The 461,373-nt window shown below is 63.9% G+C and carries 371 protein-coding genes, 1 tRNA gene, 1 pseudogene and 3 riboswitches (2 of these 376 running past the window's edge); of the genes and pseudogenes, 177 read left to right on the forward strand and 196 right to left on the reverse strand.

What is annotated here, in order from left to right; all coding sequences use genetic code 11:
- Window positions 1–849, reverse strand: the 5' portion of a protein-coding gene (locus tag MF4836_RS01190) for a GGDEF domain-containing protein (protein WP_078468718.1). 66 nt of this gene lie to the left of the window's left edge; the window shows 849 of its 915 coding nt (coding positions 1–849); its start codon is at window positions 847–849; its stop codon lies beyond the left edge, outside the window.
- Window positions 850–1,218: 369 nt separating this feature from the next.
- On the opposite strand from MF4836_RS01190, the gene MF4836_RS01195 reads away from it, so the two are divergent.
- From MF4836_RS01195 to MF4836_RS01220, 6 genes are all read left to right on the forward strand, one after another.
- Window positions 1,219–3,762, forward strand: coding sequence for a TonB-dependent receptor (locus MF4836_RS01195; RefSeq protein WP_078468719.1), 2,544 nt, complete (start codon window positions 1,219–1,221; stop codon window positions 3,760–3,762).
- Between the two features lie 60 nt (window positions 3,763–3,822).
- Window positions 3,823–5,748 carry a phytase gene (locus MF4836_RS01200; protein WP_078468720.1) on the forward strand — a complete coding sequence of 642 codons (1,926 nt, stop codon included), beginning with the start codon at window positions 3,823–3,825 and terminating at the stop codon, window positions 5,746–5,748.
- A 96-nt stretch (window positions 5,749–5,844) separates the two neighbouring features.
- Entirely contained in the window at window positions 5,845–6,555 is a 711-nt protein-coding gene (gene tolQ / locus MF4836_RS01205) for a protein TolQ (RefSeq protein ID WP_078468721.1), read from the forward strand.
- Between the two features lie 13 nt (window positions 6,556–6,568).
- Complete coding sequence (gene tolR, locus MF4836_RS01210) at window positions 6,569–7,015, forward strand: protein TolR (protein ID WP_078468722.1); 447 nt, start codon at window positions 6,569–6,571, stop codon at window positions 7,013–7,015.
- The gene (locus tag MF4836_RS01215; RefSeq protein WP_078468723.1) at window positions 7,012–7,827 is read left to right on the forward strand and encodes an energy transducer TonB; all 816 of its coding nucleotides are present in this window, start codon (window positions 7,012–7,014) and stop codon (window positions 7,825–7,827) included. Before tolR ends, MF4836_RS01215 begins: the two co-directional genes overlap by 4 nt.
- 115 nt (window positions 7,828–7,942) lie before the next feature.
- Window positions 7,943–8,830 (forward strand): Dyp-type peroxidase, encoded by an 888-nt coding sequence (locus MF4836_RS01220; protein ID WP_078468724.1) that lies wholly within the window; start codon window positions 7,943–7,945, stop codon window positions 8,828–8,830.
- A gap of 110 nt (window positions 8,831–8,940) precedes the next feature.
- Here the strand turns inward: MF4836_RS01220 and MF4836_RS01225 are convergent, their stop codons facing one another.
- On the reverse strand, window positions 8,941–9,714 hold the full coding sequence (locus MF4836_RS01225; RefSeq protein ID WP_078468725.1) for a hypothetical protein: 774 nt from the start codon (window positions 9,712–9,714) through the stop codon (window positions 8,941–8,943).
- Window positions 9,715–9,865: 151 nt separating this feature from the next.
- Between MF4836_RS01225 and lexA the strand changes: the two genes are divergently transcribed.
- The 8 genes from lexA to MF4836_RS01265 all read left to right on the forward strand — a co-directional run bounded on the left by lexA (window position 9,866) and on the right by MF4836_RS01265 (window position 21,609).
- Window positions 9,866–10,483, forward strand: coding sequence for a transcriptional repressor LexA (lexA, locus tag MF4836_RS01230; RefSeq protein ID WP_078468726.1), 618 nt, complete (start codon window positions 9,866–9,868; stop codon window positions 10,481–10,483).
- A complete protein-coding gene (imuA, locus tag MF4836_RS01235; protein WP_078468727.1) occupies window positions 10,483–11,100 on the forward strand; it encodes a translesion DNA synthesis-associated protein ImuA in 618 nt (205 codons plus the stop codon). The genes lexA and imuA overlap by 1 nt, the downstream gene beginning before the upstream one ends.
- A gap of 7 nt (window positions 11,101–11,107) precedes the next feature.
- Entirely contained in the window at window positions 11,108–12,523 is a 1,416-nt protein-coding gene (locus MF4836_RS01240) for a Y-family DNA polymerase (protein ID WP_078468728.1), read from the forward strand.
- Window positions 12,520–15,594 carry an error-prone DNA polymerase gene (locus tag MF4836_RS01245; RefSeq protein ID WP_078468729.1) on the forward strand — a complete coding sequence of 1,025 codons (3,075 nt, stop codon included), beginning with the start codon at window positions 12,520–12,522 and terminating at the stop codon, window positions 15,592–15,594. The genes MF4836_RS01240 and MF4836_RS01245 overlap by 4 nt, the downstream gene beginning before the upstream one ends.
- A gap of 218 nt (window positions 15,595–15,812) precedes the next feature.
- On the forward strand, window positions 15,813–17,924 hold the full coding sequence (locus MF4836_RS01250; RefSeq protein WP_078468730.1) for a hybrid sensor histidine kinase/response regulator: 2,112 nt from the start codon (window positions 15,813–15,815) through the stop codon (window positions 17,922–17,924).
- 192 nt (window positions 17,925–18,116) lie between these two features.
- Entirely contained in the window at window positions 18,117–18,380 is a 264-nt protein-coding gene (locus MF4836_RS01255) for a DUF1652 domain-containing protein (protein WP_020296920.1), read from the forward strand.
- Between the two features lie 193 nt (window positions 18,381–18,573).
- A complete protein-coding gene (locus MF4836_RS01260; protein ID WP_078468731.1) occupies window positions 18,574–21,240 on the forward strand; it encodes an excinuclease ABC subunit UvrA in 2,667 nt (888 codons plus the stop codon).
- A 135-nt stretch (window positions 21,241–21,375) separates the two neighbouring features.
- Entirely contained in the window at window positions 21,376–21,609 is a 234-nt protein-coding gene (locus MF4836_RS01265) for a DUF465 domain-containing protein (RefSeq protein ID WP_078468732.1), read from the forward strand.
- A 159-nt stretch (window positions 21,610–21,768) separates the two neighbouring features.
- On the opposite strand, the gene MF4836_RS01270 is transcribed toward MF4836_RS01265, so the two are convergent.
- Window positions 21,769–22,878: an SMP-30/gluconolactonase/LRE family protein gene (locus MF4836_RS01270; RefSeq protein WP_078468733.1), complete on the reverse strand. Its 1,110-nt coding sequence runs from the start codon at window positions 22,876–22,878 to the stop codon at window positions 21,769–21,771.
- Between the two features lie 28 nt (window positions 22,879–22,906).
- Window positions 22,907–24,067, reverse strand: coding sequence for an SRPBCC family protein (locus tag MF4836_RS01275; RefSeq protein WP_078468734.1), 1,161 nt, complete (start codon window positions 24,065–24,067; stop codon window positions 22,907–22,909).
- A 189-nt stretch (window positions 24,068–24,256) separates the two neighbouring features.
- Between MF4836_RS01275 and MF4836_RS01280 the strand changes: the two genes are divergently transcribed.
- Entirely contained in the window at window positions 24,257–24,628 is a 372-nt protein-coding gene (locus MF4836_RS01280) for a DUF3969 family protein (RefSeq protein WP_078468735.1), read from the forward strand.
- Window positions 24,629–24,647: 19 nt separating this feature from the next.
- Window positions 24,648–25,136, forward strand: a complete 489-nt coding sequence (locus MF4836_RS01285) for a hypothetical protein (RefSeq protein WP_078468736.1) — start codon at window positions 24,648–24,650, stop codon at window positions 25,134–25,136.
- A 26-nt stretch (window positions 25,137–25,162) separates the two neighbouring features.
- Here the strand turns inward: MF4836_RS01285 and MF4836_RS01290 are convergent, their stop codons facing one another.
- The 3 genes from MF4836_RS01290 to MF4836_RS01300 all read right to left on the reverse strand — a co-directional run bounded on the left by MF4836_RS01290 (window position 25,163) and on the right by MF4836_RS01300 (window position 27,618).
- Window positions 25,163–26,557 carry an amidase gene (locus tag MF4836_RS01290; protein WP_078468737.1) on the reverse strand — a complete coding sequence of 465 codons (1,395 nt, stop codon included), beginning with the start codon at window positions 26,555–26,557 and terminating at the stop codon, window positions 25,163–25,165.
- Window positions 26,558–26,706: 149 nt separating this feature from the next.
- On the reverse strand, window positions 26,707–26,982 hold the full coding sequence (locus tag MF4836_RS01295; RefSeq protein WP_078468738.1) for a hypothetical protein: 276 nt from the start codon (window positions 26,980–26,982) through the stop codon (window positions 26,707–26,709).
- A 348-nt stretch (window positions 26,983–27,330) separates the two neighbouring features.
- Window positions 27,331–27,618, reverse strand: a complete 288-nt coding sequence (locus MF4836_RS01300) for a hypothetical protein (RefSeq protein ID WP_238596109.1) — start codon at window positions 27,616–27,618, stop codon at window positions 27,331–27,333.
- A 188-nt stretch (window positions 27,619–27,806) separates the two neighbouring features.
- Between MF4836_RS01300 and MF4836_RS01305 the strand changes: the two genes are divergently transcribed.
- Window positions 27,807–30,452, forward strand: a complete 2,646-nt coding sequence (locus tag MF4836_RS01305) for an MGH1-like glycoside hydrolase domain-containing protein (protein WP_078468739.1) — start codon at window positions 27,807–27,809, stop codon at window positions 30,450–30,452.
- Between the two features lie 13 nt (window positions 30,453–30,465).
- On the opposite strand, the gene MF4836_RS35935 is transcribed toward MF4836_RS01305, so the two are convergent.
- The 6 genes from MF4836_RS35935 to MF4836_RS01330 all read right to left on the reverse strand — a co-directional run bounded on the left by MF4836_RS35935 (window position 30,466) and on the right by MF4836_RS01330 (window position 35,533).
- A complete protein-coding gene (locus MF4836_RS35935; RefSeq protein ID WP_274522621.1) occupies window positions 30,466–30,591 on the reverse strand; it encodes a hypothetical protein in 126 nt (41 codons plus the stop codon).
- Between the two features lie 6 nt (window positions 30,592–30,597).
- Complete coding sequence (locus tag MF4836_RS01310) at window positions 30,598–31,224, reverse strand: hypothetical protein (protein WP_078468740.1); 627 nt, start codon at window positions 31,222–31,224, stop codon at window positions 30,598–30,600.
- Window positions 31,225–31,359: 135 nt separating this feature from the next.
- Window positions 31,360–32,253 carry an aminoglycoside phosphotransferase family protein gene (locus MF4836_RS01315; protein ID WP_161955723.1) on the reverse strand — a complete coding sequence of 298 codons (894 nt, stop codon included), beginning with the start codon at window positions 32,251–32,253 and terminating at the stop codon, window positions 31,360–31,362.
- A gap of 101 nt (window positions 32,254–32,354) precedes the next feature.
- Window positions 32,355–34,073 (reverse strand): hydrogenase maturation protein, encoded by a 1,719-nt coding sequence (locus MF4836_RS01320; protein WP_078468742.1) that lies wholly within the window; start codon window positions 34,071–34,073, stop codon window positions 32,355–32,357.
- Between the two features lie 382 nt (window positions 34,074–34,455).
- On the reverse strand, window positions 34,456–34,770 hold the full coding sequence (locus MF4836_RS01325; RefSeq protein ID WP_020296906.1) for an SCP2 sterol-binding domain-containing protein: 315 nt from the start codon (window positions 34,768–34,770) through the stop codon (window positions 34,456–34,458).
- 52 nt (window positions 34,771–34,822) lie between these two features.
- The gene (locus MF4836_RS01330; RefSeq protein WP_078468743.1) at window positions 34,823–35,533 is read right to left on the reverse strand and encodes a histidine phosphatase family protein; all 711 of its coding nucleotides are present in this window, start codon (window positions 35,531–35,533) and stop codon (window positions 34,823–34,825) included.
- A 205-nt stretch (window positions 35,534–35,738) separates the two neighbouring features.
- Between MF4836_RS01330 and sohB the strand changes: the two genes are divergently transcribed.
- The gene (gene sohB / locus MF4836_RS01335) at window positions 35,739–36,770 is read left to right on the forward strand and encodes a protease SohB (RefSeq protein WP_078468744.1); all 1,032 of its coding nucleotides are present in this window, start codon (window positions 35,739–35,741) and stop codon (window positions 36,768–36,770) included.
- 102 nt (window positions 36,771–36,872) lie between these two features.
- Here sohB and MF4836_RS01340 read toward each other — a convergent pair whose 3' ends face one another.
- A complete protein-coding gene (locus MF4836_RS01340; protein WP_020296903.1) occupies window positions 36,873–37,367 on the reverse strand; it encodes a DUF934 domain-containing protein in 495 nt (164 codons plus the stop codon).
- Window positions 37,351–39,009, reverse strand: coding sequence for a nitrite/sulfite reductase (locus MF4836_RS01345; protein ID WP_078468745.1), 1,659 nt, complete (start codon window positions 39,007–39,009; stop codon window positions 37,351–37,353). The genes MF4836_RS01340 and MF4836_RS01345 overlap by 17 nt, the downstream gene beginning before the upstream one ends.
- 483 nt (window positions 39,010–39,492) lie before the next feature.
- Between MF4836_RS01345 and MF4836_RS01350 the strand changes: the two genes are divergently transcribed.
- A complete protein-coding gene (locus MF4836_RS01350) occupies window positions 39,493–40,578 on the forward strand; it encodes an ABC transporter substrate-binding protein (protein ID WP_078469132.1) in 1,086 nt (361 codons plus the stop codon).
- A 7-nt stretch (window positions 40,579–40,585) separates the two neighbouring features.
- On the opposite strand, the gene MF4836_RS01355 is transcribed toward MF4836_RS01350, so the two are convergent.
- Both MF4836_RS01355 and metH read right to left on the reverse strand, forming a co-directional pair.
- Window positions 40,586–40,804, reverse strand: coding sequence for a DUF2970 domain-containing protein (locus tag MF4836_RS01355; protein ID WP_078468746.1), 219 nt, complete (start codon window positions 40,802–40,804; stop codon window positions 40,586–40,588).
- Window positions 40,805–40,932: 128 nt separating this feature from the next.
- Window positions 40,933–44,643, reverse strand: coding sequence for a methionine synthase (gene metH, locus MF4836_RS01360; protein WP_078468747.1), 3,711 nt, complete (start codon window positions 44,641–44,643; stop codon window positions 40,933–40,935).
- Window positions 44,644–44,797: 154 nt separating this feature from the next.
- On the opposite strand from metH, the gene MF4836_RS01365 reads away from it, so the two are divergent.
- The 3 genes from MF4836_RS01365 to nfuA all read left to right on the forward strand — a co-directional run bounded on the left by MF4836_RS01365 (window position 44,798) and on the right by nfuA (window position 48,856).
- Window positions 44,798–47,092: a fatty acid cis/trans isomerase gene (locus tag MF4836_RS01365; RefSeq protein ID WP_078468748.1), complete on the forward strand. Its 2,295-nt coding sequence runs from the start codon at window positions 44,798–44,800 to the stop codon at window positions 47,090–47,092.
- Window positions 47,093–47,179: 87 nt separating this feature from the next.
- Entirely contained in the window at window positions 47,180–48,214 is a 1,035-nt protein-coding gene (locus MF4836_RS01370) for an acyltransferase family protein (RefSeq protein ID WP_078468749.1), read from the forward strand.
- A gap of 57 nt (window positions 48,215–48,271) precedes the next feature.
- Complete coding sequence (nfuA, locus tag MF4836_RS01375) at window positions 48,272–48,856, forward strand: Fe-S biogenesis protein NfuA (RefSeq protein ID WP_078468750.1); 585 nt, start codon at window positions 48,272–48,274, stop codon at window positions 48,854–48,856.
- A 185-nt stretch (window positions 48,857–49,041) separates the two neighbouring features.
- On the opposite strand, the gene cobM is transcribed toward nfuA, so the two are convergent.
- The 4 genes from cobM to MF4836_RS01395 form a co-directional block, all read right to left on the reverse strand.
- Complete coding sequence (gene cobM / locus MF4836_RS01380; RefSeq protein WP_078468751.1) at window positions 49,042–49,788, reverse strand: precorrin-4 C(11)-methyltransferase; 747 nt, start codon at window positions 49,786–49,788, stop codon at window positions 49,042–49,044.
- Window positions 49,789–49,869: 81 nt separating this feature from the next.
- Window positions 49,870–50,283, reverse strand: coding sequence for a cobalamin biosynthesis protein (locus MF4836_RS01385; RefSeq protein ID WP_078468752.1), 414 nt, complete (start codon window positions 50,281–50,283; stop codon window positions 49,870–49,872).
- The gene (locus MF4836_RS01390) at window positions 50,280–50,981 is read right to left on the reverse strand and encodes a CbtA family protein (protein ID WP_078468753.1); all 702 of its coding nucleotides are present in this window, start codon (window positions 50,979–50,981) and stop codon (window positions 50,280–50,282) included. Before MF4836_RS01390 ends, MF4836_RS01385 begins: the two co-directional genes overlap by 4 nt.
- A gap of 11 nt (window positions 50,982–50,992) precedes the next feature.
- Window positions 50,993–51,181: a CbtB domain-containing protein gene (locus tag MF4836_RS01395; protein WP_020296891.1), complete on the reverse strand. Its 189-nt coding sequence runs from the start codon at window positions 51,179–51,181 to the stop codon at window positions 50,993–50,995.
- A 97-nt stretch (window positions 51,182–51,278) separates the two neighbouring features.
- Window positions 51,279–51,505, reverse strand: a riboswitch (cobalamin riboswitch).
- Window positions 51,506–51,634: 129 nt separating this feature from the next.
- Window positions 51,635–51,846: riboswitch (cobalamin riboswitch) on the forward strand.
- Between the two features lie 96 nt (window positions 51,847–51,942).
- On the opposite strand from MF4836_RS01395, the gene cobW reads away from it, so the two are divergent.
- The 5 genes from cobW to MF4836_RS01420 all read left to right on the forward strand — a co-directional run bounded on the left by cobW (window position 51,943) and on the right by MF4836_RS01420 (window position 60,360).
- Entirely contained in the window at window positions 51,943–53,016 is a 1,074-nt protein-coding gene (gene cobW / locus MF4836_RS01400) for a cobalamin biosynthesis protein CobW (RefSeq protein WP_020296890.1), read from the forward strand.
- 3 nt (window positions 53,017–53,019) lie between these two features.
- Window positions 53,020–56,790 carry a cobaltochelatase subunit CobN gene (gene cobN / locus MF4836_RS01405; protein WP_078468754.1) on the forward strand — a complete coding sequence of 1,257 codons (3,771 nt, stop codon included), beginning with the start codon at window positions 53,020–53,022 and terminating at the stop codon, window positions 56,788–56,790.
- A gap of 105 nt (window positions 56,791–56,895) precedes the next feature.
- Entirely contained in the window at window positions 56,896–57,903 is a 1,008-nt protein-coding gene (locus MF4836_RS01410) for an ATP-binding protein (RefSeq protein ID WP_078468755.1), read from the forward strand.
- Window positions 57,885–58,571: a vWA domain-containing protein gene (locus MF4836_RS01415; protein WP_238596118.1), complete on the forward strand. Its 687-nt coding sequence runs from the start codon at window positions 57,885–57,887 to the stop codon at window positions 58,569–58,571. Before MF4836_RS01410 ends, MF4836_RS01415 begins: the two co-directional genes overlap by 19 nt.
- A gap of 142 nt (window positions 58,572–58,713) precedes the next feature.
- Entirely contained in the window at window positions 58,714–60,360 is a 1,647-nt protein-coding gene (locus MF4836_RS01420) for a phospholipase D-like domain-containing protein (RefSeq protein ID WP_078468757.1), read from the forward strand.
- Between the two features lie 33 nt (window positions 60,361–60,393).
- On the opposite strand, the gene MF4836_RS01425 is transcribed toward MF4836_RS01420, so the two are convergent.
- On the reverse strand, window positions 60,394–60,966 hold the full coding sequence (locus MF4836_RS01425) for a LuxR C-terminal-related transcriptional regulator (protein WP_078468758.1): 573 nt from the start codon (window positions 60,964–60,966) through the stop codon (window positions 60,394–60,396).
- 149 nt (window positions 60,967–61,115) lie between these two features.
- Between MF4836_RS01425 and MF4836_RS01430 the strand changes: the two genes are divergently transcribed.
- From MF4836_RS01430 to MF4836_RS01455, 6 genes are all read left to right on the forward strand, one after another.
- Window positions 61,116–62,294, forward strand: a complete 1,179-nt coding sequence (locus tag MF4836_RS01430) for an acetyl-CoA acetyltransferase (protein ID WP_078468759.1) — start codon at window positions 61,116–61,118, stop codon at window positions 62,292–62,294.
- Window positions 62,295–62,296: 2 nt separating this feature from the next.
- Window positions 62,297–63,826, forward strand: a complete 1,530-nt coding sequence (locus MF4836_RS01435) for a class I adenylate-forming enzyme family protein (RefSeq protein WP_078468760.1) — start codon at window positions 62,297–62,299, stop codon at window positions 63,824–63,826.
- 42 nt (window positions 63,827–63,868) lie between these two features.
- Window positions 63,869–65,209 (forward strand): MFS transporter, encoded by a 1,341-nt coding sequence (locus tag MF4836_RS01440; protein WP_078468761.1) that lies wholly within the window; start codon window positions 63,869–63,871, stop codon window positions 65,207–65,209.
- Window positions 65,210–65,398: 189 nt separating this feature from the next.
- Window positions 65,399–67,468 (forward strand): type VI secretion system Vgr family protein, encoded by a 2,070-nt coding sequence (gene tssI, locus MF4836_RS01445; RefSeq protein WP_078468762.1) that lies wholly within the window; start codon window positions 65,399–65,401, stop codon window positions 67,466–67,468.
- A gap of 48 nt (window positions 67,469–67,516) precedes the next feature.
- Window positions 67,517–71,464, forward strand: a complete 3,948-nt coding sequence (locus MF4836_RS01450) for an RHS repeat-associated core domain-containing protein (RefSeq protein WP_078468763.1) — start codon at window positions 67,517–67,519, stop codon at window positions 71,462–71,464.
- Window positions 71,461–71,649 (forward strand): hypothetical protein, encoded by a 189-nt coding sequence (locus MF4836_RS01455; RefSeq protein ID WP_020297025.1) that lies wholly within the window; start codon window positions 71,461–71,463, stop codon window positions 71,647–71,649. Before MF4836_RS01450 ends, MF4836_RS01455 begins: the two co-directional genes overlap by 4 nt.
- Before the next feature lie 26 nt (window positions 71,650–71,675).
- Here MF4836_RS01455 and MF4836_RS01460 read toward each other — a convergent pair whose 3' ends face one another.
- Genes MF4836_RS01460 through MF4836_RS01475 form a run of 4 tightly spaced genes read right to left on the reverse strand, consistent with a single transcriptional unit; the run spans window position 71,676 to window position 79,558 of the window.
- Window positions 71,676–72,329, reverse strand: coding sequence for a response regulator transcription factor (locus tag MF4836_RS01460; RefSeq protein WP_078468764.1), 654 nt, complete (start codon window positions 72,327–72,329; stop codon window positions 71,676–71,678).
- A gap of 55 nt (window positions 72,330–72,384) precedes the next feature.
- Window positions 72,385–75,504 (reverse strand): hybrid sensor histidine kinase/response regulator, encoded by a 3,120-nt coding sequence (locus MF4836_RS01465; RefSeq protein WP_238596110.1) that lies wholly within the window; start codon window positions 75,502–75,504, stop codon window positions 72,385–72,387.
- Window positions 75,505–75,509: 5 nt separating this feature from the next.
- Window positions 75,510–76,784 carry an EAL domain-containing response regulator gene (locus MF4836_RS01470; protein ID WP_078468765.1) on the reverse strand — a complete coding sequence of 425 codons (1,275 nt, stop codon included), beginning with the start codon at window positions 76,782–76,784 and terminating at the stop codon, window positions 75,510–75,512.
- Between the two features lie 2 nt (window positions 76,785–76,786).
- The gene (locus MF4836_RS01475) at window positions 76,787–79,558 is read right to left on the reverse strand and encodes an ATP-binding protein (RefSeq protein WP_238596111.1); all 2,772 of its coding nucleotides are present in this window, start codon (window positions 79,556–79,558) and stop codon (window positions 76,787–76,789) included.
- Between the two features lie 201 nt (window positions 79,559–79,759).
- On the opposite strand from MF4836_RS01475, the gene MF4836_RS01480 reads away from it, so the two are divergent.
- The 3 genes from MF4836_RS01480 to MF4836_RS01490 all read left to right on the forward strand — a co-directional run bounded on the left by MF4836_RS01480 (window position 79,760) and on the right by MF4836_RS01490 (window position 84,131).
- On the forward strand, window positions 79,760–82,882 hold the full coding sequence (locus tag MF4836_RS01480; RefSeq protein ID WP_238596112.1) for an autotransporter outer membrane beta-barrel domain-containing protein: 3,123 nt from the start codon (window positions 79,760–79,762) through the stop codon (window positions 82,880–82,882).
- A gap of 165 nt (window positions 82,883–83,047) precedes the next feature.
- Window positions 83,048–83,596, forward strand: a complete 549-nt coding sequence (locus MF4836_RS01485; protein ID WP_078469135.1) for a dihydrofolate reductase family protein — start codon at window positions 83,048–83,050, stop codon at window positions 83,594–83,596.
- Window positions 83,589–84,131 carry a TetR/AcrR family transcriptional regulator gene (locus tag MF4836_RS01490; protein ID WP_078468767.1) on the forward strand — a complete coding sequence of 181 codons (543 nt, stop codon included), beginning with the start codon at window positions 83,589–83,591 and terminating at the stop codon, window positions 84,129–84,131. The genes MF4836_RS01485 and MF4836_RS01490 overlap by 8 nt, the downstream gene beginning before the upstream one ends.
- 114 nt (window positions 84,132–84,245) lie before the next feature.
- On the opposite strand, the gene MF4836_RS01495 is transcribed toward MF4836_RS01490, so the two are convergent.
- The gene (locus tag MF4836_RS01495) at window positions 84,246–85,787 is read right to left on the reverse strand and encodes an FAD-dependent oxidoreductase (protein ID WP_078468768.1); all 1,542 of its coding nucleotides are present in this window, start codon (window positions 85,785–85,787) and stop codon (window positions 84,246–84,248) included.
- Window positions 85,788–85,803: 16 nt separating this feature from the next.
- Window positions 85,804–86,163: a hypothetical protein gene (locus MF4836_RS01500; protein WP_078468769.1), complete on the reverse strand. Its 360-nt coding sequence runs from the start codon at window positions 86,161–86,163 to the stop codon at window positions 85,804–85,806.
- A gap of 355 nt (window positions 86,164–86,518) precedes the next feature.
- Here MF4836_RS01500 and MF4836_RS01505 point away from each other — a divergent pair, with 355 nt between their 5' ends.
- The 4 genes from MF4836_RS01505 (at window position 86,519) to MF4836_RS01520 (ending at window position 91,866) form a co-directional block, all read left to right on the forward strand.
- Window positions 86,519–88,459: a hybrid sensor histidine kinase/response regulator gene (locus MF4836_RS01505; protein ID WP_078468770.1), complete on the forward strand. Its 1,941-nt coding sequence runs from the start codon at window positions 86,519–86,521 to the stop codon at window positions 88,457–88,459.
- Window positions 88,456–89,250, forward strand: coding sequence for an exodeoxyribonuclease III (gene xth / locus MF4836_RS01510; RefSeq protein ID WP_078468771.1), 795 nt, complete (start codon window positions 88,456–88,458; stop codon window positions 89,248–89,250). Before MF4836_RS01505 ends, xth begins: the two co-directional genes overlap by 4 nt.
- A gap of 241 nt (window positions 89,251–89,491) precedes the next feature.
- Window positions 89,492–90,865, forward strand: coding sequence for an iron-containing redox enzyme family protein (locus tag MF4836_RS01515; RefSeq protein WP_078468772.1), 1,374 nt, complete (start codon window positions 89,492–89,494; stop codon window positions 90,863–90,865).
- Between the two features lie 20 nt (window positions 90,866–90,885).
- Window positions 90,886–91,866 carry a methyltransferase gene (locus tag MF4836_RS01520; protein ID WP_078468773.1) on the forward strand — a complete coding sequence of 327 codons (981 nt, stop codon included), beginning with the start codon at window positions 90,886–90,888 and terminating at the stop codon, window positions 91,864–91,866.
- On the opposite strand, the gene MF4836_RS01525 is transcribed toward MF4836_RS01520, so the two are convergent.
- From MF4836_RS01525 to MF4836_RS01570, 10 genes are all read right to left on the reverse strand, one after another.
- On the reverse strand, window positions 91,861–93,810 hold the full coding sequence (locus tag MF4836_RS01525) for a response regulator (RefSeq protein WP_078468774.1): 1,950 nt from the start codon (window positions 93,808–93,810) through the stop codon (window positions 91,861–91,863). The two genes, MF4836_RS01520 and MF4836_RS01525, sit on opposite strands and share 6 nt — an antisense overlap.
- A complete protein-coding gene (locus MF4836_RS01530) occupies window positions 93,800–94,675 on the reverse strand; it encodes a sensor histidine kinase (RefSeq protein WP_078468775.1) in 876 nt (291 codons plus the stop codon). Before MF4836_RS01530 ends, MF4836_RS01525 begins: the two co-directional genes overlap by 11 nt.
- Window positions 94,668–95,684 carry an ATP-binding protein gene (locus tag MF4836_RS01535; protein ID WP_178102899.1) on the reverse strand — a complete coding sequence of 339 codons (1,017 nt, stop codon included), beginning with the start codon at window positions 95,682–95,684 and terminating at the stop codon, window positions 94,668–94,670. The genes MF4836_RS01530 and MF4836_RS01535 overlap by 8 nt, the downstream gene beginning before the upstream one ends.
- Window positions 95,675–96,079: an anti-sigma regulatory factor gene (locus tag MF4836_RS01540; RefSeq protein ID WP_078468776.1), complete on the reverse strand. Its 405-nt coding sequence runs from the start codon at window positions 96,077–96,079 to the stop codon at window positions 95,675–95,677. The genes MF4836_RS01535 and MF4836_RS01540 overlap by 10 nt, the downstream gene beginning before the upstream one ends.
- Entirely contained in the window at window positions 96,076–96,438 is a 363-nt protein-coding gene (locus MF4836_RS01545; RefSeq protein WP_078468777.1) for an STAS domain-containing protein, read from the reverse strand. Before MF4836_RS01545 ends, MF4836_RS01540 begins: the two co-directional genes overlap by 4 nt.
- A gap of 2 nt (window positions 96,439–96,440) precedes the next feature.
- Window positions 96,441–97,292, reverse strand: a complete 852-nt coding sequence (locus MF4836_RS01550) for an STAS domain-containing protein (RefSeq protein ID WP_078468778.1) — start codon at window positions 97,290–97,292, stop codon at window positions 96,441–96,443.
- A gap of 374 nt (window positions 97,293–97,666) precedes the next feature.
- A complete protein-coding gene (gene poxB / locus MF4836_RS01555) occupies window positions 97,667–99,415 on the reverse strand; it encodes a ubiquinone-dependent pyruvate dehydrogenase (protein WP_078468779.1) in 1,749 nt (582 codons plus the stop codon).
- Window positions 99,416–99,533: 118 nt separating this feature from the next.
- Window positions 99,534–100,601: an NAD(P)/FAD-dependent oxidoreductase gene (locus MF4836_RS01560; RefSeq protein WP_078468780.1), complete on the reverse strand. Its 1,068-nt coding sequence runs from the start codon at window positions 100,599–100,601 to the stop codon at window positions 99,534–99,536.
- 139 nt (window positions 100,602–100,740) lie between these two features.
- Window positions 100,741–102,279 carry an MFS transporter gene (locus tag MF4836_RS01565; protein WP_078468781.1) on the reverse strand — a complete coding sequence of 513 codons (1,539 nt, stop codon included), beginning with the start codon at window positions 102,277–102,279 and terminating at the stop codon, window positions 100,741–100,743.
- Window positions 102,276–102,773, reverse strand: a complete 498-nt coding sequence (locus MF4836_RS01570; RefSeq protein ID WP_078468782.1) for a GlcG/HbpS family heme-binding protein — start codon at window positions 102,771–102,773, stop codon at window positions 102,276–102,278. Before MF4836_RS01570 ends, MF4836_RS01565 begins: the two co-directional genes overlap by 4 nt.
- Window positions 102,774–102,876: 103 nt before the next feature.
- Between MF4836_RS01570 and MF4836_RS01575 the strand changes: the two genes are divergently transcribed.
- Entirely contained in the window at window positions 102,877–103,758 is an 882-nt protein-coding gene (locus MF4836_RS01575) for a LysR family transcriptional regulator (RefSeq protein WP_020295208.1), read from the forward strand.
- 173 nt (window positions 103,759–103,931) lie between these two features.
- Here MF4836_RS01575 and dhaL read toward each other — a convergent pair whose 3' ends face one another.
- The 7 genes from dhaL to MF4836_RS01610 all read right to left on the reverse strand — a co-directional run bounded on the left by dhaL (window position 103,932) and on the right by MF4836_RS01610 (window position 111,311).
- On the reverse strand, window positions 103,932–104,576 hold the full coding sequence (gene dhaL, locus MF4836_RS01580; protein WP_078468783.1) for a dihydroxyacetone kinase subunit DhaL: 645 nt from the start codon (window positions 104,574–104,576) through the stop codon (window positions 103,932–103,934).
- Between the two features lie 3 nt (window positions 104,577–104,579).
- On the reverse strand, window positions 104,580–105,581 hold the full coding sequence (locus MF4836_RS01585; RefSeq protein ID WP_078468784.1) for a dihydroxyacetone kinase subunit DhaK: 1,002 nt from the start codon (window positions 105,579–105,581) through the stop codon (window positions 104,580–104,582).
- 83 nt (window positions 105,582–105,664) lie between these two features.
- On the reverse strand, window positions 105,665–106,783 hold the full coding sequence (locus tag MF4836_RS01590; protein ID WP_078468785.1) for an MDR/zinc-dependent alcohol dehydrogenase-like family protein: 1,119 nt from the start codon (window positions 106,781–106,783) through the stop codon (window positions 105,665–105,667).
- Window positions 106,784–106,822: 39 nt separating this feature from the next.
- A complete protein-coding gene (locus MF4836_RS01595; RefSeq protein WP_078468786.1) occupies window positions 106,823–107,581 on the reverse strand; it encodes an SDR family oxidoreductase in 759 nt (252 codons plus the stop codon).
- 186 nt (window positions 107,582–107,767) lie between these two features.
- Window positions 107,768–108,790 carry a substrate-binding domain-containing protein gene (locus MF4836_RS01600; RefSeq protein ID WP_078468787.1) on the reverse strand — a complete coding sequence of 341 codons (1,023 nt, stop codon included), beginning with the start codon at window positions 108,788–108,790 and terminating at the stop codon, window positions 107,768–107,770.
- A gap of 44 nt (window positions 108,791–108,834) precedes the next feature.
- On the reverse strand, window positions 108,835–109,827 hold the full coding sequence (locus tag MF4836_RS01605; RefSeq protein WP_078468788.1) for an ABC transporter permease: 993 nt from the start codon (window positions 109,825–109,827) through the stop codon (window positions 108,835–108,837).
- On the reverse strand, window positions 109,824–111,311 hold the full coding sequence (locus MF4836_RS01610) for a sugar ABC transporter ATP-binding protein (RefSeq protein WP_078468789.1): 1,488 nt from the start codon (window positions 111,309–111,311) through the stop codon (window positions 109,824–109,826). Before MF4836_RS01610 ends, MF4836_RS01605 begins: the two co-directional genes overlap by 4 nt.
- A gap of 283 nt (window positions 111,312–111,594) precedes the next feature.
- Here MF4836_RS01610 and rpiB point away from each other — a divergent pair, with 283 nt between their 5' ends.
- The 3 genes from rpiB (at window position 111,595) to MF4836_RS01625 (ending at window position 115,143) form a co-directional block, all read left to right on the forward strand.
- Window positions 111,595–112,056 (forward strand): ribose 5-phosphate isomerase B, encoded by a 462-nt coding sequence (gene rpiB / locus MF4836_RS01615; RefSeq protein ID WP_078468790.1) that lies wholly within the window; start codon window positions 111,595–111,597, stop codon window positions 112,054–112,056.
- Between the two features lie 92 nt (window positions 112,057–112,148).
- Entirely contained in the window at window positions 112,149–113,129 is a 981-nt protein-coding gene (locus MF4836_RS01620; protein WP_078468791.1) for a sugar-binding transcriptional regulator, read from the forward strand.
- Between the two features lie 457 nt (window positions 113,130–113,586).
- Complete coding sequence (locus MF4836_RS01625) at window positions 113,587–115,143, forward strand: TerC family protein (RefSeq protein ID WP_078468792.1); 1,557 nt, start codon at window positions 113,587–113,589, stop codon at window positions 115,141–115,143.
- A gap of 45 nt (window positions 115,144–115,188) precedes the next feature.
- Here the strand turns inward: MF4836_RS01625 and lepB are convergent, their stop codons facing one another.
- Window positions 115,189–115,983, reverse strand: a complete 795-nt coding sequence (lepB, locus tag MF4836_RS01630; RefSeq protein WP_078468793.1) for a signal peptidase I — start codon at window positions 115,981–115,983, stop codon at window positions 115,189–115,191.
- A gap of 91 nt (window positions 115,984–116,074) precedes the next feature.
- Window positions 116,075–116,992 carry a LysR substrate-binding domain-containing protein gene (locus MF4836_RS01635; RefSeq protein ID WP_078468794.1) on the reverse strand — a complete coding sequence of 306 codons (918 nt, stop codon included), beginning with the start codon at window positions 116,990–116,992 and terminating at the stop codon, window positions 116,075–116,077.
- A gap of 149 nt (window positions 116,993–117,141) precedes the next feature.
- Here MF4836_RS01635 and MF4836_RS01640 point away from each other — a divergent pair, with 149 nt between their 5' ends.
- The 3 genes from MF4836_RS01640 (at window position 117,142) to MF4836_RS01650 (ending at window position 120,557) form a co-directional block, all read left to right on the forward strand.
- Complete coding sequence (locus MF4836_RS01640; RefSeq protein WP_078468795.1) at window positions 117,142–118,443, forward strand: NAD(P)/FAD-dependent oxidoreductase; 1,302 nt, start codon at window positions 117,142–117,144, stop codon at window positions 118,441–118,443.
- Between the two features lie 47 nt (window positions 118,444–118,490).
- Complete coding sequence (locus MF4836_RS01645) at window positions 118,491–119,591, forward strand: polyamine ABC transporter substrate-binding protein (protein ID WP_078468796.1); 1,101 nt, start codon at window positions 118,491–118,493, stop codon at window positions 119,589–119,591.
- A gap of 177 nt (window positions 119,592–119,768) precedes the next feature.
- Window positions 119,769–120,557 (forward strand): hypothetical protein, encoded by a 789-nt coding sequence (locus MF4836_RS01650; protein ID WP_078468797.1) that lies wholly within the window; start codon window positions 119,769–119,771, stop codon window positions 120,555–120,557.
- 71 nt (window positions 120,558–120,628) lie between these two features.
- On the opposite strand, the gene MF4836_RS01655 is transcribed toward MF4836_RS01650, so the two are convergent.
- Window positions 120,629–121,627, reverse strand: coding sequence for a bile acid:sodium symporter family protein (locus MF4836_RS01655; RefSeq protein WP_078468798.1), 999 nt, complete (start codon window positions 121,625–121,627; stop codon window positions 120,629–120,631).
- An 85-nt stretch (window positions 121,628–121,712) separates the two neighbouring features.
- Here MF4836_RS01655 and MF4836_RS01660 point away from each other — a divergent pair, with 85 nt between their 5' ends.
- Window positions 121,713–122,501: an AraC family transcriptional regulator gene (locus MF4836_RS01660; protein ID WP_078468799.1), complete on the forward strand. Its 789-nt coding sequence runs from the start codon at window positions 121,713–121,715 to the stop codon at window positions 122,499–122,501.
- A gap of 94 nt (window positions 122,502–122,595) precedes the next feature.
- Window positions 122,596–122,946, forward strand: a complete 351-nt coding sequence (locus MF4836_RS01665) for a hypothetical protein (protein ID WP_078468800.1) — start codon at window positions 122,596–122,598, stop codon at window positions 122,944–122,946.
- Window positions 122,947–123,090: 144 nt separating this feature from the next.
- Here the strand turns inward: MF4836_RS01665 and MF4836_RS01670 are convergent, their stop codons facing one another.
- Both MF4836_RS01670 and MF4836_RS01675 read right to left on the reverse strand, forming a co-directional pair.
- Window positions 123,091–123,900, reverse strand: a complete 810-nt coding sequence (locus MF4836_RS01670; RefSeq protein WP_078468801.1) for a hypothetical protein — start codon at window positions 123,898–123,900, stop codon at window positions 123,091–123,093.
- A 113-nt stretch (window positions 123,901–124,013) separates the two neighbouring features.
- Entirely contained in the window at window positions 124,014–124,493 is a 480-nt protein-coding gene (locus MF4836_RS01675) for an Lrp/AsnC family transcriptional regulator (protein ID WP_078468802.1), read from the reverse strand.
- Window positions 124,494–124,627: 134 nt separating this feature from the next.
- Here MF4836_RS01675 and MF4836_RS01680 point away from each other — a divergent pair, with 134 nt between their 5' ends.
- The 5 genes from MF4836_RS01680 to MF4836_RS01700 all read left to right on the forward strand — a co-directional run bounded on the left by MF4836_RS01680 (window position 124,628) and on the right by MF4836_RS01700 (window position 128,272).
- Entirely contained in the window at window positions 124,628–125,668 is a 1,041-nt protein-coding gene (locus MF4836_RS01680; RefSeq protein ID WP_078468803.1) for a zinc-dependent alcohol dehydrogenase family protein, read from the forward strand.
- A gap of 125 nt (window positions 125,669–125,793) precedes the next feature.
- Window positions 125,794–126,054, forward strand: coding sequence for a hypothetical protein (locus tag MF4836_RS01685; RefSeq protein WP_078468804.1), 261 nt, complete (start codon window positions 125,794–125,796; stop codon window positions 126,052–126,054).
- Window positions 126,054–126,287, forward strand: coding sequence for a hypothetical protein (locus tag MF4836_RS01690; RefSeq protein WP_078468805.1), 234 nt, complete (start codon window positions 126,054–126,056; stop codon window positions 126,285–126,287). Before MF4836_RS01685 ends, MF4836_RS01690 begins: the two co-directional genes overlap by 1 nt.
- Before the next feature lie 166 nt (window positions 126,288–126,453).
- On the forward strand, window positions 126,454–127,887 hold the full coding sequence (locus MF4836_RS01695) for an RtcB family protein (protein WP_078469137.1): 1,434 nt from the start codon (window positions 126,454–126,456) through the stop codon (window positions 127,885–127,887).
- A 205-nt stretch (window positions 127,888–128,092) separates the two neighbouring features.
- Complete coding sequence (locus tag MF4836_RS01700; protein ID WP_078468806.1) at window positions 128,093–128,272, forward strand: hypothetical protein; 180 nt, start codon at window positions 128,093–128,095, stop codon at window positions 128,270–128,272.
- Window positions 128,273–128,685: 413 nt separating this feature from the next.
- Here MF4836_RS01700 and MF4836_RS01705 read toward each other — a convergent pair whose 3' ends face one another.
- Complete coding sequence (locus tag MF4836_RS01705) at window positions 128,686–128,958, reverse strand: hypothetical protein (protein ID WP_078468807.1); 273 nt, start codon at window positions 128,956–128,958, stop codon at window positions 128,686–128,688.
- Between the two features lie 771 nt (window positions 128,959–129,729).
- On the opposite strand from MF4836_RS01705, the gene MF4836_RS01710 reads away from it, so the two are divergent.
- The 8 genes from MF4836_RS01710 to MF4836_RS01745 all read left to right on the forward strand — a co-directional run bounded on the left by MF4836_RS01710 (window position 129,730) and on the right by MF4836_RS01745 (window position 136,376).
- Entirely contained in the window at window positions 129,730–130,578 is an 849-nt protein-coding gene (locus MF4836_RS01710) for a transporter substrate-binding domain-containing protein (protein WP_078468808.1), read from the forward strand.
- A 177-nt stretch (window positions 130,579–130,755) separates the two neighbouring features.
- On the forward strand, window positions 130,756–131,418 hold the full coding sequence (locus MF4836_RS01715; RefSeq protein WP_078468809.1) for an amino acid ABC transporter permease: 663 nt from the start codon (window positions 130,756–130,758) through the stop codon (window positions 131,416–131,418).
- Between the two features lie 9 nt (window positions 131,419–131,427).
- Entirely contained in the window at window positions 131,428–132,090 is a 663-nt protein-coding gene (locus MF4836_RS01720) for an amino acid ABC transporter permease (protein WP_078468810.1), read from the forward strand.
- The gene (locus tag MF4836_RS01725) at window positions 132,087–132,884 is read left to right on the forward strand and encodes an amino acid ABC transporter ATP-binding protein (protein ID WP_078468811.1); all 798 of its coding nucleotides are present in this window, start codon (window positions 132,087–132,089) and stop codon (window positions 132,882–132,884) included. Before MF4836_RS01720 ends, MF4836_RS01725 begins: the two co-directional genes overlap by 4 nt.
- Before the next feature lie 33 nt (window positions 132,885–132,917).
- Window positions 132,918–133,304, forward strand: coding sequence for a RidA family protein (locus MF4836_RS01730; protein ID WP_020295176.1), 387 nt, complete (start codon window positions 132,918–132,920; stop codon window positions 133,302–133,304).
- A gap of 66 nt (window positions 133,305–133,370) precedes the next feature.
- On the forward strand, window positions 133,371–134,135 hold the full coding sequence (locus MF4836_RS01735; RefSeq protein ID WP_078468812.1) for an IclR family transcriptional regulator: 765 nt from the start codon (window positions 133,371–133,373) through the stop codon (window positions 134,133–134,135).
- A 47-nt stretch (window positions 134,136–134,182) separates the two neighbouring features.
- The gene (locus tag MF4836_RS01740) at window positions 134,183–135,400 is read left to right on the forward strand and encodes an amino acid deaminase (RefSeq protein ID WP_078468813.1); all 1,218 of its coding nucleotides are present in this window, start codon (window positions 134,183–134,185) and stop codon (window positions 135,398–135,400) included.
- Window positions 135,401–135,467: 67 nt separating this feature from the next.
- The gene (locus tag MF4836_RS01745) at window positions 135,468–136,376 is read left to right on the forward strand and encodes a sugar kinase (RefSeq protein WP_078468814.1); all 909 of its coding nucleotides are present in this window, start codon (window positions 135,468–135,470) and stop codon (window positions 136,374–136,376) included.
- Window positions 136,377–136,429: 53 nt separating this feature from the next.
- Here the strand turns inward: MF4836_RS01745 and MF4836_RS01750 are convergent, their stop codons facing one another.
- The 12 genes from MF4836_RS01750 to MF4836_RS01805 form a co-directional block, all read right to left on the reverse strand.
- Entirely contained in the window at window positions 136,430–136,705 is a 276-nt protein-coding gene (locus MF4836_RS01750) for a peptidylprolyl isomerase (RefSeq protein ID WP_008369722.1), read from the reverse strand.
- Window positions 136,706–136,757: 52 nt separating this feature from the next.
- Entirely contained in the window at window positions 136,758–139,295 is a 2,538-nt protein-coding gene (locus MF4836_RS01755) for a PAS domain-containing hybrid sensor histidine kinase/response regulator (protein WP_078468815.1), read from the reverse strand.
- Window positions 139,296–139,585: 290 nt separating this feature from the next.
- Window positions 139,586–141,541, reverse strand: coding sequence for an acetoacetate--CoA ligase (locus tag MF4836_RS01760; RefSeq protein ID WP_078468816.1), 1,956 nt, complete (start codon window positions 141,539–141,541; stop codon window positions 139,586–139,588).
- Window positions 141,542–141,742: 201 nt separating this feature from the next.
- Window positions 141,743–142,516 (reverse strand): 3-hydroxybutyrate dehydrogenase, encoded by a 774-nt coding sequence (gene hbdH / locus MF4836_RS01765; RefSeq protein ID WP_078468817.1) that lies wholly within the window; start codon window positions 142,514–142,516, stop codon window positions 141,743–141,745.
- 7 nt (window positions 142,517–142,523) lie between these two features.
- Window positions 142,524–143,915 carry a GntP family permease gene (locus MF4836_RS01770; RefSeq protein ID WP_078468818.1) on the reverse strand — a complete coding sequence of 464 codons (1,392 nt, stop codon included), beginning with the start codon at window positions 143,913–143,915 and terminating at the stop codon, window positions 142,524–142,526.
- A 330-nt stretch (window positions 143,916–144,245) separates the two neighbouring features.
- Window positions 144,246–145,664, reverse strand: a complete 1,419-nt coding sequence (locus MF4836_RS01775; RefSeq protein WP_078468819.1) for a sigma-54 interaction domain-containing protein — start codon at window positions 145,662–145,664, stop codon at window positions 144,246–144,248.
- A gap of 112 nt (window positions 145,665–145,776) precedes the next feature.
- Window positions 145,777–147,351, reverse strand: coding sequence for an ABC transporter ATP-binding protein (locus MF4836_RS01780; protein ID WP_078468820.1), 1,575 nt, complete (start codon window positions 147,349–147,351; stop codon window positions 145,777–145,779).
- A 53-nt stretch (window positions 147,352–147,404) separates the two neighbouring features.
- A complete protein-coding gene (locus MF4836_RS01785) occupies window positions 147,405–148,427 on the reverse strand; it encodes an ABC transporter permease (protein WP_078468821.1) in 1,023 nt (340 codons plus the stop codon).
- The gene (locus tag MF4836_RS01790; protein WP_078468822.1) at window positions 148,427–149,488 is read right to left on the reverse strand and encodes a microcin C ABC transporter permease YejB; all 1,062 of its coding nucleotides are present in this window, start codon (window positions 149,486–149,488) and stop codon (window positions 148,427–148,429) included. The genes MF4836_RS01785 and MF4836_RS01790 overlap by 1 nt, the downstream gene beginning before the upstream one ends.
- Window positions 149,488–151,356, reverse strand: a complete 1,869-nt coding sequence (locus MF4836_RS01795; RefSeq protein WP_078468823.1) for an extracellular solute-binding protein — start codon at window positions 151,354–151,356, stop codon at window positions 149,488–149,490. The genes MF4836_RS01790 and MF4836_RS01795 overlap by 1 nt, the downstream gene beginning before the upstream one ends.
- A gap of 136 nt (window positions 151,357–151,492) precedes the next feature.
- Window positions 151,493–151,774, reverse strand: a complete 282-nt coding sequence (locus MF4836_RS01800; RefSeq protein WP_020295163.1) for a peptidylprolyl isomerase — start codon at window positions 151,772–151,774, stop codon at window positions 151,493–151,495.
- 282 nt (window positions 151,775–152,056) lie between these two features.
- On the reverse strand, window positions 152,057–153,136 hold the full coding sequence (locus MF4836_RS01805) for a 3-deoxy-7-phosphoheptulonate synthase (RefSeq protein ID WP_078468824.1): 1,080 nt from the start codon (window positions 153,134–153,136) through the stop codon (window positions 152,057–152,059).
- Window positions 153,137–153,761: 625 nt separating this feature from the next.
- Between MF4836_RS01805 and MF4836_RS01810 the strand changes: the two are divergent.
- Both MF4836_RS01810 and MF4836_RS01815 read left to right on the forward strand, forming a co-directional pair.
- A pseudogene (locus MF4836_RS01810) lies at window positions 153,762–153,944 on the forward strand (nitrilase-related carbon-nitrogen hydrolase); the annotation flags it as partial.
- Window positions 153,945–154,024: 80 nt separating this feature from the next.
- Window positions 154,025–154,468 carry a GNAT family N-acetyltransferase gene (locus MF4836_RS01815; protein WP_078468826.1) on the forward strand — a complete coding sequence of 148 codons (444 nt, stop codon included), beginning with the start codon at window positions 154,025–154,027 and terminating at the stop codon, window positions 154,466–154,468.
- 23 nt (window positions 154,469–154,491) lie between these two features.
- On the opposite strand, the gene MF4836_RS01820 is transcribed toward MF4836_RS01815, so the two are convergent.
- A complete protein-coding gene (locus MF4836_RS01820; RefSeq protein ID WP_078468827.1) occupies window positions 154,492–154,728 on the reverse strand; it encodes a DNA-binding protein in 237 nt (78 codons plus the stop codon).
- An 81-nt stretch (window positions 154,729–154,809) separates the two neighbouring features.
- Here MF4836_RS01820 and MF4836_RS01825 point away from each other — a divergent pair, with 81 nt between their 5' ends.
- From MF4836_RS01825 to MF4836_RS01845, 5 genes are all read left to right on the forward strand, one after another.
- Window positions 154,810–155,175 (forward strand): helix-turn-helix domain-containing protein, encoded by a 366-nt coding sequence (locus tag MF4836_RS01825; RefSeq protein ID WP_078469138.1) that lies wholly within the window; start codon window positions 154,810–154,812, stop codon window positions 155,173–155,175.
- A 145-nt stretch (window positions 155,176–155,320) separates the two neighbouring features.
- Entirely contained in the window at window positions 155,321–155,962 is a 642-nt protein-coding gene (gene gacA, locus MF4836_RS01830) for a response regulator transcription factor GacA (RefSeq protein WP_020295157.1), read from the forward strand.
- Window positions 155,963–155,964: 2 nt separating this feature from the next.
- On the forward strand, window positions 155,965–157,788 hold the full coding sequence (gene uvrC, locus MF4836_RS01835) for an excinuclease ABC subunit UvrC (RefSeq protein ID WP_078468828.1): 1,824 nt from the start codon (window positions 155,965–155,967) through the stop codon (window positions 157,786–157,788).
- Window positions 157,789–157,820: 32 nt separating this feature from the next.
- The gene (pgsA, locus tag MF4836_RS01840; RefSeq protein ID WP_020295155.1) at window positions 157,821–158,381 is read left to right on the forward strand and encodes a CDP-diacylglycerol--glycerol-3-phosphate 3-phosphatidyltransferase; all 561 of its coding nucleotides are present in this window, start codon (window positions 157,821–157,823) and stop codon (window positions 158,379–158,381) included.
- A gap of 63 nt (window positions 158,382–158,444) precedes the next feature.
- A tRNA-Gly gene (locus tag MF4836_RS01845) sits at window positions 158,445–158,520 on the forward strand.
- A gap of 143 nt (window positions 158,521–158,663) precedes the next feature.
- Here the strand turns inward: MF4836_RS01845 and MF4836_RS01850 are convergent.
- Window positions 158,664–159,860: an MFS transporter gene (locus tag MF4836_RS01850; protein ID WP_078468829.1), complete on the reverse strand. Its 1,197-nt coding sequence runs from the start codon at window positions 159,858–159,860 to the stop codon at window positions 158,664–158,666.
- Window positions 159,860–160,900 (reverse strand): MDR family NADP-dependent oxidoreductase, encoded by a 1,041-nt coding sequence (locus MF4836_RS01855; protein WP_078468830.1) that lies wholly within the window; start codon window positions 160,898–160,900, stop codon window positions 159,860–159,862. Before MF4836_RS01855 ends, MF4836_RS01850 begins: the two co-directional genes overlap by 1 nt.
- Window positions 160,901–161,333: 433 nt before the next feature.
- On the opposite strand from MF4836_RS01855, the gene MF4836_RS01860 reads away from it, so the two are divergent.
- A complete protein-coding gene (locus MF4836_RS01860; protein WP_161955724.1) occupies window positions 161,334–162,269 on the forward strand; it encodes a helix-turn-helix transcriptional regulator in 936 nt (311 codons plus the stop codon).
- A gap of 98 nt (window positions 162,270–162,367) precedes the next feature.
- Here MF4836_RS01860 and MF4836_RS01865 read toward each other — a convergent pair whose 3' ends face one another.
- The 7 genes from MF4836_RS01865 to MF4836_RS01895 all read right to left on the reverse strand — a co-directional run bounded on the left by MF4836_RS01865 (window position 162,368) and on the right by MF4836_RS01895 (window position 171,051).
- A complete protein-coding gene (locus tag MF4836_RS01865) occupies window positions 162,368–165,271 on the reverse strand; it encodes a DUF4132 domain-containing protein (protein WP_078468832.1) in 2,904 nt (967 codons plus the stop codon).
- Window positions 165,272–165,301: 30 nt separating this feature from the next.
- A complete protein-coding gene (locus MF4836_RS01870) occupies window positions 165,302–165,742 on the reverse strand; it encodes a hypothetical protein (RefSeq protein WP_078468833.1) in 441 nt (146 codons plus the stop codon).
- A 151-nt stretch (window positions 165,743–165,893) separates the two neighbouring features.
- On the reverse strand, window positions 165,894–166,286 hold the full coding sequence (locus MF4836_RS01875) for a hypothetical protein (RefSeq protein WP_078468834.1): 393 nt from the start codon (window positions 166,284–166,286) through the stop codon (window positions 165,894–165,896).
- Window positions 166,287–166,333: 47 nt separating this feature from the next.
- Complete coding sequence (locus MF4836_RS01880; protein WP_078468835.1) at window positions 166,334–168,064, reverse strand: FAD-dependent oxidoreductase; 1,731 nt, start codon at window positions 168,062–168,064, stop codon at window positions 166,334–166,336.
- A gap of 70 nt (window positions 168,065–168,134) precedes the next feature.
- Entirely contained in the window at window positions 168,135–168,455 is a 321-nt protein-coding gene (locus MF4836_RS01885; protein WP_078468836.1) for an NIPSNAP family protein, read from the reverse strand.
- The gene (locus MF4836_RS01890; protein ID WP_078468837.1) at window positions 168,424–170,199 is read right to left on the reverse strand and encodes an FAD-dependent oxidoreductase; all 1,776 of its coding nucleotides are present in this window, start codon (window positions 170,197–170,199) and stop codon (window positions 168,424–168,426) included. Before MF4836_RS01890 ends, MF4836_RS01885 begins: the two co-directional genes overlap by 32 nt.
- 33 nt (window positions 170,200–170,232) lie before the next feature.
- The gene (locus tag MF4836_RS01895) at window positions 170,233–171,051 is read right to left on the reverse strand and encodes a shikimate dehydrogenase family protein (RefSeq protein ID WP_102047873.1); all 819 of its coding nucleotides are present in this window, start codon (window positions 171,049–171,051) and stop codon (window positions 170,233–170,235) included.
- A gap of 146 nt (window positions 171,052–171,197) precedes the next feature.
- Here MF4836_RS01895 and MF4836_RS01900 point away from each other — a divergent pair, with 146 nt between their 5' ends.
- From MF4836_RS01900 to MF4836_RS01930, 7 genes are all read left to right on the forward strand, one after another.
- On the forward strand, window positions 171,198–171,971 hold the full coding sequence (locus MF4836_RS01900; protein WP_078468838.1) for an IclR family transcriptional regulator domain-containing protein: 774 nt from the start codon (window positions 171,198–171,200) through the stop codon (window positions 171,969–171,971).
- Window positions 171,972–172,301: 330 nt separating this feature from the next.
- Window positions 172,302–173,504 carry a pyridoxal phosphate-dependent aminotransferase gene (locus tag MF4836_RS01905; protein ID WP_078468839.1) on the forward strand — a complete coding sequence of 401 codons (1,203 nt, stop codon included), beginning with the start codon at window positions 172,302–172,304 and terminating at the stop codon, window positions 173,502–173,504.
- Window positions 173,505–173,558: 54 nt separating this feature from the next.
- Window positions 173,559–174,458, forward strand: a complete 900-nt coding sequence (locus MF4836_RS01910; RefSeq protein WP_020295059.1) for a transporter substrate-binding domain-containing protein — start codon at window positions 173,559–173,561, stop codon at window positions 174,456–174,458.
- A 211-nt stretch (window positions 174,459–174,669) separates the two neighbouring features.
- Window positions 174,670–175,398, forward strand: a complete 729-nt coding sequence (locus MF4836_RS01915) for an amino acid ABC transporter permease (protein WP_078468840.1) — start codon at window positions 174,670–174,672, stop codon at window positions 175,396–175,398.
- Between the two features lie 2 nt (window positions 175,399–175,400).
- Window positions 175,401–176,087 (forward strand): amino acid ABC transporter permease, encoded by a 687-nt coding sequence (locus tag MF4836_RS01920; RefSeq protein ID WP_078468841.1) that lies wholly within the window; start codon window positions 175,401–175,403, stop codon window positions 176,085–176,087.
- Entirely contained in the window at window positions 176,084–176,812 is a 729-nt protein-coding gene (locus MF4836_RS01925; protein ID WP_078468842.1) for an amino acid ABC transporter ATP-binding protein, read from the forward strand. The genes MF4836_RS01920 and MF4836_RS01925 overlap by 4 nt, the downstream gene beginning before the upstream one ends.
- 193 nt (window positions 176,813–177,005) lie before the next feature.
- Window positions 177,006–177,464 carry an Lrp/AsnC family transcriptional regulator gene (locus tag MF4836_RS01930; protein ID WP_078468843.1) on the forward strand — a complete coding sequence of 153 codons (459 nt, stop codon included), beginning with the start codon at window positions 177,006–177,008 and terminating at the stop codon, window positions 177,462–177,464.
- A gap of 51 nt (window positions 177,465–177,515) precedes the next feature.
- Here the strand turns inward: MF4836_RS01930 and MF4836_RS01935 are convergent, their stop codons facing one another.
- The 8 genes from MF4836_RS01935 to MF4836_RS01970 all read right to left on the reverse strand — a co-directional run bounded on the left by MF4836_RS01935 (window position 177,516) and on the right by MF4836_RS01970 (window position 185,184).
- Window positions 177,516–178,742: an aminotransferase class V-fold PLP-dependent enzyme gene (locus tag MF4836_RS01935; RefSeq protein WP_078468844.1), complete on the reverse strand. Its 1,227-nt coding sequence runs from the start codon at window positions 178,740–178,742 to the stop codon at window positions 177,516–177,518.
- 206 nt (window positions 178,743–178,948) lie between these two features.
- Entirely contained in the window at window positions 178,949–179,620 is a 672-nt protein-coding gene (gene kynB / locus MF4836_RS01940) for an arylformamidase (protein WP_078468845.1), read from the reverse strand.
- Between the two features lie 19 nt (window positions 179,621–179,639).
- Complete coding sequence (locus MF4836_RS01945; protein WP_078468846.1) at window positions 179,640–181,040, reverse strand: FAD-dependent oxidoreductase; 1,401 nt, start codon at window positions 181,038–181,040, stop codon at window positions 179,640–179,642.
- Between the two features lie 60 nt (window positions 181,041–181,100).
- Complete coding sequence (gene kynA, locus MF4836_RS01950) at window positions 181,101–181,955, reverse strand: tryptophan 2,3-dioxygenase (RefSeq protein WP_078468847.1); 855 nt, start codon at window positions 181,953–181,955, stop codon at window positions 181,101–181,103.
- A gap of 23 nt (window positions 181,956–181,978) precedes the next feature.
- Window positions 181,979–182,251, reverse strand: a complete 273-nt coding sequence (locus MF4836_RS01955; RefSeq protein ID WP_078468848.1) for a MoaD/ThiS family protein — start codon at window positions 182,249–182,251, stop codon at window positions 181,979–181,981.
- A 21-nt stretch (window positions 182,252–182,272) separates the two neighbouring features.
- Window positions 182,273–182,707: a Mov34/MPN/PAD-1 family protein gene (locus MF4836_RS01960; protein ID WP_078468849.1), complete on the reverse strand. Its 435-nt coding sequence runs from the start codon at window positions 182,705–182,707 to the stop codon at window positions 182,273–182,275.
- Between the two features lie 34 nt (window positions 182,708–182,741).
- Window positions 182,742–183,905 carry a molybdopterin-synthase adenylyltransferase MoeB gene (gene moeB, locus MF4836_RS01965; RefSeq protein ID WP_078468850.1) on the reverse strand — a complete coding sequence of 388 codons (1,164 nt, stop codon included), beginning with the start codon at window positions 183,903–183,905 and terminating at the stop codon, window positions 182,742–182,744.
- A gap of 169 nt (window positions 183,906–184,074) precedes the next feature.
- Window positions 184,075–185,184 (reverse strand): aminotransferase class I/II-fold pyridoxal phosphate-dependent enzyme, encoded by a 1,110-nt coding sequence (locus tag MF4836_RS01970; protein ID WP_078468851.1) that lies wholly within the window; start codon window positions 185,182–185,184, stop codon window positions 184,075–184,077.
- 451 nt (window positions 185,185–185,635) lie between these two features.
- On the opposite strand from MF4836_RS01970, the gene MF4836_RS01975 reads away from it, so the two are divergent.
- The 6 genes from MF4836_RS01975 to MF4836_RS02000 all read left to right on the forward strand — a co-directional run bounded on the left by MF4836_RS01975 (window position 185,636) and on the right by MF4836_RS02000 (window position 196,039).
- Complete coding sequence (locus tag MF4836_RS01975; RefSeq protein ID WP_078468852.1) at window positions 185,636–187,645, forward strand: TonB-dependent receptor; 2,010 nt, start codon at window positions 185,636–185,638, stop codon at window positions 187,643–187,645.
- A 17-nt stretch (window positions 187,646–187,662) separates the two neighbouring features.
- Window positions 187,663–188,700: a methyltransferase gene (locus MF4836_RS01980; RefSeq protein WP_078468853.1), complete on the forward strand. Its 1,038-nt coding sequence runs from the start codon at window positions 187,663–187,665 to the stop codon at window positions 188,698–188,700.
- 44 nt (window positions 188,701–188,744) lie between these two features.
- A complete protein-coding gene (locus MF4836_RS01985) occupies window positions 188,745–190,649 on the forward strand; it encodes a CoA transferase (RefSeq protein ID WP_078468854.1) in 1,905 nt (634 codons plus the stop codon).
- Window positions 190,646–193,369, forward strand: a complete 2,724-nt coding sequence (locus MF4836_RS01990) for an AMP-binding protein (RefSeq protein ID WP_078468855.1) — start codon at window positions 190,646–190,648, stop codon at window positions 193,367–193,369. The genes MF4836_RS01985 and MF4836_RS01990 overlap by 4 nt, the downstream gene beginning before the upstream one ends.
- Before the next feature lie 71 nt (window positions 193,370–193,440).
- Window positions 193,441–194,655: an MFS transporter gene (locus MF4836_RS01995; protein WP_078468856.1), complete on the forward strand. Its 1,215-nt coding sequence runs from the start codon at window positions 193,441–193,443 to the stop codon at window positions 194,653–194,655.
- Window positions 194,656–194,671: 16 nt separating this feature from the next.
- Entirely contained in the window at window positions 194,672–196,039 is a 1,368-nt protein-coding gene (locus tag MF4836_RS02000) for an MFS transporter (RefSeq protein WP_078468857.1), read from the forward strand.
- 19 nt (window positions 196,040–196,058) lie between these two features.
- Here the strand turns inward: MF4836_RS02000 and MF4836_RS02005 are convergent, their stop codons facing one another.
- Window positions 196,059–197,339, reverse strand: a complete 1,281-nt coding sequence (locus MF4836_RS02005) for an MFS transporter (protein ID WP_078468858.1) — start codon at window positions 197,337–197,339, stop codon at window positions 196,059–196,061.
- A gap of 335 nt (window positions 197,340–197,674) precedes the next feature.
- On the opposite strand from MF4836_RS02005, the gene MF4836_RS02015 reads away from it, so the two are divergent.
- Window positions 197,675–198,622: an AraC family transcriptional regulator gene (locus tag MF4836_RS02015; protein ID WP_043228957.1), complete on the forward strand. Its 948-nt coding sequence runs from the start codon at window positions 197,675–197,677 to the stop codon at window positions 198,620–198,622.
- A gap of 169 nt (window positions 198,623–198,791) precedes the next feature.
- Window positions 198,792–199,469, forward strand: coding sequence for a type 1 glutamine amidotransferase domain-containing protein (locus tag MF4836_RS02020; RefSeq protein WP_078468860.1), 678 nt, complete (start codon window positions 198,792–198,794; stop codon window positions 199,467–199,469).
- A 157-nt stretch (window positions 199,470–199,626) separates the two neighbouring features.
- Here the strand turns inward: MF4836_RS02020 and MF4836_RS02025 are convergent, their stop codons facing one another.
- Together MF4836_RS02025 and MF4836_RS02030 are read right to left on the reverse strand one after the other, a co-directional pair.
- Window positions 199,627–200,193 carry a histidine phosphatase family protein gene (locus tag MF4836_RS02025; RefSeq protein WP_078468861.1) on the reverse strand — a complete coding sequence of 189 codons (567 nt, stop codon included), beginning with the start codon at window positions 200,191–200,193 and terminating at the stop codon, window positions 199,627–199,629.
- Between the two features lie 86 nt (window positions 200,194–200,279).
- Window positions 200,280–201,296 (reverse strand): SDR family oxidoreductase, encoded by a 1,017-nt coding sequence (locus tag MF4836_RS02030; protein ID WP_078469140.1) that lies wholly within the window; start codon window positions 201,294–201,296, stop codon window positions 200,280–200,282.
- A 188-nt stretch (window positions 201,297–201,484) separates the two neighbouring features.
- Between MF4836_RS02030 and MF4836_RS02035 the strand changes: the two genes are divergently transcribed.
- From MF4836_RS02035 to MF4836_RS35940, 9 genes are all read left to right on the forward strand, one after another.
- A complete protein-coding gene (locus MF4836_RS02035; protein ID WP_078468862.1) occupies window positions 201,485–202,378 on the forward strand; it encodes a LysR family transcriptional regulator in 894 nt (297 codons plus the stop codon).
- A 421-nt stretch (window positions 202,379–202,799) separates the two neighbouring features.
- The gene (gene kdpF, locus MF4836_RS02040; RefSeq protein WP_020296215.1) at window positions 202,800–202,898 is read left to right on the forward strand and encodes a K(+)-transporting ATPase subunit F; all 99 of its coding nucleotides are present in this window, start codon (window positions 202,800–202,802) and stop codon (window positions 202,896–202,898) included.
- A 158-nt stretch (window positions 202,899–203,056) separates the two neighbouring features.
- Window positions 203,057–204,763 (forward strand): potassium-transporting ATPase subunit KdpA, encoded by a 1,707-nt coding sequence (gene kdpA, locus MF4836_RS02045; protein ID WP_078468863.1) that lies wholly within the window; start codon window positions 203,057–203,059, stop codon window positions 204,761–204,763.
- Between the two features lie 11 nt (window positions 204,764–204,774).
- The gene (gene kdpC / locus MF4836_RS02050; protein ID WP_078468864.1) at window positions 204,775–205,410 is read left to right on the forward strand and encodes a potassium-transporting ATPase subunit KdpC; all 636 of its coding nucleotides are present in this window, start codon (window positions 204,775–204,777) and stop codon (window positions 205,408–205,410) included.
- Between the two features lie 11 nt (window positions 205,411–205,421).
- Window positions 205,422–207,488 (forward strand): potassium-transporting ATPase subunit KdpB, encoded by a 2,067-nt coding sequence (gene kdpB / locus MF4836_RS02055; RefSeq protein ID WP_078468865.1) that lies wholly within the window; start codon window positions 205,422–205,424, stop codon window positions 207,486–207,488.
- Between the two features lie 54 nt (window positions 207,489–207,542).
- On the forward strand, window positions 207,543–210,236 hold the full coding sequence (locus MF4836_RS02060) for a sensor histidine kinase (RefSeq protein ID WP_078468866.1): 2,694 nt from the start codon (window positions 207,543–207,545) through the stop codon (window positions 210,234–210,236).
- Window positions 210,233–210,925, forward strand: a complete 693-nt coding sequence (locus MF4836_RS02065) for a response regulator (protein WP_020296250.1) — start codon at window positions 210,233–210,235, stop codon at window positions 210,923–210,925. Before MF4836_RS02060 ends, MF4836_RS02065 begins: the two co-directional genes overlap by 4 nt.
- A 357-nt stretch (window positions 210,926–211,282) precedes the next feature.
- Window positions 211,283–212,533: an EAL domain-containing protein gene (locus tag MF4836_RS02070; RefSeq protein WP_078468867.1), complete on the forward strand. Its 1,251-nt coding sequence runs from the start codon at window positions 211,283–211,285 to the stop codon at window positions 212,531–212,533.
- Between the two features lie 100 nt (window positions 212,534–212,633).
- Window positions 212,634–215,447, forward strand: a complete 2,814-nt coding sequence (locus MF4836_RS35940) for an autotransporter outer membrane beta-barrel domain-containing protein (RefSeq protein WP_274522622.1) — start codon at window positions 212,634–212,636, stop codon at window positions 215,445–215,447.
- Window positions 215,448–215,610: 163 nt separating this feature from the next.
- Here MF4836_RS35940 and MF4836_RS02080 read toward each other — a convergent pair whose 3' ends face one another.
- Window positions 215,611–216,552, reverse strand: a complete 942-nt coding sequence (locus MF4836_RS02080) for a GGDEF domain-containing protein (protein WP_078468869.1) — start codon at window positions 216,550–216,552, stop codon at window positions 215,611–215,613.
- Between the two features lie 105 nt (window positions 216,553–216,657).
- Window positions 216,658–218,016 (reverse strand): chromate efflux transporter, encoded by a 1,359-nt coding sequence (gene chrA, locus MF4836_RS02085; RefSeq protein WP_078468870.1) that lies wholly within the window; start codon window positions 218,014–218,016, stop codon window positions 216,658–216,660.
- Window positions 218,017–218,489: 473 nt separating this feature from the next.
- On the opposite strand from chrA, the gene MF4836_RS34850 reads away from it, so the two are divergent.
- The 5 genes from MF4836_RS34850 (at window position 218,490) to MF4836_RS02105 (ending at window position 222,866) form a co-directional block, all read left to right on the forward strand.
- A complete protein-coding gene (locus MF4836_RS34850; RefSeq protein WP_153050177.1) occupies window positions 218,490–219,029 on the forward strand; it encodes a hypothetical protein in 540 nt (179 codons plus the stop codon).
- Window positions 219,001–219,264 carry a PAAR domain-containing protein gene (locus MF4836_RS36045; RefSeq protein ID WP_078468871.1) on the forward strand — a complete coding sequence of 88 codons (264 nt, stop codon included), beginning with the start codon at window positions 219,001–219,003 and terminating at the stop codon, window positions 219,262–219,264. The genes MF4836_RS34850 and MF4836_RS36045 overlap by 29 nt, the downstream gene beginning before the upstream one ends.
- Before the next feature lie 210 nt (window positions 219,265–219,474).
- A complete protein-coding gene (gene rbsK / locus MF4836_RS02095; protein ID WP_078468872.1) occupies window positions 219,475–220,395 on the forward strand; it encodes a ribokinase in 921 nt (306 codons plus the stop codon).
- 69 nt (window positions 220,396–220,464) lie between these two features.
- Complete coding sequence (fucP, locus tag MF4836_RS02100; RefSeq protein WP_078468873.1) at window positions 220,465–221,796, forward strand: L-fucose:H+ symporter permease; 1,332 nt, start codon at window positions 220,465–220,467, stop codon at window positions 221,794–221,796.
- The gene (locus MF4836_RS02105; protein ID WP_078468874.1) at window positions 221,793–222,866 is read left to right on the forward strand and encodes an aldose 1-epimerase family protein; all 1,074 of its coding nucleotides are present in this window, start codon (window positions 221,793–221,795) and stop codon (window positions 222,864–222,866) included. The genes fucP and MF4836_RS02105 overlap by 4 nt, the downstream gene beginning before the upstream one ends.
- A gap of 20 nt (window positions 222,867–222,886) precedes the next feature.
- Here MF4836_RS02105 and deoR read toward each other — a convergent pair whose 3' ends face one another.
- A complete protein-coding gene (gene deoR, locus MF4836_RS02110) occupies window positions 222,887–223,657 on the reverse strand; it encodes a DNA-binding transcriptional repressor DeoR (RefSeq protein WP_078468875.1) in 771 nt (256 codons plus the stop codon).
- A 115-nt stretch (window positions 223,658–223,772) separates the two neighbouring features.
- Between deoR and deoC the strand changes: the two genes are divergently transcribed.
- Window positions 223,773–224,456, forward strand: coding sequence for a deoxyribose-phosphate aldolase (gene deoC / locus MF4836_RS02115; protein WP_078468876.1), 684 nt, complete (start codon window positions 223,773–223,775; stop codon window positions 224,454–224,456).
- 128 nt (window positions 224,457–224,584) lie between these two features.
- Window positions 224,585–224,938, forward strand: coding sequence for a hypothetical protein (locus MF4836_RS02120; protein WP_238596113.1), 354 nt, complete (start codon window positions 224,585–224,587; stop codon window positions 224,936–224,938).
- Between the two features lie 122 nt (window positions 224,939–225,060).
- On the opposite strand, the gene MF4836_RS02125 is transcribed toward MF4836_RS02120, so the two are convergent.
- Window positions 225,061–227,874, reverse strand: a complete 2,814-nt coding sequence (locus MF4836_RS02125; RefSeq protein ID WP_078468878.1) for an autotransporter domain-containing protein — start codon at window positions 227,872–227,874, stop codon at window positions 225,061–225,063.
- A gap of 244 nt (window positions 227,875–228,118) precedes the next feature.
- Window positions 228,119–228,802: a response regulator transcription factor gene (locus MF4836_RS02130; protein WP_078468879.1), complete on the reverse strand. Its 684-nt coding sequence runs from the start codon at window positions 228,800–228,802 to the stop codon at window positions 228,119–228,121.
- Between the two features lie 94 nt (window positions 228,803–228,896).
- Here MF4836_RS02130 and MF4836_RS02135 point away from each other — a divergent pair, with 94 nt between their 5' ends.
- Window positions 228,897–230,963 (forward strand): sensor histidine kinase, encoded by a 2,067-nt coding sequence (locus MF4836_RS02135; protein ID WP_161955725.1) that lies wholly within the window; start codon window positions 228,897–228,899, stop codon window positions 230,961–230,963.
- Window positions 230,964–231,069: 106 nt separating this feature from the next.
- On the opposite strand, the gene MF4836_RS02140 is transcribed toward MF4836_RS02135, so the two are convergent.
- Window positions 231,070–231,705 (reverse strand): LysE family translocator, encoded by a 636-nt coding sequence (locus MF4836_RS02140; protein ID WP_078468881.1) that lies wholly within the window; start codon window positions 231,703–231,705, stop codon window positions 231,070–231,072.
- A 318-nt stretch (window positions 231,706–232,023) separates the two neighbouring features.
- Here MF4836_RS02140 and MF4836_RS02145 point away from each other — a divergent pair, with 318 nt between their 5' ends.
- Together MF4836_RS02145 and MF4836_RS02150 are read left to right on the forward strand one after the other, a co-directional pair.
- Window positions 232,024–233,619 (forward strand): hypothetical protein, encoded by a 1,596-nt coding sequence (locus MF4836_RS02145; protein WP_078468882.1) that lies wholly within the window; start codon window positions 232,024–232,026, stop codon window positions 233,617–233,619.
- 81 nt (window positions 233,620–233,700) lie between these two features.
- A complete protein-coding gene (locus MF4836_RS02150) occupies window positions 233,701–234,423 on the forward strand; it encodes a transporter substrate-binding domain-containing protein (RefSeq protein ID WP_078468883.1) in 723 nt (240 codons plus the stop codon).
- Between the two features lie 66 nt (window positions 234,424–234,489).
- Here the strand turns inward: MF4836_RS02150 and MF4836_RS02155 are convergent, their stop codons facing one another.
- The 3 genes from MF4836_RS02155 to MF4836_RS02165 form a co-directional block, all read right to left on the reverse strand.
- Window positions 234,490–234,834 (reverse strand): hypothetical protein, encoded by a 345-nt coding sequence (locus tag MF4836_RS02155; protein WP_078468884.1) that lies wholly within the window; start codon window positions 234,832–234,834, stop codon window positions 234,490–234,492.
- Window positions 234,835–235,026: 192 nt separating this feature from the next.
- Entirely contained in the window at window positions 235,027–235,161 is a 135-nt protein-coding gene (locus tag MF4836_RS02160) for a DUF2256 domain-containing protein (protein WP_078468885.1), read from the reverse strand.
- Complete coding sequence (locus tag MF4836_RS02165; protein ID WP_078468886.1) at window positions 235,158–236,696, reverse strand: cryptochrome/photolyase family protein; 1,539 nt, start codon at window positions 236,694–236,696, stop codon at window positions 235,158–235,160. Before MF4836_RS02165 ends, MF4836_RS02160 begins: the two co-directional genes overlap by 4 nt.
- Window positions 236,697–237,104: 408 nt before the next feature.
- Between MF4836_RS02165 and MF4836_RS02170 the strand changes: the two genes are divergently transcribed.
- Window positions 237,105–237,407, forward strand: coding sequence for a hypothetical protein (locus tag MF4836_RS02170; protein WP_153050178.1), 303 nt, complete (start codon window positions 237,105–237,107; stop codon window positions 237,405–237,407).
- Complete coding sequence (locus MF4836_RS02175) at window positions 237,373–238,467, forward strand: hypothetical protein (protein ID WP_153050179.1); 1,095 nt, start codon at window positions 237,373–237,375, stop codon at window positions 238,465–238,467. Before MF4836_RS02170 ends, MF4836_RS02175 begins: the two co-directional genes overlap by 35 nt.
- Window positions 238,468–238,560: 93 nt before the next feature.
- Here MF4836_RS02175 and MF4836_RS02180 read toward each other — a convergent pair whose 3' ends face one another.
- The 3 genes from MF4836_RS02180 to MF4836_RS02190 all read right to left on the reverse strand — a co-directional run bounded on the left by MF4836_RS02180 (window position 238,561) and on the right by MF4836_RS02190 (window position 242,834).
- Window positions 238,561–239,280 carry a hypothetical protein gene (locus tag MF4836_RS02180; RefSeq protein ID WP_153050180.1) on the reverse strand — a complete coding sequence of 240 codons (720 nt, stop codon included), beginning with the start codon at window positions 239,278–239,280 and terminating at the stop codon, window positions 238,561–238,563.
- A 78-nt stretch (window positions 239,281–239,358) separates the two neighbouring features.
- On the reverse strand, window positions 239,359–241,098 hold the full coding sequence (locus MF4836_RS02185; RefSeq protein WP_078468890.1) for an ABC transporter ATP-binding protein: 1,740 nt from the start codon (window positions 241,096–241,098) through the stop codon (window positions 239,359–239,361).
- A complete protein-coding gene (locus MF4836_RS02190) occupies window positions 241,095–242,834 on the reverse strand; it encodes an ABC transporter ATP-binding protein (protein WP_078468891.1) in 1,740 nt (579 codons plus the stop codon). The genes MF4836_RS02185 and MF4836_RS02190 overlap by 4 nt, the downstream gene beginning before the upstream one ends.
- A gap of 380 nt (window positions 242,835–243,214) precedes the next feature.
- Here MF4836_RS02190 and MF4836_RS02195 point away from each other — a divergent pair, with 380 nt between their 5' ends.
- From MF4836_RS02195 to MF4836_RS02205, 3 genes are read left to right on the forward strand one after another with little or no spacing between them, the layout of a single operon-like run.
- Window positions 243,215–244,099 carry an ABC transporter ATP-binding protein gene (locus MF4836_RS02195; protein WP_078468892.1) on the forward strand — a complete coding sequence of 295 codons (885 nt, stop codon included), beginning with the start codon at window positions 243,215–243,217 and terminating at the stop codon, window positions 244,097–244,099.
- Window positions 244,096–247,200, forward strand: coding sequence for a hypothetical protein (locus tag MF4836_RS02200; RefSeq protein WP_078468893.1), 3,105 nt, complete (start codon window positions 244,096–244,098; stop codon window positions 247,198–247,200). The genes MF4836_RS02195 and MF4836_RS02200 overlap by 4 nt, the downstream gene beginning before the upstream one ends.
- 36 nt (window positions 247,201–247,236) lie before the next feature.
- Window positions 247,237–249,378 (forward strand): TonB-dependent receptor, encoded by a 2,142-nt coding sequence (locus MF4836_RS02205; RefSeq protein WP_078468894.1) that lies wholly within the window; start codon window positions 247,237–247,239, stop codon window positions 249,376–249,378.
- Between the two features lie 42 nt (window positions 249,379–249,420).
- Here the strand turns inward: MF4836_RS02205 and MF4836_RS02210 are convergent, their stop codons facing one another.
- The gene (locus tag MF4836_RS02210) at window positions 249,421–251,463 is read right to left on the reverse strand and encodes a TonB-dependent receptor (RefSeq protein WP_238596114.1); all 2,043 of its coding nucleotides are present in this window, start codon (window positions 251,461–251,463) and stop codon (window positions 249,421–249,423) included.
- 242 nt (window positions 251,464–251,705) lie between these two features.
- Here MF4836_RS02210 and MF4836_RS02215 point away from each other — a divergent pair, with 242 nt between their 5' ends.
- The gene (locus MF4836_RS02215; protein WP_078468895.1) at window positions 251,706–252,743 is read left to right on the forward strand and encodes a helix-turn-helix transcriptional regulator; all 1,038 of its coding nucleotides are present in this window, start codon (window positions 251,706–251,708) and stop codon (window positions 252,741–252,743) included.
- Between the two features lie 42 nt (window positions 252,744–252,785).
- On the opposite strand, the gene MF4836_RS02220 is transcribed toward MF4836_RS02215, so the two are convergent.
- From MF4836_RS02220 to MF4836_RS02230, 4 genes are all read right to left on the reverse strand, one after another.
- Window positions 252,786–255,143, reverse strand: coding sequence for a PIG-L family deacetylase (locus MF4836_RS02220; protein ID WP_078468896.1), 2,358 nt, complete (start codon window positions 255,141–255,143; stop codon window positions 252,786–252,788).
- Window positions 255,143–257,533 (reverse strand): TonB-dependent receptor plug domain-containing protein, encoded by a 2,391-nt coding sequence (locus tag MF4836_RS02225; RefSeq protein WP_078468897.1) that lies wholly within the window; start codon window positions 257,531–257,533, stop codon window positions 255,143–255,145. The genes MF4836_RS02220 and MF4836_RS02225 overlap by 1 nt, the downstream gene beginning before the upstream one ends.
- A 206-nt stretch (window positions 257,534–257,739) precedes the next feature.
- Window positions 257,740–257,916, reverse strand: a complete 177-nt coding sequence (locus MF4836_RS35330; protein ID WP_161955726.1) for a hypothetical protein — start codon at window positions 257,914–257,916, stop codon at window positions 257,740–257,742.
- Between the two features lie 168 nt (window positions 257,917–258,084).
- Entirely contained in the window at window positions 258,085–258,642 is a 558-nt protein-coding gene (locus MF4836_RS02230) for a hypothetical protein (RefSeq protein WP_078468898.1), read from the reverse strand.
- A gap of 320 nt (window positions 258,643–258,962) precedes the next feature.
- Between MF4836_RS02230 and MF4836_RS02235 the strand changes: the two genes are divergently transcribed.
- A complete protein-coding gene (locus tag MF4836_RS02235) occupies window positions 258,963–261,140 on the forward strand; it encodes a PQQ-dependent dehydrogenase, methanol/ethanol family (protein ID WP_078468899.1) in 2,178 nt (725 codons plus the stop codon).
- Between the two features lie 69 nt (window positions 261,141–261,209).
- Window positions 261,210–262,646 (forward strand): aldehyde dehydrogenase, encoded by a 1,437-nt coding sequence (gene aldA / locus MF4836_RS02240; protein ID WP_078468900.1) that lies wholly within the window; start codon window positions 261,210–261,212, stop codon window positions 262,644–262,646.
- Window positions 262,647–262,717: 71 nt separating this feature from the next.
- Here the strand turns inward: aldA and MF4836_RS02245 are convergent, their stop codons facing one another.
- From MF4836_RS02245 to MF4836_RS02265, 5 genes are all read right to left on the reverse strand, one after another.
- Window positions 262,718–264,661 carry a sigma-54-dependent Fis family transcriptional regulator gene (locus MF4836_RS02245; protein WP_078468901.1) on the reverse strand — a complete coding sequence of 648 codons (1,944 nt, stop codon included), beginning with the start codon at window positions 264,659–264,661 and terminating at the stop codon, window positions 262,718–262,720.
- A gap of 157 nt (window positions 264,662–264,818) precedes the next feature.
- Window positions 264,819–266,099, reverse strand: coding sequence for a TRAP transporter large permease (locus MF4836_RS02250; protein WP_078468902.1), 1,281 nt, complete (start codon window positions 266,097–266,099; stop codon window positions 264,819–264,821).
- Window positions 266,100–266,705: a TRAP transporter small permease subunit gene (locus tag MF4836_RS02255; protein ID WP_078468903.1), complete on the reverse strand. Its 606-nt coding sequence runs from the start codon at window positions 266,703–266,705 to the stop codon at window positions 266,100–266,102.
- Window positions 266,706–266,758: 53 nt separating this feature from the next.
- Window positions 266,759–267,799, reverse strand: a complete 1,041-nt coding sequence (locus tag MF4836_RS02260) for a TRAP transporter substrate-binding protein (protein ID WP_078468904.1) — start codon at window positions 267,797–267,799, stop codon at window positions 266,759–266,761.
- 82 nt (window positions 267,800–267,881) lie between these two features.
- A complete protein-coding gene (locus tag MF4836_RS02265) occupies window positions 267,882–268,553 on the reverse strand; it encodes an RraA family protein (RefSeq protein WP_078469142.1) in 672 nt (223 codons plus the stop codon).
- A gap of 113 nt (window positions 268,554–268,666) precedes the next feature.
- Between MF4836_RS02265 and MF4836_RS02270 the strand changes: the two genes are divergently transcribed.
- Window positions 268,667–269,566 carry a LysR family transcriptional regulator gene (locus MF4836_RS02270; RefSeq protein WP_078468905.1) on the forward strand — a complete coding sequence of 300 codons (900 nt, stop codon included), beginning with the start codon at window positions 268,667–268,669 and terminating at the stop codon, window positions 269,564–269,566.
- Between the two features lie 114 nt (window positions 269,567–269,680).
- Here the strand turns inward: MF4836_RS02270 and MF4836_RS02275 are convergent, their stop codons facing one another.
- From MF4836_RS02275 to MF4836_RS02295, 5 genes are all read right to left on the reverse strand, one after another.
- Window positions 269,681–270,484 (reverse strand): HpcH/HpaI aldolase family protein, encoded by an 804-nt coding sequence (locus MF4836_RS02275; RefSeq protein WP_078468906.1) that lies wholly within the window; start codon window positions 270,482–270,484, stop codon window positions 269,681–269,683.
- A gap of 91 nt (window positions 270,485–270,575) precedes the next feature.
- Entirely contained in the window at window positions 270,576–271,379 is an 804-nt protein-coding gene (locus MF4836_RS02280) for a carbon-nitrogen hydrolase family protein (protein ID WP_078468907.1), read from the reverse strand.
- Between the two features lie 114 nt (window positions 271,380–271,493).
- Window positions 271,494–272,492 (reverse strand): TRAP transporter substrate-binding protein, encoded by a 999-nt coding sequence (locus tag MF4836_RS02285; RefSeq protein WP_078468908.1) that lies wholly within the window; start codon window positions 272,490–272,492, stop codon window positions 271,494–271,496.
- A 27-nt stretch (window positions 272,493–272,519) separates the two neighbouring features.
- The gene (locus MF4836_RS02290; RefSeq protein ID WP_020296292.1) at window positions 272,520–273,803 is read right to left on the reverse strand and encodes a TRAP transporter large permease subunit; all 1,284 of its coding nucleotides are present in this window, start codon (window positions 273,801–273,803) and stop codon (window positions 272,520–272,522) included.
- Window positions 273,803–274,312, reverse strand: coding sequence for a TRAP transporter small permease (locus MF4836_RS02295; protein WP_078468909.1), 510 nt, complete (start codon window positions 274,310–274,312; stop codon window positions 273,803–273,805). The genes MF4836_RS02290 and MF4836_RS02295 overlap by 1 nt, the downstream gene beginning before the upstream one ends.
- Before the next feature lie 472 nt (window positions 274,313–274,784).
- Here MF4836_RS02295 and MF4836_RS02300 point away from each other — a divergent pair, with 472 nt between their 5' ends.
- Window positions 274,785–275,768: a GlxA family transcriptional regulator gene (locus MF4836_RS02300; RefSeq protein ID WP_078468910.1), complete on the forward strand. Its 984-nt coding sequence runs from the start codon at window positions 274,785–274,787 to the stop codon at window positions 275,766–275,768.
- A 121-nt stretch (window positions 275,769–275,889) separates the two neighbouring features.
- On the opposite strand, the gene MF4836_RS02305 is transcribed toward MF4836_RS02300, so the two are convergent.
- The 7 genes from MF4836_RS02305 to MF4836_RS02335 all read right to left on the reverse strand — a co-directional run bounded on the left by MF4836_RS02305 (window position 275,890) and on the right by MF4836_RS02335 (window position 286,675).
- Window positions 275,890–276,237 (reverse strand): hypothetical protein, encoded by a 348-nt coding sequence (locus tag MF4836_RS02305; RefSeq protein ID WP_078468911.1) that lies wholly within the window; start codon window positions 276,235–276,237, stop codon window positions 275,890–275,892.
- A 170-nt stretch (window positions 276,238–276,407) separates the two neighbouring features.
- On the reverse strand, window positions 276,408–278,156 hold the full coding sequence (locus MF4836_RS02310) for a dipeptidase (RefSeq protein ID WP_078468912.1): 1,749 nt from the start codon (window positions 278,154–278,156) through the stop codon (window positions 276,408–276,410).
- Window positions 278,157–278,357: 201 nt separating this feature from the next.
- Window positions 278,358–279,764, reverse strand: coding sequence for an ATP-binding protein (locus MF4836_RS02315; protein ID WP_078468913.1), 1,407 nt, complete (start codon window positions 279,762–279,764; stop codon window positions 278,358–278,360).
- A complete protein-coding gene (locus MF4836_RS02320; RefSeq protein WP_078468914.1) occupies window positions 279,761–281,572 on the reverse strand; it encodes a DAHL domain-containing protein in 1,812 nt (603 codons plus the stop codon). The genes MF4836_RS02315 and MF4836_RS02320 overlap by 4 nt, the downstream gene beginning before the upstream one ends.
- Window positions 281,569–282,522, reverse strand: coding sequence for a cytochrome-c peroxidase (locus MF4836_RS02325; RefSeq protein WP_078468915.1), 954 nt, complete (start codon window positions 282,520–282,522; stop codon window positions 281,569–281,571). The genes MF4836_RS02320 and MF4836_RS02325 overlap by 4 nt, the downstream gene beginning before the upstream one ends.
- A 26-nt stretch (window positions 282,523–282,548) precedes the next feature.
- Window positions 282,549–284,417: a GGDEF and EAL domain-containing protein gene (locus MF4836_RS02330; protein WP_078468916.1), complete on the reverse strand. Its 1,869-nt coding sequence runs from the start codon at window positions 284,415–284,417 to the stop codon at window positions 282,549–282,551.
- Window positions 284,414–286,675, reverse strand: a complete 2,262-nt coding sequence (locus tag MF4836_RS02335) for a GGDEF/EAL domain-containing response regulator (RefSeq protein WP_078468917.1) — start codon at window positions 286,673–286,675, stop codon at window positions 284,414–284,416. Before MF4836_RS02335 ends, MF4836_RS02330 begins: the two co-directional genes overlap by 4 nt.
- A gap of 211 nt (window positions 286,676–286,886) precedes the next feature.
- On the opposite strand from MF4836_RS02335, the gene MF4836_RS02340 reads away from it, so the two are divergent.
- Window positions 286,887–288,245, forward strand: a complete 1,359-nt coding sequence (locus MF4836_RS02340) for an HD domain-containing phosphohydrolase (protein ID WP_078468918.1) — start codon at window positions 286,887–286,889, stop codon at window positions 288,243–288,245.
- A 37-nt stretch (window positions 288,246–288,282) separates the two neighbouring features.
- On the opposite strand, the gene MF4836_RS02345 is transcribed toward MF4836_RS02340, so the two are convergent.
- Window positions 288,283–289,653, reverse strand: coding sequence for an aminotransferase-like domain-containing protein (locus tag MF4836_RS02345; RefSeq protein ID WP_078468919.1), 1,371 nt, complete (start codon window positions 289,651–289,653; stop codon window positions 288,283–288,285).
- 132 nt (window positions 289,654–289,785) lie between these two features.
- Here MF4836_RS02345 and MF4836_RS02350 point away from each other — a divergent pair, with 132 nt between their 5' ends.
- The 5 genes from MF4836_RS02350 to MF4836_RS02370 are packed head-to-tail and all read left to right on the forward strand — an operon-like array spanning window position 289,786 to window position 294,966.
- Window positions 289,786–291,075, forward strand: a complete 1,290-nt coding sequence (locus tag MF4836_RS02350; protein WP_078468920.1) for a hydroxymethylglutaryl-CoA reductase, degradative — start codon at window positions 289,786–289,788, stop codon at window positions 291,073–291,075.
- Entirely contained in the window at window positions 291,072–291,998 is a 927-nt protein-coding gene (locus tag MF4836_RS02355; RefSeq protein ID WP_078468921.1) for a hydroxymethylglutaryl-CoA lyase, read from the forward strand. Before MF4836_RS02350 ends, MF4836_RS02355 begins: the two co-directional genes overlap by 4 nt.
- Before the next feature lie 58 nt (window positions 291,999–292,056).
- Window positions 292,057–292,521, forward strand: a complete 465-nt coding sequence (locus MF4836_RS02360; RefSeq protein ID WP_078468922.1) for a hypothetical protein — start codon at window positions 292,057–292,059, stop codon at window positions 292,519–292,521.
- On the forward strand, window positions 292,518–293,906 hold the full coding sequence (locus tag MF4836_RS02365; RefSeq protein ID WP_078468923.1) for a tripartite tricarboxylate transporter permease: 1,389 nt from the start codon (window positions 292,518–292,520) through the stop codon (window positions 293,904–293,906). Before MF4836_RS02360 ends, MF4836_RS02365 begins: the two co-directional genes overlap by 4 nt.
- A gap of 37 nt (window positions 293,907–293,943) precedes the next feature.
- A complete protein-coding gene (locus MF4836_RS02370; RefSeq protein ID WP_078468924.1) occupies window positions 293,944–294,966 on the forward strand; it encodes an SMP-30/gluconolactonase/LRE family protein in 1,023 nt (340 codons plus the stop codon).
- Window positions 294,967–294,979: 13 nt separating this feature from the next.
- Here MF4836_RS02370 and MF4836_RS02375 read toward each other — a convergent pair whose 3' ends face one another.
- From MF4836_RS02375 to MF4836_RS02405, 7 genes are all read right to left on the reverse strand, one after another.
- Complete coding sequence (locus tag MF4836_RS02375) at window positions 294,980–295,747, reverse strand: ABC transporter ATP-binding protein (RefSeq protein ID WP_078468925.1); 768 nt, start codon at window positions 295,745–295,747, stop codon at window positions 294,980–294,982.
- Entirely contained in the window at window positions 295,744–296,751 is a 1,008-nt protein-coding gene (locus MF4836_RS02380; RefSeq protein WP_078468926.1) for a FecCD family ABC transporter permease, read from the reverse strand. The genes MF4836_RS02375 and MF4836_RS02380 overlap by 4 nt, the downstream gene beginning before the upstream one ends.
- Window positions 296,748–297,608 carry an ABC transporter substrate-binding protein gene (locus MF4836_RS02385; protein ID WP_078468927.1) on the reverse strand — a complete coding sequence of 287 codons (861 nt, stop codon included), beginning with the start codon at window positions 297,606–297,608 and terminating at the stop codon, window positions 296,748–296,750. The genes MF4836_RS02380 and MF4836_RS02385 overlap by 4 nt, the downstream gene beginning before the upstream one ends.
- Before the next feature lie 47 nt (window positions 297,609–297,655).
- Complete coding sequence (locus tag MF4836_RS02390) at window positions 297,656–299,776, reverse strand: TonB-dependent receptor (protein ID WP_078468928.1); 2,121 nt, start codon at window positions 299,774–299,776, stop codon at window positions 297,656–297,658.
- A gap of 35 nt (window positions 299,777–299,811) precedes the next feature.
- Complete coding sequence (locus MF4836_RS02395) at window positions 299,812–300,585, reverse strand: class I SAM-dependent methyltransferase (protein ID WP_078468929.1); 774 nt, start codon at window positions 300,583–300,585, stop codon at window positions 299,812–299,814.
- 109 nt (window positions 300,586–300,694) lie between these two features.
- A riboswitch (cobalamin riboswitch) is annotated at window positions 300,695–300,896 on the reverse strand.
- A gap of 57 nt (window positions 300,897–300,953) precedes the next feature.
- Window positions 300,954–301,949, reverse strand: a complete 996-nt coding sequence (locus MF4836_RS02400) for an NADP-dependent oxidoreductase (RefSeq protein WP_078468930.1) — start codon at window positions 301,947–301,949, stop codon at window positions 300,954–300,956.
- Window positions 301,950–302,035: 86 nt separating this feature from the next.
- Window positions 302,036–302,824 carry an SDR family NAD(P)-dependent oxidoreductase gene (locus tag MF4836_RS02405; RefSeq protein WP_078468931.1) on the reverse strand — a complete coding sequence of 263 codons (789 nt, stop codon included), beginning with the start codon at window positions 302,822–302,824 and terminating at the stop codon, window positions 302,036–302,038.
- 157 nt (window positions 302,825–302,981) lie between these two features.
- Between MF4836_RS02405 and MF4836_RS02410 the strand changes: the two genes are divergently transcribed.
- Window positions 302,982–303,560, forward strand: coding sequence for a TetR/AcrR family transcriptional regulator (locus MF4836_RS02410; protein WP_078468932.1), 579 nt, complete (start codon window positions 302,982–302,984; stop codon window positions 303,558–303,560).
- Between the two features lie 54 nt (window positions 303,561–303,614).
- Here the strand turns inward: MF4836_RS02410 and MF4836_RS02415 are convergent, their stop codons facing one another.
- The 6 genes from MF4836_RS02415 to MF4836_RS02440 all read right to left on the reverse strand — a co-directional run bounded on the left by MF4836_RS02415 (window position 303,615) and on the right by MF4836_RS02440 (window position 311,495).
- Window positions 303,615–304,451 carry an ABC transporter ATP-binding protein gene (locus MF4836_RS02415; RefSeq protein WP_020298635.1) on the reverse strand — a complete coding sequence of 279 codons (837 nt, stop codon included), beginning with the start codon at window positions 304,449–304,451 and terminating at the stop codon, window positions 303,615–303,617.
- Complete coding sequence (locus MF4836_RS02420; RefSeq protein ID WP_078468933.1) at window positions 304,439–305,242, reverse strand: ABC transporter permease; 804 nt, start codon at window positions 305,240–305,242, stop codon at window positions 304,439–304,441. Before MF4836_RS02420 ends, MF4836_RS02415 begins: the two co-directional genes overlap by 13 nt.
- A gap of 9 nt (window positions 305,243–305,251) precedes the next feature.
- Complete coding sequence (locus tag MF4836_RS02425) at window positions 305,252–306,238, reverse strand: ABC transporter substrate-binding protein (protein ID WP_078468934.1); 987 nt, start codon at window positions 306,236–306,238, stop codon at window positions 305,252–305,254.
- A gap of 576 nt (window positions 306,239–306,814) precedes the next feature.
- Entirely contained in the window at window positions 306,815–308,449 is a 1,635-nt protein-coding gene (locus MF4836_RS02430) for a GMC family oxidoreductase (RefSeq protein ID WP_078468935.1), read from the reverse strand.
- The gene (locus MF4836_RS02435; RefSeq protein ID WP_020298639.1) at window positions 308,446–309,846 is read right to left on the reverse strand and encodes a purine-cytosine permease family protein; all 1,401 of its coding nucleotides are present in this window, start codon (window positions 309,844–309,846) and stop codon (window positions 308,446–308,448) included. Before MF4836_RS02435 ends, MF4836_RS02430 begins: the two co-directional genes overlap by 4 nt.
- Window positions 309,847–310,004: 158 nt before the next feature.
- Window positions 310,005–311,495 carry an aldehyde dehydrogenase gene (locus MF4836_RS02440; RefSeq protein ID WP_078468936.1) on the reverse strand — a complete coding sequence of 497 codons (1,491 nt, stop codon included), beginning with the start codon at window positions 311,493–311,495 and terminating at the stop codon, window positions 310,005–310,007.
- A gap of 486 nt (window positions 311,496–311,981) precedes the next feature.
- Between MF4836_RS02440 and MF4836_RS02445 the strand changes: the two genes are divergently transcribed.
- Window positions 311,982–312,896, forward strand: a complete 915-nt coding sequence (locus MF4836_RS02445) for a LysR family transcriptional regulator (RefSeq protein WP_078468937.1) — start codon at window positions 311,982–311,984, stop codon at window positions 312,894–312,896.
- Between the two features lie 2 nt (window positions 312,897–312,898).
- Here MF4836_RS02445 and argE read toward each other — a convergent pair whose 3' ends face one another.
- The 3 genes from argE to MF4836_RS02460 form a co-directional block, all read right to left on the reverse strand.
- A complete protein-coding gene (gene argE / locus MF4836_RS02450; RefSeq protein WP_078468938.1) occupies window positions 312,899–314,047 on the reverse strand; it encodes an acetylornithine deacetylase in 1,149 nt (382 codons plus the stop codon).
- Window positions 314,048–314,722, reverse strand: a complete 675-nt coding sequence (locus tag MF4836_RS02455; RefSeq protein ID WP_078468939.1) for a DUF1028 domain-containing protein — start codon at window positions 314,720–314,722, stop codon at window positions 314,048–314,050.
- 160 nt (window positions 314,723–314,882) lie between these two features.
- Window positions 314,883–316,265 carry an aspartate aminotransferase family protein gene (locus MF4836_RS02460; RefSeq protein ID WP_078468940.1) on the reverse strand — a complete coding sequence of 461 codons (1,383 nt, stop codon included), beginning with the start codon at window positions 316,263–316,265 and terminating at the stop codon, window positions 314,883–314,885.
- Between the two features lie 172 nt (window positions 316,266–316,437).
- Here MF4836_RS02460 and MF4836_RS02465 point away from each other — a divergent pair, with 172 nt between their 5' ends.
- From MF4836_RS02465 to MF4836_RS02475, 3 genes are all read left to right on the forward strand, one after another.
- Window positions 316,438–317,055, forward strand: coding sequence for a TetR/AcrR family transcriptional regulator (locus MF4836_RS02465; protein ID WP_078468941.1), 618 nt, complete (start codon window positions 316,438–316,440; stop codon window positions 317,053–317,055).
- 135 nt (window positions 317,056–317,190) lie between these two features.
- Complete coding sequence (locus MF4836_RS02470; protein WP_078468942.1) at window positions 317,191–318,513, forward strand: flavin-containing monooxygenase; 1,323 nt, start codon at window positions 317,191–317,193, stop codon at window positions 318,511–318,513.
- A 68-nt stretch (window positions 318,514–318,581) separates the two neighbouring features.
- Window positions 318,582–319,025, forward strand: coding sequence for a RidA family protein (locus tag MF4836_RS02475; protein ID WP_078468943.1), 444 nt, complete (start codon window positions 318,582–318,584; stop codon window positions 319,023–319,025).
- A gap of 81 nt (window positions 319,026–319,106) precedes the next feature.
- Here the strand turns inward: MF4836_RS02475 and MF4836_RS02480 are convergent, their stop codons facing one another.
- The 5 genes from MF4836_RS02480 to MF4836_RS02500 all read right to left on the reverse strand — a co-directional run bounded on the left by MF4836_RS02480 (window position 319,107) and on the right by MF4836_RS02500 (window position 326,429).
- A complete protein-coding gene (locus tag MF4836_RS02480) occupies window positions 319,107–321,515 on the reverse strand; it encodes a TonB-dependent siderophore receptor (protein WP_078468944.1) in 2,409 nt (802 codons plus the stop codon).
- Between the two features lie 74 nt (window positions 321,516–321,589).
- On the reverse strand, window positions 321,590–322,540 hold the full coding sequence (locus MF4836_RS02485; RefSeq protein WP_078468945.1) for a FecR family protein: 951 nt from the start codon (window positions 322,538–322,540) through the stop codon (window positions 321,590–321,592).
- Window positions 322,537–323,052, reverse strand: coding sequence for a sigma-70 family RNA polymerase sigma factor (locus MF4836_RS02490; protein WP_078468946.1), 516 nt, complete (start codon window positions 323,050–323,052; stop codon window positions 322,537–322,539). The genes MF4836_RS02485 and MF4836_RS02490 overlap by 4 nt, the downstream gene beginning before the upstream one ends.
- Before the next feature lie 116 nt (window positions 323,053–323,168).
- The gene (locus MF4836_RS02495) at window positions 323,169–325,295 is read right to left on the reverse strand and encodes a TonB-dependent receptor family protein (RefSeq protein ID WP_078468947.1); all 2,127 of its coding nucleotides are present in this window, start codon (window positions 325,293–325,295) and stop codon (window positions 323,169–323,171) included.
- Between the two features lie 183 nt (window positions 325,296–325,478).
- Window positions 325,479–326,429 carry a LysR family transcriptional regulator gene (locus MF4836_RS02500; protein WP_078468948.1) on the reverse strand — a complete coding sequence of 317 codons (951 nt, stop codon included), beginning with the start codon at window positions 326,427–326,429 and terminating at the stop codon, window positions 325,479–325,481.
- 137 nt (window positions 326,430–326,566) lie between these two features.
- Between MF4836_RS02500 and MF4836_RS02505 the strand changes: the two genes are divergently transcribed.
- On the forward strand, window positions 326,567–327,625 hold the full coding sequence (locus tag MF4836_RS02505; protein WP_078468949.1) for an SDR family oxidoreductase: 1,059 nt from the start codon (window positions 326,567–326,569) through the stop codon (window positions 327,623–327,625).
- Window positions 327,626–327,682: 57 nt separating this feature from the next.
- On the opposite strand, the gene MF4836_RS02510 is transcribed toward MF4836_RS02505, so the two are convergent.
- Window positions 327,683–328,234: a hypothetical protein gene (locus MF4836_RS02510; protein ID WP_238596115.1), complete on the reverse strand. Its 552-nt coding sequence runs from the start codon at window positions 328,232–328,234 to the stop codon at window positions 327,683–327,685.
- Between the two features lie 141 nt (window positions 328,235–328,375).
- On the opposite strand from MF4836_RS02510, the gene MF4836_RS02515 reads away from it, so the two are divergent.
- Window positions 328,376–328,876 (forward strand): GNAT family N-acetyltransferase, encoded by a 501-nt coding sequence (locus MF4836_RS02515; protein ID WP_078468951.1) that lies wholly within the window; start codon window positions 328,376–328,378, stop codon window positions 328,874–328,876.
- Between the two features lie 34 nt (window positions 328,877–328,910).
- Here MF4836_RS02515 and MF4836_RS02520 read toward each other — a convergent pair whose 3' ends face one another.
- The 8 genes from MF4836_RS02520 to MF4836_RS02555 form a co-directional block, all read right to left on the reverse strand.
- Complete coding sequence (locus MF4836_RS02520; protein WP_178102900.1) at window positions 328,911–329,837, reverse strand: alpha/beta fold hydrolase; 927 nt, start codon at window positions 329,835–329,837, stop codon at window positions 328,911–328,913.
- A 62-nt stretch (window positions 329,838–329,899) separates the two neighbouring features.
- A complete protein-coding gene (gene tspO / locus MF4836_RS02525) occupies window positions 329,900–330,340 on the reverse strand; it encodes a tryptophan-rich sensory protein TspO (protein ID WP_078468953.1) in 441 nt (146 codons plus the stop codon).
- Between the two features lie 483 nt (window positions 330,341–330,823).
- A complete protein-coding gene (locus tag MF4836_RS02530; protein ID WP_161955729.1) occupies window positions 330,824–332,557 on the reverse strand; it encodes an amidase in 1,734 nt (577 codons plus the stop codon).
- A gap of 419 nt (window positions 332,558–332,976) precedes the next feature.
- Window positions 332,977–334,302, reverse strand: coding sequence for an amidohydrolase (locus tag MF4836_RS02535; RefSeq protein ID WP_078468955.1), 1,326 nt, complete (start codon window positions 334,300–334,302; stop codon window positions 332,977–332,979).
- Between the two features lie 9 nt (window positions 334,303–334,311).
- Window positions 334,312–335,496, reverse strand: coding sequence for an acyl-CoA dehydrogenase family protein (locus tag MF4836_RS02540; RefSeq protein WP_020298668.1), 1,185 nt, complete (start codon window positions 335,494–335,496; stop codon window positions 334,312–334,314).
- Window positions 335,497–335,517: 21 nt separating this feature from the next.
- Window positions 335,518–336,864, reverse strand: a complete 1,347-nt coding sequence (locus MF4836_RS02545) for an MFS transporter (protein ID WP_078468956.1) — start codon at window positions 336,862–336,864, stop codon at window positions 335,518–335,520.
- Window positions 336,865–339,390, reverse strand: coding sequence for a TonB-dependent receptor plug domain-containing protein (locus tag MF4836_RS02550; protein WP_078468957.1), 2,526 nt, complete (start codon window positions 339,388–339,390; stop codon window positions 336,865–336,867).
- 130 nt (window positions 339,391–339,520) lie between these two features.
- On the reverse strand, window positions 339,521–340,222 hold the full coding sequence (locus tag MF4836_RS02555; RefSeq protein ID WP_078468958.1) for an enoyl-CoA hydratase/isomerase family protein: 702 nt from the start codon (window positions 340,220–340,222) through the stop codon (window positions 339,521–339,523).
- Between the two features lie 147 nt (window positions 340,223–340,369).
- On the opposite strand from MF4836_RS02555, the gene MF4836_RS02560 reads away from it, so the two are divergent.
- Window positions 340,370–341,392 (forward strand): alcohol dehydrogenase catalytic domain-containing protein, encoded by a 1,023-nt coding sequence (locus tag MF4836_RS02560; protein ID WP_078468959.1) that lies wholly within the window; start codon window positions 340,370–340,372, stop codon window positions 341,390–341,392.
- Window positions 341,393–341,394: 2 nt separating this feature from the next.
- On the forward strand, window positions 341,395–342,888 hold the full coding sequence (locus MF4836_RS02565; RefSeq protein WP_078468960.1) for a class I adenylate-forming enzyme family protein: 1,494 nt from the start codon (window positions 341,395–341,397) through the stop codon (window positions 342,886–342,888).
- A 9-nt stretch (window positions 342,889–342,897) separates the two neighbouring features.
- Here MF4836_RS02565 and MF4836_RS02570 read toward each other — a convergent pair whose 3' ends face one another.
- The 16 genes from MF4836_RS02570 to tssB all read right to left on the reverse strand — a co-directional run bounded on the left by MF4836_RS02570 (window position 342,898) and on the right by tssB (window position 361,749).
- Entirely contained in the window at window positions 342,898–343,680 is a 783-nt protein-coding gene (locus MF4836_RS02570) for an IclR family transcriptional regulator (RefSeq protein WP_043230036.1), read from the reverse strand.
- Window positions 343,681–343,879: 199 nt separating this feature from the next.
- Window positions 343,880–344,254, reverse strand: a complete 375-nt coding sequence (locus tag MF4836_RS02575) for a hypothetical protein (RefSeq protein ID WP_078468961.1) — start codon at window positions 344,252–344,254, stop codon at window positions 343,880–343,882.
- 296 nt (window positions 344,255–344,550) lie between these two features.
- On the reverse strand, window positions 344,551–344,808 hold the full coding sequence (locus tag MF4836_RS02580) for a PAAR domain-containing protein (RefSeq protein WP_078468962.1): 258 nt from the start codon (window positions 344,806–344,808) through the stop codon (window positions 344,551–344,553).
- Window positions 344,809–345,010: 202 nt separating this feature from the next.
- Window positions 345,011–345,988 carry a hypothetical protein gene (locus tag MF4836_RS02585; RefSeq protein WP_153050181.1) on the reverse strand — a complete coding sequence of 326 codons (978 nt, stop codon included), beginning with the start codon at window positions 345,986–345,988 and terminating at the stop codon, window positions 345,011–345,013.
- A 10-nt stretch (window positions 345,989–345,998) separates the two neighbouring features.
- Window positions 345,999–348,863 carry a toxin VasX gene (locus MF4836_RS02590; protein WP_078468964.1) on the reverse strand — a complete coding sequence of 955 codons (2,865 nt, stop codon included), beginning with the start codon at window positions 348,861–348,863 and terminating at the stop codon, window positions 345,999–346,001.
- A 2-nt stretch (window positions 348,864–348,865) separates the two neighbouring features.
- Window positions 348,866–349,753 (reverse strand): DUF4123 domain-containing protein, encoded by an 888-nt coding sequence (locus tag MF4836_RS02595; RefSeq protein ID WP_078468965.1) that lies wholly within the window; start codon window positions 349,751–349,753, stop codon window positions 348,866–348,868.
- Between the two features lie 2 nt (window positions 349,754–349,755).
- Window positions 349,756–351,882, reverse strand: coding sequence for a type VI secretion system Vgr family protein (locus MF4836_RS02600; RefSeq protein ID WP_078468966.1), 2,127 nt, complete (start codon window positions 351,880–351,882; stop codon window positions 349,756–349,758).
- Between the two features lie 40 nt (window positions 351,883–351,922).
- Window positions 351,923–352,798 (reverse strand): type IVB secretion system protein IcmH/DotU, encoded by an 876-nt coding sequence (icmH, locus tag MF4836_RS02605; RefSeq protein ID WP_078468967.1) that lies wholly within the window; start codon window positions 352,796–352,798, stop codon window positions 351,923–351,925.
- 1 nt (window position 352,799) lies between these two features.
- Window positions 352,800–354,137 (reverse strand): type VI secretion system baseplate subunit TssK, encoded by a 1,338-nt coding sequence (gene tssK, locus MF4836_RS02610; RefSeq protein ID WP_078468968.1) that lies wholly within the window; start codon window positions 354,135–354,137, stop codon window positions 352,800–352,802.
- The gene (gene tssJ / locus MF4836_RS02615; RefSeq protein ID WP_078468969.1) at window positions 354,134–355,129 is read right to left on the reverse strand and encodes a type VI secretion system lipoprotein TssJ; all 996 of its coding nucleotides are present in this window, start codon (window positions 355,127–355,129) and stop codon (window positions 354,134–354,136) included. The genes tssK and tssJ overlap by 4 nt, the downstream gene beginning before the upstream one ends.
- Window positions 355,126–356,490 (reverse strand): type VI secretion system-associated FHA domain protein TagH, encoded by a 1,365-nt coding sequence (gene tagH, locus MF4836_RS02620; protein WP_078468970.1) that lies wholly within the window; start codon window positions 356,488–356,490, stop codon window positions 355,126–355,128. The genes tssJ and tagH overlap by 4 nt, the downstream gene beginning before the upstream one ends.
- A complete protein-coding gene (gene tssG, locus MF4836_RS02625) occupies window positions 356,487–357,506 on the reverse strand; it encodes a type VI secretion system baseplate subunit TssG (RefSeq protein WP_078468971.1) in 1,020 nt (339 codons plus the stop codon). Before tssG ends, tagH begins: the two co-directional genes overlap by 4 nt.
- Window positions 357,470–359,236: a type VI secretion system baseplate subunit TssF gene (tssF, locus tag MF4836_RS02630; RefSeq protein ID WP_078468972.1), complete on the reverse strand. Its 1,767-nt coding sequence runs from the start codon at window positions 359,234–359,236 to the stop codon at window positions 357,470–357,472. The genes tssG and tssF overlap by 37 nt, the downstream gene beginning before the upstream one ends.
- 24 nt (window positions 359,237–359,260) lie before the next feature.
- Window positions 359,261–359,689, reverse strand: coding sequence for a type VI secretion system baseplate subunit TssE (gene tssE / locus MF4836_RS02635; protein WP_078468973.1), 429 nt, complete (start codon window positions 359,687–359,689; stop codon window positions 359,261–359,263).
- A gap of 15 nt (window positions 359,690–359,704) precedes the next feature.
- Window positions 359,705–361,189 carry a type VI secretion system contractile sheath large subunit gene (tssC, locus tag MF4836_RS02640; protein WP_078468974.1) on the reverse strand — a complete coding sequence of 495 codons (1,485 nt, stop codon included), beginning with the start codon at window positions 361,187–361,189 and terminating at the stop codon, window positions 359,705–359,707.
- A 53-nt stretch (window positions 361,190–361,242) separates the two neighbouring features.
- Complete coding sequence (tssB, locus tag MF4836_RS02645) at window positions 361,243–361,749, reverse strand: type VI secretion system contractile sheath small subunit (protein ID WP_078468975.1); 507 nt, start codon at window positions 361,747–361,749, stop codon at window positions 361,243–361,245.
- A gap of 508 nt (window positions 361,750–362,257) precedes the next feature.
- Between tssB and tssH the strand changes: the two genes are divergently transcribed.
- The 5 genes from tssH to tssM all read left to right on the forward strand — a co-directional run bounded on the left by tssH (window position 362,258) and on the right by tssM (window position 372,260).
- On the forward strand, window positions 362,258–364,828 hold the full coding sequence (tssH, locus tag MF4836_RS02650) for a type VI secretion system ATPase TssH (RefSeq protein WP_078468976.1): 2,571 nt from the start codon (window positions 362,258–362,260) through the stop codon (window positions 364,826–364,828).
- 5 nt (window positions 364,829–364,833) lie between these two features.
- Window positions 364,834–366,396 (forward strand): sigma 54-interacting transcriptional regulator, encoded by a 1,563-nt coding sequence (locus MF4836_RS02655; RefSeq protein ID WP_078468977.1) that lies wholly within the window; start codon window positions 364,834–364,836, stop codon window positions 366,394–366,396.
- Between the two features lie 65 nt (window positions 366,397–366,461).
- On the forward strand, window positions 366,462–367,079 hold the full coding sequence (gene vasI, locus MF4836_RS02660) for a type VI secretion system-associated protein VasI (protein ID WP_078469143.1): 618 nt from the start codon (window positions 366,462–366,464) through the stop codon (window positions 367,077–367,079).
- Window positions 367,076–368,506 (forward strand): type VI secretion system protein TssA, encoded by a 1,431-nt coding sequence (tssA, locus tag MF4836_RS02665; protein WP_078469144.1) that lies wholly within the window; start codon window positions 367,076–367,078, stop codon window positions 368,504–368,506. Before vasI ends, tssA begins: the two co-directional genes overlap by 4 nt.
- 10 nt (window positions 368,507–368,516) lie before the next feature.
- Window positions 368,517–372,260 carry a type VI secretion system membrane subunit TssM gene (gene tssM / locus MF4836_RS02670; protein WP_078468978.1) on the forward strand — a complete coding sequence of 1,248 codons (3,744 nt, stop codon included), beginning with the start codon at window positions 368,517–368,519 and terminating at the stop codon, window positions 372,258–372,260.
- A gap of 1,052 nt (window positions 372,261–373,312) precedes the next feature.
- Here the strand turns inward: tssM and MF4836_RS34855 are convergent.
- The 6 genes from MF4836_RS34855 to MF4836_RS02685 all read right to left on the reverse strand — a co-directional run bounded on the left by MF4836_RS34855 (window position 373,313) and on the right by MF4836_RS02685 (window position 381,337).
- On the reverse strand, window positions 373,313–374,206 hold the full coding sequence (locus MF4836_RS34855) for a lysozyme inhibitor LprI family protein (RefSeq protein WP_153050182.1): 894 nt from the start codon (window positions 374,204–374,206) through the stop codon (window positions 373,313–373,315).
- A 169-nt stretch (window positions 374,207–374,375) separates the two neighbouring features.
- Window positions 374,376–375,245 (reverse strand): lysozyme inhibitor LprI family protein, encoded by an 870-nt coding sequence (locus MF4836_RS34860; protein WP_153050183.1) that lies wholly within the window; start codon window positions 375,243–375,245, stop codon window positions 374,376–374,378.
- 237 nt (window positions 375,246–375,482) lie between these two features.
- On the reverse strand, window positions 375,483–375,971 hold the full coding sequence (locus MF4836_RS34865) for a hypothetical protein (RefSeq protein ID WP_153050184.1): 489 nt from the start codon (window positions 375,969–375,971) through the stop codon (window positions 375,483–375,485).
- A complete protein-coding gene (locus MF4836_RS02675) occupies window positions 375,950–378,616 on the reverse strand; it encodes a lytic transglycosylase domain-containing protein (protein ID WP_078468980.1) in 2,667 nt (888 codons plus the stop codon). Before MF4836_RS02675 ends, MF4836_RS34865 begins: the two co-directional genes overlap by 22 nt.
- 15 nt (window positions 378,617–378,631) lie before the next feature.
- Complete coding sequence (locus tag MF4836_RS02680; protein WP_078468982.1) at window positions 378,632–380,719, reverse strand: type VI secretion system Vgr family protein; 2,088 nt, start codon at window positions 380,717–380,719, stop codon at window positions 378,632–378,634.
- Window positions 380,720–380,818: 99 nt separating this feature from the next.
- Window positions 380,819–381,337 (reverse strand): Hcp family type VI secretion system effector, encoded by a 519-nt coding sequence (locus MF4836_RS02685; RefSeq protein ID WP_078468984.1) that lies wholly within the window; start codon window positions 381,335–381,337, stop codon window positions 380,819–380,821.
- Window positions 381,338–381,869: 532 nt separating this feature from the next.
- On the opposite strand from MF4836_RS02685, the gene MF4836_RS02690 reads away from it, so the two are divergent.
- Together MF4836_RS02690 and MF4836_RS02695 are read left to right on the forward strand one after the other, a co-directional pair.
- Window positions 381,870–382,373, forward strand: coding sequence for a GNAT family N-acetyltransferase (locus MF4836_RS02690; RefSeq protein ID WP_102047875.1), 504 nt, complete (start codon window positions 381,870–381,872; stop codon window positions 382,371–382,373).
- 35 nt (window positions 382,374–382,408) lie between these two features.
- On the forward strand, window positions 382,409–383,029 hold the full coding sequence (locus MF4836_RS02695; RefSeq protein WP_078468987.1) for a hypothetical protein: 621 nt from the start codon (window positions 382,409–382,411) through the stop codon (window positions 383,027–383,029).
- A 23-nt stretch (window positions 383,030–383,052) separates the two neighbouring features.
- On the opposite strand, the gene MF4836_RS02700 is transcribed toward MF4836_RS02695, so the two are convergent.
- Window positions 383,053–384,051 (reverse strand): NAD(P)H-quinone oxidoreductase, encoded by a 999-nt coding sequence (locus MF4836_RS02700; protein WP_078469145.1) that lies wholly within the window; start codon window positions 384,049–384,051, stop codon window positions 383,053–383,055.
- A 56-nt stretch (window positions 384,052–384,107) separates the two neighbouring features.
- Window positions 384,108–385,328 (reverse strand): YbfB/YjiJ family MFS transporter, encoded by a 1,221-nt coding sequence (locus tag MF4836_RS02705; protein WP_078468988.1) that lies wholly within the window; start codon window positions 385,326–385,328, stop codon window positions 384,108–384,110.
- A 126-nt stretch (window positions 385,329–385,454) separates the two neighbouring features.
- Here MF4836_RS02705 and MF4836_RS02710 point away from each other — a divergent pair, with 126 nt between their 5' ends.
- The 6 genes from MF4836_RS02710 to MF4836_RS02735 all read left to right on the forward strand — a co-directional run bounded on the left by MF4836_RS02710 (window position 385,455) and on the right by MF4836_RS02735 (window position 392,178).
- Window positions 385,455–386,330: a LysR family transcriptional regulator gene (locus MF4836_RS02710; RefSeq protein ID WP_078468990.1), complete on the forward strand. Its 876-nt coding sequence runs from the start codon at window positions 385,455–385,457 to the stop codon at window positions 386,328–386,330.
- A gap of 115 nt (window positions 386,331–386,445) precedes the next feature.
- Complete coding sequence (locus tag MF4836_RS02715; RefSeq protein ID WP_078468991.1) at window positions 386,446–387,429, forward strand: MBL fold metallo-hydrolase; 984 nt, start codon at window positions 386,446–386,448, stop codon at window positions 387,427–387,429.
- Between the two features lie 232 nt (window positions 387,430–387,661).
- Entirely contained in the window at window positions 387,662–388,666 is a 1,005-nt protein-coding gene (locus MF4836_RS02720) for a sugar ABC transporter substrate-binding protein (protein ID WP_078468992.1), read from the forward strand.
- On the forward strand, window positions 388,663–390,216 hold the full coding sequence (locus MF4836_RS02725; RefSeq protein WP_078468994.1) for a sugar ABC transporter ATP-binding protein: 1,554 nt from the start codon (window positions 388,663–388,665) through the stop codon (window positions 390,214–390,216). Before MF4836_RS02720 ends, MF4836_RS02725 begins: the two co-directional genes overlap by 4 nt.
- Window positions 390,203–391,207, forward strand: a complete 1,005-nt coding sequence (locus tag MF4836_RS02730) for an ABC transporter permease (protein WP_078468995.1) — start codon at window positions 390,203–390,205, stop codon at window positions 391,205–391,207. Before MF4836_RS02725 ends, MF4836_RS02730 begins: the two co-directional genes overlap by 14 nt.
- A complete protein-coding gene (locus tag MF4836_RS02735; RefSeq protein ID WP_078468996.1) occupies window positions 391,204–392,178 on the forward strand; it encodes an ABC transporter permease in 975 nt (324 codons plus the stop codon). Before MF4836_RS02730 ends, MF4836_RS02735 begins: the two co-directional genes overlap by 4 nt.
- Window positions 392,179–392,280: 102 nt before the next feature.
- Here MF4836_RS02735 and yghX read toward each other — a convergent pair whose 3' ends face one another.
- The 5 genes from yghX to MF4836_RS02760 form a co-directional block, all read right to left on the reverse strand.
- Window positions 392,281–393,168, reverse strand: a complete 888-nt coding sequence (yghX, locus tag MF4836_RS02740; protein ID WP_078468997.1) for a YghX family hydrolase — start codon at window positions 393,166–393,168, stop codon at window positions 392,281–392,283.
- A gap of 312 nt (window positions 393,169–393,480) precedes the next feature.
- The gene (locus MF4836_RS02745) at window positions 393,481–393,927 is read right to left on the reverse strand and encodes a response regulator (protein WP_020298949.1); all 447 of its coding nucleotides are present in this window, start codon (window positions 393,925–393,927) and stop codon (window positions 393,481–393,483) included.
- The gene (locus MF4836_RS02750) at window positions 393,924–396,242 is read right to left on the reverse strand and encodes an ATP-binding protein (RefSeq protein WP_078468998.1); all 2,319 of its coding nucleotides are present in this window, start codon (window positions 396,240–396,242) and stop codon (window positions 393,924–393,926) included. The genes MF4836_RS02745 and MF4836_RS02750 overlap by 4 nt, the downstream gene beginning before the upstream one ends.
- Entirely contained in the window at window positions 396,239–396,901 is a 663-nt protein-coding gene (locus tag MF4836_RS02755; RefSeq protein WP_078468999.1) for a response regulator, read from the reverse strand. Before MF4836_RS02755 ends, MF4836_RS02750 begins: the two co-directional genes overlap by 4 nt.
- Window positions 396,898–398,082, reverse strand: coding sequence for a sensor histidine kinase (locus tag MF4836_RS02760; RefSeq protein ID WP_078469000.1), 1,185 nt, complete (start codon window positions 398,080–398,082; stop codon window positions 396,898–396,900). The genes MF4836_RS02755 and MF4836_RS02760 overlap by 4 nt, the downstream gene beginning before the upstream one ends.
- 172 nt (window positions 398,083–398,254) lie before the next feature.
- Between MF4836_RS02760 and MF4836_RS02765 the strand changes: the two genes are divergently transcribed.
- Window positions 398,255–398,773 carry an SgcJ/EcaC family oxidoreductase gene (locus MF4836_RS02765; protein WP_078469001.1) on the forward strand — a complete coding sequence of 173 codons (519 nt, stop codon included), beginning with the start codon at window positions 398,255–398,257 and terminating at the stop codon, window positions 398,771–398,773.
- A 74-nt stretch (window positions 398,774–398,847) separates the two neighbouring features.
- On the opposite strand, the gene MF4836_RS02770 is transcribed toward MF4836_RS02765, so the two are convergent.
- From MF4836_RS02770 to MF4836_RS02805, 8 genes are all read right to left on the reverse strand, one after another.
- Window positions 398,848–403,509, reverse strand: coding sequence for a putative Ig domain-containing protein (locus MF4836_RS02770; protein WP_274522623.1), 4,662 nt, complete (start codon window positions 403,507–403,509; stop codon window positions 398,848–398,850).
- Window positions 403,510–403,646: 137 nt separating this feature from the next.
- Window positions 403,647–404,228 carry a GNAT family N-acetyltransferase gene (locus MF4836_RS02775; protein WP_078469003.1) on the reverse strand — a complete coding sequence of 194 codons (582 nt, stop codon included), beginning with the start codon at window positions 404,226–404,228 and terminating at the stop codon, window positions 403,647–403,649.
- The gene (locus MF4836_RS02780; RefSeq protein ID WP_078469004.1) at window positions 404,228–404,779 is read right to left on the reverse strand and encodes a phage tail protein; all 552 of its coding nucleotides are present in this window, start codon (window positions 404,777–404,779) and stop codon (window positions 404,228–404,230) included. The genes MF4836_RS02775 and MF4836_RS02780 overlap by 1 nt, the downstream gene beginning before the upstream one ends.
- 35 nt (window positions 404,780–404,814) lie before the next feature.
- Window positions 404,815–405,381: a phage tail protein gene (locus MF4836_RS02785; RefSeq protein WP_078469005.1), complete on the reverse strand. Its 567-nt coding sequence runs from the start codon at window positions 405,379–405,381 to the stop codon at window positions 404,815–404,817.
- A 35-nt stretch (window positions 405,382–405,416) separates the two neighbouring features.
- Window positions 405,417–405,977: a phage tail protein gene (locus MF4836_RS02790; RefSeq protein ID WP_078469147.1), complete on the reverse strand. Its 561-nt coding sequence runs from the start codon at window positions 405,975–405,977 to the stop codon at window positions 405,417–405,419.
- Between the two features lie 774 nt (window positions 405,978–406,751).
- Window positions 406,752–407,885 carry a branched-chain amino acid ABC transporter substrate-binding protein gene (locus tag MF4836_RS02795; protein WP_078469007.1) on the reverse strand — a complete coding sequence of 378 codons (1,134 nt, stop codon included), beginning with the start codon at window positions 407,883–407,885 and terminating at the stop codon, window positions 406,752–406,754.
- A gap of 50 nt (window positions 407,886–407,935) precedes the next feature.
- Window positions 407,936–410,623 (reverse strand): alpha-ketoglutarate dehydrogenase, encoded by a 2,688-nt coding sequence (gene mdeB / locus MF4836_RS02800; RefSeq protein ID WP_078469008.1) that lies wholly within the window; start codon window positions 410,621–410,623, stop codon window positions 407,936–407,938.
- A gap of 11 nt (window positions 410,624–410,634) precedes the next feature.
- Window positions 410,635–411,834: a methionine gamma-lyase gene (locus MF4836_RS02805; RefSeq protein WP_078469009.1), complete on the reverse strand. Its 1,200-nt coding sequence runs from the start codon at window positions 411,832–411,834 to the stop codon at window positions 410,635–410,637.
- A gap of 124 nt (window positions 411,835–411,958) precedes the next feature.
- On the opposite strand from MF4836_RS02805, the gene MF4836_RS02810 reads away from it, so the two are divergent.
- From MF4836_RS02810 to MF4836_RS02845, 8 genes are all read left to right on the forward strand, one after another.
- Window positions 411,959–412,429, forward strand: coding sequence for an Lrp/AsnC family transcriptional regulator (locus tag MF4836_RS02810; protein WP_078469011.1), 471 nt, complete (start codon window positions 411,959–411,961; stop codon window positions 412,427–412,429).
- 93 nt (window positions 412,430–412,522) lie between these two features.
- Complete coding sequence (locus tag MF4836_RS02815; RefSeq protein ID WP_178102901.1) at window positions 412,523–413,299, forward strand: hypothetical protein; 777 nt, start codon at window positions 412,523–412,525, stop codon at window positions 413,297–413,299.
- 335 nt (window positions 413,300–413,634) lie between these two features.
- Window positions 413,635–415,197, forward strand: a complete 1,563-nt coding sequence (locus MF4836_RS02820) for a sugar ABC transporter ATP-binding protein (protein WP_078469014.1) — start codon at window positions 413,635–413,637, stop codon at window positions 415,195–415,197.
- Window positions 415,190–416,215, forward strand: coding sequence for an ABC transporter permease (locus tag MF4836_RS02825; protein WP_078469015.1), 1,026 nt, complete (start codon window positions 415,190–415,192; stop codon window positions 416,213–416,215). Before MF4836_RS02820 ends, MF4836_RS02825 begins: the two co-directional genes overlap by 8 nt.
- A 30-nt stretch (window positions 416,216–416,245) precedes the next feature.
- Window positions 416,246–417,301: a substrate-binding domain-containing protein gene (locus MF4836_RS02830; protein ID WP_078469017.1), complete on the forward strand. Its 1,056-nt coding sequence runs from the start codon at window positions 416,246–416,248 to the stop codon at window positions 417,299–417,301.
- Between the two features lie 9 nt (window positions 417,302–417,310).
- Complete coding sequence (locus MF4836_RS02835) at window positions 417,311–417,976, forward strand: sulfite oxidase-like oxidoreductase (protein WP_078469018.1); 666 nt, start codon at window positions 417,311–417,313, stop codon at window positions 417,974–417,976.
- 411 nt (window positions 417,977–418,387) lie between these two features.
- On the forward strand, window positions 418,388–420,772 hold the full coding sequence (locus MF4836_RS02840) for a TonB-dependent receptor plug domain-containing protein (protein ID WP_078469020.1): 2,385 nt from the start codon (window positions 418,388–418,390) through the stop codon (window positions 420,770–420,772).
- A 47-nt stretch (window positions 420,773–420,819) separates the two neighbouring features.
- Window positions 420,820–422,199 carry an APC family permease gene (locus MF4836_RS02845; protein WP_078469148.1) on the forward strand — a complete coding sequence of 460 codons (1,380 nt, stop codon included), beginning with the start codon at window positions 420,820–420,822 and terminating at the stop codon, window positions 422,197–422,199.
- Between the two features lie 6 nt (window positions 422,200–422,205).
- On the opposite strand, the gene MF4836_RS02850 is transcribed toward MF4836_RS02845, so the two are convergent.
- Window positions 422,206–422,667, reverse strand: coding sequence for a DUF3574 domain-containing protein (locus MF4836_RS02850; RefSeq protein ID WP_078469021.1), 462 nt, complete (start codon window positions 422,665–422,667; stop codon window positions 422,206–422,208).
- 403 nt (window positions 422,668–423,070) lie between these two features.
- Between MF4836_RS02850 and MF4836_RS02855 the strand changes: the two genes are divergently transcribed.
- On the forward strand, window positions 423,071–423,580 hold the full coding sequence (locus MF4836_RS02855) for a hypothetical protein (protein ID WP_078469023.1): 510 nt from the start codon (window positions 423,071–423,073) through the stop codon (window positions 423,578–423,580).
- Window positions 423,581–423,655: 75 nt separating this feature from the next.
- On the opposite strand, the gene MF4836_RS02860 is transcribed toward MF4836_RS02855, so the two are convergent.
- Complete coding sequence (locus tag MF4836_RS02860) at window positions 423,656–424,303, reverse strand: helix-turn-helix domain-containing protein (protein ID WP_078469024.1); 648 nt, start codon at window positions 424,301–424,303, stop codon at window positions 423,656–423,658.
- Window positions 424,300–424,461 (reverse strand): hypothetical protein, encoded by a 162-nt coding sequence (locus tag MF4836_RS35465; protein WP_178102902.1) that lies wholly within the window; start codon window positions 424,459–424,461, stop codon window positions 424,300–424,302. Before MF4836_RS35465 ends, MF4836_RS02860 begins: the two co-directional genes overlap by 4 nt.
- Window positions 424,462–424,753: 292 nt before the next feature.
- Between MF4836_RS35465 and MF4836_RS02865 the strand changes: the two genes are divergently transcribed.
- The 6 genes from MF4836_RS02865 to MF4836_RS02890 are packed head-to-tail and all read left to right on the forward strand — an operon-like array spanning window position 424,754 to window position 430,785.
- Window positions 424,754–425,845, forward strand: coding sequence for an AMP-binding protein (locus MF4836_RS02865; protein WP_078469025.1), 1,092 nt, complete (start codon window positions 424,754–424,756; stop codon window positions 425,843–425,845).
- A 9-nt stretch (window positions 425,846–425,854) separates the two neighbouring features.
- Window positions 425,855–426,655 carry an ABC transporter ATP-binding protein gene (locus MF4836_RS02870; protein WP_078469026.1) on the forward strand — a complete coding sequence of 267 codons (801 nt, stop codon included), beginning with the start codon at window positions 425,855–425,857 and terminating at the stop codon, window positions 426,653–426,655.
- A gap of 2 nt (window positions 426,656–426,657) precedes the next feature.
- Entirely contained in the window at window positions 426,658–427,539 is an 882-nt protein-coding gene (locus MF4836_RS02875; RefSeq protein ID WP_078469027.1) for a branched-chain amino acid ABC transporter permease, read from the forward strand.
- A 21-nt stretch (window positions 427,540–427,560) separates the two neighbouring features.
- Window positions 427,561–428,628: a branched-chain amino acid ABC transporter permease gene (locus tag MF4836_RS02880; RefSeq protein ID WP_078469028.1), complete on the forward strand. Its 1,068-nt coding sequence runs from the start codon at window positions 427,561–427,563 to the stop codon at window positions 428,626–428,628.
- A 54-nt stretch (window positions 428,629–428,682) separates the two neighbouring features.
- Window positions 428,683–430,014, forward strand: a complete 1,332-nt coding sequence (locus MF4836_RS02885; protein ID WP_078469029.1) for an ABC transporter substrate-binding protein — start codon at window positions 428,683–428,685, stop codon at window positions 430,012–430,014.
- A 6-nt stretch (window positions 430,015–430,020) separates the two neighbouring features.
- Window positions 430,021–430,785, forward strand: a complete 765-nt coding sequence (locus tag MF4836_RS02890; protein ID WP_078469030.1) for an ABC transporter ATP-binding protein — start codon at window positions 430,021–430,023, stop codon at window positions 430,783–430,785.
- 16 nt (window positions 430,786–430,801) lie between these two features.
- Here the strand turns inward: MF4836_RS02890 and MF4836_RS02895 are convergent, their stop codons facing one another.
- Complete coding sequence (locus tag MF4836_RS02895) at window positions 430,802–431,452, reverse strand: aspartate/glutamate racemase family protein (protein ID WP_078469031.1); 651 nt, start codon at window positions 431,450–431,452, stop codon at window positions 430,802–430,804.
- The gene (locus tag MF4836_RS02900; protein WP_078469032.1) at window positions 431,449–432,357 is read right to left on the reverse strand and encodes a LysR family transcriptional regulator; all 909 of its coding nucleotides are present in this window, start codon (window positions 432,355–432,357) and stop codon (window positions 431,449–431,451) included. The genes MF4836_RS02895 and MF4836_RS02900 overlap by 4 nt, the downstream gene beginning before the upstream one ends.
- 137 nt (window positions 432,358–432,494) lie before the next feature.
- On the opposite strand from MF4836_RS02900, the gene MF4836_RS02905 reads away from it, so the two are divergent.
- The 4 genes from MF4836_RS02905 to MF4836_RS02920 all read left to right on the forward strand — a co-directional run bounded on the left by MF4836_RS02905 (window position 432,495) and on the right by MF4836_RS02920 (window position 439,054).
- Window positions 432,495–434,144 (forward strand): GMC family oxidoreductase, encoded by a 1,650-nt coding sequence (locus tag MF4836_RS02905; protein ID WP_078469033.1) that lies wholly within the window; start codon window positions 432,495–432,497, stop codon window positions 434,142–434,144.
- 37 nt (window positions 434,145–434,181) lie between these two features.
- Window positions 434,182–435,642 (forward strand): CoA-acylating methylmalonate-semialdehyde dehydrogenase, encoded by a 1,461-nt coding sequence (locus MF4836_RS02910; RefSeq protein WP_078469034.1) that lies wholly within the window; start codon window positions 434,182–434,184, stop codon window positions 435,640–435,642.
- 181 nt (window positions 435,643–435,823) lie between these two features.
- Window positions 435,824–437,305 carry a purine-cytosine permease family protein gene (locus MF4836_RS02915; RefSeq protein WP_078469035.1) on the forward strand — a complete coding sequence of 494 codons (1,482 nt, stop codon included), beginning with the start codon at window positions 435,824–435,826 and terminating at the stop codon, window positions 437,303–437,305.
- A gap of 18 nt (window positions 437,306–437,323) precedes the next feature.
- Window positions 437,324–439,054, forward strand: a complete 1,731-nt coding sequence (locus MF4836_RS02920) for a nitrilase-related carbon-nitrogen hydrolase (protein WP_078469036.1) — start codon at window positions 437,324–437,326, stop codon at window positions 439,052–439,054.
- Between the two features lie 132 nt (window positions 439,055–439,186).
- Here the strand turns inward: MF4836_RS02920 and MF4836_RS02925 are convergent, their stop codons facing one another.
- The 3 genes from MF4836_RS02925 to MF4836_RS02935 all read right to left on the reverse strand — a co-directional run bounded on the left by MF4836_RS02925 (window position 439,187) and on the right by MF4836_RS02935 (window position 443,227).
- Window positions 439,187–440,611: a gamma-aminobutyraldehyde dehydrogenase gene (locus MF4836_RS02925; protein WP_078469037.1), complete on the reverse strand. Its 1,425-nt coding sequence runs from the start codon at window positions 440,609–440,611 to the stop codon at window positions 439,187–439,189.
- Between the two features lie 116 nt (window positions 440,612–440,727).
- Window positions 440,728–442,059, reverse strand: coding sequence for an APC family permease (locus MF4836_RS02930; RefSeq protein ID WP_078469038.1), 1,332 nt, complete (start codon window positions 442,057–442,059; stop codon window positions 440,728–440,730).
- A 10-nt stretch (window positions 442,060–442,069) separates the two neighbouring features.
- Window positions 442,070–443,227, reverse strand: a complete 1,158-nt coding sequence (locus tag MF4836_RS02935) for an iron-containing alcohol dehydrogenase (protein ID WP_078469039.1) — start codon at window positions 443,225–443,227, stop codon at window positions 442,070–442,072.
- 371 nt (window positions 443,228–443,598) lie between these two features.
- Between MF4836_RS02935 and MF4836_RS02940 the strand changes: the two genes are divergently transcribed.
- The 4 genes from MF4836_RS02940 (at window position 443,599) to MF4836_RS02955 (ending at window position 447,343) form a co-directional block, all read left to right on the forward strand.
- Complete coding sequence (locus MF4836_RS02940; RefSeq protein ID WP_078469149.1) at window positions 443,599–443,865, forward strand: ParD-like family protein; 267 nt, start codon at window positions 443,599–443,601, stop codon at window positions 443,863–443,865.
- The gene (gene map, locus MF4836_RS02945) at window positions 443,862–444,653 is read left to right on the forward strand and encodes a type I methionyl aminopeptidase (protein WP_078469040.1); all 792 of its coding nucleotides are present in this window, start codon (window positions 443,862–443,864) and stop codon (window positions 444,651–444,653) included. The genes MF4836_RS02940 and map overlap by 4 nt, the downstream gene beginning before the upstream one ends.
- Before the next feature lie 184 nt (window positions 444,654–444,837).
- Window positions 444,838–445,218: a RidA family protein gene (locus tag MF4836_RS02950; RefSeq protein ID WP_078469041.1), complete on the forward strand. Its 381-nt coding sequence runs from the start codon at window positions 444,838–444,840 to the stop codon at window positions 445,216–445,218.
- A gap of 124 nt (window positions 445,219–445,342) precedes the next feature.
- Window positions 445,343–447,343 carry a peptidase U32 family protein gene (locus MF4836_RS02955; RefSeq protein WP_078469150.1) on the forward strand — a complete coding sequence of 667 codons (2,001 nt, stop codon included), beginning with the start codon at window positions 445,343–445,345 and terminating at the stop codon, window positions 447,341–447,343.
- A gap of 102 nt (window positions 447,344–447,445) precedes the next feature.
- Here MF4836_RS02955 and MF4836_RS02960 read toward each other — a convergent pair whose 3' ends face one another.
- Together MF4836_RS02960 and MF4836_RS02965 are read right to left on the reverse strand one after the other, a co-directional pair.
- Window positions 447,446–448,477, reverse strand: coding sequence for a zinc-dependent alcohol dehydrogenase (locus tag MF4836_RS02960; protein ID WP_078469042.1), 1,032 nt, complete (start codon window positions 448,475–448,477; stop codon window positions 447,446–447,448).
- Window positions 448,478–448,544: 67 nt separating this feature from the next.
- The gene (locus MF4836_RS02965; protein ID WP_078469043.1) at window positions 448,545–449,576 is read right to left on the reverse strand and encodes an ABC transporter substrate-binding protein; all 1,032 of its coding nucleotides are present in this window, start codon (window positions 449,574–449,576) and stop codon (window positions 448,545–448,547) included.
- 323 nt (window positions 449,577–449,899) lie between these two features.
- Between MF4836_RS02965 and MF4836_RS02970 the strand changes: the two genes are divergently transcribed.
- The 11 genes from MF4836_RS02970 to MF4836_RS03020 form a co-directional block, all read left to right on the forward strand.
- The gene (locus tag MF4836_RS02970; RefSeq protein WP_078469044.1) at window positions 449,900–451,237 is read left to right on the forward strand and encodes an NAD(P)/FAD-dependent oxidoreductase; all 1,338 of its coding nucleotides are present in this window, start codon (window positions 449,900–449,902) and stop codon (window positions 451,235–451,237) included.
- A gap of 29 nt (window positions 451,238–451,266) precedes the next feature.
- Complete coding sequence (locus MF4836_RS02975; RefSeq protein ID WP_201132206.1) at window positions 451,267–452,697, forward strand: gamma-aminobutyraldehyde dehydrogenase; 1,431 nt, start codon at window positions 451,267–451,269, stop codon at window positions 452,695–452,697.
- Window positions 452,698–452,815: 118 nt separating this feature from the next.
- Window positions 452,816–453,847: an ABC transporter substrate-binding protein gene (locus MF4836_RS02980; protein WP_078469046.1), complete on the forward strand. Its 1,032-nt coding sequence runs from the start codon at window positions 452,816–452,818 to the stop codon at window positions 453,845–453,847.
- A 99-nt stretch (window positions 453,848–453,946) separates the two neighbouring features.
- Complete coding sequence (locus MF4836_RS02985) at window positions 453,947–455,029, forward strand: ABC transporter ATP-binding protein (RefSeq protein ID WP_078469047.1); 1,083 nt, start codon at window positions 453,947–453,949, stop codon at window positions 455,027–455,029.
- Window positions 455,026–455,913, forward strand: coding sequence for an ABC transporter permease (locus MF4836_RS02990; RefSeq protein ID WP_078469048.1), 888 nt, complete (start codon window positions 455,026–455,028; stop codon window positions 455,911–455,913). Before MF4836_RS02985 ends, MF4836_RS02990 begins: the two co-directional genes overlap by 4 nt.
- Before the next feature lie 4 nt (window positions 455,914–455,917).
- Window positions 455,918–456,736 (forward strand): ABC transporter permease, encoded by an 819-nt coding sequence (locus MF4836_RS02995; protein WP_020299019.1) that lies wholly within the window; start codon window positions 455,918–455,920, stop codon window positions 456,734–456,736.
- Window positions 456,733–458,211: a 2Fe-2S iron-sulfur cluster-binding protein gene (locus MF4836_RS03000; protein ID WP_078469049.1), complete on the forward strand. Its 1,479-nt coding sequence runs from the start codon at window positions 456,733–456,735 to the stop codon at window positions 458,209–458,211. Before MF4836_RS02995 ends, MF4836_RS03000 begins: the two co-directional genes overlap by 4 nt.
- Entirely contained in the window at window positions 458,208–459,377 is a 1,170-nt protein-coding gene (locus MF4836_RS03005) for an NAD(P)/FAD-dependent oxidoreductase (RefSeq protein ID WP_078469050.1), read from the forward strand. Before MF4836_RS03000 ends, MF4836_RS03005 begins: the two co-directional genes overlap by 4 nt.
- 88 nt (window positions 459,378–459,465) lie before the next feature.
- Window positions 459,466–460,260 (forward strand): IclR family transcriptional regulator, encoded by a 795-nt coding sequence (locus MF4836_RS03010; protein ID WP_078469051.1) that lies wholly within the window; start codon window positions 459,466–459,468, stop codon window positions 460,258–460,260.
- Window positions 460,261–460,411: 151 nt separating this feature from the next.
- Entirely contained in the window at window positions 460,412–460,771 is a 360-nt protein-coding gene (locus tag MF4836_RS03015) for a RidA family protein (RefSeq protein WP_078469052.1), read from the forward strand.
- Between the two features lie 45 nt (window positions 460,772–460,816).
- Window positions 460,817–461,373: the 5' end (the start) of a CoA-acylating methylmalonate-semialdehyde dehydrogenase gene (locus MF4836_RS03020; RefSeq protein ID WP_078469053.1), read on the forward strand. 934 nt of this gene lie beyond the right edge of the window; 557 of the gene's 1,491 nt are visible here — the first part of the coding sequence; the start codon lies at window positions 460,817–460,819; its stop codon lies beyond the right edge, outside the window.

A 461,373-nucleotide genomic window follows, 5' to 3' on the forward strand; every position in this document is an offset into this window, starting at 1 on the left:
CTCCGGGGCTTCGCTCAGGGCCATCACCACCGCCGTGCTGGCCGAGAGTTGCAGGCGTTCGCCGTGCTGCCGGGTCTTGTGGGCCAGGCCTTGCACCGCCTGCTCCAGCTCCAGGGCCAGCAGCCGCGCCTGGCTTTCGCCGGTGTTGGGCAGCAGCACCACAAAGCGGTCGCCGGCCAGGCGACACAGCAGGTCCTGGCGCCGCAGGTTGAGCAGCAGCAGATGGCTGATGGCCTGCAACACCGCATCGCCCTCGGCATGCCCGTAGTCATGGTTGATGGCGGCAAAGCGGTCCAGGTCCAGGGCCAGCAGTGACAAGGGTTGCTGGCATCGCGCGCTATCTTCCAGGGTGCTGGCCAACTGGCGCTTGAAGTAGTCGGCGCCACCCAGCGGCGTGAGTTTGTCGAACAGCCGATGCTCGCGGAACAACCGTTCGCGTTTCTCCATCTGCGCGCTGATGGCCAGCTGTTCGCGGTGCCAGTGATAGATGCCGATGGTCAGCAGGATCATGCCCACCGGCATCGGCCCGGACTCCAGCCAGTGGTCCCAGGTGATGCTGTCGGGCAGGCGGATAAACTCATCCAGGCTGTCGATCCACCAGGAGAAAAAGATGCAGCTCAACCCCAGCGCCAGGTAGTTGGTGACGCGCCCGGCCGGCCGGCTTTTCAGCACCAGCCCCAGCCACACCAGGGCCAGCAGTGCCGAGCCGCCTTCGCCGACGATGTCCAGCCACTCCCATTCGCTGACCGCCTTGAGATCGCCGCAGGCCAGGTGCAACAGCAAGCCGGCATTGGCCGCGAGCAACAGTAGGGTGAGTTTCAAGCGATGGGGTTTGAGCACTGAGAACATGGCCGGCGACCTGGGTTGAAGGCGGAATGGGCGTCAGCTCAGCAGATGGATGTGACAGTCCGGTGACGGCGTGCACTACACCCGGGGAGGTCGAATCAGCTCACCGCGGCTGGGCATTTTTTTCGCTGCTGGCCGCCAACCAGCCGATTTCCCGGCGCCGCCAGGCCGTATCCGCTATCCGCTCGGGCGCTGCCGACGGGCCCGAGAGGTCATATCAGCTCACTTTGCCCACCGGCCCCCTGGCAAAGCGCCTGTTTCGTGGGTCAGCGCCGACCCCTGTCACAGAACCGTCATTCGCCGACCCTAGCGTGCCCTCCCAGTTGCCGGGCCGATTGCCTGGCGTTAACGGACTCTTTGGGGGAGGACAGGATGGACACGCGCAGCAATCATCAGCGCAACGGCGCGCTCGGGCTGGTCGGCTTCACACTCACCGCGCTGGCCCTGGCCGTGGCCAGCGAGCGCCTGAGCGCGGCGCAAATGGACGCCGGCACCGAGCACGTCGAAGTGGTCGGCCAGGCCGCCAGCATTGACCAGGCGCTCAAGGAGCAGCGCAGTTCCGACAGCATCAAAAGCGTGGTGCACGCCGATGGCGTGGCCCAGTTGCCGGATGAAAACGTCGCCGAGGCGGTACAGCGCCTGCCGGGGATCAGCGTCGAGCGCGATCAGGGCGAAGGCCGGTTTGTCAGCGTGCGCGGGCTGGGGCCGGACCTCAACAGTGTGACCATCAACGGCACCCTGGTGCCTTCGCCGGAGAGCGCGCGCCGCGCCGTGGCCCTGGATGTGCTGCCCTCCGAGCTGGTGCAGTCGCTGTCGGTGATCAAGACCCTGACCCCGGACATGGACGCCAACTCCCTGGGCGGCACTGTCGATGTGCAGAGCCTGTCGGCGTTCGACCACAAGGGCCTGTTCTACACCGGCAGCAGCGAAGCCAGCTACGACCAGAACAGCCACCAGACCAGCCCCAAATTCTCCGGCGCCGCCAGCAACCGCTTCAGCCTCGGCGACGGCATCGACAACTTCGGCGTGGCCGCGGCCCTGAGCTGGCAGAAGCGCGATTTCGGCTCGGACAACGTCGAGACCGGCGGCGCCTGGGACTTCCAGCAAGGCGCGCGACTGCAAGAGTTTGAACAACGGGACTACGACATCAGCCGCGAGCGTGCCGGTGGCGGCCTGAACTTCGACTACAAGCCCGACGACGACTCCCGCTATTACCTGCGTACCCTCTACAGCCGCTACAAGGACAGCGAGACGCGCAACTCCACCAGCATCGAATTCGCCGACCCCCAGGCCTCCGGTCAACTGGGCGACGCCGAGGGCAAGCGCAAGCTCAAACAACGTGAAGAGACCCAGGAAATCCAGTCCTACGTATTCGGCGGCGAGCGGATGGTCGGGCTCTGGACCCTCAGCGGCCAGGCCGGCTACAGCCGGTCCAGCGAAGACAGCCCGGGGCATATCGCCGGTGCCACCTTCGAAGGCAACAGCGACTTTGCCGACAGCGGTTTCTACGACACGCAAAAGCCGCGGCCGATCATCGGCGCGGGCTTCTATGACCCGGCCAACTTCACCCTGGACAAGGTCGACTGGGAACAACAGAAAACCACCGACACCGAGAAGAACCTGCGCCTGGACCTGGCCCGTGACTACGACTTCAGCGGCTACGCGTCCCAGGTCAAGTTCGGCGGCAAGGTCAGCCGGCGCAACAAGGACAACGACCTGGATGCCTGGGTCTACAAGGACTTCGACACCCTGGGCTTCAGCGACCAGCAGCTCAACCTCACGCAGTTCCAGAAGGGCAGCGTCGATTACCGCCTCGGCCGGTTCGGCCCGGGGATCAGCGGCTCGGCGATCAAGGACCTGATCGGCAGCCTCGATCGCGCCGACTTTTATGACGAGCAGGAATCCCGGGTCAACGACTTCACCATTCGCGAAGACATCAACGCCGGCTACCTGATGAACACCCTCGACATCGACGACTGGCGCTTTATCGCCGGCCTGCGCTACGAAGGCACCGAGTTCGAAGCCAAGGGCACCGGGGTCACCGACGGCGCCTACACCGCCACCGAGACCCAGCGCCGTTATCACCACTGGCTGCCGGGCCTGCATGCGCGCTACCAGCTGGATAAAAACACCCAGGTGCGCGCGGCCTGGACCAAGTCCGTGGTGCGCCCGACCTTTGGCCAACTGGCCCCGGGGTTTGTCATCGACGGCGACGAAGCCACCTTCGGCAATCCCGACCTCAAGCCGCTGGAGTCGAGCAACCTCGACCTGGGCATCGAGCACTACATGGGGCGCGCCGGCACCGTCTCGGCCTTTGTGTTCTACAAAGACATCAAGAACTTCGTCTACAACACCGACCTCGCCGGCACGGGCGCCTGGGCCGGTTTCTCCGAAGCCCACAGTTTCGACAACGGCGACAGCGCCAAGCTGTATGGCCTGGAGCTGGCCTACTCGCAGAAGTTCGACTGGCTGCCCGCGCCCTGGAACGGCCTGCTGATCGGCGCCAACAGTACCTTCAGCCGCTCCAGCGCCAGCATCGAGGGCTTCGACCAGGCCAGTGGCCGCAATCGCAAGCGTGATATCGCGCTGCCCAACCAGTCGGACGCCGTGGGCAACCTGATGCTCGGCTGGGAAGACGACACCGTCAGCCTGCGCCTGTCGGCCAACTACAAATCCGACTACCTCTACGAGCTGGCGTCGATCAACGACAAGGCCCACGACCTGCACGTCGATGCCCAGACGTTCGTCGACTTCAGCGCGCGCTACTCGCTGAGCAAGAACCTGCAACTGAGCTTCGAGGCGCAGAACCTCACCGATGAGTCGTACTTCGTCTACACCGGCCATCGCGCCTACAACGGCCAGTACGAAGAGTACGGCCCGACCTACAAGCTCGGCCTGACCTTTACCCACTTCTGAACCCCGGCGGCGCTGCTGGCCGGCGCCGCCCCGGATGAACCACAAGGATTTCTACCGTTGATGAAGATTCAGCCGTTCTCCAAGCCAACCCTGCTGGCCACACTGCTGGCCCTGGCCTCGACCGCGGTCTTGGCCGCGCCTGCGGTGCCCAGGCTGCAACTGCAACCCTGGGCCGCGACCCAGCACCTTGAACTGAGCGCCCTGAGCTTTCTGCCGGCGCAACTGGGGCCTGAGCGCCTGGCCGCCAGCGAGCGCGACGGCTTGCTATTGCTCGATGCCCAGGGTGCGGAGCTGGCACGTTTGCCGGGGTCGTTCAGTGCCCTGGACAGCCGCGCCGCCGGCCAGCAAGTGCTGGTGGCCAGCCTCGACAACCAGCGCCAGCAAGCGCTGCTGGTGAGCCTCGACCCACGCACCCGCAGTTGGGGGCAGCCGGTGTATCTGCCGGCCCGCGACTACCCGGTAAACGGCCTGTGCCTGTACCGCGACGAGGCCAGCAACCTGTTCCTGTTCCTGGTGGGCGAGGAGGGCAAGGGTGAACAATGGCTGGTGGGCAATGGCGCGCAACTGAACCCCCAACCCCAGCGCGTGCGCGGTTTGCCGCTGCCACCGGCGGCGCAGTTCTGCCAGGTCGACGATGGCGCCAACCAACTGCTGGTCAATGAGCAACACGTGGGCTGGTGGGCCTATCCGGCGCACCCGGAAGCCGATGTCGAGCGCCTGCCGGTGGCCTTGCGCGCACCCTTCGGCGACCTCAAAAAAGCCGCCGGGGCCATGGCGCTTATGCCGGGCGGGGTGCTCGGCCTCGACCCCAAGGCTGCACAACTGCACCTCTACCAGCAGCAGGGCGAGCTTTGGCAAGCCGTGGCCGCGCTGCCGTTGCCGGGCCTGGTGGAACCGGAAAACCTGGCCCTGCAAGCCACCGCCACAGGCGTTCAAGTGCTGCTGCGCGATGACGAGGACGGGCGCCTCTATCAGGGCGAGTTGAACTGGCAGGCGAGCCCGGTGCCGCTGTCACCGCCACTGCCCAACGTGGCGGCGGCCAGCCAGAGCGACCCGGTGGGGCGCCAGGGCGATGCGGCGGACGATCCGGCGATCTGGATTCACCCCCAGCAACCGGCCTTGAGCCGGGTCCTGGGCACCAATAAAAAACAGGGCCTGCTGGCCTATGACCTGCAAGGCAAGCTGCTGCAAGAGCTGCCGGTGGGGCGCCTGAACAACGTCGACGTGCGGCCCAACTTCGCGCTGGGCGAACTCAAGGTCGACCTGGCGGTGGCCAGTAATCGCGATCACAACAGCCTCAGCCTGTTCGCCATCGACCGCAGCAGCGGCGAGTTGCGTGAAGCGGGGGAGATCCCTACGCCGCTCAAGGAAATCTACGGCATGTGCCTGTTCCAGCCGGCCAGCGGCGAGTTGTACGCCATCGCCAACGGCAAGGACGGGACCTTTGTCCAGTACCGCCTGAGTGCACCCAACGGCGTGGTGCAGGGCGAGCTGGTGCGCCAGTTCAAAGTCGCCAGCCAACCTGAAGGCTGCGTGGCCGACGACCAGCGCCAGCGGCTGTTTATCGGCGAGGAGGATGTTGGGGTGTGGGCGGTGGACGCCCGTCCCGAGCAGCCGGCAACCCTGAGCACTGTGATCAAGGTCGGCCCGCAACTGCATGCCGATGTCGAGGGCCTGGCCCTGTACCAAAGCAATGCGCGGGACTACCTGGTGATTTCCAGCCAGGGCAACGACAGCTACCTGGTGCTCGACGCCGAGCCGCCCTTTGCTTCCCACGGTGCGTTCCGGGTCGGGATCAACGCCGCCGCCGGTATCGACGGAGCCTCGGAAACCGACGGCATCGAAGTCACCTCAGTCAACCTGGGCGGGCCCTGGAGCCAGGGCATGCTGGTGGTGCAGGACGGGCGCAAGCGCATGCCCGAGCAGACCCAGAACTTCAAGTTCGTGCCCTGGGCCGAGGTCACCCGGGCGCTGAAACTGCCCTGAGGCGGGCTGTCATCAATCGGTCATCAAACTTTCATCCAATAGCCCGCGGGCAGTCGCGCATCGACTGTTCCCGGGCTGGCACACAGGAGCGACACCATGCAAGCGACACTGGAACACATGACGATCTGGGGGCTGATCAGCGATGCCAGCCTGTTGGTCAAGGCAGTGATGCTGACCTTGCTGCTGGCCTCGTTGCTCAGCTGGTACCTGATCATTCAACGCAGCGCGGTCTTGAGCCGTTGCGAGCGGCAGATGAACGACTTTATCCAGCGCTTTCGCAGCGCCCCGGAGCTGCCGTCGCTGTACCGCGAGAGCCAGCACAGCGGTGATCGCGAGGGCGGGGTGGAGCCGATCTTCCTCGCCGGCTTCCAGGCATACAGCCAGCTTGGACAGCAACCCGGCAACCCGGCCGACGTGGTGCTCGAAGGGGTCGAGCGCTCGTTGTCCGTGGCCATCAGCGAACAGGAAGTGCAGTTGGAAAAAGGCCTGCAGTTCCTCGCCACCGTGGGTTCGGTCAGCCCCTACATCGGCCTGTTTGGCACCGTGTGGGGGATCATGAATTCCTTCCTCGGTCTGTCCCAGGTGCAGCAGGCGACCTTGTCGACGGTAGCGCCGGGGATCGCCGAAGCCTTGATCGCCACGGCCATCGGCCTGTTTGCGGCGATTCCGGCGGTGATTGCCTACAACCGTTTTTCGGCCCGGGGCCAGACCTTGCTCACCCGCTATTACGCCTTCGGCAACGAGCTTCAGGCGCGCCTGCACCGCAAGCTGCATGGCGCCCCGTTGAACCTGGCCGTGGCCGCCTGAAAGGAGAATGCACATGTTAGTCAGGCCGCAACGCAAGCACGGGCCCAAGGCGGAGATGAACGTGGTGCCTTACATCGACGTGATGCTGGTGCTGCTGGTGATCTTTATGGTCACCGCGCCGATGCTGACCCAGGGCGTGAAGATCGAGCTACCCAAGGTCGCCAGTGAGGCCCTGGCCAACGATACCCGGCAGCAGATCCTCACGCTGTCGGTCAAGGCCGAGGGCGGTTACTACTGGAACCTGGGCGGCGAACTGGACACCAGCAGTCAGACCGACAGCGCCGTGGACCTGGATGAAATGCGCGCCAAGGTGGCGCAGATCGTGGCCCGGCGTAGCGACACCCAGGTGTATATCCGCGCTGACAAGGACGCTGGCTACGGCAGTGTGGTCGCGGCCATGGCCGCCCTGCAGCAGGGTGGGGTGAGCAACCTCGGGCTGGTGACCGAGGCCCCGCAATGAACGCGATGATCATGCCCGGCCCCACTTTGCACCTGTCGCCGCTGGCCCCTGGCAAACGCCTGCCCAACGTGCTGGCGGCGGCCTTGGCCCTGGCGTTGCACGCCGGGGTCCTGGCCTTGCTGGTGGCCGGCTGGTCGGTGGACAAGCCGCCAGTCGAGCCGCCCAGGGTGCTCAAGACTCAATTGGTGATGTTGCCGCCGGCCCCTGTACCCCAGGCTCCCGAGCCACTGCCGGCCGAGGTCGCACCGAGCCCGCCGCCGGCCGCATTGCGCGAGCCGGTGTCGGAGCCGCCCAAGGTTGTGCCCGAGCCGCAGGTGCAGGCGCAAAAGCTGGAACAGGCGGCCCTGGCCCGCAAGCGGGTCGAGGATAAAAAACGCGAACAGCAGGTCGAGCAACAGCGCCAGCAGCGCGAACGCCTGGAAGCCGAGCAGCAGCATCAGCGCGAAGCCCAACAGCAACAGGTCGCCCAGGCGCAGCGTGAGGCCCAGGCGCGCCAGGCCGCCGAGCGCGCCCGCCAGCAAGCCGCCCAGGCCGCTGCCGACAGTCGCCAATATTTACCCCTGAGCAAGGAGGCTCCGGACTATCCCCAGCGCGCCCTGGATAAAAACCTCGAAGGCGACTGCACCGTGGAGTACACCGTCACCCCCCAGGGCAAGATCGATAACCCCAAGGTCCTGGAGGGCTGCCATCCGCTGTTTATGCGACCTTCACTGGCGGCGGCGCAGACCTTTCGCTACCAGCCGCGAATCATCGATGGCCAGGCCGTGGCTGTGCCGGCGGTGCGTAATACGTTTCATTATCGAATCAAGTGACAGGGAAGGGCGGGGAGCGGCTGCCGAAGCTTGAGCAAAGTCTGTTTTTACCGGTCGCAGTCCCCACAAACCCGGGGCCTGCGGGTAAACTCCGCGCTTTCTTCAAGGAGTCGCTATGAGTTACTACCAGCCGGGCATTCTTGCTGCCCCCGTTCCGTCCCAGGCGCGTCATTTGTTTTTCACCCTCGACGCCATCGACGCGCTGCCGGCGGCCCTCGATCAGTTGCTGACATTGGTCGACGGGCAGACGGCGGTAGTGGGTTTTGGTGCTTCGCTGGTCAAGGCCCTGGGCGGGCGTGTACAGGGGCTCAAGGCGTTCCCGGCACTGAGCGGTGTCGGCGTGGATAACCCCTCGACCCAGCACGCGTTGTGGGTCTGGCTGCATGGCGATGAGCGTGGCGAACTGCTGCACCGCAGCCGCGCCCTGGAGGCCGCCCTGGCCCCGGCCCTGCGCCTGGTGCAGATGAACGAAGCCTTCCGCCACAAGACCGGGCATGACCTGACCGGTTATGAAGACGGCACCGAAAACCCCCACGACGAGGCCGCCGTCGCTGCCGCCCTGGCCCCTGGCGCCGATGGCTTGCGCGGTGGCAGTTTTGCCGCGATCCAGCAGTGGCAGCACGACCTCAGCGGGTTTGCCGCGATGACCGGTGAACAGCGCGACAACATCATGGGCCGCCGCCTGAGCGACAACGAAGAACTGGACGACGCGCCGATCTCGGCCCACGTCAAACGCACCGCCCAGGAAAGCTTCACCCCGGAAGCCTTTATGGTACGTCGCTCGATGCCCTGGATCGAAGGTGACCGCGCTGGCCTGATGTTTCTCGCCTTCGGCCACACCCTGAACGCCTTCGAAGTCCAGCTACGGCGCATGAGCGGCCTGGAAGACGGCATCACCGACGGCCTGTACCGCATGAGCCGCCCGATCACCGGCGGTTACTACTGGTGTCCGCCACTGCTCGACGGCCGCCTCGACCTGCGCGCCCTGGCTGCCATAGCCTAACGCCTTGACACCCTACGGCGCCCTCAAGGGCCAGCGCGGCCTCGCGCTGCTCGGCAGCGGCTACAAGCTGCTGCCGCAGGCCGGGAGCGGGGTCGATTCTCGATGGACTGCTAAAACCGGATTGCAGCCGGTGCGTCGAGTGTCGTGGAGGCTTGTTTCAAATAGGCTTTGGCCTGGTGCTTATATGCAAAATTTTTCAGCTCGAACTCTGGCGGGCTGTTGATTAAAGAGACTGCGCGGGTGGGGATTTTCATGCGTCCGTCACAGGCCCGATTCATGACCACGTATTCACCGCTTTCGCCGGCTGACGATGAGCCAGGAGCGTGTTGAAAGATATCCCCGACCCAGACGATATCGTCTACATCGATTTCCATCTTCACTACCACGCTGTTGTTGGGGTAAGACCCCGTCCCCCATGATGTCAACCCATCGACCGGAAACCAGAAATGACTCAGCTCCAGTTGAGTTGCCGCTAGATGAGCGTTGTACAGCAGGGCTGCGTAATCTCCCGATATCGAACGACTGAGTAAAATGGTCCTCTGAGGCCTCAGGTACCACCATGTGTGGAGTTTGATCGTGAGGATCTCCTGGCAGATGCGGTCCAATTTCGCTGGGTCGGCCATTAACGTTTTCAAAAAACCATTGAGTACAGCAGCTTGTGGGACATCGGGCTTTTTCGCCGCGCGCGAATCCGGGTGCCATGGAAAGCGCTCAACCTTCAAGGCCCTCATTACCAGCCAAGTCATCAACCCATAGGTCAGATGGTTATTGTCGCCGGAGGGCCAGTGGCTGAAGCCGCGATTGTTGCCCTTGTCCCATGTCAACAATTCAAGCAGGTCGGGGTCCAGGATTTGATACAGCGCAGGCGTGGAGGGGGCGGTCATGCGAGGTCTCTTTTCATTGTTCATCCATGAAGGCGCAGGCTCTTGTGCGCCTTGGCGCAGCCGATGCCGAGGGCGGGCCTAGTATGCCAGGGGACTCGCCTTTCTCAGACCGATCACCGGCTCTTGTCAGAAAAATCCGAGAGGAGTACAAATGTACTCCATGACGACTCTCAGCCCCCGCCGCAGTGCCATCCTGACTTTTATCCGCGAGCGAATCGCCGGTCAGGGCCAACCCCCCAGCCTTGCTGAAATCGCCGAGGCCTTTGGTTTTGCCTCGCGCAGCGTGGCGCGCAAGCATGTGCTGGCGTTGACCGAGGCCGGGTTTATCGAGGTCAACCCCCATCAGGCGCGGGGCATCCGCCTGCTCGATCAGCCCGCCCGCGCCGAGTTGCTGGACATCCCGGTCCTGGGCCGGGTCGCCGCCGGGCGGCCGATGGGTGCCGATGCCGAGGTCCACAGTCGCCTGTGGCTCGACCCCGGGATGTTCTCCCGCACTCCGGACTACCTGTTGCGGGTGCAGGGCGATTCGATGATCGAGGACGGCATTCTCGACGGCGACCTGGTGGCCGTGCACCGCGAGGCCGAGGCGCGTAACGGGCAGATCGTGGTCGCGCGGCTGGACGGCGAAGTCACCATCAAGCGTTTCCAGCGCACGGCCGAGGGCGTGCGCCTGCTGCCACGCAACCCGGCCTATGAGCCGATTCTGGTGCGCGACGATCAGGACCTGGCCATCGAAGGCGTGTTCTGTGGCCTGGTGAGGCAAGGCTGATGGGCGCCGTGGTTGCACTCGACACCCTGTTCAATGCCGGCCGGGTGTGGAAGGGCCGGCCCAGTGCGCCTGCCATCAGCCCCCAGCCCACCGGGCACGCGGCGCTGGATGCGGCCTTGCCCAGTGGTGGCTGGCCGGAAGCGGCGCTGACGGAAATCCTGGTTGCGGCCCAGGGCGTGGGCGAGTTGCAGCTGGTGTGGCCGACCCTGGCGCGCCTGAGTGCGGCGGGGGAGCGCATCGTGCTGGTGGCGCCGCCTCATGTGCCTTACCCCCAGGCCTGGCAGAACGCCGGTGTCGATGTGCGCCAGCTGTCGGTGATCCAGGCCGGCGAGCGCGATGCCTTGTGGGCGGCCGAGCAGTGCCTGCGTTCCGGCAGTTGCGGCGCGGTGTTGTGCTGGCCGCAGCAGGCCGATGACCGGGCCTTGCGTCGGTTGCAGGTGGCGGCCGAAACCGGGCAGACCCTGGCCTTTGCCTATCGCTCGTTGCAGGAGGCGATCAACCCGTCGCCGGCCTCCCTGCGCATCGCCGTGGATGCACGGCCGGCACAGCTGCGGGTGCTCAAGTGCCGGGGCGGACTGGCCCAGGCCGCGCCCATCGCCTTTACGGCCGGGCACTGAGGTTGGCATGCGCTGGGTGTGCATTGTGTTCCCGCAATTGGCGTTGGATGCCGCGCTGCGCCAGCGCCCCGAACCCCAGGAGCCGCTGGCGCTGCTGAGCGGCACCGCGCAGCGCCGGGTGATCCAGGCGGTGAATGGCGCGGCCCGCGAACTGGGCCTGTACCCGGGGCAATCGCTGACCGCTGCCCACGCCATGACCAAAGCCTTTGCCAGTGCCGAATACGACGTCGATGAGATCGAGCATTGGCAACAGTTCCTGGCGGCCTGGGCCTACCGTTTCAGTTCCCAGGTCAGCGTGCGTTATCCACGCACGCTGCTGTTCGAGATTGTATCGAGCCTGGGCCTGTTCGGGCCCTGGCCGGCGTTCGAGGCGCGGCTGCGTGCGGAATTGGCGGCCCTGGGCTTTCGCCACCGGATTGTCGCCGCGCCCAACCCGGCGGCGGCCCGGGTCTTGGCCAATGCCTACGATGGCCTGGCGGTGGCCGATGACGGGGCCTTGCGCCAGGCCCTGGGCCCGATGCCCCTGGACCGCCTGGGCCTGGAACCCCAGGCCGCCACGGCGCTGTCGCGCATGGGCCTGCGCAGTTTCGAGCAAGTGCGGGCGCTGCCCCGGGCCACCCTGGCCCGACGTTTCGAGGCCGGCCTGCTCAAGCAGCTCGATGCCCTGCTCGGCGAGCGGCCCCTGGCCCTGGCGTTCTATCAGCCGCCCGATCGCTTCGACCTGCGCATCGAGCTTAATTTCGATGTGCAATCGCACCAGGCGCTGCTGTTTCCCCTGCGCCGGCTGACCGGCGACCTGGCGGCGTTTCTCTGTGGCCGCGACAGCGGGGTGCAGCGCTTCGACCTGCACCTGGAGCACGGGGAGCTGGCCGACACCCTGGTCAAGGTCGGGCTGCTCAGCGCCGAGCGCGACCCGGCGATGCTGTTCGAACTGGCTCGCGGGCGCCTGGAACAGATCCAGGTGCCCGCGCCGGTGCGCAGCCTGCGCCTGGTGGCCGAAGACCTGCCGAGCTTTGTGCCCGAGCGCCGCGAACTGTTCGATGAGCGCCCCCAGCAGTCCCTGCCCTGGGAACAACTGCGTGAACGCCTGCGCGCGCGCCTGGGGGATGAGGCGGTGGTCAGCCTGGGGTTTCAGGCCGACCACCGCCCCGAATGCAGCTGGCAACTGGGCGCCGCGCATCAGCCCTGCGTGGCCATCCCCGGCCTGTTGCGCCCGGGCTGGTTGTTGCAGGAGGCGCTGCCGGTGGCGGAAGGTTCGGCGCGGATCCTCATGGGCCCTGAACGCATCGAGTCCGGCTGGTGGGACGGCGCCGATGTGCGCCGCGATTACTACCTGATCGAAACCCGCAGCGGCCAGCAGGGCTGGGCTTATCGTGCGGTCGGCGCGGGCGGGCCGTTGCTGTTGCAAGGCTGGTTCGCATGAGGGGGTATGCCGAGCTGCACTGCTTGTCGAACTTCAGTTTCCAGCGCGGTGCCTCCAGCGCCCGCGAGCTGTTCGAACGGGCCCGGGACCAGGGTTATCAGGCCCTGGCGATCACCGATGAATGCACCCTGTCCGGGATCGTGCGCGCCTGGCAAGCCTCCCGGGACAGCGGAGTGGCGCTGATTGTCGGCAGCGAACTGCGCATCGAGAACGGCCCGAAACTGCTGCTGTTGGTGGAGAACCTGGAGGGTTACCAGAGCCTGTGCCGGCTGATCACCCGTGCCCGGCGCCGGGCGGAAAAGGGCCAGTACCGGGTGCTGCGTGAGGATTTCAGCGAACCCTGGCCTGGCCTGTTGGCGCTGTGGCTGCCGGATGCACTCGATGCACCGGCCGACGGCCATTGGCTCAAGGGGCTGTTTGGCGAGCGGTTGTGGCTGGCGGTGGAGTTGCACTGCGGCCAGGACGATGCCCGGCGCCTGGCCGGGTTGCTGGCGCTGGCGGCGCAGTTGCAGATCAGGCCCCTGGCCACGGGCGACGTGCACATGCATGTGCGCGGACGCCGGGCGCTGCAAGACACCATGACCGCGATCCGTCATCACCTGCCGGTGGCCGAAGCCGGGCAGCGCCTGCACCCCAATGGCGAGCGCCATCTGCGCAGCCTCGAAGCCTTGCGCAGCCTGTACCCGGCGGCGCTGCTCGAGGAGTCGCTGCACATCGCCCGGCGTTGCACGTTCGACCTGGGCCAGTTGCAGTACCAGTACCCCCGGGAGCTGGTGCCCCAGGGGCATACCTCGGCCAGTTGGTTGCGGCAGCTGACCACCCAGGGCTGCGCCTGGCGCTGGCCACGCGGTGCACGGCCCGAGGTGCTGGCACAGATCGAGAACGAGCTGGAGCTGATCATCGAGCTCAGGTACGAGAGCTATTTCCTCACGGTGCACGACATCGTCACCTTCGCCCGCAAGCAGCACATCCTGTGTCAGGGCCGTGGCTCGGCGGCCAACTCGGTGGTGTGTTTCGCCCTGGGCATTACCGAGATCGATCCCGATCGCTCGACCATGTTGTTCGAGCGCTTTTTATCCCGCGAGCGCAACGAGCCGCCCGACATCGACGTCGACTTTGAACACGAGCGCCGCGAAGAAGTGCTGCAGTACGTGTTCCGCCGTTATGGTCGCCATCGCGCGGCGCTGACCGCGGTGGTCAGCACCTACCACGGCGCCGGCGCGGTGCGCGATGTGGCCAAGGCCCTGGGCCTGCCGCCGGACCAGGTCAATGCCCTGGCCGACTGCTGCGGCCACTGGAGCGACACCCCGCCCAGCACTGAGCGCCTGCAGGAAGCCGGCTTCGACCCCGACAGCCAGGTCTTGCGCCGGGTGCTGAGCCTGACCGGGCAGTTGATCGGTTTTCCCCGGCACCTGTCCCAGCACCCGGGGGGCTTCGTGATTTCCGAGCAGCCCCTGGACACCCTGGTGCCGGTGGAAAACGCCGCCATGGCCGAGCGCACCATCATCCAGTGGGACAAGGACGACCTGGACATGGTCGGCCTGCTCAAGGTAGATATCCTGGCCCTGGGCATGCTCAGCGCGATCCGCCGCTGCTTCGACCTGATCCACGCCTATCGCGGCCAGCGCTGGAGCCTGGCGTCGATCCCTGCCGAGGACGCGGCGACCTACGAGATGATCAGCCGCGCCGACACCATCGGCGTGTTCCAGATCGAGTCCCGGGCGCAGATGTCGATGCTGCCCCGGCTCAAGCCCAAGACCTATTACGACCTGGTGATCGAGGTGGCCATCGTGCGCCCGGGGCCGATCCAGGGCGGCATGGTTCACCCTTATCTGCGGCGGCGCAATAAACAGGAAGCGGAAACCTACCCGTCAGCCGAGCTTGAGGCCGTGCTCAAGCGCACCCTGGGGGTGCCGCTTTTTCAGGAGCAGGTGATGCAGATCGCCATGGTCGCCGCCCAATACACCCCCGGCGAGGCCGACCAGTTGCGCCGCTCCATGGCCGCCTGGAAACGCCACGGTGGCCTGGAGCCGCACCGCGAGCGCCTGCGCGGGCGCATGGTCGACCGAGGCTACAGCGAAGCATTTGCCGCGCAGATCTTCGAGCAGATCAAGGGCTTCGGCAATTACGGCTTCCCCGAATCCCACGCCGCCAGTTTTGCCTTGCTGACCTACGCCAGTTGCTGGCTCAAGTGCCATGAGCCGGCGGCCTTTGCCTGTGCCCTGATCAACAGCTGGCCCATGGGTTTCTACAGTCCGGACCAGATCCTCCAGGATGCCCGCCGCCATCAATTGCAGATTCGTCCGGTGGACGTATGCGCCAGCGCCTGGGATTGCAGCCTGGAACCGCTGCCCGGTGCGCAGCCGGCGCTGCGCATGGGGTTGCGCATGATCAAGGGCTTTCGCGAGGAGGATGGGCGACGCATCGAGGCGGCGCGCCAGCAGCGAGGGTTTGTCGATATCGCCGACCTGGGCCTGCGGGCCGAGCTCGACACGCGCGCCCAGGAACTGCTGGCCGATGCCGGGGCCCTGCGCGGCCTGGCCGGCAACCGCCATCGGGCGCGCTGGGAGGTGGCGGGGGTGCAACAGCAACTGGGCCTGTTCGCCGGCCTGCCGAGCCAGGAGGAAGCGCCGGTGGCCTTGCCGGACCCCAGCGTGGCGCAAGACCTGCAAGCCGACTACCTGAGCCTGGGCACCACCCTCGGCCCGCACCCCCTGGCCTTGCTGCGCGACGAACTCAAGGCCCGGCGTTGCCGCAGCTCGCGGGAACTGCTGGCGCTGGAACACGGGCGGCCGGTCAGCGTGGCCGGGTTGGTCACCGGGCGCCAGCGTCCGGGCACGGCCAGTGGCGTGACCTTCGTCACCCTGGAAGACGAGTTCGGCAACGTCAATGTGGTGGTCTGGCGTGACCTGGCCGAGCGTCAGCGCCGGGTGCTGGTGGGGGCGCAACTGCTCAAGGTCGACGGCACCCTGGAGACCGAAGGCGAGGTCCGGCACCTGATCGCCGGCCGCCTGACCGACCTCAGCCCGCTGCTCGATGGCATCAGCGTGCACAGTCGCGATTTTCGCTGAAGCCGCCCCAGGCCCGACAGGCGGCCGGTTGTGCCTGGTAAAACCCATGGCGAAGGGTGAAGCAGGGCCGGTTTTTTGGGTAATTCGAGCTTCTGTGAGCGCGCCTTGAAACCATCTGCAACGCCTATGCTCAAAGCCTGTGGGGTGGGTTATCTTGTGCCCCGCCGGGCGCCATGCCCGCGCTTCTTTTTCTGACCACGATCTAACCGGGTTCGTCGATGCCGTTCTTATCTGATCACCATGGGTGCCAAGGCTGGCAAGGCGAGATGGCAGGCCGCATTCGCGCCTTTGACTGGGCCGTCACCGACCTGGGCGCGCTCGAGCATTGGACGCCCAGCCTGCGCAGCACGGTGCAGTTCATGCTCGCCTCGCCGGTGCCGCTGGTGATGCTCTGGGGGCCGGTGGGCTACATGATCTACAACGACGCCTATGCCCAATTCGCAGGCGGGCGCCACCCGTACCTGCTGGGCTGCCCGGTGGAGCTGGGTTGGCCGGAAGTCGCCGATTTCAACCGTGAAATCATGCGCACCTGCCTCGGCGGCGGGACCTTGTCGTTTCGCAACAAAGAACTTGAATTGCTGCGCAACGGCGTGCCGGAACCGGTCTGGCTCGACCTCTATTACAGCCCGGTGGCGGGGGATAATCAGGCCCCGGCCGGGGTCATGGCGATCGTGGTGGAGACCACCGCCCACGTTATTTCCGAGCAGCGCCGGCAGGCCGCCGAGCAAGCGTATCGGGCCGAGAACGAGCGGGTGCAACTGGCCTTGAACGCCGGGGCGTTGCTGGGTTCGTTTGTGTGGGACATCAAGGCCGATCGCCTCTCGGGCGATGAGCGTTTTGCCCGGACCTTCTGTTATCCGCTGCATCAGCCCCTGGACAATCTGCCCAGCGAAATCGCCGAACGCCAGATGCACCCCGATGATCTGCCACGGGTCCGCGAACTGGTCGATTACAGCGTGGCCAAGGGTGGTCCCTACAACGCCGAGTACCGTGTGCGTTGCGCCGATGGCAGCTACCGCTGGCTGCTGGCGTGCGGCCGTTGCGAGTTCGACAGCGCGGGCGAGCCCTTGCGTTTTCCCGGGGTGCTGATCGATATCCACGAGCGCAAGATCGCCGAAGAAGCCTTGCGCCAGCTCAGCCGCAACCTCGAACAGCGGGTGGCCGACGAAGTCCAGGCGCGCCTGGCGGCCGAAGAACAACTGCGCCAGGCGCAGAAACTGGAAGCCATCGGCGGCCTCACCGGCGGCGTGGCCCACGACTTCAACAACCTGCTGCAAGTCATCTCCGGCAACCTGCACTTGCTGGCCCGGCACGAGCCGGACAACGCCAATGTGCAGCGGCGGGTGCGCACCGCGATTGCCGCGGTAGAGCGTGGGGCCAAACTGTCGACCCAACTGCTTGCCTTTTCCCGGCGCCAGCCCTTGTCGCCGGCGGTGTACAGCCTGGACAGCCTGTACGAGGGGATGGAAGAGTTGCTGCAACGGGCCCTGGGCGAAACCATCCGCATCCAGGTGCAATTGCCCGAAGCGCCGTGGTGCATCCGGGTGGACCGCAACCAGCTGGAAAACGCCGTGCTCAACCTGGCGATCAACGCCCGCGACGCCATGCGCGGTGAGGGCACTATCCTGATCCGTGGTGAAAACATCAGCCTGGATCGTGAGTTCTGCGCCGACAGGGGCATCGCCGCCGGTGACTACGTGCGCCTGTCGGTGGCCGACACCGGCGGCGGCATGGCGCCAGAGGTGCTAAAGCAGGCGTTCGAGCCGTTTTTCACCACCAAGACCGAGGGCCAGGGCACCGGGCTGGGGTTGAGCATGGTGTTCGGTTTCGTCAAGCAGAGCGGTGGCCATATCGACATGCTCAGCGTTCCGGGGGAGGGCACCCAGGTGCAGCTGTACTTCGCCCGCAGCCTGGAGCCGGAGGCGAGTGATCCGGTACTTCCCGTGCCCCGCAGCGGCGGCGGCCAGGAGCGGATCCTGGTGGTGGAAGACAACGAGGATGTGCGTAACGCCGCGGTCGAGCTGCTGGAAAGCGCGGGTTACCAGGTGCTGACCGCGATCAACGGCGATGCCGCGATGCAGTGCCTGATGGACGGGCTGGAAGTGGACCTGATCTTCACCGACGTGGTGATGCCGGGCCTGATCAAAAGCTCCGACCTGGCGCTGTGGGCCAAGTCCCGCACCCCGCCGGTCGCGGTGCTGTTCACCTCCGGGCATACCCGCGACATCATCTCGCGCAATCACCAGCTCAGCCCCGACACCCACTTGCTGAGCAAGCCCTACGGACCCCAGGCACTGACGAGCATGGTCAGGTCGGTGCTGGGTAGCTGAACCCCGCGGCCTAACTGTGAAGCAGTGCATAAAACCGACAAACATCGGCGACAAGCCCTGGGGCAGGCTATAGGCTGCAAAGTTGTACTAACTTGAACTGAAACGACACCGAAAAAAGTGTCGACAGGGCCTCATGACAACAGACTTCGTCTTGCGCGGGTTGAACTAGACAATTGATTGGGACGTACCACTGTGATCTCCAACCTTGAACTGCGCAAAATCGTCGAATCAAGTTTTCTGCCCCTGTACTGCCAATGCACCATCGGTCACGACGGGGTGATGACCGTGCGCATCAGCGACCCAGACAGTGGCCGGGTCGACCTGCTGGTGACCGGCATCGCCACCGCGGCCTTGACCAGCTCCCGGGCAATTGCCGAACTGATTGCCGAGCTGCGCTACGACCTCAATCACACCGGCCTGAGCGATAACCTGGGGGGCCGCCAGTTTCGCGCCTGAGCCTCGCGGCGCTGCCACCGCCGGGCCACCGCAAGAGAGCCGGGCGAGCACTGGCATTGAACATTCAGCGCCTGTCGTTGCCCCAATAGCTGGGCGGCCTGCCTGCGTCGGCGATGCATCGCGCCGGGCAACTGTGTGATGATCCGCGGTCTGGTCGCTCTTCACTTCCTGGCACCCGACACAAGGCTGGCTCATGACTTCGCAGCGCACACCGTCCCCTGATTCCACAGCGTCCTCCCTGCCTTTGAACAGCTCGGGTTTCGTCCGGGTGCGTGGCGCCCGCGAACACAACCTGCAGAACGTCGACGTCGATATCCCCCGCGATGCCCTGGTGGTGTTCACCGGCGTCTCGGGCTCGGGCAAGTCGTCCCTGGCGTTTTCCACCCTGTACGCCGAAGCCCAGCGTCGCTATTTCGAATCGGTGGCGCCCTATGCCCGGCGCCTGATCGATCAGGTCGGAGTGCCGGATGTCGACTCCATCGAAGGCCTGCCGCCGGCCGTGGCCCTGCAACAGCAGCGCGGCACACCCAGCACCCGCTCTTCGGTGGGCAGCGTAACCACCTTGTCCAGTTTGATCCGCATGCTGTATTCCCGCGCCGGCAGCTACCCGCCGGGGCAGCCGATGCTGTATGCCGAAGACTTCTCGCCCAATACCCCCCAAGGCGCCTGCAGCCAATGCCATGGCCTGGGCCGGGTGTATGAGGTGACCGAGGCGTCGATGGTGCCCGACCCCTCGCTGAGCATCCGTCAGCGGGCCGTGGCTTCCTGGCCCCTGGCGTGGCAGGGGCAGAACCAGCGGGACATTCTGGTGACCCTGGGCTATGACGTGGACATTCCCTGGAGCCAGCTGCCGAAAAAACAGCGCGACTGGATTCTCTTCACCGAAGAAACCCCCACGGTGCCGGTCTACGCCGGGCTGACCCCGGCCCAGACCCGCGAAGCCCTCAAGCGCAAGCAGGAGCCCAGTTACATGGGCACCTTCAGCGGCGCCCGGCGCTACGTGCTGCACACCTTCAGCCATAGCCAGAGCGCGCTGATGAAAAAGCGCGTATCGCAGTTCATGCTCGGCAGCCCGTGCCCGCTGTGCGACGGCAAGCGCCTCAAGCGCGAGGCGCTGTCGGTGACCTTTGCCGGGCTGGATATCGGCGAGTTGTCGCAGATGCCCCTGCTGCAACTGGCCGAGGTGCTGCGCCCGGTGGCAACGCAAGGCTACCTGGCCGAGGCCGAGGAGGGCGGCGCGGTGCTCAGCCACCAGCAGACAGCGGCGGCGCGCCAGCAGCGGGTCGCCCAGGGTGCGCCGGGGCATGCCGGGGCGCCGGATGTGCGGCATACGCCGAACCTGTCCCTGGAAAAACGCCTGGCCGCCCAGCGCATCGCCCAGGACTTGCTGGAGCGGGTCAGCACTTTGACCGACCTGGGCCTGGGCTACCTGGCCCTGGAGCGCAGCACGCCGACCCTGTCCTCCGGCGAGCTGCAACGCCTGCGCCTGGCGACGCAATTGGGCTCGCAACTGTTCGGCGTGATCTACGTGCTCGACGAGCCTTCTGCCGGCCTGCACCCGGCGGATGCCGAAGCCTTGTTCGAGGCGCTGCAACGGCTCAAGGCCTCGGGCAATTCGCTGTTTGTGGTGGAACATGACCTGCAGACCATGCGCCGCGCCGACTGGTTGATCGATGTCGGCCCGGCAGCCGGCGAGCAGGGCGGGCAGGTGCTGTACAGCGGTCCGCCGGCCGGCCTGGCCGAGGTCGCCGCGTCCCAGACCCGGGCCTATCTGTTCGGCGAACAGGCCCCGGTGCCGCGCACGCTGCGCAAGGCCGAGGGCTGGCTGCGCCTGGAGGGCATCACCCGCAATAACCTGTGCGACCTCAGCGTCGAATTCCCCCTGGGCTGCTTTACCGCGGTGACCGGGGTGTCGGGTTCGGGCAAGTCGAGCCTGGTCAGCCATGCCTTGCTGGAACTGGTGGGCGCGCACCTGGGCAAGGCGTCGAGCAACGAGGAGCCGGAAGAACTCAACCTCGAGGACGATGCGCCGCAAACCAGCGGCGGCCAGGTCAGCGCGGGGCTGGAGCAGATCAAGCGCCTGGTGCAGGTCGACCAGAAACCCATCGGCCGCACCCCGCGCTCGAACCTGGCGACCTACACCGGGCTCTTCGACCAGGTGCGCAAACTGTTTGCCGCCACCCCCGAAGCCCGAGAGCAGGGCTACGACGCCGGGCAGTTTTCCTTCAACGTCGCCAAGGGCCGCTGCCCGGCGTGCGAGGGTGAGGGTTTTGTCAGCGTCGAACTGCTGTTTATGCCCAGCGTTTATGCGCCGTGCCCGACCTGTCACGGGGCCCGCTACCACCGGCAGACCCTGGCCATCGAGTGGCAGGGCTTGAACATCGCCCAGGTGCTGCAACTGACGGTGCTCGAAGCGCTGGCAGTGTTCGCCGAGCAGCCGGGCATTCGCCGCGCGTTGCAGGTGCTGCACGATATCGGCCTGGGCTACTTGCGACTGGGGCAGCCGGCCACCGAGTTGTCCGGGGGCGAGGCGCAGCGCATCAAGCTGGCCACCGAGCTGCAACGCAACCCGCGCGGCGCCACCCTCTACGTACTCGATGAGCCCACCACCGGCCTGCACCCGCGGGACGTCGACCGGCTGCTGGAGCAGTTGGACAACCTGGTGCAGGCCGGCCACAGCGTGGTGGTGGTCGAGCACGAAATGCGCGTGGTGGCCCAGGCCGACTGGGTGATCGACATGGGCCCGGGAGCGGGCGACCAGGGTGGCCGGGTGGTGGTCAGCGGCACACCGCAGCAGGTGGCGAAAAACCGCAAGAGCCGCACCGCGCCATTTCTGGCCCAGGCCCTGGGGCAGGCATGATCTGGCGCAAGGATGGACGACGAACGGTTACCGCTGGTCCGATTGGCGGTCGACAGACCCCGGGGGGCGAGGCCATTCTGGTAGGCGACACGCGCGGTAACGTGCTTGTTTCCGATCAATAAACGGAGGTGTTCCATGCCGGTGATTCACGACATTTATCAAGACCTGAGCCGCAGCAAAGAAGACATTCAACAGTGCCGGGCCAACGACCCCCACTTGAATGCGCTGTTCGACAAATACTCCACGATCGATGCTCAGGTCGTTCAAGCGGAGGCCGCTGCCGCCGCCGATGATGAAGTGAGGAAACTCAAGGAAAAACGCCTGCTGATCAAGGACGAAATTTCCCAGAAACTCACCGCCCGCTCCTGACACCATCCCCACCCTCAACCCGCGGCTACACCCGTAGCCGCTGCCGCAGGCTCGGGCCGCGTTCGGACGCTGGCCCTGACCAACGCCGAAGATATGCCTGACAAACCTCCGGCGCTTTCCAGGGCCAGCGCAGTCTTGTGCCTCGGCAGCGGCTACGGGCTACGGGTGTTTTTGCAGCGCCAGGTTCAGGGGCAGGCGCGCCATGTGGCGGGCAGTGAGTGAGCCGAAATACAGGTGGTCGCCGTACTCGCGCACCGTGGTGATCGGCGAATAATTGCCGCTGCTGGCGTCCTGCAGGTTGGCAATCACCCGGCCCTGGGTATCGAGGCCCAGGACAAAGGCGCGTTTCTCCACCGGTTTGGGCAGCACCGTCAGCGCCCGCACCACCATCTTGCGGACCAACGGGTAACCGGCCGTGGCGTCGAGCAACGGATTGCGCGGGGCATACAGCGCCACCCAGAACCGGTCACGGCCATTGAAACTCAGGTTGTCCGGCAGCCCCGGCAGGTTGTCGATAAACAGATCATGGCTCCCGGCGCGCTCGCCCTTGAGCCAATAGCGGCTGATGCGATAGGCGCCGGTCTCGTTGACCAGCACATAGGCTTCGTCCGGCCCCAGGGCGATGCCGTTGGCGAACTCCAGGCGGTCCAGCAGCACCTCGGTCTTGCCGTTCTGGAAGTCATAGCGCAACAAACGCCCGTCGCCGCCGTGCTCGATCACCGCTTCGCCATCCTGGCCGTAACCCCAGCGGCTGCTGGCGTCGCTGAAATAGGCGTAGCGCCCGGCGGCGTCCACCGCCACATCGTCGGGGAAGCCGAATTTCAAGCCATTGGCCTCGGTGCTCAAGACACTCAACTGGCCTTGGGTATCCAGCGCTAGCAGGCCCTTGATCCCGTCGGCAATGATCAGCCGCCCATCGGGGTGGCGCGCCAGGCCCAGGGGCCGGCCGCCGGTATTGACCAGGACCTTCAGCAGCTTGCCATCGAGGCTGGTCTGGATCACTCGACCATCGTGCAGGCCGCTGAGCAATTGGCCGTCTTCCAGCAGCAGGGCTTCGGGGCCGTCGATATCCCGGGCACCCACCCCTTCAAGCCCCTTGAGGCGCTGGTTGTCGGCATAGGGGCCGTTGCTCAGGGACGGCGCCGGCGAAGGGCTCCAGGCCACGGGCTGGACCCGGGTCGGGAGCAGCAGCAAAAACGCGGCAAGGGCGACAATCAGCAGCAACAGCAGACGACCCGTTTTGAATCGGCGGGGGGCGATCGGGTTCATGGCACGGTGACTCCTGTCCGGGGCAATGTCAGTCGGCGGTGTACGCGGCGGCGGGATTCGGGGGAATGGCCTGTTGCGCCATTTCGCACAATGCCAGCAACGAGTCCGAAGATTCGCGCTCGATCCGTCGCTTGAATAACAGCTGATTGCCCAGGCGCATCAGCCACCCGCTGAAACCATACTCCAGGGTCCGCACAAACCGCGTGTGGCCGGTGTCCAGCGCCTGACATTCGTAGGTCACCTGCAACTCCAGGCCATGGTCGCCACGGGCCCGGGCGCTCCAGCGCTGGCCCGGCAGGTATTCGCCGACCTGCCAGCTCAGGTGTCCGCTGCGCCCGCCGGCATGAATCTCCTCCTCGAACCGTGCTCCGGCGTACAGCGGGCCGCTCGGGCCTTCGACCGTGAGCGACGACGGATGCCACTCCGGCCAGCGGCTCGCGCTGCTGGCGTAGGCCAGGGTCGGGACGGCGCTGCGGGGGATGTCGATCTGATGCTGCATGCGGGTCATGGGCAGGCTCCGGGGCTCGGCGGTAATGGGTTCGGGCTCCCAGTACAGGGTGCCGAACAGGTAATCCATCAACGGCAGGACAATGTTGAAATTACGCCGCTGCATCAGCTCGCGGCGATGGTGCAGCTCGTGCAGGCGGCGCATCTGGCGAATCCACGGCAGGCGCGCCAGCGGGTGCTCGGCGGGCAAGTGCTCGCAAGCGTGAAACCACTCATAGGCCAGGTAGCCGATCAGCATCGCACCGGCAAACAGTGCCGCGACATTGGCGTTGAACGGGCGCATCAGCCACCACAGGGGCAGGGCGAACAGCAGGCTGTGGAACACGATCAGCCAGGCCGGAAACAGGATCACCCGCCAGTCGCGCGCGCCGTCGTAGGTCATCTGCCCCGGGACAAAAAAGCTGTGATGGTCGCCGGTATGCCGCTTATAGAACAGCCGGGCAAAGGCCTGTTTGTGATGCCCCAGCCAGCGGTGCACGACGTAGATGCACAGGTTGAAAAACACCAGTCCCAGGGGCAGCGTCAGCCATTCCAGAGGCTGCACCTGCTCCAGCGTGCCGGCCAGCAGGGCGATGCACAGCACGCCGTAGCCCAACACAAAACCGCCGTGCAGCCACGGGTTGTAACGCGGGCTGACGGTCGCTCGGTACTGTTGGCGAAAATGTTCGGTGGTGTCTCGCATGGCCCTGTTCCCGTTGTTGTTTTTATCGGCAGCAGCGTAGCCGCCGGCTGGCTATCCAGCCAATGGGCAGGGCCAAGGCCCGAGGGCTACCAGGGTCTCAAGCCCGCCCCAGAGGGTTTGGCGCAGTTGAACCGGGGTGGCGACCTCGGGGACAATCCACGGCTTTGAGCGCACTGCAGGGAGCAACCGATGGAAAAGACTGTGGCATTGGCGATTGAGGCCCTGGAGCCGGAGGAGGCCACCCGGCTGGTGTGTGCCCTGGCATTGGGTTTGTTGCGCGCGGTGCAGGATGAAGCCATTGACCTGGAGGAGGCCGAGCGCCTGCTGTTTTCTCCACGCACCGCTCATACCTTGCAGCACAAGGGCCTGGGGCCCGAGCTGCCGCAGCTGATTCTCGAGTGCTGCGAACTGGAAGATGTGCTGAGCCTGATACCCGAGCGCTTCGCACACAACGTGGAGGCCATGGCCGAGCGCTTTTCCAGCCTGCTCAAGGGCGATGCCGGCTACGAAGAACGGACCAGAAAGAAGGCTGGACGGGTTGATCTGTATGTCATTCGCTGATGACACGCCGAGGTGCTCCATGACGCAAGCGAGCTACACGCGGGGCAAGGTGTTCATGGCCTTCCTGCTGTGCCCGCTGATACCGGGTTTTATCGCCGGCCTGGTCAATAGCGGGCTGCTGGTGGCCCACCTGGCGACTCATCCACGGCTGATCGGCGAGGTCAGGGGCGGTGAAATCCTGCTGATGCCGCTGCTGACACCACTGGTGGCGTTTCTGGTGTTTCTCCTGCCGATGTTTGCCCTGGCCCTGGGGGTGGTCCTGCTGAAGGTCAGGCGTTCAGCCTTCAGTTGCAACGCCTTGGCGTTGATCGGCAGCGTGACGGTGACAGGTTGGGTCCTGCTGTTTATCCGGGCCGTGGTCAATGGCATCGAGCGCGCACGCTACGTGGACTACCTGCCGGGCGTGCTCCTGCTCTGGCTGGCCGCTGCCGTCACCTGCTGGCTGACCGCCCGTTGCTTCCTGCCTTCACCGGATAGCCCGCCCGTGTGCCGAGCCTCGCCGGACTGATCCCCCGGAGCGCGACGCGGGTCGTGTCAGCGAGACGGCGGGTTGGGCCAGCTCTGGATCGCGCCGCGCCAACCTTCATAGGTCTTGGCCACTTGCAGCAGCCATTGATCGGCAAAGCGCGGCGCGATCATCTGCAGGCCGATGGGCAAGCCCTCGGCGCTGAAGCCGCAGTTGATCGACAGCGCCGGTTGTTCGCCCATGTTCCAGGGCAGGGTGAAGACGATGTGCTCGAACGGCTGTTGCGGATTGTTGGTGGGAGATGGCCACTCGGCGGGAAAGCTGTTGACCTGGTTGGTCGGCGACAGCACCAGGTCGAATTCGCTGAACACCTGGGCGGCGCGGCGGCGCATCTCGAAGGTCTGGTTAAAGCCCCGGACCGCCTCAACCCCTGAAAGATCGGCCCCCGCTGCCGCCCAGTCGCGAATGTAGGGCAGCACCCTGGCCAACTGCTCGGCGCCCAGGGCCGACAGTTCCGCCCATTGCCGGGCCCGCCAGAAGCGATCGAGGCCATCCAGTTGGGCGCGGTCCATGATCGGCGCCAGGGTCCGCACCTGGGCCCCGTGGCGTTCGAACAACCGCGCGGCGCCCTGCACCGCCTCGCAGACAAAGCCTTCCGGTTGCAGCCCGGCGCCAGGTTCCAGCATCAGGCCGATCTTCAGGCCATGGACCGACAGTGGCTGGTCGCTCCAGTCGCTGGCCAACGGCGGCAGGCTGGTGGCGTCGCGGGCATCGGGCTTGGCCAGGTAGCGCATCATCAGCACCGCGTCATCCACGCTGCGGGTCATGGGCCCGGCACAGCGCCCGGTGTAATAAGGGTCTATGGGAATCCGCCCCAGGGTCGGCTTGAACCCCACCAGGCCGCACCAGGCGGCGGGCAGGCGCACCGAACCGCCGATATCGGTGCCGATATGCAGCGGCCCGTAACCGGCTGCGGCCGCGGCGCCCGCCCCGGAACTGGAGCCGCCGGGGTTGCAGGCACGGTTCCAGGGGTTGCGGGTGATGCCATGGAAACTCGACAACCCGGAAGACAACATGCCGAAATCCGGCACCGTGGTCTTGGCCAGGATGATCGCCCCGGCTTCGCGCATTCGCGCGGCTGGCGGCGCATCCTGCACGGCAGGCTTGAGCAGGGTGGCGGCGCTGCCCAGGGGAATCGGCGTGCCCCGGGTGGCAATCAGCTCCTTGATCGTGACCGGCACCCCGTCCAGCGGACCCTGGGGCGAACCCTTGTGCCAGCGCTCGGTGGAGGCCCGGGCCTGCTGGAGCACCTGCTGCGGATCGAAGGCGTAGAGCGCGCGGATATGCGGCTCCCAGCGCTCGATATGGGCCAGCAGATGCTCGTAATAGTCCAGGGGAGACAGGGTGCGGCCGGCGAACCGGGCCAGCAGTTGGGAGGCTTGGAGCTCGTGCAGATCAGTCATCGAACGCATCCTTGGGCCGGGCGTCAGTCGGGTTGCCGATGATTTGACTGTAGCGTCTACATCCGGGCCCAACCATTATCCGTGGCGCTGCCCTGATGACCTTGTTCAGCCGTAGGAGCCGGCAAGCCGGCTCCTACGGGGGGCATGTGTCAGGGTTGAAGAGGTTGTGCCCGCAGCTGGCGCCCCAATACATCCAGCACATCACAGCCATCGCGCAACGGAATGGCGCAGACCAGCGCCAGCTCCTGCAACACCAGGGCATCGCCGGGGATATCGGGCCGCGCGGCGAAGTTTTCCAGCAGTTGAGTGACGGCGCGGATGCGATAGGCGGCCGCTTCGTACAGCACATCGGCGGGGGCCTGGGTATCGATCAGCAGGGAAGGGATGGTGCAGTCGTGGCCGGTGATCGGCATGTATCTGTTCATAAGTAACGCCTCGGTCGGTTAGGAGCGCCACTCGATCGTCGCCAAACGAAGGGTGGCAGCTGTACGCAGGTTGGCGAACCGGGACCGCGGAGCCGGCAGACCCGAAGGTCTCCCGCGTACAGCCGCCATAAGGCAGCGTTACAGATGCGAAAAGCCCTGCAAACAAGCGCAGGGCTCTCGCACACGGTCATAGGGTCGCCAAACCCGATCGTCATCAGGACGACGCAGGACTATAGGCACGCCCCCAGGAACGGGACAAGGCACTGGCACGACAGGAATTTCTGAGATTGCTGTAGGACTCAGGAGCGCGAGTGTGAATCAACCACGCCGGAGGTTCAACGCCCGGCCTCAGTCGAAGCCGATGCGCGAGGTCTGGCGGGTTTCGCGGTCATGCAGCTGATTGATATCGGTCTCGTAACTGCATTGCCCGCTGCAACGGTGTTCGACACTGATCGGGGCCTTGAACTGCAACTTCAGTGTCGGCGCAGTGGGTTCGGGCGCTGGCGCCGCGGTCGTGGCCTCTGCCAGCGGCGGCTGCGGGTAGCTCAGGTCCAGCCTGGCGGCCTGGGCCGAGCAGGCCAGCAGGCTGAGTAGGACACCGGTAAAAAACGCTTTGCAACTGCACATCATCAACATCGCACTGTCATAAAAGGGTTGCCGATTATAACGAACCAGGGTCGGTAAATTTAATAAAAAGGCTCTGCAATGGGGTTCTTCAGTCGTTTTGAGCGTGACGGATGCTCGCACCATGAAACATTTGTCATGCCCCAGGCCCCCAGGCAGCTCCTACACTGCAGCTCATTCCCATGGCCACGGACACCCCCATGACGGCAAAACCAGCAGCGAGCATTCTCGACACGGTTGAAGGCCAGCGCCTGCAAGGCGCCGAGGCCGGCCACTGGCGCGAATGGGGGCCTTACTTGAGTGAGCGGCAGTGGGGCACGGTGCGCGAGGACTACAGCGCCGATGGCGACGCCTGGCGCTACCTGCCCCATGACCACGCGCGCAGTCGGGCCTATCGCTGGGGCGAGGACGGCCTCGCCGGGTTCTCCGACAAGGCCCAGCACTGGTGCCTGGGGCTGGCGCTGTGGAATGAGCACGACAGCATTCTCAAGGAGCGGCTGTTCGGCCTGAACAACGCCGAAGGCAATCACGGCGAGGACGTCAAGGAGCTGTATTTCTACCTCGACGGCGTGCCCAGCCATGCCTATATGCGCATGCTCTACAAGTACCCCCAGGCGGCCTTCCCCTATGACGACCTGGTGCGCGAAAACGCCCGGCGCGGCCTGGGCGATGCCGAGTACGAGATCCTGGATACCGGCGTCTTTGAAGACCAGCGCTACTTCGACGTGACGGTGGAATACGCCAAGCACCAGGCCGACGACCTGTTTATGCGGGTCACGGTGCACAACCGTGCCGATCAGCCCGCGCGGCTGCACGTGCTGCCCCAAGTGTGGGCGCGCAATAGCTGGAGTTGGGGCGACGATCCGCGCCGGCCGAGCCTGATACTGGAGGGCGAGCGCGTGCTGGCGCGCCACCCGCAATTACCCGAACGCCAAGTCACTGCCTGGGGCCCCGAGCCCTGCCAGTGGCTGTTCTGCAACAACGACAGCAACTTCCCCAGGCTCGACGGGCTGGCTGCGCCGGGGCCGTTCAAGGATGGCTTCAACGATTACCTGGTGGGCGGCGTGGCCAACGCCATCGCCCGGGACGCGGGCACCCGGGTCGCCGCGCATTTCAGCCTGGCCCTGGGTGCCGGCGAGAGCAAAAGTGTCTACCTGCGCTTTGCCCCGGCAGGCGCCGAGCCGGTCAGTGCCCGCCAGGTGTTCGAGCGTTGTCGGGCCGAGGCCGATGATTTCTACGCGGCCCTGCAAGCCGGCCTCGACCAAGATGCGCGCAACGTGCAACGCCAGGCCCTGGCCGGCTTGCTGTGGTCCAAGCAGTTGTATTACTTCGACGTCAAGCAATGGCTCGACGGCGATCCCGGCCAGCCGCCACCGCCGCCCGAGCGCGAGCATCTGCGCAACAGCCACTGGCGGCACCTGGCCAACTTCGACATCGTGTCGATGCCCGACACCTGGGAATATCCCTGGTACGCCTCCTGGGACCTGGGGTTCCAGGCGGTGGCCTTTGCCCTGATCGACCCCGGGTTTGCCAAGCACCAGTTGCTGCTATTGGTCAAAGACCGTTTTATGCACCCCAATGGCCAGTTGCCGGCCTATGAATGGCGCTTTGACGATGCCAACCCGCCGGTGCATGCCTGGGCCAGCTGGCGCGTGTACCAGCAGGACAAGGCGCTGACCGGCGAAGGTGACCTGGATTTTCTCGAGCGCATCTTCCACAAGCTGCTGCTTAATTTCTCGTGGTGGGTCAACCGCAAGGACGCCGAAGGCCGCAACCTGTTCCAGGGGGGCTTCCTCGGCCTGGACAATATCGGCCTGTTCGACCGCTCGGCGGCGTTGCCGCCGGGCTACACCCTGGATCAGGCCGATGGCACGGCCTGGGTCGCGGCCTACGCCCTGGACCTGATGCGCATTGCCCTAGAACTGGCCAAGCGCAACCCGGTGTACGTCGATATCGCGGTGAAGTTCTTTGAACACTTCCTGTATATCGCCGGTGCCATCAACCGCGTCGATGACGCCGCCGAAGGCCTGTGGGACGAACAGGACCAGTTTTTCTACGATGTGTTGCAGCACCCGGACGGGCTCAGCGAACCTCTGCGCCTGCGCTCCATCGTCGGCCTGATGCCGCTGTTCGCGGTGCAGGTGCTGGAGCAGCACGAACACGAAGGGCTGCCGGGGCTGCGTGAGCGCTTGCTGGGCTTTATGCGCCATCGGCCGGACCTCGCCAGCCTGGTATCGCGCTGGACCGAGCCGGGGGAGGGCAACCGCATGCTCCTGGCGCTGCTGCGTGGGGAGCGGACCAAGGATTTGCTCAAGCGCATGCTGGATGAGGCGGAATTTCTCAGCGAGTTTGGTGTTCGCTCGCTGTCCAAGGCCTTTGCCGAGCAGCCGTTTGAGTTGCAGGTCAATGGCAACCCGTTAAACGCTCGCTATGTGCCGGCCGAGTCCGACTCGCGGCTGTACGGCGGTAACTCCAACTGGCGCGGGCCGCTGTGGATGCCGATCAACTACATGTTGATCGAAGCCTTGCGCGAGTTTCACCGCTACTACGACCAGAACTTTTCTGTGGAGTACCCCAGCGGTTCAGGCTACCTGGCGTCGCTCAAAGAGGTCGCGGACGGCCTGAGCCAGCGCCTGACCCGTTTGTTCCTGCGTGATGAGGACGGGCTGCGGCCCTCCATGTGCGGCTATCCGCAATTGCAGGCTGACCCGATCGATCGTGACCTGGTGCTGTTCCATGAATACTTCCATGGCGAAACCGGACGCGGCCTGGGGGCGTCCCACCAGACGGGGTGGACGGCGTTGGTGGCGCTGTTGCTGCAACCTGAGTGGCAGCAACGGCGGTGATGGAGGCGCGACGTTATTTTTCTTGTGCCTGCTTCAGTTTTTCCGAGACATCCGACACCACCCAATTCAGGGTCGCGACCGGAACCGTGATCGCCTTGCCATCGGCATACAGCGCGCAGAACGAGGTCGAGCACTGCATGACCCGCTAAGTGCCTTTGTGCCCATCGGGGTCATTGACGGTCACCAGTGGCGAGTTCTTGAAGCCGTCTTTCAGATCGTCGGCGGCTGAATCCTTACCGATCAATGAAAAAGGGGTGATGGTGATCATCAGGATGAACGAGATAAAAAACATCGCGACAAACAGGCCGTAGCTCGGGATGAAAATATACAGCGCGCATTTCCCCATCTCTTTCAATAAGGACGGCGCGGGGGTGGTGGCCTGCTGCTTGCTCGACTGCTTTTTATCATTGAGCGTTTTGGTGAGCTTGGCGATCAGGTAGTTGAAGCCACCGAACACCACGATGGTCAGCACGCAGACCAGGGTTGCCCATAGCCAGTGCTGCCCGATGAATTCAAAACTCCCTTTCAAGCCATTGGTCATGGCGTGATACCAGGCCAGCACCGCGGTGACGAAGGTGCTGGAGGTGTCCATGGGAAACATCGAGGTTTCCAGCTGGAAGTAGCCCAGGTATCCGTCGTGGTAAGCCTTGCCGTTCAAGTAGAAGAACGGGGTGGTGATGGCCAGGATCACCGAGCCGATCATGCCCCAGGCGATCGGGCTCTTACCGGTGGTTTCCTGGGCTTTTTCTGTTTCTTTAAGCTTGGCGTTCACTCTCATTCCTTAAGATTTTCCAATGGCGTCTTTCGTGCTCAAAGCCCTGCGCCGGGCAAAACCATAGCAGCTGTTTTCTTCTCTGCGATCAAAAAAACGGGTGCGACCGGGTCATGGCCGCAGCGGATGTGGCGCTTATTGGCCGTACCAGCGAGGCACAACACTGGAAAAACCGGCGAAGTCCTCCCAGACCTTTTGCGTGCGTTGCAGGCTGGCGTGGATTTGCTCTTCGCCGAAGGCCATGGCCCAGATCACGCTGAAGAAGGTATCGAACGCGACGTAGAACGCCATGCGGGTGAAGAACCCAGGGTCGGCGTTGCCCGCGCAGTAGCCGTCGATCTGGCCGCGGGCGAAGTCGCTGCTGAGGTTGCAGGAAAACAGCGCCAGCCTGTTGAAGTCTCGCGCCGGATCGCCAAGACGACAGCGGTTGAAATCGATGATCGACAATTGGTCATCGGCGCCCACGATCATGTTGTTCAGGTGATAGTCGCCGTGCAGAAACACCCGCGGCGCGTCTGCCAGCAGATGAAAGTGCTGCTCGATAAATGGCAGGAAGTCTTGCTCATGGGCCACTTGATAGCCGCAGCTCCGGTACTGTTCGAGCTTTTTAAGGTAGAGGGCACGCATCTGCTGTTCGGCGTTCTCGGTGCCTGGAGGCACAGCAACGCTGTGTATCTGCTGGAGTATCCGACCGGCTTGCAGGCCCAGTTCATGACAGGCAGCGGCCGGACGCTCGGCAACCCAGTGCGCGCCATCCTGGCCTTCGATCCATGACAACAGCGAGTAGACCTGGCGCCCTGAATCAAACAGGCCAAAGGCCAATGGCTGGGACATGGCGATGCCCTGTGCCGCCAGGTGTTGGGTCCACTGGAACTCGTGGTGCTTGCTGGTGTGCTGGGCGGCGTCGCTGGTGCGCAAGAGCAGGTGCTGGCCCTGTGCATCGACGATGTGAAAGATCCGATCGCTGGACCAGCCCAGGGTCTGTTCTTCGATGCTGCGCCACGTGGAATGGCCGGGAATGTCGTGCATATCGCCTCCTGGCAAACAGCTGCCGCCCCAGTGGGGCGGCAACAAAAAGGCGGCGATATTACGTGGCCTGGCGCTGCATTGAAAGCCGCCGGTCAGGCGGCTCAGCCCACCAATGCCACCTCCCGGGGTTGCGCCCAGTCTTCGATCAAGCGCTGCGGCGTGCAGCAGGTTTTGCGCTTGTAGACGAATGCCGCGCATTTTTCGGCGAAGCCTTTGCGGTTGTGCACCATGTCCTGGTGCATTTCCTCCAACTCGGTATTGCGGCAGTGCTGCATCAGTTGCGGGTCGGCCTGGGCCTTGCGCTCGCGGATGGCCTGGTAGCCGCTATCGCTCAGGGCGCTGTTGGCTCGTTGCAGCAGCCACAGGGCGAACTCGTCCGGGCAGCGCGGGCCGATCTCCTGCACCATGCCCATCTCCAGGGCCTGGAGGGTGCTGATGGGCAGGCATTCCTCGGTGAGCCGCTGGGCCATGGCCTGGCCCACGGTGCGGGGCAGGCTGTAGGTCCAGTATTCGGAGCCGAACAGGCCCATGGTCTTGTAATGCGGGTTGAGCACCACGTCAGACCGAGCCAGGACGATGTCCGCCGCCAGCCCCAGCATCAGGCCGCCGGCACCGGCGCTGCCGGTCAGGCCGCAGACCACCAGTTGCCGGGCGCTGAGCAGCTCCTGGCAGACGTCGTCGATCGCCTGGATGTTGGCCCAGGCTTCGAGGCCCGGTACGGGGGCGGCCTGGATCACGTTCAGGTGCACGCCGTTGCAAAAGGCGCCACGTCCGCCCTTGATCAGCAGCACCTGGGTGTTCTGTGCCTTGGCCCAGCGCAGAGCGCGGGTCAGGCGCTGGCATTGTTCGGTGCTCATGGCGCCGTTGTAGAAGTCGAAGGTCAGCTCGCCGACATTGCCTGACTCGCGGTAGCGAATCGGCTGATAGGCCTCATTGCACAAAGGCGAGTTTTCGATTGACCAGTCCAGGTGCGGCAGGCCCTCCAGATGCTGCGCCAGTACATGCCGCGCCGGGCGCTTGAAGGTCTCGGCACCGGGTGCTGCCTTGGGTTTGAGGGCGCCGATCCACAGGCTGTGGTCGCCGGCGGCCACCAGCACGGCGTCATCGTGCACGGCGAGCAGTTCCCCGGGTGTACCGCTGCGTGCATCCAGGTGGGCGTCATACAGGTAGTACTGGCCGCCGGCCAGGCTCGCCAGCACCCCTGGCTGGCCGTCGGCGGCATCGATGGAGCGCTTGATGAAGCGCGCGCAGTCGTGCCAGCTGAAGGTACGGTCGCTCTGCTTCATGTTGGGCTGCAAGCGGCCACGGACGTTGGGGTCCAGGTAGTTCAGGGGGATCGGGGTGAAGCCGCTGGTGAATTTTTTCACCACGTCCTCGATGCACTGCAACGCGGCGTCGCTGATCAGGCCGTTGTACAGCTCGGATTTACGCAGGTTGGCCGGCAGGGTGAATTCGTGGGTCGACCAGATCGGCCCGGCATCCATTTCTTCCACGGCTTGCAGGGCCGTGACGCCCCAGCGGCTGACCTCATTGGTAATCGCCCAGTCCAGGGCGCTGGCGCCACGGTCGCCAACGATCCCCGGGTGGATGATCACCAGCGGCCGTTGGGTATTGGCCCACAGTCGCTGCGGCACCCGGTCCTTGAGAAAGGGACAGATCACCAGGTCGGCGTTGGCGTCTTCGATCTGTTGGCAGACCGACTCTTCGTCGGTGAACAGCACCACGCTGGGGCGGTGCCCGGCCTGGCGCAGGCTCAGCCAGGCTCGTTGGGTCAGGCCGTTGAAGGCGCTGGACAGCAGAATGATCTTCAGTGATCCCATGGGGTGACTCTTCCTTGAGTGATAGGCACGACCGGTCGCTCCGATCAGCCGTCCCTGGCCTGTGATGGAGACGCCAGAGTAGAGACCTGCGCAAAACCGAAACTGACTGAGATCAATCAAGCGTGCCGCCAGCCAAACAAGGTGCCCGACGGTCATCCCGCAAACCCCGTAGCCGCTGCAGCCGCTGCCGAGGCACGAGGCTGCGCTGGCCCGTTTGGGCACCGTGACCTATCAGGCGCATTCGCGGCGTCGCGCAGGCCAGCGTCCGAACGCGGCCCGAGCCTGCGGCAGTGGCTACGGTCATTGCATTAATCGGTAGGGGCCAGAAACGACGAATCCCGCCACAGGGGCGGGATTCGGGTACAACCGGACCGCGAGGGTCTTAGGCTGGGAACAGCTCGCTCAGTTTCATGGCCAGCATCATGTCGCCTTCAGCGCGCAGTTTGCCGCCCATGAAGGCCTGCATGCCGTCGGTTTCGCCGCTGACGATGCCGTCCAGGGTTTCGCCGTCCATCACCAGGGTGACCTGGGCGTCAGGGTTTTCGCCTTCTTGCAGCTCGCAGGTGCTGTCTTTGACGATCAGCGAGAAGTTCTTGGTGTCATCGATACGGAAACCGAAAACCAGGTCCAGGCCGGCGGCGGCAGCTGGGTTGAACTTGGCTTTCATGGCTTGTACGGCGTCAGCTACGGAGGTCATGGTTCGATCCTTTTCTTGGGGTGATTACAGCAAGGGTCACAGTGAGCCGGGCTCATCGGAAAGTGATGAGTTCCGGGGCCTTCAACAGTTGCAGATGGGCATGACCGTTGAAGGAAGCCAGGGCCACCTCGCGCCCGCGGAACTTCAGCTGGTTGAGCGAGGTGTTGACGATTTGCCAATTCAGTTCGAAAGCCTGCCGGGCAGGCATCCGGGTAATCAGGTGGAGCAGGGCGGTAATGGTGCCGCCGGAGGTGAACACGGCGATCTTGTCACGGTTGTCGGCCTGTTCGAGGATGCGTTGCAGGCCGCCCTGGACCCGCTCGACAAACCCCAGCCAGCTTTCCAGCCCGGGTGGGTCATAGGTGCCGGCCAGCCAGCGCTCGATGATCAGGGCGAAGATGCGCTGGAACTCGGCGCGGTTCTGCGCGGCGTTGCGCAGGGTTTCCAGGGCGTTCGGCTCCTGGCTCAGCAGGTCGGGCAGCAGGGCGCGAATAATGGCGTCGGCGTCGAACTCGTTGAAGGCCGAGTCGATCTCCAGGGCCGGTGTCGGCAGGTCGGCGGCGAGCATTTGCTCGCGGGCTTCGTTGGCAGTGTGTTGCTGGCGGCGCAGATCACCCGATAGGCAGCGGTCGAAGCTCAGGCCCATTTGCGCCAGGTGTTGGCCGAGCACTTGCGCCTGGCGCACACCGTTGGGCGACAGAACGTCATAGTCGTCTGCACCAAAGGAGGCCTGGCCATGTCGAATCAAATAGATGCTGCCCACGTCCGCGTCATCCCGGCACGTTGAAAGTTTTGCGAGGTTATGAGGATGCCGTTGAGCTGTCAATGAAAAAACATACGCTTGTTTGAAATGATTGTTGGAGCTTGGTTACACAAGGTTTCGCGGCTGGTGGTGGACCGGCCGCGTCGGTATGCTGGCGTCCATTACGCCGCTCGTTGGCAGCGGCATAGGTGTTTAAGGAGTCGCTGTGGATTTTATTGCGGAGTACGCAAGTTTTCTGGCTAAAACCGTCACCCTGGTGGTGGCGATCCTGGTGGTGCTGATCACCGCGGCAGCCCTGCGCAGCAAAGGGCGGCGCAAGTCGGCCGGCCAGTTGCAGGTCAGCAAGCTCAATGACTTTTACAAGGGCCTGCGCGAGCGCCTGGAGCAGAGCCTGCTCGACAAGGACCAACTCAAGGCCTTGCGCAAGTCCCAGGGCAAGATCGAAAAAAGCCAGAAAAAACTGAAGAAGCAGCCCGAGGCCAAGTCCCGGGTATTCGTGCTGGACTTCAATGGCGACATCAAGGCCTCGGCCACTGAAAGCCTGCGCCACGAAATCACCGCCTTGCTCAGCCTGGCCACGCCCAAGGATGAAGTGGTGCTGCGCCTGGAAAGCGGCGGCGGCATGGTTCACAGCTACGGCCTGGCGTCCTCGCAACTGGCGCGTATCCGCCAGGCGGGCGTGCCCTTGACCGTGTGCATCGACAAGGTCGCGGCCAGCGGCGGCTACATGATGGCGTGCATCGGCGAGAAGATTATCAGCGCGCCGTTCGCCATCCTCGGCTCGATTGGCGTGGTGGCGCAGTTGCCCAACGTCAACCGCCTGTTGAAGAAGCACGACATCGACTTTGAAGTGCTGACCGCCGGCGAATACAAGCGCACCCTGACCGTGTTTGGCGAAAACACCGAGAAGGGCCGGGAGAAGTTCCAGGAAGACCTGGACATCACCCACCAGCTGTTCAAGAACTTCGTGTCCCGCTACCGCCCGCAACTGGCCATCGATGAAGTGGCCACCGGCGAAGTCTGGCTGGGCGTGGCGGCGCAAGAGAAGTTGCTGGTGGACGAGTTGCAGACCAGCGACGAATACCTGGCCGACAAGGCCAAGAGCGCCGAGGTGTTCCACCTGCACTATGCCGAGCGCAAGAGCCTGCAGGAGCGGGTGGGGCTGGCGGCCAGCGGTTCCATTGACCGCGTGCTGCTGACCTGGTGGAGCCGCCTGACCCAGCAACGCTTCTGGTAAACCGCGGAGGGCGGTGCAACAGCCACCGCCATTTCCTGCAGCGCCGGATACAAAAAAGCCCTGAGCCGGTTTCCCGGTCCAGGGCTTTTTTATGCGCCAGGTTTAGCGGCGACGGAACAGCGGCAGCGGTTCGTCGGTGGCGGCCTGGTAGGTCACCGAGAAGTCCTTGAGGCTTTCCAGGGCTTCGTACGGGTCTTTGTCAGCGCGCAGGGCGTAGGCATCGAAACCGCAACGGTGCAGGTAGAACAGCTGATCGCGCAGCACGTCGCCGATGGCCCGCAGCTCGCCCTTGTAACCGTAGCGGTCACGCAGCAGGCGGGCGTTGGAGTAGTTGCGTCCGTCGGTGAAGGCCGGGAAGTTCAGGGCGATGACCTGGAACTGGTCGACGTCATCACCGATTTCCTCGGCTTCTTCTTCAGCGTCCAGCCACACGCCCAGACCGCCATCGCGGGCCTTGAGGGCGTGAGCGTGCTCGCGCCACAGTGCCAGCGGCACGATCAAGTCGTCGCAGTTGGAGATGCCATCGAGGGTCGCGTCCTTGGGCAGCAAGTGCCAGGTTTCGTCGACGACCTCGTTGTTCTTAATGATTCGCTGCATAGACACGCTCCTTGAAGAGGTCGATACCGATACGTTGGTAGGTGTCGATAAAGCGCTCGTCTTCGTTACGTTGTTCCACGTAGACGTCGATCAGCTTGGAGATCACATCCGGCATGGCGTCCTGGGCGAAGGACGGGCCGAGGATCTTGCCCAGGCTGGCATCGCGGCTGGCGCTGCCACCCAGGGACACTTGATAGAACTCTTCGCCTTTCTTGTCGACACCAAGGATGCCGATGTGGCCCACGTGGTGGTGACCACAGGCGTTCATGCACCCGGAGATGTTCAGGTCCAGTTCGCCGATGTCGAACAGGTAGTCCAGGTCGTCGAAGCGACGCTGGATGGATTCGGCGATCGGGATCGACTTGGCGTTGGCCAGGGAGCAGAAGTCGCCGCCCGGGCAGCAGATGATGTCGGTCAGCAGGCCGATGTTCGGCGTGGCGAAACCGCGTTCACGCAATTCGCCCCACATGGCGAACAACTGGCTCTGTTCAACGTCGGCCAGGATGATGTTCTGCTCGTGGGAGGTACGCAGTTGACCGAAGCTGTAGCGGTCGGCCAGGTCGGCCACGGCGTCCAGCTGTTTGTCGGTGAGGTCACCCGGGGCCACGCCGGTCGGTTTCAGCGACAGGGTCACCGCCACATAGCCCGGCTTCTTGTGGGCCAGGGTGTTGCGCGTGCGCCAGCGGGCGAAGCCTGGGTGCTGCTGGTCGAGTGCTGCCAGCTCGGCGGTTTGGTCTTCCAGGGCCTTGTAGTCCGGGTCGACGAAGTGTTTGGCCACGCGATGCACTTCGGCATCGGTCAGGGTGGTCTGGCCACCGCGCAGGTGCTCCATCTCTGCGTCGACTTTTTGCGCAAAGACTTCAGGAGTCAGGGCCTTGACCAGGATCTTGATCCGCGCCTTGTACTTGTTGTCACGACGGCCATAGCGGTTGTAGACCCGCAGGATCGCGTCGAGGTAGCTCAACAGGTCCTGCCACGGCAGGAACTCGTTGATAAAGGCGCCGACCACCGGGGTACGGCCCAGGCCGCCACCCACTAGTACGCGGAAGCCCAGCTCGCCAGCGGCGTTGTACACCGGCTCCAGGCCGATGTCGTGGACTTCGATGGCCGCGCGGTCCGAGGTCGAGCCGTTGATGGCGATCTTGAACTTGCGCGGCAGGTAGGCGAATTCCGGGTGGAAAGTGGTCCACTGGCGGACGATTTCGCACCAGGGGCGCGGGTCGATTACTTCGTCGGCAGCGACGCCGGCGAACTGGTCGGTGGTGACGTTGCGCAGGCAGTTGCCGCTGGTCTGGATCGCGTGCATCTGCACGGTGGCCAGCTCAGCCAGGATGTCCGGGATGTCTTCCAGGGCCGGCCAGTTGAACTGCACGTTCTGCCGGGTACTGATGTGGGCGTAGCCCTTGTCGTAGTCGCGAGCGATCTTGGCCATCATTCGCGTCTGGCGCGAAGTCAGCTGGCCATAAGGCACGGCGACCCGCAGCATCGGGGCAAAACGTTGGATATAGAGGCCATTCTGCAAGCGCAGAGGGCGGAATTCTTCTTCGCTCAGCTCGCCTGCCAGATAGCGTCGGGTCTGATCACGGAACTGCTTGACGCGGTCCTCGATGATTCGCTGATCGTACTCGTCGTATACGTACATATAGGTCCTGTTCTCAGGCTTATCAGGTAACCGGAGAGGCTGCGGTCACCTCAGCAATTCTGCGCGCACGGCCGCGCACTCCCAACGGAGCCGGCGCACGATACCAGTTTGCAGTTATGCGCAAAAGTGATGTTTGAGTATATGCAAAGAACTAAAACGACTAACGGTACAAGACCACATTTGTGGTAAGGGCAAAGCTGGTCTTAACTCTGCGGGAGTCTTCGAGCAGTCACCGATAAAACCGACAAGAGGCGATGCTATGAGCAATCCGACCAAGGCAAGGAAAACCGACAGCAGTGTCGATGCTTGGGCCATTCTGTTCCTGATCATTCTGGTGGTGGGAACGGCGGTGTTCTGGGTCAGTCATCAGTAGGTAACGGGCAGAAATAACCCGGATTGTCCGACAAAATCGACGATGTCACTGACAGTTGCCAGTATTTTGCCCGCTATAATGCGCGGCATTATCTTGGGGTTCGCGTGACGATGTTGAAGGTTTTGTGCAAGGGCTTGCTGCTGCTGAGTCTGCCGTTCTGGGCAGTGGCTCACGCCACTTCAGTGCTTTTTCTCAATCCGGGCACTTCCACGGAAACGTTCTGGGTCAATTATTCGCAATTCATGCAGGCCGCGGCCAAGGACCTCGGCCTGGATTTGCGTGTGCGTTATTCCGAGCGCAACCCCGGCAACACCCTCAGCCAAGCCCGTGAGGCGCTGCAGGGCGACCAACGGCCGGACTACCTGATCCTGGTCAACGAGCAATATGTCGCGCCGGAGATCCTGCGCCTGTCCCAGGGCAGCGGGGTCAAGCTGTTTATCGTCAACAGCGTGCTCACCCCCGACCAGTTGCGTTTGCTCAACGAGCGCAATGACCAGCGCTCGGAGTGGATCGGCAGCCTGGTGGCCGACGATGAAAAGGCCGGCTATCAGACGCTCAAGGAACTGATCCGCCAGCATGGCCCGGTTGCGCCGGGGCAAACCGTTGATCTGCTGGCGTTCTCCGGGATGAAAATCACCCCGGCCTCGCAATTGCGCGAGCAGGGCCTGCATCGGGCGCTGGCTGAACACCCCGAGGTGCGCCTGCGCCAACTGGTGTACGGCGAATGGACCCGGCAGCGGGCCTATGAGCAGGCCCAGCAGTTGCTCAAGCGCTACCCGCACACAGCGTTGATCTGGTCGGCAAACGATGAGATGGCGCTGGGTGCCATGGCCGCCGCGCAAGAACTCAAGCACCAGCCGGGCAAGGATGTGTTGTTCAGTGCGGTCAACAGTTCGCCCCAGGCCTTGCAGGCGCTATTGGACGGACGCTTGAGCGCCTTGAGTGCCGGGCATTTCACCCTGGGAGGCTGGGCCCTGGTGTTGCTGCACGATTATGAGCAGGGAGTGGACATGACCCGGCACGGCGGCCCGTTCTGGCAGGTGGGGTTGTTTCAACTGATCGACAAGCCCCTGGCCAGGCGCCTGCTGGCCGTGCAGGCGACCCAGGACTACGGCATCAACTTCCGGGCGCTTTCGGCCAAGGGCAAACCGGACAGTTATCGCTACCCGTTTGACCTGCAAATGCTGATGCGCTGACGCGCGTTCAGATCCCCGCCAGGTGCAGCACCAGCTTGACGATGCCGAACAGGGTCAAGGCAAATACCGCAGTGAACAGGATGCCCATCGCCACGAAGTGGCTGGGCTTGCCGTGGGTGAAATCCCGGGCGCGGTTTTTGCCGCTCTGCACGCCGAACGCCGCCGCTACCACGCTGTGCAGCATCTGCCAGAAGGTCGGCGGCTTGTCATTGATTGGGTCGTCCATAAATCCCTCGACACAGGTGTGTGTGCAAAGAGCATAGACAATCTGGCCAAGGGCGAGCCGGCTATCCCCGGGCCAATCTCGCCCGGTGATAGCCGGCGCTCACCCCATGAGCGGCCGGAGGGCGGGTATCAGTTGTCGTAACCCAGGTTGGGTGCCAGCCAGCGCTCGGTCACGGCCAGGTCCTGGCCTTTGCGCGCGGTGTAGCTCTGCACCTGGTCCTTGTCGACCTTGCCCACGGCGAAGTACTGCGCCTGCGGGTGGGCGAAGTACCAGCCGCTGACCGCCGCGGCCGGGAACATGGCGTAGTGCTCGGTGAGGAACACGCCGCTGCGGCCGGCATGCATTTCGTGGGCCTCTGGGTCGAGCAGCTGGAACAACTGGGCTTTTTCGGTGTGATCCGGGCACGCCGGGTAACCCGGGGCAGGGCGGATGCCGATGTACTGTTCCTTGATCAGCGCCTCGTTATCCAGTTGTTCGTCCTTGGCGTAGCCCCAGTGTTCTTTACGCACCTGCTGGTGCAGCCACTCGGCGCAGGCTTCGGCCAGGCGGTCGGCCAGGGCCTTGACCATGATCGAGTTGTAGTCGTCGCCGGCATCCTGGTAAGCCTTGGCCACTTCTTCGGCGCCGATACCGGCGGTGGTGATGAAACCCCCGATGTAGTCGGTCACGCCGCTGTCCTTGGGCGCCACGAAGTCGGCCAGGGAGAAGTTCGGCTTGCCGTCGGTCTTGATGATCTGCTGGCGCAGGTGATGCAGGCGCGCCAGGGGCTGGCCGTCATCGCCGTAGACTTCCAGGTCATCGTCCTGCACCTGGTTGGTCGGCCAGAAGCCGAACACCGCACGGGCGCTGATGAGTTTTTCGTCGATCAGCTTCTTGAGCATTTCCTGGGCGTCGGCGTACAGCGCGGTGGCTGCCTCACCAACCACTTCATCGGTCAGGATGCGCGGGAACTTGCCGGCCAGGTCCCAGGAGATAAAGAACGGGGTCCAGTCGATGTACTCGGCCAGTACCTTGAGGTCGATGTTGTCCAGTACCTTGGCGCCGGTGAACGTCGGTTTGACCGGCTGGTAGCTGCTCCAGTCGAACTGCGGCTTCTTGGCGATGGCCGCCGGGTAGCTCAGGCGTTCGGTGCGGGCGCTGCGGTTGGCGGTGCGCTCGCGCACTTCCACGTATTCTTCCCGGGTCTTCTGCACGAAGCCGGCCTTGAGCTCTTTGGACAGCAGCTGAGTGGCCACGCCCACCGCGCGCGAGGCGTCGGTCACGTAGACCACTGCGTCGTTGCTGTACTTGGGTTCGATCTTCACCGCGGTGTGGGCCCTGGAGGTGGTGGCGCCACCGATCATCAGCGGCAGGTGGAAGTCCTGGCGCTGCATTTCACGGGCGACGTGTACCATTTCGTCCAGGGACGGGGTGATCAGGCCGGAGAGGCCGATGATGTCGCACTTCTGCTCCTTGGCCACCTGCAGGATCTTCTCCGCCGGCACCATCACCCCCAGGTCGACGATGTCATAGCCGTTGCAACCCAGGACCACGCCGACGATGTTCTTGCCGATGTCGTGCACGTCGCCCTTGACCGTGGCCATGAGGATCTTGCCCTTGGCTTCCGGCTTGTCGCCTTTTTCCAGCTCGATGAAGGGAATCAGGTGGGCCACCGCCTGTTTCATCACCCGCGCCGATTTCACCACCTGGGGCAGGAACATTTTGCCGGCGCCGAACAGGTCGCCGACGATGTTCATGCCGGACATCAGCGGGCCTTCGATCACTTCGATCGGGCGGCTGAAGGACAGGCGCGACTCTTCGGTGTCTTCGACGATGTGGGTGGTGATGCCCTTGACCAGGGCGTGCTCGAGGCGCTTGTTGACCTCCCAGCCGCGCCATTCCTCGGTCTCGGCTTCCTTGACGCTGCCGTCGCCCTTGTACTTGTCGGCGATCGCCAGCAGGGCGTCGGTGCCGTTAGGCGTGCGGTTGAGCACCACGTCTTCCACGGCGTCGCGCAGCTCGGCCGGGATCTGGTCGTAGATCTCCAGCTGGCCGGCGTTGACGATACCCATGGTCAGGCCGTTGCGGATCGCATACAGCAGGAACACCGAGTGAATTGCCTCGCGCACCGGGTTGTTGCCGCGGAACGAGAACGACACGTTGGACACGCCACCCGAGGTCAGCGCATACGGCAGCTCGTCGCGGATATAGGCGCAGGCGTTGATGAAGTCCACGGCGTAGTTGTTGTGTTCTTCGATGCCGGTGGCCACGGCGAAGATGTTCGGGTCGAAGATGATGTCTTCCGGGGGGAAGCCCACGTCATTGACCAGGATGTCGTAGGAGCGCTTGCAGATTTCCTTCTTGCGCGCCTCGGTGTCGGCCTGGCCGGCTTCGTCGAAGGCCATCACCACCACGGCGGCGCCGTAGCGTTTGCACAGCTTGGCGTGGTGAATGAACTGCTCGACGCCTTCTTTCATGCTGATGGAGTTGACGATGCCCTTGCCCTGGATGCACTTCAGGCCGGCCTCGATCACTTCCCACTTCGAGGAGTCGATCATGATCGGCACCCGCGAGATGTCCGGTTCGCCGGCAATCAGGTTGAGGAAGGTGACCATCGCCTTCTTCGAGTCCAGCATCCCTTCGTCCATGTTGATGTCGATCACCTGGGCGCCGGCTTCGACCTGTTGCAGGGCGACTTCCAGGGCTTCGGTGTAGTTGTCTTCACGGATCAGGCGGGCGAATTTGGCGGAGCCGGTGATGTTGGTGCGCTCGCCGACGTTGACGAACAACGAGCTGCGATCGATGGTGAACGGCTCCAGGCCCGACAGGCGGCAGGCTTTGGGAATGTCCGGGATCGCCCGCGGCGCGTAGCCGGCCACGGCCTTGGCGATGGCTTCGATGTGGCCCGGGGTGGTGCCGCAGCAGCCGCCGACGATGTTGAGGAAGCCGCTTTGGGCGAATTCCTCGATGACCTTGGCGGTTTCTTCCGGCAGTTCGTCGTATTCGCCGAATTCGTTGGGCAGGCCGGCGTTGGGGTGCGCCGAAACATGGGTGTTGGCCTTGTTCGACAGCTCTTCCAGGTACGGGCGCAGTTCGCTGGCACCGAGGGCGCAGTTGAGGCCGACCGAGATCGGCTTGGCGTGGGCCACGGAGTTCCAGAAGGCTTCGGTGGTCTGGCCGGACAGCGTGCGGCCGGAGGCGTCGGTGATGGTGCCGGAGATCATGATCGGCAACTCGAAGCCCAACTCGTCGAACACCCCTTGCACGGCGAAGATCGCCGCCTTGGCGTTGAGGGTGTCGAAGATGGTTTCGATCAGGATCAGGTCGGCGCCGCCTTCGATCAAGCCCCGGGTGGCTTCGGTGTAGTTTTCCACCAGCTCATCGAAGGTCACGTTGCGGTAGCCGGGGTTGTTGACGTCCGGCGACAGCGAGCAAGTGCGGCTGGTCGGCCCGATCACGCCGGCGACGAAACGCGGCTTGTCCGGGGTTTCCAGGGTCTTGGCGTCGGCCACCTTGCGTGCCAGGCGTGCACCTTCGACGTTCAGCTCGTAGGCCAGGCCCTGCATGCCGTAATCGGCCAGGGACACCTGGGTGGCGTTGAAGGTGTTGGTTTCCAGGATGTCGGCGCCGGCGTCGAGGTAGGCCTTCTCGATGGAGCCGATCACGTCCGGGCGCGTCAGCACCAGCAGGTCGTTGTTGCCCTTGACGTCGCTTGGCCAGTCGGCGAAGCGCTTGCCACGGTAGTCCTGCTCCTCGAGCTTGTAGCTCTGGATCATGGTGCCCATGCCGCCATCGAGAATCAGGATGCGCTCTTTGAGAGCTTGCTGGAGGGCTTGAAGGCGAGCACTGCGATCGGACATGGGGACTACCTGGTAAGGCCATTGCGAAGGGCGGCGATCATAGCAAACCTGTGCGCTATTGGAGCATGTGCTGCTTTTGCATGAATATCGCTCATGTTGATATCAGCCTGACCTCGGTAGAATTGCGCGGTTTTCTACGCCCAGGACCAGAGACATGCCGTATCGCGTCAGTATCAGCGCGTTTTTATTACTGCTGATAAGCAGCACCACGCAGGCAGAGACTCCGGTTCCCGCGCTCTCTTACACCCGCGACATCCAGCCGATTTTCACCGAGAAGTGCGTGGCCTGCCATGCCTGCTATGACTCCGCCTGTCAGCTCAACCTGGGCAGTGCCGAGGGCGCAGCCCGGGGCGCGTCGAAAGTCCCGGTCTACGACGGTGAGCGGCGCCAGGCCCAGGCGCCGACCCGGCTGTTCTACGACGCGTTCGGCAAGGCCGCCTGGCAGCGCAAGGACTTTTATTCGGTGCTCGACGCCCAGGGCAGCCAGGCGGCGCTGATGGCGCGCATGCTGGAGCTGGGGCACAACACCCCATTGCAACCCAATGCCAAGCTGCCGGAGGACATCGTCCTGGGCCTGAACCGGGAAAACATGTGCCCGCAGCCCGGCGAATTCGACGCCTATGCCGGTGCCCATCCCAAAGAAGGCATGCCGCTGGCGGTGACCGGCCTTACCGATCAGCAGTACCAGACCCTGCAGCGCTGGTTGGCGTCCGGAGCGCCGATCGACCAGCAGGGCCTGGCCCCCAGCGCCCGCGAAGCGATGCAGGTGCTGCAATGGGAAGGCTTGTTAAACGCCCCCGGCGCCCGGGAAAGCCTGGTGGCACGCTGGTTGTTCGAGCACTTGTTCCTGGCCCATATCTACTTCGAGGACGGTGAGCCGGGGCATTTCTTCCAGTGGGTGCGTTCGCGCACGCCCAGCGGCCAGCCCATCGACCTGATCAACACTCGGCGCCCCAACGATGACCCGGGGACCCAGGTCTATTACCGCCTGTGGCCGGTGCAGGGGGTGATCGTGCACAAGACCCACATTACCTACCCGCTGAGCGCGGCGAAGATGGCCCGGGTCAAGAGTCTGTTCTACAGCGGGGACTGGCAGGTCACGGCCTTGCCCGGTTACGGACCGACGCGCCGGGCCAACCCGTTCGAGACCTTCGAGGCGATCCCGGCCAAGGCCCGCTATCAGTTCATGCTGGATAACGCTGAGTACTTCGTACGCACCTTTATCCGCGGCCCGGTGTGCCGGGGACAGATCGCCACCGATGTGATCCGCGACAATTTCTGGGCGTTGTTCCAGGCGCCGGAACATGACCTGTACATCACCGATCCGGCGTACCGGGGCCAGGCCACGCCGCTGCTGGCGATGCCCGGGCAGAACGACGATGTCGGCAGTGTGCTGAGCCTGTGGCTGGCTTACCGCGACAAGCGCAATGACTACGAGGCCCTGCGCCGCGACTCCTATGCCGATTCGCCAGCGCCGAGCTGGTCGAGCCTGTGGGCCGGCAACGACAACGCCTTGCTGAGTATTTTCCGCCACTTCGACAGCGCCTCGGTGACCAAGGGCCTGATCGGCGAGGTGCCGCAGACGATGTGGCTGTTCGACTACCCGTTGCTGGAGCGTACGTACTACCAGTTGGCGGTGAATTTCCACGTGTTCGGCAACGTCTCGCACCAGGCCCAGACCCGGCTGTACTTCGATTTGATCCGCAACGGCGCGGAGCAGAACTTCCTGCGCCTGATGCCTGCCGGCACCCGCGAGGATTTCCTCGATGACTGGTACCAGAGCAGCGGCAAATTCAAGATGTGGCTGGATTACGAGTCCATCGACGACGACAAGCGCAGCGCCTTGAAGCTCGACGAAAAAGACCCGAAACGCGATTTTGCCAAGCAATTGCTGGCGCGTTATGGCGACCTCAATGCTCGGCCGGACCCGATCAACCGCTGTGATAGCGCCTATTGTTCCCGGCCCGGCATCGACCCGCAGCTGCAGGATGCCGAACAGGCCCTGAGCCGCCTGACCTCGCGTCCGGCCGCCGGGCTCAAGGTCATCGATCAGTTGCCCGAGGCCAGCCTGCTGCGCATCCAGACCCGCAGCGGGCAGCGGGTGTTCTACAGCCTGTTGCGCAACCGGGCCCACAGTAATGTGGCGTTCATGCTGGGTGAGCAGCTGCGTTATCAGCCGGGGCTGGACACCTTGACCCTCTATCCGGGCGTGCTCAGCAGCTACCCGAACTTCATCTTCAATATCCCCGCCGATCAGGTGCCGGAGTTCGTCACCGCGATGGAGAACGCCAAGGACGCCCATCGCTTCGAGAAGATTGTCGAGCGCTGGGGAATCCGCCGCAGCCATCCGCAGTTCTGGCAGTATTTCCATGACCAGACCCGCTTTCTTGAAGAAACCGACCCGGTGGAAGCGGGTGTGCTGGACATGAATCGCTACGAGAATCTTTGATCGACCTTTGCCCGCTGCCTGCGGTCCCAAGCTTTAGGCGCCTGAGTGGTTCAGGCGCTGTCGGGGCTGGCTGGGGAGGGCACGAGGATGTTGATTTCGGTACAGGCGCTGCGGGCGCTGGCCGCCTGGACGGTGGTCTGCCACCACTTCATGCAGATTTTTTTCGACTTCCACGCCAGCAGCGCCCTGGGTCAATTGTTTATCGACAAGGGCGCGGTGGGGGTCGATATCTTCTTTGTCATCAGCGGGCTGGTGATCTTCCTGTCGACTGAAAACAAGGACTTGCCCCCCGGGCGTTTCCTGATGTACCGGCTGTTTCGGATTGTCCCGGCCTATTGGCTGTACACGCTGCTGATGGGGCTGCTGGTGGTGTTTGCGCGGCCGGCGTTCGCCGATCAGAGCGTCGACTGGTGGCACTTGCTGCTGTCGCTGCTGTTTATCCCGACCCAGAACCCGGGTGGGTATGGCATCTACCCGACCCTGAACGTGGGCTGGACCCTGAACTACGAAATGCTGTTTTACCTGCTGTTCGCCTGGACGTTGCTGTTCCGCCTGCACCTGCGGTTGCTGATCGTCGCGGCGCTGCTGTTTGCCGTGAGCCAGGCCTGGACCGGGTTTGGCTGGGTCAGCGATTTTTATCGCTCGGACATCGTCTATGAGTTTTTGCTGGGGATCGGCCTGGGCATGCTCTATCGCCGAGGCTGGATCAAGCCCGGGCTGTGGCTGCCGCTGCTGCTGATCGGCGGCGCGCTGCTGGCGATCTACCAACTGCCACCGCAGCCGCGGGTGCTGGCCTGGGGCTTGCCGAGTGCCCTGATCGTGGCGTCGAGCATGGCGCTGGAGCGTTATTTCCAGCACAACCGCCTGCTCAAGGTGCTGGGAGACAGCTCGTACTCGGTGTACCTGATGCACGTGCTGGTGCTGTCCCTGGGGGGCTATGTGGCACAACGCTATGGCCTGAACCCCTACGCGGTATTTGCCGGGTGCGTGCTGATCATCGGCCTGGCCGCCTGGGGCAGCTACGAATGGGTGGAGAAGCGCAGCTATCAGTGGCTCAAACGCTGGGCCGACGCCCCGGCCGCTGCCCGCCCGGCCTTGGCGTTAACCCGACAAAAACCCTAGGACTTTGTACGGCGCGCCGATTGGCGTAAACTCCGCCCACGCCTGCGAGGAATTTCCATGACCGCTATTACCATTACCGACGCCGCCCACGATTACCTGGCTGATCTGCTCTCCAAGCAGAACACCCCGGGTATCGGGATCCGCGTCTTTATCACCCAGCCAGGAACTCAGTACGCCGAGACCTGCATCGCCTATTGCAAGCCGGGCGAAGAAAAACCCGAAGACAAGGCCATTGGCCTGAAGAGCTTCACCGCTTATATCGATTCGTTCAGCGAAGCCTTTCTCGATGATGCGGTGGTCGACTACGCCACCGACCGCATGGGCGGCCAGCTGACCATCAAGGCGCCCAATGCCAAGGTGCCAATGGTCAATGCCGATAGCCCGGTCAACGAGCGCATCAACTACTACCTGCAAACCGAGATCAACCCGGGGTTGGCCAGCCACGGCGGCCAGGTCAGCCTGATCGACGTGGTTGAAGACGGCATCGCCGTGCTGCAATTCGGCGGCGGCTGCCAGGGCTGCGGCCAGGCCGACGTGACCCTGAGGGAAGGCATCGAGCGCACGTTGCTCGAGCGTATCCCTGAGCTCAAGGGGGTCCGCGACGTGACCGACCACACGCAGAAAGAAAACGCCTACTACTAAGTAAGGCGTTCACTGCACCCAAAAAAAACGGCGCCCCGTGAGCGCCGTTTTTTTATGGGCCAGAAAAGGCGCCGTCAACCCCGGGCAAATGACTGTGCCGTGGGGGCGGGGAGCAGGTTTGTGGCGAGGGAGCTTGCTCCCGCTCGGCCGCAAAGCGGCTGCCCCCTCCCGTATCCCCGCGCGCCCTACGGGCGATACAAATGCGCATGCCCCGCGCGATACAGCGACGACTCACTGAAATGATCCGTCGCCAGCACCCGGCCTACCAGAATCAACGCCGTGCGGCGAAAACCCTTGGCTGTCACTTTCTGCTCGATGTCGTTCAGGGTGCCCAGCACCCAGTCCTGATCCGGCCAGGTGGCGCGATGGACCACGGCAATCGGGCAATCGGCGCCGTAGTGGGGCAGCAGTTCGGCGACGATTTTCTGCAGGTGGTTGACCCCCAGGTGAATCGCCATGGTCGCGCCATGCTGGGCCAGGCTGGAGAACTCCTCGCCAGGGGGCATCGCGGTCTTGTCGGCGTAGCGGGTCAGGATCACGCTTTGCGACACGTCCGGCAGGGTCAGCTCCGCTCCGAGCAACGCGGCGCAGGCGGCGGTGGCGGTGACCCCGGGGACGATTTCAAAGGGGATCTGCAATTGGCGCAGGTGGCGGATCTGCTCGCCGATGGCGCCATACAGGCTGGGGTCGCCGGAATGCACCCGGGCCACGTCCTGGCCCTTGGCGTGGGCGTTCTTGATCAGTTCGATGATCTGTTCCAGGTGCAACTCGGCGCTGTTGACCAGCAGTTCGGCGCTATGCCCCGCCAGCACCGCCTCGGGCACCAGGGAGCCGGCGTAGATAATCACCGGGCAGCGATGGATCAGCCGCTGGCCCTTGACGGTGATCAGCTCCGGGTCGCCGGGGCCGGCGCCGATAAAAAAGACGGTCATGGCTGTTTCCTGTGAAAAAAGGGTCAAGGCAAGCCTGTAGATGAAGATTGCTCATGATCAACGCGGGGGATTATCGGGGTTTTAGCCGCAGCAGGCCATGGCCAGGGTCGCCTGGGCGTACTTTTGGCGGCGGATCAGCAGTTTCGCCGGGCTCTGCGCCAGGCGTTCGGCCAGGGCCAGGGCGGCGCTTTCGGCCACGCCATAGCAGCCGGTGCGTTCGTAGGCGATTTCCGAGCGGTGGCTCAGTTGCAGCGCATAGGGCGTGAGCTGCGAGCTGCTGAAACAGGTCAGGGGCAGGGCTAACTGCTCGGCCAGTTGCAGCAGGCCGGGCTCTTCGCGTTTCAGGTCGATACTGGCCAGGCCCCGGACTTGATCCAGCCCGAAGCCATGGGCTTCCAGGACCTGGTCGAGCAATGCGCGCAGCGTGTCCACCGGGCAGCCGCGCTGGCAACCCAGGCCGACCACCAGGGCCGGCGCTGCGTGCCGTTCACTCATGCCGCGTAGTGACCCGCGCTTTTACGCCGGAACAACCAGGCGCTGATCAGGCCCAGGGCCAGCCAGAACGCGGCATTGGTCAGTTGCGAGGCGATTTTGAACTGCGCTTCCAGGGCCTCCGGAGCCAGCATCGAATGCACTTCCGGCTGTGGCGCGCCAATGATGTGCGGCACGGCAATGATGGCGACACCCAGCACTTTCAGCAGCCAGTGCTGGGCAAACACGATCAGCGCGATACCGACGGCGGTCGAGGCCGCGGTGCCGACCCACCAGATCTGCCGTTGCGCCAGGTCCGCAGCGGCGGTGCCCGGCAGCTCGGGCGGCAGGCCCATGGTTGGCGCCAGGCAGAAGGTGGCGTAACCGGCCAGGCCCCACAGCAGCCCCTGGGACGTGCGATTCGGCGCGCGCAGGGTGTACAGGCCGGCGAGCATCAGGGCGAAGCCGACGGCCACCACCAGGTTACCGCCAGTGGTCGACAGCACGCGCTGCCAGCCATCTTCCGGCTCCCAGGCTTCGGCATCGTGGGTGTGGCCGGCCATGGCGCCTTCGGCGTGTTCATGGACTTCAGTGGCCGGGGCCTTTTCGTAGGTTTCGGCCTGCAAAATCAGCGGGGCGACCCAGAAGCTTTGCAGCAGGGTCAGCAACAGGGCGGCCAGCAGCCCGGTGAAACCTGCGGTTTGCGCAATACGCTTGATCATGTCAGCAGGTCTCAATGGCACGGGAAGGCGGAGCTGTGACGGGTATCGTGGGCAGCGTTGTGCACTGCTTCGATATGGGAGAACCCGGCGAAATACACCAGGCACGCGCCGAGGATCGAGGCACCGATGGCGGCGACCAGGCGTTGGCTCAGGGTGGAGGTGCTGCTGGCGGATTGACTGGTGCTGCTGATGATCGACATGGCGCATCCCTCTGGTTATCAGCGGGTGGATCGAACGCAGCAAAACCCCGCGCGACGGGCGCACAGGGAATTAACAGCGCCCGCCCACCGCGGGTTTGTTATGTGTCTATTGCGGGCCGGTCTCCGGGCTCGCGAGGGGCGGGGCTTGCGCCTGGCCTGCAAGAATCGCCTTCCCATGCCGGATGACCGGCGCAGTGGATCTGATTCTTCGCTCGCTTACCGTTGCGGGGGCAGCACCGGACTGGTCAAGGCCTTGAGTAAGGCACGTGACGCACCGGTTTCCCGTTTCACCCTGTGAAGGGCACCCGTAACAAGGTGTGTAGGAGAGCATGGGCGGGGGAGGGCCGTCAATTGCCACTCTTTCGCAATGGCGCCGGGACCGGGCAATGAATTTTCCCCGCGCCGGCACCGAGGCTGGCCGACAATGCGCATTGACCGGCCCCTGCGCTCTGCGTAGCCTTGCGCACTCGAGGTTCTTCGGCGCAGTCGGCCGAAGCTAAGAAGGGAACGCGGTCCAAGCCGCGGCTGCCCCCGCAACTGTAAAGGGTCATGGTTGATGCACAGCCACTGCACGCGCTTCAAGGCGTTGGCGGGAAGGCGCGTCAATCGTCGGTTAGCACCGGCACACCCTCAGCCAGGAGACCTGCCTCGTGACGAATTCTCACTACAACCGGGCGGGGTGATCCGGTGGCGAACTCTTCCGCGCAGCCATTGCCGCGGTTTTCGTCCCGTATGCCCGCCACCTTGCCAAAGGGCATCCGATGAAAACACTGGCCAAACTTCCCGTCACCATCGTCACCGGCTTCCTTGGCTCGGGCAAAACCACCTTGCTGCGGCACATGCTCGACAACGCCCAGGGTCGCCGGATCGCGGTGATCGTCAACGAATTTGGCGAACTGGGCATCGACGGTGAAATCCTCAAGCAATGCTCCATCGGCTGCACTGAAGAAGAGGCCAGCGGCCGGGTCTACGAGCTGGCCAACGGCTGCCTGTGCTGCACCGTGCAGGAAGAATTCTTCCCGGTGATGCGCGAATTGGTAGCCCGGCGCGGCGACCTTGACCACATCCTGATCGAAACCTCGGGCCTGGCTCTGCCAAAACCCCTGGTCCAGGCCTTCCAATGGCCGGAAATCCGCAGCGCCTGCACCGTCGACGCGGTGATCACCGTGGTCGACAGCCCGGCCGTGGCCGCCGGCACCTTCGCCGCCTTCCCGGACCAGGTCGATGCCCAGCGCAAGCTCGACCCCAACCTGGACCACGAATCGCCGCTGCACGAGCTGTTCGCCGACCAACTGGCCAGCGCCGACCTGGTGATTCTCAACAAGGCTGACCTGATCAGCGCCGAAGACCTGGCAAAAGTACGCCTGGAAGTGGCTGAAGAACTGCCGCCAGCGGTCAAGGTCATCGAAGCCAGCAGCGGTCGCCTGCCGCTGGACGTGTTGCTGGGCCTGGGTGCCGGCTCCGAAGAACACATCGACAGCCGTCACAGCCACCACGACCATCACCATGACGGCGACGATGCCGATCATGACGACCACGATCACGACGCTTTCGATTCGATCTCCATCGAACTGCCGCAAGCCGAGGAAAGCCTGCTGCTCGATGCCCTGACCCAACTGGTGGTCAAGCACGGGATCCTGCGGGTCAAGGGGTTTGCCGCCATTCCCAACAAGCCGATGCGCTTGCTGATCCAGGGCGTGGGCACCCGTTTCGACAAGCACTTCGACCGCCAGTGGGGCGCCGACGAGGCCCGGACCACGCGCCTGGTGCTGATCGGCCAGGAGCTGGACGCCGAGCAACTCGAAGCGCAACTGCGCGCCGCCCTCAGCGTTTAACCCATGCACCTGCTCAGGACCCAGCCCGGCGGTTTCGTGTCGGATGACAACATTGCCGACCTTGGACAAACCCCCGCCGAGCTGGTGATCCTGTGCAGCGGCGACTCCAGCCTGGCGCTGCTGGCGGAAGCGGCCCAGCAGTTGCCGGACGACTTCCCGAGCTTTCGCCTGGCCAACCCGATGCAGGTGCAGAACCACGCCTCGGTCGACCTGTATGTCGACCAGGTGCTGCGTCATGCCAAGGTGATCCTGATTTCCCTGCACGGCGGCATCGGCTACTGGCGCTACGGCGTCGAACGCCTGGTGCAACTGGCCGAGCGCGGGGTGCAGCTGATTCTGGTGCCGGGGGATGACCGCCCGGATCCGGAGCTCAGCGACCTGAGCACGGTGCCGGGCGCCGCGCGCGATCGGCTGTGGCACTTCTTGCGCCAGGGTGGGCGCGACAACGCCCTGAATCTGTACCGTTGCCTGGCCGCCAGCCTGCTGGGCCGCGACTATGCCTGGGCCGAGCCGCAGACCTTGCCGCGCACGGCGATTTACCACCCCCATAAAAGTGCCGCGACCCTGGGCGATTGGCAGGCCGACTGGCACGCCGGACAGCCGGTGGCGGCGGTGCTGTTTTACCGCTCCCATCTGCAGGCGGCCAATACCGGGTTTATTGATGTGTTTTGCCAGCGTTTGCAGGCGGCCGGGCTCAACCCGTTGCCGATTGCCCTGGCCAGTCTCAAGGAGCCCGGCTGCCTGACGATGGTCGAAGACTTGCTGGATGAAGTCGAGGCCGGGGTGATTCTGAACACCACCGGCTTTGCCCAGTCAAGCCCCGAGGCCCCGCATCTGCGGCCATTTCGGCGCAATATCCCGGTGATCCAGGCCATCTGCGCCCAGGACAACGAACCCGGCTGGCGCGCCAGCGAACAAGGCCTGGGCCCGCGCGACCTGGCGATGCACATCGCTTTGCCCGAGCTGGACGGGCGCATCATCAGCCGGCCCATCAGCTTCAAGGACCTGGCCTGGCGCAGCGAGCGCAGCCAGTCGGACGTGGTCTGCTACCGGGCCCAGCCCGAGCGCATGGATTTCGTCGCCGAGCTGGCGCGGCGCTGGATCGAATTGGCCCGGGTGCCCAACGGGCAAAAGCGCATCGCGCTGATCCTGGCCAACTACCCGACCCGGGACGGGCGCATCGGCAATGGTGTCGGCCTGGATACCCCGGCGGCGGCGCTGAATATCCTGCGCGCCTTGCAGGCCGAGGGCTACCCGCTGAGCACCGAACTGCCGGCCAGCGGCACGGCGTTGATCCAGCAATTGCTCGGTGGCGTCAGCAATGACCTCGACAGCATCGACCTGCGGCCCTGCGCGCAAAGCCTGGCGCTGGACGACTACCGGCTGATGTTCAACGCCTTGCCCGAAGCCAATCGACAGGCGGTGCAAGCGCGTTGGGGCAGCCCGGAACAGGACCCGATGTTTCGCGGCGGACGGATGATGGTCGCCGGCCTGCGTTTTGGCCTGACCTTTGTCGGTATCCAGCCGGCCCGGGGCTATCAGGTCGATCCCAGTGCGGTCTACCACGACCCGGACCTGGTGCCGCCCCACGGTTACCTGGCGTTCTATTTCTGGCTGCGCCAGGCCTATGGCGCCCACGGACTGATTCACGTCGGTAAGCACGGCAACCTGGAGTGGCTGCCGGGCAAGGGTGTCGGGCTGTCCGAGAGCTGCTGGCCGGATGCATTGCTGGGGCCGCTGCCCAATATCTACCCGTTTATCGTCAATGACCCGGGGGAGGGCGCCCAGGCCAAGCGCCGGACCCAGGCGGTGATCATCGACCACCTGATGCCGCCCCTGACCCGCGCCGAAACCTATGGTCCGCTGCGCGACCTGGAGCTGTTGGCCGACGAGTATTACGAAGCCCAACTGCTGGACCCGCGGCGTGCCCGCGAGTTGCAGCGCGACATTCTCAAGCTGGTGCGGGAAACCCGCATCGACCGCGAATTGCAGCTCGACGAAAAACTCGACAGCGACGCCGATGCGGCGATCTGGCTGCCACGCCTGGACACCTACCTGTGCGACCTCAAGGAATCGCAGATCCGCGACGGCCTGCACGTGTTCGGCGAATCGCCCACCGGGCGCCTGCGCCTCGACACCCTGCTGGCCCTGCTGCGCATCCCCCGCGGCGATGGCCGGGGCGCGCAGTCGAGCCTGCTGCGGGCCCTGGCCAAGGCTTTCGAGCTGGGGTTCGATCCGCTGGATTGCGCCCTGGCCGAACCCTGGAGCGAACGCCGTCCGCCGCTGTTGCAGCAGGTCAGCACTGAGCTGTGGCGCACCGCCGGGGATACCCGCGAGCGCCTCGAACTGTTTGCCGGACAGTTGATCGAAAGTGCCCTGCAAGGGCCGCTGGAGCAACTCGAGGAGCCGGGTTGGGCAGAGGTGAAGGTGATTATCGACGGCCTGCGCGACGTGGTCGCACCGCGCCTGGATGCCTGCGGCCCGGCAGAAATGCGCGGCCTGCTGGATGCCCTGGGCGGGCGCTTCGTGCCGGCCGGGCCCAGTGGTGCGCCGAGTCGCGGACGCCTGGACGTGCTGCCCACCGGACGCAATTTTTTCTCGGTGGACGTGCGCAACCTGCCGACCACCACCGCCTGGCGCATCGGCTTTCAGTCAGCCCATCTGATTCTTGAGCGACACCTGCAGGATCACGGCGACCACCTGCGCCAGCTCGGGCTCTCGGTGTGGGGCACGGCGACCATGCGCACCGGCGGTGATGATATCGCCCAGGCCATGGCCCTGATGGGCGTGCGCCCGGTGTGGGCCACCGGCAGCCAGCGGGTCGATGACTTCGAGATCCTGCCCCTGAGCCTGCTGGACCGGCCTCGGGTCGACGTGACCCTGCGGGTCTCGGGGTTCTTCCGCGACGCCTTCGCCAACCTGATCCGGCTGTTCGATGCGGCGGTGCAGGCAGTGGCGGCGCTGGATGAGCCCGATGACCTCAACCCGCTGGCGGCCAAGGTCCGCGCCGAGCGCCAGAGCCTGCTGGAGGCAGGGCTGGATGCCGACGCGGCGGCGCGCCAGGCCGGCTGGCGGATTTTCGGGGCCAAGCCCGGTGCCTATGGGGCCGGGGTCCAGGGCGCCATCGATGGGCGCCTGTGGCAAAGCCGCGAAGACCTGGCCGAGGTCTACCTCAATTGGGGCGGTTATGCCTACGGCGGCAGTGATGAGGGCACGGCGGCTCGGGAGCAGTTCGCCCAGCGCCTGAGCCAGGTGCAGGCGGTGCTGCAAAACCAGGACAATCGCGAGCACGACCTGCTCGACTCCAACGACTACTACCAGTTCCAGGGCGGCATGCTGGCGGCGGTGGAAAGCCTCAGCGGGGCCAAGGCCGCCAGTTACCATGGCGACCACAGCCAGCCGGACCTGCCGAAAATCCGCAGCCTCAAGGAAGAGTTGAACCGGGTGATCCGTTCCCGGGCGGCCAATCCGAAGTGGATCGAGGGGGTCAAGCGCCATGGCTATAAAGGCGCTTTTGAAATGGCCGCGACCGTGGATAATCTGTTTGCCTTCGACGCCACCACCGAACTGATCGATGACCATCAATACGCCTTGCTGGCTGACGCCTATGTGCTTGACCCGTCGACCCGCGAGTTTATCCGGCAGCACAACCCCCATGCCCTGCGCGACATGACCGAACGCCTGCTCGAAGCCCAGCAGCGTGGCCTGTGGCAAGAGCCTGGCGAGTACCGCGAGGCCCTGGAAAACCTGCTGCTGGACATCGAAGAGAGCTAGCTACACCTGTAGCCGCTGCCGCAGGCTGCGCTGTCCGGCACAAGCCACACACAACCAGCGCTCACCCCAATCTTTACGCACCCAGGCCCTGACCGAGACCCCGACATGAGCGATACCCCACATTTTCCGCTGTCCGCCGTGGTTGGCGCCGATGACCTGAAACTGGCGCTGTGCCTGACTGCCATCGATCCGAAAATCGGTGGGGTGCTGATCGAAGGGCCACGGGGCATGGCCAAGTCGACTCTGGCCCGGGGGCTGGCGGATCTATTGGCCAGCGGGCAATTTGTCACCTTGCCCCTGGGCGCGACCGAAGAGCGGCTGGTGGGCACCCTGGATCTGGATGCCGCGCTGGGCGAGGGCCGGGCGCAGTTTTCCCCCGGGGTACTGGCCAAGGCCGATGGCGGCGTGCTGTACGTCGATGAGGTCAACCTGCTGCCCGATCATCTGGTGGACCTGTTGCTGGACGTCGCCGCCAGCGGCACCAACCTCATTGAGCGTGACGGCATTTCCCATCGGCATTCGGCGAAGTTCGTGCTGATTGGCACCATGAACCCGGAGGAGGGCGAGCTGCGCCCGCAACTGCTCGACCGCTTCGGTCTGAATGTGGCGCTGGGTGGGCAGACGCCGCCGAGCGAGCGCGGGCAGATCATTCGTCGGCGCCTGGATTTCGACAGTGATCCCCAGGGTTTCTGCGAGCAGTGGGCGCCGCAGCAAGTGGCGCTGCGTGAGCGCTGCCAGGGCGCACGGGAGTTGCTGGGGCAGATCGCCCTGGACGATGGGGCTCTGGCGCAGATCACCGAGCGCTGTTTCGCCGCTGGGGTCGACGGCCTGCGCGCCGACCTGGTGTGGTTGCGCGCGGCACGGGCCCATGCCGCCTGGCGCGGGGCAACGGCGATCACTGGGCAGGATATCGACGCCGTGGCCGAGTTTGCGTTGCGCCATCGCCGTCGCGACACCCCGCCGGCGGCGGCAGACCAGCCCCAATCTTCCCAGGCGCCGTCCGCGACGCAGCAGCAAGCCGCCACGGGCCAGGGCCAATGGGGCGAAATGCCGGCCCAGGCCCAAGCCACCGGCGTGCGCCGTGAAGTGCCGAGCTGGCCAAAAAAGCCCTAGGCATCCGCCCTCGCTCTGCCGCGGGGGCGGATGCCAGGCCCCGGGCAGGGAGGTTGGACCAGGGACGGCAGGGGCGGGGCCGGGCGGCGACTGAGGGCACGATCAACTGGCCCGGGACCTTGCTCACTGGTCGGCCACAGGTGCGCGAGGATCTGCTGTATCGCCTGCGCAGTCGCACGGCCCATGAGCTGTGGCTGGTGATTGTCGACGCCTCGGCCTCGACCCGCCGGCATTCGGCGCTGAGCGATGCCAAGGGGCTGCTGGCGCAACTGTTCGACGATGCCTACCGCCAGCGCGCCCGGCTGGCGCTGCTGACCGCCAGTGGCCGCACACCGAGCTGGCAGGTCCAGGGTTTGAAGGCTTCGGCGGATTTGCGCCAGTGGCTGGACGGGCTTGGCGCGGGTGGCGGAACGCCCTTGCTGCAGGCGCTGGAAGAAGCCGCGCAGTGGCTGGCCCGGCGCCAACGGCGTTTTCCGGCAGAGCAGCAGCGGGTCTTGCTTATCACCGACGGCCGGCTGAAAAGCCTGCCGCCGCAGCCCCCCCTCAACTGCCCGGCATTGCTGATCGATATCGAGCGCGGCCCCATCCGCCTCGCCCGCGCCCAGCAACTGGCCACTGCCCTGGGCGCCGAATACCGTCATATCGACCTGCTGCCCCCAACCGCCTGACACAACTCCTGTAGCCGCTGCCGATAGGCTGCGCTGTCCCTCACGACCGCCGTAATTCACCTGAGACGCCACGGCGTCGGTGCTGGCCAGCGCAGCCTGCTGGCTGCGGCTACGCTTGATCCACCGTCACAGGAGTGAATGTATGCGGGTACTGGTGAGTACCGACAAGGATGATTTTCGGGTCAAGGCTTATGCCGGGACTAATGGGGTATTGCTGGCCATGGACCTGGACCCCGCGCGGCGCAAGGGGTTGCTGGGGTTTGCCATTGAAAAGCGCAGCGCCACCAAGCCCTGGCTGTTTCTGTTCAACAGCCTGACTTTCCCCGGCAAGGCCCACAGTTTCCCTCAGTACAACGCCACGCCGAGCGATCAGGCGCCGTTGCAAAAATTTCGCTGGGCCGATTACGCAGTCAACCCCGGGGCGACCATGGATTACCGGGTGCACCTGGCCTATGGCAGCCCGGATGCGCCGCAACTGGGGGAGTCGCTGCAGGTCACGATCACGGCCGATAACGGCCTGCCGCCGGGGCAGCGGGTGATCTTCAATCGAGCGGTGGCCGCCAGCCAGGCGTTTTCGCGCAAGTTTCCCGAGCTGGATGCGCTGATCAGCGCCAACAAGCACCTGCCCATCGAAGCCTGGCCCGAGGCGCCCCGGCAATGGCTGGAAAACGGCCTGCTCGGCGAGCTGCTGGGGTTTATCGAACGTGCGGTGGATGCGCACTGGGCGCTGGACATCGCGATCTACGAATACCAGCTGCAGTCGATCATCGACGCGGTCAATGCCGCCTTCGACCGTGGCGCCAGGGTGCGGGTGCTGTACCACGCCCAGCCCGGGGATGCGGACACGGCGCTGAATCAGGCCAATCTGCAGCACCTGCCGCCGGCCAATGCACGCGGGCGGGTGACCCACAGCATTTTCCATGACAAGTTCATCGTCCTCAGCCAGCTCGACGCCAACGGCACGGCGCAGCCGGCCGCCGTGCTCTGCGGCAGCACCAACTTCACCGCCAACGGGGTCTACCGCCAGGCCAACGTGGTGCACGTGCTGGACAACCCCAGCCTGGCCGCGAGCTACCTGGAGGTATTCGAGCACATCTGGGCCGCCCCGGCAGACGTCGGCGCGACGCGCAAATGGCTGACCCAGCACAACCCGGTGCGGCTGGACACGCCGCTGTTTGCCGGGTTTTCCCCGCGCTCGGGGCAGGGCGACCTGCAAGCCTTTGTCGAGATCATCAACGCCTCGAAAAAGGACCTGCTGTTCGTCACCGCATTCACCCTGCCGGACATGATCCTCAACGCCTTGCTCGGCCAGCCCCACGACGACGTGCTGCGTTACGGCCTGCAAAACACCGCCAGCCGCATCACCGGTTTCCATGCCGACCGCAGCGCCGAGTTCGCCGCCACCGCATTGCTCAACGACGGCCTGGAAGGCTGGCTGAAGGAAGGACTGAAGGGCCAGAAGGGCAATTTGCTGGTGCACACCAAGGCCATCGTCAGCGACTTCACCAGCGACGCGCCGGTGATCATCAGCGGCAGCCACAACCTCAGCGCCGCCGCGAGCAATGGCAATGACGAGAACTTTCTGATCATCCGTGGCGACACCGACCTGGCGGACCGTTACGGCCTGGAGTTGCTGCGTTTTTACGAGCATTACCGCTTTCGCTATTACGCGAAGAAGCTGGCGCTCAAGCAGGTCCAGCCATTGGCGGTGGATGATGCCTGGAGTGACGATTACTACCGCGAGGGCGACTTGCGCCAGTTGTCGCGGCTGCGCTTTGCCGGGCGCTGAGGCCGCCCGGGGCCTGGCTTGGGCCGGGCCCGCTCAATTGACGAAAATGATCTTCGAGACCAGTTCCGCACTGTTTTTGGCTTGCAGCTTTTTCATCAGCCGCGCGCGGTGGACTTCCACCGTGCGGTGGGAGATCGCCAGTTTCTTCGCCACTTCCTTGCAGGTCAGGCCGTTGACGATATGCATCGACACTTCGCGTTCGCGGGGTGTGAGGTTGACCGTGGCGTGGTGCGGGCGGTCCATGCGCTCGAAGTGCCAGATCATCAGCTTGAACGGGTCGTCCAGGGTCAGGGTGTAGCCATGGGCCTTGGCCCAGAACACTTCGCCACTCTTGTGCTGCATGAAGCGTTCGTCGGAATAGGCGCAGCTGTTGCTGTTGAGCAACCAGTTGCGGCTGCGGTTGCCGATGGTGGTGTAGTCCGCCTGAGAGGGGTAGATCAGCAGGGTCAGGTGGCCCACGAGTTCTTCATGGGAGTAGCCGAACAGCTGCAGGAAGGCCTCATTGCAGTCGAGCATCACCCGGTGGCCGGTGATCAGCTGCGGGGCGGGAGACATTTGGAACGCCAGGCGCTCAAGGTCATTTTTCTGTTGGGCGAAAGCGTTCATTGGGCATCCTGCCTCGATGTGAATTCGCAGTCGGGGTGCTGCTCCCCGGCGCGGCTACTTATCCATGTACGTAGTTGCACGAACTAGCGAGGGGTTCGTGCTGGAGGCATTGTAAGGAATGCCTGTGACAAGCAAAGAAGAAAATCGCCATGACCCATGATTCCGTATCCATCGTCGCCGCCGGACACACCCCCTTTGGCCGGCTGGACGGTCGCACCCTGGAAGACCTGATCGTTCAGGTCAGCCGCGAGGCCCTGGCGGACGCCGCCATCGATGCATCGGAGATCGATGCGCTGTTCCTCGGGCACTTCAACGCCGGGATGGTGCCCGATGCGTTCCCCGCGTCCTTGCTGATGCAGGCCGACCCGGGCCTGCGCTTCAAGCCGGCCACCCGCTGCGAGAACGCCTGCGCCTCGGGCTCGGCGGCGATCCAGGCGGGGATCAACGCCATCCTTTCCGGCGCTGCCGAGCTGGTGCTGGTGGTGGGGGCCGAGAAGATGACCCACAACTCCACGGCCGAGGTCACCCAGGCCCTGGCGGGCGCCGGCTACCAGAACGACGTCGAAGAGGCGGGGCTGAGTTTCCCCCAGTTGTTCGGCCTGGCCGCCGAGCAGTACCGCGATCGCTATCAGTGCCCGATGGCCTCGATGGCCGCCATCGCCACCAAAAACCACTCCAACGCCATGGCCAACCCTTTGGCGCAGATGCACCGGGTCATGGATTTCGAGCATTGCAACAACGTGTCCAAGAGCAACCCCTATGTAGCGCCATCGCTGCGCCTGACCGATTGCTCGCTGATCAGCGACGGCGCGGCGGCCATTGTGCTGGCCTCGTCCAAGCGCGCCCGGCTGTTTCGGCGTGATGTGCTGATTCGCGCCGCGACCCAGGTCAATGACTTCCTGCCGATCGCCCAGCGCGACCTGCTGGCCTTCGAGGGCCCGCAGCGGGCGATTCACTCGGCGCTGCGCGGGGCCAGCCTGACCTTGACCGACCTGAGCTTTGCCGAGGTCCACGACTGCTTCACCATCGCCGAACTGCTGATTTATGAAGCCATGGGCCTGGCGCCCAAGGGCGAGGGGCATCGGGCCCTGGACGACGGCATCGTCCGCGCCGGTGGCCGCCTGCCGGTAAACCTGTCCGGCGGGCTCAAGGCCAAGGGGCATCCGGTGGGCGCGACCGGGGTGTCAATGCACGCCCTGGCGTTCCGCCAACTGACCGGCGAGCCAATCGGGATCGCCGTGCCGGGCCCGGAGTTCGGGCTGGTGTTCAACATGGGCGGCATGGCGGTGGCCAACTATGCCTCGGTGCTTCAGGCACTCAGGGCCTGAGCATGAATATCGCCAACTGGTTACTGGATGCCGGTCGTCGCTGGCCCGAGCGCCCGGCGTTGTTCAGCGGCGCGCGGGCAGTGGCCGACTATCGCACCTTTGCTGCGCACGCCGCGCAGCGTGCGGCCGAGCTGGTGCAGCAGCACGGTATTGCGCCGGGCGAGCGTGTCGCGTTGTTCATGAAAAACAGCTGCCACTACCTGGAGTTGCTGTATGCCATCTGGTGGGCGGGCGCCGTGGCGGTGCCGATCAACAGCCGGCTGCACCCGGCCGAAGCCGCGTGGATCGCCGACAACGCCCAGGCGCGGCTGATCTTCACCGATGACGGTCAGGTGTTCGAGCCCCAGGCGCTGACGCCGCCGTGCCGGGAGCTGGCCCTGAGCGCCTGCGGGCCGCTGGCCGAGCCCCTTAACAGCCCATGCGCGCGCCAGTCCGAGGACCTGGCGTGGCTGTTCTACACCTCCGGCACCACCGGGCGCTCCAAGGGGGTGATGCTGTCCCACGGCAACCTCAGCGCCATGTCCCTGTGCTACCCGATCGATGTCGACCCGGTAGCCGCCGGGGATGCGGTGGTCTATGCCGCGCCGATGTCCCACGGCGCCGGGCTGTACAACTTTATTCATGTGCGCTGCGGTGCGCGGCATGTGGTGCCCGAGTCCCGCGGGTTCAAGGCCGAGGAGCTGTTCGCCCTGGCCAGTGAGCTGGGGCAGGTCAGCCTGTTTGCCGCGCCGACCATGGTCAAACGCATGGTCGAGCAGGCGCGGGCCCAAGGTTATTCCGGGGCGGGGATCAAGACCATCGTCTACGGCGGAGCCCCGATGTACCTCGCGGACTTGCGCGAAGCCCTTGCCACCTTTGGCCCGCGACTGGTGCAGATCTACGGCCAGGGCGAAAGCCCGATGACCATCAGCGCCTTGCCCCGCGAACTGATCGCCGACTGCGACCGCGCCGACTGGGCGGCCCTGGCGTCGTCGGTGGGGCGTGCCCACTCGTGCGTCGAAATCAGCATTCGCGACCCTCAGGGCGCGCCGCTGCCCGCTGGCCAACCCGGTGAAATCGCCGTGCGCGGCGCCACGGTGATGCTCGGTTACTGGCGCAATGCGCGGGCCACCCGCGAGGCCCTGGTGCAGGGCTGGTTGTTGACCGGGGACATCGGCTACCTCGACTGCGCGGGTTACCTGACCCTGACCGATCGCTCCAAGGATGTGATCATTTCCGGTGGCAGCAACATCTACCCGCGCGAGGTGGAGGAGGTGCTGGCCCAGCACCCGGCGGTGTTTGAAGTCTGCGTGGTGGGTGAGCCGCACCCGCAATGGGGCGAGTCGGTGGTAGCCTTCGTCGTTGCGCGCGACGGCGCGGTGCTTGATCAACAGCAACTCAACGCCTGGTTTGTGCAGCGCATGGCCTCGTTCAAGAAGCCGACGAAGTACGTGTTTCGCAAAGAATTACCCCGCAACAGTTACGGCAAGATCCTCAAGACCGAACTGCGTCTGTCGTTGATGGAGGCGGTGAGCGTTTCAGTGACGCCTTGAGGCGTGTTTTTCATGGATAGCGACAAGACAGGAGTCCACACAATGGATCTGCAACAGAAAAACCCGGCCCGGCAACGGCGCCGGGCGTTTATCGGTGCCACGTCGGGGCACCTTATCGAGTGGTACGACTACGGCGTCTACGGCTTTCTCGCGGTGTACATCGGCAAGGCATTTTTTGTCTCCGACGACCCGACCACCAGCCTGCTGGCGAGCTTCGCCGCCTTTGCCCTGAGCTTTTTCATCCGGCCCCTGGGTGGTCTGTTTTTCGGTCCGCTGGCGGACAAGATCGGCCGGCGCAAGACCCTGATCACGGTACTGGTGATGATGGCCGGCTCCACCTGCCTGCTGGGGCTGTTGCCGACCTATGCCTCGATCGGGATCGCCGCGCCGATCATGCTGGTGTTGATTCGCTGCGTGCAGGGCTTCTCGGCCGGTGGCGAGATCGGCACCATCACCAGCTTTATTTCCGAGTACGCCGGGCCCGGGCGCCGTGGGTTTGCCACCTGCTGGCTGATGGTCACCGCGGTGCTCGGGCTGTTGCTGGGCGGGGCGGTGGCCAATGGCATGACCTGGGCCCTGGGCGCGGACCTGATGCAGGCCTGGGGCTGGCGCATTCCGTTTCTGATTGCCGCGCCCCTGGGCCTGGTCTCGATGTACATCCGCCTGCGGCTCGAGGACAGCCCCGAGTTCCTGGCCCTGCAACGCGCCGGACAAACGTCCAGGGCGCCGCTGCGTGAGGTTTGGCAATGGAAGCGGGCGATTGCCCTGGTGTTCTTCATCATCACCTTGCACAGCTCGATCTTTTACCTGGTGCTGACCTTCGCCTCGACCTACATGTCGAGCATCCTCAAGTTCGACAGTGGCACCACCTTGTTGTACGTGTTCGTCGCCAGCTTCTCGGCGGCGTTCGTCATGCCGTTCGGCGGGGCCTTTACCGACCGCTACGGACGCAAGCCGTTTTTGCTGGTGGTCGGGACCCTGGCCACGCTGGCGATGTTCTGGTTCTTCAAGTCGGCCCCGACCGCGACGCCCACCTCGTTTTTCTTCCCGCTGATGGCGGTGGCGATTCTGTTCGGGCTTTACGCTTCCTCGACCTACGCCCTGATGAGCGAACTGTTGCCGACGCGGATCCGCTCCACGGGCATCGCGGTGGCCTACAACATCCCGGTGGCAGTGTTTGGCGGCAGCGCGCCGCTGATTTCCACCTGGCTGATCAAGCTCACCGGTGACATCACGTCGCCCTGGTACTTCTACATCGGCACCGGCGTGGTGTCGCTGATTGCCTTGGTGGTACTGCGCCAGGACGACTTTGTGGCCCGCGCGGCCAGCGCCGAACCGCCTTTCGCCCCGGCCCCCGGTGCGTTGCTGACCCCGGTGCGCTGAAGACCTGCCGGACTCGGGCCGCGCCTGCGGCCTGAGTCACAAATCCTTGATTGTCTTCAGATTCTTCCTGGTCGATGTGGTTATAAATCTGGCGCTGGGTCCGTGCATTCTGAATAATGCGGGTTTGGGTGCACCCTGGGTCCCGCGGACCGACAGGGTACCGTCCCTCATCGTCAGGCAAGGATCGCAATGAATCTCACTCAGCAGGCCCGAGTGGTCAAGCTCATCAGCCCGTTGGGCGCCGATGTCCTGCAACTCGACCGAATGGATGGCAATGAAGCCCTGGGCCGTCCCTTCGAATACGAGCTGGCGCTGGTTTCCAAACACCATTCGTTGCCGCTGAACGCCTTGCTCGGCCAGCCGGTGAGCCTGTCCATCGAGCAATACGACGGCTCCCTGCGCTACTTCCACGGCATTGTCAGCCGCTGCGGGCAGACTGCCGGCAGTGGGCAGTTTGCCGGTTATCGGCTGTCGGTCCGACCCTGGCTGTGGCTGCTGAGCCGCACCTCCGATTGCCGGATCTTCCAGAACCGCACGGTGCCGGACATCGTCATGCAGGTGTTTCGCGACCTGGGCTTCACCGACTTCGAAGACGCCCTGACCCGCACCTACCGCGAGTGGGAATACTGCGTGCAGTACCGCGAGACCGCCTTCGATTTCGTCAGCCGCCTGCTGGAGCAGGAGGGCATCTACTATTTCTTCCGCCATGAGGCGGGGCGCCATGTGCTGGTGCTGGCCGACGACTACGGCGCCCACAGCACGGCGCCCGGTTACGCCAGCGTGCCGTACTACCCGCTCAAGGACCGGATCCGCGAGCGCGACCATATCTTCGACTGGCACCTGGACCATGAGGTGCAGCCCGGCTCCCTGGAACTCAGCGATTACGATTTCCAGCGCCCCAGCACCCGGTTGGAAGTGCGCTCCACGGTGCCGCGCCCCCACAGCAACGGCGACTACCCGCTGTACGACTACCCCGGCGAATACGTGCAGGCCGAGGATGGCGAGCAGTACGCGCGCAACCGCATCGAAGCGATCCAGACCCAGTACGAGCGCATTGTCATGCACGGCAACGCCCGGGGCATTGGCAGCGGGCATCTGTTCAGCCTGACCGGCTACCCCCGGCTCGACCAGAACCGCGAGTACCTGGTGGCCACCGCCCGTTACCGGATCAGCCAGGAGGCCTACGAATCGGGCGCCGCCGATGGCGATTTTCAGTTTGAAAGCACCCTGGATTGCATCGACGCCACCCAGGTCTTCCGTCCGCTGCCGCTGACCCCGCAACCCCTGGTGCGCGGCCCGCAGACGGCGATGGTGGTGGGCCCCGCCGGCGAGGAAATCTGGACCGATAAATTCGGCCGGGTGAAGGTGCATTTCTACTGGGATCGCCACGATCGCTCGGATGAAAACAGCTCGTGCTGGATCCGCGTCTCGCAAAGCTGGGCCGGCAAGAACTGGGGCGCGATGCACATTCCGCGCATCGGCCAGGAAGTGATCGTCAGCTTCCTCGAAGGCGACCCCGACCGCCCGATCATCACCGGCCGGGTGTACAACGCTGAGCAGACGGTGCCCTACGACCTGCCGGCCAACGCCACCCAGAGCGGGATCAAGAGCCGTTCAAGCAAGGGCGGCACGCCGGCCAACTTCAATGAAATCCGCATGGAGGACAAGAAGGGCGAGGAGCAGCTGTTTATCCATGCCGAGAAGAACCAGGACATCGAGGTCGAGAACGACGAAACCCACTGGGTGGGCCGCGACCGTGCGAAAACCATCGACCGCGACGAGACCGTGCACGTCCACCGGGACCGCACCGAAACCGTGGACAACAACGAGACCATCACGGTCCACGCCAACCGCAAGAAGACCGTGGACCTGAACGAGACGGTGCTGATCGGCATGAACAAGTCCGAGACCATTCTCATGGCCTCGCTGCAGAACGTCGGCATGGGCCGCATGGAAAACGTCGGGCTCGGCTACAGCCTCAACGTCGGCATGATGATGAACACCTTTGTCGGCCTGAACCAGACCACCCAGATCGGCAAGAAAAACGTGATCTCGGCCGGTGAAAGCTATCACCTGGCGGTGGGCGGCAGCGACGATGGCTCGACCATCACCCTGGACGGCAAGAGCCTCAAGCTCGGCAGCCAGACCATCGAGCTCACGGCCGACAAGGAGATCCGCCTGACCTGCGGCCAGAGCACGATCCGCATCACGCCCTCGGAGATCGAGATTCTCTCGCCGAATGTCGATATCAACTGCTAGCACACCCTCAGGTAAACGGTCCCACAGACCTCAAGGATGGACAGATAGATGAGCGGTCTTCCCGTTTCCCACGTTGGCGAAAAGGTTTCCGGCGGTGTGATCGCCACCGGCTCGCCAACGGTGCATGTCGGCGCGTCCGGGGTCGGCATCGCCGACCGGGTGTCGGCCTGCGTGCCCAATGTCGGCCAGCCGGTGAACCCGATGCTGGGCTGCAAGCTGCTGCCCGAGGAAGTCGACTTCGCCCTCGCCGCGCCGGACACCTTCACCTTCGGTCGCGGCTACCTGTCGAGCAACCCGCGCATCAGCCGGCTCGGCCAGGGCTGGTGGCTGCCGGGGGAGAGCATGCACCTGGAGCTGAGCCCGACCGCCTGTGTGCTGATTGACGCCCAGGGCCGGCGCATCAGCTTTCCGGCCCTGGCGCCGGGGGCGGTGTTCTACTCCGGTACCGAGCGCCTGTGGCTGCGTCGGGGCGGCGCCCCGCAGGAAGGAACCGCCGTTCAGCCGTGGAAGGGGCGCTGGGCCGCGGTGCCGGAGGCGCTGGCCGCCGACGAGGGTGCCGTGCTGCTGTTGATCGACACCAGCTACCTGCATTTCCAGCGCCAGGCCGACGGTGTCTGGCGCCTGCACGCCACATTCGGCCGCAGTGGCTACCGCACCGAGTTCGGCTGGAGCCAGAACGGCCTGCTGACCAGCATCCGCGACAGTGCCGGACGCAGTTACGCCCTGGTCTACCAGGGCTGTTGCGAACCGTCGCCGGGGGAGGACGGGGTGCGTCTGCTGGGGGTGATCCTGGCCAATGTCGACGGCCCGGTGCCGGCCGACCTGGACCTGCAAAGCCGCCGCCTGGACTGGCTGGTGCGCTACCAGTTCAACGACAGCGGCGACCTGGTGGCGGTGCGCAACCGCCTCGGCGAAGTGGTCCGGGTGTTTGCCTGGCACAACCACATCCTGGTGGCCCACGGTGAGCCGGGCGGCCTGGAAGTGCGCTACACCTGGGACCTGCACCAGCCCCACGGCCGGGTGCTCAAGCAAAGTGAAACCGACGGCCTGACCCGCGAGTTCCGTTACCAGCGCGAGGCCACCGAGGTGGTCGACAGCCTGGGCCGCATCGAGCGTTACGAGTTCAGCGGCAGCGGCGGCGAGCAGCGCTGGACCGCCCTGGTGCGTGCCGATGGCAGCCGTACCGAGTTTGAGTACGACATGTTCGGGCGCCTGGTGCTGATCCGCGATCCACTGGGCCGCGAGTTCCGCCGTCGACTCGATGGCCAGGGCCGGGTGCTGGAAGAACAGACCCCGGGCAAGACCCGATTCCGCAAAAGCATCGACGACGAAACCGGGCTGCTCAAGGAACTGATCGACAGCATGGGTCGCCAGTGGCTGCTCAAGCATGACGCCAGTGCCCGGTTGCTCAGCGTCCAGGGGCCGGCAGGCATCACCCGCTATGCCTACGACGACCCGGCGCTGCCGGACCGGCCCACCCAGGTGGTGGATGCCAGGGGCGGCATCAAGCGCCTGACCTGGAACCGTCTCGGCCTGCTGGCCAGTGTCACCGACTGCTCGGGCCAGACCCGGACCTGCGAATACGATGGCGAAGGCCAGTTGCTGGCCGAAACCGATGCCCTGGGCCAGGTCACCCGTCGTGGCTACGATCACCTGGGCCAGGTCACGGGCCTGTCCATGGCCGACGGCACCCAGCTCAAGTACCGCTACGATGCCCAGGGGCGCCAGACCCATATGGCCGATGGCGATGGGCACTTCACCCAGTTCTTCTGGGACCGCGCCGAACGCCTGACCTGCGTCACCGATGCTGCCGGGCATGAGCAGCATTACCGCTACGACGAAGCCGGGCGCCTGGTCATGCTGACCAATGAAAATGGCGCCCAGGCGCATTTTGCCTATGACCTGCTGGACCGTCTGGTGCAGGAAACCGGCTTCGACGGGCGCTGCCAGCGCTACCGCTACAACGCCGCCGATGAATTGGTGGCGCGGGTCGATGCTGACGAGCGCGAGACCACCTACGCCTACAACCTCGACGGGCGTCTGCTGAGCTGTCACCTGCCGGCCACCGCCAGCGCGCCGGCGAGCAGCCAGCATTACCGCTGGCTGGCCGACGGGCGCCTGGCCGGGGTCAAGGGCGCGGATTGCGAGCTGCGCTTTGCCTATGACGAGGCGGGAAATCTGTGCCTGGAAAACCAGATCCACGCCGACGGCTGGGTCTACAGCGTCGCGCACCGCCATGACGAACTGGGCGCGCGCCAGAGCAGCCGTTTTGGCGATGCCCCCGAGGTCAACTGGTTGACCTACGGCCCCGGCCATGTGCACGGGGTGCTGGTGGCCCAGGCCGAGCTGGCGTTCGAGCGCGACGCCCTGCACCGTGAAACCCGCCGCGACGGCCGGCTCAAGGGCCAGCCCGAGGCGTTGTTCAACCTCGAGCGCCGCTACGACCGCCTGGGACGCCTGACCCACAGCCAATTGACCCTGGCGGCGGGCGATGACTGGCGGCGCAGCTATCAATACGACGCCCTGGGGCAACTGACCGGCATCGATGAAAACCTGCGCCCGAACCGGCGTTATGACTACGACCGCAGCGGCCGCCTGGTGGCCAGCCAGCGCAGCGACGGGACGCCCCAGCGCTACGCTTTCGACCCGGCGGGCAACCGTTTCGACAGCGAGGCCCCGACCCCGGCGGCGCAACACAGCAGCACCAGCCTGCACAACGAGTTGTACCGCTCGGGTTATGTGCACACCGACAGTGCGTCCCAGGCCGGGCCGCAGTCCGCGGTCGGCAGCCTGGGCAATCGGGTCGAAGCGTTCGGCGGCAGCCGCTACCGCTACGACGGCGCCGGCAATCTGCTGGAGCGCATCGACGCCGATGGCAACCGCCTGCAACTGGCCTACGACGGTGCTCATCGCCTGGTCCACCTGGTGCGCTGGCGCGCCGATGGGGTTCGGGTCGAGGCGCGCTATCGCTATGACGGCCTGTCGCGGCGCATTGCCAAGACCGTGCGCGAAGGTGAGCAGGAATACACCGTGCGCTTCGGCTGGGACGGCGATCGCCAGTGCGCCGAAGCCTTTGGCCAACGCCTGCGCACCACGGTCTACGAGCCCGGGGCCAGTGTGCCGTGGCTGCGCCTGGAGCAGGACTGCGAGCCCGACAGCCCGGAACTGTTGCAGGTGCGCCAAGCCATGGCGGCCGAAGACCAACCGCTGCCGGCGCAGTGCTTCCCGGCGTTGGGCGCACCGCGTATCGGTTTCTTTCACACCGACCATATCGGCACCCCGCTGCGCCTGAGTGACGAGCAGGGCCGTACCCTGTGGCAGGCCGAGGCCGACGACTGGCGCGCGATAACCGGGCAAAGCGGTTCCACCGACCAGCCGCTGCGTTTCCAGGGCCAGTATCACGACCTGGAAAGCGACCTCTACTACAACCGCTATCGCTACTACCTGCCGGAACTGGGGCGCTATGCGACCCAGGACCCGATCGGCCTGCGGGGCGGGCCTAACCTGTATGTCTATGCGTTGAACGTGCCCTCGGTGGCCTACGACCCGACGGGTCTGTTCGTGCCCTTGCTGGTGATCGGCGCCTTCGCCCTGCGCGGGGTGATCGGTGCCGGCATCGAGCTGGGGGTGCAGGCGGGCAAGCAGGTGCTGGGGCAGGTCAAGGACAACTGGGACAACGACCGCGAACTCACTGATATCAAGTGGAAGTGCATCGACATCAACTGGAAGCATGTGGCGGTATCGGGGGCCGTGAGCACCGTGGCCCCGGGTATGCTCACTACCGGCAAGAACGTGCTGACCTCGGCCAAGGCCCTCAAGACCCTGAATGGCCAGGCCGCCAATACCGCGAACCGCGCCGCCAAACTGGCTGCGCGCAAAGCGGCCCATTCCTCGAAAATCAAAAGTGCCGTCGGCACCCAGATTGCCTGGCAAGGCGCAAAACAAGTGGTCAAGTGTCCGTTGAAAGACGAAGAAGAGGAGTGCCAGGAACAATGAAACGCATGCTGTTGATGACGGCGATCTTCATCCCGCTGGCTCTTTTGTACAACGTACTGACCCAGTATTTCGGCGAGACCTGGCTGGTGGTCGGGGCCTTCTGTCTGCTGCTGGTGGCGCTGCGGGTCGGGTTGTACCTGTACCGCCGGTCCAGGGGTATCAAGGACAACTACCTGGATGAATGAGCACGGCCCGGGCCCGGGCCGCACGTTCACTGGAACGCGCCGGACTCCAGGCAGAACGCGACCAGGGCCTGGTCGCTGTCCAGGTTCAGCTTGCGGATCGCCGAGATCTTCTGCGCGCTGACGGTCTTGATGCTGCGCTTGAGGTTGGCGGCGATCTGCATCATCGATTCGCCACGCACGAAGTGGCGCAGCACCTCGTATTCCTTGGGCGTGAGGCTGCTCAGGCCCTCGGCCATCGAACGCACCGGGCCGTTGTGCTGCTCGTTGTACTCAAGGTCGGGCGGGTAGTGCACGCGCCCGCGCCGGACGTTGTCCAGGGCGCTGAGCAGCTCGCTCATGTCGTGGCGTTTGAGCAGCACCGAGCGCACGCCGATGTCGTACAGGGTGGCGACGATCATCGGGTTCGACATCATGGTCAGGACCAGCACCTGGACCCGCGGGAAGTGACGGATGAGGTAGGTCACCAGGCGAATCCCGTCGCCGAATTTTTCATCGCCCTCCATGAAATAGTCGGTGATCACCACATCGATGCTCGGGTCGTCCGCCAACTGTTGGATCAGGGCGCTGGGGGTAGTGACTGCCGCCACCACCTCGTAGTGGGCGGTGCTGTTCAGCAGGCTGCTGACGGCAGCCAGTACCAGTGGATGATCGTCGGCCAGTGCAACGCGGATTTTTTTCATGTGGACACGATCCATTTTCAGAAGAAATGCACGGTAGAGGATAAGTGGCAGAGTTTCAGTCGGGCAGGCTGATCCGCTCCAGGGCGTGCAGCAGAGTCAGGCTATGCGCGTGGGTGGAGGGCGTCAAACCGGCCTCCCGCAGGTCATTCCCGAAACGCTCGAGCTGCTCGATCAGCGCCTCGTAGCCGGCTACCGCGAGGGAGCCGCGAACCCGGTGCAGCAGCTCGAAGATGCGGTCGTAATCCTGTTCGTCGAGTGCCTGGCGCAAGGTCTGGATATCCACGGTCATGGTGCTGATGAATATCTGCCGCAGGTCGCTGGGCAGGCCGGGCGGTTCCTCGAACAACGGGATGCACTGCTCGGTGTCGAGGCCGCTGAGTTGGGACAGGCTGGCCCACAGCGTCTGCAATTGCACCGGCTTGACCAGCCAGGCGTCCATGCCGCAGGCCCGGCAGCGTGCTTCCTCCTCGCACATGGCGTTGGCGGTGACGCCGATTACCGGTCGGTCATCGCCGCCCGCGCGAATGCGGGTGGTGAGCTCATAGCCGCTCATGCGCGGCATGTTGACGTCGGTCAGCAGCAGGTCGTAGTCGCCGATCCGCCACAGGTCGAGGGCCTCGGCGCCGTCGGCGGCCAGGGTGCTGTGGCAGCCCAATTGCTTGAGCTGGTGGCTGAGGGTCGCCTGGTTGATCGGGTTGTCTTCGGCGACCAGCACGTTCAGGCGAAGCGGCGGCAGGCTGTTCAGCGGTTGCAGGCCCGCTGCCCGGCCGGTCGGCCCGGGCTCGGGTTCACCACGCAGCTTGCGCTCCAGCAGAAAGCCGATGGCGCTGAAATCACAGGCATCGGCCAGGCTGGCCCCGGGGCCGGCCCGTTGCCCGTCGAGGACAATTTCAGTCAGGCCGGCGAGGGCCTCGGCGCGGCCGCCGGGGGCGTCGAACATGCGCAGCAGAATGCCCGGCCCGACCCCGTCGAGCGCCGCGCCTTCCAGGGACGTGGCCTCGGCGCCCCAGCGATTGAGCCATTGGCAGAGGTTGCCGGTCAGTTCGTGATGGGGGCTGTGCACGTAGATTCGTGCACCGGCCAGGTCCGGCTGGCGCGGCGCGGTGCTGGTGCCGGCCAGCGGCAGCTCGAGGCTCATGGAGAAACTGCTGCCCAGCCCCAGCGCGCTGGTCAGGCGGATTTCACTGCCCATCATCGCCGCCAGTTTGGCGCAGATCGACAGGCCCAGCCCGGCACCATGCACGGTGTGGGAGTGGGCGTCGATCTGATAGAAGGGGGTGAACAGCTGTTGCTGCTCTTCCTGGCCGATGCCGATGCCGGTGTCCACTACTTGCAGGGTCATCAGCACCTGGCCATCGCTCCCGGGTTCGGCACGGGCGCGGACGATGACGTGCCCGGAGAGGGTGAACTTGATGGCGTTGCTGATCAGGTTGGTGAGGATCTGGCGGATCCGCACCGGATCCCCCAGCAGCGCCTGGGGCAGTTGCGGATCGACGCAGGAAAACAGCAGCAGGTCCTTGTTCCGGGCACTGTCGATAAAGGCCCCGGTACAGCCCTGGACCAGCTCCCGGGGGTCGAACGACTGCCCGCCCAGGGCCAGTTGGCCGGACTCGATCCGGGTGATGTCGAGAATGTCGCTGATGATCTGCAACAGCAGCCCGGAGGACACCTGGATGCGTTCGAGCAACTGGCGCTGTTCGGGGTCGAGGTCGGTCAGCCCCATCAGTTCCAGCGAGCCGAGGACCCCATAGAGCGGGGTGCGGATTTCGTGGCTCATGGTTGCCAGGAACACTGACTTGGCGCCGTTGGCCCGGTCGGCGGCGTGCTTGGCCTGGGTCAGCTCCTGTTCCATCTGCGCCCTTGCACTGAGGTCGGCGAAGGCACAGACCACCACATCCTGGTCGTGGTAGCGGGTCGGGGCAAAGGCGATGTAGAACGAGCGGCCATCGTGGGCGCGGTGGTTTTCGATGGTGCCCGGTTGCGTGGCGCGGCTGAGCCGCTCCAGCAGCGGTTGCTCCAGTCCGCTGTCGTGCAGGCTCTGGCCGACCTGGGTGTCGAACCACTTGAAGGCCAGGGTGTTGGCGAAGACGATCCGGCGTTCGTCGCGGCTGAACACGCAGAGCGCCACTGGGGTGGTTTCCAGCAGGGTACGACTGAACTGGTCGCTTTCCATCAGTTGCCGGTGGGCCTGTTGCGCCGGTGCGATCACCCGTCGGTTGTAGCGGCGCACATAGGCCCAGCCGGCCAGCGGGCTGAGTGACAGCAGGGCGATGATGCTTGCCAGCAGCCAATAGTGGCCGAAGAACAGGCTGGGGTAGGACAGGATGTAGTAACCGGTCCAGGCCCCGTTGGTGGCGTCGACCCGGAACACCAGCCCGTCAGCCCGATAATTGACCCCGGGGCCGACCCCGCTCGGGTACGGCGCCGGACCCAGCAGCAGGCCATCCTCCCGGCCGACCAGCCAATGGGCGTCGTAGACGCCACGTTGCAGCACCCGGGAAAAAATATTGATTCGCTCGCGGCTGATCAGGGTCGCGGCATAGGTGCCGGGGCTGCCGCTCGCGGCGTGACGCAAGGGCAGGTAGGCGATCACATGGTCGGGGTAGCCCTGCAGGCCGATCCAGCGGATGCGGTCGGCGCTCGCGGCATCGGCGCGGATCGCGGCCATCGCCGCCTGGGTCAGGGGCGCCGACAGGTTGGGGCGGCGGTTGCCGACCGTGGGCACGGTGTAGCTGGTGCCCGGTTCGGCATCCACCACCAGCAGGCCCGAGGCGGGAAAGCTCGAACGCACCCAGAAACTGGAATAGAGGTCGGCCAGGTAGCGCCCGAACCCTGCGGCCCGGCTGCTTTGCAGAGGGCAGGACTTGAGATCCTGGCAGATCAGGGTGAACGGCGTATCGACCGGCGAAGGCGTGCCCTGGTACAGGGTCGCGCCGGGTATCTGCTGGTCGTCCATGGCGTGGAAGATCCACGGCGAATTCTGCTGCGGGTCGCTGTAGTCGAGGATGTGCGCCTGCTGCAGGCGGGTGAGCAGCGCCTGCTGCTCGTCCATGTAGCGGCTCTGCAGGGTGAAGTCGATGCTGATGCGCTCCTGCTCCTGGCTGATGATCCGCTGGAAACCCCAGAGCAGGGCACCGGACATGATCAGCAGCAGTGGCAGGACGCCGAACAGCACCAGGTTCAGTCGTCGAGAGTTTCGCGCGATGCGTCGTAGCGGGAGGTTTGGCATGGAGTAGGAAAAGCGGCCCGGGTGGGTGGAGAAAAAGGTGGCGGTACACTGCATCCCAGCAACTGCGAGAAAGCGTCCAGCTCCAATGCCGCGGAAATAAGATAACCCTGGGCGCTGTCACAGCCAATAAGCCGCAGAAACTCCAGGTCACGTCCTGACTCCACGCCTTCGGCAATCACTTCCAGGCCCAATTGCCGACCCAGTTGCACCGCTGCCACCAGGGCCGCGGCCCGGGCTTCGTCGGCGGCTGCGCCGTTGACGAAGTGGCGGTCGATTTTCATCTCGGTAAAAGGCGTCGAAATCAGGCTGTACATCGAACTGTAGCCCATGCCGAAGTCGTCCTGAGCCAGGCCGAAACCCTTCAGCCGCAGGCGACTGGCGCCCATGTGGTATTGCCCGGGCGATAGTGGGCGTTCGGTTTCCAGCAATTCGAAGCAGATGTCGCGGGTGGCCAGGCCGGCGCGGGCGGTCATCTGTTGCAGGTGGTCCGGCAGGTCGGGATCATCCAGCAGCCCGGTGGGCAGGTTCACCGATACCGTGATGCGGTGGCCCAGGGCGTGCCAGTGCTTCTGCGCTTCGATCGCGTCGTCGAGCATCAGGAACAGCAGCGCGCGATCCAGTCGGTGCCGGGTGATGGACGCCAGGAACGAATCCGGCATCAACAAACCGAAGGACGGGTTGTTCCAGCGCACCAGGGCTTCGGCACCGATGATCTTGCCGCTGGCCAGCGAGCGGCGTGGCTGGAACCGCGCCTGCAGTTCGCGGCGGGCGATGGCCCGCTCCAGCACCTGGCGTTCGAACACCGGCTCGTGCTCGGGCTTGAGCCGCGTGCCGGCGCGCTGGCCGGTGCTGATGATGGTGCAGATTTGCTGCACGTGGCCGGCGTCCAGCGGCTTGGGGAAAGTGCCCAGTACCGCCAGGCCTTTCTCCTTGGCCATCAGGCCGACGCTGTTCATCAGGCGCCTTGAGCAGGACGAGACGATAGCCAGGATCGGTGCCCGCGGCATACCGCTCAGGGCGTCGATGAATTGCACGCCGTCCATCTCCGGCATGTGCAGGTCCACCAGCACCAGGTCGTATTCCTGCTGGTGCAACAGGGCCAGGGCCTGGCGGGCGTCGAGGGTCGTGTGCACGGTGCCAAAGCCTGCCTCTTCCAGCAAGCGCTTGACCCGCAGGCACTGGATCGGGTGGTCGTCCAGTACCAGAACACGGATTGTCTTGGGCATGCTCACATCACCTTCCTCTTTACTGATTGAAGTACCTCGCAAAGCGTATCCAGAGGTACCGGCTTGATAAGCAGATGACGAATCCCCGCTGATTCGCAGCGGCTGCGCAGTACCGGCGACAGCTCACCGGTGATGCCGATGATCGGCCCGTCGAAGCCGCGCTCACGCAGGGTGCGGGCGAATGCCAGGCCGTCCATGTGCTGCATCTGCAAGTCGGTCAGCACCGCATCGAACGCCAGCAGGTCGTCGCGTTTCAGGGCGTCGACGGCGCTGGCGACCGCCACCACCCGGTTCCCCAGGTACAGGCCTTGTTGCAGGATCACCTGCAAGGCCAGGGGGCTGTCGTCCACCGCCAGCAGCCTGAGGTCCATCTGCGGTGCCAGGTTGTCCGGCGGCGAAAAGCGCATTTCGCTGACAATCCCGGCCTGTGCCTGGGCCACGGCGTCGCGCAGGCTGTCGAGGCTGTACATCCGCGCGACCCAGGCCGGGTTCGCCTGGCGTAGCGCGGGGGCCATCCCGGGGGCATGCATGATCACCCGCGGACCGCTCCAGGGGCCGAGCTTGAATGGGTCGAGAAACGCCTCCACCAACACCGAGCGCAGGGGCGGGGCCTCTTTGTCCGGGGTGTAGGGCAAGGCCAGTGCGCCCCAGTGGCGCAGCCAGTGGCAGAGGTTCTGCACCACTTCCAGCACGTCGCCCCGGACATACACCGGGGTCACGCCCAGGCGCGGCATTTCAGGTTCGGGGCGGTCGGTAACGGCTTCCAGGGCCAGGCTCAGGCCGAAGCTCGAACCCAGCCCGGGCTCACTGATGGCCGAGAGCTGGCCGTGCATCATGTCCGCCAGGCGCGCGCAGATCGCCAGGCCCAGGCCGGTGCCGCAGGCTTCCTGGCTCAACCAGCTGGGTACCCGGTAGTAAGGTTCGAACAACCTGGCCTGGAATTCGCCAGCAATGCCGGGGCCGGTGTCGACCACCTGGAAACGCAAGCGGGCCAGGTGGCCGCTGGTTGGCGTGCAATGCAGGCGCAGGATCACATGGCCCGACTCGGTGAACTTGATCGCGTTGCTCACCAGGTTGTTGAGGATCTGCCGGATCCGTCCGCCATCGCCGAGCACCTGTTCGGGGGTGTCCGGGTCCAGGGTCACGTACAGCCGCAGGCCCTTGCCACGGGCCCGGGCCGAGTAGCTGAAGGCCACTTCTTCCACCAGTTGCACCGGGGAGAACGGGGCGAGGTTCAGGCTCAGCCGGCCGGACTCGATCAGCGACAGGTCGAGGGTGTCGTTGATGGTGCGCATCAGCGCCGAGGAGGCTTGTTGCGAGGCTTGCAGGTAGTCCTGCTGCTGGGCATTGAGGGGCGTGGTGTCGAGCATTTCCAGGGAACCGAGAATGCCGTACATCGGGGTGCGGATCTCGTGGCTGAGGGTGCTCAGGAACAGGGTTTTTTCACGGTTGGCCTGGTCCGACAGGCTCTTGGCCTGGAGCAGCGATTGCTCGGCCAGCTTGAAGTCGGTGACATCGTTCATGCAGCACAGCACCGCGGCCACGCCGTTGTAGCCGGTGGGGGCGCAGGTCAGCTGGAGAAAGGTGCCGTCCGCCAACTGGTGCTCGATGGCGTGGACCCGGCCGTGGGCGGTGGCCAGGATCTGCGCCTGCAGTTCCGGGACTGCGGCCAGCCAGCGCCGGCCCGACTCGTTGGACAGGATCAGCGAGCCCTCGTCGCGGCGAATCAGGCACAGGCCCACCGGGGCCATTTCGATAAACCGGTGGTTGAGCGAGACGCTGTCCGCCAGCGCGCTGTAATGGCGAACCGCAGGCTCCACCAGGCGCAGGCGGATAAAGCGTGCCCCGAGGAAAATTCCGGCAAACAGCAGCAGGGTCATCAGGGCTGTGGTGTACAGAGGGCCTGCGGTGTCCTGCAGCAATTGGCTGACCGGGGCGTAGTACACCAGGCGCCATCCGGCGTTGCCCACCGACTTGTTGAGCACGACGTAGTCGGGCAGGCCGCGCAGGCGGTGCAGGCCGAAGGAGTCTTCCTCGGCCTTGAACCGCGACAGCGCCTCGGGCACCGCCCAGGCGGCACTGTGCAGCACCACCGCGCCGTTGGCGTCATAGAGCACGTATTTGCCCTGGTGCAATTGCAAGGGGTCGAGCGCCAGGTCGGTCTCTTTGAGTTGCAGCCCGAGCCAGCCCTCGGCAGCGTTGTGCTCGTCGATAGGGCGCAGCAGGTACACCTGTTTCGAGCGGCCGTTGGGCACCCAGGACCACAGGGTGCGCGCCCCCGGGTGCTGGTTCAACAAGGCTTGCGCCGCGCTCTGGTCGAGGCTTTGCAGCCACTGGGCGCTGGCATCGAGGTTCGTGCCGCTGCCGCCCCCGGGCTCATACACAGTGCGGATCAGGCCCTGGTCCGGGGCCAGGTAAATCAGTTCGCTGTGGGTGCTGGCGATCTCGACCAGGTCGCGGGCGGTGAGGATCAGCGCCCAGGAATAGTTCGCGGCGTTATTCCCCAGGGGTAACAGGCGTAGTTGATTATTAGTTGCAAGGAAGTTGGCAGTTTTGGAACTTAGGCTGCCGTCGATATTGCGCACGGCGGAAGAAGAAATAGCCTTCAGCAGACTTTCCCGTTGACTGAAGAACTGTTGCGCATTGAAGGCCGCGGCATTCATCTGACGCCGATAGCTGGAAAGGGTTTCCGTCAATGAACCCTGAATCAAAAAACCCGCAATGATCAGGATGCAAGACAGCAAACTGAGCATGAACAGACGCAGCAGAGCCACCGGAATATGGGGTCCGGAAAAGTGCCTGAGGGGCTGCGGGGAAGGGCCGTGTTTAGTCATCCGCCCATGTTAGGGATATCGCTCAATAGTCCCTTTAAGAAAATTCTTAATACCCTTCATTTAGGATAATTCTCATAGGTTAGTTGCGTGAAAGATTCGACCATCCAGGCCTCTCTTGCTCTATGCAAAGGTGTGGAAGTTATGTTTCTGGTTAAAAGGGCGCTCACGGTATTTTCCGTGTTGCCGCTGCTGACACTTTCCGCCCAGTCTGCTCAGGCGACTGATTATGAAAAAATCGACCTCAGTTCCGCGCAAGGCGAATCTCGGGTGCTCGATGACGTGCGCGTCGACTTCACCGGCAGCGGCCCGGGGATTCGTGTCAGCGGCGCGCAAAACCAGTTGCAGGGCGACGGTTACCAGGTGCAGGTCACGGCGGCCAGCGCGAACAGCGCGGTGGTCGGGGTGCAGGTGGAGGCCGGAGGCCAGGCCACGTTGAATGACGTCAGCATCACCACCGGCGGCTCCGACCGGGCCGACGGCGCGCTGGTGACGGGGACCGGCAGCCGCCTGACGTTGAACGATGTGCAGATCACCACCGGTGGCTCCGGCAGTCGCGGGGGGGTGGCGACCGACGGCGGCCAGGCGGTGTTGTCCGGTGGCTCGATCAGCACCTCGGGCAATCAGGCCGAGGCCCTGTCCGCCAGTGGCAGCGGCTCCAGCATCCAGGCCTCGAACATGGATCTTTCCAGCACGGCGACCTGGAGCGGCACCCTGGTGCGGGCCGCGAGCGGTGCCTCCATCAGCCTGGACAACGTGACGCTCAACACCCTGGGCAGCATGGGCGCGATGTCCGCTGAAGGGGTTGGTTCGTCCATCAGCGCCAATGGCGTCAACCTGACAGCGACTGACGGGCAGGGTGTGCGTGTCACCAGCGCGGCGTTGACCTTCCGCAACGGCAGCATCAACGCCAAGGGCGACGGCATTCTGCTGAGTCAGCTGTACCAGATACCGGGCGGCGTGGCCCAGGTCAGCAACAGCGACATCGTTTCGCAGAACGGCTACGGCATCAACATCAACGCTGACAGCGCCGCCGCCGACCTGGATAACGTGCGCATCACCACCCAGGGCAATTACGGTTCGGGGCTGTGGATGCCCGGGAGCAACAGCCGCGCCGACCTCAAGTGCAGCACCATCGAAACCTTCGGCAACCAGGCGACGGGCATCGACAACCGCGCTGGCAAGGCGACCATCACCGGGGGCAGTATCGTCACCCACGGCACCAGCTCTCACGCACTGTATGCATCGGCCGATACCATCAACAGCCCGGGCGCCGAGTTCGACGTCAAAGGGGCGTGGATCGAAACCTTCGGCCGTGGTTCGGTGGGCGCCCTGGCGCGAATGTCCGGGGCCAAAGTCAGCGTCAGTAACAGCCGCATCCTGACCCACGGTGACTCCGCCTACGGCCTGTTCGCCTCCGGGCGTGGAGCCAGCGTGGCACTTGTCGACTCCGACCTGTTGACTGAGGGCGAGTCAGCCTATGGCCTGTCCATCAGCAACAATTCCACGGCCAGGTTTCAGGGATCGGCCGTGCAAACGGTGGGTACCTCCGCCCACGGCATTGTCAGTTACGCCACCGGGGCCGGGGTGGTGAATGACATCGAGGTCAACGCCAGCCAGATCGTCACCCAGGATGGTGTGGGCATCCTGGTCAATGGCGGCGGCCTCGACATCCGCCTCACCGACAGCCGCCTGCTGGCCCGCAGCGCCGGCCAGCCGGGCACCGCGCTATGGATTACCGACCGTGCCGGCGGGGTGTTGGCGGGGGATGTGCAACTGGATGCCGTGAGGTCGCAGATCAGCGGCGACATCGTGGTCGACGCCGGCACCCTGCAACTGAACCTGGGCGATCACTCGACCTTGCACGGGGCCATTCAGGACAACCGGCAAAGCGCCCGGCTGGACATCGACGACAGCAGCTTCTGGACGCTCACGGGCGACTCCACACTCAATCAGTTGACGAATGCCGGGGTGGTGGAGTTCGCCGATCCGGGCCTGGGCGGCGCCTTCAAGCAACTCAAGGTGAGCGGTGACCTGAGCGGCGACGGGCTGTACATCATGAACACCGACCTGGGCCAGCAGGCGGGCGATCGGCTGCTGGTCGGTGGCCAGGTCACCGGGCAGAACCAGATCCTGGTCCGCAACTCCGGCGCCGAACCCGGTGCCGACGGGCAACGCCTGACCCTGGTGGAGAGTGCCGGGGGACCGGGCTCGTTCAGCCTGGCCAACGCCGGAAAGGTGGTCGATGCCGGGACCTATCGCTATGAGCTGCAAGGCGATGCCCAGTCCGGCGAGTGGAACCTGGTCAACGTCGGACGCAACCAGCCGCTGACTCCAGGGCCGGACAACCTGTCCACCGGCGCCAGTGCTGCCATCAACAGCAGCGCCATCGCCACCTTGCGCGGCACCTGGGACGCCGAGCGCGCGACCCTGGTACAGCGGGTCGGCGAACTGCGTGCCGGTACGGGCGGCCAGGGCCTGTGGGTCCGTGGCTTCGGGCAGCAGCAATCCCTGGACAACGGCGTGGGCCGGGACTTTTCGCAACGGGTGCAGGGCAGCCAACTGGGGATCGACACCCGCATCGCCACTGCCCAGGGGGCGCTGGTGGTGGGTGGCCTGGCGGGGTACAGCCAGACCGACCGCGATTTCAAGGGCGAGGGCAGCGGCAAGCTCGACAGTTACCACGCGGGGGCCTACGCCACCTACCTGGATGACTCGGGCTGGTACACCGACACCTTGCTCACCCTCAACCGCTGGTCCACCCGGCTGGATGTGCACGGCACCGATGGCGCCAAGGTCTCCGGGCATTCACGCAGCCACGGGGCCGGGGTTTCGGTGGAAGCCGGCAAGAAAATCAACCTCGATGACGGCTGGTTTGTCGAACCCCAGGTGCAAGTCTCGATGCTCTACGTGGCCGCGGACAGCTACCGCCTGGACAACGGCCTGCAAGTCGATGCCGGTAACGGCCTGTCGACCCAGATGCGCGCCGGCGCCCGCACCGGACGCGCATTGCCACTGGACAACGGCGTGCGCCTGCAACCCTACCTCAAGGCCGGTTGGGTCGAAGACTTCTCGGCCCGCAATACGGTCAAGACCAACGGCATCAGCAGCCGCCCCGATGGCAGTGGCGGCGGCTGGTATGCCGGGGCCGGGGTCACTGCGCAGGTGAGTCCCAAGCACCAACTGTATGCCGATCTGGAGACCAGCGAGGGTTCCAGCATCGACCGTCCCTGGGCGGCCAATATCGGCTACCGCTACAGCTTCTGACGCTGGGCGGCGTTTGTGGCCGGTGCTGCGAGCAGACGCAGCGCCGGCTTTTCACGAATGGGCGCGCCTTTGGCCTGGCCGTGAATGAATGAGCAAATGGCCGCCCGAGCCGCCCGCAAAATGATTTATCATACGCCGTATGTTTATTTGCGCGAGGTAGCGGCTATGGCGTTCGGCAAGGTTTTTATCGCCACATCGGTGGATGGATTTATCGCCCGCAGCGATGGCGGCATCGACTGGCTGCCCGCTGGGGAGTCCGGCGAGGACTATGGCTACGGGGCGTTCATGGCCTCGGTGGATGGCATTGTCATGGGCCGTGGCACCTATGAAAGCGTCCTGGGCTTCGAGCCCTGGCCGTTCGAAAAACCGGTGGTGGTGCTCAGCCGTACCTTGAGTGAGCAGGATGTGCCGCACCCCCTGCGGCACCGGCTGCGGATCAGCGCCGCCGAGCCCCTGGCACTGGTGGCGCAACTGCGGGCCCAGGGCTGGGAACATGCCTATATCGATGGCGGGGCGGTGATTCGAAGCTTTTTGCACGCCGGGTTGATCGACGAATTGACCCTGACCCGGGTGCCGGTGCTGATCGGCAGCGGGCGGCCCCTGTTCGGCGAACTTGAGGGGGATGTGCGCTTGAGCGTGGTCGCTTCGACGCTGTATGCCGATGGCCTGGTCAGTACCCGCTATCGCGTCGAGACGGGGCCCGCCCATGACTGAGAAAACCAGGCGCAGCGGTCGTCCCGCAGCCGGCAGTTCTCTCAACCTCGATCAGGTCCTGGACGCCGGCCTGAGCCTGCTGGAAGCAGTGGGGCCCCAGGCTTTTGGTGGCAGGGCCCTGGCGCGACAACTGGGGATCACGCCGATGTCGGTGGCCTATCACGTGGGCGATCAGCACAACCTGATGCGCCTGCTGGTGGAGCGGGTGCACGCCGAACCGCTGCCCGAACCGGCACCGGACCTGCCGCCCCGGCAACGGCTCCAGGCCCTGTTGGGTGGTTATATGGCGCGGGTTCGCCGGCACCCGGCTTTGACCTTGTGCGTCCTCAGTGACCCGCAGTTGTTCCATGGCTCGCTGGCGGACCTCAGCGCGCGCCTGCGGCAGGCCGTGGGCCAGTTCGACGATGACCCGGTGCTGTTCGACCTGCTGCTCGACTACACCCACGGCCATGCCCTGGCGCTGGCCTTGGCCGGTGAGGCTGGGCACGCACTGGAAGGGGCGTATGAAGCCGGGCTGCGGCGTTTGTTGCGCTGAATTCCGGCAGTGGCGGGGACCAGCATGGCCGCGACCATTGCCCGAGATCGAACCCTGCGACGCTGGGTTCGAACACCTGGAACAGCCCTGAGTCGACTGGCGCCGCATTCAGCGTCAGGCGCCATCACCCTCGATCGCCTCGATCAAGGCCAGGGCCTCGCTGCGTGACAGCGGGCGCTGCATGCGTTGCGCGAGCACGGCCATGGTGCGCTGGTGCTCGCAGGCCACCACCGACTCGACCTGTTCATCGACGCACAGCAGCGCGATAAAGCACTGGCGCTCCGGTTCTCCCAGGTACTCAATGTGCGTCCAGTCCCGGGCGTGGCCCAGGACTTCGAAGGTCTTGCCGTAGTGGTAAGTCCAGAAAAACGGCACATCGGCAAACTCCCGGTGCCCACCCAGCATATTGCCGGCGGCGAGAAAGGCCTGCTGCTGCGCCAGGCGCCAATGTTCGAGGCGCAGCGGGCGACCGGCGAGGGGGAAAGTCAGCATGTCGCCGGCCGCCCACAGGCCCTCGGCCACGCGCATCTGGCCATCGGCCTGGAGTGACTGGTCGTCGGCCAGGGGCAGGCCACGGGTCAGGCCGGTCGCCGGTTTGATGCCGGTGCCGAACAGCACCAGATCAGTGTCGAGCCGGGTGCCGTCCCGCAGCATTACCGCTTCGACCCGGCTCGTGCCCTCAAGCCTCACGGCCTCGGTGTCGGGGTGGAAAAGCACGCCGTTGCGCTGGTGCAGGTCGCGCAAGGAGCGGCCGATGCGCTGCCCCAACTGCTTGGCCAGGGGCACGGCGTGGCGCGCCACCACCTGCACCTGCAACCCGGCCTTGATCATGGCCGAGGCCGCTTCCAGGCCGATAAAACCGTCGCCGATAATCACCACTCGGCTGCCCGGCGCGCAGGCATCGAGCAACTGTTCGGCATCGGCCAGGGAACGCAGGACAAAGGTCCCGGGTAGTTGGGCGCCGGCAATCGCCGGTCGCTGGGCAATGCCGCCGGTGGCCAGCAGCGCCGCGTCGTAGGTCAGGCTCTGGCCGTCGGCCAGGGTCAGGGTGCGCGCGTCGGCATCCACCGCGCGCACTTTGCCGCGCAGGCGCTGGATATCGGCGCTGCGATAAAAATGCGGGTCGAGCAGGGAGGGGATTTCTTCGATCGCCATGTCGCCGGCGATCACGAATTTGCTCAAGGCGGTACGGTCGTAGGACGTGGGGTGTTCCGGGTCGATCCACACCAGTCGCCCGGCATAGCCCTTGGACCGCAGGGCGAAGATGGCCGCGCTGCCGGCCGCCCCGGCGCCCACCACCACAAAACAGCGATTGTCGCGTCGGGAGGAGGGGGGCGTCGCCGGCATGGGCTGGTCATCGACCCACACGGTCTGTTCCTCGACCCGCACTCCGTAGCGCTTGAGGTGTGCCAGGGCCGGCGGCTCACAGACCTCGCCGTTTTCCAGGGCAAACGCCGCCTTGTGCCAGGGGCAGATCAGCCGGCCTGCACAGACCGCCCCGTCTTCCAGCGGTGCGCCGGCATGCGGGCATTGGGCCTGGAAAGCGCGGACGGCCTGGCCATGGCGCAGCAGCACGACTTCCTCGGCCCCGGCCTGGAGCCGTATGCCGCGGTCGTCACGCAACTCATCCAGGCGGGCCACGGCATGAAAGGTCATGGGCCGTATCCTTCAATCAGTCGCCGGCGCCCCCCGCCCCCGAACCTGCGCCGACCGCGCCGCCGGAGCCCGCCTTGCCGGTGCCCATCGGGCCTTTCTGGGTCTGTTCCGATTTATTGTTCTGCAACTGGTCGTTGGAGTACGGGCCGGGTTGGGTATTGGTGGTGTTGTTCTTGGGTTTGGCGCCCGAACCGGTGCCGCCGCTGGGCGGGCTGGGGTTGGTGCCCGGTGGCATTGCCGAGCCGCCGTTGTCGTTGCTGTTCATGCCCGACGCGTTTGGCGCCTGGTGGGTATCGGCGGTTGCCGCCTGCACCGGGCCTGCCAGCACGCAGGCCAGGCCAGCCAGGGCCAATGTGGTACGCAAAGAATTTTTCATGGGAGAACCTCTTGCTGGGACCAGGTGCAATGCACGACCCAAGGGCATCTGCCACGGGCGGTCAGGGTGCAGTCCTCATCCGGTGAGCGATTTCAAACCTCGCCAGATTGGGAAAGCGCAGGAGCCCGGAAAGTTTAAAAAATTTGCCGATCAACGATGAATGGAAGCGCGCTGGGACTTGTCCGATGAACATTGCAGCCCGCGTGGCGGCGCTTCCCGTGGGGGCAGGCTGCTGCAGGGCGGCACGAATGGCATGTTGTATTTTCAAGGGGAGGGTGCAGACTGATTCGGCGCCCCGTTCGGGGCAGGAACCCCCCTTTGTTCAGGCACACAATAATAAACCGCGGAGACCGCCATGTCTGACCAGCCCGAGCTGCCACCCCGCGTCGATGATGATCGCTTTCGGCTGTTGGTCGATGCCGTGATCGATTACGCGATCTACATGATCGACGCCCAGGGGTTTGTCGTCAGTTGGAACACCGGGGCCAGGCGCTTCAAGGGCTATCAGGAAGCGGAAATCCTCGGCGCGCATTTCTCCTGTTTCTATACCCCCGAGGACCGTCAGGCCGGGCTACCCCAGCGCACCCTGGATACTGCCCTGCACGAGGGTCGGTTCGAGGGCGAGGGCTGGCGGGTGCGCAAGGATGGCACGCACTTCTGGTGCCATGTGGTGGTCGACCCGATCCGCGACCCCCAGGGCCAGTTGCTGGGGTTTGCGAAAATCACCCGCGACCTGACCGAGCACAAACTCGCCGAGCAGACCCTGAAGCAGAGCGAGCAGCAATTTCGCCTGCTGGTGCAGAGCGTCACCGATTACGCCATCTACATACTCGATGCCCAGGGCCGGGTCAGCAGCTGGAACCTGGGGGCGCAACGGATCAAGGGCTATGCCGCCCAGGAGATCATCGGCAAGCATTTCTCGCTGTTTTATAGCGAGCAGGACCGCGCCGCCGGGGAGCCGGCGCGGACCCTGGAGATTGCCCGGCAGGACGGGCGCTTCGAAAAGCAGGGCTGGCGGGTGCGCAAGGACGGCACGCAGTTTCTGGCCCATGTGGTGGTCGACCCGATCCGCGCCGACACCGGGGAAATCATCGGCTTCGCCAAAATCACCCGGGACATCAGCGAAGCCTTCGAAGCCCAGAAAAAACTCGAACTGGCGCGGGAGGCGCTGTTCCAGTCGCAGAAACTCCAGGCCATCGGCCAGCTCAGCGGTGGCATCGCCCATGACTTCAACAACCTGCTGACGGTGATTCTGGGCAACCTGGAACTGCTGCAAAAGCGCCTGGGGGATGACCCGAAGCTGACGCGTCTGGCGACCAATGCCGTGCTGGGCGCCCAGCGTGGGGTGTCGCTGACCCAGCGCATGCTGGCCTTTGCCCGGCGCCAGGAACTCAAGACCGAATCGGTGCAACTGAGCCAGCTGCTGGCCAGCCTCAATGACCTGCTGTGCAGTTCCGTGGGGCCCCAGGTGATCGTCACCGCCGAACTGCCGCCCGAGCTGCCGGCGGTGCAGGCCGATATCAACCAGTTGGAACTGGCCCTGCTCAACCTGGCGAGCAACGCCCGGGATGCCATGCCCGGCGGCGGCAATATCCATATCAGTGCCCAGGTGCGCGGCGCCCTCGGCACCCTGGGTGAAACACACTACGTGTGCCTGTCGGTGATGGACTCCGGCGAAGGCATGGATGAACAGACCCTGGCCTGCGCCGCCGAGCCTTTCTTCACCACCAAGGGCCTGGGCAAGGGCACCGGGCTCGGTTTGTCCATGGTGCATGGCCTGGCCGAACAGCTGGGCGGGCGACTGGTGCTCAAGAGCAGCAAGGGCCAGGGCACCACCGCGGAGCTGTGGCTGCCCCTGGCCACCGAAGCGGCCCGTCAGTTGCCGCTGAAACAGGATCCAGGCCTGAAACCGACGTTCAAACCGTTGTCGGTGCTGGTGGTCGACGATGACAGCCTGGTGCTCAACAGCACCACGCTGCTGCTCGAAGACCTGGGCCACCGGGTGATCTGCGCAGACTCCGGGGCCCAGGCCCTGCATTGCATCGAGCACGAGCCGGACATCGACCTGATGATCACCGACGTCGCCATGCCGCAAATGGATGGTGCGCAACTGGCCGAGGCCATGCGCCAATTGCGTCCGGAGTTGCCGGTCATCCTGGCCACCGGCTATGCCCAGGACCTCGCCGGCCTGGCCAGCACCCTGCCACGGCTGTTCAAGCCCTACACCCAGTTGCAGTTGCTCGAAGCCGTGACCCAGGCGCTGGAAAAGCCCCCGGCACAGGGGCGCCTGGGATGAAAGCGCTGAAGATCGCCACCTTCAATATCAATGGTATCCGCGCGCGATTGCCCAACCTGCTGGACTGGCTCGAACGCGAGCGCCCCGACATTGCCTGCCTGCAGGAGCTGAAGGCTGTGGATCGGGATTTCCCCGCCAGCCAGCTGGAAGCGGCCGGTTACGGCAGCCTGTATCGGGGCCAGGCCTCGTGGAACGGGGTGGCGATCCTGGCCCGGGATTCGCAGCCGCTGGAGATCCGCCGGTCCTTGCCCGGCACCGAGGACGACCCCCAGAGCCGCTACCTGGAAGCGGCGGTCCACGGCATCGTGGTGGGCTGCCTGTACCTGCCCAACGGCAACCCGCAACCGGGGTCCAGGTTCGACTACAAACTGGCCTGGTTCGAACGCCTGATCGCGCACGCGGCGCAGCTGCAAAGCAGCGAGCATCCGGTGCTGCTGGCCGGCGATTACAACGTGGTGCCCACCGATTTCGATATCTACAACACCCGCTCCTGGCTCAAGGACGCCTTGCTCCAACCGCAAAGCCGCGCCTGCTACCAGCGTCTGCTGGACCAGGGCTGGACCGATGCCTTGCGCCACCTGTACCCCGAGGAACGGGTCTACACCTTCTGGGATTACTTTCGCCAGCACTGGCAGAGCAACTCCGGGCTGCGCATCGACCACCTGCTGCTCAACCCGGCCCTGGCGCCTTACCTGAAAAACGCCGGGGTCGACGCCTGGGTGCGCAACGAGCCCCATGCCAGCGACCACGCGCCGACCTGGATCGAACTGGGCACGCGCAAACGCCGCTGACCCGCCTCGCCGCCGTCCATTCCCGCAGTGCTCAACAGCCGCCTGCACCGGTGGTCGCGGGCGGCTGCACGCCGATGGAATTTTTTTCGAGGCGCAGCGCTCTTCCTTCTAGAGGCGTGCAACAACGCCCGGCGTCCGGCCGTGATGGCCGTCGACGCGTCGACCCTTTACTGGTGCTGGAGCCTGCCATGCCTGATTTAGCCGCTGTACGCTATTCGTCTCGCACCCCGGGGAGCCGCTCATGAGCCTGCTCGAAGCACTGCGCGGTACTCCCGGCGAGTTGTACCAGGGTGAGCCCCTGCATAGCCTTTACCAGCGCTTGTTGGCCGATGCCGACCCGCAGTCACGGACCCTGGCTGACGACTTTCTGCGCCAGCAACTGCAACAGGCCGAGGCCGGCGATGACCCGCTGCCCGAGCATCCCGAGCAGTTGCTGGCCTGGATCGAGGGCAATTGTGCCGATGTGGCCCAGGACTACGCCGCGTATTTAACGGCGCGGCAGCAGGGCGCCCCCCGGCGCTACTTTCAGAACAAGGCCCATGCGCTGTATTTCCTGCAAGGTGTGGCGCCCACCAAACTGGTGGATGGGGCCTGGCTCTACGGCGCCCTGGGCCACTGGCAGGACTACCGTTACGACGGCCTGTTGACCACCTACCTCGAAGAGTTGGGCGACGGCGAGCCGGCGCAGAACCATGTGGCGATCTATCGTCGCCTGCTCGCCGAACAGGGCTGCGACGCTGACCTGCCGCTGGATGACGAACTGTATCGCCAGGGCGCCATTCAGCTGGCACTCGGCTGTTGCGCCGAGGCCTATATGCCCGAGGTGCTGGGCTACAACCTGGGCTACGAGCAGCTGCCCCTGCACCTGCTGATCAGTGCCTATGAACTCAGTGAACTGGGCATCGACCCGTACTACTTCACCCTGCATGTCACCATCGACAACGCCAGCACCGGCCATGCCCGGCGCGCGGTGCAGTCGGTGCTGGAACTCAGGCCTATGGGCATGGACGCCGACGAGTACTGGCGTCGGGTGCGGCGTGGTTATCGCCTCAACGACCTGGGCCTGGGATCGAGCGCGGTGATCCGGGGTTTCGACCTGGAGCGTGAGGTGGTGGCCATGCTCGAACGCAAGCGGCGCTTTGGCCAGCACATGCATTCCGACTACTGCCGCTTCGAAGGCAAGAGCGTCAACCAATGGCTGGCCGAGCCGGGGCAGATCCCGGCATTCCTCCAGGCGTTGCAGGCCAGAGGCTGGATCAAGCGCCATCAGGACCCGGCCGACAGCCGCTTCTGGCAATTGATCGAGGGCGCGGGCGCGGCGATGTTCGGGGTGTTCAGCGGTTTTGAGAAACAACTGCTGCAGGACTGGATCGCCGGCGACTGGGACGCCCGCCCGCGCATCACCCCGGCGCGCCTCGGCAGTGCCCATGACGCCGCGCCACCGCCCGCAGTCGAGGACCCGGAAACCCAGGCCCTGGCCACCGCCCTGGAGCAGCAGCCGGTCGAGGGGCAACTGGCGCTGCTGCTGCCCTGGCTCGGCCCGCAGCGTCATTCGCGTCCAGCCGGGCTGTACGCCACGCGGCGCTTTATTCAACTGCGCGCCAGTGTGCGCTGACCCACAAGGAAGCCCGGTCCATGATTGATTCCGCGCCACGCACCACGTCTTTGCATGACTCGTCCCAAGCCCAGGCCGATCAGGCCCTGCTGCGACTTGGGCAACGGCTGATGGCGGCCAGCTATCGGTTCATTACCCCGACGCCCCTGACCCACCAGCGGGTCAATGGGCGCCTGGCCGACCCGCGCGCGACGGACCTGCGTGGGGTGTTCGGCTGGTCACGGCCCTTCGATGCAGGGCTGTTCGACGCCGCCGAACTGGCCGGGCTGCAACAGGCCGGCATTGTCCAGGAGGACGCCGGGCAGTTGCGCAGCACGGTGCGCTGGTCGAGCCTGGGGCCCTTGCTGCTGGCCCATTCCGCGTACCCCACGGAGGAGGCGGACGCGGTGTTTTTCGGTCCTGACAGCTACCGCTTCGCCAGCCTGATCGAGGACCACCTGTGCCAGCGTTTCAGCCCTGTGCGGCGGGCGGTGGACATCGGTTGCGGGAGTGGGGTCGGCGCCTTGCTGGTGGCCCGCTCGCGCCACACGGCCGAGGTCCTGGCGGTGGACATCAACCCGCGGGCGCTGCGCATGAGCGCGGTCAACGCCGAGCTGGCCGAGGCGCACAACGTCAGCGTCTATCACAGTGATGTGCTGGGCAGCGTCGAGGGCCGGTTCGACCTGATCCTGGCCAACCCGCCCTATATGCAGGACACCCAACAACGGGCCTATCGCCACGGTGGCGGTGAGCTGGGGGAGCAGCTGTCGCTGCGTATCCTGCGGGAGGCGCTGCCGCGTCTGCAGCGCGACGGCAGCTTGCTGCTCTACACCGGCGTGGCGATGGTCGAGGGCCGCGACCCGTTTCTCGACGCCGCGCGACCGCTGCTCGACAACGATGCCTATGCCTGGACCTACCGCGAACTCGATCCCGATGTGTTCGGTGAAGAGCTGGAGAAGCCGGGCTACGAACGGGTCGAGCGCATCGCCGTGGTGGCCTTGACCGTCACCCGCCGGTCATAGGTCCGGTGGCGCGTCGGCCACGGGGCTCCACTCCAGGGTCCGCCGCACCTTGGCCAGCAGCTCCTGGATATGAAACGGCTTGGAGATGATGTCCATGCCGTCCCCCAGGAAACCCTGGATATTGGCTGCGTTTTCCGCATAGCCGGTCATGAACAGCACCGGCAGTTCGCGGCGCCAGACCCGGGCCATATCCGCCAGTTCGCGCCCGTTCAGGCCCGGCAGGCCGACATCGGTCAACAGCAGGTCGATCGACGGGTCGCCCTGCAGGCTGGCCATGGCCTGTTCGACCTCAGCCGCCAGGGTGCAGCGGTAGCCGGCATCCACCAGCACCTCGGCGACAAAGCTGCGCACCGAGGGCATGTCTTCGACGATCAGCACATGCTCGCCGCTGCTGTCTTCGACTGCCACCAGGTGCTCGACCTGTTGCGCTGCGGCGTCGGCACTGGCCGGCAACATGATGGTGACCTCGGTACCCTGGCGCGCCACGCTGCGGATCCGCGCATCGCCCCCCGATTGCCGGGCAAAGCCGTAGATGGTCGACAGTCCGAGGCCGGTGCCCTGGCCCAGGGGTTTGGTGGTGAAGAACGGATCGAACACTTTGTCGATCACGTTGTGGTCGATGCCGACCCCGTCGTCCCTGACCGACAGCGCGACATAGGGCCCGTTGTCCAGTTTCAGGTTGCCATGGGAGTACGCGGCATAGGTGGTGACCCAGATATTGCCGCCCTTGGGCAGCGCGTCGCGGGCGTTGATCACCAGGTTCAGCACCGCGCTCTGCAACTGGATCGGGTCCACCAGGGCCACGGCGGCCTTGGTGGTCAATTCGAGCTTGAGGGTGATGTGTTCGCCGATGGTGCGCACCAGCAATTCTTCCAGGGAGCGGATGTGCTCGTTGATGTCGATCGGCCGCGTGTCCAGCGGCTGCTGGCGGGCGAAGGCCAGCAGCCGGTTGGTCAGCCCGGCGGCGCTCAGGGCCGAACTCAGGGCGGCGTCGGCGTAGTCGATGACCTTGTCGGTGCGCTCGCTGAGCATGCGCTTCTTGATCAGTTCCAGGCTGGTGATGATGCCGGTCAGCAGGTTGTTGAAGTCGTGGGCGATGCCGCCGGTGAGCTTGCCCAGGGCGTCCATCTTCTGCGCTTGCAGCAACTGCGCTTCGGTGCGTGCCAGCTGGCTGGTGGCGTTGTCCAGCTCGGCCCGCTGGTCACGTTCGCGCAGGCGGTGTTCGGTGACGTCTTCGACAAATACCAGGCTCAGCTCGGGGCTGCGATAGGGCGAGATCTGCCATTCGGTTTCCCGGGTCTGGCCGACGACCTGCATCTGCAACGTGCCTTTCCAGCGCTCGCCGGCCGCCAGACGCAGACGCAGTTCCTTGAGCACCGCGCACTGGTCCCTGGCAAAGCATTCGAGCAGGGTGTCGGGGTTGAGGTTGTCCTGGATCAGTTGGGCGAACGCGTGGTTGCATTCGTGCACTTTCAGCTCGGCGTCCATCACCGCGATGGGCGCGCTGATATTGAAGAAAATCTCGCGAAAGCGTGCCTCGCTTTCTCGTAAGGCATATTCGGTGTCGCGCACCCGCAGCAGGGTGCGCAGGGTGGCCAGCAGCACGTCCGGGTCCACCGGGTGGATCAGGTAGGCATCGGCCCCGGCATCCAGGCCGGTGATGATGTCGCCGGTCTCGATCGACGCGGCCGACACATGCACCACCGGCAGCAGGGCGGTGGCCGGGTCGGCGCGCAGGGTGCGGACAATGTCGAAGCCGCTCATGTCCGGCAGATTGACGTCCAGGATCAGGCCGTCCACCACCTCGCTGGCGATGATGTCCAGGCCTTCCTGGCCAGTGCCGGCCTCCAGTACTTGATAATGGTGGCGCTCCAGGCGCCGGCGCATGGCGTAGCGGGTGGCGGCGTTGTCGTCGACGATCAGCAAACGGATGTCACGCTTCATCGACGGGCTCCTCGGCAATTGAGAGAGGGATGATCACAAAGAAGGTCGAGCCTATCCCTGGCGTGCTGTCTACACCCACTCTGCCGCCCAGCAGTTCGGCAAAGCGCTTGCACAAGGATAGGCCAAGCCCGGTGCCGCGCAGGCGCTTTTGCAGCGGTGAGTCGATTTGCGAGAAGTCCTCGAACAGGTTGCTGTGCAGCTCCGCCGGGATCCCGAGCCCGGTGTCATTCACCGCAAAGCGGATTTCCTGCTGGTTCTCCATCCGCGCCGAGACCCGCACCTCGCCTTGCAGGGTGAATTTCAGGGCGTTGGAGATGAAGTTGCGCAGGATCTGCGCCAGTTTTTTATCGTCGGTGAACAAGCGAGGCAACCCCGACGGCTCTTCGAAAATCAGGTCGATGGACGAGGCGTCGACAATCGGCCGGAACATCCCGCGCAGGGCGGAAAACAGGTCCAGCATGTCGAACCAGGCCGGGGAAATGCTGATTCGCCCGGCTTCGATCTTGGCCAGGTCCAGCAAGTCATCGACCATGTCGCTGAGCTCGCGGGCAGAGCTGCTGACAAAGGCCACCTGCTTGTGCTGCTCGGGGCTCAGGGGGCCGTCCAGCTCGTCGCTGAGCAGGCTGGCGATGCTCAGGATCGAGCCCAGCGGGGTGCGGAACTCGTGGCTCATATAGGACAGAAAGCGGCTTTTCAGGTCCGAGGCCTGGCGCAGTTGCTCGGCCTGGGTATCCAGCTCGGCGTAGAGCGCCAGCACGCCCTGGTTGGTTTCATCCAGTTCGTCGCGCAGCGCCTCGGCTTCCGCTTGCAGCTGGCGCACCAACGGCGAATCTTCGGGGATAGGCGGGGGAGTGGAATCAGCCATCGATGGCCTCCAGGGCAATCACCAATACGGTTACGTCATCCCGGCCGCGACAGTAGTCACGATGCAGGACGGTCGCGATCAGGGCCGGGTGGCGCTGGGCGAGCCCGGGGTAATCCTGCAGGTTCCAGCGCGACTGCAAGCCGTCGCTGTACAGGATCAGCAACTGGCCGCTGGCGTCCGGGTAGTCGAAGGGTTGCGCCTTGCGGAACTGGCTGCCGACGATGCCCGGGTGCGAGGCCAGTCCGCGGGATTTACCCTGGCTGATCAGGCTGGCACCGATGTTGCCGATGCCGGTGAAGGTCAGCCGGCCTGCGGTGGCATGGTACTGGGCAATCGCCACGGCGCCTCCCCGGGTGCCGGTCATGGCGATATGCAGGTCGTTCATCAGCTCGGTGGGGCTGAGGAACGGTGCCAGGGCGAACACCTCTTCGCCGGCCCGCGCCGCCCGTTCGGCTTCACTGCCGTGACCCAGCCCGTCGACCACCAGCACACTCAGGCGCCCGGGTTCGAGCGCCAGGTGCCAGGCATCGCCGCAGGCCGGGTCGTTGTGCAGCGAGTGCTGGCTGACCCCGTAGCGCAGGTCCTTGACCACGGACTGGCGCGGATACAGCCGGGCCAGCAGCACCGAGCCACGTTCGTCGGCGTAGGCGTCGAACACCTGCGCCAGGCGGCTGATGCTGCCCAGGCCAATGCCCTGGGTGCCGCCGGTGGAATAACCGTCGATCAGGCAGTGACGCAGGTCGAAGCCCTGGCCCCGGTCCACGGCGATGATCTCGATGCCCTGGGCCTCGGGCCCCGCCAGGGTGCGCAGGTGCAGGGCGCCGTGAGTCGCATGCTTGAGCAGGTTGCTCGCCAGTTCGGTGACCACCAGCGCCACGCGCCCGCAGTCGGTTTCGTCGAAACCCAGCTGCTCGGCGCGCTTTTGCGCGGTGCGCCGGGCATGCCCGATCTGGCTCGGGTCTTCGATCAACAGCACTTCGGTGAGTGCGCTCGGAATATTCAGGCCCATCGTGTAATCGTCACGCGGGTGCCCTGGCCGGGCGCAGTGTCCAGTACGAACTCATCCACCAGGCGCTTGGCCCCGGTCAGCCCCAGGCCCAGGCCGCCACCGGAGGTCCAGCCGTCGGTCATCGCCAGCTTGATGTCGGGAATGCCCGGGCCCTCGTCGCGAAAGGTCAGGCGCAGGCCGGTGCGGGCCTGGTCTTCGATGATGTCCCAGTCCATGTGGCCGCCACCGCCGTAGACCACGGTGTTGCGCGCCAGCTCGCTGACCGCCGTCACCAGCTTGGTCAGGTCGATCAGGCGCATGCCGCACTCCTGGCACAGCTTGCGTGCCAACTGGCGGGCCAGGACCACGTCCTGCTCGATCAGGATCGGATGGGTGCCGCTGCGCGCCGGGGTCATTCTGCCTGTACTCGGGTGCGCAACAGTTGCATGCCGCGCTCGACATTCAGCGCGGTGCTGACCCCGGGCAGGGTCAGGCCCAGTTCCACCAGGGTAATGGCCACGGCCGGCTGCATGCCCACCAGCACGGTCTGGGCGTCCATGATCCGCGACAGCCCGGAGATGGTGCCGATCATGCGCCCGATAAACGAGTCGACCATGTCCAGCGCGGAAATATCGATCAACACGCCCCGGGCCGAGGTGCGGCTGATGCGTTCGGACAGGTCGTCCTGCAGCGTCAGCGCCAATTGGTCATGCATATCGACCTGGATCGTCACCAGCAGAAAGTCGCCCATCTGCAGAATAGGAATGCGCTCCATGCTTAAACCGCCTTGCTGACAGTGACGCCCAGGCGTTTCAGGGCCAGGGCCAGGGCATCGGCCAGGTTGGCCTTGGTCACCACGCCCTGCAGGTCCAGGCCGAGGTGGACGATGGTCTGGGCAATCTGCGGACGCACGCCGCTGATGATGCAGTCGGCGCCCATCAGGCGGATGGCGGTCACGGTCTTGAGCAGGTGCTGGGCCACCAGGGTGTCGACGGTCGGGACCCCGGTGATGTCGATGATCGCGATCTCCGAGCCGGTGTCGACGATGCGTTGCAGCAAGGATTCCATCACCACCTGGGTGCGCTGCGAATCCAGGGTGCCGATCATCGGCAGGGCCAGCACGCCTTCCCACAGTTTGACCACCGGGGTCGACAGCTCCAGCAGTTCTTCCTGCTGACGCTTGATCACCGATTCGCGGGACTTCTGGAAGGTCCGGATGGTGTGCATGCCCAGGGCGTCCAGCAGCTCGGAAACTTCCCAGAGTTGCTCGGCCAGCAGCGCCGGCTGTTCCACGTACTCGTGTTGCAGCAGGGCAAACAGCGGGCCCTTGAGGGAGAAGATGAAACTGGCGGTCTGCTGCGAGTCCTGACCGATCAGGGCGCGGCTATGGGACAGCTTTTCCAGGAACTGCCGGGCTTCGGCCCAGTCGTCATGGTTCACATTCTGCGAATTGCCGGTTTTCAATGCGGCAATGATCAGCCCCAGGAAATCGGCGCCCTGCTGCTGCAAGTCATCCTGCTTGATATTGCGCGCGGCACCTGAGGCCTCGAGGCTGGCGACCCATTCGCCCAGCAGGTTCTTTTGATTGTTCTGCAATAAATCCAGTGTGCGAGCTTGAAGTACCGCCATGTTGATCTCCTGGGAATAACGCTGATGTACACGACAGAAAGGACAAAAAGGTGACTGACCCGTGGCTGCGTCCCTGGGCGATAGTGCCTTTGGACCCGGACCTGGGGGCAGTCTTGTGCGGGCGGTAGTTTCTACCAATTTGAACCATTTTGAACACTGCCACGCTTGAAGAAAGTCTTAAAAAATACCGGGGTTGTGCAGGGTTGCTCATATCGAAATGAGGTCAACCAGCCAGAGCGTAGAAGACCTGCGCCCACGCTGCGGATTTTCTCCCACCATGCGGGGCACAAACGGGGGCAGGCGGGCAATGATGCGCACCACGGCCGCAGGTTGCGGGCCGTGGTGGCAATCATCAAGTTGCTACTGTTTTGATGTCATTCCTGAGGCTTGGACCAGAGGCCCTTGAGCCAGTTGGTCTTGGCCAGTTCGATCACCTCGTCGCCGCGTCCGCTCATCACCGCCTTGAGCATGTAGAGACTGAAGCCCTTGGCCTGTTCGAGCTTGATCGCCGGCGGCATGGCCAGCTCCTGTTTGGCGGTGACCACGTCCACCAGCACCGGCCCGTCATGGGCCAGGGCGGTGCGCAAGGCGCCTTCCAGGTCTTCGGAGCGCTCCACCCGCAGGCCGAGGATGCCCATGGCATTGGCCATGGCGCCGAAGTCCGGGTTGTGCAGGTCGGTGCCGGTGTCCAGGTAGCCGGCGGATTTCATCTCCATGGCGACAAAGCCCAGGGAGGCGTTGTCGTAGACGATGACTTTCACCGGCAGCTTGAGCTGGGCCAGGGAAATGAAGTCGCCCATCAACATGCTGAAACCGCCGTCGCCCGACAGCGAAATCACCTGGCGCCCGGGGAATGCCGCCTGGGCGCCCATGGCCTGGGGCATGGCATTGGCCATCGAGCCATGGTTGAACGAACCCAGCAGGCGCCGCTTGCCGTTCATTTTCAGGTAGCGCGCGGCCCACACCGTGGGGGTGCCGACGTCAGCGGTGAAGATCGCATCTTCGTCCGCCAGTTCGCTGAGCACCCGGGTCAGGTACTGCGGGTGGATCGGCCGGTTGGCGGCGCTGGGTTGGGCCAGGTCGTCCAGGCCCTTGCGGGCCTTGGCGTAATGCTTGAGGGACTCGTCGAGGAAGCTGCGGTCGCCCTTGTACGGCAGGCGCGGCAGCAGGGCGGCCAGGGTTTCGCCGACGTCGGCGGCAATCCCCAGGTCGAGGGTGGCGCGCCGGCCCAGGGCCTGCGGGTCGCGGTCGATCTGCACGATGCGGGCATCGCTGGGGTAGAACTGGCGGTACGGGAAGTCGGTGCCGAGCATCACCAGGGTGTCGCAGTTGAGCATGGCGTGGTAACCGGAGCTAAAGCCGATCAGCCCGGTCATGCCGACATCGAACGGGTTGTCCCATTCAACGTGCTCCTTGCCGCGCAGGGCATGCACCACCGGCGCGCCGAGGGTGTCGGCCAGGGCCACCACCTGGTCATGGGCGCCGGCGCAACCGCTGCCGCAGAGCAGGGTGGTGGCCTTGCTGTTGCTCAGCAGCTCGACCAGCCGGTCCAGGTCCTGGGGCGCGGGCAGGGTGCGCGGCGCGTGCAGTGCCGGCCAGGGCTTGAGGTGCGCCTCGACCTCCTGCAACGCCACATCGCCGGGAATCACCACCACCGCCACGCCCCGGTTGAGGATCGCGCTGCGCATGGCCCGGTGCAGCACCTGGGGCATCTGCGCCGGGTTGCTGACCAGTTCGACGAAGTGGCTGCATTCCTTGAACAGCTCCTGGGGATGGGTCTCCTGGAAATAGTTGAGGCCGATCTCCGAAGACGGGATCTGCGCGGCAATCGCCAGCACCGGCACATGGTTGCGATGGCAGTCGAACAGGCCATTGATCAAGTGCAGGTTGCCCGGCCCGCAGCTGCCGGCGCACACCGCCAGCTCGCCGGTGGCCGCGGCTTCGGCGCCGGCGGCAAAGGCCGCCACCTCCTCGTGGCGCACGTGCATCCACTCGATGCTGTCCATGGTGCGCAAGGCGTCGGTCAGGCCGTTCAGGCTGTCGCCGGTCAGGCCCCAGATGCGCTTGACCCCGGCTTGCTCAAGGGTGGTTGCCAGTTGCTGGGCAAGGGTGATTTTCGCCATGGAGTGCTCCCGTCGTCCGATTAAGAAGTCGTTGCGATCAAGAGAGGACAACAGGCGAGGGCGGATGATTCCACTGAGGGGGCACTTATCCGGCCCCCAGGGCGGTGTTGCCGCGCCCTCAGCTAAAGCGCGAGGGGCGGCAGGGGGCGAGGGCGTCGCAGGTCTGGCCGTGGATCAGTTCTTCGCTGACCAGGCGCCCGACCGTGGCCGCGAGGATCACCCCGGGGTGCATCACCGCCAGATACAGCCCCGGGTGCCCGGCACTCGGGCCAATCACTGGCAGGCGGTCGGCGGGCATCGGGCGCTGGCCGACCTCGACGCTGCGCAGGGTCACGGCTTCGGCGCCGCGCAATGACTGGCGCACGCTGAGCAATGCGGCCTGGGCCAGGGCGTCCGGTCCTTGTGCGCCGCTGGCGGCGATGTAGTCCTCGGCCATCAGCAAGCTGCCGTCCGCCGCTTCGCGGATTTCCATCTCGCTGTTGGAGATCAGGGTCTTGATCAGGCCTGGCGGGGCATCGAGACGGATCAGGATCGACGGCGAGGCCTGCACCGGCAGAGGCAGGCCCAGTGGGGCGACCAGGGTCGGGGTCGCGCAGCCGGCGGCGAGCACCACGTAATCGGCATGGCAGGCGCCGTTGGCGGTGTCGACGCCGATCACCCGGCTGCCGTCGAGTCGCAGGCCCAGCACCGGGGTCTGTTCCAGCACCTGGGCGCCGTGGGCTCGGGCCCCGTCCAGCAGGGTGCGGGTGGCGGCCACCGGATCCAGACTGCCCTCCGCGGGGGCGTAGCGGGCGCGCTGCGGCGGCGTGATCAGGTTGGGTTCAAGCTGCGCGACCTGGGCCTGGTCGAGCCACTGCAGCGATGGGCTGGGGCTGAGGTGGGCGCTGGCGCCGTTCGCGGCCAGGGCGGCGGCGGTGTAGCACAGCGCTCCCGACCACGTGATGCGCAGGTCCGGCAGCTCGTGTTCGAGGCGCCAATAGTCCCCCAGGGCTTGGGCGCGCAGGGCCTGGATCGCCTTAGGCGCTTCATCGGCGGTGTTGATCCAGGCAAATGAATGGCGGGTAACGCCGCTCGCCGCAACCGACTGCTCAAGCACCGTCACCTGTGCGCCCTGGCGTGCCAGGTGGTAGGCGATGGAGGCGCCGACAATGCCGGCCCCGACCACGATCACACTTGAAGGGGGCATCTGCACCTCGGGGGAGTGGGTATTTCAGGTGGCCGCACCTTAGCGCTGGCGGGTGGCGCCAGGCAAAGGAATGAATGTTATGAAAGTGCAACCGCCCCCAGGCTCGGGCGCGAGCCTGGGGGCGGTTGCAGAGGGGCTTCTATTCCAGCTTCAGGCTCAGGCCCTGGGCCTGGGGCAAGGGGTTGCGCATCAGCCGGCCGACCATCAGCGCCCCCAGCAGTGCGAGGATCCCGGCCACCGTCAGCACCCGGCCGAAACCGCCGACAAAGGCCTGCACGGCCAGGGGCTCGACCAGGGCCCGGGCGCTGTCCGGCAGGCTGGCCAGGGCGCCTTGCATATCCCCGGCGACCACCCGCGAGGCGATGTCCGGCGCCTGGTCCAGCCATTGCGGCGCCTGCTGGCCGAGATCGACCTGCAACAGGTGCTGGGTGTGGCTGGCCAGCAGCGCCCCGAACACGCCGATGGCCAGCATGATGGCGCTGAAACGCATGGTGGTGCTCATGCCCGAGGCCATCCCGGTCCGCTCCCGCGGCACGCAGGCCATGATGTTTTTCTGGGTGTCGCCATTGAGCAGCCCGGCGCCGGCACCGGTGACGGCAATCGCCAGGGCAAAGCTCAGGTAGCCACCGGCGTGCACTGCCCAGGCACTGAGCAGATTGCCCACCCCGACCAGGGTCAGGCCTGCGGCCATCAGGGTGGCCGGGGCGTAACGCCCGGCCAGGCGTGCGCCGATGCGCGGGCAAATCAGCATGGTCAGGGCAAATGGCAGCATGCCCAGGCCCGAGGCGATGGCGGAAAACTGCAGGCCGTTCTGCAAGTAGAACGGCAGCAGCGTCATCATCACCTGGGCGCAACCGGCGTAGGCGAACATCCCCAGCAGGGCGCCGATCAGTCGTGGGTGGCGCAGCAACTGCAAATCCACCATGGGCCGGCGCTGGGCTTTTTCGATCAGCACGAACAGCCCGAGCAAGGCCGCGCCGCCCAGCAGGCGGGCGTAGGTCAGCGGGTTGCTCCAGCCGATGCGGTTGGCTTCGATCAGGCCCCAGATCAGGCACAGCAGGCTGGCGCTGAAGGCCAGACTGCCCCAGGGATCGAGGCGCGCGGCCTGGGTGTCGCGGGACTCGGGCACATGGCGCAGGACCATGGTCATCAGCGCCAGGCCCACCGGCAGGTTGAGGTAGAAGATCCAGCGCCAGCCGATGTACTGGGTAATCAGCCCGCCAAGGGTCGGTGCGGCGGTCATCGCCACGCCCATGCAGGCGCCCCAGAATGCCCAGGCCTTGGCCCGCTGCACATCGTCGTGGAAGGTATGGCCGATGGAGGCCAGGGCCGAGGTCAAGAGCAAGGCTGCGCCCACGCCTTTGATCGCCCGGGCGATATCCAGCCACAGCGCCGAGGGGGCGGCGCCGCAGCCGAGGGAGGCGAGGAGGAAAATCACCAGGCCGCAGAGCAGGGTCTTCCTGCGTCCGAAGCGGTCGGCGAGGCTGCCGGCGGGCAGCAGCAAGGCGGCGAAGGCCAGCATGTAGGCGCTGACCACCCATTCGATATCGACGAAGTTGGCCCCCAGGTCGCGGGCGATGCTCGGCAGGGTCACGGCGACGATATTGGTGTCGAGCACGATCAGCGAGCACACCCCGGACGCGGTGAGCAGGGTCCAGCGCGGGTTGGGTTGACTCATGGCTGACTCCGCTGGGGCAGGGCCGCCAGGGCGGCGAGGGCGATTTCATCATCATGGGCCGGGGTGTCGGCGCTGACCCCGATGGCGCCGATCACCTGGCCGTCGACGATGATGGGCTGCGCGCCTTTCATCATCAGCAAACCGGCGGTAATCGCCGCCTGACGCCCGCCATTGATGGCATTTTCCAGATCGCCCGAGGGCCGCTTGAACAGCGCCGAGGTGCGCGCCTTGCCCTGGGCCAGCTCGATCCCGGCGACCACCGGAGCACCGTCCATGCGCGCACTGAGGATCGGCCAGCCGCCGTCGTCGACGATCACCACCGCGCACGGCCAGCCCTTGGCGTCGGCGGTCTGCTGGGCGGCCTGGAGCAGCTGTTGGGCGCTCTTCAGGTCAAGGATTGCCTTGTGGGCAATACCGGTGTCGGCAGCGCCGGCAGAAGCGAGCTGCAGGCTGTAACAAGTGATCATCGCCAGAAACAGGGGTTTGACGCGCATGGCATAGGCTCTCTAGGGTGGAGGTCGAGCCAGCTTATCGCGACGCTTCGGGTGCCTTGTTAGGCGCAATGCGGGACTTCATTACCTTTGAGCTAACGCCTTTATGGAAATTCGTCATTTTCGCTACTTCCTGGCCGTGGCCCGGCAGCGCAATTTCACCCGCGCCGCCGAGCAGTTGGGCATTGCCCCGCCAACCTTGAGCCGGCAGATCCAGGACATGGAGCAAGCCCTGGGCACGCGCCTGTTCCTGCGCCAGCAGCGCGAGGTCAGCTTGACCGAGGCCGGTGCCGCGTTGGTGATGGAAGCCGAGGCCACAGTGCGCCAGTTCGAGTTTGCCCAGCGCAATGCCCAGCGCGCCGGGCGCGGGGAAATCGGCCATATCGAACTGGGCTACGTGGCCTCGGCGGTGTACTCGGGCCTGCTGCAAAAGCAGGTACAGGCTTTTTGCCGGCAATACCCGGACGTCAGCCTCAGCGTGCGCGAAAAGCCCATGGCCGCGCTGCCGGGACTGGTGGCCGATGGGCGCTTCGATATCGGTTATATCCGCTCCCCCATGACCCTGCCCGAGGGGCTGGAAGCCATCGCCCTGGACGCCGAAGGGTTTGTGCTGGCGTTGCCGGCGCAGTCCTGGCTGGCCCGCCTGGGGGACATCAGCCCGGAACATCTGCGCGGCGAGACCTTTATCCTCCCCGAACAGATCAGCGGCACCCTGCAAGTGGCGGCCCAGGGCGGCTACGCGCCGACCCTGGGCCCCCAACCCGGCGGCCTGGTGGCCGTGCTGGCCCTGGTGTCCCTGGGCCAGGGCGTGGCCGTGGTGCCTGAGTCGGTGATCGGTCATATCAGCCTGCCCAACGTCCTGTACCGGCCGATCAAGGGCGGCGACGCCTCCTCACGCCTGTCCCTGATCCACCGCCGCTTCGAACAGGCCCCGGCCGTGGTGCGCTACCTCGAACAGATCAAGCGCGAGTATCGAAGAGTGCCCTGATAGCGCTGAATGGCGTGGCCGTTGGACCCTTGAGATCGCCGCGTTCCGTCAGATGCGCCAAGGCGGCAGAACGCCTGTAGCCGGTGCCGAAGGCTGCGCTGGCCCTTGAGGTCGCCGTGCTCTGTCAGATATGGCAAGGCGGCAGTGCGGACCAGCGCAGCCTTCGGCAGCGGCTACAGGAGTCGGGGGCGGATGGAGTCGGCGAGGCGGGTCAGGATCAGGCAGCAGGACACGGCGCCGGCATCCAGCACGCCGAGTGACCGTTCGCCCAGGCGGCTGGCACGGCCGATTCGGGCCACCAGGTCGCGGGTTGAGTCCCGGCCCTGAGACGCCGCGCTTTTCATGTGCTCCAGTGCTTCATGGAATGAAGCCCCTGCTGTGTGTGCCTGTTCGAACGCCTGCACCGCAGGGATCAGGGTGTCCATCAAGCACTTGTCGCCGACGCCGGCCTCGGTGATGTCTTGCAGCGAGGTCAGGCCACCGCGCAGCAGGCGGGCGAATGTCGCCGTGTCGATCTCCTGTCGGTCGCGCACCTCATTGGCCATGCCGATAAACAGGCTGCCGTAGAGCGGGCCCATGGAGCCGCCTATGCCTTCCATCAGGCTCAGGGTCAGTTCGTCGAGCGCCCCGGCCAGGTCCAGTTCACGCCCTTCCAGGGCACGGCCACAGTGGGCAAAGCCCTTGGCCATATTGATGCCGTGGTCACCGTCGCCGATGGCCCCGTCGACTTCGCTCAGGTATTCACGGTTGGCGACTATTACGGTCACCAGGTCGGCCACGATGGCGCCGCCGTCACTGCTGGAAAAAGACTGGCTCATGGTTCACTCCGTCTGGGTCATGCCGATGGAGCGGCAAGGTTGGTCGATCAGGGTTTTGAGTTCGGCGTCCAGGCCCAGCAGGGTCAGGGTCACGCCCATCATTTCCAGTGAGGTGAAATAGTTGCCGACGTAACAGCGGTGCACCTTGAGCCCCTTGGCGCGGATCTGCCGTTCGACTTCAGCGTAGAAAATATATAGCTCCATCACCGGCGTCGCACCGAGGCCGGAAACCAGTACCACCACGCTATCGTCGGTACTGAAATCGCGGTCGGCGAGGATCGGCGCCAGCATGCGTTCGGCCATGGCCGCAGCGGACTCGACGGGGATGACCTCAATCCCCGGCTCGCCGTGGTGGCCGATGCCCAGTTCCATTTGCCCGGGGGCGATCTGGAAGTTGGGCTTGCCCACCGCCGGAATGGTGCAGGGGGTGAGCCCCACGCCGATGGAACGGCACCGATCGACGGCGTTCTGCGCGACCCGAATCACTCCGTCGAGGTCATAGCCCTTGGCCGCCGCCGCGCCGCCGACCTTCCACATGAAGATCTCCCCGGCCACGCCCCGGCGCTTGGCAATCTCGGCCTGGGGCGCGGAGGCCACGTCGTCGTTGGCGACCACAGTGCGCACCTGCAGGTCTTTGCTGGCGGCCATCTTCATCGCCAGTTTCACGTTCATATTGTCGCCCGCGTAGTTGCCGTACAGGCAGGCGACGCCCGCGCCCTGGTCGGCGGCTCGAAAGGCGTCGAAGAAGCTTTTGGCGGTGGGCGAAGAAAAGATTTCGCCCACCGCCACCGCGTCCACCAGGCCTGGGCCGACATAGCCGAGAAACGCCGGTTCATGCCCCGAGCCGCCGCCGGTGACGATGCCCACCTGGCCTGTCGGCGAGGCGTCGCGTTTGCAGATCACCCGTGGGTTGGTCTCGAACTGGGCCAGTTCCGGGTGCGCCAGCAGGATGCCCTGCAGCATGTCCTCGACCACGTGGTCCGGGTCGTTGATCACTCGATTCATGACGGGGTTTCCTGTGTTCTTGTTGTTGATATTGGCCAGCGTCCGAACATGGCCAGAATAGTGCTGGTAGCCGCTGCCGAGAGCTAGGGTTTGAGCACCACTTTCAATGAGCGGTCGCCGCGTTCCATGATGGCGAAGGCTTCCTTGAAGTCGGCCAGGGCGAAGGTGTGGGTCACCACGTCGCGCATGTCGATCTTGCGGTTGCCGATAAAGTCGATGGCCCGTGGGTACATGTAGGGGCCCAGGTGCGAGCCGAGCACGTCCAGTTCCTTGCGGTCGCCGATGATCGACCAATCCACTGTGGCTTCGTCGTTGAACACGCTGAACTCGACGAATCGCCCCAGTTTGCGCAGCATCGCCAGGCCCTGGTTGACCGCCTTGTGATGGCCGGTGGCTTCGATGTAGATGTCGCAGCCGTAGCCTTCGGTGATTTCGCGAATCTTCGCCAGCACGTCGACTTCGGCCGGGTTCCACACTTCATCAGCGCCCATGCGCAGGGCGAGTGCGGTGCGTTCGGGCTTCATGTCGAGGACGATCAGGCGCTTGGGGTTGCGCATGCGCACCGCACCGATGATGCCCAGGCCCAGGGTGCCGGCCCCGGCGACGACTACGATGTCGTCGAAACCCACGTCGGCGCGATCAGCGGCGTGCAGCGAACAGGCCAGCGGCTCGATCAGGATCGCTTCATCCGGCGCGATGCTGTCCGGCACTTTGTGCACGATGCCTTCCTTGGTGAAGATCATGTACTGCGCCATGGCACCCTGGACGTTGTTCTGGAAGCCATACAAGTCGTGCTTCTGGCACATCCAGTACTGGCCGTGATTGCAGAAGCGACAGCCCCAGCACGGCACTATCTGTTCCGAAATCACCCGGTCGCCCACCTTGACCCCGCGTTTCTCAGCCCCTGGCCCCAGGGCCACCACACGGCACACGAACTCATGGCCGGGGATCATCGGTGGCTTGACGTAACGTGGCTGCTCGGCGTCGCCCCAGAACGAAGGCGCTCCGCGATAGGTCTTGATGTCGCCCATGCAGATCCCGCAGAGCTCGACCTTGGTCAGGATCTCCTCGGGCCCTGGGATGGGCACCGGGACCTGCTCCAGGCGGTAGTCCTCCGGGCCATAACAGACCACGGCCTGCATGGTTGCCGGAATCGTTGGCGACAGGCGTTCGTGTGTCGGGGTTTCGAGCAGCGTAGACATGGCAGCGGACCTCATCGAAATGATGTGAAAAGCGCGTATTTACTGAATGCTGTAGCCGCCATCGATCACCACGTTCTCCCCGGTGATCATCTTGGCCGCGTCGCTGAGCAGGTACAGCACCAGCCCGGCGATTTCCTCGGGCTGGGCGAAGCGCCCGACCGGGATCTGCAACTTGGCCCGTTCACCCAGCTCGCCGGCCCAGGCTTTCTTGCCCAGGGCCGTTTCGACGATGGTCGGTGAAATGGCGTTGACGTTGATGCCGTGGGGCGCCCACTCCATGGCCAGGACCTTGGTCATGCCCACCACCGCTGCCTTGCTCGCGCAGTACGCCACGTGCCGGTCGAGGCCGATGACCGCAGCCTGGGAAGCGAGGTTGACGATGCGTCCGTGGCCTTGCTCGATCATGTGCCGGGCACAGGCCTGGGCCACGAAGAAACTGGCCTTGAGGTTGATGTCCAGGGTGGTGTCCCAGGCGCTTTCGCTGACTTCCATGGCCTTGTCCAGCAGGGCGACCCCGGCGCTGTTGACCAGGAAGTCCAGGCGCCCGTAGTGCGCGGCCATCAGGTCCACCGCGTCTCGTACTTGATCTAGCTGGCGCAGGTCGATGGCCAGCCCCAGGTGCCCGTCGCCGAGGCTGGCGGCGATATCGGCCACCGCCGGGTCGCGGTCGAGCAGGGCAACCTTGGCCCCGCGCTCCACCAGCAGGTTGGCGCACGCCAGGCCAATCCCGGCGGCGCCACCCGTGATCACCGCGCAGCGGCCGTTCAGGTCGAAGGCCTGATCCCAGAATCCGGACATGTCATGACTCCTCTATAAAACGATGGGCTGTAAAACCGACCAATCAACTGCGTCAGGTGTTGGGGGCGGCTGCACCACCCGGCGCGAGCAAGTGCGCTCGCCACGGGGAGGGTGCAAGCCAGCGATAGATGATTGCGCTGGCAGAGCGCAGGTGCCAGGCGCCCGGAGCGCTGGCGCAGGTCCGACCTATTTGCTGCCCGCTACCTGCTGGTACAGCGCATCGGCATTGCCGTTGGTCACCGGCACCCACGGCAGGATGTACAGCTTGTCGCTGCCGTCGCCCCATTTCACGTCCTTGGCATAACGTTCCCAGATCACCGATTGCGGCTTGTAGTCCTTGCCGGCCAGGGTTCGCAGGGCTACATCCAGCGCACCCTGGGACTGGGCCTGGGCATCCTGGAGGAAGGTGGTGACTTCGCCTTTTTTCGCCGCCTGGATCGCATCCGGCATGCCGTCGATGGAGGTCACCGGCACGTCGCTCGGCGACAGGCCGCGAGACTTCACCGCCTGCAGGGCGCCCAGGGCCATGTCGTCGTTCTGGGCGATGATCCCGGAGATGCCGCCGTTGGGGTGGGCGTTGAGCCAGTCTTCGGTCAGCGACAAGGCCTCGGCGCGGGACCAGTTGGCGGTCTTCATTTCGATGACCTTGATCCCCGGATTCTTCTTGAGGATCTCCATCTCGCCTTTTTCCCGGTCAATCTGCGCCGACTGGCCAATCGGGCCCTGGATGATCACCACATTGCCCTTGCCCTTGAGCTTGTCGACCATGGCCTGGGCTTGCAGGCGCCCGCCCTCGACATCGTCGTTGCCGACATAGGGCACGTTGGCGCTGGCGACCTTGGTGTTGGAGGCGATCACCGGGATGTCGTTTTCCATGGCCCGGGCCACGGCGCCGACCCCGGCCTTGGTGTCGATTGGCACAAAGATGATCGCGTCATAGTGCTGGGTGACCATGGTTTCGATCTGGTTGTTCTGGGTCAGGGCGTCATAGTTGCCGTCGAACACAGTGATCTGCACCGTGCCGTCCTTGACCGCCGGGTGCTGCTTGAGCTCACGGACCCAGTTCTGCATGAACTGGCCCTTGAGCCCGTACACCGCCGCGCCGATCTTGTAGGTTTTTTCTGCAGCGAAGGCAACGCTGCTGCTGAGCAGGGAGACAGCCGCCAGCGTGGCCAGGGATGTGCCGAGCTTCTTCGGTGAAAGCTTCATGGGGAACTCCTTATTGTTGTGGTCGTGCCGTGCAATGAACGGGGTTAGCGTTTTTTCTTGCGCCAGACATCGATGAGCACCGCAAACACGATGATCAAGCCCTTGGCGACTTGCTGGTAATAGGAGGACACCCCGAGCAGGTTCAGGCCGTTGTTGATCACGCCGATCAACAGGGCGCCGAACAGGGTGCCGACAATGCTGCCGGTGCCACCGGAGAGGCTGGTGCCGCCGATCACCACGGCGGCGATGGCGTCCAGTTCATAGGAGGTGCCGGCCTGGGGCAGGGCGGAGGTGGTGCGCGCCGAGAGCACCACGCCGGCCAAGCCCGCCAGCAGCCCGGAGACCACGTACACCGAGAACATCACCTTGCGCACGCCGATCCCGGAGGTGCGGGCGCTTTTTTCGTTGCCGCCCACGGCATAGACGTAGCGCCCGTAGGTGGTGTAGCGCAGGACCATCCAGAAAATCAGCGCGACCACGGCAAAGATCACCACCGGCACGCCGACCGGGCCGATCTTGCCGATGCCCAGGGCCAGGTAGTTTTCCGGCAGGTCGGTGACCGGGCTGCCGTCATTGAGGATAAAGGTCATGCCGCGGGCAATGCTGAGCATGCCAAGGGTTGCGACAAAGGGTGGGATCGACAGGTTGGCCACCATGAAGCCGTTGACCACGCCGAGCATGGCCCCGGCGAACATTCCGGCGCTGACCGCCGCCAGCAGGCCGTAGCCCTGGGTCGCCACCAGGGCGCTGCACAGGCCGGCGAACGCCAGGATCGACCCCACCGAGAGGTCAATGCCCTTGGTCAGGATCACGTAAGTCATGCCTACGGCGAGGATCCCGTTGATCGAGGTCTGGCGCAGGATGTCCATCCAGTTGCGCCAGGTCATGAAGTATTCGCTGGCGAACGCCATGACCAGGCACAGCAGGATAAACACCAGCGGCAGGCCGAAGCGGTCCAGGGCCAGGCGCAGTCGGCTGCGTGGCGCGGGGTGGGTCGAGGCGGGCAGGGTCGGGGTGGCATGGGTCTTGGCGTTCATGAGGCGAGACTCAACAAGGCTTCCTGGGAAAGGGCGGTGTCGGTGCTGATGGTGACCAGCCGGCCGCCCTTGAATACCGCGATTCGATCACTCAGATGCAGCAGCTCGGGGGCCTCTGAAGACACCACGATGGCCGCGCCGCCGGCACGCACGAACTCGTCCAGCAGGTGGTAGATCTCCTGCTTGGCGCCCTCGTCGATGCCTCGGGTCGGCTCGTCGCACAGCAGGCAGATCGGCGTGGTCGACAGGCACTTGGCGAGCACCACCTTTTGCTGGTTGCCGCCGCTCATGGATTCCACCGGCAGGTCCAGGGAGCTGGTCTTGATCTGCAGGCGCTGGACCATGTCCCGGGCCAGTTGCAGTTCTTTACGCGCACTGATCAGCGACCAGCTCGACAGCTGGCGGTAGGCGCTGAGGGCGATGTTGGAGAGGATGCTGCTGGTGAGTACCAGCCCGCTGTCCTTGCGGTCTTCGGTGACCAGTGACATGCCGGCGCGAATGGTCGCTGCCGGCACGCCCACCGGCAGCGGCTGGCCTTGCAGGGTGACGCTGCCAGCATGGGGTTCGGTCAGGCCATAGATGCAGTTGAGGAATTCGCTGCGCCCTGACCCCATCAGGCCGTAGATGCCGAGAATTTCGCCCTGGCGCAGTTGCAGGCTGATGTCCTGGAACTCGCCGTGGCGGCTCAGGCCCTGGATATCGAGGCAGTTTTGCGCGGCGCACTGGCGCCCGACCTTGTGATCGATGCGTGTCAATTCCTGGCCGACGATGCCGCGCACCAGGTGGGCGCGGTCGATGTCGACCATACGCCCGCTTTCAACAAAGGCGCCGTCGCGAAAGATGCTGTAGTCGTCGGCGATCTGCGCCAGTTCGCTGAGGCGGTGCGACACGTAGATGATGCCGGCGCCACGCGCGGTGAGGCGGCGGATGGCCTTGAACAGGGTCTCGGCCTCGCGTTCGCCAATGGCCGAGGTCGGCTCGTCCATGATCATCACCTGGCAGTCATGGCTGAAGGCCTTGGCAATTTCCACCAGCTGGATTTGCGCCACGCTCAAGCGGTGCATGGGGCTGTTGGCGTCGACCTCGAATTCCAGGCTGGCCAGCAACTCGCGGGTGCGCCGGATGAGTTCCTTGCTGTCGACGATGCAGCCGGCGCGACGCGGTTCGCGACCGAGCCAGATGTTTTCGGCGACGGTCATGTAGGGGATCGGTTCCAGCTCCTGGGTGATCATCGCCACCCCGGCCGCCAGGGCGGCGCTCGGGCGGTCGAACTGCACCGGCTGGCCGTTGAGCAGGATGCTGCCGGCATCGCGCTGGGTGATGCCCATCAGAATGCCGAGGAAGGTGGACTTGCCGGCGCCATTGCCGCCGCACAGGGCATGCACGCTGCCGGCACGCAGGGAGAGGCGACCGTCACGCAGGGCAGGGATCCCGGCATAGGCCTTGGCGACATGTTCAGCCTGGAGCAGTAATGGCGTGGCCATCGGCGTGTCCTCGTGCTGTGAATTCTTATTAGATCGCATAACCATGTTTTGCGCTGATCATATGTGTAACAAATGAAATTCTGATCAGTCAATCCCTTTCGCTTTAAATATGTCTCGGTGGCGAGTGAGGCTTTTTACCGCCCTGTGTAGGGCGTTATTCCTCGGCCCTGGTAAATCTCGCTTGACAGTTGAGGGGCGAATGCCTGAAAAATGACTGATCAAAGTTTCACTGATTGATCATATGATCAGTCATGCTCTTTCCCTGTCAGCGGAGCGAAATGCGATGAATAGAGCCTTTTCAGTGGGGATTGGATGCGATGAGGCGGGGTATGAACTCAAGGAGCTGCTCAAGCGGCACATCGAGGCACTGGGGCATCCGGTCGAGGATTTCGGCACCCATTCCCTGGAACCGGTGCTGTACCCGGACATCGCCCTGGCCGTGGCCACGGCCATAAATGCCGGGCACCACCGGTTGGGAGTGCTGGTGTGCGGCACCGGCATCGGCATGGCCATCTCGGCGAACAAGGTGCTGGGGATTCGCGCGGCCCAGGCCCATGACACCTATTCCGCCGAGCGCGCACGCAAGAGCAACGATGCGCAAATTCTCTCGATTGGCGCGCGGGTAGTGGGGGTGGAACTGGCCAAGAGCATCGTCAAGGCGTTCCTGGAGTCGGAGTTCGAGGCGGCGCGCTCGGGGGCCAAGGTCGAGCGGATCAATGCCATCGAGCGTGATGGTCATCAGTGAGGGGCGCAGGGCTGCGCGCAAGCCGCTTGTAGACGTACCCCGCATCCACTAGAGAGAATGCGCCTTTGACGCCAAGACGGAAGCCAGTCCACATGAGTGACAGTACCCAGCGCGGGGCCAGCGATATCGATCTGATGACCGAAGTCGCCATGCTCTATTACCTTGAGAACGTCACTCAGGAAGCCATTGCCAAGCGCTTCGACCTGTCGCGGGCCAAGGTCAGCCGCCTGCTCAAGCGGGCGCGGGATGAAGGGATTGTCGAGGTCCGGGTGCTGCAGCATCCGGCGATGAACAATGAGCTGGAGCAGGCGCTGGTGGAGCGCTTCCAGTTGGATCGGGCGTTGATTGCGGTCGATCACAGTGACCCGGATACCCAGCGTTCGGCGGTTGCCAGCCTGGTGGCCAACTACCTGAACAAGACCTTGAGCGACGGCATGATCGTCGCCGTCGGCATGGGCCGCAATGTCGGAGCGGTGGCCGATAACGTGTTTTTGCCGGTGACGCGCAACTGCACGTTCGTCTGCGCCATCGGCGGTTCGCTGCGGGCTGGCGAATACATGAACCCGGACCATATCTGTCGCCGTCTGGCCCTGCGTTTCGGGGCTGAAAGCGAAACCCTGTATGCCCCGGCGCTGGTGGCCAATCCGGAACTGCGCAGCGTGCTGATCAGCAACGACACCGTGCGCTCGACCCTGGATCGCGCACGCCGCGCCGATATCGCCCTGATTGGCATCGGCGATATGAGTGAAAACAGCAATATGGTGCGCATGGGCTGGTTCTCGCCCCAGGAAATCGCCCAGGCGCGGTTGTCCGGCACGGTGGGCGACATGATGGGTTACGACTTTATCGACATCCATGGCCAGCCGGCGGTCAACGCGATCCAGGGGCGGGTGATCGGTTTGAGTGTGCAGGAATTGGTACGCATCCCCGATGTGGTCGCCATCGCCAGTGAAAACACCAAGGCTGCCGCGACCCTGGGTGCCTTGCGTTCCGGGGTGATCAACACCCTGGCGACCACCGTCACCAATGCCCACACCATCCTCGCCCTGGATGATGCGACCCGCAGGAGCTAAGGGTTGCAGGTGCGGCTTTCAGGTTGCACATAGCGCCTGTAGCCGCTGCCGCCAGGCTGCGCTGGCCCCTGAGGTCGCCGTATGCCGTCAGATACGCCACGGCGGCAGCGGCTACGGGGTTTATAAAGTTTTGTAATGATTTCCTGCTGTGGAAAATGTGACTGGCCGCTGTAATCTCCAAGTCCGTTTTTTATATCAGGACTTGCATGAACACCCTTTCGGAGCCTCCCAGTCGTCCTTTCCCCAGGACGCCGCACCTCTCCCTCGTTCCATTCGCCTCACGCCATTCGGCCGCTCTGAGGCGTTGCCGTCGCACTAAGTTTCCGGTTTTTCGATTCTCGCCAACGGTAGCCCTGGTCGGTCGGCGCCTGCGCCCGATTCCTGCTACAACCCGTTGTGCGGGCGTTTTTTTGCGCCCGGCTGCCTGAATTCAATTTAGAGAGATCGCGTCGTTTTTATGGAATGGATAGTGGACCCCACGGCCTGGCTTGGCCTGTTGACTCTGATCGTGCTCGAGCTGGTGCTGGGTATCGACAACCTGGTGTTTATTGCGATTCTGGCGGACAAGCTGCCGCCCCATCAGCGCGACCGGGCGCGGATCATCGGCCTGTCCCTGGCGCTGTTGATGCGCCTGGGCCTGCTGGCCAGTATTTCGTGGCTGGTCACCCTGACGCAGCCGCTGTTCGAGGTGTTCGACAAGAGCTTCTCCGGGCGTGACCTGATCATGCTGTTCGGCGGTGTGTTCCTGCTGTTCAAGGCCACCATGGAATTGCACGAACGGCTTGAGGGCCATATCAGCCAGCGTACCGGCAACGCCGCCTACGCCATGTTCTGGCCGATCGTGGCGCAGATCGTGGTGCTCGACGCGGTGTTCTCCCTGGATGCGGTGATCACCGCCGTGGGTATGGTCGACGAACTGGCGGTGATGATGATCGCGGTGATCATTTCCATCGGCCTGATGATCGTCGCCAGCAAACCCTTGACCCGCTTCGTCAATGCGCACCCGACGGTGATCATGCTGTGCCTGGGCTTCTTGATGATGATCGGTTTTGCCCTGACTGCCGAAGGCCTGGGCTTCCACATTCCCAAGGGCTACCTGTACGCGGCCATTGGCTTCTCGATCCTGATCGAAGTGTTCAACCAGATCGCCCGCGCCCGGCGCAAGAAGTCGATGCAGGGCCTGCGGCCGATGCGCGAGCGTACAGCCCATGCGGTAATGCGCCTGCTGGGCGGGCGGAAACTGGCGGTGGAGGAGGTGGGTGAGGAAATTGCCGACCTGCTGGACAACGGCCAGGAACCCACTGCCGAGCTGTTCGACCGGCGCGAGCGGGTGATGATCAGCGGCGTGCTGCAACTGGCCGAGCGGCCGATCCGCAGCATCATGACCGCGCGTGCCGATGTCGACCATATCGACCTGGCGGACAGCCCCGAGGTCATCCGCACCAAGCTTATGCATTCGTCCTATTCGCGCCTGCCGCTGATCCGCAATGGCGCGGTGGATGAACCCCTGGGCTTCGTGCACAAGAAGGAACTGCTCAAGGAATACCTGGCCGGCAATCCGCCGAACCTGGAGCACCTGGCGCGCAAGACGCCGAACCTGCTGGACAGTTTCTCGATCCTCAATGCCCTGGAACAGATGCGCAAGGCCTCGACCCACATCGCCTTCGTGATCAACGAATTCGGCGATTTCATCGGGCTGTTGACCATGACCGACATTCTCGAATCCATCGCCGGCGAGTTGCCGGACGCCAGCGAAATCGAAGGCCCGGACATTGTCGAGACCGAGGATGGGCTATTGGTCGGCGGCGCGTTGAATCTGACACAGATCCGCCAGCGCACCGGCTTCGCCGCCGAGCCGACCGATGATTATCAGACCCTGGCCGGGTTGGTCATCAGCCTGCTGGACCGCCTGCCGGTGATCGGCGATCGCCTGGAATGGCAGGGCTGGAGCCTTGAGGTGATAGCTGTGGAAGAGCGCCGGGTCACCCGGGTCCTGCTCAAGCGCCTGGGGTAGCCGCCGGGGGCGCTGCCGGATGCCGGCGCGCCCCACGGCAGGGCCTCAATCGAAACGGGTGCCGATCCGGCTGCGGTCCGGGGCGAGCCAGATACCCGTGATCCGACCGGTAATGTCGGACTCGGCGACCTGTTCCATAAAGCGGCTGTCATTGCTGTTGTCGCGGTTGTCCCCCAGCAGGTAGACATGGCCCGGCTCGACCTGCAGCGCTGCCAGGTGCTGCGAGTAATCTCTCCTGGCCCGCTCGGGCGGGGCGAAGAACAGGCCCAGGTTGCGGCCGTTGACCAGCACATTGCCGTCGACAATCGCCAGGGTATCGCCGGCCACCGCCGCCACCCGTTTCACCACCTCGGTGCCGTTGTAGCGGTGGACCACGATATCGCCGACCTTGACCGGCCCCGGGCGCAGGTCGGAGACGATGTAGTCACCCAGATCCAGGGTCGGGATCATCGAGCCGGACGGGACGTAGTAGGTCTTGAATCCCAGCAGGTGCGGGCGCAGCGGCTCGAACATGATCAGGGTCAGCACCACCAGGCCCGCCAGGTACAGCAGGTGCATCCGGGTGCTGGGGTAGCGTGCGCTGTCACTGTTGCGGGAGGCCGTTATGGCAGCAGCGATGGCCGAGGCAAGCTTGATCGACAACACCCACAGCAGGAACAGCAGCACGCCCATGGGGCTGGCCAGCAGGCCGCAAAGCCCCATCAGCGCCACGCCGCCGTAGAGTGCGGCAGCGACCCACACGCCCCATTTGACCCGGCCGACATACACCAGGCCCCAGCCTGCCGCCACACAGGACATGACGAAAGCGAGCAGCGGGTTCTTGCGGGCGAGTGTGGTCATGGGACGCGTCCATCTGCAGAGGGGGCCGTATCCTAGCGAGTTGCGTGCGCTGACGGAAGGCGCTTCAAGCCTGGGGCGAATCGCGTGCTGCCTACGCCCTCATTCCCCTTTCCCCGACTGCCGCCGACTGGGTCTGAAACCAGTCCAGCACTGCGTTGCAAGCCGGGTGCGCGGCGCCGCTGTCGCGCAGCCACAGGGCATAGACGCCGCCGGTTTTAAGCGGCTGGCCAAAGGGCACGATCAGGCTGCCACGGCTGATGGCGTCCTGGGCCAGGACCCGGTCGGTCATGGCCACGCCCAGGCCGCGGGCGGCGGCGTCTAGTGCCAGGTCGTCGAGGTTGAACATCAGGTGCTGGTAGTTGTGCGGTGTCTGGTCGGTCTGGGCCTGCAGCCACACGGTCCATTCGTGACGGCTGGTGGAGCCATGGATCAGCGCATGCTCGGCCAGTTGCTCCAGGGAGCGTGGCGGCGGCAGGCCGTCGCTCAACTGCGGGGCGCATACCGGAATCAGGTACTCATCGAACAGCGGCGTCAGCGCCCGCTCATCCAGCCCGTCCCGCAGGTACAACACGTAGGCGTCGCAGTCGCCGCCGGTGTCCACCGTCTCGCCACCGACGGTTTCGATGGACAGGCACAACCCGGGGTTGGCCGCGTAGAACCCGCTGAGTCGGGGCAGCAGCCAGCGCACCGCCAGCGAGACAAAGATCCGGATCCGAAACGGCTGCTCCAGCGGCGCCGGGGCCAGGCGTTGTTGCAGGCCGCCCAGGGCGCGCAGCAGCTCCAGGGCCACGCCGTATACGTCGCGCCCCTGTTCGGTGAGTGATACCCGACGGCTGGTGCGCTCGAACAGCGCCACCGCGTAATGCTCCTCCAGTTGCTGGATCTGCCGGCTGACTGCGCTCTGGGTCAGGTACAGGCGGCTGGCGGCAGCGGTGAAGCTGTTGCTCTCGGCCACATGGACCAGGGTCTGCAGAGCTTGCAGTGACGGTATCCGGAGTGGGTTATCCATGCGTTTCTCGAATAGATGGATGAATTAATAACGTTCGAAACCGGGCGCTGATCTCCATAGATTGTAGGCATTGGATTGTAGGTATTCAGCGCAAGCGGGGGCGGCGTAACGATTCCCCTGGCGCATCGATTCTGAAGGAGTGGCAGGCATTGAACAATGTATGTGGCTGGATTGCCCTGGCAGGTGAGTCGCCCCAGCGGCCGACGCTGGCGGGCTCGCAGAAAACCGACTGGCTGATTATCGGCGGCGGCATCACTGGGCTCTCGGCGGCCCACAGCCTGGCGCAGATGTTCCCCCAGCAGCGCATCGTGCTGGTCGAGCGTCAGCGCGTGGCCCAGGGCGCCTCGGCCCGCAACTCCGGGTTTGTAGTCAGCCACGAACTGCCCGGTGCCAGCGAGCTGCTGGGCCAGCCCGGTCACGCCGGCTACCAGTTGGCCTCGCGTATCGGCGTTGCTGCCGGCCTTGAAGTGCGCCAGCGGATTGCCGAGTTGGGCATCGACTGTGAGCTCAGCAACGCCGGCTACCACTTTGCCGTGCATCAACCCCAGCGCCTGGAGCATGCCCAGCAGTGCGTGGCCACCCTCAACGCAGTCGGGGCCCAGGCCAGCGTGCTGGAGGGCGCGGCGTTGCAGCAGCGGCTGGGCAGCGCCTTTTACCAGCGGGCGATCCATTGCGGCGGCGGCAACGGCCTGTTGCAGCCGGCCAAGTACGTCAAAGGCCTGCTGGACAGCCTGCCGAACCAGGTCGAGGTATTTGAGAACAGCGCCATCGATGACCTGCAACCGTTGCCCGGCCGCGGCTGGAAAGCGCGCAGCGCCGAGGGCGAAATCGAGGCCGCACAAGTGCTGGTCTGCGTCGGCGCCTTCTTGCCCCGGGTTGGCCTGCGTCGCAGCCAGACCTTTGCCCTGGAACTGAGCGCGAGCATTACCCGGCCCTTGACCGAAGAGCCCTGGCAAACCCTGTTCGACGACCAGGGTTGGGGCGTGCTCTCGACCCTGCCGGGCGGGGCCACGGTGCGCCTGTTGCCGGGCCGGCGGCTGCTGATGCGCAACACCGTGGAGTATCGCCAGCGCGACCTCGACCGTGTGGAGTTGGCAGATCGCCGGCAGCAGCATTTGCACGGCTTGCAACGCCGCTTCCCGGGGATCGTGGCCGAGGATCTGCAGCACACCTGGACCGGGCACCTGAGTGCCACGCGCTCTGGCGAACCGTATTTCGGGCGTATCGCCGAGCGTTTGCACGGAGTCTCCGGCTGCAACGGCTCCGGTGTGGCGCGCGGCACCTTGTGGGGTCGATTGCTGGCGCAGATGGCCGCCGGGGGCGACTCCCAGGTGCTGCGCGATGTGTTGTCCCAGGCCCGGCCCGGCTACCTGCCGCCCAAGCCGTTTTTTGATATCGGCGCGGCGCTGCGCATGGGCTGGGAAGTCAGGCGCGCGCAAAACGAACGTTAACCGTCGCGGCGAGGTTCGCCGCAACAATAAAAAAGAGAGGCGGCAACATGCACAATCGCATACCCACAGCGTGGTTCACCCCGGCCCTGGTCCTGGCCTTGTCGGTCGGTTCGGTACAGGCGGCAGAGTCTGTGCGCATCGCCAACTGGAGCGGCTACATCGCCCCCGACACCCTGGCCAACTTCACCCGCCAGACCGGGATTCAGACCACCTACGACGTGATCGACAGCAACGAGACCACTGAAGCCAAGTTGATGACCGGCGGCAGCGGTTACGACCTGGTCAGCCCGTCCAACCACTTTCTGCCGCGGTTGATCCAAGCCGGGGCGATCCAGGAGCTGGACAAGAGCAAGTTGCCGAACTGGAACAACCTCGACCCCAAACTGATGAAGATCCTCGAGGCCAGCGACCCCGGCAACCGCTACGCGATCCCTTACATGTGGGTCACGGTGGGCATCGGCTACAACGTCGACAAGATCAAGGCGATCTTCGGCAACACCGACATCACCCAGTCCTGGCAGATGCTGTTCAAGCCGGAAAACATCGAGAAGCTCAAGCAGTGCGGGGTGGCCTTTCTCGATAACCCGACGCAGATGGTGCCCATCACCCTCAACAGCCTGGGCCTGGATCCCACCAGCGAACAACCGGCCGACCTGAGGCGCGCCGAGCAGGCGTTGCTGGCCATCCGGCCGTCGATCTTGTACTTCCACCAGTCCAAGTACGTCAGCGACCTGGCCAACGGCAATATCTGCGTCGCCATCGGCTTCAGCGGCGATGTGCTGCAAGCCATGGCGACCGCCAAACAGGCTAATAACGGGGTCAACCTGGGGTACAGCATTCCCCGGGAAGGCTCGACCGTGGCCGTGGACATGGTCGCCATCCCGAAAAACGCCCCGCACCTGGACAACGCCTACACCTACATGAACTACCTGTTGGACCCGAAAGTGATTGCCACTATCAGCAACGCCGTGCAGTACGCCAATGGCAACGCGGCGTCCCTGCCATACATCGAGCCCGGGCTGCGCAACAACCCGGCGGCCTATCCCGAACCGTCGGTGCTCGAGACCCTGTTCACCATCAAGACCATGTCACCCGCCGGCATGCGCTTGAGCACCCGGTTGTGGACACGGATCACCAGTGGTACGTGATCGGGCTTCGCAGCAAAGGGGGAGCAGGGCGGGGTAAAAACTGCGGGCTAAAGCGGACAAAGACGCATTCGTGTGTTATCAAGCCGCGCTTGTCGTAAGCGTTGAGCGACTGGCGCGGCGTCAGCCCATCACCCCCTGTCTTTGTCTGTGAGTCTCAAGCAAATGGAATGCTCCCCGTTGTCCACCCGTTCCCCGTTGATCATGGCGACCCTCGCCGCCGGCCTGCTGGCGCTTGGCGGCTGCCAGAAACCGACCCCAGCCGAAGCCGCCGCCATTGAGGCGGTGGACCGGCAGCAGGTGGACCAGGGCTTTATCGAAGCATTTAGCCAGGTGCTCTATCGCAATGCCCTGGGAGCCAACCAGCAAGGGCTGATCGGGGCGGTGGACATGCACATGACCCTCAATGCGCAAAACCGTGTGCTGGCGTGCACGGCGCGGCCCAGCACCCACTACCTCATCGCCGATAAACGCAGTGACGCAGGGCTGCTCAAACTGGCGACCGAGCTGTGCTGGAACACCCTTCTCCCCGGGGTCTCGCCGCAGGTGTTCAAGGACGCCGACGACACCCAGGTCATCGTTGCGCCTTTGGTTTTTCCATCCCTGGATGCGTTGTCGATTGAGCAGAAGCAGCGCCAGGCGGTGCGCGTGAGCCTGTACCAGCAGATGCGCTTCCTGCGCGAGCAACTGGTGGCCCGGCAGAGCGTGGAGGGGGTCGGGGTGGCCAGTTTCCGCTATGTCGCCAATGCCCAGGGTCAGGTGCAGGAGTGCCAGGTGAGGCTGGAACCGAGCCCCTATCGCCCCGGCGAATTCAAACCTGATAGCGCCCTGCAGCAGCGCCTCGCCAGCCAGTGCCAACAACTGGACCTGCGGCAGATGCCCGGCTTCGCCACCGGCCCCGAGGGCCTGGCGCAAGGCTTCGTTTCCGTGGACTACAGCCCGTGGATGAATGGCGCCAGGGCCAACTGACACACACTGCTGACGCTGTAGCCGCGGCCTCGCAGGCTCGGCAGCGGCTACAGGTCAGCAGGGGTAGGCGATTACGGGTCGACCTGGGCCATCAGCTCGGGGATGGATTCCGGGCGTTTGGCGTAGCGCTGGGCCAGCACCGCGCAGACCATCAGCTGGATCTGGTGAAACAGCATCAGCGGCAGGATCAGCACGCCGATGGTGCTGCCGGCGAACAGTACCTGGGCCATGGGCACACCGGTGGCCAGGCTCTTTTTCGAACCGCAGAACAAAATGGTGATGCGGTCTTCCTGGTTAAAGCCGAACGCCTTGCTCAGCACGCTGGACGCCACCAGCACCAGCGCCAGCAGAATGCAGCAGACCACCACCAGCCCCCCCAGCTCCCACAGCGGGATCTGATGCCAGATGCCTTCATTCACCGCTTCGCTGAACGCGCCGTAGACCACCAGCAAAATCGACCCCTGGTCGACAAACTTCAGCCAGTTCTTGTTGCGGCCAACCCAGGCGCCGATCCAGCGGCGGGCAATCTGCCCGAGGATAAACGGCAGCAGCAATTGCAGGCTGATCTTGAGGATCGCATCCAGGGTCGAGCCGTCTTCACCGTGCACATTCAGCAGCAGGGTCACCAGCAACGGGGTCAGGAAAATCCCGAACAGGCTGGACGCCGCCGCGCTGCAGATCGCCGCCGGAATATTGCCCCGGGCCAGGGAGGTGAAGGCAATCGCCGACTGCACCGTGGCGGGCAGGGCGCACAGGTAGAGCATGCCCATGTACAGGTCGTTGCCGATCAGCGGCGACAGCAACGGCTTGAGCGCCAGGCCCAGCAGCGGGAACAGGATAAAGGTCAGGCTGAACACCAGCAGGTGCAGGCGCCAATGGCCGGCGCCGGCGATGATCGCCTCTCGCGAGAGCTTGGCGCCATGCAGGAAAAACAACAGGGCAATGGCGGCGTTGGTCAGCCAGCCAAAGCCCACGGCCACCTGGCCGCTGGCGGGCAGGAAACTGGCGAGCAGCACCACGCCGATCAGGGTCAAGGTGAAATTGTCGGGCAAAAGACGTGAGCGAGTCATAGCGGGATCATCCGGGGGTTGCCAAGAGCGATTGCGCGACTCTAACGTGACGGCTGTTTGCCGACTAACGCCAATGAGCCAGTTAATGCCGCCTAAAGGACATGAAAAGATCGTCCGGCGCAGTATCCCCGGTCTTCCCAGCCTGCCTCGACCGGTTTACGGCCGCACCGAATCACTGCCCAATCGCGCCCTGACCCGGCGCCACAGCCACCCCTGGGTGCAATTGTCGTACGCCATCGCCGGGGTGCTGGAGGTGCAGACCAGTGCCGGACGCTTCATTGCGCCGCCCCAGCGCGCGGTGTGGATCCCCGCCGGCATGCCGCACAAGGTGTTCAGCTCGCCGCGGACCGAAATGCGCAGCCTGTACCTGGATTGCAGCGTCACCGCCTGGGCGCCCGATGCCTGCCAGGTACTGGCGGTCAGCAGCCTGCTGCGCGAGCTGATCCGCAGCTTCAGCCAGTTGCCGGTGGAGTACGCCGAAGACGGCGCCGACGGGCGCCTGGCCCAGGTGCTGCTGGACCAATTGGCCGCCGCGCCGCAGCTCGACCTGATGCTGCCGCTGCCCCACGACCCGCGCCTGCGGCAGATCTACCGCAGCCTGCAACTGCACCCCGAACAGGCCACCACCCTGGGCCAGTGGAGCCAGAAACTCGGGGTCGCGGAAAAAACCCTCAGCCGCCTGTTCGTGCACGACACCGGCCTGACCTTCCGCGCCTGGCGCCAGCGCCTGCGCCTGCTCGGCGCCCTGACCCCGCTGGAGCAGGGCGAGCGTGTGACCGATGTGGCGCTGGCCTGCGGCTATGACTCGACCTCGGCGTTTATTGCCGCGTTTCGTCAGCAGTTTGATTCCACGCCAGGGGAGTTTTTTCGCTAACGCCTGAGCGACCCTTCCTTAATAGTGTTTGGCTTGCGGCCGGCAGCGGATAAGATCCGAGCCTGACTTTTCAAGGATCGAAGCCGGTGGGCCCATGACCGACAAAAAGACACCGCCTCAGCAGCCGCGATTGTTCCCGGTCCACAGCAAACACATGACCCTGGAGTTCGACGCCTACGACAGCGAACTCAGGTGTACGGTCTGCGCCTACCTGGTCGAGGAACTGGGGTTTGAGCGAAGAGGTGAGCGTGTCGATGGCTGGGACGAGGGCATCTCGCCGTCTTTCGTGCGTGACGGCCTGGAACTCCAGGCGGGCTGGAGCCATTGGGCCGATGGTGACTACCTGCTTGCGGTCTGCCCCCATGGCGATCAGTTGCTGCACGACATACTCGCGGCGATTCGCCCGGATCTGAGTTTTCACCCGCGACGCGGGGAGGGCCACTGATGACCTATCAATTGCACAGGGACCGCGCGGCGAAAGCGGGCATCTGTTGGAACGGCGAGATGAAATTTCCGCCGGGGCAGGGGTTGGAGCAGCCAAGATGATAGTTGAATAGCCTTCGCTATTACGCGAAGGCTATCCCGGTTGCTATTTCGGGTTATTTTCGTTCAGCAGTTGACTGCCCGCTGGTACTTTATCCTTGAAATCTTCCATAGACATTCTTAGAGGAGGGCCTTTGGGTTTTTCGGCGGCTTCCGCGGGGGCGGAAGGCGCAGGTGCGGGTTGCTGGTCGTTTTGGCTAGTCACTGGCGAAGGCTCCGTGGTTGGTTTTGCGTTGGCAGGGTTGCACTGTAGATGAGTTAAAGATTTTAGTTCAAGCGCCAATCTCTTATCTTCTATCAGCATGTTCTTTCTGGGCGATGATGCATCAAGATCCAGTACTAAAAATAACAAGCTTGCTATTGCAAGTGGTAAGGCTCCTATCAGTAGCCATTTGAAAGAAGTGTAAAGATCTTTATTTCTCTTTTCATTGGTTAACGTATTCTTGGTGGCTGCTTCTTTGTATGAGTTGGCAATGTACTCTTCTATATCATTATTTAAGTTGATTGAAGAGTCGGGGAGTGTGCTTTTTTTATAATAGTCTTTCAGGTTCTGGATATGGGCGCCTATATCATTTGCAGAGGCAATATGGTGCACTGGATTATGCCAATAAGCTTTGATCAATAGATAAATTGCCGCGCTGGAAGCAAAAATGGAAAGAGTGAAGAAGATTAAAAATAAGGCCAGCTCTTGTGGTCTGCTCTCATAGTCCAGTGTCCTGAGCATGTAACTGAAGGCGGTATAAGTAATGACCACAAGTGCGAAATTTAACTGTATTCGGTTGGTGATTTTGTCCTTTCTCTCCAGTTCGTAAAAGTAGAGGGTTTCGTACAGTGTTAGTGTCTCAGCGTTGTTCATGTTGCAACAAGTCCGTTTGATGAAGGTTGATGGCTATATGCTATAGCTCGTGGCGAAATTCAGCTAGATAAACACATGGTGTTTTTCAGTCTCCAAGCCGCGGTGAATAACCTTCACCCCGCCGCCAAATGGCTCAGGGGCAGGATATTGGTCACCTTTATTTCCCGCAGGGAAATATTCGAGCAGATGCTCAGTACCCCGGGCAGTTTTCTCAGGACCTGTTCCACGAAGCGGCTGTAGTCGTCCAGGTCCCGGGCCACCACTTGCAACAGAAAGTCGGCCGCGCCGGTGGTGTTGTGGCAGGCCAGCACGTTGGGGCAGGCGCGGATGATGTTCTCGAACTCGGCGGTGACCTCTTCCCCATGCTGGGTGCAGGCAATCTGCACAAAGGCCATGACCCCCATGCCGAGCTTTCGCCGATTGAGCACCGCCTGGTAGCCCTCGATCACCCCGGCGTCTTCCAGGCGTTTCTGCCGGCGCCAGCAGGAGGCTTCGCTCATGCCCAGATGCTCGGCCAGTTTGGCGTTGGACAGTTTGCCGTCCTGCTGCAGGCGGTCGGCGATGGCGGCGTCCTGCTTGTCGAATTTTTCCACCTGCAAGATCCTTTCAGTCAGTGCTGGAGATCTGTAAGGCTATTTCGGATTTTTCAGTTATTCAAGACCAAATAGAAAGGTAAATTCATCGATCGTCTTCATACTGATGAAATGTTTCAGATAAGGAGCAGTTCATGAAAGCAGTGGTCTTCGAAGCATTCTCCGCGCCGCCCACCGTCCAGACCGTGGCCGACCCTACCCCCGAAAATCACGGGGTGGTGGTCAAGGTCATGGCCACCGGCGTGTGCCGCAGCGACTGGCACGGCTGGGTCGGGCATGACACCGATATCGAATTGCCCCACGTGCCTGGGCATGAACTGGCCGGGATCGTCGAGGCGGTCGGCAAGGACGTGACCCGCTGGAAAGTCGGCGACCGCATCACCGTGCCCTTTGTCGGCGGTTGCGGTGCCTGCCCGGAATGCAGCGCCGGCCAGCACCAGGTGTGCGATCGGCAGTTTCAGCCGGGTTTTACCCACTGGGGCTCGTTCGCCGAATACGTGTCGCTGCATCAGGCCGATATCAACCTGGTGGCGTTGCCCGAGAGCCTCGACTTCACCACTGCCGCGAGCCTGGGTTGCCGCTTCGTCACCTCGTTCCGCGCGGTGGTCGACCAGGGCCAGACCCGCGCCGGGCAATGGGTCGCGGTCCACGGCTGCGGCGGCGTGGGGCTGTCGGCAGTAATGATTGCCAGCGCCATCGGCGCCAACGTCGTGGCCATCGACATCGCCGAAGACAAGCTTGAACTGGCCCGCAGCCTGGGCGCGGTGGCCACCGTCAACGCCAGCCGCGTGGCGAATGTGGTGGAGGCGGTCAGGGATATCACCCAGGGCGGTGCCCATGTGTCGCTGGATGCCCTGGGCCACCCCACAACCTGCTTCAACTCCATCAGCAACCTGCGCAAGCGGGGCAAGCACGTGCAAGTCGGGCTGATGCTCGGCGAACACAGCACACCGATCATCCCCATGAGCACGGTGATCGCCAAAGAACTGGAAATCCTCGGCAGCCACGGCATGCAGGCGCACCGCTATGACGCGATGTTCGCCATGATGCAGTCCGGCAAACTGGCACCGCAGAAGCTGATTGGCCGCACCATCAGCCTGGAACAGTCGATCGAGGCATTGATGAATATGGACAAGTTCGAGGTGGCGGGGGTGACGGTGGTCAATAGCTTTTAAGGCAGAGGCCGCCGCGCTTGCCACCACCGGTTGGATGAGGGGCAGGTGGTGGCGGCGTTTGCCATGGGTAAGCGCGAGCGTGGTAGGGTTTTGCAGATTCACCGGCTTAAGCGAGGCAGGCAGTTATGTTCACCCCCGAATTTGTTTCGCAGGAGCGCGGCGAATACATACTCGTCGCCAATCACAGCCTGGAAACCTCCCAGAGCGTTGACTTGAGTATCAAGTACAACCGGGCACGCATCCTGTTCTCGCGTCAGCATTTGCCTCAGAACTTGAAGGTTTGCAGGCTTGTTTATGACATTCGCGGGCAGTCGGTCGCCGTATCGGACCTCGACAGAATTGTGGGAAGCCTGTCGTCAATGTGCCAGGTGGAGTTCAAGCGCTGATGGGTATTCAGATCATTATCAAGTCCAACGACTTGGGCCGTATCCGCGCGGCGCTGAATAGGTTTGCGCCAGGTTGTGAAGTGTTTCCGATTGATGATGACTCTTGTGGTGTATCGATCCCGAGCCAAGTGCTGGAGGCCCACGGCGAACCCGCTCTCCAGGTCACGCTGGCCGCTTTTGAGTATTTTGATCTGTGGGCGGGCCGTTGGCAGAAGCCCAAGACAATTCTGTAGCCGCTGCCGTAAAATCCCCGGTGCATACTCAAAAGTCTGCCAGCCAGTCTTTACATCAAGCCCCCAATTCCTCATCATCCGCGCCGTCTAAGTTTCGCTGCTGACCAGACAATTCCAGCCACCAATCGGGTGGTTGTTTTGTTGCGTCCAAGAAAAGCAGTTGAAAATGACCAAGAGTCCTCTGAAAAGAATTCAGCACAAGCTCGCCCGTTCCGGGGTGGCCATCGAACGCCTGAATTCCAATTCCCTCTCTATCTCGTCCACCAATGCCGCCGGGCTCAAGGTGGATTTGCTGCTGCCTGACAGCTTTGCCATCGAAGAAAAAGCCATCCTGCAACTGATGGATTTCGCCAAGGTGGCTCACCCCCATGGCGGCGAAGTGAAGTGTGCCTGCGCCACGCCGGACTTCCACACCGGCAGCCCGATTCCGGTTGGCAGCGTGATTGTCACCAGCCACGACCTGGTGGTGCCGCAAGCCATTGGCACCGACATCAATTGCGGCATGCGCCTGCACAAACTGGGGCTGAACTACGAGCAGTTCATGGCGCAGAAAGCCAAGTGGACCGCCCTGGTGCGTGGCGATCTGCTGGAAGGCACGCGGAATATCCCCACCAGCCCGACGGCCATGAGTGCGCTGTTTGCTTCGGGGTTGGGAGATTTCTGGGCCCAGGTGCAGCAGCAGGACCCGATCGGGCTGTTTGCCGGGGCGGACTTTGGCCAACTGCAGCGTGAGCTTTCGGGCCTGCATGAGTCGTCCTTTGCCCGCGGCAGCACCGACTATGCGCCCGAGGCCCTGCAGGACCTTTCGCGCAAAATCCTCCGCGACCCAGGGCTGGGTTCCCTGGGCGGCGGCAATCACTTTGTCGAGATCCAGGTGGTCACCGAGCTGGTGGATCGCCAGGCATGCTTCGCCCAGGGCCTGTCCGTGGGGCAGGTGGTGATGATGATTCACACCGGTTCCCGTGATGTTGGCTTCTATGTAGGCCGGCGCTGGATGGACAAGGCCAAGGCCCTGTGGCCGACGGGGATCAAGCATCCCGACTCGAAGATCTTCGCCCTGTTTGGCGAGATGGCCGATGAGTACCTGCTGGCCATGCACAGCGCCGCCCACTACGCCGACGCCAACCGCGCGCTGATCGCCGAGATGGTGCGCCAGCGCACCCGGCAGGTGTTTGGCGCCGGCATCGAGGCGCCGCTGATTGTCGATGTGCCGCACAACATTGTGCTGCGCGAAGAGGGCGGCAACGTCCACCGCAAGGGCGCGACGCCGGCCTATGCAGGGCAGCCGCTGCTGATTCCGGGGAGCATGGGGCATGATTCCTACCTGCTCACCGGGTTGGGCAATGAGCGCTGGTTGCGCTCGGCCAGCCATGGCGCCGGGCGCTCCATGTCGCGCAGCGAAGTGGTGTTCAAGGCCAAGAAGGACAAGGCCTTCCTCGGCCTGAATGGGGTGGAGTGCATCACTACCAAGGAGGAGCGGATGATCGAGGAAGCACCGGGGGCCTACAAGGAGATTGGCCAGGTGATTCAGTCCCAGGTGGAAGAGGGGACGGTGTCGGTGATGGCGCGGTTTTCGCCGATTCTGACGTTCAAGGCGTAAGGATGCGGGGCCCTTGGGGTCGGGTTGAAACGATGCATTCAAGGAGGGCCGCAGTTGTGGGTGTGAATGCCCGTTTTATGCGGGTGCAACGCTGAGGGGTTGCGGATTTGCCGTTCGGGGGTGTGGCCGATACATTGTCGCCCCCCGGCCTGTTCGTTCTGAGCGGTGCGGTTGAAGTTTTCTGTGGAAGGGATGTCATCAGATCGTGAAGCTGTTTAAGAAAGTTGTTTGGTTTGTGTTGTGTATTGCATCTGGGCTGACGATGGGGGCTGGGCTTTATCAGTTCATGCTGCCTAAGGGGGATCCGAGCCTGGCGTTGATGCTGGTGTTGATTGCGCTTATTTCTGGGTTTTATCTGCGGCCGCAAAAACCGAGGCGGCTGTAGGCGCTGCCGCAGGCTGCGCTGGCCGGCTCAAACGCCGTAGATATCCCTGATGAAATGGTGCTTGGCGAAGTTTGTTGGGGTGGGGGTATATCCATTGCTGCGGTAACGGCCGCTTAGGGTTTCGCCCTTACGGCGAGTCCCTTTTGTCAAACGCCACAAAAGGAACCAAAAAGTCTCGCCCCGAGCGTACGGCCCTCGCTGCGCTCGGGTTCCCTCGTTCCGGCGTCCCTCAGGGGGCATCGCTTCCAGCGACGTCTTCGACTGCGTCGAAGGGCGCTGCGCGCCAATCCCCTGATGAACACCTCCACTCGGCCTGCCGAAGGGGCGGGTGGATCAAGATCAAAAGCAGGATCAAAAGCCAGAGCCAGAGCCAGAGCACAGCATGTGCAATGGCTTTGGCTTGGCGCTACGGGTTAACGCTGTGGTAGGTCCATCGCTTTTTGTTCTGCCACGCGCAACACGTCGCATCCGTCCTGCAACAACAGGGTTGCCACGTTGGAGAAGCGCATCAGGTCGAGGTCGTCGGCGTTGCGGCTGGTCATGTTGGAGACGCTGTCGAGCATGTCGCGGGCGGCGCGGATGCGCAGGCCGGCGTAGTTCAGCAGATCAAGCAGGGGGGCTTGAGGGTTGATAAAGGCGACGGGGTGGTCGGTGGTGTTGGAAGAAGTGAAAGGTTGGTAATCCATATCAGTGACGCTCCATAACTTAGGTAGCTACCACCAATCGCGGCCAAGCGAAGCAGGGTGGCAACTGTACGCGGGTTGGCCGACCGGGCCTAAGCATCCCGGCACACCCGAAGGTGTCCCACGCACAGTCGCCATAACACGAACGTGCGAGCGCAAAAAAAGCGCTTGCCTTGTTATGGGGAGCGCCTGTGCGCTTAGGATGCTGACGGCCAAGTCAGGTCGCTGAATTTGCAGCGACGGGTCGGACTATAGGGCGATCCAGTGAGTCAGGCAAGGTTATAGGGCGTTGGGTTGTTCAGTTTTGTGCTGAGAATTGTTGCCAGCTATTGGAATTAATGAGGCCCTACTAATGCCAGTCAGTTAAGGGCAAGCACTGTCATTGTGGAGAGGGAGCTTGCTCCCGCTGGGCCGCGCAGCGGACCCAAAAAGGGGACTGCTACGCTCCGGAGCGCCGGCCGGTCCCACGGGAGCAAGCTCCCTCACCACAGGTTATGTTTCGTTCGCTCTAAAGCGTAACTGATCGGCATTTGGGCTCCCCCGCCGCACCATTTTGTGTGCTGCCGAATCACTTTTCGTACCTTTGCGTATCACTCCCGCTCACTCCGTTTGTAACGCCCAAACCCGCGCTGTCCCCATCCCCTTGATTCCCTTCAATTTCCCCATCCCCCTGTCATCCCTTCCCATCCCATGGCACACTTCCTGCTGTCTATTCCGTTGTTACATACCATATTCCGGTATAGCGGAATAAACACCATCCTTGGAGTGCTTGTCATGCATCGCGGACTTTCCTTGTTTAAAGCGTGTGTGTTGCTTGCTGTGTCGTTGGCTGGGGCTGTGGGGGTTACGCAGGCGGCGGACGTTAAGTTGGATTCGGTGCTCAAGCGTGGGCATTTGATTGTCGGGACGGGCAGTACCAATGCGCCGTGGCACTTTCAGGGGGCGGACGGGAAGTTGCAGGGGTTCGATATTGATATCGCCAGGATGGTGGCCAAGGGGTTGTTCAATGACCCGAGCAAGGTGGAGTTTGTGGTGCAGTCGTCTGATGCGCGGATTCCCAATCTGCTGACGGATAAGGTCGATATGAGCTGTCAGTTCATTACGGTCACCGCCAGCCGCGCGCAGCAGGTGGCGTTTACCTTGCCGTATTACCGCGAAGGGGTGGGGCTGCTGTTGCCGGCTAACAGCAAGTACAAGGAGATCGATGACCTCAAGGCCGGCGGTGATGGGGTGACGGTGGCGGTGTTGCAGAACGTGTATGCCGAGGAGTTGGTGCACCAGGCGTTGCCCAAGGCCAAGGTTGATCAGTACGACAGTGTCGATTTGATGTATCAGGCGGTGAACTCGGGGCGGGCCGATGCGGCGGCCACCGATCAGTCGTCGGTGAAGTATTTGATGGTGCAGAACCCCGGGCGTTATCGCAGCCCGGCCTATGCCTGGAGCCCGCAAACCTATGCCTGTGCGGTCAAGCGTGGGGATCAGGACTGGTTGAATTTCGTCAATACCACGTTGCACGAGGCGATGACCGGGGTTGAGTTCCCGACCTACGCGGCGTCGTTCAAGCAGTGGTTCGGTGTGGATCTGCCAACGCCCGAAATTGGTTTCCCCGTCGAATTCAAATGAAACCGACTGCGCTCAGAAATACGGCGTTGAAAACGGGATCGCACTGCTCATTGACTGACGTCAACTCCGCTTGCTCACCCGTTTTCGCCTTGTCTTTCTTTCGCTCGCTACGTTTTCACACACACATTGCTGAGTGGGGCGCCCCTCGAAAGCGCCCTGCTCAAGGTGGTGCCGACCATGAATTATCAGTTGAACTTTGCCGCCGTGTGGCGCGATTTCGACACCTTGCTGGCGGGGCTCGGTTTGGGCTTGCAGCTGGCGCTGGTGTCGATCGCCATCGGTTGTGTGATCGGCCTGGTGATGGCTTTTGCCTTGTTGAGCAGGCATCGGGCGTTGCGGGTGTTGGCCTCGGTGTATGTGACGGTGATCCGCAATACGCCGATTCTGGTGCTGATTCTGTTGATCTATTTCGCCCTGCCGAGCCTGGGGATTCGCCTGGATAAGGTGCCGTCGTTCATCGTCACCTTGTCGCTGTACGCGGGGGCGTATCTGACCGAGGTGTTTCGCGCCGGGCTGTTGAGTATTCCCAAGGGCCAGCGCGAGGCGGGTTTGGCCATTGGCCTGGGGGAGTGGCAGGTGCGGGCCTATGTGACGGTGCCGGTGATGTTGCGCAATGTGTTGCCGGCGCTGTCCAACAACTTTATTTCGCTGTTCAAGGACACTTCTCTGGCCGCCGCCATCGCCGTGCCGGAGCTGACCTATTACGCGCGCAAGATCAACGTTGAAAGCTACCGGGTGATTGAAACCTGGATGGTGACCACGGCGTTGTATGTGGCGGCCTGTTACTTCATTGCCTTGCTGTTGCGCCATCTGGAGCAGCGGTTGGCGATCCGTCGCTAGGAGCCCGATATGTATCAAGCACCCAGTTGGTGGCATGAATTGTGGTTGGCCCGCGAGACGCTGTGGGCGGGGTTTCAGACCAGTGTCGGCTGTTCGGCCCTGGCGATTTTGTTCGGCACCCTGATCGGGGTGTTGGCCGGGCTGGTACTGACCTATGGCCGGTGGTGGATGCGGGCGCCGTTTCGGCTGTATGTGGACCTGATCCGCGGCACGCCGGTGTTTGTGCTGGTGCTGGCGTGCTTTTACATGGCGCCGGCCCTGGGTTGGCAGATCGGTGCGTTCGAGGCCGGGGCCCTGGGCCTGACGCTGTTTTGCGGCTCCCACGTGGCGGAGATTGTGCGCGGTGCGTTGCAGGCGATTCCCCGGGGGCAGATGGAGGCGAGCCAGGCCATTGGCCTGACGTTCAAACAGGCGCTGGCCTACGTGCTGTTGCCCCAGGCGCTGCGGCAGATTCTGCCGACCTGGGTCAACTCCTCGACGGAGATCGTCAAGGCTTCGACCCTGCTTTCGGTGATCGGCGTCGCCGAGTTGTTGCTCAGCACCCAGCAGATCATCGCGCGCACCTTTATGACCCTGGAGTTTTACCTGTTCGCCGGTTTGCTGTTTTTTCTTATCAACTACGGCATCGAACTCTTCGGCCGGACCATTGAAAAACGGGTGGCCTTGCCATGACTCACGCTCACGTTTCCCTGCCAGCCGGCCAGCAGCCGTTGCTGAGCATTCGTAACTTGCACAAGCAATACGGCGCGGTGGAGGTGCTCAAGGGCGTCGACCTGGAGATGCCACGGGGCAATGTGGTGACCCTGATCGGCTCCAGCGGCTCGGGCAAGACCACGTTGCTGCGCTGCGTGAATATGCTGGAGGAATTCCAGGGCGGGCAGATTCTGCTCGACGGCGAATCCATCGGCTACCACCAGGTTGACGGCAAACGCCTGCGCCACCCGGAGAAGGTGATTGCCCAGCATCGGGCGATGACCGGGATGGCCTTTCAGCAGTTCAACCTGTTCCCTCATCTGACCGCGTTGCAGAACGTGACCCTGGGCCTGATCAAGGTCAAGAAGCTGGCCAAGGACGAGGCCGTGGCCCTCGCGGAAAAATGGCTGGAGCGGGTCGGGCTGCTGGAGCGCCGCGATCACTTTCCCGGGCAGTTGTCCGGCGGCCAGCAGCAGCGCGTGGCCATCGCCCGAGCCATTGCCATGAACCCGAGCCTGATGCTGTTCGACGAGGTGACCTCGGCCCTGGACCCGGAGTTGGTGGCCGAGGTGCTGAACGTGATCAAGGGCCTGGCGGACGAGGGCATGACCATGTTGCTGGTGACCCACGAAATGCGCTTTGCGTTCGAGGTTTCGGACCAGATTGTGTTTATGAACCAGGGCCGCATCGAGGAGCAGGGCCCGCCCAAAGAACTCTTCGAGCGCCCGCAGTCACCGCGCCTGGCGGAGTTTTTGAAGAACACCCGTTTCTGATTTTCAACTGCCTTTCAAACAGGAGAAGTACCCATGAGCATTACTCGTTACGGCACCGGCAGCACCGCTGGAGGCGGTCAGCCTCGTCCTTTCGCCCGCGCCGTGGAGGCCGATGGCTGGCTGCACGTGTCGGGGCAGGTGCCGGCCCTGGACGGTGAGATCATCACCGGCGGGATCGTCGAGCAAACCCGGCAGACCATGCGCAACCTGGTGGCGATCCTGGAGGAGGCCGGGTACGGCCTGGAGGACGTGGTGCGGGTTGGCGTGTGGCTGGAGGATCCGCGGGATTTCTGGAGTTTCAACAAGGTGTTTGGCGAGTATTTCAAGCCCGAACATGCACCGGCCCGGGCCTGCGTGCAGGCCAATATGATGGTGGATTGCAAGGTCGAGATTGATTGCGTTGCTTACAAGAAGCGCTAAGTGCTCTGCCACACGTGGCAAGTGAGGATAGAGTGAGCGACCAATTTCCAGGGGAATGCCAGATAGATGACTGAAGACACCATCAAGCGCCGGGCCAAGGGCCTGGATCGGGCGTTCGATATTCTTGATTTCCTCAAGGAGATCGGCCAGCCGTTGCGCCCCAACGATATCGCCAACGGCATCGGCAGCCCCAAGTCCACGGTCTACGAGCTGGTGGCGTCCTTGCTGGAGCGGCGGATTCTGGAACCGGTGGGCAAGGATGGGCATGTGTACCTGGGCCGCCAGTTGTACTTTCTCGGCCAGGCCCATTTGCGCCATTTCGACCTGAGCCGCGAGGCCGATCAGGCCTTGCAGGAAATCGTCAGCCAGACCCGTGAAACCGCGCAGATGTGCCTGCTCAATGGGCGCAAATACACCGTGGCGCTGATGAAGGAGGGCGAGCGGCATTTCCGTATTTCCTCGGACATCGGCGAGAACGCGCCGATTCCCTGGACCGCGTCCGGGCGGCTGCTGCTGGGGCATTTGAGCGATGCGCAGATTGTCGATCTGATCGATGAGCGGGATTTCATTCTGCCCGACGGTGAACGCCTGCCCCTGGAGACGTTCCTCCAGCAAATCCGCCAGGCCACCGAGGAGGGGTTCTTTTCCTTCGACAGCGTGGCCGACACCTTCACCCACTGCTTTGCCGCGCCGGTACGGGATGAGCGCGGGGTGTGCATCTGTACGTTGTGCATCGTCGCGCCGCGGGCCGACGCCCAGACCCATTACCAGGAATACCGCCGGGTGCTGATCGACAGCGCCAACCGTCTGGCTCGGCGTATCAACGATTAATGCTGTCCTGCGGCTGTGCGCAGCCGCCTTGAATAAGGAGTGCCAACATGTCTTCCGTTTTTGATCTGCCGCTGGTGGAAAAGGGTGCCGCTGCCAAGGGCGCGAGTCTGTTGCAGGACGTCAGCCTGCCGGCCCTGGTGCTGCACCGCGAGGCCCTGGAACACAACATCCGCTGGATGCAGAAGTTCGTCAGCGACAGCGGCGCCGAGCTCGCGCCCCATGGCAAGACCAGCATGATGCCGGGCTTGTTCCAGCGTCAGCTGGAAGCCGGCGCCTGGGGCATCACCCTGGCCACCGCCACCCAGACCCGTGCCGCCTACGCCCATGGCGTGCGTCGGGTGTTGATGGCTAACCAGCTGGTAGGCGCGCCGAACATGGCGCTGATCGCCGAGCTGCTGACGGACCCGGATTTCGACTTTTATTGCATGGTGGATCACCCGGACAGCGTGGCCGACCTGGGGGCGTTTTTCGCCCAGCGCGGGGCAAAGCTCAAGGTGATGATCGAGTACGGCGTGGTCGGCGGGCGTTGCGGCTGCCGCAGCGAGCAGGAGGTGCTGGATCTGGCCCGGGCGATCCAGGCGCAGCCGGCCCTGGCCCTGTGCGGGATCGAAGGTTATGAAGGGGTGATCCATGGCGATCAGGCCATCAGTGGTATTCGCCAGTTCGCGGATTCGCTGGTGCGCCTGGCGGTGGACCTGCACAACGACGGATTGTTCGCCATCGAGCGGCCGATCATCACCGCCTCGGGTTCGGCTTGGTACGACCTGATTGCCGAATCCTTCGAGACTCACAACGCCAAGGGGCGTTTCCTCAGTGTGCTGCGCCCGGGCAGTTATGTGGCCCATGACCACGGCATCTATAAAGACGCGCAGTGCTGCGTGCTGGATCGGCGCAGTGACCTGGAGGAAGGCCTGCGCCCGGCCATGGAGGTCTGGGCCCATGTGCAGTCGCTGCCGGAGCCGGGCTTTGCCGTGGTGGCCCTGGGCAAACGCGATGTAGCTTATGACGCCGGCCTGCCGGTGCCACTGCGGCGTTATCGCGCCGGGGCCGAGGCCAGCGCCGGGGATGATGTGGGGGCATGCAAGGTCACGGCGGTGATGGATCAGCATGCGTTTCTCACTGTGGCGCCGGGGGTGGAGCTGCGGATTGGCGACATCATTTCCTTCGGCACTTCCCACCCCTGTTTGACCTTCGATAAATGGCGCACCGGGTTGCTGGTAGATGAGCGCCTGCGAGTGATCGAGAGTCTGGACACCTGCTTCTAGGAGCGGACGGCAACGGTGCGCTCCCTCGGGGCGCACCCTTATCACTTCGGGCGCAGAGGTCCCAAGCATGAACCCAACCCCCCGCATCGCCTGCATCGGCGAATGCATGATCGAGTTGCAACAACGCCACGACGGCAGCCTGCAACAGAGCTTTGGCGGCGATACCTTGAACAGCGCGGTGTACCTGTCCCGGGAGTTGTACGGCCAGGGGCGGGTGGATTACGTCACCGCCCTGGGCGATGACAGTTTCAGTGAGGCCATGTGCCGCAGTTGGGCTGCCGAGGGTATTGGCCTGGAGCGGGTGCAGCGCCTGCCTGGGCGCTTGCCCGGCCTGTACTGCATCCAGACCGATGCCCAGGGCGAGCGACGCTTTTTGTATTGGCGCAATGAGGCGGCGGTACGCGATTGCTTCACCACCCCGGCGGCGGCGCCGATTCTTGCGGCGTTGCCGGGCTATGACGTGCTGTATTTCAGTGGCATCACCCTGGCGGTGCTGGGGTCGGTGGGGCGCGAGAAATTGCTGGAGGTATTGATCGAGGCGCGTCAGCGGGGGGCGCGGATTGTCTTCGACAACAACTACCGGCCGCGGTTATGGGCGTCGGTCGAGCAGGCCCGGGCGGCGTACCGTGGGGTGTTGCAGCACGTGGACCTGGCGCTGTTGACCCTGGATGACGAGCAGGCGTTGTTTGGGTTTGCCGACAGTGCGGCGGTGTTTGCGGCGTACGCCGATTGTGCGGAAGTGGTGCTCAAGCGCGGCGCCGAACCTTGCCTGATCCGCTGCGCCGGGGAATCTTTCGAGGTGCCAGGGCAGCGGGTGGAAAAGGTTGTGGACACCACGGCAGCAGGGGATTCGTTCAGCGCCGCGTACCTGGCCAGGCGCCTGTTGGGCGGCAGCCCGCTGCAGGCTGCTGAGGCAGGGCACCGCCTGGCCAGCCAGGTCATCCAGTTCCCCGGCGCCCTGATCCCGCGAAATTAACCTTGTAGCCGCAGCCTTCGGCAGCGGCTACAGGTTTGCAGGGGCTACAGGGGTCAGTCGCGGTAGAAGACTTGCACCAGGTGGTAGCCGAATTTGCTTTTGATGGGGCCGTGCACGGTGCGCAGGGGCTTTTTGAAGATGACCTGGTCGATGGCGCCGACCATCTGCCCAGGCCGTACTTCGCCCAGGTCGCCGCCGCGTTTGCCGGAGGGGCAGGTGGAGAACTTCTTGGCCAGCACATCGAAGGCTTCGCCCTTGGCGATGCGTTGCTTGAGTTGCTCGGCCTCTTCGGCAGTTTTCACCAGGATATGGCGGGCTTGGGCTTTCATCGGGCAGTTACCTTGGAACGGTGCGGACGGCGGCCGCGGATTATGCCTGAAATCAACCGGGCTGACTGATCATCTGGCGAATCTTCTGGGCCAGGTCGTCGATGGAAAACGGCTTGGCCATCAGGTCCATGCCAGCTTCGAGAAAGCCCTGGCGCTCGGCGGCCTTTTCCGCGTAACCGGTCATAAACAGCACTTTGAGCTGCGGCCGCTGTTGCCGCGCGATCTCCGCCAACTGGCGGCCATTCATCCCCGGCAGGCCGACGTCGGTCACCAGCAGGTCAACGCGGATCGGCGACTCCAGCAGCGGCAGCGCGCTCTTGGCGTCTTCGGCCTCGAACGCGGTGTAGCCCAGTTCCCCAAGCACATTGAGTACCAGCATGCGCACTGCCGGGTCGTCCTCGACCACCACCACGGTTTCGCCGGCCATGGCGCAGGGGGCCTCGCCGTTGCCGTCGGTTACCGGTTTTTCCTCGGGGGCGGCATACAGCCGAGGCAGGTACAGGCGCACGCTGGTGCCCTGGTTGGGTTCGCTGGTGATGGTCACGTGGCCGCCCGACTGCTGGGCAAAGCCATAGATCATCGACAGCCCCAGGCCCGTGCCCTGACCAATGGGTTTGGTGGTGAAAAACGGATCGAAAGCCTTGGCCAGCACGCGCGGGCTCATGCCGGCACCGTTGTCGCTGACGCCGAGCATCACGTAGTCGCCGGCCTTGACCGGCTCCAGGGTGCGGATGTCGCTGCCGTCGAGGTAGCTGTTGGCGGTTTCGATCAGCAGCTCGCCGCCGTGGGGCATGGCGTCGCGGGCGTTGATCACCAGGTTCAGCAGGGCGTTTTCCAGCTGGCTGGCATCGGTGTTGACCGGCCACACACCCTCGCCCAGCGCCAGCTTGAGCTCGATGTGCTCGCCCTTGGTGTGGTTGAACAGCTCTTGTAGTGACTGCACCAGCTGGTTCGGGTCCAGGGGCTGGCGGTCCAGGGACTGGCGCCGGGAGAACGCCAGCAAGCGATGGGTGACGGCGGCGGCGCGCTTGGCCGAGGACACCGCGGCTTCGGTAAAACGGCCGATCTCGGCGCTGCGGCCGTTGTCGATATAGCGCTGCATCAGGTCGAGGCTGCCGATGATGCCGGTCAGCATATTGTTGAAGTCATGGGCGATGCCGCCGGTGAGTTGACCCACGGCTTCCATCTTCTGCGCGTGGCGCAACGCTTCTTCGGCGCGCTCGCGTTCGAACATCTCGCTCTGCAAGCGCTGGTTGGCGGTGGCCAGGGCCTGGGTGCGTTCGTTGACACGCTCTTCAAGGGTCTCGTTGAGGTTGCGCAGAGCCTCTTCGGTTTGCCGACGCTCGGTCTCGTCGATCACGAAAATATAAAACCCGTTGATCGCCCCATCGGCGCTGTAGCGCGGCAGGTATTTCATCAGTGCATGCCGTGGGCGGCCGTCGCGATGAGGCGAGTCGGCCTCGAAGCTGCAGGGGGTACCCGTGAGCGCGGCGCTGATCTGCTCGACGCGGGTGGCGTAGATCTCGTCGCCGATCACCTCGCGGATGCTCTTGCCGTACAGCTCTTGCGGGGTCAGGCCGTACCAGTCGAGGTAGGCGCTGTTGTTCAGGCGAAAGCGTTCGTCGCGGTCGACGTAGCCGATCAGCACCGGCATGGCGTTGATGATCAGTTGCAGTTCGGTCTGGCTCTGGCGCAGCGCCTGTTCCATCTGCTTGCGTTCGGTAAGGTCCAGGGCGGCACCGAGAAAACGCGTCGGCCGACCGTGGTGGTCCTTGTAGCAACGGCCCCGGGCAAACACCCAGCGCACCTGACCGTCGGCCAGTTGCAGGCGGTATTCCTCGGCGTATTCGGTGCCGTGGGTGATGCAGTGCTTGATGCTGCGCGCCACCATACCGCGGTCTTCGGGGTGCACGCCGTTGAGGTAGTCGCTGATGGGCAATTGTCCGGCCTGCAACGGATCGATGCTGTGCAACTGGGCGAAGTGCGCATCGGCGATAAAGCGGTCGTCACCGATGTTCCAGTCCCAGGTGCCCACCGTGTCGGTGGCGGCCAGGGCCAGTTGCAGGCGCTCTTCGGTTTCGTGCTGGGCCTTGAGGCTGGCCTCGGAGCGCTGCTTGAGTTCGAGGGCGATGCGCCGGCGTTCGCTGGTTTCGATGGCGGTGATCAGCACCCCGGCCACTTCGCCGCGCTCGTCGCGGATCGGGCTGTAGGTCAGGTCGAGCCACAGGTCGGACTCGCGACCGCCGTTTTGCAGGGTAAAGCGTTGTTCATTGAAGCTGCGCACCTGGCCCTTGAGTACGGCGCTGTAGATGGGCGCGGTGAACTCCTTGAGCTCCGGCCAGGCCAGGTTCACCGGTTTGCCGAAGGCCTGGGGGTGCTTGTTGCCCGCCAGCAGGGCAAAGCCGTCGTTGTAGATTTGCGTCAGTTGTTCGCCCCACAGCAGCATCATCGGCATCGGCGAGTGGATCACGATGTCCACTGCGGTGCGCAGGCTTTGCGGCCATTGGCCGGCTGCCCCCAGGGGGGTGGTGGTCCAGTCCAGCCGAGCAATCAGGGTTTCGGCTTCGCGGGCATTGGGGGAGACGTTCATGTCAGGGATCCTGGGGTGAAGCTTGATTCTAGAGCCGTGTCAGCAGAGGCATGCAAACAGTAGACGGCTGGCACTTCAAAAAGTCCCATGCTTGGGGATTTCTATTCAAACGAAGGGGCTCGGTGCCGGTGAGAGGCGTATTTCACTCGTTTTTGCCTCGGATGACCAGTCTAGACAGGTTGCGCGGGATGACGACACCGGCAGAAAGCGTTTTTTGTGCGGGTTCAGGCGGCTCGGGCCAGGAGGTGATACACCTCTCTGGCCCGGCGGTTATCGATGGGCGTCAGGGGTCAGGTGGCCAGTTCCGCGCGGTCGCGAAACTGCTCCAGGGCCTCGGGGTTGGCCAGGGCATCGGTGTTTTTCACCGGCATGCCGTGCACCACGTTGCGCACGGCCAACTCGACGATCTTGCCGCTGATGGTGCGCGGGATGTCGCTGACCTGGAGGATCTTCGCCGGCACATGGCGCGGGGTGGTGTTGGCGCGGATCACCTGGCGGATCTGCTCTTGCAGCGCTGCATCGAGCTGCGCGCCGTCTTGCAGACGCACAAACAGCACCACGCGCACGTCGCCGTCCCACTGTTGGCCGATGGCCAGGCTTTCGCTGACCTGCTGCACTTTTTCCACTTGGCGGTAGATCTCCGCCGTGCCGATGCGCACGCCACCGGGGTTGAGCACCGCGTCCGAGCGGCCATGAATCAGCCAGCTGCCGTGGGCCAGTTGCTCAGCGTAGTCGCCCTGGGCCCAGACCCCGGGGAACTGACTGAAATACGAGGCCCGCAGTTTTTCCTGCTGCGGGTCGTTCCACAGGCCGATGGGCATGGCCGGGAAGTGGCGGGTGCAGACCAGCTCGCCCTTTTCGCCGATCACCGGCCGGCCCTGGTCATTCCACACCTCGATGGCCATGCCCAGGCTCTTGCCTTGCATCTCGCCACGGCGCACCGGCTGCAACGGGTTGCCGATGACAAAGCAGGAAACGATATCGGTGCCGCCCGACATCGAGGCCAGGCACAGCTCCTGTTTCAGTTCGCGGTACACGTAGTCGTAGCTTTGCGGCGACAGCGGCGAGCCGGTGCAGAGCAGGGTCTTGAGGCTGCCCAGGTCATGGCTGAGGCGCGGTTGCAGGCCGGCCTTTGCCAGGGCTGCGAGGTATTTGGGGCTGGTACCGAAAACACTGATGGCTTCCTGGTCGACCAGGTCCAGCAAGTGCTCGGGGCCGGGGTGGAACGGCGAGCCGTCATACAGCACCAGGCTTGCGCCCACCGCCAGGGCCGAGACCAGCCAGTTCCACATCATCCAGCCGCAGGTGGTGTAGTAGAACAGCACGTCGCCGGGGCCAAGGTCGGTGTTCAGGCCGTGCTCCTTGGCGTGTTGCAGGAGCACGCCGCCGGTGCTGTGGACGATGCACTTGGGCACGCCGGTGGTGCCGCTGGAATAGAGGATGTACAGCGGATGGGCGAAAGGCACGGCGACGAATTCAGGCGTGCCACCGGGGCGGTAGAAGGTGTCCCACAGCGCGACCTTGGCCGGGGTCTGGAAGTCTTCGACCCGGGCTTCGGGGCGCGCGTAGGGCACGATGATCAGCTGTTGCAGGGACGGCAGGCGTTCGAGGATCTCGTTGAGTTTGGCGCTCTGGTCGATGTCCTTGCCGGCGTAGCGGTAACCGGCGCAGGTGATCAGCACCTTGGGTTCGATCTGGCCAAAGCGGTCGATCACCCCCTGGGTGCCGAAGTCCGGCGAAGAGCAGGACCAGATCGCCCCGAGGCTGGTGGTGGCCAGCATGCCGACCAGGGTCTGCCAAGTGTTGGGCATGCACGCTGCCACCCGGTCGCCCAGGCCCACGCCGGCCGCGCGCAGGCTCTGTTGCAGGCCGGCGACATGGGCCGCCAGCTCGGCGTAGGTCAGTTGTTCGCGTTGCCCGTTCTCATTGATCGCCACCACGGCGACCCCGTTATCCCGGCGCTTGAGCAGGTGTTCGGCAAAGTTCAGCGTGGCCCCGGGAAACCATTCGGCGCTGGGCATCTGCGGGCCTTCGCGCAGTACGCACTCGGGCGGGTGCTCAAAGCGCACCTCGAAGAAGTCGACAATCGCCTGCCAGAAGTCCTGGCGCTGGTCGATGCTCCACTGGTGCAGGGACGGGTAATCGTCGAGGGCCAGGTCGTGGCGTTGATTGATAAAGCGGCGAAAGGCGTCGATGCGCGTCTTGCCGATGCGCTCGGCGCTGGGTTGCCAGAGAATGTCGGACATGCAAGGCCTCTGTTTCTTCTTATAGGGGGTGGTGCCGTATCGCGTTTGTGGCGAGGGAGCTTGCTCCCGCTGGGGCGCGAAGCGGCCCTGAAACCAGGCAACCGAGACTCAACGACAAAACGCGGTCGTCTGGTGTGCGACCGCTGCGCGGCCGAACGGGAGCAAGCTCCCTCGCCACAGAAAGAGGGAGCGCAGGCAGCGTTACTGCGCCAGCCACCCGCCATCGATGTTCCACGCCGCGCCGCGTACCTGGCTGCCGGCTTCGCTGCATAAAAATAGCACCAACTCACCCAGGTGAGCCGGGGTCACGAACTCCAGGGACGGCTGTTTTTCTGCCAGCAGGTCATGCTGCGCCTGTTGCGGATCGACGCCGCTGGCCGCGCGGTCGTCGATCTGTTTTTGCACCAGTGGCGTCAGCACCCAGCCGGGGCAGATGGCGTTGCAGGTGACGTTGCTGGTGGCGGTCTCCAGGCCCACCACCTTGGTCAGGCCGATCACCCCGTGCTTGGCCGCGACATAGGCGGCCTTGCCCACCGAACCCACCTGGCCGTGCACCGAGGCAATGTTGATGATTCGCCCCCAGCCCTTGGCGCGCATCCCCGGCAACCCCAGGCGCGTGCTGTGGAACACCGACGACAGGTTGATGGCGATGATCGAGTCCCAGCGCTCCACCGGGAATTCTTCCACCGCCGCCACGTGCTGGATCCCGGCGTTGTTGACCAGGATGTCGACGCCGCCGAACTCACGCTCGGCGTAGGCGAACATTTCGGCGATCTGCGCCGGGTCGCTGACGTCCGCCGGGTGGTGCCCGACCCGGGTGCCGAACTGCGCCACTTCGGCGATTACCTTCGACGCATCGCCGAAGCCGTTGAGGATCAGGTTGGCCCCGGCCTTGGCCAGGCCCAGGGCAATCCCCAGGCCGATGCCGCTGGTGGAGCCGGTCACAAGGGCGGTCTTGCCGGAAAGAGTGGTCATCAATACCTCACACAATGCCTGTGGCGTAGAAAGTGGCGATCACGACAAACACCGCCAGCGTCTTGATCAGCGTAATGCAGAAAATGTCTTTGTAGGCTTCGCGGTGGGTCAGCCCGGTCACCGCCAGCAGGGTGATCACTGCGCCGTTGTGGGGCAGGGTGTCCATACCGCCGCTGGCCATGGCAGCCACCCGGTGCAGCACTTCCAGCGGAATGTTGGCGGCGTGGGCCGCGCTGATAAAGCTCTCGGACATGGCCGCCAGAGCGATGCTCATGCCACCCGAGGCCGAACCGGTGATGCCGGCCAGCAGGGTCACGGTGATGGCTTCGTTGACCAGGGGGTTGGGGATGCTTTTCAGCCAGTCCGCCAGCACCAGGAAGCCCGGCAGGGAGGCGATCACTGCGCCAAAACCGTATTCCGAAGCGGTGTTCATGGCCGCCAGCAGCGCGCCGCTGACTGCGCTTTTGCTGCCTTCGGCCAGTTTGCTGCGAATCGCCGAAAAACCGAACGCCAGCACCATCAGGATGCCGATCAACAAGGCGGCCTGCACCGCCCAGATTGCCGTGAGTTTGGCGATCTCGGTGGTCACCGGCGCGCTCATGCCCGGCAGCGCCAGGCTGTGGGTCTTGCCGTACCACAGCGGGATCCAGTGGGTGAACAGCAGGTTCATGATGCCCACCATCAACAGCGGCGAGAGGGCGATCCAGGGGTTGGGCAGTTGGATGTCTTCGGCGGTTTCCGGCTCGTTGCGCAGCTCGGTGCCGTAGCCTTCACCGGCTTTCTGCGCCTTGTTGCGCTGGCGCTGGAGGAACAGCATGCCGGCGCAGAACACGAAGATGGTGCCGATCACCCCCAGCCACGGCGCGGCCCAGGCGGTGGTGTTGAAGAAGGTGCTGGGGATGATGTTCTGGATCTGCGGCGTGCCGGGCAGGGCGTCCATGGTGAAGGAAAACGCGCCCAGGGCGATGGTGGCCGGGATCAGGCGCTTGGGGATGTTGCTCTGGCGGAACATCTCGGCGGCGAACGGGTAGACCGCAAACACCACCACAAACAGCGAAACGCCGCCGTAGGTCAGCAGGGCGCACACCAGCACGATCACCAGCATGGCCTGGCGGGTGCCCAGGAGGCGGATGGCTGCCGCGACGATGGATCGGGAAAAGCCCGACAGCTCGATCAGCTTGCCGAACACCGCGCCCAGCAGAAACACCGGGAAGTAGAGTTTGATAAAGCCGACCATCTTCTCCATGAACACCCCGGTAAAGGCGGGCGCCACGGCGGACGGGTCGGTCAGCAGCACCGCACCGAGGGCGGCAATGGGGGCAAACAGGATGACGCTGTAGCCACGGTAGGCAGCCAGCATCAGCAGCGCCAGGGCTGCCAGGGCAATGATCACACTCATGGTGTGTCTCTCCAGAGTTGTTATTTTTGTGGGGTGTTGCGTGTGGAGAGGCATATAGCGAGAACTGTGCCATTTACATAACATGTTGAAACATAAGGATATTTTTATAATTTTCGGCGATGAAGCCTGAGCTGGTCTCTGGTTAGAGACAGTGTGGCGAGGGAGCTTGCTCCCGCTGGACCGGGCTGGCGCTCCAGTGCGCAGCACTCCCCAGACCAGCGGGTCATCAGAAAGACCGCGATGGCGGGGTTTGGGGCCGCGGGGCGGCCCAGCGGGAGCAAGCTCCCTCGCCACAAGGGCGGTTGTCTCTTGATCGGGACTTTTGTCTCGTTATTGAGACTCGGCAATTCCCAGCGCTGCCATCTTTTTGTACAAGGTCGAGCGTCCCAACCCCAGGCGCCGGGCCGCTTCATCCACCTTGCCGGCGCATTGCGCCAGGGTGTTGCTGATCAGTTGCCGATCGAACCGTTCCCGGGCGGCGGCAAAGGTTTCCTGGGGTTGCGCCTCGATCATCTGCGGGACGGCATCCCGTGGCAGCGGGCTGAAGTTGCCGATGGCCGCCCGAATATCCCCGGCATTGAGCATCAGTTTGTCGCTCAGCAGCGCCGCCCGTTCCAGCACATTGCGCAACTCGCGAATATTGCCCGGCCAGCCATGCTGACCCAGCAGGGCTAGCGCCTCGCGGTCCAGTTCATGCTGGCTGCGCAGTTCTTCGAGAATGCCTTCGCTCAGGGCCGGCAGATCGTCCAGACGCTCGCGCAGGGCGGGCACCTGGATCGGCAGCACATTGAGCCGGTAATAGAGGTCGGCGCGAAATTCGCCACGCTTGATGGCGGCCTCGAGGTCGGTGGAGGTGGCGGCGATGATCCGCACATCACTCTGGATCACCTCATTGGAGCCCACCGGTTCGAATTCCTTTTCCTGCAACACCCGCAGCAGCTTGCTTTGCAGGGGCAGGGGCATGTCGCCGATTTCATCGAGGAACAGGGTGCCGCCCTGGGCGATCTGCAATTTGCCGGAGCGGCCCTTGCGGTCGGCGCCGGTGAAGGCCCCGGGGGCGGTGCCGAAGAACTCCGCTTCCAGCAGGGCTTCGGGGATGGCGGCGCTGTTGATGCTGACAAAGGCCTTGTGCGCTCGCGGCGAGGCAGCGTGGATGGCCTGGGCCAGCAGTTCTTTGCCGGTGCCGGTTTCACCCAGCAGCAACACCGGGGAGTCGGCGCTTGCGCTGCGCCGGGCGCGGCGCTTGACCTCAAGGCTGGCGGCGCTGGTGCCGATGAAGTGGGCGAAGTTGTACTTGGTCTGCCGCGAGCGCAGCAGGGAGCGGGTCGAGGCCAGCTCTTCCTGCATGCTCAGGTAGCGCTTGAGCATGGGCGACAGGCTGCGCAGCTCATCGAACAGGGCAAAGCCGATGGCGCCGATCACGCTGCCGGCGGCGTCGTGGATCGGCAGGCGCATCACCACCAGCGGCTCCTTGGGGGTGTCTTGCATGTCCAGCAGGATCGGGCGCCCTGTGCGCACCACCTCCCGCAACAGGCTGCCGGGGATCACGCTTTCGCAGGCCTTGCCGATGGCGAAGGCGGCTGATTCCAGGCCAAAACGCCGGGCATAACGCTCGTTCATCCACACGATATTGGCGTCGCGGTCGACAATCACCGTGCCCTCGCTGGACTGCTCGATGATCTCGAACAGCGAACGGATCGCCAATTGGCGCACCCGCTGGTAATCCTTGAGGTTTTCGCTGTCGTTCATGCTGGCATCCAGAAAATGTGCGCCCGGGATTATGCCCGATGATTCAAACCCTGTAGTCGCTGCCTCGTGCCTCGGTAGCGGCTGCAGCAACCCTCTTGTAGTTGTGGGGCAATTATCCGGGCTGCGCAGCAGCCAGCAGTTCCTGGGTGTACGGGTGCTGGGGAGCTTCGAACACCTCGTGGCTGGGGCCTTGTTCGACGACTTTGCCGTCCTTGATCACGATCATGTCGTGGGCCAGGGCGCGGACCACGGCCAGGTCGTGGCTGATAAACAGGTAGGTCAGGCCGTGTTTTTCCTGCAAGTGGCGCAGCAGCGCCACCACTTGCTTTTGCACCGTGCGGTCCAGGGCCGAGGTCGGTTCGTCGAGCAGGATCAGCGCCGGTTTCAATACCAGGGCGCGGGCGATGGCAATGCGCTGGCGCTGGCCGCCGGAAAACTCGTGGGGGTAGCGATGGCGGCTGGCGGGGTCCAGGCCGACCTCCTGCAGCACCTGGATCACCTGCGCTTCGCATTGCCTGGCGGTCGACTGGCTGTGCACCTCCAGCCCTTCGCTGATGATCTGCGCCACCGACATCCGTGGGCTCAGGCTGCCGAAGGGGTCTTGGAACACCACCTGCATCTGCTTGCGCCACGGCCGCAGTTGTTTCTGGGTCAGGCCATCCAGCGCCTGGCCCTGGAAGCGAATGCCACCCTGGGAGTCCAGCAGCCGCAAAATCGCCTGGCCCAGGGTCGATTTGCCCGAGCCCGACTCGCCGACAATCCCCAGGGTCTTGCCTTGCTGCACGCTAAGGCTGATGCCATCCACCGCCCGCAGGTAGTGCTTGCGGCGCAGCAGGCCGCCACCGATCTGGAAGTCGACCCTCAGGTTGTCCACCTCCAGCACCGTTTCCCGAGCATCGAGGCACAGCGCTTCGCCCTCAGGTTCGGCGTTGAGCAACTCGCAGCTGTAAGGATGAGTCGGCGCGCTGAACAGGGTTTCGCAGTCGGCCTGTTCGACGATTTCCCCGGCCTTCATCACGCACACCCGCTGGGCGATGCGTCGCACCAGGTTGAGGTCGTGGCTGATCAGCAGCAGGGACATGCCCAGGCGCTGTTGCAGGGATTTGAGCAGCAGCAGGATCTTGCGCTGCACCGTCACATCGAGGGCGGTGGTGGGTTCGTCGGCGATCAGCAGTTCCGGCTCGCAGGCCAGGGCCATGGCGATCATCACCCGCTGGCGCTGGCCGCCGGAAAGCTGGTGCGGGTAGGCCTTGAGCCGTTCCTGGGGTTTTTGAATGCCCACCAGCTCCAGCAGTTCGAGGATTCGCGCCTGGGCCTGTTTGCCTCCCAGGCCCTTGTGCAGCAGCAGGGTTTCGCCGATCTGTTTCTCGATGCTGTGCAGCGGGTTGAGGGAGGTCATGGGCTCCTGGAAGATCATCGCAATGCGATTGCCTCGCAGCTTTTGCAGGGTGGCGGGCTCGGCGCCCAGCAGCTCCTGGCCCCGATAACGCACGCTGCCGGAGCTGCTGCAACCGGTCTGCGGCAGCAGTTGCAGGATCGAGTGGGCGGTCACCGACTTGCCCGAGCCGGACTCGCCGACCAGGGCCAGGCACTCACCGGGGCGGATGTCCAGGCTCAGGTCGCGGACCACCGTCTGCTCGCCGAAGGCGACATTCAGGTGGCGGATTTCGATCAGGTTGTCAGTCATTGCTACAGTCCGCTTCATAAACGTGGATCACGATCGGGGATCAAGATCGTGGATCAAGATCGGGGATCAAAGGCATCGCGCAACGCCTCGCCGATAAACACCAGCAGCGACAGAATCAGCGCCAGGGTGAAAAACGCCGTCAGCCCCAGCCACGGCGCCTGCAGGTTCTGCTTGCCCTGGCCGATCAGCTCGCCCAGGGACGCGCTGCCGGCGGGCATGCCGAAGCCGAGGAAGTCCAGGGCGGTGAGGGTGGAAATGGCGCCGGTCAGAATAAAGGGCAGGTAGCTCAAGGTGGCGTTCATGGCGTTGGGCAGGATGTGCCGCACGATCACCTTGCGATCGGTCAGGCCCAGGGCCCGCGCGGCCTTGACGTACTCCAGGTTGCGCCCGCGCAGGAACTCGGCGCGCACCACGTCGACCAGGGCCAGCCAGGAGAACAGCGCCATGATCCCCAGCAGCCACCAGAAATTGGGCTCGACGAACCCCGAGAGGATGATCAGCAGGTACAGCACCGGCAGCCCCGACCAGACCTCCAGCAAACGCTGGCCCAAGAGGTCGACCCAGCCGCCGTAATAGCCTTGCAGGGCGCCGGCGGCGATACCGATCAGGGCGCTGATGGCGGTCAGGGCCAGGGCGAACAGGATCGACACCCGCGCGCCATAAATCACCCGCGCCAGCACATCGCGAGACTGGTCGTCGGTGCCCAGCCAGTTGACCTTGCTTGGCGGGCTCGGGGCCGGCTGGGTCAGGTCGTAGTTGGGCGTGTCTTCACTGAACGGGATCGGCGGGAACAGCATCCAGCCGCCATCCTTGCGGATCAGTTGCTGCACGTAGTCACTGCGGTAGTCGGCCTGGAACGGCAACTGGCCGCCGAATTCCTGCTCGGTGTAGCGCTTGAACGCGGGGAAGTACAACGAGCCCTGGTAGCTGACCACCAGCGGCTTGTCATTGGCGATCAGCTCGCCGCCCAGGGTCAGGATAAACAGGCCGATAAACAGCCACAGCGACCACCAGCCACGGCGGTTTTTCTTGAAACGGTCGAAGCGCCGGCGCGCCAAAGGAGAAAGCGTGAGCATCAGGCGTTCCTCGCGGCGAAGTCGATACGCGGGTCGACCAGGGTGTAGCACAGGTCGCCGATGAGTTTTATCAGCAGGCCGAAGAGGGTGAAGATAAACAGCGAGCCGAACACCACCGGGTAATCACGGGACACCGCCGCCTCGTAGCTCATGCGTCCCAGGCCATCGAGGGAGAAGATCACCTCGATCAGCAACGAGCCGGCGAAGAACACGCTGATAAAGGCCTGGGGAATGCCCGAGACCACCAGCAGCATGGCGTTGCGGAACACATGACCGTACAGCACCCGGCGTTCGCTCAGGCCCTTGGCCCGGGCGGTGACCACGTACTGGCGGGTGATTTCGTTGAGGAATGAGTTCTTGGTGAGGATGGTCAGGGTGGCGAAACCGCCGATCACCAGGGACGTCACCGGCAGCACCAGGTGCCAGAAGTAGTCGGCGACCTTGCCCAGGGTGCTCAGCTGTTCGAAGTTGTCCGAGACCAGGCCACGCACCGGGAACCAGTTCAGCGAGGTGCCGCCGGCGAACAGCACGATCAGGAACATGGCGAACAGGAACGCCGGCATCGCATAGCCGATGATGATCGCGGTGCTGCTCCAGATGTCGAAATGGCTGCCGTGGTGCACCGCCTTGCGAATCCCCAGGGGAATCGACACCAGGTAGGTGATCAGGGTCGCCCAGAGGCCGAGGGAGATGGTCACCGGCATTTTTTCCAGGATCAGGTCAGTGACCGTGGCGCCACGGAAGAAGCTCTTGCCGAAATCCAGGTGCGCGTAGTTCTTGAGCATCAGCCACAGGCGTTCGTGGGCCGGTTTGTCGAAGCCGTATTGCTTCTCGATGTCCTGGATCAGTTTCGGGTCGAGGCCGCGGCTGGCCCGGGAGCTGCCGCTGCTCATGTCGCCGGAACCGCCGACGCTGCCACCGCCGCCAATCCCCTGCATGCGCGCAATGGCCTGTTCCACTGGGCCGCCCGGCGCGGCCTGGATGATGACGAAATTCACCAGGAGGATGATCAGCAGGGTCGGAATGATCAGCAGCAGGCGCCGCAGAATGTAGCCCAGCATCAGTGTCGCCCTCCGGATTTGCCACGGCGGATCAGCTCGGCGGCCATCTGTTCATTGGTCAGTGCGGTGCTGCTGACTTCCCACCAGCTTTCGATGGCTTCGTCATTGCTGGCGGGCACTGCCGGGATGCCGAAGCGGTTCCACCACACGGTGGAGGTTCCTGGCGGGTAGTAGTTGGGGATCCAGTAGTAGTTCCACTGCAGCACCCGATCCAGGGCATGGGCGTAGCGCAGCATCTCCGGCTGGCTGGTGGCTTTCACCAGGCCATTGACCAGGGTGTCGACGGCCGGATTCTTGAGCACCATGTAGTTGTTGGAGCCGGCGTCCTTGGCCGCTGCGGAGCCGAAATAGTTGAACAGCTCCATGCCCGGCGACGTGGTCACCGGGTAGCCGGTGACGATCATGTCGTAGTCACGGGCCATCAGGCGGTTGACGTATTGCGAAGGGTCGATGCGGCGGATGTTCAAGGTGATGCCGATCTGCGCCAGGTTGCGTTTGTAGGGCAGCAGCAGGCGTTCGATGGAGTTCTGGGTGATGAGGAAAGTGAAGCTCAGGGGCTCGCCGTCGGCGTTGACCAGGGTGTCGCCTTCGGCCTTCCACCCCGCCTGTTCGAGCAGGGCCAGGGCTTGCAGCTGCTTGTCGCGGATCACTCCGCTGCCATCGGTCTTGGGCGCCTCGAAGACCTGGGTGAAGACTTCATCGGGGATCTGCCCGCGTAGGGGCTCGAGGATTTTCAGTTCTTCGGCGTCCGGCAGGCTGCGGGCAGCGAGCGCGGTGTTGGAGAAGAAACTCTGCTGGCGGATGTACATGTTGCGCATCATCTGCCGGTTGCTCCATTCGTAGTCCCAGAGCATGGCCAGGGCCTGGCGTACGCGGCGGTCCTGGAACATCGGTTTATCCAGGTTGAACACATAGCCCTGGGCTATTTGTGGCGCCGATTTTGCGAGGTGGGCCTTTTGCAGGCGGCCGTCGCTCAGGGGCGGGCTTTCGTAGCCGACGGAATAGCCGGTGGCAGAGAATTCGCGGTTGTAGTCGTAGGCGCCGCCGCGCAGGACCTGGCGCGCGACGTCGATGTCGCCGAAGTATTCGACGCTGAAGCGGTCGAAATTGTACAGGCCGCGGCTCACCGGCAGGTCCTTGCCCCACCAGGCAGGGTTGCGGACGAAGGTGATGCTGCGCCCGGAGTCGACCTTGTCGACCCGATACGGACCGCTGCCCAGGGGCGCGTCATAGCCACCGCCGTTGGCGAAGTCGCGACTCTTCCACCAGTGTTCGGGGAACACCGGCAGGGTCGCGATATCCAGGGGCAGGGTGCGGTTTTCATTGCTCTTGAAGTCGAAACGGATCACTCGCGGCGATTCCACTTCGACGTTTTTGACATCCTCGAACTGGGTGCGATAGCGCAGGCTGCCCTGGGTCATCAGCAGGTCGTAGCTGTAGCGCACGTCTTCGGCGGTGATCGGCGTGTTGTCGGCGAAGCGCGCCTTGGGGTTGAGGTAGAAACGCAGCCACAAGCCATCTTCGGCGCGCTCCATCTTCTCGGCCACCAGGCCATATACGGTGTAGGGCTCATCCAGCGAGCGCTGGGCCAAGGGCGAATAGACCATCCCGTCGAGCTGGGACACGCCAATGCCTTTGTCTATATAAGGCAGGACATGGTCGAAACGGCCGATTTCCAGCGCCGAGCGGCGCATGCTGCCACCCTTGGGGGCTTGCGGATTGGCGTAGGCGAAGTGGCTGAAGCCTTCGGGGTACTTGGCCGGTTCGCCGTAGACGGTCAGGGCGTGTTGCGGTGCGGCACTGGCACCTGCGGCGCCCAGCATCAGCGTCAGGGCGGTGAACATCACGGTGGGGAAAAACAGTCGCATTGTCAGCCTTACGAGCCGGGTGATCGAAGAGCATGATTTGTACGCTAGCGGCGCCTCGCTTGCCAGCCGCAAGCCATCTCCCAAACACAACGGCCCACCAAAAGGCGGGCCGTCATGGACACAAATCGCGACAGGATCAGTCCTGGCGGCTGGTCACTTCCAGCAGGTGGTAACCGAACTGGGTTTTCACCGGGCCTTGCACGACATTGATCGGGGCGCTGAACACCACGGTGTCGAATTCCTTGACCATCTGGCCAGGGCCGAACGAGCCCAGGTTGCCGCCATCACGGCTGGATGGGCAGGTGGAGTTCTTTTTCGCGACTTCGGCGAAGTCTGCGCCGGCTTCGATTTCGGATTTCAGTGCGTTGCACTTGGCTTCGTCGGCAACGAGGATGTGACGGGCAGTGGCTTTGGCCATGGGGAGTTGCTCCTTTCAAGAAAGTGGAGAGCCTACCGGATTCAGGTGGCTATTTCTCGTCAAAGTTCCTTCAACTCGTTACCGTCGCGACCGCTGGCCAACCCTTGCAGCCAATCGTTCCGGCAACGAAGACGCGACCTGTAGCCACTGCCGATAGGCTCGGGCCGCGTTCGGACGCTGTCCGGGACAGGCGCCGCATTAACCCGAGAGTATTGGGTTGTCTGTAAGGGCCAGCGCAACCTGGCGGCAGCGGCTACGGTGCTGTCGCCGCTGCGCGGGCTGTCAGGCGGACGCCGGCAGCGTCCGCAATTGTTGCGCGGCGTTGCGCAGCAAGTCTTCGGTGGCGTCCCAGCCCAGGCAGCCGTCGGTCACCGATACGCCGTAGCGCATCGAGGGGCTCAGGGGCTGGCAGCCTTCGAACAGGTGGCTCTCCAGCATCACCCCGACCAGCGAGCGGTCGCCATGCAGGCGCTGTTGCAGCACATCATTGAACACTGCCGGTTGGCGCAGCGGGTCTTTGCCGCTGTTGGCGTGGCTGCAATCGACCATGATCCGCGCCGGGATCTTCAACTTCTGCAGCTCGTGCTGCACCTGGGTCACATGCGCGCGGTCGTAGTTCGGCCCGCGGTGGCCGCCGCGCAGCACCAGGTGGGTGTCCGGGTTGCCTGGGGTCTGGATGATGGCCGGGTGGCCCTGGCTGTCGACACCGAAATGGCGATGGGGGTGCGCCGCTGATCGCATGGCGTCGCAGGCGATGCCGACCCCGCCGTCGGTGCCATTCTTGAAGCCCACCGGCATTGCCAGGCCGCTGGCCATCTCGCGGTGGATCTGCGATTCGGTGGTGCGTGCGCCAATCGCCACCCAGCTCAGCAGATCATCGAAGTAGCCGGCAGCCATCGGTTGCAACAGTTCGGTGGCAATCGGCAGGCCCAGCTCGAGCATCTGCCGCATCAGCTCGCGGGACAGGGTCAGGCCGCCGGCCATGTCGTCGCTGCCGTTCAAGTGCGGGTCGTAGGCCAGGCCTTTCCAGCCGACCGTGGTTCGGGGTTTTTCGACGTAGGCACGCATCACCAGCAGCAGGTCGTCGCTGACTTCGGCTGCCAGGCGGGCCAGATGGGTGGCGTATTCAATAGCGGACTGTGGGTCATGGATCGAGCAGGGCCCGACGACTACCAGCAAACGGGAGTCTTCACCGTTGAGAATGTTGCGCACCGCTTGGCGATGGGTGGCGACTTGCTGTTGCAAGGCAGCGCTGAGGGGCAGTTGCTGCTTGAGGGCAAGCGAGCTGGGCAGGCGCTGGGTCAGGGCTTCGTTGGCAGAAGACAGGGTGGACAGCGGCAGGGCAGAGACGGACGAGTTCATGTTCAAGGCTTCCTGGGCAGGCGGCGGGACGGTTCCCGCGCGCGGCCCTACTGGGGTGTTCGACAATTGGCCGGATTGGCGATTGATGTTGGGTTGCCACCAGTCGGTGACCGATCGGAGGCGGCAGGCTGTCCCGAACGGAGGTTGCTAAATCGCCAGGCGAAGGATGGGTAACGGTAATAAGTGGCGTAGTTCATGGGTCAATCCTCAGTAAGTTCGGTGTGTTGCTAAAAATGTGCAGCCCTAAAAAAACAAAACCCCCGGTCGGGAAGCCGACCGGGGGTGAGAAGTTCTCTGGTGGGCGACCCGTGAAGTGGGCGCCGTTTGGGTATCAGGCGCGCCAGTGGCTAAACCAATACCCAAAATAAAAGCTTGCCGGAGCGCAGACGTTGTTCACCCGGGCAGCCGCCACCGAGCGCGAGGCGCTGGCAGTGTGACGATGCGTGGAAGGGATGAGGGGCAACATGCTGTTTCTCCGTGAAGTGGGGCGAGCTTACTTGAGGCGGGGGTTGCGATTCAATCACTAATTTCTATGGCGATTGAGGCCGGGATCTATGGATTAAGCCACCGGAAGTTTTATGACACACTCGCCGCTCGCGAGCGTTGCCGCCCTTCAGGATCATTCATGCCGACACTGACCATTGCTGCTGCCCAATCGATTTCCGTGGTAGGCGACCTGCCTGGCAATATCGCTCGGCACCTCGACTTTATGGCCGCGGCCGCCGAGCAGGGCGTGAAATTGCTGGTGTTCCCCGAGTTGTCATTGACGGGTTATGAGCCTGAGCGGGCGGCCGATCTTGCCGCAGCACGCGGTGTCGGCGAACAGTTGGTGATCGCCCGGCGCACGGACCAGGTCTGGAGCGGGCGTATCGTGGGCGTCGTGTGCTCTTGAGCGGATTCGAACTGCGCCCGGCCAGCGCGGCGGACCTGGCGTTCGCCCGCGACCTCACCCGCGAAACAATGCTTGGCTATCACATTCGCCACGACCTGCTGTGGCTGGATCAGGCGTTCGACGTCGCCTGGGTCGGACGGGAGAATTGGCTGATCTGCCGTGGTGCCGAGCGCTTGGGTTTTGTCAGCCTGAGCCGTGATCTCAAGGCGCTCTATATTCGCGAACTGCACGTGCAGGCCAGTCGCCGAGGGCAGGGCGCCGGCGCCTGGACAATCGAACAGATGCTGGCGAAGGCACGCCATGAACGGCGCGGCCTGTTGCGCTTGACCGTGTTCAAGGACAACCCGGCCCAGGGGCTCTATCGGCGGATGGGGCTTGAGGTGGTGGGCGAAGACGAGTGTTTTCTACGGATGGAGCGGCACTGTGTCGCACCTGGGTAGGCGGGGCTGCTTCCGATTGGCTGTCACGGTTCGACGGTAGGGAGTTGAGCGGGTATTTCGTCCGCCAGAATGATTCCGTCCTTCATGCCCAGCAGCACCGCGACTTTATGCGCTTCTCCGCGCCGACCTTTTTTGCGTCCGGCCAGCACCTGATAGGTGGTCGCTGGATCGACACCGTGTTCACGTGCGAACTGTTGTACGGATTTACCTTGGTGTTCTAGCCAGGCCTTGGCTTGTGCGGCAGTGCGGATACCGGGCATAGTTCAAAACCGTTCAAATTTGTTCAATGCGTGAAGAGTGTAACACCCCTAGGGGTGTATAAAATGGGATCATACATCCAAATGAGTGGAATCGGTTCGCGGTTACGACGGGAGCGAGAGCGCCTGGGCATGTCGCAGAAAGTTTTTGGTGAAATAGGTGGCGTTGAAGCCAACGCGCAAGGCAAGTACGAGAGCGGTGACCGTGCGCCCAAGGCGGATTATCTGTCACGGGTCGCCGCCCAGGGGGTGGATGTGCTGTATGTGTTGACCGGCAGCCGCATTCCGGTCCATGTCGGTCATCTGAGCCAGACCGAGGAGAAGGTGCTGGACAGCTACAGAGCGTTGTTCAAGGAGGATCAGGATGCTATCCGGCGCCTGACCATGACCCTCGCAGAGCTCTCTGCTTCCAGCGTGTCGCGCAGAAAGGTGGGGGTGCGCGAAACCTGAGAACCAAGCATTTACTCAGGGATAACTCGGTAATCGCTGATTATTGTGAATAGATGCTCTTTATGTCGCGCTGCCATTAGGTCTGGGCGCTGCTTTTTTGCTAAGGTGTCCGGCAACCTATAAGACCATTTCGCGAGGTGTCTGCTTGATTAGGGTGCTAGTAGTCGATGACCATGATCTCGTTCGTACAGGCATTACACGAATGCTGGCTGACATCGATGGCCTGCAAGTAGTCGGACAGGCCGAGTCGGGAGAGGAATCCCTGCTCAAGGCTCGGGAGCTGAAACCCGATGTAGTCCTGATGGACGTCAAGATGCCCGGTATCGGTGGTCTTGAAGCGACGCGCAAATTGCTGCGCAGCCATCCTGACATCAAAGTCGTGGCCGTCACGGTCTGTGAAGAAGACCCGTTCCCGACCCGCTTGTTGCAAGCCGGTGCGGCCGGGTACCTGACCAAGGGCGCTGGCCTCAACGAAATGGTCCAGGCGATCCGCCTGGTGTTTGCCGGCCAGCGCTACATCAGCCCGCAGATCGCCCAGCAACTGGTGTTCAAGTCATTCCAGCCTTCCAGTGATTCGCCGTTCGACGCCTTGTCCGAGCGTGAGATCCAGATCGCGCTGATGATTGTCGGCTGCCAGAAAGTGCAGATCATCTCCGACAAGCTGTGCCTGTCGCCGAAAACCGTGAACACCTACCGTTACCGTATTTTCGAGAAGCTCTCGATCAGCAGTGATGTCGAGTTGACGTTGCTCGCGGTTCGCCACGGCATGGTCGATGCCAGCGCCTGATAATGACTGACCAGTTTGATCCCAGTGCTTTTCTATCTACCTGCAGTGGCCGTCCCGGCGTGTATCGCATGTTCGACAGCGAAGCGCGCCTGCTCTACGTCGGTAAAGCCAAGAACCTGAAAAACCGCCTGGCCAGCTACTTTCGCAAGACCGGCCTGGCGCCCAAGACCGCTGCCCTGGTGGGGCGCATCGCGCAGATCGAAACCACCATCACCGCCAATGAAACCGAGGCCCTGCTGCTCGAGCAGACGCTGATCAAGGAATGGCGGCCGCCCTACAACATCCTGCTGCGCGACGATAAGTCCTATCCCTATGTGTTTTTGTCCGATGGCGACTTTCCGCGCTTCAGCATCCATCGTGGGGCCAAGAAGCAGAAGGGCAAGTACTTTGGTCCTTACCCCAGTGCCGGCGCCATTCGCGAGAGCCTGAGCCTGCTGCAGAAGACCTTTATGGTCCGCCAGTGCGAAGACAGCTACTACAAGAACCGCACTCGGCCCTGCCTGCAGTACCAGATCAAGCGCTGCAAGGCGCCTTGCGTCGGCCTGGTGGACGCGCCGGTGTATGCCGAAGACGTACGGCATTCGGTGATGTTCCTGGAGGGGCGCAGCAATGCCCTGACCGACGAGCTTTCCAGCGCCATGGAAGCTGCCGCCAGCACCCTGGACTTCGAAAAGGCCGCTGAACTGCGAGACCAGATCTCCCTGCTGCGCCGGGTCCAGGACCAGCAGAGCATGGAAGGCGGCACTGGCGATGTGGATGTGGTGGCGGCTTTCGTTAACCCGGGCGGTGCCTGTGTGCACCTGATCAGCGTGCGCGGTGGGCGAGTGCTGGGCAGCAAGAACTTCTTTCCCCAGGTCGGTATCGAGGAGGAGGTGGCCGAGGTCATGCTGGCGTTTCTCGGCCAATACTTTATCAGCAGCCCTGAACGCGACTTGCCGGCCGAGTTGATCGTCAACGTGGTCCACGAAGACTTTCCAACCCTGATTGCCGCCATCGACGAACAGCGTGGGCGTGAACTGAGTATCAGCCACCGGGTGCGTGGTACCCGGGCCCGCTGGCAACAACTGGCCGTGACCAATGCCGAACAGGCCTTGAGTGCGCGCTTGGCCAACCGGCAGCACGTGGCTGCCCGGTTCGATGCCCTGGCCGAAGTGCTCAACCTCGACGAACCACCGCAGCGCCTGGAATGCTATGACATCAGCCACTCCAGCGGTGAGGCCACGGTGGCGTCCTGCGTGGTGTTCGGTCCCGAGGGGCCGATCAAGTCCGACTATCGGCGCTACAACATCGAAGGCGTGACCGCCGGCGATGACTACGCGGCGATGCATCAGGCCCTGACCCGACGCTTCAGCAAGCTCAAGGACGGCGAGGGCAAGTTACCGGACATCCTGCTGGTGGACGGCGGCAAGGGCCAGCTATCCATGGCCCGTGATGTGCTCAACGAGCTGGCGGTGCCGGACCTGATCCTGCTCGGCGTGGCCAAGGGCGCTACACGCAAGGCCGGTTTCGAAACCCTGTACTTGAATGACGCGGCCCACGAGTTCACCCTCAAAGGCGACTCGCCGGCGCTGCACCTGATCCAGCAGATTCGCGATGAGGCTCACCGTTTCGCGATCACCGGGCACCGTGCCCGACGTGGCAAGACCCGACGCACCTCGACCCTGGAAGGGGTGGCGGGCGTGGGGCCGAAGCGGCGGCGGGAGCTTCTCAAACATTTTGGTGGATTGCAGGAGCTGTCTCGTGCAAGCATCGAAGAGATCGCCAAAGCACCGGGGATCAGTAAAAAGCTCGCAGAGTCGATTTATGCAAGCCTGCATAGCGAGTAGAATGCCACCTCACCTCGTAGCCAGTTGTGCCGATGAATATCCCTAATCTGATCACCGTTCTACGCGTCCTGCTTATCCCGATTTTCATTCTGCTGTTTTACCTGCCCTACAGCTGGAGCTATATGGCGGCCAGTTCGGTGTTTGCCTTCGCCGCTGCAACCGACTGGCTGGACGGCTACCTGGCGCGCCGCCTGGAGCAAAGCACTCCGTTCGGTGCCTTCCTCGATCCGGTGGCCGACAAGCTGATGGTGGCGGTGGCCCTGGTGCTGCTGGTGCAGGAACACGGCAACCTGTGGCTGACCTTGCCGGCGGCGGTGATCATCGGTCGTGAAATCGTTGTCTCGGCATTGCGCGAATGGATGGCCGAACTCGGCGCCCGTGCCCACGTTGCCGTGTCCAACATGGGCAAATGGAAAACCGCCGCGCAGATGCTGGCGCTGGTGATCCTGCTGGCCAACCCGTCGGACTTCAGCTTCTGGGTCCTGGTCGGCTATGCATTGTTGCTGATCGCCGCAGGCCTGACCTTGTGGTCGATGCTGCAATACCTGCGTGCCGCGTGGCCGCACCTGAAGACCAATGCGGAAAAGAAATAAAACTTTTTTGAATCAAGGGCTTGACGCCGCTTCTGATTTCTATAAAATGCGCACCACCAAGACGCGGGAATAGCTCAGTTGGTAGAGCACGACCTTGCCAAGGTCGGGGTCGCGAGTTCGAGTCTCGTTTCCCGCTCCAAGCATTAAAAAATGGACCTCTGAAAAGAGGTCCATTTTTTTCGTCCAGAGAAAAGTCTTTCTTTGATTCTTGCCGCCCCGTATCTGACCTGCTGAGTTGCACCCAGCCGGAGCGAGATGTGCGGCAGATCTCGCTCCGAAGGCTCACACCTTGACGTTACGCCCGGCCGGCAACGCCACGATCAATTGAATCAGCAAAATACCCGCCAGCAACAACACAGGGAGGTTCCAGTCTCCATTGTGTTGATAGAGCGCCCCAACCATCAGGGGGCCCGCGGCGGCAATGAGGTAGCCCACGGTTTGCGCCATGGCCGAAATGCGAGTGGCGGTGTCGATGCTGGCGGACTTTGCCACGAACAGGAACGTCCCCAGAGAAAGACCGGCGCCTTGCCCGGCGCCGAGTACCCCGGCCCATACGGTTGCGCTGTGCAAAGGCGAGTACATCAGCCCCAAGGTTCCGGCCAGGCATAACAGGATGGTTGCGGCAATGTGAGGGCGGTGGTCCTGGGTGCGTGCAGCCAGCAGCGGCATGACAAAACTGGCGAGCATCAGGCTCAGTTGCGAGAGCGAGAAAATCACTGCGGCAGTTGCACCGTCGGCGCCACGGTCTCTGAGCAGGGTGGGCATCCACGGCAGGAACACGAACAGGTTCAGCACCTGCAGTCCGAAGAACAGGGTGATTGCCCAGGCCGTGGGGTCGCGATACACATTGACGCCCGGGCCGCCATGGCCGCTGCCCGGCCGGTGGTGCGCGGCGTGCCGCACTTGCGGAGCCCACAGCAACAGTGCGAGCAAGGCCGGAATGGCCCACAGCCCGAGGGCGTGGAACGCCGAAGCGCGATCAGCACCCAGCCATTGGAACAGCGGCAGCGAGGCGCTGGCCCCCAGCACCGCGCCGGCGCCGAGCATCAGTGCATAGATCCCCATGACCATGCCCATGCGCTGTGGTCCGAAGCGTTTTCGCGCGAGCACGGGCATGATCACGTTCATCACGGCAATGCCCGCACTGCCCACGAAGGTGCCCACGATCAACCCAGGTTCACCCAGCCCGCGAACGCTGCAACCCATACTTAACAGGATCAGGGCGAAAAACAGCGCACGCTCCTCGCCCAACCAGTGCCGCAACCTTACGCCGGCCATGGAGAACAGGCCCAGCAGTGCCAGGGGCAGGGTCGTCACCAGCAAGGTGGAGGTAAAGCCCAGTTGCAGGTTCTCCAGCAATGGGCCGACGGTGCTGAAGATCAATCGCAGGTTCAGCGACACCAGGATAAAACCGGCCCACAGCAGCCATGATTGCGCGGCGCTGGTATTGACGTGAGGCGAAACGGTTGAAGTCCCCATCACCCTTCAAGCTCCACCAGGACCAGGCTCTTGAGGTGGCCCGCACAAGCCTCCTGCAATGCCAGCGGTGCTTGGACCAGGCCTTTGACCAAGGTGTGGGGGATACGAATACCGCCGTCGCGCTGCCACAGCGCCAGTTGTCGTATCCAGGCGTCGAACATTTCTGGTGCTTCTTCGTCGGCACTGAAACCGCGTAGCGTCACTCCCCTGAGAATCAGGGGGAAGGTGTCCAGTTCGACCGGTGCCTTCAGGGTTGCGCTGTGGGGGTTCAGTTCCGCCGACACTGCTCCGAGCAGTACACAACGTGCACCGTGCCGGACAATCTCCAGGGCGGCCGCCAGTTGTTCGCCGCCCACCATGTCGACGATAACGTCGATACCCTCTGGCGCCATGCGGGCCAGTTGCTCGCGGATCGGCTCGCCTTCGCGCGTGACCACGGCGTCATAGCCCAGTTCGGCCTGCATCCACCGGGCTTTCTCTTGGTTGCTGGTGCTGCCGATGACCCGTGTAGCACCCAGTAGCCGGGCGATTTGTCCGGCCATGGAGCCAATGGCGCCGGCGCCGCTGGTGACGAAGACTGTATCGCCCGGACGAACTTGCACGGCCTTTACCAACGCGGCGTAGGCCGTCCAGCCATGCCCGAGCCAGGCGGCAGGATCAACGACCGGGGCATCGATGAGCGTGCATTGCTCGACCGGCAGCACCGCGTAGTCGCGCCACCCCAGGGGATGCATGACGAGGCTGCCGACACTGAGGCTGACCCCGGCACCGACCCGGATCACCTCGCCAATGGCGCCATCGGCGAGGGTGTCGCCAGGTTTGAGCGGGAGGAAGGGAATGCCTTTGACCTCTTCGGCACCCGCTTCGGCCATCAAACGGGTCGAGATAGAGACCCGAAACCAGCGATTGCGCACCAGCACCTGCCCGGGGCCGGGTTCTGCAACCGCCGTTTCGACCACCGCGAAATGCTCGGCCTTGAGTTCCCGCGAGTGGTAACCGAGGAGTTTGACCTCCCGTGCTTTGAGTGTGTGTTCCGTCATGAATGGACTCCTGCGGTATTCATTTGATCGCCCCTGGGGCGGGCGTATGGAGGTGCTGTCGGTAAAGGCTGGAAATTGACGGGGCGCCAGAGGCGCAAGGCGGGCACACAGGGCTGATCGGCGCTCAACACGTGGCGTGGCGCGACTTCATGGGCACGCTCAATGGGCGTCGGTTGAACGAGGTGCTCCGCGCCCAGCGCCGGCAGGTTACCGGCAGCAAACAAGGGCAGCGCTATGAAAACAGTGCCATGCACCGTGTCAGGGAGATCAGTCATGGGGTGGCCAGGGCCGAAAGAGGCGCTAATTAAGGTCGGGCCACTATAGAATCCCAATGCGAATGGATCTTTTTACAGGTTTAGGCAGTCCGGATTATCTGTTTGGCATTTCGCAGATATCCCGGCATTGGGGCAGCGCAACACAAGGAATGATGAGCATGAGCTACCGATTTTCCTCCACGGACAGGGCTGCGCCTTCTCGCCTGGGGCAAACGCCTTGGCAGCGATCCCAGTTACCCGAAAGCCTGGGCACCTGCTTCACTGACTCTCTGACATTCGAGGATGGCCTGGCAGTGACCTACTCCCAGTTCAACCCGAACGTTGACCTGGTGGAGAGTGGGTCGTTTGAAGGGGAGCGTGCCCTGACGGTAGCGATCGCGTTGTCGGGACAGTCGAGCAGCACCGGCATGGACGGACAGCGTTACGATTTCATCGGCGGCCACAGCACGGTCGCCACCTACGGCAACTTGCGCGGAGAGCGGTGTTATCCGGCCAAACAGGCGATCCGCCAGTTGCGCCTGGTGGCCAAGGCGCCGCTGCTGCAGCGGTACGGGTTGGAATACTTGATCGAGGGCGGCGTCAAGGCGCTGTCGGCCAACCGTTTATTTTGCGGCAGGCACGGTGCGGCCACACAAAGGCTGGCCAATTCATTGGTCCATCTGCACGACCAGGCTGGAGGGCTGCTCGATATCCACATTGCCGCGCTCGGGCTGTTGTCGGAGCAGATCCGACCGCTGGCGCCCGCACCAACGTCCGTAGAGGACAGGGTCCGCTCAAAGGACCAGGACTTGATGCTGAGAGCGCGGGATATCCTGATCAGCCAGTTCGACCGCCAATTAACCGTGGGGTATTTGTGCGCTGCGCTGAGCACCAATGAATTCAAGCTCAAGCAGGGGTTTCGCAAGGTGTTTGGCACCAGCCCTTACCGCATGCTGACGGATATCCGCATGGCAAAAGCCAAGGAGCTTCTGGAGTCAGGCATGTACGTGTCCACGGTGGCGTACAAGGTCGGGTTTCAACACCTTTCGAGTTTCAGTAGCGCCTTCGAAAAGTATTACGGGTGCACCCCCAAGTCATTGCGTCACGCCAAATGACACAGAAATGGCCACGGGGATTGGCAAAAACGGCAGGGCTACAGCAGCAATAGGCAACGATATGAGATCCAGTGCTTCAAGTCCTGCATCAAGCCCCGTCAGCCGCCTTGCTGTATCTGCTCCAGTATCAGGCTGTCGGTGATGTTCATGTCGTCCAGCAACAGAAACATCTTGCTCAGCACCTCGGCCATTATCTTGTCGGTGTCGGCGAACGGCAGGTAGAGCTCGGTGACGTTGCGGCTCGCGGGCACGATGCACAGGTAGTTGCCGGGTTCGATATGGATGACGGCACTGCCCAGATGAATGCGGTAGTTCGCACGCTGGCCGGTAATGTGCAGAAAATGCCCGGCACATTCAACGTTTCGCAAGCCCAGTCCCTGGATCAACTCGGCGACCAGTTCGGCGCGTCGCTGCAGGGTTTCGTTGCTGGTGCTGTAGCCGTCTGCGGCGTGGGCCACGGAGACCAGCAGGTCGGCGTCACGCATGACTTCCGAGAACAGCAGCGGCGGTACGTGCTCAAGGGGGATGGCTTTCTGCTCGCGGTAGAACGCAATCGTGTCGAAGATAAAGTGCTCTGTTTCCGAGAGGTAATGGCCGGTTTCCAGAAAGTTGAACAGGGCGTAAATCCCGTGTTCTTTGCTCTCGTAGTAGATGTCCTCGACGCTTGAGGTCGACCAGTTGCGGGCCTGCAGCAATCGCGCCGCGACGTTGCTTTTCAGGCGGTGGCCGGCAAATCGGTTGGACCACAGGCCGCTGTCTTTCTCGGCAGGTGTCAGCAGGTACAGCTCGCGAAAGGCCTGTTTGAACGGTTGCACGCGGCGATGGCTCACCACGTCTTTCTGCCAGGCCGAGAGTTGCCCTGCCGTAAACAGATGAAAAGGGTGAGCAATCCGCAGGGTTTTTGCCGCAGTGTGCTGGCGGCCTTCAAGGTCAGTCACCGTCAGCGTGGCGGTGTCGAGCCAGCCCAGCGCAGCGTCGTCGACCTGCACGATCAGTTGCTCCAGCAGCAGGCGCACCGCGGGCATGTTCAACAGCGGTTTCAGCTCGTCCAGGGCCAGGGTTTCGCCGCTGCTCATCATGGCTTCCAGGGTGCGGCAGAAGCGTGCGATCTGGTCCTTGAGCAGGGCCTGCTGTGCCTTGAGGGCGACGAAATCTGCGCTTTTGCGAATGGCTGGCGGTGCGGTTTTGAGCGTCTTTCCGGCTTTGCAGATGTGCAAGGTGGGGGACAAGCCGTCAATCACCAGCGTGACCTCGTAGCCATCGATGGTGGCGGCTGTCAGGGCGGATTCGGCGATTTCCGATTCCATGGCCCATTCCAGGCGCATCGCCGAGGGGTAGCCGGCGACCCGCGCCAGGTTTTCCAGCCCGGCCTGCACGGCGGCGTGGGAGTTGGCCTGACGCTCAGCGCCGTATTTACGCACCTCCTTGTGCAGTTTTTTCAGTGTCAGGTAACGCTGGCGTACGTCGTCCGCATCGGTGACGGGCAGCAGGCCATAGATGCGCATGGCCGCCTGGGCGTGGCGGGTCAGCTTCTTTTCCAGCGCCGGTCGACCGATGCCCTGGTAGGCATCGAGCAGCACGCGTGTCTCGGGAAACGCCCAGTGCGAGGGTTTGAGTGCCGCCAGGTACTGACGCAGGTGGTCCGGGTCGGCCTCGGCCAGCGCCTTGTCCAGCAGGTAGCGGTCTACCACACCCACGGTTTCATCCAGGGTATTGGGCAGGTCGCTGCCCCAGCCGGACTGAGGGGCCAGGGCAATGTTCAGGTATTCACGCTGGAAGGCCTGCAGGTCGCTCCAGCCGAGCGCGTCGAGCACCACTCGGCTGGCGTGTCCGGCGTAGGGCAGGGCGGTCAGCAGGGTATTTTTTGAAAAACCCCTCAGCGCCGCGAGCAGCTCGGCCGATTGCTCTCTGGGCAATTCCTGAAGCAATAGGAAGCGTTCGAGCACGGCGGCCGTATCGCCGAAGCGGTCGAAGAAGCCATCGGGAGTCATGCCCAGTCGTTCGACTACCGCCAGGGCCTGCAGCAACCAGCGGCTCTGATACACCTCGACCGAACCCAGGATGTCAGCCAGCCGCTCGGCATTGTCGGGCAGCCCGGCCAGGGCGCTCTCGGCATAACGCGCGGTGAAGTTCGCCAGTTCAGGAGGCACTGCGGCGGGTTCTTCTGTGTCGGGCGCATCGCTCTGGGGCGACTCGTCATCGAGGTCTTGCGCTTGCGCGGCCTCGTCGTCTGCATCGTCTTCGTCGAACGCTTCATCGCTGCCCAGTCCGGCGACGTCTGAGTAGAACATCATGGCGCGGCCCCAGGTATCGGCCGCCCGCACGAAACGGGGGTAATCGAGGCGGCCCGCTGCCAGCAGGCCCAGAGCGATGCACTTGATATCCCGATGCAGGTAGTGATACGGGTCGGCGACTCTGCGTTGTTCACCATCAGGCGCTGAAGAGGGCTGTGCGCGGTTCCAGCTGCCGTCCAACAACCATTCGGCGAAACTCTGCCAGGCCGGGGTGGACGGGTAATTGCTCAGGCGATTGATGCAGGCTTGAACGTCCGGGAAGGCCCAGGCCTGGTCGGGACTTCTTCGGTAATAGGCTGGGCCATCCTCTTCAGTGGGCAATGGATAGTCACTGTCCTCGAAGGCAAATTGCAGCATGTGCCGCAGTCGCGAACAGATCTGTTCCAGCGCGTAGGCATCCGGGTGAGCAGTGATCCACGCATCGCAGAGTTGATATTGCAGGCCATAGCGCCGTTGATCGCGGTGGTCCTGCAGATCGTCCCAAACGGTCGGGAACACAAAACCATCAGCCAGTGCCTTGGGCCCATCCTCGGGATGCTGCCTGACCCAGTCATCGGCTATGCGCAGGAGGTCGAGGTCTTCCCAGAAATCGATCTCGGACTCTTCATCGGTTCCGGGCTCGCGATAGGCATCCAGCGCTCTATCACAGAAGGCTCGCAGCGCAGCGAGGCGTGTGGCTTGTTCAGGCAGAGGACGACGTGATGGCATGAGGTAATCCGAAGAAGTGAGCGACGAGGGTCAACCGCCAATCAGCGGCACCAGGCGGATAAACGCGAGGGTGGAAGGGGGACTCAGTTCGATGGACTCATCGAGGCTTTGCAGCATGACGCCGTTGTGCAGAACGCGGAACGCGCGGGTTTCGAACCCCTTCAAGGCTCGTTCGACCTCAACCCCGACATCCAAGTCCGGAGGCGCACTGGCCTGAGGCATGGCCACCGCGCCTTGACGGGCCTGCTGAAGAACGTCCCGCTCGCTGAGGTATTGGCGGTCGAGCGCTTCGCGCGCCGACAGGTGTTGCAGCCAGTGCTGGACCGACAGCGCAGCGATCTGTTGGCCCACGGTCAGGCGAATGAGCTCGGCGACCGTCAAGGTCAATGAAGTCGGTTTCAGGGTGACGGGGGGCAGTAAAGGCTCCTGGCGCGCGCCTTTTAGGCAATAGCTATGAACCACGAACTCCATGACGCATTCCTTGCAAGTCAGGCCAGCCGGGCGGATGGCGCCTTAGCATAGTCCTGTGGGCAATAAACGTCATCGCACTTTATGGTGGGAGCCGCATAAGACGGGAGCTGTGGGTATGGCCCCGTGGATCATGGCGCAGTGCGTTCAGGGTTCAGAAAAAATCAGCCATCAGCAGTGCGCTGTCTGTCGCAAATATTGACTCATAGATCGCTTCATGGGGGACGTCACGGGCCAACCAGGCACTTGCGCTATAGACCCGTGCCTTGTTGAAAAAAACCAGGTGCCTTTCGTCTCCCCGCTCAAACAGCCTGAATTGCTGCTCCTCCATTTCCGCGCAGAGCGCGTCGAACAGCGCGGGGTCTTTTTTCGCCAGTGCGATGACTATCTCCGCCCGGTTGAGGCCGGCTTCGCTGGCTGCCCACAACACGATTCGAGTGGCCACCTGCCGATTTCTGCCGGGGAGGCCGGCGTCCAATGCCTGTTGCACCTCGGGATAACGGCAAGCCAGGCGTGAAGGCATGATCTTTTGCGGGGTATGGCTCATCACAGGCTCCCGAGGGTGGTTCTCCACGCTGGCGTTTTTCACCCTGACTAAGGCGCAGGTCGGCCGGTTGGCGCTTGGTCAGGGGCCAGGCCGGCAAGCGTTTGCGCGGCGATGTAGCCAAAGGTCATGCCCGGGCCGAGGGTGATGCCGCCGCTGGGGTAGTGGCCGTTCATGATGCTGTTCATGTCATTGCCTACGGCAAACAGCCCGGGAATCGGCACGCCGTGTTGGTCCAGGGCGCGGGCGCAGGCATCGGTGTTCAGGCCGGCGAAGGTGCCGAGGCTGCCGGGCACCAGTTTCACCGCGTAGAACGGTGGTGTACACAGGCCGCCAAGGGACGGGTTTGGCCCGTGCAGGACTTCGCCCTGTGCCTGGTTGTACAGCGACTCGCCACGCTGGAAGAGCGGGTCATGCCCCTGGGCCGCGCCCAGGTTGAATGCGCTGACGGTGGCTTGCAGTTGCCGGGCATCGATGCCGCATTGGCGGGCCAGGTCGGCCAGGGTCGGGGCCTTGAACAGGTAGCCCGCGCGCACGTAGCGCGCCGTCGGAAATGGAAAGGGCCTGGACCAGCCCAGGCCATAGCGGCGTTGGGCGCGGTGGTCGCAGATCAGCCAGGATTGCGGGGTTTCTCCAGGTCCCGTGGCGGCAAACAGGGCGCACATGTAGTCGTGGTAGGAGTCGGCCTCATTGACGAAGCGTCGGCCATCCTGGCGCACGGCGATAAATCCCGGCTTGGCGCGTTCCATCAGGTGCGCAAAACCACTGAAGCCGCCGTCTTCGCGCGGCACTCTCGACACCGGCGCCCAGGCGGCGGCATGGGCCAGGTCGGACACCACCCATGCCCCGACGCGCTCTCCCAGGCGCAGACCATCGCCGGTATTGCCCTTGGGGGCCGCGCTCAAATGGTCGCTGCCATGGGCGGCATGCTGGAACAGGCGCGCGATGCGCTGGTGATCGTGAGGGAAGCCCCCGCAAGCGAGCACCACGCCACGCCGGGCGCGGATCTCGACCCGGCGTCCGGCGGATTCGACGTGCGCCCCGACCACGCGTTCACCGTCACGCAGCAGTTCCCGTACCGGCGTATCAGTCAGCAGGCGTACCTTTCGATCCAGTGCGCTTTTGAGCAGGCGGGCCACCAGTGCATTGCCGTTTACCAGGTGCATGCCGCGGCCATGGCGCAGCAGGTCGCGGGCGTGGCGCAGCAGGCGTTTGCTGGCGTAGAGCAATGAGGACGGCGACTGGCGGGCATTGAGCAAATGATTGAGATCGGCACCGCCGGCGATGCCCATGCCGGCCAGGCTGATCAGGTCGAGTGGACGTCGCAGCCGGTTGATCCAGGGACCGAGGCGTCGCCCGTCGAAGGGCAGGGCACAGACCGAGCGGCCACCTGCTGCGCAGCCTTCGGTGGCGTGAAAATCAGGCATTTTGCTGCCGGAGAAAAACTGCACCTCGGTATGGCGTTGAAAAAACTCGACCATTTTCGGGCCCTGTTCGAGAAACGTCTCCACACGAGGGTCGAGCACCGTGCTGCGCAGTTCATGCCGCAGGTAAACCCGCGCCTGCTCCAGGTCCTCGACGATACCCTCGGCGATGGCCAGGGGGTTGCGTGGAATCCACAGCCAACCGCCCGACCAGGCGCTGGTGCCGCCGAACTGCGGCTCCTTCTCCACCAGCATGACGTCGAGGCCCAGTTGCGCCGCCGTGACCGCGGTTGCCAGACCAGAGGCGCCGGAGCCGACGACCAGAACATCACAAAACAGGGGATCGCTGATGGACATAGGGATTACCGCGATAAGGACGATGAGGTTGGCCGCTCCCGATTGGAAGCGGCACAACACGGCGCCGGGGTTATTTGAGCGGGGAAAAGTCGGTAGGACGCAGCAGGCGTGATTCCAGGGTCACCACGGCGTTCAGCTCCTTGTTCAGCCGCGCAAACTCCTGCCAGCGCGGGTCGGCAGCCATGGCGTTGCGACGGGTGATACGTTCGTCAAGGCTGGCGTAACCCCAGATGTGCAGCACCTGATTGACCTCACCGATTTCGGTGGTGAAGAAGCCGATAAGGTTGCCCAGGTGTTCCTGCTGCACCGCCAAGGCGTTGCTTTTGTACAGGGCCAGCCAGTCGCCGAGCTTGGTGGGGTTAAGGGTGTAGGTGCGCAGTTCGTAGTACATGCTGTTCTCCAGTGGGGGATGGTGAAGCGGTGCTGGTGAGCCGGCGCGCGATGTCGCTGGCGGCGAGGTAGCCGAAGGTGAGACCGGGGCCGAGGGTGATGCCCGGGCCAGGGTAGGTGCCGTCCATGATCGAGTTCATTTCGTTGCCGGCGGCGTAGAGCCCGGGGATCGGCGCGTTGCTCCGATCCAGCACGTTGGCCTGGCCATTGGTGACCAGGCCGCGGGCGGAGCCCAGGTCGCCGGTAAACAGGCGTATGGCGTAGAAGGGCGCCTTGCGCAGCGGTTTCAGGCAGGGATTGGGTTGGTGCAGCGGGTCGCCCATGTAGCGGTTGTAGGCCGTACTGCCCTTGCCGAACAGGGGGTCGACGCCGTGTTCGGCATCGGCGTTGTACTGTGCCAGGGTCTGCTCCAGGGACGCGGCGTCGATGCCGGCGGCAAGCGCCAGCTCGGCGAGGCTGTCGGCGCGCAACAGGTAGCCGGCCTTGATCAGTGCGCTGTTGTCGACGGGGCTCGGTCGCGCCAGGCCCAGGCCGTAGTTGTTCAGGGCTTCGCTGTCACAGATCAGCCAGCAGGGCGCATTGGCACCGCCCTGGGCGAACATCCCTTGGACGAAACAGTGGTAGGAATCCGATTCATTGACGAAGCGCCGTCCGGCACGATTGACCGCGATCACCCCGGGTTTGGCGCGGTCGGTGACCAGATGGGGAAAGCGCTCCACGCTGCCATCGGCCTTGTGCAAGGCCGAGACCGGGGCCCAGAAGAAATTCGCCGCCAGGTGATCGCCGACGGCGGCGTTGATCGACGCCGCCAAGCGTTGCCCGTCACCGACGTTGGCGGACGGTGACATGCTCCAGTGTTCCGAGCCGGTGTCTGGCCGCTGTTGCGCCGCGTGGGCGCCTGCTGCAAAGCCGCCCATGGCCAGTACCACACCGCCCCGAGCGAATACCGGACGGGTGATGGCGCCTCGGGAAATCTGCACCCCGCGGACCCGGCCATGCTCGATGATCAACGCCTCGGGTGTCGCCTGCAGCCACAGGTCGACGCCATTGGCCAGGGCCGTGGTCGCCAGGCGCGCGATCAAGGCGTTGCCCACGGTCAGGCGCGTGCCGCGGGGATGGCTGAGGCGGTCGATGGCGTAGCGGGTCAGCAGTTTCAGGCAGTGCCAGAGGGATTTGGGCGAACGCTTGATGCTGAGAAAATGCTGGATGTCGACCCGATTGACCATCATGCCGCCGAACAGCAGCATGCCGTCCGGTGGTCGTTTCAGGTCCTTGAAATGCTCGCCGAGGCGGCGTCCGTCGTATTCGTCGATTTCCAGCGCCCGGCCAGTGAGCGTGCCACCGGGCAAGTCCGGGTAATAGTCGGGCGACAGCGGGCGCAGGCTGTATTTGAGTTCGCTGTGGGTTTCCAGGTAGTGCAGGGCTTCACGACCGTGCTCGATGAACGCGTCGATCAAGGGCGGGTTGTAGCCTGGGCCTATCACCGCTTTCAGGTAGTCGCGCATCTGCTCGGCGGCCAGGTGATGCCCGGCGGCCCGGGCCTGATCGGTATCGTGCAGCCACACCGCACCCCCGGAAATCGCCGAGGTGCCGCCGAAGGCTTCGGTCTTTTCCACCAGCAGGACCTTGAGCCCGCGGCAACTGGCCGTCACCGCCGCGGCGAAACCGGCAGCGCCGCTGCCCAGGACAATGACGTCATAGGTCTGGCCGGCGTCGGCCGAGGCCAGGGAAGTCGTAGTGTTCATGGTTGTCACCTGTTTGAGGACGTTGCCGGAGAGTCAGATTTCCAGCGGCGTCACGCCCATGAAGTGCCCCAGGTTGCCCAATTGCGCCAGGGCCATTTCCGGTCCGGTCTGGATCGGGCAGCCGAGGCGTCGGGCAAAGGCGAGAAAGGGTGTCACTGCCGGTGAGGTCACGACGTCGGCCACCAGGGTGCTTGCGTTGAGGGTTGCCATCAGGGCCTCGGGCAACGGCATCGGGCCCTCATCGCGGGTTGCCCCCATGCCCACTGGCGAGGCGTTGACCACCAGGTCGAAGGGGGCGAGCGAGGTCGGTCCGGCGCTGATCGCGATAGCCGGGAAGGCACTGCGCAACAGCTTGCCGAGTGCCTCGACGCGTTCGTGGCTGATGTCGCTGATGACCAGGCGACTGACTCCGGCCTGGCACAGTGCGTAGGCAATGGCGCTGCCCACGCCGCCTGTGCCGATCACCAGGGCCTGTTTGTGCTGGGGGTTGAACCCATGCTTGCGAGCGGCGTTGAGAAAGCCTTCGCCGTCGACGATATCGCCCACCAGCCGGCCGTCGGCCTCGCGGCGGATCACATTGATCGAGCGCAGCGCCGTCGAGCGTTCACTGACGCTGTCCAGGCTCCCGGCCAACTGCTGTTTGTAAGGCACGGTCACCACGCATCCGCGCAGGTTGTGCCAGCCGCGCAGGGTCTGGACGAAAGCGTCGAGGGCGGTTGGCGCCAGGTCGATGGCGATCATCGCGACGTTCTGCTGCTGGTCGACGAACCAGCGATTGAAGTTTTCCGGCGACTTCACCTGGGCGATAGGTGAGCCGACGATGGCGACCAGTTCAGTTGAACCCTGGATCATGGGGTAGTCCCGCTTATTGGCTGTGTTGTGGAGCCAATACTGCAAGCGAGGTACAGGGCGGACAATCAAACGCACCCTGGAATACATTGATAATCGCATCGCCACTGCGATAATCGCAGTATTTGCCCCTCAAGGAGCCACGCCCGATGAAGCAACCCACCATCCATCAGCGGGATCTGATCGTTGGCCTGCAAAAGGGCTTGGCCCTGTTGCAGCTGTTTTCCCAGGAACATCCGCGCTTGAGCGTGCCCGAAGTCGCGCGCATGGCCGAGATGACCCACAGCGCGGCGCGGCGCTTTTTGCTGACGTTGGTGCATGACGACTTTGCCCAGACCGATGGCCGCCATTACTGGCTGACCGCCAAAACCTTGCGCATCGGCCAGGCCTATGTCGATTCCGCGGTACTGCCGCGCATGCTGCGCCCGATCGTGGAGCAGGTCGCGCGGATCACCCAGGAGCATGTGTCGGTGGGCGTGCGTGATGGGGATGACATTGTGCACGTGGTGCGCAGCCGCTATAGCCACATCACCTCGATGTCGATCCGCCCCGGTTCACGGGTGCCGATGTATTGCACCGGCAGCGGCCGGCTATGGCTGGCGAGTCTTTCTCCGGAGGCGCTGGCGGCTTACTTCCAGCGCAACCCGCCACGGGCCATCACCCCGTACACCCTCACCGACGAAACCCTGATCCGCCGTGAAATCGCCCTGGCCGGCGAGCGCGGCTATGTGATGGTGGATCAGGAATACGAAGTGGGCATGCGCGTGCTGAGCGTGCCGCTGATCGATCGGGAAGGGCACTTGCAGGCCACGCTGACCCTGACCACTCACGCCTCGCGCATGACCCTTGAGAGCATGCGCGAGCGCTACCTGTCGGCGCTGTATGAAGGGCAGGCACTGTTAAGGCCGATCATGACGCTCTGAGTTTCAACAACAGGCCGTTTGGAACCTGTTGAAAGGGCGATTTTTGCGTGATGGTCATCATACGTCTGTCGAAAATTTGACGTCCTCATAGCACTCCTCGTCGATTTATCCAGCGCGTTTCACTGCGTGGATGCCGATCCCTGAAGCCTGAATCAGCTGAACAGCCCTTGTTTGCTAGGTTTCACGAATTTTATCGCCTCGCAGAAAAGAGCTGTATTTGCCGATTGCGAAATCAAAAAATCACATGTCATACTACATCGTACAACAGCAGTGAGGCGCTGGACGATCTTCCATGGTCTTCAGCAAACCTCCAAATAAGGCGGGTAGTTCATGAGTTTTGAAAGTCAGCGCGTCAAGCAGATCTCTTCCTCTCCCAGCATGATCATCTCCATGCGTGCCAAAGAACTCGCCAGCCAGGGTCGCGACATTGTCGACATGAGCCTCGGCGAGCCGGACTTTGATACCCCGGCACATATCATTGATGCCGCCAGCCAGGCGATGCGTGACGGGCATACTCGCTACACGGCGCCCCAGGGAACTCTGGCGCTGCGCCAGGCGATTGTCGGCAAGTTCCAGCGCGAAAACGGCCTGAGTTTCAGCGTCGACGAAATCACCGTCGGCAACGGCGCCAAGCAGGTGATTTTCAATACCTTCATGGCGACCCTGGAAGCCGGTGATGAGGTGATCATCCCCGCGCCGTACTGGGTTTCCTATTCCGACATCGTCACCCTCAACGGTGGCAGCCCGCAGGTGATCGCCTGTGGCATCGAGGTCGGTTTCAAGCTGACTGCCGAAGCGCTGCAAGCCGCGCTGACCGAGAAAAGCCGCTGGCTGATTCTCAATTCACCGTCCAATCCGAGTGGCGCCATCTACTCCCAGACCGAGTTGCAGGCGCTGGGCAAGGTGCTCGAAGACTTCCCCAACGTGCTGGTGATGTCCGACGAAATCTACGAGCACGTATTGCTTGCCGACCAGCCGTTCGTCTCATTCGGCAACGCTTGTCCTCAGTTGCGTGAGCGCACGCTGTTGATCAATGGCGTGGCCAAGGCCTATGCCATGACCGGCTGGCGTATCGGTTATGCCGCGGGCCCCAAGGCGCTTATCGCGGCAATCAGCAAAATCCAGTCCCAGAGCACTTCGGGCGCCAGCGCGATTTCCCAGGAAGCGTCGCGCGCCGCACTCGAAGGTCCGCAGGCATTCGTGAAGAGTTGCGCCGCCGAGTACGCCGAGCGCGGCCGCATGCTGGTGGAGGGCCTGAGCCAATGCGAAGGCTTGCGCCTGAGCGCGCCGGCGGGGGCTTTTTATGCCTTTCCCGAGTGCAGCCAGTTGTTGGGGCGCACCGCGCCTGACGGTCAGGTGATCACCGATGACGTCGAGTTATCGGCCTACCTGCTCAATCACGCCGGCGTGGCGGTCGTTCCGGGCCTGGCGTTTGGGCTGCCGGGTTACTTCCGGCTGTCGTTCGCCACGTCCCGCGCAAACCTACAAAAAGCGGTCGTTCGTATCCGCGAGGCGCTCGCAGCCTTGCGCTGAAGCCCTCGCTCTTTTGCTGTGCCAAAGCTGCCAAAACAATAGTCGGAGATCCCCATGCTCGATAAAAAGAAACAGCTGCTTGCCCTCGTCGTGACTGCCTGCCTCAGCGCCGGCGCCGCCCAGGCGGACGACCTCACCGGGACCCTGAAGAAGATCAAGGAGTCGGGCACTGTCACCCTTGGCTATCGCGATGCATCGCTTCCGTTTTCCTACCTCAACGATGCCCAGCAGCCCATCGGCTACAGCATCGAGCTGTGCCAGAAGATCGTTGATCAGATCAAGGTCAAGGTCGGCGAGCCCGGCTTGAAGACCGAGTACGTCTCGGTGGTCGCAGCCACCCGTACACCGTTGCTGATCAACGGCACCATCGACCTGGAATGCGGCGTTACCACCAACACGGTCGAGCGCCAGAAACAGATCGGCTTCCTGCTGACCAGCTACGTGGCCAGCGCCAAGTATGCCGTGAAGAAAACCTCTGGCATCAACAGCATTGCTGATCTCAAGGGTAAGTCGGTGGTGGTGATTACCGGTGGCAGCGGTGAGTGGATCACCAAGAAAATCGACCGCGAACAGCAACTGGGGCTGAAAATCCTCAACGCCAAAGATGGCGGTGAAGCCTTCCTGATGCTCGAGACCGGCCGCGCCGTGGCCTACATCAACGACGACGTGCAGTTGATGGCGACCATTGCGCAAAGCCGCAGCCCGGATGCTTACACCTTGCTGGCTGAACCCATGTCCGCTGAACCCTACGCCATCGGCATCCGCAAGAATGATCCGCAGTTCAAGACCTTCGCGGATGACGTATTGCGCAACCTCTACAGCAGCGGCGTGATCGATACCCAATACCCGAAATGGTTCCAGCAGCCGATTCCGCCGAAGAACGCTGTGATCAACCTGCCCATGAGCGACGCGCTGAAAGAAGCCATCGCCCACCCGAACGATACTGGCGTCTGATGCCACCCAGTGGGTCGAGTGAACACGGATCTGTGAGTAGTTAGTGTGCTGGTCATGAACGTCAAGGATGACGCGTGCGGTGTGGATGCACGTTGCAAAGGAAGGTGCTTCGCGAGCCAGCAAACGGCTGCTCCTGTGCATACGTCCCGTTCCTCGACCTGCCGGCATCTGCGAATGCTGAGTTCCGCTTTCTCTCAAAGGTTGGTGTTTCATGGATTACAACTGGAATTGGAGCGTGTTCTGGGACTTTGCGCCCGGAGAATCGTCTTCCTATCTGCATTGGCTGGTCACGGGCACCAGCTGGACTCTGGCTACAACCCTCGCCGCATTCATCCTGGCCTTTCTGATCGGTGGCCTGGTTGGCACCCTGCGTACCAGCAGCCTTCGACCGCTGGTGTGGCTGGGTAACCTCTACACCGAGGTGTTCCGCAATATCCCCTTGCTGGTGCAGATGTTCATCTGCTTCTTCGTGATACCCGAGCTATTGCCGGTATCGATGGGGGACTATCTCAAGCAGGACTTGCCCTATCCCTCGTTTTTCAGCGCGGTCGTGGCGTTGACCCTTTTCACCTCGGCCAAGCTGTCGGAACTGTTCAAGGCTGGCATCGAATCGGTTGCCGCCGGGCAGCGGGGCGCGGCGTTGGCCTTGGGCCTGCGTCCGAGCCAGATGTACCTGCAGGTACTGTTGCCCCAGGCATTGCGGGTGGTGTTCCCACCGCTGACGTCCGAGGCGCTGAACACCCTGAAAAACTCATCGGTGGCCCTGACCATTGGCTTGATGGAATTGACCGCGCAGGCGAGAAACGTCAGCGAGTACTCGTTCAATACCTTTGAGGCGTTCACCGCCGCAACCTTGATCTACGTGGTCATTTCGTTGCTGGTGACCTTTGTCATGGGGCACATCGAGCGTTCCCTGACCCTTCGCGGCGCGACGAGGTAGTTATGTTTGAACTCGATCCAAGCGTAATCGTGCGGGCTATGCCGGCGCTGTGGAATGGCCTGAAGTTCACTTTGCTGCTGACGCTGGTGGCGATGTCCGTCGGTATCCTGGCCGGCACCTTGCTGGCGCTGATGCGACTCTCGCAGAACCGCGTCATGCGCGGTTTTGCCCTGGGTTATGTAACGGTGATGCGCAGCATTCCGTTGGTGCTGGTGATTTTCTGGTTCTACTTCCTGATGCCGCTGCTGCTGCAAATGGCTTTCGGCACCGAGAGGCCGGTGCAGATCGGTCCGGTGGTCACCGCCTTCGTGACGTTCTGCATGTTCGAGGCGGCGTACTACAGCGAGATCATTCGCGGCGGCATCCAGAGCGTCAGCGGCGGCCAGAGACAGGCCGCGGCGGCCCTGGGCATGCGGCCGGCACAATCAATGTTCTACGTGATCCTGCCCCAGGCGATGCGGCGAATGACGCCGTTGCTGCTGACCCAGACCATCATCCTGTTCCAGGACACCTCACTGGTCTACGTGCTTTCCATCGCCGACTTCACCGGTGCAGCGAGCAAGTTCGCCCAGCGTGACGGGCGCCTGGTAGAGCTGTACCTGTTCGTGGCCCTGGTCTACCTGGTGATTTGCTATCTGCTGTCCAGCCTGACCAAGCGCATGAAAAGAAATATAGGGAGAACCGCATGATCCAGATGAAAAACCTGAGCAAGTGGTATGGCAACTTTCAGGTTCTGAAAAACTGCACCACTCAGCTCTCGCGGGGGGAGGTGATGGTGGTGTGCGGACCTTCCGGTTCGGGCAAGAGCACCTTGATCAAATGCGTCAATGGCCTGGAGCCGGTGCAGAAAGGCGAGATTTTCATCGATAACCAGCCCGTCACCGGCAAAGGGGTCGACCTGCCCAAGCTGCGCGCTCGAGTGGGCATGGTGTTCCAGCATTTCGAGCTGTTTCCCCACCTGAGCATCATCGAAAACCTCAACCTGGCGCAGATCAAGGTACTGGGCCGCGACCGCGACACAGCCACCAAAAAAGGCATGCAACTGCTGGATCGCGTCGGCCTCAAGAACCACGCCCACAAGTACCCGATCCAGTTGTCCGGTGGCCAGCAGCAGCGGGTAGCGATCGCTCGTGCCCTGGCCATGGACCCGATCGCGATGCTCTTCGACGAACCGACCTCGGCACTCGACCCGGAGATGGTCAATGAAGTGCTGGACGTCATGGTCCAGTTGGCAAGTGAAGGCATGACCATGATGTGCGTCACCCACGAAATGGGCTTCGCGCGCAAAGTGGCTGATCGCATCGTGTTCATGGACGGCGGAGAAATTATCGAGGACGTGAAGTCTGAAGAGTTCTTCGGTGCGCCACGCTCGGATCGGGCACGCAGCTTCTTGTCGAAAATCCTGCAGCATTAACCAGCGGCAAAAGCACGGCAGGCCCCAGGCCGCGCAACTGACGCCCGATGCCTTGCATCGGGCGTCTTGCGTCATGGGTCGCGGTTCTGCTCTGCGGCGGTTTGGATGCTGTCTCTGATGCTGCGCAACAGGTTTGCATTGCAATGACCGCCATGATTTCCTGCGCGGGAATCCTGCGCCCTGGTGACCTTGCATGACTGACTTCAAGCTTGATCGGATGGATACACGAATAATCGCTGTGCTACGCAAGGAGGGTCGAATCAGCCATCAGCAACTCTCCACCCAGGTGGGGCTGTCACCTTCTCAGTGTCAGCGACGGGTGAAAAGGCTCGAAGACGAAGGCGTTATCCGTGGCTACTCAGCGGACATTGATGAAAACAAGCTCGGCAATGATGTCAACGCGTGGGTACTGGTGACCTTGCAGCGAAACCAGCCAGGCGCCCGCGAACGCGTTGCCCTGTTGCTGCAGAACCGGCCGTGGGTGCGCCTGGCGACAGGCATCACCGGGGATGTCGATTTCATGCTGCGCGTGGTTGCGCCACGCATGGCCGATTTCACCCGGATTTTGGTCGATGAGTTGAGCAGCCACCCTGATATCAGCAGTACGCAGTCATTTATCTGCCTGGATGAGCTGGTCGGTGATCGCTCGTGAAGTCAGCATGGGTACCGGGCGCGGCAGCACCCATGCGTGGTGGCGGTGAGCTTAGAGCGACTCGTCCAGCGCCCGTATCAGTTGTTGCACTTCCTCCTGGGAGGTGTAGTGAACAAATGAAAGACGGAGTACGCCTTCGTCGGGATTGATCCCGAGCGCTTCCAGCAGGCGCACGGCATAGAAATGGCCTGCGCCGGCGATGATGCCCTTGGAGACAAGGCGCTCGCAGACTTCGCGAGGTGTGGCATTCAGGGTTTGCAGTGACACGGTCGCGGCTTTTTTCTGCGCGTTGGTGGGGCCCAGCAACCGGACACGCGGATCCTTGGCGCAGAACTCCAGCAGTGGGCTCAGCAGCCCGACTTCGGCCTGCTTGAACAGTTTCCTGAGGTTTGCGCCGCGCTCGCTGTTGTCGGCCTCGGGAAAATGGTGGGCATGCACGCTGTCAAAATAGGCCGTGACGCCGTTGACCGCTGCGACCTGGGCATGGTCAGGCCCGGCCGGGACGAACCACTTGGCCAGGTGGGCGGCGTTAAAGTAGTGCGCCTGGTTGCCGAGGAAATCCATCAGCGGCCGTCGAATGACCATCGCGCCCAGGTGCGGGCCAAAGGTCTTGTACAGCGAGAACAGGTAGACATCCGCGCCGAGCTCGGCGACATCCGGCAAGCCATGGCCAGCGTAAGAAACACCGTCGACAACGGCTACGGCGCCGACCCCATGGACGATTTCGCAGATCTCGCGGACCGGGTTGATCTCACCCAGGATGTTTGAACAGTGGGTGAAAGCCACCACTTTGGTGCGTGAGGTCAGGAGTTCTACCAGGGCCGCTGAATCCAGGGAGCCGGTGGTCGCGTTGACCTGCCATTCTTTTATGACGATGCCGCGCTTGATCAGCCGACGCCACACGCCATTGTTGGCCTCGTGGTCCTGGTTGGTGACGATCACCTCATCACCCGCGTCGAGCCGATTGGCAAAGGCCTCTGCCAGCACATAGCTGTTCTGTGAGGAGGAGGGGCCCAGGTGGACCTCCTCGGGTGCGACGTTGAGGTAGCTGGCCATTTCGCGATGAGCACGGTCCATCTCCTCGCCACCCCGGCGAGATGCAGGGTGCACACCGTAGGGTTGCATCTTGTTCTGACGGTAAAAACGATTGAGGCGATCGATGACTTCCTGACAGGCGTAGGAGCCGCCAGCGTTATCGAAAAATGCCTGGCCTTCGAGCGAGGGCTCGGCAAAGGCCGGGAAGTGGCTGCGGATGAACGGCAGATCGAGAGTGGGCATGAACAAGACTCCGGCATCGCTAGGGGGAATTTGACACGCCCTATCCTAATGGCTGACCCATGCATAAGGGCCGCATAAGTAGGGCGGGCGAACCCCGTCAATGCAGGAATCACGCGTCATAACCTCGTGAAATGCGTGGAATCCGTCATAAGTGCCGGTGGTAATTGCTCAGGCATTGAGTGAGATCGCTGAAAGCCTGCCCGACCTTATCCCGCTTGCCCCTCCGGCGATCCCGGCCGTAGCCCCGGCAGGCTGCGCAACACCGCCCGCACCGGGCTCGCGTCCAGGGCCATGAACTTGAGGGGCAGGGCGATCAATTCGTAGTCCCCGGCCGGCACTTCATCCAGCACCAGCCCTTCGAGGATGGCCATGCCATGGCGCTCGATAGCGTGGTGTGCGTCCAGGGTCTTGGACTGTTGCGGGTCCACCGAGGGCGTGTCGATGCCCACCAGCCGCACCCCGTGCCGCGCCAGCAAGTGGAGGGTGGCCACGGCGATTGCGCTGGAGTCCGGGTCCCAGGTGCAAGGGGCGCTGCGACGATACGTGCGCAGCAGGATGCGTTCCGGTGCCCCGGCCAGGTGCGGCGCTACCTGCTCCGGCTGGACCAGGGCGCCGCTGTCGAAGCAGTGGATCACCCGGCAGGTTCCCAGGTAGGGCTCGAGGGCCACCGCGCCAATGGCGGCGCCGCGGCTGTTGTAGTGCAGCGGAGCATCGGCATGGGCTCCGGTGTGGGGCGAGAGGGTGATTTTTCCGACGTTCACCGGGCACTGCTGATCCAGCACCCAGACGGCTTCCTGACGGTAGCGGGTGTCCCCCGGCCAGGTGGCGAGGGTGCTGGAGATCGGTGGGCTGATGTCGAACAGTTTGCGTGCGGGCACGTGGCAGGCTCCTTCCCAGTCAGCAACGGCGACCCTGGGCCAGGTCGCTCAGGGGCGGCAGGCAGCGGGTCACTTCGTGCTCCACGGCATCCAGGTTGATCGAGGTCAGGTCGGTGTGGTTGGCCACGGCGAATTTCAGCAGTTGCTCCTGGATCTGCCCGCGAGCCAGGGCCTGGGCATAGGGCAGGCGGCTGAAGGTGACCATGCTGTAGCGCGGGATGAAGCGCGTGGGTTGGCGCTGGGCCATGATTTTTCCCAGCTCGCGCTCCAGCAGGTAACTGGAGCTGGCGACCTTGCTGCTCATTTCCACGTAGTTCTCCAGGGCCATGGCCTGGATCGCCAGGGCGTTGGGCTGGCGTTGCGCGGTGAATGCCGCAAGGGCGCTGGCGATATCGCCGGGCTGTTGCAATTGCTCGGCGAGGGCCACCGCGTCTTCCAGGGCGCAGTTCATGCCCTGGCCGTGGAACGGCACCATGGGGTGGGCGGCATCCCCCAGCAGCACGGCCTGGCCGCCGATATGCCAGGTGTCGAGGCGCAGGGTCGCGAGCTTGCCGGTGGGGTGATGGTCGAAGTCCTGTTCCAGGCTGCCCAGCATCGGCGACAGCCCTGGGAATTCGCGGTCGAAAAAGGCCCGGGCGGCGCGTCCATCGACCAGTTGGGCGAAGCACGGGCTGGTGGGTTGGGTCGTCGGGCTCTGGTGGTGCAGGAACAGGGTGACGGTGAAGCTGCGGTCGAGGTTCGGCAGGGCGATGCACATGTAGTCGCCGCGAGGCCAGATGTGCAGGGCGTTGGGCTCCAGGCCGAAGTGCGCGCTGGCCTGCGGGGTGATATGCAATTCCTTGTAGCCGTGGGGCTGGGTTTCCAGTTGCTGGTCCAGGTCGACCACCTCAGCCATGGCCTGGCGCACCGCTGAGTTGCAGCCGTCGGCGCCGATCAGCAACTGGAAGCGGCTGCCCAGGTGAGCCCCCGAGGCGTTGCTGAAGGTCAGGCGCTGGCGGGGGAAGTCGACGCTGTGGAGCCCCAGGTTGAAGTGGATTTTCGCCCCGGCCGCTTCGGCGCCGTCGAGCAGAATCCGGTTCAGACGATCGCGGTTGATCGACCAGATCACCTCGCTGTCATCGCGTCCGTACGGTTGCAGGCTGGGGGCCGTGCCGGGGACGTGCACCATGCGCCCGCGCATCATCACCGCTTCGGCCAGCACCTCGGGTTCGAGCCCGGCCAGGCGCAAGGCATGGGCGCCGCGTTCGGCCAGGGCCAGGTTGATGGAACGGCCGCGGGCCCCGGTTTCGATGCGCGGATCGGAGCGTCGCTCGAACAGGCTGACACGCCAGCCCTGGCGGGCCAGCAGGCGGGCAACCAGGGCTCCGGCCAGCCCGGCGCCGATGATGGTGACTTGACGAACGTTGTCTGTAGCGGTCATGGCGAATTCTCTTGGGGTGGTGCCCGGTTCGCAGCGGCAGCGGGCTTGATAAGGCGTCGGCTAAAGGCTCGAGCGCAGGCTCCAGAGCTCAGGGAACAGCACGGTGCCGAGCATCTTGCGCAGGTACTCGACGCCTTCCGTGCCGCCGGTGCCTTTCTTGAAGCCGATCACCCGCTCGACCACGGTGACGTGGCGAAAGCGCCATTGGCGAAACGCATCCTCGATGTCCATGAGCTTTTCTCCCAACTGGTACAGGTCCCAGTAGCGCTCCGGTTGTTGGTAGACCTGGACCCAGGCGGCCTCCACCGAGGCATCGCTGCGGGTCGGTTCGCTGGGGTCGGCGTCCAGTCGCAGGGCGGCAATGGGCAGGCCCTGGCGCGCCATCTGCTGGATGATCACGTCGTACAGGGAAGGGCTGTGCAGGCAGCGTTCGAGGTTGCGGGCGATCTGTGGCGTGTGCTGGTGCGGCAGGAGCATGGCGCGGTTCTTGTTGCCGAACATGAACTCGATCTCGCGGTACTGGTAGGACTGGAAGCCCGAGGCTTGCCCCAGGTCCGAGCGAAAGCTGATGAACTCCATGGGGCTCAGGGTCGCCAGGATCGACCAGGAGCTGACCATCTGCTCCATGATCCGCAGGACCCTGGCCAGCACCCGGTGACTGCCCCCCAGTTGGCCGTGGTCGATCAACTGGCGGGCGTGACGCAGTTCATGCAACAGCAGCTTCATCCAGAGTTCCGATGCCTGGTGCTGAATGATGAACAGCATTTCATTGTGTTGCTGGGAGCGTGGCGCTTGTGCGTCCAGCACTTTATCCAGCCCCAGGTAATCGCCGTAACTCATGCTTTCGGCGAAATCCAGTTGGGCGTCATGCCATTGTTGGGGTGGTGCTGGGTGCATATAGGGGCAAGGGCACATCGGTCATTCCTCGCTCGGGGGCGTTAAAAGCAGCCACCGGCGACGGCAGGCAGGATGGTGATCTGGTCCTGCTGCGTCACGGCGCTGTCGAGGCTCTGCAAGAAGCGGATGTCATCGTCGTTGACGTAGATATTGATGAACTTGTGAACTTCGCCGCCGTCGATCAGGCGGGCCGCAAGGCCCGGGTACTGCTGCTCGAGCGCGTCGATCACTTGCCTGACCGTTTGCCCCTGGGCCTCCACGGTTTTCTGGTTGGCGGTCAAGTGGCGCATCAGGGTGGGAACAATGATCTTCATGGGGTGGCACTCCGTAGGGGGTTAATCGGGCAGGTTCAGTGCAGCGGCGGGCAGCGCATCGATGCGCACTTCCTCTTCGCTGACACAGCCCTGGACAATGCGAAAACTGCGCAGCGGCGGGTCGTAGTCCGCGGTGCTGACAATCAGGTAGTGGGCATTGGCGTCGGTGGCGAACGCGATGTCGGTGGCACTGGGGAAGGCCCGCGATGCGGTGTGGGAGTGGTAGAACACCCGGGGTTCTTCATCCCGGGCGTCCATCTCGCGCCAGACCTGGAGTTGCTGGCGCGGGTCGAACTCGAAATACACCTCGGAACGGGCACGGTTGACCATCGGGATCAGCCGCGTGGCGCGCTCGCTGCCGGCGGCTGTGGCGATGATTCCGCAGCATTCGATCGGGTGCGCCTGGCGCGCCTGGTCGAAGATCGCGCTGACGATGTCGTGGCTCAGCAGCAACATAAAGGGCTACTCGTTGGGGGCGGGGGGCGCGGGATCAATAGGCCGGCAGCGTCGGCGCATAGGCCGCGGCCCAGGCCAGGACCCCGCCTTCGAGGTTGCGCACGTTGTCGAAGCCTTGCTCGGTCAGGGCCTGGACCACCGTCCTGGAGCGGCTGCCGGCCTTGCAATAGACGACGATCTCGGCGTCCCGGGAAAGCTGCGCGTGGTGCACGCCGCTGAGCACCTGCTGCATCGGCATGAGCTGCGCCTGGGGGATGTGCAGGATGTCCCATTCGTTCTGTTCCCGGACATCGATCACCTGCAGCGGCTGCCCGCCCAGGCGCAGGGCTTGCAGGGCGTGGGCATCCAGGCTGGGCACGCTGGCCGGGGTCGGCACGCTGCCCAGGCCGCACAGTTGCTGGTAGTCCTGCAGCGCGGTGATCGGCTGGCGCTTGAGTGACGGGCGCAAAGGCAGGAAGCGGTAGCTCATTTCCAGGGCGTCATACACCGCAAGGCGCCCCAGCAGCGGCGTGCCGATGCCGGTGATCAGCTTGATGGCCTCGGTGGCCATGATTGCCCCGATGGAGGCGCAGAGCACTCCGAGCACACCGCCTTCGGAACAGGATGGCGCCAGGTGCATGGGCGGCGGCTCGGGGTACAGGTCGCGGTAGTTGATCCCGCCGCCGGGTGCCTGTTCCCAGAACACCGAGGCCTGGCCTTCGAAGCGGTAGATCGAGCCCCAGACATAGGGCTTGCCCGCCAGCACGCAAGCATCGTTGACCAGGTAGCGGGTGGCGAAGTTATCGGTGCCGTCGAGCATCAGGTCATAGTTGGAAAACAGCGCCACGGCGTTGTCGTTGTCCAGGCGTTGCTGGTGCAGGTTGATCTGGATATGGGGGTTCAGCGCCTGCAAGGTGCGCTTGGCACTTTCAGTCTTGAGTTGGCCCACTTCCGCGAGGCGATGAATCACTTGTCGCTGCAGGTTGGACTCGTCCACCACATCAAAGTCGATGATGCCCAGGGTGCCGACGCCGGCCGCCGCCAGGTACAACAGCGTGGGCGAACCCAGCCCGCCGGCACCAATCACCAGGACCCGGCTGTGCTTCAAGCGTTGTTGCCCTTGCAGGCCGATTTCGGGCAATAACAGATGCCGGCTATAACGGCTTATTTCACTGGCGCTCAATGTGGCGTCAGCCTCTACCAGGGGGGGAAGTTGCATGGCTGTTCCTGTCTTGAATGAAATTCTGGGTGAGCGAAGCCCGCACCTCGATCAGCAGGTGATGCAGGCGTTGAAGGTTGTAGTGCTGTTGACGGTTGTAGCGCCGTTGCAGTCTTTTATTGACCAGGCCCGGGGTCAGCCCATCAAGGCGCCCATGCCCGCCGGTTGTTTAAATCGGATAGAAGAAGCCGTGGAAGTTGGCGCAAACCGTTTGGCTCATGACGGACTTGAAGACGTCCATTTCATCCCGGGTGCCTACCGTGACGCGCACCCACTCCGGGGCTTCGGGCCAGGCACGGCCGATGTGCACGCCGTGTTCCGCGAGGACCTGAATGACCTGGGGGGCCCGGTCCCCGACCTTCATCATGAAACAGCTCGATTGTGAGGCCGTGCACGGGATGTCCCGGGATTGCAGCCAGTCGATGGTTTCCTGCCGGGCCCGGGCGATTTCGAGCTTGCGTTGTGCCACCTGAGCGCTCTGGCCGAGGCTGGCCAGGGCGGCCTGGGCGGCGGTGATCGAAACGTCGTCGGCGGGCAGGGTGGTGATGCGCTGCAAGGTCTGGGGCTGGGCCATCGCCATGCCGACCCGCAGGCCGGCCAGGCCATAGATCTTGGAAAAGGTGCGGAGCACGATCAGGTCGGGGCGCTGTTCGACCCAGGGCAGCATCGAGCGTTCATCGCAAAATTGCAGGTACGCCTCGTCCACCAGCAACACCGCGTCCCGGGGCTTTTCCGCCAGGGCCTGGAGGATGGCCTTATGGGGCGTGATGGTGCCGGTGGGGTTGTTCGGGTTGCACAGGTAGATCAGGCCGGCGTCTTCGATCGCGCACATGCGCTCCAGGTCGTGGGCGCCATTTTTACCCAGGGCCACCTTGTGCACCTCGGCCCCGGCGCGCCGGGCGGCCAGCTCGCAGATCGGGTAGCCCGGGGAGGCCATGACCAGGGATTTGCCCGGCCCGGTAAAGGTCGCCGCGGCATAGTGCAGGGCCCGGTTGGAGCCCGGGTGCAGGGTCAGGTGGTCCCGGGGCACTGCCAGTTCCTGCGCCAGGGCCTGGTGCAGTTGATCGATCGCAGCGAAGCCGTAGCGCCCGCAATCCGGCAGGCTGTCGCGGGCCGCCTCCAGGGCCGGGGGCAGGGGGCCGAAAGGTGATTCGTTGAAGTTCAGGTACACCGCACGGCGATTCTGCTCGCTCACCGCCTGGCCGCCACTGCTGGCACTGGCACCTGGCGTCTGGGGTGTGAAGAGGTTGCTGTTTCTGAAGAAGTTGGAGAATTTCATCTCGGTTAAAAGTCCTGGAGAAAAGGGGACGTGCGCAAGCTCGGAGAGCCGACAGCGAGGTTGGCGTGGGCGCCGGTTGCGGCCTCAAGTGGCCGTAGGGCGAGCAGCCGGCCGCGACGGTTTGCCGGGCGTCTTCCGGCATCTGCCAGGTATTGATAGGGGGAGCGCCTGCAGCGGGTGCAGGCATGCCAGGTCAATGGCTTGGGGCTGCAGCAGGGGCGGTGGGCTGGGGCCATCGCTCGGTGCGAATTCCTTTCTAGCATCACTGTGATCTCGAGTTGTCTCGTCGGGATTGGCCACACGTTAGAACCATTCTCAGGGGGGTGGAATAGTCCGCGCCGGAACCCATAGGAAATTCGTCGGACGGCATATTAATAAGAATGATTATCATTTTTTGCCGCTGTTACCATTTTTGCCATTGACCCAATGAGCACATTTTGGAGCGCATCAAATGAATGTCAGTCAGCCCGGGATCGGTCGTTGTGCCTGGGGAAAAAGCACGCCGTTGTGGGTCGCCCTGATGGTCGCGGCCGCGGCTCCAGCCCAAGCGCTGGAAGAGTTGCCGGCGATCACCGTGACCGCCAACGCCTTGTCCCAGAGCGCCGAGTCGGTGCCGGCGGCGATGAGTGTGTTCGACGGCCAGACCTTGGAACGCGAGCATGTGCAGGACCTGTCGGCGTTGTTGCGGCGGGTGCCGGGTTTTGGCTTCCAGCCCTTCGGCCAGTCGGCGATCCAGCCGCCGGTGGTGCGTGGCATCAGCTCCAACTTCGCCTCTTATTCATCTTCGGCGCTGATGATGGTGGACGGCGTGCCGACCTTCATGGCCCAGGGTTTCGACCACGACATGCTGGGGATCGAACGGGTCGAGGTGCTGCGTGGGCCACAGTCGGCGCTGTATGGGCGCAATGCTGAAGCCGGGGTGGTGAACATCTATACCCGCGCTCCGGACAACACCCCGCACGCCCGGCTTTCCACCGAGCTGGGCAGCCGCGACAAGCGCGTGGCGCGGGCCGACCTCAGCGGGCCGCTGGTGGAGGACCGCTTGTACCTCGGGGTCACCGGCAACTGGAGCGAGCAGGACGGCTATATCGATGACCGCTACCACGGCGGCGAGGCCGACGACCGCAGGAAGCACGGTGGCCGCATGGCCCTGCGCTGGACCCCGGACGACAGCTCCGAAGCCATCCTGCGCTACTCGCGCCAGGACTATGACGACGGCGCGGCCCAGTGGGGCGCCTCCGGCACTCCTCGGGCCCGGGTCAGCTCCGGCGTGCGCGGCTGGGATCACTCCAGTGCCCGCAGTGTCTCCCTGGACCTGAGCACCGAACTGGCCTCGGGCCTGAAGCTGCGCTCGGTGACCGGCAACAGCGACTTCTACGACCGGGTCTTGCAGGACACCGACTTCCGGCCCGCCGACTCCCTGCACATCGGCCGCGACAACCACTTCAATACCCTGTCCCAGCAGTTCACCGTGGAAGGCTCCCTGGGCGACAGCCAATGGGTCACGGGCATGTATTTCGATCGCGACCGGCACGACCTGGGCGGGGAGCAGAAGACCCCGATGCGCCTGTTGCCCTACAGCTCGAAACTGGGAGGGCACAGCGCCGCGCTGTTCAGCCACTGGATGATTCCGGTGGCCGAGCGCTGGACCCTGACCCTGGGCGGCCGCGCCGAGCGCGACTTTGTGCGCTTCACCCCGGAGGGCGGCGATTCCCGCGACGCCAGCTGGAAGCGCTTCTCGCCCAAGGTCGCCCTGCAATACGAATGGATGGATGACGCATTCGTCTATGCCAGCGTCGCCGACGGTTTCCGCGCCGGCGGTTTCAACACCTTCAGCCCGGCCGCCAACTACCCGCCCTACGCCCCGGAAAAGGTCCGCTCCTGGGAGGTCGGCCTCAAGGGCGGGGCCCTCGACCGCCGCCTGCAGTACTCGGTGGCCCTGTACACCATGAGCATCGACGATATGCAGGTGCAGCAGATGCTCACTCCGGGCGTGGTGTACATCGCCAACGCCGCGTCGGCGCGCTCCAGTGGCCTGGAATTGCAGGCCGACTACCTGCTGGGCAGCGGCTGGAAAGTCCTGGGCGCACTGGCTATCAACCGCACCCGCTTCGACAGTTTCACCGACGGTGCCAGTGACTATTCCGGCAATCACAACCCCTTCGCCCCGGACCTGACCGGCAACCTCGGGCTGCGCTACGACGCCGAGAGCCGCTGGTACACCCAGCTCAACCTGAGCGCCGTGAGCCGTACCTACCTGGACGCGGCCAACAGCAACCGCCGGGCCGGCTACGGCCTGATCGACCTGGACCTGGGGCGCAGCTTCGAGCGCTTCGAGGTCAGCGCCTACGTCAACAACCTGGCCAACAAACGCTACGACGCCGTGGGCTACCAGAACGGTTTCGTGGACGTCTACAGCCCACCTCGGGAGTTGGGACTGCGCCTGACATTCGACTTGTAAATAAGGGGATCCAGACCGTGAACATTATTGATTTCAACCACAGCCACCCGCTGCAGGCCTATTGGCAACTGGCCGGCGCTGCGGTCCAGGCCGACGCCCTGACCCTGGCCCTGGAACTGGACCTGTTCAGTACCCTGGAGCAGCCCCTCGACGTGCCGACCCTGGCTGCGCGCCTGCAGCTGGCGCCGGACATCACCGGGCACTGGCTCGAGCTGCTCTGGAGCATGGCGCTGTTGCAGCGCATCGACGGGCCGGACGGCAGCCGCTATGGCCTGAGCGACACCACTCGCCGCTACTGGCTGCCGGGGCCCCAGGGCTGTGTCGACGCCTGGCATTACCGGCTCAAGGCCTTGCGCCAGACCGGTGCCAGCCTGCGCCAGCGACTCAGCGGCGAGCCGATCCAGGCGCCGGCCAAGCCTCAGGGCGGCGGGCAGGACTGGGCGGCTGCGGCGGCTAGCCATATCGCCCAGGAGCAACAGGCGATCAGCGTGCCGGCGGTGCTCTCGTTATTGCAGATGCTGCCCGAAGTGCAACGGGCCGAGCGGGTGCTCGACCTCGGTGGCGGGCCGGGGCTGGTGGCCCAGGCCCTGGCCCGGGAATACCCCGGCCTGCACGCGACGGTCTTCGACTGGCCGCCGACCGCTGCCGTGGCCCGACAGTTGGTGGCCGAGGCCGGCTTGCAGGAGCGGGTGGCAACAATGGGCGGCGACCTGTCTCGGGACTCGTTCGGCGAAGGCTATGACGTGATCTGGTGTTCCTCGGTGGTGCATTTCGTGCCCGATTGCCTCGACCTGCTGCGCCGCGTGCTGGGTGCATTGCGCCCGGGCGGGCTGTTTATCAGCGCTCATGCCGAACGTTCCGCGCAGCCCGGGATGAATGCCCGGGTCATGCCGTACTACTTGCCGATGCTGATGGCCGGGCGCTTTGTCCCGCGTGCCGGGGAAATGGCCGGGCTGCTGGCCGAGGCCGGCTTCGCCAGCGTGGAGCACGCCGGTGAATGTGATTTCCCCATGGCGCCGCTGACCGTGCTGCTGGCCCGCAAGGGCGTGCGATGAGCGCCCGGATTCGCGGGCCATTGGACCTTGCAGGAGGCGCAGCCATGACGCTTTATTCCTCTGCCCGGGCGCTCGACCAGAGTCCGAGCGTCTCACTGACAGTCCCTGGGCAACCCTTGCTCCAGCACCTGACCTTGCAGCTGCCGGCAACGGCCTGGCCACCTTCGCTGGCTCCGGTCGCCCGGGCCCTGGGGCGGCGCCTCAAGGCCTTGGGCGGGCAGGTGCTGGAGGCCGACGCCACAGCCCCTGGGCCGGGTTTGAATCGATCGGCCCCCGGCTTGCTGGACGACGCCGGACGCCAGGTGGAACTGCACCTGCGGCCCTGGCCGGGGGCCTCGACCCTGGACGCCAGCGCCGCCCTGGTGGAGGCGGTGGTCGGCATCACGGCCCTGCACCAGCGCTCCACCGGCCAGCCATTACCCCTGGGCGTGGACTACTGCGCCACCTTCAGTGCCTCGCTGCTGCTGACCACGGCCCTGGCCAGCCTGGTGGGGCAGGCGCGGGGTTTGCCCCGGGCGCGGGTCGCCATGAGCCATGGCGGGGCGGCGCTGCTGGCCCTCGGTCAGTACCTGGCCATGGACAGTGCCGACGGCGGCTACCCGCCCGAGCCCGCGCCCCCGGCGGATGCGGCACGGCCGCCCTTTACCAGCGCCGATGGCGTGGTGTTTGAACTGGAGGCGCTGAACCCGGACGCCTGGCTGCGTTTCTGGAACCTGGCCGGTGTTGCCACTCCCGTGGCCGGCAAAGGCTGGCGACCGTTCATGCAGCGCTACACCCGGGCCACGGCCTGGTTGCCGGCAGCGCTGTTCAGCGCGGTCGGCGGCCATGGGTTTGCCGCGTTGCAGGCCATGGCCAAAGAGGCCGGCACCGAGCTGTGCGCCCTGCGTCGTTGGCAGGATTGCCGCCATGAGCCATCGTTCCAGCGCTGGATCCAGGGCGGCGGCTGGCGCTGCTTCGACCTGGCCCAGGAGCCTGTCGCCAGCCTGCCCGGCGACCGCCTGCCACCGCAGCAGGCCGGCCTGCCCTTGCAAGGGATCACCGTGGTGGAATGCTGCCGCTTGATCCAGGGCCCGTTGGCCGGGCATCTGCTGCGCCTGCTTGGGGCCACGGTGATCAAGGTCGAACCGCCGGGAGGCGATCCGATGCGCGGCATGCCGCCGATGACCGGGGACATCTCGGCGCATTTCGACGCGATCAATCAGGGCAAGCAGTGTGTGCAAATCGATTTGAAAGCGGCCAGCGGGCGCGCCGAGCTGCTGGCGTTGCTGGCCGACGCCGACGTGTTCCTGCACAACTGGGCCCCCGGTCGGGATGAGCAACTGGACCTGCAGCCGCAGACCCTCGCTCGGCTGATGCCGCAGTTGATCTACGTCTCGGCCTCGGGCTCCGGCCCCGCGCCGACGCCGGAGCACCCTCCGGGTACCGACTTCATGATCCAGGCCTACAGCGGCCTGGCCGCGCGCATCCGCCAGCCCGAAGGGGCCGCTGGCGGGGCGCTGCTCACCCTGATCGACGTCCTCGGCGGGGTGGCTGCGGCCGAGGGCACGGTCGCGGCGCTCTACGCCCGGCAACGCGATGGCCGGGGCCGCTACCTCGATTCGTGCATGGCCGGCGCCGCTGCGCTGTTGCTGGCCGAAGAACCCGCTGAGCCGGTGGCCGGGCAGGCCGGCGCTGTCGCCTGTCGCGACGGCTGGCTGATGCTCGACCTCGCGCAGACCGCAGAAGGCCGCGACTACCTGGGCCGTCTCGAGGCCGGGCCCGGCCTGGCGCGCTGCTGCGCCGAACAGGAGACCCAGGCCTGCTGCGCCGCGTTGCAGGCCCGGGGCCTGATGGCCGTGGCCGTCACTGCCGACCTGCGCCAGTTGCCCGAGCAGCCGCTGCTGGCGGGCGCCTTGCGCCAGTCGGCCTACCTACACGTGAACAACCCCTGGGAGATTTCCAGTTTATGAATGGCGCCTCACTGGCTGATACCCGGATGGCTGTCGCCAGCCATCCGGACCACCCCGATTTTATCGATCTGGTGCCCGGCTCCCTGCGTCGACAGTGGCGTGAGCAAGGGCTGTACAGCGGGCTCGACCTGTTCTCCTCGTTTTACCGCCTGGCCTTGCAGCAACCCCGGGCGCTGGCGGTGGCGGATGCCGAGCACAGCCTGGATTACCAGCAGTTGCTGGAGCGCGCCCTGAGCCTGGCCCATGCCCTGGGGCAACAGGGTGTGGTCGCCGGCGATGTGGTGGCGGTGAACCTGGCCAATGGCTGGCAGGCCTGCGCCCTGGATTTGGCCGTGGCAGCGCTGGGGGCGGTGGTCCTGCCGTTTCCCATCGGCCGCAAGAAGCGTGAAAGCCGATCGCTGTTGCAGCGCTCCCGGGCCAAGGCCCTGGTCTGCTCGCGCTGGGTCGGCGAGACCGACTACGGGGCACTGATCGATGAGCTGGCCGAGCAATTGCCGGCCTTGCGCATCCGCATTCTGCAAGGCCAGGCCCGGGAGGGCTGGCTGGATCTGGATCGACTCTGGGACGGGCCGAGGCTGGCCTTCGAACCGGGGCGGATCGACGCCGACGGCCCGGCGCGGCTGATCGCGTCCTCGGGGTCTGAGTCGGAGCCCAAGCTGGTGGCCTATTCCCACAACGGCCTGCTCGGTGGCCAGGCGGCCTACCTCGACAGCCTGAGCCGCAGCGACGCTCCGGTGCGGGCCCTGTTTTGCGTGCCCCTGGCGTCGCCGTTCGGCTCCCTGGCCACCTCCTGTGTGATGGCCGCCCAGGGCGGGGCCCTGGTCACCTTGCCGCGTTTCGATCCGGACGAGGTGTTGCGGGCGGTGGTCCGGCATCAGGTCACCCACCTGTACGCCGGGCCGAACATGGTCGACCTGTTGCTGGCCAGCCCGCTGTTGCAGCAAGCGCCCTGGTCCGGGAGCAGCCTGGCGCTGGAAGCGATCATCAGCGGCGGTTCGGCCCTCAGCGCCGAGACCGCCCGTGGCGTGCAGCGCCTGCTGGGGTGCCGCTTGATCCAGTCCTATGGGTCCGCCGATGGCGTGGCCTGCCACACGGCCCTCGACGACCCGGCCTCGGTGCTGGTGGCCAGCGTGGGCAAGCCGGACCCGCGAGTGGTCGGCATCCGCATCGTGGATGAACAGCAACAGGCGCTGCCGATGGGTGAAGTGGGCGAGATCTGGGCCCTCGGGCCCATGACCCCGCTGTGCTACTACGGCGCCCCGGAGCTGAACCAGAGCGCCCGGGCCCCGGGTGGCTGGGTCAAGACTGGTGACAAGGGCCGGCTCGACGCGCAGGGGCGGCTGCAGGTGGTGGGCCGCAAATCCGACGTGATCCTGCGCAAGGGGATCAAGGTCAATGCCGGGGAGCTGGAAATGCTCCTCCACGAACACCCCCAGGTGCTGGACGTGGCGGTGGTCGCCGTGCCTCGCGCCGGCGGCGAAAGCTGGGTCCAGGCCTGCGTGGTCCTGCGCGATCCCGGGCAGGGCTTGAGCCTGGAGGTGGTCAATCACTTCCTGCAGCACCAGATCGGCCTTGAACGCTTCAAGTGGCCGGACGCCGTCAGCCTGCACCCGGCCTTTCCCCTGGCCCCTTCGGGCAAGGTCGACAAAGCAACTTTACGTGACGAACTATCGAGGAACAGCATGAACCAATCCGTTTCCCCCGTGACCCTGAGCGCCGCCCCGATCCTCGACATCCTGACCGGTGTCGAACGCGCCGGGGTCCTGCGCGCCGCCATCGAACTCAAGGTCTTCGACGGCCTGGCCGAGCAGGCTGCCAGCGCCGCGACCCTGGCCCGGGAACTGGGCACCAGCGAGCGCGGCATGCGCATCCTGCTGTCGGCCCTGGCCGGCCTCGGCCTGCTGCAAGTCGGTGGCGACGGGCGCTATGCCCTCAACGACCTGTCGCGGCGCTACCTGCTGAGCGAGAGCCTGCAATACGTGGGCGGCCTGGCCCAGGTCTACAGCGCCGACCTGATGTGGGAAACCTTCCGCGATTTCAAAAGCGCGGTGATCGCCGGCAAAAGCACCCTGGCGCAGAACATCGAGGCCGATGACCACCCGTACTGGCAGGAGTTTTCTGCGGGGATCGAAAGCACCAGCCGCACCACGGCGCGCCGGGTGGTGGCGCTGTTGGATGAGTGGACGGCGCGGCAAGCGCGGCTGCGGATTCTCGACGTAGCCTGCGGCAACGGTATCTACGGCTTCACCTTTGCCCAGAAGTACCCCCAGGCCCAGGTCACCGGCCTCGACTGGCCGTCGGTGGCCAGCGTTACTGAAGGCTTTGCCCGGCAGTTCGGGGTGGCCGAGCGGGCGCGGGTGATTGGTGGCGATATCTTCTCGGTGGAGATCCCCGGCCAGTACGAACTGGTGATCATGAGCCAGATCCTCCACCACTTCGATCCCGAGCGATGCCGGCAGTTGATCGCCCGCGCCCGTGCGGTGCTGGCCCCCGGCGGCAAGCTGCTGATCAGCGACTTCATGACCACCGCGATCGACCCGGCCCTGGACCCGCTGCCACGCCTGTTCGCCGCGCAGATGCTCGGCCTGACCGACTGCGGCGACACCTACGCGGTGAGCTTTATCCAGTCGCTGCTGCTGGAACAGGGCTTTACCGAGGTCAAGGCCCAGCCGCTCAAGGGCCTGCCGATCCACTGCCTGGTGGCCAGCGCCCCGGCCTGATCCGCGCTACCCGCTGTCAACCGGCGCATGGGCCTGCCATGCGCACGGCTTCCCATTGTCTGGAGGTTTGCATGAACGTTGAACAATCCGCCGTCACCGGGCTTCGCCCGCGTGCTTCGGCGCGCGGCGAGCTGTGGCTGCTGCTGGGTTTTATTGTGGTGACGCTGAACCTGCGGATCGCCTTCGCCGGGGTTGGGCCGATCCTCGGCGAACTGCGCCTGAGCGCGACCCAGGCGACCCTGATCGCCTCGCTGCCACCGATCTGCCTGAGCCTGTTCGCCCTGGTCGGTGTGCGCCTGCGCCAGCGTTTCGGTGAGGAGCGCACGCTGTTCGCCGCGTTGCTGGTGCTGGCGCTCGGTTGCGGGGTCCGGGCCCTGGGCGTGCACGGCTTGTTTGTCGGCACTTTGCTCGCCGGGGTCGGCATCGCGGTGATGAACGTGGTGGTGCCGGCCCTGGTGCGCAAGCGGTTCCAGCCGACCCAGATCGGTCACATGATGGGCCTGTTTTCCCTGATGCTCGGCGGTGGCGCGGTGTTGACCGCCGGCTTGACCGTGCCGATCTACCAGGGCTTGGGGGCGACGGTCGACGCCGCTTACCTGACCCTGGGCGCCTGGGCCATCCCGGCCTTGATCGCCCTGGTGTTCTGGGCGCCCCAGTTGGGTCATGGGCAGCCGCTTGCGGCGACGGGCGCAGTGGCCAGCGGGGGCAGGATTCAGGTCCTGAAGAATCGCACCGCCTGGTCGATCACTCTGTTCTTCGGTTTCCAGGCCCTGAACCTCTACGCCTTGCTGGCCTGGTTGCCGAGCATCTATGTCGAGCGCGGTGCCACGGTCGCCGAGGCGGCGCTGTACCTGGCGGTGTCCCAGGTGGGCCTGGTGCTGGGGGGCTATTTTGCGCCGGTGCTGGCGGCCCGGGTCAGGGACCAGCGTGGGTACATTGCCGCTACCGTGGGCTTGTGCCTCGCGGGGTGCCTGGGCCTGCTGTACGCGCCCTTGCCGTTGGCCTGGCTGGCGGTCTTGGTGCTGGGCATCGGCCAGGGCGCAGGGCCGGCCCTGAGTGCCCTGCTGTTTGTGCTGCGCAGCCCCGATCAGCAGGTCACCACCCAGTTGTCGGCCATGGCCCAGGGTTTCGGTTTCATGATCGCCGTGCTCGGCCCGCTGGGCATGGGCCTGCTGCATCAGTATTCCGGGGGCTGGATTCTGCCGTTGCAGGCCTTGATCGGCATCCTGTTGTTCGAACTCTGTGTCTCCCTGCGTGCCGGCAAGCCCGGCACCCTGGCTGATTGAGCGGGGGAGAGGCGCCATGACCCACGCCCGGGAGACCCTGGAGCACCTGTCATTGAGTACCCAGATCAACGCCCGCATCGAGGGCCTGCCGGTGGTCGGCTGGCAGGCCCGGGTGCGCCTGTTGCTGGGGGTGATCACCTTTTTCGAAGCCTTCGACCTGCTGCTGATTTCCTTCACCCTGCCGCTGCTCAAGCAGCAGTGGCAGCTGGACCCGACCCAGGTCACCCTGATTATCGGCAGCGGCACCCTGGGCATGCTCCTTGGTGCGCTGTTCGCCGGGGCCTTGGCCGACCGGGTGGGGCGCAAGCCGGTGTTGCTGGCGGCGATGCTCCTGACCGGGCTGTTCAGTGCGCTGATCGCCTGTTCCAGCGATTGGCAAGGGCTGCTGCTGGGGCGCCTGCTGCAAGGGATCGGGATTGGCGCCGAGGTGCCGATCGCCGCGCTGTACCTTAGTGAAATCGTCAGCGCCAGGGTCCGCGGGCGTTTTGTGCTGGTGTATGAGCTGTCCTTTCCCTGCGGCCTGATGTTCGCCGGGATGGCCTGCACCTGGGCCTTGCCGCTGATGGGCTGGCGTCCGCTGTACTGGCTGGGCAGCGTGCCCCTGCTTCTGGCGGTGCTGGTCTACGCCTATGTACCCGAGTCGGCGCGCTGGCTGGCGGCGCGAGGCCAGTTCCGGCGGGCACAGGCGTGCATGGCGCACATGGAGCGGGCCACCGGTTGCGCGGTGCCCGAACCGATGCCGGTCGAGGACCTGACAACCGCGGGCCGCCGGGCCAGCGTGGGCTGGCGGCAACTGTTCAACCCTGGGCTGCGGCATGCCTCGGCCAGCGTCGCGGCCTTGTGGTTCCTCGGTTACCTGGTGAATTTCGCCTTGTTGATCTGGCTGCCGAGCCTGTATGTCGAGGTGTTTTCCACATCCCTGGCGCAGGCCCTGAACTTCGCCTTGTTGAGCAACGTCGCCGGCCTTGCCGGGTGCATGGCCGGCGCTGGGTGCGTCGATCGGATCGGCCGCGTGCCGCTGCTGTTCGGCGGCTACCTGGGGGCCGGTCTGAGCCTGGTCTTGATTGCGCTGACGGTGGCCGCGCAGCAGGTGTTGCTGGTGGCGCTGCTGGCGGCCAGTTGTTCGTTTTTTCTGTACGCGGCGAACATGAGCCTGCACCTCTACACGCCCGAGCTGTACCCCACGTTACTGCGGGGCAAGGGCGCGGCGTGGGGCGCATTGTGCAACCGCAGCGGGGCCCTGCTGGGCTCCATCGGCATGGGCTGGCTGCTGGCCTGGGACTGGGGGGCGATGGCGATTTTCATCCTGCTGGGCGGGCTGTTGCTGCTGGCCAGCGCCATCGCCCTGCAGGCCCGGGAAACCAAAGGCCGGGCGCTGGGTTGAGGCAGTGTCGGATAGTGGCTTATGAGCCCTGCAGTTGCCCGGGCTGATGGGAAGGGCGGTCAAGGCTGAAGATCCGCTTGCGGCTGTGCCAGGCCAGGAGGAATACCACGGTCAGGCCCACCAGCAGGCAGCTCAACATGCCGGAGTAGCCGAGACGGTCGAGCAGCACCCCGGCAAGGATCGGCACCAGGGTGCGGGTGGCGACGAACAGGCTCGACTGGATGCCGTAATCCAGGGCCGCCAGCCCGGGGCGGGTGTGGTACATCATCAAGCCGAACATCAGGCCGGCCGAGGCGCCCATCGCCAGGGCCACCAGCATGGCGGCGGCGATCAAGGCGGTGTGACCCAGGCCGGCCACCACCACCAGGGTCAGGAAACCGATGGCCAACAGATTGCCCAGGGCCAGCAGCGGCAGGCTGATGCTGGCGCCGATCAGGCGGGTCAGGCGTCCGGCGAGCATGCTGGAGAGGGCGCCGACCAGGCCGCCGACAATCCCGACGATAAGGGCGATACGGTCTGCAGCGAACCCCTGGTCGAGCATCAGCGGCTTGAGGTACAGCCACACCGCACCGAGGAACGGGTAGTACAGCAGCACCAGCAAACCCCAGACGCGATGTTCGGCCACCGCGAAGTAGCCCGGCCATTGGCGCCAGCCGGCCTGCACCGGCAGCGGCTCGGGCCGAGCCAGGGGCGGCGCCTCGGGTTGCCCGGCCCCGGGCTTGAGCCAGGGCAGCAGTGCAGCCCCCGACAGCAGGCCCAGGCCCAGTACGTAGAAAGGCCAGGCCCAGCCGGCGCGGGTGTGCAGCAGCAACATGACGCCACCGCCGACTATCGCCCCCAGGGACATGGCTGCGGAGCGAATGGCACCGGCGCGGACCCGTTCCGACTCCGGGAGGATCTGGATCGCCAGGGCGTTCAGCGGCACATCGGCCCAGGTGCCGAGCACGCTGACCAGCATCGCCAGGAGGAACATCAGGCGCGGCTCGGTGTTGCCCAGGTCATGGGCCGCGAGCAGCCACAAGGCGCCGGCGTAGCCGAGCACCAGCACCAGGCTCCAGTTGCGGTAGCTGGCCCGGCCCAGCCGATAGCGATCGACCGGGGTGGCCAGGAGGAATTTGAACATGGCGGGCAGGCCGGCCAGTTGCATCAGACCGATCTGGGTACCGCTCCAGCCGTTCTGGCGCATGACCAAAGGCAGGCCGATGTACAAGTAGATCAGGGGCGCGGTGAGCGCCAGGTTGAGCCAGCCCAGCAACAGCTGTTGGGGCCACCATGAGGTGCGGGGAGCGGGGATCGGCATCGAACAATTCCTTATGGGCGTCGGATCAGGCGCAGGCCCGCCTCCCGGGGCGGGCGGCAGGCGATGACAGGGTCGCCCTGGTCATCCGCGGCGGGGTGGCGCAGGCGGATAGGGCTGGTCAGGACGGTATGTTAGTGCAATCCGAGATGAGAATGATTAGCATTGCGTGTGCGTGGCGGTGAATAACCTATGGGAAACGGCTGGCGGCCTTGGGTCTGCCGGGCGCTGTAGTCGGATCCGCTGCCATCAGATCGGTGCCGGCTTCGCCGTGGCACCGCAAGGAAGCCAGGCAAGCGCGGCCGTTCGAGTCAGGCACGCGCGTTGAGGGAATGGAAATGCGAGAGTTATCGAGCCCGGCCCGGGCCAGTCAGGATTCATCGGCGTCTTCCTCCTGGACGCAGTTCGAGGGCGCTGCGGGAACGGGCAACTATCAGGTCGAGCGGCTGGACTGTGAAGCGGGGTTCACGGTGATCAAGTCCCAGATGACCGCCCACAAGATCTGCGCCGAGCTGTGCCAGCACCAGGGGGCGGAGCGCATGCTGGTGATTGCCTTCGCGTTGTCCGGGCAGTCGGAGTTCCGTTGCCCGAACGGCCGGGAAATGAAGTTTCAGCCCAACCAGGCGACGGTCTCGGTTTTTCGCGAGGGCCAGGGCCAGCGGGTGTACGCCGCCGACACGCCGATCCAGCAATTGCGCCTGGTGGTGACCGAGTCGGCCCTGGCCCGATTCGTTGGCCCGGAGCGCTGCCAGGGCCTGCTCGGCAGCGCCCTGGGCCAGCATGAAAGCTTTCGCCAGGTGGCCTGCTGCGACATCAACCCCAGCGAGCACCTGCGGCGCCTGAAAAGCCCGAGCATCCACCACCAGGACGGCCTGACCCAGCGCATTCATGCCTTGAGCCTGCTGTCGGAGCAGCTCCAGGCCCTCGAAGTGGCCCCGAGCCGCCAGGCCAAGTTGACCGCCCGGGACCTGGACACCCTGGATCGCATTGACCTGTACATGCAGTCCAATCTGGACCAGCCGCTGAACAACGCCTACCTGTGCGCGGCCATGGGGGTCAGCGAGTACCGGCTCAAGGAATACTTTCGCCAGGTCCACGGCATCAGCCCGGGACGTTACCTGCTGGAGCTGCGGATGAACCGCGCGCGGGAACTGCTGGGCGCCGGCTATCGGGTGTCCGAGGTGGCGTACAAGGTCGGTTACCAGCACCCGAACAACCTGACGGCGGCGTTTACCCGGCACTTTGGCCATACGCCCAAATCGGTGTGTGGCAACCGCGCCACCTGAGTCTGGGCAGGCGCTGCGCTGCCTGGGCGATTGACCGCTGTGGCAATCATCCGGAACGCCGGCCGCCGTTCGCTTGTCAAACCCCCTTCAGCAGCCTGGTGATCAACCCCGTCATGGTCCCTTCGGGTCCGGGCGCCTGGCACGACACTGCGACAATGAGGAATATGCGATGAAAGTTCTGATGGTTCTCACGTCTCACGATCAGTTGGGCAACACCGGTTTGAAAACCGGGTTCTGGCTTGAAGAGTTCGCCGCCCCTTATTACGTGTTCAAGGATGCCGGCGCCGAAGTGGTGCTGGCGTCGCCGGCGGGCGGCCAGCCGCCGTTGGACCCGAAGAGCGAACAGCCCGATTTCCAGACTGCAATGACCCGGCGCTTCAACGCTGACCCGGCGGCGCAGAAGGCCCTGGCCAGCACTGTCAAGCTGGAGACGGTCAACCAGCAGGACTTCGACACGGTGTTCTACCCGGGTGGGCATGGCCCGCTGTGGGACCTGGCCGAGTCCAGGACCTCTATCAGCCTGATCGAGTCGTTCGAGCGTGCCGGCAAGCCCATCGGCTTTGTCTGTCACGCGCCTGGGGTACTGCGGCATGTGCAGGCCGCGGATGGCAAGCCGTTGATCAAGGGCCGTCGTGTGACCGGCTTCACCAACGGCGAGGAGGCGGCGGTGCAACTGACCGATGTCGTGCCGTTCCTGATCGAAGATGAGTTCCAGCGCCTGGGCGGGCTGTATGAGAAAGGACCGGATTGGGCACCGTTCGTGGTCGAGGACGACAAACTGATCACCGGCCAGAACCCGGCCAGTTCCGAGGCTGTGGCCAAGGCCCTGCTGGCGCGCTTGAGCTAAAGGCTGCTGGCTTCACCGATAAGGCCAGACAAGCACGTGTGGCGAGGGAGCTTGCTCCCGCTGGGCCGCGCAACGGCTCCGAAAAAGCGCTGGAGCACCTACAGCTTCAGCGCCAGCAAACGCCCTCGCCCTGGGTGACCTGTGCCTTGCCCGCGCCTTAGCTCGCCTCGCGATGCTGATACACCGTGGCACTCCAGTAGCGGCTGCCGTTGCGGGTCTGGCGAGTCCAGCCATCGGCCAGCAGTTGCCTGGCGATCAGGCGATTTATCACCCCATGCCCGAGCAGCAGCACCGGTCCTTCGCTGGCCAGCGACTGCAGGCGTTGCGCTGCGCGGCTGGCACGGGCCCGGGCATTGGCGGCGGATTCGACGTTGGGCGAGTAACCGCACAGCCATAAGACCCGCAGGATAACGGCCCAGGTAAACGGCGAGAGCCGTGGTCGTTTCCAGCGGGCATAAGGCAGCTGCGCTTCGCAGAACATCCCATCGACCAGGACCGGCTCCAGGCCCAGCGCCTGGGCCGAGGAGAGTGCACGAGGCGCGGTGCTGGAAACGATCACCCTGGCCCTGGCCGCGAGTTGCCTGCTGGTATCGGGGGCAGGTTGCCGGGTGATGACGGACTGGTCGTAATCTTCGATCCACGCTTTCATGCCGAGCGCCGACACGTTGCCGGTGGCCGCCAGCTGCGGCTGGCCGTGGCGCATCAGGATTATCTCTCTGCTCACAGTTGCTTTACGTCCTTGTAGTCGGGGGCGCGAGATTAACGGTTTTGGCACTGACGGATGGGAATTTATCGCGCACGGTAAGGGGACTAGGGTTTGAACCCGCCATGCTCCCGATACCAGGCCAGCGTGTCGCCAATGGTCTGCTCCAGCACCCGGAAACTCAGGCCCAGTTCCTGTTCACTCTTGCGGTGGTTGAAGCAGGTGCGGTGCTCCTCCCGGATCAACAGGCGCAAGGTCGCCATGCTCAGCAAAATGGGTTTGCCGCTCAGGCGTGCGTAGGCTTCCTGCACCGTTGCCAGGGCGTAGAGGAAGGGCAGTGGTAGCCGTCGAACCGGGGTCTTGACCCCCGCAATACGCCCCAGCACAGGCACCAGTTGGGCCATGGTCAGGTTCCGACCTGCGGCAAGATAACGCTCGCCGCGCCGTCCGTGCTTGGCGGCAGCAATCAGCGCCCAGGCTACATCTCGGGCATCGACCACAGAGAAGGTGCCGGGGATCAGCCCGGGCAGCTTGCCATTGACCACATCCTTGACCAATTGCCCCGAAGAGGTCGGGCCCCTATCGCCCGGTCCCCACATCCAGCCGGGCAGCACCATGCAGGCGTGCAGGTCGGGATGGGTTTCAAGAAACCCCAGGAGCACCCGCTCAGCCCGTATCTTGCTGCGGTAGTAGTCATCGGCGTCGGCCTCGGCCCGCAGGCAGGTCTCATCGATGGCGCTGTCCGGTGCGCCGTCGAGCACGGCAATCGAAGAGGTATGGACAAAGCGCCGAATGCCCGCGCCATAAGCCTGGTGCAGCAGCGCTTGCGTGCCGGCGACATTGACCTTTTCCAACTGCTCGCGGTGACTGCCACCCTTGTAGTTATCGCGAAAGAAGGCCGCCGTATGAAACACCGTATCGCAGCCGTGCAGTGCCGCTGCGAACGCCTCGACATCGGCCATGTCTCCCACTACCAACTCCACGCTCGGCAGGTCGTAGAACTGTTGTTCGCCTTTGCTTCGTGAGCGGACCAGAGCCTTGACTGCGTAGCCCCGGGCCACCAACTCACGCACCAGGTTGTTGCCCAGCAGGCCGGTTGCGCCGGTCACGAAGGTGCTGCGCATGGCCGCCTGCGCAGCCTGCGGAGGGAAGGCGGTTGCGGTGGGGTGTACAGGGTTGTTGTGGCCGGTGGTCATACAGTCCATTCCAGTAGTTTCCAGGGCCGGTAGATATACCTTCGCGACCCCTCATGAAAAACAGCGACTGCTGCATAATGGCTTTGCATAAATGCAAAGCATCGAGGATGGGACGTATGGCTGTGCAAGCAAATTGGGACGATCTTCGTCTGCTGTTGGCCGTCTCGCGCCGTGGCAGTTTTCTGCAGGCCGGCCAGCTGCTGGGTGTCGCGGCGTCGACCGTATCCCGCCGCCTGACCCAGCTCGAAGCCGCCCTGGGCGAACCCCTGATCGAACGAGGCGTTGAAGGATGCTGGTTGACCGCGCGCGGCCAATCCCTGGTAGAGGTCGCCCAGGCGGCGGAAGCGGGGTTGCGGCGTCAGACGGCGACGGACCTGCCCGGGCTGCACCCGGAGCTGCATGGCAGTGTGCTGGTCAGCGCGGGGGAGGGGTTCTCGTCGAGCGTGCTGGAGGCCGCGAGTCGTTTCACTACCCTGCACCCGGGGTGTTCCGTGGAGCTGCTGGTCACTGCCGACTTGCAGAAAATCGCCCGCGGTGTGGCGGATATCGCGGTCCGCACCACGCACCTGGGTGAGCCCTCGCTGATTTATCGAGCCTTGGGCCAGCTCTCCTACGGGGTCTTCGCCGACGCCGGGTATCTCAAGCGCTGTCCCGAGGTGACCCCGGCCACTGTGCTCAATATCGCCCTGCTGCCGCCGCTGGACATGCTGCCGCAGATGCGTGCCGCCAAAGCGGCGGGCCTGGATCGGGCGCAACTCAGCGTCAACTCGTTCGCTGCCCAACTGGAGTCGGTGAAGCGCGGCATGGGGGTGGCTGTCCTGCCCCGTATCCTGGCGCAGGACCTGGTCGAGCTGTTCCCGGAGCTGGAGCTTCCAGCCATGGAGGTCTACCTGGTGACCCGGCCCCAGGCGCTGAAGCAGCCCCATATAAAGTGTTTCTTCGCCATCCTTGAGCAGGTGCTGCATGAAGCCCTGGGCGTGGAGCCTGTTGAGGGTTGTGCCCAGGGCTGAGCGCCGCTCCAGGCGGCTTGACCTCCAGTTAATTTGAGGTATTAGAGTGCAGCCTCGCTGCGTCGGTGAATCCTGCTTGCAGGGTGTTCGGCCGACGTGGGCTGCTCTGGACCCCGGGCGCGTTCTTCCTGTTCAACGGGCAATGGGCATAACGCGCAGCCTTGCGCACCCGCAAGCCTGATCGCGCCGGCCTCTCAAGCCCGATCTATACGCCATCTTAATATCCACCCGGGCAATCAGTGCCCGTCCTTGATACCGCCTCTCTTATGCTTTTGCGCAGGGGAGGTCAGGTCAATCTGTGCCTTGATCATCCCCTTATGGCACCCGGTTTCGGGGGCCATCTTCGAATAATGGCTGCGGGTCTTAGGCTGCGAATTCACATCGCCGACGACTCTTTTCGCCTTCATCAAGGGGAGCTGTCTTGTTAACACTGGAATTCATCTACGGCGCCAGCGGCGTGTGCGCTGTCGCTCTGTTCGCCTACCTGGGGTACGCCCTGATCCGTGCAGAAAAATTCTGATGGCCCGGCCATAGCGTTTTTCATTCGCCCTGCGGGGCTATCCCAAACAAGGAAACCGGCAATGTACGACCTGACGTTCGTGGGGTTGACCCTGTTGTTTTTTGGCGTGACAGCCTGGGCCATTGGCGCCTTGGGCAAGATTTGAACGGAGCATCGACATGTTGAGCACTCTGCTGGAATTTGCGGTGATTCTCGGTCTGATGACCGGGCTTGCCGTGCTGATGGGGAAATGGCTGGCCCGGGTGTTCACTGCACCGGGGCATGCCTTGCTGGAGCGCGGGACCTACCGCCTGCTGGGGGTTGATCCGCAGGAGTCCATGGGCTGGGCGCGTTATGGCTCGGCGCTGCTGCTGTCGAATATGGCGATGATGCTGCTGGGCTACATCCTGCTGCGGGTACAGGGCAGCATGCCCCTCAATCCGCTGGAGCTGGTGGCGCAGACGCCGGACCTGGCGTTCAACACTGCGGCCTCCTTTATCACCAATACCAACTGGCAGGCCTACTCGGGCGAAACCAGCCTGTCGAACTTCAGCCAGATGGCGGTGATTACCTTCCTGATGTTTGTCGGGGCGACCTCCGGGGTGGTGGCGGCAGCGGGTTTCATTCGCGGCCTGAGCCGTTCCAACGCCACCGGTATCGGCAACTTCTGGGTCGACTTCACCCGCATCCTGTACCGGGTGATGCTGCCGCTGTGCTTTGCCATGGCGCTGGTCTATGTCTGGCAGGGCATGCCGCAAACCCTGTATTCCCAGGCGCTGGCCACGACGCTTGAGGGCGCGCAACAGCAGTTGATTGTGGGCGCGGTGGCGAGCTTCGAATCGATCAAGCACATCGGCACCAACGGCGGCGGTTTCTTCAGCATGAACGCCGCGCACCCCTTCGAAAACCCCACGCCGCTGACCAATGCCTTGCACATACTGAGCATGTTGCTGATTCCTTCGGCACTGACCTACACCTTCGGCAGCATGCTGTTGCGCCGGCGCCAGGGCTGGGTGTTCTTCGGTACGTTCCTGGTGATGTTCATCGGCTTCCTGAGCATCGTCTACGTCGCCGAGCAGGGCGGTAATCCGTTGCTGACCCAGGCCGGCGCCGACCAGATGCTGTCGTCGACCCAGAGCGGCGGCAACATGGAGGGCAAGGAACTGCGCTTCGGCATTGCCGACACCAGTCTGTTTGTCACCACCACCACCGGCGCGACGACCGGCTCGGTGAACGCGATGCACGATTCGCTGACCCCGATGGGCGGCTTCGTGCCCCTGGCGCAGATGATGCTCAACTGCGTGTTTGGCGGCGACGGCGTGGGCTTTATCAACCTGATCCAGTACGCACTGCTGACGGTGTTTCTGGTGGGCATGATGATCGGTCGCAGCCCCGAGTTCCTGGGCAAGAAGATCGAGGCCAGGGAAATCAAGCTGGTCATGCTGTCGGTCCTCGCGCACCCCATCAGCATCCTCGGCTTCACCGCCCTGGCGGCGCTGTGGCCGGACACCCTGAAAAGCCTCAACAACATTGGCCCCCATGGCTTCAGCGAGGTGCTGTACGCCTACACCTCGGGCACGGCCAACAACGGTTCGGCCTTCGCCGGGCTCAATGCCAACACGCCATTCTTCAACACCACCATTGGCCTGGCGATGCTGATCGGACGCTTCTTCACCATGCTGCCGATGCTGGCCGTGGCCGGTTCCCTGGCCCTGAAGAAAAACATCCCGGCCGGTGCCGGCACCATACCGACCGCGACGCCGCTGTTCATGGTGCTGGTGGTGTTCGTGGTGTTGGTGGTGGGCGGCCTGACTTTCCTGCCGGCGCTTGCGCTGGGCCCGCTGGTGGAGCAATTGCAATTGCTGTTCGGCCAGACGTATCCATAAGGGGCTGTGTGATGACGACTCAAACTCAAATCAAGACCCAACCTCTGCTCAAAGGGCTGCTGCGCCCGGTGCTGGTGTCGGCGGGGTTTTTCATGCTGTTGACCGGCCTCGGCTACCCGCTGGCGACCACCCTGGTGGCCAACGTGATGTTTCCCCACCAGGCCCAGGGCAGCCTGATCGAGCGCGACGGGCTGGTGATCGGCTCGGCGCTGATCGGTCAGCAGTTTTCCCGGCCCGAGTACTTCCAGGGTCGCCCGAGCATGACCGCCGACCAGCCCTATAACGCCGGCTCCAGCGGCGCGAGCAACCTCGGGCCGACCAGCCAGAAGCTGATGGACCAGGTGGCGCAGCGGGTTCAGGCCTATCGCCAACTCAATGGCCTGGCGGCGGACAGTCAGGTGCCGGTGGACGCGGTGACGGCGTCGGCCTCGGGCCTGGACCCGCACATCTCCCAGGCCAATGCCCAGCTTCAGGCGATGCGGGTGGCGCGCCTGCGCCAGCTGCCCGAGGCCGAACTGCTGAAGGTGGTTCAGGCCCATACCGAGCAACGCACCCTGGGCCTGTTGGGCGAGCCCCGGGTCAATGTGCTGCAACTCAACCTCGCGCTCGATGCCCTGCATCAGCAACCCCTCGCGGCCAGTGAGTAAGAGAAACAACCATGCGTAACAAGAAACCGTTGTTCGATCGCACCATCGTGCTGACTGCCTGCCTGGAGGCGCTGAAGAAACTGGCGCCCCAGGCCCAGTGGAAAAACCCGGTGATGTTTGTGGTCTACCTGGGCAGCATTCTCACCACCCTGTTGTGGGTGCAGTCCCTGGGCGGTGCTGGCGAAGCCCCCAGCGGCTTTATCCTGAGCATCACCCTGTGGCTGTGGTTCACCGTGCTGTTCGCCAACTTTGCCGAAGCCCTGGCTGAGGGCCGCAGCCGCGCCCAGGCCGCGAGCCTGCGCAGCATGAAACGCCAGACCCTGGCCAAGCTGCTCAAGCAGCCCAAACATGGCGCCCCCTGGGCGCCGACCGAGGCCAGTCTGTTGCGCAAGGGCGCGGTGGTCTTGATCGAGGCCGGCGACCTGGTGCCCCTGGACGGGGAGGTGATCGAAGGGGTGGCGTCGGTGGATGAAAGCGCGATCACCGGCGAATCGGCGCCGGTGATTCGCGAGGCCGGCGGCGACTTTTCCTCGGTCACCGGCGGCACCCGGGTGCTGTCGGACTGGCTGGTGGTGCGCATCAGCGTCAACCCCGGCGAATCGTTCCTGGACCGCATGATCTCCATGGTCGAGTCGGCCAAGCGGCAGAAAACCCCCAACGAGGTGGCCCTGACCATCCTGCTGGTGGGCCTGACGTTCCTGTTCCTGCTGGTGATTGTCACCCTCAGCCCGTACTCGATCTTTGCCGTGGCCATGGGCGGCAGCGGCAGCGTGGTCAGCGCCACGGTGCTGGTGGCGTTGCTGGTGTGCCTGATTCCCACCACCATCGGCGGCCTGTTGTCAGCCATCGGCGTGGCGGGCATGAGCCGGATGATGGCGGCCAATGTCATTGCCACCTCGGGCCGTGCGGTGGAAGCGGCCGGTGACGTCGACGTGCTGTTGCTGGACAAGACCGGCACCATCACCCTGGGCAACCGCCAGGCCTGCGCCTTCCTGCCCGCACCCGGGATCCAGGAAGCGGAGCTGGCCGATGCGGCGCAATTGGCGTCCCTGGCCGATGAAACCCCGGAAGGGCGCAGCATCGTGGTGCTGGCCAAGCAGAAGTTCGACCTGCGTGCCCGCGACCTGCAACAACTGCAGGCCAGTTTCGTGCACTTCACCGCACAGACCCGCATGAGTGGGGTCGACTTGCCCGCTGGCCGACAGTTGCGCAAGGGCGCGGCGGATGCGATCCGGGCCCATGTCGAAGCCCTGGGGGGCAGCTTTCCCCAGGCGTTGCAGGCCCGGGTGGACGAAGTGGCGCGCCGTGGCAGCACGCCGCTGGTGGTGGCTGACGGGCCGCAGGTGCTGGGGGTGATCGAGCTCAAGGACGTGGTCAAGGGCGGGATGAAGGAGCGGTTTGCCGAGTTACGGCGCATGGGCATCAAGACCGTGATGATCACCGGCGATAACCGCCTCACCGCTGCCGCCATTGCGGTGGAGGCGGGGGTCGATGACTTCCTGGCCGAGGCGCGTCCCGAGGACAAGCTGCAACTGATCCGTGACTACCAGGCCCAGGGCAAGCTGGTGGCGATGACCGGCGACGGCACCAATGACGCCCCGGCGCTGGCCCAGGCCGATGTGGCCGTGGCGATGAACAGCGGGACCCAGGCGGCCAAGGAAGCCGGCAACATGGTCGACCTCGACAGCAACCCGACCAAGCTGATCGAGGTGGTGGAAGTCGGCAAGCAGATGCTGATGACTCGGGGCGCGTTGACCACGTTCAGCGTGGCCAACGATGTGGCCAAGTATTTTGCTATCGTACCGGCCGCTTTCGTCGCGACTTACCCGCAACTGGGGGCATTGAACGTGATGCAACTGAGCAGCCCGAACTCGGCGATCCTCAGTGCGGTGATCTTCAATGCGCTGATCATCGTGTTCCTGATCCCCCTGGCGCTCAAGGGCGTGACCTACCGAGCGATCGGCGCGGCGGCGTTGCTCAACCGCAACCTGCTGATCTACGGGGTGGGCGGGGTGCTGGTGCCGTTTGCCGGGATCAAGATCATCGACCTGCTGTTGACCGGGCTCGGCCTGGTCTGAAAGGACTGACTGCACGGCGCCGCCCCTGGCGCCGCGCAGTTCACAAGGAATGCCATGGCTGTCATCGACACCTTTACTGCTGCATCGGATGGACGCCCCGACCCGGACGCGCTGCTGGAAAAACTGCAACAGCAGGAGCAGGCCGCGCAACAGGGCAAACTGCGTATCTACTTCGGCTCCAATGCCGGGGTCGGCAAGACCTGCGCCATGCTCAGCGCCGCGCGCCACGAACAGAGCCAGGGCCGGGACGTGGTGGCCGGCGTCGTCGAAACCCACGGCCGGCGCGACACCGCCGAGGGCCTCAAGGGCCTTGAGGTCCTGCCCCGCAGCAGCCTGCTGCATCGCGACACCACCCTGAGCGAGTTCGACCTGGATGCCGCCCTCGAGCGTCATCCTTCGGTATTGCTGGTGGACGAGCTGGCCCACAGCAACATCCCCGGCTCCCGCCACCCCAAGCGCTGGCAGGATGTGGAAGAACTGCTGCGTGCCGGGATCGACGTGTGGACCACGCTTAACGTCCAGCACCTGGAGAGCCTCAACGACATCATCAGCGGGATCATCGGCATTCGCGTGCGCGAGACGGTGCCCGACCATGTGTTCGACAACGCCCATGAGGTGCTGGTGATCGACCTGCCGCCTGACGACCTGCTGCGTCGGCTCAAGGACGGCAAGGTCTACCAGGCGCCCCAGGCTGAGCGCGCTTCGCGCAATTTTTTTCGCAAGGGCAACCTGTTGGCCCTGCGCGAACTGACCCTGCGCCGCACCGCCGACCGGGTCGATGCGCAAATGCGCGACTACCGCCGTGAGCGCTCGATCATCACCCTGTGGCCGGCGCGCGAGCGCTTGCTGGTGGGCGTGGCCGGGCACCCGTCCGACGAGCGCCTGGTGCGCGAGGCGGCGCGCCTGGCGCAAAAGCTCGAGGCGGACTGGCTCGTGGTGCATGTCAGCGGTCCGCAGCGCCGGGGCCAGGCGGCCAACCGCTACGCCAGCGCCATGAAGAGCCTGGCCCTGGCCGCCGAATTTGGCGGCGATACCCTGACCCTGAGCGGCATGGACGTCGCCGAAACCCTAGTGGCCTGCGCCCGCGAGCACAATGCCAACCGCCTGGTGCTGGGCCATTGCCCGCGCAAGGTCTGGCAGTTCTGGCAGCCGTCGGTCAGCGATCACATCAGCCGCCACCACCCGCACATCGATCAGATGGTCATGGCCCACGGCCCGATGCCGCGGACGGCGGCGCCGGTGGCCAAGGCCGAGGGCGGATTGCCGCCGAGCCGGCTCCCGGCCTATCTGTGGGCCAGCCTCGCCTGTTTTGGCGCGACCGCCCTGGCGGCGCTGCTGCTGCAAGTGTTCGACCTGGCCAACGTGGTGATGCTGTTCCTGCTCACCGTGGTCCTGGTTGCCCTGCGCTACGGACGTGGCCCCGGGGTATGGGCGGCGATGCTGGCTGTGCTGTGTTTCGACTTTTTTTTCGTCCAGCCCCGCTGGTCATTCACCGTCAACGACACCCAGTACTTTTTCACCTTCGCCCTGATGCTGGGCATCGCCCTGATCACCGGGCAGCTCACCGCACGCCTGCGCTTCGAGGCCCGCAGCGCCGCCGCCCGGGAACGCCGGGCAACGTCCCTGGCGCGGCTGGCGCGGGACTTGTCGGCGGCGCTGACGGTGGAGCAGATCAGCGAGGTGGCCTTGCGCACCTTCAGTGGCGTGTTCGACGCACGGGTCGGCCTGGCCCTGCCGGACCTGGCGGGCAGCGTGCACGGCGTCGGCAGCGGGGCCTTTGCCCTGGATGAAAGCATTGCGCAATGGGCCTATGACCATGACCAGCCTGCGGGCCAGGGCACCGACACCCTGGCCGCCGCCAAGGGCCGCTACCTGCCGCTCAAGGCACCGATGCGGGTGCGCGGCGTGCTGGTCCTGGAGCTGGCTGAAGCCGAGCGCCTGGCTGATCCCCAGGAGCAGGGCTTGCTGGAGGCCTGCATGAGCCAGTTGGCAATCGCCCTGGAGCGGGTGCATTACGTCGAGGTGGCGCAGAGCACCCTGGTGCAGATGGAGGGCGAACGCATGCGCAACACCTTGCTCGCCGCCATCTCCCACGACCTGCGCACCCCGCTGACCACCATCATCGGCGCGGCGGACGCCGCTGGCCCCCATGCGCCACCGGGTCCGTTGCAGGACCTGCTGGGCGGCATCCACGAGCAGGCCAGCTCCATGCAGCGCCTGATCGAAAACCTGCTGGACATGGCGCGCATGCAAGAGGGCGGGGTGCGCCTGAATCGGCAGTGGCATTCCCTGGAGGAAATCGTCGGCAGCGCCCTGCGCCAACTGCGCGAGCCCCTGGCCCGGCACGTGGTGCGCACAGCCATGGCGCCCGAGTTGCCGTTGGTGGAGGTCGACGCCCTGTTGCTCGAACGGGTGCTGGTCAACTTGCTGGATAACGCCGCCAAGTACACGCCCGCCGGCACCTTGATTCAGGTCAAGGCCCGGGAGGAGCAGCACAGTATCGTCCTGCAGGTCAGCGATGCCGGGCCGGGCTGCCCCGATGGCAGCTCGCTGCACAGCCTGTTCGAACCCTTCACCCGCGGCCGGCAGGAATCTTCGGTGGCCGGTATCGGCCTGGGGCTGGCCTTGAGCCGGCGCATTATCGAAGCCCACGGCGGCCGCATCGAGGCCCAGCCTCACGCGGGCCCGGGCATCAGCTTCATCATCACCTTACCCGCGGGGCAGCCGCCCTCCATGGAATCCCTATGACCAGTGCGCGCATCCTTATCGTCGAAGACGAGGCCAATATTCGCCGTTTTGTCGGCATCGCCTTGCAGGATGAGGGCTTTCAAGTGTTCGAGGCCGACAGCGTGAAACGCGCGCTGATCCACGCTGCCAGCCGCCAGCCGGACCTGGTGATCGTCGACCTGGGCCTGCCGGACGGTGATGGCAAACAGCTGATCACCGAACTGCGGGGCTGGCTGGCAGTGCCGATCCTGGTGCTGTCGGCCCGAGACCGCGAGGACGAGAAAGTGGCGGCGCTGGATGCCGGCGCCGACGACTACCTGGTCAAGCCCTTCGGTGTGCCGGAACTCCTGGCGCGGATCCGCGCCCAACTGCGACGCCATGTGCAAGCCAGTACCACGGCCGCCACCAGCAAGGTGGCCTTCGGCAGCATCGAGGTCGACCTGGCCACCCACGAGGTGCGCCGCGAGGGCGCGCCGGTGCATTTGACGCCCATTGAATACCGCCTGCTCTGCGCCCTGATTCGCGGCCAGAGCCGAGTCCTGACCCATCGCCAATTGCTCCTGGAAGTGTGGGGCCTGGACTATGTGGAGCGCTTTCACTACCTGCGCGTGCACATGGCCCACCTGCGCCAGAAACTCGAAGCCGACCCGGCCCAGCCGGCGCACTTCATTACCGAGTTGCAGGTGGGGTATCGGCTGATGGGGCTGTAGCGGTCAATCGCAGCCCCTGTGCGCAAGGTGCAGGGGGCCGAGTGCCAGGGGCGGTCAGCCAATACCGTTGCTGCCTGGGGTTGATCAAGGGTCTGGAGACTGAAAACGTTTCACCTGAATGGGGGACGGGTTTCATTGGACCTCTCCACTGAGAACTCCCAGGGTGGGCACGCCTGTTGGGTGGCGCAGCGAGCTATATAACCCTCGGGTGAAAGCGATAAGTTACTGCTGTATCACTGGCCCATGACTTGAACTGCAACATGACTCGGCAGGCACTTATAGCGGGAAGGATAGAAATAAGAATTTTCTTATTTTCTTGGGAGGGTGCTGCGCGTAGGATCAAAAAAGTTTCGCAAGATGACCTCATGTAACGTGAAAACGCTAACAGTAATACTCTTTTGTTCGAGTACCTCAAGATCCAGTTCGTTAGTTTGTAAGTTAGAGGCCGCTGGCGTCGAACACATCCATGTTGTCGGTGGTGTCGAGGCCGCAGCGCTGCCTCCGGCGGAAGAGAAAATAGATTTGGTGGTGTGCGATTCTTTTAAAACCCTAAGCGAGTTTGGGGTATTCAAGGCGTTGTGCGAACGGCTTTCTTTTTTTTCGATTGTCATGTCTGAGAGTCTGGGGGGAGGGCTGAAGTGGGGCGTTCAAAGTTTGCAGGTCAAGTCAAAAAAGTACAATGCCTGCTTTTATGAGTTGACGGAAGGTGGGGCAGGGTTCGACAGCCTGGTTAGAAAGGCCCTGGCGGTAAAGAAAATAGTCATTGATCATTGTGGCTCCAACAGGCGTTTGGCGGGGCAGGGTGATGGGCTTCATGAGTCGCAGTTGTCCGAAGATATAACTAACCAGGCGCTCAAGGCCAAGCAGATACAGCCTTACTTTCAACCGCGGCTATGTATGGGGACAGGGTCTATAGTCGGCATGCAAGTAGTGGCGCAGTGGCTGCACCCTGAATATGGCGCGGGGGTGTTGGAAAAGTTTGGTGGAATGGTTACTTGTCCTGTTCTGCAGAGAGAAATTTTTTACTGCGTGTTGAACCCTGCTCTCAGGCTGCACAGGTATCTGGGCAGTATTGGCGAGTCGTTAACATTCTCCTATAGCCTTGATTGGGGGCTGTTGGGCGACAAGCAGTTTGGCGAAGAACTGGTTAAAGTCATCAAGGCCGCGGGTGTGCCGCTTAAACATGTATTTCTTGATGTGGCTTGGGCAGAAACCAATCTTATGAGCCTGGACTGCATTGAAAATATCACCGTGTTGGTGAGTGCTGGAATATGCCTGTGCCTGTGTCGATATGATGTCCGGTGTTCGCTGATCAAGATCCTGGCTGACATTCCGTTCACGCAGATAAAGATCTGCTCAAGTTTGTTGAAACCTTCGTTCTCTATTAACAACGATCAGATTATTAAAAGCGTGTCATTGCTGGCCAAGTCTGTCAGCGCCAAGGTGGTCATCGACGGAGTCGAGACGCAGAACGCGCTCCCGTACTTGAAAGACTTGGGCGTCGATTTGGCTCAAGGAGATTTTTTCTATTCGCCCAAGCCTGCTGCTGAACTCCTTGCGCTCATGCTGGAGCGCAAATCCATAAAAACCCTTAAGCCAAGTGTATAAGCGCTTCTGGCTGTCTTTAGTGTGGTTGTCTTTACGGCCTGCGACTGCCTTGTCACACAAGGAATGAACATTCACTCCTATTAAATAAGCGCCAGCCTTGATGGCGGAAATGCGCTGTCGCGAGCAAAAACCAGCGACCCTGGAAAGCGCCGATTGTTTGGTAATTGTTTATCTTTTCATCCGTTCCAATGAGATGTTTATGAAATATAACCTCCAGCACTTTCAACGCAACCGCACCGGTTCTGCGATACGCCTGACTTTTTTCTTCGTGGCATCTGTAGGTTCCACATTCACCCCTCTAATGTCCGCTTCTGCTGCGGACATCATTTATACCGGAAGCCCTTCTGATCTGAAGGCCGATCCAACGGGAGATACATCAACCCCGAAAAACAGCCTGTTGCCGAGTGATGTGTCGAATAACACCGTTATTGTCGGCGATCCTGATGCTGCCACTCGGGAAGTTTGGGGTTCGAGTGGCAGTACCCTTGTCGCTCCCTATGTCATTTATGGTGGTGTGGATGTCGGCGCGGATGGCGGCGCTCACGCAGTCGATATACATGGCAATAACGTGACGGTGAGTAACGTCCAGTACAGCTGGGACGGGCAAACAGCATTCAATGGCAAGGATTTGCAAACCGGGAGCGGTGGCGGTGTTGGCGGTATGGGCGGCGGCAGTGTTTATGGTGGATTGAGTGTCGGTGGCACCGGCGGTTCGGGTGCGGTTCGTGTCGGTGGGAACGGTGGTTCGGTTTACAACAATTCCATAACCCTGAGGCAGGTGCTGTTAGAGGGGGCCGCCGGTGGTACTGGCGGTTCCAGCGGCAGCGGAAACGGCGCTGGCGGCGTTGGCGGCATGGGTGGCGGTAGTATTTATGGTGGGTTGAGTATCGGTGGCGCCGGCGGAGGCATGAAGGGTGATGGCGGTAGTGGGGGCGATGTTTACAACAACTCGGTGACCTTGACCGATGTCGTGCTGACAGGTTCAAAAGGTGGCGACGGTGGTACAGCCGTTCAAAGCTCTACCTCGGGCGGTGTTGGCGGCATGGGCGGCGGCAGTGTGTATGGCGGCCTGAGCATTGGTGGCGCTGCGGGTTTGTTCGATTTCCTGGACCTGTCCGGCGGCAGTGGCGGTGCGGCAGGAAAGGTCACCAACAACCATTTGCTCCTCACGAATGTGACGCTGACGGGGGCAGCAGGCGGCAGTGGCGGCAGTGGTAGCAGTGCTGACGGCATGGCGGGCATGAACGGCGGCAGTGTCTATGGCGGCTTGAGTGCCGGCGGCGCCGGTGCGGATGCTGGCGGCAACGGTGGTCAAGTCACTGACAACAGCATCGTCCTCTCAGGCACGTCATCCCTCTCTGGTGATATCTACGGCGGCTACAGCAGTGGCGGCGCTGCGGATACCGATAGCGGTGGCCTCGCCGGTCTGGGCGGGAACGCCAATAACAATACGGTGACGCTGCAAGGCCCTGACTTGACGATCGCCGGCTCGGTTTATGGCGGCTATAGCGTTGATGGCGATGGCACGGTGCAAAACAGCAGGGCCTTTACCGGCAACACCCTCAACCTCAATGGCTACAGGGGCTCGCTGGCCGGCATCTACAACTTTGAAACCTATAACTGGGTCTTGCCCAAGGACGTGGTCAACCAGGACACCTTGATCAGGATCACCGGTACCGACAAGGTCCAGCTTGATAACACCCGGCACACGATAGCCATGGAAAACGATGGCAATCGCCTTAATGCGGGTGACATCGTGACCCTTATCGATAAGGCCGAGGGCACTCCAACGCTTACGACCCAGCAGGTCAAGCAGGGGCATTTCATCATTTACGATGCAAGCCTGAAGACCCGCAATGACGGCCTCGTCTTGAGCATTGACGGCAAGCAGGACGCTACGCCTGCCGGTCGAATCAACCCGACTTCAAAAGCCTTCCTGGAAGGCCGAGCAGCGTCTCTTGCTTTCACCAATCAAGGGGCTGATTTGATCAGTGATTACGCAATCGGTGCCGCTGATTCAAGTGTCAAACGAGCCCGGCAGGACGGGATCAACCTGACGCCATTCGTGCTGCTCAATGGTGGTTCCAGCCGTTACAACACGGGCTCTCATGTTGATGTACGGGGTTTCAACATGCTCTTCGGCGTGGCCACCGGCCTGGAACTCAAAGACCAGAGCGCGGTGACCCTGGGTGTCTTTGCTGAGCGGGGTGATGGTGATTACGACAGCTACAACCGCTTCTCTGACTACGGCTCTGTCCATGGCACCGGCAATGTGCGTTACACCGGGGGTGGTGCGTTGTTCCATATGGACGTCGCCGGCACTGCGCTGAACAAAACGCCCTCATCGAGTACCCGTGGGCATGCGGGGCTGTACCTCGATGGATCGGTACGTACGGGTAATGCTGACCTGAGCTTTGACAGCCATGACCTGACGGATGCCGAAGGGGTTCGTGGCACCTACAACAAAAAGTCCAAGTACTACGGTGCTCATGGTGCAGTGGGGTATGTGCTGAATCTGGATCAACAGCAGTCGCTTGATGTGTACAGCCGCTACACCTGGACCCGGCTGGAGGCGGACAAGGTCAGCATCGGTAAAGACACGTTGAGTTTTAATACCTCGGACAGCTCCCGTCTGCGCCTGGGTAGCCGTTACAGCTACGCCTACACACAGAGAATCAAACCTTATGTGGGAGCAGCCTATGAGCATGAGTTCAAAGGTGATGTGTCAGGCAGCGCCTACGACCTTTCAATCGAGAAACCCGTGCTCGGTGGTAGCACAGGGATCTTTGAGGTGGGTGTGACCATGAACCCACTGGCGTCTGCCGAGGCCCTGAGTATCGATGTGGGTGTGCAAGGGTATGTCGGTGAACGTGAGGGCGGCGCGGGCACCCTTAAAGCCAGTTACGCGTTCTGATCCGGCTGAAGGTCGTGCGCCCCGCAGGCGGGATGTTTTAGTTTCATCATCACCTTACCCGAGGGGCAGTCGCCCTCCATGGAATCCCTATGACCCGTGCGCGGTGTGGAAGAGGGCTGAGTGGCTAAGGACAGTCAGCCAACACTGTCCTTTGCAGCGGGTATCAAACGTCTAGAAACTGAAAAAACTGATCTCTGCCCCGTTGTTTAGCCCTATAAAGCGCTTTGTCGGCTTGTGCCACTAAGGCACTGGACGGTTGCAGCGGGCCGAAGGTCTGAACCGAAAAGCCGATGCTGATGGTCAAATAGCCCGAGGTGGACGCGCAGTGCGGTATTTTCAGATCCCGTACACGCTGGCACAGCGATTCGACATACAACTTGGCCTGGTCGTGCGTCATGCCGTTGGAGAGGATGACAAACTCTTCGCCGCCATAGCGGGCTGCAAAGTCAGAGCCGCGCTGGAAGGTATGACTCAAACTGTCCGCGATACGTATCAACGCCTTATCGCCCGCTGGATGCCCATAAAGATCGTTGAAGGATTTGAAGTGATCGACATCGATCATGGCCAGTGTCAACGAGTCGCCGTTGCGGCAGGCAATTTTGCATTGGATTTCCAACTGCGTATCAAAGAAGCGGCGGTTGTAAATGCCGGTCAGCCCGTCTTTTATAGACAGCTGTTCGAAGTGCATTTTCATTTGTTCGAGTGACTGATGTTCATCGCGTAACTGTTGCTGGATCAGGACTCGAGAGGTGACGTCTTTTTGAATGCCAATAAAGTTAGTGACCGCTCCAGTCTCATCGTGGATGGGCGAGATGCTTAGTTCATTCCAGAACATGGCGCCGTCTTTACGGTAGTTGCGCAAGGTCACCAGGCAGTATTCACCCTGGCTGATGGCATTGTGAACAATGTCCAGTTCTGGTTGTTCTCGGTCGTTGCCTTGCAGGTAGCGACAGTTAATGTTGGTTATTTCTTCGGCCGAGTAGCCGGTCATACGCTCAAAGGCCGGGTTTACAAAGATTAATGGGTTGTCATCCAGGCTGTTGTCGGAAATGGTAATGCCATCTCTTGAGTCCATGACAGCCTGTTTGAGAATTTCAATATTCATGCGAAATTCGCTGTTTTCAAGGGGGATCGAATCCGTTTGCAACCAATGGAACTGCGTTTTTTGCAGTGTAGTTGCTGCCGGAGCGCACGGTTTTTTTTGCCGCTGTCAGCGCAGCAGATGCACCGCCAATCCGACGAGTGCGCACGCCATCAGCACCTGAATGATTCCCCGCTTGAACCGGAACAAGGCAATGGCCGCTGCAATCGCGATCAGCACTGACGGCCAATCGAGGCTGCCGCCCACTCCCTGTGGCCAAAGCACGTGATAACCGAAGAAGCACGCCAGATTGAGAATCACCCCGACCACGGCTGCGGTAATGGCGGTGAGGGGGGCGGTGAACGTGAGTTCGTTGTGGGTCGACTCCACCAACGGTCCGCCGGCGAGGATAAACAGAAACGAGGGCAGGAAGGTGAACCAGGTCACCAGGGTGGCGGCGACGGCTCCAGCCAGAAACACATGCTCACTGCCGAACACTTGTGTGACATAGGCCCCGATGAAGCCGACGAAGGCCACGACCATGATCAGTGGCCCGGGTGTCGTCTCGCCCAATGCCAGGCCATCGATCATGTGTGCCGGTGTCAGCCAGCCGTAGTGAACGACCGCGCCCTGGTAGACATACGGAAGCACCGCGTAAGCCCCGCCAAACGTCAGCAAGGCCGCTTTGGTGAAGAACCAGCCCATTTGGGTCAAGGTGCCTTCCCAGCCAAAGAGCGCGGTCAGAATGCCCATGGGCACGGCCCAGAGGGTGGCGCCGATCAGCACCAGCGATGCCAGTTTCATCCAGCTGAACCGGGCATGCTCCGGGGGCTGGGTGTCGTCATCGATCAAGGCTGGCCCGAAGGATCTTTTGTTCGTGGCATGGCCACCTGCTCTGAACTTCTCGGGCGCCAGGCGTCCGCCGACATAGCCGAGCAGTGCCGCGCCGGCAACGATCAGCGGGAATGGAATATTGAACGCGAAGATGGCGGTGAATGAGGCCGCGGCTATTGCCCAGAGCCAGGTGTTTTTCAAGGCCCGAGAGCCGATCCGCTGGGCGGCCTGGGCAACGATCGCGGTCACGGCAGGCTTGATGCCATAGAACAACCCGGCCATCACAGGCACTTCACCGAAGGCGATGTACATCCACGACAACGCGATCAGGATGAACAATGAGGGCAGCACGAACAGCACGCCCGCGATGACCCCGCCCCAGGTTCGATGCATCAGCCAGCCGATGTAGGTTGCCAACTGCTGCGCCTCCGGCCCGGGCAGCAACATGCAGTAGTTGAGGGCATGCAGAAAACGTCGATCGGAGATCCAGCGTCGCCGCTCCACCAACTCCTCGTACAGGGTGGAAATCTGCCCCGCAGGCCCGCCGAAACTGATGAACCCGAGCCGCAACCAAAACCAGAATGCCTCGCGAAGGCTGACGGCTCCCGGCCTCGACGGTGGGTGCTCAGCGGTGGGTGCCAAAACCTTGCTCATCGGCTTGCTCCTGTTCTGCACACACATATTCGGTGAGCACACCGTCGAACATGGCGCCGGCGGCCACTACGGGGTGGTCGTCGAAGCCTGGATTAAGTCAGTGACATTTCGAGGGTTGCGCGCAGCCCCGCGGGTTGGATGTTTTCCAGCCGGATCTGTCCGCCGAGGCGAAAGGCAATCGCTTGCACAATGGTCAGCCCCAGCCCTGCGCCCTGGTCATTGCCCCCGGCTGTAGAACCAGAGATTCGCTTGGCATTTGATCAGCCCGGAAAATTTCGTCCAACGCCGCCTACTAATCCGTTTTAACCGCGTTACCCGCCAAGTCTATCTGCATCGCCCACGCTACGCTGGCGGCATTACTACCCTGGCCTTGGATCAGATTTGCGGTAGGCGAGGACGAAGCGGCCAATATCGGCAGGCAACTGGTACTGGCCTGGGACCCCGCCGTCACCGGCCTCCCGCACCTCCATCTGATGTTTGTTGGCAAGGTGGCCGATGGCACCAGCGATATCGTCAATCTGAGGGAGTTTATCCGCCGTTATATGGAGGAAGGCCCACAGTCCGTGCCCCAGCCGAAGAAACTGCTGGGCAAGATTCCCTGGCTCTGGTTGTCATTGCTGGCGCCGTGGAGTTTTTTCAAGCCACTGTGGCAGGCCGGAATGCGGCGCCAGGTCATCTTGTGGGTCACGTTGGTATCGCCAGTCCTGTTGCTGCATGCCGCAGGTCACTGGATTTCGCTGCTTCTGTGCTGGGAGCCGCGCTGGCCGAAAATCATTCGCGAAGCGGGATTACCTGGCAAGCCGGTGCCTGCGCTGTCCACCGCCAGCGACTGGCCGCCACTACCGACGGTGAAAACGTCCCCGGCCAAACCGCGACGATCGCGAAAACAACCTGGCGCCCCGATCCCGACACCCGAGTCAAAGAAAAGGTCTGCCCTGGACAAGTCGTTACACCCGCGCAAGATCCACAACACGAGGACCGAGCATGACTCACCCATGGGTTGTCCTTGGTGATTCCAGTAGCCATGGTGGCGCCGTACACACGGCAACGACTGGTTTCACCGCCAACGGCATTCCGGTAGCCGGCCAAGGAGATACGCTGGCATGCCCCACACACGGCATGGTGGCAATCCAGGCAGCAGGCAATGGCGTGCACGGCAACGGCAGGGCACCTGCGCGCGAGGGTGATGTTGCAAGCTGTGGCGCCCGGTTGATTGCCTGCCAACACAGGTTGACTTGGGCTGGGTAGAGTCGCCGCTCAAAATGCCTTTTAGCTCACACCGCCACCGCAACACCCTGCATGACGCAGCCTTCGGGCTGCGTTTTTGTTTCTGCCGGCGGCGCGAAATTTTCGCGCAGCAACAAGAAAAAGGTTGAATAGTCACATCAAATGTTATTTAAATAACAAAAATAATAACGCTGTGGTGCTTGCCACGACGTGCACAAGGTAAAGATATCCATGAATAAGATCGCGGTCATCGGCAGCAACATGGTGGATTTGATTACCTATATCGACCGGATGCCGCAGCAGGGCGAGACCCTCGAGGCCCCGGGGTTCGCCATGGGCTGTGGCGGCAAGGGCGCGAATCAGGCGGTGGCGGCGGCCAAGCTTGGCAGCGGGGTGTTGATGGTGACCAAGCTGGGGGATGACATGTTCGCCGATAACACCCTGGCCAACTTTCAGCGCCATGCCATCGACTCGCGCTATGTCACGCGGGTGCCGGGCGTCTCCAGCGGCGTGGCGCCGATCTTTGTGCAGAGCGATTCCCATAACAGCATTCTGATCGTCAAAGGCGCCAACGCGCATTTGAAGCCGGCTGATATCGACGCCGCAGAAGCGGCGTTGCGTGAATGCAGGCTGATGGTGCTGCAACTGGAAATCGACCTGGCGACCGTCTACTACGCCATCGAATTTGCCAAGCGCCACGGCATTCCGGTGTTGCTCAACCCGGCCCCCGCCGTCGCCGGGCTAAGCCGCGAGCATCTGGCGCAGCTGGACTTTTTCATCCCCAACGAAAGCGAACTGGCATTGATCACCGGCAAGGCGGTCGATGGCCCCGAGAGCGCGCTGCTTGCCGCCCGGGAGTTGGCCGCCCAGGGCATTCGCCACGTCATCGTCACCCTGGGCGAACAGGGCGCGTTGTATGTGGGCGAGGAGGGTGAGTTTCACGTGCCGGGGCGCAAGGTCGTGGCCCGGGATACCACCGGTGCCGGTGACGCCTTTATCGGCTGCTTTGCGCACTACTGGACTCAGCAGGGCGACATGCGTGCAGCCATGACCCGGGCCGTGGCGTACTCCGCCTGCTCGGTCACCGCCCTCGGCACCCAGAGTTCCTACCCCGACGCGGCCAGGTTCGCCGAGTTTTTTGAAGAGCGTTGATCCCACGCTCACCGCAGTTGGCCACACCCGCGTGGCGCTGATGCGCCCTGAATCCCACGGAGAATAACAATGACAAAAGTCCCGCTCCAACAGACCCCCGATGGTTTCTACCTCAACCGCACGCCCTGGTTCGCGTTCTTGCTGCTGTGCAGCATTTTCGCGCTGTGGGCGGCCGCGGCCAGCATGAATGACGTGTTGATCGCCCATTTCAAGAAAGCCTTCCTGCTCAGCGATTTCCAGACCGCCTTCGTGCAATCGGCGTTTTACCTGGGCTACTTTTTCGTGGCGATTCCGGCGGCCATGGTGGTGCGCCGCTTCGGCTACAAAAGCACGATTCTGGTCGGCCTGATGTTCTACATGGCGGGCTGTGCGCTGTTCTTTCCTGCGGCATCCACCGCGACCTACGGCATGTTCCTGATGGCGCTGTTTGTGATCGCGTGCGGGCTGTCGTTTCTCGAAACCGCCTGCAACACCTACTCGACCCTGATGGGCCCGCGTGAAACCGGCACCCGACGCCTGAACATCTCGCAAACCTTCCACCCGTTCGGGGCTATGGCCGGGGTGTATGTCGGCAGCTTTGTGATGTTCAAGGACACCGACGCCACCCATGAACAGCTGACCCAGATGAGCGCCTCGGAGGCGGCCATCCAGCAGTTGGAAATGATCCAGTCGACCTTGCTGCCGTACAAATGGATGATCGCCGTGCTGGTGCTGATGTTCATCCTGATTGCCATTACCCGTTTCCCCGCGTGCCGTGGCAATGCCAAGTCAGACGTGAAAAAGCCCAGCCTCGGCCAGAGCCTGGTGCGCCTGTCGCGCAACCCGCGCTTTACCTTCGGGGTGCTGGCGCAGTTTCTGTATGTGGGGGCCCAGGTCGGGGTGTGGAGCTTCACCATTCGCCTGGCGATGCAGATGGGCGGAATGAACGAGCGCAGCGCGTCATGGTTCCTGCTGACGACCTTTGCCGCTTATTTCGTGGGCAAGATGATCGCCAACCTGCTGATGCGCAAGCTGCACCCGGCCAAGGTCCTGGCGATCTACGGCGTGCTGACCATTGTCCTGCTGGCCTACACCATCCTGGTGCCGAACATCAGCGCGGTGTACGCGGCGGTGGCGGTGAGCATTTTCCTCGGGCCGTGCTGGCCGACCATCTACGGCCTGACGATTGAAGGGCTGGGTGAAGACACCAGCGTCGGCGGTTCGCTGCTGGTGATGAGCATCGTCGGCGGCGGGGTGATTCCGGTGTTCCAGGGTCTGCTGTCAGATGCCACCCACGGCAATATGCAACTGGCCTACAGCGTGCCCCTGCTGTGCTTCGTGGTGATTGTCGCCTACGCCTATTCCTGCATGCGCCACAGTCGCGCCACGCAGCCTCGGGCCGGTGCGGTGGTGGCCTCATGAATGCCTTCACCCTGGCCTTGTCTCCCGAGCAGTTCAGCGGGGTGGAAAAGACCCTGCTGCAATCCGCCGACTTCCGCGTGCTGGCCTGGACCTACCCCAGTGGGGTCAAGGCCCTGGCGCTGGAAAACGCCCGTGGCCGAGTGGTGGCCCTGCCTTATCAGGGGCAGATGATTTGGTCCGCGACCTTCGATGGCTGCGACCTGACCATGCGCAATATGTTCAGCCAGCCCAGGCCCAGCCCTACGGTAATCGGCACCTACGGCTGCTTTATGTTCCACGCTGGTCTGCTGCGCAACGGTTGCCCGGCCCCCGAGGATACCCACCCGCTGCATGGCGAAATGCCTTGCGCGCCCATGGACGCGGCCTGGCTCGAAGTCGGCGAGGACGCTGCGGGCCTGTACCTGCGTCTGAGTGGCGACTACGAGTATGTGCAGGGCTTTGGCGACCATTACCGGGCCACCCCGACCCTGACCCTGCGTGCCGGTTCGGGGCTATTTGATATCGGCATGGCGGTCACCAACCTTGCGGGCAAGGCCATGGAGTTGATGTACATGGCCCACATGAACTACGCCTACATTGCCGGTGGCAGCCTGGTCGAGCCCCTGGCCGGAGCCCGGGCGCGGGTGCGCAGCAGCGTGCCGGCCCACGTCAAGCCGACCCCCGAGTGGTCGGCCTACATGGCGCAGTTGAGCCAGGATCCCTCGCGCCTGAGCACCCTGGACACCCCCGCGCTGCATGATCCGGAAATCGTCTGTTTCTTCGACGCAGTCCCGGCCGACACCGCGGGCAACGCGCATTTTCTGCTGGACCACCCAGCAGGCCCGGCGTTTTACACCCGCTACCGACCCGATCAGTTCTCCCATGCCACCCGCTGGATCCTGCACAACGCCGACCAGGGCGTGGCCGCCTTCGTCTTGCCGGCCACCTGCGAACCCGAGGGCTACCTGGCGGAAAAAGCCAAAGGCCATGTGCGCTCATTGGCGGGCGGGCAACGCGCAGTGTTCAACGTGACCACCGGCTACCTGTCGGCTGAAGAACGGCGCCGCCTGCGGGATGAACTGGGCGGCTGATATGCGGCGGCGAGGGTGGTTCAGACCACCCACTGCGCGCCGTATTGGGTGATCAGTTCGCGGTAAGGCTTGGGCAGTTTCTTGTCGGAGACCACCACGTTGAATTGGTCCAGGGTGGCGAAATGGGCGGTGCGCACGACGTCGAACTTGCTGTGATCGGCCAGCAGCATGCAGTGCTGGGCCTGGCGCAAGACCTTCTGCTTGACCGCGACTTCATTGAAGTTGAAGCAGGTCACGCCGAAGGTTTCGCTGACGCCTGCGGCCGAGATAAAGGCCCAGGTCAAGCGCACGCTGTCGAGGATGCTGCTCTCGTCGGCATGCTCGAACACCTGGTTCTTGCGATGGAAGGTGCCGCCACACAGGACGATAGTGCAGTTGGGCTTCTGTTGCAGCTTGAGCAGCACGTTGAGCGAGTTGCAGACCGCGGTGAACTCCAGTTCATCGGCAATGAAATCAATCACGAAAGGTACCGTGGTGCCGCAGTCGAAGAACACCGTGTCGCCGCTCTTGATAAATGCAGCCGCGAGCTTGCCGATGCGGCGTTTCTCTTCCACGTGGCGGGTGCCCTGTTCCGTGACCTTGTAGTCGGGCGCGTCGGCCGGGTCGAAGGCCAGGGTGATATGTCCGCCGAGCAGATGAAACTTGTCCGGGTAGCGGTTGAGATCCCGGCGCAGGGTCATTTCCGAGACTTCCAGCAACGCGGCCATTTCCCGCAGGTGGATCGCTTTTTGGTCCTGCAGGGCTTGTTGGATCAGTTTGATGCGTTCTGATTGTTTGCTTTCCACAGGCATTCCGATCGGCTAGTAATGTTGTAATTACATCATTTGTTGGTATTATATTAACATCTGTTGGGCGAGCTTTCTAACGTATTACGCCCATCGTGCTCCTTCACCAGGAACGGATTTCATGACCTCAATCACACCCGCAGCACTTGCACAGTTTATCGACCACACCTTGCTGGCGCCTGACGCGACGCGGCAGCAGATCGCCGTGTTATGCAAAGAAGCGCAGGAGTACGGGTTCTATTCCGTGTGCGTGAACTCGGGCCAGGTGCCTTATGCCGCTCAATTGCTCAGCGGGCAGAAGGTCAAGGTCTGCGCTGTGGTCGGGTTCCCGCTGGGCGCCGGGCTGAGCGAGAGTAAAGCCTTCGAAGCCCAACAGGCAATTGCCGCAGGTGCGGGCGAGATCGACATGGTGCTCAATATCGGCGCGTTGCGAGAGGGGCTGCTGGACACGGTGCGCGACGACATCGCCACGGTGCATCAAGCCTGCGGCTCGGTGCCGCTGAAAGTGATCCTCGAAACGTGCCTGTTGGACGAGGAGCAGAAGATCCGCGCCTGTGAAATCTGCCGTGAACTGGGGGTGGCCTTCGTCAAGACCTCGACCGGCTTCAGCCGCAGTGGCGCCACCGCCGAAGACATCGCCCTGATGCGCCGCGTTGTCGGCCCGCAGATGGGGGTCAAGGCGTCGGGCGGGGTGCGTGATTACGCGGCTGCAGTGGCCATGATCGAGGCCGGCGCCACTCGCCTGGGCACCAGTTCGGGAGTGAGCATTGTCAGTGGCAAATCGGAGGGCGGGGCGGGTTACTGATTTCGCCAGCACCTTCGACGTCTGTCGATGTTTGAAAAAAGGAGCCTCGGCTCCTTTTTTCGTTGCCGAGCCTGTTACCGTGATCCCCACGCCAATCAACGACCGTCAGGAACATGATGAAACCGCTAATGGATCAGTTCGATCGGCTGTGCCAGCAGGCGCAGTCTGCCTTTGGCGAGGAAGGGGAGCGGTCTTATGAGGCAACGCTCATCGATATCTTGAATTTCGTAAAACGGCACCCGCAGTGTCGGGCGGGATTTGTGGAGCGCTTCAAGCTGATATTGAACGTCGGCAACGCGCCGTTCGAAGCCGTTGCGTTCTGCATGCGCGAGCTGCAGTGGTTCGAGCTCAGGGACTACGTGAGTGCGGTGCTTCAGTCTTCCGTGGATCCGCGCAGTCAAGCGCTGACCAGCGTGTTGAGCGCCTATGACGAGGTTTGGCCCGATGCCGATTTGTATCGTTATTATGGCGGCCCGGCATGAGTGGCGATCTGTGACTCGTGGCTCGGTAAACAGGGCGCGCTCCAGTGTGCGAAGCCGATCCACGCAAATAAAAAAGCCACAATCGAAATTGTGGCCTTTGTTGCTGCGGCTTGCCCTGGCGCTTAGAACGCCCAGCGCAATTTCACCGACGCACCCTGGTTCAGGTAATCGCTGCGCGATTCGGCGTCGTAGTTCACGCTGACTTCGGTGCCGTTATCCAGGGTGTGGGTCAAACCCAGGCCGGCGCGGCCCAGCCATGGGCTGGGGTCCACGCCACGGGTGGTGAAGGCGGCGGTGGGTGAGCCGGCGTAGGTCGAGGAGATCGACGTCGATTCGTTAAGCACGTCGTAACCCACGCCCAGGTTGGCGCTGAGCACGGTGTTGCTGCCCAGGTTGTAATTGAGCTTGCCGTCCAGGCTCAGCACCAGTTCATGCGCGTCACGGCTGTCGACGTCGAGGTTCAGCGCCCCGGCGCCTTTCTCGTGATAGGACTCATCACCGATCCAGGTGTAGTCGGCACGTACCGACGGCACGAAGGTCATGGTGTCGGTGAACCGCAGTGTGTGACCCAGGCCAACCCCGGCGTGGGCGCTGTAGCTGTCGTAATCGGCCTTGGCGGTGGCGTCGGCGAACGGCATGTGGCGCTTGCCCTGGTTACGGTTCTTGCCGGCGTCGACCTGGAAGTTCAGTTCGGTGTCCGGGGCCAGTGCGTAGCTGCCGTAGCCGATCAGCTGGAAGGTGTCGATCTGCGCGTCTTGCGGGGCGACATGGGAGTCGCTGTCGATGTCGGTCTTGGCGTAGGCGAAGGCCACACCCAGGCGCGCCTGCTCGGAGAAGGCACCATCGATACCAATGGCCAGGCCCTGGGTGTTGGCGTCGAATCCGGAGATCCCGCTGCGCTCGCTTTGATCGGCCCACGAACCGAAGGTCTTGATCCACAGGTTCTGTTCAGCCGCCGGAGCGTCACCGGAGGACAAGCCGCTGTTGCTGGCCTGCCGCGCCTGGATCACCCGGTTGATGCCGGAAAGGGTGCTGCTGGTGGCCGCATTGGTACCGCCGGTCAGCAGGGGCAAGGTCTGGGTCACGGCGTCGGACACTTGCTGCCCGGTGGTCAGGCCGACGAAGTGGCTGGCCAGTTCACCGTTGGGGTTTTGCGCAAAGGTCCGGTCAAGTGCACGGGCAGCCGGGCCGGCTGGAGAGTTGCCCATCTGGTTGACCACATGTTCGACGCTGGGGCCCGGGCCGTCCGTTGGGTTGGTCGGATCGACCGGATCGACCGGTGTGGTGGCCGCCGCCTTCAGGGTCAGGTCGATGGCATTGCCGTTCTTGATCGCGCCGAAATCGAACAGCAGTGAGTTGTCGCTGACGGCAAAGGTCCCGTCGCTGACCAGGGTGCCGGCACTGAACACCTTGTCCATGTGCGACACGTTGAACTTGGTGCTGGCATTGCTGACGTCCACCACAATGTTCGCGTTGCTTTGCAAGGTCGCGGTGCCGCTTACAGCCAACTTGCCAAAGTGGTTATCGTCGGCCACGCCGATCTTCAGGGTGCCGTTGCCGGTTTGCGAGTAGTCACCGTTGAAGTTGGCCGTGACCCCGGCGCTGGAGGCGACCCGCAGCGTGCCGTCGTTGGAGAAGCTCTTGATGGTGAAGGCTTCGCCGCCGGTGAGGGTATAGGTCGCATCTTTGCGCAACAGCACATCGGTGTCTTTGGCGTCGACGGCGCCCATGAAGCGAGCGGTGTCATTGCCGTCGATAACCAGCTTGGCCAGGCTGCCTGAAGTGACGGAGTCGACCTTGATGGAGTTCAGGGCGCCGCCGATGATGCCGCTGTTGGTGATCGTATCGATCGTGGCACCGTTGGTGAGGATGATGCCGTAGGCCTGGCCGGCGATTCTGCCGCCGGTGTTGTTGTCGATTGCCTTGACTGAACCACCGTCGACGCTGATACCCACCGCCGTGCCCTGGATGACTCCTTTATTGAGGATCGGGCCGTTGATCTTGGTGCCTTGCGAGGCTATGCCGATGGCGCCGGTGATGATGCCGCTTGCATCGTTGGAGATGCCTCCGGTGATCTCGCCCTTATCCACCTGGACGGCTATTCCGGTATCGCTCTTGATGGTGCCGGAGTTGATCAGCCAGCCAACGGAGCCGGTGCCCGAGCCTCCGTCGTCATCGAGGGCCAGATTGATGCCGGCTGTTTTGCCGCCAATCAACCCGGTATTTTCGATCACCCCTTCCACCTTGCTGCCATTGGTCACCTGAAGGCCGAATCGGTCGCCGGTGATGGCGCCGCTGTTATAGAGGTCGGTGCGGATGGTGCCGCCGTTCAGGTTCACCCCGGTGCCGCCGGAGATGGTGCCGCGGTTGAGCATGGAGTAGAGCGCGGCGCCCTTGAGTATGTTCACGGCCGAGCCGGTGCTGGTTACAGCGGTGATTCTTCCGAAGTTGGCGATGGCCCCCAGATTCAGGCTGGAGGCTCCTCCGCTCAAGACAATCGCGTTGTCATAGCCGCTGATTTTGCCGCCGGTCTGGTTGGTGATGGAGGTGCCGCTGCCGGCGCCGATCGCAATCGCGGTGCCATTCTCCGAGGTCATGGAGCCGCCATTGCTGATGGTGCTCCAGTAGCCGGGAGTCGTTGCCGTGTTGATGGCGTTGGTGCCGGCGGTGGTGATCGAGCTGTCCCCGTTCACGGTGAGGCTTGCACCGCCTTCGATGGAGCAGGTCGACGTCAAGGCGACCCCGGACAGGGTTGGTGTGGTCCCTGAGCAGGCGGGCGCAGCCATGGCCGGGCCGGCGACGGCCAGCAGTCCGGCCCCCGCGCCGGCCAGCAGCAGACGGCTGGCGCTGCGTTTCCCGCGGGCGCTGGTGAGTTCGTCGACCACGACGAAAGCCTGGCGCGTGTGGCTCCAGATAATGCGAAATGCAGTGTTCATTCGATTCCTCGAAGAAGCCTCTTTGGGCTTTAGGTGACAGACCGAGGCAATCTAACGGAAGCGTTGGCCGGCAAACTGAGCAAATCTGAGCGCCTTGTAGCCGCTGCTGCCAGGCCGCGCTGGCCCGTCCAAGCAACCCATCTGCACCTGACACCCCACGACGACCACGCCGGCCAGCGCAGGCTCGTGCCTCGGCAGCGGCTAGAGGTTGCATCGGGGGGGATGTTGAACAGGTTTCGTGGGGCTAGGGCCGGATGCTGGCCGGCGCGTAGAAGCAATACCCGGCGTTGCGCAGGGTATTGATCGGCACTATCTGCCCGGAGGTTTCCTCGATGTTGCGCCGCAGGCGTCGCATCTGCGAGTCGAGTCGCCGCTGGTCATAGTCCAGATAGTCCTGGCCCAGGGCTTGGACGATGCTTTGCCGGCTGACGTTGCTGCCGGCCTGGCGCATCAGGCAGTGCAATACCAGCAGATCCTGTTGTGACAGGCGCACCGGGCCGGCGCCCGGGACCAACAGGCGTCGGGGCCCAAGTTCGAGCAGCCAGGGCTGTTCGCTGCGGTCCAGGTTCAGACGCCATTTCAGGGCATCGAGCACCGCTGCCAATTCGTCCAGGTCGCAGTTCTTGCTCAGGTAATGATCGGCCCCCTCGCCAAGTCCGGCGATCTTGCTGGGCACACTGCCGCGCGCGGTAAACACGACGATGCCGAGCCGATGCCCGGCTTGGCGCAAGCGCCGGATCAACTGCAGCCCGTCACCGTCAGGCAGGCCCAGGTCAATGATCGCCAGGTGATGAACCTGGGCATCGAAACACTGCTCGAACTGCGCCAGGCTGCCCACCGTGGTCGTGACGTAGCCATGCTCCGCAAGGAACTCGTCGAGTTCCACGGCCAGTACGGGTTCATCTTCAAGGAGAATTAGCGGGGTCATGGCATAATTGTATCAAAGCGCCATCATTTTTGAGGCGGGTCTTTCTGAGTGAAACTGAGTGAATCCAAGTGCTGATCGATTGGGCCTGAGGGCTGTGGCAAAGCGCGCCATCCTGCAAAACCTGCTGGGTTGGCTGTCAGTGCTCCTGCTCTGCGCAGTCACCGCCCAGGCTCAGGCCCAGGTTCTGCTGCTGGGCGCGGCCACGGCCCCGGCCAATGCCAAGGGCTATTTGCAGCGTCTGGACGACCCCTCGGGGGGGCTGACGCCGACCGAGGCCGAGCAATCCCCGGCCTGGCGCGCGCTGCCGCAAAGCTTGAGCGCGGGCTACACCACCAACACGGTCTGGCTGCAAGTGCAGGTCGAGGCCCAGGACCCGGGCGAACACCGTTGGGTGATGCGCCTGAGCAATACCCTGCTCGACGATGTGCGTCTGTACCAGCGCGACAAACAGGGGGCCTGGCAGGAGCAGAAAGCCGGTGAGGATCTGGCGCGCAGCCAGTGGCCCATCGACTACCGCTCGGCGGTGTTTCCTCTGAAGTTGCGCCAGGGCGAGGTCAAAGTGCTATTGGTGCGCCTGCAGACCAAGAACGCCATGTCGGTCAGCCTGGAATTTGCACCGCGCCAGCTGTTTTCCGATATGAGTCGCCACGAGTACCTGGGTTTCGGTCTGTATTTCGGCGTTTACCTGATGCTGATCGGTTTCCATAGTGTGTTCTGGCGCATGACCCAGGCACCGGAAAGTGGCTGGTACCTGAGTTACGTCAGTTGCTGCGTGGCGGTCGAGGCCTTGACCGCCGGTTTGCCTCAGCAGCTTTTCAGGTTGCCAGTGAGCCTGAGCGATCCATTACTGGGGGTAGCGCTGGCGGTGGGAGTGCCGATTGGCGTGGTGTTCGCCGGGCGTCAATTGGGCTTGCCTCAGGTCTACCCCAGGTTGCACCGAGGCTTTGCCACCCTGGCTTGGTTGCTCTGCGGGCCTGCGGCACTGATCGTCATGGCCGGGCACTACCGCGATGCCATGCCGATCGTTCAGCTCACCGCGCTGTCGCTGGTGCCGTTGTATATCGGGATGGCCCTGTGGCTGCTGGTGCGCGGCCATCGCCCGGCACGTTTTTACCTGCTGGCGTTCGGCATCTATTACGCCGGGGTGGTGATCAGTTTCCTGCGCAACCTGGGCTACGTGCCGGCGACCTTCTGGACCGACAATGCCGCCGCGGCGGGCACCCTGATTCATATGGCGCTGATGAGCCTGCGCATCATCAGCCACTACAACCGCCTCAAGCAGGACAAGCTGCAGGCGCAAGCCGAGTCGGCCAGGCAGACCTTGCAGCAGAACGCGAGGCTTGAATCCCTGGTGGCTGTGCGGGTCAGCCAGCTGAGTGAGGAAATCGGCCGACGCGTGCTGCTCGAGCAGGACCTGCGCGTGGCCCTGGAGCAGGAACAGCATATCCGCGCCCAGCAGAATGACTTTGTGGCGATGGTGTCCCATGAGTTCCGCACGCCGCTGGCCATCATCAATACCTCGGCGCAGCAATTGGCCAAACACTTGGATGCGCCCGTGGACAAGAGCCAGCGCCGTTGCCAGAACATCCGCGAGGCCGGTTCGCGCCTGCTGGCGCTGGTGGATGACTACCTGACCCACGACCGAATGGCCGACGTGCAGCCGATGTCGCAGTTCAAGGGCTGCGACCTCAGAGCCCTGTTCGAGGATGTGCTGGCCGGGTTCGAGCCGGGGCGGATCCGCTTCAACTGCACGCTGCCCGAGCGGCCCTTTATCTGTGACAGCGGGTTATTGCACGTGGCCGTGCGCAACCTGCTGGCCAACGCCGACCGCCATGCCCCGGCCGGGGCACAGATCGAGTTCGAGCTTTCCGAGCAGGATTCGGCCATCTGCCTGAGCATTCGGCACCCCGGCGAGGCCATCCCCGAGCAGGAGTGCGGACGCCTGTTCGACAAGTACTACCGTGGCCAGCAGGCCCAGCGCAGTTCGGGCGCGGGCCTGGGGTTATACATGGTGCAACGGATCGCGCAGTTGCATGACGGGGATGTGCAACTGCTGGAGGCAGGCGGGCAGGGGAGCATCTGCTTTCGGATGCGTTTGCAATTGCGTCAGGGGCCCGCTCAAACAGCGATCACCGCCGTTGCCAGCGATGTGTATGGGTAGCCCCCGGCTGCGTTCATGACCCATTGCCGAGCGCCCGGCAGTCGTATGCGGGCGGTCAGGGGCGGGCCGAATCAGGGGGCGAGGCACCCACCTCCAGCAACCCGCTTCAACGCCGCCCTTCAAACGCCATACGCACCGCCAGGCCCGCCAGCACCGTGCCCATCAGCCAGCGCTGCACCAACTGCCACACCGGCTTACTGGCGAGGAAGGCGGCAATGGAGCCGGCCATAAGCGCGATCAACGCATTGACGCTCACGCTGATGGCGATCTGGGTCGAGCCCAGCACCAGGGACTGGGCCAGTACCGAGCCGTGGCCGGTAGGGTCGATGAACTGCGGCATCAGCGACAGGTACATGACCGCGACCTTGGGATTCAGCAGGTTGGTGACAAACCCCATCGTGAACAGCTTGCGCGGGCTGTCCTGAGGCAGGTCCCGGACCTGAAACGCGGAGCGTCCGCCGGGCTTGACTGCCTGCCAGGCCAGGTACAGCAAGTACAGCGCGCCGCCCAGGCGCAGGGCGTCATACGCATAGGGCACCGCCAGCAGCAAGGCGGTGATACCCAGGGCCGCGCACAGCATATAGACCAGGAAACCCAGCGCCACGCCGCCCAGGGAAATCAGCCCGGCCATTCGTCCCTGGCAGATCGAGCGTGAGATCAGGTAAATCATGTTCGGCCCCGGGGTCAGCACCATGCCGAGGGAGATCAGGCCGTAGGCGATGAGGTTGGACAGTTCGGGCATGGCGTGACTCCTGAAGGCATTGAAGGGAATCGGTGCTGCGCCGAACCTTTACCTGGCGGTATTGGCCAGCGCCGAAGCAGTCGACTCGATGGCGCGCCGATAGTAGGGCGCCTGACAGCCGTGCGTTAGATACAGATTCATCAACAAAACGACATACAGCGCGGCGATCAGCTTTGGCCGGCCGCGCCAAGCCCATCGGCAGCGCGGCTTTGTGGGTATCTGGCCATCAGCCACCGGCGGGTCTCGCCACTGAAAAGCCGGCCCTATAGACTCGCCGGTTCGGGCGCGAGGACGGCGCCTTTATCGAGGACTTCATCCATGGCAAAGCAGATGCCGGCACCTGGCGACGTGCTGGGTTTTCCCATCGAACGCATTGGCCGCTTTGGCGCGTGCCAGATCCTGGCGCTCGACAGCGACAAGCAGCAGGTCACGGTGGCATTGCTGGACTGGACCGGCGAGCAGATGCCGACGTTGGATGACGTGGCGGATGCCCCGCGCTTCGTGAAGAACTTCATGTTCTGGAACGATCAGGAAATCGTCATGCACCTGGCCCTGCCCGTGCCCGTGGCGTATTGCAGTATCGGCAACCTGCCGCTGCGAGGCAGCAGCGAATCCAACAGCTATGGCGGCTGGGGCTTCGGCGATCTCATCGCCCGCCAGTATGTCTGGAATGCGCTGCCCGGCGAGCTGACCCAGGCGTTCAAGGCCAGCCTGGACAGCGACGCTCTGGTCACTGCTCCGGGGCTCCTCTGTGCCGACAACGACCAGCCGATGCAGATGCGCGTCAGGTCTGCGTCGCGCTTCAGCGATGACGCGGCCTACCGCATCAGCGGCGATTTCAACATGGCCTCACTGCGTGCCTGGCCGCTGCTGCACCAGGTGTTTCTGCACGCCTGGCGCGACGACCTGATCCCTTTTCTGTGCAGCGCGCCCCTGGTCACCGAGCTGTCGCTGCTCAAGCACGATCAGCGCGAGCTCGACTTCTCGGCCACCTCCCTTGAACGGCTGGTGATCGACATCGAAGGTCTTGAGCGACTGGTCCTGCCCAAGAGCCTGACCACCCTGATCGTCCACGGCCAGGGCGCGGTCAAGCGCTTCGGCGCCATCGACGACCGGGTGGATGCGCTCAGCCAGCCGGCACCTGATGTGCGCCCCATGCTGACCGTGGTGGCCACACAGAACGGGCGCTGGATCTCGTTGCAGGCCACCGGCACGGTGCCGGCAGTGCACGGGCTCGACCAGTTGCGCGGGCTGCTTGTGGCCAAGGTGAGCGAACTTGACCTGGCCGAAGTCATCGACACCTTCCCCCACATCGAATACCTGCACTTGTTCGGCGCCCCCGGGACTCTGAGCGGGCTAGGATCATTGAGCGAGCTGCCGAAGCTCGAAGCGCTGTGGTTCTGTGACCTGTTCGGCTACAGCCCGGATGATTTCCCCGCACCCGCTGCGCTGCCAAGCCTGACCAGCCTGAGCCTGGACAGCCTGCCGGCAGACGTCGCGGCGGCGGTGCGCAAGGCGTACAAGAAGGCGCCGCAGGTGGACCTGACACTGAGCAAGCCGCGCAAGCCCGAATGGCTGGCGGAGAACCTCGACAACCCGCTGCGGCACTGGGACGGTCGCGAAGGATTTGCCCCGGCCCTGGTCAAGAAGGTGCACGCGGCCTACATCGCGGCGTTGCGCCAGGTGCGCGAGGCTGAAACCGTCCGGGTCGACGAGGGGGCCTACAGCCAGCGGGTCACCGCGGCCATCGCCGCGTTCCTCGAGGTGATCGCTGGGCTCAATCGCAAGCATGGCTTCCTCTACACCCTGGAACGCGACGAAGTGATCGACGCGGTCAACCTCCTCGCCGCACCCCTCACTGCCGAGGCGCGTGTCGCACTGGACCCCTTGATCGAGGAAGCCCTGGACGATTGAGCCAGGCCCTCGAATGACTCAACTGCCAGAACGCCTGATGCACACAAGGCCCGACCCCAACCTGATCTCCTGGAGCAAATCATGAGTGCAATCACCCCTGCGGTTCTTCAAGACCTGGCCCCTGGCGGCGTGCTGCGCGCGGCCATCAATCTCGGCAATCCGGTACTGGCGCAGCAGGACCCGGATGGCTCGCTACACGGGGTCTCCGTGGCCCTGGCCAAGGCGTTGGCCGAGGAGCTGGGGGTGCGTCTGGAGATGCTGACATTCGACGCCGCCGGCAAAGTGTTTGCCGCGCTGGAGGAGGGCAGCTGGACCCTGGCCTTCCTGGCCATCGAGCCGGTGCGCGAGCAGCAGATCGCGTTCAGCGAACCCTACGTGATGATCGAAGGCACCTACCTGGTTGCGACCGACTCGGCGTACCTCAAGGTCGAAGATCTGGATCAGCCCGGGCTGCGCCTCGCGGTCGGCCGGGGCGCGGCGTACGACCTGTTCCTCAGTCGGACCTTGCAGTACGCACAACTGGAGCGGGCCGAGACCTCCGCGGCGGCCGTGGAGCTGTTCTTCGAGCAGGGCCTGGATGCCGCCGCCGGCGTGCGCCAGCCCCTGCAAAAGGTTGCCACTGCCGATGGGCGTTACCGGGTGCTGGAAGGCGCGTTCACCGCGATCCGCCAGGCGCTGGCCGTGCCTCGCCAGCGAGCGGCAGGGGCGGCGTATGTGAGGGCCTTCGTCGAGCGCAAAAAGGCCGAAGGATTTGTCCACGCCGCACTGGCGGCGAGTGGGCAAGCCGAGGTCACGGTGCCCTAGGGCCGACGCTCCGGCTTGACACCCAGCCACGCCAACGGCGGGTTGTCAGGCCGGGGTCATTGCCCCTCAGCGTGAGCGAAACCCCCAGACCATCTCCACGATGCGCTCCGCAACCACCAGGTAGATCACGATAAGGCCCAGTTGCAGCGCCAGGTGATATTCCAGCTTGGCCAGCCGTCGAACCCCATCACTGACATTGAGCAGCCACAACAGGGCCGATAAGCCGATCAGGCCCCAGCCTGCCATGTTGGAAACCAGCAGGCCCAGGAACAGGTCATGGGTGCCCCTGAGCGCATCGGTCCCCGCGGCAAACAGCAGGGCGCAGACGATCAGGTTTTTAACGTTGTCGAAGATCTGCGTACTGAGATCGTTTTCCAGCAGTTCCAGATAGCGATTCCAGAGTTTCTGCATAGTCGATAGGCCTCAAGTGTAGGCGTCGAACGCCGGCGCCAATCCCACTCAGGGGCCATCAGCAGCGCCCTGGGGCAGCGCCAGCCCCGGTGAGAATGTCAGCGTAGCAGCCCGGGCGCAGGGTGATGGGCGTCTCAGGCGCCCACCCCAAGGCATCGTCGCGACGATTCGCCTTTGTCGGCGCAGCAACACTCACCGGGCTTTGTGCCGCCGACAGCGCTCCGAGCAATAGCGCACCTGATCCCAGCACCGCGCCCATTTCTTGCGCCAGGCAAAGGGCAGCCCGCAGGTCGCGCAGGTCTTGACCGGCAGTTCGCTCTTTTTCACAGCGGGTCCCCGGCGTCCAGGGCCGCGAGCAAATGCTGGCCGCGTTGCCAGAGCGCTTGCTGCTTGGCCTCCGGCATGCGGTCGAGGTTTTTATAGAGCATGGCCATGCGTTGGTTGCCCCGCAGCAGGTCGCCGTGGCGCATCAGGAAATGCCAGTACAGCGCATTGAAGGGGCAGGCGGTATCTTGCGTGCTTTGCGTGACGTTGTACGCGCAGTCGCGGCAGTAATCCGACATGCGCTTGATGTACTGGCCACTGGCGCAATAGGGTTTGGACCCCAGGTAACCGCCATCGGCATGCATGACCATGCCCAGGGTATTGGGCAGTTCGACCCAGTCGAAGGCGTCCATGTAGATGGCCAGGTACCACTCGCAGATCTGGCTCGGCACGATCCCGGCCAGCATGGCAAAGTTGCCGGTGACCATCAGCCGCTGGATGTGATGGGCGTAGGCATGCTCCAGGCTCTGGCCGATGGCCTGGCGCATGCAGTTCATCCGGGTGGCGCCGGTCCAGTAGAACTCGGGCAGCGGCCGCTGGTTGCCGAAGGCATTGCCTTGGGCGTAGTCGGGCATCTTCAGCCAGTACACGCCGCGCACGTACTCGCGCCAGCCGATCAGTTGTCGGATAAAGCCTTCGGCGGCATTCAGGGCAATCCTGCCCGACCAGTACGCCGCCTCCACATCGCTGCACACCTGGCGGACATCCAGCAGGCCGATATTCAGCGCGGCACTGATGCGTGCGTGAAACAGAAACGGTTCGTTGCTGGCCATGGCGTCCTGGTAGTCGCCAAACCCGGCCAGGCCGAAATCCAGAAAGTACTCCCACAGCGCCAGGGCCTCGGCGTGGGTCACCGGGTAGTCGAAGCGCTCCAGGGAGCCGTAGTGACTGGAGAAGCGTGCGGCCACCAACTCCAGCACCTCGCGGGTCATCGAGTCCGTGCCAAACCGCGCCGGGTAGGGCGCCTTCGTTCCCTTGGGCAGGGCCTTGCGGTTGTCCGCATCAAAGTTCCAGGCACCGCCCACCGGGCTGCCGTCGCCATTGAGCAATAGCCCGCATTTGCGCCGCATCTCACGGTAAAAGAACTCCATGCGCAGCTGTTTCTTGCCCTGGGCCCAGGCCGCGAACTCGCTGCGGGAACAGATAAAACGCGTATCGGCGTGCCACTCGACGCTAAACCCGCAGTCCTTGATCGACTGTTCGAGGCGCCAGTCGCCGCACTCCGTCAGGCACAGGACCTGAGCCTGCAACAGCGCTTGCCAGCGGCGCAATTCGCCCGGCACCGAGCCGGTGTTGTGCGGATCATCCAGGGTCACGTACTGCACCCGCAAACCCCGCTCGCGCAACGCCTGGGCAAAATGGCGCATGGCACTGAAAATCAGCACGATCTTCTGCGGGTGATGGGGTACATGGCTGGCTTCCTCCATCACCTCCACCAGCAACACCGTGTCGCGCTGCGCATCCAGCCCCTGCAGCGAGGCCAGGTCAAAGGACAACTGGTCGCCCAGCACCAGGCACAGTCGGCGAGTCGTATTCATGGGTGGATCCAGCCAGTGTCGGGTGAGCGGAAGGTCATCCGGGCGGGAAGAGGGGGCGCAACACCGGATACGCTGTGGTTCTATCGTCTAAAATCTATACAAATATATATTTATGTATAGGTTATTCATAGAGCTTTGCGCAGGAAACGGGATTGTTCCGCGGTGCCTGAGGAACCACCCTCAGCCAGGTCTGTAGCTCGTAACAGCGGTCGATGGCCTGGCAAGGCCTGCCTTGCAAACTGAAAAGCCCCGGCTACGCTGATGGCAGAATGCCCTACCTGAAAAAAAGAGCATCCCTATAACAGCTTGTATGGCCCCCTCATTCATTCGAAATGTTGAAGGCTTGGAATGCACTTAATGCTCAGGTGGCTACTTATACTTTCCATCTCGCTGACGTGCTCTTGCACGGTGGTTCATATTATCGGCGAGAGCGGCAATGTCGAAACCCGCTGGATGCCGGGCATCTCCTATATCCACATTGACGCCACTGAGCGTCCCTTGTACGTGCAAAGTGAGACCCTGGGCCTTGGCTTTTCCAATCAATCACTGACGCTGGGTTACGGGGTGTTTGAACAAGTAGTGGTAGAGGATATCAGCGGCGGCACCTGCCTCCTGATATCTATTGCTGGCGGCCCCGCCAATCGAGACTTCTCATTTCAGAAAAAGGATCCTGAATATGTTTGTACAAACAAGGAAGTCAGCGTTCGTTAATACCAGGGCCATGCTCTTGGTGGTGGCAGGGGCAGGAGCGGGGTGTGCCCCCTTGCAGCAAGCGCCCTTGGTCTATACATCTTCCCACGTGATTGGCGTGAAGCTTGGGGTCGCCCCTACGCAGCCGGAATCCATGGAAGCCGTGATCGGCTATAAGGACCTGGACGCCGCCTATGCGCCTGTCGCGGTCTCTAATCCGCATTTGGACAAGGCCATGCAACCTGGAAATAAATACGATAAGGATCTCTATGAAATCAAGGAAATCTACGGGATCTATGGAACTCAGGCGAGCGCGGCGGGTGCCACTCAGTTGTTGACGCCGGAAGAGTCGGTGGATATGAAAACGTATTTCGAAGCGTTCTCACTGAAGGAAGACGGTATCAAGACGACCAGTAAGGCCAAAGCCGACTGGACAGAAATACAAAGTTTGCAGGCGATGATTGAGCAATTTAAAGCAGAGTTGGGTACAGGCGTCTGTAAAAAGTTCTACCCAAATGAGCCTATGAAAAATAACTATAAAAACCTCATCGACTGTACTCCGCCAGATACGCAAAGCGAAGTGGAGAGAAAGTACGTTACGTTGAGCAATAATGACAAAAGTTATAATCAGATAATTGGAGGCGGAAATGATGCCAAAGCGCTATATGACAAGGCAAACGCTGCGTCCCAAATTGCCCTGACGAATTTCGCCCGCATCACTGACAAAGTTAAGGGCGCCCTTGAGAAATTGGCCAGTATCCAGAAACGAGACGCCATTTCGGTCTATGGCTCGTTCGACGCCGATACCGGTGCAGAGACTGCCAAGGTCCAGGGCACCGACACCAATGGAAATAATGGTGTGAAGGTTAAAGTCGGCAAGGTTTTTTCAACCGGCGTGGCTGCGCAGAACGTGTCCGAGGCACAAAAAACTGTCGCTTCAGCGGTGGTTGTCAGTGCCTGTATCAATGCCCTGGGTGATCAGGCGCAGAAGGTGCACACAGGCGATGGTGCAGGTGCCGCCAGACAAGCATTTATTCAAGCCTTGTTACCCGAGTGCTTCAAAGTGAAGCAGGAGAAATAATCCCCCTTCAGCCGGTCAGGGGTTTGGTTTTTGCGGCTGGATAAGCTGTCTTGGGGTGAGTCGGAGCGGGTGCACTGCATCCGCTGCCACTCCTCAAAAACCAAACGCCGGATGCCGCCCCTCGCTGTAGCGCCACTTCTTCCCGGCCATAAATGCGTCTTCGCCAAAGTGCCTGCGGATCGCCAGCCGGACTTCATCCGGCACCGGGTCGGTGATCTGCGCGGTGGCCTCCAGCCAATAGAGATCGTCGCCAAGCTGCTCCACGCGCTGGAATGGCGCACTTTCTATGGCTTGCCTGCCGAACAGCTCGATATAGGGCTTGCCGTAGAGCGAGATGTTGGGAATTTCCGGCAGGCGCAGGTGAAGGTTGAATGGGGTGTCCCAGCCGGCGAATTCCATGCTGCGGATGTCGCCATACAGGGTGTTGCTACAGGCTGCCAACCGTTTGATCAAAGCCAGGAAGTCGTCAAGCATTGCGGGCTTTTTGCTGAAGGCTTTGCGCATCAGGAAACCACTGACGAAGGGAAACGATGGCGGGGTCGAGCGGTTCCACTGCACTTGGTACCCAAGGTGGCTGCCTGCCTCCAGCACCAGGCTGCCCGCCGTCGCCGAGGTGCCCGGCTGCGCCAGAAAGCGCAGCGGTTCTTCCACATCGACCAATGGCTGGCGCCCTTCGAAGGCGCCGAAGCGGGTGGGCCGGATACTGGCGACGGCGCTGTCAAGGCAATGGATGATTGCCCGGGCCTGGGACGGTATGGAGAAGTCACCCGTTGAGCTCAATGAAAAAGTGACGCCCGGAACTGGATTACTCATGAAGCTTCCCTTGATTTGCTGTGGACAGTCTGCGGCGCGCAGTCTAGCAAGGTCGGACGGCTCGGCGGGGGCCGAACCCTAGGGTGCTTCGGGTGTCAGGCGCCAGCCGCCGGCGCGTTGCCGGTCGTGCCAGAAGCCGGCGTAGCGCCCGTGGTTGGCCAGCAGTTGGCGGTGGGTGCCGGACTCCACCAGGCGTCCCTGGTCCAGCACCAGGATCTGGTCGGCGGCCATGATGGTCGGCAGGCGATGGGCGATCACCAGCACCGTGGCGCTGTGCATCAGGCTGCGGATGGCGGCTTGCACAAAGGCTTCGTTCTGCGGGTCGAGGGCTGCCGTGGCTTCATCCAGCAGCACGATCGGCGCACGTTTGAGCAAGGCCCGGGCCAGGGACACGCGCTGGCGCTCGCCACCGGACAGGCTGGCGCCGCCTTCACCCACTGGTGTATCCCAGCCCTGGGGCAGGCGCGCGACGATCTCATCAACCCCCGCCAGGCGCGCCGCCTCGGCCACCTGCCCAGGGCTGGCGTCGGGGCTGCCCACGCGGATATTAGCCGCCAGGCTGTCATCGAACAGGTAGACGTCCTGCATCACCAGGGACAGTTGGGCCATCAGGGCTTCGTTGGACAGCTCGCGCACATCCACCCCGCCGACCATGACCCGGCCCTGGCTGGCGTCGAAGAAACGCATCAGCAAGCGGGTGACGGTGGTTTTACCGGAGCCCGAGGCGCCGACGATGGCGGTCATCGAATGGGCAGGGGCGCTGAAGCTCAGGTCCTGGAGCACCGATGGGCCGCTGGGATAGGCGAAGCTCACCTGTTCGAAGGCGATGCTGCCGGGGGCGGTCAGTGGCCGGCTTAGAGCCGGTTCTGGCAGCGGTGGTTCGCGCAGGATGCTCACCAGTTGCTCCAGGTCGTTGCCGGCCATGCGCAGCAAGCCGCTGCGAGCGGCGGCTTCAGCCAAGGGCCCGACAAAGCGCGCCACCAGGGCCAGCAGCGCCACCAACTGGATAGCATCGATCTCGCCGGCCATGGCCAGCGCCAGCCCCACGCCCACCAGCAAGGCGAACGCCAATTGCACGGTCAGGCCGCCAGCCAGCAACTTGGGAAAGGTCTGCGCCAGCATCGAGCCGCCGGCCTGCTGTTGCGCCCGATTGGCGGCCTGCAAGGGTGGGTAGCCGTCCTGGGTCTGGCCAAAGGCCCGCAGCACCTGTTGAAACCGTGCGAATTCCACCACGCGGTTGCCTGCCAGGGTAGCGGCGGCCTCCACCCTTTGGTCATTGCGGGCGATGGCGTTGGCCGACCAGTGATGGGTGAAGTAGATCAGCGGTGCGCACAGCACTGCCGTCAGTCCCAGGCGCCAATCAAACACAAACAGGCTCAGGGCCACGGTGGCAGGTACTACTACGCCGGACACCACCGGCCCCAGGTAATGGGCAAATAGGCCGGTGACCATCAGCGTGCCGCTGGTAGCACTGCGGGACAGGCGCCCGATCTGCTCCGAATTGAACCAGCCCAGGGGCAGGCGCATCAGGTGCTGGCCGAGGCGGTCGTGCAGAGTGATGAGCACCAGCAGGGCCAGGGTGAAGCCCTGCATCGCCTGGTGGTAATGGGCGATACAGCTCAGCAGCACCATGGCCCCGAGCACGCCGAGCCAGGCCATGGCCCCGTGCAGATCACCACTGAACAAGCCGTGCAGGATCGGCACCAGCAAGGCCACGGCCAGCCCCTGGAGCACGGCGCTGATCACCAGCCAGGCCAGGTAGCGGTAAAGGCGTGGGGCGTGGTCGGGGCCCAATAGGGTGAGCAGGCTGCGGATCACAGGGACATCTCCAGGTTGGGGGCGGTGGTTTCAGTGCTGGCGCGCCACAGTCGGGCATAGGCACCGTTGGCCTGCAGCAGTGCGCAGTGGCTGCCGCGCTCCAGCACCCGGCCCTGGTCGAGGACCACGATCTGGTCGACGCCGCTGATGCTCGCCAGGCGATGGGCTATCACCAGTACCGTGCGCCCTCGGGCCAGGGCCGACAGGGCGTCCTGGATCAGTGCCTCGGATTCCGGGTCGGCGTGGGAGGTGGCTTCATCGAGGATCAGCACCGGGGTGTCGGCCAGCAGCGTGCGGGCGATGGACAGGCGCTGGGCTTCGCCGCCGGACAGGATCGCGTCCTCGCCGATCAGCGATTGGTAGCCACGGGGCAGAGCCTGGATGCGCTCATGGATCTGCGCCGAGCGCGCGGCGGCCTCCAGTTCGGCGTCGCTGGCCTGGGGGCGCCCGAGGCGCAGATTGGCGGCCACGCTGCCGTGCACCAGTTGCGCGTCCTGCAAGACAAAACCCACCTGGCGGTACAACAGGCCTGGCTCGATGTCGCGCACGTCGACGCCGCCCACCCGCACCCGCCCGGCGCTGACATCGTGAAAGCGCGGCACCAGCTTGGCCAGGGTCGACTTGCCGGCGCCGGAGGCACCCACCAGCGCGGTCACGCTGCCCGCCGGGCAATGCAGGTCGATGCCCCTGAGAATCAGATGCGCCGGGTCGTAGCCAAATTCGACCTGGTCGAAGGTGATGTCGCGGCCCTCTGGGGCTTTGCCCGGCGTCGGGCTAGGCAGCTCCTCGACCTGCAGCAGGGCTTCGATGCGCCCGGCGGCGGCCAGGGCGGTGCGCTGGGCGCCAAGGCTCTGGGTGATCACCAGCAACGACTGGGGGATGACCACCGCCACCAGGGTTTCGGCGAACAGCTCCAGGGGCGTGACCCAGCCCCGGGCCAGCAGCAGGCTGCCGACCCCCAGGCTCACCAACAGAATCAGCGGCACGCTCAAGGCCATGGAGGAAAAGGTCTCCAGGCGCAGCAATGGCCGCACCCAACCGGCGTACTGCGTGCTGAAACGGTCGACCGCCTGCTGATAGCTGCGATGGGCCTGGCCCGCCCGGCCGAACGCCTTGACCACGGCAATGCCATGGACGAACTCGACGATGGCCGCGCTGACCCGGGTCATGCTGACGTCCAGCTGCTGCATCTTGTCGCCGAAGCCACGCATCATCAGGCGGTAGGCCAGCCCATAGATCGGCAGGGTCAGCACCGCCAGCAGCGCCAGGCGCCAGTTCAGGCTGGCCAGCCAGAGCAGCCCGGCCAGGGGAGTGACAATGGCCGAGGTCTGCTCCACCGCATGGTGGGCAATCAGGTGATGCAGGTCTTCAAGATCGTCTTGCACCACCTTGCGCACCGCACCGGAGGTGGTGTCGCTGTACCAGCCCAGGGGCACGCGGCCGAGCTTGCGCACCATGGCTTCGCGCAAGCTCGCTTGCAGCCGGTGGTCCGCCAGGTGCGTCAGCCACAGGGCAAGGCCGCTGGCCATCCAGCCCAGGCTCAGGGCGCCCACCACCAGCGCCGCCCAGCGCCACAGCAATTGGGGTTCGGCATGGCCGTCGAGCAACAGACGGCCCAGCTCGGTCAGGCCGATAAAGGGCACCAGGTTGACCAGCGCGCCCACGGCGGCAAACGCCACGCCGAGGCGAACAAGGCGATTGACTGGGCGTTTCAGGGTGTCCAGGGCGCTAGTCATGGGTTTTTCCGTGGTGACTCAGCCGCTGCACCGATAGTGCCTGGGCGCGGCTGATGTGAATGGCTGGAAAGTCGAGCAGGTTCAAGGAGCAACGATGCTAGTCGTTCCCATTGTCGGCACTACCCGCATCCAGTCGATTTCGCCCCGCATCCATTGGCCGGCCGGGGACTTGGGCGCTGCCGCTGCAGGGGGCGGTCCGAGGAGGCTGCGGGATACGGTTGGAAAATGACTTGAATCGGGTAGAGGCCGACCCGCGGCCTTGTCTACCGTCCCTGGCTGCCCCCTTCGCGGGCAGGTGTTCCCGCCCATCAGTGCCCGCCGCCCATCAGGGTCTCGTTCGACCCGAGGCCGGCGGCGGCACCTTGTCCATGGAGTTGCAGATGTCAGTCGATTCGGGGTTGCAGGTGCGCGGCCTGCACAAGCGCTACAACAACGGTGTCCAAGCGTTGCGCGGTGTGGACCTGAGTGTGGGCCCGGGCATGTACGGCCTGCTGGGCCCCAACGGTGCCGGCAAAAGCAGCCTGATGCGGACCCTGGCCACCCTGCAGCAAGCAGATGCCGGCAGCATTCGCCTGGACGGGGTGGATGTACTGGCCGACTCCGATCACCTGCGCCGGCGCCTGGGTTATCTGCCGCAGCAATTGGGGGCCTATCCGGGCGTCAGTGGCCGTGACCTGCTGGACCGTTTCGCCTGGCTCAAGGGCCGGACCGATGGCCGCCAGCGCCGCGAAGAAATCGAAGGGCTGCTGGCCAAGGTCAATTTGCAGGACGCCGCGCACCGCGCGCTGGCCACCTATTCGGGCGGTATGCTGCGCCGCTTCGGTATCGCCATGGCGTTGGTGGGGGCACCGCGCCTGTTGATTGTCGATGAGCCGACGGCGGGCCTCGACCCGGCGGAACGCAACCGCTTTCACCGGGTGCTGGCAGATGTAGCCGCCGAGTCCATCGTGCTGCTGTCGACCCATATCGTCGAAGACGTCGAGAACCTGTGCAGCCGCCTCGCGGTATTGGCCGGCGGGCAAATTATTGTCGAAGGCAGCCCGGCGCAACTGCTGCAGGCTGAACAGGGGCGGCTGTGGCAAGCCTCGTTCGCCCGGGGTGAAGCCTTGCCGACGGCATTGCACGTCGCGGCCAGCCCCGAGGGCAGCCGGGTGATCGTGCACGGGGAGCGTCCGGCCGACCCACGTTTCATCCCCCACACGCCACGCCTGGAAGATATCTACTACCTGGCACTGGCCCAGGCCGGCGAGGTGGTCGAGGCATGAATACCTTCGCCCTGATGATGCGCGAGGCCTGGGTGGAAATACGGGCCGGGCTGCGCAGCGGCATTCCGTTGCTGGTGTTCCTGGGCCTGGCCGGCTACTTGCTGATGTCCCTGACCAATGCCGACTACGTGCAGAAAATGGGCGCCAGCGATATTCCGCGCAATGCCCCCAGCCTGATTTACCTGATGGCGTGCGGCTGCATGTTCTTCCTGTTTTTTGCCTGGGCCTGGGTCTTTGCCCAGCCGGCCCTGAGGGAGCGCAAGGCGCAGTTGGAGGAGGTCTGGCTGGCCTTGCCGGTGTCGTTGCCGGCACTGTTGTGGGGGCGCTTTATCGGCGCGGCGGTGGTGGGCGGCCTGCTCGCCAGCTCGTTGCTGGTCGGTTTTTTGTTGAGCCCGGTCCTGGCCTGGCTGGGTTGGGTGCCGGCGGGCAGCATCGCGGCGCCGGCGTGGGCGGCGCTGGGGTTTACCTGGGTGGCCCTGCTGCTGCCGGTGAGTACCGGCGTCGGGGCCCTGTATTACCTGCTGGCGCTGCGCAGCCGCGGGCTGGCGGCACCCTTTGCCCTGGCCACGCTGCTGATGCTGCTATGGATGTTCGCCGTGGTGGTGCTCAAGGGCGGGCATATCAATCCGCTGTTGGCGGCCAGCCTCGACCCGTCGCTGTTTACCTTCGCCCAGGCCCAGGTCGAAACCTGGAGCCCGGGGCAGAAGTCCCAGGCCTTGCTGGCCTTGACCCCGGGCTTCTGGCTCAACCGTGGCCTGTGGTGTGGCGTGCCTCTGTTGCTGTTGGCCTGGGTCCTGGCCCGCAGTACGCGGGAGGGCTTGATGGGGCGGCGCTCCGGCACGCTGCTGGCCGAGCCAGCGCTGCACCGGGCGTCGGATGCACCTGTGCCGGGCCCGTTGCTGCCCAGTCGCTGGGCACTGGCCCTGCGCTGCGAAACCCATTGGCAGTTACGTCAGATCCTGGCCCGCAAGCTGGCCTGGCTGGCCCTGGGGTTGTTGCTGGTGATGGGGGTGCTCAGCGGCTTTGTGCATGGGGTGTGGCATGCCAGCGGGCCAATGGTACCCCGGGCGGACCTGACCCTGCCGCTGCTGTCCAGTGCGCTGTTTCTGGTGATCGCCTTCGTGCTGGCGGCGCTGGTGGGCCTGGTCTGTCGTCGCGATGCGGTGGAGGGGCTGGGGGAGATGCTGCACGCCACGCCGGCCCCGGTCTGGTTGCGCCTGCTCGGCCAGGTGCTGTGCGTGGTGCTGGCGACCCTGCTGCTGGCCCTGGTGCCCGGCGTCGCCAGCCTGTTGATCAGCGCCATCGCCGCACCGCACAGCCTGGCCCCGGGCCTGGGGCTGACCTACTCACTGCTGGTGTTCGCTCCGCCCTTGCTGGAGCTGGCCCTGCTGACGGTGCTGGTGCATGCGTTGATCCGCCGTTCCGGGCTGGCCTACGCCACTTCGATGCTGCTGACATTTTTTCTGGTGCTCAATCACGAACTGGGGCTTGTGAGTTACCCACCCTATGCCATGGCGATCCCGGCCCATGTGGCGTTGTCGGCGTTGACCGGATGGGCGCCCTGGTGGCCGTACCTGGCGACCCTGGCCAGCTGGAAACTGGCGCTGTGCCTGGTGTTGCTGGCGTTGGCGGCCCTGGCCTTGCCCCGCGGGCCCGAGCCGCGGCGAATGGCCGATTTGCGTCGGCGCCTGTTCGGCCTGCCGGGTGCACTGCTGGCGTCGGGGCTGGTGCTGATGGGCAGCAGCGGTGCGCTGTTGCATCGGCATCTTGTGGAGCAGGGCACTTACCAGTCGGCTGCTGCCGAGCGGGCCGAACGCGCGGCCTGGGAGCGGCGCTGGCTGGCCGGTGCAGGTCCCTGGCAGGTTGCTGGTGGCCACCTGCGCTTGCAGGTGGATGGCGCGGCGCGGCAGGTGCTGGGGCAGTGGACCCTGGAGGGCGTGATCGCCGCTAACGGGCAGCTGGATGCCGAGTTGCCAGTGGGCATGAAGGTCACTGAGGTCCGGGTGATGGGCCAGCCGCTGGCAGTGGAACAAGACACGGACCACCTGCGCATTGCCCTGGGTATGTGCGCGGCGACGGGGTGCAAGGTGGATGTGCGCTGGACCTTGAGCGCCAGCGGTTGGCCGAGCGCGGGCGAGGGCTTCTGGCTAGGCCCTCGGGCGGTGTGGCTGGAAGCGCGGCGGGTGATGCCGCGCCTCGGCTTCGACCCCGAGCGATGGTTGCGGGCGCCGTTGCAGCGCACACAGGTCGGGTTGCCGGTGCAGTTGCCCATGCTGCCGGCGGGGGCTGCGGTGGCGGCCCAGGCGGTGGCCCCGGCGGGTGCCTGGCAATGGCTGATCGAGCTCAACGGCCAATCCATCAGCGGCAGCAGTCAGCAGCCGTTGGACTTTGCTTACGCCATCGCTCCTGGAGCCTTGGTCCAGAACCTGGACGGCGTGCAGGTCGTGGCCGATGCCAGTCGTCAGCAGACCGCCCGTGAGGTGCGCGAGGACCTGGACGCCATGGCCGCCTGCGTGGCGCAGCGCCTGGGCAGCAGCCCGACGGTCAATGAACTGAGCCAGTGGCCCAGCGGCATGGGCCGCAGCCGCTTGAGCCATGGTCATCTGTTGCTGGGTCAGACGCCGAGCTGGGATGTGGCGGCGGCCGGCGTCGGACGCTGGGCGCGGCGCGGGCATATCGCCGAACTGCTGGCTCGTCAGCGCCTGATCAGCACCGGCGACCTGCGTGAAGCCCCCGGGCATGTCTGGCTCAGCCACGGCGTGGCCGGGGCCATCGGCTTGCTGTGTGTGGGCGATGTGGACGGCCCCGAAGCCCGGGCCGCACTGGTTCGGCTACAGGCCGATGACCTGGCCCGGGCCCTGGGCAGCGACGGCGAACCCATCGGCACCCTGGCCCAAGCCCGGGAGCAGGGCTGGGCGACGTTATATGCCCCTTTGGCCAGCCTGGACTGGGTCGCCAGCCAGAGCCCCGAACAACTGACGGCCATGACGGCCGCACTGCGCAACGGCCAGGGATGGCCCGCTTCGATCCAGGGCCTGCTTGGCGCGCCCTCGGAGCCTGTGGTGGCCGAGGCGCTGCGGCGCTGGGGCCCGCCGCAATAAATGGTCCTTGCTCTTTCATATCCCTGGAGTTTTTCCATGCCTGCACATTGGTCACTCACACCGCTGCGCCGTCCCGAGGGCTGGCGCGCCAACGTCCTTACCCAAACCCTGGCCCTGGCCTTGTCCAGCCAGATGTGCCCGGCCTTTGCCGTGGACTACCAGCCGCGCCCCGGCGCCATCGAGTTGACCCCACTGACAGTCAGTGCCCGGTTGAACCAGGAAAGCGCCCAGGACATCCCGTTCGGCCTGTCGGTGATCGACGGGGCCACCCTGGATGCCCGGCGCCTGCGCACCCTCGAAGAAGCCTTGCGCGGCACCCCCGGAGTCGACGTCAATTCCTGGGGCGGCGCCAATGACGCCAATGTGCGCATTCGCGGCGTCGGCTCGCTGAACCAGATGAGCATGGACGACGGCTCGGTGCTGCTGAATGTGGACGGGGTGCCGATGTCGATGCGCAATGCGGCCATGGCCACCCTCGATGTGCAGCAGGTGGAGGTGCTCAAGGGGCCCCAGGGCACCCTGCTTGGACGCAACAGCGAGGCCGGGGCGATCAACGTCACCACCCGCAAGCCGACCCGCGAGGTGCAGGGTTATGTGCGTGCCGAAGGCGGCCAGCAAGGCCAGTTCATGACCGAAGGTGCCCTGGGCGGTCCGTTGACCGAGACCCTGGCCGGGCGCCTTGCACTGCGCCGCAGCGGTTTCGACAACTGGGTCGACGACCAGCAGGATGGCCAGCCACTGACCAGCCCCCGGGACCTGGCCCTGCGCGGCAGCCTGCTGTGGGACAACGATGCGGGCAGCACCGGGCTGCTGGTTGCCGAACGCCAGCGGGCCGAACAGCATGCCGGCCTGGAGATGCTGCGGCCCTTCGCCAGCCAACCGAGCCTGGACTACACCCCCGGCGTCTTTGACGGTAACCGCAAGACCAATGAACGCTATTCCCTTGAGCTGAACCGGGACCTGGCGCAGTCGCGACTGACCTCGATCAGTGCCTATACCCGCACCGACTTCAACGCGGTCAAGGGTTACGATCGCAACATCACCCGTGCGCTGTACGGCTCGCCCTTCGAATACCTGATCGAGGATGCGGCCCGTGAGCAAGTCTGGAGCCAGGACCTGCGGCTGGGCTCGCTGGCGGGGGCCGAGGTGTTTTGGGTCGGCGGGTTCAACCTCTCGCGTTCCGAACGCAGTTTCGACTCCGACAACTTCACCAACGGCGCCCGGCAACGGCGTGACTTCAGCAGCAACAGCCATGCGGCCTATGGCGAAGTAACCTATCCGCTTGCCGAGGACTGGAAGCTCACCACCGGCCTGCGTCATACCTGGGATCGCAAGACCTACGACGCCGACTACTCCAGCACCGGCAGCGTGGCCCATGACAGCCGGCAGTTGCAGGACCACTACAGCACCGGGCGGGTGGCGCTGGCCTACGCGTTGACGCCCCAGAGCAACCTCTACGCGGTGCTGGCGCGCGGCTACAAGTCAGCCGGTTTCAACGACTACGCCACCTCGGCCAAGGACAGCGAGCCCTACAAGGCGGCCAAGGTGAACTCAGCCGAACTGGGCTTCAAGCACGCCAGCGAGGACGGGGCGTTGAGCCTCGAAGGCGCGCTGTTTATCACCCGGGTCCGGGATGACCACCTGCTGGGTTATGACTTCAACACCCTGGCGGTCAGCGCGGTGAATGCTGACACCCGCAGCCAGGGCGCCGAGCTGTCGAGCACCTGGCATGTCAACGATCAACTGACCCTGGGCAGCGCCATGAGCTACACCCATGCACGGGTGACCTCGGCTGCGCCAGGGGTGTCTGGCGGTGATGTGGCCGCGGGCAGCCGGGTGCCGGATGTGCCGTTGTGGAGTGGCAATTTCAGCCTGGCCTGGACCCGGGACCTGCCTGATTGGCTGGGGTTGCCGGCACCAAGGCTGAATACCCTGTTCAATTACCGGTTGCAGAAAAACCGCCCGGCGGACGCGCAGAATCACTACGACCTCAAGGGTTACGCCAAGTTGGATGCGCACCTGGGGCTGGAAAGTGCCGGCTCGGAAGTCTACCTCTGGGGCGACAACCTGCTGGATGCGCGTTATGACCTGTATGGCTCGTACTCCACCGATCAGGTGCTGACCGGCCTGCCCGGCAGGGGGCGCTCGGTGGGGCTGGGGTACTGCTATTCGTTCTGACTCGCGGGCAGTGGGAGCAGGCACGCCTGCTCCCCGGATCCGTCAGAACTGATAGGTGTAGCCGACGCCAAGGGTGCGGCGCTGCGCGGGGGCGCCATAGGCCACCGGGTCGCTGTAGAAACCATAGGTGTCATAGGTCTGGTTCAGCAGGTTGTCGGCGTAGGCATAGACCTCGCCGAATCGGCTTTCCAGGCCGGCACGCAGGTCCAGTTTTTCGTAGTTGTCCAGGTTGAAATGGTTCTGCGGGTCCGCCGCCCGTTCGCCCACCAGGTGGTAGTTGAGGCTGGTGTTGAGGGTGGTTTCTCCGAGGCTGGCAAGGGTGCCCAGGGGGTGCTTCCAACTGGCGTTGAAATTGCCGCTCCAGCGCGGCACATCCGGTGTGCGGTTGCCGGCGTCGACGTCACCGGCCTGGATCCCCTGCACACCGCTGGTGATCCTGGCGTCGAGGTAGGTGGCGCTGGCGGCCAGGGTCAAGCCATGGTCGAAGCGCCAGCTGCCTTCGAACTCGGCACCTCGGGTCCGGGTGTCGGCGTTGAAGGCGTTGGTGGCGAAGGTCGCGGCGTCGTAGCCCAGCAGGTGGTCATCCTTGACCCGGGTGTAGAACACGGCGCCACTGAGGCTGCCACGGCGGTCGGCGGTTTCACTCTTGATCCCCAGTTCAACGGCGTTGCTGACGGCGGCCCGGTACGGCTCGCTGTCGCTGACCTGGGAGGCATAGTCATTGAAACCACCGGATTTATAGCCCCGTGCCCCTTGCACGTAGACGTTGGTCTGCGGGGTGAGGGCGTAGCTCAGGGCGACGCGGCCGGTGCCGTAGTGATCGGTCAATCGGCGCGAGTCGTCGACCGCGTCGCTGCCCGCGAAATACTGGCCGTTGTAGGTCTTGCGATCCCAGGAGTGACGGTAGCCGGTGGTCAGCTTCAGGCGCTCGCTCAAGGGTAAGGTCACCTCGCCGTAGCCGGCATAGGTGGTGGTGCTGAAGTCGCGGAACTTGGCGCCCGAGGTGCCGTAGGTGTTGCGCGGGGTGTCATAACTGCGCTCGTTGCGCGTGGCGGCAAGGCCGGTGACCCAGAACACCTCGGAATCGGGCAGGGAGCTCAAGTGCAGATCCTGGCTCCAGCTGCGCTCGAAGGATTTGTCCACCACCCAGAACTCATTGGGCGTGCCGTACAGGGCGCCCATGAGTTTGCTGTCGTAGGCGATCAGGCCTTCGAAGTTCGCGGTGGAAGTGGCGGTGGTGGAGGTCAGGCGGCTGTTGGCGAAGTCATGGTCGAGTTTTATCGCGTAGCGTTCGGTGGTCTTGAAGTTGTCGTCGAACAGGCCCGGGGTCAGGTCCAGGCTCGGGTCGCTGCCGTAGGGGCGCAGCACCAGAGAGTTGGTGGCGCGCCTGGTTTTCTGCCGTTCGGCGCTGAACAGTACGTGGGTGTCAGGGTCGAGGTCCCACAGCAGGCTGCCCCGGTAGGCCTCGTTGCGTGGCTTGGTCAGGGGGTGGTTGGTCTGGTCGTTGTCGATCCAGCTGTCGTAGCCTGCGCGGCGTACCGCCAGCCGTCCACTGAGGCTGTCACTGAGGGCCCCGCCCACCGCGCCCTCGGTGAGGAACTGGCCTTCCTGGCCCACTTCACCGCGCACATAACCTTGCAGCTCGCGGCTGGGCTGGCGGGTGGTGATATTCACCGCGCCCGCCTGGCCAAGGGCGCCAGACAAGGTGCCCTGCGGACCCTTGAGCACTTCGATGCGCTCGACATCCAGAGTCTCGAAACCCAGGCTGCGGGACGATACCGGCACCCCATCGATGTTGAAGGCTACCGAACTGTCATCCATGGACATCTGGTACAGCGAGCCGACACCGCGAATCAGCACGTTGAAATCATTCGGCCCGCCGGACGAGTTGACGCTGACCCCGGAGGTGTTGCGCAGGGCGCTCTCCAGGGTGTCGAGGCGCTGGGTGCGCAGCTGTTCGCCGCTGATCACGCTGAGGCTGATGGGCACGTCCTTGGGGTCCTCCTGCTCCATGCGCGCGGTCACGGTCGAGGCCGGCAACTGCAGGGTGTCCCGGGCCGTCTCGGCCAGGGCGCCATGACTCAAGGTGCAACTGATGGCTATTGTTATAGTGTAACGTGTGTAGGGTGGTCGACGGCTGGCGGTCGAGGGGCGTGGTGCAGACATGATGGGGCCTTGGCTGGGTTTTTGGGCGATGCGCATCGCGGCGTGCGACGGCGGCTAAGGGAGCAACTGCAACGCCGTGAATGCTAGTGATTATCAATTGCGCCTCTCTACCCCAATGTGATCTGATTCGAGCCGTATCCGGTCAGCAAGGAGATTTATCGATGTCAGCTGTTCAGGAGGAGGGGCTTGAGTCCCTGCCCATCTCGCGGATTATTGCCAATGGCTATGGCGGGGAATTCGGCCCGGGCACCCAGTGCCGGGTCACCCGTGTGACCTTGCAGGGAGGGCTGGACATCGTGCGCTGGCAAAGCACCTTCGAGCAGCCGGTCGAACTGCCGCTGCATGACGACAGCGAGCGCATCCACTTCAGCTTCACCAACCTGCTCAGGGGCAAGGCCTCCTGCAGCTTCCTCGAAGGCAGGCGCCAGCGTCGATTCGCGATTGACGAGGGAGCGGGCAGCATCAGTTTCGGGCGCAGCCGCCAGGGCCTCTACCACCAGCACGGCGAGATCGACAACATCACGGTGATGATCCATCCCGAATTGCTGGCCCAGTGGGAAACCCAGATCGATCCGACCCTGCACAGCGCACTGGCGTGCGATCACTGTTTCCTGGACGGCCACCGCAGCGGCGAAATGAGCGCCACCGCGCAACTGCTCTGCGACGCCATGGACCCCGGTGCTGGCCTGGCCCCGGGCCCGCCGCGCAGCAGCCTGTGGCTGTATGGCCAGAGCGTAACCCTGGTCAGCCTGTTCCTGGAGGCACGGCGCAACCCGGGCTGTATCTGCCGCATCAGCCACATCGACCGGCAACGACTGCTGCGCGCCCGGGAGCGGCTGCTCCAGGACCTGGGCAAGGCGCCCAGCCTGTCCGAGCTGGCGCGGGAGTCGGGAATGAGCCAGCCCAAGCTGACCCGAGGCTTTCGCCAACTGTTCTGCAACAGCGTGTACGGCGTGTTCCAGCAAGCGCGGATGATTCAGGCCCGCAGTCGGCTACTGGAGGGTGATGAGTCGGTGATGCGGGTTGCCTCGGACCTGGGCTACGCCAACGCCAGCCATTTCGCCACGGCGTTTCGCAAACAGTTCGGCATCAATCCATCGCTGCTCAAGCACGGCGGCAAAAGCCGGCTCATCGGTGCCGATCCGCTGAGCCAGGACCTTCAGTGCCAGATCTTCAGTGAGGGTTCAGGCTCAGCGTAGCCGAGGGCCCAGCATGCTCTGCGCAGCCCCTGAGCGACGCCATCACTTCGCCAACAGATTGGCCAGCAGGCGGGCCGCGCCCGGCACGCCTGCCGGCAGTTGGCGGAAGAACGACAGCGGCGCGTAGATGAAGCGGCCCCGGCCCACCTGCGCGCTGATCAGTGCGCCACTCAGTTCCTGTTCGCCACGGTCGTGCATGCCCAGCAGACGTTGATAGCGCGGGTCGATGTCGCTGGCGAAGTACAGCCCGCGTTCCTGCACCCAGCCATCGAAGTCGTGCTCGGTGATGGGGTTGGGGTGGTTCAGCAACGGATGCTCCGGCAGCAGCAGGCGTACCGCGGCGTCCTCTTCGGTGACCCGGTCGCGGGTGATCGTGAAGGGGTAGGGCCCCAGCGGTTCGGCAGGCAGGGGCGCCAGCGTGTTGTATTGCACCAGCAGCACGCCGCCTTGTTCGACGTACTGCAGCAGTTGGGTGCGCGCCGCGGCGAGCGCCGGGTTGACGTTGTAGGCCCGGACCCCGGTGACGATGGCGTCGTACTCGGCAAGGGATTGCCGGGTGAGGGTCTCGGCCTTCAGTTCATCGACCTGATAGCCCAGTTGCCGCAACATCTGCGGCAGGCGGTCGCCGGCACCGGCCAGGTAGCCGATGCGTTCACCGCCGCGCTTGAGGTCGAATTTGACCAGGGTCGCGGTGGCTGGGGGGAACCAGTCAAACGCCGGGATATGCCCGTAGTCGATGGTTGCCAGGGCCTTGTCCAGCACCTGGCCGTCGACCCTGGCCTGAAAGCGCAGCTCGCCGTTCTGCGGGTGAGCCTCGGGTTCGAGGTCGAAGCCCAGGGTCAGTTCGTCGTCCTTGCGCCGCAGGCTGAACGGCTGCTGCTCGGGGGTGATGCGCCAGCCGGCCGGGGCCTGCGGTTGCAGCACGCCATTGAGTCCGTCGGCGAAAGCGTGCACCCGGACTTCGATCCGCCGGCTGTGATCATCACCAAACAGGTAGGCCGTGCTCGACGGGGTCAGTGTCAGCGGCGGTGTGAACTGCACTGGGCGATAGACCTCGCCACGGATCGGATCGACGTGCTTGAACTGGATCTCGCGCTGCACCTCAAGCACCTGCCCGGCGATGGCCAGCTGGGTGCCGACCTGCAGGCTGTGGGCCGAGCCGCTCAGCCGCAGCGGCTGGTCAATCTGCAATGGACGGTGCTCGCCAGCACTGAGCACTGACACCTCGACCGCGCTGCGCAGGAGGATTTCGGTGCGCACAGGAATGGCGCTGCCGGCCGGGAAGCGTGGCGCATCGGCCGTGGTTTCCAGCCACACGCCCGCCGCTGCCAGCAGCAGCGTCTGCACGTCTTGCAGCTTGCGCTCGCGCCACACGCCGGCGGGTAACCCCAGCAGTTGCCTGTGCAGTTGGGCCAGCCCCGGCACGGACCTGGCCGGTGCGGCACTGTCGTATTCGCGTTGCAGACGCTCGACCTGCCGGGCGATGGCCTGGGTCTGGGGCAGGCGGCTCCAGGTGCTGTCCACGCCGTCGAACAGGTCCTGTCGCGCGGCTTGGCCGTCGAGCAGGGCAAAGGATTCCATCAGTCGACCACGCTGTGCGGCGCTGCCGAAGCCCTGGCTCTTGTGGTGGTTGCGACTCAGGGCGGCTATTTCGCCATAGCTCAGGCCGAGCCTGGGGTTGAAGCCGCCGATGTCGACCTGCAATTGGCCGGGTTCGGTGGTGTCGCCGCTGCCCAGAAATGACTTCCAGGTGTTCCACAGCAGGCGCTTGGCTTGCCAGGGCTGAACCTCGCTCAACTGCTGGGGAAAACGGCGTGGGTCGGCCGCCGCGCGAAAGGCCTCCTGGGCCAGCAGCGAAGACGCCTGGTGATGACCGTGGCCGGCGCGGCTGTCACCGGGGAAGCGGGTGATGATGACGTCGGGCTGGAATTTGCGAATGGCCCAGACCAGATCGCCCAGGGTCTGTTCCTGGCCCCAGGCGCGCAGGGTTTCTGCCGAAGTCTTGCTGAAGCCGAAGTCCCTGGCCTGGCCGAACAGTTGCTCGGCGCCATCTTCCTGGCGAGCTTCGAGCAACTCCCGGGAGCGGATCAGGCCCAGGCCATTGCCCTGCTCGTTACCCAGCAGGTTTTGCCCGCCATCGCCACGGGTCAGCGACAGGTAGGCGGTGCGGTAGTGCCGCTGCTGAGCCAGCCAGGCGAGCAGTTGGGTGTTCTCATCATCGGGGTGAGCGGCGATGTACAGTACGCTGCCCAGGACCGCCAGGCGATCCAGGCCCTGGCCGATCCGACCGGCATCCAGTACCTGGGGTTGGGCCTGGGCCAGGCTGCTGGCGAGCAGCCCGGCGCAGAGCAGGGCGCCTATCCGTGTCACCCGGGGCCAAGGCTTGATCGGGGCGCGCATCAGAACGCGTAGCTCAGGTTGGTGTAGTAGAACGCGCCCTGATGACCTTCCGGCGACACCGTGGAGTACTTGGCAATGCCGTAGGGGCCGCTGCCGGTGGCGTCCAGTTTGTCGGGGTGGCTGTCGAACAGGTTCTGCGCACCGACCGCCACCCGCAGCCCTGCGGCAAAGCGATAGCTCAGGTCGAGGTCGCTGATCCATTGCGCGGAGAAGGTCTGGTCGGTGCTGGCGGTGGTGCCACGGGTGGTGTACTCGCCGTAGCGGCGCTGGTTGAAGTTGGCTTCGAAGCCGTTGAAGGCGTAGTGCAGGCCCCAGATCAACTTGTTCTCCGGCACGTTGTCTTCCAGCACGCCGATGGCGGTGCGGCCCATGATCCGGCTCGAGGCGAAGCGCCCCACATCCCGTGCGTTGGTGACTTCGGTCTCGGTATGGGCAAAGCCCGCGCTCAGGTCCAGGGTGCCTCGGGGCAGGGTGAGGCGGTACTTGCCCCCCAGCTCCAGGCCCTTGGTGCGGGTGTCGAGGACGTTGGTGAAGAAGGTCGCGCTGTTGACGCCGGTGATGCCTGCCGCCGCCAGGGCCGCCACCACGTCCGCGCCGGTCAGGTTTTCGGAAGGGGTGATGCGGTCGTTGATATCGATGCGATAGGCATCCAGGGTGATGCTGGCCTCGGGCAGCGGGCGCAGCACCAGGCCGACGGAGATGTTCTTCGACTGTTCCGGCTTCAGCGCCTTGCCGCCCAGGGCCGCGGCGATCGGGCCGTCGGCCCGCAGCGTGCGCTGCAACACCGAGTCGTACACCGCGCCGGTCTGCACGATCTGGATGCCGGAGGCCTGATACCCGGCCTGCACCAGGGAGGGCGCGCGGTAGCCGGTGCTCAGGCTGCCGCGTAGCGCGACCTTGGGCGTGAAGTCATAACGCAGGGACAGCTTGCCGTTGGTGGTGTCGCCGAAGTCCGAATAGTGCTCGGAGCGCAGGGCCACCCCGGCGTTGAATTTCTCGGTGACCTGGGCCTCGACATCGACATAGCCGCCGAACACATTGCGCGACAGGCGGCCGGCGTCCACCGGGGTGATCCCGGAGCTGGCGGGGGTGTAGAAGCCGCCCGCCGGGTGCGGGTACCAGCGGTTTTCCGAGGCGGCGGCTTCACCGGCCTGCAACTCGTATTGTTCCCAGCGATAGGCCAGGCCGCTGGATAGGGTCAGCGGGCCGTGCAGGCCATCGACCTCGAAGTCCTTGACCCAGTCCAGCCCCAGATTGGCCTGGGAGTTGATGCGGCTGCCGGTGTCGAAACGGGTCGGCGAGGTGGGGCCCCAACTGGCATTCAGGGTGTCGTAGTAGGTGGAGTCGACTTCGTTGCGCCCGTAGTTGGCCGAGAGGTCGAACTTGCCCAGGCCCGGGTCCTCGAAGCGCAGGCCGGTGGTGGCGGCGTAGTCTTCGAGGCGATAGCGGGTCACCGGCCAGTAGCCGTTGGGGTAGACCGCGGCAATGTTGCGCCGATCTCCCGGCAGCACCAGCGAGGCTTCGGCGTCGCTGTTCTTGTGCGACCAGGTGGCGAAGCCGTAGGCACTCAGGCGCTCACTCAGGGAGGCCTCGCTGTTGAGCAGCAGGTTGTACTGGTCGGACACCTTGCCGACGCCGAAGCGCCAGTCACGCAAGGGGTTGCTGGCCGGCACCCGATTGTCCGGGTTGGTGTCGTTGGCCGGGTCCGACTCACCGGCATCGAAACTCACCGTCAGGAAGCCATCCCCCGGCAGCGCGAAACCCTTCCAGCCACTGAGCTTGCGCGACAGCCCATCGCCCTTTTTGTATTCACCCAGGCGATAGCCCAGCTTGCCGCCCTGGTCCGCGCCCTTGAGCACGATATTGATCACCCCGGCGATGGCGTCCGAGCCGTACTGAGCCGAGGCGCCGTCACGCAGCACTTCCACCCGCTCGATGGCATCCAGCGGGAACAGGCTGATGTCCACCGGCACGCCGCCCTTGGCCGCGTAGTTCTGCCGGGTCACCGTCGAACCCGTGTGCCGGCGCTTGCCGTTGACCAGCACCAGCACCTGGTCGGAACCCAGGCCCCGCAGTGACACCCCCGGCGGCACCTCCTGGGCGAAGGCGCCGTTGACGTTCTGCGGGAAGCTGAACGAGGGCAACAGGCTGGCCAGCGCCTGGCCCAGGTTGGCGGCACCGGAGTCTTGCAACTGGGCAGCGGAAATCACATCCACCGGTGCCGAACTCTGCAGCGCCGTCACATCGCTGCGGCGGGTGCCGATCACCACCACGCTGTCGAGCTGCTCGTCTTCGACGCGGGGTTCACGGCTGTCCTGGGCGAAAGCCAGCGAGGACGGGTTAAGGGCGGCGAGTGCAACGGCACCGGCTAAAACATTGGACTTGAACAAGGCGCTGATCCTGCATGAAGAAGGGAAGGTATCGGCGCTAGAGCAAGGGCGGTGCCAAGGCATTCGGAGGGCGGCGGCGAGGCGCGGAATGCGCGCCAGGAAAGCCTTGTGAAACAACCCACTACGGACGCTTTTTTTTCACGCACCAGGGCGAGAAAAACAACCAAGGCCCCCGTCGCAGAGGGCTCGCTGCTGCGTGGCAGGCACTATGCCAGCAACGCATCTGCAGCCGGGACGCTGACGTTCCGGGCCGTGAGCTTGGACAGGTCGGGGGTGATGTTCTGGGGGTGTGGTTGGGCGCTGCCCAGCAGGCCGGTGAGCACCAGCAGCAGGGCGAACAGCAATGAGACCAGCCAAGGGGTGAAGCGCAGTGCGTATGCCATGGGGGAGATCCTGACCGTTACCAGAGAGAGGGTTTGCCTCCACCTGGCAGGGGTCGGTCAGGAGCGAACTTAAGCGGCTGGCCAAGCCGTGTGAAATCATTTTTTGATCTAAGTCGCGTAGTAAACAACCTAGCCCGCCCGGAGCAGCGCGCCGGTCAGGCCCACGCCTCAGGGTGTCGGCGACACCAGGGTGCGCTCACCCGACATCGACAGCTCGTAGATGCTCAGGGTGTAGCCGTCGGCGAGCACGGTTTCGATGAGGTAGGTCTGCAACGGCTTGGGCGTGAAGATCTGAACCGGCGGCTGCTTGCTGGCGCCCAGGGGGATCGGGATGCCGTTGAAGACGAAGGTGGATTCCTTGACCTTGGCCCGGACCTTGATCGGCTGGCCGGCGCTGACCAACTGGTCGATCACATCGGTCCCGGGGGCCATGCGCCGCAGGTAGGCGGGGATTTTCTTGAGGTAGGTGGCATCGAACACCGGCTCGCCGGCCACGATCATGAGGTCGTTCGGCACTTGCGGACTGCTGAAGTAGAACGTGACCGGGTTGTTGCCTCCGCCGCCGACATGGCGGTACGTCAGGCTGGCGTGCTGGTCGTCCGGGACCAGGGTCACATGGGGCGCGGGGGGCGGCTTGACCGCCTTGGCCGTCGGAGCGCGGTGGGAGCAGGCGCTGATCAGCAGGGCGGCGGCGATGGCGGTGGACAGCGTCAGTGCTTTGTTCACGGGTATTCCTTAATAAAACTCACCGCCCTACGACTGCCAGTCCGTCTTTAGGTTCAAGGGACCGTGGCCTGCTGGGCAGATGAGGCCGTTGGCGCCCAAGCGACGATGCACGGCCGAAGGTGTCGTCCTGTGCCAGGCCTGACGCAGGTGTAGCGGCCGATGCGACACCTGTCGCACCCGGACGCAAGCCCTGGTCCGGGCTGCACGCCTTGCCCCGTGGGGCTTGCAGGGGATTGTCCGAAGGCTGGCATGGCGGTTGCTCTTCTCTAGTCGCGCAGCGCAATGGCTTCGCTACTAATAAGAATCAGGAGTCTCCCCCCATGACACAGATTGGCCTCGCCGTGCCTCCCTCTTTGCCGACCGCGCCCCTTGGCGTTCCATTCAAGACCCTGTTTATCGCCCTGGCCCTGGCCTTGGGTGGTGCGCCGGCCTGGGCCCAGGACCTGCCGGCCAATGTCGATGGCCCGCGGATTATCGCCGCCGACAAGGAGCCCGGTAACTGGATGAGCACCGGGCGCACCTACGACGAACAGCGCTACAGCCCGCTGAATAAGATCAGCGACCAGAACGTCGGCAAGCTGGGCCTGGCCTGGAGCTACAAGCTCGACCTGGATCGCGGGGTCGAGGCCACGCCCATTGTGGTTGACGGCGTGATGTACACCACCGGGCCGTTTTCGGTGGTCTATGCCCTGGACGCGCGCGACGGCAAGCTGCTGTGGAAGTACGACCCCAAGTCCGACCGCAACCGCGCGGGCGAGGCTTGCTGCGATGCGGTCAACCGCGGCGTGGCGGTGTGGAAGGGCAAGGTCTATGTCGGGGTGCTCGACGGTCGCCTGGAGGCCATCGACGCCAAGACCGGGCAGCGCGCCTGGTCGGTGGACACCCGCGCCGACCACAAGCGCAGCTACACCATCACCGGCGCGCCACGGGTGGTCAACGGCAAGGTGGTGATCGGCAACGGCGGCGCCGAGTTCGGCGTGCGCGGCTATGTCACTGCCTACGACGCCGAAACCGGCAAGCAGGCCTGGCGCTTCTTCACCGTGCCGGGGGACCCCAAGCTGCCACCGGAAGACAAGGCCATGGAAATTGCCGCCAAGACCTGGCACGGCGATGCTTTCGTCGAGCAGGGCGGGGGCGGCACCGCCTGGGATTCCTTCGCCTTCGACCCCGAGTTGAACCTGCTGTACATCGGCGTGGGCAACGGCTCGATGTGGGACCCGAAATGGCGCAGCCAGGCCAAGGGCGACAACCTGTTCCTGTCCTCCATCGTCGCGGTCAACGCCGACACCGGCGAGTACGCCTGGCACTACCAGACCACCCCGGGCGACGCCTGGGACTACACCGCGACCCAGCACATGATCCTCGCCGAGCTGCCGATTGATGGCAAACCGCGCAAGGTGCTGATGCAGGCGCCGAAGAACGGCTTCTTCTACGTGATCGACCGCGCCACTGGCGAGCTGCTGTCGGCCAAGGGCATCGTGCCCCAGAGCTGGACCAAGGGCATGGACATGAAGACCGGCCGGCCGATCCTCGATGAGGAGAACGCCGCCTACTGGAAGAACGGCAAGCGCAACCTGGTGACCCCGGCGTTTTGGGGCGCCCACGACTGGCAGCCGATGTCCTACAACCCCAACACCGGGCTGGTGTACATCCCGGCGCACATCATGTCCGCCTACTACGAGCACATCCCCGAGGCGCCCAAGCGCAACCCGTTCAAGAGCATGTACCAACTGGGCCTGCGCACCGGGATGATGCCGGAGAGCGCCGAAGGCCTGCTGGAAATGGCCAAGGGCTGGTCCGGCAAGCTGATCGCCTGGGACCCGGTGAAGCAGAAGGCGGCCTGGGAAGTGCCCTACGTCACCATCTTCAACGGCGGCACCCTGAGCACTGCCGGCAACCTGGTGTTCGAGGGCAGCGCCGATGGCCGGGTGATCGCCTACGCGGCCGACAGCGGCAACAAGCTCTGGGAGCAGCCGGCCGCCAGCGGAGTGATGGCGGCGCCCATTACCTACAGCGTCGACGGTGAGCAATACGTGACCTTCATGGCTGGCTGGGGTGGCGCCTTCTCGACCTTTGCCGGGGCCTTGTCGCTGCGGGCCGGGGTCCAGCCGTTTTCCCAGGTGCTGACCTACAAGCTGGGGGGCACCGCCACGCTCAACGAACCGGCACCGCCCGCCGACACGCCGAAACCACCGCCCTTGAGCCGTGACACCGCCGCCATCGACGCCGGCGCCAAGCTGTATGACGGCTACTGCTCGCAGTGCCACGGCATCCATGCGGTCAGCGGCGGCGTGTTGCCGGACCTGCGCAAGCTGACGCCGGAAAAACACCAGATGTTCCTCGGCATCCTTTTCGGCGGCCGGGTCCCCGATGGCATGCCGTCCTTTGCCGACGCCTTTACCCCGCAACAGGTGGACCAGATCCATCAGTACCTGATCAAGCGCAGCCACGACCTGCAACAGGAAGGCGGCATCTGGAAAACCTTCAGCACTCAGTAACGACCCGCGACGCAGGTGCCCCGGTGGCGCCTGCAGCCTTTTTTTGACCCTGTCTGCGAGAGAACCACCATGACCGAGCTGATTCATTACCAGAACTTCATTGGCAACGCCTTTGTCCCCAGCGACCAGCACATCGAGGTGCACAACCCGGCCAATGCCCGCTTGCTGGCACGGGTGCCTCAGGCCAGCAGCGACCAGGTCGAGGCCGCCATCGCCGCCGCGCGCCAGGCGCAAAAGGGCTGGGCCGCGCGTCCGGCCATCGAGCGCGCCGGCTACCTGCGCCAGATCGCGAGCAAGGTCCGCGACAACGCCGAACGCCTGGCCCACATCATCACCGCCGAGCAGGGCAAGGTCCTGGGGCTGGCCCGGGTCGAGGTCAACTTCACCGCCGACTACCTGGACTACATGGCTGAATGGGCACGGCGCCTGGAAGGCGAAGTGCTGACCAGTGACCGGGTCGGCGAAAGCATCTTTCTGCTGCGCAAACCCCTGGGGGTGGTGGCCGGGGTCCTGCCGTGGAATTTCCCGTTCTTCCTCATCGCCCGCAAAATGGCGCCGGCGCTGATCACCGGCAACACCATCGTCATCAAGCCCAGCGAAGAAACCCCGATCAACTGCTTCGAATTCGCCCGCCTGGTGGCTGAAACCGACCTGCCGCCCGGGGTGTTCAACGTGGTCAGCGGCACCGGGGCCACGGTCGGCCACAGCTTGACCAGCCACGCCGGCATCGACCTGATCAGCTTTACCGGCAGCGTCGGCACCGGCTCGCGGATCATGGCCGCCGCCGCGCCGAACATCACCAAACTCAATCTGGAACTGGGAGGCAAGGCCCCGGCCATCGTCCTCGCGGACGCCGACCTGGCGCTGGCGGTCAAGGCCATCACCGCGTCGCGGGTGATCAACACCGGGCAGGTGTGCAACTGCGCCGAGCGGGTGTATGTCGAGCGCAAGGTGGCCGAGCCCTTTATCGAGCAGATTGCCGCATCGATGGCGGCCACCCGCTATGGCGACCCCCTGGCCGAGGATGACCTGGACATGGGCCCGCTGATCAACCAGGCGGCCCTGGACAAGGTAGCGAAGATGGTCGAGACCGCTCGCGGCCAGGGGGCTGAAGTGATGACCGGTGGCGCGGTGGCCGACAAAGGCCAGGGCTTCCATTACCAGCCCACGGTGTTGGCCGGCTGTGGCAGCGAAATGCCGATCATGCGCCAGGAGATTTTCGGCCCGGTACTGCCGATCCAGATCGTCGATGACCTGGAAGAAGCCATTGCCCTGGCCAACGACAGCGAGTACGGCCTGACCTCATCCATCTACACCCGCAGCCTGAGCGCGGCCATGCGCGCCAGCAACGGCCTGGATTTTGGTGAGACCTACATCAACCGCGAGAACTTCGAGGCGATGCAGGGCTTCCATGCCGGGACGCGCAAGTCCGGGATTGGCGGCGCCGACGGCAAGCACGGTTTGTACGAGTACACCCACACTCACGTGGTGTATATCCAGATCTGAGGCCGGGCCCGAGGTAAAAAAATGCCGGCTCCCATCAAGGGACCGGCATTTTTCATGGGGGCGACGGCGTCTTACAGCCGGTCGTTGGGCGCGATCAGCCCGTGCTTTTTCATCTTGCGGTACAAGGTCGAGCGCGAGATGCCCAGCTCACTGGCAGCGGCGCTGATGTTCCAGCGCTGGCGGCGCAGGCAGTCGTGCAGGCGCCGGGATTCATCGTCGCCCAGTTGCTCGGCGAGGTGCGCGGTCGGCGGCGGGTCGCGGCTGATCAGGGGCAAGGGCAGGGGCGCCAGCAGTTCGCCGGGCAGGCAGTCGAGGTCGATGACCCCGTCTTCGGCCAGGGCCACGGCGTAACGCAGGCTGTTGAGCAGTTGGCGGATATTGCCCGGCCAGGGGTAGTCGAACAGGCACTGTCGGGCCGGGGCGTCCAGGCGCAGCCCGTGGGCGTCGGTCTGCGCCCGCAGCAGGCTGTCGATCAGCTCGGCGCGGTCGCTGCGCTCGCGCAAGGCCGGAAGCGCCAGGTTCATGCCGGCCAGGCGGTAGAACAGGTCCTGGCGAAAGGCTTTGGCGGCGATCATCCCGTGCAGGTCCTGGTGGGTGGCGGAGATCACCTGCACATCCAGCACCACCGGCACTTCGGCCCCCAGGGGCGAGATTTCCCGCTCCGCCAGGACCCGCAACAGGCGGGTTTGCAGGTGCGCCGGCATGTCGCCGATCTCGTCGAGAAACAGCGTGCCGCCGTTGGCCAGTTCCAGCTTGCCCTTCATGCCTTTCTTGTTGGCGCCGGTGAAGCTGCCGGCGCGGTAGCCGAACAGCTCGCTTTCGATCAGGGTTTCCGGAATCGCCGCGCAGTTCAGGGCGATAAACGGCCCGGCGCGACGGCTGCTGGCCTGGTGGATGGCGCGAGCGAAGGCCTCCTTGCCGGTGCCGGTCTCGCCGGTGATCAGGATCGGGATGCCCTTGTCGATCACCTTGCGTACCCGGCGTACGTTCTGTTGCAGGCGCGGATCGTTCCCGGCCAGTTGTTGCAGGTCCGGATGCGGTTGGCTCGCCGGGCGCACCACGGCGGGCGGCCGGTGCTGCTCCGAGGGGATGCGCAGGCCGATATCGAGCAGGGCTTCATCCTGCAGGCCACGCAGGCGCACACCGCGCGCGCCGCCATTGGTGAACTGCAACAGTTCCTCCACCGTGGCCGGCAGCAGGCTGTGGATCGGCGCCCCCAGCAGCGGCGCCCCGGTGCCCCGCTCCAGGGCCACAAAGGCCGCGCGGTTGGCGCCCATCACCCGGCCGTTTTCATCCAGGGCCAGCAACTGTTCGTTGGCCAGGTCGGCGATTTCATCGATGGGTTTGAGGGACAGGGTCAGGCGATCGCGGTGGCTCTGGCGAAAGTGCGCGTTCTCGATCAGGCGCGCGTACATGATCACCAGTTGCAGGGTCAGGTACTGGCTTTCCCGCGGGCCGTCGCTGTTCAGACAGGTGGCGTTGAGGCAGCCGCGCAGCAGGCCCTGGGCGTCGAAGATCGGCGCCACCGAGCAACTGAGGCGGAAGTTGGAGGCCAGGAAGTGTTCTTCGCGGTGGATGATCAAGGGCTGGGCGGCTGCCAGGGTGGTGCCGATGCCGTTGGTACCGACCATCGATTCGTCCCAGCGCGCGCCGACCACCAGCCCCGACTGGGTGTAGGCGTCGTCGTGGCTCGGCAGCCGTGAGTCGAGGGTGATGCCGTTTTCGTCGCTGAGCAGCACCGCGAACCCGGCCGGAACCACGCGCTTGGCCAGGCCGCTGACACCCTGGCTGGCAATCGACAGGTACTGTTGATGTTGCTGCTGATGGCGGCGGATGTCCTCGGCGCACAGGATGTTCTTGCGGCTGGCGGCGCCCGGGTCGAGGCGGTGCTCGACCACGCTGCGGTACCAGGACTGGGCGATCAGTCCGTCGGGGCGGATGCCGCGTGCGGAAAAGTGATCGTTGACGAAGGCCGCGAGTTCGCTGGGGCTGGTCTGCGCGCTGTGCCGAGTCATGGAGTGCTCCCATCAGGCGTGACACCGGGGGGTGGTGTGCACGGCGATCTTATTGTTGTTGACGGTTAGCCGGGGCTGGCCGCTGTCTACCTTAGTCGCTGGCGCATTATTTTTCAGCCCCTGATGGTGTCGGCGGCGTTATCGGGGGCTGCCGCGATCAGGCCAGGTGGGGCAGCCAGAGCGCGATCTGCGGAAACAGGATCAACAGCGCGATCAGGATCAGCAGCACTGTGCAGAACGGCAGGGCGCCGTACACCACATCCAGGAAGCGGCCCTTGTTGCGGATGCTTTGCACCACGAACAGGTTCATGCCAAATGGCGGGGTGATCTGCCCCATCTCGCAGAGGATGATCAGGATCACCCCGAACCACAGCGGGTCGAAGCCCAGCGCGACAATGATCGGCACCACCAGCGGTGCGGTGGTGATCAACATCGCCAGGGTGTCCATAAAGCAGCCGAGGACGATGTAGAACAGGATGATCGCCAGCAGGGTGCCCATCGGCGACATGTCGAGGTCGGTGACGAAACTGACCAGAGTCGAGGTCAGCCCGATGGAGGCCAGCACGAAATTGAGAAAGAACGCCGACAGGGTGATGAACAGGATCATGCCGGTGGTGCGCATGGTGGATTCAAAGGCCTGGCCCAGGTTGGTCCAGGTGAATGCACGGCGCCACAGGCCCAGGGCAAATGCGGCGATCACCCCCAGGGCGGCCGACTCGCTGGCGGTGGCGAAGCCGCTGTAGATGGCGCCCACCACCAGGGCGAAGATCGCCAGGGGTGGCAACAGGTCGGGGATGCTGGCCAGGCGTTCGGCCCAGGTCGCGTGTTGCTTGTGGCCGCCCAGCTCGGGGCGGATCAGGCAGGCGATGACGATCATCGCCACGAACATGAAACTGAGCAGGATCCCCGGCAGGGTCGCCGCCAAGTACAGCTTGGGCACCGAGAGGTTGGCGATCAGGGCGAACAGAATCATGTTGATCGACGGCGGAATCAGGATGCCCAGGGTGCCACCGGCCGCGATCGACCCCAGGAACAGCGGGGCCGGGTAGCCTTTGCGCTCCTGCTCCGGCAGGGCAATGGTCGAAATGGTGGCGGCGGTGGCCACGCTGGAGCCGCTGGTGGCCGAAAACAGCGCCGAGGCGCCGATGTTGGAGTTCATCAAGCCACCCGGCAGCCACGACAACCACTTGTCGACGGCGCCGTACATGCGCCCGGCGACCCCCGAACACACCAGCAGCTCACCCATCAGGATGTACAGCGGAATGGCCACCAGCAGGAATTCGGCGCTGGTGCTCCAGGCGATTTCGCCCATGGCGTTGCTCAGGGGCAGGCTGGAAAACAGCTCGGACAACGACATGCCCAACAGGCCGACGCTGACCGCCGCCGCCACGCTCAGGCCAAGCAGGGCCAGCAGGGTAAAGAGGGTAAAGGCCAGCATCTAGTGCGCTCCATGGGATGGCGCGCCGGCGCCACCGTGGGTTTCTTGTTGAATGTCTTCTTCGACCGAGTTGATCCCGATCAGTCCGTTGATTGCTGCCCAGCGTCGTTGGCGCAGCCGGGACAGGCTGGTGCAGGCCAGCACCGCCAGGGTCAGGGCAAAGAACGCGTAGCCGGCGAACCAGATCGACTGCGGCGCCCACAGCGGGATCTGCAGCGGCGTGGTGGAAATCGAGCGGTAGTGGATCGAGTCCCAAAGCACGCCCCAGGCGTGGTACAGCAGGGTTCCGGCAAACAGCGCCATGCCGCTCAAGGCCAGCAGGTCCAGCAGGCTCCGGGCCTTGAGCGACAGCCGTGAATAGAGGATGTCGACCCGGATATGGGAGCGTTTCAACAGGGCGATGGGAAACGCCCAGGTGCTGACAATCGCCAGTACATAGCCGGCTATCTCATCGGCCCCGCCCAGGGACAGGCCCAGGGTCTTGCGCAGGATCAGGTCGATCCCGATCATCAGCGCGGTGCCCATCAGGGCGATGCCGCCCACCCAGGCGCTGAGCCGGGCAATGCCGTTCACCAGCCGGGTCGCGCGGGATTCAGTGGGGTTCATGGATGCTTCTCCGCAAACGGTGTGGGTTCAGGACGCTGGGCACGTTGCACGGCTCAGGGCTGTTGCAGGTGCACGCCGATGGCGGCGCCTGCGGTGGCATTCCAGCGTTCGACGCAGGGCGCGCCACAGCGTTGGCCCCAATCGTTGGCGATGGTCAGCACGGCGTTCTGCAGGACTTGGCGCTCGGCGTCCGTCGGGGTGCTGACCTGCATCCTGGCCGGTCGATGGATCTTGCAGTCCGGGGCGCCGATGTTGCAGGCCAGCGCCGACTGGTTCTCGTTGGCGGTGGCTTCCCACCAGCGGTCTTCCAGGGCCTGGGCCTGTCCCTGGAGCAGGCGTTGCACCGGTTCGGGCAACGCCTGCCAGCGCTTGAGACCGATGGCATAGAAGCCGATGGACCAGTCCACCGGCAGGTTGTAGAGGTGGTTGGCGACGTCATACCAGCGGGCGGCATTGCCGGAGCCGATGCCGGTCACCGCACAATCGATGACACCGGTCTGCATCGCCGTCACCACCTCGGCGAACGGCAGGGTCATGGGCGCACCGCCGAGGGCGCTGATCATGTCCGACATATTGCGCCCACGAACCCGGACCTTGCGGCCCTTGAGGTCGGCGAGCGAGGACAGCGGGTCGCGACAGAAAAACACCTGTGCGGTGTAGGGCACGGTCGCCAGCAGCTTGACCCCGTGATGCTCGGCCATACGCTCGGCCAGTACCGGCTTGAAGGCACTGGAAATCTGCCGGGAGGTCTGGATGTCGGGGGCCATGCCCGGCAGGTCGATGCCTTCGAAAAACGGGTCGTCACCGGCGACGAAGGCAAACACCCCCATGCCGATTTCCACCGCGCCGCTGCGCAGCAGGCGCACCATCTCCGGGCCCTTGAGCCCGCTTTCCGACAGCCCGCGCAGGCTCGCCGTGAGGCTGCCGCCGGAGCGGGCGGGCAGGGTCTGGTTCCAGAACGGTTTTTCCACCGCACCAAAGGTGTAGTTGTGGCTGCCGCCGCCAATCACATTGAAGTGAATCGGCGGTGGGGTATCGGCCTGGACTGGGCCGGCCAGGGCGAGGGTCAGGGACGCTATGAGGTACGGTTTCATGGTAGTCCTGTTGTTTTTCTAGAGGGAGCTACTAAGGCAGAAACGGCGTGGCAAAGGGGCTGCGGGTGGTGCTTGCTCCGGGTCAGGAACGGCGCTGGATGGCCGCCTCGATAATGGCTCGGGAGCCGACGATATCAGGGAATTTCTCGCCCTTGGCCAACCTGGCCAGGGTGGTTTTTTCATTGTTCTGGAATTCGATGGCCCGGCGCGCCAGGGGCATGGCCTGATCAGGGGCCATGACCACGATGCCGTTTTCATCGGCCAGCACCGCATCCCCGGGTCGGACCACCGCGCCGCCACACTGAATCGTGGTGCAGAATTCGCCTTCTTCGCCCTTGAGCCGGGTGGTGATGGCGCTGGCGCCCCAGGACCAGATCGGCACCCCGTGCTGGCGCAATTCGCCGAGGTCGGTGACAAAGCCGTCAATCACGATCCCGGCGATGCCCGCCTGTTTGGCCGCATAAGCCATGGCCCCTCCGAGGGCGGCGGTGACCCGTTCGCCACAGCGATCCACGATCAAAAAATCTCCGGGACGCACACACCCCATGGCGTAATGCAGGATGCCGCCATCAGCCCCGGGCATCCTCACCGTGACCGCCGTCCCGGCGGCGCGCACATCCTGGAAGTGAGCCTTTATATCGCTGTTTAAAATACCCCGGGTGATGAAGTGACCCAGGGTGGCCGGTTCTGCCGCAAGAAGTATCGAACGTTCTTCTTCGGTCATTTGCTGCGGTAGTTCTCGAATAATATACATGCTTGGCTTGACTTGTTTTTTGGTGAATGTCTGGTGCATTTAGTTCATCCTAGCAAGCAGGATTTTAAGGCGATAATAAAAATCAGCGCGTCAACTTCGGGACTATTTTTATCATGCGAATTACCCTGATGCAGATCGAGGCCTTCTATTGGACGGCCCGATTAGGGGGCGTGCATGCCGCCTCGCGCCACCTTCACCTGACCCAGCCGGCCATCTCCTCGCGCATTCGGGAGATGGAGTCATTGTTGAGCGTGAAACTCTTCGATCGCAGCAAACAGCGGATGATAATCACCGCTGACGGCTTGATCGCCCTGCAACATGCCGAACTGGCGCTGAACAACAGCGTGAAACTGGAACAGTTCGCAGCCAAGCAGAAGCAGAACCGCCGGCTGCGGGTGGGCGCCGACGAGTGTTCGGCCATGGTCGGGCTGACGGCAGTGATTGCCGAGATCAAGGCGCATTTCCCGGAGATCACCCTGGAAATCACCATCGATGTGGGGGCGGTGCTCAATCGCAAGCTCAATGATCACGAGCTGGACCTGGCGCTTTTGACCAACCCCATGACCCGCGATGACGTGACCGATATCTTCCTGGGCTGGATGACCTTCCAGTGGGTGGCCGCCGCCCACCTGGAAATCGACGGCGATTCTTTTCAGCCGCAGCACGCCGGGGCTTACCCGATCGTCACCCATTCCGCGCCTTCGACCCTGTATTCAGTGGTCGAGCGCTGGTTGAAAGAGGGCGGCAATGTCTCCGAGGCATTTCATTCCAGTAACTCCCTGGCCTTTATCGCGAAGATGATATCGGCCGGGCACGCTATTGGAATTCTGCCAGTACCGTTGATTCGAGATATGTTGGCGGTGGACATGCTCAAGGTATTACCTTGCACTCCACCTATTGCACCCGCCAAGTTCTGTTTGTCGTATGTGACGGAAAAGCCGGACGTACAACTTGATGAGTTAGTTGCATTGACGCGGGCCACTTTATTGCGACAAAACTTCCTGGTTAATTGATCTTTTAATGCATGGCTTGAAAGGCCGAATCAAGTTACTAAGTTCGGCCACAAGCCTGTGGGTTATTCCGACAAGAGTGGATTGAGCTGATAATGTCCCCGGCAAACCGGGAGCTTATCCCGACCCCTCGAGTGCTTCACGGGTGGCGGCGATCTGTTGCCCGGCCTGATTCAGCCAAGACAGGTCACTGCCCATCAGCAGCATGTCGCAGCCCATTTCCCGCAGGCGCCGGGCGGTTTCAGTGTCGGCCGGGAAGCACGGCACCATCACCTGGATCGCACGCTGATGGCATTTCTTGATCAGCCATTGCAGGCGCGCCAGGACCTCGGGGTTGCCCAGGCGATAGTCCACCGGCAACTGGCGGGACAGCGAGTAATCGGCCGGGCCGAAATGCACGGCGTCTATGCCCTCGACGTCGAGGATCTCATCGATGTTGTCGAAGAATTCATAGCTCTCGGCCATGGGCACGATCACGCTGCGCTGGTTTTCCGCCTCGGTGTAGCGCGCCCATTCGAAGCCGGGACCGGCGTAGCGGGCCGAGCGCACCGAACTGTCGCCGCCGCGCCGGCCCACGGGCGGAAATTTGCTGCAGCGGATGATCTCGCGCATCTGCGCGGCGTTGTGCACCTGGGGAATGATCACCCCCGAGGCGCCCATTTCCAGGGCTTTGCGAATGTCCCATTCGAGGGTACCGCGTACCCGGACCAGGCTGTGGATCGCCGCGCGGTGCGCCGCCAGCAGCAGTTTTTCCATGTCCCGGTCGACCCCCAGAGCCGTGTGCTCGGCGTCGATAAAAACAAAGTCCAGCCCCCAGTTGCCGGCCACTTCGATGGGCAGGCAGGCGGTGCTGTAAATATTCATCCCGAACGTCACGCCAGCGGTCATTCGGTCCTTGAGCGAGCGGATCGTGTTGTGCATTGCGATTACCTGAAAAGTGAGGGGCGATGGCCGGGTGCCGATTCGCCATCCGAGGCCCGATCAAAGGCGTGGCGCCTCGGCACCCGGGTTTTCAGAGGCGATAGGTCGCTGGCAGGCGGTCGCGGAACGGGTGGATCTCGAACACCCCCGGGTCGCGGATCAGCGACTTGTTGCGCGCCTTGGCCAGGTCGATCTCGACGCTGAACACCCCGTCTTCCAGGCCGGCGCGGGTCAGGGTGGTGCCGGACGGCTCGATGATGTGGCTCATGCCGATAAACTGCATGCCGCCGTCCAGGTCATTGCGGTTGGGGGCCACGAAATACACGATGTTTTCCGCGGCGCGCACGGTGCTGAACAGGTCCGGCAGCAACCGCGCCTGCTCCGGCCAGGCGGCCGGCAGAACCACGATATCGGCGCCTTCCAGGGCCAGGGTGCGGATGACTTCCGGGAAGCGGATTTCATAGCAGATCGCCAGGCCGATGCGGCCGATGTCGGTGTTGAACACCGGCGGCGTCCACTCGGCGGGGCGATCGGTGAAACGGTCGCCGATCATGAACGGCAGATGACGTTTGCGATGCAGGCCGATGACGCCCTGGGGGCCGATCAGGGCGGCGGTATTGAAAATCGACTCGGCGTGTTTTTCATAGAAGCCGACCACGATGTGGATCCCGCTTTCAGCGCTGACCGCCAGCAACGGGGCCAGGGCGTCGAGGCTGATGGCGCCTTGTTCCAGTTCTTCACGGCTGTCGAACGAGCCGCCGGTCAACAGGCATTCGGCAAAGGCGATCAGGCGCGAGCCGTCTGCCGCGGCCTGGCGTGACAACTGCGCGACCTTGTCGATGGTCTGCGCGGGATTGCCGATGACCGGGTGGATCTGGGCGACCGAAATTTTCATTTTGCTGCTTCCTCTTGGCTGATACGGCAGTGCCCGCCGGGCGGGCGTATAAGGCGGAGACCGGGGTGACTTGTGGCGAGGGCGAGGGCCCTCGCCGGACTGCGCCGCAGTCCTTTACTGCGCCTGGTAACCCACGGCCTGGTAGACCTTCTTCACCAGTTCGGGGTTGATCTGCGCCGCGTACTTTTCGATCACCGGGCGGATCTTCTGCTGGATGCGCACCACCTCTTCGGCGGGCAATTCGTTGACCTTCATCCCGGAACTGGCGAGCTCGGCAATCGCCTTGCTGTCGGCCGCGCGGGAGATCTGGCGCTGCTCGAGGCGCACCTCCATGGCCACCTCCGTCAGCAGCGCCTGCTCGTCCGGGTTCAGGGTGTCCCAGAAGGGTTTGCTGATCAGCACGATCTGCGGGTTGTAGTTGTGATGGGTCAGGCTCAGGTACTTCTGCACTTCATTGAATTTTGAGGCCAGGATCAGCGCCGCCGGGTTTTCCTGGCCGTCCACGGTGCCGGTCTCGAGGGCGGTGTGCACCTCGGTGAAGGGCAGGGGCGTGGGGTTGGCCCCGAGGGTCGACCACACGTCGAGGAACAGCGGCGATTGCTGGGCGCGAATCTTCAGGCCGGTGATGTCTTCCATCTTCTGCACCGGGCGCACGTTGTTGGTCAGGTTGCGCACCCCCAGCTCCCAGAACGCCAGGCCCACCAGTTTTTTCTCCGGCAACTGATCGATCAGCATCTTGCCGACCTCGCCATCGAGCATGGCGTCGACCTTGGCGGTGTCGGTGTAGAGAAACGGGAAATCGAGGATGCCGAAGTCGGTCACGTGGTTGAGCATCAGGCCGGCGTTCCAGGTCATCATTTCCACTACGCCGCCCTGCAGCGACGACAGCACCTGCACGTCGCCCCCGAGCACGCCGTTGGGGAAGGTGCGGACCTTGATCTTGCCGCCGCTGCGTTCGTTGATCTTCTTCGCGAACAGTTCCATGCCAATCGCCGGTGGCGTGCCCTTGGGGCTGGTGGCAGCGAACTTGAGGGTGCGTGAGTTGTACTCGGCGGCAAAGCTCAGGCTGCTGGCCAGCAGCAGCGCGGCGAGCACGGTGAGGTGTCGGGTCATGGTCATTCCTTATTGTTGTTCGGGGTGTCAGTGGGCGAACCATTGCGCCGGAACCGTCACCAGTTCAGGGAAGATCACCAGCAGGAAGAGCACGATGATTTCGGCGATAAGGAACGGGAAGGTGCCCTTGAGCAGGGCCTCGTAGCGCATCTTGCCGATCCCGCACACCACGTTGAGCACCGTGCCCACGGGCGGCGTGATCAGGCCGATGGAGCAATTGATCATGAACAGCACGCCGAAGTAGATCGGGTCGATATTGGCCGCGGTCACCACCGGCACCAGGATCGGCGCCAGGAGCAGGATGGTCGGCGTCAGGTCCATGACCATGGAGATCAGCAGGATCAGCAGCATCAACACCACGATCAGCAGTTTCGGGTTGTCCATGACCGGCTGGATCAGGTCGATGATCTGCCCAGGGATGTCGGCGATGGTGATCATCCAGGCCGGGATCGACGCTGCGGCCACCAGGAACATCACTGCGGCGGTGGTCTTGCCGGCGCGCAACAAAAGCTCGCCGAGGGATTTCAGGCTCAGCTCGCGGTAGATCAGCGACGACACCAGCAGCGCATAGACGCTGGCCACGGCCCCGGCTTCGGTCGGCGTCACCACACCGAAGCGCAGGCCGGCGACGATGATCACCGGCAGCATCAGCGCCCAGGTGCTGTCGACGAAGGCCTTGAGGCGTTCCTTGCCGGAAGCCTTGGGGCTCAGCTCGACATCGTTGTCCCGGCGCGACACCAACCACCAGGCGATCACCAGGGCCACGGCAATCATCAACCCAGGAGCGATCCCCGCGAGGAACAGTTTGGTGATCGACAAGCCGGAAGCCACCCCGAGCACCACGAAGCCGATACTCGGGGGAATGATCGAGCCCAGCACCGAAACCGAGGCGATCAGGCCACCGGAGCGATTGCGGTTGTAGCCCGCGATCACCATCATCGGCAGCAGCAGGGCGGTCAGCGACGCGGCGTCGGCCAGGGCCGAGCCCGAGAGGCTGGACAGCAGCACCCCGGCAAAGATCGTCACGTAGCCCAGGCCGCCGCGCATATGGCCGACCAGGGAAATCGCCAGGTTGATGATGCGCTTGGACAGGCCGCCGCTGTTCATCACTTCGCCGGCGATGATGAACAACGGAATCGCCAGCAACGGAAAGCTGCCCGCCGAGTTGATAATGTTTTGCGCGATGATCTGGCCATCGAACAGCCCCAGCAGCCACATCAGGGCCACGCCGCAGAGAATCAGGGCATAGGCGATGGGCACGCCGATAAGAATGGCGGCCATCAGCACGCCGACAAATACACCGAGGGCCATTACTTGAGCACCCCTTGCATGGTGGTGGAAGGCTGGCGCTCGCCGGCCGGGGTGGCCAGGTGCTTGACCAGTTGGGCTCCGAGCAGAACGCTGCTCAATACCGAAAACACCAGGCCGGCGCCGTAGAACAGGCCCATAGAGATGCCGGTGGAGGGCGCGCCCACATTCAGGTTGATCAGGGTCTGTTTCCAGCTGCCCTGGAGAAACAGCCAGGTGGCGAACAGCATCAGCAGGTAGGTCAGGGTCAGCAGGTGTTTGGCGACCCTGGGCGAGGCGCGGCTGGTCAGGATATCGACCCCGATATGGCCGTTCTCGTGCAGCATCAGCTGGGAGCCGGCGAACACCAGCCAGACGAACGCCAGCCGGGAAATTTCCTCACTGAAGAACAAGCCGGAATTGAAGCCGTAGCGCAGCACTACATTGGTGAAAATCAGCGCCGTGATACACACCAGGCAACCGACGATCAGTGCCTTCAGGGCCAGGAAATAAAGTCTTGTAAGTTCTTTCATGAACCGTGCTCCCCGCTGAGTGGGGAGCGGTTGTGCAACTCGCTGCGGGCCGCTGAAGAACGGTTTTGGCGAATGGGTCGCGCTGCATGAAACTGCAAACAGAGCATAAGTAAGACCACCTTTTATTATTAGTTATACGTCGTCGTATGACCTGGGTAGAGTCTTTATTTATGCGGGGTTCGTGTCAATGAAACTCCCTGTGTTTGCTGAGTCAATGTTCTTATTAGGGCGATAAGGGATGGTAATCAGTGAGCCGGCTTATTGATTTTAAAAAGCGCGAGCGCGGGTTCTAAATACTAAGTTGTGGGACGACATATCAGATTGTTGATAAGGGTTGGCTTTTGTTCTTGGGGCCAGTTTGTGCCGCCGTTTGCCTGCCTCTGGTGCTGCGCCGGGCAAACACCGCAAACTGTGCCCCCGTTAACGCAACAGAGTGCGAGCCTTGATCGAACGACGGCAATTCAGCACAGGCATGAAGGGCAAAAACCTGCGCTACCTGAATGAGCAATCCAGCCAGGGTCAGCGGCCACTGCAGGCGGGGTTTGTGCTGCTCGAGCATTTTTCCCTGCCGGCGTTCACCCAGGCGCTGGACACCATCGTCACCGCCAACCTGCTGCGGCCTAACCTGTTCTGTTCCCGAACCTTTGGTTTGCACGAAGGGGAGGTGGTGAGCGACCTTGGCCTGGTGATCCGGCCGGACGCCCGTCTCGATGGCTCTCAGCTCAAGGACCTCGACCTGCTGGTGGTGTGCGGTGGCTACCGCACCGAACTCAAGGCATCGGACGCGTTCATTCAACTGCTCAAGGCCGCTGCCGAGCAGGGCGTGACCCTGGCCGGGCTGTGGAATGGGGCGTGGTTTCTCGGCCGGGCCGGGCTCCTGGCGGGCTACCGCTGCGCGATCCATCCCGAACATAGGCCGGCATTGGCGGAGTTCTGCAAGGCGACCCAGGTCAGCAGCGAACCCTACGTGATCGACCGCGACCGGCTCACCGCGGCGAGTCCTTCGGGGGCGTTCCATATGGCCCTGGACTGGATCAAGGGCCTGCACGACAAGGCCCTGGTCGAGGGCATCGAAGACATCCTGGCCTTTGAGGAGTCGCGCTACCGACGTATCAAACCGACCGAAAATATCTGCCTCAGCGCGCCCCTGCGCGAGGTGGTCAAGCTGATGGCCGCCAACCTCGAAGAACCCCTGGAACTGGAGCAACTGGCGGTCTACGCCGGCCGCTCACGGCGTCAGCTCGAACGCTTGTTCAAGGAGCAGCTGGGCACCACGCCGCAACGTTATTACCTGGAGTTGCGCATCACCGAAGCTCGCCGCCTGCTGCAACACACCGAACTGTCACAGGTCGATGTGCTGGTGGCCTGCGGCTTTGTCTCGCCCAGCCATTTCAGCAAGTGCTACAGCGCCTACTTCGGCTACCGGCCGTCAAAGGAAGTGCGCCTGGTGAAGTAGGCGTGGCTGAAACCCCGTAGCCGCTGCCGAGTCCGCGAGGCTGCGCTGGCCCAAGCGCCCCCTCTGAAGCCTCAGATAAACCGTGGTTGCGGATAAAACCCCACCCCGCCCGCAGCAGCCTCTACGGCTGGCGGCAATTTTGCGCGGGTGACAACTGCGGCGCCGGCTCGTAGCTGGTCTGCTGCAAGCCATCGGCACCGAGGAAGATGAAGTACTTGGTGCGACAGTCCTTGAACATTGCCGAGTAACCCTCGGCCCTGATGCCCTGGTCCTTGACGGTCTTGGTCACGGTGTTGCTGCGGCTGATCACGGCCAGCACCTGGTCATAACTGTCGCCCATCTTTACCCCCGGCTCGCCGGTGACGGTCATCGACGACGCGCAGCCGCCCAGGCCCAGCATCGCCAGCATCAGCGCCGCCATCCGGCCGCCATGGGCCAGCGTGTTGCAGGTGGGGTGTGTGCCGTTCATTCCCTGTACTCCATCCATCAATCGTTGTCGGCAGCCGTCACACGGCGCGGGTCCGCCCAAGAGGCTCGCAGGCCATCCGACTGACCATTGCCGGGGATGGTTCCGTCGGCCGGGGAGTGGCGCGCGGACGCCAGGTTGGACCCGCCAGGACGGCGGGTCCGGCAGGTGCATCAGAGTTTTGGCAGCTGGCCGATACGGCCCATCATTTCGGTCACGATCTGCAGGTCCAGCAGGAACTGTTCAACCGTCTTGAACTCGTTGTCGTTATGACCGGTGTACTTGACCTCCGGCCGGGCCAGGCCGAATTGCACGCCGTTGGGCAGTTCATGCACCGAGGTAGCGCCGGCGGAAGTGCCGAATTTGTGCTCCATGCCCAGGTTCTCGGTGGCCACGGCCAACAGCGCCTTGACCCATTCACCCTCGGGGTTGCGGTACATCGGCTCGGCGATCGAGTAGTCGAAGGCCACCGCGACCTTGGCCTTCTTGCTCCAGGCGTCGAGTTTGTCGGCGATTTCGCTTTTCAGCACTTGCGGCGACTTGCCTTTTGGCACCCGCAGGTTGACCGCCAGCTGGAAGGCGTTGTCCTTGACCCCGACGTAGGTCAGGGAGGTGGTCAACGGGCCCATGAAGTCGTCGGAGAAACCGACGCCGAGCTTGCCACCCAGGTAATCCAGGCCCCAGTTATCGGCGGCGTAGCGCGCGGCATCGGTGATCTGGTTGTGCTTGAGCGCGACCTTTCCGTCGAGGCTGTTGAGGAAGTCGAGCATCCGCGCCACCGGGTTGACCCCGGATTCGGGTTCGGAGGAGTGGGCGGACACACCGGTGACCGTGAGCTTGACGTTCTTGCCGTCGACCTTGGCGCTGACCTCGAACTTGCCGCCGTTGCCGGCATGGCGCTGGGCGTACTCGCTGCCGGCCTTTTGCAGGCTCGCTGCCAGTTCGGCCGGCTTGTCGGTGACCAGGGTGGCGACCGAGGTCGAAGGGATCTGGTTGGTGGCCAGGCCCCCGGTCAGCGTGGTGATTTCCGCGCCTTTGCCCTGGGCTTTACGCTGCGGGAAATTGGCCATCACCGTGCCGTAGCCTTTCTCGGCGATCACCACCGGGTAGCCGCCGTCCAGCGCCAGGTTGTAGTTGGGCGTGGGATTACGCTCGAAATAGTAGGGGATCGCGTCGCCGGTGGTTTCCTCGGTGGTGTCCACCAGCAGCTTGAAGTTGCGCGCCAGGGGCAGCTTCTCTTCCTTGATCACCTTCATCGCGTAGAGGGTGACGACGATGCCGTTCTTGTCATCCTCGGTGCCGCGGCCATACATGCGGTCGCCCACCAGGGTGACCTTGAACGGGTCGAGGCGGGTGCCGTCCTGCAACACCCAGTTTTCCGGGGTGACCGGCACGACGTCGGCGTGGGCGTGGATACCGACCACTTCATCGCCGCTGCCCTCCAGGGTGATTTCATAGACCCGGCCGTCGACGTTGCGATAGGCAAGGTTGAAGGCCTGGGCCAGGCTTTTGATCTTGTCGGCAATCTTGATGAACTCGGGGTTCTCATGGGCCGGCACGCCGTCGACGCTGAAGGTGGGGATCGCCACCAGTTCGCGCAGGGTGTCGGTGGCGGCCTTGCCGTACTTGATCCGTGTGTACAGGCCCAGCAGGCGATGGATCTCGTTCTGCTGCTCGGCGGACAGCGGCTTGTTATCGAGGAAGGCGCCGATGGTCGAGTCCAGGTGGTCGGTTTTGCCCAGCTCGCTCTTGGCCAGGGCGCCCAGGAACTGCCTGAAATCCGTGGCCGAGGCCTCGTTGAAGTTTTTCAGGATGGCTGCGTTCTGTTGCGGGGTGAGGTTGGCCTGGGCCGAACTGGTGAACAATGACAGGCCCGCCGCCATCAGGGTCGCAGCGGCCAGGTGCTTCAGGGAAAAATCCATGGTGTGAGGCATTCCTTTGCAGAGTGAGGGAAGTATCTGAACTGAAAGTCAGAAAGGTCCACAACCTAACACCACCTGGCAGCGGAACGGGAGTCCCATAAGTGGGATCTGTCGCACATAAATGCAAAAACGGCGCACAGGCGACAAAGCCCGGGGCATTCTCCAGGCGAGGCCTCAGCGCTCGACAACCCTTACTCGACGCTACTGATACTGCTGCTCCTGCCGGATCGGCAGCTCGACGCGAAAGGTGGTGCCGATCCCCAGTTCGCTGCGCACGCTGATCTCGCCACGGTGCTTCTTGATGATGCCGTAGGACAGGGACAAACCCAGGCCCGTACCCTGGCCCACCGGTTTGGTGGTGTAGAAGGGGTCGAAGATTTTCTGCAGGCTGTCCGGCGCTATCCCCGAGCCGGTGTCGCTGACTTCGATCCAGACCCGTTCTCCTTCCACGCCGTTGCTCAGGGTGATGGTGCCCCGTTCCGGGCCCATGGCCTGGGCGGCGTTGACGATCAGGTTCATCAGCACTTGGTTGATCTGCGACGGCAGGCACTCGACCTCCGGCAGCGGTGTGTAGCACTTGACCACGTCGGCCTTGTACTTGATCTCGGTGGCGACGATGTTCAAGGTCGAGTCCAGGCCCTGTTGCAGGTCTGCCCATTGCCATTCCTGGCTGGAGTCCACCCGGGAGAAGTCCTTGAGGTCCTTGACGATCTGGCTGACCCGGCCAATGCCCTCCTTGGACTCCTTGATCAGCAATGGAATGTCCTCCAGGAGAAAGTCCAGCTCGATCGCCGTGCGCAGTTGCACCAGGGACTCCAGCGCCGCCGCCTGGGCGATGGCCTGCTCCCCGTGGCGATAGGCATCGAGCATCTCCTGCAGGCGCCTGAAGTAGTTGTCCAGGGTGCCCAGATTGGAAGAAATGAAGCCGATGGGGTTGTTGATTTCATGGGCCACCCCGGCAGCCAGTTGCCCCAGGGACGCGAGTTTTTCGGATTGCACCAGCTGGCTTTCCAGCAACTTGCGTTCGTCGATCTCCCGTTGCAGTTCGGCGCTGGTCTGTTTGAAGGCCAGGGTGCGTTGCTCCACCCGCTCTTCCAGCTGGCTCATCTGCAGATTGGCGCGGGTGGTCATGTCCCACTTGGTGGTGAGGGTGTTGGCCATTTGCTGGACTTCGATGTTGTCGAAAGGCTTTTTCAGGATCAGCAGGCGGTCGTGGCCGTCCAGGCGATCGAGCAACTCGTCCCAGGAGTAATCGGAGTAGGCGGTGCACACCACCACTTGCAGCAACGGGTCGTGTTTCCACAGTTCCTCGATGGTCTGCGCGCCATCCCAGCCATCGGGCATGCGCATGTCGACAAAGGCCAGGGCGTAGGGCCGCCCGCGGCTCGCGGCATCCAGCAGCTTGGCCAGGCCTTCCTGGCCGCCGTAGGCCGAATCCAGTTCGAACAGGGTGGCGGCGGTCTTCGGCGCGCTGCCGAACAGTGCGCTTTCCATGGCGTCCAGTTCGGCACTGTCACCGGTCTGGGGCGTGAGGATCTTGCGGAAGTCGACGTGGATCGCCGGGGTATCGTCGATCAGCAGGATGCGCCGGTTGATGGGGTTGCTCATGACTCACCTTCGGCGATTTTCAGGGGGATTTGCAGGACGAACAGCGCTCCGGTGCCCGGACCGTCGCTGTAGGCATTCAAGCGGCCGCTCATCTCGATGGCGGCCAGCGCGCAGCTGTGCAGGCCAAAGCCGTGGCCTTCCTTGCGCGTGGTGAAGCCGTGGACAAAGATGCGCGCCATGTTTTCCGGGGTGATGCCTTCGCCTTCATCGCGGACGCTGATCTGCAGGGTCTCGCCGTCGACGATGCCGGTGGCCAGGGTCATGTTGCGCTCGTGGTTGGAGACGTCGGACATGGCGTACTTGGCGTTGCTGATCAGGTTGATCAGGATCAGCAGCAGCCGGTGCTTGTCGCCCATGATGCGCGGGATATCGGCGTACTCCTTGAGCACCGTCACATGGTGCCGGGTGAGGGCGCCGGAATTCATGCGTAGCGCATCTTCCAGCAGCTCGCCGATCGACAGCGGCTCCAGCACGCTGCTGGCCCCGGCGTAGGATTGCTGGGTGGAGACGATGTCCTTGATGTGATCGACGCTCTTGCTCAACTGGGCCAGTTCCTCGGCCATGCCTTGCTGCTCAAGGTCAATGGCCTCCACCAGCTGGTTCAGGTAGCCGGGGAGCAATTTGCCTTTCTCGTCCTCGCTGAGAAAATGCCCCAGGTCCTGGGGGTGCTGGTTGATCAACTGCATCGCCTTGCCCAGGCCCTGGGCCTTGCTGTTACGCAGTTTGCGGGTCACCAGGTCGGCGGAGATGTTCACGCTGTTGAGCACGTTGCCGACATTGTGCAAGACGTTGGTGGCGATCTCCGCCATGCCGGCCTGGCGGGCGCTGTCCAGCAGCTCGCTCTGGGTATCCTTGAGCTCGCGCGTGCGCTCCTCGACCCGCTGTTCGAGTTCGTCGTTGGCCGCCACCAGCGCCCGGTTCATCTGGTTGATCTGGGCAAAGCTGCGCATCAGGCGGACCGCCAGCCAGACCAGGAGCATGACCAGCAGCGCGGAAAACACCAGCAAGTAGAAATGGTAGCGCTGGTCAATGATTTCAGCCTCCTGCTGGTCACGGTTGAGCAGGTTGGTGATGTCGTCCAGGCGCTCGGCGACCGGAACCAATTCGATCTGTTCAAGCAGGCCGTTGACCAGGGGCTGCTCGCGCAGGATCAGGGAAATATGGTTGCTGAGCACATCGATGGAGTCATAAAACTCCGGGGGCAACCGCTCCTTGTTCACTTGCAGTTTGTTCAGCCCCACCAGGATGTCGGCGGCATGCTCGGCAGAGGTGACCTGGGCGAACTCCAGGCTGCTGAGCAACAGGTCGTAGGTGTCGGTGGCGATATTCTGCAGCTGCTCTTTGTCGGTATCGGTGAGTCTTGCCAGTTGGGCCTGGATGTCATCCTCTGCGGTCGGCAGGAAGGCCAGGGAGTTGCGCAGCACGGCATTGTGCGACTTGAACTGCTCCACCAGCCGGGTCTTCTCCTTCATCGCGTCGAGGTACGCATCCTGGGTGGTGCGCCAGGCTGGCGAGGCGTTGCGCCGTTCATGGGAGGCCATGGCGTCGAAGCTTTGCCACAGCTGGGTCATTTTGCTCAAGGGTGAGACCAGCGGGTCGTAGTTGTGACTGATGGCGACCCGGGCCTTGAGGATCTCGTTTTCCCATTGGGCGTTCTGCTGCATGAGCTGGCGGATCAGGTCCCGGGACTCGGTGTAGGAGGCGGTCTGGTCCGATCGCGAATTGACGTACAGAAACAGCAGGATCGACGCCAGCACGGCGGCGACTCCGGCCAGCAGGAAGAGGCTGGTGCGACGGGATACTTTCATAGGGGCTTGCCTTCCCATTCGCCGGTCAGGGTCTTGAGGAACAGGACGATCAGGGCCGTGTCTTCCGCGGAGGGAATACGCCCCAGTTGGTACTTGAACATGATCGCCACGGCGCCCTCGAGGGTCGGTTCCGAACCGTCATGGAAGTAGGGCGCGGTGACCGCGACGTTGCGCAGACTCGGCACCTTGAACACATTGCGGTCATCTTCATCGCCGGTGATGTTGAACCGCCCCAGGTCAGCCACGGTCGGGTTGTCCCGGGCCTTGAAGTAATCGCCGAGCACGCCGAATTTCTGGAACATGTTGCCGCCGATATTCACCCCCTGGTGGCAGGCGATGCAGCCGTAGTCCTGGAAGCGCTGGTAGCCGTACTTTTCCTCCAGGGTCAGGATCGCGGTGTTACCCGCCAGGTACTGGTCGAAGCGCGAGTTGCTGCTCAGCAGGGTCCGTTCATAGTCGGCCAGGGCGTTGCGAATATTGGCCTGGGTCACGGCGTCCGGGTAAGCCTCGGCGAATGCGCGGCCATAGGCCGGGTCGGCGCCGATGCGCTGGACCACGGTGGCCCAGTCACTGCCCATCTCGGAGGGGCTCTGGACCACGACGTGCACCTGTTCTTCCAGGGTTTCGGCGCGGCCGTCCCAGAACTGGCGGAAGTTCAAGCTGGCGTTGAACACGCTCGGCGTGTTGACCGCCACGGGTTTGCCGTCAAACCCCAGGGACAGGGGCTTGTCATCGGCGCCACCATGCTCCAGGCGATGGCAACTGGCGCAGGACAGGCTGTTGTTGACTGAAAGGCGTGGGTCGTTGAACAGCTGGCGTCCCAGTTCGACGTGCTGGCCATTCAGGGCTGGCACCGGCGGCAAGGCCTTGAGGGGGCCCTCGAGCGGCGCTGCCTCGGCTCCGGCCGCGAGCAGCACGCTGGCGCAGAGCAGTGATGGGAGTGACGGCATGGTCGGTATCCTTACCCGGCGGACGTTCATGAACGGCTTGGTTGGGGCTGGCGCGAGGCGTTCAGGAACAGCACGAACGCCTCGGGCTCCACGGCCTTGCTGAAGTAGAAGCCCTGGCCTTCCTCGCACCGGTGGCGCCTGAGAAAGTCCAGTTGCTCGGCCGTCTCGATACCTTCGGCGATGATACGCAGGTTGAGGCTTTTTCCCAGGTCGATGATGCTGCTGACCAACTTGGCGTCGTTGCTGTCGATACTCAGGTCGCGCACGAACGATTGGTCGATCTTCAGCACATCGACCGGAAATTTCTGCAAATAGCTCAGGCTCGAATAGCCGGTTCCGAAGTCATCCACCGCCAGGCGTACCCCGAGCCGCTTGATCGCATGCAGGGTGGTGATGGTGGTGGCGACGTTCTGCATCAGCACGCTTTCGGTGATCTCCAGCTCCAGCTGCGACGGGGCGAGCCCGGTCTCGGCCAGTGTCCGGGTCAGGCGTTCGACGAAGTCGGCCTGGCGGAAATCGATGGCTGAGACATTCACCGACATGCAGATGGGCGGCAGGCCCTGGGCCTGCCAGGCCCGCGACTGGAGGCAGGCGCTGCGCAGCACCCACTGGCTGAGGGCGACGATCAGCCCGCAGTCCTCGGCCACCGGAATGAACACCGCGGGACTGACCAGGCCATGGCCGGGCCGGGCCCAGCGCACCAGGGCTTCGGCGCCGACCACGGCGCCGCTGGCCAGGTCCAGTTTGGGCTGGTAGTGCAGGACCAGCTCCTGGCGTTGCAAGGCCAGGCGCAGCCCGCTTTCCAGGGTTTGCCGGTGCCGGGCGTGGAGGTTCATGTCTTCGATGAAAAAACTGAAGCCGTTGGGGCCGCAGTCCTTGACGTTGCGCATGGCGGTCTCGGCTTTTTTGATCAGGGTCACCGCATCGCAACCATCATCGGGGTAAATGCTGATGCCCAGGCTGGCGGTTACCGTCAGGTCGTGGCCGGCTACCCAGTGCGGGGTGTTGATCGCCGCCAGCAGTTTTTCCGCGACCCCGCGGGTCTGCTGCGGATGGACGATGTCGCTCAGGATCACCACGAACTCGTCCGAACCGTAGCGGAACACCGAGTCGGACTCGCGCAGCGCCTGCGCGAGGCTCTGGGCGACGAGCTTGAGCATTTCATCCCCGGCGGGATGGCCGAGGGCATTGTTGATCCGCTTGAAGCGGTCCAGGCCGATGAACATCACGGCAATCTGCCGGTCATGGCGCCGGGACTGGGACAAGTACTGGGTCAGGCGATCACCCAGCAAGGTACTGTTGGGCAATTCGGTGAGCAGGTCGTAGTGCAGCAGGCGGGACACGCTCAGCAGTTCCTGGACCCGTTGCTCGATGGTGTGCTCCAGGTCGCGCATCTTGATCGCGGCATCTTGTGCCAGTTGCCATTTCCAGGTGAGGGCACTGGCCATCTGGCGGATTTCCAGGCTGTCGAAAGGCTTTTTCAGGATCAGCAATTGATCGCCGAATTCAATGCGCTCGGCCATGGCCTCCCAGGAGTAGTCGGAGAACGCGGTGCACAAGGCAATCTGCAGGTGAGGGTCGGTTTTCCAGAGCTGCTCGATCGTTTGCAGGCCGTCCCAACCGTGCGGCATGCGCATGTCGATAAAGGCCAGGGCGTAGGGCCGACCTTCGGCCAGGGCCTGCTTGACCCGTTCCACGCCTTCTTCGCCCTGATAGGCGGAATCGAGCTGGAAGTGTGATTGGGGAATGCGCGTGGTGCCGAACAGCAGCGCCTCGGTACTGCTCAGCGGACCTTCATCGTCGGGGCAGAGGATCTTGCGAAAGTCCAGGTGGATGGCCGGCGTGTCGTCGATGATCAGGATCCGTCGGTTGGCGGTTGCATAAGCAGGGTTCATTTGAGCGTCTCCGACGTTGGGTCCGCAGCCTCGACGGCGGACGTGGCCTTGAGCAGTTCACCTGCCTGTTCGCTGTCCACCGCCCGTGCCGGGACGTGCCCCAGTGGCACACCGCTGGACAGCAGGGTGATGCGCTGCTCCTGGGTTTCCACCCCTTCGGCGGTGACGCCGATCCCGGCCTCGCTGGCAAAGTTGAGGATTGCGCGCAGGGTCATGGCGTTGTCCGGGTCGCTGCTGGCACTGTCGAGCAGGCGCTGGGCGAGCTTGAGGTGGCTGACCCGGTAGGTTTTCAGGTAGTCGAACGATGAATACTCGGTGCCGAAGTCGTCGATGGCGATCTTCACGCCCAGTTCGCACAGCCGGGGCAGTATGTCGTTGTGGGTCCACTTGGTCTGGGCCAGCGTGCCCTCGGTGACGTCGAATCGCAGGTCCCAGGGGCACAGGTTCCAGCGCGCGGTAGTCCGCAGTACCTGGTAAATCAGCTCCGAACCGGTCTTGAGCTGGACCAGGGACAGGTGGATCGCAATCAGCGGCGGCGCCAGGTCCTGGTCGCGCCATGCCCGCATCTGCCGACAGGCCTGGTCCAGTATCCAGTGGCCCAGGGGGATGATGATCCCGGTCTTTTCCGCCACCGCCATGAACTCCGAGGCTTCGAGCCAGCCGCGCTGGGGGTGGAGCCAGCGTACCTGGGCGGCCATGCTGAGGATTTTGCCGGTGCCGAGATCGACTTCGGGCAGGTACTGCAAATGCAGTTCGTCGCGCTCCAGGGCCAGTTTCAACTGATTGGCCAGGGCCACGCGTTGGGTGACTTCCTGGTTGATGTCCTCGCTGTGGAAGTGGAACTGGTTGCGGCCCTTGTCCTTGGAGCGATACAGCGCCATGTCCGACTGTGCCATGAGCCCGTCGGCGCTGAGGGTATGGGGGCTGTAGAGGCTGATGCCGATGCTGGCCGAGATACGCGCCTCGTTGCCGTCCAGGAAATAGGGGAGCGCCAGGCTATCGAGGATCTTCGCCGCCAGGCTCGCGCATTGGGTGGCTTCCTCGACCTCCAGCTGCAGGATCGCGAATTCATCGCCGCCCAGGCGCGCCACCACGTCGTTTTCCCGGGTGCAGGACTTCAGGCGCCGGGCCACCTCCTGCAACAACAGGTCGCCCGCGGGATGACCCAGGGTGTCGTTGATGCGCTTGAAGTGGTCCAGGTCCAGGTAAAACATCGCGAAGGGCGCCGCGCCGCGTCGGGCCGCGGCAAACGCCTGGTGCAGGCGTTCGACCAGGGTCGGCCGGTTGGCCAGCCCGGTCAGGCCGTCCGTGTGGGCCAGCAGGGCGATTTTATCTTCGGCCAGGCGGCGCTCGGTGATGTCGAGGATGATGCCTTCCACCTCGAGCAACTGGCCCAGATTGTTGCGCACCGGGATGTAGCGGTTTTCCACCCAGCGAAAGCTACCGTCACCGGTGAGCATGCGAAATTCGATGGAGGCGCCGCAGACGTCCCGGTCCAGGGCGCGGAGCATGGCCAGCTCGACCTTGGCCCGGTCGTCGGCGTGGATCAGCGCCTGGGCCCAGTCGGGGGACGCCACCAGCTGCGCCGCCACATGCCCGAACTTGGTGATGTTGTGGGAGATGTACATCAGTGTGAATGAAGGCTCGCCCCGCAGCCGATAGAGAATCGTGGGGCTGTTCTGGACGATGATGTTGGCGTCGGCCAGCTCTCGGGTACGCTCCTCGACCGCTTGTTGCAACTGGTCCAGTTTCAACTCTGCGGCTTCGGTCATCTGCCATTTGACGGTCAGGGTACTGGCCATCTGCCGGATTTCGATGGCATCGAAGGGTTTTTTCAGGATCAGCAGGCGGTCGCCCAGCTCCAGGCGCTCGGCAATGTCTTCCCAGGAATAGTCGGAATACGCCGTGCACAGGGCAATTTGCAGCTTGGGGTCGGCCTGCCACAGCCGCGAGATGGTTTCCAGCCCGTCCCAGCCGGGTGGCATGCGCATGTCGATAAAGGCCATGGCATAAGGCTGGTCGCAGTCCAGCGCCGCCTGCACTTTTTCCAACGCCTCCTGGCCCTGGAAGGCCGAGTCGAGGGTAAAGGCTTCTGCCGCAACGCTGAGGGGGGAGCCGAACAGCGCGGCTTCGGCGCTGCCCAGGGGGTCTTCGGCGGGGGTGCCGGGGGCCAGGATCTTGCGAAAGTCCTGATGGATCGCGGCGGTGTCGTCGACGATCAGGATTCGCCGGTTGCGGCGATCCGTCAGCGCCGTCATTGCCAGGTTCCAGCCCAATGCAGCGACCTTGGGTTTAGGCTCATCGGGCTTCCTTTCGTGTCTGTCGCGGGCGATCCATCCGGGGCCTGAGCATAGTCCTGTGCGGGTTCAAGTGCGAACCTTGCGGCATTCAGTTCGTACATCGCGAGCGCAATTCATCTAGTCTGATGCCCACGGCGGGCCTGATAGACGTCAAACGGAAGGGGGAAGCATGGACGAGCATGAAAACGACGTGACTCAGAACCGGCCGACGATTCTGTTGGTCGATGACGAAGAACCGATTCTCAACAGCCTGCGCCGCCTGTTGCGCAGCCAGCCTTACGAGATCCTGCTGGCCGACAGCGGCGCCAAGGCCCTGGAAATCCTTGAGCAGCGGCCGGTGGATGTGGTCATGAGCGATGCACGCATGCCGGGCATGGACGGCGCGACCCTGCTGGCGCATATCCATCGGCTTTATCCCTCGACGCTGCGTATCCTGCTCACCGGGTACGCCGACATGACGATGATCGCCAAGGCCATCAATGAAGGGCAGATTCATCGCTATATCAGCAAACCCTGGAACGACGATGAAATGCTGGTGACCTTGCGCCAGGCCCTGGTCTATCAGCATTCGGAAAGCGAACGCCAGCGCCTGGAAGCCTTGACCCAGCAGCAGAACGAACAGCTGCGCAGCCTCAATGTGACCCTGGAAAAACACGTGGCGGCCCGCACCGCCGAGCTGCAGCAGACCGCCGATATGCTCGACCTGGCCTATGAAGAGCTCAAGCGCAGCTACGTGACCGGAACCGAGGTCTTTTCGCTGCTGGCCAACCTGCGCTTGCCCAAGGCCAAGCAGACCAACCGTCAGATCATCGAATTGATTCGCGTCTACTGCGCCAGCCATGGCCTGGACGAAGCCGCAAGCCGCGACATGACCATGGCCGCCGCGCTCTACAACATCGGCAAGCTGAGCTGGACCGACAGCATGATGACGGCTCCGGCCGACCTGCTCTATCACACCGAGCGCGAGCTGTACCGGGCCTATCCGAAGCAGAGCGAGTCGTTGTTGATGACCCTGGAGCCGATGAAGGACGCGGCGCGGATCATCCTGCATCACCAGGAGCGCTGGGATGGCACCGGTTTTCCCGATCACCTCAAGGGCTCGGCGATTCCCCTGGGCTCGCGCTGGCTGAAGCTGGCGGTGGACTTTATCGAGTTGCAGCGCGGGTTGGTCCTCGAACGGCAGATGAACAGCGATGAGGCGCTGCTGTTCATTCGCAAATACGCCGGCAAATTGTATGACCCGGACCTGGTGGAAGACTTCGTCAACGTCTGCGCCACCTTCCTCAGCGACGTGACCCTGGCCGATCCGAGCGTCAAGGACCTGGGCACCCGGGAACTGGCCGCCGGGATGATCCTGGCGCGCAACCTGAATGCCGACAACGGCATGCTGCTGCTCAATGCGGGCAAGGTCTTGAGCATGGCCCTGGTGGATAAGCTGATCGCCTTCGAGGCCATGGAGGGCGGCAAGTACACGGTATTTGTGAAAATCCCGGAAGAGCCGGTCGAGACCGCGATCCTGGCCTCCTGAGCAGCCCTTGAGCGCCTGAGGGCGTCGAACATGTCCCTCAGCGCTGTAACACCGCCTTGAGCCGCGGGTCATTGAGGTAAGCGACGTTGAGCCGGGTCCAGGGGTTGATCCGCGATTGCTCCGGGGAAAAGATGTGCCCGGGGGCGATCATGAACCCTTTGGGCAGCAGTTGCCGGGTCAGCTCCCGGGCATCGTCGATATGGGCAAAGCGGGCCCACAGGTACAGGCTCTGCTCGGGGCGCACAAACACCTCGGCGCCGATTTCGTCCAGCAACTGCAAGCCGCTGTCGGTGGCGCTGCGCAGGCGTTCCTGGAGGCGGATCAGGTGGCGCAGGAAATGGCCTTCGGTGAGGATCACGTCCACCGTGCGCTCGCAGAACTCCGATGAGCTGGTGTGCAGCAGCATCTTCAGGTCGCCCAGTTCATCGATCAGCTCCTTGCTGCCGGCGATAAAGCCGACCCGCAGCGCGGCCGACACCGACTTGGAAAAACTCCCGACATACAGCGAGCGCTGCAACTGATCCAGGGCCGAGACCCTGATGCCCGAGGCCGGCTTGAAATCGGCCAGGGCGTCGTCGTCCACCAGGATGAGGTTGTAGGCCTGGGCCAGTTGCACCAGGCGAAACGCCTTGCTCGGCGAGAGGTCGGAGCCGGTGGGGTTATGGCCGATCGACTGGATGAAAAACAGCTTGGGCTTGTGTTCGCGCAGGTGCTGTTCGAGCACGTCCAGGTCCGGCCCGTCCGGCAGGCGCGGCACCGGCAGCATGCGCGCGCCCTGCAATTGCAACTTGCCGAACAGCGGGTAGTAGCCCGGGTCTTCCACCAGCACCGTATCGCCGTAGCCGACAAAGCGCCGGATGATCAGGTCCAGGGCGTGGTTGGCACCGTGGGTGGTGACGATCTGGCGCGGGGTGGCGCTGATCGAGTATGCCGCCAGTTTCTGCACCAGGTGCTGGCGCAGGCTGGCGTTGCCCAGGCGGTTGCCGTAGCGGAACAGGGTGCTGACCCCGGTGCGCATGATCTGCCGGGTGAACTTGTCGAGGCGCATGTCCATCAGCCACTCCACCGGCGCAAAGCCCTCTCCGAGGGGGGACTGCCCGGGCTCGCGCACGAACTGCTGGCGCATCAGCCAGATGGTGTCCATGGCCCGGGCATAGGGCGGCGGCTCCTCGGGTTCGCTGCCATTGGGCGCTCCCTGCTTGACGAAAAACCCCCGGCCATGGCGCGCCTCCACCAGGCCCTGGGAGGCCAGCGCCTCGTAGGCGTTGATCACGGTGTTTTTCGAATGGCCGAACAGGCGCATGCATTCGCGCAGGGACGGCAGGCGGTCGCCGACGCGGTAGGTGCCGTTGCCGATTTGCTCGGCAAGCGACGCCGCCAGTTGCTGGGCCAGGGTCAGGTGCGCCATGGGGGAAGTCCTGGGGGGAATTATGCGCAGGGTACAGCGTGGGTACTGTCTGTCCAAACTGTACCTTCTTTGCCGGGACGCAGCGGATTAGGGTGGCGCTCACTGAACAACAATAACTGCGACAGGATTTTTATGAGCCTCGATTCCCGCCTCCCCATGTTCCGTAGCATGACCCCGGCCGAACGCCTGAATCACTTGCAGGAGTTGCTGCAACTGCCCGGTGCCGATGTGGCGCTGCTGCGCGATGCCGGAGCACTGCCGCTGGAAATCGCCGATGGCATGATCGAAAACGTGATCGGAAAATTCGAATTGCCCTATGCGGTGGCCAGCAACTTCCAGATCAATGGCCGCGATGTGATCGTGCCCCTGGTGGTCGAGGAACCCTCGGTGGTGGCCGCGGCCTCGTTCATGGCCAAGCTGGCCCGCGAAGCCGGGGGGTTCCAGACCTCGAGCTCGCTGCCGCTGATGCGCGCCCAGGTGCAGATCGTCGAGGTCGAGGACCCGTTCAACGCCCGGCTGAGCCTGATGCGGCGCAAGGCGGAAATCATCGAGCTGGCTAACCGCAAGGATCAGTTGCTCAACCAGCTGGGCGGCGGCTGCCGGGATATCGAAGTCCATACCTTTGCCCAGAGCCCACGGGGGCCGATGCTGGTGGCGCACTTGATCGTCGATGTGCGCGACGCCATGGGCGCCAACACCGTGAACACCATGGCCGAAGCCGTGGCGCCGCTGATGGAGGAAATCACCGGCGGCAAGGTGCGGTTGCGCATCCTCTCCAACCTGGCCGACCTGCGCCTGGCCCGGGCCCAGGTGCGCATTGCCCCCGAGCTGCTGACTACCATCGCGTACAAGGGCGAAGAGGTGATCGAGGGCATCCTCGATGCCTATAACTTCGCGGTGATCGACCCGTACCGCGCCGCGACCCACAACAAAGGCATCATGAACGGCATCGATCCGCTGATCGTCGCCACCGGCAACGACTGGCGCGCGGTGGAGGCGGGGGCCCATGCCTACGCCTGCCGCAACGGCCACTACGGCTCCCTCACCACCTGGGAAAAAGACCGCCAGGGGCACCTGGTGGGCACCCTGGAAATGCCCATGCCGGTAGGCCTGGTCGGCGGCGCGACCAAGACCCACCCCCTGGCCCAGCTGTCGCTGCGCATTCTCGGGGTCAAGAGCGCCCAGGAGCTGGCGGAAATCGCCGTGGCCGTGGGCCTGGCGCAAAACCTCGGGGCCTTGCGCGCCCTGTCCACCGAAGGTATCCAGCGCGGGCACATGGCCCTGCATGCACGCAACATTGCCTTGTCCGCCGGGGCGCGCGGGCCCGAGGTGGATTGGCTGGTGAAACAGATGGTCGAAGCCCGTGACGTGCGGGCCGACAACGCGGCGGCGCTGCTGGCACACAAGCGCGCCGAGGGATGAGCCGCGCCGCGCAACAGGCGGTGCGCCTGGTGGAGGTCGGCGCCCGCGATGGCTTGCAGAACGAGGCGCAGGTCCTCACCCCCGAGGTCCGCCTGCAACTGCTGCAGCGGTTGGCGGATGCCGGCTTGCGCACCCTGGAGGCGGGGGCTTTTGTCTCGCCGCGCTGGGTGCCGCAAATGGCCGGTTCGGATCAGGTGTTCCAGGCCCTGCCCGAGCGTCCCGGGGTGACCTGGACCGCCCTGGTGCCCAATGTCCAGGGGCTGGAGGCGGCGCTGGCAGCCGGCTGCCGCGAGGTGGCGGTGTTTGCCGCAGCGTCCGAGGCGTTCTCGCAAAAAAACATCAACTGCTCGATTGCCCGCAGCCTGGAGCGTTTCGACACGGTGTTGCAGGGCGCGCGCGCGGCCGGGATCAAGGTCCGGGGTTATGTGTCGTGCGTCATGGAGTGCCCGTTCAGCGGACGGGTCGAGCCCGAGGCGGTGGCCACGGTCAGCGCCGCGCTGTACGCCATGGGCTGCTATGAAATCAGCTTGGGGGATACCCTGGGCAGCGGCACGCCGAGGGCCACTCGCGCCTTGATCAAGGCGTGCAGCCGGGTGGTGCCGGTGGCGGCCCTGGCCGGGCATTTTCATGACACCTACGGCATGGCCGTGGCCAACGTGCACAGCGCGCTGGAGGCCGGGGTCCGGGTGTTCGACAGCTCGGTCGCGGGTTTGGGGGGCTGTCCGTATTCCCCGGGCGCCACCGGTAATGTGGCCACCGAAGACCTGGTGTACCTGCTGGATGGCCTGGGGATGGAGCATGGCGTCGACCTGGATCGGCTGATGGCGGCCGGGGCCTTTATCAATGCCCGGCTGGGCCGGGAAACCGGGTCGAAGGTGGCGCAGGCGTTGCAGGCCAAGGGACGGCTCGCCATCGGCCATTGAGTGGTATCTCTTCACGTGCATAACAATAAAAGCCCGCAGGGGCGGTGGGAGAAGTGCTTTGAAACCCGAACTCTATGAAGTGTGGGGCGACACGGTTGACGGTCGTCACCTGATCTATTCGATCGGCATTGGTGCCTGCGTCAGCCTCGGCGCATTTTTCGGTGCCCAGCACCTGCTCAATGGCTGGGTCGAGTCGGCGCAGATGGCGCGGGCCTACGCCATGTTGCTGGGGATTGTCGGCTGCCTGATCGGCGGCGCCGTCAGTGCCCGTCTGTTCAAGCCCAAGCGCCACGTGGTGGAACACCAGGCGGATCTGGGGACGCGGACCCAGGTCCTGATTGAGCTGCAAAGCGAATTCGGCGACCTGGGGCGGCTCAGCGACCTGCCGCCGGAAACCATCGCCGAACTGCGGGAAATGGACCTCTATGAACTGTTCGCCCAGTACGAGCAGGCTCAGGTCGCGCCGGCAACCGGCAGTGACTTGCCGGCTGCCGTCGGCCCCGTACAAGGTGTCCGCCCATGATCGCGCCCTTGCTCGACACACTCCTGATGGCCCTGGGCATGGGCATCCTCGGTGCGGTGATCTTTGCCGGCATCGGCCTGATTTCCGGCAGCGATGAAACCACCACCCTGGCGCCCCTGACCCTGCTGGTGGTGCTGCTCGGCGTGCCGGCGCCCGGGGTGCTGACCTTCTTCCTGGCCGGCGCGGTGGCCAAGCACATGACCCACGCGGTGCCCACGGCGCTGCTGGGAATTCCCGGCGACACCATGGCCACGCCATTGATGCGCGAGGCCAACTTCCTGCGCAACCTGGGGGTGCCGCACATTGCCCTGCGCAAGATGATTTCCGGTGCGGTGATCGCGGCCTTGATCGCGGTGCCGATGGCGGTGTTGTTCGCGGTGATGCTGGCGCCGTTCGGCGACATGATCAAACACGCGGCGCCCTGGGTCTTTCTCGCAGCGGCGGTGGCCATTGCCTGGTTTTCCAAGGGGCGGCTGGCGGCGGTGCTGACCCTGATCCCATTCGTGATGGTGATCCTCGGCCTGCAAAGCTTCACCGGGCAGTACGGGGTCAAGCTCAGCGTCAGTTATTTCCTGGGGATCGCCATCGGGCCGTTGATCGCCGCGCTGTTTTCCATGCTGGCCCCGGCGGAGCGGGCGAAGATGCGCCGCGATCAGGTGCGGACCTTTTCGCTGTCGCCGGACGTCAAGAGCTGGGGCGGATTCTTCCCCAACCCGCTCAAGGTCCTGGACCGCAAGCAAAGCCTGTGGACCGGCATCACCGCGGTGATTTCCAGTGCCACCTTCGTCTTCAGCCCGGTGGCCATGACCGTGATCATGGGCGAGCTGGTGGGCTCCCGGGTGCGGCATGTCTACCACCGCCTGACCACGGTGATTACCGCGCGCAATGGCGTGACCGAGGCCACCTACATCGCCGAAGCGTTGATCCCGCTGATCGCCTTCGGCCTGCCCCTGAGCCCGGTGGCCGCGGGGCCGGCAGCGCCGCTGTTCAACGCGCCACCACGCTTCAGCGTCGACGCGGCCTCGGGCCAGGTCAATAACCTGCACTCGCTGCTCAGCACCTGGGAGTTCCTCGGCTACGGCCTGCTGGCGGTGGTGGTGGCGATCCTGATTGCCTACCCCTTCACCATGAATTACGCCCACCGCGCGGCGTCCTATGTGTCGCGCAAGATCAGCCATGAAGCGGTGATCGCGACTTTTGTCGGGCTGATCCTGGTGATCGGCATCTGGGAGGGCGGTTTGCTCGGCCTGTTGGTGATCGTCACCGTGGGCCTGCTGGGCGGTTTTCTCTCGCGTTTCCTGGGGTTCAACATCGGCGTGCAGTTCATGGGCTACTACACCGCCGTACTCACGGTGCCGGCCCTGGCCGCGCTGCTGGGTGCCTGACCTATGGCCTGCATAACAACACTATCGGGGTTTCATCATGCCTAAGCTGATTGCGCTCTCCCTGCTGTTTGCCCTTGTCGCTGCGGGCCCTGGAGTCCAGGCCGCCGAGCCGTTGCCGAGTCTGACCTACCCACCGGGTGGCGCCCGGTTGCAGGCGCTGCCGGTGGCCGAGCGCGACCTGCCGACGGTCACCGCCCAGCGCTGGCTCCAGGTCTCGGACCAGGGCTTGCAGCTCGAAGGGCCGTCGTTCGACCGCGCCGGCAACCTGCTGTTTGTCGAAGTCTTCGGCGGCCAGGTGCTCAAGGCCGATCCCCAGGGCCGGCTAAGTGTTGTGGTGCCAAAGAACGCCCTGGGCTCGGCCGGGCTGGCGATCCACAAGGATGGGCGGCTGTTCGTGGCCGGCCTGGGCAACTTCAAGGACAGCGGCAACCTCACGGTCTACAACGCCGACGGCTCGGACCCGCAGGTGCTCATCGCCGGCGACCGGCACTTTCTGGTGGATGACCTGGTGTTCGACCGCCAGGGCGGCTTCTACTTCACCGACTTCAAGGGCACCTCCACCGAACCCACCGGCGGCGTGTACTACGTGGCGCCAGGCAGCCAGCAGATCGTGCCGATCCTGCCCAGGCTGGCCATCGCCAACGGCATTGCCCTGTCGCCCGACGGCAAGACCCTGTGGGTCACCGAGTTCGCCACCGGGCTGCTGCACCGTATTGAGCTCAAGGATGCGCAGACCATCGCCCCGTTTGGCGAGGCGGTGGTGTACCGCTTCAACGGCCCGTCGCCGGACTCGATGCGGGTCGATCAGGACGGCAACCTGTATGTGGCCCAGTACAGCCAGGGGCGGGTGCTGGTGCTCAACCCCAACGGCCTGCCGATCGGCCAGATCCTGATCCCGGGGCGTGACGACGGGCACTTCCTGCGCTCCACCAGCCTGGCGCTCAAACCCGGCACCAACGAGGTGTACCTGGTGGCCAGCGACGGCGACCTGGGGCAGGGCAGCGCCATCTTCCGGGCCCGGGGGTTCGCCAAGGCGTTGCCGTTGTATTCCCATCAGTGACGGCGAGGCGGAGTCAGGCTCCGGGCGCGCCCAGGGGAATCGGATACAGGCCATGGGGGCTGTCATGCCAGGCGAACCCCAGGCCGAACGCCTGTTCCAGCCAGCCGGCCTGCCGGACTGCCTGGGGGCTGCCCGTGCCCAGCAGGCGGCCTTCGGCCAGGACCGCGATGCGGTCGGCGAAGCGCATCGCCAGTCCCAGGTCGTGCAGCACCAGCAGTTGCGCGCAATGGTCCAGGCGGCTGCGCAGGTAGTTCATCAGGCTCAGTTGGTGGGCGATGTCCAGGGCGGCGGTGGGTTCGTCGGCCAACAGCAGGGGCGAGTCGGCGGCCAGCGCCCAGCCGATCCCGGCTCGTGCCCGCTCGCCGCCGGACAGCTGGGACAGCCGCCGCTGCAGCAGGTGGCGGATGTCCAGGGAGTGGATCAGCGCCCGAGGCAACGGCTGGCCGTGCAGCGCCGGGTTGCGTCGGGCGCCCAGGCTCAGCAGCTCGGCCACTTGCAGGTCCCATTGGCTGCGAAAGTCCTGGGGCAGGTAGGCAAGCCGTTGCGCACGCTGCGCCGCGGGCCAGGCGGCAAGGGGCCGTTGCTGCAACTGCACCTGCCCGGCGCTGGTCGGCTGCACCCCGGCCAGGGCGCGCAGGGCGCTGCTTTTGCCCGAGCCGTTGGGGCCGACCAGCACCAGCAGCTCGCCGGGTTGCAGGTCCAGGTTGAAGTCATGCAGCACCGCTTGGCCGGCGTGTTCGACACACAGGCCCCGGGCCTGGAGGACGGGAGCGATGCTCATGGGGCAGGCCTCGTGCGGGTCAGCAAGACAATGAAAAACGGCGCGCCGAGCAGGGCGGTCAGCAACCCCAGGGGGATTTCCGCCGGTGGCAGCAGGCTGCGAGCCAGGCCATCGAGCAGCGCCAGCAGGGCGCCGCTGACCAGGGCACTGGCCACGATCAGGCGCTGGTGGGTCGGGCCCAGCAGCCAACGCACGGCATGGGGCGCGACCAGCCCGACAAACCCCACCAGCCCGCCCCAGGACACCGCCAGCGCGGTGATCGCCGCCGCCAGCAACAGCGCCAGGTTGATAAAGCGCCGGGGCCGCAGACCCATGCTGTAGGCCACCTGATCGCCGAACCCCAGCAGGTCCAGGCCATGGGCCAGGCGCCGGGCCGCCAGTAGCGCGAGGAGGGTGAGCAGGCCCAGCAGGCCGAGTGCGGCGAAGTCCGGGGTGTGGATGCCGCCCAGGGTCCAGCTCAGCACCACTTGCAGGTTGACCGTTTCATCCGACAGCGCCAGCAGCAGCAAGCTGCGCACGGCGCCGAGCAGGGCGGCAACGGCGATGCCGGCCAGCAGCAGGCCGCTGGTGTCGTTGATCCGCGTCAGTCGGGTGATCAGCAGCACCAGCAAGGTCGCGCCCCAGGCTCCGGCAAAAGCCAGCAGCGGCAGGCTCAGGGCCAATGCCAGCGGCAGCGGCACCAGCAGCGCAATGGCCGCCCCCACCGCCGCCCCCGGGGCGCTGCCAAGCAGGTAGGGCTCGGCCAGCGGATTGCGAAACACGCCCTGGAAAATCACCCCGGCCAGGCCCAGGCAGGCACCGACGCAAAAAGCCGCCAGCACCCGCGGCAGGCGCCAGGTCAGCAGCAGTTGGGCAAAGGGCGAATCGCTGCCGTGCCACAGCGCCACGGCGTCGCTCCAGTGGGCCAGTTCGGCGCCCAGCCACAGGGCAATCAGGATCGCCGGGATCGGCGTCAGGCACAGCAGGCGGTAGCGGCGGTCGACGCGGCGGGCGGCCCGGGTCATGGCGTGATCTCGCTCAGGGGCTTGGGAAACAGCTCAGGGTGCAGCAGCGCCGCCAGTTGCTCGACGCCTTCAACCACCCGCGGGCCGGGGATCAGCAGCAGGGCGCGGGGCAGGCTGTCGACCCGGCCCTCGGCCACTGCGGCAATGCTCTGCCAGCCGGGGCGCGATCCCAGGCTGGCGGCCTGTTGCGGGCTGCCGGCGACGATGATCCGGGTGGGGTTGGCGTGGTACACCGACTCGCCGCCGACCTGGCTCAGGCGGCTGTCGGCGAACAGGTTGCGCCCGCCTGCCAGGCGCAGGATGTCGCTGGTGTAGTTGTGCCCGCGCAGGGTCAGGTAGCTGCCGCGATCGTTACTGCCGGTTTCCAGGTACACCGCCACCGGCGGCTGCCCGGCCAGGCGCGCCTGGACCGCCGCGAGGCGTGCCTGCATGTGCTCGATCAGCTGTTCGGCGCCGCTTTCATGGCCGGTGGCCTGGCCCAGCAGGCGGATGTTGGCCTGCACCGCGACCAGGTCGCGGTGGTTGAGCACCAGGGCCGGAATGCCGATGCGCTGCAAGGGATCGACCAGGGTTGCGGCCTGCCGCGCCGGGGTCATGATCACCAGGTCGGCGCGCAGCCGGGCAATGGCTTCCACGGAAAACCCCAGGCGCCCACCGACCTTGGCCCGGGCGGCGATGTCGGCGGGGTAGCGGGTCCATGCCTCGACCCCGACGATGGCATCGCCGGCACCGATCGCCGCCAGCATCTCGACGTTGCTGGCGAAGATCGCGACGATGCGCTGCGGCTTGTGCCGGATCTCCACCGAGCGTCCCAGGGAGTCGACCAGGGTCCGGGGGAAGCCCTCATCCGCACGCACGCCAGGGCTTGCCAAAAGGCACAACAGCAGTAGCCAGCGCACCCGGCTTAAAACCGGTAGCGCGCGCCGAGGTACAGCTCGCGCCCCGGGTTGCTGTTGCCCAGGCCACCGTTGGAGGCGCGCGGATCGGCCAGCGGCGAGTCATTGCCGGTGGCGATAAACAGGCTGCTGCGGTCAATGTCGAACAGGTTGTTGACCCCGCCGAACAGGCTCAGCTGCTGGCTCAGGGTGTAGTTGCCGCGCAGGTTGAAGACCCAGAACGGCGCCTTGCGGTACACGTAGTTGGCATCCGGGTTCAGCAGCCGCTCTTCGGTGCGGTAGTACACCGGGCCGCGCAGGATCCCGTTCAGCCCCAGGTCCCAGTCACGCTCGCGGCCGTAGGTCAGGCCAAGGCTGGCCTGGTATTGGTACATGCGCTGGATCTGCTCGCGGTGCGGGCCGGTCAGGGTGCTGGCGGCGCCCTTGTCATCCATGTCGAAGTTCCAGTTGGCGTTGCTGTTGAGGCGCAGGATGCGCTCGTCACCCAGGGTGAGGGCGCGGGCCAGGTCGTATTGCCATTGCGCTTCAAGGCCACGGATCACCGCGTCGCCGTCGCCGTTCACGTACTGGCTGACATTGCCGCCCAGGGGGCGGCTGGTGATGCGGTCCTGGATCCGGTTCTGGAACAGCGCCAGGTCGAAGAACTGGTGGCGGCTGGTCAGGGTGATGCCGGTTTCGTATTGCAGGCTGGTCTCGGGCTTGAGGTCGGCATTGCCCAGGGTCTGGCTGCCGCTGGTGGTGGTGAAGTCGGCCGCCAGCTCGCCTGCCAGCGGTGCGCGGAAACCGGTGGAAACCCCGGCCCGCAGCTTGACCCCGGGCATGGCCTCGAAGGCTGCGCCGAGGCTGTAGGTGACCTCATCGAAGCTGCGGGTCTGTTCTTCGAGGGTCGGCATGTAGTCGGTCTTGACCGTGCTCGAGCGGCCATAGCTGTAGCGCGAACCGGCGCGCAGGGTCAGGCGGTCGTCCATCAGGCGCTGGATCAGCTCGGCGTACAGCGCGGCGCTGAGGTCATCGGAGTTGATGTCGTAGGGCGCCACCTGGCTGCTGGTGGAGCCGTTCATGGCCACGCGGAAACGATCATTGCGCAGTGTGCTTTTTTCCAGGTCCAGGCCCAGCAGCAGGTCGGTGCCGGGGCCCAGCAGGAACTGCGGCGTCAGCTTCAGGCCATAGGCGTCCAGGCGGCGCTCGATATGGTCCTTGCTGAACCCGGGGCTGCCGTTGCCCTGGCGCTCCGAACCCCAGTGCAGGTCGTCGACATCGCGCAGGGCGTAGACCTGGGCCGCCCAGTTCAGCCTGTCGGTCGGCTTGGCGGTCCAATTGGCTTCCAGGGACTGGTTATAGCGGTTGTCGTAGTTGTTGTAGTCCCATTGCGAACCGCGAAAGCCCGCGTCGTAGATACCGTCCGAGCGCAGAGTCAGGTCCAGGCGCTGGTCATCGGACAGGTCATAGCCCAGGGCCAACAACCCGCCCCGACGCTTCCACGAGGTGTTTTCCTGGGTGCCGTCCCGGCTCTGATAGTCACCGCGCCGGCCGCTGTCCAGACCCAGGTAGTAATCCAGTGGCCCGGACACGCCGCTCTGGAACAGGCTGCCCTGGGCCAGGCCCCAGGAGCCGCCCTGCAGGGTCGCGCCACCGCCTTCGGTGTTGCGGCCATTGCGGGTGATGATGTTGATCACGCCACCGATGGCCTGGCTGCCATAGATCACCGAGGCCGGGCCACGGATCACTTCAATGCGCGCGACCTGGGCCGGCGACAGCTTGGAAATATTCGCCGTGCCGGCCCGGCGCCCGTTGACCAGCACCGTTACCTGGCTGCGAAAGTCCCGGCCCTGGCCATCGGTATTACCGCCACGGATGTTGATCGAGGTCTGGCCCGGGGTCCATTCACTGAAAAAGCCCACCGCGTTTTCCGCCAGCAGGTCGGTCAGGTTGCGCGCCGAGGAGCGTTCGATCTGCTCGCTGTCGATCACCTGCACGGTGCTGGTGGCGTCCTTGAGCGATTCGCCGGCCCGGGGTGCGCTGACCAGGGTCGTGTCCATCTGCAGCACCGACGTTTTGTCGGCGGCCTGGGTGGCGAGGCTGGTGCTCAGCAGCAGGGGCAGGGCGAAGGTGTGGCGCAGGCTAGGCATGGGGGAGGTCCGCAGGCAGGTTCTTATGGGAGAGTTCACGCGTGCCAGAGCAAGCTGGCGGCGCGTTTCGGGGCGCTGGCCAGCCAGCCCCCCGGGGCCGGTTGCAGGTGATCCTGCAAATGCCGTTCAAGCAGCCCCAGCGCCGCGCCATCGAGGGCGCCGAGCTTCTCCCTGAAATGCATCAGGGCTGCTTCGGGGGTGGCGAACAACGTGCTGAACGCCCATTCGGTGAAGTGAATCTCGTCGGGCCGGGCGCTGGCCGGCAGCTCGGCCAGGGTCAGTTGATAGCCCGGGGTCATGTCGCTGCGGTGCAGTTGAGGCGGCAGGAACCCCGAGAGGCAATAGGTGCGCGGGCCCTCCTGGGCCGGCAGGTTCCACACCAGGGTGCCGCTGGCCAGGGGCCGCACCCGCTCGAGAAAGGCCTGGGCCTGGCCGTCGCTGACCGGGATGTTGGCGCAGAGCACGGTCTGTGTCGGCGCCAGGCCCAGGTCGCCGATGTCTTGCCAGAGGCCCGGGTGCAGGCTCAGGCTCACGGCCGGTTCACGGGCCGCCAGGCGCTCGATGCAGCGACCCATATAGGCGTTGGGCTCGACCACGGTCCACTGGCCACTTGGGGCCAGCAGATGCCGCCCAAGGATCCCCGAACCGGCGCCGATATCCAGCAGTTGCCGCTGCGGGCCGAGCAGTTGCAGCAGGCAGCCACCGACACGTTCGACATAGTTGGAGGCGGCCAGATGCTCGGCATAAAACGCCGCCTCGTGGTCGGGCCAGACAAAGGGAGCAGGGCGGGGCGAGGTGCAAAGCGTCATCGGAAAGCGCCGGGTTGAGCCAGGTCGGGCCACCCGCGGGAGCTGAAGCAGAAAGTGGCGGGCAGGGGACAGCATGCGCACGCCAAGGCCTGCACCCGCCCACCGCGGATTGCCATGTAGGGATCAGGCCGGTCTCCGGGCTCGCGAGGGGCATGAAACATTCGCCTTCCCATGCCCAGGCACAGTGGCTGTGTGAATGTTTCGCTCGCATACCGTTGCGGGGGCAGCGCCGGACTCGCCCAAAGGGCCTACCGGCTTCCCGTTTCACCCGCAGCACGACGGCTGCGGACACCTGAAACTGGCGCGCATCTGACCATTGAGGGACGGCAGCGTCAAGCGCCTAAGCCGCAAGCTTGCGGCTTGCAGCTTCAGAGCTTGATGACCACCTTGCCTTTGGCGCGCCCCTGTGCGACGTACTTCAGGGCCTCGGCGGTGGAGGCCAGCGGGTAGCTGCGATCGATCACCGGCTGGATCGCACCGGCCTCGATCAGTCGGCTCAGTTCACCCAGTTGTTCGCCGCTGGCGCGCATGAACACGAAGCGGTAGTGCACACCCGCCTGGCGTGCCTTGCGGCGGATGCCATGACTGAGCAGGCCCATGACCTGCTTCAGCCCCCAGGACAGACGCTGCTCCCGGGCAAAGTCGGCGGTGGGCGGGCCGGAAATCGACACCAGCAGGCCGCCGGGCTTGAGCACCTTGAGCGAACGCGCCAGGGTCGCGCTGTCCAGGCTGTTGAGCACCAGGTCGTAGCCGTGCAACAGGCTGTCGAAGGATTGGCGCGTGTAGTCGATGACCAGGTCCGCCCCCAGGGCCTTCACCCACTCGACATTGGCGCTGCTGGTGGTCGTCGCGACGAAGGCCCCCAGGTGCTTGGCGAGCTGGATGGCGAAGGTCCCCACACCGCCGGAGCCGGCGTGGATCAGTACCTTTTGCCCCGGCTTGAGCTGGGCGGTTTCCACCAGCACCTGCCATGCCGTCAGGCCGACCAGGGGAACGGATGCGGCGTGCTCCATGTCGAGGTTGGACGGCTTCAGCGCCAGGGCCGCCTCGGCCACGGCAATCCGCTCGGCGAAGGTGCCGATACGTGCCTGGGGAGGGCGCCCGTAGACCTCGTCCCCCGGCTTGAAGCGCCGGACCTCAGTGCCCACCCGCAGCACCACGCCGGCCAGGTCATTGCCCAAAACCAGGGGCAGGTGGTACGGCAGGATCAATTTGAATTCGCCTTTGGCGATCTTGGCATCAAGCAGATTGACGCTGCTGGCATGCACCTGGACCAGGACCTCGTGGGCTTGCACCTGCGGCTCGGGCACCTGGCCCAGCCGCCCGGTGTCCTGGCCGTAACGCTCGATAAAAAATGCTTGCATACACAGCCTCTCATGAGAGCGGTGCCCAACGCTGGCGCGCGGGTCGGCGTCAGCGGATGGTCGGGCATGCTCAGGTGGGCGCGGGCTCAGGACGCGCTGCGATAGCGCTCGGCGGCGCGGCTCTGGCGGATGTCGGTCAGCAGCACCTGGCGCGCGGCCTGCAGGTTGTCCCAGCGCGACACTTCATGCAGTGGCGGGATGGTCACCGGTTCGCGGCGATCGAAGCCGACCAGGGCCGCATCCACCAGTTCACCAACGTCCATGACCTCGGGCAGGGTGTTGATATCGATGCCGGAACGTTCCCAGATCTCGGTGCGCGTGGCGGCAGGCAACACGGCCTGGATATAGACCCCCTTGGGGGCCAGCTCCAGGGTCAGCCCCTGGGACAGGAACAGCACGAAGGCCTTGGTCGCGCCGTAGACCGTCATCCCCAGTTCCGGAGCCAGGCCGACCACCGAGCCGATATTGACGATGGCGCCGTCACCGGCCTCTGCCAGGCGCGGGGCGATCGCGCTGGCCAGCCGCACCAGGGCGGTGGTGTTCAGGGTCACGATCTGCGCCACCGCGTCCGGGGTCTGGTCGATAAAACTGCCGGACTGCGCGGCCCCGGCGTTGTTGATCAGAATGCCGATTTTGCGGTCATCGCGCAGGCGCGCCTCGACCTTGATCAGGTCGCTGGTCTGGGTCAGGTCGGCCGGCAACACATCGACGGCGATCCCGTGTTCGCGCCGCAGGCGGCTGGCGAGGGTGTCCAGGCGCGCCTGGTCGCGGGCCACCAGCACCAGGTCGTGGCCGCGACGGGCAAAACGCTCGGCGTAGGTGGCGCCGATGCCGGAGGACGCGCCAGTAATCAGAACAGTCGAAAGAGTGGTCATGGAAATGCTCTCTGGATCAAAAAGGGGGGCAAGCCGTAAGGCGCGAAATGCCGCGCCGGACTTTATGATGATGATCATAATCTTAATCGTCAATGGTTTTGATGATGATCGACATCAATGTATAGTGTGCGCCTGACGAGCAACGAGGCATCCAGCTATGAGGGTCACCAAGGCGCAGGCACAGGCTAACCGGGCGCACATCGTCGAGACGGCGTCGGTGCTGTTTCGGGAACGGGGGTATGACGGCGTGAGCGTGGCGGACCTGATGGCCGCCGCCGGCTTCACCCATGGCGGGTTCTACAAGCACTTCGCTTCCAAGGCCGACCTGATGGCCGAAGCGGCCGCGTGCGGGTTTTCCCAGAGCCTGGAAAACCGCGCCCAGGTCGATATCAGCGAGTTCATCACGCGTTACCTGTCCCGTGAGCATCGCGATGGCCGGGGCGTGGGCTGCACCATGGCGGCGCTGTGCGGTGACGCGGCGCGGCAGCCGGAAGAGATCAAGGCCACCTTCGCCAGCGGTATTGAAAACCTGCTGGCCGCCCTAGAGCCCGGGGAGGGGGCCAAGGATGAAACAGGCCAGCAGTTGCGCGCCGCCATCATCAGCCGGGTGGCCCATGCGGTCGGCGCCCTGGTGCTGTCCCGGGCGTGCCCGGATGACTCGCCACTGGCCGATGAGATCCTGGCAGTGTGCCGGACCCGGATCCTGGCATCGCTGCCGCCTTTATCGGTCGACTAGGCGACCCATGCCGGGCCTCGGCCGGCAGCCAGCAGGATGGCTGCTGCCGCGCGGCTAGTGATCGTCCTCGGGCCCGTCGTGCAGCAGGTGGAAGATGTTGCGCTTCATGCGGATAAAGTCCGGGTCCATGACCATGTCCAGGTTGCGCGGGCGGCCGATGGGCACGTCGAGCACCTCCTTGATCCGCCCCGGGCGTGCGCCCATGACGAAGATCCGGTCGCCGAGCAGGATCGCCTCGTCGATATCGTGGGTCACGAACAGCACGGTTTTCTTGCTGTGCTCCCAGACCTTGAGCAGCAGTTGCTGCATCTGCAACCGGGTCTGGCTGTCGAGGGCGCCGAAGGGTTCGTCCATCAGCAGGATCTGCGGGTCGTTGGCCAGGGCCCGGGCGATGGCCACGCGTTGCATCATCCCCCCCGAAAGTTGCTTGGAATAGTTATCGGCGAAGCGCAGCAGGCCGACTTCATTCAGGTAGTGCTCGACGATCTCCTTGCGCTCCGCCGCCGGCACGCCACGGCGCTTGAGGCCGAACTCGATGTTCTTGCGCACCGTCAGCCATGGAAACAGGGTGTAGCCCTGGAACACCATGCCGCGATCGGCACCGGGCCCATCCACCTGCTGGCCACCGACATAGATCTCGCCCGAAGTCGGCTCGGCCAGGCCCGCCGTCAGGTACAGCAGGCTCGACTTGCCGCAGCCCGAGGGGCCGACCAGGACCGCAAATTGCTGGTCCGGCACCTCGAACGACACCTGCTCCAGGGCGGTGAAGGTGCTGCCCGACGGGGTCTTGTATTGCAGGGTGACCTGATCCACCCGCAGTTGCGGCGCCGGCTGCGGGGCGATGCGGGCCTGGGTGAGTTGGGTGGGAGAAGTTGCGGTTACTGAGCCCATGCGGCCACCTTCAAACGGAGGAATCTGAATAGTTGATCGGTGATCAGGCCCAGCAGGCCGATCACGGCGATCGCCAGGAAAATCACGTCGACCTGGAACCCGCGCATGGCTTTGAGGCTGAGGTAGCCCAGGCCGCTGGAGGCGGCCACCAGTTCGGCCACCACCAGGTAGGTCCAGGCCCAGCCCATGGTCACGCGCAAAGTGTCGAGTACCCCCGGCAGCGAGGCCGGGGCGATCACGTGCAGCACCGCGTCGGCGCGGCTCGAGCCCAGGGTGTAGGAGGCGTTGATCAGGTCCTTGGAAATGCCCTTGGACACGTCGGCGATCATCACCAACTGCTGGAAGAACACGCCGAAAATAATGATCGACACCCGCTGCTCCAGGCCGATGCCGATCCACAGGATGAACAGCGGCACGAACGAGGTCACCGGCAGGTAGCGGATAAAGTTCACCAGCGGTTCGAGAAACGCCTGCACCACCCGGAAGCTGCCCATCAGCAGACCGATGGGCACTGCCACCAGGGATGAGATCACGAAGCCGATCATCACCACCTCGACGCTGGCCCAGACATGGGGCCCCAGGGTGCCGTCGCGGGCCAGGCGCAGGGCGGCGTCGAACACCGCCCCCGGGGTCGGCAGGAACATCGCCGGCACCACGCCGCCGTAGGACAGAAACGCCCACAAGCCGATCAGCAGGCCCCAGGCCAGGGCGCTGGCGCTCCAGACCACCTGGATCGGCAAGCCGGTCTTGGGCGTCAGGCAGCGGTTCAGCCACGAATTGCGCTTGGACATGGCGAGCTCCTATTTCGGGCTGATAAAGCGGTTGTCGATCAGGTCGCTGTAGCTGACGTTGAAGGCTTTACCCTGCAGCTCGCTGGCGGTTTCATTGGCCAGTTTGATCACCGTGGCCGCCTCGCCGGTGCTGCCATTGCTGCCCAGCAGCTTCTCGCTCATGGCCTGGTCGTAGAAGCGCACGCCCTTGGCCGCGGCTTCCAATTCGGCCGGGTCTGCCAGGTAGCCGCCGACGCCCTTGGCCATGATCGCGTAGGCCTCCTTCGGGTGCTCCTGGGTGTACTTCACGGCCTTGTACAGGCCGGCCACCAGGGCCTTGATGTCGTTCGGCTGCTTGTCGATAACATCGCAGCTCAGGGCTACCACATCGACGATCACCCCTGGGGTACTGCTGCTGTCCACCAGCACCTTGCCCTGTTGCTTGTTGCGCACGGTGGTCAGGTGCGGCTCCCAGGTCACGGCGGCCGGCACGCGCCCGGAAATAAAGGCGGTGGCGGCGTCGTCGGCGGTCATGTTCTGGATGTTCAGGTCGCTCATTTTCATGCCGGCGTTTTTCAGCAGGTAATTGAGCCAGAACTGCGACACCGAACCCTCGTTGACCGCCACCGACTGGCCCTTGAGGTCTTGCAGGCGGTTGACTTCCTTGCCCACCAGCACGCCATCGCCACCATGGCTTTCATCCAGGGCGGCCACCGCCTTGAAGCAGAACTGCGGTCGGTACTTGAGGATCTCATCCAGAGTCGAAGCCGAGCCGGACAACTTGCCAGAGGCCTGGGCCGCCATGTACATCGAGGCTTCCTCGATGGTCGGCAGGTCGACGGTGAGCCCGCCTTCCTTGAAGTAGCCCAGGTCCTTGGCCAGGTACAGGGTGCCGTAGCCGACCCAGGTGGTATGGCCGATGGACAGGGTGCCGGCCTGGGCACCGCTGGCGACGCCGGCGGCGATAGCGGTGAAGACCAGGGGACGCATGCAGCGCGAGACGAAAGACTTGATCATTGAGCACTCCCGGAACGATGGTTTTTAGTTCGTATATCTCGGGGCAGTGGGGCTAGACGCCAAAAACGGGAACATCCTGCGGGTCTCTGACGGACCTTTTGCCGCTGTGGGGCGAGGTTGATGTTGGCTGATGTCGAGGGGCAGGAAAATTAGTAAATATGTCGTCGCTGACGATGAAAAAGATGGGCTGTTTTTGTGGCGAGGGAGCTTGCTCCCGCTGGCCTGCGCAGCAGGCCCTACCCCTGGCACCTCGATACATCTGGCCCAGCGCGCGTTGCCATTTGCGGCCGCTGCGCAGCCGAGCGGGAGCAAGCTCCCTCGCCACATGGGAGGGGAGCCAGGTCGCAGGGGCGCCGCACTGCGCTGTTTTTGTGGTGAGGGAGCTTGCTCCCGCTGGCCTGCGCAGCAGGCCCAACCCCTGGCCCCTCAATACATCTGGCCCAGCGCGCGCTGCCATTTGCGGCCGCTGCACAGCCGAGCGGGAGCAAGCTCCCTCGCCACATGGGCGGGGAGCCAGGTCGCAGGGGCGCCGCACTGCGCTCTTTTGTGGCGAGGGGAACCAGGTCGACCGAATCGTCAGCTGGTCACCGCCTGGTTCAGGCGGGTGGCACTGGCGGCCTGGGGCGTGCCGTGCAGGATCAGGTCGGCGGCTTTTTCGCCGATCATGATGCACGGCGCGTTGGTGTTGCCGCTGATCAGGCTCGGCATGATCGAGGCATCCACCACCCGCAGCCCCTGCACCCCATGCACCTTCAAGTCCGGGCCCACCACGCTCATGGGGTCGAGCCCCATCTTGCAGGTGCCCACCGGGTGGAACACCGTCGCCGCGTACTCGCGCACATAGGCCAGCAATTGCTCGTCGGTCTGCACCGCCTTGCCGGGCAGCATCTCCTCGCCGCGAATGGCGTCGAACTGGCTGTCGGCCAGAATTCGCCGGGCCAGTTTCAAGCCCTCGATCAGCACCTGGGCGTCGCTCGGGTCACTGAGGAAGTTGAAGTCGATCAGCAACTGGCCGTCTCGGTCCAGGCGCAGTTCGCCAATGCTTTTGGGCCGCAGCACGCAGGTGTGCACCGCATAGCCGTGGCCCCATTCGAACAGCCGTCCGCGATGGCTGCGATAGCCCGGTACAAAGTGGAACTGCACATCGGGCACGGCCCCGGCCAGGGGCGTGCGCGCAAAGCCGCCGGCCTCCACGTAGTTGGTGGTGAGCCAGCCCTTGCGCGCCAGCAGGTAGCGCAGGGGCGCGGCGAGAATGCTGGGCAGCGAGCCCAGGGAGAAGCCCAGCGTCAGTGGGCTTTTCGAGCGAATGGTGAGCAGCCCGTCGAGGTGATCCTGGAGGTTTTTGCCGACCCCGGGCAGGTCATGCCGGACCTCGACCCCGGCCTGTTGCACCTCGGCGGCCGGGCCGATACCGGACGCCAGCAGCAGCTGCGGGCTGCCCAGGGAACCCGCGCACAGCAGCACTTCACGGCGGGCAAGCAAGGCCTGGGGCTGGCCCTGGATGTCCACCTGCACGCCGCGGGCCACCCGCTGTTCGAGAATCAATGAGCGCACCGCACAGTTGGTGACGACGGTGAGGTTGGGTCGCTCCCGGACCGGCGCGACAAAGGCGCGGTAGCTCGACAGGCGCCGGGCATTTTTCTGCGTGAGGTTGTAAATCCCGCAGCCTTCGAGCCGCTCGCCGTTGAAGTCATCGTTGCGGGCCAGGCCCAGGCGTTGCGCGGCCCTGACAAACAGTGCCGACACCGGGTTGGGGTCGCGCGCCGCCTCGACATTGAGCTCGCCGCCCGTACCATGCAGACGCGGGTCCTGGCCCAGCTGGTTGTTCTCCGACTTCTTGAAATAGGGCAGCACGCTGTTCCAGTCCCAGCCCGGGCAGCCGGCCTCGGCCCAGCGATCGTAGTCGCTGGCATGGCCGCGAATGTAGATCATGCTGTTCATCGAACTGGAGCCGCCCAGGGCCTTGCCCCGTGGCGTGTGCAGGCGGCGCCCGTTGAGGTTTTTCTGTGGCGTGGAGAAGAAGTTCCAGCTGTAGGTCTTGCTCTTGTACAGGGTGATGGTGCCCGCCGGGGTCTGGATGCGCTGGCTGTTGTCGTGGCCGCCGGCTTCGATCAGGCACACGCTGACGCTCGGGTCGGCGCTCAGGCGGTTGGCCAGGACGCAGCCGGAGGAACCGGCGCCGACAATGATGTAGTCGTAGTCAGTGTTCATGCATTTCTCCCTGCGGGTTTGAGTGCTTGCTGGCGGCTGCGACGGCGGCTGGCCAGGTAGTAGACCGGCGAGATCACCAGCAGCCCGACGATCCAGGAAATATCGGCGCCGCCCATGGCCTGGGCGATGACCCCGGTGTACAGCTCGGTGGCCATGAACGGAATCTGCACCAGCACCCCGAGCACATAGCAGCCCACCGCCGTCCAGTTGAAGTAGCCGTAGATCCCGCCGTCGCGACGGAAGAACGAGTCGACGTCGTAGTTGCCATGGGCGATCAGGTAGTAGTCCACCAGGTTGATCGCAGTCCAGGGCACCAGCACATACAGCAGCAACAGGATGAAGTTGGTGTAGTTGGCCATGAAGTCATCCTGGCCCAGCAGCGCCAGGGCCAGGGCAATGGAGAACAGCAGCAGCGCGGTCACCGCCCGCGACAGGGCGCCGGCCGACCACGTGGGCACCAGGGTCTGGCCCACGGTGATGGCCGAGAGGGTGCCGCAATACAGGTTCATGGCGTTGGTGGCGGCGATGCCGATGGAAAACACCGCCACCACCAGGGTCGCGATGCTGCCGGTCATCTCGATCAGGCCGCTGATGATGTCGCCTTCCACACTCAGGCCAACCACCACCCCCAGGGTCATCGGCAGGATCGAGCCCAGGCAGCAGCCCCAGTAGCTGGACCAGAACGCGGCGCGGCCACCGGTGTCGGCCGGCATGTAGCGCGAGTAGTCCGAGACATAGGGCGCATACGCCAGTTGCCACAGGGCTGCGATCGATAGGGTGCCGAGAAAGCCCTGGAGGTTGGTCTGGTTGCGTTGCAGGAAGTCCGCCGGCAGCCCGTGCACGCCGATGATCCAGGCAAAGCACAGCAGCAGGATCGCCCCCGACACGTAGGACATGAGCCGGGTGTAGGCGTGGATCAGGCGATAGCCGAACACCGTCGCCACCACACTGATCAAGCCCACCAGGACGATGCCCTGGTTGGTGCTGAACAGCGGGTAGCGGCTGTGCAGCGATTGCCCGCCGAGCACCAGGTTGGAGGCGAAAAAGCCCAGGTACATGATCACCACCAGGGCCACCACCAGCAGCGAGCCGTAGGAGCCGAACTGGCCCCGGGTCTGCACCATCTGCGGCACACCCAGTTGCGGGCCCTGGGCCGAGTGCAGGGCCATGAAGATGCCGCCGATCAGGTTGCCGGCAATCAAGGCGGCCATGGCCGCCAGGAACGGCAACTTGAACACCGTGACCGCCAGCGCACCGGTGACCACCGTCAGCAACATGATGTTGGAGCCGAACCAGATGGTGAACAGGTCGCGGGCGCGACCGTGGCGCAGGTGCCGGGCAATGGGCTGGATGGTGCTCAGTTCAAGGGTTGCGGCTCTGTTGTCGTTATTATTCATCGGTCATTCACTCTGGTATCGCCCGGGCAAACACCCAGGCATGAGTTGCAGGCAAGGAGGATCAAGCCGGTAAACAGTGCCCGGCCGGTTTTGCGCAAACGGCCGGGTCGTGCGTCACAGTGGCCAAGCACGAACCGGGCCGCTGTTGCGATAGGGGCTCAGCGCAGCTGGAACCAGGTGGTTTTGAGCTGGGTGTATTTGTCGAACGAGTGCAGCGACAGGTCGCGGCCAAAGCCCGATTGCTTGCCGCCGCCAAAGGGCACGCAGACGTCCAGCGCATCCACGGTATTGACCGACACGGTCCCGGCATTCAGGCGGCTGGCGACGCGATGGGCCCGGTTCAGGTCATCGCTCCAGACCGAGGCGGCCAGGGCATAGATATGGTCGTTGGCCATCTGCACCGCCTGGTCTTCATCGTCGAAGGCGGTGATCGCCAGCACCGGCCCGAACACTTCCTCGCGGGACAGGCGCATCTGCGGCGTGACCTGGGTGAAGAGGGTGGGCTGGATAAAGTTGTTCGAACCGTTGAGCGTCACTTGCTCGCCGCCGGCCACCCGCTGTGCCCCGTCGCTGCCGGCCTGGGCGATGTAGTCCATGACCCGGGCGGTCTGCCGTGCATCGACCATCGCCCCCATCTTGCTCGCGGGGTCCAGTGGGTCGCCGGGCTGCCAGTGCCGGGTCTGTTCGACCAGGCGTTCGACGAACTCATCGTGGATCGAGCGCTGCACCAGCAGCCGCGAGTTGGCCGAGCACACTTCTCCCTGGTTGAAGAAAATCCCGAACGCGGCCTTTTGCGCGGCCAGGTCCAGATCCTGACAATCATCGAACACCAGGTTCGGGCTCTTGCCGCCGCATTCGAGCCACACCTGCTTGAGGTTGGATTGCGCCGAGTACTGCATGAAATGCTTGCCGACCTGGGTCGAGCCGGTGAACGCCAGCGCGTCGATATCCGGGTGCAGGCCCAGGGCGCGCCCGGCGTGCTGGCCGAGCCCGGTCACCACGTTGAACACGCCTTCCGGGACCCCGGCCTGCAGCGCCAGTTCGGCCAGGCGCAGGGCCGAGAACGGCGACTGCTCGGCGGGTTTGAGGATCACGCTGTTGCCGGCGGCCAGGGCCGGGGCGAGCTTCCAGGCGGCCATGTCCAGCGGGAAGTTCCACGGCACCACGGCGGCGATCACGCCCAGGGGCTCGCGGGTGATGGTGGCCAGGGCGCCGCGGCCGGTGGGGGCGACCTGGTCGTACAGCTTGTCGAGGCTTTCGGCGTACCAGGCAAAGACGTGGGCGGCGCCAGGCACATCGATGTTCCAGGCGTCCATCACCGGCTTGCCCATGCTCATGCTGTCGAGCAGGGCCAGCTCTTCGCGGTGGGCCAGGATCAGCTCCGCCAGGCGCAGCAGCACGGCCTTGCGATCCCGCGGCAACAGGCGGGCCCAGGGGCCGCTGGCAAAACTCTTGCGGGCAGCGCTGACGGCCAGGTCGATATCGGCATCGCCGCAGGCGGCGACGTTGGCCAGCAGGGCATTGGTCGCCGGGTTGCGCACGGCAAAGGTCTCGCCGCTCAACGCGGCGTGCGCACGTCCGGCGATCAGTGCGCTGTTGCTAAAGGGTTGCTTGGCCGCCAGCGTTTGCCAGGTATTGAGGTCAGTCACTGCATACTCCCAGTTGGCCCCTCGGGGCTACGTCCACGATCAGTGGGGCCGATAGTGGGCCAAGCGCCGGGGGTGGGAAATTAGTAAAAATGTGTTCCGTATCGATAAAAAAACTCGGCTGGCGTGCTTCATCGTGGCGCACACATCGCCCGTAGCCGCTGCCGAGGTACGCGGCTACAGGGGTTGGCCCTGCCTGGCCAGCTCGTACACAAGCGGCATCGGGTTGAGCAGCTTTTTTAAGTTCAGGCCCCAGGAAATTGCTGGTTTCACCCGGGGCGTGCTGGTTGCAGAATCGAGGTTGTGCGCGCGTAGGCGCAACGGCCCGATTCTTGATTGACCTGGCCCAGTACCGCGCATCATTGCACCGGGGGCTCGATTGCTCGTGCAGGCACGCAGCGGCGGCGTTCAACTAGGCTGCACGCTGTGCACGAGCGCCGTGATCGCGCCCCGTTTTGATGCGTTCGACCCATCTCTTTCGAGGTAGCCATGGCCGCTTACAACTTGCGACAACTCAAATACTTCGTCACCACCGTCGAATGCGGCAGCGTGGCCGAGGCGTCGCGCAAGCTCTACATCGCCCAACCTTCGGTCTCGACCGCAATCAAGCACCTGGAAGAAAGCTTTGGCGTGCAGTTGTTTATCCGCCACCACGCCCAGGGTGTGTCCCTGACTCCCAGCGGCGCACGCTTCTATCGCAAGGCTCAGGAGCTGCTGCGGGTGGCCCACGAGTTCGAGCAAAACGCCCTGGCCGATAACGACGTGGTGGCCGGGCAGATCGACATTGGCTGTTTTGAAACCGTCGCGCCGCTGTACCTGCCACGTTTGATTGCCGGCTTTCGCGATCGCTGGCCGGGGGTGGAAATTCGCATCCGGGACGGCGAGCAGCAAGAGCTGGTGCAGGCCCTGACCTCGGGCAGCATCGACCTGGCGATTCTCTATGAGCATGACTTGGACAGCACCATCGACACCGCGCCGTTGATGGCGCCGCAGCAGCCCTACGCGCTGTTGCCCGAAGGCCATCGCTTTGCCCATCAGGCCCGGGTGTCACTCAATGACCTGGTGCTCGAACCCATGGTGCTGCTGGATGTGCAGCCCAGCCGGACCTACTTCGTCAGCATCTTCGAGGAGCGCGGCCTGACCCCGCACATCCTGTTCAGCTCACCGTCGATCGAGATGGTGCGGGGCATGGTCGGGCGCGGTTTCGGCTTTTCGATCCTGGTGACCCGGCCCAAGTCCGACTACACCTACGACGGCCAGAAGCTGGTCTGCGTACCGCTGGTGGAAGAGGTCACCGGCTCCGGGTTGTCGGCGGCCTGGTTGCGCCGCTCGCAGTTGACCAAGCCGGCGCAATTGTTTGTCGATCACTGCCGCGAAGTCTTGGCGCCCAGGGATCAGGCCTGAGGTCAGCGCTGCAGGGCCGACGCCAGGCGTTCGAGCATGGCGTCGCAGCCCGCGAGCTGGGCGAGGCTGACAAACTCGTCGGGCTTGTGCCCCTGATCCATGCTGCCCGGCCCGCAAATCACCGTGGGGATGCCCACGGCGTCGAACAGACCGCCCTCGGTGCCAAACGCCACGGTGCCAAATTCGCTGGAACCGCAGAACTGGGCAATCCAGCGCGCCGCCTGGCTGTCGGCGTCGGTAGCCAGACCCGGATAGGCCGAAAGCTCGGAAAAACCAATGCCACTGGCACCATCCACGGCCTGCATCCTCGGCACCAACTGCTGTTGCGCGAAGTGCCGCAACTGCTCGGCGACCTGCCGCGGATCCTGGTTGGGCAGGGCGCGGACTTCGAAGTCGAAACGACAATCGGCCGGGACGATATTCAGTGCCTTGCCGCCACTGATCAGCCCGGTCTGCACGGTACTGTACGGCGGGTCGAAACGCGGGTCATGCAGCTCCGGGCGGCGCAGGCGGGCGCCGATGCGGCCCAGTTCGCCAATCAGCTCGGCGGCGTATTCGATGGCGTTCACCCCCTGGGGGGCGTAGGCCGAATGGCAGGCCGCGCCGTGCACGTCACAGCGCATCGCCAGCTTGCCCTTGTGCCCGAGCACCGGCTTGAGCTCGGTGGGTTCGCCAATGATGCATAGCAGCGGCTTGTGTGGCCGCCGCTCAAGCTCGGCGAGCAGCGAGCGCACCCCCAGGCAGCCGACTTCTTCGTCATAGGACAGGGCAATGTGCAGCGGCATGCGCAATGGCGCCGCAAGAAACCTGGGCACCGCCGCCAGCACACAGGCGATATAGCCCTTCATGTCGGCGGTGCCGCGCCCGTAGAGCTTGCCGTCGTGCTCGCTGAGCTCAAAGGGGGCGACGCTCCACGCCTGGCCGTCCACCGGCACCACATCGGTGTGGCCGGACAGGACAATGCCCGGCACCTGCGGCGGGCCCAGGGTAGCGAACAGATTGGCCTTGCTGCGCGGCTCATTGAAGATCAGTTCGCAGGGCACGCCGAACCCGGCCAGGTAGTCACGCACGAACTCGATCAGGTGCAGATTGGATTCGCGGCTGGTGGTGTCGAAGCCCACCAGTTTGGCCAGCAACTCGCGGCTGTTCATCTATTCATCCCCGGGCACGCCGTAGCTTGGGGCTTTGGTCGGGTCCAGCGCGCGCACGATGTAGTCCTGCATCTGCGGGCTGTAGGCCTGCCACAGCTGGGCCAGTTGGCCGATGGGGTCATGGTCGGCCCAGTCGACCCGCAGGTCGACGATGGGCCAGGTCAACTCGCCGACCACCACCATCGCCGCCGAATGCACCGGCCCGGCTTCGCCCCCGGCCGCGACTGCGGCCTGCATCGCGGCGATCAGCCGGTCAGCCAGTTGCCCGCCGCTGGTTTCGAAGGTCTGCACCAGGGTTTCGATCACCCTGGGGTCGGCCAGCATATTGCCGGCGCCGACGCACTGCTCGCCGGCCAGCGCATGGTGGGTGCCCAGGGTCTGGCTGCCGCTGAAGTGCGCGGTCTGGCCCAGGTGATCGATGGCGGTCAATTGCCGGTACTGGCTGTAGCCATTGCTGGTCAGGGCCTTGTCCAGCGCCTGGGCGGGGGACAGGCCGGCCTCCATCTGTTCCAGCACCTGGGGCCCGAGGGCGGGCAGGGTGATGTTTTGCGTGGCGACCGCCCCGACCCCCGGGCGCAGCCAGGGGCAACGCGCGCCCACGGCAATGCTCGAGGAACTGATGGCGATCCCCAGTTGACCGGTTTCGGCGCAGCGGCCGACGATGGAAAAAGTCATGGCGTGGTGCTCCTGTTTCGTCTGGCCAGCCATCCGCGCCCCAGGTGGTCCTGGGGCGTGGACTGGATATGAATCCATTCTGTCCAGGCGCTGCGGTTGGCGAAACGAGGTTTTTTGTGGTGCTTGCTTAAGTAAATACTTGTCAGGCCAGTGCCTGCCGTTACAAGCGCCCGTACTCGCGGGCCGTGCGATCGACGGCGATCCGCGTCTTGTCCACCAACTCATCGAGCTCGGCACGGGTCGCCACCAGGGCCGGGGCCATGATCATGCGGCCCAGGGTCGAGCGGATGATCAGGCCTTCTTCGAAGCCGATGGTGCGGCAGCGCCAGGCAATATCGTTCTCGTTGGCGAAGCGTTTGCGGGTGGCCTTGTCCTCGGCAAATTGCAGTGCCGCCACCAGGCCGATGCCCTGGACTTCACCCACCAGCGGGTGGTCGCTGAACACCTCCCGCAGGCAGCTCTGCAAGTACGGGCCGGTGTCGGTGCGGACCTGGGTCACCACCCCCTCGTCGCGCAATGCCTTGAGGTTGGCGATGGCCACGGCGGCGGCCACCGGGTGCCCGGAGTAGGTCAGGCCGTGGGCGAATACGCCGCCTTTTTCCACCAGGGCCTCGGCCATGCGCCGCGACAGAATCAGCCCGCCCATGGGGATGTAGCCCGAGGTCAGGCCCTTGGCGATGGACAGCGTGTCGGGCTCGAAGCCCATGGTCTGGTGGGCGAACCATTCGCCGGTGCGGCCAAAGCCGCCGATCACTTCGTCGGCGCACAACAGCACGTCGTACTGCCGACAGATGCGCTGGATTTCCGGCCAGTAGCTGGCCGGTGGGATGATCATCCCGCCCGCGCCCTGGAACGGCTCGGCAACGAAGGCGGCGACCTTGTCGGCCCCCAGTTCGAGGATCTTCTGCTCCAGTTGCCGCGCCATCTGCAGGCCGAACTCCTCGGGGCTCAGGTTGCCTTCGTGGGCGTACCAGTAGGGTTCGTCGATATGCGCCACATCGGGCACGGTGCCGCCCATTTCATGCATGAATTTCATGCCGCCCAGGGCCGTCGCCGCCAGGGTCGAGCCGTGGTAGCCGTTCCAGCGACCGATCATGATTTTCTTCTGCGGCTGGCCCATCACCTGCCAGAACTTGCGCACAGTGCGGATCAGCACCTCGTTGGCCTCGGAGCCGGAGTTGGTGTAGATCGCGTGGCTGTAGTGAGCCGGCAGCAGGCTGAACAGCAGCTCCGACAGCTCGATCACCGCCGGGTGGGTGGTGTGGAAGAACATGTTGTAGTACGGCAGTTGCTGCAATTGCGCATAGGCCGCGTCGGCCAGGTCCTTGCGGCCGTAGCCGAGGTTGGTGCACCACAGGCCGGACATGCCGTCCAGGTAGCGCTTGCCGTCGTTGTCCCACAGCGCCAGGCGCTCGCCGCCGACCATCACCCGCGGGCCTTCGGCGTTGAGGGCTTTCTGGTCGACGAAGGCGTGAATGTGGTGCGCGGCGTCGGCGTTTTGATAGTCCAGGGTGCTGCGGGTGGGGTCGAGGTCGGCGGTCATGGCGTGCTCCAGGTGTGAGGCGCAGTGGGCGATCGGGCTGCCTGCCGACGGGGGGCAGGGCAGGGCGGGGATAATATTTGGCACCTAAAAATATTTTTGTAAAGAAAATATTTGTCCTTGAAAAGTGATATCCGTAGGCTGGCCGACATCGTTAGCGCACCCCAGGGGAACCATGTCCGGACTACGAGAGAGGCAAAAGGAACAGCGCCGCCAGGTGATCGCCGAGGCCGCGTTGCAGCTGTTCAAGCGCAATGGGTTCGGCGCCACCACCCTGGAGCAGATCGCCCACCAGGCTGGGGTGTCGTCGCCGACCGTGGTCAATTATTTCGGCGGCAAACAGGAGATCCTTCTGGCCCTGCTTAAGGCCCCGGACGAGCAGGCCATGGGCGAAGCCCGCGCGCACCTGGACGAGCGCAGCGACCCGCTGGAGGCGCTGTGCGAGTTCGAAGGCCTGATGACCCGCTATCAGCTCCAGGCCATGCCGGCATCCCTGTGGCGCGAGCTGGCGCCGTTCCTGTTCACTGGTGAGCTGTCCCAGGCCCTGCAACCCTGGAACGCGGCGGTGATCGAGGAAACCCAGGCCCTGTTGATGCATTTCCAGCGCCTGGGCAAGGTGCGCGCGAGCGTCGATATCGAGGTCGCCGCCACTGTCTTCAACCAGTACGCCAACATGGCGTTCATCCGCCTGGCCACCGAGCCCACGCCGGACCGTGCCGCCCATGCCGCCCATGCCGCCCATATGCGCAGCTTCCTCGGCCTGCTGTGCCACGGCATGCTCGGCGCCGAGTAGTCCAGCCACAGGGTCGTGCAGGCGTCGCTGCCGGCCCTAGTTTTTTCCTGCCTTGCGACGACAAAAATCATAATTTCGCTATGCCCGGTATCTGCACAGAATGCGACCACACCCGCCTTCGAGAAGGACACAGGCATGACAGCTGGAAAAATACAGACAGATACGCTGGTTGTGGGCGCCGGTCAGGCAGGCGTGGCCATGAGCGAACACCTGAGCAAACTGGGGGTGCCGCACCTGGTGCTGGAGCGCAACCGGATCGCCGAGGCCTGGCGCACCGGGCGCTGGGATTCCCTGGTGGCCAATGGTCCGGCCTGGCACGATCGCTTTCCGGGGTTGGAGTTCGACGACCTGAGCCCGGACAGCTTTGCCTCCAAGGAGCGGGTGGCGGATTACTTCGAGGCCTACGCCCGCACCTTCAACGCGCCGATCCGCACCGGGGTCGAGGTGCACAAGGTGCGGCGCAATATCGGGCGTCCGGGCTTTACCGTGGAAACCTCCGAGGGCGTGATCGAAGCCAACCGCGTGGTGGCGGCGACCGGGCCGTTCCAGCAGCCGGTGATCCCGGCCATCGCGCCCCAGGATCCGCGCCTGACCCAATTGCATTCGGCGCACTACCGCAACCCCGGGCAACTGCCCGAAGGCGCGGTGCTGGTGGTGGGCGCCGGTTCATCGGGCACGCAGATTGCCGATGAACTGCAACGCGCCGGCAAGACCGTCTACCTCTCCATCGGCCAGCACGACCGGCCGCCACGGGCCTATCGCAACCGGGATTTCTGCTGGTGGCTGGGGGTGCTGGGGGAGTGGGACGCGGCCGCGATGAAGCCCGGGCGCGAGCACGTGACCATCGCCGTCAGCGGTGCCCACGGCGGGCGTACCGTGGACTTTCGCGAGCTGGCCCAGCGTGGCCTGAACCTGGTGGGCCTGACCCAGTCCTTCAAGGACGGGCTGGTGACCTTTCGCCCGGACCTGGTCGACAACCTGGCACGCGGCGACGAGAACTACCTGGCGCTGCTCAATGCCGCCGATGCCTATATCGAGCGCAACGGCCTGGACCTGCCCCTCGACCCTGAAGCCCGTCGGGTATTCCCCGATCCGCAGTGCGTGACCCAGCCGATCCTCGAACTCGATCTGGCGGCGGCAGGCATCAGCACCATCATCTGGGCCACCGGTTTTGTTGCGGATTACAGCTGGCTGGAAGTCGATGCCTTTGATGCCAGCGGCAAGCCGCAGCACCAGCGCGGGGTGTCCACGGAATCGGGGATCTACTTCCTGGGCCTGCCGTGGCAGTCACGGCGTGGTTCGTCGTTTATCTGGGGCGTTTGGCACGACGCCAAATACGTCGCCGACCATATCGCCACCCAGCGCCAGTACCTGACCTATCGCGATGCCAGCCAGCGCCAGGCGGACAGCGCCGTCGCGCCGCTCACCCTGCTGGAAAAGCCGGCGGTCAGTGCCTGACAACCATGGTCCGAACCGGCACCCGCAGTGCCGGCCCGGCGTTGTATTTCTCTACTCAGGAGCTCCCGATGTCGCAGCCCACCCACACCCGCATCCGCATGTTCAACACCAAGGAAACCTACCCCAACCAGGCCCTGGACAACGACCTGTGCCAGGCCGTGCGCGCCGGCAACACGGTGTATGTGCGCGGCCAGATCGGCACCGATTTCGACGGCAACCTGGTCGGCCTCGGCGACCCCCGGGCCCAGGCCGAGCAGGCGATGAAAAACGTCAAGCAATTGCTGGAAGAGGCGGGTTCGGACCTGTCCCATATCGTCAAGACCACCACCTACATCATCGACCCGCGCTACCGCGAGCCGGTGTATCAGGAGATCGGCAAGTGGCTCAAGGGCGTGTTCCCGATCTCTACCGGATTGGTGATCTCGGGCCTGGGCCAGCCGCAATGGCTGATGGAAATCGATGTGATTGCAGTGATCCCCGATGACTGGCAAACCGGCGCCGCAACCCTGTAGCCGCTGCCGAGCCTTACGACCGCGCGCAAAAACGCCATGGCCTCGGGGGAGGGCATGGCGTTTTTTTGGGGCTGGTCGGGGCTAGAAATCCCAGCGGGTGTTGAGCATCACGTTGCGCGGGTCGCCGTAGTAGGCGGTGTTGTAGAAGCCGATGTTGGTGTAGTAGCGCTTGTCGAAGGCGTTATTGAGGTTAAGGGTGGTGGACAGGTGTTCGGTGATTTGGTACTTCGCCATCAGGTCCACCAGCCAGTAGGCCTCCTGGGAGAAGTCCTGGTATTGGTTCTTCGGCCGAATGTACAGGTTCTGCCAGGCCTTGCTCTGCCAGCGCGCGCCGCCGCCGACGGTCAAGCGGTCGAGGGCACCCTGGAATGTGTACGAGGTGTCGAAGCTGACCTGGTCTTCCGGCTCCCAGGTCGAGAGTTTCTTGCTCTGGTGGTCGCGGATGATCTTATGGGTGTAGCCGGCCTGGAGCTGCCAGCCCGGGGCCAGTTCGCCGGAAATCTCCGCTTCATAGCCCCGTGTCTTGGCGTCGGTGCCGACCGAGGCGTAGCCCAGCGCCGGGTTGGTCGGCGCGGCGTTGTATTCGGCGTCGCCTTCGGCGCGGTTGCTTTCGTGGACCTCGAAGTACGCCAGGCTGGTGTTGAGCCGTCCGTCAAAGAATTCACCCTTGACCCCGACCTCGTAGTTCTTGCCTTCATCCGGCTCCAGCACCTTGTTGTTGCGGTCGCGGTTGTAAGTCTGGGGCATGAAGATTTCGGTGTAGCTGGCGTAGGCGGTGAAGTTGTCGTTGAGGTCGTAGGTGACGCCGACGTAGGGCACCAGCCGCCCGGTTTCCGTGGAGTGTTCGTCGCCGGTCAGTTTGTAGTTGGCGACGCGGGTGCCGAGGAACAGGTTCAGGTCATCGCTGAGATTGAAGCGGGCGCTGATGTAGCCCGCGCTCTGGCGGGTGGTCAGGTCGTTGTACTGGGTCGGTTCGCCCCAGTCCGGCTCGGCGCGATCGCCGTTGAAGCTCCAGAAGTCGAAGCTGTTGCCGTTGGCGTAGACGGGGGCGCCGTAGTCCTTGCCGGTCCAGTGGGAGTTGGACGCCGAGGCGCCCACCACCAGTTCATGCTCGCGACCCAGCAGGCTGAAGGGGCCGTTGACGTACAGGTCGGCCGAATCCGCGCGGGTTTTGCCGGTGAATTTGTTGGACCACAGCGACGACAGCCCGGTGGCCGGGAACGGGCCGCTCTGCACCGAACCCAGCGGCGCGTTGTAGCCGTTTTGCAGATGGGTCAGTTGCGCCTTGGCCACCCAGCCATTGGCGAAACTGTGTTCCAGGGTCGAGAACACGCTCTGGGTGTACTGTTCCCAGCGGCTCCACTTGGCGCCGTTGTTGTATGAGCGCTTGACGTCGATGCGGTCGCCATTGCGGTCGAACAGCGGCCGGCTGCCGGACCATCCCGAGCCCTGGGGGTCGTTTTCCTGGGCGTCGAAGCCCACCGTCAGCAGGGTGTCCTCGCCGAGGTCGGCTTCCAGGCTGCCGAAGTAGACGCTGGTCTTGCGCTGGTAGTGGTCCATGAACGAATGCTTGTCCTGGTACACCGCCACGGCCCGGCCGCGCAGGTTGCCGCTGTCGGTCAGGGGGCCGCTGACATCGATCTGCGAGCGGTAGTTGTCCCAGCTGCCGGCGCCCAACTCGATGTTGGCCTTGAAGTCGCGGGTCGGCTTTTTACGAATCAGGTTGATCGTCGCCCCGGGCGCTCCGGCGCCGTTCAGCAGGCCGGTGGCGCCTTTGAGCACTTCCACCCGGTCATAGATCGCCATGTCGCTCAGGGTCTGCCCCGACGAATAGGCCGAGTTGCGCAGGGTCGGGATGCCGTCGTATTGGAAGTTCTCGACCGAGAAACCCCGCGCGAAGTAGTTGGTGCGTTCGCTGTCATAGGTCGACACGGTGATGCCCGGGGTGTGGCGCATTACATCGTCGATGGAACTGAGGGCGAAATCGTCCATGTGCTGGCGGGTGATCACGGTGATCGACTGCGGCGTTTCCCGCGGGGTGAGCACCATGCGCGTGGAGGTGGCGAGGGTGCCCGGGGTATAGGAGCCGCTGCCTTCGGTGATGGTGCCCAACAGGTTGGCGTTGATCTGGGTCGCGCCCAGCGCCAGCGCACCTTGCACCGGGGCACTGTCGAGCTGGTAGCCATCGGCGCTGGCCCGGGCACTGAAGCCGCTGCCGCCGAGCACCTGGGCAAACCCGTCCGCCACGCTGTAGTTGCCGCGCACGCCGGGGCTGGTCAAGCCGGCCACCTGCTCGGACTGAAAGGAGATCGGCGTACCGGCGGCCTGGGCAAAACGGCTCAGCACATCACCCAGGGGACCGGGGGCAATGTCGAAGGCCTGGACCTGCTCCTGGGCATAGGACAGGGCCGGCAACGCCAGCGGCAGGCAGCCAAGCAACAGGTGGCCGGCCAGCAGCAGGCCGCCACGGGTGGACGGGATTGAAGACATGTTATCGGTGCTCCTTTGGATGTTGGCCAAGGGAAGGACGGAGCAAAACCGCAAACACGCAACGCCCGGGCACATTATTTTTCCGCGGGGGTCAGGGTCACCCGGGTCAGCCATGGGGTGTAGTGGCTGACTTCAATCGGCAAGGTGCGCTGCAGCAGGCGCAGCGCCTTGTCGCTGTCGTCGGTCGGCAACATCACCGTCACGCGCAGGCCTTGCAAGGCCTGGCGATCGAACAGCAGCAGGCCCGGTCGATGCCGCGCCAGACGCTCAAGCACGTCCGCCAGGGGCTGGTCGTTGGCCAGCAATTGATGGTGGGTCCAGGCTTGCTCGAGGGCGTCGGCATCGACCTGTTCCACCGTCCCCGGGCCCCGGGCGTCGAAACGCAGGCGCTGGCCGGGACCGAGCACCTGCTGTTGCCCGGCGCTGTCGATGCGGGTGGAGGACTCGAGCATGGTGACCTGGGTCGCATCGCCGCTGCGCTGGACGATAAACCGCGTGCCCAGGGCGCGGATGCTGCCTTGGGGGGTGTCGACATAAAACGGCCGCTGGGCATCCTTGGCCACGTTCACCAGGATTTCGCCACGCAGCAACTGCACCCGACGCTGGCGGGGGTCAAAGTGCAGGTCCACCGCCGAGCCGCCTTCGAGTTGCAGGTCGCTGCCATCGTCCAGGCGTTGCTGGCGCCACTGGCCGCTGCCGGTGCTGAGGTCGGCCAGCAGGTAACCCTGCTGCCCATACTCATAGGCCGGCACCGCAGCCAGGCCCAGCAGCACAGCCAGGCCCAGGCATTTGGCCGCCGTGGCCGCGGCTCGTGGTTGTCGGGCCCGGCGCAATGCGGCACGGGCCGGGGCCTGTTGCAGGGGCAGCAGGTGGCCTTGCAGGCGCGTGATGCTGTGGCGGTGTTGCGGGTCGGCGGCCAGCCAGGCCTGGAACGCCTGTTCGGTGGCGGCATCGGTCTGGTGGTCGAGGCGCACCAGCCATTCGGCGGCCTGCCGCAATACCTCGGGTGGCAGCGATGACTTCATGCCTGGGCGCACCGGTCGCAGGCCAGCAGGGCCTCCACCAGATCGTGCTGCACGGTGCGCACCGAGACCCCCAGGCGCTGGGCGATCTGCGTCTGGTCCAGGCCTTCGAGGTGCCGCAGGATAAAACTCTCGCGCACCCGGGGCTTCATCTGGGCCAGGGCCCGGTCGATGGCCTCCAGCACTTGCACCGCTTGCAGGATCTGCTCCGGCGAAGGCGCGTGGTCCATGCAGGCGGCGCAGAGTTTGAGCTCTTCCAGGTAGGCCTGCTCCAGGCGCTGGCGCCGGCCCTTGTCCATCAACAGGCGACGCGCCACGGTCGCGAGGTAGGCCTGGGGTTCGCACGGGGCCACATAGGGGCCGGTGGCGAGCAGACGGATAAAGGTGTCCTGCGCCACGTCCGCCGCGTAGTGAGAACACTGCACGCGGCGGCGCAGCCAACTCAGCAACCAGCCGTGGTAGCCGCGATACAGGGCTTCGAGCGTTGCGGCCTCGGCGGGTGGAGTGGGCTTCATGAGAAAAAGTCGTAAGTGGGAATGAATCCTATTCTAGTGTGTGGCGGCTCGGGCCTGCAATGGGCGCAAGTTCGCAGGTTATTTGTCGGCGTCGAGAGGCGAGGGCGGGGCGGCCCTCAGCGCAGGCTCCACGACACACCGAAATACACCCCCAACCCCTCGCCCGGCGTCGAACGCGCCGCGTCCAGGCCTTTGTCGTCGTAGCCCGGTGTCACGGTGGCGGCGTAGTGCTGGTTGGTCAGGTTGCGCATGTCGACCCAGGCCTGCCAGTCGTCCTTGGGTGCGTTGTAGCCCAGGGTGGCGCCGAACAGTGCGTAAGGGTCGGCGTAATAGCTGTTGGCGTAATCCACCGCAGCCTTGGACACCAGTTGCGTATTGAGCGCCGCGAAGAAACCCAGGGGCCAGTCGTAGCGCAGCTCGCCCTGGTAATAGTGCATCGGCAAGCCCGGCAGGCGGTTGTCGTCAAAGCGCTGATCGTCGCGGTAGTGGAAGTCGCTCAAGGTGTAGGCCTGGCGCAGGCTCAGTCGGCCGACGCCGTCCCGCGACCACAAGGTGCTCTGCAGACTCGCTTCCAGCCCCTGGTGCACCGTGGGGCTGGCGTTGAGTTCATAGGGCGTGGTGGCGTTGGCGTCGGGCAGCACCGACAGCAGTTCATGACGCACCTGGGCGTAGTACCAGGCCAGGCTCCACTGGCCCAGGGCGCTGTCGCCACGCCCGCCGAGTTCCAGGGTAGTAGCGGTCTGATTGCGCAACTCGATCGGCTCGCGCTGGGCACCGGTGGCGACCCCGCTGTCGGGCCCGAACACCCGGTTGGAGCTGTAGATCAGCGACCAGGGGTGCGGCCCTTCCACTGAACGGCTGAGGTTGCCGAACAGTTGCACGTCCTTGTTCAACTGGTAGCGCAGGCCCAGGCGCGGCGCGTAATCCCAGTCGTGCAGGCTGGTCTTGCCGCCGCTGTCGGGGTAGGTCACCGCGCTTTCACGGCGGGTGTAGATGGCCGCCAGGCCCGTGGTCAGCCACAGGTCGTCGGCGATCTCCAGGTCGTTGCCCAGGTGCAGCACGCTGTCTGAACCCTGGTAGGTGAAATCGCGGATCCGCGTGCCCGGTGCATAGCCGGCGGTGTTGCCGGTGGGAATGCGCACAAACTCGCTGGCGCCGGCATTGGGCAGGTGCTTGGTTACGCGCAGGCCCAGGGTGCTGTGGCTTTCCAGGCCCCACAGGGTGTCGCGGCGCTTGTAGTCGAAGGTGCCGCTGACGTCGGTATAGGCCACCCGCAGGCGGTTGGGGCCTTCGCGCAGGTCCATGGGGTAGTCGTGGTAGACCAGCCCGGTCTGGAGGCTCGAATCGTCGTCGATGTAGTAGGTAGTCTTGTTGCCGATAAAGGTACTGCCCGGCTGGTCGCGGTTGTAGTCGCGGGCGACGTAGGTGGGGTTGGCCGCCCGTGGATCATGATCGATGGAGCGCTTGGTCACGCGCCCGGCCAGTTCGTTTTCGGTCTCGCGGTGGCGCAGGTAGAAGCGCGTCTCCAGGTTCGGGTTGAAGCGATAGCCGAAGTTGGCCACCACCCCCTGGCTGCTGCTGGAGGTGTGGTCCTGGTAACCGTCGGAGCGCGCATCGGTCAGGGACAGGTAGTAATCGAAGTCGCCCAGCACCTGGCCCGAACTGACCTGGCGCTGGCGGTAGCCGTGGCTGCCCATGCCATAGCGCACCTGCAACAGCGGCGCGTCGTAGCCGGTGTGGCTGACGTAATCGATGGCCCCGCCCAGGGCCAGGGCGCCACGGTCGAAGCCGTTGGCGCCGCGCAGCACTTCCACGTGATCGAGCCACAGCGGCTCCAACAATTCATAGGGCGTGCCACCGGGGCCGGTCAGGGGCAGGCCGTCGAGCATCGTGTACAGCCCCGACGCATGGGCGCCGGGGGCGCGGTTGATACCCGAGCCGCGAATCGAAATCTTCACCCCTTCATTGCCCGCCGACTGCGCGTACACCCCCGGCTGATACGCCAGCACATCCTGGTTGCTGGCCACCCGGCCCTGCAGCGGGCGCCGCATATCCACCACATTGGTCGCCCCCGGCACCTGGGACAGCCGGGTCTCGGCATCTTCCAGCGTCTGTTCCTCGCCGCCCTGTTCCTGGGCCCGGATCAGCACCTGACCCAGCTCCATCTCCTGGGCCTCGGCCAGGGCCGGGCAGGCAAGGGCCAGGCCCAACAGCGCAGTGGGCAGGGATTTGGGCGAGGGCATCGAGAAACTCCAGGCAGGGGGAAACGGGCAATGAAAGGTGCGACGTAGGAAAGGACGAAGGAAACACATGGCAATTTGGGTTTTTTGCCGGGTTAGCGGCACCCGGCGCCCCGGGCCTTATGGGCAACCACACGAAGCGGCAGGCGTAGGGGCTCGGTTCAACGAGCGGCCCAGGCCAGTGCGTCAGGCAGAACGCGGTATATCGGGCGTTGCCTGTCCGGCTTCCAGGCGCTGAAGTCGAACATTCGCCACCAGGTAGTCGAGAAAAACCCGCACCCGTAGCGGCATCTGCGGGCCCTGTCCGAGAAACACGGCGTGCAGGGGATCGACGTCGCCCGGGTTGAAACCTTGCAGGACCGGCACCAGCCTTCCCGCGGTAATGTCGTCGACCACCTGGAACTCATCGAGGCGCGCCAGGCCCATGCCGGCCAGTGTCAGTTGGCGCAGGGCCTCACCGTCGCTGGCCGTCAGATTGCCCTCGGGCGAGACGATCCATTGCGTGCCGTCCACCACAAAAGGCCAGCCTTTGAGGGTACGCGTGTAGCCGAAGTCCAGGCGGTTATGCCGGGTCAGGTCGTCGGGCACGCGCGGCAGGCCATGGAGCTCCAGGTAGGCGGGCGCGGCGACGACGATCATCCGTGATTCACCGAGCTTCCTGGCCACCAGGCGCGAGCTTTCCAGTGCGCCGTGGCGTATCGCGACGTCGGTTCGCTCTTCCAGCAGATTCACCACCTGATCGGTCAGTACGATGTCGAGTTCGATGCCCGGGTAGCGCGAGAGAAACCCTGGAACCAGCGCGAACAAGACCCCTTGGGCAAAGGGCACACTGGCGCTGACCCTGAGACGACCCCGGGGTTCGCCCTGGCCGGAGGTACTGCGTTCTGCGTCCTCCACCTCGGCAAGAATCCTCACGCATTGCTCGTAAAACGAGTGGCCTTCCGGCGTCGGCGTCAGGCGGCGCGTGGTGCGGTTCAACAGGCGTGCTTGGAGGCGGGTTTCCAGGCGTGAAATCAATTTGCTGACCGCCGAGGGGGTCATGCGGAAGTCCCGCGCGGCCAAGGAAAAATTGCCGAGCTCTATCACTTGGATGAACATTTCCATCTCTGCCAAACGGTTGATATCCCAGCGTGCCATTGTGAATTTATGTCATGGAAGTCAGTCGTGACGGCAGTCTATATCACAGATAGCGCGAGGGGCATCATGTGTCTCAAGCCGTGCATCCTGCATGGAAGGAGCAAGCAAATGATCGAATTTGGTAATGGGGAGGCGCTATGAGCCTCACTCCGGCAAACCGTAAAACCGCGCTGGTGGTCGGCGCCAACGGCATCATCGGGAATGCCGTGGCCCAGGAACTCAAGCGTGAAGGCTGGCGGGTCAGGGCGCTGGATCGGCGCCCCGTAGCCGGCACCGAGACCTTGCAGGCGGACCTGGTCGACGCGCAGGCGGTGGCCCTCGCGTTGCAGGCAGCCCGAGACACGACCCATGTGTTTTACGCCGCTTTCAGCCCGGACCCTGACTTGGCGCTGGAAGCCCAGCGCAATGCGCGGATGCTGGGCAATGTGCTGGACGGGCTGGAACAGGCTGATTCCGCCCTTGAACGGGTAGTCATCTATCAGGGCTTCAAGATCTACGGTTCGCACCTGGGCGCCAAGGTACCCACGCCGGCCCTGGAGAGCGACGCCGGGCATATGCCGCCGAACCTGTACAGGGCCCAGGAAGCCCAGCTCAGAACGCGCGCCGAACGCAGTCGCTGGGATTATGTGGCGCTGCGTCCTGATCTGGTTGTCGGTGATATCCACGGCAACCCGATGAATATTGCGCTGCTCATCGGCGTCTTTGCCGAATTGTCCCGTGCCCTTGATATCCCGATGCGATTCCCCGGAACCGACAAGGCCTATGGCCAACTGCTGCAGTTCACGGATGCCGGGTTACTGGCACGGGCCAGCGTCTGGGCAGCCCTTAGCGAGTCGGCGGGCGGCGAGGCGTTCAATGTGGCCAACGGCGATATTTTCCGCTGGGAACGCATGTGGCCGGACATCGCCCGGCACCTGGCAATGAACACCGCTTCGCCGGTGCCGCTGACACTGACCCGGCACATGCCGGACAAGGCCGGGTTATGGCGGGAGATCGCCAAGCGCCACAATCTGATTCAAGACGACCTGGAGAAACTGGTGGGCTGGGCCTTCGGGGATTTTATCTTCCACACCGAGAACGACATCATTTCCGATACCAACAAAATCTACCGCTATGGCTTCACTGAAAGGGTCGACTCAACCGCGTCGCTGCTCAATGCGCTGGACAGCCTCAAGCGCCAGCGCGTGCTGCCCTAGTCGGCGGCCCGGCCTGGGCATTGCCGTTGGCCTGGGTGTCGCCAACGGCGAGCGGGGCTAGGCGTCACTGTTCAAGGCCTTGGCCAACCGAGGATCCGCCTTCCACAGCGCATCGGTGACGGCGAAGGCTTCGGCTCCGCGACCGGAACTCATGGCCTCGTGCCGAGACAGCATCCGGCCCAGAATCGGCTTGCCGGCCCATGAGGTGTCGTCTGCATCGAGGACCCGGCAACCGGGTTCGCGGTCGGTGATTCTCCACTCCAGCGCCACGCATTCCTTGGCCGTTGTGTCCGAGCCCGCGCCCCAGCCCCGAAGGCTGACGGCCATCGACAGGCCCCGCTCGGGATGGGCGGCCGTATAGGTGCCCAGGTACACGGCATAAGCGCCGTCAGCATTGAATACAAAACCGCGAAACATCCTGGTTTCGTGCCCACAGGTTTCGCAATGTCCTACGACCGTCTCTTCGCCGGGTTCTATTTGCAACGCATTGTCCATACCCAGATTTCCTTGGCGGGGGTGGCGGCTGAGGTCCATCAGCGCATTCGATCCGGCGCGCATCTTACCTGAGCACCGGCTGTTGCAGCGCAAGCCGGGCAGGGTTTCGTCCATTGGGCCGGTCATGGAGTCGGAGCGCAGGTGCTGTAAGCTTGCGCTCGCTGTGACCGGGCCGCAAAAACCAGCCCGCCTTTTATTCAGCTGTGCTGGCCGCTCGCCCTTTATCTTTAGCGAGCAGGGCAGCCGAGGTGATGAATGAACACCTATAGAGTTCGCGAACTGAGAAGTACCGACGCCCAAGCCTTGCTGGCATTCGAAACCGACAACCGCCAGTGGTTCGAGTCCCATATCGATGCCCGTGACCCGGCTTTCTACTCCTTGCAGGGCGTCACCGAACATATTCAAGGTTACTTGTCCGACTTTGCCGATGGCCGCTGGCACCCGTTCGTGGTCGAAGAGACCAGGGGAAAAATAGTCGGTCGGGCCAACTTGAAAAGCATCGACCCGGTGCAGCGTTCTGCGCAGATCGGTTATCGCATCGCGCAAGACGCATGCGGGCAGGGGCTGGCGACCCTGGCCGTGCGGCACCTGATCCAGGAGGCGCGCAGTCGCTGGCAGCTTTCTCAGCTGGTGGCGTATGTCTACGAGGCCAATCTCGGTTCGAAGAAAGTCCTGATGCGCTGCGGGTTCCTGCTTGAACACCCCGCTACCGGCGCGCAGGCGGGGGGCGAGAGCCGTTTTGTGCTGGCGATCTAGATAAACCTGCTGACGGGTTTGAGTCGATGGTTTTTCAGCAATTGGGCCCATCGATTCGCGCCGTTATCCACTTTCGGCTGTAAGCCAGGACAGCAGCGCCCAGTGCGGTCGGAAAATGAATGAAGCCATGGGCCGCAGCGGGCACCACGTGCACCTCGACCGCCGCCGACTGCACCCAGCGCTCGGCGATCTGCAGGGTGTCGTCTATCAGCGGATCCAGCTCGGCGGCCAGCAGAAGGGCTGGCGGCAAGTCGGTGAAGTCGCCATACAGCGGTGACAACGGCGGCTGCCGGCGCTGCTCGTCGCTCAACCCCGGCGTCAGCACGCGCAGCGCCTGCACCATGCCGGGCCCGTCCAGCACCAGGGTTTGCGCGGGCGCGGCGTGCACGCTGGGGGTTCCGCCGAGGTCGTAGACGCCGTAGTACAGCAGCGCACCGCGCACCCGTTGCAGCAGGTCGGGCCACTGTTTCAGGGCCAGCAGAGTGGCCGCAGCCAGATGGCCTCCGGCCGATTCACCCACGACAATCACCGGCAGGCCGGCAAACTCCTCGCATTCGTCACTCAGCAGCCAGCGCGCGGCACTCAGGCAGTCCTGCAGCAGGCCTTCAACCGGGGTCGATACGGCGAGCCGGTAATCCACTGAAACCACCGCGACCTGGCACTCATTGACCATGGCCAGGTTGAGGGGGTCGTTCATCTGCGCATTGCCGATCACCCAGCCGCCGCCATGGAAATCCAGCACCACACCCTTGGCTTTCCCGGCGGGCGTGAGGATGCGCACGGGCACCGCAAGGCCGTCGACACCGATGACCCGTGTTTCAGCCTTGAGCCCGTGTTGCAGTAATTTGCCGGCGCCGCCGATCTGGCCGGCACGCAGCAGGGCCTGGATCACCCGGGGCGTGAGCCGATTGCGGATTCGAAAGCGTGGTAACCAGGCGAGCTTTTTATTGAAGTCGCGCATCTGCCGCAACTCCTCCTCGCTGGCAGGCCACAGCCGGCTTGTCCCGGGTTGGCGAGGGGTCATCAGCGGTTATTGCGCAGGATGGAAAAATTCAACGCCGCCGCCACACACAGCCACGCCAGGTACGGGAACAGGATCAGCCCGGTGATCAGGTCCAACTGCAATGCCAGGACCACCATGGCCGCCACCACCAGCCACAACAGGGTGATGATCAGCATGCCGGCCAGTATTCGGTGGGCGCCGAAGAACACCGGCGTCCACAACGTATTCAGCGCAATCTGCGCGGCCCATAACGCCAGCACCTGCTGGCTGCCGGGGATCAGGCTCAAGCGGTAGCCGGCCCAGGCGAGCAGCAGGTAGATCAGCGTCCAGGCAACCGGGAACAACCAATTGGGTGGGGTGAAGCCGGGTTTGACCAGGGCGTCGTACCACGGGCCCGGCTTGAACAGGAGGCCGGTGCTTGCCGCGGCCGCACAGGCCAGTAGAAAAATAAAGAAGGTCATCATCCGTCCTTAGCTGAAGTCAGCTGTCTGGGGCCACAAGAGGTGTCGGCAGCGTTAAATAAAGGACGTCCGGCGCGGCAAAAAGTTTGAATTGAACGCTGACAATTTTCTGCTCGTCCGAGGCAGCCGACCTGGCGCGGGCTGCATTCGAGCCACCGGGCGTTTAGGGAAAGTGCGGATCAGCCACTGCGCGGACCTGGCTGATCCGGCGGCTCAGTACTGATAACGCAAGGTCAGTGCAACGTGCGCGGGTCGCCATAGAACAATCCGCCGAAGTTGTTCGAGGTCGGCAGCGACCCCGCTCAGGCGCGTGCCGAGGATCAGGCTCAGGTCGTCGCTCAGGCTGAGACGCGTCGCGCCATACAGGCCTCGTTCCTTGCGGATGTAGTGGTAGTCGGACTGCGCGTTGCCTGACGCGGTGACGGCGGCTTGCGCGCCGGGGTGGTCGGGAGTGGCGCCTGCTGCGCGCCACTCCCTGGGTGGTCAGCCTTTGCCGCCCGCCAGGGCCGGAGTCCGCGGTGGGATCACCCGCTTGTCGGCGGTGGATTCAAAGGCCGAGGCCAGGCGCAGCAGGGCCGAGTCGTCGTAGGCGCGGCCGGCGAAGGTCAGGCCCACGGGCATGCCGATGTCGGCCATCAGGCCCATGGGCACGGTGACCGTGGGCACGCCCAGGTGGCGGATGGCGAGGTTGCCGTTGGCCACCCAGACCCCGTTGCTCCAGGCGATATCCGCCGCCGCCGGGTCGACATCGGCATTGGCCGGGGCCACGTCGGCCACGGTCGGGAACAGCACCGCATCCAGGCCCAGGCGATCCATCCACTCTTCGAGGTCGATGCGCCGGGTCTGCTCCAGGCCGCGCAGGCCGTCGGGCACGCTGTCGATCTGGTCCCAGGGGGTGATGCCGCGCTCGGCCATCTTCACGTATTCATCCATGCCGGCGGCGAGGTCGCCTTCGCGGTTGGGCAGGGTGCCCGGGTCGTGGGGGAAGATTTTCGGCCCGTCGACGTCCACCAGGCGCTTGAGCTTGGGGTCGCCGTTGGCTTGCAGGAAGTCATCGAACGCCCAGGCCGTCAGGTCCCACAATTCGTGGTGCAGGAACTCCTTGGACACCAGGCCGCGGTTGTACACGGTCGGCGCACCCGGGCGGTCGCCCTCGCAGTTGGAGACCAGCGGGAAGTCCACTTCCAGCACTTCGGCGCCGGCCGCTTCGAGGGCCTGGCGCGCCTGTTGCCAGAGTTCGATCACCGAGGGCCGGGTGTGGATGCGCTGGCCGGTCGGGCCACCGATCCCCGGCGCTTCGCTGGTGCCGGCCCCGGGGTCGGCGTTGATGTACATGCGCGGCACGCCCAGGCGCTTGCCCTTGAGGGCCTTGGCGTCGGCCGCCAGTTGCGGGTAGGACGCCGGGCGCACCGAGGCCACGCTGGGGATCGGCACCCAGGGTTGCAGGCGCCACAGGTCGCCGCGGGTGTCCGGGTCTTCGGCCACCACCACGTCCAGCACTTCCAGCAGGTCGGCCATGGTCCGGGCGAAGGGCACTACCACGTCCATGGTCGGGGTCAGCGGCCAGTTGCCACGCACCGAGATCACCCCGCGGGAAGGGGTGTAGGCGCACAGGCCGTTGTTCGAGGCCGGGCCGCGACCGCTGGACCAGGTTTCCTCGGCCAGGCCGAAGGCGGCGAAGCTGGCCGCCGTGGCCGTACCGGCGCCATTCGACGAGCCCGAAGCGAAGGGCGCCGTGAGGTAGTCGGCGTTGTACGGGCTCTCGGCGCGGCCATAGACCCCACGCTGCATGCCGCCGTTGGCCATGGGCGGCATATTGGTCTTGCCCAGGCAGATGGCCCCGGCGCCGCGCAGGCGTTCGATGGTGAAGGCGTCGCGATAGGCCACCAGTTCGGCAAAGGCCGGGCTGCCGGAGGCGGCGGTCAGGCCCTTGACCAGGTAGCTGTCCTTGGCGGTGTAGGGAATGCCATCCAGTGGCCCCAGGGCCTGGCCCCGGGCGCGACGGGCGTCGCTGGCCTCGGCTTCCGTCAAGGCTTCGGGGTTGCGCACCACCACCGCATTGAGGGCGGTCGGCGTGGCGGGGCCGTCATAGGCGTCGATCCGCGCCAGGTACGCCTGGACCAGCGCCACAGACGTGACCTGACCGGATTCGAGGGCGGCGCGCAGTTGGGCAATGGAGACCTCGGTGACGTCGAACGGGGTCTTGGGCTCAGGCACATCACGTTTCAAAATGGATTCTCCTCTCGATTCTTAGGGCACGGCGTGGCGCGGCAGGGGGCTGGGCTCACCCTTGAGGGGGGCTATTTTGCACCAAGTCGGCGTTCAAGAAATCGCTATAAGCGTCGTTCTCGGTTATCCGCCCGCGACACGTCCTTCGGCAGCCAGCAGGCCAGCAGCCCGAGCAAGGGCAAGGGCAAGCCGCTGGCGCCGCTGAAGGTGGCGACCACCCCCATCGATCCGCCAGCAGCCCCAGGCCAGCGGCGCCGTCGGCTGCATGGGGTCTCGCCGCCGGACTACTTGTACGCCTTGCAGGAGCCGGACCCCGGTGTCGGTCATCGATGAGCACTCCGGCACTTCCAGCGCGGTCAATCTTTCGACCAATGCCGTGGCGCAATGGGGCCTGACCGCCATTGCCCTTACGGGTTCTTGCTATTGCCCATGTAGCTCAGGGTCATTCGGCTCAGGGCGCGGATGCCCACCGCCAGGCTGGGGTCGTCGACCTGGAAGCCGGGAGAGTGGGTTGGCCACACCGGGCCGCCTTCCAGGCTCTTGGGGGTGACGCCCATGCGCATGAATAACCCGGGGATCTGCCGCGCGTATTCGGCGAAGTCGTCGGCGCCGTAGGTGCCGTTGTCGATCCGCACCGGGGTGGTTGACACCTGTTGCAGCACCGGCAGCATCCGGTCGACCAGGGCCGTGTCGTTGTAGCCGGCGCGATATCCCCCCGGCAGGTACTCGACCTGGGCCTTGGCCCCGGAGGCTTCGGCGATTTTTTCGGCGGTGCGGGTCATGCGCTGCAGCACGTCCTCGCGCTGTTCGTCGCTGACGGTGCGGATCGAACCCTCCAGGCGCACCTCGGCAGGGATGATGTTGTGCCGCTCGCCGCCTTCGATCCGCCCTACGGAAATCACCGGCGCCGGCAGCAGGCTGAGGTTCGACTGGCGGCTGGGAATGGTCTGCCAGGCGAGGATCACCTGGGCCGCCACCGGCACCGGGTCGATGCCGGTCCAGGGGAAGGCGGCATGGGTCTGGCGCCCGCTGATGCGCGCGACAAAGGTGTCGGCGGCCGCGGTGGTGCGCTGGCGGCTGAGGGTAAAGGTCCCGGCCGTGCCGGCGGTGACGTGGATACCGAAGATCACCTGCGGCGCCGGATTCTGCAGCACCCCTTGCTCGATCATCAGCCGCGCGCCGCCGGACTCGCCCAGGGGTGGGCCTTCCTCGGCCGGCTGGAAGATCAGCTTGAGGGTCCCCGGCAATTGCTCGCGATGGGCCGCCAGCACTTCGGCCACGCCCAGGGCCATGGCCATGTGCGCGTCGTGGCCACAGGCGTGCATCACGCCGATGTCCTTGCCTCGGCTGCGCAGGTCGTTGCCTTCATCCTTGCTGCGCACCGTTGAGGCATAGGGCAGGCCAGTCTGCTCGGTGAGGGGCAGGGCGTCGAGTTCGGCGCGGATCGCCACCACCGGTCCCGGCCGCCCACCCCGCAGAATGCCCACCACCCCGGTGTGGGCGATGCCGGTCTGCACTTCCAGGCCCAGCTCGCGCAGGCGCTGGGCGATGCGCTGGCTGGTGAGGACTTCGCGGTTACCCAGCTCCGGCTGCTGGTGAATGGCGTGGCGCAGGGCGATCACTCCGGGCAGGGCGCGCTGGATTTGCGCGTCCAGGTCATTCCAGGGTTCGGTCGCCGACAGCGAGCCGGACAGCAACAGGAGCAAGATCCCGCCGGTTTTGACATAGGGCATGGTCCGGTCTCAGTAGGTGAAGGCAATGGGCGGTGAATGGGCATTGAGCAGGTAGTCGCCGATCGCCTTGTACTTGTAGGCCAGGGCGTCATGGGTGGTGTGGGTGCGGGCGTTGCGCCAGTGGCGGTCGAAGTTGTAGCGCGATTGGGTGGTGGCCGCACCGCCCACTTCGTACAGGCGTTCGCAGACATGCAGGGCGGCGCGGGTCGAGGCGATCTTGGCCTCGGCCACGGCGATGGATGAACGCACCAGGATCGCTTCCAGTTCTTCACCCTCGGCCAGGCCCAGCAATTGACTGCGGGCCGCCAGTTCGACGGCGCCGGCGGCTTTTTCCACCAGGGCCTCGGCGCCATGGATGCGGGCCGCCAGGTCACCCACGGTGTGCAGGATGTAAGGGTCGTTGCGCGCCTGGTCGACGCCGCTTTCGCGCACCGGACGCGAGCCGGTCCGCGCCCACTGCACCGCATCGTCCAGGGCCGCGAGGCCAATGCCGATGTCGATCGCGCAATGGATCAACTGCGCGCTGGCGCCGATGTAATTGCGCCGCTGGTACCACTGCGCCAGGGGAATGACCTGCTCCGGGCGCACCACCACGTCCTCCAGCAGGGTGCTGCCGCTGGCGGTCACGCGCTGGCCCATGCCGTCCCAGTCGTCAAGCAGGGTGATGCCCGGAGTCGCCGCCGGCAGCATCACGTACAGCGCGTTGCCGGCTTCATCCACGGCCTGGATTTTCAGCAGGTCGGCGAACAGGCAACCGGTGCTGTAGAACTTGCTGCCATTGAGTACCAGGTGTTCGCCACGGCGCTCCAGGCGGGTGTGGATTTCTCCGCGGAAGGTGCCGCTGCGCTCGGCGATCGCCCCCGAAGACAGTTGGCGCTCGGCGAAGGCACCGAGGTACTGGCGTTGTTGCTCGGGGTTGGCGATCAGGCGCAGGTGCTCGACCGTGGCGAAGTGCGGAAACAGCGCCTGGGCCACGCTGGGGTCGGCCTTGGCCAGGGCGATAAAGATCTGCGCCACCTGCAACTGGCTGACGTCGCCGCCGCCCAGCTCCCGAGGGACCCGGGCGGCGCCGAGGCCGGAGTCGCGGATCAGGTCCAGTTGGGCATGGGGCAGGATCCGCCCGGCGTCGCGCTCGGCGGCGCCGGGTTGAATCTGGGTGGCCAACTGCTGGGCCAGGGCGAGGTAATCGGTCATGGAAGTGTCCATCAAAAAAAGTCAGGAAGCGTCGCGCAGGGCGTGTCGCGGCACGCCGAGCAAGAGGATCAGCGTGCCGCAGGCCACCAGGCCGGCGACGATGTACAGCGCCAGGCTGATGCTGCCGGTGGAGGTCTTGATCGCGCCGATCATGATCGGCGTCAGCAGGCTGCTGATTTGTCCGCAGCAATTGACCAGGGCCAGGCCGGCGGCCTTGGCGTGGTCCGACAGGTAGTAGGTGGGGATGGTCCAGAAAATCGCCGTGGCCACCAGGTAGCCGCTGGTCATCAGGGTCAGCACGGCAATCGCCGAATACGGGCTGAACAGGAAGTTGGGCAGAATCAGCATCGCCAGGGCCGCTGCCAGACCGCCGAGAGCGAAGTGCCAGCGCCGCTCCTGGTGCAGGTCCGAATGGCGGCAGGCCCAGAGCATCAGGCTGACGCCGACCACATAGGGCAGGGCCGAGAGCAGACCCAGTTGCCCGAGGTTGCTGACCCCGGAGTCGCGGATGATCGACGGCGCCCAGATATTGGTGACGTTGCCGGTGCACATGATGGTCAGGCAGTAGGCCAGGGTGATGAACCACACCTTGCGGTCTTTCAAGGCCTCGACAAAGCGCGTGTGGCCGCCGGGTTTGCGCTGTTGTCGCTCGCGGACCAGGGCCTGTTCGATGGCGTGCTTTTCAGCGGCGCTCAACCATTTGGCCGAAGCCGGCCTGTCGTCCAGCCAGTACCAGGCGAACAGCCCGGCGAGCACCGGCGGAATGCCGGTGATCACGAACAGCCATTGCCAGCCGGTGAACCCGGCGATGCCGGCGAAGTGGCTCATGATCGAGGTCGACAAGGGCCCGCCGATAATCCCGCACACGGCAATCGCCATGATAAAACGCGAGGTGATCCGCGCGCGGTGGCTGGCCGGGAACCAGTAGGTCAGGTACAGGATCACCCCGGGGAAGAACCCGGCTTCGGCCGCCCCCAGCAGCACCCGCAGCACGTAAAACTGCGCCGGGGTCTGGGCGAAGGCGGTGGCGATGGTCACCAGGCCCCAGAGGATCATGATCCGGGTCATGGTTTTCTTGGCGCCGATTTTTTCCAGCAACAGGTTGCTGGGGATCTCGAACAGCAGGTAACCGATGGAGAACACGCCGACGATGATGCCGAAGGTGGCGTCGCTGATGTTGAGGTCGGTCTTGAACTGCAAATGGGCGAAACCGATATTGACCCGGTCCAGCCAATTGAGCACGAAGCACAGGAACAGGAACGGCATGATGCGCCACGCCAGTTTGCGGTACAGGCGCTGGTCGAACTCGGGCACCGAGGTCCCGGCGCTGGGCCGGGCATCAACGGGCAGGGTGCTGGAAATGCTCATTTACCAGCTCACGTCGACTTTGGCGAAGTAGTACGCGCCTTCCAGGCCGTAGGGCGAGTACCAGCTGTAGGTCGGGTTGTCGGTGGGGAAGAAGTAGAAGCGCTTGGCCTCGTCATTCAACTGCTGCGGCCGACGGTCGAAGATGTTTTCGCCACCCACCGTGACCTTCACCGCATCGCTGAGCCAGTAGCCCAGGCTCAGGTCGGTGATCAGCGCCGGACGGATTTCCTCGTCACGGCTGGCGCTGATCTGGTTGCGCCCGGTGACTTTCGAGTAGCGGGTGCCCTTGAGCGTGACGTCGAAGTCGCCCAGCTGCCAGGCGGCGGTCAGCGAGGTCACGTTTTTCGGATAGGCCGAGGTCAGGTTGCCCTGGCGGTCGCGGCCCACCGCGCTGACCCCGGTGCCGGCGAGGGCCTCGGGCTCCTTGATTTTCTCGATGGTCTGCAGGCTCTGGTTGCTGAGCAGGGTCCACTTGGTCTTGCCGTAGCGGCCCAGGTCATAGCGGTAGTCGGCCACCAGGTCGATGCCCCGGGTGCGGGTGTCGGCCAGGTTGCCGAAGTAGGACACGATCTGGTTCGGGTCCAGACCGTTGCTCGCCAGCAGGTTGGACACGGCGGTGCCTTGCAGGTTGCTGGTCTGCAGCACGCGGTCCTTGATGTCGATCTGGTACAGGTCGAGGGTGACGTCGAGGTTCTCGGTCGGTGTGAGCACAAAACCCAGGCTGTAGTTGGTCGAGCGTTCCGGCTTCAAGGCCTTGGCGCCCAGGGCCTTGCCGGCGGCGTCGTCGACGGTCACGTAGCGGGTGGTGGCCTGCTCCAGCTGGCCGGTGAGCGGGCTGGTGCGCCAGGCGGTCAGCGACGAGGAGTAGTACTGCTGTTGCAGGGACGGCGCGCGAAAGCCGTTGCTGAGGGTGCCGCGCACCGCGAACTGTGGGTTGAAGGCATAGCGGGTCGAGAGCTTGCCGCTGCCGGTGTCGCCAAAATCGCTGTAGTGCTCGAAACGGCCAGCCAGGCTCATGTCCCACTGCTCGGTCAGGCTCTGGCTGAAGTCGATATAGGCGGCGGTATTGGTCCGCGAATAGTTATGCGCATCGGCAGGGGTAAAACCCACCAGCCCTGGCGCGCCGGGGTTCGGGCGCTGGCCGGCGAGGGGGCTGCCGGCGGGGAACACATAACCGCCGTCGGCATAGGACGCGTATTCGCCGGCCTGGATCTCGAAGCCGTCGCGGCGGAACTCAAGGCCGGTGGAGACGTTCAGCGGCTTGGCGAACAGCCCGGTGTCGAAGGCCCGGGTCAGGTCCAGGTTGTTGGTCCACTGGCTGGCGATCAGGTTGCCGCCGTCCATGTCACGCGGGCTGTCCGGTCCCAGGGACGGGTTCAGCGAGCGCTCGTTGCGGGTGTTGGCATTGTTGTAGCCATAGCTGGTGCTCAGGTCCCAGTGCCAGCCCAGCAGGTCGTCGTTGCGCACGCCGAACACGCTCTGGAAGTCGTCTTCCTCGACCACGAAGCGCGGCGAAAACCCGTCCGGGTATACCGAAACGATGTTCTGCGGCGAGTTGGCGGTGCGGTAGGTGCCCCAACTGGTGGAATTGCGGTGGCTCAGGGTCGAGAACGAATACAGGGTGTAGGCCTCGTTCAGCGGCAGTTCGGCGTTGTAGCCGAAGTTGTAGGTCTGGGAGCGCGGCTGGCCCAGTTGCTGGCGGTAGCGGCTTTCGCTGGTTTCCCGTGGGTCGGGCTGGCCGTTCTGGCGGAAATAGATACTGGTGCGATCCGGTACCGCGCCGGCGACGTTGGAGCTTTCCTGCACGCCGATGTCGGCGCTGAGGCTGAAGAAGCCCTCATTGGGCAGCTCGAAGCCCTGGTTGATCTGACCCTGGCCCCGGGCGCCGAAATTGCCCTTGCCGCCAACCCGATTCGCGTACTGCCCGTACAGGGCGCTGGCGCTGCCGCCGGAGTGGTTGCTCTTGAGGATGATGTTGATCACCCCGGCAATTGCGTCCGAACCGTATTGTGCGGCGGCGCCGTCGCGCAGGACTTCGATGTGGTCCACGGCGCTGACCGGGATCAGGTCGAGGTCGGCCGGCGACTGGCCACTGGCGGTGGCGGCGGTCTGGACGAAGATCAGCGACGTGTTGTGCCGGCGCTTGCCATTGACCAGCACCAGCACGTGATTGCCGCCCAGGCCGCGCAGGGTCGCGGACTTGACCGACAGGCCGGTGCCACCGGTGAAGCCGGCGGCATTGGTGTAGGACGGCACGGCGGCGGCCAGGGCGTCGCGCAGGTTCTGCTTGCCGGAACGGGCCAGGTCGTCGGCGCTGATCACATCGATCGGCGCCAGGCTCTTGGCCACGGTGCGGCCGCTGTCCCGGGCGCCGGTGACGATGACCGTCTGCAACGCAGTGTCGCCAGTGGCCGAAGTGCGGGCGCCACTCTCGTCGGCCAGGGCCGCCGGGCTGGCGCACAGGCCGAGGATGCCGGCGGTCAGCAGGCTGAGCCTGGGGTGAAAGCGGGTGTACGGGCGAGACATGGTGAGGCTCCAATGTTTAGGTGCCGCTTTCCATTCCTGGTGGTGGGAGTTCCTGACAGTACTGGCGAGGCTGAAGTGTGGGTGTTTCTCGTTATGGGCAGAGGGTGCGGGCGGCCTTCGTGGGCCGCGCTCAACGGTCGAGCATGACGTCCTTTCGGGCCTGGTCGACCAGTGCCAGATGCCGCTGCAGGCGGCTGTTGCGCTCGGCCAGCAGCAGGCGCTTGGTCCATTCCACGGCCTTGGCGGAATGGGCCGCGAGCTGCGCCGCCAGTTCCAGGGCGCGGGCATAGGCGTCGTCCACCACTTCATTCACCAGACCCATGGCCAGGGCCTCGCGGGCCTCGAACCGGCGGGCACTGAGCATGATGTCCAGGGCCGCAGTTTCGCCAATCAGGCTCGGCAAGGTGATGGCGCTGAAGCCGGACAACATGCCGTGCTGCACTTCCGGGAAATGGAAGCGGGTGTCGTGGCGGGCGATGCGGAAATCGCAATGAATGGCCAGGCTGATGCCCAGGCCCAGGGTGTGGCCGTGCAACGCGGCGATCACCGGTTTGCTCAGCTCATGGCCGACGCCGGGCAGGGCGCGGGCCAGCACCTGGCTGCTGACGGTCTCGCCGGTTTCGCGGATTTCCTTGAGGTCGGAGCCGGCGCAGAACGCCCGCTCGCCGGTGCCACGCAGCACGATGGCGCGCACGGCGCGGTCATCCTGGGCGCGCTGCCAGGCGTCGGCCAGTTCGTGCTTGGCCTGGCTGTCCAGGGCGTTGAGGCGCTCGGGGCGGTTGAGGCTGACCACCAGGATCCCTTCGCCAACGTGTTGGTACTCGACTGTCATGGTTTGGATTTCATCGATTGTGAAAGAAAGACGCTTTGCCCCTTGAGGTCGGCGTCAAAGTGGGGAAAACTTAATTGATGTGCACAATGCAAACAGCATGTTTGTTATATGAACATATTCTTATCAGGTCACAAACGGTTATAAAAAATGAAAGCGATAGTTCTAAAAGCCTTCGGCGGGCCGGAGCAACTGCAGGTCGAGGAGGTGCCGACACCGCAACCCGGGGCCGGTGAAGTGCTGGTCAAAGTGCATGCGGCAGGGGTTTGCCACCACGATCTGCTGCACCGCGCCGGGCAGCTGCCAGGGGCCCACACCGGGGTGGTACTGGGCCATGAAGTGGCGGGCGAGGTGGTGCAAGTCGGCGCCGGAGTCCTGCAACTGCGGGTGGGAGCCCGGGTGGTGATCTACCAGCGACGCTTCTGCGGGCAATGCCGCGACTGCCTGCGCGGCCGCCAGGACCTGTGCCGCGCCCTGGGCCTGCCATCGGTGGACACCGAGGGCGCCTACGCCGAGTACCTGCGGGTGCCGGCGATCTCCGCCGTGGAGTTGCCCGACGGCCTGGACTACACCCTGGCCGCCCTGGCCTCATGCCCGATCGCCACCAGCGTGCGCGCGCTGTACGGCGAGGCGGCGCTCAAGCCCGGGGAAACAGTATTGATCAACGGCGCCAGCGGCGGCCTGGGCGCGCACCAGATCCAGCTGGCCCGGGCACTGGGCGCGCGGGTGATCGCGGTCACCGGCAGTGCGCAAAAGAGTGAATTCCTCAAGAGCCTTGGAGCCCATGAAGTGATTGTCAGCCACCAGGGCTACAGCGCCGAGGTCTGGCGCCTGACGGGCAAGCGCGGGGTCGACGTGGCCATGGACAACCTCGGCCACACCCTGGAAGACACCCTGCGCAGCATGACCCTCGGCGGACGAGTGGTGGTGCTGGGCAATGTGCAGCCGGGCAATGTGGCAGTGTCTCCCGGCTTGCTGATCGGTCGCCGGCTCAAGGTCCAGGGCTCGGGCAGCGCCACCTTGGAAGAACTGCGGGTGGCCCTGGCGTTGATCCACAGTGGCCAGGTGCGGCCGCTGATCGACCGTATCCTGCCGTTCCCGCAGGTGGCCGAGGCCCACGCGCTACTGGAGTCGCGCCAGGTCAGCGGGCGCATCGTCCTGAGTGGGTGGTGAGCATGGATATCAGTACGCTGCTGGCCCAGGCGGCCGGCAAATGGCCCGAGCAACCGGCACTGAGCGAGCCTGCCAGCGCCCGCAGCCTGACCTTCGCCGAGCTGGACCGGGCGCTCAGCGGGTTCGGCCAGGCCCTGGAGCGGCTGCACGTGGCGCCCGGGGCGCGGGTGGCCCTGCTGGCCGAGGCCAGCCTCGACTATTTGATTGCCGACTACGGCTGCATGGCCAACGGTCGGGTGCGGGTGCCGCTGGACCCGGCCCTGGCTGCCGATGAACTGCTGGCCCAGGTACGTGATGCCGGGGCTGTCCTGCTGCTGTTCTCCCCCCAGCACCTGGCCCTGGTTGAACGTCTGCGCCAGGCGGGCATTGACTGCCGGCCCCTGGAGACCCTGACCACCCCGGCCGCTGGCGACCTCAGGCCACGCCCGGCCCAGTCGCCCCAGGCCCTGGCTTCGCTGAACTACACCGGCGGCACCACTGGCACCCCCAAGGCGGTGATGCATCGCCATGCCAGCCTGTGCGCGGTGTTGCAGAACATCGTCATGGCTCGCGGCGCGGTGGTCGGCGATGTGCTGCTTAATGTGCGGCCGCTATGGCCGATTGCCGCGGTGGCGGTGTTGGCGCACCTGCTCAGTGGCGGCCAGGTGGTACTCGGCGGGCGCTTTGATGGCAAGACCTTTGTCGCCCAACTGCTTGAGTATCGGGTGGCCTTCAGCTCCCTGGTGCCGACCCAGCTGCTGCGCCTGTTGCGTGAAGCCGGCACCGCGCCGCTGCCGTTGCCAGCGTTCAAGAGCCTCGATGTGGGCGCCGCCGCGTTGAGCGGGGAGGTGCTGGAAGGCTCGTGCAGCCTGTTCAGCGAGCGCATCAGCGTGCTCTACGGCATGACCGAGGCGCCCTGGAGTTGCTACTTGTCGGCGCCGCAGATGGCGGCTGCCCGGCGTAGTGCAAACGGGGCCGAGGGCCTGGTGGGGCGCCCGGTGTTCGCGGCGGCGGTGCGCATCGACCAGCCCGATGCCCAGGGCGTGGGCGAGATTCTGCTGGGCGGCCCGCAATTGATGAGCGGTTACTGGCAACAGGACGCCCTCAGCGCGCGGGTCCTGGAGCACGGCTGGCTGCGCAGCGGTGATCTCGGGCGGCTCGATGCCGATGGCCAGTTGCGGGTACTCGGGCGCTGCAAGGACATCATTCGCAGCGGCGGCAAGTCAGTGCAGCCGGGGGAAGTCGAGCAGAGCCTGCTGAGCCATCCCGGGGTGCAGGATGCCCATGTCTTCGGCCTGGCGGAGGTCGAATGGGGAGAGCAGGTGTGCGCCGCTGTGGTGCTCAATGGCGCCGGCAAGCCCAGTGCGCAGGAGCTGATGGAACACTGCCGCGCCTTGCTGTCGCGTTACAAGGTGCCGCGCCGGGTGTTCGTGGTCGATGAACTGCCACGCTCCCACTACGGCAAGGTGCAAAAGAACCGGCTGCTCGCCGTGCTGGGGCCGGAACTGGCGTCCTGACTCTGCGGGCTAGAGGTTGCCCAACTGCGCCGCGATGCCTTCACAGGCGCGGCGTACATGGCTGGCCAGGGAGGAGGCGGGGTGGGTTTCCTGCTCCATCTCCAGCCCGGCCACCACCACGGCACCGATCGCCGGCCCGGCCTCCAGGCGAATGGGGAAGGCCACCGACGAAAGCCCCGGCTTGAACTCGCCATGGCCGAAGGCAAAGTCCTGCTGGCCACGGATCTGCTCCAGGGCCGGCAAGGCCTTGGCATAACGCGCCTCGCCGAGAATCCCCAGGGCCGTGGCCGCGTCATAAGTGGCCAGCACCGCGCGGCCACTGGGGCTGCCGTCGATGGGGAACTGGTCGGCCAGGTCGACAATCACGTTGAGCGGGGTGGTCGGGGTCCACATGCGCTCGATCAACACCACCTGATCGCCCACCGGCACCGACAGCGACACAATGGCCTGGCGCTCGCCGATCACCCGCTGCAACTCGATGGCGTAGGGCAGGGCGATCTTGCGCAGGTTGAGGCGGTTCAGATACGCCGCCGAATAAATCAGGCACTCCGGCCCGATGCGATAGGTGCCGCCCTGGGATTCGATCAGGCTCCAGTAGGTCAGGGTCTTGAGCAGGCGATGGATAGTGGTGCGGTCGATCCCGGTCAGCCGCGCCAGGTCCAGCGCACTGGCCCCGTGCTTGAGGCCCGACAGCGTGCGCAACAGCACAATCGACCGGTCGATGACCTGAACGCGCCCGCCCGCACTGTCCTTGCTGCTGGTGAGGGGGGGATGAATCGAAGAAATATCCATTGTGGCAGCGGCTTCCGAAATCATTTTGGTCGGCCAGCGCAGATCGCAGGCTTGGCCGGTGGCCAAGGTTAGCCGTGATCGGGTGCGGGGTGAAGAGCAATCTGAATTCGCTGAGCGACTGCCCGGGTGAGGCAGTACCGCTGTCGGTGACTGCGGCACGCCGTTCATGGGGACTGCCGACACGCGGCATCCCTGGTCACTAGGCGTTTCGGCGTCTTATGGCCCGCGCGATGGCTATCACGACGATCAGCAACAGCGGCGAGTATCGGAGGAGGTACGTCTTGACCGTGTCCCACGAGCGTTGTCGCTGCAATTCTGCGCCGTAGTCGAAATAGCGCAGGTGCGGTCCGCCGATGACGTCGGTCATGGATGACCAGCTACCTGGGGTGCCAACGCCCGCATCCCCGTAGTCTTCACCTGGCTCGAACTCGATGGCGGCGGCGAGCTTGCGTACGGCCTCGATAGGCGTTTCGCACTGGGAAATACTTGGGGCAAGTACTTGCAGCTCCACGGCCCAGGGCTTGCCGAGGCGCACCGCGGCCATATTCATCGAGATAGGCTTGCTCCACCGCATGCTGCTTTCGCCACACCTCCAACCGCTCGGCGACCGCCTCCGGCAGCTTTCCGGCCTTGCCTGCACGCTGAGTACGGTCTATCACCTCGAGAAATTTCCCGTCACCGATGCTCCCTCCGTTGTCGAGCATCCTCCTGGTCATGGGGTTGCGCAGGATCTCCTCTTAGGCACTCAGCGTCTGCTTGTAGGTCAGCGGCTTCGCTGCCTTGGTTTTTGCCGAATCGCCCGGCGGGGCTGCAGAAGAAATTGAACTGCTGCGAGCCTTTACGATGGCAAGGCCGACGCTATGTTCGCGGTCACTCGACCAACCAACCGCTTTCACCTTCGACCAGCGTGCCGCCATGGCTCGTGGTATCCCCCTGACGAGCAGCGGCCTGGCCCTCGATGATGGTTCCGGGTGAACCGCTCTGGATAACCGCGCCACAACTGGTCTGGTCACCTACCCGGGCCACCGCTTTGCCATTGACGGTGGCAGAGCTCGCGCCACTGACCACGGTTCCACCTCCATGAATAGGGCAACTGTGCGCGTGGCCGACGAGAACGATGGGTTTCATGTTTGGTTTCCTTTGCTTAAACGTAGGAGGGCGCCACCAGCAACTGGCTGCGCCATTGGTTCTGAGTGGCAAGCGCAGTGCCAGGCTGTACGTGGGCATGTTGTTGTCGGGATTGGCCCATTCCAGTGTTTAACTTCTCCAGTAATGCCTGCGTACGGCGGTAGTGTTTTTGTGCATCAAAATTCAATTCAACGAATTTTCATTATTCCTCTCCATGCCAGACACCGTCACAAGCATCAATTAGTTCCTGAGGCCACTTCTTACATGGGAGTATACGATCAAGCCCCATGTAGATCAGATCCCCCAAGGTTATTAACCAAAGAATAGGTGCTGCGATTGGAAATAAGAGCGGTGCCAGTAAGCGTTTCCACCAAGTGCGACTGAGGAACATCCTGAATGGATTCCAAGAAGTTATGCATTCTTGAATGCTAGTTGCTCGATAACTGTTTAATGCAGAAGAATGTGGAAGGGCATCCTTCCCCTCGCACATGTATAAACGAATGTATTCCCACAGCATTGCGGCTCCATAGATGCCCCTATTAAAAAATGCTTCGTCAGCGTCCTGCGTACCTGAGATGCCAATGCGAAGTCGACTATTGTTATTTGGGTAGCCAGGCCCAGCATAAGGAAAACTCAGAGTCAATACGCCGTCGTTGGTCGGAACGCCACCTACTGCAAAGGTGGTGATGTCTTTGATATAAGCCTCCAACTGGTCCCATGACTGGTTGACATATTGTCCTTCGATAATGCAGCTAACTTTGAGTGTTTTGCGATTGAAAATAATAGGGAGTTGTGTTCGCCAAGGAATAAATATCCACGAAAAACCAACGATAAAGAATGCCAAGGTTCCGAGCGGGAAATCCCAATTTTCAATGTAGTGAGCTAACGCTCCGGCGCTGTAGTTGTTGTACTTGGCATCGTGCAAATAACCTATGTATTCAAGTGCGGATAGGAAAACTAGCAAAAATACGAGGGCTATGGTTGCCCACCAACTCATGCTGCGGCGCCCTCCATAAATAGTGCCGAAGGCTGGGCGTATGAAAAGACAATCTTTGGTTACCTTCATAATGTTATTGTCTGCGGCAGGTGCTACCCCTAATGGAGGGGCGTTCGGTCGTAGCGCATCAACACGAGTGTAGAAAATACTTTTCTCATCGTTTGGGATTTTATTTTTTTTCATCATCGCTGCCCTAGTAATACCAAGGAGTATCTCGGTCGCTGAAAACCAAGGTCGATTTAAGTTCCTCTCCAAGAAGGGTTGGGATGTAGCTAGGTATCAGACTGTAATTAAAATTTTTTCCCCTTGTGAGTCCTAATACTCGGTAGGTAAGCACAACTCCCCCACTGGGCAACTTTTCCTCTCCGGATGAGTTGTGGAGTTGTGGTTCGGATTCTCCTGTTTCGATTGCTGTAACTTTCTGGATTGTGCCAACAAGGGGGTATATTATTTTTATAGTTAAAGTATTGCTCGTCATGTGCCAGTCTGCTTCAACCTGCCGCGGTGCATAGCTAGCATGGACGTAACCTTTATTCTCGTCATCTAAAGTGGGATAAAGCGTAACGGCAGTTCTCCCAAGTAGCTCGTTATTGCCAAAGCTACAATCGTTGAGCCAGTAGCTGAGTGGGGTAAATTGGGCCTTTTCACCCTTGATACCCCACCACAGCCCGACTCCTAGCAGAATTACGCCTGCGGCAATCCAGCCCCAGACAGGTACGGTAGCTACCACTCCAGCCATCCCTAGGCCGTATGTAAGTGCCGCACCACCTGTGGTTACAGCAGCTCCTCCCAACCCTAGCGCCATTCCTGCCAATGCATATGCAGTTGCAGCATCGTCGTTTCCTATTTTTCTCTGATCCGATGCTCTAGACCAGTTGGTGGCAGACTCTGCTAGTGCACCACCATATCCAAACACGCGTAAAGCAGCTGTACTTGTCATCGCCCTAATCACGATGCCTGACCAAGAGACTTGCAAATAAATTGTCGGCATTATTGCTCTTGTACTAAGAAGTAAACCATTCAATGCGCTCCCGGCTCCCATAACGGCCGCGACGAGATTCAGGCCGGTAGTTCTGACATTCGCAGAGTCAAATGCAAGTACAGCAGCTTTCAAGTTTAGGAAACTAAAAAAAGCCACTCCTCCTGCAACCCCATGTTCAAACACCTGTAGGAACGGATTGGCGTAGCGCGTCATGGGTGTTAATCGTTGCCATACGATAACTTCCATGGTGTCACCAGCGCCCATGCCGAGCGAACCAACGGTCACAGCGCCGCGCGGAAATCCAGCTGCGTCCTCTAATGCATGGATAGCTTCTTGGCGAGTAAGTTGGCGTGTCGTCAGACGGTCCTGGTAGCGACTTTCTAACATTTGTACGAGTCGGTTGGCGTCTTCTGGAGTGCCCATGCCCGCCAATTGATGAATTCGATTTGCCACCGCGTCACGTGCGGCTCCGTGCCAGACTTGACCAGTACTCTCCGGTCCTGGGAAGCGGCTGAGTGTATATACGCCGACCTGTTCCATCAGGTAATGCAGGGCTCCGAAGCGAAGTAACTGCCCCAAGACTTTACTCAACGCAGTGTCCGCAGCGACATCCATCTTGTTTTCCCACACCGCATCGATCAGTCCCTTGTCATGTTCGATGTTGACCAGAATGGGGTTTGTATTCCAAGGAAGTTTCCACCATCGGTTGAAGAGTTCGCGCTCGCTATCTTTCTTGCCCGATGGCATTGTTTCAGTTCCCCAGACCATGCCTTCGATGCAGGCAGAGAACGCAATTGCATGGCTGGTCGAAGACATGGGTTCTTTTGTGTCATAGCGCAAGAAGGTGGCACCCATGTCTATGGGAGACGCTGTAGATAAGTAACTTTCCAACCACTTGTATCGGTCATTTTTCCTGTCCACTACAACGCAATGGCGCTTTACAAGTTCTTTTGTAAAGTCCCGCATGAAACTCACTCGATCTGCCTCCCTGACGTGGCGGGAGTAAAGCGGCGCGGCCTCTGAAAGAGCGGCAGCGCGCTGGCCAATCGGGTCGGATGGTAGGGCGTCGAGCTGCTTGCGGGCACTGGGGTATGAGGAGGGGCGGTATTTGGCAGGTTCGCGTTCGATAACTGCTAGGTTGTCGGCAAAGCGCTTGCGCTTCCATTCTCGTTCGTCCATATCTCGTTTTAGAGCGCGCTCGAACGCCTCCTCACCCTTGTCTGCCACGCCAGCTTTGCTTGCGTAGACAGATGCATAGATATTACCGACTAACTTTGCAATGAGCATCTTGCGGCAGCGTTGAATGTCAGGTTTATTATTGCTCGTCTTGTCGGGTGCCGAGTTATAAGCCTCCATAACATGACGTGACTTATTAAATATGCCGCCGAGATCTTGAACGAGTGCAATATTGTCATACATGACCACAGCAATTTGCTTAGCCGGTGCCACGGCTTTCATCCCGGTCACCAGTGCTTGAAAGTTAAAAACCGCCAGCTTTCCCCTCCAGGGTGAGAAAGCTAGATCGGTACCCTTAAACTCCTCCACAACTTTGCCTAGAGATTCGGCGGCAAAGGTATGGTTCGAAGGAGTATTGGTCTGCCAAGTCTTTATATCTATCGTCGTCGCCAGTTTTGTTCGCACCCCATCCCGGTCGGACTCGATGTCACGGATCTTGCGCTCGGTCAGCAACGTGTCGGTCAGCAGGATATGCACAACGGAACACTCTTTTGCCCAAATGTGGGGAACTGATTTTCCGGGTCTGTAACCTTCAATCGCCGCTTCCAGGGAGCGGTGCTTTGACAGCAGTTCGATGAACTGCCCGTTCTCTTCATTGACTCGCCAGACGTAAACTTTGCCCTCTGTTTCGTCGAACAGGTAGATAAAGCCACCGCCCACACAACGCAGGCCATATTGAGCATGGTCGAGCTTCTTGAAGCCCTTGGCTAACGTTGGTTCGTCATAGGCATAATCCGCCCCACCCTTCGGACGCGGATGCGCGGAATAACGCAAGGGAAACAACGGAATTCGGGCTTGGCAGCTTTCGTTGGTGCTGCTGTATTGGGTGCTTCCTGCCATGGTCAGTGTCCTTCTGTCATCAGGTGGTTCAGTGCCTGGGTAGCGCGGGCGCCGGGCGTCAGGCTGGGGTCTTGCAGCAGGGTGATCACCACGTCTGCGCGCTTGGAGTAGGCCGGGTGTCGGAAGACTTCCAGGGCGCTATCCAGGTGCTGGATCTCCTCGAAGCCCCAGCGTTTGAGCTGGTCCAGCCAGATCAGGGTTTGCCGGCGTGCGCTGTCGTAAAAGCTGTGTGGGGCTTGCTGGGTGAGCGCGATGTTTTTGCGCAGGTGATGCTCGCCAAGCCCGGTATCGATAGCCGTCATTTCTCCATGACTGAATTGGAAGCCCCCCTGGACCGGGAGCGGGCCGTGGGCGTGTTGATAGCGCCACCACTGGTGCTCCGGGCCGAAGTTTTCACGCCATATCAGTTCTTGCACAGGGCCGAGCAGGGCTGCGGCGCGGTGGGGTTCGAGCGTGCCGAGAATGCTCGCGAGCGCCGCAGTCTCCTGGAGTCGCCAGCGTGCCTTAATGCCATTGGGCATCAGTACGAACAGGACTTCCCGTAGCTGGGCAAGCACATCGTCGATTGGTCGGGCTGATGCCATTAACACTGCACCGCCGATGGCTGCCCATTGGTCGAGAAAGAGTGCGGGCAAATCAGAGCCTGGGTGGTACTGCACCAGCAGCGGCCCGTCGCTGCGGTATTGGTCATACTCGGTTTCGCTCCAGACCCAGTGTTGCGAGGTGGCGTAGTCGACCGTGCGCACGAAATCGGCAATGGATGGTTGTTCCGGCGCGTCCGGTTGTTGCATCAGCCACTCTTCCAGTACTTCGCTTTCGAGTAGCAGATAGGTAGTGAGCGATGACGATTGCACGTCGGGCAGATGGGGCTGTTTCAAGGCCTGTAGCATGCTCAGCTTCCTTGAAAGTTGCCGCAAGGGCAGTCTGGGCGTGGGCAACTGCCATCGCTGCGTTTCATGCACAACACATCGAACGGCACGCCAGGGGCAGGCACTCCCAGGGGGGCGGGGATAGGACTCGCTCCACCCCCCTGCTTGTTCATCGGTCCCTTCAACACGATGTTGATGCCATTGAGCGTGATGCCGGAGCCGTCGATACGGATGCTCCCACCGGGCCCCTTGAGGGTCAGGTGGGTGGTTGCCTGGATCTCGTAGACCTTGGTTCGATGGCGAATCGACTGGCCGGCCTGTAGCTCGGCGTGGCCTTCGACGCTGTGTTCCTGATGCCCGCCGCTGCTGACCCAGTGGTTGGCCGTGGTCTTGTCGCGGCGGTGATTGCCGACTTCTTCGGTGCGGTCTTTGCCGGTGCGGATTGTGTGGTTGCGGCCGATGGTCAGGTAGTCGTCCTGGCCGATGTCGTGGCGGCGGTCTTGGCCAATATTGACCTGCTCGTTGTTGCCTACGGTTTCCTTGCGGTCGTGGCCGATGCTGATGGTTTCATCGTGCTCGACCTGCTCGCTGCGGTCGTGACCGACGAAGGTGGTTTCGTCGTGCTTGATATGGATGTTCTGGTCTTTCTGTGCGTGGATGTAGATTTCCTCCTGATCCTTTTCGTCCTCGAAGCGCAGTTCGTTGAAGCCTTCGCCTTTGTGGGTCTTGCTCTTGATCGTCATCCGGGTCTTATGACGGGGTAGTTCGTAGGGCGGCAGTTGCAGGCGGTTGTAGGTGCGGCCGGTGATGATCGGTTGGTCCGGATCACCGTCGAAATGGTCCACGATGACTTCCTGACCGATACGCGGGATGGCCATATGGCCCCAGGTCGCGCCGGAGATGTTTTGCGAAACGCGGATCCAGCAGGAGCTGTATTCGTCCTCTTTTCCTTCGCGATCCCAGGGGAATTGCACCTTCACGCGGCCGTATTCGTCGGTAAATATTTCCTCATTTTTTGGGCCGACCACGGTGGCGTTTTGCGGACCGTCGATCAGTGGTTTGCGCAGCGGCTCAGCGCGCCACTCGGCATCGTCCGGCACCAGTTCGGCCTGGTAGCTGTAGTGGGTGCCGAGTTGCGCCTCGGCGCTTTCTTCAGCCTGACTGGTGTACTGCTTGCCGTGGTGGACGATGCTCACCGGACGCCAGCCACGGTTCATGTCTTCCCGTGGGTGGCCCGCGAGAGTGAAGGAGATACCCGGTTGCAGGCGCGGATCATCGCCGTCGACCAGGGCCATGCGTGCATCGCGCCGATGACCACGTAGACGGTTCTCGGCGAAGGGTTTACCAGCCTCGTCGAACTTGGCGCGGGCCGGGTAATCGTAACGTTCGTATTGGCGGCCCTGATGGTCGAGATCGACGCCATCACGACTGTGCTGATGGCCATAGCGCGGATGGTGGAAGGTGTAGTCGCGCTGGGTCTGGCGCGCGGTACGCACGTTTTCGCTGTAGGCGAAGCGGCGCAACGCAGGTTGCGGCTGGTCGCCGCCGGGCGTGGGGTTGTATTGCACCGGTTCATCGCCCACCCGACCGTGGATAAAAAGGCGATCGCTGTGGACCAGTTGATGGCCTTCGGCACTATGTCGAAAGGAATAAAAGAACCCTTCCTCGCGCATGATGCGCTCGACAAAGTGGTAGTCGGTGTCACCGGCCTGCACGCAGTATTCGCGGGCTTGGTGTTCGGTAGTGAGACGTTGTTCGTAGTCCTGGGTAAGGCCGTGAGCATTGAGCACTGCCTCGGTAATCTGCGGCACGGTAAGGGTCTGGAAAATGCGCCAGTCGGAACTGAGCTTCAGCCGTGCCAAACGCGGCTCGACCACCGCTGAATAGCGTGTACGCCTGAAGCCGCTGTCGTGTTGCACGAAAGAGGACACGGCGCCATGCACATAGCGCGTCGGCGTTTCACCGTGCCAGAGCGTCAGCAACGCCGGTCGGTCCAGCACCTGCCCAAAGTCGATGGCCGGGTTGGCGCTGGTGAGTTCCACCGCGAGGTGGAAGGTCTCGGACAAGCCTTCGTGCAAGATGAACTCAACAACGTCAAAAGACTCATTGCCAATGCTGAAGGTGAAGCGCAGGTCGGATTGGGTGGCCATAGGGTTGTTCCTTACCTCCATTGAGCCGTGGCGGGGGCTGTCATAGCTTGAGGATGCTCTCGAGTGAATCCAGCACCATCTGGGTCGCGGAACCGAGCCTCATGGAGAAATACAGGTAGGCACCCGCGACGACGACGGCGGCGATGGCCCAGGGCGTCCACAGTGGCCATTGGCGCCCCAGGCGGTAACGCAGCGTGGCGACGTTGCTCAGCACATCCATCAGTCGCTCGGGTGAGTCGCCGCGCAGATGGCGCAGCTGCTGGTGCAGCTTGCCGATGGTGGCGTTGAGGGTGTCTTTGTTGTTGTGCTGTTGGCCGTATTTACCCTGGTAGCCCAGGCACAGGCAGAGGTACTTGAACTCCAGCACGTCGTGGTACTTGGCAACGTCCATTTGCATGCGCGACAGCACGGTGAAGAACTTCTCGCCGCCCCAGGTTTCGTTGTGGTGGTAGCTCAGCAGGGAGCGTCCTTTCCAGCGTGAACCCACGCCCCAGGGCGTGCCCATCACGGCTTCGTCGATAAAGGCGCACAGCGCATAGCGGAACGACAGCTGGGTCGCACCGTCGTAGCCAAGTTGCCTGACCTCTTCCGACAGCGCGGTGATGTGGTCGCGGACGCTCTCGTAGAGCCGATTGATGTCGGTCTCCGCCAGTTGATTCATGCGCCGCAGGCGCATCACCAGGCCGAACATCGGCTGGGCGATATCCACCAGCGGGTTGATGCTGTGCCCGCGCAGCTGGAATTGCAGGTCCTCGTCGGCGTTGATGCCGTGGACCCCCTGATACAGGACGCTTTCGCGGTCCTGGATGCCGGTTTCCCTGGGTGTTCGCATAAAATCGTCCGGCACATCGAGTGCGGCGGATTGCGGGCGGTTGCTGTCGTTACGATCGTTACCGACCACCACGGTTGTGTTCATCTTATTGACTCCGAATGGCCCAGAACTGCAACTCCAGTTCCGGGAAGTCGCCGGTGATATGGAAACCAAAGCCGGTGGCCCCGCGCTGCATCAGCCGTTGCCAATTGGGATGCGAGCGGTCGAGTTGGAAGTAGGTAAAACCGGCATGGAATGGCAGGTGCCTGGGCGCTACCGGCAGCGTCATCAGGGGGATGCCCGGCAATTGCAGGCGTATCAGTTCATGCAGCGATTGCTGCGAGGCGACCTTGGCCTGACGGACGAACAGCTGGCGCATTTGCTCCAGCGGCATGCGCGCGCGTACGGCCAGAATGAAATCGGCACTTTGCAGCAGGCTCGGGTCGCCGACATGCGCGGTGAGTTCGCCGTGGCCCTGTTTTTCCAGCAGCAGGGAAACGGCCCGTGGTTGCAGCACGGTGCTGAGCACTCGGCGCAGGGTTTCTTCGAGCATGCGAAACGAAGCATGGGGGTTGTCGTGCTGGTAGGCGGGGTAGTCCTGGGGCGTGCGCCCTTCATCGGTGAAGGTTGTCAGTTCGCCACAGGCTTGCCCGCACGCCAGGTAGGCATCCACTGGCCGAACATCGGCGTCGCGCGCCAGGTGCCGGAACAGGTGCTGCCAGCGGTTAAGCGCCTGCAGCAGGTTGAAGTCAGTCACGTCGGCCACGCCTGATTGGCCTGGAGAGCCGATACGTTGCGCGATGCTCTTGGCGCGCTCGTGGATCAGCGCAGCAATTTCTTCCATGAAGTGCGCCAGTGGCCGGATCGCCTGCAGGTACATGCCGGTGAGGTGGAAATCGCTGTCAAGCAGCAGGCTGCCATCGGGGCGCCGATCCAGAATGCGTCCGAGGGCGAGGCTGGTGAAGGCGCTGCGGTCGTCGCGCTCCAGTGCCAACTGGAGGTTGGGCACGGCCAGGGCGATGGGGGTGTGGTTGCCCTGGTGGCTATGGGTATCGCGGATATCTTCCGCTCGGTGAACGTAGCGGGTATTGCCAAAGGTATCCGGCCAGCGCACCTCGGATACTCCGTCCGAGCGCAGCGGCAGGGTCAGATAGATCGTCTGGTTGGCGGCGGCCGCGTTGGAAATCGCCAGCGGTTCCGGTGGCGGCTGGTCATGGGGAATATTGAAGGCGGTACCGTCCGGCATGATCCCCCGGGCGCGTACGATCGCGATCTTGCCGAACGACAGAAACTCCTGGTTGAGCTCAAGGTCGGCGAAGCCATAGGCGTACTTGCTGCCCAGGCGAACATTGACGTAGTGCTCAAGGTAGCGATCGGACTGCTGGAAGTGCTGCGGCTTTACGAATTGCCCCTCGCTCCAGACGATGGGGTTGCGGGTGGTCATGGGTACTTTCTCGCTTGTGTGGGGGCGTGCGGGGCAGCGTGCTCGGGACGGTAGCTTTCGTCGGTGATGGCGACACGGGTCTCCTGCAGGGTCACCAGCAAGGCGTATTTGCGCCCGCGAGGCTCTACACGGAACACGTCGTACCAGCGCTGGGCGTCAGGCGCGTGGAACGCGGCCACCACGGCGATGTAGCGGGTCTTTTCGTCCAGGGCACTGAAATTGACGAACTTGAACTGGCCGGGCACCAGCAGGTAATCGTCCGCAGTGATGTAGGTGCTGCCCAGGGCTTTCTTGGGTTTACTGTGAATCAGGTTGGGGTCGGCGTTCTCCAGCAGCGAATCATCCTTGAGCTGAATCACGCGAAAGGCCACGGGCGTGGCGCTGGTGGACGCTTGCACCTGGGGAGCAGGCGCGGGCGCCAGAGTCAGTTGCCTGCGGTATTGGCCCAAGGCCACGTCCTCGGGCTCTGCGCCAAGGGCCAGCACGTCGTCGGCGTCCTCTGGGGCAGTGCCTTGACGCAATCCCCAATGCGCTGGGGAGGGCAGCGGGCTCATTGCGGAGCTGACGTCGACCCAGGGGTCGAAAACGAACGAAGGCTGCGTAGCGTCCACGTTAAGTTCGAAGGTGGGGGGCTGCTTGACGCCCGCTATGGTGGTCGGCGCGGCGCGCAACTCCTCCTGCAGGTGGGTGAGCAAGGCGCGCAGGCTCAGCACCAGTTCCTCTCGGGTGTTGCTGTGCAGGTTGACGGCGAAGGGACCCTCATCGAGTGGCTCGCTGATCTCGAGTTCGATATCCGGCTCGGCAATCGGATTCGGGTTGACGCCACTGCTGGCATACAGGCTCAAGGCGATCTGCGTGGGCTGATCCTCTATCGCCCCCACCTGGATCTCGGGATCCATCAGGACCTGGCCGGTTTTGCTGAACACGTTGCCCACCGTGCTACAACCGGACAGCAACGCGCCGCCCAACAGCAGTGCGATGGCTTGTCTCATGGCGCCTCCGCGCGCAGTGCCTGGTCGTAGGCCTGGTCGAACACTTCCCAGAACAGTTTGTCGAAGCCTTGCTGGCGGCTGGAGCTCAGTTCGTCGTAATAGTGCCGGTACATTTGCCAGGCTCGGTCGCCAGGGAGTGCCTGGCCGTCCTGGCCGGATCGATAGCGGGCGAATCTGCGTTCCAGTTGTTCGGGGGCGAACGCCTTGAGCAGCGCACTCAAACCGGCGGCAACCGCCTTGAGCATCGCGCCCTGCTGCCGAAGAATCTGTTCCAGGGATTCCTCGACCGCTGCGGCAGGTGACAGGTGAACCAGGCTGCGCTCACTGGAAAAGAGTGCACGCACCGTCTCCGGGTAGCTTTGGCCAAGGCGCAGGGGGTTGTCTTCGATGGGCTGCAAGGTCCGATTCGCCAGCCCCAGGCGTTGACCTGATGGGGCCTGACTCAAGCTGCCGAGACCACGGATGAGTGCGGCGAGGGTGTTGCCGGCTTCGAACAGCAGGTCATGCACCGCATGCGGGTCCAGTGCGCCCACGGGCGCGCCCAGGCCCTCGACAAAAGGGGCCACGAGCCCGGCCGGGTCCCCACCCTGGGTGTAGTGGTCATCCAGCCAGGGGTTGGCCGAGGTAGAAGGGCTGTTTTGTCCCGACATGGGGAAATCTCCAGAGGCGTGCTTGGGGGCGCCGGAAACGGCTTCGAAGCGGGTGGTGGAAAGATCGACCTGGGCGGCCAGAACCGAGGATCCATAGTGCCGAGCGTCCAGGGCGGAGCCATCCTGTGTGGTACTGCGCTGACCCGCAGCGGCTTCCAGGGCCTGCAGCGGATCGAGCTGGCCATGGAGCGCTGCCGGCTCGGACAGTGACTCGAAGTCGGACCAGCCAGGCTCTTGTCGTGGCTGGAAGCCTGCCGCTGGCGAGTCGTCGCCGGCGGCGGGCAGGCTGTCCAGAGAGTCGATCGATGAACCCAGCAGTTCACCGACCTCATGTTCCGCAAGATGTCGGGAAGGGTCGGGTAGCGCGTGAGCCTCCTCATCCACATTGACAGTGAGGCGATACGGGCCGACATGGAGCTTGTCGGCGCTGCGCAGCTGGACGCTCATCAGTTCGCCGAGAGGATCTGCCTGGTCGTTGACGCGGGTTTGGCCGCTGCGGTCGATGACGAAGAAGTGCCCATCCTCGTGGCGGATTTCGCAATGGATGGACCGAACCCGGCCCGCGCGATCATGCAGGATCCAGTCGGCACCACGGGCACCGATGGTGCCCCCGGCTTTATCGAAGACGTGCCTTGGCTGACTGCCTTTGTGCAGAACCTGAGGGTTGTCGACCACCAGGGCCAGGTGTTGGGCGGAGAGTGTGCTGTTCATGTACGCAAGGAAACTCTGACAGGTGGCGGCCTGCTCAAGGCTGGCTGTTCCAGGAAGCTGGTCCACCCCAGTTGGGTGCCCTCGGCCTGCCGCAGGTTGAAGGGAGGCACTTCGTCTAGGCGCAAGCCCAGCTCGAGGTCGCAAGGCACCGGGTCACGCAACAGGAACACCATCAGTTGCTGCAACCGTTCGAAGTTCTCGCCGTGCGGCAGAAACTCGCGAAAGCGCTTCTGGCTCAAGTTCGAAATGACGAGGGTGAATTTGCAGTGCCGGGTGCGGACGCTGTCGCCGATCTGGAAACTCTCGCTCAGTTGGCCGTTGCTTTGGCCAAGGCGAATCCGGTCGTTCTCGGTGATCATCGTGTAGCGCAACTCGAAGTCGCGGATCTGCACGTCCTCCAGGTCGAAGCAATGGGCGATGAGGCCTGTCAGCATCCCGGGTGAGCGGCTGCGCAACACGACAGCGCCGGGAAAACTCAGCAGGCGGCTCCAGGCGATCGGTGTGTCGCCACGGGTGGCGTCATGTTTCAGGCCAATAAGTGCGAAAATTCGCCGGGAAAACTGGTCGTCGGCCCCAGGACGAAACCGAATGTAGTAGCGGTATTTGCGCCAGGCCTGGTGCAGCAGCGTCAGCAGTCGGTGATTGAAAAAGTCGAAAAAAGCGGGGCGGACGCCGACACCCTGTCCGGCCTCGTAGGCCAGGCGGTCCAGGTAATAACCGGGCAAGGGCGAGTCGGTGCCGTGCATGCCGAAGAAGGTCGCCTGCACGCGATACTGGTGCGGGATTGTGTCTTCGAGGTGCTCCGCAAATGCGACATCCGAGGCGGGGAAACCCAGGCCGGCATGGTTGCTCAGATGGATTCGCTGGTGCTCGGCTTCATAGCTGTCCGGCGATTCGAGGTCGTCTTCATGCAGCGCGTGCAGGCGCTCCAACAGGCGGAAGAAGTCATGCCCCTTGGCGTCGTGCAACAATTTTTCGCTCAGATCAGGGGTTGCGTACCGCTGCGCATCGGCCATGCGTAGTGCTCCTGATTGGAGGTGTTGATCGCTTCCAGAACATGGAACGACGAGATGCTGGCGTACAGCGCGAGGAAACGACTGAGCACGGTGCCAAACAGATAGAGGTCGCCCTCGCAGGAGAACCCCTCCTGATCCAGCTTCATCACGGTCCGGGTGCCGCGAATCGGCAGCCCCTTGTACATCTGCTCCAGTGGGGTACTGACCACTTCCTGAAGGCTGTCCAGGCGCTTTTGCGTCGCCCGGGCGCGCTGGATGTCGTGGTGCGCCGAGAAGTCATAGTTGCCGATGATGGCTTTCAGAGGCTCGACCGACAGCAGGGACAGGTAGGTCGGTGACAGGTTGGAGATCAGGCTCCAATGCAGGTCGCCGTCGAGGATCGGGCGGTAGGAAGGGGTTGGCGCGGTGAGGTTCCGATATCGAACAAAGGCCGGCGTATTGCGGGTGCCTTCGCAGATATCGCCAATGCCCAGGGCCAGAGGGAGGTCGCGATTGGTACAGGTCAGCGAGAGTGAAACCGTTTCTTCCCGCCCGATGTAGTGGTGGTCATCACCCCTGACGAAGGCGATGCGGTGCTCAACTCCCGACTCGACCAGGGACGGGGATAGCCGTGCGCGATAGTACAGGGTGGTCCGGCCATGCTCGTGTTCAATCTGATGGCGCAGCGACTCGAATGGCTGGTAGGTGCGCAGCCATTCTCCGGGCTGGCCGCTGTCCTCATTCTTCCAGCCGTCGACCTTGTCGATGCTGAAGACCTCGTAGGCATCCGGACGCTGTCCGCCGGGTTGCAGGCGATGCTCCGCGGCCTTGCCGGTCAGGCGAACGGGTTCGGCATCATGCTCGAACAGATTGACCGCCGGCGTGCAATACAGGGCCAGGTCGTCCTTGCGCACTCGGACATCCACCGGCATCGGGCGGCTGAAGTGGAATTCGATGCGAATGCCTGTGGTCGACTGATCCGGCCAGAAGGCGCGCAGATTGTTCAGCCCGAAAAAGTAGAAACGCCGGGCAAAGAGGAAGTACTCCTGGAGGATGCGATAGCCGTCCATGGCGTTCTTCGGATAGGGCAGCAACGCGGCGTCGGCGTCAAAGCCGGGGAAATCGATCTGGTTGAGCGGAATGTGCCGAACCACACCGTCCACCTCCATGCGGATCTCACTCAGATACTTGGCCAGCCAGAGGTACAGCGTCTGTGCGTTGTAGTCGCTGCCGCTGAGGTAGAAGTCGAGTCTGTCGCAGTCGTAGGTGTTGGGCGGGCTCTGGCTCAAGGTGGACAAGTCGACGCGTACGATCGATTTTTCCAGGGAATGGCCATCGCTGATGTCAGCGATATTGAATGGGTACACGCACACGTCCTGACAAGTCCGGAACTGGCAGTGGATGCCAGCCACGGGCCGCGATTGGATATAGGTGCCTTGGGGGACGGTTTGACGCCCGGTGATGGAGTGGTCCGCCGGCTCGAACTGGATGATGGTGGCGCTAGGCAAGGGGCGCAGGTAGTTCGGCCAGAGCATTTGCAGTAACGAGTGGGTCAGCTCCGGAAAGTCATCTTCGATCTTCAGACGCAGTTTGGCGGTCAGAAAGGCGAAGCCTTCCAGTAGCCGCTCGACATCAGGGTCCGTGGCTTCCTCACCCAGAAACGGGGCCAATTGCGGGTTGTTACGAGCAAACACGCGGCGCAAGCGACGCAGATAATCCAGTTCCTCGCGGAATTTTCCCTTCAATGGCATCCAGCTAGCCTCCCGGGCTATTTGCTACGTGACGTTGACCTGTCGGCCCTGATGGTGAAGAAACAGGTCGATCTCCACTTTCTGGTCGCTGTGGTTCAGAGGAACCAGGCAGACCAGCCGAAAGCCCAGATCGAGCGGTGAGGCCGTGCTACCCAGGGGCTTGACCTCGATGATGCGAGCCCGAGGTTCGTATTGGGCAACGGCGTGACGAATATCCAGGCACACCTGCTGGCGCAGATCCACTGTGCCGATTGCCGCGTCATTCAAGTCCCTGAGCCCCAGTCCGGGGCTGCTCAGGGAGCTGCCGTGGCGAGAGTTGAGGATCCATTCCAACTGGCGCTTGATGGCGCGGATACGCTCGGTCGCCACGTCTTGACGCGTGCGGCTGCGTCGTAGCGGCAGGTCCGGGTCCAGACGTTCGAACAGGCTTCCCTGTCCCGGCGACCGAGGCATGGTTCAGGCTCCCTGTCAGTCCTTGTCCAAGCGGCCGACCAGCGACAGCTCGAAGTTGGCACCCATGTATTTGAAGTGCGGACGTACCGACAGCGCGACCTGGTACCAACCGGGGTTGCCGGCGACATCCTGGACGACGACATGGGCGGCCCTCAGGGGGCGGCGGCTGCGGACATCGCTGGAAGGGCTTTCCTGGTCCGCGACGTACTGGCGAAGCCAGTTGTTGAGCTCGCGCTCCAGATCCTGGCGTTCCTTCCAACTGCCGATCTGCTCGCGCTGGAGCACTTTAATGTAGTGCGCGAGGCGGTTGATGATGAACATGTAGGGCAACTGCGTACCCAGCATGTAGTTGGTCTGTGCCGCCTGGCCCTCAGGTGTTTTCTGGAACAGCTTGGGCTTTTGCACCGAGTTGGCGGAGAAGAACGCCGCGTTGTCGCTGTCCTTGCGCATCGTCAGCGGAATGAAGCCCTCGCTGGAGAGTTCGAATTCCTTGCGGTCGGAGACCAGCACTTCCGTGGGGATCTTGGCCTGCAACTGGCCCAGGGATTCGTAAAGGTGCATCGGCAGGTCTTCTACTGCGCCACCGGACTGCGGGCCGATGATGTTTGGGCACCAGCGGAATTTGGCGAAGCTGTCGGTAACGCGACTGCCCATCAGGAAGGCGGTGTTGCCCCACAGGTAGTTGTGATGGTTGCCGTCGATGGTCTCCTCGTAGGTGAAACTGCGAACCGGATTCTCCAGTGGATCGTAAGGCTGGCGCAGGAGGTAGCGGGGCATGGTCAGCCCGAGGTAGCGCGCGTCTTCGGACTCACGCAGGCTGCGCCATTTTGCAAAGCGCGGGCCTTCGAAAATGTCCTTGACCTCCTTGAGGTTGGGCAGCTCCTCGAAGGACTCCAGGTTGAGCATTTCCGGCCCGGCAGCACCGAGAAACGGCGCATGGGACATCGCACCGACGGAGGCGAGATAACCCAGTAGCTTGATGTCCGGGGCGGAGGGGCCAAAGGTGTAGTTACCGATCATGCAGCCAATCGGCTGGCCGCCAAACTGGCCGTAGCCTGCGGTGTAGACATGTTTGTAGAGTCCGCTTCGGGTGATGTCGGCGGCGCTTTCCAGGTCCTCCAGCAACTCGTCTTTGGTGACGGGGATGAAGACAACCTGAATGTTTTCTCTGAAGTCGGTTCGCTGCACGAAATCGTATAGCGAGCGCCAGATCGATTCGAGTTCCTGAAACTCCGGCTGGTGGAGGACGGCGTCCATCTGTTTGCTGAGCTTGCGATCAATTTCAGTGAGCATCTGGTCGACCAGTTGCTTATTGATCGGCTGCTCGCGCGCATCGGACTTGAGCATTTCTGAAATGAACGCGGCGACTCCGCGTTCGGCGATCGCATAGCCTTCCTGGCTGGGTTCAAGACGGGTCTGGGCCATGATTTGGGCCAACAGGCCGCCCTCTGGCTGGCCGTCAGCGTGTTTCTGGGCTTCGGCGTTTTGAGCTTGCGTCATCTTTGCGTCCCTATTGAAACCTGGAGAAATGAGGATGGGCAGGAAGCGAGGCTTCAGGCCTCGGAGGCAGCCAGCAACTGATCAAGTTCCTGGGCTAATTTGCCGCGTGTGCTGTCATCACCCAGCAGCGCCTGGATCTGCTTGCGGAACGCCGGGATGTTGCCCATCGGCCCCTTGAGTGCCACCAAGGCTTCGCGCAGTTCCAGCAACCTGCTTAATTCAGGGACCTGCCGGGCGATGGAGTCGGGAGAGAAATCCTTTATGTTCTTGAACTTCAGACTGACGTTGAGGGTGTCACTGTCGTTGCCGTCTTCCAGGACTGCCGGCACCTCAACTTTCAAACTAAGTCCGGCTTCTGCCATCACGTCGTTGAAAGTGTCTTTGTTGATCTGGACGGCTGGGCGATCTTCCAGCGGAGTTTCATCGCTATGCCCTTTGAAGTCGCCGAGTACCAACATCTTCAGAGGGATTTCTATTTCTTCTTGCTCATTGCCTGTCGCCGGGACGTAGCGAATATTGATGCGTTCCTTGGGGGCAACTGAGCCAGTCTTTGAAGCCATGGGCTACTCCTTGTAATTAACTTTCTAGTTGATGCCTGCTAATGCCGATCAGGGCCGAGAGTCCGCAATAGATCCCATGCAGAGAGTGGAAAAATGCACTGCTGCAAGGGGTGGAGCTTGAGCTTTCCACTTTTGGAGAGCGACGAAACTCGACAGGCTGGACGTTGGAGGGTGAGGCTACGGTCAATACTTTAGGTCCGTATATAGGAAGTTTCTTAAAGGTGGTGGCGAATAATCTAATTCGCGGTTAAGGGTAATTCTGCAAATAAAGAAAATGCCTTGGCGATATAAGAAATATCTTATGGATATAGGCTGGTTGCCTGTGTTCTTTTCAACGGCTTGTGTTGTTTGGCAGTAAATCGCCCTGTGTTTATACGAGTGCTCGGTTGCCTTTGATCTTCGTATTGTTACTTCTAAAGCAACTCCCCGCTAATTACGTAATGCGCTTCGGTTTGTCTTTGCCAATCAAACAATATGTAAGTTTCATCGATGATGAGAGAGTCCAAGTATGATCACGATTGATCTGGCGGCGCTTCTAGAGCGTTTACACCCCGTTTGCCGACACGCATTGGAGGAGGCGGGTAGCCTCTGCATCAGCCAGCGTGGTGCGGAGGTGACGGTGGGGCACCTGTTCTACAAACTGCTTGAGCAACCGCTGTGTGATGTTCGCCTGGTGCTGGCTGATGCCGGCCTGGATCTCGACGAGATACGCCATTCATTCGCCACCGCGTTCGCCGAGCGCGATGGTGGGTATGGCCATGCGTATCCATCATTTTCCCCGTTGTTGGTGGAGTCGTTGCAGGATGCGTGGCTGCTGAGCAGCGTAGAGCTGGCTCAGGCCGAGATTCGAAGTGGCGCCCTGTTGCTGGCGACCTTGCTGAACCCGGCGCGCTACCTCCCTCTGGCGGTGATTAAACGTCTCGAATGCGTCAATCGTGAAACCTTGCGCAAGCGATTCTCCGAACTGCTCGCCCGATCATCCGAGGCGCCCGTCTTGACGTCGGCTGAGACAGTCGGTGCTGAACCCAATACCGGCGACAGTACGCTGCAGAAATACGGACATGACTTTACGGCACAGGCACGCGCCGGCGGCGTTGACCCTGTCCTGTGCCGGGATGCTGAAATCGATCTGATGATCGACATTCTCTCGCGTCGCCGTAAGAACAATCCCATCGTGGTCGGCGACGCCGGTGTCGGCAAAAGCGCTGTGGTGGAAGGGCTTGCACAGCGCATCGTCGACAAGCGGGTGCCCGAGCCGTTGCAGGCGGTGCACCTTTGGGGCCTGGACCTCGGGGCGCTGCAGGCTGGGGCGTCAGTCAAGGGCGAGTTTGAAAAGCGCCTGAAGGCAGTCATCGACGAGGTCAAGCACTCCCCACACCCCATCATTCTCTTTATTGACGAGGCGCATACGCTGATCGGGGCCGGCAATGCCGCTGGGGGCAGTGATGCGGCCAACCTGCTGAAACCGGCGCTGGCTCGAGGAGAATTGCGGACGATTGCGGCCACCACCTGGTCCGAGTACAAAAAATACTTCGAGAAGGACCCAGCCCTGACACGCCGCTTCCAACTGGTGCAGTTGGATGAGCCGAGCGTCGAGCAGGCGGTTCATATCCTGCGGGGGCTGCGGGCGGTCTATGAACAGGCGCATCAGGTCTACATTGGCGACGATGCCCTGAAAACCGCTGCGGCGCTTTCGGCGCGCTATCTCTCGGGACGCCAGCTGCCGGACAAGGCCATCGATGTGCTGGACACCGCATGTGCGCGAGTCGCCACGGCCTTGGCTGAGCCTCCGCGACGCCTTTGCGCACTGGAAAATGAACGGCGGCAGGTCGACGCCGAGTCAGAGCAGCTGTGGCGCGATGCCCGCGCCGGACGCAAGCCCGAACTGGCCAGGCTGGAAGCACTGGATGTCACCCGGCAGCAAGTCCAACGAGACATTGAGCAACTGCAGCTTGCCTGGGAACAACAGAAGGTATTGATCGACGAAATCGTTGCCCTGCGTGCCAGTGAACATCAGGACGACACGGCACGACTCCTGGAAGACAAGGTCGCGCTGTTGGCCGAGCTGCAACGCAATGGTGCCTTGCTCCATGCGGATGTGGGGGCCGAGCAGATTGCCCAGGTCATTGCCGATTGGACCGGGATTCCCGCAGCGACCATCAATAGCGATCAGTTTCAACGTCTGGATCAATTGCCCGTTACCTTGCGCGAGCGGGTCAAGGGGCAGGACGCCGCAATCGAGGCCGTTCACCGGCGTCTGTTGACGGCCATGGCCGATCTGCGCCGCCCGGGTACGCCCATGGGCGCCTTTTTGCTGGTGGGGCCGAGCGGAGTGGGCAAGACCGAAACCGCGCTGGCGGTGGCGGATGCACTGTTCGGTGGCGAGCAATTCCTGACTGTCATCAACATGTCGGAATACCAGGAAAAACACACGGTCTCGCGCCTGCTTGGTGCGCCACCGGGTTACGTCGGCTACGGCGAGGGAGGCGTACTCACCGAAGCCATCCGCAAAAAGCCTTATTCGGTGGTACTGCTGGATGAAGTCGAGAAGGCCCACCCGGAAGTCCTGAATATCTTCTACCAGGCTTTCGACAAGGGCGAGCTCGCCGATGGCGAGGGGCGGCGGATCGACTGCCAGAATATTCTGTTTTTCCTCACCTCAAACCTGGGCTTCGATCAGGATGAAGGGCCGTTGTCAGACCTCGACAGCGAGGCGTTGCGGGGTCGTCTTACACAGTTCTTCAAGCCGGCCCTGCTGGCACGGATGCAGATCGTGCCGTTCCGCTACCTGGACGAGGCGACGCTGGAGCAGATTGTCGACAGCCGATTGCAGCGCCTCCAGCAGCAGTTCAAGCAACGTTATGCCGCCCAACTGACCTTCGAACCTTGCGCCAGGACCGAGCTGCGCACGCGCTGCACACGGCATCAGAACGGCGCACGCCTGCTGGATGCCAGCATTGAAGGGGATATGTTGCCGCCGTTGTCGCTGGCGGTATTGAAGCACCTCGCCGGCGCCCAGCCTTTCCAGCGTTCGCGGGTCAGCTGGAGCGGCAGCGCTTTCGCCGCTCACCTGGAGTGATCGCAATGCCCTTGAGCTCCAGGGACGCTGCGGCGCTCGCGCGCATGCTGGTTCAGGCCGAGGGCATTGCGCCCCTCGCGGCGCGCTTCCTGAAAGCAGCCTGCACCATGTCCGGAATACGCTATGGCGTCTGCTATTGGCGAGAGGCGGCTGATGACGGCATGCGGCCCATCGCGAGCCAGGCTACAGCTCTGGAACAGCTTCCGCTGCTATCGCTGCAAGAGTTGGACAACCCGCTGGTCTACTGCCTGAGGAGCGGTAAGGCTCGTCATATCAGCCAACTCGACACGCTGATCGGTGTAGGGCGAGGGTACGAGGAACTCGGTGAGCGGCTGGCGGGCAGCGACGCCTGGCAGGTGTTGCCGCTGTTCGACGCGCAGCGCAAACCTGCTGCGGTGGTGCTGCTGGCGGGGACAGGGGAGGCTCTTCAGGCGTGGCTGGATGACCCAGCCTGGCAGGAGTTGTGGAAACTCTACGACGCTGTGCTGAGCGGGCTCCTGAACAGGAGTGGCGCGGACGAGTTGGCGTTGACCCAGCAGGCCGTTCTGCAGCAGCAGGATGAAGAGCGCGGGCGCCGGCGGCTGCTGTCCGCCGGCTTCATCGGAGCAGGGGCAGCAGCGCGGCGAGTGCGCGAAGAAATGCTGCGCCAGGCAGGCTCTTCGCTGTCGCTGCTGGTCACTGGCGAAACCGGAGCCGGCAAGGACCATGCGGCCTGGCTTATTCATCAGGCGTCATCGCGCAAGGGCAAGTTTGTGCCGGTGAACTGTGCGGCGATCCCCAGGGAACTCATCGAGGCTGAGCTGTTCGGTGCCACCCGCGGAGCCTACACCGGTGCCACCCAGGCCCGCACAGGCCTGGTCGCGGAAGCCGATAAGGGCACGCTGTTCCTCGACGAAATTGGCGACATGCCGCTGCCTCTACAGGGCACGCTGCTGCGTCTGCTCAATGAAAAGAAATTTCGCCCCGTGGGCGCCACCCGTGAACAGTCCTCGGACTTTCGCCTGATCTGCGCCACCCACCGGCCCTTGCCGGAACGGGTGCGCGATGGCTTGTTTCGTGAAGACCTGTATTTCCGCATCCGCCAGTTGGTGTTGCACATCCCGCCGTTGCGCGAGCGCATTGAAGACGTGCCGGCGCTGGTGTCGCACATCCTGCTGGAGCACAACCGGGAGCAGCCCGGCCGGGTAGCGGGCATCTCCGACAATGCCCTCGCGAGCCTGCAGCGCTACGGCTTCCCGGGGAACGTCCGGGAGTTGCGCAGCCTGGTGCTCGCGGCTGCAGAGCGCACTCCCCGAGGCAAGCGCATCCAGACCAATCAATTGGTCGAGCTCGAGAGCAACGGACAACGGCCCGCAGCGGAGCGCGATGCACAGGCGGTGCTGCAGCATTTATGGCAGACCGACAATCTGCCCGCCGCCCTGGCAACGTTCGAACGTCTGCTGCTGGACGACCGTCTGCGCCAGGCTGCCGGATCGCGCCGGCTGGCGGCGATCAGCCTGGGCATTCCCAAACGCACCCTGGCGCGCAAATGCCTGGATCTGAATCTGAATGGAGAAGAGTCACGATGAGAACTTGTGGGGCATTGCTCCTGGTAGTCACGGCCTTGGTGGGATGCGGTGCGGGAAAGGAGGTAGTGGCTGCGGCCCGCGATTGCACCACCATCGTTTCGGCGCTCGAGCGTCTCGGGTGTTTCGATGCCGCAGCGGGAACACCGCCGACTTCTGTAGCGGCTGCAGCGACCCCGATCCCGGCCGTCGAGCAACCTGCATCGGTGGTTGTGCCGGACGTCGTTTCTCTGGTGCAACGCAACGAGTCTCGGCGCAAGGCCGAGCAAACCGGGTTGTTGCTGCTGCGCGTCGAAGATGCGCTGCCGGGGCAAACCAAGGTCGTGATTTCAGCCCCCGCGCTGGGTGGCACCGAGCCTCGGCTGAAGCTGGCGATAAGCTGCCTGCAGAACATCTCCCGCTTGCAGTTGCTCAGCGCGCAACCGCTTGACGTCAACCGGGTCAGCATTCGAATGCTGCTGGACGGACGGCCGATTTCTGCGAGCCGCCCGTGGCAGGTGGTGGAGGATGGCACGGTCACGGATGCCGGTCGCGGTCTGGTGGCCATCGAACAGCTCCGCCATTTGACCCGTCCCGCCCAGGAGCTACGCCTGGAAAGTGACCATGGGCCCTTCGATGGGTTGGCGTTCGACGTCTCTGCGCTGCACGAGATGATCGGGAAACAACGTGAGGCCTGCCGTTGGTGAACAATCAGCCTGCGCTGGACCTCGACACCGTTCTGGCCCCGATAACCGCCCTGCGGCCGGCCGGCGACTTCGATGAGGAAGACAACGCCTACCAGGGCATCGATACCGAGATGATGAAGCTCGGCGGGTTGCAGGAAGCGAGCATCAGCTGGCGCTATGTGGATGACGCTTCACGTCAGTATCTCCAGGCCCATTGCAAGCATTTGCGCATCGCCGCGCACCTGGCGACAGCGCGCATGCGCATCGGTGGCTGGCGCGGCTGGGCTGAGGCTGCGGCACTGCTGGCCGGCATGCTCAGCCAGTACTGGGACAGCAGCTACCCCAAGCCCGGTGCCTCGGGCCTGACCGCCAAGCGACGCTTGATGGCGCAACAGCTTGAGCGCCTGGGCGAAGCCTTGGCAAAACTCGATGAAAAGGGCTTTGCCGAGGAGTACTACAAGGCGGGTCAGCAGGCGTTGGACACACTGCAAGCCAGCGTTGGTCAAACCCGGCTCGATTCGTCTGTCCTGACCCGGCTGGAAGGCCTGCTCCGGCAGAGGGCGGAGACCACGCGGGCGCCCGAGTTGGCGCAGGCGCAACTGGAATTGTCCCCACGCACGACGGCGGTCACCGAGGCCTTCTTCACGCCCTTTGCCCCGGACCCGGGCAACGAACGTGAAACGCGGCGTTCGCTGCTCAGCCTGGCCGATCTCATCAACCAACAGGATGCCTACGATCCGACGGGCTATCTGCTGCGCCGTTTTGCCCTGTGGGCGCACTTGAGCGCGACGCCAACGACTCGCAAGGACACCCTGCGTACGGAGCTGATGGCCGTGCCTGCTGAGACTGCCGACGGCTACTGGGAGGCGCTCAAGGCCAATATGGTTGACCCCGTGATGCTGCTGCGCCTCGAAAAAAGCGTCACCTCTTCTCCCTACTGGTTGCGCGGCAGCTACCTGGCGGCCGGTATGGCCCGTCGCCTTGAGATGCAGAACGTGGCCGAAGCCATCAGGCAGGCCACCGAGCGTTTTTTGGCGAAGTTACCGGCCCTGACCCAGTTGCAGTTTGCCGACGGCCGTCCGTTCGTGGATGGCGAGACGCAGGCCTGGGTCAGTGGGGCCGACGCCCCAGCTGCGAAGCCTGGCGCCGGGCAGCAATACCCCGCGCTGCGCGATGAACTGCGCCATGCGCTGGAGACCTCTGGGGTGGAATCCATGCTTCAGCGGCTTGAGGCGATCCAGCACACGTCGACAGACCCTCGCCATGGCTGCCATGTCATGACCATTACCGCCGAACTGCTGGGCGAGCGCGGGCTGGCCTGGCTCGCGGACGGCCTGTATGCGCGTGCGCATCAGCTGATGCAGGGCGTGTCGGCATCGGAGTGGGAACCGGATCTTTTTCAGCAGCTTCAACAGCATCTGCACTTAGCAACGGAACGCAAGAATTAGGAGCAATCTCATGTTTAATATCTGGTCGAACCTGAAGCGCTATGGCCGGCCTCTCCTGGGCATGGCCAAGCAGGGCATGCCGCTGGCATTGCTGCTGATTCTGGTACTGGCCCTGGCGGGCATCTGGTGGCTGGGGCCGCAATGGACCTGGGGCGAGCATCAGCCCCTGGCCGGTCTCGCCGCGCGCGTCCTCGCGACCCTGGTGCTGCTGGTTCTTCCCTTGTTGGTCTGGGTGAGCCGCCTGCGTCAACGCAATCGGACGCTGGAGGCCGACAGCCACCAGGAACAGGCGCTGCAATTGGACCCCTGTCTACGCTATGTGCAGGCCCAGGAACGCGACCTGGACAACAGCTTGAGCATCCTCCAGGCCAATCTAAAGGGGCGCAACGCCCTCTACCAACTGCCCTGGTATCTGGTGCTGGGCCAGGAAAACGCCGGCAAGACCAGTTTCGTCAACCGCTCCAGCCAGAGCTTTTCATTGACGGGAGAGGTCAAGGCGAGCAGCCGGCGGATGCAGGAAGACCCCGACAGGATCTACCGCATTGATTGGTGGATCGGCGACCAGGGCGTACTTATCGATCCGCCCGGCGAACTGATCAGCCAGCCGCGTATGGCGGCGCCAGCGGATTCGGATCAACCCGGCGAGGAGGGCGATCACCAAGCCGCTGCGCAACCAGCTGCTGCGTCGGTGCTGCCGGAAGATATCCATCCGCGGCTGTGGGACGGCTTTGTCGCCTGGCTGGGGCGCAACCGCAGCCGGCGCCCGCTTAATGGTGTGGTCCTGATCGTCAGTCTGGTGACCTTGCTCAACCAGCAGCCCAGCGACCGCAAGGCGCTGGCCTCGTTGCTGCGTGCACGGCTGGTGGAGCTCAGTCGACAACTGGGGACTCGTCCGCCGTTGTATGTGGTGCTGAGCAAGTTCGACTTGCTCGAAGGTTTCGAGCCGCTCTTCGCGCGGCTGCCGAAATCCGTTCGCGAAGACATCTTCGGCTTCACGTTCACCCTCGATTCGCTGCAGAACTATGACGCCTGGCTCGATGAGCTCGGCGCGCGCTACGACGAGTTCCTCAAGCGCCTGAACGAGCAGGTCTTCGATGCCCTGGCCGACGTCAGCGAACTCGCGCAACGGGAGGCGCTCTATTCCCTGGTCCGGCAACTGACGGGCATGCGCCCATTGTTGCTGGAGTTCTTGAGCGACATCCTGGGCAGCGATCGCTACATGACCCCGGCGTTGCCGCGCGGGGTCTTCCTGTCCTCGGTCTATCAGCAGGGTGTGTTGACCAACGCCTTTGTCGCGTCTGCCTCGCAGAACTACGACATCCGCGAGCCGGTGCCGAACATGCACCCCAGCGGGCGAGCCATGGTCTACTTCGCCCAGCAGTTGTTCCAGCGTGTCATCTACCCCGAATCAGGCCTTGCGGGAGACAACCCGCGGGTCCTCGCCGACAAAAAACGCGCCCTGGCCGTGCGCTTCGGTGTTGCCTCCCTGGGCTGCAGTGTCCTGATTGGCGCTTGGTACCACTACTATTCGGTGAACCGCGACAAGGCGATGAATGTGCTTGAGCGCAGTCGTGCCTACAGCACCCACACCATCGACGGCAAACTGGATCCCACCGGACGCAACCTGTTGCAACCGTTGGATCAGATCAGCAATGCGGTGGCCGTCTATGGCGACTACCGCGATGCCTGGCCGGTGCTCGCAGACCTGGGCCTGTACCAGGGCCGGAAAATCGGTCCCAAGGTGGACCAGGCCTACCTCACGTTGCTGTCGCAACGTTTCCTGCCCGCATTGGCCAGTGGTGTCATGGAGCAACTCGACGGCCCGGCCGTGGACGGTGATGGGCAACTGGCTGCCCTGCGGGTTTACCGGATGATCGAGGATCGAGCCAATCGGCGCTCGCCCGTAGTCGAGCGCTGGATGGACGAGCATTGGGTGCGGGCATTTCCAGGTGAGGACCAAGTGCAGCGCGCGCTGATGCGTCACTTGGACTATGCGATGAAATACGCCGATACCCAGCTGCCCCAGTATCAGGAACGGGTCTCCGTGGTGCAGCGCGAGCTGCGGCAGATCCCGCTGCCGCAGCGGGTGTACATGACCATGCGCCGCCAGGCCGGGGAAACCCTGCGCGCGCCGCTGGATTTGCGCAACGAAATCGGCCCGGCATTCGATGTGGTCTACAAACCCGATACAGTCGGCAGGGGCAAGGAAGGACAAGCCACCGCTGATGGCCGTATCGACGCGTTGCTCACGGCCAAGGGCTACCGCAGCTACTTCGCCCCCCACAGCGAGGACCTCACCGAGCTGGCAATGATCGATCAATGGGCCCTGGGCGAGCGTCGCAATATCGATTATTCCGACGCCGACAAGCGTGCGCTGGCCGATCGAATCCGGGCCATCTACAGCCGTGACTACATCGACACCTGGCAACAGAATCTGAATCAACTGGAGGTGCGCGATTTTCAGGACATTGCCGAGGCGGTCAACGTACTGGCCAGCGTCACCAGCCCGGCCGCGCCCCTGCGCCGCCTAGTGGAAACCGTGCGTGACAACAGCGAACTGGGTACCCGCGTCTTGAGCGCAGTGACGTCCGACGAAGAGGCTGCCTCCGGCCAAGCCATGGCGGTGGCAGACAAGCTCGCGGGCGACACAACGCAGGCGCAAGCCACGCCCATCATCGGCATTGCCCGGGCATTCGCGCCCATGAGCCAATTATTGGATGCCAAGGGCGAGCGTCCGTCCTACCTCGACGAGACCATGCAAGCCATCGGCAGCGTGCAAGACAAGGTGCGAACCGTCCACGACGGCCCAGACCGCGGCAAGGCGGCGCTGGCGGTGGTGCTGGAGCGCTTCGGCCTGAAAGGCCCCGACCCCATCAGCAACCTGCAGCGCATCGCTGCCGGCCTGCCCGAACCGCTGAACCGCCAGGTAGGCAAACTGGCTGATGAATCATCGCGGGTCATCCTGGTGGAGGCGCTGCGGGAACTGGAGCGCCGTTGGGAGACGGACGTCTATCGCTTCTACCGTGAACGCCTGGCCAGCCGTTACCCCTTTAGCCCGGCCAGCCGCGAGGAAGTGGCGCTGGATGACTTCACTGCGTTCTTCGGTCCGCAGGGACGCCTGCAGCAATTTCGCGAGAAGTACCTCAACCTGTTTATCGAGGACAATCTGGAGGCCCTGTATTCCGAGCGCCTGGGTGGCTACCTGGTGCGCACCGACGTACTGACCCAACTGGAAGCAGCCGAAAAAATCCGCGATGCCTTCTTCAACAGCCGTGGCACCTTGGGTGTGCAGTTCTACGTCGAACCACTGGGCATGGCGCCGAACAAACGCAGCAGTTCCTTCAGCGTGGAAGGGCAGTTGGTCTCCTACAACCACGGCCCCACCACCAGCACGGCGCTGATCTGGCCAAACACCCTGGCCCCCAGCAACGAGAGCCGCATGACGCTGGTCAACGCCGGCGGCAGCAGCAGCGGCCTGGTTTACCGTGGTCCCTGGTCGCTCTATCGCCTGCTGAGCCAGGCCCGCCTGCACGGCGCCACCAGCACCAGCGTCGACATCAGCTTCGCCGCACCGGATGGCGGCATGCGCTACCGCATCAGCACGGAGAAGGCGAACAACCCGTTTACCCAGCCACTATTCAAAGGCTTCTCCCTGCCGCAAACGCTGCTGCAGGATGGGCTGCGCAAGAGTGCGGAGAGCGGGCTACCGCCAGAGCCGCTCTCAGGTAAAGGCGGCGAAGCAGGCGCCGCATAAAAGCGACAGGCAGCAGGGTAGAAATAACCAGGTGCGTACGACCCAACAGGCGCACCTGGGACGAGAGATTCGAGTCAGATAGCACGAGTATGGCGTCCGGTTACTACACCGGTCGCCATCACCTTTAACCAAGCTATTGCCATGACGAGTTTTGGTACTTTCACGTGCTGTCGGATGCGCGTCGCAACGCCTAATGCATGGGTGTGGGAAGTGGCTCTATCTATCGGAAATCTCACTTTTATTTCATCCGGCTGAGCCAACTATTTCGGGCGCCAACTTTTATTTTCAGAAAGTCATGTGTTGCGGAGGAGTTTCAATAGCGTCTGTAGTCCAATATTTTTTTGTGCTTCCTGTTTTAATTGTCTGAGCATTCTAGTGGCTTCGTGATTGGCTTGATGAACTTCCCGTCGTCAGATAGTACGAAGTAGCGAGCCAAACAATGAGGCAACTGTCGGTCTGTGGTTTCGCTGTAGGAACGTGCTAGAACTAGAAAGCTCTCTGGGTGAGTGATTAGATCTACTATTGTGACATGTCCGATTTTAGAGCTTTTCGAGCTGGCATGTTGACTTGAAAATAACCTAAGCGCTTGGGATGGTCGTCCGTTGGACAGGTCGGTAAGCGTGTAGTATCTGCATGAAGTTCCGCAGCTGTGTGCTGCTATGTAAAACTTTCCTGCTGTATTTATAGAGGGCGGAGGTACCATTTTCCCCATATTATCTCGCCACATATCACCATCCTGTTTTATAGATGAAGGAATCATCCACTCTCCCGAGTAAATTTCCGCAGGATAGTCGGTGAACTTTGGTATCGGGGGGTTGGCAGCGCATGCATGTTCGGGCAGAAGGACTGCTAGATAATATAGTGCAGCTATCATTCTTGAGTTCACTCGATTTATTGACTTGGTCAGTGAGTGCATTTGTCTCTCCTGATGGAATCCCTAGGCTGGCCTTTTTTGTTATTTAGCGAGTGTTTCGTGGTCCGCTCTGAAATATTCATTAGGTCAAGGTTTGGAGCGGGTTAATAAAGGGGTAATGCTTTTCTGAACAGGGTTGTTAGTCGAGCGGCATGTCCATTTCGTTAACTCGTTGCTCCATTGATTTTGACAAGCATGACGTATCGGCGCCGCATGAGTTTCTCACTTTCAGCCATTCATTTTGTTCGTGTCGTACACGGCTCACATCATTGGGAGTTTCGTTCTTCGTGAAACTCAGAAGCGTGTTGTAGGCTGCTGCCACGCCCTTATCTAGGCCTGCAAGCTCGTGAGACTTGCATATTGCTATTTCGGCATTCAATCTTGCTTTCTCACAAGGAAATGAAGGCGTTGGTTTAGTATTTGGATGTATTTTTTTGAGAATCAATAGTGTTTGATCATACCAGCGCAGCGCAATTTCATCCTCTTTAAGAAAGAATAGCCAAGCCCCATTCGAAAAGTGTTCGTTAGTATTTTTTGCGGAAAAAATCGCTCCGTTCCACGCACCGTCTGAACAGTTGATTTTAATAAACTTTGCATTGAGGTGTTCAGGGATTTCTAGCTTGTAATGTTCAGCTGCTGATTGGTCGACATGTTCGTCATAACCCAAAAGGGAATTCAGCATTTTGCTAACATTTTTGAACTCGACATCCGCTATGGGGGCATTACAAGGTATCGATTTTTCTGGTGTGTTGTTTGAAATGTGTGATTTTTCAAAGCTGAATATTCTCCACCGAAGTGACGGGGAGTTCCAGCCGTAATGAAAGGTGCGCCCTGAAGTTGTGTTGAGGTGAACTTCGCGGACTTCCCATTGGCCTAGCAGTTCTTCAGGGATTGCTGAAGGTGCCGCAGATGCGGTGCCTGTAACAAGCAATAAAATATAGAGAGCTGTTTTTTGTAGTTGAGATTTTATTTTAGTAAATGACCGGTTTATAACGTGCTTGAGGCTGCTCGGTAGGTTTTTCATGAGGCTCATAGCGTCCTCTATAATTGAATTGGTTTCGTTTGAGTGAATATCATATGTCCGAAAAATATCTATGTGTTTCTTGCTTTTAAAAAGAAAGTGATATAGGTAAGTTTTGAATGGCAGCAAAGAGCATTGTGCAGAATTACTCTCAATCGTCGATTTTTACTGGTTGTTGCTTCTAGTCGAATACTGAAAGTTGCTCCAGTCTCATCGTCATTACCTTTGCGAGGCATGATTGATTCTCGCCGCATGCGTTACGCTGGCGCAGCCAGGCTTTTTGTTGTTGCCGCATCTCCAACACATCAATTGATTCACGTAGTGTCTCGTTCAAAAGCAAATCAAAAGCCGAGGCAATGCTTTTGTCTAGGCCGGACAGTTCAAATGATTTGCAGATTGTAATTTCAGTGATGTGTTTCGATTTCTCACATGAAAAAGAAGGCGACGGTTTAGAGGGTGGAGGAATTTTGGAAAGTCGCAAAAGAGTTTCGTCATGCCAGCGTAGTATCATGTATTTTTTATTTAAAAGTAGCAGCCATGAACCATCGGAGTCCTCTTTTTTTGAAGGAAGATACGAGGCGCCAAGCAATTCATTCCATATTTGATTTTCGCACTTTACTATGATGATGTCAGCTTGATAGTTTTTCGGAAGGTTTAATTTGTAATCGTCAATTGGCGAGTTGCGAGATTTTTCTCCATATCCGCCAAGATTGCTTTTCAAGTAGTCATCTAGATAAACACGCTTTTGGGTGGTGCTAGGGTTGTTGCACGTTGTGGTTGTGTTCAATTCGGCGGCTGTTATTTCTTTTTCAGAGAGCGTGAATATCCTCCATCTAAGTAATGGGCTGTCCCAGTGGTAATAGGACTTTCTACCTGACTCTAAATTTGTATGCACCTGAGAAACCTCCCACGTTCCAAGTAGATCTGTTGCAAAGAGTTCGGCCACCGCAGTGGACGGGAAAAGTAAAGGCAAGAACGATATGTAGAATATCTTGATGGCGCTCTTAAGTTCTATGAAAGGGTCCCGGAGATGGTGGCGTTTACTAGTCATATAATATCTTCTTAGGTTTGTAGTCGTACAGCTCTCAAGGAACGTGTCTATGTTCTTACGTGCTTTTGTTGAGATCTCATGTTTGGTATTAAATCCATCGCCTTACTCATCGGGTCCTACTTCTTTCATTCGAGAGGTGTTTGGGTAATTATGGTTCGGCTGTTTTCTTGTTATAACTAAACTGTCTATATTGCCGTGTGTAGGAAGTTTCTATGGTGCAGGTCTGCCACATGGTGTTTAAGGAGGTGTCAGACGGTAATAACGGCCATCATAATAAAATTTATTCATTTGATATGTGGCTGCGGTACCACTTCTTATTTCAATTTCAGGCATACCGTTAGAATAAGAAGGTCGTGCCTCTAAAGAGTATCCGCCATAATTTAAAATTACCATGGCGTTTCCGTTAGCCTTGGACTCTACGATCCACATTGGTCCTAAGGCGGCTCCCCACCCGCAGGCGTTTTCGGTGGTAACGAAGAAAGTCATAATGCTTTTGGATAGCGATATCTTCCTGCCTATTAAGGAACAGCGGAAATTAGAGTAGTCGCTAAATGATGGGTTTGAGATAACGGCATTGCTTATTACGGGCTGTAGTTTTTTCAGGTCTCTATCTTCAATGGTTACAGATGTTTCTTGCGCGATAGCAGGCCATGCAGCAAAGCTTAATAGTGGAACAACTACTAATGCATAGGCTGTTCTCATAATTAGCTCATTATATCCTTGCATATATGCTCCAGATAGAGATCAAATTTTGGCATAACTTCATCCTCGGATATCTTGCGTCCGCCGTAGCTCAGTGAAGGCCCATCGTGGTGGTAAGCATAGGTCATTAAATATACCTCTCTTCCAGAGTAGCGCAGTGCTGCCATTTTTTTGTTATCAATGTAATGTTTTACTAATCCCTCCGAACTCATTTTTGCATCAAATCGTTGCTCATTATCATAGATGCCGTAGGCACGCGCTGTACCATCTACAAACTGGCCTAGACCTGATGCCGATGTTGTGCCTGCGGCAGCGTCAGGATTAAAGCCGGACTCTACTCGAGCTATCGCCAGTATCATTGCGAGGTCGTCTCTAGTGAGTTCGTAGTCCTGTGCGAGCTCAACTAAAATATCAATTACCTGTCGCTGGACCTCTTGGCTCGCATCACCATGGACCCTACTATTTCCTGCTAAACGGTTTGGTCTGTGATCTACAGGTAGCCTGTAATTGCTGTTGGCCGCGATTTGATCTGCCTTGTATGACGGTCCTTTCGCAGCGTACATAACCTTGTAATTAATGCACCTTGTGTTTTTAGGGAAGTTTCCAATTATGGCTACCGAATGAATATGAAAAATAGAATCTTCTTTTGCAAACCCGTCTATCTTCCCCGCTACCTCATCCCACCAAACCAACTCCCCCATGCGCTGCTTTTCACTTTCCCAGGCCGCCCTATTTGACGGAGGAATTTCGGCATCATAGTGCGCCCAAGCCTGAGGGTCGGCTTTCCACTCGGTGGGGTAGCGCAGGATGATTCGGGACAATCGTTGCAGCGTGCTGCGGCTGCGTTGTGCGGCTTGTAGTTCGCCCAAGGTCAGGGCGCCGTCGGGGTGGCTGTCGAGGGTGTCAAAAACTTCCTGCAAGGGGGTATCCAGCTGGTTTTTCTGCAGCGCTTTTTCACCACGTTGGAAGGCTGCCATCTCTGCCAGGGTCAGAAAGTAGCTGCCGTAGGCTAGCGTCTGGGACTCGGCTTCGATGACGCTGAAGTCCACCCATTCGTGAGGCGAATGCACGCTGATGCCTGGGTGGTTTTCTTCTCCGAGCCAGCCGATGGCTGAGGTTATGCCGTCCTTCAGTTGCACTTGCCACCAGCGTTTTCCCGCTTCATCCAGAGCAAAGCCGATGGGCTCGCTGGCAGGGTCTGGCGTGGCGGGGCGTGCCTGTTCCAGGGTTGAAATGGCGAAGTGCTGGGGGAAGGCCCCGTTTTTGTGGCCGTTTGCGGCAAAGGTCAGGGGGTAGCTGTCCCAGCCCTGTGCCACGTCCAACAGCAGCAGTTTCTGTTTGCCCAGGGGGTACAGGCCGCGGTAGGTGTTCTTGGCGATCCAGATCGGTGTCTGGTCGCTGACATCGACAAAGATGCCGCGATAGCCTGTGGCACCGGCTTGGCCAGCGGTTCCACGCCTTGCCTCGGCAATGATGTCGGCAGCGGTATAGGCGCCGGTGTTGCTGTGGCGGTACAGCCTGGCTTCCCGTGCCCCGGCGGGCAGCTTCGCCGTGCGATCGATCCATTGCAGGGTGGCTGCGGGTTTGACGTTGACATAGACCGCATCGTCCGGTGGGGCGCTCTCCAGCTCGATGACCGTGCCTGCACTGAGGAGGCCGGATTGGGCGGGTGCCAGTACGGCGTTGTATAGCTGGGCGCTGGGTGCCATCCGCAGTAGGGTCTTGTGTTCCGGTTTGGCCGATTTCGCGGCGGCTCTGCTCTTGTGCAGATAGGCCGGCAGGTCGGGGCCGACGATGATTTCGTGGTGCAGCATGGGTCGGGAAGAGCCGGGGTCAGCTATTCGTTGATATTCACCGAGGTGCCCAAGCAGTGCTCCCGCTTTGACTTTAAGTGGGGGAGTGGGGAAGACAACTTCGTCAAAGGCATCCGGCACCTGAGACTGTTCTGTCAGGCTTTTGAGAAACACCCAACCGTCAATGGCTGCGCTGGTTTCCGGTGCGGCATCGCCTGTGTTCAATGGAGCCATGTCGCCTTCGATCAGCGCCTGGATGCGCACCCACTTCCTGTCATGGATCTCTCTGCCAATGATTCTGGCCCCGTGCGGGAGAATGCCGAGGATAGGTGTAGTACCGGCTAACGGTTCGGCGCGCACCCGCAGTCCGGTCATTCTGGTTGCTGCAGAACCCGCAGTTGCGTCTTGCTTGTCATCGGCCTGTTCCGAGACGCGGTAGACCTTGGCCGTCCAGTAAGGTGGGCGCTTGGCCCGGGCGCCCAGGCGCTCATATTCCTCAAAGGACCGCAGGTGCATGGCCAGGCAGAAGTAGGTCAGCTTGTTGCCAGCGGGGTACTCGAGTGAGTGTCGGGTCAGTACGAAGCCCGAACTGTAGAGCACCTTGTCCGACATGGGCGGTGTCGCCCGGCCACGCACGCCGAGGTAACGGCGGTTGACTCTGTAAGCCACCACTTCGCCTTTGGCAATGGCGCCTATTCCGTCGACGAGGGCCAGGGTGTTGGCCATGGCGGACTCGTAGTGAATACCGCAATGCACGCCCGACGGGCCCAGCGGGTAGTAGCCGCTCGAGGCCATGGTGAGGGCGTCGTAGTAGAGGTCGGCGTTGCGTACCTCTTTGCCTGCCTGGTCCTTGAACGGAAACTTGAATGTGGCCATGGCTGCTGCGTTTCCTTAGGCATCGCCGGAGAAGGAGGGGAGGAAAGAAGCGTCCGCTTCTTCACCTGTTGCCACGTCGCTCAACAACGACATCGAGTTGCCCTTGCCACCCCCCTGTTGAGTCATCGGGCCTTTGATGTTGATGGCGACGCCGTCCAGGGTGATGCCGCCATCGTGCAAGGTGATGGTGCCGCCGGGGCCGCGCAGGCGGACGATTTCCCCGGCCTGCAGGTCGATCACCTGCGAGCGATGACGAATCGCCTGACCTGCCTGCAGTTCGGATCGACCTTCCACGCTGTGTTCCTGATGCCCGCCGATGCTAACCCAGTGATTGGCGGTGGTCTTGTCGCGGCGGTGATTGCCGACCTCTTCGTTGCGGTCTTTGCCGGTGCGGATGCTGTGATTGCGGCCGATGCTCAGGGTGTCGTCCTGGTCGATATCGTGGCGGCGGTCTTGGCCGATATTGACTTGTTCATCGTTGCCGACCGTCTCTTTGCGGTCGTGGCCGATGCTGATGCTTTCGTCGTGTTCGACTTGTTCGCTGCGATCATTGCCAATGAAGGTGGTCTCGTCGTGATTGATATGGATGTTCTGGTCTTTCTGCGCGTGGACGTAGATTTCCTCCTGGTCCTTTTCGTCCTCGAAGCGCAGTTCGTTGAAGCCTTCGACCTTGTGGGTCTTGCTCTTGATGGTCATCCGGGTCTTGTGCCAGGGCAGTTCGTAGGGCGGCAGTTGCAGGCGGTTATAAGTGCGGCCGGTGATGATCGGTTGGTCCGGGTCGCCGTCGAAGTGGTCGACGATAACCTCCTGGCCGATTCGCGGGATCGCCATATGGCCCCAGGTGGCGCCGGAGATGTTCTGTGAAACGCGGATCCAGCAGGAGCTGTATTCGTCCTGCTTGCCCTCGCGGTCCCAGGGGAACTGCACCTTCACGCGGCCGTATTCGTCGGTATAGATTTCTTCCCCCGGTGGCCCAACCACCAGCGCATTTTGCGGCCCGTCGATCAGTGGCTTAGGCAGCGGTTCGGCGCGCCATTCGGCATCATCGGGGACCAGTTCGGCCTGGTAGCTGTATTGCGTACCCAGCTGCGCCTCGGCGCTTTCTTCAGCCTGGCTGGTGTGCTGCTTGCCATGGTGAACGATGTTCACCGGACGCCAGCCACGGTTCATATCTTCCCGTGGGTGGCCGGCCAGAGTGAAGGAAATGCCCGGTTGCAGGCGCGGATCATCACCCTCCACCAGGGCCATGCGCGCATCACGGCGGTGACCACGCAGGCGGTTTTCAGCGAAGGGCTTGCCGGCCTCATCAAACTTGGCGCGGGCCGGGTAATCGTAGCGTTCGTATTGGCGACCTTGATGGTTGAGATCGACGCCATCACGGCTGTGCTGATGGCCATAGCGCGGATGGAGGAAGGTGTAATCGCGCTGAGTCTGGCGTGCCGTACGCACGTTTTCGCTATAGGCGAATCGGCGAAGTGCAGGCTGAGGCTGATCACCGCCGGGCGTGGGATTGTATTGCACCGGCTCATCGCCCACCCGACCGTGGATAAACAGGCGGTCGCTGTGAACCAGTTGGTGACCTTCGGCACTGTGTCGAAAGGAATAAAAGAACCCTTCCTCGCGCATGATGCGTTCGACAAAGTGGTAGTCCGTATCGCCCGCCTGCACGCAGTACTCACGTGACAGATGCTCGTTGGTGACCCGTTGTTCGTAGTCTTGAGTCAGCCCGTGAGCCTTGAGCACCGCCTCGGTAATCTGCGGCACGGTAAGGGTCTGAAAAATTCGCCAGTCCGAGCTGAGCTTCAACCGCGCCAAGCGTGGCTCGACCACCGCCGAATAGCGCGTACGCCTGAAGCCGCTGTCGTGCTGCACGAAGGAGGACACGGCGCCATGCACGTAACGCATTGGTGCATCGCCGTGCCAGAGGGTCAGCAACGCCGGTCGATCCAGCACCTGCCCAAAGTCGATGGCCGGATTGGCGCTGCTCAGTTCGACGCAAAGATGAAAGGTCTCGGACAGCGCTTCATGCAGCGTGAACTCAACAACCTCAAAAGACTCGTTACCAATACTGAAGGTAAAGCGCAGGTCGGATTGGGTAGGCATGACAGGCTCCGTTGCAACCGGGGTCAATGCCCGGATCATCGATCAGCGCAGAGTCGGCACGGCCGGCGCACTGGGCGTCGGTCGTGCCTTTGGCTGGGGTCAGGATTCCTGCGGTTTGCGCCAGTCGTCCGAGGCTTCGGTGCCGGCGATGGCGTGGGTCCAGGTGATCTTGCGGTAGGCCATGGCGACCTTGATCAACTGGGTGTAGCCGGCCTTGCTCGGGTCCTGGGCGTGGGGCAGGGCGGCGTTGATGTTGACGATGGTGGCGTCTTCCAGCTTGGTGGTGAAGAAGTGCTCCTGCTTGCCTTCGGTGGAGGTGCGGTACCACTTCACTTCCACTTCCGGGAGCATCTCGCCGGAGGCCAGAGCCTGGTACAGCAGCGGGGTGGCCTTGTTCAGCGGCGCGGTGAAGATAAACGGCTTGTGTACACGCTGGCCGGAGGGCTGGCCGCTTTGGGGGTCGGTCGGAGTGGCGATCAGGTGTTCGATTTCCTGGACCAGGATCTGGTCTTCGTGGCCTTCCTGGTAAACGTTGCCGACGGAGTCGGCGGTGAAGGCGCCCTGGGTGATGTTGCCCTGGGTCTTGCCCTGGATACTGATATAGGCGGGAGTAGACATTGGCTGCTTCCTTGTAGGTTTGACGAATAAGGCTTGATGGGCCGTGATGCCATCGGTGATGACCCGGGCCTTATCGCAAACCCTGTGCCAGTCTTTCTTTTTTCTTGTATTTATCATTTAAAAACAACGGCTTATGAGTTTTATTCGGCGGCTGTCGACGGTCTTTAAACTCGTCCAATTGCGCCAGGTGTTTTTATCGCCGGCTTTTCGGGCCTGTTCTGGCTCGAATATCGATAACCTGTTGAAAATGAAGGAATAAAAATCAGGCCAAGAGTGGCCTTGCGGGCCAGATGTGGCCCGCAGCCAGGTTTATGCTCAGTGGACCAGGGCTATGGCCGCTGGCTCATGGAGAAATACCGGCGCCAGCTTTCCCATTGTTTGCGATGGCATTGGCGGCGGGTTTTGTAAACAATGGCGGCCCATTCAAGGGGCAGCCCGCCAGCGCCTCTGTCATTTGTCCAGTTACCGAGATATGCATGCCGTCGATTGCCGATACCTGTTTGCCTCGTCCATGCACACGCGAGGCCACGCAATGAGCGATACCACTGTCGAGTTGATCCAGACCGGCCCTGAGAACGCCGAGCTGATTCGCAACCTCTATCAGTTCTATGCCTACGAGTCTTCGGACTGGGAACAGGAAGACGTTGAGCCGGACGGGCGTTTTTACATCCACGAGGAGCACTTGGCCCGCTACTGGCAAGAGCCGCAGTGGAGCGCCAACCTGTTGCTGGTCGACGGCTATATCGCCGGCTTCCTGCTGATCGAGGGCAGTGAGCTGCCGGGATTGAACGCCCTGGAGCTGGCAGACCTGTTCATTCTCAAACGCTACCGGCGCAAGGGCATCGGCCGCGCCTTGGCGACTCAGGTGCTGACCAGCGGCGAGAGTAATTGGCTGGTGCGTTTCTATGACCAGGACGAAGCCTCCCAGGCGTTCTGGCGAGCAGTGCTCGACGACCTGCCGCGTCCGGTGCAAGCCATCGAGCTGGATGACGACCCGCAGTTGCTGAGTTTTCTGGTGACGCGGGCGGTGCATTGAGTGGCCAGCACAGCACCCCAGGCGCACGCCTGCCCATGAGCTCGTTGCTGGATGACTGGCTCGCCTACCGTCAGGGCCGGGCTGACTTCGACAAGTCGCATTTTCTCGGGCTGTTCAAGGCGTACCCGGGGGATTCGCAACTGAGCCGGATCCTGTCCGGCTTTCCCCAGGCCCTGGCCATCCAGGAGCGGGCGCGCCAGGTGCTGGCGTCCGGATCCCTGGAGCACAGTCTGTATCTGCTGCCGACCCCGGGCACCGATCAGGCACGGCTCAAGAGTGCGGCGCTGGAGTGGTGGCACGAGCAGGCACGTTTCTGCGTGGCCACTGGCGGCCCCTGGCCGGAGCAGCCCGACTGGCAGCCACAGGTGCAGTGCGTCAGTCGTGATGAGCTGTACCCGTTATTGCAGCGCGATGTGCCCAATGCCTGGGTGTTCGAGCATATCGCCGATGCGCTGATCGACGACCTGAAGGACGCGGACGCCCAGGTGCACGCCTTGCTCGAAGCGCTGTATGGCATCGCGGCCGACTATTACCTGGCCTGGTACATCGCCACGCCGCTGATTGCCCTGGACATCGATTTTTCCCGCTACTTCGAGTTTTGGCGCCAGGGCGGCATCAGCGTGGTCCTCGAGGACCGGCTGCTGGTGGCCGGCTGACCGGCACCCGCACCGGCGACCCCTCAAGCCACCTGCAACACAATCTTGCCGATATGCTCGCCGCCCTCCATGCGTTCGTGGGCCTGGGCAGCCTCGGTGTAGGGGTAGACCTTGTCGATCATCGGCAGGCAGCGGCCGGCCGCCAGCGCCGGCCATACGTGCTGCTGCAGGTGCGCGGCGATGGCGGCTTTTTCGGCGCCGGTGCGCGAGCGCAGCAGCGAGCCGGTGACCACCGCGCGCTTGCCCATGATCGCCATCAGGTCGATGTCCTTGGCCCGGGCGCCGCCGAGAAAGCCCAGCATCACCAGGCGCCCTTCGAGGGCCAGGGCCGAGACGTTACTGTTGAGGTAGGAGCCGCCCATGATGTCGAGAATAACATTCACCCCCTGGCCGGCGGTTTTTTCCGCGATGACCTGGGCAAAATCCTGCTCGCGGTAGTTGATCGGCTCGGCGCCCAACTGGCGGATCACCGTGCATTTGTCGGCGCTGCCGGCGGTAGCGAAGGCCTCGATGCCCAGCTCCCGGCACAGCATCAGGGCGGTGGTGCCGATGCCGCTGGTACCGCCGTGGATCAGCACCCGCTGGCCCTTGTGGGCGCCGCCGATACTGAACAGATTGGCCCACACGGTAAAGAAGGTCTCCGGGATCGCGGCCGCCTGGATCCACGACAGGTCACCCGGGATCGGCAAGGTCTGTCCGGCCGGCACCGCGCAATACTGGGCGTAGCCGCCGCCGTTGGTCAGGGCGCAGACCCGGTCACCGAGGGCGAACTGGCTGACGTCGGTGCCCAGGGCCACCACTTCACCCGCCACCTCGAGTCCGGGGTTCGGATTCATTCCGGGCCTCATCGGGTAATGGCCGCTGCGCTGGAGCACATCCGGGCGGTTGACCCCGGCGGCGTGCACGCGAATCAGCACGTCACCCGGGCCCGGCGCCGGCAGCGGGACCTCGCGCGGTTGCAGCACGTCGGGGCCGCCGGGTTCGGTGATTTCAATCAGGGTCATGGTCTGGGGCAGGTGCATGTCGATGTCCTGTGGCAAAGGGTTCATGGGTGGGACCGCAGCCGGGGGCCGGTGATTCAGTTCAATACCGGCTCAAGCCGCTCGCGGCGTTGCACCAGGCGCAGCGCCGGTTCCAACAACAGAGCGATGACCAGGGCGCCGGCGGCGATGAGAAACAGCAGGGCGTGCTGGCCGCCGCTGGCGTTGAAGAGGCTCGAGTAGGCGAAACCGGCGATGGCCTGGAAGGTGGCGAACGACACCGTGGCGCGGCTCCAGGCGATCTGTTGCAGGTGATGCCGGGGGATCAGCTCATGCACCCGGGCCAGGGCCAACGGCACGATGCCCGGCGGGAACGAGCCGAGAATCACCGCCAGCACCGCCAGCAGGGTGAAGGAGCTGGACACCGCCAGCAGGCCCATGGCAATCGCCTGCACCACCAGCACCAGGCGCATGCTCAGCCGGGCGCCCAGATGGTCGGCCAGAAAGCCATAACTCACCGGGCCGATGATCGCGCCCAGGCCGTACAGGACCCAGATCAGCGCGCCAATGTGCGACCCGGCACCCAGGCCGCGCGCCACGTAATCCACCAGGAACACCATGGCCGGCACCAGCCCGGCAGCCATAAAGGCGTATTGAGCGAACAGCAGGTAGACGCTCGGGTCGTGGGTGGCCGCGGGCGCCGGGGTTGCGACAGGCGCTGCATGCAGCGGGTCGGTTGTCGGCCAGGCGAACCAGGTGGCCGCGCTCAATAGCAGCGACAGCAGGCCCAGGCCCCACCAGGTTTGTTGCAGGCCCAGGCTCAGCAGCGGTGGCACCAGGGTCCCGGAGCCGGCAATGCCGAGGCCGATGCCGAGGAAAATCGCGCCGCTGGCCAGGCCCCGACGCGCCGCCGGCACATGGGGCAGTACGGTCGAGGCCACCAGCACCATGATCGCGCCACCGGCAATCCCCGACAGCAGGCGCCAGCCGAAGAACCAGGCCACCGACAGCGGAAAACCACAGGCAAAAAACGCCAGGGTCACCGCCAGCATCATCAGGCGCAGGGCGTGGGTGTTGGAGGTGCGCCGGGCCAGGGGCCGCCCGAGCAAGGCGCCGAGCAGGTAGCCCACCAGGTTGGCGGCACCCAGGTACACCACATCGCCTGCGCAAAACCATTGGGCCTGGATCAATGCCGGAATCAGCGGGGTGTAGGCGAACCGCGCCAGGCCGATGCCGACCAGGCTGGCGCAGAGGCCGGCGAAGATCGGCAGCCAGATGGCCTGGCGCCGGGCGTCCGGGGCAACAGAGGGGCTGAGCATGACAAAGGTCCTGTGGGTTGATTCAGGCGCCCAGCATAACGACCCTGATCGATGCAATAATGCTGCGATTTCGCGCCTTCGTGATGCGTATATGCATCACAATCGAGTGCGCATAGGAGCAAATCAATGAATTGGGATGACGCTCGGGTGTTTCTGGCGGTGTGCCGCGAGTCGACGCTGCGCGGTGCGGCAAGGGTGCTGGGAGTGGATCAGGCCACGGTCGGACGGCGGGTCACGGCCCTGGAAAAGTCCCTGAGCGCGACCCTGTTTCTGCGCACCTCCGACGGCTACGCACTGACCGCGGTGGGGGAAGCAGCGTTACAGGCGGTGGAGAAAATGGAGCATTCGGCCCTGGAGCTGGAGCGGCAGATCCAGGGGCTGGACGATCGCCTGACCGGCAGTGTGCGGGTCAGCACCACCGACTCCTTGGCCATCGATTTCCTGATCCCGGCAATTGCCCGCCTGCATCAGCGGCACCCCGATGTGCGGGTGCAACTGGACGCCTCGACGCAGATCCTCAGCCTGGCCAAGCGCGAAGCCGACATCGCGGTGCGAAACACCCGGCCGGATAACCCGGACCTGATCGCTCGGCGCATCGCGCGCTGGCCGGTGGGGCTGTTTGCCTCCCAGGCTTATGTCGAGGCCCACGGCGTGCCGGAGCCGGGTTCGGCGTTCGCTGGGCATGACCTGGTGGTGTATCAACCCTATCTGCAGGGCAACAAGGACCTGACCCTGGTCGCGGAGCCCATGACCGGTGGGCGCATTGTCGCCAGCCTCAGCTCCAGCCTGCTGGTGCGGCGCTCGATTGGTGCCGGGATCGGCCTGGGGGAGATCCCGGTGCCCATGGGCCAGCGCGACGGCCTGGTGCGGCTGTGGCCCGAGCGCAACCGCGCCACGCCCTATGACGTATGGCTGGTGACCCACGCCGACTTGCGCCACACCGCACGGGTGCGAGCAGTGATCGAGGAGATCGTCGCGGTGTTTGGCGACGCCGGCGGGTAGGGCGGCAACAAGTCAGCACATAGCTGCAATTAACCCATTGCCCCAGGGCGCAAGATCGAGGCATGGGGCGGTCCGATGGCGGGCTGCCTGTTTCCACTCGATCAAGGGTAACGGCATGAAAAAATCTCTGGTGGGCACGCTCGGCCTGACGCTGGCATTGGCGTCCGGTATCTCCCTGGCCGAGGCCCCGGCCCAGGTCGGCACCCAAGTGCCGGGTTACTTTCGCCTGGCGGTGGGGGATTACGAGGTGACTGCGCTGTTCGACGGCTATAACGACCTGTCGCCGACCTTGCTCAAGGGTCTGAGCCAGAGCAAGATCCGCGCGCTGCTGGCCCGGCGCTCGATAGAAACCCCGGGGGTGCAGACCGCGTTCAATGCGTTCCTGATCAACACCGGCAAGCAGTTGATCCTGGTGGACACCGGCGCCGGCCAGTGCATCGGCGCCACCGCCGGCATGCTCTCGGCCAATATCAAGGCCGCCGGCTACGACCCATCCCAGGTCGACACCATCCTGCTGACCCACCTGCACCTGGACCACGTGTGCGGCCTGGTCGACGCCGGGCAGCAGCCGGTATTCGCCCATGCAACGGTGTTCGCGGCCCAGGCCGAGGCCGCCTACTGGCTCGATCCCAAGGCCCTGGCCAAGGCCCCCGAAGGCGCCAAGGCCTACTTCAAGATCGCCCAGGACTCCACCGCGCCCTATGTGGCCGCCGGCCGCTTCAAGACCTTCGCCCCCGGCCAGTCGCCGGTGCCCGGTGTCGAAGCCGTGCTGGAACCCGGGCACACCCCGGGCAGCACCACTTACCGCTTCACTTCCCAGGGCCAGAGCATCCTGTTCATGGGCGACCTGGTGCATAACCTGGCGGTGCAGTTCGAGCATCCCGAGGTTTCCATCGGCTTCGACGTCGACGGCCAGCAGGCGATCAAGAGCCGGGCCAAGGTGTTCAGCGCCGCCGCCGCCAGCAAGACCTGGGTCACCGCGGCGCACCTGCCGTTCCCCGGCATCGGCCACATCACCACCCAGGGCAAGCAGTTCCAGTGGGTGCCGGTGGAGTACGGTCCTTACCGGCGTGCAGCCAAGGTGCCTTTGATCGAGTAGGGCGCGCAGTTCCCCAGGGCAACTGTTGGCCTGGCAACAGCGATTCGGCAATTTGCCCATCCACGCCCCGTGCCCGCCGCCACGGGGTGTTGATCATCGGTAGCGGGAGCCCGGCGCAGAGCGGCGGCTGCCGTGGCTTGGGGGCGCAGCAACAACGACTGCCAGGGTTTGGGCATGGCCTGTGCAATGGCTTGCCGAGGACCATTCCCACGCAATCATTGGAGCTACCTGGATGCCTGATGCCGTTTCTGTTTTTTCGCGGTCGCGCCTGACTGCCTCATGGCGCCTGCTGGCGTGTGCCCTGGTGGCCGCCAGCCTGGCCACGACCGCCCATGCCGATGACAGCGATGTCCCTTCGCTGGCGGGCAAGCGCATCGCGATCAGCATGACCGGCACCAGTCACTACTTCGACATCAAGGCCTTCCAGGCCCAGGTTGACGAGGTCAAGCGCCTGGGCGGAACGCCGATCACCCTGGACGCCGGGCGCAACGATAAAAACCTGGTCAATCAGTTGCAGACCGTGGTCACGCAAAAGCCCGATGCGGTGATCCAGACCCTCGGCACCCTGAGCGTGATCGACCCCTGGCTCAAGCGCATCAGCAAGGCCGGTATCCCGCTGTTCACCATTGACGCACCCTCGCAATACAGCCTGAACAACACCACGTCCGACAACGTCGCCACGGGCAAGGCCCTGGCCGAGCAGTTGATCAAGGACGCCTCGGGCCAGGGCAATATTCTGGTGTTCAACGGCTTCTACGGGGTGCCGGTGTGCGCCATCCGCTACGACCAGTTGAAGCTGGCACTCAAGGATCAGCCGAACCTGAAAATCATCGAGCCCGAGCTGCGGGACGTGATCCCCAACACCGTGCAGGACGCCTACTCGCAAGTCTCGGCGCTGCTCAACAAGTACCCCAAGGGCAGCGTGACCGCGATCTGGTCGGCCTGGGATATTCCGCAGCTGGGCGCGAGCAAGGCCCTGGTGGATGCCGGCCGCACCGAGATCAAGACCTACGGTGTGGACGGCACGCCGGAGGTGCTCGACCTGCTCAAGCGCGAGCATTCGCCGATCGGCGCGGTGGTCGCGCAACAGCCGGCGCTGATCGGCAAGACGGCGGTGCAAAACGTGGCCCGCTACCTGGCCGGGCAGCGCGACCTGCCGAAGGAAACCCAGGTCGCGACCTTGCTCACCACTGCCGCCAACCTGCCTGAGGTGCTGCAACTGAGGGGCGATCAGTGACCCCAGCCCTGCACCTGAAGGACCTGTACAAGCGCTTCGGGGCCACTCAGGCCCTGGACGGCGCGAGCCTGCGCGTGGAGCGCGGCACGGTGCATGGGCTGGTAGGGGAAAACGGAGCCGGCAAGTCGACCCTGATCAAGGTCCTGGCCGGCATCCACCGCGCGGACGCCGGCAGCCTGAGCATCGACGGCCACCGGTTGCAGGCACCGACGCCGCGCCAGGTCGAGGCCCTGGGCGTGCACTTTATTCATCAGGAGCGGCTGCTGCCCGCCAGCTTCAGCGTCGGCGAAGCGCTGTTTTTCGGGCATGAAATCCGCCGTGGACCCTTTGTCGATCGCCGCGCCCAGGAGCGCGAGGCGGCGCGTTTGCTGCGCGATTATTTTGATCTGCAGTTCCCGGTCGGGGCCCTGGTCCGCGACCTCGACAGCGCCCAGCGCCAGGTGCTGCAAATCACCCGGGCCTTGCTCGCCAAGCCGAAAATACTGGTGTTCGACGAGCCCAGCGTGTCCCTGGTCAAGCGTGAGGTGGACCAGTTGCTGGGCATCATTCGTCGCCTGCGCAGCCAGGGCCTGTCGATCCTCTACATCTCCCATTACTTGCAGGAAATCGAGGCGCTGTGCGATCAGGTCACGGTGCTGCGCAACGGCCGCGATGTGGCCGTGGTGGACCCTGCCAGCACCAGCACCGCACAAATCGCGCGGCTGATGGTCAACCGCGACGTCGCAGACATGTACCCGCGCACCCGGGCCGTGCCGGGCGCGCCGGTGTTGCAGCTCAACCAGCTCGGGGCAGGGCACGCCTATGACGCCATCGACCTCAGCGTGCACCGGGGCGAAGTGCTGGGCTTGACCGGCCTGGTGGGCCCCGGGGCCAAGGAGCTGTTGAAAAGCCTGTTCGGCCTGGGCGTCCCCGAGCGCGGCGAAATGCACCTGCACGGCCAGCCCCTGCGCTTGAAGTCGCCGGCAGATGCGGTGCGCCACGGTATCGCCCTGGTGCCCGAAGAACGCCGCAGCCATGGGGTGGCGCCGCTGTTGTCGGTGCTGGAAAACATCACCCTGGCCAGCCTCGGCACCTTCAGCCGCTGGGGTCTGCTGGACCGAGGGGCGCAGGCCCGGGAAAGCCGGCGCCTGATCGATGAGTTGGCAATCAAGACCACCGGCCCCGATGCGCCGGTGCAGCAACTCAGCGGTGGCAATCAGCAGAAGGTCGCGCTGGCCAAGTGGCTTAGCCGGCACTCGTCGTTGTACCTGCTGGACGAGCCGAGCGTGGGCATCGATATCGGGGCCAAGGTGGAAATCTACCGCCTGATCGCGCGCCTGGCCGACAGCGGTGCGGCGGTGCTGGTGCTGTCATCGGACTTGCCGGAGTTGATTGGCATCAGTCACCGGATCCTGGTGATGCACCGTGGCCGCATCGCCGGCGAATTCGATGCGCGCGCCACCGACAGCGAGCAATTGCTCAGATGTGCCACCGGTTCCGGCGAGCGGCCGACCTCGGCCCCGGCGCACCTGCCTCTGGCGAAAAAGGAAACTGCCGATGTCCAGTCTTGAAGCCTTAGCCCGACCTGCTGCGGAACCTGCGAACCACCTGTTGCCACGGCTGGCGCAGCGCGGTTCGTTGCTGGTGTTCGCCCTGATCCTGCTGGTGTTTGCCTTGACCGCGCCGAACTTTATCAGCGCCGGCAACATCGCCAATGTCTTTGCCCAGTCGGCGATCCTCGGAATTCTCGCCTTTGGCCTGACCTGCGTAGTGATCGGCGGCGGCAACCATGTGGTCTCCGGTGGCCTCGACCTGTCGCTGGCAGCCAATCTGGGGCTGTGTGCGGCGGTCTACAGCAGCCTGAACAATCAAGGCTGCGAGGCCTGGCAGGCGCTGTCCCTGACCCTGGCCTGCGGGGTAGTGGTGGGGGCCTTCAATGGCCTGGCGGTATTGCTGTTCGGCCTGCCGCCGCTGCTCGCGACCCTGGCCAGCATGAACCTGGTGGCCGGCCTGGAGCTGGTGCTGACCCAGAACAGCGTGCTGCCCACCGAGTCCGCGTTGCTGGAGTGGCTGGCCTTTGGTGACTGGCTGGGGGTGCCAGCCCTGGCCTGGGTGCTGTTGGCGGTGGCGGCGCTGCTGACCCTGTTGATTCAGCACAGCACCTACGGCCTGCGCCTGTACGCGGTCGGCGAATACCCCGAGGCGGCGCGGGCGGCGGGCCTGGGGCTCAAGCGCTATGTGTTTTCCAGCTACCTGATCGCCGGCGCCTGCGCGGCGGTCGCGGCCCTGTGCTCGGCGGCGTTTTTCAGCGGCAGCACCACCGGCTCGGGAGAGATGCTGCTGTCAGTGGTGGCCATCACCTTTTTGGGCGTGGTGTTCTCCCGGCGCCTGACGGCGAATATTCCCGGGACCCTGCTCGCAACTTTGCTCCTGGGCTTTTTGATCAATGGCTTTCAGCTGCTGAACATCTCCAGCTTCTGGGTCAATGGTGTGCAGGGGGTGCTGATTTTGCTGGTGGTGGCGTTTTCCGCCGCCGTGGCCAAGCAGGAGGGCCACCCATGAGCGGCCTGACCCTGAACCCGCGCGCGCGCGCCGTGGCCCTGCTCGAGCGCCTGCTGCCGGCGATCCTGCCGTTGCTGGTGTTGGGCATTGTGCTGTTTTTCTCGTTGAGCGCCCCGGGCTTTCTCAGCGTGGGCAATCTGTCGAGCCTGGTGCTCAACAACTTTGTGCTGCTGGCGGTGGTCGCCATCGGCATGACCTGGGCCGTGGCCGCCGGCGGCATCGACCTGTCGGTGGGCACCGCCCTGGACTTCGCCAGCCTGGGTTTTGTCGTCAGCCTGAATGCCGGGCTTGGCCTGGGACTGGCGATTCTGGTGGCCCTGGCGGCAGGAGCCGGCGCCGGGCTGTTCAATGCGCTGCTGATTGCCGGGCTGCGGATCACGCCGTTCCTGGCGACCCTGGGCACGCTGTTTATCGGCACCAGCGTCCAGCAGTTGCTGTCGGACGGCGGCCAGCCGATCTACATCGCCAAGGACGTGTTGCCCGGCATCAGCAGCCTGTTGCTGCTGGGCATCCCGTTGCCGCTGTACCTGGTGGCGGTGCTGGCCGGTGGTTATGGGCTGGTGCTGGCACGGGGCAGGCTGGGTCGCGAGATCCAGGCGGTGGGCGCGCAGCCGCAGCTGGCGTATTACTCGGGCCTGTCGCCACGGCGGATCCTGGCCCGGGTGTTTGTCGGCAGCGCGCTGGCCTGCGCAGTGGCGGGGATTCTGCTCAGTTCCACGGTCAATGCTTACGTGCCGATGTCGGGCAATGCCTTTTTGATCAACGCCATCGGTGCGGTATTCATGGGCACCACCCTCAGTCGCCAGGGCCGGCCAAATGTACTGGGCACCTTGTTGGGCGTGCTGTTTATCAATGTGATTGCCAATGGCTTGCTGCTGATCGGCTGGAACTTCTACTGGCAGCAGGTCGCCACCGGCAGCCTGATATTCCTGGTATTGGCCGCCAGCTTCTACCGCCGCCGCAGCCCGTGATGACCCGCGCAGGCTGCGACAACCTCGCGTATCTACCTGACCCAACACGGCGTCGATGACGGCCAGTGCAACCTCGTGCCTCGGCAGCGACTACAGGCGGGATCAGGTGAGATAGCGCTTGAACCAGGCCAGGGTGCGTTCCCATGCCAGGTTGGCGGCGGCTTCGTCGTAGCGCGGCGTGGAGTCGTTGTGAAAACCATGGTTGACCCCCGGGTAGACGAAGGCCTCGTAGGTCTTGCCGCCGGCTTTCAGGGCTTTTTCGTAGGCGGGCCAGCCTTCGTTGATCCCGCTGTCGAGTTCGGCGTAGTGGAGCAATAGCGGTGCCTTGATCCGTGCCACGTCTTCGGTCTTGGGCTGGCGTCCGTAAAACGGCACGGCGGCCGCCAGCTCGGGGTAGGCCACCGCTGCGGCATTGGCCACGCCACCGCCATAGCAGAAGCCGGTGATCCCGACCTTGCCGGTGCCGGCCGGGTCCTTCATCAGCCACTCGACGGCGGCGAAAAAATCATTCATCAGCTTTTGCGGGTCGATCTTGGCTTGCAGCTCGCGGCCCTGATCGTCATTGCCCGGGTAACCGCCGACCGAACTCAGGCCGTCCGGGGCCAGGGCGATGTAACCGGCCTTGGCCAGCCGTCGTGCCACATCCTCGATGTAAGGGTTGAGGCCACGGTTTTCGTGTACCACCACCACCGTCGGCACCTTGCCGCTGGCCTTGGCCGGGTGCACCCGGTAGGCCCGCACCTGGCCATGGCCCTTAGGCGAGGGGTAGGTGATGTAGTGGGCAACGATGTCCGGGTCGGTAAAGGCCACTTGCTCGGCCAGCGCATAATTGGGGCTCAAGGCGGCCAGGGTCGCGCTGGCAGTCATGCCCATCAGGGTAAAGGCCGCGGCCCGGTCGAGAAACTGGCGGCGATTGATCCGGCCGTGGGCGTAGTAGTCGTAGAGTTCCAGCAGTTCGGGGCTGAAGTCTTGCGCAGTCAGGCGTTCCATTGGGGCTTCCTCATGAATCGCCCGCCGGCCCCTGGCAGCATTCACGCATCAGGGACGACGGGCACAGCGTCGGGTTGACTGAGTAAAGCAGCCTTTGCGCAGACGGCAACGCGACCGCACCCGCCGCGGCTGGCGCGGTGCTGCCGGCATCACCCATGGCGTTTGGTCCAAGGCCCTACCAGTTGTAACTGATGGCCCCCACCAGGTTGCGCTCGTCGCCGTAACGGCAGGCGTTGGCGCAATACAGGTAGCGCTCGTTGCTGAGGTTTTGCGGGCCCCGTGGTGCAAGGTCGCAGGTTGGTTCCCGGGGGCTTAGCGGCGGCGCAGCAAGTCGATGCGGTCCGCCGGCACCAGGGTGCGCAGGGTGTTGTAGAGGGCGCGGGTTTCCAGCAGGTTCCAGACCCGAAGCATGGTTTCCAGGGCATCCAGGGGCTTGCTGATGAAATCATTGGCACCTAGCGCCAGGGCGCGCAGGCGGGTGTCGCGGGTAGCGTCGGCGGTCAGCACCAGGATTGGCAGGTACTCGCCCTGGGGGATGCGCCGGCTGAGCTGTTCGAGCACGGCAAAGCCGTCGAACTCCGGCATGTGCAGGTCGAGGATCACCAGGTCCGGCTCGAAGCTGTTGAACAGGTCCAGGGTGCGCAGCGGCTCGGTGCTGCTGAGCACATTGCTCAGGCCTTCGCGGGCCAGCAGTTGCTCCATCAGCTCCAGGTTGGGCCGCTGGTCGTCGATGATCAGGATGCGCAGGTCAGTGGTCACAGGGGCTCCGGCAGGTGTCGGTCGAGGTGGGACAGGAACGCCGGAATATGCAGTGGCTTGGTCAGCACTGCCGTGGCCCCGGCATCGAGCAGCGCCTGCTGGGTGCGCTCGCTGGCATCGGCGGTAATCATCAGCACCGGCGTGGCGCAGGTGATGGGCGAGCGACGCAAGCGTTGCAGCAGGGTCAGGCCGTCCATGTCCGGCAGGGCCACGTCCAGCAGGATCAACTGCGGCGCGTGCTGGTCGGCCAGGTCCAGGCCCATCTGGCCCTGCATGCTCGACAGCAGTTTGAGGCCGGGACGGCGTTGCAGCAGGGTTTCGATCAGGGCCAGGCTCGACAGGTTGTCCTCGATGCACAGCACCTTGGCGCGGTAGCCGACCACGCTGGCCGGGACTGGAGTCGGCGCGATCGCCCGGGGTGGCGGCGGGTGGTGGGGCAGGCGAGCGAAGGGCAGCTCCAGGGTGAAGCTCGAGCCCACGCCGGGTTGGCTGAGCACGCTGAGGTTGCCGTCCATCATCTCCAGCAGGCTTTTGCTCAGGGCCAGGCCCAGGCCGGTGCCTTCGACGTTGGGGTCGGTTTCCAGGCGCTCGAAGGGCTTGAACAACTGCGGCATGCGTTCGGCGGCGATGCCCTTGCCACTGTCGACCACGGCCACGGCGATGCGCGGTGGCTCGACCCTGACCTCAATCTGCACCCGGCCGCCGGCGCGGTTGTATTTGATGGCATTGGACAGCAGGTTCAGCAGCACCTGCACCAGCCGTTGGCGGTCGGCGACGATGCCGCTGTCGTCGGCCAGCGCCGGCAACTCCAGGACCTGGATCCCGGCCGCTGCGGCCATCGGCGAAACCAGCGCCAGGGCCTCTTGCAGCACCTGGGCCAGGGGCACGGCTTCGATATTCAGGGGCAGGCGCCCGGCCTCGATCTTGGCGATGTCCAGCACTTCGTTGATCAGGGTCAGCAGGTGTTGGCCGGCCCGCAGTATGTGCCCGACCTGGGCTTTCTGCGCGTGGGAGGCGTCCATGTCGAGCAGTTGGGCGAAGCCCAGGATCGAGTTCAGCGGGGTGCGCAGTTCATGGCTCATGCGCGACAGGAATTCGCTTTTGGCGCGGCTCGCGCGCTCGGCTTCTTCACGGGCGGTGCGCAGGGCAATTTCCGCCAGCCGCCGGTCGCTGATGTCGCGGGTGATCTTGGAAAACCCGCGCAAGGCGCCGCTGGCGTCGTACTGCGCGGTAATCACCACACTGGCCCAGAACCGGCTGCCGTCCTTGCGGCAGCGCCAGGCCTCTTCCATGAAATCACCGTCGCGGGTGGCTTCGCGCAGTGCCAGTTCGGGATGCTGCGGGCACTCCTCGGGCAGGTAGAACAGGGAGAAATGCCGGCCGATGATTTCCTGTTCGGTGTAGCCCTTGATCCGTTCGGCCCCGGCGTTCCAACTGGTGACGTAGCCGTCGGTATCGAGGGCGAAAATACCGTAGTCCTTGACCCCGTCGATGATCAGCCGCAGGCGCTCCTCGTTGTCGCGCAGGGCGCGTTCACGCTCGGCCAGCAGGTGCCCGGCTTCCACCAGGCGGGTGCCCAACTGGCCTATTTCATCCTGCTCCGGCGGTTGCGGCCACAAGGGTTGGCCCAGGGCCAGGCGCTGGGCATTGCGTTGCACCTGCTGCACCCGGGCGACAATGCCCTTGGACAGAAACAGCACCGCGACAATCGCCCCGAACAGCCCGCACACCGCCGCCAGCCAGGTCGACAGCAGCAGGCGTTCGCGGGTGGCGGCGGCCGCGATGGTGCGCTCGGCCAGCAGCCGGTCTTCCAGGGTGCGCATGGTGGCGATGCGTTCGCGCAGCTCGTCGAGGATGTGCTTGTTGCTGATCAGGATGCTGGTGATCAGCTCCGGGGTGGCCCGGCGGTCTTCAAGCATCTCCGCCAGGCCATCGACTTTGCTGTCGATCAGCGGCGCGATGGCGTCCAGCTGTTCACGCACCCGGGGGTCGCGCACGTTGCTGTCCAGGCGTTGCAGCGCGGCGTCGATCAGCGGCCTGGCCTGGCGATAGGCCGGCAGGAAGTCTTCGCGTCGGGTCAGCAGGTAGCCACGCACGCTGGCCGCCGCTTCGGCGAGCAGGGTGTGCACGGCCTGGATATCGCCCTGCACCAGCAGCACCCGGCGCACGTCCTCTTCAGCGCGGGCGGTCTGGCGCTCGGTGGTGTAGATCAGCACCAGGGACAGCAGCAGAATCACCAGCGGCAGGGAAATCACCACCAGCGCCTTGCCCCGCAGCGGCAGGTCAGCCCAGTAGCGGGCGCGCCACAGCCTCACGGTTGCGCCACCAGGCCCAGGGCAATGCCGCGCACGGCGGCCTGGGTCCGGTCGGCGGCGCCGAGTTTGCCGATCACCCTTTCAACATGGGCCTTGGCGGTGCCGGTGGTGATGCCGAGCTGCTCGCCGATCTGGCGATTGCTCCTGCCATCGGCCACCAGCCCCAGGACTTGCCGTTCGCGCGGGGTCAGTTGCTCGCTGGCAGCACCGTTGCCGCCGCGCTCGGTCAGGCGCCGCAGCAGGCGCGCACTGACGGCGCTGTTCAGCGCGGCTTCGCCAGCGGCAACCCGTTGCAGGGCGTCGATCACTTCGTCGCGGCTGGCGTCCTTGAGCAGGTAGCCCACGGCCCCGGCGTTCATGGCCGCCTCCAGGTGGTCCGGGCTGTCGTCCATGGTGAAGATCACCACTTTCAACTCCGGCAAGCGTTGTTGCAGGAGCCGCGCCGCGCCCAGGCCGTTGAGCAGCGGCATGCGGATATCGAGGATCACGATGTCCGGCAGCAGGCGCTCGCACAGCGCCACGGCCTCCTGGCCATCGCGGGCCTGGCCGACCACCTCGAACTGGGGATGACCGGCCAGCAGAGCGACAAAGCCGGTGCGGGTCACTTCGTGGTCGTCGGCCAGGACTAGGCGCAGCACGGGGTTGCTGGCAGTGCTCATCCCAGGGCTCCTTGCGCGGTACAGGGCACGCAGGCCAGCAGTCGGGTGCCGGCAGTGGGGCGGCTGGTGCAGGTCAGGCGCCCGCCCAGCAGGCTGGCCCGCTCCTGCATTGCCGCCAGCCCCAGGTGCTGGGTGTCGGCATGGTCCAGGGTCTGCCCGCGGGCAAAGCCCAGGCCGTTGTCCTCGACCCGCAGCCAGGCCTGGCCGGCGTGCAGCTCCAGGGCCAGTTGCACCTGGCTGGCCTGGGCGTGCTTGAGGATGTTGTTGATGGCTTCCTGGGCGATGCGAAACAGGCCGATCTCGGTCTGGCTCGGCAGGCGCGCCGCGCAACGCTCGTGCCACAGCACCTGGATCCCGGCGTCGCGCAGGCGATCGGCCTCTTTGTCGACCGCCTTGAGCAGGCCGAAATCATCCAGCACCGTCGGCCGCAGCCCGCCGATCAATTGCCGGCCTTCGCCCACGCAATGCTGGGCCAGGGCCAGGATGTCCTGCAGGTCGCCGTCCAGTGCCCCGGGCAGGGGCGGGCAGCGACCGGCAAAACCTTGCAGGCGCTGGTGCAGGCCGGCGAGGGTTTGTGCCAGGCCGTCATGCAGGTCGTAGGCCACGCGTTTGCGTTCGTCTTCCTGGGCGCGGAACAGGCGGTCCACCAGCTCGGACAAGGTGCGATCGCGTGCCACCAGGGTATCGAGCAACTGTTGGTTCTCCAGGTGTGCGGCGAGCAGGGTGGCCAGCAGTTGCAGGGATTCGAGGTCTTCGTTGTCCGGCGCGCTGATGCTGACGCTGTTGGCCAGGACCAGGGCGCCAAAGCTGGTGCCATCGCCGCCACGCAAAGGCACCCGCAGCTCGCTGGGCAACGGCGCCCCGGGGTTTTCCTGCCAGTGCGGCGCACGCAAAGCGCGGTCGGCGCTGCGGGCCAGGCTCTGCAGGCGTTCGCTGTTGCCCAGGCTGGCGCGGCTGTGGACCTCACCGGCGGCGTCCCATTCCAGCAGCACGGCGTGGTCCATCGCCAGGAACCCACAGGCGCGAGTCAGCACCCGCTGGCGCTTGGCGTGGGGGCTGAGCTGAGTCAGTTCCTGGCCGGTGTCCACCAGCAGGCGCAGGCGTGCGGCGCGGCTTTGCGCCTGGCGATACTGGGTGCGAATCGCCAGGGCGCTGGCGGGATCATGGGGCGGGGTGGGCAAGGGGCGGCTCCGGCGCTCAGGCACGCTCGTTCGGGCAGGGGCGCTATTAAACCGTGTTAAAGGGGGCGGCGACCATCTGCCAAATGGCATAGGCAAATGCCTCCGGTTGGCCGATGGCGGCGCGTGCGCCGGACCACAGACTGTGGCCATTGCCCCCCACTGGAGAATCGCCATGAAATTGAAAACCTCGGCCCTGATCATGTTGCTGGCCCTGGGCGCGCCCCTGGCCCATGCCCTGGAGAGCGTGCCCTACGTCTACAGCAGCGTGGCGCAACAGCCGAGCAGCCAGCAGGATCGTGAAATCGCCGGCCTGTTCGACCGCTGGAACGGCGCCTTGCAGACCGGCGACGCCCAGGCGGTGGTCGACCTCTATGCCTCGGATGCGGTGTTGCAGCCCACAGTGTCGAACCAGGTGCGCACCACCCCGGCGCAGATCAAGGACTACTTCGTGCACTTCCTGGCACTCAAGCCCGTGGGCCAGATCAACTACCGGGAAATCCGCCAGCTGGGCAGCAATGTGGCCATGGACAGCGGCGTCTACACCTTCACCCTGACCGGCACCGACGGCCGCAGCCGCCAGGTCCAGGCGCGCTACACCTTTGTCTACGAGCAGGAAGGCGGGCAGTGGAAAATCCTCAACCACCATTCCTCGGCCATGCCGGAACCGCAGGTGCTGCACGCCGGCAAGTAAAGGCAGGACGTTGACGACCCTGCGCCACGGGATGGGCGGATGGCGCCGGGGCCGGCGTCATCCGTTGCTGCGGGCTAGAACTTGCCGTTGACGCCGATGCGGAATGTGTCGCTACGCTCGTCGCTGCCCAGGGCGGTCTTGTAGGAGAAGCCCATCTGCCAGGCCCGACCCAGGTTGAAGTCCAGACCCAGGTCGAGGTTGGCAAAATCGCTGTCCAGCGGGTCGGGCTTGAAGCGGTAGAGAATGCTGTCGTCACCCTGGTCGGTGTAGCGCATCTTGTAATCGCTGCTGCCGCTGAAGTTGTGGCCCCAGGCCAGCCCGACTTTGGGCGTCATCACCCCGAGTCGGGTCGGCACGTCATACCCTGTGCGCAGGCCGATAAACGAGGTGAAGTTCTGTTGCCGCTGCTCGTCATAGGACAGCCCGTAGATGCCGCCGCCGCTCTCACGGAAGGCGTCCATGCGTGTGGTGCTGGCGTTCAAGCGCCCGTAAGGGGTGAGCGACAGCGGGCCCTGGCGGTACTCGTAGCTGGTGGTCAGCGAGGCGAACAACTGGTCGGCATCACGGGAGCCCTTGGCGTAGTCATCGTTGCTGCCGGTGATGTAGCGCCGCGAATCGAAGCTGATGCGGTTGTAGCCCAGCAGGCCGTCGACGAACACCTGGGGTGCCACGTTCAGGCTCAGGTAAGTGGCGATACCGATGGCGTCGGCGTCACTGCGGGTCTTGTTGTCCCCGATGTCACTGCGGTCGTTGCCGTAGCCGATACCGACACCGGCAATCGCGGTCGGCGACAGGCGATAGTCGATGCCGGCACTCAGGCCCAGGGTGGTGAAGCTGTTGTCCCGCGCCCCACGAGTGTGGGTCGAACCGTTGTTGATGAAGCCGTCGCTCCAGTAGGCGATGGCGTCTTGCTTGCAGCCGTCTTCGACTTCGGCTGCGGTCTTTCTCTTCTCTTCGTCGGTGGTGTTGGCCGAGCCGCCCAGTTGTTTCTGCACGGCGCTGGATATTTCCTGCATGGGCACCTCGTGCCCGTCTTTTCTCACGCTGGCATTGAACGAGTTGCGGTTGCAGGACACTTGATGCAACTGCTCCAGGCGGCGGTTGAAGTTGTCCATCTGGGTGCTGGCAAAGCGTTCTGCGGCCCGGGTCTGGGCGTTGAGCAGACCGATCACCTCGGCATCCCTGCTCGGGTCCGGGCGCGCCTCGATGATAAAGCTCACGGAACTGGCGGCACTGGAGCCGCTGCCGTTCTGCAGGCTGAAGGTGACGATCGCGGTGCCGACAAAGGCCGCCGACGGCACGAAGCGCATCGAGAACGGGCCCATCATCATCGCCCGGCCGGCGGAGGCGGGGGTCACGGTGCCCAGCGTCGCCAGGGTAAAGGGGCCGCCGGTGGCGCCCTGGGTCAGGTCGACGGTGGCGGTCTGCCCTGAGGCCAGGATCTGGCTCGACGCCGGCACGGTGATGGGCACGGCGGCGATGGTCAAGGTGTAGGCCTTGGAGGTGTTGGCAGCGTTGGCGTCGGTAGCGGTGATGGTCAGGTTGTAGCTGCCGCTGGCCGTCGGTGTGCCGCTGAGCACGCCGCTGCTGGTGTTCAGGGTCATGCCGGCCGGCAGGCTGCCGGTGACGCTGTACGTATAAGGCGCGGTGCCGCCGGACGTGCTGAAGGTGGCGCTATAGGGACTGCCTGTGGTGCCGGCGCCCAGGGAGGCCGGGGTCAGCACCAGGGTGGGCGCGCTGATGGTCAGGCTGACGGTGGCCGGGCTGGACGTACCACTGCTATTGGTGGCGGTGTAGGTGAAGCTGTCCACACCGGAGTAACCGGCGGTCGGGGTGTAAGTGATGCTGGTGCCGCTGGCGGTGGCGCTGCCATGGCTGGGGGCGCTGGCCACGGCGACGCTGGTGGCGGTGCCGCCGCCGAGGTTGAGGGCGATCGGGTTGGCGCTGCTGTTGGCGGCGACGGTGGCGCTGACGGCACCGGTCATGGGCAGTGCATCGGCAATCACCAGGGTGTAGGTCTGCGATCCGATGGCGCCGAAGGCATCGGTGGAGCGCAGGGTCAGGGTGTAGCTGCCGGCGGCGCTCGGGACGCCGCTGAAGATCCCGGTGGAGCTCAGCGCCATGCCGGGCGGGAGGGCGCCGCTGAAAAGGCTGTAGCTGTAGGGCGCAGTACCGCCAGAGGTGCTGAAGATGAGGCTATAGGCACCTCCTGCCGTGGCGCCAGGGGCTGTTGCTGGGCTGACGATCAGGGTCGGAGCACTGACAGTGAGAGTCACGGTAGCCGGGCTTGAGGTGCCACCGCTGTTGGTGGCGGTGTAGGTGAAGCTGTCGGAACCGGAGTAGCCGGCGGTCGGGGTGTAAGTGATGCTGGTGCCGCTGGCAGTGGCGGTGCCACCGCTGAGGTTCAGGGTGATCGGGTTGTTGCTGCTGTTGGCGGCGAGTATGACGCTGGTGGCGCCTGCCACGGGCGGCGCCAGGCCGTTGATCAGCAAGCTGTAGGCGCGGGAACCGGTGGCGCTGTTGGCGTCGGTGGCGGTGAGGGTCAGGTTGAAGCTGCCACTGGCGCTCGGTGTGCCACTGATCACGCCGGTGCCGGTGTTCAGGCTGAGACCGGCCGGCAGGCTGCCGGCGATGATGGCATAGGTGTAGGGCGCGGTACCGCCGGAGGCGCTGACGGTCTGGCTATAGGCCGTGCCCTGAGTGCCGTTGGGCAGAGTGGTCGGCGTTATCGCCACGGCGGGCGGGCTGACGGTGATAGTCACCGTGGCTGGGCTGGAGGTGCCGCCGGCGTTGGTGGCGGTATAGGTGAAGCTGTCCGCACCGGAGTAACCGGCGGTTGGGGTGTAAGTGATGCTGGTGCCGCTGGCAGTGGCGGTGCCATGGCTGGCCGCGCTGGCCACGGCGACGCTGGTGGCGGTGCCGCCGCTGAGGTTCAGGGTGATCGGGTTGTTGCTGCTGCTGGCGGCGACGATGGCGCTGACGGCGCCTGTCACGGGCGGCGCCAGAGCGTTGATCAGCAAGCTGTAGGCGCGGGAACCGGTGGCGCTGTTGGCGTCCGTGGCGGTAACGGTCAGGTTGAAGGTGCCACTGGCGCTCGGTGTGCCACTGAGCACGCCGGTGCCGGTGTTCAGGCTGAGACCGGCCGGCAGGCTGCCGGCGCTGATGGCATAGGTGTAGGGCGCAGTACCGCCGGAGGCGCTGACGGTCTGGCTATAGGCCGTGCCCTGAGTGCCGTTGGGCAGAGTGGTTGGCGTTATCGTCACGGTGGGCGGGCTGACGGTGATGGTCACCGTGGCTGGGCTGGAAGTGCCGCCGGCGTTGGTGGCGGTGTAGGTGAAGCTGTCGGAACCGGAGTAGCCGGCGGTCGGGGTGTAAGTGATGCTGGTGCCGCTGGCAGTGGCGGTGCCATGGCTGGCCGCGCTGGCCACGGCGACGCTGGTGGCGGTGCCGCCGCTGAGGTTCAGGGTGATCGGGTTGTTGCTGCTATTGGCGGCGACGATGGCGCTGACGGCGCCTGCCACGGGCGGCGCCAGAGCGTTGATCAGCAAGCTGTAGGCGCGGGAACCGGTGGCGCTGTTGGCGTCCGTGGCGGTAACGGTCAGGTTGAAGGTGCCACTGGCGCTCGGTGTGCCACTGAGTACGCCGGTGCCGGTGTTCAGGCTGAGACCGGCCGGCAGGCTGCCGGCGCTGATGGCATAGGTGTAGGGCGCAGTACCGCCGGAGGCGCTGACGGTCTGGCTATAGGCCGAGCCCTGAGTGCCGTTGGGCAGAGTGGTCGGCGTTATCGTCAGGGTGGGCGGGCTCACGGTGATGGTCACCGTGGCCGCTGTAGAGGTGCCGCTGGCGTTGGTGGCGGTGTAGGTAAAGCTGTCGGAACCAGAGAATCCGGCGGTCGGGGTGTAAGTGATGCTGGTGCCGCTGGCGGTGGCGGTGCCATGGCTGGCCGCGCTGGCCACGGCGACGCTGGTGGCGGTGCCGCCGCTGAGGCTCAGGGTGATCGGGTTGGCGCTGCTGTTGGCGGCGACCGTGGCACTGACCGGGCCGACGGTGGGGGCCGGTACGTAGGTATAGCCATTGGTCAGGGTCGCGCTGCCGCTTGCGGTGGTGACCGTCACACTCACTGCGCCTGCGGCGTGGGCCGGGGTGGTGGCGGTGATGGTGGTGGCGTTGTTGACGGTGAAACCAGTGGCCGCTGCTCCGCCAAAGGTCACCGCCGTGGCGCCGGTAAAGTTGGTGCCGGTAAGGGTGACGGAGGTGGCGCCGGCGGTGCTGCCGCTGCTTGGGGCGACCGAGGTCAGGGTCGGGGTCGCGGAACTGGTGACCACCAGGGTATAGGTGGCGACCCCGGCCTGGTTCAGGCCGTCATTGAGGGAAATAGCGAAGGTGTAGGTGCCGGCTGCGGTCGGTGAGCCGGACAGAGTCGTGGTGGCGCTGTGGGGCGAAGGGCTGAGGGTCAACCCCGGCGGCAGGCAGGTCTGCGTACCGTCATAGCTTGGGTCGTCGATGTCGCATTCGTACCAACCGTCCAGAGGCAGCGCGCCCCCTGTGGCGGTGATGGTGACACTCATGAACTGGTTCACCGCCACCGGGGTCAGGGTGGTGCCCGAGGCTGGAGAGGTGATGACCGGGCGTGCTGCCATCGCCTGGCCGGCCAGGGTCATCGCACAAAACAGCAGGAACAGCGAGACCAGTCTTTTTGCCAGCCAGCTACCGGAGGGGGTGAACGGTGTGCTCATGGGGGGCTTCCTGCCATACGGCAACAATTGTGGGCGTGCCTTGCTCCGTTGCAGGGCTGCGCACCATGGAACCAAAGGGGCGACGCCAGTAGCGCCTGCGTTTGAATGTCATGTCGCGGGTGATGGGCGAAGCAGCGTCAGGGGTCCGCTGGCAGGTCATCCGGGCGCTCGCAGCCCATGGCGTCCTTGAGCAGCGGGTAGTGCGTGCTGGCAGGTCGCTGCATCGGGGTATACAGACCTGCTTCGCCGCAGGCCTGGAAGCCCAGGCGCTCATACAGGCCACGAGCGCGGCTGCCCTGCTCGACGCTCAGGTTGCAGGCCAGGCCCTGGCTGTCGGCCAGTTGCATGACCGCGTGCAGCAAGCGGCTGCCGATTCCCCGGTCTTGCCACTGCGCCAGCAGGGCGATGTCGACGATGCGCAAGGCGCTAGCGCCCTGATCCACGCACAGGCGACCTATTGCGGTCCCTGCGTAGTCGACGATAAGAAAGTCGGCCTCGGGGTAATGCGTGTGGTAATGGCTGCGCTGCAACTGTTCCTGGGACAGCAGGAACGCCCGGCGCTGTGCATCGCTCCAGCCCGGTATGGCACTGACTTCGGCCCAGCGTCGCGACAAGTACACGTCGCCGAGCAGGGCCAGGTCATTCCCGGTCTGCACTCGCAGGCCGGGGGCGCCACCCGCAGGCAGCATGGATAAAAGACCGCTTGAGGCGTGCGTCATCAGGGCTTTATCGGGTACTCGCCATCGAGGCAGATGCAGTAGGCCAAGGTCTGGAACGGTTGCAAGGTGTTGCGTGGCGTGCCGCCCGCTGCGGCGGATGTGCCCACCGGGGGCAGGGTGTAGGGGTCCAGCGACGGGCTGCTGGCAGTCGGTGCAATGGCGTTGTACAGGCGCACGTTACGCGGCTGCGCCAGGTAGGCCGAACCGCTGGGCTCATCCTGCGCCGTGGCGTTGTCCGAGCCGTCTCTGGCCTGCACGGCGTGGGAGTGTCCGGCGAAGTTGGCCGGCAGTATCGTCACCTGGTCGGCGCCGGTCGCATTGCCCACTGTCCTGTTCGTCAGGCCGACGCCGTTCCCGGCGCCCATGGCCACACGGCCATTGAGGTTGGGCAGGTTGAAGTCCCTCGCCGGGTTGCCGCCATAGAGGTTGCCGATGATGGAAAAGAGTGCGGGGTACTGTTGCGTCAGGAGCAACGAGCCGTCGCAGTAGGCCCAGTTCTGCGGTGCGAAGTTGTAGGGGAACAGCCTGATCTCGCCGGTGAATGCATCCATGATCGCTCAGTCCATAGTGAAGGGATTGGGAAAGACTAAGGCCGTGTCGGGAAGATGCCCGACAGGCAAATGATGTAGTTGATGGCCAGCGATCCCATCATGTTGCTATGGGGCTTTACGGTTCCTTGGGCAGGTACCAGGGCCTGGGAGAGAAACATCGGGCTCAGATTGACCGAGTTGGTGGCCTGAGTGCTGTACAGCCCCTTGATCACGCCGACGCCGAGGAACTCACCAAAGGTCTGGCTCTTGGGCGCGCCGGGCGGGTTGGGGCTGGCCGAGGTCGCTGGGTGCTGGCTGACCATGAATGCATGGTTATGCGCAGGGGTGTTGGCGGTCGTCATGGTCACGGTTTCGCTGCCCATGGTCAGCCCCAGCGTCCTGGCCGTGAGTCCGGTGCCGCGCCCTTGCCCCACAGGGACCCGCCCGCGATAGTCCGGCAGGCCGAAGGTGGTGACACCGTTGCCACCGTAGGTAGTGCCCAGCACGACGAACAAGGCCTCGAAATTTTGCACTGGCAGCACGCTTCCATCACAGATGGCCCAATCTCGCGGCGCAAAATTACCGGCGAACATGCGGATCTCGCCCAGGAATGCTTCAGACATATCAGTTTCCTTGCTTGAGGGTCTGTAGGGGATGGCTACGGGCGCGGCGGATAGATACCGGACGTGGCAATGCAGAAAAAGCCGACGATGGAAGGCTGCATGTTTTCCAGGGGCAAGCCCTGAGTGAACCCCACCGTGGCGCTGTTCAGGGCCACGAGGGCGGAGGGCGGGGTCGTGGTGTTGGCGGTCACGTAGGTGGGCTTGAACACGGCGCCAGCGGAGTTCGAACTGACCGCCGGAATGCCGCCTGCCGGGCCCATGGTGCCCGGAGCGTCCGAGGCATAGGCGGTATGGCTATGAACTGGCAGCGCGCTGCTGCTCAGTGCCACGGTCTCGGTGCCGCCGATGCTGGCCAGGGCGTGTACGCCGATGATCGGATCGACGGTCGAGGCCACCAGATTCACCCCCATGGCTACTCGTCCGCGCAGGTCGGGCAGGCCGAAGGTGGTGCGGCCATCGCCGCCATAGCGGTTGCCCAGCAGGGAGGCCAGGGCGACATAGGTTTGGAAGTTTAGAATCTGGCCCTCGCAAGCCAGCCAGCCATTCGGTGCCCAGCCCCACGGGAACAGGCGAATCTCACCAAGAAAGGGATCCATGCTCTTTTCCTCCATGAAAAAAGACGACACTTTAAATTCGTCTTCCTGATTATTTTTAGTGTTGTGTTTTGCACAATAAACAAAAGTTAATTTACTAGGCAAATTTTATTTTTGAATTTTTTAGAGTTAATGCTGTCGTGTCCATGTGACAGCCATTGGCAACGTATTTGGTAAGGTTTCTCAGTGGCGCTTACAAGTAGGCTGGGCACAGGATAGTTGTGCCTTTGGGCTATTTGAAGGGGGGTGTCGGCGTTTGTTATCAGTTTGAAGTCCGACACTTACAGTAGGAGATTGCTGCGCCGTGTATCTCAAGTTGAAACAGACACTGCGTACAAGTTGCTGACGACTTATTGGCGCCAATAAAAAGCTTGGAGAAACTCTGCGGTCTCCAGCAAGGCAGCGTGGGCTGGCCCTTTACGTGATCGAAGAGACGGGTAGGCCGCGCTCGCCGAACGCGGGTCGGGAGCTGTTTTAAGTGGGTTTAAATGGAAGAATTATTCCAGGGGTAACAGACCAAGGTGTAGGTTGCATAATCGTCGTGCAATACTAAGTTCTTATTATTTAAGCTTTTTTAAATGTTCAGGTAGTTGTTTTGGTGTGATGTGTCATGCGGCTATGGTGATTATATCCGAGTGCCGCTCTAGGTTATTTCTGCACTAATGTTGCGTGTTCTAACTGGGTAAAAATGCTGCTGGTCTTGCCTGTTACATACCCTGCGGCGTGTTTGAAGAAGGTGCTGTACTGTTGCAGTACAGCACCCCGCAATGCTCTAGCTTAGAGCCCAGCGCTTTCCTGCGCCGCAGTCTTCGGCTTGCCGTAGTGCCATTCGTAGACCACGAATTTGAAGTCCTTGAGGTCGCCTTTCTCGTCGAAGCTCAGGTCACCGGTCGGGGTCTTGAAGGTGCCCTTGTGGATCGCCTCGGCGACTTTCTCCGGGTCTTCGCTCTTGGCCGCGGCGATGCCCCCGGCAATCACTTCCACGGCCGAGTAGGAAGGCAGCACGAACGGACCGCTGGGGTTTTCCTTCTTGGCTTCGAAGGCCTCCACCAGGGCCTTGTTGGCCGGGTCCTGGTCGAAGGACTTGGGCAGGGTCACCAGCATGCCTTCGGAGGCGTCCTTGGCGATCTGCGAGATCGAGTCGTTGCCCACGCCTTCAGGACCCATGAAGCGCGCGGTCAGGCCCTTCTCCTTGGCCTGACGCAGCAGCAGGCCCATTTCCGGGTGGTAGCCGCCGAAGTACACGAAGTCGACATTGGCTTGCTTGAGCTTGGCCAGGATCGATGAATAGTCGCGCTCGCCGACGTTGATGCCTTCGAACATCGCGACCTTGATCCCTTCCTTGCCGAGGATCTCCTTGACCGAGCTGGCAATGCCTTCGCCGTACTGCTGCTTGTCGTGCAGCACCGCGACATTGGTCGGTTTGAGCTGGGCGATGTAGCGTGCCGCCGCCGGGCCCTGGGCGTTGTCCAGGCCGATGGTGCGGAACACCATCTTGTAGCCCCGGGAGGTCAGCTCAGGGCTGGTGGCGGCCGGGGTGATCATCACAATGCCTTCGTCTTCGTAGATGTCCGAAGCCGGTTGGGTGGAGCTGGAGCACAGGTGGCCGACCACGAACTTGACGCCGTCGTTGACCACTTTGTTGGCCACGGCCACCGCTTGTTTCGGGTCGCAGGCGTCGTCGTACTCGACCGCCACCAGTTGCTTGCCGTTGACGCCGCCCTTGGCGTTGATCTGCTCGATGGCCATGCGTGCGCCGCTGAATTGCATGTCACCGTATTGCGCCACCGGGCCGGTCTTGGCCCCGGCGATGCCGATCCGAATGCTGTCGGCGGCCATCGAATGGCAGGCCAGGCCAGCGAGGATCATGGCGCTGAGCAGTTGGGTGGCTTTCTTATTGATGCGACTCATTGGGGATTCCACTCCTGTGGGTTAACGATTCAAAAGGTGTTGCAGGTCCTTCAACGATCCCAGGGCGCGGCGCGCACCGGGTCGGGGGTGTAGCGCTCGATTGCGGCGGCCAGTATGCCCGGGTCAAGCCCGTCATGCTCCACCAGGGTTTTTAAACCGGCAATGACAATGCTGTGCTGATCCACCTCAAAGAATGCCCTGAGGTTGTGCCGATTATCGCTGCGACCAAAGCCGTCGGTGCCCAGGGTGGTGTAGGGCGCCTTCAGGTATTGGGCAATCAATTGCGGCCAGGCCCGGATGTAGTCGCTGGCGGCAATGATCGGCCGGGTGCCGCCCAGCCACCTGTCGAGGTGGCTGTGACGGGTGGCCTCGGTCAGTCGATTGTCGCGCTCGACCTCTCGGGCCTCGCGGGCCAATTCGCTGAAGCTGGTGGCGCTGAACACCTCACTGTGGATGCCCCAGTCCCGCGCCAGAAGGGCGCTGGCGGCGATCACTTCACGCAGGATCGCGCCACTGCCCACCAGCCGCAGGCGCACCTGGGACGGCTGTTCACAGCTGGACGAATAGCGATAGAGGCCGCGTAACACATCGGCGTGCAATTCAGCATCGAGGGACGGTTGCGGGTAGTTTTCGTTCATCACTGCCACGTAATGAAACTCGTCGCACTGCTGCTCCAGCAAGCGCCGCGCGGCGTGGTCGAGGATCACCGCCAGCTCCCCGGCAAAGCACGGGTCCCAGGCCCGGCAGTTGGGCACCATCGAGGCCATCACCAGGCTCGAACCGTCCTGGTGTTGCAGGCCTTCGCCGCCCAAGGTGGTGCGGCCTGCGGTGGCCCCCAGCAGGATGCCCCGGGAGCGTTGGTCGGCGGCGGCCCAGATCAGGTCGCCGACCCGCTGGAAGCCGAACATCGAGTAGTAGATGTACACCGGCAGCATCGGCTCGCCGTGCACCGAATACGAGGTGGCCGCCGCGACCCAGGACGACAGGGCGCCGGCCTCGGTGATGCCTTCTTCGAGCAGTTGGCCGTCCCGGGATTCACGGTAGGAAAGGATCGATCCGCAGTCTTCGGGCTCGTACAGCTGGCCGTGGGGCGAGTAGATCCCGATCTGCCGAAACAGGCTGGCCATGCCGAAGGTGCGCGCCTCATCGGCCACGATCGGCACCACGCGCGGCCCCAACTGCGGGGCCTTGAGCCAGGCGGTGAGCATGCGCACCGCGGCCATGGTGGTGGACATTTCCTTGCCGTCGGCCTGTAAGGCAAACCCGCCTGCCGTGGCCAGGGCCGGCACCGGGATCTGCGGCGCCTGGCTCTTGCGTGCCGGCAACGGCCCGCCCAGGGCCTGGCGCCGGGCGTGCAGGTAGCGCATTTCCGGGCTGTCGGCAGGTGGGCGATAGAAGCGCAACTGCTCGACATCGGTGTCCGACAGCGGCAGGTGGAAGCGATCACGGAACGCCAGCAGGGCGGCGACATCGAGTTTTTTCGCCTGGTGCGCGGTCATCCGCGACTCGCCGGCGGCGCCGATGCCGAAGCCTTTTTTGGTCTTGGCCAGGATCACCGTCGGCCGGCCCTTGCAGGCCTTGGCGGCGGCGAAGGCGGCGTAGAGTTTGCGCAAGTCATGGCCGCCACGCTTGAGGCCGTTGATCTCCTCGGCGCTCATGTGTGCCACCAGGCGCCGCACTTGCGGGTCCTTCTCGAAGAAGTGTTCCAGGTTGTAGGCGCCGTCATGGGCACCGAGGGTCTGGAACTCGCCATCCGGGGTGGCCGCCAGGCGCTTGAGCAGCAGGTTGTCGCTGTCGCGGGCGAACAGTGCATCCCACTCCGAACCCCAGAGCACCTTGATCACGTTCCAGCCGGCGCCGGCAAACAGCGCTTCCAGCTCCTGGATGATCTGGCCGTTGCCGCGCACCGGTCCGTCGAGGCGCTGCAGGTTGCAGTTGACGATAAAGGTCAGGTTGTCCAACTGCTCGCGGGCCGCCAGGGACAGGCCGGCGATGGATTCCGGCTCGTCCATCTCGCCGTCGCCGAACACCCCCCACACATGGCGGCCCTCGGTCTGGGCGATGCCCCGGTGCTGCAAGTAGCGCATGAAGCGCGCCTGATACACCGCGCTGATGGGGCCGATGCCCATGGAGCCGGTGGGGAACTGCCAGAAGTCCGGCATCAGCCAGGGGTGAGGGTAGGAACACAGGCCCTGGCCGTTGATTTCCTGACGGTAGTTGGCCAGTTGTTCCTCGCTCAGGCGCCCTTCGAGAAAGGCCCGGGCATAGACTCCCGGCGCTGAGTGCGGCTGGAAAAACACCAGGTCGGCGTTACGCTGCCCGGCCTCGCCGTCGCCACGGAAAAAGTGCTGGAAGCCGACCTCGAAAATCTCCGCCGCCGAGGCGTAACTGGCGATATGTCCGCCCAGTTCGCCATAGGCGTGGTTGGCCCGCACCACCATGGCCAGGGCGTTCCAGCGCAGCAGGCCGGTGATGCGCTCTTCCAGCGCCAGGTCGCCGGGGTAGCTGCCCTGTTGCGCCAGGGACAGGGTGTTGCGGTAGGCGGAAAAGGCCTGGGCCTCGCGGTTGATGCCGTGTTCGCCGGCGAATTCCTCCAGGCGCTTGAGCAGGTAGCGCGCCCGCTCCGGGCCGCAGACTTCCAGGGTTGAAGCCAGGGCATCGAGCCATTCCCGGGTTTCCTGCGGGTCCAGGTCTTCGGCGCTGTGCTCGCCAGGGGGCATGGTAATAGGCGTGGCCATGGCAACCTCCCTCACGCGCAGGCATCCAGGGCCTGGGTCACGTCGGCCAGCAGGTCGGCGATGTCCTCCAGACCCACCGACAGGCGCACCAGCCCTTCGGAGATCCCGTGGTGCGCGCGCTCTTCAGGGGTGTAGGTGGAGTGGGTCATGCTCGCCGGGTGCTGGGCCAGGGATTCGGCATCCCCCAGGCTCACGGCGCGGCTGAACAGCTCCAGGGCATTCATGAAGCGCTTGCCGGTGGCCAGCCCGCCCTTGAGTTCAAAGGCGATCATGCCCCCTGGCAGTTTCATCTGGCGCTGGGCCAATTCGTATTGCGGGAACGATGGCAGGCCGGGGTAGGTGACCCACTCGACCGCCGGGTGATTCTGCAGGTACTGCGCGACCTGCAGCGCGTTGCTGCAATGGCGCTCCATGCGCAGGGACAGGGTCTTGAGGCCGCGCATCAGGAGGAAGGCGTCCTGGGGCGAAAGCACCGCGCCGGTCAGGTCCTTCAGCCCTTGCAGGCGAATGCGGTCGGCCAGGGCCTGGCGGGTGACCACCATGCCGGCGGTGATGTCGCCATGGCCGCTGAGGTACTTGGTGGCGGAGTGCACCACCACGTCCGCACCCAGTTCCAGGGGGCGTTGCAGGTAAGGGGTGCAGTAGGTGTTGTCCACCACCAGGGTCAGGTTGCGGTGGCGCGCGGTGATTTCGGCCACGGCCTGGATGTCCACCAACTGCATGTTGGGGTTGGCCGGGGTCTCGAAATACACCATGCGCGTGTTCGGGCCGATGGCGTCCCGCAGTTCGGCGAGGTTGGACATGTCGACATGCCGCACCTTGACCCCGAACTCGCCGATGCCGTGGTGCAGCAGGGCGAAGGTGCAGCCGTACAGGGTGCGATTGACGATGATCTCGTCACCCGGTCGCAGCAACGTCCAGAAGGTCGCGGCAATCGCGCCCATGCCGGAGCTGAAGGCCACGCCGGCTTCGCCGTTTTCCAGGGCGGCCATGCGGGTTTCCAGCAGGGCCAGGGTCGGGTTGGAAATGCGCGTGTAGAAGTGCCCGCTTTCTTCGCCGGCAAAGCAGCCGGCGCCGTATTCGGCGGTGGCAAAGGCAAAGGTCGAGGTCAGGTAGATCGGCGGGATCAGCGCGCCGTTGTTGTCCAGCGGGTTGTAGCCGTGATGGATCGCACGGGTGGAAAAGCCCAGTTCATTGTTTTTATTGTGCATGGTGAATGCTCCCGGTTTTGTTGTAATGCTATGCTCAATTTCGCTGCGATAAATTCCAAATTTGCCCGCTAATTCACGGCGAAATGGAACAAAACCAAATAAAAACAAGATAAAGAGGCAAGACATGCCTATTGGCCTGGACCGTACCGACAAAGCCCTGCTCAGCGCCCTGCAAGGCAACGCCCGACTCACCGTCGCCGAGTTGGCCGACAGTGTTTCCCTCACTACCTCGCCGTGCTGGCGGCGGGTGAAAATCCTCGAAGAAAACGCAGTCATCGTCGGCTACCAGGCGATCCTCTCACCCAAGGCCCTGGGCTTTGGAGTCACGGCGTTTGTCAGCGTGATGATGGAGTCCCACTCCCAGGACACCGCCCGCGCCTTTGAACAGCGGCTGCTGGAAATCCCGGAAATCGTCGCCTGCCACAACGTCTCCGGGCGCTATGACTTCCTGCTGGAAGTGGTGGCCAAGGACCTGGAATCCTTCGGCGAATTTGCCCGTGAAGTCCTGCAAACCCTGCCGGCGGTGAAAGAGATCTACTCGAGTTTTTCCTTCAAATCGGTGAAGCCGACACGGGTGATTCCGGTGCTGGGGTGAGCGTTGCGGGTGCTGCCGGGCTTGCGACGGCCGCGCTAACGCGGTAGTCGTGGCGGGGCAATTACCTGCAACTACCCCTTAAGGATGAGCACCATGACCGATGATTTGAAGCAATCGGGTTCCACCACCACGACCCAGACCACCACCTCCCTGGAACAGGTCAAGACCGGGCGGGTCCTGGACTTCAGCTGGGCGCCCAACAGCAACACGACCACCACCACGGTTTCTGCGGATTTTGTCGATTATCGGGTCGATACCGCCCAGGGCAGCCCTACCGGCGACAGCCATTCGATTGCGCGCTTTACCTACGTGCAGGGCAAGGGCGGCGGGCAGATCAGCCAGTTGTTCCTTGAAGAGCTGCGGGCCGGGGTGCGGGCCAATACCCAGCTCGGCCTGCTGGTGGGACGCAAGTGGGTTCTGGACCCGGACGCCGAGACCTCGGGCAGCGTTGGCACCTATGTGATCGAGCAGTTCGATGACATGCGCGCCAGCGTCAACTACGTCGCGCGCTTTGCCAGGGTATTCGCCGACCCGCGCATGGTCACCTACCATGCTGGCGGCCATGTCCACCCCAACGTGTCGATCAGCGCCAGCCAGTCCCTGGGCATGGCCGACTCCGGCAAATCGTTCCTGGTGATCAGCGACAGCGATGTCACCCTGACCCTTGGCGCAGACGTGACCGAAGGCTTCAAGTCCACCTTCATCCAGGCCGGTGCCGGCAAGATCAACATCGCGGTATCGCCCAGCCATACCCTGTACAGCAACGCCGGGACCCGGACCCACACCCTCAACCCGCTGGATGAAATGGAGGTCAGTACCTTCCCGTTCGGGCCGGTATACCTGGCGTTCCGCGTGCGGCCGACGGCCTGATGAGTGCGCGTGCCGCCCAGGGGCCGGGCGGCACGCCAACGCCGCGCTAGCCCACGCTCGATAGCAGCGCGGTTTGATGCCGCGCTGACTACGTGAGCTACGCGGCTACCCGTTGGCGATGGCAAAAGCACTGGCGGCAACCCAGGCAAATCATGAGCTTTGCGTGGCTGGGGTGATGGTGCAAAAGGGCTCGAGGCGCGGCATCGCTTATAACCAGAAAATATTTTCTATGCGATAGAACTATTGGAATGTTTATAAGGGAATGCTTTTAATCCCCGCCTCAACCTTTTGTGTTCGCTGGATTTTTTAGCGGCCATCCTGTTCCGGGATTTTTTATGAGTGCGCCTGTCGCCGTGGCACCCGAGCCGCTGATTCGTGTGCGTGAACTAAGCAAGACCTTCGGCGCCAACCGGGCATTGGACCGGGTCAGCCTGGATATTTTCCCCGGTGAAGTGGTGGCCTTGCTGGGCGCCAACGGCGCCGGCAAATCGACCCTGGTCAAGATTCTCGCCGGCAGCCAGGCCGCAGATGCCGGCGAACTGTGGCTCGACGGCCAGCCCCGGCGCTTCAGCTCGCCCTTGTCGGCGCGGCGGCTGGGCATTGTCGCCGTGCACCAGCAGGTCAACGATGGCATTGCCCCGGGCTTGAGCGTGGCGGAAAACCTGCTGCTGGATGAACTGTGCCAGCCAGGCGCGGACTTCTGGCTCAACCGCCGGCGCCTGCTGGAACGTGCCGCCAGCATCGCCGCCGGCCTGGGCCTGGAATTGCCCCTGGAGCACCCGATCGAACACCTGGGCCAGGCCGAGCGGCAGCTGGTGGTGCTGGCCCGGGCCCTGGCCTTGCAGCCACGGCTGCTGATTCTGGATGAGCCCACTGCCGCCTTGTCCGATGTCGAGGCCCAACGCCTGTTCGGCTTGATCGATACCTTGCGCGGGCGGGGGGTGGCGATCCTGTACATCTCCCATCGCCTGTCCGATCTGCAACGCCTGGCCGACCGCGCGCTGGTGCTGCGCGACGGGCAACTGGCCGGCGAGTTCGGTGCCGGGCAGTTGTCGGCGGCGGTAGAGGCCATGCTCGGCCAGGCCCTGGACACCCATGTCTACCAGCCGCGTGCGGCCGGAAGGGAAGTCCTGGCCCTGCGTGCGGCGCAAGTCTGGCCCCATAGCCAGGCCTTTGACCTGCGTCTGCATGAGGGCGAAGTGGTGGTGCTGTGCGGGCTGCTGGGGGCCGGTAAAACCGAGATCGCCGAGTTGCTGTTCGGCCTGCGCGAAGCGGCGGCCGGCACGTTGCAGCTGGATGCTGTCGACTGGCAGCCGGGCTCGCCGCGACAGGCGATTGCCAGCGGGGTGTATTACGCCGCCGAGGATCGCGCCAGCCAGTCGCTGATCGCCGACTTTTCCCTGCGCCGGACCCTGACCCTGCCGTTTCTGGAGCGCTTCACCCGGGCCGGTTTCATCCGCAACCGCGCCGAGGCGGCGGCGGTCCAGGCCCAGGTTGGGGCCCTGGGGATCAAGACCGCCGGTATCGACCTGCCGATGAGCGCGTTGTCCGGTGGCAACCAGCAAAAAGTGGTGCTCGGGCGCTGGTTGCTGGGGCAGGGCCGGGTGCTGATTCTCGATGAGCCGTTCCAGGGCGTCGATGTACGAGCCCGGCGCGAGATTGGCCAGTTGCTGCGCGACAGCGCCGATGGCCGCGCGACCCTGGTGATCTGTGCCGACGTCGACGAAGCCCTGGAAATTGCCGACCGCATTCTGCTGGTCCGCGACCACGCCGTGGTTGCCCAATACCCCCGCGCCAACCTGGCCCGCGCGACCCTGGTCGCCGCGCTGGCCGGTGCCGGCGCGCCATCGACGATTGCGCCGATTGCCGCCACATCAAGGAGTAGAGCCAGTGCCTGATTCACGTTCGCGGGTGCTCAGCGCCCCCCCTGTCACCGAGCGTCTGCTGCAGGCCGCGATCCGTTATGGGTTGTTGTGGCTGCTGGCGCTGATCCTGGTGTTTTTCAGCGTCGCGGAGCCGGCGTTCCTGCGGGTCGGCAACCTGTTCAGCATCTTGCAGTCGGTGTCGATCGTCGCGCTGCTGGCCCTGGGTGTGACCCTGACCATGGCCGTCGGCGGCCTCGACCTGTCGATCGGCGCGGTGGCGGCCATGAGCCTGATGATCGCCAGTTACGTGATGGTGGTGCTGGGCTGGGGCGCGCTGCCGGCGGTGTTGATCAGCCTGGCGGGCGGGGCGCTGGTGGGCCTGCTCAATGGCTGGCTGATCGTCAAGCTGCGGGTGCCGGACATTCTCGCGACCCTGGGCAGCATGTTTCTGGTGATCGGTGTGCAGTTGATCCCCACGGGCGGGCGTTCGATTGCGGTGGGCATGACCCTGCCCAATGGCGACGAGGCCGAGGGCAGCTTCAGTGCGCTGTTCCTGGCCCTGGGCCGTGGGCGGCTATGGGACACGGTGCCGGTGCCGGTGCTGATCACCGCCCTGGTGGCGCTGGTGGTCTGGCTGTTCCTGGAGCGCACGCGCATCGGTCGGCTGTTCTACGCCATTGGTGGCAACGAGCAGGCCGCGCGCCTGGCCGGTGCGCCGGTGCAGCGCTTCAAGTTGCTGGCGTATGTGCTCTCGGCGTTGCTCGCTTCCCTGGGGGGCTTGCTGTTGGCGGCGCGCCTGGGGCGGGGTGATGTCAGCTCCGGCAACGGCCTGGTGCTGGATGCGCTGGGCGCGGCGCTGATCGGCTTTGCCGTGCTCGGTGCGCGCAAGCCCAACGCCTTCGGGACCCTGGTCGGGGCCTTGCTGGTGGCGACGCTGCTCAACGGCCTGACCATGCTCAACGCGCCGTATTACGCCCAGGACTTCGTCAAGGGCCTGGTGCTGGTACTGGCCCTGATGTTCACCTTCGGCCTCGCGCATCGGGCGCGCTGAGCCGGTTTTGTTGGTTGCCTAGGAAGTCTCATGCACGGATCAATCAAGCTGTTCGTTCGCCACTGCCTGGCCGGGGCGGTGCTCTCGGCCCTGGCCCTCAACGCCCAGGCCAAGCCGCTGCCCGGCGCCCCGGCGCCGTTCGACAAGGGCCAGGTGCAGATCGCCCTGGTGGGTTACCTGTTCTCCGGCGATTTCACCGAAGCCTACCTGCGCGGGGTGGAGAAACAGACCGAGGCCCTGGGGGCGACCCTGCGGGTATTCGATGCTCGGCAACAGGCTGCCAGCCAGCGGGAAATGATCGATCAGGCGATTGATCTGGGGGTGGACGGCATCATTGTCCAGCTGGGCCTGGCGGAAACCCTCAAGGGCCCGATCGACCGCGCGATTGCCAAGGGCATCAAGGTCGTGGCCTTCGATGTCGACCTTGGCAGCCCCGAGGTGACCCAGGTCGAACAGGACCACCACGCCCTGGCGCAGTTGGCCCTGGACCAGGCGCTGAAGGATAACGGCCCGCGCTTCGATGCCGGTTATGTCTACATCAGCGGCTTTACCCCGATGGAGCGCCGCGACGAGATCTGGCGCCAGGTCAAGGCCGCGAACCCGGGGATTGTCGAGAAGGCCCGCTTCGGCACCCTAAACCCGCCGATCGCCAACTCGGTGGCCGACCAGGCCAGTGCCGTGCTGCGGGCCAACCCCAGCATCAGCGTGATCTTCGCCCCGTTCGACGAGTTCGCCAAAGGCGCGAAAATTGCGGTGGATGAAGCCGGTCGCGGGCAGCAGGTGAAAATCTACAGCGCCGACATTTCCACCGCCGATATTCAGATCATGAAAGAGCCCGGCAGTGCCTGGGCCGCCACCGCCGCGGTCAACCCGCAGGTGGCCGGGGCCATCAGTGTGCGCAGCCTGGCCATGTTGATCGCCGGCGACAACCCGGGGCACAAGGTGCTGGTGCCGCCGACCCTGATCACCCGTCAGCAACTGCTGGACCTGGACGTGAAAAACGTCCGCGACCTGGCGCAGAAGCTGCCGGCCTTTGGCGACAGTGCCCAGGTGGCGCGCGCGCCGTGGATCCCCGTGGCCGACTGAGGACTTGCCATGCATGACAAGGCTGCCCGGGTGCGCAAAAGCCGCGCGCCTAAGGCCGATCCGGCCCATGGCGGGCGACTGCCGCCGGGCCAGGTGCTGACCGAGCGTTTCCCGATCCTGCACGAGGGCGCGGTGCCCGAGTACGACCTCGACACCTGGTCCCTGAGGCTGTCCGGCGCCGTCGACCGGCCGCGGCAACTGAGCTACGCCGATCTGCTGGCCTTGCCCCAGCGGCAGTTGCGGTGCGATATCCATTGCGTGACGCGCTGGTCCAAGTTCGACACCCAGTGGAGCGGGGTGCACCTGAGCGACCTGTTGCAGGCCCTGGATATCCAGCCGCGCAGCGGGTTCGTCATGGCCCATGCCGACCCCGATTACCAGACCAACCTGCTGCTGGACGACCTGCTGCACCCCGACAGCCTGCTGGCCCTGACCTATGACGGCCAGCCCCTGGCGCCGCAGCATGGTTGGCCGTTGCGCCTGGTGGTGGCCGGGCGGTACTTCTGGAAAAGCGCCAAATGGCTGCGCGGCCTGGAGTTTGTCGAGTACGAACAACCGGGGTTCTGGGAGCGCAATGGCTTTCATCTGCACGCCGATCCGTTTCGCGAACAGCGCTTCAGTGGCGAGGCCCTGGACATTGCCGAGGATGAATGGCTGAACAAGGACTTCGATTAGCCACTGCTGCAACTAAGCATTGACTCGTGACTATTAAAGCCTGGGAACTTGTTGATCATCGACAAGGGTTTTTCTATGGCCGGATTAGTTGCATGAAAGTTAAGCCGCCTGTTGTTGCAGCAGCACTTTTGCTGCCTGGGCAGCCGTTGGTTCGGCTGATCTAACCTAAGTGTTATTAGTTCTTTTGCAATGTGCGGCGTCTCGCCTAGCATCGGTGCCATGGGGCGTTTTACTGACATTGGGGTGTGCACTAAACCCTTCTTTCCAGGCGTTGATTAATCGCACTTGCTGGGATTAAGCGCGTTCTGCCTTTCGGATTACTTAAAACTAAAGCAGAGATAAACCAGCCTTGATGGTCGACTACTTTTGTCGGCCAGGGCCGGTATCAGCTGCGATTCAAGGAGCTGTTCCATGTATCACCGATCTCGTTCTTTACTGGCGGCGGCTGTCGTCACTGCGATTGCCCAGTTCCCGGCCCAGGCCGAAGAAGCCACCCAGGCAAACGGCGATGCACGCCTGGGCACGGTGCTGGTCACCGGCACCCGCGGCACCGCGCGCACCGTGCTCGATTCACCGGTGCCGGTGGACGTGCTGACCGCTGCCGACCTGAAGTCGACCGGCGCCAGCAACGGTGAACTGGGCCAGGCCTTGCAGACCCTGCTGCCCTCGTTCAGCTTCCCGCGCCAGTCCAACTCCGGTGGCGCCGACCATGTGCGGGCCGCGCAACTGCGGGGCATGAGCCCGGACCAGGTGCTGGTGCTGGTCAACGGCAAGCGCCGTCACACCTCGGCACTGGTCAACGACTCGTCGAAGATCGGCCGGGGCACCGCGCCGGTGGACTTCAACTCGATCCCCATCAGCGCGATCAAGCGCATTGAAGTGCTGCGCGACGGCGCGGGTGCGCAGTACGGCTCCGACGCAATTGCCGGGGTGATCAACATCGTCCTCGACGACGCCCCGGAAGGCGGCGAAGTCTCCACCACCTACGGTGCCTATCACACCCACCAGGACGCGATCGGCAAGACCACCACCGACGGCCAGAACAGCCTGACCACGGCCAAGATCGGCACGCGCCTGGGGGAGGACGGCGGTTTTGTCCGCGGCGGCACCGAGTACAAGGATCGCAACCCGACCAACCGCGCCGGCTTCGACGGTTTTGCCGATACCCCGGGCCAGCGCAACTACGTGATGGGCGATGGGGTGGCGCGTGACGTCAACGCCTGGTTCAACTCCGAGTTGCCCCTGGCCGGCGGCAAGGCCTATTCCTTCGGCACCTACAACCAGCGCCACACCACCGGCGCCGAGTTCTACCGCTACCCCTCGGAGCAGCCGCAGTTCTATCCCAACGGTTATCTGCCGCAGTCCCTGGGGGACAACCTCGACCTGTCGGCCACCGCCGGCTTCAAGGGCCTGATCGGCGAGGACTGGGATTTCGACAGCAGCCTGACCCATGGTCGCAACCGTTTCGAATCCGCCACCCGGCGCACCCTCAACGTGACCCTGGGGCCGGACTCGCCGACCCGTTTCGACACCGGCGACTACGAACTGCGCCAGACCACCGCCAACCTCGACTTCAACCGCGAACTGCGCCTGGGTGGGCGCTCATTCGTACTGGCCCTGGGCGGTGAATACCGCTACGAGCACTACCTGACCACCGCCGGCGACGAAGCCTCGTACACCGGCAGCGGTGCCGATGGCGCAAACGGCTTGCGCCCCAGCGAAGAGGCCGACCTGGATCGCAATGTGTTCGGCAGCTATGCCGAGCTGTCCGGGGACGTGACCGATCGCCTGTTCGTCGACGCCGCCACCCGCTGGGAGCATTACGACGATGCCGGCAGCAAGCTCACCGGCAAGCTCAGCGCGCGTTATCGCCTGACCGATCAATGGGCGTTGCGCGGCGCGGTGTCGAACAACTTCCGCGCGCCGTCCCTGGCGCAAACCGGCTTCCAGCACACCACCAGCAACTTCGGCACCGGCGGTACCCTGACCGATGTCCGCGTGCTGTCGGTCAACGACCCGATCGCCCGCGCCCTGGGCGCCGAGAAGCTGGACCCGGAGACCTCGAAAAACTTCAGCCTGGGCCTGACCGCGCAATTGAGCGAACGCTTCGACGCGTCCCTGGACGTGTTCCGCATCGATGTCAAAGACCGCATCACCCTGTCCCAGCGCATTGGCAGCGACGCCCTGGAGCAGTACATCAATGACAACTTCGGCGTGGCCGGGGTGCATGACGTCAACTTCTTCACCAACGCCGCCGACACCCGCACCGATGGCGCCGAGCTGGTGCTCAACTACCACCAGCCGTTCTTCGAAGGGCAATTGGGCCTGACCAGCGCCTACACCTACAACCACACCAAGGTCACCAAGACCAAGGGCACGCCGTCCCAGCTCAGTGCCCTGGGCATTGGCGCCGACGCCCTGGTGGGCGTCGAGGAACGCAACACCCTGACCGACGCCGCCCCCAAGGATCGCCTGGTGTTCTCGGCCAACTGGGCCAGCCAGCACTGGGGCCTGCTCGGGCGCCTGACGCGCCAGGGCGAGACCACCCGGGTCTTCGACTTCGGCGACTCGCAGCCGGAGCAGACCTACGGCGCGGTGTGGCAGCTGGATGCCGAGGTGCAGTACAAATTCACCCCGACCTTCGACATCGCCCTGGGCGGCAACAACCTGACCGACAACTACCCGGACCGCTCCAACTCGCAGATCAACTACGGCGGCAACCTGCCGTATGACGTGCTGTCGCCAATCGGCACCAATGGCGCCTATTACTACGCGCGCGCCACCTACGGCTTTTGAGCCAGGGCGCCACCGTTCGCGGTGGCGCCTACCTGACGAGTATTGCCATGAGTGAACACGCCAACGCCGGCCCCGGGCGCCATCTGCCGGTGTTCCAGGCGCTGCTGGTGACCCTGGGCATGGTCATCACCACCGATATCCTCAAGACCGCGCCGACCGTGGCGCTGAATGTGGGCCTGGAGCATTTCTACTGGGTCTGGATCCTCGGCGGGCTGGCGTCCATGGTCGGCGCCTTGTGTTTTGCCGAGATGGCCACGGCCTTTCCCCATCCCGGCGGGGACTACCACTTCCTGCGCACCGCCTACGGCGAACGCCTGGGTTTTGTCTTCGCCTGGTCGCGGTTTTCGGTGATGCACACCGGCTGGATCGCGCTGTCGGCGTTTATGTTCGCCGACTACTTCAACGCCGTGTTTCCCCTGGGTCCGTATGGCAGCGGGCTGTTTGCCGCCGGGCTGATCGTGGCCCCGGTGCTGCTCAATCTCAGCGGCAAGCACATTGGCTTTATCACCCAGACCTGGCTGGTGGCCTTGCTCGCCCTGGGCTTTTTAAGCATTGCCGGGGCAGGGGTGTGGCTGGCCTGGCAGGGGATTGAGCCGCCACTGCCTACGGCCCCGGTGCTGGCGGAAAACAGCGGCCTGGGCGGATTTTCGGCGGCGCTTATTTTTGTGTTCCTGGCCTTTGGTGGCTGGAGCGATGCGGCGACGCTGTCGGCCGAAGTGCGGGACGGGCGGCGCGGGATCTTTATTGCCATGCTCGGCGCCCTGACGGTACTGCTGGTGATTTACCTGGCGCTGAACTGGGCGTTCGTCCGCGGCCTGGGGTTTGCCGGGCTGGCCGCGAGCAATGCGCCGGCGGTGGAGTTGCTGGAGCGTGCGTTCGGCGCCCCGGGCGCACTCCTGATTCTGCTGGTGGTCGGGGTTTCGGCCATCGCCAGCATCAACTCGACCTTGCTGGTGGGCGCCCGCACCACCTACGCTGCCGCGCGCGATGTACCGCAGTTGCGGGGCCTGGGCAGTTGGGAGGAGCACGATGGTGTACCGCGTCGGGCGTTGCTCGCCGAAGGAGCGGTGGCGTTGTTGCTGGTGCTGTTTGGCAGCCTGACCCACAGCGGCTTCAACAGCATGGTCGAGTACATTACTCCGGTGTATTGGCTGTTCCTGAGCCTGAGCAGCCTGGCGCTGCTGATCTTGCGCCGGCGCTTTCCCCAGGTGCCGCGCCCGGTCAAGGTACCGTTGTACCCGGTGCTGCCGCTGCTGTTTTGCGGACTGTGCCTGTACATGCTGTATTCCAGCGTGGCCTTTGTCGGCTACGGCGCCTTGTTCGGGCTTGGGGTGTTGCTGGCAGGGGCGCTGGTGCTGGGGCTGTTGGGCCGGGGCGGGCGCCGGGTGGCGCTTGAATCGGCCGCACCCGGCGTCAGCCCCGAGTAGCCGAACCTAGAACGAGACTTGCGCCGGCTGCGACAGGCGCAACACCGACAGGTCGCCGGTAATGCGCTTCCAGGCCAGGCGAATGGCTTCGATGTCGGCTTCATGCCGGGCGTTGTTCTCATGCAGCACCACAATCACCTTGGTGCCCAGGCGCTCCGGTTCCTTGGCGCCCCGATCGCGCCATTGGCCGTAGGCATCGAGCACGCTGAAGCCATCCGGAAAGCGCGGGGTCACTTCCTGGTCGAGAAACACCCGCCAGCGCTCCGGGCTGATCACGCCTTCCGTGCCTTGCAGCGGCCCCACCGAAAAATACAGCTCGGTGCGCACCCACTGCGCCTGCGCCGGGCGCCCGGCATCACCGATCAGGGTTGAACTGGCGGGGTCCTTGGTGTGCACAGAGGCGGGCGGCTGGCTGACACAACCGGCGACCGCCAGGCACAGCGCGGCCAATAAAAAGCGTCGAGGCATGGAACGTCCTTAGTTGAATAGTTGAACAGTTGAACTAAGTGGCCAGTATAGGGGCGGCGCCTAATAGCGATAAAAGATTAAAAAGTATTCGGATTGCAGTTGAGTGGAATAAGCGGCGCCACTGAAAAAACTTTCAGTTGTTTAGAACGAATATTTCTTTCGGTTATTTATATAGTTTCTATTCGCATATCTAAAACCGACTAAACACTGTGATGGCCTGCACTTTATCTGTCGTGACGATGTTTAGGCTGCTGTAGCAGCATGTACTGTTCCGGCGCACGCACTAAGGACGTTTGAGCAGCGGTTATTGCTGTTCGATAGCCACCTTGTCGCCTGCCGGGGAGTCCTTAGAATCGCCTCCATCCGCTTCGTCCAACTATCGAAACCTTCAGGGAGCAACACCATGATGAACGCCATGCAGATGCAAATGCCGATGAACGCCAACATGCCGATGATGCCGATGATGGGCATGCCGATGATGATGGCGACCATGAGCTGCGAAATGATGGACGACGGCATGCAGTGCAAGATGATGCCGGCCGCTGGCATGGACATGGCCATGTTCAAGAACAGCGCTGAAATGATGCAGATGATGATGAACTGCGGCATGCCGATGATGATGCACTGCGGCAACATGAGCATGATGTGCATGTCCCAGTCGGCCATGGCCATGCCGATGATGAACATGATGATGCCAATGCCGATGATGGGCATGCCCATGCCTTCGATGAAGTGCGTGATGGAATGCACCATGATGGCCGACGGCATGCTGTGCAAAATCATGCCGATGGCCGGTATGAACATGGACATGATGAAAAACTGCTGCGCCCTGATGATGAAAATGATGAACGACTGCAGCATGCCGATGATGATGAGCTGCAACGGCATGCCGCTGATGTGCTGCACCTGCTGAAGCAACCGCCATTGAAAAAGCCCGGCAGGGGTGACCCTGCCGGGCTTTTTCGTGGCTGCGATCTGGCTGGGTCAATCAGTCCAGGCGTTCCGGGTAGGTCACCACCAGGTAGGCCACGGCCTCGCTGTCCGCCGGATTGCGGTAGCGGTGCGGCTGGTCGGCATAAAACAGAATCGAGTCGCCGGTGGACAGCAGGTAGCGCTCGTCGTTGACGCTGATTTCAATCACGCCTTGGGCCACCACCAGGTTCTCCTGCACCCCCGGGCCATGGCCTTCGGATTGATCCTCGCCCAGTGGCCGCAGGCGCAGTTCGTAGAATTCCGATTGGCGTGCCACATCGAACGGGAACAGCGCGCGGCTGACAAAGTCACCGCTGGCGCTGACCAGGCGCTTGCTCTGGTTCACCGACAACACCGCCACGCCTTCAAAGGCCCGGTGTTCGAGAAACGCCGCCACCGACACCTTCAAGCCCTTGGCGATTTTGCACAGCACCTTGATCGACGGCACGCTGCGCCCGGACTCGATCTGCGCCAGCATCGCCCGGCTGACCCCGCACTGGCGGGCCAGGGCGTCCAGGGACAGGTGGCGCTTGCCGCGCAGGCGCTGCAGGTTCTGCCCGACCCGTTCACTGGTCGGGTCTTCCTCCTGGGTATCGAGGGCATTGAGCTCCAGCACGGGATCGTCGGCGCTCGCCAGAAAGCGCGAGGGTTGCTGCGCACTCACCCGTGACGGGTCTCGGCCGACTGGGCTGCCTGGACCCATTGCAAGGCCTGGTAGCCGGCGTTGCGTGCGTACATTTCCCACATGGCCCGTGCCCGTTGCTGAGCGTGTTTGCGTTTGCGGTAGCTGACGAAGTCGATGAGGTTGGCAGTCGGATTCATGGGGCACTTCACTGTGGTCATCAATGACGGGATGAGGCGAGAGTACGCCCCTATTTTTATAACTATAAATATCGATTATTTATTTATTAATTCCTTTGTGTTCTATGTGCTGGTGCCGCCTGCCGGTACTGATTCCAGGTGTTGGTGGAGCAACAGAGATTAAGCAGGCTGCGCTGGGGTGATACAGATCAGGGCCCTCGGGCTGTTTTATAACTGATTGATAAATATAGGTTTAGTGGCTGGCACGGAGGCTGCAATGGCGTTTGCCTGAGCATTTCCCAAGGAACCCTCCATGACCCAGACCTTGCCCCTGGCCCTGTTGCAGCAAGCCGCCACCCGAGGCGCAGCCACGGCCCTGCGCTATAAACGCCTGGGCATCTGGCATCCGCGCAGCTGGCGGCAACTGGCTGACGAGGTCGGCCGGCTGGCGGCAGCGCTGCAACAGAGCGGGTTTGCCCGCGAGGATGATCTGCTGATCATCAGCCAGGCCCGGGCCGAAGCCTTGCTGTTGGCTCTGGCTGCGCAATGGCTGGGGGGCAGCGTGACGTTGCTCGACCCGGACCTCGACCTCCGCCCGCTGTTGCGCCGTCTGCAACCGGCCTTTGTCCTGGCCGAAGCCGAGGCGGGGGTGCAGCAGGTGCGCGAGGCGCAGAGCCCGGCCCGGCTGCTGCTGTTCCTGGATGGACGCGGGCTGGATGCCGGCGCCGACCCGACGCTGACGGCCTATGAAACGTGGCTCGCCGGCACGCTGGCTGCGGCCCCGGCGCACGTGGCCGAATCCACCAGCACGGCTTTTGTCTTCCACGACACTGACGACCAACCGCCCCGGCGCCTGAGCCATGGGCAGTTGCTGGAGGGTGCGCGCAAGTTGCTGGCGCGCGAACGCCTGGGGCCGGATGAAGAGGCCCTGGCGGCCCGGGTTTTCGCCGCCAGCGGCCAGGCGCGCTACCTGCTGACGCCCTGGCTCAGCGCCGGGTTCTGCCTGAACTTCCCCGAGGCCCTGGCCACCCGCGACACCGACCGCCGCGAGCTGGGGCCGACCCTGGTGCTGGGCACCCGCGAATCCTATGCCCGCCTGGAGTTCTGGGCCCGGGAGCGGCTGCCGCTGCCCGGCACCTTGAGCCATCGCCTGTACCACTGGGCAATGGCCCCGGGCGGCAACCGCGTAAGGCGCTGGCTCGGCCATTGGCTGATCCGCCGGCCGCTGCTGGATGTGCTGGGCATGAGCCGGCTGCGGGTGCCGTTGCTGGTAGGCCCGGCGCTGACCCCGCAGAGCGCCGAGTTCTTTGCCTCCCTGGGCGTACGCCCGGGCAACTGGCAGGAGCCCGGCAGCCAGCACGCCAGCGCCGGTGCGCCGACCCGACTGCTTCCTCAATCCGTGTAGCGAGCCCCCATGAGCGCAACCCCAGAATCCATACTGCTGCGCCTGGATGACATCTCCCTGTCGTTCAAGGGCGTCAAGGCCATCACTTCCATCAGCTTTGCGGTGCAGGCCGGGGAGATCTGCGCCCTGATCGGCCCCAACGGCGCCGGCAAGAGTTCGCTGCTGAACATCATCAACGGTGTCTACCAGGCCCAGAGCGGCAGCATCCACTATGCCGGGCAAACCCGGCGCCGCATGCGCCCGCACCAGGCCGCCGAGCGCGGCATCGCCCGCACCTTCCAGAACATCGCCTTGTTCAAGGGCATGAGCGTGCTCGACAACGTGCTCACCGGGCGCAACCTCAAGCGCCGCAGCAGTTGGCTGGAACAGATGCTGCGGCTGGGCAGGGCGCCACGGGAGGACGACGCCCAGCGCCTGCACGCCGAGCGGGTGATCGAGTTTCTGCGCATCCATCCCTGGCGCGATGTGCTGGTGGGCAAGTTGCCCTATGGCCTGCAAAAGCGCGTGGAGCTGGCCCGAGCCCTGGCGGCCGAGCCGCGCCTGTTGCTGCTGGACGAACCCATGGCCGGCATGAATGCCCAGGAGAAAGGCGAAATGAGCCAGTTTATCCGCGACATCAACCGTGAATTCGGCACCACGGTGGTGTTGATCGAGCACGACATCGGCGTGGTCATGGGCTTGTGCGACCACGTGGTGGTGCTCGACTACGGACGCAAGATCGGCGATGGCAGCCCGCAACAGGTGCGCGCCAACCCGGAGGTGATTGCCGCCTACCTCGGCTCGCGCCGCCCACGCAGCGAGGGGCGCTGAGCATGGAATTCTTCTTCGAAGTGCTGATCGGCGGGCTGCTGGCCGGGGTCATGTACGCCCTGGTGGCCATCGGTTTTGTGCTGATCTACAAGGCCAGCGGGGTGTTCAACTTTGCCCAGGGCGCCATGGTGCTGTTTGCCGCGCTGACCTTTGTCAGCCTGCTGGAGCGCGGCCTGCCGTTCTTCTGGGCGTTTGTCGCGACCCTGGCGAGCATGGTGCTGTTGGCGCTGCTGATCGAGAAAGCGGTGCTGCGGCCCTTGGTCAACCGGCCGCCGATCATCCTGTTCATGGCCACCCTGGGCCTGTCCTACCTGATTGAAGGCTTGGCCCAGTTGCTCTGGGGCGCCCAGGTGCACGGCCTGGAACTGGGCATCGCCGATGAGCCGCTGGAGATCCGCGGCATGCTGCTCTCGCAGTTCGATCTGTTCGCCGCAGGTACCGCCGCGCTGCTGGTGATTGCCTTGTCGCTGCTGTTCAACCGGACCCGGGTCGGCCTGTCGTTGCGCGCGGTGGCCGACGACCCCCTGGCCTCCCTGGCGGTGGGCATTCGCCTGCCACGGATCTGGGCCCTGGTGTGGGCGGTGGCGGGTTTTGTCGGGCTGGTGGCCGGGCTGCTCTGGGGCGCGCGGCTGGGGGTGCAGTTCTCGCTGTCGCTGGTGGTGCTCAAGGCGTTGCCGGTGCTGATCATCGGCGGCTTCTCGTCGATCGGCGGGGCGATTGTCGGCGGGCTGATCATTGGCGCCGCGGAAAAACTCGCCGAGATCTACCTCGGGCCGATCATCGGCAGCGGCATCGAAAACTGGGTGCCCTATGTCCTGGCCTTGCTGTTTCTGCTGGTGCGTCCGGCCGGGTTGTTTGGCGAACGGGCCATCGAGCGGGTCTGAATTTATTCAAGGAATGCCTTCATGCTGTATCAAGAAGCCGGTCAACTGAGCACCACCTACGCCGCCCAACGCCGTACCTTTCGCCTGCGCCAGGACCGCCTGGGGCTGTGGCTGCTGCTGGCGTTCGCGTTTGTCGCGGTGCCCTGGCTGGGCAATGACTACTGGTTCAGCGCGATCCTGGTGCCGCTGCTGGTGCTGTCCTTGGCCGGCTTGGGGCTGAACCTGCTGACCGGTTATGCCGGGCAACTGTCCCTGGGCTCGGCGGCGTTCATGGCGGTGGGCGCGTTTGCCGCCTACAACCTGCAACTGCGGGTGCCCGGCCTGCCGTTGCTCGCAAGCTTCGCCCTGGGCGGGGTGATCGCGGCGCTGGTGGCGGTGCTGTTCGGCTTGCCGAGCCTGCGCATCAAAGGCTTTTACCTGCTGGTGGCGACCCTGGCTGCACAGTTCGTGGTGGAGTGGGTGCTGACCCGCTTCAGCTGGTTTACCAACGACAACGCTTCCGGGGTCATCACCTCACCGCCGTTGCTGATTGCCGGGCTGGATTTCAGCTCGCCCCGGGGCCGTTACCTGCTGACCCTGAGCCTGGTGGCCGGGCTGTTCTGGCTCGGCAAGAACCTGGTGCGCAGCGAGCTGGGGCGCAACTGGATGGCGGTGCGCGACATGGACACCGCCGCGGCGGTGATCGGCATCCGTCTGTTCAAGGCCAAGCTGCTGGCGTTCGCCATCAGCGGTTTCTACCTGGGGGTGGCCGGCTCGCTGTGGGCGTTCGCCTACCTTGGCACCGTGGAACCCCACGGCTTTGACCTCAGCCGGTCCTTCCAGGTGTTGTTCATCATCATTATCGGCGGCCTGGGCAGCATCCTCGGCAACTTCCTGGGGGCGGCCTTTATCGTGCTGTTCCCGATTCTGCTGGGCAACCTCTGCGCCTTGCTGCCGACCGGGCTGATCGACTCCGGGCAACTGGAAAACCTGCAGAAAATGCTGTTTGGCGCCTTGATCATCGCGTTCCTGATCAAGGAACCCGAAGGCCTGGCCCGGCTCTGGCAGCGCTTGCGCCAGCGGGCCCGGGTCTGGCCGCTGCGTTACTGAACCGCCCTTGAATTCAACCACCCCCCGCTACTGTCCCCACGAGGAACTGCCTACATGACTCACCGCACATCGCTGCGCCGCCTGGCGCTGGGCCTGGCTTTGCTCACCGCCGGGCTCAGCGCCGGCGCCCAGGCCGCCAACGAACAGTACTTCCCCCTGCAAAGCTATCGGGTCGGACCCTACGCCGCCGGCGGCACTGGGTTCTTCGGCGGGTTTATCGACTACCTGCAATACATCAACGCCAAGGGCGGGGTGAACGGGGTCAAGCTGACTTGGAGCGAGTGCGAAACCGAGTACGTGGTGGAGAAGGGCGTCGAATGCTACGAGCGCCTCAAAGGGGGCCTCAACGGTGCGCCGGCCGCAGCCACCAACCCGTTGTCGGTGGGCATTGCCTACGCCACCCTGGAGCGCTCCACCGCCGACAAATTGCCGCTGATCACCATCAACCACGGGCGCACCGATTCCACCGACGGCAGCGTGTTCCCCTATGTGTTCCCGTTGCAGCTCAACCCCTATTCGGAGGTCTCGGCCATCATCAATTACATCGGCCAGCGCGAAGGCGGGGCCGACAAGCTCAAGGGCAAGAAAATCGCCGTGCTCTACCACGGCTCGCCCTATGGCAAGGAAACCAACGGCGTGCTGCAGACCCTGGCCAGCAACGCCGGATTTGAACTGACCCTGCTGGAAGTGCCGCATCCGGGCAACGAGCAGCAATCGCAATGGCTCAACATCCGGCGCCTGAAACCGGACTGGGTGATTCTGCGGGGCTGGGGGGTAATGAACCCGGTGGCGCTGAAGTCGGCGCAGAAGGTCGGTTACCCGGCCGATCACATCATCGGCAATATCTGGAGCAACTCCGAAGAAGACGTGGTGCCGGCCGGTGCCGCTGCCAAGGGCTTCATCGCCATCACCACCCACCCCTCGGGCACCGATTTCCCGGTGCTGCAAGGCATCAAGCAAAGCGTGGTCGACGCCGGCAAGGGCAACCTGGCCGACCCCAAGCGCTTTGGCACCGTGTATTACAACCTGGGCGTGGTCAACGGCATCCTCAACGTCGAGGCCCTGCGCCTGGCCCAGGAAAAATACGGCAAGCAACCGCTGACCGGGGAACAGGTGCGCTGGGGCTTCGAGCACCTGAACCTGGACGATGCGCGCTTGCAGGCCCTGGGCGCCAAGGGCCTGGTGCAACCGTTGCAGTTGTCCTGCGCCGACCACGAAGGCGGCGGTGCGGTGCGCTTCCAGCAATGGGATGGCCAGCGCTGGAACCTGATCAGCGACTGGGTCCAGGCCGACCGCGCCTTGCTGCGTCCGATCATCGAAGCCTCTGCGGCGCAGTACGCCAAGGAAAAAGGCATCACCCCGCGCAACTGCAGCCAGGAGCAATAAGGTCCGATGAGCCAGAGCCCGGAGATCGCCGCGCCATTGCTGCGCGTGGAGCAGGTCGAAGTTTTCTACGAGCAGTCGATTCTGGCCTTGCGCGGGGTCTCGCTGCAGGTCGGGCAGGGGCAGATGGTGGCGTTGCTTGGGGCCAATGGCGCCGGCACGAGCACCACCCTCCAGGCGACTTCCAGCCTGGTGCGGGCTGAGCGGGGGGAGGTGACCCAGGGCCGGATTGTCTACCAGGGCCGGGAAATTACCGGCGCCGACCCGGCCAATCTGGTGCTGGCGGGGCTGGCCCAGGTGCTGGAGGGGCGGCACTGCTTCAGCCACCTGAGCGTGGAGCAGAACCTGCTGATCGGCGGCTTTGCCGGGCGCCCGTCACGCAAGGTGCTGAACCAGCGGCTGGAGCGGATCTACGGCTACTTCCCGCGCTTGCGCCTGTTGCGCAAACGCCTCACCGGCTACACCTCCGGCGGCGAGCAGCAGATGGTCGCCATCGGCCGCGCGCTGATGTCCGAGCCGCAACTGCTGCTGCTCGACGAGCCATCCATGGGCCTGGCGCCCCAGGTGGTGGAGGAGATTTTCGAGACCCTGGCCCGGCTCAATCGCGAGCAAGGCTTGAGCCTGCTGGTGGCCGAACAGAACATCAACATCGCCCTGGATTACGCCCAATACGCCTATGTGCTGGAAAACGGTCAGGTGGCGCAAGCGGGCCCGGCGGCGGAACTGGCCGGGCGCGAACAGTTGCAGAACTACTACCTGGGCGCGGCGGGCTAGGGCGGCGCGGACAGGCTCAACGCCGGCGCGACAGTTCGGCCACGGCCCTGGCCAACCCGGCGACCGGGCTGCTCAGCGGTGGCGGCCCATTGCTCACCCGCTCGCTGGCACCGGCCATGGAGGCCTGGGCCAGGACCACCAGGCTGAAGCCTTCGGCATAAGCGGCACTCGCCGCGTCGGCAATGGCCTCCAGATAACCTTCGCCATCGCCGGCCTTGAACAGCGCCCAGGCGCCAGGCACCAGGCGCACCTCGACCCGGGCTCCACTGCCACTGGCCGCTGCGCTGAACAGCGCCAGGGTCGGCTGCAGGGTGGTTTCCACGGCGCACAGCGCCAGCACCCGGCCGCCATGCTCGACGGCCTGTGCGGCGAGTGCCGCGTCGACCCGCAACAGCGGCACCGCAGATGCCTGCGCCGCCCCCGGCACTGCCGGGCCCAGGGTGGAACAGGTGAGCATCACCGCATCGGCCTGCTGCGCCAGTTGCAGCAGCGCCATGCGTACCCCGTATTCGATATCGGCCGTCAGGCCGCCGGCCTGTTCCGCCAAGGCCAGCCACTGCGGCTGCACCTCATGCAACAGTGTGCCGTCGGCCAGCCCCAGCTGGCGTGCGGCGGTTTCAAACACGGCGATGTTGCTGTGGGCGCTGTGCAGGCAGGCAATTTTCATGGGCGCTCGGACACCCGTTCGGCGCCGCGCAGCAGCGGGCTATGGTGGGTGCAGAGTTCCATCAGGTAGTCCCAGACAATCCGCAGCCGCACCGAGTGGTGCAGGTCGCGCCGGGTGCACATCCAGTAGTGGCGCTCGATGCTCAGCTCCGGCAGCACCGGGCGCAGCAAAGGGTCCTGGTCGCCCATGTAGCGCGGCAGCACCGCCAGGCCCAGGCCGCTTTGCGCCGCCTGCTGCTGGGCGATCACGCTGGTGCTGGTGAACACCACCCGCGGGTGGCGGCAGAAGTGAGTCAGCAGCGACAGTTCCTGGGTGAACAGCAGGTCGTCGACATAACCGATCCACTGCTGGGCATTGAGGCTCTCGCGCTGCTCGATCGGCGGCATGCGCGCCAGGTAGTCGGGGCTGGCGTAGAGCGCGAGGGTGTAGGGCGTCAGCTCACGCACGATCAACTGATCGATGCTGGGTTTTTCCAGGAGGATGCTGATGTCCGCCTCGTGGTTGATGATGCTGACAAAACGCGGCACCGCCACCAGTTCCACCTCCAGCCCCGGGAAGCGTTCGAACAGCGGCCCCAGGCGCGCGGCCAGAAACATCACCCCCAAGCCTTCGGTGACCCCGATCCGCACTTTGCCCAGGGGCGAGACGGTCTGGGTCAGTTCTTCCTGGGCCAGCAAGGCCACGTTTTCCATGGCTTCGGCATGCTTGAGCAGGGCCTGGCCGGCGGGGGTCAGGGTGTAGCCCTGGGCCTGCTGCACGAACAGTTGACTGCCCATGGCCTTCTCGATGGCATCGATATGCCGGGCCACGGTGGCATGGGTGGTCTTGAGGCGGCGGGCCGCCAGCAGCAGGCGCCCGCTGCGGTGCAGCTCAAGGAAAAAGCGCAGGTCGTTCCAGTCGAACATGGTGGGATTTCCATCGGCAGGGCGCGAGGGGCACTGTTTAAAAACGCACAGGGGGTGTTCTTAAATGGATAGTTTTTTTTGAAAAACAAACTTATAGCATGGGCCCCGGATAACAACAAAAGTCCCGCGAGGATCCCATGCAAGCTGCTGATGTGCTCTATGACTACGTGATTGTCGGTGCCGGTCCAGCCGGTTGCCTGTTGGCCAATCGACTGTCGCAAAACCCCCAGCATCGGGTGCTGCTGCTCGAAGCGGGCGGGCAAGACAACTATCCCTGGATCCACATCCCCGTGGGTTATCTGTACTGCATCGGCAACCCGCGCACCGACTGGTGCTTCAAGACCGAACCGGAACCGGGCCTCAACGGCCGCTCCCTGAGTTATCCCCGGGGCAAGGTGCTGGGCGGCTGTTCTTCGATCAACGGCATGATCTACATGCGTGGCCAGGCCCGGGACTACGACCTGTGGGCCGAGCAGGGCAATGCCGGCTGGGCCTGGAAAGACGTGCTGCCACTGTTCAAGCGCTCGGAGAGCCACTACGCCGGCGACAGCGCCGAACATGGCGCCGGCGGCGAGTGGCGGGTCGAGGAGCAACGCCTGTCCTGGGGCATTCTGGATGCCTTTCGCGAGGCGGCGGCGCAGACCGGCATCGAGTCCATCGCCGACTTCAATGGCGGCGACAACGAAGGCTGCAGTTACTTCCAGGTCAACCAGAAACGCGGTGTGCGCTGGAATGCCTCCAAGGCCTTTCTGCGGCCCGTGGCCCAGCGCAAGAACCTGACCGTGCTGACCGGCGTCGAAGCCTCGCGCATCGAGCTGGACAACGGCCGTGCCAGCGCCGTGCTGGCCCAGTACCAGGGCCGGGAACAGCGCTTTCGGGCGCGCCGGGAAATCATCCTGTGCTGTGGCGCCATCGGTTCGCCGACCTTGCTCCAGCGCTCGGGGATCGGCCCGCGACCGTTGCTGAAGAAGTTGGGAATCGGCGTGCGCCACGAGCTGCCCGGCGTCGGCAACAACCTGCAGGACCACCTGCAACTGCGGCTGATTTACCGCATCGGCAATGGCCGCACCCTGAACCAGATGGTCTCCAGCCTGTGGGGCAAGATGAACATGGGCCTGCAATATATGGTCAGCCGCAGCGGCCCGCTGGCCATGGCGCCGAGCCAGTTGGGCGCCTTCGCCCGCTCTGGCCCGGAGCAGACGAGCGCTAACCTCGAATACCACGTGCAGCCGCTGTCTCTTGAACGCTTTGGCGAGCCGCTGCATGAGTTCCCGGCCTTTACCGCCTCGGTCTGCGACCTGCGTCCGCAAAGCCGCGGCAGCGTGGCGATTCGCGATGCCCAGTTGGGCTCGGCACCACTGATCCGGCCCAATTACCTGAGTCATGAAACCGACCTGCAAGTCGCCGCCGATGCCATTCGCCTGACCCGGCGCATTGTCGCTGCCCCGGCCTTGGCCAGCTTTGAGCCGGTGGAGTACCTGCCCGGCGCCAGCTTGCACAGCGAGGCTCAACTGCGCGAAGCGGCCAGCGCCATCGGCACCACGATTTTTCACCCGGTGGGTACCTGCAAGATGGGCCAGGACCGGGAGGCGGTGGTCGATGAGCGCCTGCGGGTGCACGGCATTGCCGGCCTGCGGATTGCCGATGCGTCGATCATGCCGACGATCGTCTCCGGCAATACCTGTTCGCCGACCCTGATGATCGGCGAGAAGGCCGCTGAAATGATCCTGGCAGATGCCGCTGCGGCCCAGCGCGCAGCGTCCGCCGTCGAGCCGGCCCTGGCCTGATCGTCCCCCACAAGAATCTATAAAAAAGGAGCTGAGCGTGAACGCCCCAACTGAAATCCTGACCCTGAAAAACTACATCAACGGCCAATGGCAGGCCTCGCGGACCGAGCACTTCGACACCGTGCGCAACCCGGCCACCGGCGAAGTGCTGGCGCGGGTGCCGCTGTCCACCGCCGCCGAACTGGATGACGCGGTGGCGGTGGCGGCCGAGGCGTTCGACAGCTGGCGCCAGGTGGCCGTGCCCCGGCGTTCGCGGGTGTTGTTCCGCTATCAGCAGTTGTTGATGGAGCGCCAGGAAGAACTGGCAAGGCTGATCACCCAGGAAAACGGCAAGAGCTACGAAGAAGCCTACGGCGAAGTGCAGCGCGGCATCGAGTGCGTGGAGTTCGCGGCGGGGGCGCCGACCTTGATGATGGGCAGCCAGCTGCCGGATATCGCCACCGGTATCGAGTCGGGCATGTACCGTTACCCGCTGGGGGTGATCGCCGGCATCACGCCGTTCAATTTTCCGATGATGGTGCCGTGCTGGATGTTCCCGTTGGCCATCGCCTGCGGCAACAGTTTCGTGCTCAAGGCCTCCGAGCGTACGCCGCTGCTGGCCCAGCGCCTGGTGGAACTGTTCACTGAGGCCGGCCTGCCCAAGGGCGTGCTCAACCTGGTGCACGGTGCCCACGACGTGGTCAACGGCATGCTGCGCCATCCCGAGGTCAAGGCCGTGTCCTTTGTCGGCTCGCAGCCGGTGGCCGAGTATGTCTACCGCGAGGCCGCCAGCCACGGCAAGCGGGTCCAGGCCCTGGCCGGGGCCAAGAACCATTCGATCGTGCTGGCCGATGCCGACCTCGACATCACGGTGAAGAACATCATCGCCGCGGCCTTCGGTTCGGCCGGTGAGCGCTGCATGGCCTGTGCGGTGGTCGTGGTGGTCGAGGAGATTGCCGATGCCCTGGTGGCGCGCCTGAAACAGGAAGCCGACGGCCTGAGCATCGGCAACGGCATGGACAAAGGGGTGTTCCTCGGGCCGGTGATTCGTGACGAACACCGCCAGCGCACCTTGGGCTATATCGAAAGCGGCGAGCGCGAAGGCGCCACCTTGCTTCGCGACGGCCGCCAGGACGCGGCCTGTGCCGGCCCCGGCTATTTTGTCGGGCCGACGCTGTTCGACCACGTGACGCCGCAGATGAAAATCTGGCAGGAGGAAATCTTCGCCCCGGTGCTGTCGATTGTTCGGGTCAAGGACCTTGCCGAAGCCATCCGCCTGACCAACCGCTCGGAGTTCGCCAACGGCGCCTGCCTGTACACCGACAGCGCCAAGGCCGTGCGCCAGTTCCGCGATGACATCGACGCCGGGATGCTCGGGGTCAATGTCGGGGTGCCGGCACCGATGGCCTTCTTCCCGTTCTCTGGCTACAAGAAATCCTTCTACGGCGACCTGCACGCCAATGGCCGCGACGGCGTGGAGTTCTTCACCCGCAAGAAAATGCTCACCGCTCGCTACTGAGCCGCCGCAAGGCAATAGCGCAATACCCATAACAAGAAAAAGGCCGTGCTCAGCGCGGCCGCAACACCTTTTCTAACTGTCGAGCACCGTCAATTTTTCTGGCTGAGCCAGCCGCTTCGGACATTTAGGGAGATACCCATGACTTGGTTCATTTCGCGCATAAAACAACAAGGAAACGCAGATGAGTAAGTTCAAAGAGTGGTTTCAGGGGCCTCAGGACATCACTGAGGCCGAGGCAGTGGAAGACTACGCCGTCGGCCGGGTGCCGAGCCGCTATCGCTGGCCGATCCCGGCGATCATCCTGGTGTTGCTGGGCAACTCCACGGCCATGTTCTGGTTCAGCCTGGGGGCTGACATGAGTTACAAGGTGGGCTGGCCGACGCTGTTGCTGCCCATCGGCTACATGGTGGTGCTGGCGACCATCATCGGCGCCTGCATCATGAAACTGGCGAGCAAGGAAGGGCTATCGCTCAACCTGCTGACCCGGGGGCTGGGTTTCGGTTACCTGGGCTCGGCGTTCACCTCGTTGATCTACGCGGTGAACTTCATCTTCTACTTCCTGTTCGAGGGCACCATCGTTTCCCATGCGATCGCGCACTATGCCGGGGTCGAGGTGGATTCGTTCAAGGGCGTGCTGATTTTTGCCAGCATCGGCCTGGTGACCATCTGGTTCGTGTGGAAGGGCATGTCGTCGATGCAGTTCCTGCAGACCTGGGGCGTGCCGATCTTCATCCTGCTGTTCGGCTTCTGCCTCTATCAACTGACCCACAACTACGACGCGGTCGGCCCCAGCGGCTGGTTCGCCCGGGGCGAGGTCGACGGCACCGCGCTGTGGGTGGTGATGAACATGGCCAACGGGCAGATTGTGTTCCAGGGCCTGCTGGCCACCGACTACGGGCGCTTCGCCAAACCCGGGATCAGCCACAAGGGCACCGCCACCATCATGCTCGGGATGCTGATCCCGATTGTCGCGGTGATGCTCTGTGGCGCATTCCTGGCCTACACCCTGATGCCCCATATCCAGAGCGGCGATCCCTTTGCCCTGGCCCTGGATCCGGGCTTCGTGTTTCCGTTCGTGATTGCCCTGGTGGGGGTGATCTTCACCATCATCACCCAGATCCGGATCAACGTGATGAACCTCTATTCGGGGTCGATCGCGCTGTCCAACACCATGGACATGGCCTTCAACTACCGCCCGGGCCGGCAGTGGTGGATGGTGCTGGTGTGGGGACTGGGGGTGGTGTTCTACATCTTCAATATCCTGCAATACACCGGGACCTTCCTTGCGATCACCGGGATCCTGACCAACACCTGGGTGTTCATCATCCTCGCCGACTATTTCGTCTGCCGAAAAATGCTCAACCTGGCGCCCAGTGACTTTGTCGAATTCCGCCGCGAATACCTGCGTTCCTGGAACCCCTGCGGCGTGATTTCGCTGCTGGTCGCGGTGGCCATCGGCGCGGCGGGCATCCTCGGCGCCTATCCGCTGTATTACGCCTCGTTCATCGCCATGCTGGTGGGCCCGCTGCTTCACGTGGCCTTCACCGTGGCGACCCGTGGCCGTTACTATTTCAAGACCTTCCCCCAGGACATGCCCACCACCTGGCGCCCGGAGCAGGACTACCAGGGGCCGCGCCCGGACGGGCTGGCGGCGCAAGCCTGAATCACGGAGAAACGACCCATGAGCACAGCATCGATCAACGTCGCGGCGGTTCAGTTCGAGCCGACCCTGTTCGACAAGCAAGGCAATATCGAGCGCCTGTACGCGCTGGTGGAAGAGGCGGCCGAGGCCGGGGCACAGCTGATAGTCGCCCCGGAAATGGCCACCACCGGCTACTGCTGGCAAAGCCGCGAAGAGGTCGCGCCCTATGTGGAGCCAATCCCCGGGCCGACCAGCGCGCGCTTCGCCGAATTGGCCAGGCGCCATGGCTGCCACATCGTCGTCGGCATGCCGGAGGTCGACCCGGTCGACGACCTGTACTACAACTCGGCCTTTCTGGTCGGCCCCGAAGGGCTGGTGGGGGTGCACCGCAAGACGCACCCCTATATCTCCGAACCCAAGTGGGCGGTGTGCGGCGACCTTGAGCACCAGGTGTTCGAGACCCCCATCGGCAGGATCGCGCTGCTGATCTGCATGGACATCCACTTCCTGGAAACCGCGCGGGTCACGGCGCTGGCCGGCGCCGATGTGATCTGCCACCTGAGCAACTGGCTGGCCGAGCGCACCCCGGCGCCGTACTGGATCAACCGCGCTTATGAAAACGGCTGCTACCTGATCGAGGGCAACCGCTGGGGCCTGGAGCGCGGGGTGCAGTTCAGTGGCGGCAGTTGCATCATCGAGCCCGACGGCTCGGTACAGGCCGCACGCGACACCGGCGACGGCGTGGTGCTGGGCCAGATCGACCTGGCGCGGGTGCGCGCCGAGCGTCAGGCACGCCAGGGCCTGCGGCGCCCGGCGCTGTACAAGGAACTGCTGAACAATTCCTACACCTGGAACCCGCTGGACTTTTTCCGCCTGTACGGCCTTGAGCCGCTGCCGGCCGGTGGCGTGGCCCAGGTCGGCGTCGGCCAGTTCAACCCCGGCCCGGACAAAGCCGAGAACCTGGGGTGCATCCGCGAACTGGCCCATGAGGGGCAACGTGCCGGAGCGCGCCTGCTGGTGCTGCCGGAACTGTCGCTGAGCGGGCCCTTTGCTGGCGCGCAGATGGCCGAACCCCTGGACGGACCGAGTGTGGCCGGGTTGATTGAGCTGGCGGGCAGCCTCGACCTGTACCTGGTCGCCGGCCTGGTGGAAGCGCACCAGGGGCAGCTCTACAACACGGCAGTGCTGGTAGGGCCCGAGGGCCTGCTGTGCAGCTATCGCAAGATCCACCTCAGCGCGCAGGATCGGCGCTGGGCCGAGGCAGGCGGGCGGTGGTGCACCTACGATCTGCCCTTCGCCCGGGTCGGCCTGTTGCTGGGCGACGATGCCCTGGTGCCGGAAGCCGGCAGGATCCTGGCGCTCAAGGGCTGCGACCTGATTGCCTGCCCGGCGGCGCTGAGCGGGCCGGTGCCGGGAGCCCATGCCGGCAGCCAGATACCGCAGCAGGCACCGATCCCCATGGGGGCCGACGCGTATCACTGGCACCTGGGGCGGGTACGCGGCGGCGAGAACAATCTGTATTTCGCCGTTGCCAACAGCCAGGACGCGGCCAGCGGCAGCTTCGGCGCCAGCGGCGTATTCGGCCCGGACACTTTCGCCTTTCCCCGGCGTGAAGCGCTGTTGGAGACGAGCCGAGGGGTGGCGGTGGCGAGTATCGATACCGGCAACCTGGCCAGCGGCTATGCCACCAACGTGGTGCGGCGCAAGGACCTGGTGCTGATGCGCAAGCCTCACCAGTACCGGTCGTTGATCAAACCCTCGGCGCTCTGAAAGGCCGCGCCGGCACCTGGCGTCGGGCGCAATGCCCACGCCAGGTTCGGTTATTCAGGGAGGGCCGCAGGGCTGCGGCCTTTGCCCGGCCGGCAGCAGCGTGGGCGCCGCTGCCGGATCTTGCCCGGCAACCTAGTGCTTGAACATCACGTGGCGGATGGTGGTGTAGTCCTCCAGGCCATACATCGACATGTCCTTGCCATAACCCGAGAGCTTGGCGCCGCCGTGGGGCATTTCGCTGACCAGCATAAAGTGCGTGTTGACCCAGGTGCAGCCGTATTGCAGGCGTGCGGCCAGGCGGTGGGCGCGGCCGACATCGGCGGTCCACACCGAGGAGGCCAGGCCGTAGTCGGAGTCGTTGGCCCAGGCCAGGGCTTGGGCTTCGTCGTCGAACTCGGTCACGGAAACCACCGGGCCGAAGATTTCATGGCGCACCACTTCGTCGTCCTGGCGGGCTCCGGCGAGCACCGTCGGCTCAAAGAAGAAACCCGGGCCGTCAACGCGCTGGCCACCGGTCACCACCTCGATATGGGACAGCTCGCGGGCACGTTGCACAAAGCCCTCGACCCGCTCCAGGTGCTGGCGGGTGATCAAGGGCCCAAGCTCGGTGTTCGGGTCGTCCTGCAGGCCGTACTGGAGGCTGGCCACGGCGGCGCCGAGCTTTTGCACGAACTGCTGATAGATGCCTTTTTGCACGTAGATGCGGCAGGCGGCGGTGCAGTCCTGGCCGGCATTGTAGAAACCGAAGTTGCGCACGCCTTCGACGGCGGCGTCGATGTCGGCATCGTCGAACACGATCACCGGCGCCTTGCCCCCCAGTTCCATGTGCATGCGCTTCACGCTGTCGGCGGTGCCGGCGATGATCCGACTGCCGGTGGCCACCGAGCCGGTCAACGACACCATGCGCACCTTGGGATGGCTGGTCAGGGGCGCGCCGACACTCGGGCCACGGCCGAAGACCACGTTGACCACGCCGGCCGGGAAGATCCCGGCCATCAATTCGGCCAGCTTCAGCGCGGTCAATGGCGTCTGCTCGGACGGCTTGAGGACCACGGTATTACCGGCCGCCAGGGCCGGGCCGAGTTTCCAGGCGACCATCATCAGCGGGTAGTTCCAGGGCGCGATGGAGGCCACCACGCCCACCGGGTCGCGGCGGATCATCGAGGTATGGCCCGCCAGGTACTCGCCGGCGGCACTGCCTTGCAGGCAGCGGCTGGCGCCGGCGAAGAAGCGGAACACGTCAGCGACCCCCGGCAGCTCATCGTTCAGCGCGGCGGCGTAGGGCTTGCCGCAGTTGTCGGATTCCAGGCGCGCCAGGTCCTGGGCGTGGGCGTCGATGGCGTCGGCCAGTTTCAGCAGCAGCAGCGAACGGTCCTTGGGCGTGGTCTGGGACCAGGCGTCGAAGGCGGCGTCGGCGGCGCAGACCGCGGCGTCGACCTGGGCCAGGCTGGCCTCGGGGATTTCCACCAGGGTGGTGCCCAGGGACGGGTTGAGCACCGACAGTTTTTCGCCTTCACCGGCGATGAGTTGGCCATTGATCAGCAGGCAGGTTTGCATGGATTCTCCTGTGGGGCGGGGGAGGCCGCCGCCTTGAAAAAGTCGCAACTGCCCCGGCAGGCGCATGGAGCATGCGCATGAAGGGGCCGTTACAGGGGGGGCTTGGAAGAAGGGGGTCAGAGCGCCGGTTCCGGCACCGCAACACTGAACAGGCGGGTGCGGCAGGCCAGGTACACCAGGCCCAGCAGGACCCAGCAGCAGCCGAGAATCAGCGCGTCCTGGTCCAGGCTGATCAGCATCCAGCCGGAGGTGAAGGCGCCGGCCAGGGGGAACAGCACCCCGCGCAGCATGCCGGCCTTGTCGCCGACCTTGCGGTCGAAGGTCAGTTTCAGCGCGCACAGGTTGACGGCGGTGAAGGCCAGGAAGGCGCCGAAGTTCACCAGCGAGGTGGCGGTGGCGATGGTCAGGCCGAACCCGACCAGGCCAAAGGCACCGGACAGCATGATGTTGAACACCGGGGTCTTGTAGCGCGGGTGGAGCACGCCGAACAGCTTTTGCGGCAGCTGGTTGTCGCGGCCCAGGGCATACAGCAGGCGCCCGACACTGGCCTGGAACGACAGGCCGGCAGCGAAGTGGGCAATGATGATGCCGGTCAGGACCACGCCGAAGAACAGGTCGCCACCGATGGTCTTGGCGATTTCGAAGGCCGCGCCGTCGATGTTCTCGAACACGCCCGCCGGGTGTGCCAGGTACATGAAGTACGAGGAACCGATGTACAGGCTGCCGCCAATCAGGGCCACCAGCAGGATCGCCCGGGGAATGGTGCGTTCCGGCTCGACGGTTTCTTCACTCAGGGTCGACAGCGCATCGAAACCGAGGAACGAATAGGCCGCGATGGCCGCGCCCGCCATGGTCGCCGAGAACGGCACGTCGACGTTGAAGAACGGCTTGACCGAGAGCAGTCCGCCCGGGCCGTTGATTGCCGCCACGTAGTGCCAGCACAGGCCGATGAAGACCGCGATGATCGTCAGCTGGATCAGCATCAGGATGATGTTGAAACGGTTGGCGACCTGGATCCCGAGGATATTGAGCAGGGTGGTGGAGACAATGAAACCGGTGATCCAGCACCACTGCGGCACATCGGGAAAGGCCAGGCTCAGGTAGCTCGCACCCAGCAGCCAGATCAGCATCGGGATAAAGAAGTAATCGAGCAGGGCGGCCCAACCGACCATGAAGCCGATGTTGGGGTTGAGCATCTTGCGGGTGTAGGTGTAGGCCGAGCCGGCTGCGGGGAACACCCGCACCAGGCGACCGTAGCTCAATGCGGTGAAGATCACGCCGATGGACGCCACCACGTAGGACAGCGCCACGGTGTTCTGGCTGGCCTGGGCGATCACGCCGTAGGTGCCGAATACGATCAGCGGGGCGATGAAGGCCAGGCCGAACAGCAGCACTGAGACCGGCCCGAGGGTCCGGCGCAGATGAGGAGAGGAAGTCGATGCGCTCATGGGTCTGGCCTCAAGCTGAGTAGTTGTAGGCGGCGCGGATCACATCGAGGTAGCTCTCGACGGACATGTCTTTGATGTTGCTCGCATCGGAAATATTGCTTTTGGACTTCTGCGCGATGGCCAGGAAGTCTTCTTCGCGCACCCCGGCCACATCGGCGAAACGCGGGATGCCCAGCTCCCGGTTCATGCGGAACAATTGCTCCACGGCCGCTTCGGCTGCAGCCACCGCACTCAGGTTGGGGTCGATGCCCAGGGCGTAGGCGACATCGGCGTGGCGGCGCAGGTCGGCGTCGCGGTTATGGCTGAACACAAACGGCAGGAAGATCGCATTGCCAACCCCGTGCGGGGTGTCGTACATGCCGCCGATGGCTTCGGAAATGCAGTGCACGCTGGCGATGTCGGCGTTGCCGAAGGCCATGCCGGCAATCAGGCTGGCGATCAGCATCTGTTCCCGGGCCTCGCGGTTGTCCGGCTCTTGCACGGCGGGCTTGAGGTGCTGCGCGATCAGGCGGATGGCATGCAGGGCCAGGCCGTCGCTGATGGGGTTGGCCGGCTTGCCGGTGTAGGCTTCGATGGCGTGGGTCAGGGCGTCCATCCCGGTGGCGGCGGCAATGTGCGGCGGCAGGGTGGCGGTGATGTCCGAGTCGAGCAGCGCCAGGACCGGGCCGATGCGGTAGTCGAGCAGGCTCATCTTGAACTGGCGGCGGGTGTCGGTGATCACCGAGAAGAAGGTCACTTCGCTGCCGGTGCCGGCAGTGGTCGGAATCGCCACGATCGGCAGCACCGGGCCCTTGAGGGTAAAGGCGCCTTCATAGTCTTCGACCCGGCCTTCATGGGTCAGCAGCACGCTGATGGCCTTGGCTGCGTCCATCGCGCTGCCGCCACCGACGGCCAGCACGCCGTCGATGCCCTTGCCGCGGTACAGCTCGGCGGCACGGTTGACGTCTTCGCTGCGCGGGTTGGGCTTGACGTCGGCGATCTCGTCATAGCGGATCCCGGCCTGCTCCAGGCTGGCGTAGATGCTGTCGAGCAGGCCGGCGTTCTTGACCCCCGGGTCGGTGACCAGCAGCACGTGGCGCAAGCCGAGGCCGGTCAGGTATTCGCCGGTGCGCTGGCGCAGGCCGGGCTCCATGACGATTTTGGTGGGTAACAGAAACTGGAATTGCATGGGTAGGTTCCTCTCGCTCTCTGGCGCTCTTGCAATGTTGTAGTTATGGCAGACGAGTCAGGGCGCCGCGTGTGCGGCCAATGCTGGTTTTTTATTGTTCCGGATGCCGATCGGTCGAGCCCGTGGGGCTGGCATCTCCAAGGCTGCGCGGCGAGCGCAGACCGGTATGGATCGAGAGACTAAGACCCGGGGGAGCAATCGACAAATACTAAAAACTCAAGGGAGCATTCGATTTAATCGAATGCTCGGGGAGCGCCTCGTTTGGCAGCGGTGCCCAGCGCTGCAGCTCGGGCAGATTGCAGCGCAATTGCAATTGCGTACTGCCATCAGGCAATATACGAAACATATACACTTCGTATCAGGTGATGTTTGTGGGAATCGTCAAAATTTCAGACGCCATGCATGAGAATCTGCGGGTCGCCAGCCATGCCCTCAGCCGTTCGATCAATGCCCAGGCCGAGCACTGGATGCGCATCGGCATGCTCGCCGAGCTGTACCCGGACCTGGACCACAGCGGTATCTGCCGCTTGCTGATCCGCGCCGAACAGGCCGGTGGCCTCGACCTCAAGCAACTGAGCGAGCTGGCGGAGACGTCTCGCGGCGCCACCATGCGTGCCGTCGGGGGGGCCCGCCCATGAATGGCAAAGTCGTGTTGAAGACGCGCGAGGAAGTGGCCCAGTCCAAAGTGGCCGGCACCTTGGCCGCCGAAGTCCTGGCCATGATCACGCCCCACGTCAAGGCCGGGGTCAGCACCGATCAACTGGACCAGATCTGCCATGACTACATCGTCAACGTGCAGCGGGCGATTGCCGGGAATATCGGTTATCACGGCTTCCCCAAGACCGTGTGCATCTCGGTCAATGAGGTGGTGTGCCACGGCATTCCTTCGGGCCGGGTGCTCAAGGACGGCGATATCGTCAATATCGACATCGCCGTGGTCAAGGACGGCTGGTACGGCGACACCAGCCGCATGTACTTCGTCGGCGAGCCCAGCCCCGAGGCGCGGCGCCTGGTCGCCACCACCTATGAGGCGATGTGCGCCGGCATCCGCACCGTGCGCCCGGGCGCGACCCTGGGCGATATCGGCCATGCGATCCAGAGCGTGGCTGAGCGCGACGGCTTCAGTGTGGTGCGCGAATACTGCGGCCACGGCATCGGCAAGATCTACCACGACGAGCCCCAGGTGCTGCACTACGGCTACCCGGGCCAGGGCCTGAAGCTGAAAGCCGGGATGATCTTTACCATCGAACCCATGCTCAATGCCGGCAAACGCCACGTGAAGACCCTGGCCGATGCCTGGACCGTGGTGACCAAGGACCACTCGCTCTCGGCCCAGTGGGAGCACATGGTGGCGGTGACCGACCAGGGTTTCGAAATCCTGACCCCGTGGCCGGACAGCGTCGAGGGCTTTCCCGCGATCGTCTAGCGCGGCGAGGCGCTCCACCCCGGCTGCGCCAACGCCCCCATCGGCCAGCACCGGTGGGGGCGTTTTGCCAGGTCGGAGGCTGGCTGCACGGTGGGGCCGGCCGCCGATTGGACAACAGCCCGGCGCGGGGCGGTAAACTGCCGCGCAGATTTTTCCTTACTCACTCCTTGAACAAGAGCAGCCCATGGCCCACCACGACATCACCTTTATTCCCGATCCTGACGCGGACTCCATTTCCTCCGACGTTGCCGGTTTTGGCGGCCTGCTGGTCTCGACCCAGATCCCGACCCATGCCGATGGCAGCCTGGAGCTGGGGGACATCACCCGGCAAAGCGAATGCACCCTGCAAGCGTTGAAAGTCGCACTGGAGAAGGCCGGCAGCTCCATGGACCGGGTCCTGCACCTGACCATCTACCTCACCGACATGGCCGACCGCGGCGCATTCAACGAGGTTTACCAGCGTTTCTTCGCCAAGCCCTGGCCGGTGCGCGCCGCCGTTGGCGTGGCGGCATTGGCGGTCGAAGGCATGCGGGTGGAAGTCACCGCCATGGCCGCCAAGGCCTGATCCACCGAGGGTTTCGGCGGTTGCGCGCAAGGCGTGGCCGCCACCTGGCAGCACACGGGTGCCGGTCGCGCATTTGGCCGCTACAATGCACGCCTCGACCGTGACCAGCCTGACTAAAAAAATTATGTCCCTGCCTAAACATCACCTGGAATTGCTCAGCCCCGCCCGTGACGTGGCCATTGCTCGCGAGGCCATCCTGCATGGCGCCGACGCCGTGTACATCGGTGGCCCCAGCTTCGGCGCACGGCACAACGCCTGCAACGAAGTGAGCGATATCGCCCAGTTGGTGGAGTTCGCCCGGCGCTACCATGCCCGGGTGTTCACCACCATCAACACCATCCTCCACGACAACGAGCTGGAGCCGGCGCGCAAGCTGATCCACCAACTGTACGATGCCGGCGTCGATGCGCTGATCGTCCAGGACCTGGGGGTGATGGAGCTGGACATTCCGCCGATCGAGCTGCACGCCAGCACCCAGACCGATATCCGCACCCTGGCCCGGGCCAAGTTCCTCGACCAGGCCGGCTTCTCGCAACTGGTGCTGGCCCGCGAACTGAACCTGCAAGAGATCCGCGCCATCGCCGACGAGACCGACGCGGCCATCGAGTTCTTCATTCACGGTGCCTTGTGCGTGGCCTTTTCCGGGCAGTGCAACATCTCCCACGCGCAGAACGGCCGCAGCGCCAACCGTGGCGACTGCTCCCAGGCCTGCCGCCTGCCGTACACCCTCAAGGATGAGCAGGGCGGGGTCATCGCCTACGAGAAACACCTGCTGTCGATGAAGGACAACAACCAGAGCGCCAACATCCGCGCCCTGGTGGAGGCCGGCGTGCGTTCGTTCAAGATCGAAGGCCGCTACAAGGACATGGGCTACGTGAAGAACATCACCGCCTATTACCGCCAGCGCCTGGACGCCGTGCTCGAAGACCGCCCGGACCTGGCCCGGGCCTCCAGCGGGCGCACCGCGCACTTCTTCGTGCCCGACCCGGACAAGACCTTCCACCGTGGCAGCACCGACTACTTCGTCAGCGAGCGCAAGATCGACATCGGCGCCTTCGACTCGCCGACCTTCACCGGCCTGCTGGTGGGCGTGGTGGAAAAAGTCGGCAAGCGTGACTTGCAGGTGGTGACCCGCGAGCCACTGTCCAACGGCGACGGCCTCAATGTGCAGGTCAAGCGCGAGGTGGTGGGCTTTCGCGCCAACATCGCCGAAGCCAAGGGCGAATTCGAGGAAGACGGCGAGAAACGCTACCGCTATCGCGTCGAACCCAATGAGATGCCCGAAGGCCTGCACCGCCTGCGGCCCTTGCATCCCCTGAGCCGCAACCTGGACCACAACTGGCAGCAGGCGTTGGTCAAGACTTCCGCCGAGCGTCGGGTAGGCCTGGCCTGGACGGTGCAGTTGCGCGAAGAGCGCCTGGAACTGAGCGCCACCAGCGAGGAAGGTGTCAGCGCCAGCGTGGTGCTGGATGGCCCGTTCGGCGTGGCCAACAAGCCGGAGCAGGCCCTGGAACAACTGCAGGACCTGCTGGGCCAACTGGGTACCACCCAATATCACGCCACCGGGATCAAGCTGGATGCGCCCCAGGCGTTCTTCATTCCCAACTCCCAGCTCAAGGCCCTGCGCCGGGAAGTCATCGAAGCCCTGACCGCCGCGCGGATCGAGGCTCACCCACGGGGTAGCCGCAAAGCCGAGACCAGCCCGCCACCGGTGTATCCGGAAGCGCATCTGTCGTTCCTGGCCAACGTCTACAACCAGAAGGCCCGCGACTTCTACCACCGTCACGGGGTGAAGTTGATCGACGCCGCCTTCGAGGCCCACCAGGAAACTGGCGAAGTGCCGGTGATGATCACCAAGCACTGCCTGCGTTTCTCCTTCAACCTGTGCCCGAAACAGGCCAAGGGTGTGACCGGGGTGCGGACCAAGGTCGCGCCGATGCAATTGGTGCACGGCGATGAAGTGCTGACCCTGAAGTTCGATTGCAAGCCGTGTGAAATGCACGTGATCGGCAAGATCAAGGGCCACATCCTCGGCCTGCCGTTGCCGGGCAGCGTCAACGAGCAAGTGGTCGGCCATATCAGCCCCCAGGACCTGCTCAAGACCATCCCCCGCGCACCGCACTGAGTGCCTGCCGGGCGCGCCGCAATGGCGCGTCCGGCGGCCGAAAAAAAACGCCGTTTGCTCACTCGGGGCAAACGGCGTTTTGCGTTGGGGGGAGGGTGGTGTTCAGGCGATTTTCAACACCGTGCGCCCCACCAGTTGCCCTTTGCGCATGCGCTCGAATATCTGGTTGATTGCCTCCAGCGGCTCGGTGACGATCTGCGCCGTGACCTGGCCCCGGGCGGCGAAGGCCACCGCTTCGTTGAGGTCCTGGCGGGTACCGATGTTGGAGCCGGTGATGGTCAGTTCCCAGCCGCTGATGGCCGAGATCGAGGCGCGCACGGTGTCGGCGTCGCCGCCGGGCAAGCCGATGAAGACGGCGGTGCCGCCCGGGCGCAGCATGCCCACGGCCTGTTCGAAGGCGGCGTTGGCCACTGCCGTGACCAGGGCCGCGTGGACCCCGCCGAGTTGCTCCTTGATCGCCTGCACCGGCTCTTCCCGGGCGTTGATCAGGCGGTCGGCGCCCAGGCTGCGGGCCAGCTCCAGTTTGTCGGCCGAGACGTCCACCGCCACCACGCGAAAGCCCATGGCCTTGGCGTATTGCACTGCCACGTGCCCCAGGCCGCCAATGCCGAGCACCGCCACCCATTGCCCGGGACGGGCTCTGGAGCGCATCAGCCCGCGATACGTGGTGACCCCGGCGCACAGAATCGGCGCCATGGCATACAGGTCCACGCCGTCAGGAATCCGCGCGACAAACGCCGCTGGCGCCAGCATGTATTCGGCGTAGCCGCCGGGTTGGCTGTAGCCGGTGGATTCGCGGTGGGCGCAGATGGTTTCCATGCCCGCCAGGCAGTACTCGCAGGTGCCGCAGGCGCTGTACATCCACGGTACGCCCACCGCTTCGCCAATCGCCGGTTGCTGCACGCCTTCGCCCTGAGCCACCACGTGCCCGGTGATCTCGTGGCCGGGTATCAACGGCAGCAGGGGCAGCTCAGACCAGTCGCCGTCGATGGCGTGCAGGTCGCTGTGGCACACGCCGCAGGCGACCACCTTGATCAGCACTTCACCGCGCCCGGGTACTGGAATCGGCACCTGCTCGATGCTCAACGCTTCGCCGACACGGTGCAGTACGGCGGCCTTCATGGTGTTGCTCATGGTGTTCCCCTGTGTTTCAAGGGCAGCCCGCCTGGGCTGCCGGATCGTTCGAGAGTGGAGGGCGGGCTTACTGGGCGACGAACAGGGCAAAACGCTTCTGCATGGCGTCCTGGTTATCGACCCACCAGTCGGGGTTGACCATCACCACGCGCGAGGCGTTCTGCGGCGAGGTCGGCAGGCGCTTGGACAGCTCTTCGCTGATCAGCCCCGTCTGGTAGGCATGGCTGTTGACCGGCGCGTAAGGAATAAAGGTCGCGAGCATGGCCTGGCTTTTCGCGCTCATGATCTGGTTGATCACCTGCATCGCCAGGGCCTTGTTCGGCGCGCCCTTGGGCACGATCAGGCAGTCGTGGCTGAGCAGGGCGCCGTCGAAGCTGTAGTCGACATTGGCGTCGTCATGCTTGACGTCGTTGACCCGGCCATTCCAGATCGCCAGGAAATCCACCTCGCGGCTGCGCAGCAATTGCGCGGAATCGGCGCCCGCGCTCCACCAGTTGGCGACTTGCGGCTTGATCCGCTCCAGGGCGCGGAACGCCCGCTCCACATCCAGCGGGTAGAGCTTGTCCGGGGCCACGCCATCGCCCAGCAGTGCGGCTTCCATGGTCAGCCAGGGTTGCCGGTACAGGGCGCGGGCGCCTTTTACCGAAGGGTCGAAGAATTGGTTCCAGGTTTTCGCCACCGGCTTGCCAGTGTCATTGGCCCAGGCCACCACCGTGGCGTAGGCGTGGGTGCCGATCCAGTTCTGGCCGACCACGTTTTTATCCACGCCATCGGTGCCGATCACGCTGTAGTCCAGGGGTTCGGACAGGCCTTCGCGCTGGGCCTGGGCGCATTCCATGCTGCCCAGTTCGACGATGTCCCACTTGGGTTTGCCCGACAGCACCTGGGCGCGCACGGCGGCCAGGCCATCCATGCTGTCTTCCTTGATGGTGATGCCCAGGGCCTCGGCGGCCGGTTGCAGGTAGGCCTTGCGCTCGGCGTCCTGCAGGGCACCGCCCCAACCGGAGAAGGTCAGGGTGGCGGCGCCGGCGCTCAGGTGCGCGCTCAACAGCAGGCAACCGGCGATGCAGCGGGGAAGGGAAAGAGGGGACCGTTTCATATCGATTTTCCTATGAGGTGCGTTTCGGGCAGCCGTCAGCCCAGATACAGGGGTGGTTGGCAGGCTGGCACAAGGTGGCGAAACGTAAATTTATTATTGTTCAGGCGTCATCGAGGTCGCTGATTCGCTGTTAAATATCGCATTGCGATAATTAAAAATCGAATAAAGTCAAGTCTTATGGTTATTTGATTGTCTGTCAATGCGATTTTCGAAATCGACAGCGGGGAAAATTGTTAAAAATAATCGTTGACCGATATCGACATTCGCTTCTAGTCTGTTAAAAACCGATTAGTTGATATCGCACAGCGATAATGCGAGGCCAGATGTACGATCCATTGGTGCATTCCCATCCCGGCACGGGCGAAGCTCACTCCGCTTCCTATTGGGTCGATACCGCCGGCCAGGCGCCGGCGGATGACGGCCCGGTCACCGGGCCGCTGGACGTCGACGTGGCGGTGATCGGCGCCGGCTATACCGGCCTCAGCTGTGCCCTGCACCTGGCCCGGGATCACGGCGCCCAGGTGCTGGTGCTGGAGGCCAATACCACGGCCTGGGGCTGCAGCGGGCGCAATGGCAGTTTTGCGCGGATATCCGGCGGCCGTGTGCCCCTGGCGGAATTGATCGGCCGCTACGGCAAGGACACCGCCCGGGCCTACTTCGGCGAAATGCAGGCGGGCCTGGCCACGGTCAAGCGCCTGATCGCCGAGGGCGGGATCGAGTGCGACGTGCAGCCCGACGGGGTGTACAAAGTGGCGACCAAGGCCGCCCACACCGAAAGCCTCAAGCGCGAGGCCGGGCTGTACAACGAGGTGCTGGGTTACCCCGCGTATTTTGTCGGGGCCGAGCAATTGCAGGGCGCCCATGCCGGGGCCGAATCCTTTGGTGCGCTGCGCATGCCCGACGGCTTTGCCATGCATCCGTTGAAACTGGCCTGGGGCGTGCAACGCATGGCCCGCGCCGCCGGGGCCAGGGTTCACGTGGCGTCGCCGGTGACCGGCTGGAGCAGTGACGCCAAGGGCCACCTGCTGGTGACCCCGGGCGGTGTGGTGCGGGCCCGCAAAGTAGTGGTGGCCACCAACGGCTACACCTCGCCGGACCTGCATCCGCAACTGGCCGGCCGGGTACTGCCGGTGCATTCGCAGATCATCGTCACCGCGCCGTTATCCGCCGAGCAGGTGCGCAACAGTCTGCCGTCCACTGACTGCATGTTCGATACGCGCAACCTGTTGTTCTACTACCGCCGCCTGCCGGACAACCGCCTGCTGTTTGGCGGGCGCAGCGCCGTGACCGGGCGCGAGGCCGAGAACCCGGTGCACCGTCAGTTCCTCCTCGACTCCCTGCGGCGCAAGTTCCCGGTGCTCGGCCAGGTGCCAGTGGACTACGGCTGGGGCGGCTGGGTCGCGGTGAGCCAGAACTCGCTGCCCTACATCTATCAGGTGCCGGGCCTGGACCAGGTGTTCAGCGCCGGTGGTTATGCCGGTAGCGGCGTGTCGTTTTCGCTGCACGCCGGCCAGCGCCTGGCGGACATGGTGATGGGCACTGGCCTGCCGAGTGCCGCGAGTTTCCTGCACCAGGTGCCACAACGCTTTCCCTTCCAGCCGTTCCTGCGCCTGGGCCAACGCCTTGCCTACAGCTGGTATCGCTTTCAAGACGCCCGCTGAGGCGGGTCATTTTTCTGGAGCTTGTCATGATCTACCGTGAGTTTTTGATTGATGGTCAGTTGGTCCCGGGCCTGGGTGCCGAAGAGCGGGTAATCGCCCCGGCCGATGAGCGCCAACTGGCCGTCATTGCCGAAGCCACTCCGGCACAGCTGGACCAGGCCGTGGACGCCGCCGAACGGGCCTTTCCGGCCTGGGCCGCGACCCCGCCGCGCCAGCGTGCCGCGCTGCTGCTCAAGCTGGCCGATGCCATCGAGCGCCACGCCGAGGCCCTGGGCACCCTGGAAAGCCAGAACTGCGGCAAGCCGTTGCAAAAAGCCATAGGCCATGAAATGCCGGCGGTGGCCGATGTGTTCCGTTTCTTTGCCGGGGCCAGCCGCTGCCTGTCGGGCAGTGCCGCCGGGGAGTATGTGGCGGGGCGCACCAGCATGATCCGTCGCGATCCGTTGGGGGTGGTCGGGCTGATCGCACCCTGGAACTACCCGCTGCTGATGGCCGCCTGGAAACTCGCGCCGGCCCTGGCCGCCGGCAATACCCTGGTGTTCAAGCCATCGGAACTGACGCCCCTGAGTGCCCTGTACCTGGCCCGGTTGTGCGCCGAGATCTTCCCGCGCGGGGTGGTCAATATCCTTTCCGGGCGCGGCGCCAGCCTGGGCGAGCAGCTGTCGAGCCACCCGAAGATCCGCATGGTCTCGGTCACCGGCGATATCGCCACCGGGCAGGCGGTGGTGCGGGCGGCGGCGAGCAACTTGAAACGCACCCACCTGGAACTGGGGGGCAAGGCGCCGGTGCTGGTGTTTGCCGATGCCGACATCGACGCTGCGGTGAACATGTTGCGCACCGGCGGCTATTACAACGCCGGCCAGGACTGCACGGCTGCCTGCCGGGTGTATGTGGACGATGCAATCCATGACCGCTTTGTCGAAGCCCTGAGCGCGAACATTGCCACGCTCAAGACCGGTGCCCCCACCGACCCGAGCAGCGATTTCGGGCCCTTGATCAGCCGCCGCCAGCAACAGCGGGTAGCCGGCTTCGTCGAGCGTGCCCGTGGCCTGGCCCATGCCGAAGTGCTGGTGGGCGGCGCGGTGGTGGATGGCCCCGGATTCTTCTACGCCCCCACCCTGATTGCCGGAGTGCGCCACGAAGATGAAATCGTGCAGAAGGAAGTCTTCGGCCCGGTGGTCAGCGTCACCCGCTTCGACGACGAACAGCAAGTCATGGCCTGGGCCAATCAGAGCGAGTACGGTCTCTCGGCCTCGGTCTGGACCCGCGACGTGAAGCGTGCGCTGCGCACCTCCAGCCAATTGCAGTACGGTTGCGTGTGGGTAAACGATCACATGACCCTGGCCACGGAAATGCCCCACGGCGGCCAGCGCCAATCCGGCTACGGCAAGGACCTCAGCGTCTATGGCCTGGAGGACTACACCTGCGTGCGGCATGTGATGCTGAATTTCAACGATTGAATACCCGCGACACCGGCGATACCCAGAATAAAAATCAGGATCGAGTTCGATTGGAGGGCAGGACGCCCGCGTTTCAGCTGTTGCCTGTCCTTTGACAACGACCCAGGGAATACACCCAATGCAGATCACCGCCAGCACCAGAACCATCAGCGCCTTGACCCTTTCACTGCTGTGCATCGGCGCCGCCCAGGCCGCCCCGAGCATCACCTTCGCGGGCTGGGGAGGGGCCCTGCAGGATGCCGAGCGCAAGGCGTACCTGGAGCCCGCGGCCAAGGCCCTGGGCGTGACCATCAAGGAGGACAACATGGATGGCCTGGCCGCCGTGCGTGCCCAGGTGCTGTCCGGCAAGCCGCAGTGGGATGTGGTGGAACTGGCCTCCAACGATTGCGTGCTGGCCGAGCGCCAGGGCCTGACCGAACCCCTGGATTTCTCGGTGATCGACACCTCGGGCGTGGCCAAGGGGCTGTACGGCAAGAACTGGATCGCCAGCAATGCCTATTCCACGGTCATGGCCTGGGCCACCGACACCGGCAAGGCGGTGCCCAAGAACTGGAAAGAGTTCTTCGACCCCAATTTCAAGGGCGCGCGCTCGCTGTACCGCCAACCGTTCACCACCCTGGAACTGGCGCTGATGGCCGATGGCGTGGCGCCGAAAAACCTCTACCCGCTGGACGTCGAGCGGGCGTTCAAGGTGCTGGAGAAGATCAAGCCGCAAGTGGTGAACTGGTGGCGCAGCGGCAGCGATTCGGCACAGTTGCTGCGCAGCCGTGAAGTGGACTTCCTGTCGATCTGGGCTTCGCGGGTCAATGAGCTGAAACAGGGCGGCGAAGCGGTCGACTACACCTACGACCAGGCGCTGCTGGACTACGATTGCGTGGTGGTGCCCAAGGGCGCGCCAAACAAGGAACTGGCGATGAAGCTGATCGGCCAGATCATGTCCGCAGAGAGCCAGGCACGGCTGGTGATGCTGATCCCCAACCCGCCGATCAACAGCAAGGCCTACGACACCGGAATCATCCCTGCGCAGATGGCGGCCACGCTGCCCACCGCGCCGGCCAACATCGACAAGGTGGCGATGTTCGACCCGGTCTGGTGGGTGGACAACCAGGCCGAGCTGCAACGCCGCTTCGACCTGTTTATCCAAAACTGATTCATGCTCGACTCCCCGCTGGTCCAGGCCGCCGGGGAGGTTGCGGGCCGCGTGGTTGGCGGCCCTGAAGTTGAGCCTTTACCTTGCGCTGAGTTGACTATGTCCCAAGAAAAAAGCCAGTCGATCGCCATCGACATCGAGCGATTGACCAAGACCTACGGTGCCTTCGCCGCCCTGGACGATGTGTCGTTGAACATCCGCAGTGGCGAGTTCATCTCCCTGCTGGGTTCGTCCGGTTCGGGCAAGACCACCTTGCTCATGGCCCTGGCCGGGTTCGTCCAGCCCGACAGCGGCAGCATTCGCTTCGGTGGCCGCGAGATGGTCTTCGAGCCGCCGCACAAGCGCGACGTGGGGATGATGTTCCAGAACTACGCGCTGTTTCCCCATATGAACGTGTTCCAGAACGTGGCCTATCCGCTCAAGCTGCGGGGCTACAAGCGCGAGGACATCCGCCGTCGGGTGCATGAAGCCCTGGCCACGGTGGAGCTCGATCACCTGGTGGAGCGGCGCATCGATGAAATGTCGGGTGGCCAGCGCCAGCGCATCGCCCTGGCGCGGGCGATTGTCTTTGAACCGAAGATCCTGCTGATGGACGAACCGCTGTCGGCCCTGGACAAACGCCTGCGGGAAACCATGCAACTGGAGATCCGCCGTCTGCACGAGCGCCTGGGCATGACCGTGGTCTATGTGACTCACGACCAGCGCGAAGCCCTGACCCTGTCCGATCGCATCGCGGTGATGACCAAGGGCCGCATCCAGCAGATCGACACCCCGCAAAACCTCTACGAGCGCCCGGCCAACCGCTTTATCGCCGAGTTTGTCGGCGAGTCCTCATGCCTGCCGGTGCAGGTCCGCGATGGCGCGGTGTGGCTTGGCGAATCGCAGTTGCAATGCACGCCGCCCGCTGGCCCGCTGCTTAACCCGAACCTGGTGGTGCGCCCGGAAAAACTGCAATTTATCGGCGCCGACACGCCGGGTTTCAACGGCTTGCAAGGCCAGGTCCGCGATGTGATCTACCAGGGCGACAGCCAACTGATCCAGATCACCCTGGAGCAGGGCGCCGAAGTCTCGATCCGCCGCCCGGCCCGCAGCTCCGAGGTCGAGCGCTTGCCGCAGCGTGGTGAACAGGTACGCCTGGGCCTGCACCCGATGGACACCCTGGTGGTGGGGGACGCGCCATGAACCTGGCCCTCAACCCTGGCGAGGCCCCCCATCGCCAGCAATTGCAACGCGCCGGCCGCCGCCATGGCTGGTGGCTGCTGAGCCCGGGGCTACCGGCCTTGCTGTTGGTGCTGGTGACCTTTGTGCTGCCGATCGGCTGGCTGTTCGGCCTGTCGCTGTTCGACGCCGAGGGTCAGTGGACCACCGAGAACTACAGCCGCCTGCTGCAGCCGATCTACACCCTGGCCTTCAGCCAGACATTCAGCGTGAGTTTTATCGTCACCGCGATTTGCGTGGTGATCGGCTACCCCTACGCCTATTGCATGGTCCACGGCCCGCGCCTGCTGGCCAACCTGGCCATGGCCTTGCTCCTGGTGTCGCTGTGGACCTCCTTGCTGGTGCGCACCTACGCCTGGCTGGTGATCTTGCAACGCCGTGGCCTGGTCAACGAAATGCTGCTCGGCCTGGGCCTGGTGGACACGCCCCTGGCCCTGGTGCACAACCTCACCGGCACGGTGATCGGCATGACCCACATCATGCTGCCGTACATGATCCTGCCGCTGTATGCGGCGATGAAGAGCATCAACCCGATCTACCAGCAGGCCGCCGCCACCTTCGGCGCTTCGCCGGCGCGGGCCTTTCGTGATGTGTTCCTGCCGTTGTCGCTGCCGGGGCTGACCGCTGGCGCGACCCTGGTGTTCGTCCTCAGCCTGGGCTTCTACGTGACCCCGGCACTGCTCGGCGGCGGCAAGGTGCAGATGCTGTCGATGCGCATCGAAAGCGACGTGTCGATGTACGCCAACTGGGGCGCGGCATCGTCCCTGGGGGTGATTCTGTTGTTGGCGACCCTGGCCCTGATGTACCTGGTCAAGAAGGTCGCCGGCCTTCGTCAGCGGAGTGAGTGAAGCCATGTCCCGTCTATCCCGAAACCTGGTCCGCGAGGCCAAGCGCAGCTGGCTCTACCTGTTCATGCTGCTGGCGATGGTGTTTTTGATTGCGCCGACCTTGATCGTGCTGCCGATGTCGCTGTCGGATGCGCGCTACCTGAGCTTCCCGCCCAAGTCCCTGGGCTGGCAGTCGTACCTCAATTACTTCGGCTCCCTTGAGTGGCAGAGTGCGACGCGTATCTCGCTGTTCACCGCGACCCTGACCATGCTCATCGCCACCAGCCTCGGCACGGCGGCGGCCTATGCCCTGCATGTCAGTGGCAAGCGCTTCACCGCGCTGCTGCGCGGGCTGATGCTGGCACCGATGATCGTGCCGGTGATCTTCACCGCCATCGGCCTGTTCTTCGTCTATGCGCGGCTGGAGCTGAACAACACCCTGTTCGGCCTGGTGCTGGCCCATACCCTGGTGGCCTTGCCCTACGTGATCATCAACGTCGAGGCCGGGCTGCGTTCCTATGACATGACCCAGGAACACGCGGCGTGCATCCTCGGCGCCACCAGGCTGCGGGCGTTCTTTGACGTGACCCTGCCGCAGATCCGTTTTTCGGTGATCGGCGCGGCGATGTTCGCCTTTGCCGTGTCCCTGGATGAGGCGGTGATTTCGCTGTTTATCAGCGGCGGCGACACCTCGACCCTGACCCGCAAGATGTTCAGTTCGCTGCGTTCGGAAATCGACCCGGTGATCGCGGTGGTGGCGACGCTGATGACCCTGCTCTCGATCATAATGCTGGCCATCAGCCTCACGGCCCAGAGCCGGGCCAAGAAGAGGGCGCAGCCATGAGCCGGCCGTGTCCGCGCCTGGCCCACGGTGCGCAGCAGGCGGTGGAGTTTTTCTGGAACGGTCACGCTCTGCAGGGCCGGCCGGGTGAGCACCTGGCCGCGGCCTTGCTGGCCAACGGTGTTCGCACCCTGGCCTGGACCCGCAAGTCGCACCGGCCCATGGGCCTGTCGGGCAGTTACGTGAATGGCGTGCTGGCGCGGGTCGATGGCGTGCCCAATGTGCGCCTGGATCAGGTCCGGGTGCGCGCCGGGCTGCGGGCCGGGATGCAGAATTGCTGGCCCAGCCCCGGCTTCGACCTGTTGCGCCTGGCGCGCTGGATCCCGTCGGGCTGGATCCAGGGCGGCTTCGAGCACAGCAACCTGATTCCCAGTGGCAACCGGCTGTTTCAGGTGTGGGAAGCCCTGCTCGCGTTCCTGGCCGGCGTAGCCCGGCCGGCAGACCGTGCGCGCCTGGCGGGCCAGACATTGCCCCAGGGGCGGGCCCTGAGCTGCGAGGTACTGGTGATTGGCGCCGGCCCTGCCGGGTGCGCGGCGGCCAATGCGGCGGCCGAGCAGGGTCGGGATGTGTTGCTGGTGTCCCGTGGCCCTGGTCCTGGGCGCGGGTTGCAGGCGGCCGGGCAGCGGGTGCCCGAGGTGGCGGCGGCGGTGCGCACCCTGTACGGGGTCGAGGTGTTTGGCGCCTATCGCGACGGCGACTTGTTGTTGGCCGCGCCCCAGGACCCGAGTCAGGGTGCCGTGGCCCTGAGTGCCGGCGAGGTGCTGCTGGCCACCGGCAGCCGCAGTTGTCCGCCGTTGGTGCCGGGGGCCTGGCTACCGGGGGTGATGGACGCCCGCTGCGCCCTGGCCCTGGCCCATGAGTGTGCAGTGGCACCAGGGCGCGCGGTAGTGGTGGCCGGCACCGGCCAGGAAACCCAGGTCGCCGAACGCCTGCGTCAGCTCGGGGTGACGGTGGTGGCGGTCAAGAGCCTGGAGGGCTTGCGTTGCATCAAGGGCCGGCATGCCGTGGAGAGCGTCATGTTCGACCAGCCGATTGTCTGTGATGCCCTGGTGCACGTCGGCCCCTGGTTGCAGGAGGCCAGCCTGGAATTTCAGAGCGCGGCCCACGGCCTGGGCCAGTTGCGCAGCGGCAACAGTCGCTTCCAGCGCATCGGCCGCGCGGCGCGGGCCGACCCGGTATTGCCGGTCAGTGATCTTGAGCCGCTGCTGCTGTGCCCCTGCATGGACGTGTCAGGCAAGGAGGTCGCGGCGCTGATCGATGAGGGCATCGTCGACCTGGAAGTGATCAAGCGCCTGACCTCCTGCGGCATGGGCCCGTGCCAGGGACAGCCGTGCTGGGATGCCTTGCGCGCCTTTGTCAGCGCCCGCAGCGGTCTGCCGTTGCAGGCCCTGGCCCGACCGACCCTGCGCCCACCCAGGCGCAGCCTGACCGTGGCCCAGGCGGCGGGGCTGGTGGATGTGGTGGAGCCTTTGCAATGACGGAATCAAGCAAGCTGCCGCGCCAGGCGTCGGTGGTGATTGTCGGCGGCGGCATCCAGGGCCTGGCCCTGGCGTTCAACCTGGCCGAACTCAAGGTGCGCGACATCCTGGTGCTCGACGCCGGCTACTGGCAGGGCGGGGCTTCCGGGCGCAACGGCACGCTGATCCGCGGTGCCTTCAGTTCGCCGGAATGGACGCGCTTTTTCGCCCATTCCAACCGCCTGTGGCTGGGGCTGTCCAAGCGCCTGGGGCAGAACGTGATGTTCTCCCGCCGCGGCTACACCATGGTCGGCGAGCGCGAGGCCACTGCCCAGTTGCTGCAGCGCACGCTGCAGGTCCACCGTGACTGCGGCATCGACTCGGAAATGCTCAGCCCCGGGCGCCTGCGCAAGGTTCTGCCGGCCCTGGCCCATGAACGGGTCAGCGCCGCGTTGCACCTGCCCGACAGCGGGGTGGCGCCGCATCATGCGGCGATGCACGGCTACCTCAAGGCCTGTCAGGCCCGGGGAGTGGATGTGCGCTATCGCACCGAAGTCAGCGCCATCGACCGTCGCGACGGCCAGGTGGAAGGGGTGTGGGTCGGCCAGCAGCGGATTGCCTGCGACACCCTGGTCCTGGCCGGCGGCGCCCAGAGCAATGCCTTGGCGGATATGGCCGGGGTGCCGCTGGAAGGCTACCCGATGCGCCTGGAGGCCATTGCCCTGGAGCCGACCCGGGCCCTGATCGGCCCGGCGGTGGCCTTGCTCGACCGCCTTTGCTACATGCACCAGACCGCCCGTGGCGAAGTGGTGGGCGGCGCCGAAGTGGCCGAGCGCCCGCAAGTCAGCCTCGGCGCCGACGTGCCGGTGATGGCCGCCACGGCCAAGGCCTACGCCGAAATGTTCCCGCAACTGGGGGCGGCGCGGATCCTGCGCCAATGGGCCGGGCTGGTGCATATCTCCAAGGACTTCGGGCCGCTGCTTGGCGCCCACCCCCACCTGGGCGGGCTGCACCTGAGCGCCGGCTGGTGTTATGGCCATGCCGGCGCGCCGGCCGCTGGCGAGTTGCTGGCCAGGGCCCTGGTCACCGGGGTGGTGGACGAGCGCATGCAGCCGTTCGCGGTCGACCGTTTTCAACGCAATTGCCCGGTGCACGAACCGGGAATTGTCCTGAGCCACTTCGAATGAACGCGGGCAGCCAGTATCCTGCACACTGTCCGGCTTTTAGCCGCGCCCCAGACGCGGCAGTCACACTCAATCAAGGATTTGTTGCCTGATGACCACACCTGAAGAATCCCCGCTGTTTGTCACTGCGCTGTCCAAGGGGCTGGCCATTATCGCGATCTTCCGCGCCGGGCAGCCGAGCATGAGCCCGGCGGAAATCGCCGAGGCCACCGGGCTCAACAAGAGCACTGTGCAACGCTCACTGTTCACCCTCGAGGCCCTGGGCTACCTGTGCAAGGAGCCGGACACCAAGCGCTACCGGCTGACCCCCATGTCCCTGGACCTGGGCACCGGCTACTTGCAGACCAGCGACCTGATCGAGCGCGCCAACCCGTACCTGCATGAACTCAACCGCGATATCGAAGAGAGCTGCAACCTGCTGGAGCCCTGCGGCCTGGACATGCTCTACGTGGCGCGCTTCCCCAGCCACAAGCAGATCTCGCTGCATATTCCCCTGGGCCGGCGCCTGCCGATGTACTGCACGGCGGCGGGGCGCGCCTACCTGTCGGCGCTGCCGGCGGCGGAGTCCGGTGCGATCCTCGAACAGTCCAACCGCCAGGCCTACACCGCCAACACCGTGACCGACCTCGGGCAACTGCAGGCGGTGATCGAGCAGGCACGCACTGAGGGTTATGCCTACGCCAACGAGGAGTACTACGCCGGTGATATCAGCGTCGCGGCAGCGGTGGTGAATGCCGCCGGCTACCCCCTGGGGTCGGTCAACGTGGCGGTGCCGTTCAGCCGCTGGAACCTCGAGGACGCCCGGCGCGAACTCGCACCCAAGGTGATCAATGCCGCCCGCGCCATTTCCAGTGCGGCCCGCAGCCTGCGGCGCATGCCTGGCTGATTGACGGCCGCCCGCCGGGGTGGCCGCTGCCTGAACCTGTGAACTGAACCTGCCCGACGGCGATTGATCGCCGTCACGGGTTTCGTTCGCCCGCGATTTCTTGAAACCGGCCGAATACCTCGGCCGCACCGACCCCTGAAGAGAGGCCAGCATGACCATCAAACGCTACCAGCCCAACGGCAAACGCCTGAGCCACGCCGTGGAATACAACGGCATCGTCTACGTCACCGGCCAGGTCGCCGCCGACCGCAGCCAGGATGTCCAGGGCCAGACCCGCCAGGTATTGGCCCGCATCGACGAACTGCTGGCCGAAGCCGGCAGCGACAAGAGCCGCATCCTGTTCGCCCAGGTCTGGCTCAAACACGCGGTGCAGGACTTCGCCCAGATGAACGCCGCCTGGGATGCCTGGGTACCGGAAGACGCACTGCCGGCCAGGGCCACCGTGGAATCGAGCCTGGCGGCCGAGAACATCCTGGTCGAGATCGCCGTCCAGGCGGCCCTCAGCCATTAATTTTCCGGGCGCCACGGCGCCCGCTTCAGCGAGGTTGTACCGAGCATGAGCATCGAACATTTGATCAATGGCCAACTCCTGGCCGGGGGCACGCGCCAGGTCGCGGTCTTCAACCCGTCCACCGGCGCCAGCATCGCCCAACTGACCCTGGCCGACAGCGCCACCGTGCAGTTGGCGGTAGAGGCGGCCGTGGCGGCTTTCCCGGGGTGGCGCGACACACCGCCGGCCAAGCGCGCCCAGGTCCTGTTCCGTTTCAAGCAGTTGCTCGAAGAGCATCAGCAAGCCATCGCGCAACTGATCAGCCTGGAGCACGGCAAGACCCTGGAAGACGCCCTGGGCGAGCTCAAGCGCGGCATTGAAAACGTCGAGTACGCCTGTGGCGCCCCGGAGCTGCTCAAGGGCGAATACAGCCGCAACGCCGGGCCGGCCATCGATTGCTGGTCAGACTTCCAGCCCCTGGGTGTGGTGGCCGGGATCACCCCGTTCAACTTCCCGGCCATGGTCCCGTTGTGGATGTACCCCCTGGCCATCGCCTGTGGCAACTGCTTCATCCTCAAGCCTTCGGAGCGCGATCCCAGCTCAACCCTGCTGATCGCCCAACT

The sequence above is a fragment of the Pseudomonas sp. MF4836 genome (genome assembly GCF_002018875.1).
Taxonomy (GTDB): domain Bacteria; phylum Pseudomonadota; class Gammaproteobacteria; order Pseudomonadales; family Pseudomonadaceae; genus Aquipseudomonas.

Excerpts from the sequence above, each read along its gene's own strand:
- MF4836_RS01195 (WP_078468719.1), top strand. The coding sequence starts at position 1,219 with ATGGACACGCGCAGCAATCATCAGCGCAACGGCGCGCTCGGGCTGGTC.
- MF4836_RS01200 (WP_078468720.1), top strand. The coding sequence starts at position 3,823 with ATGAAGATTCAGCCGTTCTCCAAGCCAACCCTGCTGGCCACACTGCTG.
- tolQ (WP_078468721.1), top strand. The coding sequence starts at position 5,845 with ATGCAAGCGACACTGGAACACATGACGATCTGGGGGCTGATCAGCGAT.
- tolR (WP_078468722.1), top strand. The coding sequence starts at position 6,569 with ATGTTAGTCAGGCCGCAACGCAAGCACGGGCCCAAGGCGGAGATGAAC.
- MF4836_RS01215 (WP_078468723.1), top strand. The coding sequence starts at position 7,012 with ATGAACGCGATGATCATGCCCGGCCCCACTTTGCACCTGTCGCCGCTG.
- MF4836_RS01220 (WP_078468724.1), top strand. The coding sequence starts at position 7,943 with ATGAGTTACTACCAGCCGGGCATTCTTGCTGCCCCCGTTCCGTCCCAG.
- MF4836_RS01225 (WP_078468725.1), bottom strand. The coding sequence starts at position 9,714 with ATGACCGCCCCCTCCACGCCTGCGCTGTATCAAATCCTGGACCCCGAC.
- lexA (WP_078468726.1), top strand. The coding sequence starts at position 9,866 with ATGTACTCCATGACGACTCTCAGCCCCCGCCGCAGTGCCATCCTGACT.
- imuA (WP_078468727.1), top strand. The coding sequence starts at position 10,483 with ATGGGCGCCGTGGTTGCACTCGACACCCTGTTCAATGCCGGCCGGGTG.
- MF4836_RS01240 (WP_078468728.1), top strand. The coding sequence starts at position 11,108 with ATGCGCTGGGTGTGCATTGTGTTCCCGCAATTGGCGTTGGATGCCGCG.
- MF4836_RS01245 (WP_078468729.1), top strand. The coding sequence starts at position 12,520 with ATGAGGGGGTATGCCGAGCTGCACTGCTTGTCGAACTTCAGTTTCCAG.
- MF4836_RS01250 (WP_078468730.1), top strand. The coding sequence starts at position 15,813 with ATGCCGTTCTTATCTGATCACCATGGGTGCCAAGGCTGGCAAGGCGAG.
- MF4836_RS01260 (WP_078468731.1), top strand. The coding sequence starts at position 18,574 with ATGACTTCGCAGCGCACACCGTCCCCTGATTCCACAGCGTCCTCCCTG.
- MF4836_RS01265 (WP_078468732.1), top strand. The coding sequence starts at position 21,376 with ATGCCGGTGATTCACGACATTTATCAAGACCTGAGCCGCAGCAAAGAA.
- MF4836_RS01270 (WP_078468733.1), bottom strand. The coding sequence starts at position 22,878 with ATGAACCCGATCGCCCCCCGCCGATTCAAAACGGGTCGTCTGCTGTTG.
- MF4836_RS01275 (WP_078468734.1), bottom strand. The coding sequence starts at position 24,067 with ATGCGAGACACCACCGAACATTTTCGCCAACAGTACCGAGCGACCGTC.
- MF4836_RS01280 (WP_078468735.1), top strand. The coding sequence starts at position 24,257 with ATGGAAAAGACTGTGGCATTGGCGATTGAGGCCCTGGAGCCGGAGGAG.
- MF4836_RS01285 (WP_078468736.1), top strand. The coding sequence starts at position 24,648 with ATGACGCAAGCGAGCTACACGCGGGGCAAGGTGTTCATGGCCTTCCTG.
- MF4836_RS01290 (WP_078468737.1), bottom strand. The coding sequence starts at position 26,557 with ATGACTGATCTGCACGAGCTCCAAGCCTCCCAACTGCTGGCCCGGTTC.
- MF4836_RS01295 (WP_078468738.1), bottom strand. The coding sequence starts at position 26,982 with ATGAACAGATACATGCCGATCACCGGCCACGACTGCACCATCCCTTCC.
- MF4836_RS01300 (WP_238596109.1), bottom strand. The coding sequence starts at position 27,618 with ATGTTGATGATGTGCAGTTGCAAAGCGTTTTTTACCGGTGTCCTACTC.
- MF4836_RS01305 (WP_078468739.1), top strand. The coding sequence starts at position 27,807 with ATGACGGCAAAACCAGCAGCGAGCATTCTCGACACGGTTGAAGGCCAG.
- MF4836_RS35935 (WP_274522621.1), bottom strand. The coding sequence starts at position 30,591 with ATGCAGTGCTCGACCTCGTTCTGCGCGCTGTATGCCGATGGCAAGGCG.
- MF4836_RS01315 (WP_161955723.1), bottom strand. The coding sequence starts at position 32,253 with ATGCACGACATTCCCGGCCATTCCACGTGGCGCAGCATCGAAGAACAG.
- MF4836_RS01320 (WP_078468742.1), bottom strand. The coding sequence starts at position 34,073 with ATGGGATCACTGAAGATCATTCTGCTGTCCAGCGCCTTCAACGGCCTG.
- MF4836_RS01325 (WP_020296906.1), bottom strand. The coding sequence starts at position 34,770 with ATGACCTCCGTAGCTGACGCCGTACAAGCCATGAAAGCCAAGTTCAAC.
- MF4836_RS01340 (WP_020296903.1), bottom strand. The coding sequence starts at position 37,367 with ATGCAGCGAATCATTAAGAACAACGAGGTCGTCGACGAAACCTGGCAC.
- MF4836_RS01345 (WP_078468745.1), bottom strand. The coding sequence starts at position 39,009 with ATGTACGTATACGACGAGTACGATCAGCGAATCATCGAGGACCGCGTC.
- MF4836_RS01350 (WP_078469132.1), top strand. The coding sequence starts at position 39,493 with ATGTTGAAGGTTTTGTGCAAGGGCTTGCTGCTGCTGAGTCTGCCGTTC.
- MF4836_RS01355 (WP_078468746.1), bottom strand. The coding sequence starts at position 40,804 with ATGGACGACCCAATCAATGACAAGCCGCCGACCTTCTGGCAGATGCTG.
- metH (WP_078468747.1), bottom strand. The coding sequence starts at position 44,643 with ATGTCCGATCGCAGTGCTCGCCTTCAAGCCCTCCAGCAAGCTCTCAAA.
- MF4836_RS01365 (WP_078468748.1), top strand. The coding sequence starts at position 44,798 with ATGCCGTATCGCGTCAGTATCAGCGCGTTTTTATTACTGCTGATAAGC.
- MF4836_RS01370 (WP_078468749.1), top strand. The coding sequence starts at position 47,180 with ATGTTGATTTCGGTACAGGCGCTGCGGGCGCTGGCCGCCTGGACGGTG.
- nfuA (WP_078468750.1), top strand. The coding sequence starts at position 48,272 with ATGACCGCTATTACCATTACCGACGCCGCCCACGATTACCTGGCTGAT.
- cobM (WP_078468751.1), bottom strand. The coding sequence starts at position 49,788 with ATGACCGTCTTTTTTATCGGCGCCGGCCCCGGCGACCCGGAGCTGATC.
- MF4836_RS01385 (WP_078468752.1), bottom strand. The coding sequence starts at position 50,283 with ATGAGTGAACGGCACGCAGCGCCGGCCCTGGTGGTCGGCCTGGGTTGC.
- MF4836_RS01390 (WP_078468753.1), bottom strand. The coding sequence starts at position 50,981 with ATGATCAAGCGTATTGCGCAAACCGCAGGTTTCACCGGGCTGCTGGCC.
- MF4836_RS01395 (WP_020296891.1), bottom strand. The coding sequence starts at position 51,181 with ATGTCGATCATCAGCAGCACCAGTCAATCCGCCAGCAGCACCTCCACC.
- cobW (WP_020296890.1), top strand. The coding sequence starts at position 51,943 with ATGAAAACACTGGCCAAACTTCCCGTCACCATCGTCACCGGCTTCCTT.
- cobN (WP_078468754.1), top strand. The coding sequence starts at position 53,020 with ATGCACCTGCTCAGGACCCAGCCCGGCGGTTTCGTGTCGGATGACAAC.
- MF4836_RS01410 (WP_078468755.1), top strand. The coding sequence starts at position 56,896 with ATGAGCGATACCCCACATTTTCCGCTGTCCGCCGTGGTTGGCGCCGAT.
- MF4836_RS01420 (WP_078468757.1), top strand. The coding sequence starts at position 58,714 with ATGCGGGTACTGGTGAGTACCGACAAGGATGATTTTCGGGTCAAGGCT.
- MF4836_RS01425 (WP_078468758.1), bottom strand. The coding sequence starts at position 60,966 with ATGAACGCTTTCGCCCAACAGAAAAATGACCTTGAGCGCCTGGCGTTC.
- MF4836_RS01430 (WP_078468759.1), top strand. The coding sequence starts at position 61,116 with ATGACCCATGATTCCGTATCCATCGTCGCCGCCGGACACACCCCCTTT.
- MF4836_RS01435 (WP_078468760.1), top strand. The coding sequence starts at position 62,297 with ATGAATATCGCCAACTGGTTACTGGATGCCGGTCGTCGCTGGCCCGAG.
- MF4836_RS01440 (WP_078468761.1), top strand. The coding sequence starts at position 63,869 with ATGGATCTGCAACAGAAAAACCCGGCCCGGCAACGGCGCCGGGCGTTT.
- tssI (WP_078468762.1), top strand. The coding sequence starts at position 65,399 with ATGAATCTCACTCAGCAGGCCCGAGTGGTCAAGCTCATCAGCCCGTTG.
- MF4836_RS01450 (WP_078468763.1), top strand. The coding sequence starts at position 67,517 with ATGAGCGGTCTTCCCGTTTCCCACGTTGGCGAAAAGGTTTCCGGCGGT.
- MF4836_RS01455 (WP_020297025.1), top strand. The coding sequence starts at position 71,461 with ATGAAACGCATGCTGTTGATGACGGCGATCTTCATCCCGCTGGCTCTT.
- MF4836_RS01460 (WP_078468764.1), bottom strand. The coding sequence starts at position 72,329 with ATGAAAAAAATCCGCGTTGCACTGGCCGACGATCATCCACTGGTACTG.
- MF4836_RS01470 (WP_078468765.1), bottom strand. The coding sequence starts at position 76,784 with ATGCCCAAGACAATCCGTGTTCTGGTACTGGACGACCACCCGATCCAG.
- MF4836_RS01480 (WP_238596112.1), top strand. The coding sequence starts at position 79,760 with ATGTTTCTGGTTAAAAGGGCGCTCACGGTATTTTCCGTGTTGCCGCTG.
- MF4836_RS01485 (WP_078469135.1), top strand. The coding sequence starts at position 83,048 with ATGGCGTTCGGCAAGGTTTTTATCGCCACATCGGTGGATGGATTTATC.
- MF4836_RS01490 (WP_078468767.1), top strand. The coding sequence starts at position 83,589 with ATGACTGAGAAAACCAGGCGCAGCGGTCGTCCCGCAGCCGGCAGTTCT.
- MF4836_RS01495 (WP_078468768.1), bottom strand. The coding sequence starts at position 85,787 with ATGACCTTTCATGCCGTGGCCCGCCTGGATGAGTTGCGTGACGACCGC.
- MF4836_RS01500 (WP_078468769.1), bottom strand. The coding sequence starts at position 86,163 with ATGAAAAATTCTTTGCGTACCACATTGGCCCTGGCTGGCCTGGCCTGC.
- MF4836_RS01505 (WP_078468770.1), top strand. The coding sequence starts at position 86,519 with ATGTCTGACCAGCCCGAGCTGCCACCCCGCGTCGATGATGATCGCTTT.
- xth (WP_078468771.1), top strand. The coding sequence starts at position 88,456 with ATGAAAGCGCTGAAGATCGCCACCTTCAATATCAATGGTATCCGCGCG.
- MF4836_RS01515 (WP_078468772.1), top strand. The coding sequence starts at position 89,492 with ATGAGCCTGCTCGAAGCACTGCGCGGTACTCCCGGCGAGTTGTACCAG.
- MF4836_RS01520 (WP_078468773.1), top strand. The coding sequence starts at position 90,886 with ATGATTGATTCCGCGCCACGCACCACGTCTTTGCATGACTCGTCCCAA.
- MF4836_RS01525 (WP_078468774.1), bottom strand. The coding sequence starts at position 93,810 with ATGAAGCGTGACATCCGTTTGCTGATCGTCGACGACAACGCCGCCACC.
- MF4836_RS01530 (WP_078468775.1), bottom strand. The coding sequence starts at position 94,675 with ATGGCTGATTCCACTCCCCCGCCTATCCCCGAAGATTCGCCGTTGGTG.
- MF4836_RS01535 (WP_178102899.1), bottom strand. The coding sequence starts at position 95,684 with ATGGGCCTGAATATTCCGAGCGCACTCACCGAAGTGCTGTTGATCGAA.
- MF4836_RS01540 (WP_078468776.1), bottom strand. The coding sequence starts at position 96,079 with ATGACCCCGGCGCGCAGCGGCACCCATCCGATCCTGATCGAGCAGGAC.
- MF4836_RS01545 (WP_078468777.1), bottom strand. The coding sequence starts at position 96,438 with ATGGAGCGCATTCCTATTCTGCAGATGGGCGACTTTCTGCTGGTGACG.
- MF4836_RS01550 (WP_078468778.1), bottom strand. The coding sequence starts at position 97,292 with ATGGCGGTACTTCAAGCTCGCACACTGGATTTATTGCAGAACAATCAA.
- poxB (WP_078468779.1), bottom strand. The coding sequence starts at position 99,415 with ATGGCGAAAATCACCCTTGCCCAGCAACTGGCAACCACCCTTGAGCAA.
- MF4836_RS01560 (WP_078468780.1), bottom strand. The coding sequence starts at position 100,601 with ATGCCCCCTTCAAGTGTGATCGTGGTCGGGGCCGGCATTGTCGGCGCC.
- MF4836_RS01565 (WP_078468781.1), bottom strand. The coding sequence starts at position 102,279 with ATGAGTCAACCCAACCCGCGCTGGACCCTGCTCACCGCGTCCGGGGTG.
- MF4836_RS01570 (WP_078468782.1), bottom strand. The coding sequence starts at position 102,773 with ATGCGCGTCAAACCCCTGTTTCTGGCGATGATCACTTGTTACAGCCTG.
- MF4836_RS01575 (WP_020295208.1), top strand. The coding sequence starts at position 102,877 with ATGGAAATTCGTCATTTTCGCTACTTCCTGGCCGTGGCCCGGCAGCGC.
- dhaL (WP_078468783.1), bottom strand. The coding sequence starts at position 104,576 with ATGAGCCAGTCTTTTTCCAGCAGTGACGGCGGCGCCATCGTGGCCGAC.
- MF4836_RS01585 (WP_078468784.1), bottom strand. The coding sequence starts at position 105,581 with ATGAATCGAGTGATCAACGACCCGGACCACGTGGTCGAGGACATGCTG.
- MF4836_RS01590 (WP_078468785.1), bottom strand. The coding sequence starts at position 106,783 with ATGTCTACGCTGCTCGAAACCCCGACACACGAACGCCTGTCGCCAACG.
- MF4836_RS01595 (WP_078468786.1), bottom strand. The coding sequence starts at position 107,581 with ATGTCCGGATTCTGGGATCAGGCCTTCGACCTGAACGGCCGCTGCGCG.
- MF4836_RS01600 (WP_078468787.1), bottom strand. The coding sequence starts at position 108,790 with ATGAAGCTTTCACCGAAGAAGCTCGGCACATCCCTGGCCACGCTGGCG.
- MF4836_RS01605 (WP_078468788.1), bottom strand. The coding sequence starts at position 109,827 with ATGAACGCCAAGACCCATGCCACCCCGACCCTGCCCGCCTCGACCCAC.
- MF4836_RS01610 (WP_078468789.1), bottom strand. The coding sequence starts at position 111,311 with ATGGCCACGCCATTACTGCTCCAGGCTGAACATGTCGCCAAGGCCTAT.
- rpiB (WP_078468790.1), top strand. The coding sequence starts at position 111,595 with ATGAATAGAGCCTTTTCAGTGGGGATTGGATGCGATGAGGCGGGGTAT.
- MF4836_RS01620 (WP_078468791.1), top strand. The coding sequence starts at position 112,149 with ATGAGTGACAGTACCCAGCGCGGGGCCAGCGATATCGATCTGATGACC.
- MF4836_RS01625 (WP_078468792.1), top strand. The coding sequence starts at position 113,587 with ATGGAATGGATAGTGGACCCCACGGCCTGGCTTGGCCTGTTGACTCTG.
- lepB (WP_078468793.1), bottom strand. The coding sequence starts at position 115,983 with ATGACCACACTCGCCCGCAAGAACCCGCTGCTCGCTTTCGTCATGTCC.
- MF4836_RS01635 (WP_078468794.1), bottom strand. The coding sequence starts at position 116,992 with ATGGATAACCCACTCCGGATACCGTCACTGCAAGCTCTGCAGACCCTG.
- MF4836_RS01645 (WP_078468796.1), top strand. The coding sequence starts at position 118,491 with ATGCACAATCGCATACCCACAGCGTGGTTCACCCCGGCCCTGGTCCTG.
- MF4836_RS01655 (WP_078468798.1), bottom strand. The coding sequence starts at position 121,627 with ATGACTCGCTCACGTCTTTTGCCCGACAATTTCACCTTGACCCTGATC.
- MF4836_RS01660 (WP_078468799.1), top strand. The coding sequence starts at position 121,713 with ATGCCGCCTAAAGGACATGAAAAGATCGTCCGGCGCAGTATCCCCGGT.
- MF4836_RS01665 (WP_078468800.1), top strand. The coding sequence starts at position 122,596 with ATGACCGACAAAAAGACACCGCCTCAGCAGCCGCGATTGTTCCCGGTC.
- MF4836_RS01670 (WP_078468801.1), bottom strand. The coding sequence starts at position 123,900 with ATGAACAACGCTGAGACACTAACACTGTACGAAACCCTCTACTTTTAC.
- MF4836_RS01680 (WP_078468803.1), top strand. The coding sequence starts at position 124,628 with ATGAAAGCAGTGGTCTTCGAAGCATTCTCCGCGCCGCCCACCGTCCAG.
- MF4836_RS01685 (WP_078468804.1), top strand. The coding sequence starts at position 125,794 with ATGTTCACCCCCGAATTTGTTTCGCAGGAGCGCGGCGAATACATACTC.
- MF4836_RS01690 (WP_078468805.1), top strand. The coding sequence starts at position 126,054 with ATGGGTATTCAGATCATTATCAAGTCCAACGACTTGGGCCGTATCCGC.
- MF4836_RS01695 (WP_078469137.1), top strand. The coding sequence starts at position 126,454 with ATGACCAAGAGTCCTCTGAAAAGAATTCAGCACAAGCTCGCCCGTTCC.
- MF4836_RS01705 (WP_078468807.1), bottom strand. The coding sequence starts at position 128,958 with ATGGATTACCAACCTTTCACTTCTTCCAACACCACCGACCACCCCGTC.
- MF4836_RS01710 (WP_078468808.1), top strand. The coding sequence starts at position 129,730 with ATGCATCGCGGACTTTCCTTGTTTAAAGCGTGTGTGTTGCTTGCTGTG.
- MF4836_RS01715 (WP_078468809.1), top strand. The coding sequence starts at position 130,756 with ATGAATTATCAGTTGAACTTTGCCGCCGTGTGGCGCGATTTCGACACC.
- MF4836_RS01720 (WP_078468810.1), top strand. The coding sequence starts at position 131,428 with ATGTATCAAGCACCCAGTTGGTGGCATGAATTGTGGTTGGCCCGCGAG.
- MF4836_RS01725 (WP_078468811.1), top strand. The coding sequence starts at position 132,087 with ATGACTCACGCTCACGTTTCCCTGCCAGCCGGCCAGCAGCCGTTGCTG.
- MF4836_RS01730 (WP_020295176.1), top strand. The coding sequence starts at position 132,918 with ATGAGCATTACTCGTTACGGCACCGGCAGCACCGCTGGAGGCGGTCAG.
- MF4836_RS01735 (WP_078468812.1), top strand. The coding sequence starts at position 133,371 with ATGACTGAAGACACCATCAAGCGCCGGGCCAAGGGCCTGGATCGGGCG.
- MF4836_RS01740 (WP_078468813.1), top strand. The coding sequence starts at position 134,183 with ATGTCTTCCGTTTTTGATCTGCCGCTGGTGGAAAAGGGTGCCGCTGCC.
- MF4836_RS01745 (WP_078468814.1), top strand. The coding sequence starts at position 135,468 with ATGAACCCAACCCCCCGCATCGCCTGCATCGGCGAATGCATGATCGAG.
- MF4836_RS01750 (WP_008369722.1), bottom strand. The coding sequence starts at position 136,705 with ATGAAAGCCCAAGCCCGCCATATCCTGGTGAAAACTGCCGAAGAGGCC.
- MF4836_RS01755 (WP_078468815.1), bottom strand. The coding sequence starts at position 139,295 with ATGAACGTCTCCCCCAATGCCCGCGAAGCCGAAACCCTGATTGCTCGG.
- MF4836_RS01760 (WP_078468816.1), bottom strand. The coding sequence starts at position 141,541 with ATGTCCGACATTCTCTGGCAACCCAGCGCCGAGCGCATCGGCAAGACG.
- hbdH (WP_078468817.1), bottom strand. The coding sequence starts at position 142,516 with ATGACCACTCTTTCCGGCAAGACCGCCCTTGTGACCGGCTCCACCAGC.
- MF4836_RS01770 (WP_078468818.1), bottom strand. The coding sequence starts at position 143,915 with ATGAGTGTGATCATTGCCCTGGCAGCCCTGGCGCTGCTGATGCTGGCT.
- MF4836_RS01775 (WP_078468819.1), bottom strand. The coding sequence starts at position 145,664 with ATGAACGACAGCGAAAACCTCAAGGATTACCAGCGGGTGCGCCAATTG.
- MF4836_RS01780 (WP_078468820.1), bottom strand. The coding sequence starts at position 147,351 with ATGACTGACAACCTGATCGAAATCCGCCACCTGAATGTCGCCTTCGGC.
- MF4836_RS01785 (WP_078468821.1), bottom strand. The coding sequence starts at position 148,427 with ATGCTCACGCTTTCTCCTTTGGCGCGCCGGCGCTTCGACCGTTTCAAG.
- MF4836_RS01790 (WP_078468822.1), bottom strand. The coding sequence starts at position 149,488 with ATGCTGGGCTACATTCTGCGGCGCCTGCTGCTGATCATTCCGACCCTG.
- MF4836_RS01795 (WP_078468823.1), bottom strand. The coding sequence starts at position 151,356 with ATGCGACTGTTTTTCCCCACCGTGATGTTCACCGCCCTGACGCTGATG.
- MF4836_RS01800 (WP_020295163.1), bottom strand. The coding sequence starts at position 151,774 with ATGGCCAAAGCCACTGCCCGTCACATCCTCGTTGCCGACGAAGCCAAG.
- MF4836_RS01805 (WP_078468824.1), bottom strand. The coding sequence starts at position 153,136 with ATGAACTCGTCCGTCTCTGCCCTGCCGCTGTCCACCCTGTCTTCTGCC.
- MF4836_RS01820 (WP_078468827.1), bottom strand. The coding sequence starts at position 154,728 with ATGCCCGGTATCCGCACTGCCGCACAAGCCAAGGCCTGGCTAGAACAC.
- MF4836_RS01825 (WP_078469138.1), top strand. The coding sequence starts at position 154,810 with ATGAGTGGAATCGGTTCGCGGTTACGACGGGAGCGAGAGCGCCTGGGC.
- uvrC (WP_078468828.1), top strand. The coding sequence starts at position 155,965 with ATGACTGACCAGTTTGATCCCAGTGCTTTTCTATCTACCTGCAGTGGC.
- pgsA (WP_020295155.1), top strand. The coding sequence starts at position 157,821 with ATGAATATCCCTAATCTGATCACCGTTCTACGCGTCCTGCTTATCCCG.
- MF4836_RS01850 (WP_078468829.1), bottom strand. The coding sequence starts at position 159,860 with ATGGGGACTTCAACCGTTTCGCCTCACGTCAATACCAGCGCCGCGCAA.
- MF4836_RS01855 (WP_078468830.1), bottom strand. The coding sequence starts at position 160,900 with ATGACGGAACACACACTCAAAGCACGGGAGGTCAAACTCCTCGGTTAC.
- MF4836_RS01860 (WP_161955724.1), top strand. The coding sequence starts at position 161,334 with ATGAGCTACCGATTTTCCTCCACGGACAGGGCTGCGCCTTCTCGCCTG.
- MF4836_RS01865 (WP_078468832.1), bottom strand. The coding sequence starts at position 165,271 with ATGCCATCACGTCGTCCTCTGCCTGAACAAGCCACACGCCTCGCTGCG.
- MF4836_RS01870 (WP_078468833.1), bottom strand. The coding sequence starts at position 165,742 with ATGGAGTTCGTGGTTCATAGCTATTGCCTAAAAGGCGCGCGCCAGGAG.
- MF4836_RS01875 (WP_078468834.1), bottom strand. The coding sequence starts at position 166,286 with ATGAGCCATACCCCGCAAAAGATCATGCCTTCACGCCTGGCTTGCCGT.
- MF4836_RS01880 (WP_078468835.1), bottom strand. The coding sequence starts at position 168,064 with ATGTCCATCAGCGATCCCCTGTTTTGTGATGTTCTGGTCGTCGGCTCC.
- MF4836_RS01885 (WP_078468836.1), bottom strand. The coding sequence starts at position 168,455 with ATGTACTACGAACTGCGCACCTACACCCTTAACCCCACCAAGCTCGGC.
- MF4836_RS01890 (WP_078468837.1), bottom strand. The coding sequence starts at position 170,199 with ATGAACACTACGACTTCCCTGGCCTCGGCCGACGCCGGCCAGACCTAT.
- MF4836_RS01895 (WP_102047873.1), bottom strand. The coding sequence starts at position 171,051 with ATGATCCAGGGTTCAACTGAACTGGTCGCCATCGTCGGCTCACCTATC.
- MF4836_RS01900 (WP_078468838.1), top strand. The coding sequence starts at position 171,198 with ATGAAGCAACCCACCATCCATCAGCGGGATCTGATCGTTGGCCTGCAA.
- MF4836_RS01905 (WP_078468839.1), top strand. The coding sequence starts at position 172,302 with ATGAGTTTTGAAAGTCAGCGCGTCAAGCAGATCTCTTCCTCTCCCAGC.
- MF4836_RS01910 (WP_020295059.1), top strand. The coding sequence starts at position 173,559 with ATGCTCGATAAAAAGAAACAGCTGCTTGCCCTCGTCGTGACTGCCTGC.
- MF4836_RS01915 (WP_078468840.1), top strand. The coding sequence starts at position 174,670 with ATGGATTACAACTGGAATTGGAGCGTGTTCTGGGACTTTGCGCCCGGA.
- MF4836_RS01920 (WP_078468841.1), top strand. The coding sequence starts at position 175,401 with ATGTTTGAACTCGATCCAAGCGTAATCGTGCGGGCTATGCCGGCGCTG.
- MF4836_RS01925 (WP_078468842.1), top strand. The coding sequence starts at position 176,084 with ATGATCCAGATGAAAAACCTGAGCAAGTGGTATGGCAACTTTCAGGTT.
- MF4836_RS01930 (WP_078468843.1), top strand. The coding sequence starts at position 177,006 with ATGACTGACTTCAAGCTTGATCGGATGGATACACGAATAATCGCTGTG.
- MF4836_RS01935 (WP_078468844.1), bottom strand. The coding sequence starts at position 178,742 with ATGCCCACTCTCGATCTGCCGTTCATCCGCAGCCACTTCCCGGCCTTT.
- MF4836_RS01945 (WP_078468846.1), bottom strand. The coding sequence starts at position 181,040 with ATGACCGCTACAGACAACGTTCGTCAAGTCACCATCATCGGCGCCGGG.
- kynA (WP_078468847.1), bottom strand. The coding sequence starts at position 181,955 with ATGTGCCCTTGCCCCTATATGCACCCAGCACCACCCCAACAATGGCAT.
- MF4836_RS01955 (WP_078468848.1), bottom strand. The coding sequence starts at position 182,251 with ATGAAGATCATTGTTCCCACCCTGATGCGCCACTTGACCGCCAACCAG.
- MF4836_RS01960 (WP_078468849.1), bottom strand. The coding sequence starts at position 182,707 with ATGTTGCTGCTGAGCCACGACATCGTCAGCGCGATCTTCGACCAGGCG.
- moeB (WP_078468850.1), bottom strand. The coding sequence starts at position 183,905 with ATGCAACTTCCCCCCCTGGTAGAGGCTGACGCCACATTGAGCGCCAGT.
- MF4836_RS01970 (WP_078468851.1), bottom strand. The coding sequence starts at position 185,184 with ATGAAATTCTCCAACTTCTTCAGAAACAGCAACCTCTTCACACCCCAG.
- MF4836_RS01975 (WP_078468852.1), top strand. The coding sequence starts at position 185,636 with ATGAATGTCAGTCAGCCCGGGATCGGTCGTTGTGCCTGGGGAAAAAGC.
- MF4836_RS01985 (WP_078468854.1), top strand. The coding sequence starts at position 188,745 with ATGACGCTTTATTCCTCTGCCCGGGCGCTCGACCAGAGTCCGAGCGTC.
- MF4836_RS01990 (WP_078468855.1), top strand. The coding sequence starts at position 190,646 with ATGAATGGCGCCTCACTGGCTGATACCCGGATGGCTGTCGCCAGCCAT.
- MF4836_RS01995 (WP_078468856.1), top strand. The coding sequence starts at position 193,441 with ATGAACGTTGAACAATCCGCCGTCACCGGGCTTCGCCCGCGTGCTTCG.
- MF4836_RS02000 (WP_078468857.1), top strand. The coding sequence starts at position 194,672 with ATGACCCACGCCCGGGAGACCCTGGAGCACCTGTCATTGAGTACCCAG.
- MF4836_RS02005 (WP_078468858.1), bottom strand. The coding sequence starts at position 197,339 with ATGCCGATCCCCGCTCCCCGCACCTCATGGTGGCCCCAACAGCTGTTG.
- MF4836_RS02015 (WP_043228957.1), top strand. The coding sequence starts at position 197,675 with ATGCGAGAGTTATCGAGCCCGGCCCGGGCCAGTCAGGATTCATCGGCG.
- MF4836_RS02020 (WP_078468860.1), top strand. The coding sequence starts at position 198,792 with ATGAAAGTTCTGATGGTTCTCACGTCTCACGATCAGTTGGGCAACACC.
- MF4836_RS02030 (WP_078469140.1), bottom strand. The coding sequence starts at position 201,296 with ATGCGCAGCACCTTCGTGACCGGCGCAACCGGCCTGCTGGGCAACAAC.
- MF4836_RS02035 (WP_078468862.1), top strand. The coding sequence starts at position 201,485 with ATGGCTGTGCAAGCAAATTGGGACGATCTTCGTCTGCTGTTGGCCGTC.
- kdpA (WP_078468863.1), top strand. The coding sequence starts at position 203,057 with ATGTTGAGCACTCTGCTGGAATTTGCGGTGATTCTCGGTCTGATGACC.
- kdpC (WP_078468864.1), top strand. The coding sequence starts at position 204,775 with ATGACGACTCAAACTCAAATCAAGACCCAACCTCTGCTCAAAGGGCTG.
- kdpB (WP_078468865.1), top strand. The coding sequence starts at position 205,422 with ATGCGTAACAAGAAACCGTTGTTCGATCGCACCATCGTGCTGACTGCC.
- MF4836_RS02060 (WP_078468866.1), top strand. The coding sequence starts at position 207,543 with ATGGCTGTCATCGACACCTTTACTGCTGCATCGGATGGACGCCCCGAC.
- MF4836_RS02065 (WP_020296250.1), top strand. The coding sequence starts at position 210,233 with ATGACCAGTGCGCGCATCCTTATCGTCGAAGACGAGGCCAATATTCGC.
- MF4836_RS02070 (WP_078468867.1), top strand. The coding sequence starts at position 211,283 with ATGACCTCATGTAACGTGAAAACGCTAACAGTAATACTCTTTTGTTCG.
- MF4836_RS35940 (WP_274522622.1), top strand. The coding sequence starts at position 212,634 with ATGGCGGAAATGCGCTGTCGCGAGCAAAAACCAGCGACCCTGGAAAGC.
- MF4836_RS02080 (WP_078468869.1), bottom strand. The coding sequence starts at position 216,552 with ATGAATATTGAAATTCTCAAACAGGCTGTCATGGACTCAAGAGATGGC.
- chrA (WP_078468870.1), bottom strand. The coding sequence starts at position 218,016 with ATGAGCAAGGTTTTGGCACCCACCGCTGAGCACCCACCGTCGAGGCCG.
- MF4836_RS34850 (WP_153050177.1), top strand. The coding sequence starts at position 218,490 with ATGTTTGTTGGCAAGGTGGCCGATGGCACCAGCGATATCGTCAATCTG.
- MF4836_RS36045 (WP_078468871.1), top strand. The coding sequence starts at position 219,001 with ATGACTCACCCATGGGTTGTCCTTGGTGATTCCAGTAGCCATGGTGGC.
- rbsK (WP_078468872.1), top strand. The coding sequence starts at position 219,475 with ATGAATAAGATCGCGGTCATCGGCAGCAACATGGTGGATTTGATTACC.
- fucP (WP_078468873.1), top strand. The coding sequence starts at position 220,465 with ATGACAAAAGTCCCGCTCCAACAGACCCCCGATGGTTTCTACCTCAAC.
- MF4836_RS02105 (WP_078468874.1), top strand. The coding sequence starts at position 221,793 with ATGAATGCCTTCACCCTGGCCTTGTCTCCCGAGCAGTTCAGCGGGGTG.
- deoR (WP_078468875.1), bottom strand. The coding sequence starts at position 223,657 with ATGCCTGTGGAAAGCAAACAATCAGAACGCATCAAACTGATCCAACAA.
- deoC (WP_078468876.1), top strand. The coding sequence starts at position 223,773 with ATGACCTCAATCACACCCGCAGCACTTGCACAGTTTATCGACCACACC.
- MF4836_RS02120 (WP_238596113.1), top strand. The coding sequence starts at position 224,585 with ATGGATCAGTTCGATCGGCTGTGCCAGCAGGCGCAGTCTGCCTTTGGC.
- MF4836_RS02125 (WP_078468878.1), bottom strand. The coding sequence starts at position 227,874 with ATGAACACTGCATTTCGCATTATCTGGAGCCACACGCGCCAGGCTTTC.
- MF4836_RS02130 (WP_078468879.1), bottom strand. The coding sequence starts at position 228,802 with ATGACCCCGCTAATTCTCCTTGAAGATGAACCCGTACTGGCCGTGGAA.
- MF4836_RS02140 (WP_078468881.1), bottom strand. The coding sequence starts at position 231,705 with ATGCCCGAACTGTCCAACCTCATCGCCTACGGCCTGATCTCCCTCGGC.
- MF4836_RS02145 (WP_078468882.1), top strand. The coding sequence starts at position 232,024 with ATGGCAAAGCAGATGCCGGCACCTGGCGACGTGCTGGGTTTTCCCATC.
- MF4836_RS02150 (WP_078468883.1), top strand. The coding sequence starts at position 233,701 with ATGAGTGCAATCACCCCTGCGGTTCTTCAAGACCTGGCCCCTGGCGGC.
- MF4836_RS02155 (WP_078468884.1), bottom strand. The coding sequence starts at position 234,834 with ATGCAGAAACTCTGGAATCGCTATCTGGAACTGCTGGAAAACGATCTC.
- MF4836_RS02165 (WP_078468886.1), bottom strand. The coding sequence starts at position 236,696 with ATGAATACGACTCGCCGACTGTGCCTGGTGCTGGGCGACCAGTTGTCC.
- MF4836_RS02175 (WP_153050179.1), top strand. The coding sequence starts at position 237,373 with ATGTTTGTACAAACAAGGAAGTCAGCGTTCGTTAATACCAGGGCCATG.
- MF4836_RS02180 (WP_153050180.1), bottom strand. The coding sequence starts at position 239,280 with ATGAGTAATCCAGTTCCGGGCGTCACTTTTTCATTGAGCTCAACGGGT.
- MF4836_RS02190 (WP_078468891.1), bottom strand. The coding sequence starts at position 242,834 with ATGACTAGCGCCCTGGACACCCTGAAACGCCCAGTCAATCGCCTTGTT.
- MF4836_RS02195 (WP_078468892.1), top strand. The coding sequence starts at position 243,215 with ATGTCAGTCGATTCGGGGTTGCAGGTGCGCGGCCTGCACAAGCGCTAC.
- MF4836_RS02200 (WP_078468893.1), top strand. The coding sequence starts at position 244,096 with ATGAATACCTTCGCCCTGATGATGCGCGAGGCCTGGGTGGAAATACGG.
- MF4836_RS02205 (WP_078468894.1), top strand. The coding sequence starts at position 247,237 with ATGCCTGCACATTGGTCACTCACACCGCTGCGCCGTCCCGAGGGCTGG.
- MF4836_RS02215 (WP_078468895.1), top strand. The coding sequence starts at position 251,706 with ATGTCAGCTGTTCAGGAGGAGGGGCTTGAGTCCCTGCCCATCTCGCGG.
- MF4836_RS02220 (WP_078468896.1), bottom strand. The coding sequence starts at position 255,143 with ATGCGCGCCCCGATCAAGCCTTGGCCCCGGGTGACACGGATAGGCGCC.
- MF4836_RS35330 (WP_161955726.1), bottom strand. The coding sequence starts at position 257,916 with ATGGCATACGCACTGCGCTTCACCCCTTGGCTGGTCTCATTGCTGTTC.
- MF4836_RS02235 (WP_078468899.1), top strand. The coding sequence starts at position 258,963 with ATGACACAGATTGGCCTCGCCGTGCCTCCCTCTTTGCCGACCGCGCCC.
- aldA (WP_078468900.1), top strand. The coding sequence starts at position 261,210 with ATGACCGAGCTGATTCATTACCAGAACTTCATTGGCAACGCCTTTGTC.
- MF4836_RS02245 (WP_078468901.1), bottom strand. The coding sequence starts at position 264,661 with ATGACTCGGCACAGCGCGCAGACCAGCCCCAGCGAACTCGCGGCCTTC.
- MF4836_RS02250 (WP_078468902.1), bottom strand. The coding sequence starts at position 266,099 with ATGCTGGCCTTTACCCTCTTTACCCTGCTGGCCCTGCTTGGCCTGAGC.
- MF4836_RS02255 (WP_078468903.1), bottom strand. The coding sequence starts at position 266,705 with ATGAACCCCACTGAATCCCGCGCGACCCGGCTGGTGAACGGCATTGCC.
- MF4836_RS02260 (WP_078468904.1), bottom strand. The coding sequence starts at position 267,799 with ATGAAACCGTACCTCATAGCGTCCCTGACCCTCGCCCTGGCCGGCCCA.
- MF4836_RS02265 (WP_078469142.1), bottom strand. The coding sequence starts at position 268,553 with ATGTATATTATTCGAGAACTACCGCAGCAAATGACCGAAGAAGAACGT.
- MF4836_RS02270 (WP_078468905.1), top strand. The coding sequence starts at position 268,667 with ATGCGAATTACCCTGATGCAGATCGAGGCCTTCTATTGGACGGCCCGA.
- MF4836_RS02275 (WP_078468906.1), bottom strand. The coding sequence starts at position 270,484 with ATGCACAACACGATCCGCTCGCTCAAGGACCGAATGACCGCTGGCGTG.
- MF4836_RS02280 (WP_078468907.1), bottom strand. The coding sequence starts at position 271,379 with ATGAAAATTTCGGTCGCCCAGATCCACCCGGTCATCGGCAATCCCGCG.
- MF4836_RS02285 (WP_078468908.1), bottom strand. The coding sequence starts at position 272,492 with ATGACCCGACACCTCACCGTGCTCGCCGCGCTGCTGCTGGCCAGCAGC.
- MF4836_RS02290 (WP_020296292.1), bottom strand. The coding sequence starts at position 273,803 with ATGGCCCTCGGTGTATTTGTCGGCGTGCTGATGGCCGCCATTCTTATC.
- MF4836_RS02295 (WP_078468909.1), bottom strand. The coding sequence starts at position 274,312 with ATGAAAGAACTTACAAGACTTTATTTCCTGGCCCTGAAGGCACTGATC.
- MF4836_RS02300 (WP_078468910.1), top strand. The coding sequence starts at position 274,785 with ATGAAGGGCAAAAACCTGCGCTACCTGAATGAGCAATCCAGCCAGGGT.
- MF4836_RS02305 (WP_078468911.1), bottom strand. The coding sequence starts at position 276,237 with ATGAACGGCACACACCCCACCTGCAACACGCTGGCCCATGGCGGCCGG.
- MF4836_RS02310 (WP_078468912.1), bottom strand. The coding sequence starts at position 278,156 with ATGGATTTTTCCCTGAAGCACCTGGCCGCTGCGACCCTGATGGCGGCG.
- MF4836_RS02315 (WP_078468913.1), bottom strand. The coding sequence starts at position 279,764 with ATGAGCAACCCCATCAACCGGCGCATCCTGCTGATCGACGATACCCCG.
- MF4836_RS02320 (WP_078468914.1), bottom strand. The coding sequence starts at position 281,572 with ATGAAAGTATCCCGTCGCACCAGCCTCTTCCTGCTGGCCGGAGTCGCC.
- MF4836_RS02325 (WP_078468915.1), bottom strand. The coding sequence starts at position 282,522 with ATGCCGTCACTCCCATCACTGCTCTGCGCCAGCGTGCTGCTCGCGGCC.
- MF4836_RS02330 (WP_078468916.1), bottom strand. The coding sequence starts at position 284,417 with ATGAACCCTGCTTATGCAACCGCCAACCGACGGATCCTGATCATCGAC.
- MF4836_RS02335 (WP_078468917.1), bottom strand. The coding sequence starts at position 286,675 with ATGACGGCGCTGACGGATCGCCGCAACCGGCGAATCCTGATCGTCGAC.
- MF4836_RS02340 (WP_078468918.1), top strand. The coding sequence starts at position 286,887 with ATGGACGAGCATGAAAACGACGTGACTCAGAACCGGCCGACGATTCTG.
- MF4836_RS02345 (WP_078468919.1), bottom strand. The coding sequence starts at position 289,653 with ATGGCGCACCTGACCCTGGCCCAGCAACTGGCGGCGTCGCTTGCCGAG.
- MF4836_RS02350 (WP_078468920.1), top strand. The coding sequence starts at position 289,786 with ATGAGCCTCGATTCCCGCCTCCCCATGTTCCGTAGCATGACCCCGGCC.
- MF4836_RS02355 (WP_078468921.1), top strand. The coding sequence starts at position 291,072 with ATGAGCCGCGCCGCGCAACAGGCGGTGCGCCTGGTGGAGGTCGGCGCC.
- MF4836_RS02365 (WP_078468923.1), top strand. The coding sequence starts at position 292,518 with ATGATCGCGCCCTTGCTCGACACACTCCTGATGGCCCTGGGCATGGGC.
- MF4836_RS02370 (WP_078468924.1), top strand. The coding sequence starts at position 293,944 with ATGCCTAAGCTGATTGCGCTCTCCCTGCTGTTTGCCCTTGTCGCTGCG.
- MF4836_RS02375 (WP_078468925.1), bottom strand. The coding sequence starts at position 295,747 with ATGAGCATCGCTCCCGTCCTCCAGGCCCGGGGCCTGTGTGTCGAACAC.
- MF4836_RS02380 (WP_078468926.1), bottom strand. The coding sequence starts at position 296,751 with ATGACCCGGGCCGCCCGCCGCGTCGACCGCCGCTACCGCCTGCTGTGC.
- MF4836_RS02390 (WP_078468928.1), bottom strand. The coding sequence starts at position 299,776 with ATGCCTAGCCTGCGCCACACCTTCGCCCTGCCCCTGCTGCTGAGCACC.
- MF4836_RS02395 (WP_078468929.1), bottom strand. The coding sequence starts at position 300,585 with ATGACGCTTTGCACCTCGCCCCGCCCTGCTCCCTTTGTCTGGCCCGAC.
- MF4836_RS02400 (WP_078468930.1), bottom strand. The coding sequence starts at position 301,949 with ATGCAAGCATTTTTTATCGAGCGTTACGGCCAGGACACCGGGCGGCTG.
- MF4836_RS02405 (WP_078468931.1), bottom strand. The coding sequence starts at position 302,824 with ATGACCACTCTTTCGACTGTTCTGATTACTGGCGCGTCCTCCGGCATC.
- MF4836_RS02410 (WP_078468932.1), top strand. The coding sequence starts at position 302,982 with ATGAGGGTCACCAAGGCGCAGGCACAGGCTAACCGGGCGCACATCGTC.
- MF4836_RS02415 (WP_020298635.1), bottom strand. The coding sequence starts at position 304,451 with ATGGGCTCAGTAACCGCAACTTCTCCCACCCAACTCACCCAGGCCCGC.
- MF4836_RS02420 (WP_078468933.1), bottom strand. The coding sequence starts at position 305,242 with ATGTCCAAGCGCAATTCGTGGCTGAACCGCTGCCTGACGCCCAAGACC.
- MF4836_RS02425 (WP_078468934.1), bottom strand. The coding sequence starts at position 306,238 with ATGATCAAGTCTTTCGTCTCGCGCTGCATGCGTCCCCTGGTCTTCACC.
- MF4836_RS02430 (WP_078468935.1), bottom strand. The coding sequence starts at position 308,449 with ATGAACACTGACTACGACTACATCATTGTCGGCGCCGGTTCCTCCGGC.
- MF4836_RS02435 (WP_020298639.1), bottom strand. The coding sequence starts at position 309,846 with ATGAATAATAACGACAACAGAGCCGCAACCCTTGAACTGAGCACCATC.
- MF4836_RS02445 (WP_078468937.1), top strand. The coding sequence starts at position 311,982 with ATGGCCGCTTACAACTTGCGACAACTCAAATACTTCGTCACCACCGTC.
- argE (WP_078468938.1), bottom strand. The coding sequence starts at position 314,047 with ATGAACAGCCGCGAGTTGCTGGCCAAACTGGTGGGCTTCGACACCACC.
- MF4836_RS02455 (WP_078468939.1), bottom strand. The coding sequence starts at position 314,722 with ATGACTTTTTCCATCGTCGGCCGCTGCGCCGAAACCGGTCAACTGGGG.
- MF4836_RS02460 (WP_078468940.1), bottom strand. The coding sequence starts at position 316,265 with ATGACCGCCGACCTCGACCCCACCCGCAGCACCCTGGACTATCAAAAC.
- MF4836_RS02465 (WP_078468941.1), top strand. The coding sequence starts at position 316,438 with ATGTCCGGACTACGAGAGAGGCAAAAGGAACAGCGCCGCCAGGTGATC.
- MF4836_RS02470 (WP_078468942.1), top strand. The coding sequence starts at position 317,191 with ATGACAGCTGGAAAAATACAGACAGATACGCTGGTTGTGGGCGCCGGT.
- MF4836_RS02475 (WP_078468943.1), top strand. The coding sequence starts at position 318,582 with ATGTCGCAGCCCACCCACACCCGCATCCGCATGTTCAACACCAAGGAA.
- MF4836_RS02480 (WP_078468944.1), bottom strand. The coding sequence starts at position 321,515 with ATGTCTTCAATCCCGTCCACCCGTGGCGGCCTGCTGCTGGCCGGCCAC.
- MF4836_RS02485 (WP_078468945.1), bottom strand. The coding sequence starts at position 322,540 with ATGAAGTCATCGCTGCCACCCGAGGTATTGCGGCAGGCCGCCGAATGG.
- MF4836_RS02490 (WP_078468946.1), bottom strand. The coding sequence starts at position 323,052 with ATGAAGCCCACTCCACCCGCCGAGGCCGCAACGCTCGAAGCCCTGTAT.
- MF4836_RS02495 (WP_078468947.1), bottom strand. The coding sequence starts at position 325,295 with ATGCCCTCGCCCAAATCCCTGCCCACTGCGCTGTTGGGCCTGGCCCTT.
- MF4836_RS02500 (WP_078468948.1), bottom strand. The coding sequence starts at position 326,429 with ATGGCACGCTGGGATATCAACCGTTTGGCAGAGATGGAAATGTTCATC.
- MF4836_RS02505 (WP_078468949.1), top strand. The coding sequence starts at position 326,567 with ATGAGCCTCACTCCGGCAAACCGTAAAACCGCGCTGGTGGTCGGCGCC.
- MF4836_RS02510 (WP_238596115.1), bottom strand. The coding sequence starts at position 328,234 with ATGGACGAAACCCTGCCCGGCTTGCGCTGCAACAGCCGGTGCTCAGGT.
- MF4836_RS02515 (WP_078468951.1), top strand. The coding sequence starts at position 328,376 with ATGAACACCTATAGAGTTCGCGAACTGAGAAGTACCGACGCCCAAGCC.
- MF4836_RS02520 (WP_178102900.1), bottom strand. The coding sequence starts at position 329,837 with ATGCGCGACTTCAATAAAAAGCTCGCCTGGTTACCACGCTTTCGAATC.
- tspO (WP_078468953.1), bottom strand. The coding sequence starts at position 330,340 with ATGACCTTCTTTATTTTTCTACTGGCCTGTGCGGCCGCGGCAAGCACC.
- MF4836_RS02535 (WP_078468955.1), bottom strand. The coding sequence starts at position 334,302 with ATGCCCTATGTCAAAACCGGCGGGATCTTGCTCCTGTTGCTGTCCGGC.
- MF4836_RS02540 (WP_020298668.1), bottom strand. The coding sequence starts at position 335,496 with ATGACCGATTACCTCGCCCTGGCCCAGCAGTTGGCCACCCAGATTCAA.
- MF4836_RS02545 (WP_078468956.1), bottom strand. The coding sequence starts at position 336,864 with ATGAGCATTTCCAGCACCCTGCCCGTTGATGCCCGGCCCAGCGCCGGG.
- MF4836_RS02550 (WP_078468957.1), bottom strand. The coding sequence starts at position 339,390 with ATGTCTCGCCCGTACACCCGCTTTCACCCCAGGCTCAGCCTGCTGACC.
- MF4836_RS02555 (WP_078468958.1), bottom strand. The coding sequence starts at position 340,222 with ATGACAGTCGAGTACCAACACGTTGGCGAAGGGATCCTGGTGGTCAGC.
- MF4836_RS02560 (WP_078468959.1), top strand. The coding sequence starts at position 340,370 with ATGAAAGCGATAGTTCTAAAAGCCTTCGGCGGGCCGGAGCAACTGCAG.
- MF4836_RS02565 (WP_078468960.1), top strand. The coding sequence starts at position 341,395 with ATGGATATCAGTACGCTGCTGGCCCAGGCGGCCGGCAAATGGCCCGAG.
- MF4836_RS02570 (WP_043230036.1), bottom strand. The coding sequence starts at position 343,680 with ATGGATATTTCTTCGATTCATCCCCCCCTCACCAGCAGCAAGGACAGT.
- MF4836_RS02575 (WP_078468961.1), bottom strand. The coding sequence starts at position 344,254 with ATGCGGTGGAGCAAGCCTATCTCGATGAATATGGCCGCGGTGCGCCTC.
- MF4836_RS02580 (WP_078468962.1), bottom strand. The coding sequence starts at position 344,808 with ATGAAACCCATCGTTCTCGTCGGCCACGCGCACAGTTGCCCTATTCAT.
- MF4836_RS02585 (WP_153050181.1), bottom strand. The coding sequence starts at position 345,988 with ATGAAAAAAAATAAAATCCCAAACGATGAGAAAAGTATTTTCTACACT.
- MF4836_RS02590 (WP_078468964.1), bottom strand. The coding sequence starts at position 348,863 with ATGGCAGGAAGCACCCAATACAGCAGCACCAACGAAAGCTGCCAAGCC.
- MF4836_RS02595 (WP_078468965.1), bottom strand. The coding sequence starts at position 349,753 with ATGCTACAGGCCTTGAAACAGCCCCATCTGCCCGACGTGCAATCGTCA.
- MF4836_RS02600 (WP_078468966.1), bottom strand. The coding sequence starts at position 351,882 with ATGGCCACCCAATCCGACCTGCGCTTCACCTTCAGCATTGGCAATGAG.
- icmH (WP_078468967.1), bottom strand. The coding sequence starts at position 352,798 with ATGAACACAACCGTGGTGGTCGGTAACGATCGTAACGACAGCAACCGC.
- tssK (WP_078468968.1), bottom strand. The coding sequence starts at position 354,137 with ATGACCACCCGCAACCCCATCGTCTGGAGCGAGGGGCAATTCGTAAAG.
- tssJ (WP_078468969.1), bottom strand. The coding sequence starts at position 355,129 with ATGAGACAAGCCATCGCACTGCTGTTGGGCGGCGCGTTGCTGTCCGGT.
- tagH (WP_078468970.1), bottom strand. The coding sequence starts at position 356,490 with ATGAACAGCACACTCTCCGCCCAACACCTGGCCCTGGTGGTCGACAAC.
- tssG (WP_078468971.1), bottom strand. The coding sequence starts at position 357,506 with ATGGCCGATGCGCAGCGGTACGCAACCCCTGATCTGAGCGAAAAATTG.
- tssF (WP_078468972.1), bottom strand. The coding sequence starts at position 359,236 with ATGCCATTGAAGGGAAAATTCCGCGAGGAACTGGATTATCTGCGTCGC.
- tssE (WP_078468973.1), bottom strand. The coding sequence starts at position 359,689 with ATGCCTCGGTCGCCGGGACAGGGAAGCCTGTTCGAACGTCTGGACCCG.
- tssC (WP_078468974.1), bottom strand. The coding sequence starts at position 361,189 with ATGACGCAAGCTCAAAACGCCGAAGCCCAGAAACACGCTGACGGCCAG.
- tssB (WP_078468975.1), bottom strand. The coding sequence starts at position 361,749 with ATGGCTTCAAAGACTGGCTCAGTTGCCCCCAAGGAACGCATCAATATT.
- tssH (WP_078468976.1), top strand. The coding sequence starts at position 362,258 with ATGATCACGATTGATCTGGCGGCGCTTCTAGAGCGTTTACACCCCGTT.
- MF4836_RS02655 (WP_078468977.1), top strand. The coding sequence starts at position 364,834 with ATGCCCTTGAGCTCCAGGGACGCTGCGGCGCTCGCGCGCATGCTGGTT.
- tssM (WP_078468978.1), top strand. The coding sequence starts at position 368,517 with ATGTTTAATATCTGGTCGAACCTGAAGCGCTATGGCCGGCCTCTCCTG.
- MF4836_RS34855 (WP_153050182.1), bottom strand. The coding sequence starts at position 374,206 with ATGAGCCTCATGAAAAACCTACCGAGCAGCCTCAAGCACGTTATAAAC.
- MF4836_RS34860 (WP_153050183.1), bottom strand. The coding sequence starts at position 375,245 with ATGACTAGTAAACGCCACCATCTCCGGGACCCTTTCATAGAACTTAAG.
- MF4836_RS34865 (WP_153050184.1), bottom strand. The coding sequence starts at position 375,971 with ATGCAAGGATATAATGAGCTAATTATGAGAACAGCCTATGCATTAGTA.
- MF4836_RS02675 (WP_078468980.1), bottom strand. The coding sequence starts at position 378,616 with ATGGCCACATTCAAGTTTCCGTTCAAGGACCAGGCAGGCAAAGAGGTA.
- MF4836_RS02680 (WP_078468982.1), bottom strand. The coding sequence starts at position 380,719 with ATGCCTACCCAATCCGACCTGCGCTTTACCTTCAGTATTGGTAACGAG.
- MF4836_RS02685 (WP_078468984.1), bottom strand. The coding sequence starts at position 381,337 with ATGTCTACTCCCGCCTATATCAGTATCCAGGGCAAGACCCAGGGCAAC.
- MF4836_RS02690 (WP_102047875.1), top strand. The coding sequence starts at position 381,870 with ATGAGCGATACCACTGTCGAGTTGATCCAGACCGGCCCTGAGAACGCC.
- MF4836_RS02695 (WP_078468987.1), top strand. The coding sequence starts at position 382,409 with ATGAGCTCGTTGCTGGATGACTGGCTCGCCTACCGTCAGGGCCGGGCT.
- MF4836_RS02700 (WP_078469145.1), bottom strand. The coding sequence starts at position 384,051 with ATGCACCTGCCCCAGACCATGACCCTGATTGAAATCACCGAACCCGGC.
- MF4836_RS02705 (WP_078468988.1), bottom strand. The coding sequence starts at position 385,328 with ATGCTCAGCCCCTCTGTTGCCCCGGACGCCCGGCGCCAGGCCATCTGG.
- MF4836_RS02710 (WP_078468990.1), top strand. The coding sequence starts at position 385,455 with ATGAATTGGGATGACGCTCGGGTGTTTCTGGCGGTGTGCCGCGAGTCG.
- MF4836_RS02715 (WP_078468991.1), top strand. The coding sequence starts at position 386,446 with ATGAAAAAATCTCTGGTGGGCACGCTCGGCCTGACGCTGGCATTGGCG.
- MF4836_RS02720 (WP_078468992.1), top strand. The coding sequence starts at position 387,662 with ATGCCTGATGCCGTTTCTGTTTTTTCGCGGTCGCGCCTGACTGCCTCA.
- MF4836_RS02730 (WP_078468995.1), top strand. The coding sequence starts at position 390,203 with ATGTCCAGTCTTGAAGCCTTAGCCCGACCTGCTGCGGAACCTGCGAAC.
- MF4836_RS02735 (WP_078468996.1), top strand. The coding sequence starts at position 391,204 with ATGAGCGGCCTGACCCTGAACCCGCGCGCGCGCGCCGTGGCCCTGCTC.
- yghX (WP_078468997.1), bottom strand. The coding sequence starts at position 393,168 with ATGGAACGCCTGACTGCGCAAGACTTCAGCCCCGAACTGCTGGAACTC.
- MF4836_RS02755 (WP_078468999.1), bottom strand. The coding sequence starts at position 396,901 with ATGAGCACTGCCAGCAACCCCGTGCTGCGCCTAGTCCTGGCCGACGAC.
- MF4836_RS02765 (WP_078469001.1), top strand. The coding sequence starts at position 398,255 with ATGAAATTGAAAACCTCGGCCCTGATCATGTTGCTGGCCCTGGGCGCG.
- MF4836_RS02770 (WP_274522623.1), bottom strand. The coding sequence starts at position 403,509 with ATGAGCACACCGTTCACCCCCTCCGGTAGCTGGCTGGCAAAAAGACTG.
- MF4836_RS02775 (WP_078469003.1), bottom strand. The coding sequence starts at position 404,228 with ATGACGCACGCCTCAAGCGGTCTTTTATCCATGCTGCCTGCGGGTGGC.
- MF4836_RS02780 (WP_078469004.1), bottom strand. The coding sequence starts at position 404,779 with ATGGATGCATTCACCGGCGAGATCAGGCTGTTCCCCTACAACTTCGCA.
- MF4836_RS02785 (WP_078469005.1), bottom strand. The coding sequence starts at position 405,381 with ATGTCTGAAGCATTCCTGGGCGAGATCCGCATGTTCGCCGGTAATTTT.
- MF4836_RS02790 (WP_078469147.1), bottom strand. The coding sequence starts at position 405,977 with ATGGATCCCTTTCTTGGTGAGATTCGCCTGTTCCCGTGGGGCTGGGCA.
- MF4836_RS02795 (WP_078469007.1), bottom strand. The coding sequence starts at position 407,885 with ATGAGTCGCATCAATAAGAAAGCCACCCAACTGCTCAGCGCCATGATC.
- mdeB (WP_078469008.1), bottom strand. The coding sequence starts at position 410,623 with ATGGCCACGCCTATTACCATGCCCCCTGGCGAGCACAGCGCCGAAGAC.
- MF4836_RS02805 (WP_078469009.1), bottom strand. The coding sequence starts at position 411,834 with ATGCACAATAAAAACAATGAACTGGGCTTTTCCACCCGTGCGATCCAT.
- MF4836_RS02810 (WP_078469011.1), top strand. The coding sequence starts at position 411,959 with ATGCCTATTGGCCTGGACCGTACCGACAAAGCCCTGCTCAGCGCCCTG.
- MF4836_RS02815 (WP_178102901.1), top strand. The coding sequence starts at position 412,523 with ATGACCGATGATTTGAAGCAATCGGGTTCCACCACCACGACCCAGACC.
- MF4836_RS02820 (WP_078469014.1), top strand. The coding sequence starts at position 413,635 with ATGAGTGCGCCTGTCGCCGTGGCACCCGAGCCGCTGATTCGTGTGCGT.
- MF4836_RS02830 (WP_078469017.1), top strand. The coding sequence starts at position 416,246 with ATGCACGGATCAATCAAGCTGTTCGTTCGCCACTGCCTGGCCGGGGCG.
- MF4836_RS02835 (WP_078469018.1), top strand. The coding sequence starts at position 417,311 with ATGCATGACAAGGCTGCCCGGGTGCGCAAAAGCCGCGCGCCTAAGGCC.
- MF4836_RS02840 (WP_078469020.1), top strand. The coding sequence starts at position 418,388 with ATGTATCACCGATCTCGTTCTTTACTGGCGGCGGCTGTCGTCACTGCG.
- MF4836_RS02845 (WP_078469148.1), top strand. The coding sequence starts at position 420,820 with ATGAGTGAACACGCCAACGCCGGCCCCGGGCGCCATCTGCCGGTGTTC.
- MF4836_RS02850 (WP_078469021.1), bottom strand. The coding sequence starts at position 422,667 with ATGCCTCGACGCTTTTTATTGGCCGCGCTGTGCCTGGCGGTCGCCGGT.
- MF4836_RS02855 (WP_078469023.1), top strand. The coding sequence starts at position 423,071 with ATGATGAACGCCATGCAGATGCAAATGCCGATGAACGCCAACATGCCG.
- MF4836_RS35465 (WP_178102902.1), bottom strand. The coding sequence starts at position 424,461 with ATGAATCCGACTGCCAACCTCATCGACTTCGTCAGCTACCGCAAACGC.
- MF4836_RS02865 (WP_078469025.1), top strand. The coding sequence starts at position 424,754 with ATGACCCAGACCTTGCCCCTGGCCCTGTTGCAGCAAGCCGCCACCCGA.
- MF4836_RS02870 (WP_078469026.1), top strand. The coding sequence starts at position 425,855 with ATGAGCGCAACCCCAGAATCCATACTGCTGCGCCTGGATGACATCTCC.
- MF4836_RS02875 (WP_078469027.1), top strand. The coding sequence starts at position 426,658 with ATGGAATTCTTCTTCGAAGTGCTGATCGGCGGGCTGCTGGCCGGGGTC.
- MF4836_RS02880 (WP_078469028.1), top strand. The coding sequence starts at position 427,561 with ATGCTGTATCAAGAAGCCGGTCAACTGAGCACCACCTACGCCGCCCAA.
- MF4836_RS02885 (WP_078469029.1), top strand. The coding sequence starts at position 428,683 with ATGACTCACCGCACATCGCTGCGCCGCCTGGCGCTGGGCCTGGCTTTG.
- MF4836_RS02890 (WP_078469030.1), top strand. The coding sequence starts at position 430,021 with ATGAGCCAGAGCCCGGAGATCGCCGCGCCATTGCTGCGCGTGGAGCAG.
- MF4836_RS02895 (WP_078469031.1), bottom strand. The coding sequence starts at position 431,452 with ATGAAAATTGCCTGCCTGCACAGCGCCCACAGCAACATCGCCGTGTTT.
- MF4836_RS02900 (WP_078469032.1), bottom strand. The coding sequence starts at position 432,357 with ATGTTCGACTGGAACGACCTGCGCTTTTTCCTTGAGCTGCACCGCAGC.
- MF4836_RS02905 (WP_078469033.1), top strand. The coding sequence starts at position 432,495 with ATGCAAGCTGCTGATGTGCTCTATGACTACGTGATTGTCGGTGCCGGT.
- MF4836_RS02915 (WP_078469035.1), top strand. The coding sequence starts at position 435,824 with ATGAGTAAGTTCAAAGAGTGGTTTCAGGGGCCTCAGGACATCACTGAG.
- MF4836_RS02920 (WP_078469036.1), top strand. The coding sequence starts at position 437,324 with ATGAGCACAGCATCGATCAACGTCGCGGCGGTTCAGTTCGAGCCGACC.
- MF4836_RS02925 (WP_078469037.1), bottom strand. The coding sequence starts at position 440,611 with ATGCAAACCTGCCTGCTGATCAATGGCCAACTCATCGCCGGTGAAGGC.
- MF4836_RS02930 (WP_078469038.1), bottom strand. The coding sequence starts at position 442,059 with ATGAGCGCATCGACTTCCTCTCCTCATCTGCGCCGGACCCTCGGGCCG.
- MF4836_RS02935 (WP_078469039.1), bottom strand. The coding sequence starts at position 443,227 with ATGCAATTCCAGTTTCTGTTACCCACCAAAATCGTCATGGAGCCCGGC.
- map (WP_078469040.1), top strand. The coding sequence starts at position 443,862 with ATGAATGGCAAAGTCGTGTTGAAGACGCGCGAGGAAGTGGCCCAGTCC.
- MF4836_RS02950 (WP_078469041.1), top strand. The coding sequence starts at position 444,838 with ATGGCCCACCACGACATCACCTTTATTCCCGATCCTGACGCGGACTCC.
- MF4836_RS02955 (WP_078469150.1), top strand. The coding sequence starts at position 445,343 with ATGTCCCTGCCTAAACATCACCTGGAATTGCTCAGCCCCGCCCGTGAC.
- MF4836_RS02960 (WP_078469042.1), bottom strand. The coding sequence starts at position 448,477 with ATGAGCAACACCATGAAGGCCGCCGTACTGCACCGTGTCGGCGAAGCG.
- MF4836_RS02965 (WP_078469043.1), bottom strand. The coding sequence starts at position 449,576 with ATGAAACGGTCCCCTCTTTCCCTTCCCCGCTGCATCGCCGGTTGCCTG.
- MF4836_RS02970 (WP_078469044.1), top strand. The coding sequence starts at position 449,900 with ATGTACGATCCATTGGTGCATTCCCATCCCGGCACGGGCGAAGCTCAC.
- MF4836_RS02980 (WP_078469046.1), top strand. The coding sequence starts at position 452,816 with ATGCAGATCACCGCCAGCACCAGAACCATCAGCGCCTTGACCCTTTCA.
- MF4836_RS02985 (WP_078469047.1), top strand. The coding sequence starts at position 453,947 with ATGTCCCAAGAAAAAAGCCAGTCGATCGCCATCGACATCGAGCGATTG.
- MF4836_RS02990 (WP_078469048.1), top strand. The coding sequence starts at position 455,026 with ATGAACCTGGCCCTCAACCCTGGCGAGGCCCCCCATCGCCAGCAATTG.
- MF4836_RS02995 (WP_020299019.1), top strand. The coding sequence starts at position 455,918 with ATGTCCCGTCTATCCCGAAACCTGGTCCGCGAGGCCAAGCGCAGCTGG.
- MF4836_RS03000 (WP_078469049.1), top strand. The coding sequence starts at position 456,733 with ATGAGCCGGCCGTGTCCGCGCCTGGCCCACGGTGCGCAGCAGGCGGTG.
- MF4836_RS03005 (WP_078469050.1), top strand. The coding sequence starts at position 458,208 with ATGACGGAATCAAGCAAGCTGCCGCGCCAGGCGTCGGTGGTGATTGTC.
- MF4836_RS03010 (WP_078469051.1), top strand. The coding sequence starts at position 459,466 with ATGACCACACCTGAAGAATCCCCGCTGTTTGTCACTGCGCTGTCCAAG.
- MF4836_RS03015 (WP_078469052.1), top strand. The coding sequence starts at position 460,412 with ATGACCATCAAACGCTACCAGCCCAACGGCAAACGCCTGAGCCACGCC.